Annotated in this window: 425 protein-coding genes, 10 tRNA genes, 1 other RNA gene, 6 pseudogenes and 2 other annotated features (2 of these 444 cut by a window edge); of the genes and pseudogenes, 230 read left to right on the top strand and 212 right to left on the bottom strand. The window is 55.2% G+C overall.

Going from position 1 to position 461,373, the window contains the following annotated elements; all coding sequences use genetic code 11:
* Positions 1 to 142 carry the 3' end of a UDP-glucose 6-dehydrogenase gene (gene ugd, locus GUC22_RS08605; protein WP_004122472.1) on the top strand. 1,025 nt of this gene lie to the left of the window's left edge, so the window shows 142 of its 1,167 coding nt (coding positions 1,026-1,167); its start codon lies off the left edge, out of view; its stop codon occupies positions 140 to 142.
* A gap of 578 nt (positions 143 to 720) precedes the next feature.
* On the opposite strand, the gene GUC22_RS08610 is transcribed toward ugd, so the two are convergent.
* Entirely contained in the window at positions 721 to 843 is a 123-nt protein-coding gene (locus GUC22_RS08610) for a small membrane protein (protein WP_004138729.1), read from the bottom strand.
* A gap of 481 nt (positions 844 to 1,324) precedes the next feature.
* Positions 1,325 to 2,329 (bottom strand): NAD-dependent epimerase, encoded by a 1,005-nt coding sequence (locus tag GUC22_RS08615; RefSeq protein ID WP_004122469.1) that lies wholly within the window; start codon positions 2,327 to 2,329, stop codon positions 1,325 to 1,327.
* Positions 2,330 to 3,628: 1,299 nt separating this feature from the next.
* Between GUC22_RS08615 and GUC22_RS08620 the strand changes: the two genes are divergently transcribed.
* The 7 genes from GUC22_RS08620 (at position 3,629) to GUC22_RS08650 (ending at position 11,704) form a co-directional block, all read left to right on the top strand.
* The gene (locus GUC22_RS08620) at positions 3,629 to 4,396 is read left to right on the top strand and encodes an ABC transporter permease (RefSeq protein ID WP_004138730.1); all 768 of its coding nucleotides are present in this window, start codon (positions 3,629 to 3,631) and stop codon (positions 4,394 to 4,396) included.
* Positions 4,396 to 5,136 (top strand): ABC transporter ATP-binding protein, encoded by a 741-nt coding sequence (locus tag GUC22_RS08625; RefSeq protein WP_004138732.1) that lies wholly within the window; start codon positions 4,396 to 4,398, stop codon positions 5,134 to 5,136. The genes GUC22_RS08620 and GUC22_RS08625 overlap by 1 nt, the downstream gene beginning before the upstream one ends.
* 13 nt (positions 5,137 to 5,149) lie before the next feature.
* Entirely contained in the window at positions 5,150 to 7,042 is a 1,893-nt protein-coding gene (locus GUC22_RS08630; protein WP_160183483.1) for a DUF4422 domain-containing protein, read from the top strand.
* A gap of 18 nt (positions 7,043 to 7,060) precedes the next feature.
* A complete protein-coding gene (glf, locus tag GUC22_RS08635; RefSeq protein WP_004138737.1) occupies positions 7,061 to 8,215 on the top strand; it encodes a UDP-galactopyranose mutase in 1,155 nt (384 codons plus the stop codon).
* Positions 8,212 to 9,105 carry a glycosyltransferase gene (locus tag GUC22_RS08640; RefSeq protein WP_064410846.1) on the top strand — a complete coding sequence of 298 codons (894 nt, stop codon included), beginning with the start codon at positions 8,212 to 8,214 and terminating at the stop codon, positions 9,103 to 9,105. Before glf ends, GUC22_RS08640 begins: the two co-directional genes overlap by 4 nt.
* Positions 9,106 to 10,251 (top strand): glycosyltransferase family 4 protein, encoded by a 1,146-nt coding sequence (locus GUC22_RS08645; protein WP_024360025.1) that lies wholly within the window; start codon positions 9,106 to 9,108, stop codon positions 10,249 to 10,251. It abuts the gene before it with no gap.
* Between the two features lie 133 nt (positions 10,252 to 10,384).
* Positions 10,385 to 11,704, top strand: a complete 1,320-nt coding sequence (locus GUC22_RS08650; RefSeq protein ID WP_160183484.1) for a glycosyltransferase family 2 protein — start codon at positions 10,385 to 10,387, stop codon at positions 11,702 to 11,704.
* A gap of 83 nt (positions 11,705 to 11,787) precedes the next feature.
* Here the strand turns inward: GUC22_RS08650 and hisIE are convergent, their stop codons facing one another.
* From hisIE to hisL, 9 genes are all read right to left on the bottom strand, one after another.
* On the bottom strand, positions 11,788 to 12,387 hold the full coding sequence (hisIE, locus tag GUC22_RS08655; RefSeq protein WP_004122447.1) for a bifunctional phosphoribosyl-AMP cyclohydrolase/phosphoribosyl-ATP diphosphatase HisIE: 600 nt from the start codon (positions 12,385 to 12,387) through the stop codon (positions 11,788 to 11,790).
* Positions 12,381 to 13,157, bottom strand: coding sequence for an imidazole glycerol phosphate synthase subunit HisF (gene hisF, locus GUC22_RS08660; protein ID WP_004122444.1), 777 nt, complete (start codon positions 13,155 to 13,157; stop codon positions 12,381 to 12,383). The genes hisIE and hisF overlap by 7 nt, the downstream gene beginning before the upstream one ends.
* Positions 13,139 to 13,876, bottom strand: a complete 738-nt coding sequence (gene hisA, locus GUC22_RS08665; RefSeq protein ID WP_160183485.1) for a 1-(5-phosphoribosyl)-5-[(5-phosphoribosylamino)methylideneamino]imidazole-4-carboxamide isomerase — start codon at positions 13,874 to 13,876, stop codon at positions 13,139 to 13,141. Before hisA ends, hisF begins: the two co-directional genes overlap by 19 nt.
* Entirely contained in the window at positions 13,876 to 14,466 is a 591-nt protein-coding gene (hisH, locus tag GUC22_RS08670; RefSeq protein ID WP_004122439.1) for an imidazole glycerol phosphate synthase subunit HisH, read from the bottom strand. The genes hisA and hisH overlap by 1 nt, the downstream gene beginning before the upstream one ends.
* Complete coding sequence (hisB, locus tag GUC22_RS08675) at positions 14,466 to 15,533, bottom strand: bifunctional histidinol-phosphatase/imidazoleglycerol-phosphate dehydratase HisB (RefSeq protein ID WP_004138762.1); 1,068 nt, start codon at positions 15,531 to 15,533, stop codon at positions 14,466 to 14,468. Before hisB ends, hisH begins: the two co-directional genes overlap by 1 nt.
* Entirely contained in the window at positions 15,530 to 16,591 is a 1,062-nt protein-coding gene (gene hisC / locus GUC22_RS08680) for a histidinol-phosphate transaminase (RefSeq protein ID WP_098140908.1), read from the bottom strand. Before hisC ends, hisB begins: the two co-directional genes overlap by 4 nt.
* Positions 16,588 to 17,892 carry a histidinol dehydrogenase gene (hisD, locus tag GUC22_RS08685; protein WP_024360019.1) on the bottom strand — a complete coding sequence of 435 codons (1,305 nt, stop codon included), beginning with the start codon at positions 17,890 to 17,892 and terminating at the stop codon, positions 16,588 to 16,590. Before hisD ends, hisC begins: the two co-directional genes overlap by 4 nt.
* A 39-nt stretch (positions 17,893 to 17,931) precedes the next feature.
* Positions 17,932 to 18,831, bottom strand: coding sequence for an ATP phosphoribosyltransferase (hisG, locus tag GUC22_RS08690; RefSeq protein WP_004138766.1), 900 nt, complete (start codon positions 18,829 to 18,831; stop codon positions 17,932 to 17,934).
* Positions 18,832 to 18,878: 47 nt separating this feature from the next.
* Positions 18,879 to 19,001, bottom strand: a sequence feature (His leader region).
* Positions 18,977 to 19,027 carry a his operon leader peptide gene (gene hisL, locus GUC22_RS08695; RefSeq protein WP_009654477.1) on the bottom strand — a complete coding sequence of 17 codons (51 nt, stop codon included), beginning with the start codon at positions 19,025 to 19,027 and terminating at the stop codon, positions 18,977 to 18,979. Its footprint overlaps the feature before it by 25 nt.
* A gap of 175 nt (positions 19,028 to 19,202) precedes the next feature.
* On the opposite strand from hisL, the gene GUC22_RS08700 reads away from it, so the two are divergent.
* From GUC22_RS08700 to GUC22_RS08715, 4 genes are all read left to right on the top strand, one after another.
* Entirely contained in the window at positions 19,203 to 20,027 is an 825-nt protein-coding gene (locus GUC22_RS08700; RefSeq protein ID WP_049089490.1) for an SDR family oxidoreductase, read from the top strand.
* A gap of 38 nt (positions 20,028 to 20,065) precedes the next feature.
* Positions 20,066 to 20,956 carry a LysR family transcriptional regulator gene (locus GUC22_RS08705; RefSeq protein ID WP_064362695.1) on the top strand — a complete coding sequence of 297 codons (891 nt, stop codon included), beginning with the start codon at positions 20,066 to 20,068 and terminating at the stop codon, positions 20,954 to 20,956.
* Between the two features lie 235 nt (positions 20,957 to 21,191).
* Complete coding sequence (gene yoeI, locus GUC22_RS27595) at positions 21,192 to 21,254, top strand: membrane protein YoeI (RefSeq protein ID WP_096335043.1); 63 nt, start codon at positions 21,192 to 21,194, stop codon at positions 21,252 to 21,254.
* On the top strand, positions 21,244 to 22,602 hold the full coding sequence (locus tag GUC22_RS08715) for an APC family permease (protein ID WP_004122426.1): 1,359 nt from the start codon (positions 21,244 to 21,246) through the stop codon (positions 22,600 to 22,602). Before yoeI ends, GUC22_RS08715 begins: the two co-directional genes overlap by 11 nt.
* A gap of 74 nt (positions 22,603 to 22,676) precedes the next feature.
* On the opposite strand, the gene GUC22_RS08720 is transcribed toward GUC22_RS08715, so the two are convergent.
* The 4 genes from GUC22_RS08720 to nifL all read right to left on the bottom strand — a co-directional run bounded on the left by GUC22_RS08720 (position 22,677) and on the right by nifL (position 27,809).
* Positions 22,677 to 23,180: a nitrogen fixation protein NifQ gene (locus GUC22_RS08720; RefSeq protein WP_004138772.1), complete on the bottom strand. Its 504-nt coding sequence runs from the start codon at positions 23,178 to 23,180 to the stop codon at positions 22,677 to 22,679.
* On the bottom strand, positions 23,180 to 24,586 hold the full coding sequence (nifB, locus tag GUC22_RS08725) for a nitrogenase cofactor biosynthesis protein NifB (RefSeq protein WP_160183486.1): 1,407 nt from the start codon (positions 24,584 to 24,586) through the stop codon (positions 23,180 to 23,182). The genes GUC22_RS08720 and nifB overlap by 1 nt, the downstream gene beginning before the upstream one ends.
* 164 nt (positions 24,587 to 24,750) lie before the next feature.
* Complete coding sequence (gene nifA / locus GUC22_RS08730) at positions 24,751 to 26,325, bottom strand: nif-specific transcriptional activator NifA (RefSeq protein WP_160183487.1); 1,575 nt, start codon at positions 26,323 to 26,325, stop codon at positions 24,751 to 24,753.
* Entirely contained in the window at positions 26,322 to 27,809 is a 1,488-nt protein-coding gene (gene nifL / locus GUC22_RS08735) for a nitrogen fixation negative regulator NifL (protein WP_049085768.1), read from the bottom strand. Before nifL ends, nifA begins: the two co-directional genes overlap by 4 nt.
* 321 nt (positions 27,810 to 28,130) lie before the next feature.
* On the opposite strand from nifL, the gene GUC22_RS08740 reads away from it, so the two are divergent.
* Positions 28,131 to 28,661 carry a flavodoxin gene (locus GUC22_RS08740; RefSeq protein ID WP_004138775.1) on the top strand — a complete coding sequence of 177 codons (531 nt, stop codon included), beginning with the start codon at positions 28,131 to 28,133 and terminating at the stop codon, positions 28,659 to 28,661.
* A gap of 23 nt (positions 28,662 to 28,684) precedes the next feature.
* Here GUC22_RS08740 and nifM read toward each other — a convergent pair whose 3' ends face one another.
* The 14 genes from nifM to nifH form a co-directional block, all read right to left on the bottom strand.
* A complete protein-coding gene (gene nifM, locus GUC22_RS08745; RefSeq protein WP_098140906.1) occupies positions 28,685 to 29,485 on the bottom strand; it encodes a nitrogen fixation protein NifM in 801 nt (266 codons plus the stop codon).
* A complete protein-coding gene (locus GUC22_RS08750; RefSeq protein ID WP_024360013.1) occupies positions 29,482 to 29,928 on the bottom strand; it encodes a nitrogen fixation protein NifZ in 447 nt (148 codons plus the stop codon). The genes nifM and GUC22_RS08750 overlap by 4 nt, the downstream gene beginning before the upstream one ends.
* Entirely contained in the window at positions 29,925 to 30,185 is a 261-nt protein-coding gene (locus tag GUC22_RS08755) for a nitrogenase-stabilizing/protective protein NifW (protein WP_004122407.1), read from the bottom strand. The genes GUC22_RS08750 and GUC22_RS08755 overlap by 4 nt, the downstream gene beginning before the upstream one ends.
* Complete coding sequence (nifV, locus tag GUC22_RS08760) at positions 30,185 to 31,327, bottom strand: homocitrate synthase (protein ID WP_049085767.1); 1,143 nt, start codon at positions 31,325 to 31,327, stop codon at positions 30,185 to 30,187. Before nifV ends, GUC22_RS08755 begins: the two co-directional genes overlap by 1 nt.
* A gap of 14 nt (positions 31,328 to 31,341) precedes the next feature.
* Positions 31,342 to 32,544: a cysteine desulfurase NifS gene (gene nifS, locus GUC22_RS08765; protein ID WP_024360010.1), complete on the bottom strand. Its 1,203-nt coding sequence runs from the start codon at positions 32,542 to 32,544 to the stop codon at positions 31,342 to 31,344.
* A gap of 30 nt (positions 32,545 to 32,574) precedes the next feature.
* A complete protein-coding gene (gene nifU / locus GUC22_RS08770) occupies positions 32,575 to 33,399 on the bottom strand; it encodes a Fe-S cluster assembly protein NifU (protein WP_004122401.1) in 825 nt (274 codons plus the stop codon).
* Between the two features lie 195 nt (positions 33,400 to 33,594).
* Positions 33,595 to 34,065: a NifB/NifX family molybdenum-iron cluster-binding protein gene (locus GUC22_RS08775; protein WP_004122400.1), complete on the bottom strand. Its 471-nt coding sequence runs from the start codon at positions 34,063 to 34,065 to the stop codon at positions 33,595 to 33,597.
* Complete coding sequence (gene nifN, locus GUC22_RS08780; RefSeq protein ID WP_024360009.1) at positions 34,052 to 35,437, bottom strand: nitrogenase iron-molybdenum cofactor biosynthesis protein NifN; 1,386 nt, start codon at positions 35,435 to 35,437, stop codon at positions 34,052 to 34,054. Before nifN ends, GUC22_RS08775 begins: the two co-directional genes overlap by 14 nt.
* Positions 35,438 to 35,447: 10 nt before the next feature.
* Entirely contained in the window at positions 35,448 to 36,821 is a 1,374-nt protein-coding gene (gene nifE, locus GUC22_RS08785; protein WP_160183488.1) for a nitrogenase iron-molybdenum cofactor biosynthesis protein NifE, read from the bottom strand.
* A gap of 322 nt (positions 36,822 to 37,143) precedes the next feature.
* The gene (locus GUC22_RS08790) at positions 37,144 to 37,806 is read right to left on the bottom strand and encodes a NifB/NifX family molybdenum-iron cluster-binding protein (protein WP_024360007.1); all 663 of its coding nucleotides are present in this window, start codon (positions 37,804 to 37,806) and stop codon (positions 37,144 to 37,146) included.
* Positions 37,807 to 37,816: 10 nt separating this feature from the next.
* Positions 37,817 to 38,035, bottom strand: a complete 219-nt coding sequence (nifT, locus tag GUC22_RS08795; protein ID WP_004122392.1) for a putative nitrogen fixation protein NifT — start codon at positions 38,033 to 38,035, stop codon at positions 37,817 to 37,819.
* Positions 38,036 to 38,074: 39 nt separating this feature from the next.
* Positions 38,075 to 39,637, bottom strand: coding sequence for a nitrogenase molybdenum-iron protein subunit beta (gene nifK / locus GUC22_RS08800; protein ID WP_004138787.1), 1,563 nt, complete (start codon positions 39,635 to 39,637; stop codon positions 38,075 to 38,077).
* Between the two features lie 55 nt (positions 39,638 to 39,692).
* Positions 39,693 to 41,141 (bottom strand): nitrogenase molybdenum-iron protein alpha chain, encoded by a 1,449-nt coding sequence (nifD, locus tag GUC22_RS08805; RefSeq protein WP_004138788.1) that lies wholly within the window; start codon positions 41,139 to 41,141, stop codon positions 39,693 to 39,695.
* 16 nt (positions 41,142 to 41,157) lie between these two features.
* Positions 41,158 to 42,039 (bottom strand): nitrogenase iron protein, encoded by an 882-nt coding sequence (nifH, locus tag GUC22_RS08810; protein WP_004122384.1) that lies wholly within the window; start codon positions 42,037 to 42,039, stop codon positions 41,158 to 41,160.
* A gap of 404 nt (positions 42,040 to 42,443) precedes the next feature.
* Between nifH and nifJ the strand changes: the two genes are divergently transcribed.
* Entirely contained in the window at positions 42,444 to 45,959 is a 3,516-nt protein-coding gene (gene nifJ, locus GUC22_RS08815; protein WP_024360006.1) for a pyruvate:ferredoxin (flavodoxin) oxidoreductase, read from the top strand.
* 7 nt (positions 45,960 to 45,966) lie between these two features.
* Here the strand turns inward: nifJ and GUC22_RS08820 are convergent, their stop codons facing one another.
* The gene (locus GUC22_RS08820) at positions 45,967 to 46,278 is read right to left on the bottom strand and encodes an ArsR/SmtB family transcription factor (RefSeq protein ID WP_004138790.1); all 312 of its coding nucleotides are present in this window, start codon (positions 46,276 to 46,278) and stop codon (positions 45,967 to 45,969) included.
* A gap of 238 nt (positions 46,279 to 46,516) precedes the next feature.
* Here GUC22_RS08820 and fusA point away from each other — a divergent pair, with 238 nt between their 5' ends.
* Positions 46,517 to 48,619: an elongation factor G gene (gene fusA, locus GUC22_RS08825; protein WP_049131932.1), complete on the top strand. Its 2,103-nt coding sequence runs from the start codon at positions 46,517 to 46,519 to the stop codon at positions 48,617 to 48,619.
* Between the two features lie 104 nt (positions 48,620 to 48,723).
* Here fusA and sbcB read toward each other — a convergent pair whose 3' ends face one another.
* Positions 48,724 to 50,148, bottom strand: a complete 1,425-nt coding sequence (gene sbcB, locus GUC22_RS08830) for an exodeoxyribonuclease I (protein WP_049131933.1) — start codon at positions 50,146 to 50,148, stop codon at positions 48,724 to 48,726.
* A 180-nt stretch (positions 50,149 to 50,328) separates the two neighbouring features.
* Between sbcB and dacD the strand changes: the two genes are divergently transcribed.
* From dacD to cobS, 7 genes are all read left to right on the top strand, one after another.
* The gene (gene dacD, locus GUC22_RS08835) at positions 50,329 to 51,495 is read left to right on the top strand and encodes a serine-type D-Ala-D-Ala carboxypeptidase DacD (protein WP_004138794.1); all 1,167 of its coding nucleotides are present in this window, start codon (positions 50,329 to 50,331) and stop codon (positions 51,493 to 51,495) included.
* Positions 51,496 to 51,648: 153 nt separating this feature from the next.
* The gene (locus GUC22_RS08840) at positions 51,649 to 53,085 is read left to right on the top strand and encodes a capsule assembly Wzi family protein (RefSeq protein WP_154930156.1); all 1,437 of its coding nucleotides are present in this window, start codon (positions 51,649 to 51,651) and stop codon (positions 53,083 to 53,085) included.
* Between the two features lie 127 nt (positions 53,086 to 53,212).
* Positions 53,213 to 53,686 carry a DNA gyrase inhibitor SbmC gene (sbmC, locus tag GUC22_RS08845; RefSeq protein ID WP_004138797.1) on the top strand — a complete coding sequence of 158 codons (474 nt, stop codon included), beginning with the start codon at positions 53,213 to 53,215 and terminating at the stop codon, positions 53,684 to 53,686.
* A gap of 102 nt (positions 53,687 to 53,788) precedes the next feature.
* A complete protein-coding gene (locus GUC22_RS08850; protein WP_004138799.1) occupies positions 53,789 to 54,847 on the top strand; it encodes an FUSC family protein in 1,059 nt (352 codons plus the stop codon).
* A 168-nt stretch (positions 54,848 to 55,015) separates the two neighbouring features.
* Complete coding sequence (locus GUC22_RS08855) at positions 55,016 to 55,351, top strand: DUF496 family protein (RefSeq protein ID WP_004103624.1); 336 nt, start codon at positions 55,016 to 55,018, stop codon at positions 55,349 to 55,351.
* 193 nt (positions 55,352 to 55,544) lie between these two features.
* Complete coding sequence (locus tag GUC22_RS08860; RefSeq protein ID WP_064342931.1) at positions 55,545 to 55,778, top strand: bifunctional adenosylcobinamide kinase/adenosylcobinamide-phosphate guanylyltransferase; 234 nt, start codon at positions 55,545 to 55,547, stop codon at positions 55,776 to 55,778.
* 39 nt (positions 55,779 to 55,817) lie between these two features.
* On the top strand, positions 55,818 to 56,558 hold the full coding sequence (gene cobS, locus GUC22_RS08865) for an adenosylcobinamide-GDP ribazoletransferase (protein ID WP_154922853.1): 741 nt from the start codon (positions 55,818 to 55,820) through the stop codon (positions 56,556 to 56,558).
* A gap of 131 nt (positions 56,559 to 56,689) precedes the next feature.
* Here cobS and GUC22_RS08870 read toward each other — a convergent pair whose 3' ends face one another.
* Complete coding sequence (locus tag GUC22_RS08870; RefSeq protein ID WP_024359995.1) at positions 56,690 to 57,799, bottom strand: adenosylhomocysteinase; 1,110 nt, start codon at positions 57,797 to 57,799, stop codon at positions 56,690 to 56,692.
* Between the two features lie 185 nt (positions 57,800 to 57,984).
* Here GUC22_RS08870 and GUC22_RS08875 point away from each other — a divergent pair, with 185 nt between their 5' ends.
* Complete coding sequence (locus GUC22_RS08875; RefSeq protein WP_004138821.1) at positions 57,985 to 58,716, top strand: HPP family protein; 732 nt, start codon at positions 57,985 to 57,987, stop codon at positions 58,714 to 58,716.
* Between the two features lie 49 nt (positions 58,717 to 58,765).
* On the opposite strand, the gene GUC22_RS08880 is transcribed toward GUC22_RS08875, so the two are convergent.
* The gene (locus GUC22_RS08880) at positions 58,766 to 59,155 is read right to left on the bottom strand and encodes a tautomerase family protein (protein ID WP_160183489.1); all 390 of its coding nucleotides are present in this window, start codon (positions 59,153 to 59,155) and stop codon (positions 58,766 to 58,768) included.
* A gap of 114 nt (positions 59,156 to 59,269) precedes the next feature.
* Here GUC22_RS08880 and GUC22_RS08885 point away from each other — a divergent pair, with 114 nt between their 5' ends.
* Entirely contained in the window at positions 59,270 to 60,187 is a 918-nt protein-coding gene (locus GUC22_RS08885) for a LysR family transcriptional regulator (protein ID WP_004138824.1), read from the top strand.
* Here the strand turns inward: GUC22_RS08885 and GUC22_RS08890 are convergent.
* A complete protein-coding gene (locus tag GUC22_RS08890) occupies positions 60,180 to 60,911 on the bottom strand; it encodes a lipoyl protein ligase domain-containing protein (RefSeq protein ID WP_064342925.1) in 732 nt (243 codons plus the stop codon). The two genes, GUC22_RS08885 and GUC22_RS08890, sit on opposite strands and share 8 nt — an antisense overlap.
* 9 nt (positions 60,912 to 60,920) lie before the next feature.
* Positions 60,921 to 62,255, bottom strand: coding sequence for a shikimate transporter (shiA, locus tag GUC22_RS08895; RefSeq protein ID WP_049087411.1), 1,335 nt, complete (start codon positions 62,253 to 62,255; stop codon positions 60,921 to 60,923).
* Between the two features lie 303 nt (positions 62,256 to 62,558).
* Between shiA and GUC22_RS08900 the strand changes: the two genes are divergently transcribed.
* The 4 genes from GUC22_RS08900 to GUC22_RS08915 all read left to right on the top strand — a co-directional run bounded on the left by GUC22_RS08900 (position 62,559) and on the right by GUC22_RS08915 (position 65,877).
* Positions 62,559 to 63,056 (top strand): molybdopterin-dependent oxidoreductase, encoded by a 498-nt coding sequence (locus GUC22_RS08900; protein ID WP_004138833.1) that lies wholly within the window; start codon positions 62,559 to 62,561, stop codon positions 63,054 to 63,056.
* 10 nt (positions 63,057 to 63,066) lie between these two features.
* Positions 63,067 to 64,992, top strand: a complete 1,926-nt coding sequence (locus GUC22_RS08905) for a putative bifunctional diguanylate cyclase/phosphodiesterase (protein WP_102650311.1) — start codon at positions 63,067 to 63,069, stop codon at positions 64,990 to 64,992.
* Positions 64,993 to 65,197: 205 nt separating this feature from the next.
* The gene (locus GUC22_RS08910; protein ID WP_004138835.1) at positions 65,198 to 65,530 is read left to right on the top strand and encodes a DUF1971 domain-containing protein; all 333 of its coding nucleotides are present in this window, start codon (positions 65,198 to 65,200) and stop codon (positions 65,528 to 65,530) included.
* A gap of 8 nt (positions 65,531 to 65,538) precedes the next feature.
* A complete protein-coding gene (locus GUC22_RS08915; protein WP_004138837.1) occupies positions 65,539 to 65,877 on the top strand; it encodes a DUF1869 domain-containing protein in 339 nt (112 codons plus the stop codon).
* Positions 65,878 to 65,961: 84 nt separating this feature from the next.
* Here the strand turns inward: GUC22_RS08915 and GUC22_RS08920 are convergent, their stop codons facing one another.
* Entirely contained in the window at positions 65,962 to 66,660 is a 699-nt protein-coding gene (locus GUC22_RS08920; protein WP_004138839.1) for a GntR family transcriptional regulator, read from the bottom strand.
* 258 nt (positions 66,661 to 66,918) lie between these two features.
* On the opposite strand from GUC22_RS08920, the gene GUC22_RS08925 reads away from it, so the two are divergent.
* Positions 66,919 to 68,454 carry a PTS transporter subunit EIIC gene (locus GUC22_RS08925; RefSeq protein ID WP_064342923.1) on the top strand — a complete coding sequence of 512 codons (1,536 nt, stop codon included), beginning with the start codon at positions 66,919 to 66,921 and terminating at the stop codon, positions 68,452 to 68,454.
* Positions 68,455 to 68,465: 11 nt separating this feature from the next.
* Positions 68,466 to 69,794, top strand: a complete 1,329-nt coding sequence (locus GUC22_RS08930) for a 6-phospho-alpha-glucosidase (protein WP_049089510.1) — start codon at positions 68,466 to 68,468, stop codon at positions 69,792 to 69,794.
* Between the two features lie 38 nt (positions 69,795 to 69,832).
* Here GUC22_RS08930 and GUC22_RS08935 read toward each other — a convergent pair whose 3' ends face one another.
* The 10 genes from GUC22_RS08935 to GUC22_RS08980 form a co-directional block, all read right to left on the bottom strand.
* Positions 69,833 to 71,308 (bottom strand): EAL domain-containing protein, encoded by a 1,476-nt coding sequence (locus GUC22_RS08935; protein WP_171820865.1) that lies wholly within the window; start codon positions 71,306 to 71,308, stop codon positions 69,833 to 69,835.
* On the bottom strand, positions 71,295 to 72,200 hold the full coding sequence (locus tag GUC22_RS08940) for a fimbrial protein (protein WP_148865335.1): 906 nt from the start codon (positions 72,198 to 72,200) through the stop codon (positions 71,295 to 71,297). The genes GUC22_RS08935 and GUC22_RS08940 overlap by 14 nt, the downstream gene beginning before the upstream one ends.
* A 17-nt stretch (positions 72,201 to 72,217) precedes the next feature.
* Positions 72,218 to 72,721, bottom strand: a complete 504-nt coding sequence (locus GUC22_RS08945; protein WP_004138850.1) for a fimbrial protein — start codon at positions 72,719 to 72,721, stop codon at positions 72,218 to 72,220.
* 12 nt (positions 72,722 to 72,733) lie between these two features.
* Positions 72,734 to 73,261 (bottom strand): fimbrial protein, encoded by a 528-nt coding sequence (locus GUC22_RS08950; protein ID WP_024359987.1) that lies wholly within the window; start codon positions 73,259 to 73,261, stop codon positions 72,734 to 72,736.
* 10 nt (positions 73,262 to 73,271) lie between these two features.
* Positions 73,272 to 75,899 (bottom strand): fimbrial biogenesis usher protein, encoded by a 2,628-nt coding sequence (locus GUC22_RS08955; protein WP_160183490.1) that lies wholly within the window; start codon positions 75,897 to 75,899, stop codon positions 73,272 to 73,274.
* Between the two features lie 75 nt (positions 75,900 to 75,974).
* Positions 75,975 to 76,685, bottom strand: a complete 711-nt coding sequence (locus GUC22_RS08960; protein ID WP_082236997.1) for a fimbria/pilus periplasmic chaperone — start codon at positions 76,683 to 76,685, stop codon at positions 75,975 to 75,977.
* Positions 76,686 to 76,731: 46 nt separating this feature from the next.
* Positions 76,732 to 77,268 (bottom strand): fimbrial protein, encoded by a 537-nt coding sequence (locus GUC22_RS08965; protein ID WP_024359984.1) that lies wholly within the window; start codon positions 77,266 to 77,268, stop codon positions 76,732 to 76,734.
* A 71-nt stretch (positions 77,269 to 77,339) separates the two neighbouring features.
* Entirely contained in the window at positions 77,340 to 77,885 is a 546-nt protein-coding gene (gene fimA / locus GUC22_RS08970; RefSeq protein ID WP_024359983.1) for a type 1 fimbrial major subunit FimA, read from the bottom strand.
* Between the two features lie 39 nt (positions 77,886 to 77,924).
* A complete protein-coding gene (locus GUC22_RS08975; RefSeq protein ID WP_004138868.1) occupies positions 77,925 to 78,425 on the bottom strand; it encodes a helix-turn-helix domain-containing protein in 501 nt (166 codons plus the stop codon).
* A 797-nt stretch (positions 78,426 to 79,222) separates the two neighbouring features.
* Positions 79,223 to 79,298 (bottom strand) — tRNA-Asn (locus GUC22_RS08980).
* A 330-nt stretch (positions 79,299 to 79,628) separates the two neighbouring features.
* Here GUC22_RS08980 and nac point away from each other — a divergent pair.
* The 3 genes from nac to ldtA all read left to right on the top strand — a co-directional run bounded on the left by nac (position 79,629) and on the right by ldtA (position 82,623).
* Positions 79,629 to 80,546: a nitrogen assimilation transcriptional regulator NAC gene (nac, locus tag GUC22_RS08985; protein ID WP_004132716.1), complete on the top strand. Its 918-nt coding sequence runs from the start codon at positions 79,629 to 79,631 to the stop codon at positions 80,544 to 80,546.
* A gap of 106 nt (positions 80,547 to 80,652) precedes the next feature.
* On the top strand, positions 80,653 to 81,603 hold the full coding sequence (gene cbl / locus GUC22_RS08990) for an HTH-type transcriptional regulator Cbl (protein WP_004122262.1): 951 nt from the start codon (positions 80,653 to 80,655) through the stop codon (positions 81,601 to 81,603).
* Between the two features lie 111 nt (positions 81,604 to 81,714).
* The gene (ldtA, locus tag GUC22_RS08995) at positions 81,715 to 82,623 is read left to right on the top strand and encodes a L,D-transpeptidase (protein ID WP_155553325.1); all 909 of its coding nucleotides are present in this window, start codon (positions 81,715 to 81,717) and stop codon (positions 82,621 to 82,623) included.
* 102 nt (positions 82,624 to 82,725) lie between these two features.
* Here the strand turns inward: ldtA and GUC22_RS09000 are convergent, their stop codons facing one another.
* Complete coding sequence (locus GUC22_RS09000; RefSeq protein ID WP_082236998.1) at positions 82,726 to 83,334, bottom strand: glutathione S-transferase family protein; 609 nt, start codon at positions 83,332 to 83,334, stop codon at positions 82,726 to 82,728.
* 213 nt (positions 83,335 to 83,547) lie between these two features.
* Here GUC22_RS09000 and GUC22_RS09005 point away from each other — a divergent pair, with 213 nt between their 5' ends.
* Positions 83,548 to 84,534 (top strand): LysR substrate-binding domain-containing protein, encoded by a 987-nt coding sequence (locus GUC22_RS09005; protein ID WP_024359981.1) that lies wholly within the window; start codon positions 83,548 to 83,550, stop codon positions 84,532 to 84,534.
* Positions 84,535 to 84,712: 178 nt separating this feature from the next.
* Here GUC22_RS09005 and GUC22_RS09010 read toward each other — a convergent pair whose 3' ends face one another.
* Genes GUC22_RS09010 through GUC22_RS09020 form a run of 3 tightly spaced genes read right to left on the bottom strand, consistent with a single transcriptional unit; the run spans position 84,713 to position 86,719 of the window.
* On the bottom strand, positions 84,713 to 85,480 hold the full coding sequence (locus GUC22_RS09010; RefSeq protein ID WP_004132727.1) for a molybdopterin-dependent oxidoreductase: 768 nt from the start codon (positions 85,478 to 85,480) through the stop codon (positions 84,713 to 84,715).
* Positions 85,470 to 86,078, bottom strand: a complete 609-nt coding sequence (locus GUC22_RS09015; protein WP_004132729.1) for a cytochrome b/b6 domain-containing protein — start codon at positions 86,076 to 86,078, stop codon at positions 85,470 to 85,472. The genes GUC22_RS09010 and GUC22_RS09015 overlap by 11 nt, the downstream gene beginning before the upstream one ends.
* 14 nt (positions 86,079 to 86,092) lie before the next feature.
* On the bottom strand, positions 86,093 to 86,719 hold the full coding sequence (locus tag GUC22_RS09020; protein WP_004132731.1) for a hypothetical protein: 627 nt from the start codon (positions 86,717 to 86,719) through the stop codon (positions 86,093 to 86,095).
* Between the two features lie 139 nt (positions 86,720 to 86,858).
* On the opposite strand from GUC22_RS09020, the gene GUC22_RS09025 reads away from it, so the two are divergent.
* The 6 genes and pseudogenes from GUC22_RS09025 to GUC22_RS09050 all read left to right on the top strand — a co-directional run bounded on the left by GUC22_RS09025 (position 86,859) and on the right by GUC22_RS09050 (position 90,720).
* A complete protein-coding gene (locus tag GUC22_RS09025) occupies positions 86,859 to 87,527 on the top strand; it encodes a heavy metal response regulator transcription factor (RefSeq protein ID WP_004132733.1) in 669 nt (222 codons plus the stop codon).
* Positions 87,527 to 88,945, top strand: coding sequence for a heavy metal sensor histidine kinase (locus GUC22_RS09030; protein ID WP_160183491.1), 1,419 nt, complete (start codon positions 87,527 to 87,529; stop codon positions 88,943 to 88,945). Before GUC22_RS09025 ends, GUC22_RS09030 begins: the two co-directional genes overlap by 1 nt.
* A 383-nt stretch (positions 88,946 to 89,328) precedes the next feature.
* Positions 89,329 to 89,682, top strand: coding sequence for a type II toxin-antitoxin system RelE/ParE family toxin (locus GUC22_RS09035; protein WP_049089248.1), 354 nt, complete (start codon positions 89,329 to 89,331; stop codon positions 89,680 to 89,682).
* 4 nt (positions 89,683 to 89,686) lie between these two features.
* Complete coding sequence (locus GUC22_RS09040; RefSeq protein ID WP_004132739.1) at positions 89,687 to 89,989, top strand: helix-turn-helix domain-containing protein; 303 nt, start codon at positions 89,687 to 89,689, stop codon at positions 89,987 to 89,989.
* A 193-nt stretch (positions 89,990 to 90,182) separates the two neighbouring features.
* A pseudogene (locus GUC22_RS09045) lies at positions 90,183 to 90,386 on the top strand (hypothetical protein); the annotation flags it as partial.
* Positions 90,387 to 90,720, top strand: a pseudogene (locus GUC22_RS09050) (type II toxin-antitoxin system PemK/MazF family toxin).
* Between the two features lie 216 nt (positions 90,721 to 90,936).
* Here the strand turns inward: GUC22_RS09050 and GUC22_RS09055 are convergent.
* Positions 90,937 to 95,370, bottom strand: coding sequence for a sacsin N-terminal ATP-binding-like domain-containing protein (locus GUC22_RS09055; protein ID WP_050887871.1), 4,434 nt, complete (start codon positions 95,368 to 95,370; stop codon positions 90,937 to 90,939).
* A 665-nt stretch (positions 95,371 to 96,035) separates the two neighbouring features.
* Between GUC22_RS09055 and GUC22_RS09060 the strand changes: the two genes are divergently transcribed.
* The 6 genes from GUC22_RS09060 to GUC22_RS09085 all read left to right on the top strand — a co-directional run bounded on the left by GUC22_RS09060 (position 96,036) and on the right by GUC22_RS09085 (position 103,161).
* Entirely contained in the window at positions 96,036 to 97,661 is a 1,626-nt protein-coding gene (locus GUC22_RS09060; RefSeq protein ID WP_227673671.1) for a dsDNA nuclease domain-containing protein, read from the top strand.
* Between the two features lie 106 nt (positions 97,662 to 97,767).
* Positions 97,768 to 99,909 (top strand): DEAD/DEAH box helicase, encoded by a 2,142-nt coding sequence (locus tag GUC22_RS09065; protein WP_160183492.1) that lies wholly within the window; start codon positions 97,768 to 97,770, stop codon positions 99,907 to 99,909.
* Between the two features lie 285 nt (positions 99,910 to 100,194).
* Positions 100,195 to 101,139, top strand: a complete 945-nt coding sequence (locus GUC22_RS09070; RefSeq protein ID WP_032754888.1) for an ArdC family protein — start codon at positions 100,195 to 100,197, stop codon at positions 101,137 to 101,139.
* A gap of 389 nt (positions 101,140 to 101,528) precedes the next feature.
* Positions 101,529 to 102,221, top strand: coding sequence for an HNH endonuclease signature motif containing protein (locus tag GUC22_RS09075; RefSeq protein ID WP_032754885.1), 693 nt, complete (start codon positions 101,529 to 101,531; stop codon positions 102,219 to 102,221).
* The gene (locus GUC22_RS27400; RefSeq protein ID WP_032754882.1) at positions 102,218 to 102,862 is read left to right on the top strand and encodes a hypothetical protein; all 645 of its coding nucleotides are present in this window, start codon (positions 102,218 to 102,220) and stop codon (positions 102,860 to 102,862) included. The genes GUC22_RS09075 and GUC22_RS27400 overlap by 4 nt, the downstream gene beginning before the upstream one ends.
* Positions 102,826 to 103,161 carry a hypothetical protein gene (locus tag GUC22_RS09085; RefSeq protein ID WP_224375514.1) on the top strand — a complete coding sequence of 112 codons (336 nt, stop codon included), beginning with the start codon at positions 102,826 to 102,828 and terminating at the stop codon, positions 103,159 to 103,161. The genes GUC22_RS27400 and GUC22_RS09085 overlap by 37 nt, the downstream gene beginning before the upstream one ends.
* Positions 103,162 to 103,247: 86 nt before the next feature.
* Here the strand turns inward: GUC22_RS09085 and GUC22_RS09090 are convergent, their stop codons facing one another.
* Positions 103,248 to 103,850 carry a site-specific integrase gene (locus tag GUC22_RS09090; protein WP_032754877.1) on the bottom strand — a complete coding sequence of 201 codons (603 nt, stop codon included), beginning with the start codon at positions 103,848 to 103,850 and terminating at the stop codon, positions 103,248 to 103,250.
* Between the two features lie 104 nt (positions 103,851 to 103,954).
* On the bottom strand, positions 103,955 to 104,749 hold the full coding sequence (locus GUC22_RS09095; protein ID WP_012540031.1) for an AraC family transcriptional regulator: 795 nt from the start codon (positions 104,747 to 104,749) through the stop codon (positions 103,955 to 103,957).
* A gap of 87 nt (positions 104,750 to 104,836) precedes the next feature.
* On the opposite strand from GUC22_RS09095, the gene GUC22_RS09100 reads away from it, so the two are divergent.
* On the top strand, positions 104,837 to 106,027 hold the full coding sequence (locus GUC22_RS09100) for a CynX/NimT family MFS transporter (RefSeq protein WP_004136868.1): 1,191 nt from the start codon (positions 104,837 to 104,839) through the stop codon (positions 106,025 to 106,027).
* Between the two features lie 171 nt (positions 106,028 to 106,198).
* Here the strand turns inward: GUC22_RS09100 and GUC22_RS09105 are convergent, their stop codons facing one another.
* Entirely contained in the window at positions 106,199 to 106,486 is a 288-nt protein-coding gene (locus tag GUC22_RS09105) for a hypothetical protein (protein WP_323071165.1), read from the bottom strand.
* A 20-nt stretch (positions 106,487 to 106,506) separates the two neighbouring features.
* Between GUC22_RS09105 and GUC22_RS09110 the strand changes: the two genes are divergently transcribed.
* The gene (locus GUC22_RS09110; protein ID WP_072123626.1) at positions 106,507 to 106,743 is read left to right on the top strand and encodes a winged helix-turn-helix transcriptional regulator; all 237 of its coding nucleotides are present in this window, start codon (positions 106,507 to 106,509) and stop codon (positions 106,741 to 106,743) included.
* 192 nt (positions 106,744 to 106,935) lie between these two features.
* Here GUC22_RS09110 and GUC22_RS09115 read toward each other — a convergent pair whose 3' ends face one another.
* From GUC22_RS09115 to GUC22_RS09125, 3 genes are all read right to left on the bottom strand, one after another.
* Positions 106,936 to 107,508: a flavin reductase family protein gene (locus GUC22_RS09115; protein ID WP_004136862.1), complete on the bottom strand. Its 573-nt coding sequence runs from the start codon at positions 107,506 to 107,508 to the stop codon at positions 106,936 to 106,938.
* A 92-nt stretch (positions 107,509 to 107,600) separates the two neighbouring features.
* On the bottom strand, positions 107,601 to 108,116 hold the full coding sequence (locus GUC22_RS09120) for an NAD(P)H-dependent oxidoreductase (protein ID WP_032754872.1): 516 nt from the start codon (positions 108,114 to 108,116) through the stop codon (positions 107,601 to 107,603).
* Positions 108,117 to 108,132: 16 nt separating this feature from the next.
* A complete protein-coding gene (locus GUC22_RS09125; protein WP_032754870.1) occupies positions 108,133 to 109,098 on the bottom strand; it encodes an aldo/keto reductase in 966 nt (321 codons plus the stop codon).
* 116 nt (positions 109,099 to 109,214) lie between these two features.
* Here GUC22_RS09125 and GUC22_RS09130 point away from each other — a divergent pair, with 116 nt between their 5' ends.
* Entirely contained in the window at positions 109,215 to 110,108 is an 894-nt protein-coding gene (locus GUC22_RS09130; protein ID WP_032700859.1) for a LysR family transcriptional regulator, read from the top strand.
* 196 nt (positions 110,109 to 110,304) lie between these two features.
* Here the strand turns inward: GUC22_RS09130 and GUC22_RS09135 are convergent, their stop codons facing one another.
* Positions 110,305 to 111,192, bottom strand: a complete 888-nt coding sequence (locus GUC22_RS09135; RefSeq protein WP_032700793.1) for a LysR family transcriptional regulator — start codon at positions 111,190 to 111,192, stop codon at positions 110,305 to 110,307.
* A 142-nt stretch (positions 111,193 to 111,334) separates the two neighbouring features.
* Here GUC22_RS09135 and GUC22_RS09140 point away from each other — a divergent pair, with 142 nt between their 5' ends.
* From GUC22_RS09140 to GUC22_RS09150, 3 genes are all read left to right on the top strand, one after another.
* A complete protein-coding gene (locus GUC22_RS09140) occupies positions 111,335 to 112,732 on the top strand; it encodes an amidohydrolase family protein (protein WP_032700794.1) in 1,398 nt (465 codons plus the stop codon).
* A gap of 14 nt (positions 112,733 to 112,746) precedes the next feature.
* Positions 112,747 to 113,220, top strand: coding sequence for a DMT family transporter (locus tag GUC22_RS09145; protein WP_046622862.1), 474 nt, complete (start codon positions 112,747 to 112,749; stop codon positions 113,218 to 113,220).
* Between the two features lie 98 nt (positions 113,221 to 113,318).
* A complete protein-coding gene (locus tag GUC22_RS09150; protein ID WP_012540029.1) occupies positions 113,319 to 114,179 on the top strand; it encodes an SMP-30/gluconolactonase/LRE family protein in 861 nt (286 codons plus the stop codon).
* A gap of 105 nt (positions 114,180 to 114,284) precedes the next feature.
* On the opposite strand, the gene GUC22_RS09155 is transcribed toward GUC22_RS09150, so the two are convergent.
* Complete coding sequence (locus GUC22_RS09155; RefSeq protein ID WP_049082425.1) at positions 114,285 to 115,238, bottom strand: aromatic alcohol reductase; 954 nt, start codon at positions 115,236 to 115,238, stop codon at positions 114,285 to 114,287.
* Between the two features lie 69 nt (positions 115,239 to 115,307).
* On the opposite strand from GUC22_RS09155, the gene GUC22_RS09160 reads away from it, so the two are divergent.
* Positions 115,308 to 115,742: a winged helix-turn-helix transcriptional regulator gene (locus GUC22_RS09160; RefSeq protein WP_012539944.1), complete on the top strand. Its 435-nt coding sequence runs from the start codon at positions 115,308 to 115,310 to the stop codon at positions 115,740 to 115,742.
* 329 nt (positions 115,743 to 116,071) lie between these two features.
* Complete coding sequence (locus GUC22_RS09165) at positions 116,072 to 117,028, top strand: alpha/beta hydrolase (protein WP_012539955.1); 957 nt, start codon at positions 116,072 to 116,074, stop codon at positions 117,026 to 117,028.
* Positions 117,029 to 117,177: 149 nt separating this feature from the next.
* On the opposite strand, the gene GUC22_RS09170 is transcribed toward GUC22_RS09165, so the two are convergent.
* The 20 genes from GUC22_RS09170 to GUC22_RS09260 all read right to left on the bottom strand — a co-directional run bounded on the left by GUC22_RS09170 (position 117,178) and on the right by GUC22_RS09260 (position 134,941).
* Positions 117,178 to 118,227, bottom strand: coding sequence for a DNA-methyltransferase (locus GUC22_RS09170; RefSeq protein ID WP_049082439.1), 1,050 nt, complete (start codon positions 118,225 to 118,227; stop codon positions 117,178 to 117,180).
* Positions 118,220 to 119,023 carry a MobC family replication-relaxation protein gene (gene mobC, locus GUC22_RS09175; protein ID WP_032754861.1) on the bottom strand — a complete coding sequence of 268 codons (804 nt, stop codon included), beginning with the start codon at positions 119,021 to 119,023 and terminating at the stop codon, positions 118,220 to 118,222. The genes GUC22_RS09170 and mobC overlap by 8 nt, the downstream gene beginning before the upstream one ends.
* An 8-nt stretch (positions 119,024 to 119,031) precedes the next feature.
* Positions 119,032 to 120,768, bottom strand: coding sequence for a type IV secretory system conjugative DNA transfer family protein (locus GUC22_RS09180; protein WP_049082426.1), 1,737 nt, complete (start codon positions 120,766 to 120,768; stop codon positions 119,032 to 119,034).
* A gap of 767 nt (positions 120,769 to 121,535) precedes the next feature.
* Complete coding sequence (locus tag GUC22_RS09185) at positions 121,536 to 121,838, bottom strand: TrbM/KikA/MpfK family conjugal transfer protein (RefSeq protein ID WP_072032071.1); 303 nt, start codon at positions 121,836 to 121,838, stop codon at positions 121,536 to 121,538.
* Positions 121,839 to 121,898: 60 nt separating this feature from the next.
* The gene (gene virB11, locus GUC22_RS09190; RefSeq protein ID WP_032754854.1) at positions 121,899 to 122,918 is read right to left on the bottom strand and encodes a P-type DNA transfer ATPase VirB11; all 1,020 of its coding nucleotides are present in this window, start codon (positions 122,916 to 122,918) and stop codon (positions 121,899 to 121,901) included.
* The gene (gene virB10 / locus GUC22_RS09195; RefSeq protein WP_049082428.1) at positions 122,908 to 124,215 is read right to left on the bottom strand and encodes a VirB10/TraB/TrbI family type IV secretion system protein; all 1,308 of its coding nucleotides are present in this window, start codon (positions 124,213 to 124,215) and stop codon (positions 122,908 to 122,910) included. The genes virB11 and virB10 overlap by 11 nt, the downstream gene beginning before the upstream one ends.
* Positions 124,212 to 125,102, bottom strand: a complete 891-nt coding sequence (virB9, locus tag GUC22_RS09200) for a P-type conjugative transfer protein VirB9 (protein WP_176518970.1) — start codon at positions 125,100 to 125,102, stop codon at positions 124,212 to 124,214. Before virB9 ends, virB10 begins: the two co-directional genes overlap by 4 nt.
* Positions 125,099 to 125,782, bottom strand: coding sequence for a virB8 family protein (locus tag GUC22_RS09205; RefSeq protein WP_032754846.1), 684 nt, complete (start codon positions 125,780 to 125,782; stop codon positions 125,099 to 125,101). The genes virB9 and GUC22_RS09205 overlap by 4 nt, the downstream gene beginning before the upstream one ends.
* Complete coding sequence (locus GUC22_RS27260; protein ID WP_032754842.1) at positions 125,775 to 125,915, bottom strand: hypothetical protein; 141 nt, start codon at positions 125,913 to 125,915, stop codon at positions 125,775 to 125,777. The genes GUC22_RS09205 and GUC22_RS27260 overlap by 8 nt, the downstream gene beginning before the upstream one ends.
* 89 nt (positions 125,916 to 126,004) lie before the next feature.
* On the bottom strand, positions 126,005 to 127,024 hold the full coding sequence (locus GUC22_RS09210) for a type IV secretion system protein (RefSeq protein WP_032754840.1): 1,020 nt from the start codon (positions 127,022 to 127,024) through the stop codon (positions 126,005 to 126,007).
* A gap of 71 nt (positions 127,025 to 127,095) precedes the next feature.
* On the bottom strand, positions 127,096 to 127,371 hold the full coding sequence (locus tag GUC22_RS09215) for an EexN family lipoprotein (RefSeq protein ID WP_032754838.1): 276 nt from the start codon (positions 127,369 to 127,371) through the stop codon (positions 127,096 to 127,098).
* A gap of 11 nt (positions 127,372 to 127,382) precedes the next feature.
* Complete coding sequence (locus GUC22_RS09220) at positions 127,383 to 128,111, bottom strand: type IV secretion system protein (protein WP_032754836.1); 729 nt, start codon at positions 128,109 to 128,111, stop codon at positions 127,383 to 127,385.
* Positions 128,112 to 128,133: 22 nt separating this feature from the next.
* Complete coding sequence (locus GUC22_RS09225) at positions 128,134 to 130,881, bottom strand: VirB3 family type IV secretion system protein (protein WP_049082429.1); 2,748 nt, start codon at positions 130,879 to 130,881, stop codon at positions 128,134 to 128,136.
* A gap of 11 nt (positions 130,882 to 130,892) precedes the next feature.
* Positions 130,893 to 131,171 carry a TrbC/VirB2 family protein gene (locus GUC22_RS09230; protein ID WP_032754832.1) on the bottom strand — a complete coding sequence of 93 codons (279 nt, stop codon included), beginning with the start codon at positions 131,169 to 131,171 and terminating at the stop codon, positions 130,893 to 130,895.
* Positions 131,168 to 131,812 carry a lytic transglycosylase domain-containing protein gene (locus GUC22_RS09235; protein ID WP_131929648.1) on the bottom strand — a complete coding sequence of 215 codons (645 nt, stop codon included), beginning with the start codon at positions 131,810 to 131,812 and terminating at the stop codon, positions 131,168 to 131,170. The genes GUC22_RS09230 and GUC22_RS09235 overlap by 4 nt, the downstream gene beginning before the upstream one ends.
* A gap of 72 nt (positions 131,813 to 131,884) precedes the next feature.
* Entirely contained in the window at positions 131,885 to 132,106 is a 222-nt protein-coding gene (locus tag GUC22_RS09240; RefSeq protein WP_032754827.1) for a hypothetical protein, read from the bottom strand.
* Positions 132,107 to 132,500: 394 nt separating this feature from the next.
* Positions 132,501 to 132,710, bottom strand: a complete 210-nt coding sequence (locus GUC22_RS09245; RefSeq protein ID WP_022065314.1) for a TraR/DksA family transcriptional regulator — start codon at positions 132,708 to 132,710, stop codon at positions 132,501 to 132,503.
* Positions 132,700 to 133,287 carry a DUF2857 domain-containing protein gene (locus GUC22_RS09250; RefSeq protein WP_032754824.1) on the bottom strand — a complete coding sequence of 196 codons (588 nt, stop codon included), beginning with the start codon at positions 133,285 to 133,287 and terminating at the stop codon, positions 132,700 to 132,702. The genes GUC22_RS09245 and GUC22_RS09250 overlap by 11 nt, the downstream gene beginning before the upstream one ends.
* A gap of 52 nt (positions 133,288 to 133,339) precedes the next feature.
* Positions 133,340 to 133,534, bottom strand: coding sequence for an AlpA family transcriptional regulator (locus GUC22_RS09255; RefSeq protein ID WP_032754823.1), 195 nt, complete (start codon positions 133,532 to 133,534; stop codon positions 133,340 to 133,342).
* Between the two features lie 600 nt (positions 133,535 to 134,134).
* On the bottom strand, positions 134,135 to 134,941 hold the full coding sequence (locus GUC22_RS09260; RefSeq protein ID WP_032754820.1) for an AraC family transcriptional regulator: 807 nt from the start codon (positions 134,939 to 134,941) through the stop codon (positions 134,135 to 134,137).
* 76 nt (positions 134,942 to 135,017) lie between these two features.
* Here GUC22_RS09260 and GUC22_RS09265 point away from each other — a divergent pair, with 76 nt between their 5' ends.
* The 4 genes from GUC22_RS09265 to GUC22_RS09280 all read left to right on the top strand — a co-directional run bounded on the left by GUC22_RS09265 (position 135,018) and on the right by GUC22_RS09280 (position 138,588).
* Positions 135,018 to 137,054, top strand: coding sequence for an FUSC family protein (locus tag GUC22_RS09265; RefSeq protein WP_032754817.1), 2,037 nt, complete (start codon positions 135,018 to 135,020; stop codon positions 137,052 to 137,054).
* Positions 137,044 to 137,259, top strand: coding sequence for a DUF1656 domain-containing protein (locus GUC22_RS09270; RefSeq protein WP_032754814.1), 216 nt, complete (start codon positions 137,044 to 137,046; stop codon positions 137,257 to 137,259). The genes GUC22_RS09265 and GUC22_RS09270 overlap by 11 nt, the downstream gene beginning before the upstream one ends.
* Complete coding sequence (locus GUC22_RS09275) at positions 137,256 to 138,119, top strand: HlyD family secretion protein (RefSeq protein WP_032754812.1); 864 nt, start codon at positions 137,256 to 137,258, stop codon at positions 138,117 to 138,119. The genes GUC22_RS09270 and GUC22_RS09275 overlap by 4 nt, the downstream gene beginning before the upstream one ends.
* 112 nt (positions 138,120 to 138,231) lie before the next feature.
* Positions 138,232 to 138,588 carry a helix-turn-helix domain-containing protein gene (locus tag GUC22_RS09280; protein WP_049082431.1) on the top strand — a complete coding sequence of 119 codons (357 nt, stop codon included), beginning with the start codon at positions 138,232 to 138,234 and terminating at the stop codon, positions 138,586 to 138,588.
* A 571-nt stretch (positions 138,589 to 139,159) separates the two neighbouring features.
* Here the strand turns inward: GUC22_RS09280 and GUC22_RS09285 are convergent.
* Positions 139,160 to 140,078: pseudogene (locus GUC22_RS09285) on the bottom strand (hypothetical protein).
* A 235-nt stretch (positions 140,079 to 140,313) separates the two neighbouring features.
* Positions 140,314 to 141,120 carry an SDR family NAD(P)-dependent oxidoreductase gene (locus GUC22_RS09290; RefSeq protein WP_016530710.1) on the bottom strand — a complete coding sequence of 269 codons (807 nt, stop codon included), beginning with the start codon at positions 141,118 to 141,120 and terminating at the stop codon, positions 140,314 to 140,316.
* 172 nt (positions 141,121 to 141,292) lie between these two features.
* On the opposite strand from GUC22_RS09290, the gene GUC22_RS09295 reads away from it, so the two are divergent.
* The gene (locus tag GUC22_RS09295) at positions 141,293 to 142,480 is read left to right on the top strand and encodes an MFS transporter (RefSeq protein ID WP_049082432.1); all 1,188 of its coding nucleotides are present in this window, start codon (positions 141,293 to 141,295) and stop codon (positions 142,478 to 142,480) included.
* Here GUC22_RS09295 and GUC22_RS09300 read toward each other — a convergent pair.
* From GUC22_RS09300 to GUC22_RS09310, 3 genes are all read right to left on the bottom strand, one after another.
* Positions 142,457 to 145,231 carry a winged helix-turn-helix domain-containing protein gene (locus tag GUC22_RS09300; protein WP_102649748.1) on the bottom strand — a complete coding sequence of 925 codons (2,775 nt, stop codon included), beginning with the start codon at positions 145,229 to 145,231 and terminating at the stop codon, positions 142,457 to 142,459. The genes GUC22_RS09295 and GUC22_RS09300 overlap by 24 nt on opposite strands.
* Positions 145,232 to 145,466: 235 nt before the next feature.
* The gene (locus GUC22_RS09305; RefSeq protein ID WP_049082435.1) at positions 145,467 to 146,324 is read right to left on the bottom strand and encodes a DMT family transporter; all 858 of its coding nucleotides are present in this window, start codon (positions 146,322 to 146,324) and stop codon (positions 145,467 to 145,469) included.
* Positions 146,324 to 147,208, bottom strand: coding sequence for a MurR/RpiR family transcriptional regulator (locus GUC22_RS09310; RefSeq protein WP_047740691.1), 885 nt, complete (start codon positions 147,206 to 147,208; stop codon positions 146,324 to 146,326). The genes GUC22_RS09305 and GUC22_RS09310 overlap by 1 nt, the downstream gene beginning before the upstream one ends.
* 75 nt (positions 147,209 to 147,283) lie before the next feature.
* Between GUC22_RS09310 and GUC22_RS09315 the strand changes: the two genes are divergently transcribed.
* Positions 147,284 to 148,180 (top strand): oxidoreductase, encoded by an 897-nt coding sequence (locus GUC22_RS09315; protein WP_049082437.1) that lies wholly within the window; start codon positions 147,284 to 147,286, stop codon positions 148,178 to 148,180.
* Positions 148,167 to 148,913, top strand: coding sequence for a sulfite exporter TauE/SafE family protein (locus GUC22_RS09320; RefSeq protein ID WP_197769051.1), 747 nt, complete (start codon positions 148,167 to 148,169; stop codon positions 148,911 to 148,913). The genes GUC22_RS09315 and GUC22_RS09320 overlap by 14 nt, the downstream gene beginning before the upstream one ends.
* 149 nt (positions 148,914 to 149,062) lie before the next feature.
* Here GUC22_RS09320 and GUC22_RS09325 read toward each other — a convergent pair whose 3' ends face one another.
* Positions 149,063 to 150,331, bottom strand: a complete 1,269-nt coding sequence (locus GUC22_RS09325; RefSeq protein WP_047739401.1) for a tyrosine-type recombinase/integrase — start codon at positions 150,329 to 150,331, stop codon at positions 149,063 to 149,065.
* Positions 150,332 to 150,492: 161 nt separating this feature from the next.
* Positions 150,493 to 150,568: transfer RNA gene (locus tag GUC22_RS09330), tRNA-Asn, on the bottom strand.
* A 6-nt stretch (positions 150,569 to 150,574) separates the two neighbouring features.
* Here GUC22_RS09330 and GUC22_RS27600 point away from each other — a divergent pair.
* From GUC22_RS27600 to GUC22_RS09340, 3 genes are all read left to right on the top strand, one after another.
* The gene (locus GUC22_RS27600) at positions 150,575 to 150,754 is read left to right on the top strand and encodes a DUF5951 family protein (RefSeq protein ID WP_219192691.1); all 180 of its coding nucleotides are present in this window, start codon (positions 150,575 to 150,577) and stop codon (positions 150,752 to 150,754) included.
* 8 nt (positions 150,755 to 150,762) lie between these two features.
* The gene (locus tag GUC22_RS09335; RefSeq protein WP_004136541.1) at positions 150,763 to 152,220 is read left to right on the top strand and encodes an EmmdR/YeeO family multidrug/toxin efflux MATE transporter; all 1,458 of its coding nucleotides are present in this window, start codon (positions 150,763 to 150,765) and stop codon (positions 152,218 to 152,220) included.
* Between the two features lie 124 nt (positions 152,221 to 152,344).
* Positions 152,345 to 152,420: transfer RNA gene (locus GUC22_RS09340), tRNA-Asn, on the top strand.
* An 827-nt stretch (positions 152,421 to 153,247) separates the two neighbouring features.
* Here the strand turns inward: GUC22_RS09340 and GUC22_RS09345 are convergent.
* Positions 153,248 to 154,702, bottom strand: a complete 1,455-nt coding sequence (locus GUC22_RS09345) for an AMP nucleosidase (RefSeq protein WP_024359975.1) — start codon at positions 154,700 to 154,702, stop codon at positions 153,248 to 153,250.
* Positions 154,703 to 154,834: 132 nt separating this feature from the next.
* A complete protein-coding gene (locus GUC22_RS09350; protein ID WP_098140871.1) occupies positions 154,835 to 155,092 on the bottom strand; it encodes a histidine kinase in 258 nt (85 codons plus the stop codon).
* 170 nt (positions 155,093 to 155,262) lie between these two features.
* Between GUC22_RS09350 and GUC22_RS09355 the strand changes: the two genes are divergently transcribed.
* Positions 155,263 to 156,804 carry an alpha/beta hydrolase gene (locus GUC22_RS09355; RefSeq protein ID WP_049089252.1) on the top strand — a complete coding sequence of 514 codons (1,542 nt, stop codon included), beginning with the start codon at positions 155,263 to 155,265 and terminating at the stop codon, positions 156,802 to 156,804.
* On the opposite strand, the gene GUC22_RS09360 is transcribed toward GUC22_RS09355, so the two are convergent.
* Positions 156,796 to 157,728 carry a nucleoside recognition domain-containing protein gene (locus GUC22_RS09360; RefSeq protein ID WP_004136550.1) on the bottom strand — a complete coding sequence of 311 codons (933 nt, stop codon included), beginning with the start codon at positions 157,726 to 157,728 and terminating at the stop codon, positions 156,796 to 156,798. The two genes, GUC22_RS09355 and GUC22_RS09360, sit on opposite strands and share 9 nt — an antisense overlap.
* A 227-nt stretch (positions 157,729 to 157,955) precedes the next feature.
* On the opposite strand from GUC22_RS09360, the gene pagP reads away from it, so the two are divergent.
* Positions 157,956 to 158,531, top strand: a complete 576-nt coding sequence (gene pagP, locus GUC22_RS09365) for a lipid IV(A) palmitoyltransferase PagP (protein ID WP_049089254.1) — start codon at positions 157,956 to 157,958, stop codon at positions 158,529 to 158,531.
* A 118-nt stretch (positions 158,532 to 158,649) separates the two neighbouring features.
* Here pagP and GUC22_RS09370 read toward each other — a convergent pair whose 3' ends face one another.
* From GUC22_RS09370 to GUC22_RS09380, 3 genes are read right to left on the bottom strand one after another with little or no spacing between them, the layout of a single operon-like run.
* Positions 158,650 to 159,573 (bottom strand): acyltransferase, encoded by a 924-nt coding sequence (locus GUC22_RS09370; protein WP_162685378.1) that lies wholly within the window; start codon positions 159,571 to 159,573, stop codon positions 158,650 to 158,652.
* A 38-nt stretch (positions 159,574 to 159,611) separates the two neighbouring features.
* Positions 159,612 to 162,674 (bottom strand): efflux RND transporter permease subunit, encoded by a 3,063-nt coding sequence (locus GUC22_RS09375; RefSeq protein WP_024359971.1) that lies wholly within the window; start codon positions 162,672 to 162,674, stop codon positions 159,612 to 159,614.
* Positions 162,674 to 163,759, bottom strand: a complete 1,086-nt coding sequence (locus GUC22_RS09380; protein ID WP_024359970.1) for an efflux RND transporter periplasmic adaptor subunit — start codon at positions 163,757 to 163,759, stop codon at positions 162,674 to 162,676. The genes GUC22_RS09375 and GUC22_RS09380 overlap by 1 nt, the downstream gene beginning before the upstream one ends.
* Positions 163,760 to 164,292: 533 nt before the next feature.
* Here GUC22_RS09380 and GUC22_RS09385 point away from each other — a divergent pair.
* From GUC22_RS09385 to GUC22_RS09395, 3 genes are all read left to right on the top strand, one after another.
* Entirely contained in the window at positions 164,293 to 164,724 is a 432-nt protein-coding gene (locus GUC22_RS09385; RefSeq protein ID WP_004136558.1) for a universal stress protein, read from the top strand.
* Positions 164,725 to 164,774: 50 nt separating this feature from the next.
* On the top strand, positions 164,775 to 167,462 hold the full coding sequence (locus GUC22_RS09390) for a cation-transporting P-type ATPase (protein ID WP_004136560.1): 2,688 nt from the start codon (positions 164,775 to 164,777) through the stop codon (positions 167,460 to 167,462).
* 168 nt (positions 167,463 to 167,630) lie between these two features.
* Entirely contained in the window at positions 167,631 to 168,575 is a 945-nt protein-coding gene (locus tag GUC22_RS09395; protein ID WP_160183493.1) for an alpha/beta hydrolase, read from the top strand.
* On the opposite strand, the gene GUC22_RS09400 is transcribed toward GUC22_RS09395, so the two are convergent.
* Positions 168,523 to 168,930: a cupin domain-containing protein gene (locus tag GUC22_RS09400; protein ID WP_004136567.1), complete on the bottom strand. Its 408-nt coding sequence runs from the start codon at positions 168,928 to 168,930 to the stop codon at positions 168,523 to 168,525. The genes GUC22_RS09395 and GUC22_RS09400 overlap by 53 nt on opposite strands.
* 126 nt (positions 168,931 to 169,056) lie before the next feature.
* Between GUC22_RS09400 and GUC22_RS09405 the strand changes: the two genes are divergently transcribed.
* Positions 169,057 to 169,959, top strand: a complete 903-nt coding sequence (locus GUC22_RS09405; RefSeq protein ID WP_049131044.1) for a LysR family transcriptional regulator — start codon at positions 169,057 to 169,059, stop codon at positions 169,957 to 169,959.
* Between the two features lie 157 nt (positions 169,960 to 170,116).
* Here the strand turns inward: GUC22_RS09405 and GUC22_RS09410 are convergent, their stop codons facing one another.
* Positions 170,117 to 171,037 (bottom strand): LysR family transcriptional regulator, encoded by a 921-nt coding sequence (locus GUC22_RS09410; protein WP_154933357.1) that lies wholly within the window; start codon positions 171,035 to 171,037, stop codon positions 170,117 to 170,119.
* A gap of 140 nt (positions 171,038 to 171,177) precedes the next feature.
* Here GUC22_RS09410 and GUC22_RS09415 point away from each other — a divergent pair, with 140 nt between their 5' ends.
* Positions 171,178 to 171,567 (top strand): RidA family protein, encoded by a 390-nt coding sequence (locus GUC22_RS09415; protein ID WP_154915546.1) that lies wholly within the window; start codon positions 171,178 to 171,180, stop codon positions 171,565 to 171,567.
* 312 nt (positions 171,568 to 171,879) lie between these two features.
* A complete protein-coding gene (locus GUC22_RS27410) occupies positions 171,880 to 172,071 on the top strand; it encodes a zinc-binding dehydrogenase (protein WP_224232815.1) in 192 nt (63 codons plus the stop codon).
* 200 nt (positions 172,072 to 172,271) lie between these two features.
* Here the strand turns inward: GUC22_RS27410 and GUC22_RS09425 are convergent.
* Positions 172,272 to 172,347 (bottom strand) — tRNA-Asn (locus GUC22_RS09425).
* Between the two features lie 100 nt (positions 172,348 to 172,447).
* Entirely contained in the window at positions 172,448 to 173,248 is an 801-nt protein-coding gene (mtfA, locus tag GUC22_RS09430) for a DgsA anti-repressor MtfA (RefSeq protein ID WP_155553273.1), read from the bottom strand.
* Between the two features lie 90 nt (positions 173,249 to 173,338).
* Between mtfA and GUC22_RS09435 the strand changes: the two genes are divergently transcribed.
* A tRNA-Ser gene (locus GUC22_RS09435) sits at positions 173,339 to 173,428 on the top strand.
* 446 nt (positions 173,429 to 173,874) lie between these two features.
* On the opposite strand, the gene GUC22_RS09440 is transcribed toward GUC22_RS09435, so the two are convergent.
* From GUC22_RS09440 to GUC22_RS09455, 4 genes are all read right to left on the bottom strand, one after another.
* A complete protein-coding gene (locus GUC22_RS09440) occupies positions 173,875 to 175,332 on the bottom strand; it encodes a glucosyltransferase domain-containing protein (RefSeq protein WP_024359900.1) in 1,458 nt (485 codons plus the stop codon).
* Positions 175,329 to 176,321, bottom strand: a complete 993-nt coding sequence (locus GUC22_RS09445) for a glycosyltransferase family 2 protein (protein WP_032711001.1) — start codon at positions 176,319 to 176,321, stop codon at positions 175,329 to 175,331. The genes GUC22_RS09440 and GUC22_RS09445 overlap by 4 nt, the downstream gene beginning before the upstream one ends.
* Positions 176,318 to 176,707 carry a GtrA family protein gene (locus GUC22_RS09450; RefSeq protein WP_024359898.1) on the bottom strand — a complete coding sequence of 130 codons (390 nt, stop codon included), beginning with the start codon at positions 176,705 to 176,707 and terminating at the stop codon, positions 176,318 to 176,320. Before GUC22_RS09450 ends, GUC22_RS09445 begins: the two co-directional genes overlap by 4 nt.
* Before the next feature lie 484 nt (positions 176,708 to 177,191).
* Entirely contained in the window at positions 177,192 to 178,262 is a 1,071-nt protein-coding gene (locus tag GUC22_RS09455; RefSeq protein ID WP_024359897.1) for a porin, read from the bottom strand.
* 624 nt (positions 178,263 to 178,886) lie between these two features.
* Here GUC22_RS09455 and drpB point away from each other — a divergent pair.
* The 4 genes from drpB to GUC22_RS09475 are packed head-to-tail and all read left to right on the top strand — an operon-like array spanning position 178,887 to position 181,871.
* A complete protein-coding gene (gene drpB, locus GUC22_RS09460; RefSeq protein WP_004136582.1) occupies positions 178,887 to 179,168 on the top strand; it encodes a cell division protein DrpB in 282 nt (93 codons plus the stop codon).
* Between the two features lie 42 nt (positions 179,169 to 179,210).
* A complete protein-coding gene (locus GUC22_RS09465; protein WP_049089595.1) occupies positions 179,211 to 179,906 on the top strand; it encodes a phosphohydrolase in 696 nt (231 codons plus the stop codon).
* A 56-nt stretch (positions 179,907 to 179,962) separates the two neighbouring features.
* Entirely contained in the window at positions 179,963 to 181,396 is a 1,434-nt protein-coding gene (locus GUC22_RS09470) for a DNA cytosine methyltransferase (RefSeq protein ID WP_024359896.1), read from the top strand.
* Complete coding sequence (locus tag GUC22_RS09475) at positions 181,377 to 181,871, top strand: very short patch repair endonuclease (protein ID WP_004136586.1); 495 nt, start codon at positions 181,377 to 181,379, stop codon at positions 181,869 to 181,871. The genes GUC22_RS09470 and GUC22_RS09475 overlap by 20 nt, the downstream gene beginning before the upstream one ends.
* On the opposite strand, the gene yedA is transcribed toward GUC22_RS09475, so the two are convergent.
* The gene (gene yedA / locus GUC22_RS09480; protein WP_004136588.1) at positions 181,846 to 182,757 is read right to left on the bottom strand and encodes a drug/metabolite exporter YedA; all 912 of its coding nucleotides are present in this window, start codon (positions 182,755 to 182,757) and stop codon (positions 181,846 to 181,848) included. The two genes, GUC22_RS09475 and yedA, sit on opposite strands and share 26 nt — an antisense overlap.
* 183 nt (positions 182,758 to 182,940) lie before the next feature.
* On the opposite strand from yedA, the gene GUC22_RS09485 reads away from it, so the two are divergent.
* The 3 genes from GUC22_RS09485 (at position 182,941) to dgcQ (ending at position 185,882) form a co-directional block, all read left to right on the top strand.
* Positions 182,941 to 183,852, top strand: a complete 912-nt coding sequence (locus GUC22_RS09485) for a DUF808 domain-containing protein (protein ID WP_004136590.1) — start codon at positions 182,941 to 182,943, stop codon at positions 183,850 to 183,852.
* Between the two features lie 75 nt (positions 183,853 to 183,927).
* The gene (locus GUC22_RS09490; protein WP_004122136.1) at positions 183,928 to 184,107 is read left to right on the top strand and encodes a YodC family protein; all 180 of its coding nucleotides are present in this window, start codon (positions 183,928 to 183,930) and stop codon (positions 184,105 to 184,107) included.
* A 107-nt stretch (positions 184,108 to 184,214) separates the two neighbouring features.
* Entirely contained in the window at positions 184,215 to 185,882 is a 1,668-nt protein-coding gene (dgcQ, locus tag GUC22_RS09495; protein WP_049131492.1) for a cellulose biosynthesis regulator diguanylate cyclase DgcQ, read from the top strand.
* 329 nt (positions 185,883 to 186,211) lie between these two features.
* Here the strand turns inward: dgcQ and yodD are convergent, their stop codons facing one another.
* Positions 186,212 to 186,427, bottom strand: a complete 216-nt coding sequence (yodD, locus tag GUC22_RS09500) for a YodD family peroxide/acid resistance protein (RefSeq protein ID WP_004136598.1) — start codon at positions 186,425 to 186,427, stop codon at positions 186,212 to 186,214.
* Positions 186,428 to 186,559: 132 nt separating this feature from the next.
* Between yodD and dsrB the strand changes: the two genes are divergently transcribed.
* Positions 186,560 to 186,748, top strand: coding sequence for a protein DsrB (gene dsrB, locus GUC22_RS09505; protein WP_004136599.1), 189 nt, complete (start codon positions 186,560 to 186,562; stop codon positions 186,746 to 186,748).
* Between the two features lie 41 nt (positions 186,749 to 186,789).
* Here dsrB and rcsA read toward each other — a convergent pair whose 3' ends face one another.
* Positions 186,790 to 187,413 carry a transcriptional regulator RcsA gene (gene rcsA / locus GUC22_RS09510; RefSeq protein ID WP_004136600.1) on the bottom strand — a complete coding sequence of 208 codons (624 nt, stop codon included), beginning with the start codon at positions 187,411 to 187,413 and terminating at the stop codon, positions 186,790 to 186,792.
* 454 nt (positions 187,414 to 187,867) lie between these two features.
* Between rcsA and yedD the strand changes: the two genes are divergently transcribed.
* Positions 187,868 to 188,281: a lipoprotein YedD gene (gene yedD / locus GUC22_RS09515; RefSeq protein ID WP_024359893.1), complete on the top strand. Its 414-nt coding sequence runs from the start codon at positions 187,868 to 187,870 to the stop codon at positions 188,279 to 188,281.
* Between the two features lie 49 nt (positions 188,282 to 188,330).
* Here yedD and amyA read toward each other — a convergent pair whose 3' ends face one another.
* The gene (amyA, locus tag GUC22_RS09520; protein ID WP_160183494.1) at positions 188,331 to 189,818 is read right to left on the bottom strand and encodes an alpha-amylase; all 1,488 of its coding nucleotides are present in this window, start codon (positions 189,816 to 189,818) and stop codon (positions 188,331 to 188,333) included.
* Positions 189,819 to 190,019: 201 nt separating this feature from the next.
* Here amyA and tcyJ point away from each other — a divergent pair, with 201 nt between their 5' ends.
* The 5 genes from tcyJ to sdiA all read left to right on the top strand — a co-directional run bounded on the left by tcyJ (position 190,020) and on the right by sdiA (position 194,347).
* Positions 190,020 to 190,820 (top strand): cystine ABC transporter substrate-binding protein, encoded by an 801-nt coding sequence (tcyJ, locus tag GUC22_RS09525; RefSeq protein ID WP_004136603.1) that lies wholly within the window; start codon positions 190,020 to 190,022, stop codon positions 190,818 to 190,820.
* A gap of 95 nt (positions 190,821 to 190,915) precedes the next feature.
* Positions 190,916 to 191,902 carry a D-cysteine desulfhydrase gene (gene dcyD, locus GUC22_RS09530; RefSeq protein ID WP_024359891.1) on the top strand — a complete coding sequence of 329 codons (987 nt, stop codon included), beginning with the start codon at positions 190,916 to 190,918 and terminating at the stop codon, positions 191,900 to 191,902.
* 15 nt (positions 191,903 to 191,917) lie between these two features.
* Positions 191,918 to 192,586, top strand: a complete 669-nt coding sequence (tcyL, locus tag GUC22_RS09535; protein ID WP_004103458.1) for a cystine ABC transporter permease — start codon at positions 191,918 to 191,920, stop codon at positions 192,584 to 192,586.
* Complete coding sequence (gene tcyN, locus GUC22_RS09540; RefSeq protein ID WP_004122108.1) at positions 192,583 to 193,335, top strand: L-cystine ABC transporter ATP-binding protein TcyN; 753 nt, start codon at positions 192,583 to 192,585, stop codon at positions 193,333 to 193,335. The genes tcyL and tcyN overlap by 4 nt, the downstream gene beginning before the upstream one ends.
* 289 nt (positions 193,336 to 193,624) lie before the next feature.
* Entirely contained in the window at positions 193,625 to 194,347 is a 723-nt protein-coding gene (sdiA, locus tag GUC22_RS09545) for a transcriptional regulator SdiA (RefSeq protein ID WP_024359890.1), read from the top strand.
* A 67-nt stretch (positions 194,348 to 194,414) separates the two neighbouring features.
* On the opposite strand, the gene GUC22_RS09550 is transcribed toward sdiA, so the two are convergent.
* A complete protein-coding gene (locus GUC22_RS09550) occupies positions 194,415 to 194,639 on the bottom strand; it encodes a DUF2594 family protein (RefSeq protein ID WP_004122104.1) in 225 nt (74 codons plus the stop codon).
* A 462-nt stretch (positions 194,640 to 195,101) separates the two neighbouring features.
* Between GUC22_RS09550 and uvrY the strand changes: the two genes are divergently transcribed.
* The 8 genes from uvrY (at position 195,102) to GUC22_RS09590 (ending at position 200,445) form a co-directional block, all read left to right on the top strand.
* Positions 195,102 to 195,758, top strand: a complete 657-nt coding sequence (uvrY, locus tag GUC22_RS09555) for a UvrY/SirA/GacA family response regulator transcription factor (RefSeq protein WP_004122102.1) — start codon at positions 195,102 to 195,104, stop codon at positions 195,756 to 195,758.
* Complete coding sequence (uvrC, locus tag GUC22_RS09560) at positions 195,755 to 197,587, top strand: excinuclease ABC subunit UvrC (RefSeq protein WP_049099988.1); 1,833 nt, start codon at positions 195,755 to 195,757, stop codon at positions 197,585 to 197,587. Before uvrY ends, uvrC begins: the two co-directional genes overlap by 4 nt.
* A 57-nt stretch (positions 197,588 to 197,644) precedes the next feature.
* Positions 197,645 to 198,193 (top strand): CDP-diacylglycerol--glycerol-3-phosphate 3-phosphatidyltransferase, encoded by a 549-nt coding sequence (pgsA, locus tag GUC22_RS09565; RefSeq protein ID WP_004122100.1) that lies wholly within the window; start codon positions 197,645 to 197,647, stop codon positions 198,191 to 198,193.
* Between the two features lie 151 nt (positions 198,194 to 198,344).
* A tRNA-Gly gene (locus GUC22_RS09570) sits at positions 198,345 to 198,420 on the top strand.
* 38 nt (positions 198,421 to 198,458) lie between these two features.
* Positions 198,459 to 198,532 (top strand) — tRNA-Cys (locus GUC22_RS09575).
* Between the two features lie 13 nt (positions 198,533 to 198,545).
* Positions 198,546 to 198,632: transfer RNA gene (locus tag GUC22_RS09580), tRNA-Leu, on the top strand.
* 190 nt (positions 198,633 to 198,822) lie between these two features.
* Entirely contained in the window at positions 198,823 to 199,710 is an 888-nt protein-coding gene (locus GUC22_RS09585; protein ID WP_024359888.1) for a dihydrodipicolinate synthase family protein, read from the top strand.
* A 66-nt stretch (positions 199,711 to 199,776) separates the two neighbouring features.
* The gene (locus GUC22_RS09590) at positions 199,777 to 200,445 is read left to right on the top strand and encodes a YecA family protein (RefSeq protein WP_004136609.1); all 669 of its coding nucleotides are present in this window, start codon (positions 199,777 to 199,779) and stop codon (positions 200,443 to 200,445) included.
* 30 nt (positions 200,446 to 200,475) lie between these two features.
* Here GUC22_RS09590 and tyrP read toward each other — a convergent pair whose 3' ends face one another.
* Positions 200,476 to 201,687 (bottom strand): tyrosine transporter TyrP, encoded by a 1,212-nt coding sequence (tyrP, locus tag GUC22_RS09595; RefSeq protein ID WP_024359887.1) that lies wholly within the window; start codon positions 201,685 to 201,687, stop codon positions 200,476 to 200,478.
* A 193-nt stretch (positions 201,688 to 201,880) separates the two neighbouring features.
* Here tyrP and GUC22_RS09600 point away from each other — a divergent pair, with 193 nt between their 5' ends.
* Complete coding sequence (locus GUC22_RS09600) at positions 201,881 to 202,120, top strand: YecH family metal-binding protein (protein WP_004136615.1); 240 nt, start codon at positions 201,881 to 201,883, stop codon at positions 202,118 to 202,120.
* Between the two features lie 36 nt (positions 202,121 to 202,156).
* On the opposite strand, the gene ftnA is transcribed toward GUC22_RS09600, so the two are convergent.
* Entirely contained in the window at positions 202,157 to 202,654 is a 498-nt protein-coding gene (ftnA, locus tag GUC22_RS09605) for a non-heme ferritin (protein ID WP_004136616.1), read from the bottom strand.
* A 421-nt stretch (positions 202,655 to 203,075) separates the two neighbouring features.
* On the opposite strand from ftnA, the gene GUC22_RS09610 reads away from it, so the two are divergent.
* Positions 203,076 to 203,714 (top strand): RpiB/LacA/LacB family sugar-phosphate isomerase, encoded by a 639-nt coding sequence (locus tag GUC22_RS09610; RefSeq protein WP_004136617.1) that lies wholly within the window; start codon positions 203,076 to 203,078, stop codon positions 203,712 to 203,714.
* A gap of 47 nt (positions 203,715 to 203,761) precedes the next feature.
* Here GUC22_RS09610 and GUC22_RS09615 read toward each other — a convergent pair whose 3' ends face one another.
* A complete protein-coding gene (locus tag GUC22_RS09615) occupies positions 203,762 to 205,186 on the bottom strand; it encodes an MFS transporter (RefSeq protein ID WP_064411575.1) in 1,425 nt (474 codons plus the stop codon).
* A 209-nt stretch (positions 205,187 to 205,395) separates the two neighbouring features.
* Between GUC22_RS09615 and azuC the strand changes: the two genes are divergently transcribed.
* Both azuC and GUC22_RS09625 read left to right on the top strand, forming a co-directional pair.
* Positions 205,396 to 205,479, top strand: coding sequence for a stress response protein AzuC (gene azuC, locus GUC22_RS09620; RefSeq protein WP_004136622.1), 84 nt, complete (start codon positions 205,396 to 205,398; stop codon positions 205,477 to 205,479).
* 78 nt (positions 205,480 to 205,557) lie between these two features.
* Positions 205,558 to 205,809, top strand: coding sequence for a DUF2766 family protein (locus tag GUC22_RS09625; RefSeq protein WP_004103438.1), 252 nt, complete (start codon positions 205,558 to 205,560; stop codon positions 205,807 to 205,809).
* A 46-nt stretch (positions 205,810 to 205,855) separates the two neighbouring features.
* On the opposite strand, the gene GUC22_RS09630 is transcribed toward GUC22_RS09625, so the two are convergent.
* Positions 205,856 to 207,367 (bottom strand): MFS transporter, encoded by a 1,512-nt coding sequence (locus GUC22_RS09630; RefSeq protein WP_170960577.1) that lies wholly within the window; start codon positions 207,365 to 207,367, stop codon positions 205,856 to 205,858.
* Between the two features lie 303 nt (positions 207,368 to 207,670).
* Entirely contained in the window at positions 207,671 to 208,174 is a 504-nt protein-coding gene (locus tag GUC22_RS09635; RefSeq protein ID WP_004136625.1) for a non-heme ferritin-like protein, read from the bottom strand.
* 538 nt (positions 208,175 to 208,712) lie between these two features.
* Between GUC22_RS09635 and GUC22_RS09640 the strand changes: the two genes are divergently transcribed.
* The 6 genes from GUC22_RS09640 to otsA all read left to right on the top strand — a co-directional run bounded on the left by GUC22_RS09640 (position 208,713) and on the right by otsA (position 215,472).
* Complete coding sequence (locus GUC22_RS09640; protein WP_004136626.1) at positions 208,713 to 209,285, top strand: DJ-1/PfpI family protein; 573 nt, start codon at positions 208,713 to 208,715, stop codon at positions 209,283 to 209,285.
* A gap of 273 nt (positions 209,286 to 209,558) precedes the next feature.
* Positions 209,559 to 210,539 (top strand): arabinose ABC transporter substrate-binding protein, encoded by a 981-nt coding sequence (locus tag GUC22_RS09645; protein ID WP_024359886.1) that lies wholly within the window; start codon positions 209,559 to 209,561, stop codon positions 210,537 to 210,539.
* Positions 210,540 to 210,600: 61 nt separating this feature from the next.
* Positions 210,601 to 212,115, top strand: coding sequence for an L-arabinose ABC transporter ATP-binding protein AraG (araG, locus tag GUC22_RS09650; protein WP_024359885.1), 1,515 nt, complete (start codon positions 210,601 to 210,603; stop codon positions 212,113 to 212,115).
* Between the two features lie 14 nt (positions 212,116 to 212,129).
* Positions 212,130 to 213,110: an L-arabinose ABC transporter permease AraH gene (araH, locus tag GUC22_RS09655; protein ID WP_004136631.1), complete on the top strand. Its 981-nt coding sequence runs from the start codon at positions 212,130 to 212,132 to the stop codon at positions 213,108 to 213,110.
* 159 nt (positions 213,111 to 213,269) lie between these two features.
* Positions 213,270 to 214,073: a trehalose-phosphatase gene (otsB, locus tag GUC22_RS09660; protein ID WP_004136637.1), complete on the top strand. Its 804-nt coding sequence runs from the start codon at positions 213,270 to 213,272 to the stop codon at positions 214,071 to 214,073.
* Positions 214,048 to 215,472: an alpha,alpha-trehalose-phosphate synthase gene (gene otsA, locus GUC22_RS09665; protein ID WP_004136641.1), complete on the top strand. Its 1,425-nt coding sequence runs from the start codon at positions 214,048 to 214,050 to the stop codon at positions 215,470 to 215,472. Before otsB ends, otsA begins: the two co-directional genes overlap by 26 nt.
* Before the next feature lie 28 nt (positions 215,473 to 215,500).
* Here the strand turns inward: otsA and uspC are convergent, their stop codons facing one another.
* Positions 215,501 to 215,929, bottom strand: coding sequence for a universal stress protein UspC (gene uspC, locus GUC22_RS09670; RefSeq protein WP_004122077.1), 429 nt, complete (start codon positions 215,927 to 215,929; stop codon positions 215,501 to 215,503).
* A 128-nt stretch (positions 215,930 to 216,057) separates the two neighbouring features.
* Positions 216,058 to 216,216, bottom strand: coding sequence for a hypothetical protein (locus GUC22_RS09675; RefSeq protein ID WP_155553276.1), 159 nt, complete (start codon positions 216,214 to 216,216; stop codon positions 216,058 to 216,060).
* A gap of 75 nt (positions 216,217 to 216,291) precedes the next feature.
* On the opposite strand from GUC22_RS09675, the gene GUC22_RS09680 reads away from it, so the two are divergent.
* Positions 216,292 to 217,875, top strand: a complete 1,584-nt coding sequence (locus GUC22_RS09680) for an MFS transporter (protein WP_004136643.1) — start codon at positions 216,292 to 216,294, stop codon at positions 217,873 to 217,875.
* 4 nt (positions 217,876 to 217,879) lie between these two features.
* Entirely contained in the window at positions 217,880 to 219,019 is a 1,140-nt protein-coding gene (locus GUC22_RS09685; protein WP_160183495.1) for a glycoside hydrolase family 105 protein, read from the top strand.
* A gap of 120 nt (positions 219,020 to 219,139) precedes the next feature.
* Here GUC22_RS09685 and argS read toward each other — a convergent pair whose 3' ends face one another.
* A complete protein-coding gene (gene argS, locus GUC22_RS09690) occupies positions 219,140 to 220,873 on the bottom strand; it encodes an arginine--tRNA ligase (RefSeq protein ID WP_004136646.1) in 1,734 nt (577 codons plus the stop codon).
* A gap of 230 nt (positions 220,874 to 221,103) precedes the next feature.
* Between argS and GUC22_RS09695 the strand changes: the two genes are divergently transcribed.
* Both GUC22_RS09695 and cutC read left to right on the top strand, forming a co-directional pair.
* Positions 221,104 to 221,673, top strand: coding sequence for a VOC family protein (locus GUC22_RS09695; protein ID WP_024359882.1), 570 nt, complete (start codon positions 221,104 to 221,106; stop codon positions 221,671 to 221,673).
* A 76-nt stretch (positions 221,674 to 221,749) separates the two neighbouring features.
* Positions 221,750 to 222,484, top strand: a complete 735-nt coding sequence (gene cutC, locus GUC22_RS09700; protein ID WP_160183496.1) for a copper homeostasis protein CutC — start codon at positions 221,750 to 221,752, stop codon at positions 222,482 to 222,484.
* A 100-nt stretch (positions 222,485 to 222,584) separates the two neighbouring features.
* Here cutC and cmoB read toward each other — a convergent pair whose 3' ends face one another.
* From cmoB to GUC22_RS09725, 5 genes are read right to left on the bottom strand one after another with little or no spacing between them, the layout of a single operon-like run.
* Entirely contained in the window at positions 222,585 to 223,601 is a 1,017-nt protein-coding gene (gene cmoB / locus GUC22_RS09705; protein WP_004136659.1) for a tRNA 5-methoxyuridine(34)/uridine 5-oxyacetic acid(34) synthase CmoB, read from the bottom strand.
* Entirely contained in the window at positions 223,598 to 224,341 is a 744-nt protein-coding gene (gene cmoA, locus GUC22_RS09710; RefSeq protein ID WP_049085135.1) for a carboxy-S-adenosyl-L-methionine synthase CmoA, read from the bottom strand. Before cmoA ends, cmoB begins: the two co-directional genes overlap by 4 nt.
* A 39-nt stretch (positions 224,342 to 224,380) precedes the next feature.
* On the bottom strand, positions 224,381 to 224,776 hold the full coding sequence (locus tag GUC22_RS09715) for an MAPEG family protein (protein ID WP_004122068.1): 396 nt from the start codon (positions 224,774 to 224,776) through the stop codon (positions 224,381 to 224,383).
* Between the two features lie 53 nt (positions 224,777 to 224,829).
* Complete coding sequence (locus tag GUC22_RS09720) at positions 224,830 to 225,648, bottom strand: DUF72 domain-containing protein (RefSeq protein ID WP_004136670.1); 819 nt, start codon at positions 225,646 to 225,648, stop codon at positions 224,830 to 224,832.
* Positions 225,645 to 226,211 (bottom strand): hydrolase, encoded by a 567-nt coding sequence (locus GUC22_RS09725; RefSeq protein WP_160183497.1) that lies wholly within the window; start codon positions 226,209 to 226,211, stop codon positions 225,645 to 225,647. Before GUC22_RS09725 ends, GUC22_RS09720 begins: the two co-directional genes overlap by 4 nt.
* A 268-nt stretch (positions 226,212 to 226,479) precedes the next feature.
* On the opposite strand from GUC22_RS09725, the gene aspS reads away from it, so the two are divergent.
* The 6 genes from aspS to ruvB all read left to right on the top strand — a co-directional run bounded on the left by aspS (position 226,480) and on the right by ruvB (position 231,752).
* Positions 226,480 to 228,267, top strand: coding sequence for an aspartate--tRNA ligase (gene aspS / locus GUC22_RS09730; RefSeq protein ID WP_064411572.1), 1,788 nt, complete (start codon positions 226,480 to 226,482; stop codon positions 228,265 to 228,267).
* Between the two features lies 1 nt (position 228,268).
* Positions 228,269 to 228,712, top strand: coding sequence for a dihydroneopterin triphosphate diphosphatase (gene nudB / locus GUC22_RS09735; RefSeq protein ID WP_160183498.1), 444 nt, complete (start codon positions 228,269 to 228,271; stop codon positions 228,710 to 228,712).
* 28 nt (positions 228,713 to 228,740) lie between these two features.
* Positions 228,741 to 229,481: a YebC/PmpR family DNA-binding transcriptional regulator gene (locus GUC22_RS09740; protein ID WP_004122063.1), complete on the top strand. Its 741-nt coding sequence runs from the start codon at positions 228,741 to 228,743 to the stop codon at positions 229,479 to 229,481.
* Between the two features lie 37 nt (positions 229,482 to 229,518).
* Positions 229,519 to 230,040, top strand: a complete 522-nt coding sequence (ruvC, locus tag GUC22_RS09745) for a crossover junction endodeoxyribonuclease RuvC (RefSeq protein WP_004113791.1) — start codon at positions 229,519 to 229,521, stop codon at positions 230,038 to 230,040.
* Positions 230,041 to 230,121: 81 nt separating this feature from the next.
* Positions 230,122 to 230,733 (top strand): Holliday junction branch migration protein RuvA, encoded by a 612-nt coding sequence (gene ruvA, locus GUC22_RS09750; protein ID WP_004103390.1) that lies wholly within the window; start codon positions 230,122 to 230,124, stop codon positions 230,731 to 230,733.
* Positions 230,734 to 230,741: 8 nt separating this feature from the next.
* On the top strand, positions 230,742 to 231,752 hold the full coding sequence (gene ruvB / locus GUC22_RS09755) for a Holliday junction branch migration DNA helicase RuvB (protein WP_024359878.1): 1,011 nt from the start codon (positions 230,742 to 230,744) through the stop codon (positions 231,750 to 231,752).
* Between the two features lie 198 nt (positions 231,753 to 231,950).
* On the opposite strand, the gene znuB is transcribed toward ruvB, so the two are convergent.
* A complete protein-coding gene (znuB, locus tag GUC22_RS09760) occupies positions 231,951 to 232,736 on the bottom strand; it encodes a zinc ABC transporter permease subunit ZnuB (RefSeq protein ID WP_024359877.1) in 786 nt (261 codons plus the stop codon).
* On the bottom strand, positions 232,736 to 233,488 hold the full coding sequence (gene znuC / locus GUC22_RS09765) for a zinc ABC transporter ATP-binding protein ZnuC (RefSeq protein ID WP_024359876.1): 753 nt from the start codon (positions 233,486 to 233,488) through the stop codon (positions 232,736 to 232,738). The genes znuB and znuC overlap by 1 nt, the downstream gene beginning before the upstream one ends.
* 78 nt (positions 233,489 to 233,566) lie before the next feature.
* Here znuC and znuA point away from each other — a divergent pair, with 78 nt between their 5' ends.
* The 3 genes from znuA to lpxM all read left to right on the top strand — a co-directional run bounded on the left by znuA (position 233,567) and on the right by lpxM (position 236,941).
* The gene (gene znuA, locus GUC22_RS09770) at positions 233,567 to 234,511 is read left to right on the top strand and encodes a zinc ABC transporter substrate-binding protein ZnuA (RefSeq protein ID WP_004122058.1); all 945 of its coding nucleotides are present in this window, start codon (positions 233,567 to 233,569) and stop codon (positions 234,509 to 234,511) included.
* Between the two features lie 15 nt (positions 234,512 to 234,526).
* The gene (gene mepM / locus GUC22_RS09775) at positions 234,527 to 235,849 is read left to right on the top strand and encodes a murein DD-endopeptidase MepM (RefSeq protein ID WP_004134807.1); all 1,323 of its coding nucleotides are present in this window, start codon (positions 234,527 to 234,529) and stop codon (positions 235,847 to 235,849) included.
* 117 nt (positions 235,850 to 235,966) lie between these two features.
* Positions 235,967 to 236,941 (top strand): lauroyl-Kdo(2)-lipid IV(A) myristoyltransferase, encoded by a 975-nt coding sequence (gene lpxM / locus GUC22_RS09780; RefSeq protein ID WP_024359874.1) that lies wholly within the window; start codon positions 235,967 to 235,969, stop codon positions 236,939 to 236,941.
* Positions 236,942 to 237,006: 65 nt separating this feature from the next.
* Here lpxM and pyk read toward each other — a convergent pair whose 3' ends face one another.
* Together pyk and GUC22_RS09790 are read right to left on the bottom strand one after the other, a co-directional pair.
* A complete protein-coding gene (pyk, locus tag GUC22_RS09785) occupies positions 237,007 to 238,449 on the bottom strand; it encodes a pyruvate kinase (protein WP_004122043.1) in 1,443 nt (480 codons plus the stop codon).
* A 125-nt stretch (positions 238,450 to 238,574) separates the two neighbouring features.
* Entirely contained in the window at positions 238,575 to 239,480 is a 906-nt protein-coding gene (locus GUC22_RS09790; protein WP_162685358.1) for a MurR/RpiR family transcriptional regulator, read from the bottom strand.
* Positions 239,481 to 239,799: 319 nt separating this feature from the next.
* Here GUC22_RS09790 and zwf point away from each other — a divergent pair, with 319 nt between their 5' ends.
* The 3 genes from zwf (at position 239,800) to GUC22_RS09805 (ending at position 243,986) form a co-directional block, all read left to right on the top strand.
* Positions 239,800 to 241,275 carry a glucose-6-phosphate dehydrogenase gene (gene zwf, locus GUC22_RS09795; RefSeq protein WP_004122041.1) on the top strand — a complete coding sequence of 492 codons (1,476 nt, stop codon included), beginning with the start codon at positions 239,800 to 239,802 and terminating at the stop codon, positions 241,273 to 241,275.
* A 220-nt stretch (positions 241,276 to 241,495) separates the two neighbouring features.
* On the top strand, positions 241,496 to 243,307 hold the full coding sequence (gene edd, locus GUC22_RS09800; protein WP_024359873.1) for a phosphogluconate dehydratase: 1,812 nt from the start codon (positions 241,496 to 241,498) through the stop codon (positions 243,305 to 243,307).
* A gap of 37 nt (positions 243,308 to 243,344) precedes the next feature.
* Complete coding sequence (locus GUC22_RS09805) at positions 243,345 to 243,986, top strand: bifunctional 4-hydroxy-2-oxoglutarate aldolase/2-dehydro-3-deoxy-phosphogluconate aldolase (RefSeq protein ID WP_004103368.1); 642 nt, start codon at positions 243,345 to 243,347, stop codon at positions 243,984 to 243,986.
* 45 nt (positions 243,987 to 244,031) lie between these two features.
* Here GUC22_RS09805 and purT read toward each other — a convergent pair whose 3' ends face one another.
* The gene (purT, locus tag GUC22_RS09810; RefSeq protein ID WP_004134812.1) at positions 244,032 to 245,210 is read right to left on the bottom strand and encodes a formate-dependent phosphoribosylglycinamide formyltransferase; all 1,179 of its coding nucleotides are present in this window, start codon (positions 245,208 to 245,210) and stop codon (positions 244,032 to 244,034) included.
* Between the two features lie 135 nt (positions 245,211 to 245,345).
* On the opposite strand from purT, the gene GUC22_RS09815 reads away from it, so the two are divergent.
* The 3 genes from GUC22_RS09815 (at position 245,346) to ptrB (ending at position 248,727) form a co-directional block, all read left to right on the top strand.
* The gene (locus tag GUC22_RS09815; protein WP_004134813.1) at positions 245,346 to 245,708 is read left to right on the top strand and encodes a YebG family protein; all 363 of its coding nucleotides are present in this window, start codon (positions 245,346 to 245,348) and stop codon (positions 245,706 to 245,708) included.
* A gap of 144 nt (positions 245,709 to 245,852) precedes the next feature.
* Entirely contained in the window at positions 245,853 to 246,533 is a 681-nt protein-coding gene (locus GUC22_RS09820) for a tellurite resistance TerB family protein (protein WP_160183499.1), read from the top strand.
* Positions 246,534 to 246,666: 133 nt separating this feature from the next.
* Positions 246,667 to 248,727, top strand: coding sequence for an oligopeptidase B (ptrB, locus tag GUC22_RS09825; protein WP_064342867.1), 2,061 nt, complete (start codon positions 246,667 to 246,669; stop codon positions 248,725 to 248,727).
* A 6-nt stretch (positions 248,728 to 248,733) separates the two neighbouring features.
* Here the strand turns inward: ptrB and exoX are convergent, their stop codons facing one another.
* Positions 248,734 to 249,393 carry an exodeoxyribonuclease X gene (exoX, locus tag GUC22_RS09830; RefSeq protein ID WP_004134816.1) on the bottom strand — a complete coding sequence of 220 codons (660 nt, stop codon included), beginning with the start codon at positions 249,391 to 249,393 and terminating at the stop codon, positions 248,734 to 248,736.
* A gap of 78 nt (positions 249,394 to 249,471) precedes the next feature.
* Positions 249,472 to 249,702 carry a DNA polymerase III subunit theta gene (locus tag GUC22_RS09835; RefSeq protein ID WP_004103351.1) on the bottom strand — a complete coding sequence of 77 codons (231 nt, stop codon included), beginning with the start codon at positions 249,700 to 249,702 and terminating at the stop codon, positions 249,472 to 249,474.
* A gap of 135 nt (positions 249,703 to 249,837) precedes the next feature.
* Here GUC22_RS09835 and yobA point away from each other — a divergent pair, with 135 nt between their 5' ends.
* From yobA to GUC22_RS09850, 3 genes are read left to right on the top strand one after another with little or no spacing between them, the layout of a single operon-like run.
* Complete coding sequence (gene yobA, locus GUC22_RS09840; protein ID WP_004134817.1) at positions 249,838 to 250,212, top strand: CopC domain-containing protein YobA; 375 nt, start codon at positions 249,838 to 249,840, stop codon at positions 250,210 to 250,212.
* Positions 250,213 to 250,216: 4 nt separating this feature from the next.
* On the top strand, positions 250,217 to 251,086 hold the full coding sequence (copD, locus tag GUC22_RS09845; RefSeq protein WP_004134819.1) for a copper homeostasis membrane protein CopD: 870 nt from the start codon (positions 250,217 to 250,219) through the stop codon (positions 251,084 to 251,086).
* Positions 251,087 to 251,102: 16 nt separating this feature from the next.
* On the top strand, positions 251,103 to 251,441 hold the full coding sequence (locus GUC22_RS09850) for a YebY family protein (protein ID WP_004103344.1): 339 nt from the start codon (positions 251,103 to 251,105) through the stop codon (positions 251,439 to 251,441).
* Positions 251,442 to 251,825: 384 nt separating this feature from the next.
* Here GUC22_RS09850 and GUC22_RS09855 read toward each other — a convergent pair whose 3' ends face one another.
* The 7 genes from GUC22_RS09855 to GUC22_RS09885 form a co-directional block, all read right to left on the bottom strand.
* Entirely contained in the window at positions 251,826 to 252,785 is a 960-nt protein-coding gene (locus GUC22_RS09855) for a spore coat protein U domain-containing protein (protein WP_049085573.1), read from the bottom strand.
* Between the two features lie 14 nt (positions 252,786 to 252,799).
* On the bottom strand, positions 252,800 to 255,130 hold the full coding sequence (locus GUC22_RS09860) for a fimbria/pilus outer membrane usher protein (RefSeq protein WP_049130963.1): 2,331 nt from the start codon (positions 255,128 to 255,130) through the stop codon (positions 252,800 to 252,802).
* A gap of 2 nt (positions 255,131 to 255,132) precedes the next feature.
* On the bottom strand, positions 255,133 to 255,897 hold the full coding sequence (locus tag GUC22_RS09865; RefSeq protein WP_004134823.1) for a molecular chaperone: 765 nt from the start codon (positions 255,895 to 255,897) through the stop codon (positions 255,133 to 255,135).
* A gap of 18 nt (positions 255,898 to 255,915) precedes the next feature.
* Entirely contained in the window at positions 255,916 to 256,434 is a 519-nt protein-coding gene (locus GUC22_RS09870) for a spore coat U domain-containing protein (RefSeq protein ID WP_032711055.1), read from the bottom strand.
* Positions 256,435 to 256,456: 22 nt separating this feature from the next.
* A complete protein-coding gene (locus GUC22_RS09875; protein ID WP_024359865.1) occupies positions 256,457 to 257,008 on the bottom strand; it encodes a spore coat U domain-containing protein in 552 nt (183 codons plus the stop codon).
* Positions 257,009 to 257,585: 577 nt separating this feature from the next.
* Complete coding sequence (locus GUC22_RS09880) at positions 257,586 to 257,729, bottom strand: Ecr family regulatory small membrane protein (RefSeq protein WP_141816956.1); 144 nt, start codon at positions 257,727 to 257,729, stop codon at positions 257,586 to 257,588.
* A gap of 111 nt (positions 257,730 to 257,840) precedes the next feature.
* On the bottom strand, positions 257,841 to 258,785 hold the full coding sequence (locus tag GUC22_RS09885; protein ID WP_024359864.1) for a VirK/YbjX family protein: 945 nt from the start codon (positions 258,783 to 258,785) through the stop codon (positions 257,841 to 257,843).
* Positions 258,786 to 258,950: 165 nt separating this feature from the next.
* Between GUC22_RS09885 and pphA the strand changes: the two genes are divergently transcribed.
* On the top strand, positions 258,951 to 259,604 hold the full coding sequence (pphA, locus tag GUC22_RS09890) for a protein-serine/threonine phosphatase (RefSeq protein ID WP_024359863.1): 654 nt from the start codon (positions 258,951 to 258,953) through the stop codon (positions 259,602 to 259,604).
* Here pphA and GUC22_RS09895 read toward each other — a convergent pair.
* From GUC22_RS09895 to yebS, 5 genes are all read right to left on the bottom strand, one after another.
* The gene (locus GUC22_RS09895) at positions 259,601 to 259,792 is read right to left on the bottom strand and encodes a YebW family protein (RefSeq protein WP_004134836.1); all 192 of its coding nucleotides are present in this window, start codon (positions 259,790 to 259,792) and stop codon (positions 259,601 to 259,603) included. The genes pphA and GUC22_RS09895 overlap by 4 nt on opposite strands.
* A gap of 97 nt (positions 259,793 to 259,889) precedes the next feature.
* Positions 259,890 to 260,129 carry a YebV family protein gene (locus GUC22_RS09900; RefSeq protein ID WP_004103329.1) on the bottom strand — a complete coding sequence of 80 codons (240 nt, stop codon included), beginning with the start codon at positions 260,127 to 260,129 and terminating at the stop codon, positions 259,890 to 259,892.
* Between the two features lie 115 nt (positions 260,130 to 260,244).
* Entirely contained in the window at positions 260,245 to 261,678 is a 1,434-nt protein-coding gene (rsmF, locus tag GUC22_RS09905; RefSeq protein ID WP_024359862.1) for a 16S rRNA (cytosine(1407)-C(5))-methyltransferase RsmF, read from the bottom strand.
* A gap of 78 nt (positions 261,679 to 261,756) precedes the next feature.
* Complete coding sequence (locus GUC22_RS09910; RefSeq protein WP_024359861.1) at positions 261,757 to 264,390, bottom strand: PqiB family protein; 2,634 nt, start codon at positions 264,388 to 264,390, stop codon at positions 261,757 to 261,759.
* Positions 264,359 to 265,642, bottom strand: coding sequence for a membrane integrity lipid transport subunit YebS (gene yebS, locus GUC22_RS09915; RefSeq protein ID WP_024359860.1), 1,284 nt, complete (start codon positions 265,640 to 265,642; stop codon positions 264,359 to 264,361). The genes GUC22_RS09910 and yebS overlap by 32 nt, the downstream gene beginning before the upstream one ends.
* Positions 265,643 to 265,774: 132 nt before the next feature.
* Between yebS and GUC22_RS09920 the strand changes: the two are divergent.
* The 4 genes and pseudogenes from GUC22_RS09920 (at position 265,775) to htpX (ending at position 270,236) form a co-directional block, all read left to right on the top strand.
* Positions 265,775 to 266,288, top strand: a pseudogene (locus GUC22_RS09920) (GAF domain-containing protein).
* Positions 266,289 to 266,369: 81 nt separating this feature from the next.
* A complete protein-coding gene (gene proQ, locus GUC22_RS09925; protein WP_024359859.1) occupies positions 266,370 to 267,050 on the top strand; it encodes an RNA chaperone ProQ in 681 nt (226 codons plus the stop codon).
* 19 nt (positions 267,051 to 267,069) lie between these two features.
* Positions 267,070 to 269,118 (top strand): carboxy terminal-processing peptidase, encoded by a 2,049-nt coding sequence (gene prc / locus GUC22_RS09930; protein WP_024359858.1) that lies wholly within the window; start codon positions 267,070 to 267,072, stop codon positions 269,116 to 269,118.
* 236 nt (positions 269,119 to 269,354) lie between these two features.
* Entirely contained in the window at positions 269,355 to 270,236 is an 882-nt protein-coding gene (gene htpX / locus GUC22_RS09935) for a protease HtpX (protein ID WP_004122003.1), read from the top strand.
* Positions 270,237 to 270,310: 74 nt separating this feature from the next.
* Here the strand turns inward: htpX and GUC22_RS09940 are convergent, their stop codons facing one another.
* A complete protein-coding gene (locus tag GUC22_RS09940) occupies positions 270,311 to 271,684 on the bottom strand; it encodes an MFS transporter (RefSeq protein ID WP_024359857.1) in 1,374 nt (457 codons plus the stop codon).
* A gap of 177 nt (positions 271,685 to 271,861) precedes the next feature.
* Between GUC22_RS09940 and kdgR the strand changes: the two genes are divergently transcribed.
* On the top strand, positions 271,862 to 272,653 hold the full coding sequence (gene kdgR / locus GUC22_RS09945) for a DNA-binding transcriptional regulator KdgR (protein ID WP_004134849.1): 792 nt from the start codon (positions 271,862 to 271,864) through the stop codon (positions 272,651 to 272,653).
* Positions 272,654 to 272,696: 43 nt separating this feature from the next.
* Here kdgR and GUC22_RS09950 read toward each other — a convergent pair whose 3' ends face one another.
* Positions 272,697 to 272,936, bottom strand: a complete 240-nt coding sequence (locus tag GUC22_RS09950; protein ID WP_004122000.1) for a YobH family protein — start codon at positions 272,934 to 272,936, stop codon at positions 272,697 to 272,699.
* A gap of 159 nt (positions 272,937 to 273,095) precedes the next feature.
* On the opposite strand from GUC22_RS09950, the gene mgrB reads away from it, so the two are divergent.
* The 6 genes and pseudogenes from mgrB (at position 273,096) to rlmA (ending at position 277,380) form a co-directional block, all read left to right on the top strand.
* Positions 273,096 to 273,239 (top strand): PhoP/PhoQ regulator MgrB, encoded by a 144-nt coding sequence (gene mgrB / locus GUC22_RS09955; RefSeq protein WP_004134851.1) that lies wholly within the window; start codon positions 273,096 to 273,098, stop codon positions 273,237 to 273,239.
* 74 nt (positions 273,240 to 273,313) lie between these two features.
* Positions 273,314 to 273,604: a YebO family protein gene (locus GUC22_RS09960; RefSeq protein ID WP_004134855.1), complete on the top strand. Its 291-nt coding sequence runs from the start codon at positions 273,314 to 273,316 to the stop codon at positions 273,602 to 273,604.
* 617 nt (positions 273,605 to 274,221) lie between these two features.
* Positions 274,222 to 274,367: pseudogene (locus GUC22_RS09965) on the top strand (DUF2627 domain-containing protein).
* 12 nt (positions 274,368 to 274,379) lie between these two features.
* A complete protein-coding gene (gene cspE / locus GUC22_RS09970) occupies positions 274,380 to 274,589 on the top strand; it encodes a transcription antiterminator/RNA stability regulator CspE (protein WP_001062678.1) in 210 nt (69 codons plus the stop codon).
* Positions 274,590 to 274,779: 190 nt separating this feature from the next.
* Positions 274,780 to 276,525 (top strand): peptidoglycan glycosyltransferase FtsI, encoded by a 1,746-nt coding sequence (ftsI, locus tag GUC22_RS09975; RefSeq protein WP_024359856.1) that lies wholly within the window; start codon positions 274,780 to 274,782, stop codon positions 276,523 to 276,525.
* A gap of 60 nt (positions 276,526 to 276,585) precedes the next feature.
* A complete protein-coding gene (gene rlmA / locus GUC22_RS09980; RefSeq protein ID WP_024359855.1) occupies positions 276,586 to 277,380 on the top strand; it encodes a 23S rRNA (guanine(745)-N(1))-methyltransferase in 795 nt (264 codons plus the stop codon).
* A 3-nt stretch (positions 277,381 to 277,383) separates the two neighbouring features.
* Here the strand turns inward: rlmA and mntP are convergent, their stop codons facing one another.
* The 5 genes from mntP to manX all read right to left on the bottom strand — a co-directional run bounded on the left by mntP (position 277,384) and on the right by manX (position 281,580).
* The gene (gene mntP / locus GUC22_RS09985) at positions 277,384 to 277,950 is read right to left on the bottom strand and encodes a manganese efflux pump MntP (RefSeq protein ID WP_004121993.1); all 567 of its coding nucleotides are present in this window, start codon (positions 277,948 to 277,950) and stop codon (positions 277,384 to 277,386) included.
* Between the two features lie 424 nt (positions 277,951 to 278,374).
* Entirely contained in the window at positions 278,375 to 278,833 is a 459-nt protein-coding gene (locus GUC22_RS09990; protein WP_024357816.1) for a DUF986 family protein, read from the bottom strand.
* A gap of 53 nt (positions 278,834 to 278,886) precedes the next feature.
* Positions 278,887 to 279,738: a PTS mannose transporter subunit IID gene (locus GUC22_RS09995; protein WP_004103307.1), complete on the bottom strand. Its 852-nt coding sequence runs from the start codon at positions 279,736 to 279,738 to the stop codon at positions 278,887 to 278,889.
* Positions 279,739 to 279,750: 12 nt separating this feature from the next.
* Positions 279,751 to 280,551 carry a PTS mannose transporter subunit IIC gene (gene manY, locus GUC22_RS10000; RefSeq protein ID WP_004121991.1) on the bottom strand — a complete coding sequence of 267 codons (801 nt, stop codon included), beginning with the start codon at positions 280,549 to 280,551 and terminating at the stop codon, positions 279,751 to 279,753.
* A 60-nt stretch (positions 280,552 to 280,611) separates the two neighbouring features.
* On the bottom strand, positions 280,612 to 281,580 hold the full coding sequence (gene manX / locus GUC22_RS10005; RefSeq protein WP_004138485.1) for a PTS mannose transporter subunit IIAB: 969 nt from the start codon (positions 281,578 to 281,580) through the stop codon (positions 280,612 to 280,614).
* 446 nt (positions 281,581 to 282,026) lie between these two features.
* Here manX and yoaE point away from each other — a divergent pair, with 446 nt between their 5' ends.
* On the top strand, positions 282,027 to 283,586 hold the full coding sequence (yoaE, locus tag GUC22_RS10010) for a CNNM family cation transport protein YoaE (protein WP_024357817.1): 1,560 nt from the start codon (positions 282,027 to 282,029) through the stop codon (positions 283,584 to 283,586).
* A 36-nt stretch (positions 283,587 to 283,622) separates the two neighbouring features.
* Here yoaE and GUC22_RS10015 read toward each other — a convergent pair whose 3' ends face one another.
* The 4 genes from GUC22_RS10015 to pabB all read right to left on the bottom strand — a co-directional run bounded on the left by GUC22_RS10015 (position 283,623) and on the right by pabB (position 288,784).
* Positions 283,623 to 285,188 (bottom strand): EAL domain-containing protein, encoded by a 1,566-nt coding sequence (locus tag GUC22_RS10015; protein ID WP_116943566.1) that lies wholly within the window; start codon positions 285,186 to 285,188, stop codon positions 283,623 to 283,625.
* A gap of 131 nt (positions 285,189 to 285,319) precedes the next feature.
* Entirely contained in the window at positions 285,320 to 286,684 is a 1,365-nt protein-coding gene (gene sdaA, locus GUC22_RS10020; RefSeq protein ID WP_004138492.1) for an L-serine ammonia-lyase, read from the bottom strand.
* Between the two features lie 162 nt (positions 286,685 to 286,846).
* Entirely contained in the window at positions 286,847 to 287,425 is a 579-nt protein-coding gene (locus tag GUC22_RS10025) for a CoA pyrophosphatase (protein ID WP_004121986.1), read from the bottom strand.
* Between the two features lie 3 nt (positions 287,426 to 287,428).
* Entirely contained in the window at positions 287,429 to 288,784 is a 1,356-nt protein-coding gene (gene pabB / locus GUC22_RS10030) for an aminodeoxychorismate synthase component 1 (protein WP_049085111.1), read from the bottom strand.
* 90 nt (positions 288,785 to 288,874) lie between these two features.
* Here pabB and GUC22_RS10035 point away from each other — a divergent pair, with 90 nt between their 5' ends.
* Positions 288,875 to 289,054: a YoaH family protein gene (locus GUC22_RS10035; protein ID WP_004103292.1), complete on the top strand. Its 180-nt coding sequence runs from the start codon at positions 288,875 to 288,877 to the stop codon at positions 289,052 to 289,054.
* Position 289,055: 1 nt separating this feature from the next.
* Here the strand turns inward: GUC22_RS10035 and GUC22_RS10040 are convergent, their stop codons facing one another.
* Complete coding sequence (locus GUC22_RS10040; protein ID WP_024357820.1) at positions 289,056 to 291,086, bottom strand: heparinase II/III family protein; 2,031 nt, start codon at positions 291,084 to 291,086, stop codon at positions 289,056 to 289,058.
* Positions 291,086 to 292,324, bottom strand: coding sequence for an alginate lyase family protein (locus GUC22_RS10045; protein WP_024357821.1), 1,239 nt, complete (start codon positions 292,322 to 292,324; stop codon positions 291,086 to 291,088). The genes GUC22_RS10040 and GUC22_RS10045 overlap by 1 nt, the downstream gene beginning before the upstream one ends.
* Positions 292,325 to 292,849: 525 nt before the next feature.
* Here GUC22_RS10045 and GUC22_RS10050 point away from each other — a divergent pair.
* The 5 genes from GUC22_RS10050 to GUC22_RS10070 are packed head-to-tail and all read left to right on the top strand — an operon-like array spanning position 292,850 to position 298,193.
* The gene (locus tag GUC22_RS10050; protein ID WP_024357822.1) at positions 292,850 to 294,139 is read left to right on the top strand and encodes an ABC transporter substrate-binding protein; all 1,290 of its coding nucleotides are present in this window, start codon (positions 292,850 to 292,852) and stop codon (positions 294,137 to 294,139) included.
* A gap of 11 nt (positions 294,140 to 294,150) precedes the next feature.
* Positions 294,151 to 295,092 (top strand): carbohydrate ABC transporter permease, encoded by a 942-nt coding sequence (locus tag GUC22_RS10055; protein ID WP_004121980.1) that lies wholly within the window; start codon positions 294,151 to 294,153, stop codon positions 295,090 to 295,092.
* 9 nt (positions 295,093 to 295,101) lie between these two features.
* Positions 295,102 to 295,941 carry a carbohydrate ABC transporter permease gene (locus GUC22_RS10060; RefSeq protein ID WP_004121979.1) on the top strand — a complete coding sequence of 280 codons (840 nt, stop codon included), beginning with the start codon at positions 295,102 to 295,104 and terminating at the stop codon, positions 295,939 to 295,941.
* Positions 295,942 to 295,951: 10 nt separating this feature from the next.
* Entirely contained in the window at positions 295,952 to 297,046 is a 1,095-nt protein-coding gene (locus tag GUC22_RS10065; RefSeq protein WP_004138500.1) for an ABC transporter ATP-binding protein, read from the top strand.
* 7 nt (positions 297,047 to 297,053) lie between these two features.
* Positions 297,054 to 298,193 (top strand): alginate lyase family protein, encoded by a 1,140-nt coding sequence (locus GUC22_RS10070; RefSeq protein ID WP_029669640.1) that lies wholly within the window; start codon positions 297,054 to 297,056, stop codon positions 298,191 to 298,193.
* A gap of 164 nt (positions 298,194 to 298,357) precedes the next feature.
* Here the strand turns inward: GUC22_RS10070 and GUC22_RS10075 are convergent, their stop codons facing one another.
* Positions 298,358 to 298,702, bottom strand: a complete 345-nt coding sequence (locus GUC22_RS10075) for a RidA family protein (protein WP_004113724.1) — start codon at positions 298,700 to 298,702, stop codon at positions 298,358 to 298,360.
* Between the two features lie 132 nt (positions 298,703 to 298,834).
* Between GUC22_RS10075 and GUC22_RS10080 the strand changes: the two genes are divergently transcribed.
* The 5 genes from GUC22_RS10080 (at position 298,835) to rnd (ending at position 305,227) form a co-directional block, all read left to right on the top strand.
* Positions 298,835 to 300,745, top strand: coding sequence for an ATP-dependent DNA helicase (locus GUC22_RS10080; protein WP_049099800.1), 1,911 nt, complete (start codon positions 298,835 to 298,837; stop codon positions 300,743 to 300,745).
* Between the two features lie 67 nt (positions 300,746 to 300,812).
* Positions 300,813 to 301,508 carry a tRNA (adenosine(37)-N6)-threonylcarbamoyltransferase complex dimerization subunit type 1 TsaB gene (tsaB, locus tag GUC22_RS10085; RefSeq protein ID WP_116943565.1) on the top strand — a complete coding sequence of 232 codons (696 nt, stop codon included), beginning with the start codon at positions 300,813 to 300,815 and terminating at the stop codon, positions 301,506 to 301,508.
* A 43-nt stretch (positions 301,509 to 301,551) separates the two neighbouring features.
* Positions 301,552 to 302,136, top strand: coding sequence for a Slp family lipoprotein (locus GUC22_RS10090; RefSeq protein WP_024357825.1), 585 nt, complete (start codon positions 301,552 to 301,554; stop codon positions 302,134 to 302,136).
* Positions 302,137 to 302,344: 208 nt separating this feature from the next.
* Positions 302,345 to 304,030 carry a long-chain-fatty-acid--CoA ligase FadD gene (gene fadD / locus GUC22_RS10095; protein ID WP_116943564.1) on the top strand — a complete coding sequence of 562 codons (1,686 nt, stop codon included), beginning with the start codon at positions 302,345 to 302,347 and terminating at the stop codon, positions 304,028 to 304,030.
* Positions 304,031 to 304,111: 81 nt separating this feature from the next.
* The gene (gene rnd / locus GUC22_RS10100; RefSeq protein WP_049286871.1) at positions 304,112 to 305,227 is read left to right on the top strand and encodes a ribonuclease D; all 1,116 of its coding nucleotides are present in this window, start codon (positions 304,112 to 304,114) and stop codon (positions 305,225 to 305,227) included.
* A 68-nt stretch (positions 305,228 to 305,295) separates the two neighbouring features.
* Here the strand turns inward: rnd and minE are convergent, their stop codons facing one another.
* From minE to minC, 3 genes are read right to left on the bottom strand one after another with little or no spacing between them, the layout of a single operon-like run.
* Positions 305,296 to 305,565, bottom strand: coding sequence for a cell division topological specificity factor MinE (minE, locus tag GUC22_RS10105; RefSeq protein ID WP_002910902.1), 270 nt, complete (start codon positions 305,563 to 305,565; stop codon positions 305,296 to 305,298).
* A gap of 3 nt (positions 305,566 to 305,568) precedes the next feature.
* Positions 305,569 to 306,381: a septum site-determining protein MinD gene (minD, locus tag GUC22_RS10110; protein WP_004121970.1), complete on the bottom strand. Its 813-nt coding sequence runs from the start codon at positions 306,379 to 306,381 to the stop codon at positions 305,569 to 305,571.
* 23 nt (positions 306,382 to 306,404) lie between these two features.
* Complete coding sequence (gene minC, locus GUC22_RS10115) at positions 306,405 to 307,103, bottom strand: septum site-determining protein MinC (protein ID WP_049086311.1); 699 nt, start codon at positions 307,101 to 307,103, stop codon at positions 306,405 to 306,407.
* A gap of 126 nt (positions 307,104 to 307,229) precedes the next feature.
* On the opposite strand from minC, the gene GUC22_RS10120 reads away from it, so the two are divergent.
* The 3 genes from GUC22_RS10120 (at position 307,230) to GUC22_RS10130 (ending at position 308,728) form a co-directional block, all read left to right on the top strand.
* Positions 307,230 to 307,511 carry a YcgL domain-containing protein gene (locus GUC22_RS10120; RefSeq protein WP_004138522.1) on the top strand — a complete coding sequence of 94 codons (282 nt, stop codon included), beginning with the start codon at positions 307,230 to 307,232 and terminating at the stop codon, positions 307,509 to 307,511.
* Positions 307,512 to 307,527: 16 nt separating this feature from the next.
* Positions 307,528 to 308,187 (top strand): fumarylacetoacetate hydrolase family protein, encoded by a 660-nt coding sequence (locus GUC22_RS10125; RefSeq protein WP_049131753.1) that lies wholly within the window; start codon positions 307,528 to 307,530, stop codon positions 308,185 to 308,187.
* 94 nt (positions 308,188 to 308,281) lie between these two features.
* Positions 308,282 to 308,728, top strand: coding sequence for a YcgN family cysteine cluster protein (locus tag GUC22_RS10130; protein WP_049131752.1), 447 nt, complete (start codon positions 308,282 to 308,284; stop codon positions 308,726 to 308,728).
* Between the two features lie 8 nt (positions 308,729 to 308,736).
* Here the strand turns inward: GUC22_RS10130 and GUC22_RS10135 are convergent, their stop codons facing one another.
* The 3 genes from GUC22_RS10135 to nhaB form a co-directional block, all read right to left on the bottom strand.
* The gene (locus GUC22_RS10135) at positions 308,737 to 309,081 is read right to left on the bottom strand and encodes a DUF1971 domain-containing protein (protein WP_004138523.1); all 345 of its coding nucleotides are present in this window, start codon (positions 309,079 to 309,081) and stop codon (positions 308,737 to 308,739) included.
* 117 nt (positions 309,082 to 309,198) lie between these two features.
* A complete protein-coding gene (gene dsbB, locus GUC22_RS10140; protein WP_004103253.1) occupies positions 309,199 to 309,729 on the bottom strand; it encodes a disulfide bond formation protein DsbB in 531 nt (176 codons plus the stop codon).
* Positions 309,730 to 309,859: 130 nt separating this feature from the next.
* Complete coding sequence (gene nhaB, locus GUC22_RS10145) at positions 309,860 to 311,413, bottom strand: sodium/proton antiporter NhaB (protein ID WP_004138525.1); 1,554 nt, start codon at positions 311,411 to 311,413, stop codon at positions 309,860 to 309,862.
* A gap of 245 nt (positions 311,414 to 311,658) precedes the next feature.
* Between nhaB and fadR the strand changes: the two genes are divergently transcribed.
* The gene (fadR, locus tag GUC22_RS10150) at positions 311,659 to 312,378 is read left to right on the top strand and encodes a fatty acid metabolism transcriptional regulator FadR (protein ID WP_004121962.1); all 720 of its coding nucleotides are present in this window, start codon (positions 311,659 to 311,661) and stop codon (positions 312,376 to 312,378) included.
* Between the two features lie 59 nt (positions 312,379 to 312,437).
* Here the strand turns inward: fadR and GUC22_RS10155 are convergent, their stop codons facing one another.
* A complete protein-coding gene (locus GUC22_RS10155) occupies positions 312,438 to 313,970 on the bottom strand; it encodes a SpoVR family protein (RefSeq protein WP_004138526.1) in 1,533 nt (510 codons plus the stop codon).
* A 321-nt stretch (positions 313,971 to 314,291) separates the two neighbouring features.
* Here GUC22_RS10155 and GUC22_RS10160 point away from each other — a divergent pair, with 321 nt between their 5' ends.
* Both GUC22_RS10160 and dadX read left to right on the top strand, forming a co-directional pair.
* On the top strand, positions 314,292 to 315,590 hold the full coding sequence (locus tag GUC22_RS10160) for a D-amino acid dehydrogenase (RefSeq protein ID WP_102649730.1): 1,299 nt from the start codon (positions 314,292 to 314,294) through the stop codon (positions 315,588 to 315,590).
* A 12-nt stretch (positions 315,591 to 315,602) separates the two neighbouring features.
* On the top strand, positions 315,603 to 316,673 hold the full coding sequence (gene dadX, locus GUC22_RS10165; protein ID WP_102649729.1) for a catabolic alanine racemase DadX: 1,071 nt from the start codon (positions 315,603 to 315,605) through the stop codon (positions 316,671 to 316,673).
* A gap of 16 nt (positions 316,674 to 316,689) precedes the next feature.
* Here dadX and GUC22_RS10170 read toward each other — a convergent pair whose 3' ends face one another.
* Positions 316,690 to 318,423 carry a potassium/proton antiporter gene (locus GUC22_RS10170; RefSeq protein WP_024357831.1) on the bottom strand — a complete coding sequence of 578 codons (1,734 nt, stop codon included), beginning with the start codon at positions 318,421 to 318,423 and terminating at the stop codon, positions 316,690 to 316,692.
* Positions 318,424 to 318,515: 92 nt separating this feature from the next.
* Positions 318,516 to 319,430, bottom strand: coding sequence for a muramoyltetrapeptide carboxypeptidase (gene ldcA, locus GUC22_RS10175; protein WP_024357832.1), 915 nt, complete (start codon positions 319,428 to 319,430; stop codon positions 318,516 to 318,518).
* 95 nt (positions 319,431 to 319,525) lie between these two features.
* On the opposite strand from ldcA, the gene emtA reads away from it, so the two are divergent.
* Positions 319,526 to 320,137 (top strand): membrane-bound lytic murein transglycosylase EmtA, encoded by a 612-nt coding sequence (gene emtA / locus GUC22_RS10180; protein ID WP_102649728.1) that lies wholly within the window; start codon positions 319,526 to 319,528, stop codon positions 320,135 to 320,137.
* A gap of 56 nt (positions 320,138 to 320,193) precedes the next feature.
* Here the strand turns inward: emtA and GUC22_RS10185 are convergent, their stop codons facing one another.
* The 3 genes from GUC22_RS10185 to GUC22_RS10195 all read right to left on the bottom strand — a co-directional run bounded on the left by GUC22_RS10185 (position 320,194) and on the right by GUC22_RS10195 (position 323,196).
* Positions 320,194 to 320,415, bottom strand: a complete 222-nt coding sequence (locus GUC22_RS10185; RefSeq protein ID WP_004138532.1) for a hypothetical protein — start codon at positions 320,413 to 320,415, stop codon at positions 320,194 to 320,196.
* Between the two features lie 26 nt (positions 320,416 to 320,441).
* Entirely contained in the window at positions 320,442 to 321,293 is an 852-nt protein-coding gene (locus GUC22_RS10190; protein WP_004138533.1) for a hypothetical protein, read from the bottom strand.
* 154 nt (positions 321,294 to 321,447) lie between these two features.
* The gene (locus tag GUC22_RS10195; RefSeq protein WP_004138534.1) at positions 321,448 to 323,196 is read right to left on the bottom strand and encodes an alpha,alpha-trehalase; all 1,749 of its coding nucleotides are present in this window, start codon (positions 323,194 to 323,196) and stop codon (positions 321,448 to 321,450) included.
* A 516-nt stretch (positions 323,197 to 323,712) separates the two neighbouring features.
* On the opposite strand from GUC22_RS10195, the gene GUC22_RS10200 reads away from it, so the two are divergent.
* The 7 genes from GUC22_RS10200 to GUC22_RS10230 all read left to right on the top strand — a co-directional run bounded on the left by GUC22_RS10200 (position 323,713) and on the right by GUC22_RS10230 (position 333,669).
* Positions 323,713 to 325,071, top strand: coding sequence for a glycoside-pentoside-hexuronide (GPH):cation symporter (locus GUC22_RS10200; RefSeq protein WP_004138536.1), 1,359 nt, complete (start codon positions 323,713 to 323,715; stop codon positions 325,069 to 325,071).
* Positions 325,072 to 325,173: 102 nt separating this feature from the next.
* A complete protein-coding gene (locus tag GUC22_RS10205; RefSeq protein ID WP_004138537.1) occupies positions 325,174 to 326,565 on the top strand; it encodes a carbohydrate porin in 1,392 nt (463 codons plus the stop codon).
* Positions 326,566 to 326,648: 83 nt separating this feature from the next.
* A complete protein-coding gene (locus tag GUC22_RS10210) occupies positions 326,649 to 329,429 on the top strand; it encodes a beta-glucosidase (protein WP_116943560.1) in 2,781 nt (926 codons plus the stop codon).
* A gap of 294 nt (positions 329,430 to 329,723) precedes the next feature.
* Positions 329,724 to 331,163 carry a circularly permuted type 2 ATP-grasp protein gene (locus GUC22_RS10215; protein ID WP_024357837.1) on the top strand — a complete coding sequence of 480 codons (1,440 nt, stop codon included), beginning with the start codon at positions 329,724 to 329,726 and terminating at the stop codon, positions 331,161 to 331,163.
* Positions 331,157 to 332,086: an alpha-E domain-containing protein gene (locus tag GUC22_RS10220; RefSeq protein ID WP_004121935.1), complete on the top strand. Its 930-nt coding sequence runs from the start codon at positions 331,157 to 331,159 to the stop codon at positions 332,084 to 332,086. Before GUC22_RS10215 ends, GUC22_RS10220 begins: the two co-directional genes overlap by 7 nt.
* Positions 332,083 to 332,898 (top strand): transglutaminase family protein, encoded by an 816-nt coding sequence (locus tag GUC22_RS10225; RefSeq protein WP_004121934.1) that lies wholly within the window; start codon positions 332,083 to 332,085, stop codon positions 332,896 to 332,898. Before GUC22_RS10220 ends, GUC22_RS10225 begins: the two co-directional genes overlap by 4 nt.
* Before the next feature lie 18 nt (positions 332,899 to 332,916).
* A complete protein-coding gene (locus GUC22_RS10230; protein ID WP_004121932.1) occupies positions 332,917 to 333,669 on the top strand; it encodes a proteasome-type protease in 753 nt (250 codons plus the stop codon).
* Here GUC22_RS10230 and GUC22_RS10235 read toward each other — a convergent pair.
* A complete protein-coding gene (locus GUC22_RS10235) occupies positions 333,654 to 334,421 on the bottom strand; it encodes an AraC family transcriptional regulator (RefSeq protein ID WP_024357838.1) in 768 nt (255 codons plus the stop codon). The two genes, GUC22_RS10230 and GUC22_RS10235, sit on opposite strands and share 16 nt — an antisense overlap.
* 94 nt (positions 334,422 to 334,515) lie before the next feature.
* On the opposite strand from GUC22_RS10235, the gene GUC22_RS10240 reads away from it, so the two are divergent.
* The 3 genes from GUC22_RS10240 to GUC22_RS10250 all read left to right on the top strand — a co-directional run bounded on the left by GUC22_RS10240 (position 334,516) and on the right by GUC22_RS10250 (position 337,535).
* Positions 334,516 to 335,655: a multidrug effflux MFS transporter gene (locus GUC22_RS10240; RefSeq protein ID WP_064371827.1), complete on the top strand. Its 1,140-nt coding sequence runs from the start codon at positions 334,516 to 334,518 to the stop codon at positions 335,653 to 335,655.
* A 103-nt stretch (positions 335,656 to 335,758) separates the two neighbouring features.
* Positions 335,759 to 336,742 carry a fatty acid desaturase gene (locus tag GUC22_RS10245; protein ID WP_024357840.1) on the top strand — a complete coding sequence of 328 codons (984 nt, stop codon included), beginning with the start codon at positions 335,759 to 335,761 and terminating at the stop codon, positions 336,740 to 336,742.
* Entirely contained in the window at positions 336,735 to 337,535 is an 801-nt protein-coding gene (locus tag GUC22_RS10250; RefSeq protein WP_049130772.1) for a phosphate/phosphite/phosphonate ABC transporter substrate-binding protein, read from the top strand. The genes GUC22_RS10245 and GUC22_RS10250 overlap by 8 nt, the downstream gene beginning before the upstream one ends.
* A 338-nt stretch (positions 337,536 to 337,873) precedes the next feature.
* Here the strand turns inward: GUC22_RS10250 and GUC22_RS10255 are convergent, their stop codons facing one another.
* From GUC22_RS10255 to GUC22_RS10285, 7 genes are all read right to left on the bottom strand, one after another.
* Positions 337,874 to 339,226 (bottom strand): LLM class flavin-dependent oxidoreductase, encoded by a 1,353-nt coding sequence (locus GUC22_RS10255; protein ID WP_320077035.1) that lies wholly within the window; start codon positions 339,224 to 339,226, stop codon positions 337,874 to 337,876.
* A gap of 46 nt (positions 339,227 to 339,272) precedes the next feature.
* Positions 339,273 to 340,172, bottom strand: coding sequence for an ABC transporter substrate-binding protein (locus GUC22_RS10260; protein WP_064410988.1), 900 nt, complete (start codon positions 340,170 to 340,172; stop codon positions 339,273 to 339,275).
* A gap of 41 nt (positions 340,173 to 340,213) precedes the next feature.
* The gene (locus tag GUC22_RS10265) at positions 340,214 to 340,882 is read right to left on the bottom strand and encodes an ABC transporter permease (protein ID WP_004133632.1); all 669 of its coding nucleotides are present in this window, start codon (positions 340,880 to 340,882) and stop codon (positions 340,214 to 340,216) included.
* Complete coding sequence (locus GUC22_RS10270) at positions 340,882 to 341,511, bottom strand: ABC transporter permease (RefSeq protein WP_004133630.1); 630 nt, start codon at positions 341,509 to 341,511, stop codon at positions 340,882 to 340,884. The genes GUC22_RS10265 and GUC22_RS10270 overlap by 1 nt, the downstream gene beginning before the upstream one ends.
* On the bottom strand, positions 341,504 to 342,592 hold the full coding sequence (locus GUC22_RS10275; RefSeq protein WP_024357843.1) for an ABC transporter ATP-binding protein: 1,089 nt from the start codon (positions 342,590 to 342,592) through the stop codon (positions 341,504 to 341,506). Before GUC22_RS10275 ends, GUC22_RS10270 begins: the two co-directional genes overlap by 8 nt.
* A 179-nt stretch (positions 342,593 to 342,771) precedes the next feature.
* A complete protein-coding gene (locus tag GUC22_RS10280) occupies positions 342,772 to 343,458 on the bottom strand; it encodes an RluA family pseudouridine synthase (protein WP_004133628.1) in 687 nt (228 codons plus the stop codon).
* A 59-nt stretch (positions 343,459 to 343,517) separates the two neighbouring features.
* Positions 343,518 to 344,411 carry a LysR substrate-binding domain-containing protein gene (locus tag GUC22_RS10285; RefSeq protein WP_004133627.1) on the bottom strand — a complete coding sequence of 298 codons (894 nt, stop codon included), beginning with the start codon at positions 344,409 to 344,411 and terminating at the stop codon, positions 343,518 to 343,520.
* 314 nt (positions 344,412 to 344,725) lie between these two features.
* Between GUC22_RS10285 and pckA the strand changes: the two genes are divergently transcribed.
* Positions 344,726 to 346,366, top strand: a complete 1,641-nt coding sequence (gene pckA / locus GUC22_RS10290) for a phosphoenolpyruvate carboxykinase (ATP) (protein WP_160183500.1) — start codon at positions 344,726 to 344,728, stop codon at positions 346,364 to 346,366.
* Between the two features lie 228 nt (positions 346,367 to 346,594).
* Positions 346,595 to 347,080, top strand: a complete 486-nt coding sequence (locus GUC22_RS10295) for a hypothetical protein (protein WP_024357846.1) — start codon at positions 346,595 to 346,597, stop codon at positions 347,078 to 347,080.
* A gap of 96 nt (positions 347,081 to 347,176) precedes the next feature.
* On the opposite strand, the gene GUC22_RS10300 is transcribed toward GUC22_RS10295, so the two are convergent.
* Positions 347,177 to 347,704 carry a lipocalin family protein gene (locus tag GUC22_RS10300; protein ID WP_004133622.1) on the bottom strand — a complete coding sequence of 176 codons (528 nt, stop codon included), beginning with the start codon at positions 347,702 to 347,704 and terminating at the stop codon, positions 347,177 to 347,179.
* Between the two features lie 226 nt (positions 347,705 to 347,930).
* On the opposite strand from GUC22_RS10300, the gene uraH reads away from it, so the two are divergent.
* Positions 347,931 to 348,341 (top strand): hydroxyisourate hydrolase, encoded by a 411-nt coding sequence (gene uraH / locus GUC22_RS10305; RefSeq protein ID WP_024357847.1) that lies wholly within the window; start codon positions 347,931 to 347,933, stop codon positions 348,339 to 348,341.
* A gap of 69 nt (positions 348,342 to 348,410) precedes the next feature.
* Here the strand turns inward: uraH and GUC22_RS10310 are convergent, their stop codons facing one another.
* On the bottom strand, positions 348,411 to 348,845 hold the full coding sequence (locus GUC22_RS10310; protein WP_004133620.1) for a PTS sugar transporter subunit IIA: 435 nt from the start codon (positions 348,843 to 348,845) through the stop codon (positions 348,411 to 348,413).
* A complete protein-coding gene (locus GUC22_RS10315) occupies positions 348,842 to 350,281 on the bottom strand; it encodes a sugar porter family MFS transporter (RefSeq protein WP_004133618.1) in 1,440 nt (479 codons plus the stop codon). The genes GUC22_RS10310 and GUC22_RS10315 overlap by 4 nt, the downstream gene beginning before the upstream one ends.
* Before the next feature lie 1,008 nt (positions 350,282 to 351,289).
* Here GUC22_RS10315 and GUC22_RS10320 point away from each other — a divergent pair.
* From GUC22_RS10320 to GUC22_RS10330, 3 genes are all read left to right on the top strand, one after another.
* Positions 351,290 to 354,502 (top strand): molybdopterin cofactor-binding domain-containing protein, encoded by a 3,213-nt coding sequence (locus GUC22_RS10320; RefSeq protein ID WP_160183501.1) that lies wholly within the window; start codon positions 351,290 to 351,292, stop codon positions 354,500 to 354,502.
* Between the two features lie 12 nt (positions 354,503 to 354,514).
* Positions 354,515 to 354,973: a (2Fe-2S)-binding protein gene (locus GUC22_RS10325; RefSeq protein WP_024357848.1), complete on the top strand. Its 459-nt coding sequence runs from the start codon at positions 354,515 to 354,517 to the stop codon at positions 354,971 to 354,973.
* 65 nt (positions 354,974 to 355,038) lie between these two features.
* Positions 355,039 to 355,644 carry an NTP transferase domain-containing protein gene (locus GUC22_RS10330; protein ID WP_004133616.1) on the top strand — a complete coding sequence of 202 codons (606 nt, stop codon included), beginning with the start codon at positions 355,039 to 355,041 and terminating at the stop codon, positions 355,642 to 355,644.
* 64 nt (positions 355,645 to 355,708) lie between these two features.
* On the opposite strand, the gene fdhF is transcribed toward GUC22_RS10330, so the two are convergent.
* Positions 355,709 to 357,856 (bottom strand): formate dehydrogenase subunit alpha, encoded by a 2,148-nt coding sequence (gene fdhF / locus GUC22_RS10335; protein WP_160183502.1) that lies wholly within the window; start codon positions 357,854 to 357,856, stop codon positions 355,709 to 355,711.
* A gap of 136 nt (positions 357,857 to 357,992) precedes the next feature.
* The gene (locus GUC22_RS10340; protein WP_004133613.1) at positions 357,993 to 359,465 is read right to left on the bottom strand and encodes a nucleobase:cation symporter-2 family protein; all 1,473 of its coding nucleotides are present in this window, start codon (positions 359,463 to 359,465) and stop codon (positions 357,993 to 357,995) included.
* A gap of 510 nt (positions 359,466 to 359,975) precedes the next feature.
* On the opposite strand from GUC22_RS10340, the gene ygfT reads away from it, so the two are divergent.
* Together ygfT and GUC22_RS10350 are read left to right on the top strand one after the other, a co-directional pair.
* Entirely contained in the window at positions 359,976 to 361,916 is a 1,941-nt protein-coding gene (gene ygfT / locus GUC22_RS10345; protein ID WP_064342848.1) for a formate-dependent uric acid utilization protein YgfT, read from the top strand.
* On the top strand, positions 361,913 to 362,389 hold the full coding sequence (locus GUC22_RS10350) for a 4Fe-4S dicluster domain-containing protein (RefSeq protein ID WP_116943558.1): 477 nt from the start codon (positions 361,913 to 361,915) through the stop codon (positions 362,387 to 362,389). Before ygfT ends, GUC22_RS10350 begins: the two co-directional genes overlap by 4 nt.
* Before the next feature lie 98 nt (positions 362,390 to 362,487).
* On the opposite strand, the gene ssnA is transcribed toward GUC22_RS10350, so the two are convergent.
* Together ssnA and ygfK are read right to left on the bottom strand one after the other, a co-directional pair.
* Positions 362,488 to 363,819 carry a putative aminohydrolase SsnA gene (gene ssnA, locus GUC22_RS10355; protein ID WP_201746413.1) on the bottom strand — a complete coding sequence of 444 codons (1,332 nt, stop codon included), beginning with the start codon at positions 363,817 to 363,819 and terminating at the stop codon, positions 362,488 to 362,490.
* Positions 363,820 to 363,821: 2 nt separating this feature from the next.
* The gene (gene ygfK / locus GUC22_RS10360) at positions 363,822 to 366,926 is read right to left on the bottom strand and encodes a putative selenate reductase subunit YgfK (protein ID WP_160183504.1); all 3,105 of its coding nucleotides are present in this window, start codon (positions 366,924 to 366,926) and stop codon (positions 363,822 to 363,824) included.
* 533 nt (positions 366,927 to 367,459) lie between these two features.
* Here ygfK and GUC22_RS10365 point away from each other — a divergent pair.
* A pseudogene (locus tag GUC22_RS10365) lies at positions 367,460 to 368,236 on the top strand (XdhC family protein); the annotation flags it as partial.
* 105 nt (positions 368,237 to 368,341) lie between these two features.
* On the opposite strand, the gene arcC reads toward GUC22_RS10365, so the two are convergent.
* From arcC to ygeW, 5 genes are all read right to left on the bottom strand, one after another.
* Positions 368,342 to 369,274, bottom strand: a complete 933-nt coding sequence (arcC, locus tag GUC22_RS10370) for a carbamate kinase (protein WP_004133343.1) — start codon at positions 369,272 to 369,274, stop codon at positions 368,342 to 368,344.
* A 12-nt stretch (positions 369,275 to 369,286) separates the two neighbouring features.
* Positions 369,287 to 370,693: a dihydropyrimidinase gene (gene hydA / locus GUC22_RS10375; RefSeq protein WP_154954960.1), complete on the bottom strand. Its 1,407-nt coding sequence runs from the start codon at positions 370,691 to 370,693 to the stop codon at positions 369,287 to 369,289.
* A gap of 50 nt (positions 370,694 to 370,743) precedes the next feature.
* Positions 370,744 to 371,955 (bottom strand): YgeY family selenium metabolism-linked hydrolase, encoded by a 1,212-nt coding sequence (locus tag GUC22_RS10380; RefSeq protein ID WP_154954959.1) that lies wholly within the window; start codon positions 371,953 to 371,955, stop codon positions 370,744 to 370,746.
* 63 nt (positions 371,956 to 372,018) lie between these two features.
* A complete protein-coding gene (gene dpaL / locus GUC22_RS10385) occupies positions 372,019 to 373,218 on the bottom strand; it encodes a diaminopropionate ammonia-lyase (protein ID WP_148855271.1) in 1,200 nt (399 codons plus the stop codon).
* A gap of 62 nt (positions 373,219 to 373,280) precedes the next feature.
* Complete coding sequence (ygeW, locus tag GUC22_RS10390) at positions 373,281 to 374,468, bottom strand: knotted carbamoyltransferase YgeW (protein ID WP_004133351.1); 1,188 nt, start codon at positions 374,466 to 374,468, stop codon at positions 373,281 to 373,283.
* 491 nt (positions 374,469 to 374,959) lie between these two features.
* Between ygeW and GUC22_RS10395 the strand changes: the two genes are divergently transcribed.
* On the top strand, positions 374,960 to 376,744 hold the full coding sequence (locus tag GUC22_RS10395) for a sigma 54-interacting transcriptional regulator (RefSeq protein ID WP_024357857.1): 1,785 nt from the start codon (positions 374,960 to 374,962) through the stop codon (positions 376,742 to 376,744).
* A gap of 73 nt (positions 376,745 to 376,817) precedes the next feature.
* Here the strand turns inward: GUC22_RS10395 and ychF are convergent, their stop codons facing one another.
* The gene (ychF, locus tag GUC22_RS10400; protein ID WP_004133353.1) at positions 376,818 to 377,912 is read right to left on the bottom strand and encodes a redox-regulated ATPase YchF; all 1,095 of its coding nucleotides are present in this window, start codon (positions 377,910 to 377,912) and stop codon (positions 376,818 to 376,820) included.
* Between the two features lie 117 nt (positions 377,913 to 378,029).
* The gene (gene pth / locus GUC22_RS10405; protein WP_004121831.1) at positions 378,030 to 378,614 is read right to left on the bottom strand and encodes an aminoacyl-tRNA hydrolase; all 585 of its coding nucleotides are present in this window, start codon (positions 378,612 to 378,614) and stop codon (positions 378,030 to 378,032) included.
* 272 nt (positions 378,615 to 378,886) lie between these two features.
* On the opposite strand from pth, the gene ychH reads away from it, so the two are divergent.
* Positions 378,887 to 379,162, top strand: coding sequence for a stress-induced protein YchH (ychH, locus tag GUC22_RS10410; protein WP_004121828.1), 276 nt, complete (start codon positions 378,887 to 378,889; stop codon positions 379,160 to 379,162).
* Positions 379,163 to 379,372: 210 nt separating this feature from the next.
* Positions 379,373 to 380,419 carry a MerR family transcriptional regulator gene (locus GUC22_RS10415; protein ID WP_049133206.1) on the top strand — a complete coding sequence of 349 codons (1,047 nt, stop codon included), beginning with the start codon at positions 379,373 to 379,375 and terminating at the stop codon, positions 380,417 to 380,419.
* Here the strand turns inward: GUC22_RS10415 and dauA are convergent, their stop codons facing one another.
* The 4 genes from dauA to lolB all read right to left on the bottom strand — a co-directional run bounded on the left by dauA (position 380,420) and on the right by lolB (position 384,928).
* On the bottom strand, positions 380,420 to 382,099 hold the full coding sequence (gene dauA / locus GUC22_RS10420; protein WP_074181134.1) for a C4-dicarboxylic acid transporter DauA: 1,680 nt from the start codon (positions 382,097 to 382,099) through the stop codon (positions 380,420 to 380,422).
* Between the two features lie 250 nt (positions 382,100 to 382,349).
* Positions 382,350 to 383,297 (bottom strand): ribose-phosphate diphosphokinase, encoded by a 948-nt coding sequence (gene prs, locus GUC22_RS10425; RefSeq protein WP_004103157.1) that lies wholly within the window; start codon positions 383,295 to 383,297, stop codon positions 382,350 to 382,352.
* A 183-nt stretch (positions 383,298 to 383,480) separates the two neighbouring features.
* Positions 383,481 to 384,317, bottom strand: a complete 837-nt coding sequence (gene ispE, locus GUC22_RS10430; RefSeq protein ID WP_201746414.1) for a 4-(cytidine 5'-diphospho)-2-C-methyl-D-erythritol kinase — start codon at positions 384,315 to 384,317, stop codon at positions 383,481 to 383,483.
* On the bottom strand, positions 384,317 to 384,928 hold the full coding sequence (gene lolB / locus GUC22_RS10435; RefSeq protein WP_004133358.1) for a lipoprotein insertase outer membrane protein LolB: 612 nt from the start codon (positions 384,926 to 384,928) through the stop codon (positions 384,317 to 384,319). Before lolB ends, ispE begins: the two co-directional genes overlap by 1 nt.
* A gap of 273 nt (positions 384,929 to 385,201) precedes the next feature.
* On the opposite strand from lolB, the gene hemA reads away from it, so the two are divergent.
* Genes hemA through kdsA form a run of 6 tightly spaced genes read left to right on the top strand, consistent with a single transcriptional unit; the run spans position 385,202 to position 390,522 of the window.
* Positions 385,202 to 386,458, top strand: a complete 1,257-nt coding sequence (hemA, locus tag GUC22_RS10440) for a glutamyl-tRNA reductase (RefSeq protein ID WP_004121817.1) — start codon at positions 385,202 to 385,204, stop codon at positions 386,456 to 386,458.
* A gap of 43 nt (positions 386,459 to 386,501) precedes the next feature.
* Positions 386,502 to 387,584 (top strand): peptide chain release factor 1, encoded by a 1,083-nt coding sequence (prfA, locus tag GUC22_RS10445; protein ID WP_004133359.1) that lies wholly within the window; start codon positions 386,502 to 386,504, stop codon positions 387,582 to 387,584.
* Complete coding sequence (prmC, locus tag GUC22_RS10450) at positions 387,584 to 388,423, top strand: peptide chain release factor N(5)-glutamine methyltransferase (RefSeq protein WP_049130988.1); 840 nt, start codon at positions 387,584 to 387,586, stop codon at positions 388,421 to 388,423. The genes prfA and prmC overlap by 1 nt, the downstream gene beginning before the upstream one ends.
* Positions 388,420 to 388,812 carry an invasion regulator SirB2 gene (gene sirB2 / locus GUC22_RS10455; protein ID WP_004133364.1) on the top strand — a complete coding sequence of 131 codons (393 nt, stop codon included), beginning with the start codon at positions 388,420 to 388,422 and terminating at the stop codon, positions 388,810 to 388,812. Before prmC ends, sirB2 begins: the two co-directional genes overlap by 4 nt.
* Positions 388,813 to 388,815: 3 nt before the next feature.
* Positions 388,816 to 389,628, top strand: a complete 813-nt coding sequence (sirB1, locus tag GUC22_RS10460) for an invasion regulator SirB1 (RefSeq protein WP_024357862.1) — start codon at positions 388,816 to 388,818, stop codon at positions 389,626 to 389,628.
* 39 nt (positions 389,629 to 389,667) lie between these two features.
* Positions 389,668 to 390,522: a 3-deoxy-8-phosphooctulonate synthase gene (gene kdsA / locus GUC22_RS10465; protein ID WP_004851877.1), complete on the top strand. Its 855-nt coding sequence runs from the start codon at positions 389,668 to 389,670 to the stop codon at positions 390,520 to 390,522.
* A gap of 89 nt (positions 390,523 to 390,611) precedes the next feature.
* On the opposite strand, the gene chaA is transcribed toward kdsA, so the two are convergent.
* The gene (gene chaA, locus GUC22_RS10470; protein ID WP_024357863.1) at positions 390,612 to 391,712 is read right to left on the bottom strand and encodes a sodium-potassium/proton antiporter ChaA; all 1,101 of its coding nucleotides are present in this window, start codon (positions 391,710 to 391,712) and stop codon (positions 390,612 to 390,614) included.
* 265 nt (positions 391,713 to 391,977) lie between these two features.
* Here chaA and chaB point away from each other — a divergent pair, with 265 nt between their 5' ends.
* Positions 391,978 to 392,208, top strand: a complete 231-nt coding sequence (chaB, locus tag GUC22_RS10475; RefSeq protein WP_004133373.1) for a putative cation transport regulator ChaB — start codon at positions 391,978 to 391,980, stop codon at positions 392,206 to 392,208.
* A 150-nt stretch (positions 392,209 to 392,358) separates the two neighbouring features.
* Positions 392,359 to 393,039 (top strand): gamma-glutamylcyclotransferase, encoded by a 681-nt coding sequence (locus GUC22_RS10480; RefSeq protein WP_142476359.1) that lies wholly within the window; start codon positions 392,359 to 392,361, stop codon positions 393,037 to 393,039.
* Positions 393,040 to 393,074: 35 nt separating this feature from the next.
* Here GUC22_RS10480 and GUC22_RS10485 read toward each other — a convergent pair whose 3' ends face one another.
* Entirely contained in the window at positions 393,075 to 393,317 is a 243-nt protein-coding gene (locus GUC22_RS10485; RefSeq protein WP_002910387.1) for a DUF1883 domain-containing protein, read from the bottom strand.
* Between the two features lie 238 nt (positions 393,318 to 393,555).
* On the bottom strand, positions 393,556 to 393,909 hold the full coding sequence (locus GUC22_RS10490; RefSeq protein WP_014229754.1) for a DsrE/DsrF/TusD sulfur relay family protein: 354 nt from the start codon (positions 393,907 to 393,909) through the stop codon (positions 393,556 to 393,558).
* Positions 393,910 to 393,977: 68 nt separating this feature from the next.
* On the opposite strand from GUC22_RS10490, the gene nasR reads away from it, so the two are divergent.
* From nasR to GUC22_RS10525, 7 genes are all read left to right on the top strand, one after another.
* A complete protein-coding gene (gene nasR, locus GUC22_RS10495) occupies positions 393,978 to 395,168 on the top strand; it encodes a nitrate regulatory protein NasR (protein WP_004133379.1) in 1,191 nt (396 codons plus the stop codon).
* A gap of 248 nt (positions 395,169 to 395,416) precedes the next feature.
* Positions 395,417 to 396,673 carry a CmpA/NrtA family ABC transporter substrate-binding protein gene (locus GUC22_RS10500; RefSeq protein WP_004133381.1) on the top strand — a complete coding sequence of 419 codons (1,257 nt, stop codon included), beginning with the start codon at positions 395,417 to 395,419 and terminating at the stop codon, positions 396,671 to 396,673.
* 1 nt (position 396,674) lies between these two features.
* On the top strand, positions 396,675 to 397,559 hold the full coding sequence (ntrB, locus tag GUC22_RS10505; protein WP_049088167.1) for a nitrate ABC transporter permease: 885 nt from the start codon (positions 396,675 to 396,677) through the stop codon (positions 397,557 to 397,559).
* A 10-nt stretch (positions 397,560 to 397,569) separates the two neighbouring features.
* Positions 397,570 to 398,358, top strand: coding sequence for an ABC transporter ATP-binding protein (locus tag GUC22_RS10510; RefSeq protein WP_004133385.1), 789 nt, complete (start codon positions 397,570 to 397,572; stop codon positions 398,356 to 398,358).
* 9 nt (positions 398,359 to 398,367) lie between these two features.
* Complete coding sequence (nirB, locus tag GUC22_RS10515) at positions 398,368 to 402,438, top strand: nitrite reductase large subunit NirB (RefSeq protein ID WP_160183506.1); 4,071 nt, start codon at positions 398,368 to 398,370, stop codon at positions 402,436 to 402,438.
* A complete protein-coding gene (locus GUC22_RS10520; RefSeq protein WP_160183507.1) occupies positions 402,438 to 405,038 on the top strand; it encodes a nitrate reductase in 2,601 nt (866 codons plus the stop codon). Before nirB ends, GUC22_RS10520 begins: the two co-directional genes overlap by 1 nt.
* A 162-nt stretch (positions 405,039 to 405,200) precedes the next feature.
* Positions 405,201 to 406,520 (top strand): YchO/YchP family invasin, encoded by a 1,320-nt coding sequence (locus GUC22_RS10525; protein WP_142385538.1) that lies wholly within the window; start codon positions 405,201 to 405,203, stop codon positions 406,518 to 406,520.
* Here GUC22_RS10525 and narL read toward each other — a convergent pair.
* Together narL and narX are read right to left on the bottom strand one after the other, a co-directional pair.
* The gene (gene narL, locus GUC22_RS10530) at positions 406,517 to 407,167 is read right to left on the bottom strand and encodes a two-component system response regulator NarL (RefSeq protein WP_004132998.1); all 651 of its coding nucleotides are present in this window, start codon (positions 407,165 to 407,167) and stop codon (positions 406,517 to 406,519) included. The genes GUC22_RS10525 and narL overlap by 4 nt on opposite strands.
* Before the next feature lie 10 nt (positions 407,168 to 407,177).
* Complete coding sequence (gene narX, locus GUC22_RS10535; RefSeq protein WP_004133000.1) at positions 407,178 to 408,956, bottom strand: nitrate/nitrite two-component system sensor histidine kinase NarX; 1,779 nt, start codon at positions 408,954 to 408,956, stop codon at positions 407,178 to 407,180.
* A gap of 311 nt (positions 408,957 to 409,267) precedes the next feature.
* Between narX and GUC22_RS10540 the strand changes: the two genes are divergently transcribed.
* The 5 genes from GUC22_RS10540 (at position 409,268) to narI (ending at position 417,712) form a co-directional block, all read left to right on the top strand.
* Complete coding sequence (locus tag GUC22_RS10540) at positions 409,268 to 410,656, top strand: NarK family nitrate/nitrite MFS transporter (RefSeq protein ID WP_004133002.1); 1,389 nt, start codon at positions 409,268 to 409,270, stop codon at positions 410,654 to 410,656.
* Positions 410,657 to 411,052: 396 nt separating this feature from the next.
* A complete protein-coding gene (locus GUC22_RS10545; protein WP_049088171.1) occupies positions 411,053 to 414,796 on the top strand; it encodes a nitrate reductase subunit alpha in 3,744 nt (1,247 codons plus the stop codon).
* Positions 414,793 to 416,328, top strand: a complete 1,536-nt coding sequence (gene narH / locus GUC22_RS10550) for a nitrate reductase subunit beta (RefSeq protein WP_024357871.1) — start codon at positions 414,793 to 414,795, stop codon at positions 416,326 to 416,328. The genes GUC22_RS10545 and narH overlap by 4 nt, the downstream gene beginning before the upstream one ends.
* Positions 416,325 to 417,035, top strand: coding sequence for a nitrate reductase molybdenum cofactor assembly chaperone (narJ, locus tag GUC22_RS10555; protein WP_134878400.1), 711 nt, complete (start codon positions 416,325 to 416,327; stop codon positions 417,033 to 417,035). The genes narH and narJ overlap by 4 nt, the downstream gene beginning before the upstream one ends.
* Positions 417,035 to 417,712, top strand: a complete 678-nt coding sequence (gene narI / locus GUC22_RS10560; RefSeq protein ID WP_004121739.1) for a respiratory nitrate reductase subunit gamma — start codon at positions 417,035 to 417,037, stop codon at positions 417,710 to 417,712. Before narJ ends, narI begins: the two co-directional genes overlap by 1 nt.
* On the opposite strand, the gene GUC22_RS10565 is transcribed toward narI, so the two are convergent.
* Positions 417,709 to 418,605: a DMT family transporter gene (locus tag GUC22_RS10565; protein ID WP_160183887.1), complete on the bottom strand. Its 897-nt coding sequence runs from the start codon at positions 418,603 to 418,605 to the stop codon at positions 417,709 to 417,711. The genes narI and GUC22_RS10565 overlap by 4 nt on opposite strands.
* Positions 418,606 to 418,712: 107 nt before the next feature.
* Between GUC22_RS10565 and GUC22_RS10570 the strand changes: the two genes are divergently transcribed.
* Positions 418,713 to 419,156, top strand: coding sequence for an Lrp/AsnC family transcriptional regulator (locus GUC22_RS10570; protein WP_004133011.1), 444 nt, complete (start codon positions 418,713 to 418,715; stop codon positions 419,154 to 419,156).
* Positions 419,157 to 419,263: 107 nt separating this feature from the next.
* Here GUC22_RS10570 and GUC22_RS10575 read toward each other — a convergent pair.
* The 5 genes from GUC22_RS10575 to GUC22_RS10595 all read right to left on the bottom strand — a co-directional run bounded on the left by GUC22_RS10575 (position 419,264) and on the right by GUC22_RS10595 (position 421,146).
* A non-coding RNA gene (locus GUC22_RS10575) (RtT sRNA) lies at positions 419,264 to 419,394 on the bottom strand.
* Positions 419,395 to 419,438: 44 nt separating this feature from the next.
* Positions 419,439 to 419,523: transfer RNA gene (locus GUC22_RS10580), tRNA-Tyr, on the bottom strand.
* Positions 419,524 to 419,558: 35 nt separating this feature from the next.
* Positions 419,559 to 419,643 (bottom strand) — tRNA-Tyr (locus tag GUC22_RS10585).
* 159 nt (positions 419,644 to 419,802) lie between these two features.
* Positions 419,803 to 420,645: a formyltetrahydrofolate deformylase gene (gene purU, locus GUC22_RS10590; protein WP_024357873.1), complete on the bottom strand. Its 843-nt coding sequence runs from the start codon at positions 420,643 to 420,645 to the stop codon at positions 419,803 to 419,805.
* Between the two features lie 42 nt (positions 420,646 to 420,687).
* The gene (locus tag GUC22_RS10595; RefSeq protein ID WP_004132203.1) at positions 420,688 to 421,146 is read right to left on the bottom strand and encodes a YchJ family protein; all 459 of its coding nucleotides are present in this window, start codon (positions 421,144 to 421,146) and stop codon (positions 420,688 to 420,690) included.
* Positions 421,147 to 421,258: 112 nt separating this feature from the next.
* On the opposite strand from GUC22_RS10595, the gene rssA reads away from it, so the two are divergent.
* From rssA to galU, 3 genes are all read left to right on the top strand, one after another.
* Complete coding sequence (gene rssA / locus GUC22_RS10600; RefSeq protein WP_102649715.1) at positions 421,259 to 422,158, top strand: patatin-like phospholipase RssA; 900 nt, start codon at positions 421,259 to 421,261, stop codon at positions 422,156 to 422,158.
* Positions 422,159 to 422,247: 89 nt separating this feature from the next.
* On the top strand, positions 422,248 to 423,261 hold the full coding sequence (gene rssB, locus GUC22_RS10605) for a two-component system response regulator RssB (RefSeq protein ID WP_024357875.1): 1,014 nt from the start codon (positions 422,248 to 422,250) through the stop codon (positions 423,259 to 423,261).
* A gap of 197 nt (positions 423,262 to 423,458) precedes the next feature.
* The gene (gene galU, locus GUC22_RS10610) at positions 423,459 to 424,361 is read left to right on the top strand and encodes a UTP--glucose-1-phosphate uridylyltransferase GalU (protein ID WP_004121722.1); all 903 of its coding nucleotides are present in this window, start codon (positions 423,459 to 423,461) and stop codon (positions 424,359 to 424,361) included.
* Positions 424,362 to 424,495: 134 nt separating this feature from the next.
* Here galU and hns read toward each other — a convergent pair whose 3' ends face one another.
* Positions 424,496 to 424,903, bottom strand: a complete 408-nt coding sequence (gene hns / locus GUC22_RS10615; RefSeq protein ID WP_004121719.1) for a histone-like nucleoid-structuring protein H-NS — start codon at positions 424,901 to 424,903, stop codon at positions 424,496 to 424,498.
* 556 nt (positions 424,904 to 425,459) lie between these two features.
* On the opposite strand from hns, the gene tdk reads away from it, so the two are divergent.
* The gene (gene tdk, locus GUC22_RS10620) at positions 425,460 to 426,077 is read left to right on the top strand and encodes a thymidine kinase (RefSeq protein WP_004132199.1); all 618 of its coding nucleotides are present in this window, start codon (positions 425,460 to 425,462) and stop codon (positions 426,075 to 426,077) included.
* Positions 426,078 to 426,253: 176 nt separating this feature from the next.
* On the opposite strand, the gene adhE is transcribed toward tdk, so the two are convergent.
* A complete protein-coding gene (gene adhE / locus GUC22_RS10625) occupies positions 426,254 to 428,929 on the bottom strand; it encodes a bifunctional acetaldehyde-CoA/alcohol dehydrogenase (protein WP_004132197.1) in 2,676 nt (891 codons plus the stop codon).
* Between the two features lie 478 nt (positions 428,930 to 429,407).
* Between adhE and GUC22_RS10630 the strand changes: the two genes are divergently transcribed.
* The 7 genes from GUC22_RS10630 (at position 429,408) to GUC22_RS10660 (ending at position 437,274) form a co-directional block, all read left to right on the top strand.
* Entirely contained in the window at positions 429,408 to 430,055 is a 648-nt protein-coding gene (locus tag GUC22_RS10630; RefSeq protein ID WP_004132196.1) for a YchE family NAAT transporter, read from the top strand.
* 747 nt (positions 430,056 to 430,802) lie between these two features.
* Positions 430,803 to 432,434: an oligopeptide ABC transporter substrate-binding protein OppA gene (oppA, locus tag GUC22_RS10635; RefSeq protein WP_004134042.1), complete on the top strand. Its 1,632-nt coding sequence runs from the start codon at positions 430,803 to 430,805 to the stop codon at positions 432,432 to 432,434.
* An 88-nt stretch (positions 432,435 to 432,522) separates the two neighbouring features.
* Complete coding sequence (oppB, locus tag GUC22_RS10640) at positions 432,523 to 433,443, top strand: oligopeptide ABC transporter permease OppB (RefSeq protein ID WP_004121700.1); 921 nt, start codon at positions 432,523 to 432,525, stop codon at positions 433,441 to 433,443.
* Between the two features lie 14 nt (positions 433,444 to 433,457).
* Entirely contained in the window at positions 433,458 to 434,366 is a 909-nt protein-coding gene (oppC, locus tag GUC22_RS10645; protein WP_004121697.1) for an oligopeptide ABC transporter permease OppC, read from the top strand.
* Between the two features lie 11 nt (positions 434,367 to 434,377).
* Positions 434,378 to 435,391: an ABC transporter ATP-binding protein gene (locus GUC22_RS10650; RefSeq protein ID WP_024357876.1), complete on the top strand. Its 1,014-nt coding sequence runs from the start codon at positions 434,378 to 434,380 to the stop codon at positions 435,389 to 435,391.
* Positions 435,388 to 436,392: a murein tripeptide/oligopeptide ABC transporter ATP-binding protein OppF gene (oppF, locus tag GUC22_RS10655; protein ID WP_004121693.1), complete on the top strand. Its 1,005-nt coding sequence runs from the start codon at positions 435,388 to 435,390 to the stop codon at positions 436,390 to 436,392. The genes GUC22_RS10650 and oppF overlap by 4 nt, the downstream gene beginning before the upstream one ends.
* Before the next feature lie 45 nt (positions 436,393 to 436,437).
* On the top strand, positions 436,438 to 437,274 hold the full coding sequence (locus tag GUC22_RS10660) for an ion transporter (protein ID WP_160183508.1): 837 nt from the start codon (positions 436,438 to 436,440) through the stop codon (positions 437,272 to 437,274).
* A gap of 67 nt (positions 437,275 to 437,341) precedes the next feature.
* On the opposite strand, the gene GUC22_RS10665 is transcribed toward GUC22_RS10660, so the two are convergent.
* Both GUC22_RS10665 and cls read right to left on the bottom strand, forming a co-directional pair.
* A complete protein-coding gene (locus GUC22_RS10665) occupies positions 437,342 to 437,671 on the bottom strand; it encodes an HI1450 family dsDNA-mimic protein (protein WP_004103097.1) in 330 nt (109 codons plus the stop codon).
* Positions 437,672 to 437,705: 34 nt separating this feature from the next.
* Positions 437,706 to 439,166 carry a cardiolipin synthase gene (gene cls, locus GUC22_RS10670; protein ID WP_004134054.1) on the bottom strand — a complete coding sequence of 487 codons (1,461 nt, stop codon included), beginning with the start codon at positions 439,164 to 439,166 and terminating at the stop codon, positions 437,706 to 437,708.
* A gap of 143 nt (positions 439,167 to 439,309) precedes the next feature.
* On the opposite strand from cls, the gene GUC22_RS10675 reads away from it, so the two are divergent.
* Positions 439,310 to 439,483 carry a YciY family protein gene (locus GUC22_RS10675; RefSeq protein ID WP_004121687.1) on the top strand — a complete coding sequence of 58 codons (174 nt, stop codon included), beginning with the start codon at positions 439,310 to 439,312 and terminating at the stop codon, positions 439,481 to 439,483.
* Between the two features lie 58 nt (positions 439,484 to 439,541).
* Here the strand turns inward: GUC22_RS10675 and GUC22_RS10680 are convergent, their stop codons facing one another.
* Positions 439,542 to 439,838 carry a YciI family protein gene (locus tag GUC22_RS10680; protein ID WP_004103089.1) on the bottom strand — a complete coding sequence of 99 codons (297 nt, stop codon included), beginning with the start codon at positions 439,836 to 439,838 and terminating at the stop codon, positions 439,542 to 439,544.
* A gap of 220 nt (positions 439,839 to 440,058) precedes the next feature.
* On the opposite strand from GUC22_RS10680, the gene tonB reads away from it, so the two are divergent.
* Entirely contained in the window at positions 440,059 to 440,787 is a 729-nt protein-coding gene (gene tonB / locus GUC22_RS10685) for a TonB system transport protein TonB (RefSeq protein ID WP_196406253.1), read from the top strand.
* A gap of 19 nt (positions 440,788 to 440,806) precedes the next feature.
* On the opposite strand, the gene GUC22_RS10690 is transcribed toward tonB, so the two are convergent.
* From GUC22_RS10690 to pfkB, 3 genes are all read right to left on the bottom strand, one after another.
* The gene (locus GUC22_RS10690) at positions 440,807 to 441,679 is read right to left on the bottom strand and encodes a fructosamine kinase family protein (protein WP_116943553.1); all 873 of its coding nucleotides are present in this window, start codon (positions 441,677 to 441,679) and stop codon (positions 440,807 to 440,809) included.
* Positions 441,680 to 441,785: 106 nt separating this feature from the next.
* Positions 441,786 to 442,070 carry a type V toxin-antitoxin system endoribonuclease antitoxin GhoS gene (gene ghoS, locus GUC22_RS10695; protein ID WP_004134059.1) on the bottom strand — a complete coding sequence of 95 codons (285 nt, stop codon included), beginning with the start codon at positions 442,068 to 442,070 and terminating at the stop codon, positions 441,786 to 441,788.
* A gap of 92 nt (positions 442,071 to 442,162) precedes the next feature.
* Positions 442,163 to 443,095 (bottom strand): 6-phosphofructokinase II, encoded by a 933-nt coding sequence (gene pfkB, locus GUC22_RS10700; protein ID WP_024357880.1) that lies wholly within the window; start codon positions 443,093 to 443,095, stop codon positions 442,163 to 442,165.
* A 289-nt stretch (positions 443,096 to 443,384) separates the two neighbouring features.
* Here pfkB and GUC22_RS10705 point away from each other — a divergent pair, with 289 nt between their 5' ends.
* The 11 genes from GUC22_RS10705 (at position 443,385) to btuC (ending at position 453,444) form a co-directional block, all read left to right on the top strand.
* Positions 443,385 to 444,143 carry a YdiY family protein gene (locus GUC22_RS10705; protein ID WP_004121674.1) on the top strand — a complete coding sequence of 253 codons (759 nt, stop codon included), beginning with the start codon at positions 443,385 to 443,387 and terminating at the stop codon, positions 444,141 to 444,143.
* A gap of 270 nt (positions 444,144 to 444,413) precedes the next feature.
* Entirely contained in the window at positions 444,414 to 444,647 is a 234-nt protein-coding gene (locus GUC22_RS10710; RefSeq protein WP_004134060.1) for a hypothetical protein, read from the top strand.
* Positions 444,648 to 445,096: 449 nt separating this feature from the next.
* The gene (thrS, locus tag GUC22_RS10715; protein ID WP_024357882.1) at positions 445,097 to 447,025 is read left to right on the top strand and encodes a threonine--tRNA ligase; all 1,929 of its coding nucleotides are present in this window, start codon (positions 445,097 to 445,099) and stop codon (positions 447,023 to 447,025) included.
* A 3-nt stretch (positions 447,026 to 447,028) separates the two neighbouring features.
* Entirely contained in the window at positions 447,029 to 447,571 is a 543-nt protein-coding gene (gene infC, locus GUC22_RS10720) for a translation initiation factor IF-3 (protein WP_071830666.1), read from the top strand.
* A 96-nt stretch (positions 447,572 to 447,667) separates the two neighbouring features.
* The gene (gene rpmI, locus GUC22_RS10725; RefSeq protein ID WP_001124225.1) at positions 447,668 to 447,865 is read left to right on the top strand and encodes a 50S ribosomal protein L35; all 198 of its coding nucleotides are present in this window, start codon (positions 447,668 to 447,670) and stop codon (positions 447,863 to 447,865) included.
* Between the two features lie 50 nt (positions 447,866 to 447,915).
* Entirely contained in the window at positions 447,916 to 448,272 is a 357-nt protein-coding gene (rplT, locus tag GUC22_RS10730) for a 50S ribosomal protein L20 (RefSeq protein ID WP_004102963.1), read from the top strand.
* A 118-nt stretch (positions 448,273 to 448,390) separates the two neighbouring features.
* Positions 448,391 to 448,516: a sequence feature (Phe leader region), on the top strand.
* Positions 448,396 to 448,440: a pheST operon leader peptide PheM gene (gene pheM / locus GUC22_RS10735; RefSeq protein ID WP_001386830.1), complete on the top strand. Its 45-nt coding sequence runs from the start codon at positions 448,396 to 448,398 to the stop codon at positions 448,438 to 448,440. It overlaps the preceding feature by 45 nt.
* 154 nt (positions 448,517 to 448,670) lie before the next feature.
* Positions 448,671 to 449,654: a phenylalanine--tRNA ligase subunit alpha gene (gene pheS, locus GUC22_RS10740; RefSeq protein ID WP_004134066.1), complete on the top strand. Its 984-nt coding sequence runs from the start codon at positions 448,671 to 448,673 to the stop codon at positions 449,652 to 449,654.
* A gap of 15 nt (positions 449,655 to 449,669) precedes the next feature.
* A complete protein-coding gene (gene pheT / locus GUC22_RS10745; protein ID WP_049086635.1) occupies positions 449,670 to 452,057 on the top strand; it encodes a phenylalanine--tRNA ligase subunit beta in 2,388 nt (795 codons plus the stop codon).
* Between the two features lie 4 nt (positions 452,058 to 452,061).
* Complete coding sequence (gene ihfA, locus GUC22_RS10750; RefSeq protein WP_004102960.1) at positions 452,062 to 452,361, top strand: integration host factor subunit alpha; 300 nt, start codon at positions 452,062 to 452,064, stop codon at positions 452,359 to 452,361.
* Between the two features lie 96 nt (positions 452,362 to 452,457).
* A complete protein-coding gene (btuC, locus tag GUC22_RS10755; protein ID WP_004134071.1) occupies positions 452,458 to 453,444 on the top strand; it encodes a vitamin B12 ABC transporter permease BtuC in 987 nt (328 codons plus the stop codon).
* A 24-nt stretch (positions 453,445 to 453,468) separates the two neighbouring features.
* Here btuC and GUC22_RS10760 read toward each other — a convergent pair whose 3' ends face one another.
* Positions 453,469 to 454,269, bottom strand: coding sequence for a MetQ/NlpA family ABC transporter substrate-binding protein (locus GUC22_RS10760; RefSeq protein ID WP_004119129.1), 801 nt, complete (start codon positions 454,267 to 454,269; stop codon positions 453,469 to 453,471).
* A gap of 224 nt (positions 454,270 to 454,493) precedes the next feature.
* Here GUC22_RS10760 and GUC22_RS10765 point away from each other — a divergent pair, with 224 nt between their 5' ends.
* The 4 genes from GUC22_RS10765 to selO all read left to right on the top strand — a co-directional run bounded on the left by GUC22_RS10765 (position 454,494) and on the right by selO (position 457,909).
* Positions 454,494 to 455,045 carry a glutathione peroxidase gene (locus GUC22_RS10765; protein WP_004134072.1) on the top strand — a complete coding sequence of 184 codons (552 nt, stop codon included), beginning with the start codon at positions 454,494 to 454,496 and terminating at the stop codon, positions 455,043 to 455,045.
* On the top strand, positions 455,045 to 455,794 hold the full coding sequence (btuD, locus tag GUC22_RS10770; protein ID WP_155551912.1) for a vitamin B12 ABC transporter ATP-binding protein BtuD: 750 nt from the start codon (positions 455,045 to 455,047) through the stop codon (positions 455,792 to 455,794). The genes GUC22_RS10765 and btuD overlap by 1 nt, the downstream gene beginning before the upstream one ends.
* Positions 455,795 to 455,875: 81 nt before the next feature.
* Complete coding sequence (locus GUC22_RS10775) at positions 455,876 to 456,340, top strand: NlpC/P60 family protein (protein ID WP_004134084.1); 465 nt, start codon at positions 455,876 to 455,878, stop codon at positions 456,338 to 456,340.
* 126 nt (positions 456,341 to 456,466) lie between these two features.
* On the top strand, positions 456,467 to 457,909 hold the full coding sequence (gene selO / locus GUC22_RS10780; protein ID WP_024357887.1) for a protein adenylyltransferase SelO: 1,443 nt from the start codon (positions 456,467 to 456,469) through the stop codon (positions 457,907 to 457,909).
* Positions 457,910 to 457,943: 34 nt separating this feature from the next.
* On the opposite strand, the gene hemP is transcribed toward selO, so the two are convergent.
* The 3 genes from hemP to GUC22_RS10795 form a co-directional block, all read right to left on the bottom strand.
* Positions 457,944 to 458,123: a hemin uptake protein HemP gene (hemP, locus tag GUC22_RS10785; RefSeq protein WP_162685329.1), complete on the bottom strand. Its 180-nt coding sequence runs from the start codon at positions 458,121 to 458,123 to the stop codon at positions 457,944 to 457,946.
* Between the two features lie 165 nt (positions 458,124 to 458,288).
* Positions 458,289 to 459,335, bottom strand: coding sequence for a 3-deoxy-7-phosphoheptulonate synthase AroH (gene aroH / locus GUC22_RS10790; protein WP_024357889.1), 1,047 nt, complete (start codon positions 459,333 to 459,335; stop codon positions 458,289 to 458,291).
* Positions 459,336 to 459,489: 154 nt separating this feature from the next.
* Positions 459,490 to 460,323, bottom strand: coding sequence for a pyruvate, water dikinase regulatory protein (locus GUC22_RS10795; protein WP_004119141.1), 834 nt, complete (start codon positions 460,321 to 460,323; stop codon positions 459,490 to 459,492).
* Between the two features lie 342 nt (positions 460,324 to 460,665).
* On the opposite strand from GUC22_RS10795, the gene ppsA reads away from it, so the two are divergent.
* Positions 460,666 to 461,373, top strand: partial view of a phosphoenolpyruvate synthase gene (gene ppsA / locus GUC22_RS10800; RefSeq protein WP_049088739.1) — the 5' portion only. The gene runs 1,671 nt beyond the window's last position; 708 of the gene's 2,379 nt are visible here — the first part of the coding sequence; its start codon is at positions 460,666 to 460,668; its stop codon lies off the right edge, out of view.

Below are 461,373 nucleotides of genomic sequence, written 5' to 3' on the forward strand. Positions count from 1 at the left end.
TGAGTTCTTCAATTCCCGCGTGGTTCGCGATTTCGACGCATTCAAACAAGAAGCTGACGTGATTGTCTCAAATCGAATGGCTGAAGAGCTGTCGGATGTCGCTGACAAAGTGTATACCCGCGATTTGTTCGGCAGTGACTAAATACCCCCTCTGGCCGGGAGATAAGCTGTCGGCCAGAATTTTCCCCTCTCCTGAATTCTTCAGCTATTCGCCTGGCAAATCGTCTTACTCCTCTTACCCGATCAACCCCCCTAAAAAACGTGACCTCGCTTAGATTCTTCAATCGATCATCTTGTCCCAACCATCGAGGTCGGATATGTTTAATTCACCTTGTGAAGAGCTACCGTCACTGTGATGTAGACGCTGGAGATAAGCGCCGGAAGGTAAAACAGAGCCTGCTTGCAGGCTTTTGTTGTTTCTGGAACCCTGGTTTTCAGGAGAGCTGCCTTGCGGCGAGTTAAGGTTCTGATTGAAATTGACACGGGTGAGGGGGGGGAGCTTTCAAGGGAAGGGCGCAGACATAGCAAGCACAAGTCATTTACACTCATCAGGATATAATGTTAATGCTAAGGCTTTAGTACCCGATTAGCATAACTTTTAAGTTTGACGTGGCGACCAATGCCAGCTGAAAAGACAATACACATCCCCACCGCTGGCAGTGTTTTATTCTTATATTATTATTTCCTATGCCTGTATTATAATTATATTAAGTTTTCTTTTCACCACTTTCGTTTGTTAAAAGTCAGCTTGGTCTTTTTCTGATCTTTAATATAAGAAATCAGAAAATAAACTGAAACAATCAACAGGATGGCAGCAACTGCTAAGAAAATTATGTTTGCCATAATGCGTACCAGAATGAAAGGAATGTTATAAATCCATTTGCCTGCGAACTAATATCTCTGCAAAAGCATGCCTTTGCCTGCTTAACATATCCTGAATTTAAGAAAATTCCTATATGGTGTTTGTGGTTTTTTTTGAGGAAAGTGGAAAACCCTTTTTCGCGACCAGTAGTTTGAACAATAGCGCTGTAGCTGACTTTAGTGCCAGTTCGATTAGCTGGTGATTGTTTCCTTCGCACGAGAATGCTCTTCAGTGATTGTATTGAAAGTGGCTTATATCAGAGTTTGTTGATGATTTTGTTTGGTTTATGTTAATTCTGTGTTTCGTTATTGTGTGGTGCGCGGGCTTTGCGCTGAGATAGGTATTAACAGAGTGTTTTTACGAGCATCTGAATGGATAAGATTGCCGAATGACAATTCTCGATATAAAAAAGCCGCAGTCGTATCCCACTGCGGCTAAATACCCTGCGCCATGCTGGGTTGATTAGACCTTATAGTACGCCTTATACCAGTCAACGAAGTTCTTCACTCCCTGCCTGACCGTCGTCTGCGGTCTGAAACCCACCGCATCGTACAGCGGCTTGGTATCTGCGCTGGTTTCCAGTACATCGCCCGGCTGTATTGGCATCATATTTTTCTCCGCAACCATCCCCATAGCTTCCTCAAGCGCCGTGATGTAATCCATCAGTTCAACCGGTGAGCTATTACCGATGTTATACACCCGGTATGGCGCAGAGCTATCTGCCGGTGATCCTGTCTCAACAGTCCATTCGGGATTGGGCTGCGGGATAATATCCTGCATCCGAACAATCGCCTCAACGATATCGTCAATGTAAGTGAAGTCGCGCTTCATCTTGCCATAGTTGTAGACATCAATAGGCTTTCCTTCCAGCATGGCTTTTGTGAACTTGAACAGCGCCATATCCGGACGGCCCCATGGGCCATAGACGGTAAAGAATCTGAGTCCAGTGGTCGGAATACCATAAAGGTGAGAGTAGGTATGCGCCATCAGCTCGTTTGCCTTCTTGGTGGCGGCATACAGCGAAACCGGATGATCAACCGAATCATCGGTAGAGAACGGCATTTTACGGTTCAGGCCATAGACCGAACTGGATGAGGCATAAAGCAAATGCTCAACATTATTGTGTCTGCAGCCTTCAAGAATGTTCAGATAACCAATCAGGTTAGCGTCGGCATAAGCGAACGGGTTTTCCAGGGAGTAGCGAACGCCAGCCTGAGCGGCAAGATGGATCACCCGGTTAAATTTCTCATTAGCAAAAAGTCGGGCAATACCTTCACGATCCGCCAGATCGATTTTGTGAAAACTGAACAGGGGAGACTGCAGTAAATCCAGACGGGCCTGCTTAAGATTGACGTCATAGTAGTCGTTCATGTTGTCGAGACCGACAACCTCATGACCCGCCTCCAGAAGGCGCTTGCAGGTATGAAAGCCGATGAATCCTGCGGCTCCAGTTACTAAAAATTTCATATTCATCCTCTGGGGTGACTGTATCCCGCTATATATTCGTCGATTTTACACTGGCTTGCCGTGTGGATCACCTGCTTTACCGTTGCTGATTATGTTCACGCATTAGATGGCTAAGCGATGTCGCCCATATCAGAGCTTTTGCATTGGCATTCTGAGGTGGAGATGAGATTCATTATCGATGCTTGATGATTAGCAAGATAACAATTGCGTGAGGTCTTGTCATAATCTCGCGTTTTCGACTCGTTAAGTCCTCGAAAGTTAACGTAGATAAAAATTGATTTTATGTATGAATTTACAATTCTTTCACATTGATAGTGGCGTGTCTTTTTTTATGGTTTAAAATCAAGGGGTTAGTTTTTTTGTTGTATTTGCTTTACATAATGTTTATGACCTGAATCATTTGCAATATGAATTGATTGGCAACGTATTTTCATTTTTATTCCCATGGACCAGCGCTATAATGCGGCAACTCATTTGCATGACCATTGTGTTGTCAGTTTAATCAGCTATCCTGTGCGCAGCGTTAAATATGACACCAGACTGATTGTTGGTGTCATTTCAATCAATATTGCGTACGGTTTACGCCGGTTCACAGAAGATGGATAGGGCGATAACCGAGAAGAGTCTCGTCAGGAGTTCAAAAAATGGGCTTGCTAAACGTGCTAATTGAGAAATTCCTGATGGATGGGGGTTAAGCAAACAGCGAGAGTGTGGGCCTGCTTGAATCTTTTTAAATTTCAAGTGAGCAGCACCCAGCGTCACGGGCAGTAATCTTACCCGATAGCCGCTGCGAGAGCCGTTTGACGTAAGAACAGGGTGTGTCAGTTTACTGCTGTCGTAAAAGCAGTCGCTAGAGATGTTTACAGATAGGGTTGTTGAATCATTACGCAGTTTGGTTGCGATAGCCAAGGGCGGTAGCGTGATTGAAAGCTATCATGTAATACTATGGGGGAGGAGTATCTGACTGAAAAATAACAGTTTTTACTTTACGTCCAGAAACGGCGTCTTAACTGGCGATCTTCATGTCAGCCTCTCACTTGTCTCCGTTTAGCCTGGATGAGCTACCATGGTCGGCTGCTGCCAATGAATTAAAGCGTACAGAAAAATTGGGAAAATCTTGCTTTAACCTATGCACTTAAGTTTTCACGTTGTATGTCCAAAGCCACGGCGTCTATCGGCAGTGTATCAGTCAGGGCGTTAGAGCTATCGCAGTTGATTTAGTCAGTCAGCGACAACTCGCAATTCTAAAGTGCATAACCCAATGCTTAAAATTTCGTAGAATAATTTATGAGTATAAAAATGAAGTATAATCTAGGGTATTTATTTGACCTGCTTGTTGTTATCACCAATAAAGATCTAAAAGTACGCTATAAGAGTAGTGTATTTGGTTATTTATGGTCAATTGCCAACCCCCTACTTTTTGCGATGATCTACTATTTTATCTTTAAATTGATCATGCGAGTCCAGATTCCAAATTATACCCTTTTCTTAATAACGGGTCTCTTCCCCTGGCAGTGGTTTGCAAGCTCTGCGACGAATTCGCTTTTCTCATTTATTGCTAATGCGCAAATTATCAAAAAAACCGTATTTCCGCGTTCGGTTATTCCACTTAGTAATGTGATGATGGAAGGATTGCACTTCTTATGCACTATTCCTGTCATTGTCGCTTTTCTTTTTGTGTACGGTATGCGTCCTTCGCTTTCATGGCTTTGGGGAATACCGCTCATTGCTATCGGACAGGTGATTTTTACCTTTGGCATATCAATTATTTTTTCTACTTTGAATCTTTTCTTCAGAGACTTAGAAAGATTTGTGACTCTCGGTATTATGCTGATGTTTTACTGCACTCCCATTTTATACGCGTCGGATATGATTCCAGCGAAATATAGCTGGGTTATTGACTATAACCCTCTGGCGAGTATGATTTTAAGCTGGCGTAATTTATTTATGGATGGCGTTTTAAACTACGAGCATATCTCAGTGTTATATTTGACTGGTATTGTGCTGACAGTTATCGGATTAAGTATTTTTAATAAATTAAAATATCGATTTGCAGAGATCTTGTGATGGAACCAGTAATTGATTTTAATAATGTGACAAAAGAATATCCGCTTTACCATCATATTGGCTCAGGTATTAAAGATTTAATATTTCATCCTAAAAGAGCCTTTCAATTACTGAAGGGCCGTAAATATCTTGCTATTCAGGATGTCTCTTTTACGGTAGGTAAAGGAGAGGCTGTTGCGCTCATTGGGCGAAACGGCGCAGGCAAAAGCACTTCTTTGGGGCTGGTTGCCGGTGTTATCAAGCCAACGAAAGGGTCGGTCACAACTCGTGGGCGAGTGGCCTCAATGCTTGAGCTAGGTGGTGGTTTTCATCCAGAATTGACTGGCCGTGAGAATATTTATCTTAATGCCACCCTTCTTGGGCTACGGCGTAAAGAGGTTCAACAGCGAATGGATCGCATCATTGAATTTTCCGAATTAGGGGAGTTTATTGATGAGCCGATCCGCGTCTATTCTAGCGGTATGCTAGCGAAGCTTGGCTTCTCGGTTATTAGTCAAGTTGAGCCTGATATTCTGATTATTGATGAAGTGCTGGCCGTCGGCGATATTTCATTTCAGGCCAAATGTATTAAGACGATTAAAGAGTTCAAAAATCGTGGTGTGACAATACTGTTCGTTAGTCACAACATGAGTGATGTGGAAAAAATATGCGATCGGGTTGTCTGGATCGAAAATCACCGTCTCCGGGAAATCGGTTCTGCTGAAAGAATCATCGAACTTTATAAACAAGCAATGGCCTAAATCTGGTAATTAAATGAATAGTATTAAGATCTATACCTGTCATCATAAGCCGAGCGCATTCCTTAATGCATCGATTATAAAACCATTGCATGTAGGTAAAGCTAACTCCTATAATGATATCGGCTGTATTGGCGATGATACAGGAGATAATATTTCGTTTAAAAACCCCTTTTACTGTGAGTTAACCGCACATTATTGGGTTTGGAAAAATGAATCTCTTTCTGATTATGTCGGCTTTATGCATTATCGCCGACATCTGAATTTTTCTTCAGAACAGAGCTTTCCCGAAGATAATTGGGGCGTAGTTAATTCACCCGTTATTGATGCAGATTATGAAAAGCAGTTTGGTTTAACCGACACGGCAATCCAGGATTGTATTTCAGGGTTTGACCTGCTGTTACCGAAGAAGTGGTCAGTGACCTCTGCTGGAAGTAAAAATAACCTCGATCATTATGAGAAAGGGGAGTTTTTACATATTAAGGACTATCTGGCTGCCCTGGAGATTGTCGAAGAGCTTTATCCGGATTATAAAACGGCTATTCAGCAGTTTAATAATGCAACTGATGGCTATTACACGAATATGTTTGTGATGCACAAAGATATGTTCGTAGACTATTCTGAGTGGCTTTTCGCGATTTTGACTCATCTTGAAAGTCGTATCTCGATGAATAATTATAACGCTCAGGAAAAGCGTGTTATCGGCCATATCGCAGAGCGCCTGTTTAATATTTACATTATAAAACAGCAGCAAGATCGTGCCCTGAAAGTTAAGGAACTACAGCGCACTTTCGTGACGAATGAGACCTTCAACGGCAAGCTGATGCCGGTCTTTCCTCACGCTGCGCCAATCGTCATCAGTTTTGATGATAACTACGCCATCAGCGGCGGGGCTTTAATCAACTCTATCGTTCGCCATTCTGATAAAAACACCCATTACGATATTGTTGTGCTGGAAAACAAGGTTAGCAATCTTAACAAGCAGCGCTTAACCAGGCTGGTTTCGGCCCATACAAACTTTTCACTTCGATTTTTTGATGTGAATGCCTTCACTGAATTGGATGGCGTACATACCCGTGCGCACTTTAGTGCATCAACCTATGCTCGCTTGTTTATTCCGCAGCTTTTCCGTGAATATGAGAAGGTTATTTTTATCGATTCCGATACTGTGGTGAAGGCCGATCTGGCGACTTTGCTTAATGTCGAACTCGGCACAAACCTTGTTGCCGCCGTTAAAGATATCGTCATGGAAGGCTTCGTCAAGTTTGGCGCGATGTCGGAGTCAGCTGATGGCGTGATGCCCGCCGGCGAGTATCTGCAAAAAACGCTTAAAATGACCAATCCTGATGAGTATTTCCAGGCGGGGATTATCATTTTCAACGTTTCGCAAATGGTGCAGGAAGATACCTTCTCCGAGCTGATTAAAACCCTGAAAGAGAAAAAGTACTGGTTCCTTGACCAGGACATTATGAACAAAGTTTTCTACGGCCGGGTTGAATTTTTACCGCTGGAGTGGAATGTCTATCATGGTAATGGCAATACCGATGACTTTTTCCCCAATCTCCAGTTCGCAACATATATGCGCTTTTTAGAAGCCAGAATGAACCCGAATATGATTCACTATGCCGGGGAGAATAAACCGTGGAATACGGACAAGGTTGACTTTTATGACGATTTCCTGGAAAACGTCATCAACACGCCATGGGAAAAAGAGGCCTATTTCCGTCAGCTATCTTTGATTAATTCATCAAATCCTGCGCATAATGAAGGGCAAACGCCTGTTCTGCTTCAGACCAGGATCAAAAAAGCGTTGATGCCTTTCCTTAATAAATATGCTCCTGTCGGTTCACCGAGGCGAAATACGATAACAAAATACTATTATAAAGTTAGACGCTCAATTCTTGGTTAAGGCTGCTGGAGTAATATTATGAACAGTAAAAATATTTTAATTGTCGGCGCTGGTTTTTCTGGTGCGGTTATCGCCCGCCAGCTTGCTGAACAAGGCCATCGTATCAGAATTATCGACCAGCGGGACCACATTGGCGGTAACTCCTACGACGCGCGCGATCCGCAAACGGACGTTATGGTCCACGTCTATGGTCCGCATATCTTTCATACCGATAATGAAACAGTGTGGAACTATGTGACTCAGCACGCTGAGATGATGCCGTATGTGAACCGCGTCAAAGCAACCGTTAATGGGCAAGTGTTCTCTCTGCCGATCAACCTGCATACCATTAACCAGTTTTTTGCCAAAACCTGTTCGCCAGATGAAGCCCGGGCGCTTATTGCAGAAAAAGGGGACAGTTCGATCCAGGAACCGAAGACGTTTGAAGAACAGGCCCTGCGTTTTATTGGTAAAGAGCTGTATGAGGCGTTCTTCAAAGGCTACACCATCAAGCAGTGGGGGATGGAGCCATCACAGCTTCCTGCGTCGATTCTTAAGCGCCTGCCGGTTCGTTTTAACTACGATGATAATTACTTTAACCACAGATTTCAGGGCATGCCGAAACTGGGTTATACGAAAATGATTGAGTCAATTGCCAATCATGAAAATATCACTATCGAACTTCAGCAGTCGTTTAACGCTGAAGAGAGAGAAAAGTACGATCATGTGTTCTATAGCGGGCCGCTGGATGCCTTCTATTCCTATCAATATGGCCGCCTGGGCTATCGTACTTTGGATTTTGAAAAATTCACCCGGCAGGGCGATTATCAGGGCTGCGCGGTGATGAATTACTGCTCACTGGATGTTCCTTACACCCGTATCACTGAGCATAAGTACTTTTCGCCATGGGAAACCCATGAAGGGTCGGTATGCTATAAGGAGTACAGCCGCGAGTGCGGAGAAAATGATATTCCTTATTATCCGATTCGTCAGATGGGGGAGATGGCTTTACTCGATAAGTATTTGTCCCTCGCGGAAAGTGAAAAGAACATTACCTTTGTTGGCCGCCTTGGAACCTATCGATATCTGGATATGGATGTCACTATCGCAGAAGCATTAAATACAGCCGAGAAGTACTTATCTTCCCTTGATAATCATGAAGCTATGCCAGTGTTCACGGTTTCTGTGCGATGAATTGCTCCGCATTAATAGTCACTTATAATCGTTTAGAGAAGTTAAAAGTAACTATTGCCAACACTGTGAAATTAAATTTTACAGCGATAATGGTTGTCAATAACGGGTCCACGGATGGGACCCAGGAGTGGTTAGCCACCCTTAGCGACCCCCGCGTGATTGTCCTCAATCTACCCTCTAATACCGGTGGGGCGGGTGGTTTTAAGGCCGGGAGTCAATATTTATGCGACAACGTCGATAGCGACTGGGTTTTCTTTTACGATGATGACGCCTGGCCCGAGAGCGATGCGTTGGAAAAATTTGCCCATCTGGATAAGGCTAACTGTCGGGTGTTCACCGCTTTGGTAAAAGATCTCCGGGGACAACCTTGTTCGATGAACATCCCTTTTGCTAAAGTACCGTCATCGTTTATCGACACATTACGCTACATCAAAAAACCGGCCGAGTTTCTACCGTTGATTTCCCGTTCGACCGCGGTACAAACGGTATCCTTTGTCGGGATGATTATTCAGCGAGATTTGCTGCGAAAGAATATACACAATATTCACGATGAGTTGTTTTTATATTTTGACGATCTCTACTTTGGCTATCAGTTGACGCTCGATGGCGAAGAGATTCGTTATTCGCCTGAGGTTGTCTTCTCGCACGATGTAAGTTTCCAGGGGAAGTGCGTCTTTCCCGAATGGAAGGTTTATTACCTTTGTCGAAATCTTATTCTGGCGAAGAGAATTTTTCCGCGAGTTGCCATTTTTAGCCGTCTCTCAATCCTTTTGCGGTTGATTAAATATGTGTCAATATTGCCATGGCAACGCAATAAATTGTTATATTTTAAATACTTGCGTCGTGGAGTTATCCATGGTGTAAAAGGAATCAGCGGTAAGAATCATTAAGTGGATATAGCAATGAAAAAACTGTGTTATTTCATAAACTCGGATTGGTATTTTGATTTGCACTGGATAGATCGTGCAATCGCCGCCCGAGATGCTGGTTATGAGATTCACATCATCAGTCATTTTGTCGATGGTAAAGTGCTGAATAAATTTAAAACATTTGGTTTTAAGTGTCATAACGTCCCACTTGATGCTCAATCATTTAATGCATTAACTTTCTTTCGGGCCTTTTTTGCCTCCCGAAGGATCATCAAAGAGATTAATCCCGACCTTTTACACTGTATTACAATCAAGCCATGTCTGATCGGTGGGCTTCTTTCGAGGGCAAATAATCGCCCGGTCATCGTGAGTTTTGTCGGCCTCGGGCGTGTATTTTCTTGTGATACGGGCTTGCTTAAGCTATTGCGCAATATCACTATCATGGCATATAAGTATATTGCCAGTAATAAGCGCAGTATATTTATGTTCGAACATGATAAAGATCGTAAAAAACTTGCGGGTTTTGTTGGGATTGACTATCAGCAGACTATTGTCATTGATGGCGCAGGTATCAACCCGGATATCTATAAATATTCTCTGGAGCAGGAGCGTGATGTTCCGGTGGTGCTGTTTGCCAGCAGAATGCTGTGGAGCAAAGGGCTCGGGGATTTAATTGAAGCCAAGAAAATCCTCGAATCCAGAAATATTCATTTTACGCTAAACGTTGCCGGGATACTTGTTGAAAACGATAAGGATGCCATTTCCCTTGCGGTCATTCAGCAATGGCATAAAGAAGGGCTGATTAACTGGTTAGGTCACAGTTCAAACGTCTGTGACTTGATCGAGGAGTCGAACATCGTGGCACTGCCTTCGATCTATTCAGAAGGCGTCCCGCGTATTCTGCTTGAGGCTTCCTCGGTTGGCCGGGCCTGCATTGCCTACGATGTTGGCGGCTGCGATAGCCTGATCATTAATAACGATAACGGCATTATCGTGAAAAGTAACTCGCCACAGGAGCTGGCCGATAAGCTTGAATTCTTGTTAGCCAATCCCAAAGCACGAGTAGAGATGGGCATCAAAGGACGGCAACGCGTTCAGGATAAGTTTTCTAGCGGTATGATAATCAGTAAGACCTTAAAGACTTATCATGATGTGGTTCAGGGATGATGTAACGCAAGAGATTACAGCTTCATGTAAATCAAACACCTCCGAAGCAGTTATATTTTATGCTATGTAACTGCTCTGCAAACGCATTATTTATGTTTAATGATTGCGTGCCTCTTATTTTGAAGGTGATTGAATGTCTGATGAATCAAGTAACGTTATTGTTTCCGTTATCATCCCCGTTCATAACGCCGCGGAATATATTTCCGAAACGCTTAATACGGTATTAACCCAGTCTTTAAAAGAGATTGAGATTATCATTGTTAACGATAATTCCACCGATAATACTCTGGATATTGTCGCTAAAATAGCCGATGAGGATTCGCGAGTCCGGGTGATAACCAACCCGAGCAACGTCGGCGGTGGCGAATCGCGAAATATCGGCTTACGTATAGCGACCGGCGAATACATTATTTTCCTCGACGATGATGATTACGCCGATAAAGAGATGTTAAAGAGAATGTCCGATCGGGCTACGGCCCTGCAAACGGATGTTGTTATCTGTCGGTGCCAGTCAATCGATCTGCAAACCAATACTCATTCTCCCATGCCTTTGTCCGCGCGGGAGGATTTACTGCCTGAAAAAGAGGTCTTCTCTTCACGGGATATTGCTGACGATTTTTTCAGAGCCTTTATATGGTGGCCATGGGATAAGCTCTTCAGACGCGAAGCTATTCTGGCAATGGGCCTGGAGTTTCAACCGCTGAGAACCACAAACGACCTGTACTTTGTGAGTGGTTTCATGCTGTTAGCAAACCGCATCTCGCTGGTTGATGAAATCTTAATCTCTCATACGATCAACCGTGCGAAGTCGCTTTCTGCCACCAGGGCACACTCGTGGCACTGCGCGCTGGAGGCATTAACTTCGCTACGTTCGTTTATGAAAGATCGTGATTTACTGCCGTCCAGAAGTCGTGATTTTAATAATTACGCCGTTGTTTTTCTGGAGTGGAACTTAAATACGATCTCGGGCCCTTCCTTTAAGCTGCTCTTCAACGATGTGAAGTCGTTCATCCTATCTTTAGAAATCGATCGTGATGACTTTTATGATGACTTTATTAGAGCTGCGCATGGCCGGATCGTTAATCAGTCAGCGGAAGAGTATATTTTTTCTCTGAAAGACAGAGTGTTGCGCGAGCTTGAACATGCACATATGTTGAATTCAACGCTGCAGGAAGAAATCACTTCGCTTAAACAGTCAACTTTATCTCAGCGAAGTGAAATTGATGTCCTGAAGGCGCAAGTGAGCGATAAAACCACGCTTATCCACGAATTTGAACAGCTAAAAACGCGTTTAGAGAACGAGCATCACACGCAACAGCAGAAATTACTCAGCGTCCACAATGAGCTCCAGGAGCTGACTCAGCGCTATAGCGATTTGGTTTCATCTTTGTCATGGAAAATGACGAAACCATTAAGGGTCGTCAAAGCGATAGCGGCACGAAAAAAGCCATGACGACGCTAAACAGGTGATATCAACCAGCGCGCTGGCGAGGGTTATATTGCAAGGGAGGCGTTATGCCGCCTCCCTTTGATGGCCTACTTATGCCTGCTCCGCAGGTTTTCCACCACATCCGTCAAATTCAGCCCCTGATCCTGCAGCAGCACCAGCAGGTGATACATCAAATCCGACGCTTCATTCTTCAGCTCGAACTGGTCATGCACCGTTGCGGCCAGCGCGGTCTCCACGCCTTCTTCTCCCACCTTCTGCGCTATCCGCTTGGTTCCGCTGGCGTACAGCTTCGCGGTATACGAACTCTCCGGGTCGGCGTGCTTGCGTTCCGCCAGCAGCTGCTCCAGCTGATATAAGAACAGCCACTGATGGCCGGTTTCGCCAAAGCAGCTTGAGGTGCCTTTATGGCAGGTTGGGCCAATCGGATTGACCAGCGCCAGCAGGGTATCGTTATCGCAATCCGGGGTGATGCTCACCACGTTGAGGAAATTGCCCGACGTTTCCCCCTTGGTCCACAGACGCTGTTTGGTCCGCGAATAAAAGGTCACTTTGCCGGTTTCTTCGGTTTTCGCCAGCGCATCCTGATTCATATAGCCCAGCATCAGCACTTCACCAGAGACGGCGTGCTGCACGATGACCGGCATCAGACCGTCGGTTTTTTGCCAATCCAGCTGTTCACTTAACATACCCTAATCTCCACGCCCTGTGCTGCCAGGTACGTTTTCAGTTCGCCAATGTTGATAATTTGCTTGTGGAACACCGAGGCGGCCAGCGCGCCGTCGACGTTGGCGTCGCGGAAGGCTTCCAGGAAGTGCTCCATGGTGCCCGCGCCGCCGGAGGCAATCAGCGGCACGCGGCACACGGCGCGCACCTTGCTTAACTGTTCCAGATCGTAGCCGTTACGCACGCCATCTTGATTCATCATATTGAGGACGATCTCGCCGGCCCCGCGCTTTTGCACTTCCTGCACCCAGTCCAGGGTTTCCCACTGCGTCACCCGCGTCCGGCTCTCATCGCCGGTATACTGGTTGACGTGATACTTGCCGCTCGCGGCGTCAAACCAGGTATCAATGCCCACCACAATACACTGCACGCCGAACCGATCGGCCAGGCGGGTAATCAACGTCGGATCCGCCAGGGCAGGGGAGTTGATGGAGATTTTATCCGCGCCGAAGGAGAGGATTTGCGCCGCATCGTCCAGCGACTTAATGCCGCCGGCGACGCAGAACGGAATGTCGATCACTTCCGCGACCCGCGACACCCAGCTTTTATCCACCACGCGGCCGTCGCTGGAGGCGGTGATATCGTAGAACACCAGCTCATCCGCGCCTTCGTCGGCATAGCGTTTAGCCAGCGGGACGATATCGCCAATGATTTCGTGATTACGGAACTGCACGCCTTTCACTACCTGGCCGTCGCGAACGTCAAGACAGGGGATTATCCGTTTTGCCAGCATTGAATGGCCTCCGTTACGTTAAATTTACCTTCCAGCAGCGCCCGGCCGACAATCACCCCGCGCACTCCGGTTTCGCGCAGCGCGGCGATATCATTGAGATCGCCAATACCGCCGGAAGACTGAAACGCCACCTGCGGATAGCGGGCGCAGACTTCTTCATACAGCGAGATGTTCGACCCAGCCAGCGTCCCGTCGCGGGAAATATCGGTGCACAGCACGTGCTGCAGGCCGACGGACTGATAGCTCTCCACCAGTTCTTCCAGGGTCACGCCGGAGTTCTCCTGCCAGCCGCTGACCGCCACCTGCTTGCGGCCTTCCGCGTCGATCCGCACATCAAGCGCCAGCACCAGATGCTGCGGGCCAAAACGTTTAAACCAGCCTTTCACCACTTCCGGCGACTTCACCGCCGTCGAACCCACCACCACGCGCGCCACGCCCGCTTCAAGCAGGGCGGCCACGTCTTGTTCCGTCCGCACGCCGCCGCCAACCTGCACCGGCACATTTACGCCGGCAACCAGCTTTTTCAGCAGCGGGATCTGGCGCTTCGCCGGATCTTTCGCCCCGGTCAGATCGACGAGATGCAGCACTTCGGCCCCTTGCGCGGCATAGGATTGCAGGCGCGGCAGCGGATCGTTGCCGTAGTCTCGCTGCTGGCCATAATCGCCCTGATGGAGACGGACGACCGTGCCGTCAATTAAATCTAAAGCAGGAATGATCATCACATCTCCAGGAAGTTTTTCAGCAGCTGCGCCCCGGCGCTGCCGGAGCGTTCAGGGTGGAACTGGACGCCAAAGAAGTTATCTTTCTGTACCGCCGCGGTGAAGGCCTCGCCGTAGCTGCACTGGGCGATGGTATTGACGTTGACCGGCATCGCGTAGCTGTGGACGAAGTAAAAATACGCCCCGTCTTCAATACCGCGAAACAGACGATCGCCCGCTTTGGCATACACCTGGTTCCAGCCCATATGCGGCAGCGGCAGGCCGTGGTCGGTCATTTTCGGCACGTCCTGCTCGATAATGCCCAGTAGGTCGACGCCGTTGTTCTCTTCGCTGCGTTTTCCCAGCAGCTGCATGCCGAGGCAAATGCCCAGCACCGGCTGGGTACAGGCTTTAATCAGTTCGATTAACTCGCGCTCGCGCAGCTGGTCCATCGCCGCCTGAGCCGTCCCCACGCCCGGTAGAAACAGCTTATCGGCGCGCAGCACCACATCCGGGTCGCGGCTGACCTGTGGCTCGTAGCCGTGGCGACTCACCGCGGATTTCACCGAATTGAGGTTGGCGCAGCCGGTATCGAGGATCACCACGTTCATCAAAGTACCCCTTTCGAAGACGGCAGCGTGTCGCCCTGGACACGAATCGCCTGGCGTAGCGTGCGGCCGAAGGCCTTAAACAGGCTCTCTACGCGGTGGTGGTCGTTTTTGCCCTTGGTTTTCAGGTGCAGAGTGACCGCCATGGTATAGGAGAGCGAGCGGAAGAAGTGTTCCACCATCTCGGTGCTCAGATCGCCAACGCGCTGATAGGTAAAGTCGGCTTTATATTCAAGGTGCGGGCGGCCGGAGATATCCAGCGCGCAGCGGGCCAGACATTCGTCCATCGGCAGCACAAAGCCGAAACGGCCGATGCCGCGCTTATCGCCGAGCGCCAGCTTCAGCGCTTCGCCCAGCGCCAGCCCGGTATCTTCCACGGTGTGGTGATCGTCGATATACAGATCGCCGCCAACGTTAACCTCCAGGCGGAAGCCGCCGTGGGTAGCGATTTGGTCAAGCATATGATCGAAGAAACCGACGCCGGTAGAGATTTTGCTGCCGCCTTCGCGGTCCAGCCACACTTTCACATCCACCTGGGTCTCTTTGGTGATGCGCTCAACGTGGGCGTAGCGGTCGCGGCGGGTCAGCTGTTCGCAAATGGTCGGCCAGTCCAGCTGTTCGCGGTCATAGCGCAGGCCGGTAATGCCCATGTTATCCGCCAGCTGAATATCGGTCGCGCGGTCGCCAATCACGTAGCTGTGGGCGGTGTCCATCACCCCTTGTTCCAGCCACGGCAGCACCAGCCTGGTTTTCGGTTTGCGGCAGTCGCAGTTATCCGCCGGGAGATGCGGGCAAATCAGCACTTCGTCAAAGTTGACGCCCTGGGAGGCGAAAATCTGCATCATCAGGTTGTGCGGGCCGTCGAACTCGTCCTGCGGCAGGCTGGCGGTTCCCAACCCATCCTGGTTGGTGATCATCACCAGCTTGTACCCTTCCTGCTGCAGCTTGAGCAGGGCCGGGATCACCTGCGGCTCAAACGCCAGCTTATCGAAGCGGTCTACCTGAAAATCAACCGGTGGCTCGGAAATCAGCGTACCGTCACGGTCAATAAAGAGAAACTTCTGGGTCATACATTCTCCGCAGTCAAAGCGTCAATGACGCGCTGGCTCTCTGCACGGGTACCGATAGTGATACGCAAACAGCCGCTTAATGAAGGTTGTTTATTCTGGTCACGTAAGATAATGCCCTGATCCCACAAAGATTTAAACACCGCGCTGGAGGCGACGATCCGCGCCAGAACGTAGTTGCTCTCGGAATCGAACACCTCTTCAACGCAGGCAATGCCGCGCAGCTGGGTTACCAGATAATCGCGTTCGGCGAGGATCTGCGCCACGCGCGCCCGCATGGCGGCAATGCCTTCCGCGCTGAGCGCCTGGGCGGCGATATCGGCCACCGGCGTGGAGAGCGGATAAGGCGCGATAACCTTCATCAGCACGTTAATCACCTCGGCGTTGGCGAGGGTGAAACCGCAGCGCAGACCAGCCAGGGCGAAGGCCTTGGAGAGGGTACGCAGAATCGCCAGGTGCGGATACTCGTTCAGCCAGGTCGCCAGCGTCGCCTGCGGGCAGAATTCGATATAGGCTTCATCCGCGACCACGATGGCTTTGCCGCGCGTCATCTCCAGCAGGGTGCGAAAATCTTTCGGGTTGATAATCTGCCCGGTCGGGTTATTCGGGCTACAAACGAAAACCACTTTCACGCCGTCGAGATTGGCCGCGATGCCCGGCAGATCCAGCTGCCAGTCGGCGAGCGTCGGCACCGTACGGCAGGTCACGCCGATGGTTTCGGCGCTGACGCTGTACATGCCGTAGGTCGGCGGGCAATAGAGCACCGCGTCCTGGCCCGGCTCGCAGAAGGCGCGGATCAGCAGTTCAATGCCTTCGTCGGCGCCGCGGCTGACCAGCACCTGCTCCGGCTTGACGCCCGCATACTGCGCGTAGCGTTCAATGACCGCTTTCGGCTGCGGTTCCGGGTAGCGGTTCATCGTCTGCTCGGTCAGCTGGAACTCTACCGCGGTAGGAAATTCGTTGGCGTTCAGCCAGACGTCGCCTTTACCCCCGAGACGGCGAGCTGATTGATACGGCGTCAGCGCGCGGACGTTGGCGCGGGCTAAATCTTCAATGCTCATGCTTGCTCCTTAAGGGCTGCGACGCGCAGCGTAACGGCGTTTTTGTGGGCGTCCAGGCGCTCGGCGGCGGCCAGAATTTCAATCGTTGAGGCGAGGGCGGCAAACCCGTCGCGCGACAGCTCCTGCACGGTCATACGTTTCTGGAAATCCGCCAGGCCGAGGCTGGAGCAGGTCGCGGTGTAGCCATAGGTCGGCAGCACGTGGTTGGTGCCGGAGGCGTAATCGCCGGCGGATTCCGGCGACCAGTCGCCGAGGAATACCGAACCGGCGCTGGTGATGCCGTCGACCAGCTCGCGGGCGTTACGGGTCTGAATAATCAGGTGCTCCGGGCCGTACTGGTTGGAAATCGCCACGCACTGGGCGATATCGCGCGCCACAATGATGCGGCTGGCGGAAAGCGCGCCGCGGGCGGTTTCCGCCCGGGACAGCGCGGCCAGCTGGCGCTCAACGGCTTGCGCGACGCGGGTGGCCATCTCGCTATCCGGCGTCAGCAGGATCACCTGCGAATCCGGGCCGTGCTCGGCCTGGGAAAGCAGGTCGGACGCGACGAAATCCGGGGTGGCGCCGCTGTCGGCGATCACCAGCACTTCCGACGGCCCGGCGGGCATATCGATAGCCGCGCCGTCAAGACGCTGGCTCACCTGGCGCTTGGCTTCGGTCACGAAGGCGTTGCCAGGGCCAAAGATTTTATCGACCTTCGCCACCGATTCGGTGCCGAACGCCAGGGCGGCAATCGCCTGCGCGCCGCCGACGTTAAAGATATTGCGCACGCCGCACAGCTGGGCGGCATAGAGGATTTCATCAGCAATCGGCGGCGGCGAGCACAGCACCACCTGCTGGCAGCCGGCGATGCGCGCCGGCGTTGCGAGCATCAGCACCGTTGAGAACAGCGGCGCCGAGCCGCCGGGAATATATAAGCCGACGGAGGCGATAGGGCGGGTCACCTGCTGGCAGCGCACGCCCGGCAGGGTTTCAACATCCACGGCCTGCAGCTGCTGCGCGTTGTGGAAGGTTTCGATATTTTTGACCGCCACGGCCATCGCCTGCTTGAGCTCGTCGCTCAGGCGCGCGCCGGCGGCGGCAATCTCTTCGTCGCTAACCTTCAGCGCCTTGACGTCGGTTTTGTCGAACTTCGCGCTGTATTCACGCAGGGCCGCATCGCCGTTGTCTTTGACGTTAGTGAGGATCTCCGACACCGTCTTGCTGATGCTCCCGGAGGCGGAAATGGCCGGGCGCGTTAAGAGTTGTTGCTGTTGTTCTGCGCTACAGCCGTTCCAGTCGATAATTGTGTTGAAGCTCATGGTTGTTTCCCCTGTTTATCCCGTGACCGACCCGCCGGATTACTCCATCATCTTCTCAATCGGCAGGACCAGAATGGAGCTGGCGCCCAGCGCTTTCAGTTTTTCCATGGTTTCCCAGAACAGGGTTTCGCTGCTCACCATGTGCATCGCCACGCGCTGCTTGTCGCCGGCCAGCGGCAGAATAGTCGGGCGCTCGGCGCCGGGCAGCAGGGCGATGACTTCTTCCAGGCGTTCGGTCGGCGCGTGCATCATGATGTATTTTGATTCGCGGGCCTGAATCACGCCCTGAATACGGGTCAGCAGGCGGTCAATCAGCTGCTGTTTGCTATCGGCCATCTCGCCGTCGCGCTGGATCAGGCAGGCTTTGGAGCGGAACATCACTTCCACTTCGCGCAGGCCGTTCGCTTCGAGTGTCGCGCCGGTTGAGACCAGGTCGCAGATCGCGTCAGCCAGACCGGCGCGCGGGGCCACTTCAACCGAGCCGTTCAGCAGGCAGGATTTGAACGAGATGCCTTTCTGGTCAAGGTAGCGCTTCAGCAGGTGCGGGTAGGAGGTGGCGATGCGTTTGCCGTTAAGCATCGCCGGGCCGTCCCAGGGTTCATCCGCCGGGGTCGCCAGCGACAGGCGGCAGCCGCCGAAGTCGAGACGGCGCAGGGTGAAGTAGCGCGGATCTTCGCCCTGAGCGCGGCGGCTCAGCAGTTCTTCTTCCAGCACGTTTTCGCCGATAATCCCCAAATCGACCACGCCGTCCATGATAAGGCCCGGAATATCGTCATCTCGCACGCGCAGAATATCGATAGGCATATTTTCCGCCAGCGCGATCAGACGCTGGGTGTGCAGATTCACTTTGATGCCGCAGCGGCTGAGTAATTCGCGTGAATCTTCGCTTAAACGCCCTGATTTCTGAATAGCTATGCGTAAACGGCTGTTGTCTAACATTCTTATTTTCCTCTGTAACCCTGTCTGAATCTGTCCGAATTCGGTCCAAAAAAAAGCCCCCGGAAGCGAATCTTCCGGGGGCTCTCTTTGCGTTCATGCACCACTGGAAGATCCAAACGTCTTCCAGCACACATCGCCTGAAAGACTAGTCAGGATGATGGTGATGATGGTGGTTTTTAAATTGAACGCTGTTCATAAAATTCTCTGTGAATGACTATGCATTTGATGCCTTTTAACCTAAACCACTTTACTCGCATAAAGCAAGGGCTTTTTTCTATCATTAATTCATTTCATATTGACCGAAGAAATTGTCAGTTGCCGCCGGCTGGCGTAGCCTTAAGTCAGCACAGCGAAAAGTCAGGAGCAAGGGGATGAAGAAGGTCGCGATTGTAGGTTTAGGATGGCTGGGTATGCCGCTTGCGCTGTCGTTGATGTCGCGGGGATGGCAGGTGACCGGCAGTAAGACCACGCAGGATGGCGTGGAGGCGGCGCGGATGTGCGGCATCGACAGCTATCCGCTGCGTCTGGAGCCGCAGCTGGTCTGCGACACCGAGGATCTGGATACCTTAATGAACGTCGACGCGCTGGTGATTACTTTACCGGCGCGGCGGACCGGTCCCGGAGAGGACTTTTACCTTCAGGCGGTACAGGAAATCGTTGATACCGCGCTGGCGCATCACGTGCCGCGCATCATATTCACCAGCTCAACGTCGGTTTACGGCAACGCCAGCGGCACGCTAAAGGAGAACTCCCCCCGTAACCCGCAAACCGCCAGCGGACGGGTGCTGAAAGAGTTGGAGGACTGGCTGCATAACCTTCCCGGCACCTCGGTGGACATTCTGCGCCTCGCCGGGCTGGTGGGGCCGTCCCGTCATCCGGGGCGCTTCTTTGCCGGGAAATCCGCGCCGGACGGCCAGCACGGCGTCAATCTGGTGCATCTCCAGGATGTGATCGCCGCGATCGAACTGTTATTGCAGGCTCCGAAAGGCGGGCGCATCTATAATATATGTGCGCCTAAGCATCCCGCGCGCGGCGTCTTTTATCCGCAGATGGCCCGCGAGCTTGGGCTTCCCGTCCCCGTATTCTCTGATAACCCGGAGAACGGTAGCGGCAAGATTGTGGATGGCAGCCGTATTTGCAACGAACTGGGGTTTGAGTACCAGTACCCCGATCCGCTGGTGATGCCGATGGAGTAATGCGCCAGCGGTGAATCGCGTACCGAAAGGGGGTAGCGATGAAACCACTGCTGGATGTGCTCGTCATTCTTGATGCCCTCGACAAAGAGGGCAGCTTTGCCGCCGCCTCGGCGAAGCTCTATAAAACGCCGTCGGCGCTGAGCTATACCATTCATAAGCTGGAAAGCGATCTCAATATTCAACTTCTCGACCGTAGTGGCCACCGGGCGCGCTTCACCCGTACCGGGCAGATGCTGCTGGAAAAGGGGCGCGACGTGCTGCACACCGCCCGCGAACTGGAAAAGCAGGCCGTCAGGCTGCATCAGGGCTGGGAAAATGCGCTGATACTCAACGTCGACGCTACCTTTCCGTTCTCGCTGCTGGCCCCGTCGATCGCGGCGTTTTATCGCCAGCATCACGCCACCCGTCTTGAATTCCGCCGCGATACCCTCGGCGCAAACTGGCAGACGCTGGTGGAAGGGCGGGCGGATCTTCTGCTCGGCGCGCTGGGCGACCCCCCGGCGCTCAGCGGCTACGGCTCTGTTCTACTGGGGGAGGTGGCGCAGGCGTTTGTCGTTGCGCCCCAGCATCCGCTTGCGCAGATTGCCGGTCCTGTGGGCTGGCGGACGCTGCGCCGCCATCGCGCGATTACCACCGACGGCGCGTGGCCGCAGGCCGACGGTCAGGAGAGCCTGACGGTATTCGATCTTTCCGCCCAGCTGATGCTGCTGTGCGCCGGACTGGGCTGGAGTTATTTACCGCTATTTCAGGTGCAGCCTTTAATCGCCCGCGGCGAGCTACTGATAATAAAAACGACGGTCCCCGAACCGGTCAATCGCGCATGGATAGGCTGGAATGAAGACGTTTGCGGGCAGGCGGGCGAGTGGTGGCGAAAGGAGATATTAGCAAATAGTGCTATCCATCAGGTCTATAATACTAAAATCGTATGAATATTAATCTGTTAGAGAATTACCAAGATTATTAAGCCTTGTAACATCTTGTCATCGGGCCAGCAGTTGTTGCAAAATACGCGTCCTGAAAATCAGAAACTGGCCGACGCTTTTTTAAAGTGTCGGTTATTTTTTTGGTTGAAAGACACATCATTCAATACCAAGAGGCCGGGCTTCGTACCGGATAGATATTTACTAAAAACCGACAGTGGTTGTCGCTGAGGAATACAAAGAAATGGGGCAATTTTTTGCTTACGCGCTGGCGTTCACCGTAAAAGGGGATAACTATGTCGCATAACGCTACTCCAAAAACCTCTCGCGTGGAATTACGTAAAACGCTTACGTTGATTCCGGTTGTCATGATGGGCCTGGCCTATATGCAGCCGATGACGCTGTTCGATACGTTTGGTATCGTCTCTGGATTGACTGATGGTCACGTAGCGACGGCTTACGCCTTCGCGCTGATCGCCATTCTCTTCACGGCGCTGAGCTACGGTAAACTGGTTCGCCGTTTCCCGTCGGCGGGTTCCGCCTATACCTACGCGCAGAAATCCATTAGCCCGGCCGTCGGCTTTATGGTGGGCTGGTCATCGCTGCTGGACTACCTGTTCATGCCGATGATCAACATTCTGCTGGCCAAAATTTATTTTGAAGCGCTGGTGCCTTCTATTCCTTCGTGGATCTTCGTTGTCGCGCTGGTGGCCTTTATGACCATCTCCAACCTGCGCAGCATCAAGACCGTGGCGAACTTCAATACCCTGATCGTTATCCTGCAGATGGGTATCGTGGCGGTGATTGTTGGCCTGATTATCTACGGCGTTATGCACGGCGAAGGCGCGGGCACGCTGACCAGCACCCGTCCATTCTGGTCTGAAGGCGCGCACGTGGTGCCGATGATTACCGGCGCGACCATCCTGTGCTTCTCGTTCCTCGGCTTCGACGGCATCTCTTCGCTGTCTGAAGAGACCAAAGACGCGGAGCGCGTGATCCCGAAGGCTATCTTCCTGACCGCGCTGATTGGCGGCCTGATCTTTATCGGCGCTTCCTACTTCCTGCAGCTGTACTTCCCGGACATCTCGCGCTTTAAAGATCCGGACGCCTCGCAGCCTGAAATCATGCTGTACGTGGCGGGCAAAACCTTCCAGTGGGGCGTGCTGATTTTCTCCAGCGTTACCGTACTGGCATCCGGCATGGCCGCGCATGCGGGCGTTTCCCGTCTGATGTACGTGATGGGCCGCGACGGCGTGTTCCCGACGCGTTTCTTCGGCTACGTGCATCCGAAATGGCGTACTCCGGCATGGAACGTGCTGCTGGTTGGCGCGATCGCGCTGCTGGCGATTAAATTCGACCTCGTCACGGCGACGGCGCTGATTAACTTCGGCGCGCTGGTGGCGTTCACCTTCGTTAACCTGTCGGTGATCTCCCAGTTCTGGATCCGTGAAAAGCGCAACAAAACGCTGAAAGACCACTTCAACTATCTGATTCTGCCGGTCTGCGGCGCGCTGACCGTCGGCGCACTGTGGATTAACCTCGAAGAGAGCTCCATGGTTCTCGGCCTGATCTGGGGCGGTATTGGTCTGGTCTACCTGGCCTGCGTGACCAAAAGCTTCCGCAACCCGGTGCCGCAGTACGAAGACGTCGCATAATCACATTTGATGATGTGAAAAGCCGGAGGGAAACCTCCGGCTTTTTTGTTTGCAGCGCCCCCTTCGGGAAACGGCTACTCAAAACAGGCGCTGCGTTCCCAGCACTCGTCGCAGCTTGGCGAACGGCAGATAACTTCCCCCTGCTGCAGCAAACAGCGCTGACGATAAAAGAACTTTTTCCAGCGCATATTGTGTTCGTTCATCACCACCAGCTGTGGAAAGCAGTCGCTCATCAGCAGGCGCAATTCGGCGCGCGATGCCAGACCAAGATCCTGCCAGAGATGGTTAAACGCCAGCGAAACCTCGGCGATAATCTGCGCCATCGGCCCGGCATCTTGCTGCATCCAGCCCGCCAGCCAGGCGCCCAGCTGCTGGCGCTCCTCTTCGCGGGTGGCGTTGAGCTCCGCCATCAGGCGGCGACGGGTGAGCGTCTCGCCGTCGAGCGGCGTTTCCACCTCGCCCAGGCGCCGGCGCAGCGCCTGCCAATCGCGCGGGCTAAGCCCCATGCGCAGCGGAAAGCTGCCTTTCCCCGCGTGGTACAGCAGCCATAAGCGCCGCAACCAGTCGAGCGGCGGCATCAGGCGACCCCCTTATGCGGCAACGCGGCAGGCCAGCTCCCCCGACGCTGTTGCCACCACGCGGGCAGCACTTCGGAGACCGGCCGCCACGCGCCGTCAACGCAGGGTTCAATGCCTTCCTGTTCCAGCTGTTGCCACGGCGTATGGCCGATACGCACGCAGAATACGGCTTTAACGTCCGCCAGCAGTTCGAGGATCGCCGCAAACCGGGCTGCGTTATCCTGCGGCTCGCAGTCATCGCGCCCCTGACAATATTTGGGCGTAAAGCGCTCGTTGACCAGCACCATACCGGCGGCCGAGAGGCTGTAAATGTAGAACCGGTCGGCGTGACCAAAGTGACAATCAATGACGTCCCCGCGGCTTGACGCCACGGCGACCAGGCTGGCGTCATCGGCTTCAGATTCGCCGCGGGTCGCAATGCTGGCGTGCAGCTGCGCGCGCTGGTGGAGGATCGGCAGCCAGGCCGGGAGACTCTCTGGCGCCGGAAGCTGGGTAAACTGCTGGCTGCGGTCTTCGCCGAGCATCCCAATGGCGTCGGCGCGACACTGGTGGCAGTGGGTCATCTGCGGCATCACTTCGCCGCACCGGCCGCGGGTGGCGGCGAGCGTCTCGGCGTCCGGCTCCGGCTGGCCGTTGAGGCCAAACACCGTGCCGTGCTCCGGCCTGGCGATCAGCGGCATAATATTATGGATAAACGCGCCGCTGGCCCGCAGCGCGCGGCTCACGTCGGCCATGCCGCTATCGTTGATACCGGGGATCAGCACCGAATTTATTTTCACCAGCACGCCTTTGGCGGTCAGCCTGCGTACGCCCTCAAGCTGACGGGCAATCAGGATCTCTCCCGCTTCGCGCCCGCTGTAGCGTTCGCCGTCCAGCCATAGCCAGGCGTAGATTTGCGCGGCAATCTCCGCGTCGAGGGTATTAATGGTGACCGTGACGTGGTCAACGCCGACATCCAGCAGGCGGTCCACCGCGTCAGGCAGCATCAGTCCGTTGGTCGACAGGCATAATTTCAGGTCCGGCAGCTGTTCGCGGATCAGCTCCAGGGTGCGAAAGGTGCGGGCGATATTGGCGAGCGGATCGCCGGGCCCGGCGATGCCCACCACCGAAAGCTGCGGGATCGCCTGCGCGACCTGACGCACTTTCACGACCGCCTGTTCAGGCGTCAGCAGCGTTGACGATACCCCGGGGCGGGACTCGTTGCTGCAATCGAATTTGCGATTACAGTAGTTGCACTGCAAATTGCAGGCGGGCGCGACGGGCAGATGCATCCGCGCGAAACGGTGATGCCCATGGCGAGAGTAGCAGGGGTGCGCGGCAGCTTTATCGGCCACAAGCGGCGTCAATGCGCTGTCATCCGCCGGGCGGCAGGCTTTGCCGCCAGAAAAAGAGGAGCAGGAAGTCATGGTCGTACCTTCATGGTTGGGCGATACCTTCCTGCTGCAAATGCTGTACCAGAGGTTAATTTCGCAACCGCATGAAAAGTAGACTTTTTAACCGGCAACCCGCGTCCCTGAATTGTCGCAATTCCGCCGCGCTGGCGACAATGTCCTGAATCTCACATAAGGCTTCACAGTCGCGGCATGGTGATATCCATAATCTGAATGCGATACGCCACCTGGCGCGGGGTCATGCCGAGCAGCCGCGCCGCTTTGGCCTGCACCCAGCCCGCTTTTTCCAGGGCGGCGATCAGCCGCTGGCGCTCGTCGAGGCTGTTATCGAGCCAGCCGTCCTCCGCCGGGCCGCTGCTGGCGAGCGCTTTCGGCGGGTTATCGCGATGGTTGAACAGAATCACGTCCCGGTCTATCAGGCCGCTTTCCGACAGCACCGCCGAACGTTCGAGACAGTTTTCCAGTTCGCGCACGTTTCCCGGCCAGCTGTACTCCATCAGCAGGCGAATCGCCCCATCGCTGATGCGCAGCGTTCGCCCCTGGCTGTGGGCGATTTTTCGCACCAGAAAGTGCGCCAGCTCGGCGATATCCTCCTGGCGCTCGCGCAGCGGCGGCAGCGCGATAGGCATTACGTTCAGGCGGTAGTATAGATCCTCGCGGAAATGACCCAGCCGCACCTCCTCTTCCAGATAGCGGTTGGTCGCCGCGATAATGCGCACGTTGACCCGCAGGGTTTCGTCGCCGCCGACGCGCTCCATCTCCCCCTCTTGCAGAATACGCAGTAGCTTAGCCTGAAACGAGGCGCTGCTTTCGCCGATCTCATCGAGGAATAAGGTGCCGCCGTCCGCTAGCTCAAAGCGGCCTTTCCGCTGGCGCACCGCGCCGGTAAACGCGCCTTTCTCATGACCAAACAGCTCGCTCTCCAGCAGGTTGTCCGGCAGCGCCGCGCAGTTAAATTTGACGAACGCCGCGGCGGCGCGCGGAGAATTATGGTGGATGGCGTTGGCGATGAGCTCTTTCCCGGTGCCGCTCTCGCCGCGTACCAGCACCGTGGTATCCCAGCGGGAAACCTGACGAATAATATCCATAATCTGCCGCATCGCCGGGCTTTTACCGACCATATTCTCCAGGCCAAAACCGCGCGAAGGGGTACAGGCGCGCGGGCGCTCTATTCTGGGGCTCTGCTGCGGCGCCTGCGCGGCGGAGGTTGGCAGGATCATCAGGCGAATCGTCTGGGCGATCAGATTGGCGACGGTTTCGAGAAAGCGCGTGCAGGCGGGCAGCCGCTCTTCCTGACGCGCCATCGGCTGCGCCGCCAGTACGCCGATGGGCCGGGAGTGGGGGCCCATCAGCGGAACGGCGATAAACGGCAGGTCATAGTCGTACAGGCTCAGACGATCGAGAAAACGCTGGTCGTCGGCGACGCGCGGCAGCACCAGCGACTGGCCCTGCGCCAGCACGGTACCGACTAATCCTTCCCCCGGCCGGTAGCGAATTTGCGTACTGCCGGGCAGCGTCTGGTCTTCCGTTTGCTGCAGCGCTTCGATGCTCAGGATCTCCTGCTGGCTGTCGTACAGGCAAATCATCCCGTGCTGCATAAACGCATCGTTATGTAGCACGCTCAGGACCTCCTGCAGGGTTTTGCTCGCTTCGGTGGCGCGACTCAGGACCACGCTTATCCGCTGCATGGCGGTAAACTGCTGGGAGAGATCGAAACGTCTGACGGTGGTGTCCGAATCGGATTTATGGATCATTGTTCACCTCCGGTCAGGGTATTAAAGAGCGGAAAACGCAGAACCAGGCTGGTGCCTCCCTGCGGTCGCGAAGCCAGTTCAATCGCGCCGCGGTGGTAGGCGACCAGCGTTTGGATCAGCCGCAGCTCCATCCCTTTGCCGGGAGAGTTTAGGGCATCGGGGGAGTGGGCGTAGCGCACCTGCAGCAGCGGGACATTGTCGTTGAGATACAAAGAGAGCCAGCCCTCGTCCTCTTCGGCGTAAAGTTCGATCTCCAGCGGTACGGAGGGCAGCTCGGCGGCGAGGGCCAGCGTCCGGTCGAGCCATAAACTCAAGCAGGCCAGCAGCTGGGTACGCTGGCCGAAGCCGACCAGATGCGGCGATGCCATGTCCACCTGCAGCCGCGCGCGATCGTCAAAGCGGGTGCGGTAGAGGGCGTACAGGTCGTCAAAAAAGGGCTGAAGCGGCCAGACGGCATTGCTTTCCAGCTCAAGAGAAGGGCGGCAGCGCTGCAGGCGCGCCATGGCCTCTTCACCTTCGCGCCACGCCGCGTCCAGCGCCACGTTGCCGCTGCCTTCGCCGTTCAGCCGGCGGGCCGCCGCCAGCATATTGATTGGGCAATTAAGCTGAATCAGCGCCGCGTCCAGCGACTCGCGAATCGCGGCCAGCAGCTTACCGGCGGTCATTTGCTGTTTCAGACGGTCGAGCCGGCCCTGCTCCTGCTGCTGGCGCTGCTGGGTACAGTCGGCGATCACCACCAGCGTGCGCGCCGGGGCGCTGTCGACGAAGTAGCGGCTGGCTTCTTCACTCACGCCGGGCAGCGCCCAGCAGGTCACCGACAGCCAGCGGACCGCGCCGCGAACCACCACCGGCAGGATTTGCTCCGCGCCGGGCCCCATTTTGCGCGGGGAAACCTGGAGCTCGACCAGCAGCTCTTTCCCGCCGCAGTCCGCGCAGAACGTTTTGTAGGCGAGATTATCCATCACCACCCGATCCTGCTCATCGACCACGACCACGGCGGCGGGGATGTTATTGAGCACCGCTTCCATTAGCGTCATATGATTGCGCAGCCGCTGTTCCAGGGTATAGCTGACGCTGATATCCCGCTGCATCGCCAGATAATGCTCCAGCTCGCCCTGCGGATTCAGCACCGGCGTGATATCGATATCAACCAGATACAGGCCGCCGTCGCGGCGCTGATTAATTAGCTGACCGCGCCACGGCTGGCGCTGGAGCAGGGTTTGCCACATCTCCTGGTAGATCTCGCGCGGCGTCTGGCTGCTGGCCAGCAGGCGCGGGTTCTGATTGAGCAATTGCGCCAGCGAGTATCCAGTCTGGCGGCAAAACGCCGGGTTGGCGTAGATAATATTCGCCCGGGCATCGGTGAGGGAAATCGCTACCGATGCCTGTTCGACCATTGTAAAAAACAGCCCCGGATGTTGTTGAGTCAGCGCACCGGCAATCGCCTCGGGTACGGCGTTATCGAGCATCATATTCAGGGTCATCGCAAACTCCTGTGTCGCAGTTATGACAATTTGTCCGACACCGTGACAGGGACGCCGCGGTGTTTTCCGAACGGTGATAACCATGCAAACCGTGCGCCCTTATCGGCGTGATGTGCAGAAACATTGATCCGGTAGGGGAAAAGCAGGCGCTTTTTGCATTTTAAGCGCCCCGCCAGCCCCGCCGCGCGCGGCGGGAGGGGGCTGAAGCGATCGTTTTGGGGCAGGGATGGGCCGCGGTAGTGCAAAGCAACCTGGCACAGCCTTCGCAATACCCCTGCGAGAACGCGTATTTTCAACCCCCTTTTCCGACAGGAGCGCAACATGGCGAACATTGGTATTTTCTTTGGCACCGATACCGGTAAAACCCGCAAAATCGCGAAAATGATCCACAAGCAGCTGGGCGAGCTGGCGGATGCCCCGGTCAACATTAACCGCACGACGCTGGACGACTTTATGGCCTATCCGGTGCTGCTGCTGGGCACGCCGACGCTCGGCGACGGCCAGCTGCCGGGGCTGGAGGCCGGATGCGAAAGCGAGTCATGGAGCGAATTTATCAGCGGCCTCGACGACGCCAGCCTGAAAGGGAAAACCGTGGCGCTGTTCGGCCTCGGCGATCAGAGAGGCTATCCGGACAACTTCGTCAGCGGGATGCGCCCGCTGTTCGACGCCCTGAGCGCGCGCGGCGCGCAGATGATTGGCAGCTGGCCAAATGAGGGTTATGAATTCAGCGCGTCCTCGGCGCTGGAAGGCGACCGCTTTGTTGGGCTGGTGCTGGATCAGGATAACCAGTTCGACCAGACCGAAGCGCGTCTGGCGAGCTGGCTTGAGGAGATTAAACGCACCGTGCTGTAGGCGTTAACGGGTAGCCGCCGAGGCTACCCGCACAGTCCCGGCTGACGGGAAATCATCTGTTCCAGCCACTGGCGCTGATGGCGCTGCTGGCTCTGCTGCCAAAGATAATCGCGCGCGCTCTCCAGCGCCTGCTGCGGCTCCATGGGCGCGGCGGGGCGAATTGCTTCGCACCATAAAAGATGCCAGCCCAGTTCGCTGGCGATGGGAAGGCTTAGCGCGTTTTCCGCCAGTGAAAACAGCGCGGTCTCGAGCTGCGGATAGAGCAGGCCGCGGCTAATCCAGCCTAAACGACCCTCTTCCAGCGCGCTCGGGCAGTGGGAATAGCGCTGGGCCAGCGGCGCGAAAGCGTCCCGCGAGGCGTTGATTTGCCGATACAGGCCGAGGATCCGCTGGTGCACGGCTTCGCGGTCGTTATCGACCGTCAGCAGTAAATGGCGGGTCAGACGCTGTTCCGGGCGCATAAACTGCGTCTGGTGGCGCAGATACCATGCCTGTACCGTAGAGAGATCCGGCTGCGGCGCCTGGCGGGCGATATCGGCAAAGGCGAGTTCCAGCCGGGCGTGATGGCGCACGATGGCAGCGCGCTCGGGCGGCGTAAAATCCCCCTCGTCGAGCCAGATGGCAAGGGAGGCGGCGATATTCTCCAGCAACGCCGCCGGAATATCGCCTTCAGGGACCCGCGCGACGATCGTCTGCTCCATATGGCACTGGCGTTGCCAGGCCTGTTCAAAAACCGGCGTATCGGCCGGATCCAGGGCCGCCGGATCGCGATTCCAGCGGCTGCGCGCTAGCCGCTGCCGGGCAAAACGTTGCCATGCGTTCATTCTTCTCTTTCCTCTATAAGGGCGATGGCCTGCGCCGGGACCCTGAACCAGCGGCCGCTAAAGTCGACGGTGTAGCTGTCGCCGAGCTCTCCCCGATCGGTAGCCTCAACGCGTCCCCGCTGGCCGGCGCTCACGACCACATCGCCGTTGACCGCGAGCGCCATCTGGCAGGTCACGCTATCCCCGTATTGCAAATTTCCGGCCAGCCACGGCTGGGTGATGGGGATCAGCTCCTGCTCGCGGCAGCCGATGATCCGATCGGTTTCCGGAAAGTGGATCTGGTAGATAATCTGATCTTGCAAAAAAACGCCCCAGTCGCGCACAAAGCCGGTGCTGCCGCGCCTGACCAGCAGCGCGCCGGGCGCGAAGCCCGCCACGGTGCCGTCGTTACGAATCGCGCGTACGACGCGGACCTCTTCGCTAAAGGTGAATTTCGGTCTCATGTTCCGCTCTCCTGAAACTGTTGCTGATAGCTCTCCGCGAGCAGTCTTCGCGCCAGCAGCCAGGGCGCGCGGTCGTTATCCTCGAGCCGGTTTTGCAGCGGCACCTCCGCGCGGAGTTTGCGATGAAACGTTGCCAGCACCGGCAGGCTGCAGCGGCCAAGCAGCTCGGGCTGATAGGGGACGGCGAAAAACTGAAAAAAAGATTCGGCGGAGCGAAGTTCGTCCACGCCGGGAATTTGATAAAACCACTCCATCATTACCCCCTCGCCCGCAGGGCGGATTCACCGCACAGCTCGTCGTAGATAGCCACCAGCTCGTAATCTTTCGGGCTGCGCTTCCAGTTCTCGGCGAAGCGGCGGATGGCGGGCAGCAGCTGGTTAATCTGCGCGGCGTTGAGGTGATAGCCCATCTGGTCAAAAATGCCGTTGACCGCCTGACGCCCGGAGTGTTTGCCCAGCACCAGCCGGTAGCTGCGGCCCATCAGGGAAGGGGCGATGGACTGGTAGCTCTCGCTGTCGCGCAGCAGCGCCGCCACGTGGACACCTGACTCATGGGTAAACACCAGCTCGCCGACCAGCGGCTGCTGCGGGTCGATGGCGCGCTGAGCGGCTTCCGCGACCCTCTGACAGAGCGCGGGCAGCGCCGAAAAATGCACGCCGGTCTCCACGCCCAGGCAGCGTTCAAGGCCCAGCGCGACGGTTTCCAGCGCCGCATTGCCCGCCCGCTCGCCGAGACCGAGGACCGTCGTATTCACGCTGGTGGCCCCGGCGCTTACCGCCGCCAGCGTATTGGCGGTCGCCATACCCAGATCGTTATGGGCATGCATTTCGATCTCGCCGGACCAGACGTCGCGCAGGGCCGAGATTTGCGCCGCGGTGGTAAAAGGGTCGAGCAGGCCGACCGTATCGGCATAGCGCAGGCGGGCGGCGGCGCATTGCTGCGCGACCTCGGCGATAGCGCGCAGGGTCTGGCCGCTGGCCCGCGAGGCGTCCTCGCAGCCGATGCATACCTTCAGGCCGAGGGTATGCGCAAGATGGATAAACATCGCCAGCCGCTCCAGCAGCACCGCCAGCGGCTCGCGCAGTTTGTACTGCCGCAGCTTATCCGAAGCCGGAATCGAGATATCCACCCAGTCGATGCCCAGATCGGCGCTCTGGCGGATCTCCAGCGCGTTCATCCGACACCAGGTCATCAGGGTCGCGTCGGGCAGCTGGCGACGCACCAGCTGGATCCGCGCGATCTCCTCGTCGCCCATCGCCGGGGTGCCGACCTCCATCGTCGTTATTCCTGCGGCGTAAAGCGCCTCGGCAATGGCGACCTTTTCGCTGGTGCGAAAGGCGACGCCGGGGCTCTGCTCGCCGTCGCGCAGGGTGGTATCGTTAATCAGCACGCGTTCCATCAGCCACCTCCGCCTTAGCCGTAAACCGGCGTGAATACGGCGTCCGCCGGGCGCGGCTTGCCGTTCTGCCAGTAGGGCGACAGCGCGCGCAGCCGGTCGATAATCGGCGGCAGCGTGGCGACGACGTAATCGATCTCTTTCTCCCGGGTGTAGCGCGAGAGAGAAAAGCGGATGGTGCCGTGGGCGGCGGTGTAGGGGATATTCATCGCCCGCATCACGTGGGAGGGTTCCAGCGAGCCTGAGGTGCAGGCGCTGCCGCTGGAGGCGGCGATCCCGGCCTGGTTTAACAGCAGCAGAATGGCTTCACCTTCAATAAACTCAAAGGCCAGATTTACCGTGCCGGGCACCCGCGGCTGGCCGCCGCCCATTACCATGACCGACGGCACGCTGGCCAGCAGGCGATGCTCCAGCCTGTCGCGCAATTGGCCGATATGCGTCATTCCCGGCAGATGAATATTCGCCAGCTCGCAGGCCGCGCCCATGCCGACGATTCCGCAGATATTTTCTGTCCCGGCTCGCCGACCGTACTCCTGGTGACCGCCGCGCAGCAGCGGGCGAAAGCGCGTTCCCCGCCGCAGATAAAGACAGCCTACGCCTTTTGGCCCGTGGAACTTATGCGCCGAGCAGGAGAGCATATCTATGCGGGTCTGGCCCACGGCGATCGGTATTTTCCCGACCACCTGCACCGCATCGCAGTGAAACAGCGCCCCTTGTTCATGGGCCAGCTCCGCCATTTCGCCGATCGGGAAAAGCACCCCGGTTTCGTTATTCGCCCACATCACGCTGACCAACGCGACGCGCGGGCTGAGCGCCGCGCGGAACTGCGCCATGTCCAGCGCCCCCTCGCTATCCACCGCGATGCGATGAATCCGGTAGCCCTGGCGCTCCAGGTGCTCGCAGGCCGCCAGCGTCGCCGGATGTTCGACCGCGCTGGTGATGATTTCGCGACGCTCCGGCAGCAGGGCGATCGCCGAGGCGATGGCGGTGGCGGTGGCTTCGGTGGCGCAGGAGGTAAAGATGATCTCGCTGGGATACTCCGCGCCCAGCAGCGCCGCAGCCTGCTGATGCGCGCGTTCCAGAGCCGCCTGGGCCGGAATGCCAAAATCGTGTATCGACGAGGGGTTGCCGTAAAAATCGGTCAAAAAGGGCATCATCGCTTCCAGAACCATCGGGTCCAGGCGGGTGGTGGCGTTGTTATCGAGATAAACCTGTTTCATCTTGTCCCCCTTGGGTCAGTTAACCGCGGCTCAGGCCGCCACCACTTCCATATAACAGCCGGTACGTTCCATCAGTTTTTGCTGCAGCCAGGCCAGGGTCATATCGGTCATCATGCAGCCGCTACAGCTGCCGGAGAGGCTGACGGTCACCTGGTGGTTGGCGACGCTGAGTAGCGCCATATCGCCGCCGTCGGCCTGAATATGCGGCCGCAGTTCTGCGATGGTATCGACGACGCTCTGCCAGTGCGGATCTTTGCCGCTGGCCACGGCTGGCGTCGTCTGCGGCTGCTGGGCGAGGATCTCCGCCAGCGCCAGCTCGATTTTTTCGTGGCAAGAGGTGCAGCCGCCGCCCGCTTTGGTGTAGTTGATCACCTCGGCAAGGGTGGTCAGCCCGTTGTTCTGTACCGCGCGGCGAATATGCCCTTCATCGACGCCGAAGCATTTGCAGATCAGCTTGCCCTCGTCGTGCTCCTCTTCAAGGCTTTCGCCGCGAAAGTTGGCGATGGCCGCGCGCAGGGCCTCCTGGCCCATCACCGAGCAGTGCATTTTCTCCGGCGGCAGTCCGTCGAGATAATCGGCAATCTGCTGATTGGTTATCTGCCCGGCTTCGGCGAGGGTATGGCCGATAATCAGCTCCGTCAGCGCGGAGGAGGAGGCGATGGCGCTGCCGCAGCCGAAGGTCTGGAAGCCCGCCTCCTCAATGATTTCGCTTTGCGGGTCGACGCGCAGCATCAGGCGCAGGGCGTCGCCGCAGCTTAACGAACCGACGTCGCCTACCGCGTTGGCGTTGTCCACCACGCGCGCGTTGCGGGGGTTAAAAAAATGGTCTTTCACTTTCTCGGAGTAATTCCACATGCTGTCAGCTCCAGGGATGATGACGGAAAACGCCGGGGCGCGGTTCACCGCGGAAGCGCGGTGGCGATAACGAACTAGCAATTGCGATACCAGAGAATAAAATTAATATTTTTCAAATGGTTGTGTATTAGTCCTGACAAGGTTCGTCCTACAGTGTCGCGATGTTTTGTGGGCTTTGTCACAGAAACGACACGGCTAGCGGCGCGGGTCCGGATCCCCATGCCACTCCTGCTCCTGCAGCAGACGGGTAAAGCGCTCCGGGTCGCGCTGGCGCGTATTTTTGCGCTGCCCTTTGTCGTACCAGTAGAGCTGAATCTCCTGCAGTAAGCCGACGATGGTGGTGTCGGCGGGAACGCGTTCGGCGCGCACGCCCACCTGCAACAGCTGGCGAAAAACCGCGTCGCCAATCGCCACGCAGAACAGCGTGACGCAATCCTCCAGGGCGTGGATCCGCCTGGCGATCTTCTCCGTCTGGTGGCCGTTCTCGACCGAGAAATCAACCACCCGGATGAGAGTGACCCGATCCGCCTTGACGCCGTACACCACCAGCCGCGGGGTAGCGCCGAAGTGCTGATCGACGTGACGATAGTCGGAGCTGGCGAAGGCGACCTTCATAGACCACTCATCGGAGTGGACCATATCAAACTGACGGTTAATCGGCGGCATAAGCCCCTCCTGTGGAGAGTGACGATTCGGGGTTCTGGCGCAGCGGCGATCGGTAGTGGGCGAGGTGGTGGTGACGCTCGCGCATCAGGTTTGCCAGCTCAAACAGCGTATCGCGCATCCCGCTATACCCCTGTCGTACCCGGCGGAATTCGCCGAGCTTATCAAAGAGCGGAAAACCCGCGCGCACCAGCGGCAGCGCAAACTGCTCCGCCAGGTCGCGGGCGTGCGAGTTCGCCACCAGCAGGTCGGCGGGATGCGCGCACAGCAGGGTTTGCAGATCCTCCAGATCCCCCGGCACCACCCGTTCCACCGGCAGCTGGCGCAGGCTGGGATGACCGGTAGGGGCCACCAGCGGGCCGGGCTGCATCCCCTGGCTGTTGGCGAAATCACACCACGCCGCCAGCAAATCGCCTTCCGCCGCTATCGCCATGCGCTGGCCCTGGAGCCACATATGGCAGTCGATCATCGCATCCTGTAGCTGGCCGCGCTGGCGTTCCAGCCACTCGGGAACGGCGCGTCCGGAAATTTTCGCCAGTTGATGAATAAAGGCGTCGCAGCGTTCGAGGGTCATCAGGTGCGGCAGGGCGATAACCTCGCCGCGGCAGCGCGGGGCCAGCAGCGATGAGGCGCGATGAAGGGAGACGCCAATGGCGAAGCTGCACAGGCTTTGCCCCATCTGCTCTATCTGGCGCAGCGGCGTCCCGCCCTGGGTCAGCGGCGAGAAATCGCCCTGCGCCAGGTGGCCGTCCATCGATTGCGCCAGGTCCGGCAGGATTACCGGCTGCAGGCCGAACGCTTCGACGCATCGGCGCAGCCACTCAATATCACCCGGCGAACAGAGGTGGCTGATCAGCAGATTGACCCGGCGATTGCGCTGAGCCGGGCGCGGCGCCGGCGGCACCCACTGCTCAATGACGCTCTCTAGCACCGCGCTGAAGCCGTTCTCCATGGAGCCATAAAAATCCGGCGTGTTAACCGTCAATATCGCCACCCCCTTGTGACGGGGATACTCTTCGCGAAACTGGCGAACCACGCGGGAAATATCGCTGCCCTGGGCCTCCGACAGCCCGGTGCTGAGCAGTACGATAGCCTGCGGATTGTTGCGCTGGCAGAGGGTATCCAGGGCGGTAAAAATATTGCCGTCCGCGCCCATAATCGTCGACGTGGGATCCATCGCCGTCGACTGCAGGGGAACCGGGTCGTGGAAATGTTGAATAAAAAAGACTTTGGCGAAGGCGCTGCACCCCTGCGCGCCGTGGACCAGAGGGATGCTGTGTTCGATCCCGAGGCTGGCGAGGATTGCGCCGAGCGGCTGGCCGGTTTTGATGGGGCTGACCGCCAGCGGCTTATCGGTGCGGAAAATGTCTGCCATGGTGAGCTCCTTAGCGCCACGGGGCGCGAGAATGGGTTTGCGGCCAGATGGGGCTGTTGATGGTCTGACACAGCTGGCGGGCGAGGGTGACGATCCCCTGATAGCCAGCGAAGGCGTGTTCGCGCTCCTGATTGATATCGAGAAACGGCAGCCTGGCTTTATAGGCGGTGTACATATTGCGTCCGCCGGCAATCATCAGGTCGGCCTGATAGCGATAGACCACATCCAGCAGCGTGCGGGCGTTGCCCTCTTCCAGCATTACCGCCTCTTCGCCCATCAGCTCGCGGATCCGCTGTTTATCCTCTTCGGTGGATTTACGCGTGCCGGTTGCCACCACGGTCATGCCCAAATCCTGCAGCGCCGATACCACCGACCAGGATTTCACCCCGCCGGTATAGAGCAGCGCTTTGCGGCCGCGCAGCTGTTCGCGCCACGGCTGTAGCGCCAGTTCCGCCGCCTGTTCCTCCCGCGCAATCAGCGCTTCGGTACGCTGGCGAAGGTCGTCGTCGCCCAGCAGCGCCGCCAGCTGGCGCAGGGCGTCAGAGGTGGCGCGGATCCCATAAAAGCTGCCTTCGAACCACGGCGTGCCGTAGCGCTGCTCCAGGGCTCTGGCGACGTTAATTAACGCCCGCGAGCAGACCAGCATATTGGCCTGCGCCCGGTGCATGGTCTGGATCTCGGCGAAGCGGCCATCGCCGGAGAGGCTGCCGAGCACGCGGATCCCCAGTTCGTCGAGCAGCGGCTGAATATGCCAGAACTCGCCGGCAATATTGAATTCGCCAATCAGGCCAATATCGTGACGCTGCTCCGGGGCAAAGAGCGTGCTCTCCGGCCAGGGGGCGGGCTCGCGCTGGCCGATGACCCGTTTGACCATGACGTCGCCCGCCAGCCGGTTACCGAGATTTTTACTGCCGTAGAAACCGGCGGCGTCAATAGCGATAACCGGTACGCCGGTGGCGGTCTGCGCGGCCTGGCATACCGCTTCCAGGTCATCGCCCTCCATGGCCGGTACGCAGGTGTTGTAGATAAAGACCGCCGCCGGATGATAGCGGGTGACGATATGGCGCACGGCGTGAAACAGGCGGCGTTCGCCGCGGCCCATAATCACGTCCTGTTCGTTGAGATCGGTGGTGAACCCGAGCCGATTAAGGGTGGGGCCGGAGCTGGCGCTGCCGCGGTTATCCCATGAGCTTCCGGCGCAGCCGATGGGGCCGTGGACCAGATGCGCCACGTCGGCGATGGGCAGCAGGGTTATCTGCGCGCCGTCGAACGCGCAGCCGCCGGCGGTGGCGCCGGGTTTGGGCGCGCTGCAGCCGGATTTTTGTTTATGGTTGTGTTCACAGGCCGGTTCATCCAGCAGCGCCAGAATTTCATTTTCCTTCATAGTGACCTCGTTGACGGTGGGGGATGAGGGGGAAGATGCAATTCGCGCTCCAGAAGCGGAGCCTTGATTTTTAAAGAAAAGAGGTTGTTGGCTTTGCGACAAAGCCAACAATCGGACAAGGGATGGCGGCATGTGATGCTTTATGACCTATCGCGCTGGCATGGCTATTTGTTGATGAAAGGCTGGCAGCGAGGGGGTTAGGCGCATCAAGAAGCCCGGAACAACCGTGAACGGAATATTCCCCTGAGCGTAACGTGGGGAAGAGCGTCCATACGCGAAAAAAAGCCCGCGGGGTCAGCGGGCAACAAGCACAAAACAGGGATTAAAAAACGCGTTCTTCCAGAGGGTTATCCCTGTTAAGCCGCTTCGCCAGCCACGGCGGCAAACGGCCGGCCAGCAGCGTATTGATCGCCTCGCACTGTGCCTGAATCGTCGTCCCGGGCTGCGCTTTCATCGGGTGGATGCGATGGCGGATCAGCCGCGCGGCGGCGGGCCCGCCGATCTCCTGGCAAAACAGCAGCTGACAGTCCTCAATAAGCCGGGCGCGCACTTCGTTGGCCTCCTGCTGGTGGGGGGCGGAGGGATAGCGGCGCAGATCGTACAGCCAGCCGCCTTGTTCATCGAACGCGTAGATAAAAAACAGTCGTCCCTGGCCGAAATGGCCGTTAATCACCAGCCCATCCTGGGAGCAAAATGCCGCCAGCAGCTGCGGCGTGCGCTGGGCAGGGCGAACGATGCGTAAATGGGCGGGCAGCGCGCCCTGCAGGCTCGCCATCACCCGCGACCAGCGAGCGGGGGACATCACCGCCGTCGCGGAGGGAAAGCTGGCGGCCAGCTGCGGCTGGGTCAGGGTCGCCAGACGCTCTGGCGTCAGCGTCTCGCCGCTCTCCTGCGCCAGCCAGTCGACGATTTGCGCCGGCTGTAGGTCCGGCAGAGACTGAAACAGCGCCAGCATACGCCAGAATAGGGTATCGTTGTCGGACATCACCAGCTCCTTATATCAAGGTATTGCGCGTCGCGCGCAGGCTTATCGGAAAGACGGGACGCCCCGGCTGCGGATGCACGTAGTAGCGGCGTCCCCCCTCCAGCGAAATCGCGCCGCCCCAGCGTTCAGCGTCGTTATGCTCAATCTGGATCACTCGCGCTTCCAGATCCTGTTTCGCGATATAGGCGTACAGGTCCGCGCCGCGCTCACGGAAAATCACGATGGGCATACTCCCTCCTGGCCCCGCATGACGCGGGGCACCTGATGGTTAACGGACGAGATCGAAGCTGTAATCGGTTTTGCCCAGCTGGCTGGTATCGCTATCCAGTTTCTCCAGCACGGCGTTCACCAGCGTCGTCACAATGTTCATCGCCCCTTCATAACCCCAGGTTGTCTGGCGGTGCAGATGGTGGCGGTCGAACAGCGGAAAGCCGAGGCGGATAAGCGGCACTTCAAAGGCTTTACCCTTCGCCAGGGTATCGCGCTGGATAAACTTGCCGTAGGAGTTGCCGATCATAAAGTCCGGCTGACGGGTGAACATCAGCGAACGGAAGTGCCACAAATCGCAGTTGATAAACACTTCGCTATCGCGCCCGTACGGCGAGGCATCGAGCATTTTGTTCATCGCTTTTTGCCAGCGTTTGTTGGCGTTATGGCTCAGGATCACCGTTGGCTCGCAGCCCAGCTCCAGCAGGAAGCGGGTGAGGCCCATCACGAAGTCCGGATCGCCGTACAGGCCAAACTTCTTGCCGTGCAGCCAGGTGTGGGAGTCGAGCATCATGTCAACCAGCCGGCCGCGCTCAAGGGTGAGGGCGTCGGCAATCGGCTTGCCGCTAAGCTGGCTGACGGTCATCAGCAGTTCATCGGTGGCGGCCAACCCCAGCGGAATGGCGACCTCGGTGGCGGGCTGGTTCCACATCTCCTGCACCACTTTTTTGCTCTTCAGCAGCTGCCACGGCTGCAGGAGCAGCGTATCGATGGCGTCAGGGGCCTCTTTCATCTCCTGCTGCGTGGTGCCGCCGGAATACATCCGATAGTGGCCGTCGGCGGGCGTGTCGAGAACTTCCGACGGATCGGAGAGCAGGCTGCACGGCACCGCCATCTGTTCCATCATCCGCTTTAATACGCGGAAGTTGCCGAGATAGGTTTCAAAGCCGGTCACCAGATTGAGCTTCGGCAGTTTGCCCGGCTGCCCCTGGTAGTCCGCAGTGAAGGTTTTGGCGAAGCCTTCAAACATGTTATCCCAGCCGGTGACGTGGCTGCCGATAAAGCTTGGCGTATGGGCGTGGGGCACCGCGATGCTGCTGTCGACGAAGCCATCTTTTTTGGCGTTGGCGATAAACGCCTGCAGGTCATCGCCGATAACTTCCGCCATGCAGGTGGTGGACACCGCAATGATCTCCGGTTTGTACAGCGCGCTGGCGTTCTGCAGGCCCAGGTTCATATTGTTGTTGCCGCCGAAGACCGCCGCGTCTTCGGTCATCGAGTCGGAGACGCAGGCGATCGGCTCTTTGAAATGGCGGTTAAAATAGGTGCGAAAGTAGGCCACGCACCCCTGAGAGCCGTGCACATACGGCAGGGTGTTGGCAAATCCCAGCGAGCAAAGCACCGCGCCAAGCGGCTGGCAGGCTTTCGCCGGGTCAACGGTCAGCGCCTCGCGCTGGAAGTTCAGCGCTTCATACTCGGCGGTGGTGGTCCAGGCAAAGACCTCCTGCACGCGCTGCGCATCGTGCGCCTCTTCCAGCTGCCGCTTATTGCGGAACAGCTCCTGGTATTCATCCTGTTCGAATAGCGGATAACAGCTATTAATTTTATCAATCGTTTGGCTCATGGTGTTCTCCTCCCGCGCCACAAATCGGTGAACAGACGGGACAGTGAGTGGGCAATCACGCAGACTTCAGCCACGGAGCGGTCAGTTCGTTCCACGCCGGGTTGTTCAGGGTCATATCCATATCGCGGGCGAAAATGGCGAAACCATCGTAGCCGTGGTACGGGCCGGAATAGTCCCACGAGTGCATCTGGCGGAACGGCACGCCCATTTTCTGGAAGATATATTTTTCCTTGATGCCGGAGCCGATAAGGTCGGGCTTCAGCGCTTTGACGAACGCTTCCAGCTCGTAGCTGCTGGCGTCATCGAACAGCAGCGTGCCCTCTTTCAGATCCGGCAGGGTGCGGTCGTAATCATCGTTATGGGCAAACTCGTAGCCGGCGGCGATGATCTCCATCCCGAGATCCTCATAGGCGCCAATAACGTGGCGCGGCCGCAGGCCGCCCATATAGAGCAGCACCTTACGCCCCTCCAGGCGCGGGCGATATTTGGCGATAATCGCCGCCATCTGCCCCTCATACCGGGCGATCACCGCTTCGGCGTTCGCGCGAATCGTATCGTCGAACTGGTCGGCGATTTTGCGCAGCGATTCGGCGATTTTGGTCGGCCCGAAGAAGTTGTACTCCATCCACGGAATCTGATGTTTCTCCTCCATATGGCGGGCGATATAGTTCATCGAACGGTAGCAGTGAACCAGGTTCAGCTTGACGAATGGGGTATTCTCCATCTCCACCAGCGTGCCGTCGCCGGACCACTGCGCGACTACCCGTAGCCCCATCTCTTCCAGCAGAATGCGCGAGGCCCAGGCGTCGCCGCCGATGTTGTAGTCGCCGATGATCGCCACATCGTAAGGGGTGGTTTCAAACGGCTGTCCTTCGCGATTGTTCAGGATCCAGTCGCGCACCACGTCGTTGGCGATATGGTGCCCCAGAGACTGCGACACGCCGCGAAAGCCTTCGCAGCGTACCGGGATCACCGGTTTATCCAGCGCCTTGCTGCTGGCGTTGGCCACCGCGCTGATATCATCACCGATCAGCCCCACCGGGCATTCCGACTGAATGGTGATCCCTTTGGTGAGCGGGAACAGCAGCTCCATCTCTTCTATCAGCTTGCTGAGCTTTTTATCGCCGCCGAAGACGATGTCGCGCTCCTGAAAATCAGAGGTGAAGTTCAGCGTGCCGAAGCTATCGACGCCGCTGACTCCGGTGTAATAGTTGCGTCGTCCGGCGCGGGAATACTGGCCGCAGCCGACCGGTCCGTGCGAAATGTGGGCCATATCCTTGATCGGCCCAAATACCACCCCTTTGGAACCGGCGTAGGCGCAGCCGCGTACGGTCATTACGCCGGGTTGTGATTTGCGGTTAGAGATAATGCACTTGCCGACGCTCTCCATTTCCGGATCGCTGACCATCATGTGCTTTCTGCGCTCTTTTCGCGCGGTTTCCGGGAACACCTCCAGGACTTCCTGGATCAGCGCCAGATTACGTTCGCCCGTTGCGTTGGTCATCATAATTGTCCTGTGCTCAGGCCGCGTTTTCTTCGGCGGCGGTTTTGCCAATGATGCTGGTGTCTTCCTCTTCCATGATGCCGAACTCCATCAGCAGCGATTCCAGCTCATCCATGGTGCAGGGCGTCGGCACCACTTTCATGGTGTTGTTGACGATCTTCTGCGCCAGGGTGCGGTATTCGTTGGCCTGTTTGCAGGCGGGGTCGTACTCGATAACCGTCATGCGGCGGATCTCCGCGCGCTGCACGATGTTGTCGCGGGGCACAAAGTGGATCATCTGGGTACCGAGCTTTTCCGCCAGGGCAATAATCAGTTCGTCTTCACGGTCGGTCTGACGTGAGTTACAGATCAGGCCGCCGAGGCGCACCTTGCCGGATTTGGCGTATTTAACGATCCCTTTGGAGATATTGTTGGCCGCGTACATCGCCATCATTTCGCCGGAGCAGACGATGTAGATCTCCTGGGCTTTGTTTTCGCGGATCGGCATGGCGAAGCCGCCGCAGACCACGTCGCCGAGCACGTCATAGAACACGAAATCGAGATCGTCCTCGTAGGCGCCTTCTTCTTCAAGAAAGTTGATCGCCGTGATCACGCCGCGTCCCGCGCAGCCGACGCCTGGTTCCGGGCCGCCGGATTCCGCACAGCGCACGTCGCCGTAGCCAATTTGCAGAACGTCTTCGAGTTCGAGGTCCTCGACCGAGCCGACTTCCGCGGCCATCTCCATAATGGTGTTCTGTGCTTTGGCGTGCAGGATCAGACGGGTGGAGTCCGCCTTCGGATCGCAGCCGACGATCATCACTTTCTTACCCATCTCCGCCAGCGCGGCGACGAGGTTCTGCGTGGTGGTGGATTTACCGATACCGCCTTTACCGTAAATAGCGCATTGACGCATGGTCATGGTGACTTCTCCTGTTGTTGAGTGTTTGCCAGCAGAGAAGTGCAGGGAACATACCAGCCGTGCCTGTTTATTTATTTGTTTGATTTTTATGTATTTATTAATTCATTGTCGCGCAGGGCGTAAAACAAAACGGCACAATAAGGCGACCAAATGTGGGAAACAGAACAATTGCGCCTGCCGGGGCCATGGTGGCGGTTTGTCGCCTGTTCAACAGCTTGTCGCCCCCTGTGTCTTATTCCACGCAATCTCTTGGCGCGCTGCGCGGCGACTCTCTTCATAACGCGTTGAATTCGCGCTAACTCTTCTGTCATCCGCGAGCTGGCACAGGCTGTGCTTGAGGCAACAACTGGGTTTGCCGCTTATTTGAGGCGGCGAAGATGCCTCTCACCTTCGAGGATTGAACAATGTCCGGAAAAATGAAAACAATGGATGGCAACGCCGCGGCGGCCTGGATCTCTTATGCCTTTACCGAGGTCGCGGCGATTTACCCCATAACCCCCTCCACGCCGATGGCGGAAAACGTCGACGAGTGGGCGGCGCAGGGGAAAAAGAACCTTTTTGGCCAGCCGGTGCGCTTAATGGAGATGCAGTCGGAGGCCGGCGCGGCAGGCGCGGTCCACGGCGCGCTGCAGGCCGGGGCGCTCACCACCACCTATACGGCCTCCCAGGGGCTGCTGCTGATGATCCCCAACATGTACAAAATCGCCGGTGAACTGCTGCCGGGCGTCTTTCACGTCAGCGCCCGGGCGCTGGCGACCAATTCGCTGAATATTTTTGGCGATCACCAGGATGTGATGGCGGTCCGCCAGACCGGCTGCGCGATGCTGGCGGAGAACAACGTGCAGCAGGTGATGGATTTGTCGGCGGTGGCGCATCTGGCGGCGATTAAGGGACGCATCCCGTTTGTTAACTTCTTCGACGGTTTTCGCACCTCGCACGAAATTCAAAAAATCGAGGTGTTGGAATATGAGCAGCTGGCGACGCTGCTGGACCGGCCCGCGCTCGACAGCTTCCGCCGTAACGCGCTGCATCCGGATCATCCGGTCATTCGCGGAACGGCGCAGAACCCGGATATCTACTTCCAGGAGCGGGAGGCGGGCAACCGTTTTTATCAGGCGCTGCCCGACATTGTCGAAAGCTATATGGCGCAAATCAGCGCGCTCACCGGCCGGGAGTATCATCTGTTTAACTATACCGGCGCGGCGGATGCCGAACGGGTGATTATTGCGATGGGATCGGTCTGCGATACCGTTCAGGAAGTGGTGGATACGCTGAACGCGGCGGGAGAGAAGGTCGGGCTGCTCAGCGTGCATCTGTTTCGCCCTTTTTCGCTGGCCCACTTCTTCGCCCAGCTGCCGAAAACCGTGCAGCGGATTGCCGTCCTTGACCGTACCAAAGAGCCCGGCGCTCAGGCTGAACCGCTGTGCCTGGATGTGAAAAACGCCTTCTACCACCACGACGATGCGCCGCTAATCGTCGGCGGCCGCTATGCGCTTGGCGGGAAGGATGTTCTGCCCAACGATATCGCGGCCGTCTTTGATAACCTCAATAAACCGCTGCCGATGGACGGGTTTACCCTCGGGATTGTCGATGATGTAACCTTTACTTCGTTACCGCCGCGCCAGCAGACGCTGGCGGTCTCGCATGACGGCATCACCGCCTGTAAATTTTGGGGCATGGGCTCGGACGGCACCGTCGGGGCCAATAAAAGCGCGATCAAAATTATCGGCGATAAAACGCCGCTCTACGCGCAGGCCTACTTTTCTTATGACTCGAAAAAATCCGGCGGCATTACCGTTTCACATTTACGCTTCGGCGACCGGCCGATCAATTCGCCCTACCTGATCCATCGGGCCGATTTTATCTCCTGTTCGCAGCAGTCCTACGTTGAGCGCTACGATCTGCTGGACGGATTAAAGCCGGGCGGGACCTTTTTACTCAACTGCAGCTGGTCCGATGCGGAGCTGGAGCAGCATCTGCCGGTCGGCTTTAAACGCTATCTGGCGCGGGAAAATATCCATTTTTATACCCTGAACGCCGTGGATATCGCCCGCGAGCTCGGGCTGGGCGGGCGCTTTAATATGCTGATGCAGGCGGCGTTCTTTAAGCTGGCGGCGATTATCGACCCGCAGACCGCGGCGGATTACCTCAAGCAGGCGGTTGAAAAAAGCTACGGCAGCAAAGGGGCGGCGGTGATTGAGATGAACCAGCGGGCGATCGAGCTGGGCATGGCCTCGCTGCATCAGGTGACGATTCCGGCGCACTGGGTGACGCTGGATGAACCCGCGGCGCAAGCATCAGCCATGATGCCGGATTTCATCCGCGATATTCTGCAGCCGATGAACCGCCAGTGCGGCGACCAGCTGCCGGTGAGCGCGTTTGTCGGTATGGAGGACGGGACGTTTCCTTCGGGCACCGCCGCGTGGGAGAAACGCGGGATCGCGCTGGAAGTGCCGGTCTGGCAGCCGGAGGGCTGCACGCAGTGTAACCAGTGCGCCTTTATCTGCCCGCATGCGGCGATCCGCCCGGCGCTGCTCAACGGCGAAGAGCATGACGCCGCGCCGGTTGGGCTGCTGAGCAAACCCGCGCAGGGAGCGAAGGAGTATCACTACCATCTGGCTATCTCGCCGTTGGATTGTTCCGGCTGCGGCAACTGCGTGGATATCTGTCCCGCGCGCGGCAAGGCGTTAAAAATGCAGTCTCTCGATAGCCAGCGTCAGATGGCGCCGGTCTGGGACTATGCGCTGGCGCTGACGCCGAAGAGCAATCCGTTTCGTAAGACGACGGTCAAAGGCAGCCAGTTTGAAACCCCGCTGCTGGAGTTTTCCGGCGCCTGCGCGGGATGCGGTGAAACGCCTTATGCCCGCCTGATAACCCAGCTGTTTGGCGACCGGATGCTGATCGCTAACGCCACCGGCTGCTCTTCTATCTGGGGAGCCAGCGCGCCGTCGATTCCCTATACCACCAACCACCGCGGCCACGGCCCGGCATGGGCGAACTCGCTGTTTGAGGATAATGCGGAGTTTGGCCTCGGCATGATGCTCGGCGGTCAGGCGGTGCGTCAACAAATCGCCGATGATATGACCGCCGCGCTGGCGCTACCTGTCAGCGACGAACTTAGCGACGCAATGCGCCAGTGGCTGGCGAAGCAGGATGAAGGCGAGGGCACCCGCGAGCGCGCGGACCGGCTCAGCGAACGGCTGGCGGCGGAAAAAGAGGGCGTGCCGCTGCTGGAGCAGCTGTGGCAGAACCGCGACTATTTTGTTCGTCGTTCGCAGTGGATTTTCGGCGGCGACGGCTGGGCCTACGATATTGGCTTCGGCGGTCTCGATCACGTGCTGGCGAGCGGGGAAGACGTCAATATTCTGGTATTTGACACCGAGGTTTACTCCAATACCGGCGGCCAGTCGTCTAAATCGACCCCGGTGGCGGCCATCGCGAAGTTTGCCGCGCAGGGCAAACGCACGCGGAAAAAAGATCTCGGCATGATGGCGATGAGCTACGGCAATGTGTACGTGGCCCAGGTCGCGATGGGCGCTGATAAAGATCAGACCCTACGGGCGATCGCCGAGGCCGAAGCCTGGCCGGGACCGTCGCTGGTGATTGCCTACGCCGCCTGCATTAACCACGGGCTGAAAGCCGGCATGCGCTGCAGCCAGCGCGAGGCGAAACGGGCGGTTGAGGCGGGATACTGGCACCTGTGGCGCTATCATCCGCAGCGGGAAGCGGAAGGTAAGACGCCGTTTATGCTCGATTCCGAAGAGCCGGAGGAGAGCTTCCGCGACTTTTTGCTTGGCGAAGTGCGCTACGCCTCGCTGCACAAAACGACGCCGCATCTGGCGGATGCGCTCTTTAGCCGAACCGAGGAGGACGCGCGGGCCCGCTTTGCCCAGTATCGGCGGCTGGCCGGCGAGGAGTAGCGGGCCTTTAGTTCTCCTGCTGCATGACCTTAAGCAGCGTATCCAGCAGGCCGGGAAAGCGCGCGTCTAAATCTTCCCGGCGCAGCGAAATCAAGTTCTCCCGCCCCTGTGGGCGCTGCCAGATCACACCGCTGTCGCGCAGGACGCGCCAGTGGTGGGTCATGGTCGACTTCGCCACATCTTCGTGACGCAGGGCGTTACAGCTCTGCTCGCTTCCGTCGGCAAGGATGCGGATAATCTCAAGCCGTAGCGGGTTACCGAGGGCGAAAAGGACATTTTCGAGGCGAATTTGTTCACGTTCGGGGTGATTGGCGATCATACTATTCCTGTGTCGGCGGTTGCGCTGCCTTACGAGCAGCGGCCCGTATCGGCGGCTGGCCGGTAATATACCCAAACTGCTTTTCTAAAGCCACGCGCGTCGTCGCAGCTTCACCAATAGTAACGATAGCAAAAATAGTTCGAATATACTCGTACAGTTGTACTATGATAGATGCCGTTATATGAACGGCGGCCAATTCCGGCCGCCAGCTGACAGTCAAAATGACTAAGGACGCATCATGCCCCGACCCATCCCCCTCGAACGTTATCGCAACATCGGTATCTCCGCGCATATCGATGCCGGCAAAACCACCACCACCGAGCGCATCCTGTTTTATACCGGGATGAGTCACAAGCTGGGGGAAGTACACGATGGCGCGGCAACCACCGACTGGATGGCGCAGGAGCAGGAGCGCGGGATCACCATTACCTCCGCGGCGGTGAGCTGCTTCTGGCCCGGTATGGACCGCAGCTTCGAGCCGCACAGGATTAACATCATCGATACCCCAGGGCACGTGGATTTTACCATCGAAGTGGAACGCTCCATGCGCGTCCTGGACGGCGCGGTGATGGTTTACGACTCCGTCGGCGGCGTGCAGCCGCAGTCGGAAACGGTCTGGCGGCAGGCGAATAAATACCACGTCCCGCGGCTGGCCTTCGTCAACAAGATGGACCGTCCCGGCGCGGATTTTTTCCGCGTGGTGCAGATGATGACCGATCGCCTGAAGGCCAATCCGGTACCGATTGTGATCCCGGTTGGCGCCGAAGAGCACTTTACCGGGGTGGTGGATCTCATCAAAATGCGCGCCATTTTGTGGGACGACGCCACCCAGGGGATGACCTTCAGCTATGCGCCGGTGCCTGACGATCTCGTGGAAACCGCCCGGCTGTGGCGGGAGAAAATGGTCTCGGCGGCGGCGGAAGCCAGCGACGAACTGATGGATAAGTATCTCGAAACCGGCGAGTTGAGCGAGGCGGAAATCGTTGCCGGACTGCGCCAGCGTACGGTGAAGGGCGAAATCCAGGCGGTGCTGTGCGGCAGCGCGTTTAAAAACAAAGGCGTGCAGCGGATGCTCGATGCGGTGGTTGAGCTGATGCCGTCGCCGCTGGATATCCCGGCGATTCAGGGCGTGGATGAGAAAGGGCAACCTGCTGAACGTCACCCGAACGACGACGAACCGTTCTCGGCGCTGGCCTTCAAGCTGATGACCGACCCCTATGTCGGACAGCTGACCTTTATCCGCGTCTATTCCGGGACGTTGAAAAAAGGCGATGCGGTGTGGAATCCGGTGAAAGGCAAGAAAGAACGCATCGGACGCATCGTGCTGATGCAGGCCAACGATCGCCATGAGGTGGACGAACTGCACGCCGGGGATATTGCCGCCTGCGTCGGCCTGAAGGATGTCACTACCGGCGACACGCTGTGCGCCCCGGATGCGGTGATTACCCTCGAACGGATGGAGTTTCCGGAGCCGGTGATTTCGCTGGCGATTGAACCGAAAACCAAAGCCGATCAGGAGAAAATGGGTATCGCCTTGCAGCGGCTGGCGGCGGAAGATCCGTCGTTTCGTCTGCATACTGACGAGGAGTCCGGCCAGACGATCATTTCCGGGATGGGCGAGCTGCATCTGGAGATTATCGTCGACCGCATGAAACGAGAGTTTGGCGTTGAGGCGAATATCGGGCGTCCGCAGGTGACCTATCGCGAGACGATCCGCAAAACGGTCAAAGAGGTGGAAGGCAAGTTTGTCCGCCAGTCCGGCGGTAAAGGGCAGTACGGCCACGTGGTGCTGACCCTTGAACCGCTGGAGCCGGGGAGCGGTTTCGTGTTTGAAGACGCGACCAAAGGCGGCGTGGTGCCGCGCGAGTACATCCCTTCGGTGGAAAAAGGGCTGCGCGAAGCGATGGGCACTGGCGTGCTGGCGGGCTATCCGGTGGTGGATATCAAGGCGACACTGACGTTTGGTTCGTATCATGACGTCGACTCGTCGGAGATGGCTTTCCGCATGGCGGCGATATTTGGCTTCAAGGAAGGGGCGCGCAGGGCCGACCCGGTTATTCTTGAACCGGTGATGCACGTGGAAGTGGAGACCCCGGAAGAGTACGCCGGGAATATCATGGGCGATCTCTCTTCCCGTCGCGGAATGGTGCAGGGGATGGAGGAGCGGTTCGGCAGCCAGATTATCCGCGCCGACGTGCCGCTGGCCGAGATGTTTGGCTATTCCACCACGCTGCGTTCAATGTCCCAGGGCCGGGCGACCTACAGTATGGAGTTCCACCATTACGCGGAAGCCCCGCGCAACGTAGCAGAGGCGATTATCGCCAGCCGCGCTAAAGGCTAAGCAACGTTTCCCGGAGGCGATGCTGCGCATCTGTCCGGGCTACAAAACCTGCGGGCTTGTAGCCCGGACAGGCGCAACGCGCCGCCTCCGGGAATTTCTGCCAATCAAACAATATCCTGCGCGTACTGCCACAGCGCCTTCAGCTGCGCCAGCTTCTCTTTATCATCCGCATACTGCTGATACAGCATCTGCAGCTCATCGGCGTAGGCCTGCAAAAACTCAGGCGTAAATACCTGGCGACGGTGCTCTAACCAGCGCTGCTGCTCGGCTTCATCGAGCGTGCCGGGGTAGTTGCGCGCGCGATAGTTGAACAGCAGGCGCTCAATACGCTTATCGGCGAAGGTAATATCCAGCGCCGGCAGGTTGCGCGGCTCGGTTTCGAGCACGATTTTCATCGCCGCGCGGTCGGCATCGCTGAAAAAGCCGTTATACAACTGCGCATCGACGTTATCGGAAGGCACAAACGGCTCCGCTTCGGCAAAAATCGCCACCACTTTCTCACGCACCTGCGGATTGGCCCGCAGCAGCTGAGCGTTATCCAGACAGCGCTGGATATTGATGCCCAGCCGGTCGGCATCCTGCGGACGCAGGGTGTTTTGCTGCGCCAGCACCGGGCATTTATTGAGGTGGACCAGCTTAATCGGCACCGCGGGCAGGTCGCCCAGCTCGCTTTTCGGCGTATACAGCCGCTCGCGCAGGGTGTCGGCATCCAGCTCCAGCAGGGGAGCGATATCTCCGGCCAGGTCGACCATAATCACCGCGTTACGGTTGTCCGGGTGCCACGCCAGCGGGGCCACCAGGCTGGTGTTACCGCGCGCTGCGCCGAACATGCCGGAAACATGCACCAGCGGCTTGATTTGCGGCACGTCGATCAGCGTCGCCAGCTTGCGCTTATTGCGGTGGGCGTAGAGATAGTCAAACAGGCGCGGCTGCTGGGTTTTCACCAGCTTTGCCATCGCGATGGTGGCGTAAACATCGGCCATCGCGTCGTGGGCGTTGCTGTGCTCAATGCCGTTGGCGACGGTCAGATGCTCGAGGCGGAAACTCGGTAAGCCCTCTTCGTTTTCCGGCCAGTTGAGCCCTTCCGGGCGCAGCGCGTAGCAGGCGCGCATCACGTCCAGCAGATCCCAACGGGAGTTGTCGTGCTGCCAGCTCCAGGCGTAAGGATCGTAAAAATTGCGATAAAAGATATTGCGCGTCACTTCGTCATCGAAGCGCACGTTGTTGTAGCCGACGATGCAGGTTTTTGGCACCGTGAACAGATCGTGAACGCGGCGGGCAAAGGCGGCTTCGCTGTCGCCCTTGGCGTTCGCCTCCTGCGGCGTGATCCCGGTAACCATAACCGCCTGCGGCTGCGGCAGATAGTCATCGGCGATCCTGCAATAGAAGACTTCGGGTTCGCCGACGATATTGAGGTCTTCATCGGTGCGGATGGCGGCAAACTGCGACGGTCGGTCGAGCGAAGGACTGGTGCCGAAGGTCTCGTAATCGTGAAACAAAAATCCGGGCTGGTTGGCGCTATCTTGCATAATCTGTTCATTATCCCTGGTGGCGAGCAGCCATCATGGTAAACGATTTGCCGGGCCATCAGAAGGGTATCGCCTTTGCCCCTTGCCGGCGGTGTCATATTTTCTTGCAATTAAACCCTGATTTGAAACGAGAAGTTCCGTAAAAAGGACGGCGAATCTGTCAATTTAGAGGATATGCCGTTGAAAGGCCGTTTGTTTATTGCTGTATCTTTGCTCGCTGCGAGCGTTTCCTGCGCATTTGCCGCCAATGATTTTCCCGTCAACGTGACGCCTCCTTCTATTCAGGCCGGTTCCTGGGTGCTGATGGATTACACCACCGGCCAGATCCTGACCGCCGGTAACGAGCATCAGCAGCGCAATCCCGCCAGCCTGACCAAACTGATGACCGGCTACGTGGTCGATCGCGCCATCGACAGCCACCGCATCACCTTTGACGACATCGTCACCGTCGGTAAAGACGCCTGGGCGCAGGGTAACCCGGTCTTTAACGGCTCTTCGCTGATGTTCCTTAAGCCCGGCGATCGGGTCAGCGTACGCGACTTAAGCCGCGGGCTGATCGTTGACTCCGGCAACGATGCCTGCGTGGCGCTGGCGGACTACGTCGCCGGCGGCCAGCCGCAGTTCGTCGCGCTGATGAACAGCTACGTGGAAAAACTGCATTTGCAGGATACCCATTTTGAAACCGTCCACGGCCTGGACGCGCCGGGGCAGCACAGTTCGGCCTACGATCTCGCTGTGCTCTCGCGGGCGATTATTCACGGCGAGCCGGACGTCTACCATATGTACAGTCAGAAGAGCCTGACGTGGAACGGCATTACCCAGCAGAACCGCAACGGCCTGCTGTGGGATAAGACCATGAACGTCGATGGTCTGAAGACCGGCCACACTTCCGGCGCCGGCTTCAACCTGATTGCCTCCGCGGTGGACGGCCAGCGTCGGCTGATTGCGGTGGTGATGGGAGCCGACAGCCCGAAAGGGCGCGAACAGCAGGCGGCGAAGCTGCTGCACTGGGGCCAGCAAAACTTCGATACCGTCCAGGTCCTGCAGGATGGCAAGCAGGTCGGCGTTGAGCGAATCTGGTATGGCGATAAAGAGCAGATTAAGCTGGGGACCGATCAGGATTTCTGGCTAGCGCTGCCGAAGTCGGAGGTCGCGCGCATTAAGGCCAAATACGTGCTGGATAACAAAGTGCTGGAAGCGCCGATTGCCGCCCATCAGCGGGTGGGAGAAATCTCCCTTTACGATGGTGATAAAGTGGTGGCCCACTGGCCGCTGGTGACGCTGGAAAGCGTTGGCAAGGGCGGCATGCTGTCGCGCTTTAGCGATTATCTGCATCAAAAACTGTAACTGTCGCGCCGCTCCGCCCGGAGCGGCATCTCGTAGCTGTTTGATTATTATGCCGCTTCGGTTGGCGCTTCGTTTACTTTCACTCCATTACCTTACCCGGTCACCCTTCAGGAAAAAGCCTGGCGTTTGTGCGCCATAAATGGAGCTGGGAAGATGAAATACTTTGCGCGTAGTGCGCTTTCTCTGGGACTTTTCGCCGTTTTTAGCACCGCCAGTTTTGCCTCTGGCCTCGTTCTGGCCGATAACGAATTTCGCAATGATTTAGCCTGGTTATCCGACCGCGGAACCCTCGCGTTAAGCCTGTCGACCTGGCCTCTGAGCGAGGAGGAGATTAACCGCGCGTTGGCCAACGCGCATCCGACAACCTCCGCAGAGCGGGGGGTTCTGAGTCGTGTAAATCAGCGTTTAAGGGCGCTGAAAGCCGACGTGCGCGTTACCGGTTACAGTTCCACTGATAAGCCGGGAACCCCGCAGGGGTTTGCCCAGTCCTATCCCGCCGACCAGTCGCTTTCTCTCGCCCTGAACAACAGCGGCGAATGGTGGGATCTGCATCTACAGGGCAATGTTGAAGGCGACAAGCGCATCAGCAACGGTTCGAGCGTGAACGCCAACGGCGCATACGGCGCGGTAAAGCTGTGGAATCAGTGGCTTGCGTTCGGGCAAATTCCGCAGTGGTGGGGGCCGGGCTACGAGGGCAGCCTGATTCGCTCCGATGCCGCGCGGCCGATGACCGGTTTTCTGCTGCAGCGCGCCGAACAGCGCGCGCCGGAATCCTCGTGGCTGAGCTGGATTGGCCCCTGGCAGTATCAGCTTTCCGCCAGTCAGATGAGCCAGTATGCCGCCGTACCGCATACCAAAATCTTCGGCGGCCGCCTGACGTTTTCGCCAATCTCCTCGCTGGAGCTGGGGGCCTCACGCATCATGCAGTGGGGCGGCGAAGGGCGACCTTCATCATTCAGCAGCTTCTGGGACGGTCTGACCGGCAATGACAACACCGGCGAATCGGCCGACGATCCCGGCAACCAGCTGGCCGGTTTTGATTTCAAGCTGAAGCTGGCGCCCGCTCTGGGCTGGCCGGTGAGCATTTACGGCCAGATGATCGGCGAGGACGAAGCCGGATATTTACCCTCGGCGCACCTCTATCTTGGCGGCGTGGAAGGGCATCACCAATGGAATAGCAATGCGGTTAACTGGTATCTGGAAGCCCACGATACCCGTTCGAACATGGGGCGCACCAACTACATCTATAACCACTTCATCTATAAAGACGGCTACTACCAGCAGGGCTATCCGCTGGGCGACGCGATGGGCGGCGACGGGCGTCTGTATGCCGGTAAGGTAGAGCTGGTAACCGAAGAGAACCAGCGCTGGAGCGCGCGGCTGGTCTACGCAGAGGTCAATCCGAAGAACCAGCGAATCAATAAAGCCTTCCCGCGCGCCGATACGCTGAAGGGCGTGCAGTTGGGCTGGAGCGGCGATGTGATGCCGACGGTACGTCTGAATACCTCCGTGTGGTACACCGACGCCAACCACAGCGCCAGCGACGATGTCGGGGCCAGCATCGGCGTCGAGCTGCCGTTCATTTTATAACCGGATGGCGCCGGTTTTTTTACTCTTCTTGCCGCGCGGATTTGTGAATTGCCGCACATACTATGGCTGATAGTACTGCTAATTTATGTGTATATATATACAGTATTTTATCAACGGTGGAGGCAGCATGGAATATAACGTTAAGTCCGTGGGCAAGAAGAAAATTGCCGGGTTTCATCTGGTCGGTCCCTGGGAGCAGACGGTTAAACAGGGGTTTGAACAGCTAATGATGTGGGTTGATAACAGCCAGGTTCCAGCGCAGGAGTGGGTGGCCGTTTACTACGACAATCCTGATGAGGTCCCGGCGGAAAAGCTGCGCTGCGCGACCGCCGTCACGGTGGCGGAGGACTACTCAATCCCCGCCAACAGCGAAGGCGTGATGATGACCGATATCGCCGGCGGAGAGTACGCGGTTGCCCGTGCCAGAGTCGAGAATTATGACTTTGCAACGCCGTGGTATCAGTTCTTCGAGAGCCTGATGCAAAGCAAAACGCACCAGATGGCGATGAAACCCTGCTTTGAAGTCTATCTTAACGATGGTAACCAGGACGGCTACTGGGATATTGATATGTACATCGCGGTCGAGCCTGCGGTGAAGTAAATCGAACATTGTCCCTTCGCTGGACAAGGTTTATTACATTCGCGTGATGCTTGCGGCGAAAAAGCAGTTACAATTGGCCTTTTCGTTGTGTCGGAGTAGGTTGTGCGCGCGGATAAATCACTTAAGCCATTTGAAATTCGGCTGTATCGCCATTACCGCATCGTCCATGGCGTGCGAATAGCATTGGCCTTTGTGCTCACCTTTGTGCTGGTGCGCCTGCTTAACGTTCCTGAAGGCACCTGGCCTCTCATCACCCTGGTGGTGGTGATGGGGCCAATCTCCTTCTGGGGAAACGTCGTACCGCGCGCGTTTGAGCGCATCGGCGGCACGATCCTCGGCTCGGCGCTCGGGCTGGTGGCGCTTAAGCTGGAGCTCATCTCGCTGCCTATCATGCTGCTGTGGTGCGCGGTGGCGATGTTCCTCTGCGGCTGGCTGGCGCTGGGCAAAAAGCCTTACCAGGCGCTGCTGATCGGCATCACCCTGGCGGTGGTTGTCGGCGCGCCGCCGGGCGATATGACGACCGCGCTGTGGCGAAGCGGCGACGTTATCTTCGGTTCCCTGCTGGCGATGCTGTTCACCGGTATCTGGCCGCAGCGGGCCTTTCTGCACTGGCGCATCCAGATGGCCAGCTACGTCACCGCCTTCAACCGGCTTTATCAAGCCGGCTTCTCGCCGAACCTGGTAGAGCGTCCGCGTCTGGAAAAGCACCTGCAAAAGGTCCTCAACGACGTGGTGAAAATGCGCGGATTGATTACGCCCGCCAGCAAAGAGACGCATATCCAGAAAGCCATCTTTGAGGCGATCCAGACCGTCAGCCGTAACCTGGTGTGCATGCTGGAGCTGCAAATCAACGCTTACTGGGCATCGCGTCCCGGCCACTTCGTGATGCTTAATGCCCATACGCTGCGCGAAACTCAGCAGATGACTCAGCAAACGCTGTTGACTATCGCCCACGCCCTGTATGAGGGCAACCCGCAGCCGATCCTGGCCAACAATGAAAAGCTCAACGAAATCGTTGCCGAACTGCGCCAGCTCATCAAAGAGCAGCAGGACGACAATTTCTCCGAAACGCCCATTCATGGTTATGTCTGGTTAACTATCGAGCTGGCGCGCCAGCTCGAACTGCTGTCGCATTTGATCTGCCGGGCATTGCGTAAATAAAGACCAGACTCGCGTGGTTTTTCCATCGCTTGCTTCGATTCAGCAGCGTTTAGGGTTATGATAACGGCAAAGGAAAAAACATTGTCATCAGCGGCTGCTAACAGTTATGTTAGCCCTATGTAGCAGTCGCTTTAGCGAATCCGAATCTCAAATATTAGGGGTATAAAAATGGAAACAACTAAGCCTTCTTTCCAGGACGTACTGGAGTTTGTTCGCCTGTATCGTCGTAAGAACAAACTGCAGCGTGAAATTCAGGACGTTGAGAAAAAGATCCGTGATAACCAGAAGCGCGTCCTGCTGCTGGACAACCTGAGCGACTACATCAAGCCGGGCATGAGCGTTGAAGCTATTCAGGGCATCATTGCCAGCATGAAGAGCGATTACGAAGATCGCGTTGACGACTACATCATCAAAAACGCCGAGATCTCCAAAGAACGTCGCGACATCTCTAAAAAGCTGAAAGCAATGGGCGAAGCGAAAGTAGAAGATAAATCTGCCGAGTAATTCCCGTTTAAGCGCTCCGGCGGCGCTCGCTGCCGGAGTTCCTCTTCTTTCTCTTGCGCCATCTCGCAAATCCTTCGCAAAACACCCCATGCAACGCTGAATCTTTCCCGAGGAATTTGGTATACTTCCGCGGTAAACATATTGATATCGGAAGGGTTTATCTCATGCTGTCCCTGCAACAGGTGCCGCCGCGATGATACTGATTACCGGCGACGCCCATAGCGGCCAACGCCGCGACGCCGAATCTTTACTCAACTCTTTCGTTTCGGCGATCTACATCGCTACCTCCCGGATATCCGACAATCAAATCGCCGCGCGCATTCAACACCACCGTGATACCCGGCTTGCCCACTGGCGGCTGGAAGAATGCGGCCGTGCTCAAGCCGCGCGCACAAGTCAGGTTACGGCCGGCGGCGGAGATGAATAACCGCTGGCCGCGGGGTTTATCGACAGGAGTCCTCTCTCAATGATTAAGTCTTTTTTTGCCGCATTATCGTTTATCAGCCGCCTGCCGGTCCCGGCGAGTTTATCCCAGGGGCTGGAAATTGAACAATATCAACGCAGTATAGTCACATTCCCCTTGGTCGGATTGCTGCTCGGGGCGATTGCCGGCGCCGTCGTGATGCTGCTCCAGCCGTGGTGCGGCGGCCCGCTTGCCGCGCTGCTCGGCGTGCTGGCGCTGGCGCTGTTGACCGGCGGCTTCCATCTTGATGGGCTGGCGGATACCTGCGATGGCATCTTCTCCGCCCGCCGGCGCGAACGGATGCTGGAAATTATGCGCGACAGTCGGCTGGGCACTCACGGCGGGCTGGCGCTGATTTTCGTGCTAATGGCGAAAGTGCTGGTGGTCAGCGAGGTGGCGCTGCGCGGCACGTCGGCGCTTGCCGCGCTGGCAGCCGCCTGCGCCGTCGGCCGCGGTATGGCGGTGCTGCTGATGTATCGCCAGCGCTACGCCCGCGAAGAGGGGCTGGGCAACCTGTTTATCGGCAAAATCACGCTGCGTCAGACGCTGATTACCATGGGGATCGCACTGGCGCTGGCGACAGTGCTGCTCGGAGTTAACGGTCTGCGCGCGGCGCTTATCACGCTGGTGCTGGTCTGGGCGCTGGGTCAGGCGCTGAAGCGTACTCTGGGCGGGCAAACCGGCGACACGTTAGGCGCGGCGATTGAGCTGGGCGAAGTCATATTTCTGCTGGCCCTGCTGTAGGATTGGCTTTCTTCCCGGTGGCGCTGCGCTGACCGGGCTACGGGTTAACAGCGCTCTGCGGGGCGGTAGCCCGGACAGGCGCATCGCGCCGCCTCCGGGATATGTGCCGGGATATTATCCGGCACCTATGGCTATAGCGCTTTTTGCCATACGCTCTGCGGCAGCAGATAAACGTCCGCTGGCGCGTTCATGCCATCGGTCACAATATGCTGAATGCCGCTGGCCATCACCGCCAGGGTGACGTCAAAGGCGTTCAGGCTATCGCCAAAACCGGCGGTCAGGTTGAGCATCGAACCGTTCGCCAGCAGATAAACGGTTTTATCGCCCATCCGGTAAGCGTTGATATAGGGCATGACCTCTTCCTGCGCAAACTGACGCAGGTACTCGCAGTCAATCTCTTCCGCCACGTGACCCACGTTGAGGATAAACACCCCATCTTTGGACTTATCCAGCGCCTGGCGGTTAACGACTTTTTTGCCGCCGGTCGCTGTGGCCACCACGTCCGCCGAGGCGATAGCCTCCTGTAATTCAACGACGTGCCAGCCATCATAGGCCGCCTGTAATCTCCGTGCCGGGTCGATTTCCGCCACCATCACCTGGCCGCCGAAGGCCTTCGCTGCCGCCGCGACGCCCTGGCCGACCAGACCATAGCCGATGACCAGCACTTTTTTCTCATGCAGGGTCAGGTGGGTTGTCTGGAAAAAGGTATGCCACGCGGTCAGGCCGACCATATGACGGTTGTGCAGTCCTTCCTTAACCGGCAAATCATCCCAGTTAAAAATCGGATAGCCAGGACGAATATCGCCCAGACGGCTCACGCCCGAACCTGTCGCTTCAAGCCCGGCGACAACGTTGCCGAACTCCCCGCGCTGATGCAGTAGGGTCGTAATATCCGCGCCCATTTCGCACAGATGCGTCGGCTGCCAGGCAATCGCTTTTTCCCACGATTGCTGCCAGTCGGCATCGCTCATATCGCGCCAGGCGCAGGCCTCCGCGCCGCGCTCCACCAGCCAGGCGACCACCTCATCCTGTACCGTGGTTGGGTTACAGGTGGTGAGAAAAACCTTCGCGCCTTTTTCCAGAATTCCCTGCACCAGCGGGATCATTTTCATATCGAGATGCATACAGCAGGCCAGACGCACCTCGCTGAGATCGGGCAGGGCGGCGACCTGACGCAGGGTGCGCGGCATATTCTGACTGGCCCATGCGATTTCTTTCTCTAATTTTATTTTGTTATTCAACGTGTTTGACCTTCAATCCATAGAATGCTGATACCCAGAGGTGAGGGGATTTTAACGTAGCGCGCGCCGTTTTTACATTCACAAAATGAATGGCAAAAAGCCACGATAAAGACATGGTTGTTAAAATAAGGTTAAAAAAAGAAAATAAAGCATAAGTTTTTACGATGACGTAAGCGAGCAGCAGGATGTTAAGCGTATTACCCGGATCGCTCTTTTCGCGGATCCGCATTTTTCTCGGTCGCCTGAAGCCACACGCCTTACCGGTCGCCAGAAAACATATTGTTCTGGCCTCGATCGGCGCCGGGACGGGCCTGGCGGTGACCAGCTTGTTCAGCCACTGGCTGTTAGGCGAGGTTAATATCTGGTTTATCGCCCCTATGGGCGCCTCGGCGGTACTGCTGTTTGGCGTCCCGAGCAGCCCGCTGGCCCAGCCTTGGTCGATTGTCGGCGGCAACGTGCTCTCGGCGCTGATCGGCGTGACCGTGGGCATAGCGATCCCGAACCTGGCGCTGGCCTGCGGCGTGGCGGCAGGGCTGGCGATCGCCGGCATGTACTTCCTGCGCTGCCTGCATCCGCCGGGCGGAGCGGTGGCGTTAACGGCGATCCTCGGCGGGGCGGGAGTACAGAGCGAGGGCTACCACTTTGTTCTGACCCCGGTATTACTCAATTCCCTGATGCTGGCGCTGCTGGCCATCGTCTTCAACAACCTGGTCGGACGTCGCTACCCACACCCGCTGGCCGCGGAAGAGGTGAAGGCTAAAGCGGTGCCGCTGGGCCTGTCGGTAACCCGCGATGATATTCACGCGGCCCTGCTGGACGGCCAGTTTCTCGACATCGATGAAGACGATGTGCAGGAGCTGCTGGAAAATATAGAACAAAAGGCCAGACAGCGTATCGCCGGCGCCCGCCGATCCTGATTTTCCCGCCCACCGCAGGGCGATGCGGCGCTCCGCATCGCCGCCAGGGCTACAGTTCGCCGGTAACGTACTGCGCCACGCCGCGGCCAAAGCTCCAGTCCCCTTTGTGGTTGCTGATTACCGAGATCATCAGGTCGTCGCCGCTCAGCCCGCAGTACTCCTGGAGCTCAGCTTGCAGGATGGCATAAAAAAGCTGCTTCTGCTCTTCGCTGCGCGGGCTGGTATATACCCTCACCACCACCACCTCCCGGCTGCGCGTCAGCCCTAGCCCGGTGTCTTCAACGATCATATGGTAGGCTTTGTTTTCATGAACAATCTGGTAGCGGTCGCGCTCTGGCACCTTGAACGCCTGCACGACGGCGCGATGTGCCGCATCCAGCAGGGTTTTGATCTCGCTTTCGCTGCGTCCTTCAATGATATCAAACGTCAGTAATGGCATAGCAGATGATCCTTATTGTCGGGTTAACGGTCTGTGAATGTGATGCTAACCAATGCTGACGACGGCAAAAACCGCTATATTTGAACGCATTGTTTTTCTCTGTGAACAATCGATATGCGCGAGATACGCCCGGAAATTTACTGGACCCATTTGTACTGGCTTACGGTGCTGGAGGAGCAAAAAAGCTATACCCGCGCTGCGGAAAAGCTGGCGGTCAGCAAATCCGCCATCAGCCAGAAAATTAGCGAACTGGAGCGGGTCACCGGGAAAACCCTGGTGCACCGCACCACCCGTAGCGTGACCCTAAGCGAAGATGGCCTGCGGCTGGTGGCGGAACTGAACGAGCCGTTTGGGCAGATCCGCGAGATCTTTACCGGCACCTGCGATGAGGAAGGCGGCCCGCTACGCGGTACGCTGCGCCTGACCGCGCCGGTGGCGTTCTCACGCCAACAGCTAGTCCCGGCCATTACCCCTTTTCTGCATCAGCATCCGCAGCTTCATCTCCAGCTGGAGGTGACCGACCGGCTGGTGTCGCTCGCCAGCGAGGGGTTCGATCTCGCCATTCGCCACTGTCGTCGCGAGCTGCTGCCGGAGACCCACGTGGCCTGGCCGCTGTGCCGTACGGCTACCCTGGTGGTCGCCTCGGCGGACTATATTCGCCGCTTTGGCCGTCCCGATTCGCCAGACGCGTTGCGTCAGCATCAATGCCTGACCTACCCGCGCGGGCCGCAAAGCCCGCACTGGACCTTTGAGCGCAACGACGAGCGGGTGAGCGTTAAGGTGCAGGGGCCGTTTGCCACCAATAACAGCGAATCCCTGCGCGACGCGGTGCTGGCGGGGCTGGGTGTTGCCTTACTGCCGGATTTTAGCGCCAGGGAGGCGATTGGCCGCGGGCTGGTACAGGAGCTGCTGCCGGGATGGCGGCCGGTGGATGTGTTTGCGGAAAGTCTCTACGTCATTCGCCCCTACACGCCACGCGTATCGCGGGCGGTAGAGGCCTTTAGCCGCTATCTGAAGGCGACCTTCAGCTGATATTATCGAGCTGCTGCGCCAGCGCCTCGCGAAAGCGCGGCAGCAAATCGGCCCCGTCTGAAATCAGCTCCGCCAGGGTCACGGTTTTACCGGCGCGGTAAACCCGCCCACTGCCGAGCCGGGCTTCAAAATCATTGGCTGCCCGGTGAGCCGCTGCCAGGTCGGCATCCAGCAACACCACCGCGTGCGCGAGAACCACATGGCCTTGACCTTCCGCCATCGGTCGCCAGTACTGGGCCGTGCCGGCTATTTTTCGCGCATTCTCGCCCTCGCCGCAGGCCAGATTATAGCGACCATCGCAAAAAGAACCGTTGACCGCCTGGAAGTGGCTGGCCACGCCGAAAGTCGCCAGCGTGCGCTGCAGCAGCGCGCAGAGGGAAAGATAAATCGGCTCTGCGGCTTCGCCCAGCGAGTGATAAACCGGCCAGGCCAGGCTGAGATTGACAATTCCCGGCCCCTGCGGCACCAGCCCGCCGCCGGAGCGGCGCAGCCAGACCGGCCATCCCCGGCTGGCGAACTGCTCGCTCGTCGCCGGGAGTTCAGCAAATTTCCGATAGCTTCCCGGCACCACAAACCCCTGCGGGGCCTGCCAGAGCTGAGCCACCGCTTCCCCGTCGCGAGCCCGGTCAAACAGCGGTTGCTCGGCCAGCGTTGGGTCGGCGCAGTAGCGAACCGGCAGCTGCTGGTGGTTAAAGCGCAGCGGCCAGCAGGGATCCTGAGTCATCATTTCTCCTTACTGAGGTTCTTCGTCATGGCGGCTGGGTTTCATCAGCATCGCCGTGAGGGCGGAGAGCAGGCAGCCCGCGGTCAAGTAGATAGCGACGCTATGCCAGGCGCCGCCGGATAAGGTGACCAGGGCGGCGGCGATAAACGGCGTAAAACCGCCGCCGACGACGCTGGCGACCTGATATCCCACCCCGGCCCCGCTGTAGCGATAGCTGGCGCCGAACATTTCGGTAAACATCGGCTGCTGTACGCAAACCACCATGTCGTGCGCAATATTCGCCAGCATGAGCGCGAAAAACAGGATCCAGAAGTAAGACTGGCTTTCGAGCGCCATAAAGAACGGGAAGCCGCTGAGGGTACCGATCAGCGCGCCGGTGATATAGACGCGGCGTCGACCGAAGCGGTCCGCCAGCCAGGCGAAGCAGGGGATGGTCAGGCAGCTGATGGCGCCGACGAGCAGGCCAATATTCAGGAACAGCTCGCGCGGCAGACCGAGGTTTTGCGTCGAATAGTTGAGCGCAAAAGCGGTGACGATATACATGGTCAGCAGTTCGCACAGACGCAGACCGATAATCATTAAGAACGCGCCCGGATGGCGGAATAGCGCTTCCACGACCGGCAGACGCTTTTTCTTTGGCTGCCCCTGCTGTTCGCGCTGCTGCTGTTCAAATTCGGCGGATTCCGCCATGCCGTTGCGGATCCAGAGCGCCGCCAGCACCAGCACGACGCTAAACAGGAACGGCAGGCGCCAGCCCCAGCTGAGGAACTGTTCATCGGTGGTGCTGGCGCTTATCAGCGATACCAGCCCGGTAGAGAGCAGCAGTCCGACGCCGTAGCCCACCTGTACGCCGCTGCTGTAAAACGCTTTCTTATTTTTCGGCGCGCTCTCTACCGCCAGCAGCGCCGCGCCGCCCCATTCACCGCCCACCGCAAAACCCTGGACGGCGCGCAGGAGGACCAGCAGAACCGGCGCCCACCAGCCAATCTGGCTGAAGGAGGGAAGCAGACCGATACAGGCGGTGGCGATCCCCATCATCCACACCGTCAGCATCAGCATGCGTTTACGGCCGAGGCGATCGCCGAAATGGCCAAAGATAATGCCGCCGAGAGGGCGGAAGAGGAAGCCGACGCCGAAGGTGGCAAACGCGGCGAGGGTGCCCATTGCCGGGCTGATTTGCGGGAAAAACTCCCGGTTAAATACCAGCGCGGCGGTGATGCCATAAAGAAGAAAGTCGTACCAGTCGACCACGGCCCCGGCGAAGCTGCCCCAGGCCGCTCTGCGGGCGCGGTTGAGTGAGCATGCCTCCTTGCCGGGGCGTTGAGAAATTAACGTTGAGTCCATACCTGTCCTGTCTGTTGCTGAGTTTTTAATTATTGGAATGAGACGCTTTTCGGATCCGCGCCAGCCTTGAGACTACCGCGCGGATGGTTAAGAGAAAAGATTTTTACCTGCTCTGGGCGTTTAAAGGCATAAAGGGTTTGCTTAACCGGGCGCGGGACGTCTTTGCGACGCGTTCAGAATGTGAGCTTCGGAGTCCGCTTATTGTTTTTAATTTTAATTTTTGAACTCAATGGGGACACCTTTTAAGAAATGACTTAAATGGTTTACAATTAACAAGTCTCCAATTTCGGAAGGGTGAGTTAAATGCGTTTAATTTTTGCAGCTTTATTTTGTGTTATGGTTTCCCCTTCCGCTTTTGCAGAAAAACTGCCAGCGCCGGTGGGCCAACCCGTTTTAACTATTTCCGGCCTGATTAGTAATACGAATGAGGGTGATACCGCCGTTTTTGATGTCGCGGCATTAGAAAAGCTGGGGATGCAAACGGTGATCACAACCACGCCGTGGTACTCGGGAAAGGTGCGCTTTGACGGCATTTCCCTCAGTAAACTCATGGATTTAGTCGGTGCCAAAGGTAAGTCGGCGCGGGTGCTGGCGCTAAACGATTACACCACCATCGTACCCATCGATGATTTTCATAAATTTCCGGTAATTTTGGCTTTAAAAATGAACGGCGAATATATGCGCATTCGCGATAAAGGGCCTTTATTTATTGTTTATCCCTACGACAGTAGCCCGGAATTGCAGAATCAGATTTATTATTCCCGTTCGGCATGGCAGGTTTCGAAGATTATAATTGAGTAAGGGTTTGATCTTGAATCGAATACTCACTGCCATTATTTTGTTGCTCTTCCTTGTGACCGGTTACATTACTTATCTGGTGCATGAGCGGCAAAGTGAGCTGCAAAAATTAACGCGTTATACCGATTCGTGGTCCGTTTCCCAGATAGTCTCCGAGTACATGCGCCTCGAGGCGCGGCTAAGCGCGATGGGGCTGGAGGTGAAGGGAAGCGACCACGATGAGGTACGCCTGCGCCTGGAAATTATGATGAGCCAGATCGCGCTGCTGCAGCAAGGTGATTTGGGAAAGTTTATCGGCAAAGATCCTCACCGTAAGGCGATAGTTGACAGCCTGATTGGTCTTCTGGGCCGGCTGGATAAGCAGCTGGATACCATGTCGACAGCGCAGCTGAAGCTGATGCTGCAGGAGATGAGCACTCTCGACGGGCCGTTGACCTCGCTTGCGTCTACTTCACTCGCCCAGGATTTTAATCTTGTTAATCTGACCCACGATAAAATACAGAACCTGTATTACATCTATTCGGCTATTTCTATTCTGCTGATTATTCTGTGTATCACTCTTGGGCTGTTGATGCTGAAGCAGAATAACACCCTGCGTCGCGCCCACGTGCGGATGAAATTACTGGCAACCGATCTGCAGGCTTCAAAAGAGAAGCTTCAGGTGCAGAACCGTCGGCTGCAGTACGATGCCTATCATGATTCGCTGACGGGTATGCCCAACCGGCTCTCTTTCTGGCAACGTCTGCAGGAGGTCGTTAATCAGGTGCGGCCTTATAACGGCTCGGCGGTCGTCATGCTGTTTGACCTGGATAATTTCAAGGACGTCAACGATACCCAGGGGCACGATGCCGGGGATAAGCTGCTGCAGGATTTGGCCAGCCGTCTCTCCTTTTTTCGCAAAACGTCAGAAACGCTCTACCGGCTGGGAGGGGACGAGTTTGCCCTGGTTTCGCACGATCTCAACGAGGAAATGGCGCTGGAGCGGGCGGAGGCGATCCGGGAAAAGATCAGTCAGCCGTATCAGATTTACGATACGCTGATCCAGATTGGCGCCTGTATCGGGATTGTTATCTCTGACGGCGAAAGCCGCACCGACTATTTATATAAATGCGCCGATCTGGCGCTGTATGAAGCGAAAAAAGCGGGGTCCGGTAAAGTCCAGGTATACCGCCCTGGGTTGCTTCAGCGCCAGCAGGAAAACAAATCCTTCGAAGATGATCTCATGCAGGCGCTGAACAAAGGTGAGTTAAGGGTTTACTATCAGCCGATAGCTGACACCCTGAACGGTGAAATCTACGGCTACGAAGCGCTGGTGCGCTGGTTCCATCCGCTGCGCGGCAGCGTTCCGCCGACCGAATTTATCCCGGTCGCGGAGAAGATTGGCCTGATTAATCAGCTGGGCGAGTGGGTGTTGAGAACCGCCTGCGAAGCGGCCGCCAGCTGGTCGTCGCCGCTAAAAGTGTCGGTTAACGTGTCGCCCATTCAGCTGATTAATAGCTCACTGACCGATACCGTGGTGGCCATATTGAGAAGCACCGGGCTTGACCCGCATCGTCTGGATCTGGAGATTACCGAATCTGACGTCTTTAACGAAAATACCCGCTCTTTAGAGATCCTCAGCCAGCTGCGCGAGCTCGGGGTGCAGATCTCCATTGATGATTTTGGTACCGGCTACTCTTCGTTATCGCGTTTAAGCTACTTCCCCTTTGATAAGATAAAAATCGACCGCTCTTTTGTCATTAATATTCCTGACCAGAAAGATGACCTCGATATCGTCAGGCTGATTATCAGCATGGGCAAAAGCCTGCATATGCGTATCGTGGCTGAAGGGGTCGAAACAGAAGAGCAGCTGCAGTCGTTACGCAAATTAGGCTGTGACCTGGTACAGGGCTATTTAATCGGTAAGCCGGGGCCGCTTAATTCACCCGAAAACAGGTAGTTCATCTCTTAATAAGGGCAATGTTAATTTAGCTGAACATTGCCCTTATTTATTTTAAATCGCTGTAATCCCTAATAGGTATAAATAGGGGTAGAGATTCGTGTCGTTAAAAAATAATACCCTTAGCGATTGAAAGGGGTATATCATATGCAACATATTTTCCTGGTTCCGACCGTATATGCGGCGCGTTAAGAGAGGCAAAATCATGCAGCGAATCATTATTCCTACCCACTATGTGCATACCCGGAGCACGCCGCTGTGGACCAAACAGACGGCGCCGGCCTCAATCTGGAAGCGGCACCTGGATGCCGGTACCCGCCAGGGCGTCTATCCGCGTCTGTCGGTCATGCGCGGAGCGATCCGCTATTTTGGATATGCTAATGAGACCAGTGCGGATCCGCTGGAAACCCTAACCATTGCCGAAGGCGAATTTGGCGTTTTTCCCCCTGAGAAATGGCATCGCATCGAGGCGTTAACGGAGGATACCGTTTTTAATGTCGATTTTTACGTTGACCCTAAAATTCTGATCGAGGGATAGGCATTATGATGAACAGTGAAAATAAAGGCTATGCGTTAGCGGTTATCAACGGCAACAATAAAGAGAAAAAAGAAAAAGTCTATCTTAAGCCGATGGCTCTTTATGTACCTGATATCGCCGCCCAGGCCGTGTCTGAACTTATTTCTACGCTGTCGACGGATAACGCCGGAGGAAAAGGATTTATATTAACGGTGACCAATAATAATAACGGCGTGTCGGTCGATAGTGAATTTGCGACCCTGGCCGGGCTACAGGATCCGCAGACGGCGGCCGACGCGGTAAAAGACCTGATTAATATTGTCCGCGGCTACGAGTCCGACGAAGAGACTAACGTCTGCGGCTGGTAGTCGTGTGCCGAAGGCAAACCGTCAGCTGACGCTGGTCGCCCCGCGTTGACCAGCGCCATTCGCGTCAGCGGTAGCCAGCGGTTTTTAGCGGCGAGTGATGTGTTTGACATTGTATTTGTTGGTATTTTGGTAAATATCGGATAAATCGACAATGGTATTGTTATGCGCATAGCTGATTGACTGCACCCGTAGCAAAAGGCTGTTTTGTGGAACCTGCAAGAGCTCTGCCTGTTCGCGGGTGGCGAGAACCGGGGTATAGCTGCGGTGGCTCTCCAGAATGGTGATATTGCACTCTTTCTTGAAATAGTTAAATTTCGATCTTTCCAGATTTCCGACGCTTAACCAGGGAAAAATCGCCACCGGTATATAGCTGTTTTCAATCAGAATAGGCGAGTCGTCAATCATCCGGATGCGTCTGACGTAATAGACCTTTTCACCCGGCTCAATTTTCAACTGTTGTGCGATCGCCAGAGGCGCATCGATCATCGTGAACTCAATAACCTTGTTATGATAGTTGGTGACGCCGCCGATGTGCATCTGGTAGTTGAACCCGTCAAGCTCCCCACCGTGATAATTACTCTTGCGCGCCACGTATGAACCGCTGCCGTGACGCTTGACGATCAGTTTCTCACTCTCCAGCAGCGTGAGCGCCTTACGGATGGTCATCACTGAGACCTCCAGCTCCCCGGCCAGCGCTTTTTCACTCGGGAGCGCATCTCCGACCTCAAACTCATCGCTATTGATGCGATTTTTTAGCCTGTCGGCGATTAATTTGTATATCACTTATAGATGTCTCCTGGCGGCGCTGTTTATTGAATTTTGTTTCTATCTGATTGATTTTAAAATTATATTTATTTTTATAGATTTTCGTGTCTTAGCTATCATCTATTTATTTGATTTTATTTATATATCTATTACTTCAAGAGATATATGACTTTCATCACAGATGACGATTTAACTCCTCTGATTTATTTCCGTCGACGCATAGGCTGAATCGCATGTTTCGAGCGCTGACGGTCGATAAGCAGTACGGGGGGGAGAATGATCGGGGTAAAAAAATTACAGGATTTTTCGAAGGCCATGATTGGGCCTGTGTTGTATTTGCCGGTGATTGGTCTGTTGATTGCGTTGCTCAGTATGACAACCAATAAAATTTGGCTAGCGGAAGACAGCTCGCTTTATCTGCTGGGGAAATACGTTTCCAGCATGCTGTGGGCAGTGATGAACAACCTTGGCTTCTTCTTTTGCCTCGGGCTGGCGGGGGGGCTGGCTAAAACCCGCAAAGCGGAAGCGGCTTTTGTTGCCGCAATGACCTGGTTTATGTACCTGGCGGCGAATAATAGTTGGCTAACCTTGACCCAGCGCCTCGCCGCCGGCGCCAGTAACGCGCAGCTTTACGGCAGCGGACAAACCTATATTTTTGGTTTCCAGGTCATTGATATGGGCGTATTTCTTGGCATCATTCTTGGCTGCGCGGTCGCTTTTATTCATAACCGGTTTGTCGAAATTGAGTTTCGCGGCGCATTCTCTATTTATGGCAATAGCAAGCTGGTCCTGATTATCATGATCCCGCTGGTCGGCGTATTTGCCATCGCCACGGTGTATGTCTGGCCGATCGTGGAACACGGCATCTCGGCGCTGACCGGGGTAATGAAAACCTTCGGGGCCGCGGGCGTTTTTCTGTATGGTTTTCTCAATCGTTTTCTTATTCCGACCGGATTACACCACCTGATTTGGTCGCCGTTTGTGTTTACCTCCATTGGCGGACAGCTGTTGATTGATGGACAGACGGTGGTGGGGGCAAAACCCATTTTCCTCGCCGAAATCGCCAATAACACCGGGGCCGCGTTAAGCGATTCGGCGCGATTTCTCACCTACGGGATGGTGAAAATATTCGGTACCGCCGGAATGGCGCTGGCCTTTTATAAAACCGCCCGGCCCGAAAATAAGCAAAAGTTAAAAATCACGCTGATTCCTTTGATTGTGACCTCGTTCCTGGTGGGCATAACCGAACCTTTTGAGTTTTTATTTATCTTTACCGCACCGCTGCTGTGGCTGGTTTATTCGCTGTTAGACGGGTTTTTCCAGATGCTGGCGTGGCTGCTTGATGTACGGGTCTGCGCCACCAACGGCATTATCGACTTTATTGTTTACAACATTCCGGCGGGAGCGCATCTCACGCGCTGGCCCGTGTTTGTCGCGCTGGGGCTAATGGAAACAGCGGCAATGTATTATGTCGGTAAGTTTATGATTATCCATTTCAAAATGCGAACGCCCGGCCAGGAACAAGAGGTCGCCGTGGTTAATCAACCGCCAAGCGCAGGTTCGCCTGACGCGGCGTCAGGGGAGCAGGTCATCCTCGGCCTTGGCGGCAAAGAAAATGTCTGTTCTGTCGATAATTGTTTTACGCGACTTCGGGTTGACGTGCGGGACCCTGCATTGATTCAGGAACATATTCTGAAGACCAGCGGCGGTACCAGCGTCATTATTAAAGGTCATCACGTTCAGGTTATTTATGGTTTAGGGGTTAATAAAATCCGTAACGCTGTGAATCGCTATTTAGATGTGCATGAATAATGAGGTGGAAGATGAAAAATAAATTTGTTGTGACTATTGCAGGCGGCGGCAGTACCTACACGCCGGGAATTGTGATGATGCTGCTGGAAAATATGGACAGGTTTCCGCTGAGCGAAATTCGTCTCTATGATAATCATCGCGATCGGCAAAGCGTTATCGGTGAAGCCTGTGCGATTCTGGTGGCTGAACGCTATCCGCAAGTCGCATTTAGCTTCACCACCGATCCGCAGGAAGCCTTTACCGGCGTCGATTTTGTGATGGCCCATATTCGCGTAGGCCTTTATGAGATGCGCGAAAAAGACGAGAAAATCCCGCTTAAGCATGGCGTGATTGGCCAGGAAACCTGCGGACCGGGCGGTATCGCTTATGGTATGCGCTCTATCGCCGGCGTCCTTGAACTGGTTGATTATATGGAAACGTATTCACCCGGCGCGTGGATGCTTAACTATTCCAATCCGGCGGCTATCGTGGCCGAGGCCACGCGTCGGCTACGCCCAACGGCCAAAATTATTAATATTTGCGATATGCCGGTGGCCATCGAAGGGTTATTTGCCGATATTCTCGGACTTAAATCGCGTAAAGAGATGAACGTGCGTTATTTCGGCCTGAACCATTTTGGCTGGTGGACCAGCATTACCGACAAGGCCGGTAACGATCTCATGCCGGCCTTAAAAAACCACGTTGCCGAACTGGGCTATTGCAGTCCGAAAGAGGATTTTCAGCATAAAGCGCCGAGCTGGATTGAGACTTTCAAAAAGGTGAAGGACGTCTTTGCGCTGGATACCGACACCTTGCCCAATACCTATCTGAAATACTATTTTTATGCCGATTATGAGGTGGCCCATTCGGACCCTGACTTTACTCGCGCCAACGAGGTGATGGCGGGGAGAGAGAAGGAGGTGTTTGATATGGCCAGAGAAATCGTCGCCCGGCAGAGCGGCAAAGCGGCGCATTTCCATGCCGGGGCGCATGCGACCTTTATCGTCGACCTCGCCTGCGCCATCGCCTTTAACACTCAGGAGAGAATGTTGCTGATTGTGGAAAACAACGGCGCTATCGCGAATTTTGACGATACCGCGATGGTCGAAGTGCCTTGCCTGGTGGGCGTTAATGGCCCCGAGCCGCTGGCGATGGGTAAGATCCCGCTGTTTCAAAAGGGGATGATGGAGCAGCAGGTGGCGGTTGAAAAACTGGTGGTGGATGCCTGGGTTGAAGGAAGCTATCAGAAGCTGTGGCAGGCGATGACCCTGTCCAAAACCGTACCGAGCGCTTCGGTGGCAAAAGCGATCCTTGATGAACTGATTGTGGCCAACCGCGGCTACTGGCCGGAACTGCGCTAATGCGCTGTCAACGCCCGATGTCTCCCGTCGGGCGCTGACTACACTGCGACGCCGGACTGCGGCTCCGCTTCGCCTGAGAGCTCCGCCATCATCTCCGCCACGTTTTCCCTGCCTACCGGCGCAGCGATGGCGTCCCCCTGAAAAGAGTCGACGCCCAGCGCTTTGAGTTTGTTAAATTTATCCCGGCTGTCCACGCCTTCCGCCAGACAGCGGCTGTCGGTCAACTGGCAGTAGTGGATGAGGCTTTTAATCAGGGCGAGCGCGTGCGGATCGCGCTGCATATCATTGACGATGCTCATATCCAGCTTGTAGGCGTTGAATCTCACCGTACGTACCGGAAACATCACGCTGCTTTGCGAGAAGCAGCCATCGAGCATGATACGAAAGCCGCGCTTTTGCAGGCGGGCGATATTGTCGGCTGTTTTGCCGTGGCGGTTGAGGTCGCTGTTTTCAGCGAACTCGAGCACCAGCCTCTGCGACCGCTGCGGCTGACGCAGCTGCTGGCGCGCGGTTTCCATCATGCGAAGCAGGTTATCATTACTGGCGACGGCGGCGGGAATATTCACGGCGAAATAGCATTCGCCAGAATGCCGGTTGATATTCTGTACCGCCTCCTGAAGCACAAAAGCGGTGAGCACCAGCCAGGCATATTCCGAGCCTATTTGCGGTAAAAACTCATCGGCAAGCAGCACGCTGCCGTTTCGGTTCCAGCGGGAGAGGATCTCCATCCCCTTTAATTGCCGGCGTTCATCGGCAATGGCCTGGAAAACCGGGAAGATATGTCGGGTGTGGATCGCATGGACGAGTTCGCGCTCGAAAGCGGAAAGGGCGGCGATGGGCTCGCTTTTCTGTTCTCGTATCTGGCTGCCGGGAAAACCGGGGGCCATTTCAGGATGGTGTTCCACCATTTTTTTTAATCCTGCGGTTCTTTGATTGTAGAGCGTTTTGTGGCTGATGCCGCGGCGTTTCGCCTGAGCGCTGGCGCTGTAGCCGCAGAGTAAACCGAGGATGGCGTCCAGCTCCGGCCTGGTGAGCCCGGCGGGGCGCTTGCCGAAAGCTCGCATCTCTTCCTCTGCCAGCTGTTCAAGGGAAGGATAGCCGTCGAGTATGGCGTCGCGCAGCAGCGCCGCCAGGCTGGGGACCGGCAGATCGGATGCGGCGGCTCGCACGGCTGAAAGCAGGCGACGGTCGGCGACCTGATGCAGCAGGGTGGACCACAGCCAGCTCGCCGGGCTGCGGCTGAGAAACAGCATGGGAAGCGGCGTGGCGGACCGAGCCAGCAGCGCGGCGGCCCGCTTCAGGGTGGCGAGAAGCCGGGCGGGAGCTTCTGGGAGAAAGACCACCACGCGGCGAACGCCAGCCGGTAGGGCCGGCGACTCTGACGGCAGCACGACGGGCCGGGTTCCCCCTTCCTCTATTATCCGCACCAGCCCCTCGGCGGCCAGCGAACAGGGCGACAGGATGCAGTCGACCTGCCGCCTGCCGGCAGGGGGCGGGGGGTTATTCGTAAACAAAGGTCACTCCGATAATTGACTGCACGTTACCCGCGGTCACCTGGCCGCTGGTGCGCGCGTAGTTGGCGGTTAATCCGAGGCTGACCGCCGAGGTTCCGACGTTGCCTAACGACACCGTGGTGTTGGCGGGAACGACGCTGCCGTTACGGGTTAGCTGAACGCCCACCCCCCGGGCAGGGGAGACCGAGGCGGTATTGGTAAATATCGAATTGGCCGCGTTCTCCGTGGTACCGGAGAGGTAGTAGCCCAGATTCTGGTTTTGCGCGCAGTAAACCGTCAGCGGAATGGCGGCGGACGCGGGATATTCCGGCAGCGTCACCGTCACATCGCGAGCGGAAACGTCGCAGCCGCCGGTTGGCACCACGACGCTGTTGTTGGCGTAAATGTTCCATACGAACTGGAAGTCGTCATTATCCTTGTTGTTGGTCTGGCGCAGGATCAGGACCGCGATTAATGAACCGGCGGAAATCGCGACGCCGCCCGCGCTGCTGATGGGCGTCAGATAGAGGACGGTGGGCCAGGGGCTATCAACAATGGAATTGTAGGTCATACGCGCTGTTTCGCTGGTGGTCGGGAACGGATAGCTGACGCCGTTATACCTGACGGTGCCGGAAAAACTCGACAGTAAGCCGCCGTAGGCTGAACCGCGCTGCAGCGTCACGTAGTCGATCATGGTTTCCGGGAAATCGTTATGGCAAAAAATTTGCGTCGAGAGATCCACCACCAGATTCTGCCCGACGCTGACCGCCGGCGCGAGGTTCACGTAAACGTTCGCCGAGCCGCCGCCGATGGGGATTGTCACCCCGGCGGCGGTTTTACAGGCGAACGACCAGGCGTTGAGCGACCAGCCCGCCAGCAGCAGCGTTAACAACAGGGTGACTATTTTTTTCATTCCTCTTTTCTCCTGGCTCAGGCGTAGGTATAGGTGACGTTAATCACCGCCTGGATCGTTCCCTGGGTAGCGCCGCCGTTGACCGTTAGCGCTCTGACCTGGAGCGGGAAGCTGGCGGTCTGGGTGGCGTCATCCACCTGCACCTCTTTTCTCGCGCCGGTATTCAGCGTGGTGCCGCCCGCATCCTGGAGCTCAAGCTGGATATTGCCGGCGGTACCCTGGTTTTTGTAATAGCCGGTGGCATCCGCCGTGCCGCTGAAGCTGGCGGTGACCCGCGATGTGCCGACCGGGCAGTTGCTCAGGTTGAGCGCCACGCTATGCCAGGGCGACGAAGAGCCGGCGGACACCAGGCTAAAGGTATAGAGATCGCCGAGATCGACGGTGGCGTTAACGGTGGAAACCGTACAGGGTTTGGCCACCACTTTGCCGTTAACGGTAATGGTGACGTCGGCGGCCTGTAGCGTCGGGGAGGACGCCGCCAGCATCGCGGCCAGCAGCCATCCGGAATAGGTCGGGTTCATCAGCGCCTCCGGTTACTGAAATTCAAGCGTGAAGGTTGCGGTTGCATTAACGTGTCCGGCGGTCACCGGCACCTGGGTGGCCATCAGCCGGGCGTAAAAGTTCAGCGTGTTGGCCTGGCTGGGGGTCAGCGTGGTCCAGGCGATCGCTGACGAAGCGGCGTTGAGCGGCAGCGCCGTTTGCCGCGCGTCAAGGATCTGCACGCCCATGCCTGCCGCCGCTGAAGCCCCGCCGTCGAGCTTTAACAGTTCGGTATTGCTGCTATCGGCAACGCCAACAAAGCCGACCTTGACGGCGGTGACCGAGCTGCCGCAGGGCGACAGCACGATGCGAAACGGCACCAGCGGCGTGGTTGCCCCAACCGCATGAAGCTGCCTGGCGGCGTTATTCATCAGATCGACGGTAAAATCTTTCGATTCACCCGCCACGGCGCAGGCGTTATCGCGGACGTAGCCGCTGATGGTGATGGTGCTGTCCGCCGCGCTGGCGTTGTTGACCGCCAGTGATACGAGGGCGCTCAGCAGGTAGAAGTTTTTTCTCATCATGGTTTCCTTAGCGGCACTCGGCGGACAGCGAGATCAGCATCTGGCTCTGTTTTTCCGGCGGCAGGCTGTAGTTCGCCTCGCAGCTGGCATTCGGGCCTTCACCCCATTTCGCCTGTACTTTGCCGACCAGCGGCATCCCGCTCAGATAAACCTGGCCGTTATCGGCGACGATGCTGCTGCCCTGGCTGCCGACAGAGGTGACCAGCGCGCCGAAGGGAACCGGCTTACCGTTATAGATGAGCGACATCAGCAGCTTGAGTCCGACGTGGGCCTTAAACTCCGCGCGAACTATCGCGCCGTGGGTTGGCACTACGCTGGCCACCGCGTCGTCCAGGTCGACGTTATCGGCCAGGCTGTTGGTGTTCAGCGCCACCCGGTTTTCCCGGTATTCGGTGGCGTAGGGCAGAACGGCGTAGCCGCGCCAGTCGGTCTGGACCCCGGTCTGGTTTTCTACTTTTACATTGTCTGCGCCGGGGGCTTTGATCAGCACCACCGTGTCGTTCATCGGCTGGCTCAGGGTGACGCCGTCGGCGTGGGCCAGCACGCCGCCGCTCAGGCCGTAGTACAGCTGTTTGATGCCGTCGCTGCGGCTGTAGCCGACGTTGGCATTGCCGTAGCCGCCGCGGTAGTTCAGCGCCGCGTAGCCGGTGCCGCCGCTGTTGCCCTCACCGCCGCCGGCGTAGCCGGTCTGCATGCTGTAGCTCAGGTTGTTGTCCTCCAGCAGCGTGCCGTACAGCCCCGCCAGGCTGGTGGTCCTGCCGTTCAGATCGTTGGACATGCTGTAGCTGGCGCTGGCGTGTCGCCAGGCCGACTTGCTGTCGGATCGCATCCAGTGGCTGAACGGAATATTGACGTTGACGGCCAGCATCTGGTCACGACCCTGCTGCCAGGCGTTTTTGGTCAGGCTGTAGCTCAGGGTCCAGTTGATATCGTCGACGGCGGCGTTAAGCCCGGCCTGGAGCTGCCGGTCGGACTTGTTGGTCTCCCAATAGGTCTGGTGGCTGCCGCTCAGGTAAAGCGTGGCGGTACGCCCCAACTGCTGGGTAACGCTGAGCTGCACTTTGCCGCGCTTGTTGTACGCGAGGTTGTAGTAATCGGTGAACTTCGGCTTTACCTCAATCACCCCGTCCTGGGTCTCGACGTTGTAGCCGCTCATCCGGCTGTAGGTGGTGTCGGCGAAGCTGAAATAGCCGCGCGTCGAGTAGCGGTAGCCCACCAGTTGAATATTGGTGCCGGTATCCGTCAGCGACTTGTTATAGAGGAAACGTACCGACTGCCCCTGACGCTCGCTGTCATCGGGCAGGGTGGCGTTGGCCTGGGTGATATCCAGCGACAGCGCCCCCAGCTCCCCCATATTTTTGCCGACGCCGAGGTTAAAGGCGCGGTAGCGGTCCGCCAGCTGGGTGCCGCCGTACAGCGTCCAGCCCGCCGGGAGACCACGCAGCAGAGTCCCCTGGAAGAACGTCGGTTTTTCCTGCTGATTGCTGCCGCTGCGATACTCCCCGGCGGTGACGGCATAGCGGGTATGGCCCTCGCGCTGGAGCACCGGAACGGACGAGTAAGGGACGGTGAAGACCTGGCTGCTGCCGTCGGCCTCTTTGATGGTCACCTGCAGATCGCCGCCATTGCCGGCGGAGTAGAGATCGTTGATGGTGAACGGGCCGGGCGGCACCGTGCTCTGGTAAATCTCATAGCCGTTCTGCTTCACCGATACCTGAGCGGTGCCGCGGGCAATGCCGTGGATCACCGGGGCAAACCCCTTCTGGCTGTCCGGCAGCATATTGTCGTCGGAGGCAAGCTGCGCGCCGCGGAAGTTGATGCCGTCGAAGACGTCGCCGTTGGTGTAGCTGTCGCCGAGGGTCAGGCGCGAGCGCAGCAGCGTAATATCACGTTCAAGCCAGGTATTGATGTGCTGCCACTTGTTTTCACTGGTCGACGAGCTGCCGCCGCTGCTGTAGCTCCAGGTGGTGTTGTCGCGCAGGCGCCAGGCGCCAAGGTTCAGCCCGCTCTGCAGGTTCAGGTACGCGTAATTGCTGCTGCCGCCAACGTCGTTGTGCACGTTGTTGCCGGTGAAGTTGTAGTTCAGCAGGCCGGCGTTAATCCCGTGGTCCCAGAGCTCGGGCGGAATATAGCCGCGGGCGCGGTTGCCCATAAACGCCTGGGGTACGGTCAGATACAGCCGCTGCTGCCCGGCATCAAAGCGGGTCGTCGCGTCTTTAATCATCTCGGTTAACGGTACGCAGGCATCCGCCGCCAGGACGTCGATTCCGGCGATCGCTGAGGTATTCACGCCCATCCCGGCCAGCTGTCCGCGCGTCAGGCAGGGGGCCAGACCGTGGCCTTTTTCACCGGCATTAAACGTGACATCGCGGGTGGTCATATATCCGTCATTCAGATAGATATCGGCGCGGTAGGTGCCCGGCGGCAGCTCCTGGCCCTTTTCAAAGCCGGACAGATCCGCCACGGCGGCGGGATCGTCCGCCAGAAAGCGTGGGTTGAAATAGAGCTCCGCCTGGGCGTAAAAAGCCGGCGAGGCGAGTAAAAGAGCTAAGGGAATCTGCGCGAATGCGCGCGCAGATCCTGGAGTCATACGCCGGGAGCCCACGTGGTCGAGTCCATATTTCAGATGTGACATAGTCCCTCCGGTCCAAAGTCGCCCGGCCATCGTTATTTTTTTCGTTCAGGGGGGAGAGCGCTGCTCCCCGATCGGTTACTGCATGACGCCTTTCATGCGCGGGGTGAGTGCGCCGTAGTCGTTAATCGTCCGGTAGGTAATCTCGCGACCTGCATCGGACGGTAAACTGACGCTGGCTTCGTCCATCGGCGGGACCAGCGCATTTTTCAGCACCCGGGTGCCGGCGTTGAGTTCGGTGACCGTCAGGTAATAAGGGGTGGGGTTAATCAGCGTGAGCGCATTCCCGCTGCGGCGAAACGTCAGCTTTTCCGCGGCCTGATCCGGCGGCAGCGCCAGTTTAGCCGGGCGGTAATAGAGCTTAATGCGGCTGATGATCGCCAGCTGCAGGGTGTTATCGCTGAGCTTTGATTTGTCCATCGACGGGATCGCCTTGACGTTCATCCAGAACAGCGTTTCCCGATCCTGCGGCAGCTGGTTGTTGGTGGCATCAAGGATGCGCAGGGTATTCTCTTTCTTCCCCTGCATGGCGAACAGCGGCGGGGTGATAACAAAGCTTCCGTCCTTCGCGCCGTCGGCATTTTCCACCCAGGACTGGATCAGATAGGTATTGTCATCGTTATTCGTTACCGCCAGCTGCGCCTGTTTCTGCCCCGCCGGATAAATTACGCGGGTAGCACCCAGCGCCACGCCGGCCTGCGACTGAGTCGAAAAACCGGCGGTGGCGATCAGTAAAAGTCCCGCCAGTAAACCGCGCATCCCGCGCGTGGTAGCCAGTCTATTTTTCATATTTATCTCTTTCTTTCTCACGGTGATTTCCTGTTACCGGCGCTGATTACTGGTAGGTCAGGGAGAACCAGGCCTGAGCATTCGCGGCTCCTCCGGTGACCTGACTCCCGGTGGAACGATATTTAGCGACAAAATGCAGCGTGGTTGGCCCGGTGTGCAGCTGCGCCCATGCCCCTGCTGGCGCGTTGAGCGGGATCTGGCTGCCGGTTTTATCAAACAGGGCAACGCCAATGCCGGTAGCGATCCCCGGCCCCTCGCCAACCGAGAGGACATCCGGATTTTTACCATCGGCGACGCCGTGAAACGCCACGCCAACGCGCTGGCTCACGGCGGTACTGCACTCCTGTAGGTGAATATCGAAAGGGACGGGATTGGTGTCTTCCCCGGCCGAATGAAACCGATTGCTGCTGATTTGCCCCATCTTGACCGTCATCTGCCGGTCTCCCGCTTCAACGCGGCAGGACTCGGCAATGACGATCCCCTGGAAGCGCATGTTCCCGCCGGGCAACATCACCTCCCAGTTACCGGCCAGCGCCATCGGTGGTAGCAAAAATATCAACAGACCCGACTTCATCTTTTGCATCGTTATCACCCCAGTCTTATTTGGATAACGGGCCATCCTGGCCCGATGCGCCTCCTTGCCTGATGAAGAAATTACTCGTATTGCACTTTAAAGGTGGCGTCCGCGTTAGCAGTACCGGCCGTCGCGACACCGGTCGCAAAGTAGCGAGCCTGGAACGGGATGACGTTGGTACCATTGCTGAGGGTGGTTTGCGCGCCGAAAGTCGCGCCATCCAGCGCCAGCGGGGTACCGGTACGGTCAAGGATCTGTACGCCGACGTTAGTCGCGCCGCCCGCGGCAGAACCCTGCAGGGCCAGAACGGTTGGGTTGGTACTGTTAATCGCCGTGCCAGCAAAAGCAATGGCGGCCTTCTCGGAAACGGTGATATCGCAATCATTCAACTGGATGTTGAAGCCCACGGGAGAGCTGGTGCTGCCTGCGGTGGCGAGTTTCGCTGAACGAACCTGGCCTAACTGAACGGTCTGATCGAGAGAACCGGCATCCACTGCGCAGGCCGCATTCACCACTTCACCTTTAAAATGTACCGTGCCGCCGTTCACCGTAACGGGATCGGCTGCCAGGGCTGCAGTAGCGCTCAGGGACAGTGCTGAAAAAACGATAACGGCTAATTTGTTCATGGTAAAACTCCTGTGTATGAATAATCCTGAAGCGATGCTTCACTTAAAAAGACATTTATTGTTGAAAAATAAATTTTGAAACGTAATCCTATTTTTACAGCCTAATTTATTCATCAGGTTGCGACGGTGGGTATAAATAGTCTTAAGTTTCACGCCAAACTCTTCTGCGATCTCCTGGTTGCTTTCCCCTCTGCTCAACATGCTTAATATCTGCTTTTCACGCAGACTCAGCTGGAACTTAGTATGATAATTTCCTGCAGTTTCTTTCTTTAAAAAGAAATTCAGAATACTTCTGGTGTTACTCTTTTTGTCTAGTACCGTTACTTTGCCAAAGAGTTCGGACTTATAGAACGCTAAGTCGCTGGATGCAAAGGCGACAATGTTTTTATTCGAAAAATAAATCCACTCCGCACCGGGAAGGTCGTTAGAGTCCAAATCTATAATCAAAAAGAAATTGTCAATAAACTCTTCTCCAAGCAATTCAATCAGGCCCAGAGTAAAATATTTATCCTTAGATAAAATATTAGTTGATAGATTCATATCTGAACGCGATCTCATCCTTGGGTTGACCTTTAACTCAGCGTTAATAACACCATTCAGCGAATTGAGGGTAATCTAACATTGCCCGCCTCAATGAGACATGTCGCTGACGCTCTAAAAGATATAACGGCCATTAAGCTGTTTTTGTGTGGTGTTTTTGTTTGTATTTATATTTTTTATTGGTGTTAAATTTTGTTATTATATTTATTTGTAGTTTTTTATAAAGCAAAGATGATAGGGAGAGGTTATCATTAAAGCCTCAACAATAGCCCTGCTCTTTGTATTGGAATTTTCTTAGGGAATATTCCTTGTTAAAGGCGTGGGATTTTCTATCTTAGTGCAGCAAAAATTTTTAAGAGCTTCTGAAGAGCCCTATAGAGGTGACCCGAGTATACCTTTTCCGCTCGCATCAGAACGCTAATTCTGCAGGGGAAAATAGCATCGTATTTATTCAGAAGCGATGACGGATTGACTACGGAACCCAAACTGCCGTGCTGAAGCGATGGCCGGCAGTATAATTGAGGCGATGATGCAAAAGTCTTTTATAGCCGGGCTGGGATTCGGAGCGTGATATTAAGATACACGGGCTGAAAAGCATGGGGTTCGTTCGCAGCCTGTCTTCACCCTCGTTTGTCAGTGTAATGAATGGATATTAATGTGCCAGGGAGTTTTTTCTCTGCTATCGCCTGGAGGAGACGCCGTTGCAGAACGCATTTGGGGGTATTAAAGAAGGCGGTACGGCTGCCATGAGAGAGTGGAAAAGCAAAAAGCCCGCTCGAAAGCAGGCTTCTTAAATTTGGCTCCTCTGACTGGACTCGAACCAGTGACATACGGATTAACAGTCCGCCGTTCTACCGACTGAACTACAGAGGAATCGTGTGAACGGGGCGCATATTAACGATGACCATCCCCCTTGTCAAAGCCTGAATCACCTGCGCTTGTTCGTTTGCTGACAATTTCAACAGTGTGCCTGTTTTTCCGGCATTGGCCGGCCAGGTGCACCGTTGCAGTGCATTTATACCCCTAATGGGGCATACCGCAATCCGCTTACCGAGCAACAAAATCGCAGTTTGCTATCAGTATCCCTTATTACGCGGCCTGCAGCGGCATTTGCGTCTGTGGTAAAAAGCTGGCAAGCAAATTGCAAAACCTTCTGTATCTAAACGGCCAGTGTTGGTACTGGTGTTCCTTACAGGAGGCAAAATGAACTTAAGACGACTGAAGTATTTCGTGAAAATCGTCGATATCGGCAGTCTGACCCAGGCCGCTGAAGTCTTGCACATCGCACAACCGGCGTTAAGCCAACAGGTTGCGACCCTGGAAGGCGAGCTGGACCAGCAGCTGTTGATCCGCACCAAGCGCGGCGTCACGCCGACCGAAGCGGGCAAGATCCTTTACACCCACGCTCGCACTATCCTGCGCCAGTGCGAGCAGGCGCAACTGGCGGTCAACAACGTCGGTCAGACGCTAAGCGGCCAGGTGTCAATCGGTCTGGCGCCGGGGACGGCGGCTTCGGCCATTACCATGCCGCTGCTGCAAACGGTGCGTAATGAGCTGCCGGAAGTGATGGTCTATTTGCAGGAAAGCAGCGGAACGATCCTCAACGACAAGCTTATCGACGGTCAGCTGGATATGGCCGTGCTCTACGAACGCTCGCCGGTCGCCGGGATCGTCAGCCAGCCGCTGCTGAAAGAAGATCTCTACCTGGTCGGCACCCGGGATTGTCCGGGGCAGAGCGTGGATTTGACGGCGGTTGCGGAGATGAATCTGTTCCTGCCGCGCGATTATAGCGCCGTCCGCGCGCGGGTCACCGAAGCTTTCACCCTGCGTCGCCTGTCGGCAAAAATTATCGGCGAAATTGAATCCATCACCACCCTGACGGCGGCCATTGCCAGCGGCATGGGCGTCACCGTACTCCCGGAATCCGCCGCCCGTTCGCTGTGCGGCGCGGCTAATGGCTGGATGGCGCGCATCAGCACGCCGTCAATGAGCCTGTCGCTGTCGCTTAATATGTCGGCTCGCGGCAGCCTATCTCCGCAGGCGCAGGCGGTGAAGGAAATTTTGATGTCGCTGGTGAGTCGCCCGTCGCTGGAAAACCGTGAATTATTGTTAGTCAGTTAGGCTATATTCCTGGATGGAATAAGTTGCTGGTTTTTATTATTTGTTAGCAGGGACAACAGACTTTAACAATAGCGCCTATGTTATGTCTGATAGCCCGGAGGAAAGGGTGAACTTCCAGCAACTCAAAATTATTCGTGAAGCGGCCCGTCAGGATTACAACCTGACGGAAGTCGCCAATATGCTCTATACATCGCAATCGGGCGTCAGCCGCCATATTCGTGAACTGGAAGAAGAACTGGGGATCGAAATCTTTATCCGCCGCGGCAAACGTCTGCTGGGGATGACGGAGCCGGGCAAAGCGTTACTGCTGATTGCCGAGCGTATTCTTAATGAAGCCAGCAACGTTCGCCGCCTGGCTGACCTGTTTACTAACGATGCCTCCGGCGTCTTAACCATCGCCACCACCCATACCCAGGCGCGCTATAGCCTGCCGCCGGTGATTAAAGCCTTCCGTGAACTCTTTTCCGACGTGCGTCTTGAGTTAGTTCAGGGGACGCCGCAGGAAATTGAAGCGCTGCTGCACAACGGCGGCGCGGATATTGGTATCGCCAGCGAGCGTCTGAGCAACGATCCGACGCTGGTGGCTTTTCCCTGGTTCCGCTGGCACCACAGCCTGCTGGTCCCCAAAGATCACCCGCTGACCCAGGTGACGCCGTTAACCCTCGATGCCATCGCCCGCTGGCCGCTCATTACCTATCGTCAGGGAATTACCGGCCGCTCGCGTATTGACGAAGCCTTTAACCGTAAAGGACTGATGCCGGATATCGTATTAAGCGCTCAGGACTCCGACGTCATCAAAACTTACGTCGAACTGGGGCTGGGAGTTGGGCTGGTAGCGGAACAGTCAGGCGACGCGCGCGAGTCTGATACCTTTACGCGTCTCGATACCCGCCATTTGTTTGACGCCAATACCGTCTGGCTGGGCCTGAAGCGCGGGCAGCTGCAGCGAAACTACGTCTGGCGCTTTATTGAACTGTGCAACGCTGGGCTGTCGCTGGAGGAAATTAAACGCCAGGCGATGGAGCCGGAAGAAGCGGCGATTGATTATCAGATTTAGCAGGATGATAAATCAGATATGAGATAGCAAACGAAGCTATAATTTATTCACGATTATCGCCACAAAGGAAGGGAAATTGTGCGGCGTGTGAAACTGCTTTGTTCTCTTATTATGATCCTCACCAGCCAGAGCGCTCTGGCGGTGAGCTACCCGTTGCCGCCGGAAGGAAGCCGCCTGGTGGGCAGTCCGCTGACCATCACTATTCCGCAACATAATACCCAGCCGCTGGAGGCCTTCGCCGCTCAGTACGGCCAGGGTCTGAGCAACATGCTTGAGGCCAACCCCGGCGTCGACGTATACCTGCCGAAATCGGGTTCCACGCTGGTGGTGCCGCAGCAGCTTATTCTGCCCGCCACGGTACGCCAGGGCATTGTGATCAACGTTGCAGAAATGCGTCTCTACTACTATCCACCTGAAGGCACAACCGTTGATGTTCTGCCGATTGGCATTGGTCAGGCAGGACGCGAAACCCCGCGTAACTGGGTCACCGCCGTGGAGCGTAAGCAAGAGGCGCCAACCTGGACGCCAACCGCCAATACCCGTCGTGAATACGCCAGTCGGGGCGAAAGCCTGCCCGCGTTTGTGCCGGCCGGGCCGGATAACCCAATGGGGCTGTATGCGATTTACATCGGCAGGCTCTACGCGATTCATGGCACCAACGCCAATTTCGGTATCGGCCTGCGCGTGAGCCAGGGCTGCATCCGCCTGCGTAACGACGATATCAAATACCTGTTTGATACCGTTCCGGTCGGAACGCGTGTGCAAATCATCGATCAGCCGGTGAAATATACCGTCGAGCCGGACGGCAGCCGCTGGGTTGAAGTCCACGAACCGTTGTCGCGCAACCGCGCGGAGTATGAATCGGACCGTAAGGTGCCGCTCCCGGTCACGCCGGCGCTTCAGGCCTTTGTGAAGGGGGAGGGCGTGGATGTGAATCGCGCGGAGCAAGCGCTTGAACGCCGCTCCGGTATGCCGGTGGCGATTGGGCATTCAGCTATGCCGGCAGGTAGCGGATTTTAACCTTTTCCGCCACGCTGAACGGTTTCTGCGCGCCCGCGGGTGCCGGGCGCTATTGGTCGTCGTGGAGATTCATGTTGGGTATTTAGCTTCATCTCTTTGAGCTTAACCAAAGGGATGTTTTTTAAATGCGCTATGGGCTTCATATAATTCAGCAGCGGATTGAATATGATTAAAGTCTCCCGCATAAACCACGTGGGGGATCATCGACTGAATAAATGTCCAGATTACCGTACTCGTTACTGCCACCTGATCGGGGACCGCGGCCGCCGAACGGTTTTCCAGCAGGGTATTCCACTCCCTGCAGGCCGCCAGCAGCTGAATCGTGATGCGCTCTATCCACGGATTATGCTGCTTTTCCGCCGGGCGCAGGTTGTGTTCATACACGTTCTGCACCGCCTTTTCACCCGCGGCGAGAATAAAGCCCAGCGTTTGCAGATCGCTTGCCTGCGCCAGTGGATCGACCGGCAGCAGCTTGCGCGCCGGGGAGGCCTGGCCTTCAAAATAGGCCAGTATCAGCGACGAGTCCATCAGGCGAATTCCGTTATCCAGCAAAAGCGTCGGCGCTTTTACCGCGGGATTGATGCGGGAAAACGCGTCAAAGCTGCTGAATACCGACAGCGGGTGACTTTCAAACTCGACGCCGTAGAGTTCAAGAGAAATCGCCACGCGCCTGACATAAGGCGAATCCATCATGCCGATAAGTTTAATCATGATTCCTGTTTTCCTGTCTCTGTGAAATGACGCATCTCAATTCATTAATACGAATGGGGACTCAGTAGCGGCGGGTTAACGCTTCATCACCGGTGGTGAACAGACATTACAATAAATTGTGCATAGCGAATATCATCGGTATCTAACGGATCGGGTTAGTATTACTGACAGGTTGTTGGTCACGTATATTGAGTTAAGCTGCGGGAGTGAAGCATGTCGGATTTTCCACCTATTGCCAGTTTGCGTAGTTTTGAAGCCGTGGCCCGGCTTGGCAGCGTGACGCTGGCGGCGAAAGAACTTCACGTTACGCATTCAGCCATCAGCCAGCAGATTAAAGTGCTGGAGGAGATGGTCGGCTTAAAGCTGTTTATCCGTCACGGTCGCGGCGTGCAGATTAATGAAGACGGGCGGCTCTATGCCTTACAGGTCCGCGAGGCGTTGCATCATATCGCTGATGCCACCCGGCTGGTGCAGGTCAAACCGAGAAGGCAGGAGCTGACGCTGGCGATGGTACCCTCCTTTGGTAGTCACTGGTTAGTGCCGCGACTGGAGCGGTTTCGGGCGACATATCCCCATATCTCGCTGCGCATACAGGCGAGTCTGGCGATCGCCGACATGCAGCAGGAAGGGATTGATATGGCGATCCGAATGGGCAAAGGCGACTGGGAAGGAATGGAAAGCCATTATCTTTTCGCCGATGAGCTTATCGTCGTGGCCGCGCCATCCTATAACGACGGCGCGCTTCCCCGAACACCATCAGAGATAGCGAAGAGTAAAATTATCTTCTCGATGGAGTCGTGGAAAACATGGTGCGTTAATGCGGGACTTGAAAGAGAGATTGTGCCCGGCGGTTTGTGCATCAACGACTCGAACCTGGTTCTGGAGGCCGTCCGGCTTGGTAAAGGTATCGCGCTGGAACGCCGCTCGTTAGTCCAGGAAGCGCTCTGCAGAGGCGAACTGGTCCAGCTTACGCCTTTCACCGCCCCATATCCGTGGCCTTACTGGCTGGTGTCGCCACAGGCCGCTGAACAGAAAACCGAAGCCGTTCTGTTTAAGGCCTGGCTTGATGAGGAGGTTGCTGCATGGGGTCAACAAACTGACGCGCTGGAAAAGAAACATCCGCGAGACGGAAACCGTCGCTCCCGCCCGGAGGCGGGATACCCTGAGAACATTCATAACATGGGTGATGTCGATGAATAAAAATATTCTCCAGCAATAGAATTTGAAAAGGCGAGTGAAAATAATCTGGCTTAAAAACCGACCTTATAACGCGCTTTTGTCTTGTCGATACGCCTGATGCCTCTTCGGTTTTGTCGTCCGGTCGCGATCCCGCGCCATTAACGCTGCCCGGTTCCGTTTTACCGGCGCAGCGCGGGCGCTAAATACCGCTAAACCAGTTATAGCCCTGATCCTCCCAGTAGCCGCCGGGGTTGGTATCGCTGACGAAAATGGCGGCGATATGCTTGGCGTTTTTGAACCCCAGCTTGGTCGGCACCCGCAGTCGTAGCGGAAAACCATACTCCGCCGGCAGCGACTTACCGGCAAAATCCAGCGCCAAAATGGTTTGCGGGTGCAGCGCGGTGGCCATATCAATACTGGAATAATAGCGATCCGCGCACTTAAAGCCGACATAGCGCGCGTTGAGGTCGGCGCCGACATGTTGCAGGAATAGCTTTAGCGGTACGCCGCCCCATTGACCAATTGCGCTCCAGCCTTCAATGCAGATCAGCCGGGTGATCTGGCTCTGTTGCGGCAGACGCTGTAGCTGTTCCAGCGTCCACGGCGCTTTTTTCTCCACCTTACCGGAGACTTCCAGACGATAGTCGAACAGATCGACTTCCGGCGCGTTATATTGCGGATAAAAAGCGTTAAACGGAAAGGGGTGGGTAATTTGATCCGGACGGTAAGTCTGGGCCAGGCGCTGGCCGCTGAACAGCCAGGACTGGACCCGATCGTTCCAGCGCGACATAGCCCACAGCACTTTGTCGACTTGATCGCCATCCTGCATGTTGCATCCGGTCAGCATCGCCACGCCTCCCAGCGTCAGCCCGGATCGCAGGAGTAATCGGCGCTGCACATTTACCAGCTGTTTTTTCTGATCCGGCTCGAGCGCGGGCGCCCGGCGGGTTGGCGCTTTACCCTTCATGTTTGCCTCCTGACAGCATGGCCCACAGGGTGGAAGGTACGATTAACACCATCAGCACATGGATAACGACGAACAGTCCGATGCCCGCCATGGCGCAGAAGTGGACATAGCGCGCGACAGGAAAACCGCCAAACAGCGCCACCAGCCAGTAGAGCTGTACCGGTTTCCAGATAGCCAGCCCGGAGAGCACCAGCAGCAGGCCGAGCGCCATAACGCCGAGGTACATAAGCTTTTGAATCGCATTGTAATGGCCGAGGCGGTGGTTCAGCCGCAGCGTTAAGGTCAGCCAGATATCCTGCCGGAGCGCGGCCAGACGTAGCGGCAGCAGGTCGCGGCGTAGATGGCCGCTGAACAGACTCCACAGCAGGTAGCAAACAGCGTTAACGACCAGCAGCCACATCACCGCCAGGTGCCAGCCAATCGCGCCGCCCAGCCAGCCGCCCAGGGTGAGGGAGGGCGGAAAGCGGAAGTCGAACAGCGGCGAAGCGTTGTAGATTTCCCAGCCGCTCATGAACATACCGATCATGGCGACCAGATTCACCCAGTGGGTGAGCCTGACCGGCCAGCGATGTACTGGCCGCGACGCGTTGGTTTTCATGCACGTCTCCTGGATTACATCGGCGGTACGGTGCCGTCTTTTCCGGCGGAAATGCGGGTGGCGACGCGTTCGCCTTTATCGTTAGTGGCGGAGAACAGCACGATATGCGTACCGGGCTTCAGCAGGCCGCGATCGCCGGGATTGATGGTCACTACCGGCGTATCGTCAGGGACGATGACGTTTTTTTGCCGATCGCCGTATTTAACGGTTAGCGTGCGGCCGTTGGCGTTTACCAGCTTGCCGATGGTGCCGTTGGTCATGGTGTTGATTTTACCGTCCGCGGACTCCCACGGAGAATGCCCTTCGCCCGTGCCGCGGAGGCTGGCGGCAAACACGTGTACTTCCAGCGCCTTCAGGCTACCGTCGGCCTGGGGGACCGCTGCGGTGCCGATAAAGCTGTCCGGCTTGATATCGTCGATCGAACCTTTGGCGACGCTAAAAACCTGCGTTTTGTCGTTGAGCTTTACGTCGACCTTTTCCCCTTGACGGTTGCTGATTTGCAGAGCGGTATCCGAGACCTGATCGATGGTGCCGCGCAGCGGCGTGATAGCTTTAGCCGGCGTCTGCGCCGCAGTGGCTATGCCGCTGCAGAGCATCAGGGTAGACAACAGTAAACCGGCAATACGATGGCGTGTATGCATGACATTCTCCTGTGATGGTTTGCCGGTTAAGCATGGCCAGGGGATCGGGACAACACCATGTCCGTTTGATGACATTAATGTCATCAAGCCGCGGCGCAGAAACTGTTAATCTGTCCGCAGACGTGAAGAGGTGGTAAGCATGCGCATATTAGTGGTGGAAGATGATATCGGGACCGGTAATTACCTGAAAAAGGGGTTAACGGAGGCCGGATACGGCGTTGATTTGGCGCGCGACGGTACCGACGGCTTATTTCGGGCGCTGGAGTATGGTTACGATGCGATAGTGCTCGACGTCATGCTGCCCGGGCTTGACGGCTGGCAGATTATTGATGTTTTACGCAAGAAAAGCGATGTGCCGATACTGTTTCTTACCGCCCGCGACGAGGTGCAGGACCGTATTCATGGCCTGGAGCTGGGGGCGGACGATTACCTGGTCAAACCTTTCTCCTTTACCGAACTGGTGCTCAGGTTGCGTACGCTGTTGCGCCGCGGAACCGTACGGGAATCCGATCGCTATGAAATTGCCGACCTGCATATTGATGTGCTGCGGCGCAGAGCCACCCGTCAGGACACCGTGATACCGCTGACCAACAAAGAGTTTATGCTGCTGCATCTGCTGGTCCGGCGTGAAGGAGAGGTGCTGTCGCGCACCATGATCGCCTCGCAGGTATGGGATATGAATTTCGACAGCGACACCAACGTGGTGGATGTGGCGATCAAACGCCTGCGCGCCAAAATCGACCGGCCGTTCGATATCAAACTTATTCATACCGTCCGCGGCATCGGCTACGTTTGCGAGGTTCGTTGATGAACGTGCTGGCTCGCCGTTGGCAGGCGACATCGCTGACGTTGCGAAGCGCCGTTCTGTTTGCCCTGGTTGCAGCGCTGGTGGTCAGCGCCGCTGGCGGATACTTATATCACGCCATGCGTCAGGAGATGATTCACCGTAGCGATCTGCAGGTGACCGGGCGCATAGAATATTACCGAAACGTACTCAGTAAACGCTTTCCGCTGGAGCGGCTGGTGGCGAACACTGGGATGTTCGAAAACATGTTGGGCAACGAGCAGGACGTTTTAATCTTTCGTATTCCGGGACAGGCGCCGTTAATTAATGTGAATCCTGCCAGGGTTCAATTACCGTCGGTGACGCCGACGCCGGCGGATCGTCCGCAGCGCCTGAATGAGGTACAGAGCGGAATGACCGGGCAGGGGGTTCCGCTGCGTGTGGCGTCGGGGCTGGTGACGCTGGAAGATGGCAGGGTACTGCAAATTTCTGTCGCGCATGTGATGGTAAATGAACAGAAAATGCTGGCGCGCTACCTGTGGCGCGTCATCGCGGCGGTGGCGGTGGCCTTTCTGGCGATTGCGCTGCTGGGCTACTGGGTGATGCGTCGCGAGCTGCGGCCATTAAGGCGTATGGCCGCAGAGGCGGCGATCATCACGCCCAGTACGCTGGCGACTCGCCTGAGCGAACAGGACGCGCCGCAGGAACTGCAGCAGCTGATTGTCTCCTTCAACGCCATGCTCGACAGGCTCAACGAAGGCTATCAGCGCCTGACGCGGTTTTCCGCCGATCTGGCCCACGAGATCCGCACACCGGTAGGGGCGCTAATGGGCCAGTGTCAGGTGGCGCTGTATCAGCCTCGCAGCGTGGAGGAGTATGAAACGTTGCTCTCCAGCAACATGGAGGAGTTGGAACGCATTTCACGCATGGTGGAAAATATTCTGTTTCTGGCGCGCGCCAGCCATGCGCAGTCGGTGCTGAACTGCCGGGAACTGGATATTGCTCAGGAGCTACAGCGTGTCGCGGATTATTTCGAGGGGCTGGCGGAGGAGCGCGATATTCAGCTGATTTGCGAAGGCGAAGGGCAGCTGTGGGCCGATGCGATGCTGTTCCAGAGGGCGTTAAGCAATCTGGTGGCCAACGCGGTTCGCTATGCCGATGAAGCGAGCCAAATCATCTTACGAGCCGGCATGGAAGAAAACCGACAGGTCATCCAGGTGATTAATCAGGGCCCGCCGATTTCGCAGGTACATCTGGAAAAGCTGTTTGAGCGTTTCTATCGCGCAGACGCCGCGCGCAGTAGCCATGCCAGCGGGCTGGGATTGTCGATCGTACGCGCAATTATGACTCTGCACGGCGGTGAGGCTCGCGCTCAGTGCCTGTCGCAGCAGCCGGGCGCGCAAATTGTTTTCAGCCTGATTTTCCCGAAACGCTCAGCGTAGCGGTAAACAAAAATCCCGCTTAGTTTCCATAAGCGGGCTTCTTAAATATAGCTCCTCTGACTGGGAGCGCCTTTGCCATTAACGGGCTGATTGAAAAGCTACATCCCGAAATTAGGGTTGTCGAGACTCTCTGAGTTGCAGGCGGGAGACCGAGAGAACGCCAGTGACGCGCGACAGCTCAGCATGCACTGTGCCAATACCTGAACGGCTTTTTCGGGACAGGTCGTAAAACGGTGAATCCCTTGCATGTTATTCACTGAAATAGCCGAATGCGTCTTCAGCTTTGCAGTAACGACGCATGAATCTCGTGTCCCATCTCTCCATAATCAATTTTATAGGTTTACACCTATATAGCATTTGACCTATATTGATTTGGAGGTCCCGTGTGGATGATTAAAACAACGGATACGTTTGAGCGCTGGTTTACCTCGCTCAACGATACCGATAGGGCCAGGGTGCTTGCAGCGTTGTTGGTCCTGCGAGAAAAGGGGCCGGGTTTGTCCAGACCTTATGCCGATACGCTGAGAGGCTCCCGCTACAGCGACATGAAAGAGTTGCGTATTCAGAGCCGGGGCGAGCCGATACGGGCATTTTTCGCTTTTGACCCGGCCCGTACCGGCATTGTGCTTTGTGCCGGTAATAAGGTTGGCAATGAAAAACGTTTTTACGATGAGATGCTCCCTGTTGCTGAGCGGGAATTCACGAACTGGCTGAAGACATTCAAAGAGAAGGAGTAACGCGATGGGCAGAACGTTGGAACAGCTGATGGCGGATGAAAAACCGGAAGTCGTGGCTGACGCCCGGGCTATGGCGGCGGACATCCTGCTCAACATTCACCTTGCAGAACTGCGTGAGAAAGTACAGAAAACGCAGGTCGAAATGGCGCAGGCGCTGGGCATCAGGCAACCTACCGTTGCAGGCATGGAAAAACCAGGCCGTGACCTGAAGCTTTCCACGCTTAAACGCTACGTTGAAGCCACCGGCGGCAAGCTACGTCTTGATGTTGAGTTGCCGGATGGTTCTCACTACGGATTTGAACTGTAAACCGTGAGCGGTTGAGCAGCGGAACGGTCAGCATGAAAAGCTCGACAAGGTGGCCTTCACGCTTTTGCTGATGCCCCTCCGGCGCAGCCCGGATACGGAAGCTGCACCGCATTTCGTTTATCCAATCCGCGGTAATTCTTTGAACCACCAAAACAGTTTTCTATTATCGGCCTTCTTTGTTACGCACTAAGCTCCCGCCGTTCTGAAAACGCTGGAACTGTCGACGGACAGCGAAGTCGGCATGACCATTAATAATGGCTGCCTGATTATTGAACCCCAGAAACGGCCCCATTATTCGCTTGAGGAACTGCTGGCGCAGTGCGATCCGCACGCCGAAATGAGCGAAGAGGATCGGGAATGGATTGATGCGCCTGCGGTGGGCAAGGAGATCCTGTAAATGGACAGAGGAGAAATCTGGCTCGTTTCACTGGATCCGATTGCAGGCTACGAGCAAAGCGGAAAACGTCCCGTGCTTATCGTATCGAAGGCATCGTTTAACAAGCTGACCCGGCTACCCGTTGTTGTTCCCATCACCAGCGGTGGAAACTTTGCTCGCACGGCAGGTTTCACCAGTTTCACTGGCAGGGGCAGGGACAAAAACGATTGGCGTTATTCGCTGCGACCAGCCCAGAACCATTGATATGGCTGCCCGGAATGGCATGCGGCTGGAAAGCATACCAGACGCTATGGTAAATGAAGTGCTTGCCAGGCTGGATGCTATTTTGAGTTAACGCCAGGATGCAGAAAAGCAAAAAGCCTGCTTCAAAAGCAGGCTTTTCAAATTTGGCTCCTCTGACTGGGATCGCCTTTGCCAGTAACTGGCTAATTATTAAGCTAAATCAGAAATCCCCTTCTGTCAAGACCACCAGAGTGACCACCAATGACACAGGTGACATAAAACTAGTTTGAGTTCCCCACTCTGAATGTGGTGAATCGCCAAGGATTATCTATTCATCATTACTGCTCTCAAACTCAATAACAACGGAGGGGGCATCAAGTAACCCACCTAATCTGACCCCATTAGTAGGGATTACGTTGGCACAATTAACAGGATCAATTATGAGCCTGATTTCATCCGACTGACCTGTTTCAAGTCCTGACACAAGAGCCAGAATAAAGTTGCTTCCACGTTCCTTAGCGCGTAAGTACTCATTGTTAGACATCTCTATCTGGTTCTGGGGACCACGGCCAGTGGCTTTCATTTCGATAAACTGTTTCCAGTCAATAACGGCATCGGCACCCACACCATGATTGCGTCTGAAATCAATAATCCTCTGATCGTCGGTTGTGTCCAGAGCTTGGGAAAGTAGCTCCCAAGCTCTCTGCTCAAGATCTGCGTTGGTATAGGCAACCGGTGCGGGAACTGATGAACTTGGACCTCGTTGGGGCACTGGCGGGGTATTTTTCAGTCCTCGGGATCCTCCACGGGTGGCTGTAGATTTTGAGGGTGCAGCCTTGGTCTGCAGCGAAGCTCCGACCATAGCACCTACCGATGGCTTCAGTGTTCTTGGCTTCGCTCCAACTGATCGGCTCTTCGGTGGAGTAACGTTAATTTTGTGTTTTACCGAACCGTTAATATTGGTGATTATATCTTCCATGGCTTCAGTACGAGCCTCGTCACTCGCAAGGCGGATTGCTTCTGCCGCTGAGTGACAGCTTTTTTGCCAAGCAAGAACCCATTCGCCATCAATTCGCCGACGTTCTTTTGCAGGAAACAGAGAAGCAATAAGCCATCCTCCAGAATCACGATTGCCGATTGCGTCATTATAAAAATGGAAGACTTCGGATTGGTTCAAACTCACGGCATTAAGAGCAACTTCAATAAATCCAGCAGGGAACTCTGAAGACAATGCACGCACTGTGATGGGGTGCTCGTAAATATAGAGCTGAGTATTCCTAAGAGTATCCCAGCTTATAACGAGTTTTTCACGTAATTCAGGGGTACTTCTGGCAAGCTCATTTGACAGGTGTTCAACAGCATGCCCAAAACGTAATCTTTCCTGGTCACCACGCTCTTTAGCGTAGGAATTATTACCGAGAATCTGAAGTTCAGGATTCAGTTCTTTTACTCTAAGTGCTTTAACCAGTCTAGGGAAATCCTGTATATCACAAGGCGGTATCCAGCAATGAAGGGTAGGAAGCCTCTTACTTAATTGCTGCCGAAGCTCTGGATTGTCCACGTAGTGAATTGGGCGTTGAGTTACCCAGCCAGTCGAGCAGAACAGTGGTAGTACCCGTAACTTATCTTTATGGTAGCGCTCTGCATGCTCCAGCAATTTCTCCATGTAACGATAAACATCCATAAGCTGAGATTCTATTCTTGAATCATACTGTTCACGAGTCAGTTCCCGACAGCATTGGATACAGTCATCAATGCCTGGTTCGGGGATATTCAGTGTACGCCAAAGGTTTTGGCAATTTGACGACGAGCCTCCAGGCACAAAAAGTCGCTGGCCATGGAAAATATCTAGCCCTCTAAGTAATTCGTTTGGTTTAGCCCATCCTTTTGAGGGCACATAAACGAGTCCTTTTCCCTCTAGAAAGCGACTCCTGAGCTCCTGGATAGTGAGTTCGCCCACTTTCGATGAAAAATATGACTCGGAAGAAGGACAGCGTTTTGCAATTGCACGGTAAATCGACTGTGTTTGAGTCTGATCTACCATTCTCGGGCTGTCACGTAAGGCCTTAAGTTGAGTTAGTAGGTCACTGATTCTGACATCAGTAATGATGCCTAATGCGGTTAAAAAATCGAGATCAATATCCTTGGCATTTACCCCGCAGATGAAGGTCTGGTAAAGCGTTTGAGTCTCTGGGGTCTTCAACACAGCAATATTAGAAAAAACAGTTTCTCCTTTACCGACCGCAACCCAATCGACACTTCTTAGTGTATTCAGCCACGCAGCTGTGACATTTCCCTTTTTATAAAAGTACTTAATCGCTTTGTGAAGGGAGGGGACCATTGAGACATGGGCATACAGGCGATGCCAGTTTTTGGAAAGGGTATGGACCAGCGCAGGACTTCGCTGTTTCGCGTGCTGCTTAGTGGCTTCCTTGATATTTTGAATGACATGCTCAAGATCTGGTGATTCATAGTCGTAATCAACCAGCTCAGCTCCATGTTCCCTGAGTTCTTTTTTACGGAGCTCTGTTCCCCAATAGAGGTTTTCATTCACTTTCTCTATACGAGGTGATGATTCAACCCCAAGCAGGAATAGAAACTTTCTGGCTCCCCGAGATTGTGTTCCATCCTCGCGTTTGCGTTTTGCTCCTTTGGTGATGTTAGTTTTCAAAATGGCTTCATATTTGGCTCCAACCCATTGAATACCATCTGTTTTCCCGGCGGCATCAGGCCACGTTGAGTTTTCACCATCTAGGGTTTTACACAGATAGCTTTCTGAGAGGCGCACTTTTTGTCGGAGCATCCGAACACCATCATAGACATATCCATCCAGTTTGAGAATAGTGCCAATTTTAGTCCCTATAACCTTTGCTTCGGTGTCCCGTAGATAATCAAATTTGTCCCGAAGTAAGCGGAGCTCATCTTCAGATATTTCAATGCTGCTTTTTTCGAATTTCTCTGCAAAGGCATTCAGTTCGATAGCTGTGTCGGTTTGGCTGACAAAAGCGGCGTGGTTATCCAGCCATGCAATGACTGGTTCGCCAGTACTCTTATCAGCATAATCTGAATGCAGTCGTTCCATCAGCCCCCAGTGTAAAGAAAAATCAGAAGGGCTGTTCAAAACCAGAGGGATTGAAGTTTGCGCTTTCGGTTTGCAGGAAACTGGTTCATTAAGATGAGAAAGCAGGAAGGGACGTTCAAATAATTCGGTATTTTCATGATTCTCAACAAGGCATGCCCCTGCATTGACCCACCATGCCGCAGGTTTAAAATTGAATATCCGGTTTTCCATGGCATCAAGTAATTCACCTGTATCGACAAGTCTTGACACATTGAGTTCATCCATAACACTACGCCAGCGATCCTGGCTATCCCGGGTACTTCTATGTAAAGCATGCAAACCTTTATGAATGAGTTCGACATCCTCTTCGGTCAGAAAACCAGTTAGTATGTCTTCTTCGTAACTGAGATCAGAAAAAGGATAATTACCTAAAGGTAGTTGTATCAGGGCATGCTGAGATAACCATGTTCTGGTTGTTTTTAGCGCGGCTAAAAAACGCTTGTTAAGAATTGAGCTACGGCCTGGATCTACGCCCTCAATAGAGAGTGGAATGAGATTCCATGCCGTTTTGGGGCTGGTAATTAGCATCCCAGCGGCTATATTTCCAACGACTTCTGCAGTTCGATCTATTAACCATCGATTCCAGTCATTTTCTATAATGGACTCACGTGACGTACTAGGATCGAATTGTGCATCTAATGAAAAAGGGAGCGTTGAGGGAATATCGGTACGAAAGCCAATGAAGATTCCTGAGTTAACCGGCTGTGACGAAATGGCGATTGAAATATCTGTTTCTTCACTACGTGTTTTATGAGCTGGGTGTAAATGTTCAGGAACGGCTACCGATGCTCGCCAGACAGTCCAGTCATCTTCTTTACTTTTAGCGTATCGATATTGCAGCTTTCTGATTCCCGGGTGTTGCAGCTCATAACCAGTATCCTTCCAGCTTGAAAAATCCAGCGAGCGTTCGCTTTTTATACTGCCATCCAGTTCACACCATTTTAATTGGCTTACCGAACTTAGAAACAGTAATCCTTCATGGCGCCATGAATCAAACCATTCAATGAGCTCAGCATCATCAAAGGCTGAATTAAGATCTGCGACAATCAGCGTATGGTGTCCCGGGTCATAAAAACCAGGAAGAGCTGGTTCAGGTGGCAAGCGGTTAAAATCTAGTTGATTACATGAAAAATGGTAAGGCGCAGAGTGTACGGAAATTGAGTCGGCAATGCGCAAAAGAGTTTTCATCCCGATCCCAAATCGGCCACGTTGGTCTATTCTATTGGTCTTGGAAGTTTGGTAAGGAAGAACCATCCCAAGAACGTTGAGGCAGGTTACTGGAGTGCCATTGTGGACAAGCAGTAGCTGTTTACCTGCTTCAGTTGATCTTAGTCCAAACCATACCTTAGTCGCCCTTACATCATCTGCGTTCTGAATAATTTCGATGATACCCTGGAAGGTTGCCACCGCTAGATCTTCTGCGCTTGCAGCCGCACCCTTAACCATTTTTTTGAGTATACCGGCGGCGTTTTTAAGTTCGCCTGCAGCAGTGTCGATCATGGCATCTGCAAACTCGATGGTTCTGGGATCATGGATATGAACTGCTGCGGGATCATTATCAATGATAAGCCGGGCGGCATTTTGACCTTTAAGAGTATCTGAAATGTCTGGTGTATTACTGGTGTCTTGCGGAAGGGACATATAGAAAAAGGCTCGCTGAAATTGAAAACAAAGGCGGTTATCCTGCTAGTAGGCTAACCGCCATACCTGTTTTGTTAAGATGATGGGGCAGTTGTTCACTATCACTTCGCTCTATCCACATTGTACAGCACTTTTTTTGAGCAAGGGGCTCACCATGCCCCAGTTACGTAACCACGGGTTACAACCACGGAGGTGAAGGCGTCAGGAAAGAAGACTGGACATGTCATTGGTCGTTCCTGTGTATTGAGCTCCATGGCAAGTACTAGCGTGCAGACCCGGATCTGGAAGGCGGTCGGTAGGCGTCGGGATACAGAAGTATGGCGATAGCCAATCCTATTATGGATGAGCAAACAGCGAACTTAGAGCTGCGCGATCTGCAAAGCTGAGACGCAATGATTTATTTCGTCTATTATCCATTTGTATAAATGACTGCATTCGGCAAAAAGCGGTTAACTTGTGTTCACGACTGCTGGGTGATTCAATCGAAATATTGCTTTTACCTGGACTATTGAGAGCAGCATAAAGTGACAATAAATATTGCAGATGACCTGCCAATGACTTCTATTAGGAATAGCGCTGTAGTATTAGCAGGTTTTGCATGTGTTGTCTTGATTGGCTGAGCTGATGTCCGATTTCTGCAAATCTTCTCGCAATGCAAGGATGTCATGATGAGTATTACTAGCCTATCTGATGCAGGTGGGCCTGCGGCAAGGCAAGGCTTCAAGTATCAGGATCGCGTAGCTGTTAGTTTCATCTTCAAGATGCTCCGAGACAGCAACTACTCTCAAGTGGAATGCGAGACAGCGGATGATATCGTGGCTGTATTCCAATGCGAGGGCCAGATTCTAAATGAATACATTCAGGTCAAAACAACCGAAAGTGATGGCAAATGGAACTTGAAAGAGATAACGGCGTTAGATGGCAGCAAGGCTAATTCTTCGCTTCTGCATAAATCGCTGAAATGCGATGTACGTCCAGGTATTGCCCGTTTCCGAATCGTGACCAAGCGCGACGTCGCAAAAATTCTTGAAGGATTCAAGAAAGAGATAGATAAGCGTGTTCTGCCTGACATAACCACGACCCGAGGTATGGCACTGTGCAAGACGTTTAAAACTTTTGTCTCACCTCAAAAAAGGAACTTTTTGTACTGGGCGGAAAACTTTGTCTGGCAGGTGTACGGTGATGTTGAGGCGTTGGAGGCCGTCAATATAAAGGCTTTGTCCCAGCTTGCGGAGGTGCTTGGAAATCGTCCCAACTTCACGCAACTAAAGGCAATTTACGAAGAATTTTTAGAGATTGCTGACAAAGCGGCCACGGCTAGCGTGAAGACAGCTGCAGCATCTAAGATCATCCTTCGAGATCCGACGCTGGCTTACCTCAGAAAATTATTAGACGAGGCTGATGACAAGTCAACAGCCACATCCAAACCATATAAAAAGCGTCCGGATCCGTTCTTGGTCGAGTTTCACGCCAACACTAAAGAGGGCTTATTGCACTCATTTTCTGGTTTTGACGTGCGCTATGCACTTAAGAAATGGCGGCACGAAAATTACGCAAAGCATCTCATCGAATGGCTACCTGAGTTTTCCCTAAAGGCCAGTGAAATCGTAAACATCCTCGCGCATAACGCCAAAGCGATCCTGGCTAGGTCAATCAGTACCTTCAGCGACAGTGAGCTTCCGCGCGATAGGCTCATTGCAGAACTAATTCTGCACTCCATCCTGCGCAGTCGCCAAGACAGCGAGCCCGTTGCGTGCAAAGTATTCTACAAATCTGCTGACAAGCTTTCAGAATTTGGCAATGCTCACATCGTTCAGATGCCTGATCAGGATGATCAGTTGTGGCTAGGTCTTGCCCGCTTGATCAAAGCAAATGATATGGATACAACCCTAGAGCAAATTCGCGAAATTCTTGACGAAACGATCTCAGAAACCGTGCTGTCGGCAGAGCGAGAAATCATTATTTCTTTACGCGAACCTTTACATCACCAGCCAAAAGCAGATTCCTTCAACCAAGCTCTGCATCGAAATTCTCCTGTCGATGACATGCTGAATATTCTCTGCTTCCCTATCTTGTTGACCTACGATAGTGCAGCGCTTTCGTCAGGCTGGCTCACTGATTACGTAGACAACCTCAAGATAGAGATCGAAACCCACTTCAGAACGTTCACCTCGGAACTGCCGGAGAACATCAAACAAGTGAAGGTGCACATCTTTTTGGTGCCTATGGAAAGCATTGAACATCTGACCAAGGCTTTCAACTCTTACTGCGAAAAGCTGGAAGAATTATAGGCATAACTGATACATGCTCTCCGGATTACGGAGCAGAAGGTATACGAGGATGAAGATATCCCGGGCAGGTCACTCTGCCGCAGATGTCTCAAGGAACAAAGCGGCTATGAATTACGAAAAAATCAAGAACATCCTGGCGAAACTGGGTGAAGAAAGCGCATCGACGGTCGATGTGCTTCTCGCCATCAACACCATTGTCAACAGAAGCAATTCAGAGTGGGAGGGCCGCGATTTGGTGATCCGAGCACTCGACAAATTTAAGCTTTTTGACTCTGTCGAACAGTCGCTCCTGCTAAACATGGTACGAGCTGTCGGACTATTCCCCTATATCACTCCTCACCTCAGCAGCATGGCGATTTCTGATCGCTTGGCTTATGAAGCTCACAGGGTCGAGGGAGTAGAACAGGGCATGGTGTTTCATCACCTGCAGGCTCATGTTTTCAGCTTGATCATGCAAGGCCGAAACGTTGTACTCAGTGCTTCTACAAGCGTCGGAAAAAGTCTAGTAATTGACGCTGTGCTGGCACAGAGACGATTCAAAAAGGTGGTGGTGATCGTTCCGACCATTGCGCTGATCGACGAAACCCGCCGTCGTCTGGTCAAACGCTTTAAGGACTTCAACCTGATTACGCATCCGAGCCAGGAATCTGTGAGCGAGACAACCAATGTCTACTTGCTCACCCAAGAGCGTGTCATCCAGCGTCCTGATCTTGCTGATGTGGAGTTCTTCGTCTTGGACGAGTTCTACAAAATCGATCTGGGGAATGCCACAGACGAAAGCACGCGCGCTGTTGACCTGAGCTTGGCCTTTCACAAGCTCGCAAAGACTGGTGCTCAGTTCTACATGCTCGGGCCTCACATTCAGAAGATCTCTGGTTTGGATGACTATGAGTACCACTTCATCCCATCCGACTACAGCACTGTCGCGGTCGACATCCAGAATTTCAATCTGGAGATGCGATCCGAAGAGCGAAAGGAAAAATTGCTCGAGTTGGTCACAACCCTAGACTCGCCTACCTTAATATACTGTCAGGCACCACCTAGTGCGAAAAGGGTCGCAGAGTATTTGATTCAGGAAGCTGGGCTGACACCAGTACCAGAGACGCAGGAAATAGCAGCATGGATCTCTAAACACTACCACCCTGAATGGAACGTTGCTAAGGCAATATCTCTGGGTATCGGGATTCACCATGGCGGAGTGCCACGTGCATTGCAGCAGTACATCGTCAAGTTGTTCAACGAGGGCATCATCAAGCGAATCATCTGTACATCTACGATGATTGAAGGTGTCAACACATCGGCAGAGAACGTGATCATTTACGACCGCCGCCTGAAGAATTCAACGTTCGATTACTTCACCTACAAGAATATTTCCGGTCGCGCAGGCCGCATGAATAAGTACTTCATTGGAAAAGTCTTCATGCTCGAAGCGCCTCCCCTTGAGCAGGGCCTCACAGTCGAATACCCCATCGGCCATCAGGATGAAAACTCCCCAATGGGACTCCTCATGCAACTGGAGAACGAATACCTTACCGATATTTCACGTGGCCGGCTGCAAGATGCATACGCCAACCCGGTATTGTCGCCGACAACCCTGATAGAGAATCGGCACGTTCCGATTGAGCGGCAAATCGAGGTAGCAGAAGCGATCATTCGTGACTTACTGCTCAGCAGCAAGCTTCTGGACTGGAAAGGCATTCCTGAGCCGAACCAACTAAATTACTTATGTGAGCTGGTTTACATTCTGGAGGGCGGTAACCTTATGGATTATGGTATCTCGTCCAGCTCGCAATTGGTGTGGCACATCAATGAGCTCCGAACTCAGAAAAACCTGCCTGCTTACCTAAGAGACGCGGTGGAGAATCGACGACCGGAACACACATCCAGCGAAGCGATCAATCTGCGCCTGAAATTCATTAGAAACATGGTGTGTTTCCGATTGCCTCGGGACATCATGGCCGTAAATAAAATTCAGGCCGATGTGCTGGCGAAAGAAGGGAGCGAGCCGGGAGATTTCAGCTTCTTTGCTGAGCCGCTTGAAAATATGTTCCTCGACCCGCTACTTACTGCGTTGGACGAATACGGAATTCCCACTCAGATCTCGACTCAGATCAAGAACCTCATCTTGCCATCGGAACATCTGAACGATCTGCTGGCGAAACTTCGGACCCTAGCACCCAGAGTAGAGCACCTTCAACTGACTGGCTTTGAGAAAAGCTTAATGCGTTGGGCTGTGTCCGAAATGTAGCGAGTTTGGCTGTGTGCAGCACCTTAAATAGCTATATGAACGTACTTCCCAACCCCCTTTCACTGCTGCGGTCTAAGGGGCGCTACGCCCGCCTATGCTGTGTCAGTTTTTTCTCCGTGTGACTTCCGTTCTCGTATCAGCTTCCGGTTAATCGTTTCCCAACACAACCCATCCCGCAAGGGTAAATGGCACGCATTCTGCGCCCTTGCTGGCCGGAATGATGTCGGGAAAGCGAACCGTCAGGCGATACGAAGACGAAAATCACACCACTGACGGAGAAAAAACATGACCATTTCCCTGCATACCCAGACTAGCGCCCCTAACACCGCAGCGGCGACCAGCGTATCCCCGCTGGAGCAGTCAGGCTCCTCAAAAACGAAATTTTCTAAAGCCAAAACCGATATTTATCAGACTGTCACCAACAACATCATTGCAACGCTTGAAGCCGGTGTAAAACCGTGGTCTTGCCCGTGGAAACGAGTGCCGGGCATGTCTGGGTTGCCTTCCAACTTCGCAACCGGTATCGCGTATAGCGGAATGAATATCATGCTGTTGTGGTGCAGCGCGTCAAAACAGGGCTTTGGTGATTCACGCTGGATGACCTACAAACAGGCGCAGGCAATAGGCGGGCAGGTTCGAAAAGGTGAACACGGTACGGCAGCCATTTTCTATAAAACCTTAGAGAAAGAAAACGAAGACGGTGACATCGACCAGATCCCAATGCTGAAAACCTTCAATGTGTTCAACGTTGAACAAATTGATGGCCTTCCTCTGACAACTGAAATAGTCAGCCCAGAAGCAATCTTTGACCCGTTGCCGGAGGCTGAAAATCTGTTCCAAAAGAGTGGCGCAAACATCATTGAGAAAGGACAAAATGCCTTTTTCCAACCCTCAACTGATGAGGTCTGGCTACCAGAGCGTCACCTTTTTTCCGCTGCTGCTAATTTCTACGCTACTGGCCTGCATGAGCTGGTTCACTGGAGCGGTGGTAAAAAAAGGCTTAACCGTGAAATGAAAGGGAAATTTGGCAGCGCAGATTATGCGGAGGAGGAATTAGTGGCTGAGCTGGGAAGTGCTTTTCTGATGGCGGATTTGGGTATTGTTGGAGAGGTGCAGCACGAAAGCTATATTGCTTCTTGGCTGAAAGCACTGAAAAACGATAAGCGCTATGTTTTCAAAGCTGCTAGTGAGGCATCAAAAGCGCATCGTTATTTAATGGATAAAGCCTGAGGGCAGGGGCAAGAAGTCGCAAAGGAATGTGGCTTTGACAATATATTCTTGTGGGCAGAGTCGTGGTGGTGTTAAAGGTATAACCTCCCTACGAATTTTTCGTGGCACAGTGTGTCAGGAAAAATTCGCAGGCTGCGGGGGCGGGCGGCAAAGAGCCCGCTCATAACTTTAGGTGTATTGGCTCAGACTTGATCTGGCCGTGTTCTTTATTAGAACACGATTCAGCGTGACAGTCGGCAACGAGCGAGGAGCGGAAGTTCGATATTGTTATCAAAATGGAATAACGCATGATGAAAAACTCAGTGCAATATAAGGCTGGTCAGCTGTATACTATTTCAACTGTAGTGCGGTAGATTTTTACTCGTACAATCAAGTGCTTGGAATCTAATATGGCTATTCGGAAAAGTATCCCAAACGAAACCAAATTGCGGCTGTTTTCGGCGTCCGCAGGTCATTGTCAGAAACCAGACTGCCTTAAGCCGCTTTTCCCAGCAGAGATAGGCGGTGATAAGCATATTGCTGAAATGGCACATGTCATTCCTCATGGTGATACTGGGCCCCGCCACGAAGAGAGACCTGCTGAGGAGTTTGAAGCAGACTCATTTGAAAACCTCATACTGCTATGTCCAACTTGCCACACCATTATCGATAAAGCGCCTGAGTCCTTTTCAAGAAGCATGATTTTAGAGTGGAAGAGCAACCATCTTGCAGCCTTAGCGCACAAGCAAGGTAATATTCGTTATGAAGATAGAAGACAAGCGAGAGAGGCTGTCGTAGCAGCTATGGATGAAAATAAGGCTATATGGAAAGAGTTCGCTCCTGTTGAAGGGGCAAGGTCTGACTTCAATCCTGAGTCTGAAACGGCCCAAATATGGTCGCAAAGGATGAAAAGTGTCATTTTACCTAATCACTTCCGCATTCAGGCGATCATAAGCATGAATTTATGCCATCTGACAGCCGAAGAGCGGGAAACCTTTGCACAATACAAAGAACATGTTCGCGGGCTTTCTGAGCGACATGTTTGTGGTGTTTCTGGAAGGGCCATTCGTTACCCTCAAGATATGGATGGGATATTTGCATGAACTGGCAAGTTAAATATGCACTTGAAAATATAAATAACCACTTTAAAAGAACAGGTTCTGCAGAACACGTTGCTGACGATGCTATCAGAATTTCTATCCACGACAGACCTGACACATTAGTTATTATTTCCGCATCATATGAGATCACTCTTGAGATAGCTAAGCAGTATCATGAAAAATTCCCTGATTTGGATTTTCTATGTGGTTACAGGAAAGAGTGTGTGTGGACAGGTGAGGCTATCAACTACTTAAGTAACGCAAAAGTAGGATGGGGTAATGCAGGTACCTTATATTCTGCCCTTTCAGACAATAATGTTAATATTGCTTCTCACAAAGATTATTTTTTCTCATATCGGCTTATAACTCAAATGGGAGTTGTAAAAAGTATAGAGAGGGAATTTGATCGCGTATTCAATATTCATTTAGCCAATGGTCGCAAGCTGAGGGTGGGAATGCTACTTGAATACGAGCCTACAGCTGATGCCGTGCGATCATTTTGGGAAAAGTTTGGTCCGGTTGATGTCATGTGGAACATTAATCCTAACGGAGATCCTACTAATAATGCCGTTGTAGCAGGGCGTGAACTTGGTTGCGGAATCATGAAATGGTCAGAATTCAAGGAATTAATTCTTCGTCGTTGATGTCGGTAAACGATGTGGCACGCCACCTTTTAAAAACGTGCAATTCATTGAAGTTTTTTGAATGTTTTATGTTTGGTTCGTCGCTTTTGGGGGTTGGCACTGATTACGATATTTTGGTTATAGGCCCTGCAGGAGAAGCATTAATCCAGCTCAAAGCAGAGCTGAAGATTGCAGGGGCTGAATTGCCGTTGGATATTTTATACATGCTTCCAAAAGAGGCGGAAGAAACCGATTTTATTGTAAAGCAAAAATGTGTATCCCTTAGCCATTTAGTGACACTGGATTCACTGGTTGTGTAACTTTAAGAATCCCCGTTTTGTTTGCAGAATTTTGAAATACAAACTTCCACTTTTGGCACAGGGCTGCTGTTGCAGCCCTGACAACCTTAGACTTCAATCGATTCAGAGATCTCTAACGCATCATCGACTTCAATGCCCAGATAACGGACTGTGCTTTCCAGTTTCTTATGACCCAACAGAAGTTGGATCACCCGGAGATTCTTGGTTTTCTTGTAGATCAGGTAAGGTTTTGTTCTTCTCATGGAATGTGTGCTGTAAAGCGAATCTTCGAGACCAAGCTTTTCTACCCACCCATGAAAGATTCGGTTGTATTGCCGGGTTGAAATGTGCTGGTTAGTTCCGACCCTAGACCGAAACAAGCAGTCTTTACTGTGCAAATTGCTAAGCTGTATCAATGCAGCAACAGCTTCTCTTGTCCCTTTGGTTATCTCAAATTGCACAGGGCTACCGGTTTTCTGTTGCAACACCGTTGCTCTGCTTGAAACAGAGCTACCATATGCAACATCAGATACTTTGAGTTTGACCAGATCACAGCCTCGAAGCTTACTGTCCAGGGCCATGTTGAACAGAGCTAAATCGCGCGTTTTACCTTCCAGTTCAAGTCGGATTCGGATACCCCAGATATGAGATATCTGAAGTGGTCTTTTTTGGCCGATGATACGGTCTTTGTTCCACGGTGACGTGTTCATACTCAAATCTCCTGCAATGTGGGAGATTTGAGTATGGTTGTCCCTTATGAGCGAAAAGCGGACGCTGGTGTTATTTAGATAAATTCGACTTCTGTGCTTGTGCACTAATCCAGGGAAGAGAAATATTGCGTCGGTGATTTACCCAGCGCTTTTCTGAACATCGTAATAAACGCACTTACCGAATCATACCCTAGAGTTCCGGCTACGCGCTGCACGGGCTGACCTTCAGACAGATGGCTTAGTGCAATCATCAAATGCAGCTGCTGACGCCAGCGGCCAAAGCTCATTCCTGTCGCCTCTTTTATCAGCCTAGCCAGAGATCGCTCGCTGATGGCCAGATGAGCAGCCCATTGCTTTAACGTTCGCCGGTCATCTGGCTCATTAAAGAGTGCCTCAGCCATAATCCGGATTTTAGGATGATCTGATACAGGAAGATGGAGTGCTTCGACCGGCACATCCGGAATATGCTCCAGCAGCACCGCTGCAAGCCTGGCGGTTTTACTGTCAGGAGAATAAGTATGTTCCTGCTCTGCAAGATACAGAACAAGCTCGCGGACCAGAGGTGTAACCGCTATGGTACAGCAAATTTCCGGCATCGCTGCTGCGCCGGGCTCGATGAATAAAAAGCACGTATCTGCATTCTTCGTGATCCGGCAACGGTGCGGGATCTCTCCCGGAACCCAGACGGCATGCCCCGGTGGAACAAGCCACAGCGCATCGTCAACCTCACAGCGCACTGCACCGCGCATAGAGAGAATAAGTTGCCCCTTGCGATGAGCGTGCGGACGCTGCCCGGCATACTCGCCTGACGATGATACATGCAGGGCGATAGCGGCCTGACTGAAATCATCGGCATTAAACTCTTCCGGTGAGGTCACCGGTTTTTTATTAACTGGCATGATTTAGCTATATGTTGTCAGATTATCTATATTCTGTAACTCATGCGTCCTTTAAAGTCTTTCTTTTTTTCAGAGAAAGCAAAACTTATGTCCCACACGACGAACAAGTGGTCTTCAATCATACTTGTGATCGGCATTCTTTTTATTGCCATTAACCTGCGTGTTCCTTTTACCGCTATCGCACCCGTTTTAGAGTCCATTCGCCATGATTTTGGGCTGAGTATCACAGCCGTTGGGTTGCTTAACTCGCTGCCTTTACTGGCCTTTGCCGCCTTTTCTCCACTGAGCGCATCGATTTCCCGCAAGTATGGCCTGGAACGCACCCTTTTTGGTGCCCTGGTCGTGATTTCAGCGGGGATTGTGCTTCGCTCAACAGACAGCGTCTGGGCGCTTTATGGCGGAACAGTATTAATTGGTATCGGGATTGCCCTGGGCAATGTCCTGCTGCCTGGCCTGATTAAACGTGACTTTTCCGGAAACGTGGCTTCCGTGACGGGAGCATATTCCATCACCATGGGCACCGCTGGCGCCATCGGCTCTACCATTGTCATTCCTCTGACGCAGAGCTGGGGCTGGAACATCGCGTTAGCCATGTTGGTTATTGCACCGCTCCTTGCGATGCTTTTATGGTTGCCGCAGTTGAAGAAAAAGCATCAATTGCCAGTAGCAGGTGAGAAAAAAGCAGCGACCGTTGCGGTCTGGCGCTCGTCTCTGGCGTGGCAGGTCACCATGTTTATGGGCTTGAATGCGATGCCCTTTTATGTTGCGGTCGGCTGGCTGCCAGTCATTCTGACAGGCAGTGGGCTATCCTCAGCTCAGGCTGGTGAGGTACATGGCATCCTTCAGCTCACCACCGCTATTCCCGGCTTAATTCTGGCAGCCACGCTGCGTCGTCTTAACGATCAGAAATTAGCCGCTGCTGGTGTCAGCCTTTTAACCGCAGTATCCTTTATTGGCATCCTTTATTTGCCAAATCTGGCGATGCTGTGGGCTGCACTCCTCGGCTTCGGCTCGGGTGCCAGCATGATGCTGGGTCTGACCTTCATCGGGTTGCGCACTACAAACGCTGGTGATGCTGCCGCGCTGTCAGGCATGGCGCAGAGTATCGGTTATCTGATGGCGGCGATGGGACCGCTATTGCTGGGAAAAGTACAGGAGTTGTCCGGAGGCTGGACCGTACCATTACTGATGACCACAGCAATCTCAGTTGCAGGAGCCTGCACCGGAATGGCTGCCGGACGAGATGTACACCTGGAACCTTTACAGCAGCCGGGCTGAATGGGCTTACACAGGAGGGTACCAGCTGAACTTCTAAAGCGGATGCTTTCCATTGAGGTTCTGAAGCGTCTTAATAGTACCGGAGCCATCTGTACTATCCCGATGAGCGGATTTTTCGGTGAAAAGGCCGTTCAGGGCGAGCGCTGTCAGTAATAATATAATAAGCAAGCCTCAGGACTGTTTGGCAACGATGAATCGCTTTTCATCACCCATAAAGGCTTTTTCACTGGCGGGTGAAAGGATAGCACCGAAATTCATGTGCGCGCGGAGTTTCAATGATGGAGGAACATTCCACTCAGTGCGAATATCTTCATCGATCAGAGGATTATAATGCTGCAGATTGGCACCAATTCCTTTTTCAGCCAGCGCCAGCCAGACCGCATACTGAGCGATAGCTGTGCTGTGCCGGGAAAATGTCCGCATAGGCCGCAAACTGCTCCTGTAGTGACTTGACAACATACTGATCCTCGAAAAAAGTATTGAGCCGGCAGCCGCTGCAAACCCGTCTATTTTATCTGAGGTGCCGGAGAAACGTTCTAAAGGAACTTGAAAGCAGGCATCTTGTTACGCGCACTGTCTTTCGTGAAGTACCGCCCAAAGTCGAATATGCACTCACGGAGCTGGGAACGTCCCTCTGGCAGGCAGCAAATGAACTCAACCGGTGGGTAGAACAAAACTGTCACTTTCTGGTTAAAGACACAGATCCTTCTCTTTGATATGCCATTGTTCATTGATGAGTGCTGCGGGCTGACAGGAGCATATAGGAAGGCAGGCTGCAGGCGTCGAAAAGCGGCTTCCCCTTCTGGCTCAGAGGCAACATCGCCTGCTGCTGGTCATGAGAGAAAAGAAAAGCATTTTAACAACCAGCCCCTGCAGTTTGTTGTACCAGTACAAAAAGCACTCGTGTATCAGTCTTTGCCCGGACCATGGTCAAAGCGGGTTCCTTTGCCGATGGCATAAAACTGCCCCCCGGCGACATAGTGTATGGTTCGTAATTCGTCTGGTGCTTCATCAAATATCCAGTGCCCATTGCGAAAAACCCGATCGTCACTCCACGCCCCGGCAATTTCTCCCATGAACAGATTATGTTCCAGCTCGTATTCCGCATTTGGCATTACCTTACATACAAGCCAGCCAGCACAGCCCTCTACCAGCGGAATATCGAACTCTTTCATGTAGAACATCGGTATTTTATGATTCTTTTCAGGCCTGTCACGGTAGCTGTGCTCACCTGCGTACAAAACGGTTTCCATCTGGCTGACTACGGGTATCTGTACGGCAAACAGACCACTTTCTTCCACCAATCCACGGGTGTAAGCCTGCGGACTGATATACGCCATGACTTTATTGATCCCCACCAGACTCACCCATGCGGCGGCCATTACATTGGCATTACCATTATGTTTAGCGGAAATCATTGTAGTTGGGCCGACTTGCAATAATCGGTATGCTTTATTCAGTTCAACTGGCTGTAAAGACACAGGATTTCTCCTTCCCATAGATAAAAATGTGCCGTTAACGGCAACGGCACATTTGAGGGCGTTTTAAAACACTGATGGTCGCCCGAAAGTAATCAGGCTAATACCGTTTTATATTGTTCGACCTGAGCTGCGATTTCTTCGTCAGTTATCGTCGCGCTTCCGCCTGTAATAAACGGCTTGATGTAGTTCATACCCAGATACCCGGAGATGGTTTCAAAAGACAGCAGGTACTCGCCTACCGTATGTCCGGCAGCGCCATCAGGCTGATAGGCAGACTCTGCACCACCCAGCGAAACGGCCAGCATGAGTTGCTTACCGCGCAGCGCCTGTGTTTCTCCACCATGTGACCAGCCGTACGTCAGTACATCGTCAAGCCACTGTTTAAGAAGTGGCGGCGTGCTGTACCACTGCATAGGAAATTGCAGCACGATACGATCCGTCTTTTCCAGTGCAGCCTGTTCAGCGGCCACGTCGATTTTGCCATCCGGATACAGGTCATACAGATAACGCACTTCAACGTCGGTCAGTGATGCTGCACCTTTTGCCAGGGCTGAGTTTACCCGTGACTGATTAATGTTGGGGTGGGTAACAAATACAGTTGTTTTCATGTCGATCTCTTATTCTTCAGAAGAATGTTTCGTCAATTTCAAGCCGGGATAAAGCTTCATTGATATCATTTAATTCAGCGTCACTGAGCTGAATATTTGCGGCGTGAAAATTCTCTTCGAGCCGGTGTAATTTCGTTGTTCCCGGGATCGGTACGATGTAAGGCTTCTGAGCCAGCTCCCAGGCAAGAACAATCTGTGCTGAAGTTGCGTTGTTTCTTTCCGCGATTTGAGCAATCAAATCCAGTAGCGCCTGGTTATTTTCCATTACTTCAGGTTTGAAGCGCCCCATCATGCCCCGGTAATCGCCTTCCCCGTAAGTTGTATCAGCGGTAACCTGACCACTCAGGAATCCATTACCCAGCGGGCTGTAGGCCATAAAGCCAATATCAAGTTCATCGCAGACTTTGAACAAATCCTGCTCAGGTTTACGCCACATCATTGAATACTGGTCTTCGACCGCGGTGACCGGGCAGATCGCATGAGCCCGGCGTATGTAAGATACGGGCGCATTGGATAAGCCCCAGTACTTAATTTTCCCCTCCGCGATTAGCTCTTTCATTAATCCCGCCACCACTTCCGGCTCAACTTTTGGATCGACACGATGCTGATAAAACAGGTCGATATGGTCGGTTTGCAGACGACTGAGTGAACCTTCCAGTTGCTCTCTGACAGACGCCGGACGGCTGTCTAATACCGGCACCAGCTGTCCATCAATGTTTTCCATTCCGGTCACGCCGAATTTGGTCGCGATGATAACGTTGTCCCTGTGTTTGCTGAGCGCAACACCCAGCAGTTCTTCGTTTTCAAATCCGTAAATGGGGGCAGTGTCGAAAAGGTTGCAGCCCAGTTCTACAGCCTTGTCTATCAGCTTTGTTCGCTCACGGATTTCAACTGAATAGCCGTAGCCATGGTCCATGCCCATACACCCCAGCCCCATTTCCGAGACATGAAGTCCCTGGCTACCTAACCTTCTCATTTTCATGATTATCTAACCCTTTTTTAAAGCATTTCTGATTCTGAGACGTTAAGTATACGGCTGGATTTGTTGCTGAAAAATTGTTAATTTAGAAAGTCAGAATTGCTAAAATCACAATAATGATGAATAAACTTGATGCGCTGAAATTTTTTGTTGCCGCTGCAGAAACGATGAACTTTCGTGAAGCAGCAGTCAGACTGGCCATTTCCCCTTCAGTGGTGACGCGGACTATTGCCGAACTGGAAAATCAGCTCGGCGAGCCACTTTTTAAGCGGAATACCCGATCAATTGTGCTGACCAGCTTTGGTGAGCTTTTCCTGCCGAAGGCCATGCGGCTACTTGAAGATTCAGAGGCCCTTTTTCAGACGGCCCGAGATGACAATGACATGAAGGGCGTTGTGAGGATCACGTTATTCCGGTTTCCCGGCCACGAGCAGGTGTTATATGAGCTTCTTACCTCCCTCGATCCTTATCCTGAGCTGTTTATAGACTGGCGGTTAGACATGATGAAGCTGGATACTGTTCAGAACCGCATTGACATGGGGATCCGTATAGAGCGGGAGCCAAACCCGAATTTTATCGTCAGGCCCATTACGCTGGTTCATCACGCGCTGATGACATCACCCGGGCTCATTGAGAAGCTGGGCGCGCCGAAAAATTTCGACGATCTGCGCCAGCGCTACCCTTTCAGTGGCCTGCTGAATCCTGAAACCGGAAAAGTATTCGAATATATGCTCGATGGCGTTGATACTTTTGTACCGCGCCATCTGGAGTTTTTTACCACCGACTCCCAGTCGGAGATCCAGGCTGCGTTAGCCGGTAAAGCTGTCATTCAGTCGAGTAATCTGGCCTGCAGGGAATACCTTGAAGACGGCAGGCTGGTCAATGTCCTGCCCGAACTGAAACTGGAAACCTGGCAGCTTTATCTTTACAGGCCCTATCAGACCCTGGTACCGCAGCGCATCAGGACCGTTTTTCACATCCTTGAAAGTATTTTACTCAGACACTTCAGTTGAAAGCGGGCCCGGATATTGCTGGCGCTCTTAGCTGGCATCCTCCATAAACCGGAGATGTGAATTATTGAGTAGTGCCTTTCTCCGGGAAGTCGCTGCTCCGGGAGGATCTTACCCGCAGAAACAAAGTCTGCCGCTCGTTCAGGGGCCCTGAATACTGGCGACTTTTAATGTGCAACGGGGAGCTGTGACAGGCGTATCAACTGAATATTTCACCTATCCAGTCTGCAAATGCACGTACAGCAGGGGAAAGAAAACGTTGATGAGGATAAAGTAGCGTGACAGGAACAGACGGCGGCTGCCAGTCGGCCAGAACTTCAACCAACGTTCCTTTCTCCAGGTGTTCTGCTACAACATTTTCAGCAAGCTGCGCCAGTCCGAACCCTTCAAGGCACATTTTTATATAAAGCCCCGTCTCGTTGACGGCTGCCTGCCCACTGACGGATACGGACAGCGTTTCTGTTCCCTTTACAAAACGCAATTCGTCTGTACGCCGGCTTTGTCCGGAAAAATAATGAATAGCCCGATGATGAGACAGATCTTCAGGTGACTGCGGAATACCGTACTCCCTGAGATAGTCGGGAGAGGCGCAGGTTATCCAGCGAAATTCTCCGAGCGGACGAGCTACAAGCGTGGAGTTAAGTAACTCTCCGGTTCTGATCACGCAGTCTACACCCTCCTGAACCAGGTCAACCTGCCGGTCGCTGACGCCGGTCATCAGGTAAATGTCAGGATAACGGCTGTAGAACTCTTTCAGGTTTGGCATGACGATGAAGTGCGCTATACCGCCGGGCATATCAACGCGTAAACGGCCACGGGGGCGCCTGTTCAAATCGGCCAGACTGGCTTCCGTATGTTCAACTAAGGCCAGAATTTCCCGGCACTGCGCCAGATACTGCAGACCTTCCGGAGTAAGGCTGACACGTCTTGTGGTCCGGTTCAGCAGACGCACCTGCAGATATTTCTCCAGGTTTTTGATGGTGCTGGTAACAGTAGAAGAAGGCAGGGAAAGTGTTTCCGCGGCCCGGACGAAGCTTCCGGCCTCAGCCACCCTTATAAAAACCTGCATAGCCTGAATACGATCCACCTGACTGCACTCCTGAATAGCATGTAACGGTGATAATGCTCATTATTCGTAAATTCTGAATGATGAAAACAAGTTAGTCATCTTTTTCAGTTTAAAAAGGAGGCGTATTGTTTCCATTCTGAACCTGAAAGAGACACTTAAAATGACCGATTACATCAGAAATATTGTTAATAATCAGACGGAAAATGCGCCGGTAACCCTGATCCGCGGTGCAACCATACTGAGTATGGATGAGAATGTTGGTAACCATGAACGTGGCGATATTCTTGTCACAGGTTCAACCATCACCGCAATCGGCAAGGACCTGAACGCCGAGGGTGCTCAAGTCATTGATGCCACAAATATGATTGCCATGCCGGGGATGGTCGATTCTCATCGTCACGCCTGGGAAGGTCAGCTGCGCCGCATCAACCCCAACGCCACCTGTCTGGACGACTACAGCAATGCCACGCATTTCTCGTTCGCGAAATATTACCGGCCTGCCGATATCTATGTTGGCAACCTGCTGACGGCGCTGGGCGCGATTGATGCGGGTATCACTACCATGATCGATAACTCGCACAACAGCCGTACCGCAGCGCATTCAGACGCCGCCGTTGAAGCCCTGCTTGATGCCGGTATTCGCGCTATTCATGCGTCCGGTGCGCCGGTAGCAGGCGAATGGGATAAAGCGCACTGGCCTGGCAACTGGCAGCGTCTGCAGGAAAAATATTTCAGGGATAATCCTGATAGTCTTGTGACGCTCGGCGTCATGGCCCAGCTGGAGCCGGAATTGTGGGCCGAGGCCCGCAGGCTGGGGCTGCCAATCGTGACCGAGTTCTTTGGTGCTGAGATGGCCTCCGAGCTTGAATCGCTGCATCAGCAGGGCCTGTTGGGTCCGGACAATATCTTTAACCACTGTACCGCGCTGCCTGATGAGGGCTGGGAAATCCTGCGTGAAGCCGGCGTGCGGGTAAACGTCTGCCCGCGCTCAGATTCGCACTACGGTATTGAAAGCGGGATGTTTGCTATTGAGGCTGCGCAGCGTCATGGCATTACACCGGGTCTGAGCGTGGATAACGAAACGTCTTACAGCACCGACATGTTTATGGAAATGCGCGTGGCGTTTTATCTGCAGCGCGTAATGGGTATGCATAAGCAGCACTGCTGTGATTCAGATCATTCTTTGACAACGATCCCGGCAGCGCAGCTGCTTAAATCGGCAACGGTCGATGGTGCATTTTGTGCCGGTCTGCAGGATAAAGTAGGCAGCCTGACGCCGGGCAAACAGGCCGATCTGATCCTGATTAACGCGGCTGACCTCAACCTTTACCCGAACGGAAATGCATTCGGAACGGTGGTACATGCAGCTGAACGCAGCAACATCGATACCGTGATGATCGGCGGGCGCATCGTCAAGCAGAACGGCAAAGTGCTGGGTGTGGACAGTGAGCGCCTTCGCGCCGCCATTGATGAGTCACGCGAGCATCTATTTGCGGCAGCAGGGTATGAGCCAGACATCTTTGCGGAAAAATTCCTGCCGCTGGTCCAGGCAAACTGACAGGGAATAACAGCATGAGCGCGATTTATTACGTAATAGCTTTTGCAGCGGGCCTGGGTATTACCCTTCAGACGACACTGAACAGTCAGCTCGCAAAAGGGCTCGGCGGAGATCCGGTCACCGCCGCGTTCTTTTCCTTTACGGCCGGGGCGTTGAGCCTCGGGATTTACTCGCTGCTACGTGGAGGGTTATTTACCTCTCTCGCTGCTATTCCTTCGCAGCCTGCGTGGAGTCTGGCGGGCGGCCTGATCGGTGCCTGTGCGTTGTTCAGCTACGTGGTGCTGGCACCGAAAATCGGTTTTTCAGCTCTGCTAGGGCTGGCAATCGTTGGGCAATTACTCTCGTCGCAAATGATTGACCATTTCGGTCTGCTGGGTGCTGTTAGGCGACCGGTTTCGCTGCTCAAACTGGGGGGCATGCTGGTCATGCTGGCAGGTCTCGCCATCATGCTTTTTGGTGACAAACTTTCAGCGCGTTTTTTGCCCTGACAGGGTGAGAATTACTCCTTACGGCGCTCTGCCATAGTGCAGATGGCCGTAAGTTTTTGGTCAGGCGATGCGAAACTTTTATATGCGGGAGAAATAACATGTTTTCAGTGGCTGCTGATGCCAGAAATTTGCTGGGAGAGTGCCCAATCTGGTGCGAGAGGACACGCAGGATTTACTGGACTGACATTGAAGGCAGCGAACTGCTTGCCCTTGAAGAAGACACCAGTGTTGTGATGCGCTGGTCCCTGCCGGAGCGCCTCGGTTCGTTTGCACTTACTGAAAATCCTGACGTTTTACTGATGGGGCTGGCATCCAGATTCGCCTTCTGCGATCTGAATACAGGTACCTTTATGCCGATAGTGGCGTCACCAGGAGGACCGGGAACACGGACAGGGGATGGTCGGTGCGACCGTGAGGGTAATTTCGTCTTCGGGACCATGGATGACGGGTACCCCGCGAAAGTCATAGGAAGATTTCACAGGCTAAATGCAGCGACACTCAGCATTGAGACTCTACCCCTGCCTGAGGTGGCCATCCCGAACAGCATCTGCTTCAGTCCGGACGGCAGCACGATGTATTACTGTGACTCGATGCAGGGCCGTATAATGTGCTGTGATTACCCCTCTATGAATAACCAGCGCGTGTTCACTGTAACAGAAGGAAAGGGGGCGCCTGACGGCTCCTGCGTGGACGCAATGGGCTATATCTGGAATGCCGAATGGGGAGGAAGCCGTGTTGTACGTTATCGTCCGGACGGAACGACGGACCGTATACTGCCCTCTCCAGGAATTCAGAGCACTTGTCCGACACTCGCGGGAGAAGCATTCACAACGCTGTATTGTACCAGTGCCAGCGTGGGTCTTTCTGTGCCGTCAAGGCATGATGGAGCGCTGCTGAGAGCGAAATCAGCCGTATTCCCCGGTTTACCGGAGAGCCGGTTTTCAGCGCACACAGCATAACCGCTTTGCTATCAGTGCCAACAGGGGGAACAGAGTCTTTCTCATCACCGTATTCGGATAGGCAGGAGAAAGACTCTGGTATTTATTACAGCAGCTTAAATACGTTTATAGCGAGCTGCCCGGGGCCAGGTTTGCATTAATCCAGGCTGCCACATCGGTGACCCGAATGTTATGGCGTTCATTGAATGTCTGCTTTTTATCCCATGCAACTCCCCGCCCCTGCGCAAAAACGGCACGATACTTAGACATCATGTCTTGTGGGTTGAGCGCCAGTTTATCTATCAGATATTCTTCGCTCCATACCGTGCAGTCGAAAGGGTGGCCAAGCGCTGATTGCAGCTTATCTGCAACCTCTGCGTAGGTCAGTGTATCACCGGCGATATACACAATTTCATTACGGATGCGAGGAGTTGTAAATACGATCGCTGCCGTCAGCACCCCGATATCATCAGGTGTTGTCAGCGTCATGGTGTTGTCAATGCTGCCGAGTGCGTGAACAGTATCGTTCTGCAGATCGACCACACCGAAGTCTGGTTCGAACAAATAGCTCATGAAGATGCCGGTCGAAATGATGACCCACTCAGTTTCATGCTGGCTGCGTAGTAAATCACGCACGTCAATCTGCGCGTCGAAGATGTCTTGTGGACTGCCACGTCCGATGGCATCAAAATCGGCACCAAACTGCCATGGAAAATAGCGTGGAATTCGCGCCTGCAGGGCCGCCTGCGCCAGTTTCATTGGTGTATTTATTCCGGCCGCGTACCCCGTGCAGCCAACGACTGTGTCAAATTGCGCAAAGAGGCTGGCCAAATCGTCGACAGAACTCATGACGAGATCGCCCGTGACTATATTAATACCGAGGTTTCTGATTTCCGTGATAACTAATTTTTTTACAGGTTCATCTGACGTTACGGTACTTTCGCGCAGCAGTACGCTGATTTTCGTTCCCTCCACATCTTTTGCCCGAAGGGCAAGATTTCGCAGAACGGGGAGGCCCAGCTCACCGGCACCGAGCACGAGGATTTTCTCAGACGTAGCGTTAAGATCAGTTTTGTTCATAATCTGGCCTTACATGAATTGTTGCGCCACTCTAGCAATTCATAACAGGCTAAAAAAGAAGGTACACGTATGATACCGGGAATCTGTGAAATGGATCGGGACGAAATTCTTCAGTATTCGCAGGCTGTTTGTAAGGGTCTGAGAGACGATGATGATGGCTTGCGGCGGGAGGTACTGGCTCATGCAGGCAGTCGATGGTCACTGGGTATCGTCAACACGCTTGGCGTTTATGGCAGACTACGTCACGCCGAAATTGGCAGGCGTATGCACGGAGTGACTCAGCGCATGCTGACACGTACATTACGACAGCTTGAGCGCGACGGACTGGTTATTCGCCATGATTTCAGTGAAATCCCGCCACGAGTCGAATACGAGCTGTCCGATACAGGTATGGAGTTACTTGTGCGAATGATCCCGCTGTGGACCTGGATTGTCGATAATGCTGATCGCTTTCGTGAAGACCGGTTGAGATATGAAAAAAATAACAATAACCCAAGGGCGTAACTGGCTATGAATATAAATATCACTTTTTGTGATTTGTAGATAATACAAGTGTTTGAATTGATGAGCCTTTCGATATGTATGTATACAGTAGTCATCCGGAGACAGAACCGATTTCACCAAGCTTGGTCGGGATGGTGTAATTACAGAGGATTATATTTTACGTATGTCTGACATCAATGTTAGTCTGTACATATTTCAAATGGGTGTTAAAGCGAATTTTATTTTTTGCTACCATTAATTCGGCCTTGAAAATTATCTGACAGGATGGCCTACCCTTTCAGAATTATAGATGGGCTGGTGAAACAATATTTAAAAACTGGTGTTTTTTTATGATTTCTAAAGAAAACAATGAAATATCTTCTAATTATCATGATCTTCCTGGTTATGTTCATGGGGCGAAAATTATCCAAGTCGCCTTGACTAAAACCCCTATAGATAATATTAGTGATGTGGTTTATGAGACAGTAAAAAAAACTCGTTCTGTCAGGCAATTGCATATGTCTTTTCTTGTTCCTCGTACCAACATTTTGAAACCAGGTATCATTTATTTTCCTGGGGGTGGGTTTATGACCGCTGAACACAACAAATTTGTGGAGATGCGCATGGCTTTAGCGGAGGCTGGCTTTGTTGTTGCAGCGGCAGAATACAGGACAATTCCTGATACTTTCCCTGCGCCAGTGATAGATGCTAAAGCAGCAGTAAGATACCTTCGTCAACATGCCCATGATTATGGCATTGACCCCTCACGAATTGGTGTAATTGGCGATTCTGCTGGAGGCTGGCTGGCGCAGATGCTTGGTACCACTAATGGCGATAAGTCATTCGATCACGGCGATTTTCTCAGCCAGTCCGCTGATGTGCAGGCTGTCGCTACGCTTTACGGAATATCAGATCTGCGTAACATAGGTGACGGTTTTCCGGATCTCCGACAAAAAGTGCATCAGTCTCCTGCAGTCACGGAGTCACTGCTAATTAATGGTGTGGCTTTCAAGAATTTTGCAGGTGCCTCAATCAGTTCTGTACCTGAAAAAGCGATAAATGCAAGCCCCATAGGGCGTCTCAAGGGATGTAAACCTCCGTTCCTAATAATGCATGGAAGTAAGGATACATTAGTATCACCTAAACAGAGCGCAACGCTTTACAAAGCCCTTTTGGAATCGGGAAACAAAGCGGACTACGTCCTTATCGAAGGCGCAGAACACGGTGATGATCACTGGTATCAACCCGTTGTCATAAATAGGGTTGTTGACTGGTTCCGCGTGCATCTTTGTCCTGAAAATATATGACGACTGACGCTTTGCTGAATCACTCAGACTGTTTGGTAGCAACGTCCGCTTTTGGCACAAAGCTGTCTGTCAGGTTAGGTTATGGCCTTGAGCCATAAAAATGTTAGCTCAAATCTTCGCTAACATTTTTAGAGGCATTTTACCCGAATTCAATTGTCAATGTGTATTCCTGCATCACCAGAACGAGCTGCGGTACTCCGTGCTGCCGCAATACGCCCGTGAGCAATTTCCACATAATCCGCTTCCCGCTCAATACCGATGAAACAGAAACCTTCCATCGCCGCAGCTTTGCCGGTGCTTCCACTCCCCATAAAGGGATCAAGTACAGTGCCGCCTGGAGGGGTAACCAGGCGGCAGAGGTAACGCATCAGTTCGGTGGGCTTTACACACATATGATTGTTACGCTCACCACGATCTTTTTTGCTGGCTTTCGCACAATAAAAAAACCGACTGGCGCTGCTAATTTCTGCCTGTTGAGGAGTATCCGGGAACATAGCAAGTACTTCATCACTGCCATCATGGATAAGATTGGCAGGCCATCGGCCATCGGGGTTTCCTTGCCTGGCGATACCCCCGTCACCTTTATTTCTGCCTCGCCACATGTGGTTAGGATCGGAACCTCCCGGTCCATTTGGATAATCATAGGGGGATTCCCCCTCTGCCAGAGGGATCCTGCATTCTCTGACATTCAGAACGCCGGTACCATAAACGAGAACGTTCGATGCCATGGATCCCCTGAATGGCTTACGGGCAAGGGTAATAGGCTCCAGAGCCGGTTTCAACGCGTTATGAGATTTAGGAAAACCCGAGCCGTATACCCATCCCAGCATTCCGTCATGTCCGAATGCCGCATCCAGCAATTTGAGCTGATCCGACGATAAACTTTCAATGAGGACCTGAGCAGCAGTGCTGGTCTCGTAGAGAAATACGATCATGTCACGTATTTCAAATCCTGCATCCTCAATACGCGCTGCCATCCTGTGTTGAGTACGGGATCCCGCGAAGGACAGCAGATGACCACCGGGTTTAAGTAAGCGCAGACATTCTTCCCAGATGGCTTGTGAAGGAACATCATAGTCCCATGCCTTACCCATGAATTTAATACCATAGGGCGGGTCGGTCACGATGCTGTCCACCGAGTTGCCCGGCATACTGCGCAGTACGTCAAGGCAGTCGCCATGGGTCAGAACGTCATGCATGGTATTCCCTCCCGTCATCGCCATGAGCTGATGAAGAAGGGGCTTCCTGTTTATCATTGATACTCTCTTCCAGTTCATCAATTGTGCGGAACAGAAACATCTCGCGGTTTTTCGCATCAAACGGAACGGGCACAATGTTTCTCATCACCGTCCTGATGCTGGCAAACAGCCTGATCAGCGACTCCTTGGTTTTATCATCCGGCATCACATACATCGCATAGTGCCAGCGCCCGGCGTCGCTGGCGGCCAGATGACTGTTAATGATGCTGAGGTAACGGGCACGTGTTTTCATCGTTCGCTCTGTTTCCACCGCAACGATGGCGCCGCTGCTTAAGGTAATAATGCCGTCTGGTCGGTGTCGGACACCCGGATATCGCGCTATAAACTCTCCCCGATCGCCGTTAAGCCAGCCCGTACCGCCTTTTTCCTCTAGTGCGATCCTGACCCGCTGGTTTAACAGGCGATGCTCCAGCGTCCAGTGTCTGAGTTTGCCCGGCTCAAAATAGGCAGGGAAAACCTTGTCATTAGCGCTAACCACCATTGCCAGTCCCTGCATGGTGATCCCCCACAATGATTTTTTTCCGGTCAATACCGGGTATTTATGTTTATTCAAGAAGCCCATCGCAACCGCTTTATTAAGCAGGTTATACATCGCATGGTTATGTTTCCCTTTATAGCCGACAACTTTTTTTAAGGTCCGGAAATCAGAAAATGTTTCTTCTTTGAGAAAATACAACAATGCCCGCATTCTCTTTTTTGCGGTTTCATTTCTTTCAGCAACGTTATGAATAAGCATAGATAGCCTCACAGGTTAATGGAGGGTTTGTGGTTCTGGCTTTCTTTTTCGGTGTGCGAAGGGTTTTTATGCTCAAATGAAAACAGGTCGATATATTTCTTTTTCACAGGTATGTGGGATAGTTTGGTTGCCTTCGCTAGGTCATTCTGGGTAAAAACAAAACCAACAAATTGGGGGAGGTTAAGCAACATATTGCTGTCTATATAATATCGTTCAGCCTGGCGGATCATCCTGTCTGTTTCCATTTTCTCCGTCAGGGAAATATCCGTTTTAACTTTCCTCATTTCATCGTCAACCAGTATAGAGCCTGTCATTCTGGCGACCCAGTCGGCAGTATCCGGATCGCGAAGGCGATAAACCAGCATAAACTTGCAATTCTCAATCACCGAACCGGCAACGGCATCACCCTCCAGATCTGCCGGACAGTCATATAAATCTTTTACCGACTGGTGAGCCATGATGATATGCACACCTTTATCCCTCGCTGCGCCAAGTCCTTCAAGCGCAGGGCGGGACAGGTGATACTTGAGTTCATCAAGGAAAATAGCGACAGGACGAGGTTTGCCTTTTATCCGATCACGCGTTTCGGCTATCTGAATCAGGCGAGTTAAAATCATTCGCTGAGCCGATATGATTTTCTGGTTACGCATCGAGCCGATGATGTAGCAGCATCCGCCTTCATCAAAAATGGTCTTTAAGGAAAATCCGTTGCGGGCATTAATGGAATTCACTAAAGCGATTTCCTCAAGCTCGCCATAAAAAGCAGGCACATCTTCACTGAGAGATTTCACAAAGTCAGTGTTGAATAAATCACGTAATGTCATGCCATTTTCATAAATAGCAGCCGTGTTTCTCGCTGCACGGCGATCGGCAATACGATAAAAGTCAGCACCTTCGCCTTTTTTACCCAGGCTGAAACCGGCATTAAACAGTTCTTCCAGTTGTTCATGAGAAATATCAGCCAGTAAATCAAGCTGGAAATTAAGGTCGTTCAGGTTAATAAGAACAAATTTTTTTCCAGCTTTCTGACAGGCTTCCCGCATAACATGTGGTGCCCACTCATCATTTTTGGGATCTTCGACAAACACGCCTTCACCTGCAAGTATTGCCTGATAAAGCAGAACACAGACGCTCACCCCTTTACCGGAGCCTGTGGTGCCGATAAGGTCGGCATGTTGGGTCTGAAATTCTTCGGGGGTGATATATTGCGGCTGATTATCTTTATCCAGTCCGATAAAGATACCGTTATTGAGGTCAATATAATCCAGCGGATTATATGCAATGCTGTCAGGTAACATGTCTCTGACTTCACGAACATCCGTTCTGACATTTCTTTCCAGCTTGCTTTTTTTAATCATCCGATGTTTCAGACTGTCGACTTCTCCGACCAGAAGCCTTCGGGCAGTAATATGAAAAGCCAGACCAGCAAGGGTAAATCCGACAGTCAGTATCCAGAGTGATAATCTGAGCAGAATGTTATTGTCGAGTACTTTAAAGAAAAAACTCAGCCCCTGAATGGTCAGCGGTGACAGGGTGCCAAATATGAAAAAGAAGGTGGATATACCCGCCACCGATTTTAACCAGAAGGGGGCGTTTTTTCTTTCTTCACGTGGCAGATGAAAGATGAATGGCAGCGTCAGCCCGGCAAATATGGATAATATTACCGGGTTGTGTTGCAGCCACAGCAGAAAAAAAGAAAAGGCATCCGAAAAGGCATTCAGCCTTTGCATCAGATGAGTTCCCATTGCAGTGATCTCCGGTCTGATTTCGGTGTGACGGCGCATCACATGGGCGTCACCAATGGACGTCACACCCCACGCCCATACGCGACGCCTATTGATGACGCCCATAAAAGAATGAAAAGCATTGAACGTCTCCGACGCTCATGCCCGTGATCCGCGCTTTCAGAAAACAGCCGACCAGTGGTCGTCCGTCTCCTGAAACGCCCGAATGACGGGCAACGGCGTGTGACATTACGCTCGGGCTGGACGCTCTCACTGCATGTCACATGGGGGTAATGTCGCATCTGGACGCCGCGCCAAAACCCCCAGGGTCAACGGCGGCACACCGTCGCACGCTACGCGCGACCACCCCCTTTAAGACGGTCGCTTTCGCCTTTTTCTTCCCTTTACTCGTTCCTCGTAGCGGGAATAAAAGGGAAGCTGACCTTTAAAGAGGGTGGTCGCGCCACGCTACCGGCTTTTGGCCGGAGACTTATCTGCGACGGTGTGCGGGGCGATGCCCCCCAAATAAACCGCTGTCGTGGGCGACAGCTTTTCGCTCGCTGGGGCGGCGAAATTTATCCGGCTCCCCCCGGCCTGCAAAATCCGCGTGGGCGCGGCTGTTTGCAGGTGAGGCGCGGTGCCTGAATTATTTTCGCTCCTTAACCCGTGAAAATATTTCTGTCCGCTGCCTCATTTTTACGGCCCCTGTTTCTTCGCTCCTTAATCCGCGAAAAACAGAAGCCATAAAAACCTGAAAACCGTCACGCTCTCCGCCCGTCTCGCCAGTATTAACCACGAACGCGGCCATATTTACTGATGACCTGACTGATAGCCGCCGGGTCTGCCGAAACACATTCAAGTAAAAACGATTTTCTGGCATCGGCCGTATGGTCAGGAAGAAAACCGTGTTTATTCTCTTTCACGATATTAAAGAATGCCCGTTCAGCGGAATGACATTCACTGCTGCCGCTGTTTCCCGTTGTTTTACCGTACATGCATAAAACCACTTCGCAGGCTTCAGCGGTCGTTGCGGATGTTGAACATGACGCCATAACGCCGAGAAATAATAAGGAGAGTATGACTTTCTTCATTTCAGTCACCGGTATGATTAATGAAAGGTTGCGTATTTAGGGTAATGTTATTTGCCAGAGTTATTGTCTGAATGCCTCTTTCATGCTTTTTAAATGAACTGGCTTAAAGTAAATATCACTCATCCGGCGCACATCGCCGTGTATGTCAATACTGACGATGACATCAATGCTTTTAAGTACCTTGCGTAACAGCACATCAAAAGGAATATTCCGGCAGTCGGGGTTTTCATAGCAGCGGTCAATGATCCCTTCAATACATTCTTCCGGGCTGCCTGCATGCAGGGAGGTGATTAATCCCTCATGCCCGGAACCAATAATTTTAAGCGCGTCCCATGCCTCCCGCCCACGAATTTCCGCCAGTAATATCCGGTCAGGGTTCATCCGATAATTAGCACGGATCAGCCTGCCGGGGGTGACAATGGCATTATCCCCGCCATCCGCCGGGTAAAAAAGATGCACATAATTGGCGTGGTGATAAAAATGGATTTCGGGATTATCTTCGATTGTGGTCAGCCGAAGATGCAGTGGAATATAATGCAGCAGCGTTTTCATATAGGTGGTTTTACCGGAGCCGGTTTCACCCACAATAAAAATCGTTTTGCCATATTCCACGGCCTTTTCCATAAAACGGGGGATATTCCCGCTGTGATATAACTGAACCAGTGCATCATCCTGGCTTTCCGTTTTCTCCTGACCAGCCACACGCTGATAAAATCCTGCATCAATCCATGACTGATGTGTTTTCTGCTCAAACGAAGGCTTGCGCAGCGTAATGGATACCGTATTACGCTCACAGGCCGGGGGAATAATCGCCTGAATACGTTCGCCGGATCTTAATGTTGCAGAAAGGATGGGTGATGTATCGTCAATATTGTCGTCTTGCCAGGATGCCAGCGCCCTGGCAAAGGCATGACACTGACGCAGCGTGATCGGGGATGCCTGTTTTTGCCAATTCCCCCGGATTTTCGTATGCAGTTCGCCCGGTCGGTTAACGGCAATTTCTGTCAGGCCATCCTGCGCAAGAAAATCACCAAAGAGCCGGTTTTTCATAAAGTCCAGTGACAGGTTTTCAGCGTTCATACCATTTCTTTTTCAGCCGTAGTTGATAAACAGAGGAAAAATCAATATCCGTGCCGGTCATGATGCCGATCACATCGCCCTGGTTCAGGTACATCGTGGGCGGGATACTGATGCTGTTTTCCAGCGTCGTTTTCGCCATTTCCGCCGTGGCGGCGCGGGTATTTTCGGTATAGTCGGTATTGCGGTCTTTACCCGGCGCGGCATCTGATGCCGCTGCTGCCACGTCCTGTACGGTACTCAGCATCAGGGCGTTGCCGAAACGCTCCCAGAAATGGCTGTCGATCCAGCCTGCGATCCCTGCCTCACCAAGCGGGCCGGTGGCCTGCGTATCGGTGAGCGGGATTTGCAGGCTGCCGGGCTCCGGTGTGCGCAGCTCCGTCCACAGCACAAACATCCGGCTGCGCCCGTGTTGCAGTGCGCCGGTGCGGTAGACGCCACGGGCGACCGTTCCTGCCGGGATCAGCTTCACATGGTTACTGGCGCTCCAGACATTCTCACCGATCAGGCAGGAGATATGACCGCCAACATCGGATACGAAGCGCCGCATCATCGAACACGGAATATAGTGATCTACCGGGATATAGAGATCGGGATCAAGGCCCAGCCGCCTGACACCGGTGACGCGGGCAACGCCCGGATTGTCGTTGTTATTGCTGCCTGCCGGTGCTGTCGTTTCCGGGCAGCGCAGGCGTCCATCTTCGCCACTGACCAGTACCGACTGACAGGATGTGTACGCCGTGGAGGCTGACTGGCTGCCCGACGTTTCCGTGTTGCTGCGCAAACCGCTTCGGGACGAGCGTGTATTGTCGCCTGACCCTGTACTGCCGCTGTTCAGCCCGTCTGTCAGTGCTGCCGCCTTGTTCAGGGCGGGTGGTCCAGGCGGCAGAGCTGGAGTGGCCGGGGCGCTCTGACTGGCAGGGCCTGCGCTTTCCTGCCTCCCTGGCCCGAACAGGCCAAACGGGTTACTGTCCATGCCCAGATTCTTACGCTCCTGCTGCACCGCCCCGGAAGAGGGCGGCGGCGCGGTGTCAGATTTTTTCTCACCATCCCTTTTCAGGGCGCTGAGAAGACGATCGCCACCGGATGCCAGCGCGATGACCAGGACCAGACTCAGCAGGCTGACGATCAGTGTGCGGCGACCGGACGCCTTACGGAAACGGGTCACTTCCGGCTGGCCGGGCGGCTTTTTCTGCTCCGGCTCCTGATATGTCATTGCCGCGCGGGCGCGTTCACGGGCTTCCGCTTCCCGCTCTGCGGTGGTTTTTTCCGGTTCGTCCGGGAAAGATTTTTCGGTCATTTTGCCTCCAGCGTAACGGACGGCGAAACGGTGCCACTGTTGGTCAGCGGGATACGCCCGAATCCGTCGTTTTCGATCCCCACCACCGAGGTGCCGTAACGCAGAACCAGCTGCGGTGATGCCGGAACCACCATCACGGTGTGGTTGCCCCGTTTAACCGTTCCGGGCGTGACCGCCTGCTCCTGGCCGTTAATCACCCGGAAGACAGAAGGCAGGGTTTTCGTGGGGGAAAAACCGATATACGCGAAACGACCGTCATCCCAGGTAAAGTCCGGGGCGATGAAGGCTGAGCCAGCTGCCACCCGTTTTGTATAGCGCCAGTTGCGCGGCGTGGTGGCCTTCCCGAATGCCGCCGATATCCGCTGCCGGTCCAGTGCTTCCTGCTGATGTTGCTGACGGGCGGCGCTGGCAACTGCAGTCTTTTTTCGCAGTTCGTCGGGATAGCGGTAGCGGATAACAAAGGCCTGAGCGGGCGAGTCGCGGTCCAGCACGTTCAGCTCCAGGCTGTAATCGCGCTTCGAGGTCACCACGAACAGATTGGTTTTCCAGTCTTTTGCCGTCGGCAGAAAGACCTGGCTGATGTTGTTGCCGCTGGCATCCGTGACTGGCTGGGCGATGGGATTCGGGCTGACACCCACCCGGTTATCGCTTTTCGTCACGGTCCAGCCTCTGGGAAAACCCGCCTGCGCATCGATGACTGTTTCATCGTCATCAAATACCAGCATGGTGACGTAGCCGGGTCGGGTACTGACGACCGTGACGTTCTGGCTGTTGTACGTGACGTTCTGCATCCGGCTGTCATACGCGCTGCCGCGCGGTGTCGCCGAGCTCCATGCCACGCATGACGCCAGTAAACCCGTGAGGAGCAGAATGTGTTTCAGCATCATTCCCCCCTCAGCTCTTTGTCGCGCTGGTAGCTGGTGACGATAAAGCCCAGCGGGTTCACTTCGCGCTGGCTGTCGGTCAGTTGCCGGTGCGGGACGTAGCGGTATGTGAGGCGGATATTCCAGACATCCGTTTTCACGGAATTATCAGCAATACGGCGGATAGTGCGCTTGATACGCAGGGTTGCCAGATTATCCGGCCCGGTGGCAGGCGCATGCACATTGGAAATAATGTCGATATCAACAATATATTCCGCCTTGTTAAAAATCACGTCCGGTGCCTGGTCGCCGTTAAACCCGTCCAGATAGTCCCGGTTCACGCTGTCGCTGTTAAATAACTGCACGTCGTCATAATCACGCTGGAGGGAGAAATAATTATATCCTTCGCGAAGTCTGACATAGTGTGCTGCCAGTGAATGTGCCAGCGCTTTTTCAGCAGCAATATCCCGCTCCTTCACGCGGGTCATATATTCATAGCGACCGGTCTGTTTATCCACTGACCATAATTCAGTGTCGGTGGTTTTCAGCGGCAGCAGAATAATAATGGCCGCAATCGCCATTGCGGCCAGAACCAGTCCGGCAGCGGCCACCCGCCAGGCGGTTTTTCGGGACCGCTCTTCCTTTTCCAGCAGGATGGATTCAAAAGAGCGGGAAACATTAACAATGTTCTGAATATTAGACATGGTGAGCCAGCTCCTGAATGATGGCGGGGGAATTCACCGGCTCGGGTTCGCCGGATACCGGCGGTAGGTCGCCCTGATGCTGTGCGCAGCCCGTGAGCGCGCACAGCATCAGAAGGAAGATGCTGAATTTCATGGAAGCCCCTTATCGAATGGATGCAGGAATGCCGTACCGGTGGCGCAGGCCACCGCGTGACGGGGAAAGGAAATTAAGGGTCGGGAGGATTAACGGTGACGCTGCCGGTGCAGGCGTTTCATGCTTTCGATGGCGGCGGCGCGTTTCTGCCAGGCGCTCACGGTTTTACCCGCGCCTGCGCCGGTCGCCGCGGCGACGGCCATGCCGCCTTTCACAGCCAGGCGGGCACCACCCTTTACACCCGGACCGGTAAGGTCGGCGGATTTATTCGCCAGTCCGCTCAGACCACTCATGGCTGCCCCCTGCAGCACCGCCTGTACGGCGGCCCCGCTGAGTGCGCTGGCCAGCTTCGCGGAGAACCAGACCACCACACCTGCCGCAATCCCGGCCAGCAGGCACTGTGCCGCCAGCGTGACCATATTGGTTTCAGCGGATGTTTTTGTTGCAGCATCCAGTATTTTATTCAGGTAATTAATGGCGATACGGATGGATAAGGCAGAAAACATGATCGTTAATATTGCCGCGAAAATCGTTTTCAGCCAGTTATCAAACATCGGCTTAAGAAAACCGTACAGTAGGCAGAAAATAAAGAGCGGCGCGGTGGTCGTCATTAACAGGATGGTGATTTCGGCGAGCAGGTTGGCAAAGGTTGCAGCCAGTAGCAAGACGATTGCGCCACCCCATACTAGGACTTCAGCAAGGCCGCCATTCAGTTTGACGTAAGTTGAGGTGTCCATATTAAATAACTTTTGCCCCAGCGCCTGTGCCTTTTCCCAGACGGTATCGAGCAGGGCCCAGACGTTATGATCGCCGCTGATACCGTCTTTGAGTCCCTGGATAGCCGCTACCGCCAAATCCAGCCAGCCATCCCGGTTTAATGCAAAGGTGGTGATCAGCAACATTCGCCCCACATCCCAGGCGACATCTTCTACCGGGGTCCGGAGTTTGCCAGCCAACGTCTGATAACCGCGATAGAGAATAAATAAGGTAAAAGAGCTGACGATGATGACGCTGATCATCGTGCCGTAAGTGGAAGACTGGCCTTCCAGTACGGCATTCAGTCCATCCATGATGTTTTTGTCCATACCCACAAAAATACCACCGGACATGGTGCCTCACCTGATATATAAAGAAAGGAAATAGAAAACAGGGAGGATTCCCTGTTTTGCTGGAGGAGAAATTACTGTGTCACTGCATTTCGTTTTTCAGCTTCCTGCTGAAATATCGCCCCGAATTTCTCCTTAACCCCGGTCTGGCCTTCCTGTGCAAACATAAGTGCTGCCCGGTGGGCAAATTCGCAGTTATCGCTTGCCTCGCCATCCTTCAGGCATTGCATATAAACCGCATAAGTTTCGTCAGGATGCTGCTTATACCAGGCTTCGGATTTGGTTTCCTTGCAGCCGGACAGTAATATCACGCCTGAGAGTGTGCATAAGGTGAATAAGGATCTGAGCACGAATAACCTCCTTATAAATTATTAAGGTCAGCAACAGGTGCCGTTAGCTGCTGCTGTTCAAAGGCTTTCTGTCTTTGCTGTTCCAGCAATGTCGTTCGCTGTTCAGCCTGTCTGACAGACATCTCCCACTGATTCGTCAGCGCATTTAACTGTACGCTTTTCGCCGCAATGGCGTTAGCCAGATCCTGAGACTCTTTCGAGTCCTGCGCATTCGATATACGGTCAGATAAGTCTGATATATCGCTGAGTGTGCTGTTGATCCTGTTTTCAACGTCAGTGGTATTCTCAATCGCCATTGCCTGATTAAGGATTATCTGTTTGCAACTTTCGGCCAGGGCCTGAGACTTTATTCCTTCCTGTTCCTCGCTGCATACGCTGAACGATTTGTATTTGCTGTAAAGGTTTTGCAGTTCAGCAGAATATGAACTGTTTTTCGTGGTCAGCAGATCATCCAGTGAAATACCGCTCTTACGGAGATTATCAATATCGGTTTTCAGGCTCCGGGCATCACTGAGAAAACCCTGAATATCCCGTACGCCGGTTGCAGTGGCTAACTGTTTTTTATACGCATCAAGTTCACTTTTATAATGGGTAACCGTATCCTCCCATTGCTGTAATTTCTGCATCCACTGGTTAATGGATTCGGTATTCTGCACGGCGTCGAAAACCGGTATTCCGGCACTGAACGCCTGCGTCGAGAAAAATAACGATAATGCCAGAAGGTGATCCCGGGTACGCATTAATATTACCTCCGGTCTACTGTCAGATGGCCCGCTCAAGGAAAGCGTCTTTCCATTCATCAGGTCGCATACCGTCCTGATAAATGGCATCGAATATTTTCAGGTTGTCCTCACTGCCGCTGAGAAGCCGGGTGAGTTTACCCAGTCCGGACAAATCCATTTTCGCCATTGCCACAAACGGGCGGGTTTCTCCGGCCTGCAACGGTGTTTTCAGGATGACCATATAATGCTCGCCCGGATCAAGGTTTCGGACCGTCTCATAAACGCTGTCCGGCACTTTCATTTTCTCCACGTAATTCGCATAGCTGGCTTTCGGATTGGCGAGGAAAATCTGGGTACCGCACTGCTCAATAATCGCCGGGGCGATGGGGTGTCTGACGATTTCATCCGGTGACTGTGTTGCCGGGATGAAGATACCGTTCAGCTTGCGGATGACTTTCAGCATATTGAGTGAGAAGCGGGAAAATTCGACATCGGACAGCCAGCGCCAGAACTCATCCATAAACATCACCAGGCGGCGACCGTCCAGCAGGCTGGTCACGCGATACAGCAGGTAAAAGGTCACGGGGCCGCGAATATCGTCATCATCCAGAAATTCGGTGCCGTCGATACCAACGTTATCGACATCGCTGATGGTGAAAGTATCAGCCTCGTTATCAAACACCCAGCCGAACTCGCCCCCCTGTGCCCACTGTTTCAGGCGGATACGCAGCCCGTTGGTGCGGGCGTCTGTGGTCGGCGGCTCCGGCAGCACTTCCAGCAGCCGGGTGATCCCGAACCGGCGGTACTCCGGCGGATAGTCCAGCATGATGGTGTCAACGGCGGCACTGATCCGCTCCTCATCGCGCGGATCGAGCGGCTTACCGTTGCGGCGGCACAGCATGCGCACCAGCCGTTTGATGAAACTGATGTTCCGGCGGGTTGGCTCCAGCGCAAACGGGTTGAAGCCGGTGGGCTCGCCGGTACGGATGCGGAAATAACGCCCGCCCGCCTGGCGGATCGCCATCTCCGCCGCCCGGTCCTTATCGAAATACACCGTGGTCAGCCGTTTGAGGGTGGCAGAAGGCGCAAACGACGCCGGGTTACGGTACTTCTGCATCAGTTGTTGCAGGATGGTCATCAGCAGGGTTTTGCCGGAGCCGGTTTTCCCGATAATCGCCGTATTTCCCGGCGTTTTCTCACCGGTGTCATCCCGTCCGGCCTGGCTGTCGTGAAGGTTCAGGTAATACCCGCCACCGCCGGGCGATGTGAGGATGGCGATGGCTTCCCCCCACGGATTGCCGCTGCGTTTGTGGGGATGGAAGTTATGCAGGCAGGCCATATCGGCAAAATTCTGGCTGCTGACGGCCACCAGTCGGGGACGCAGCGTATAGACGCCCGGCAGTTGCGCCAGATATGCGGCGGGCAGTGACAGGGTGGAGAGCGTCGTCATAATACCCAGATCGGCGAAGGGCTGGGCCAGAACGTTAGTGTCCTTCACCACCTGCCCGGCACTGTCTGAGGAGATCAGCAGGGAAAAGTGGAATTTACCGCACGACACATGCCCGGACTGGAGCAGGTCGCGCAGGACAATCAGCTCTTCGCGCTGGGAAATCGCGTCGTCGTCCGCTGAGTTCAGCCGTTTTTCCGCCAGCCGGATATGATCCTGCGCTTCATCCCGTGCCATGCAGGTAAAGGACTGCGTCAGAACATACTCGCTTTCGGCGTACAGCAGCGCATCCAGCATACCAGTATGGGTTTCCGGGGAATAATCCTTAATCTCAAGGCTGCGGAAGAAGCGGGAACCGCTGACCGTCTGGCATTCACCAGTGTCGGTGGTGAAAAACACGTCCGGCGTGCTTAACGTTTCATAAAATGGTGAGCGCGTTACGGCCACTTTCTGCCACTGGCCGGTAAGCAGACGATGAAAGAACGCCAGTTGTGAGGAATACACCCGCTCGTTTTCTTCATATATCCCCAGCGGCATTGCCATATAGCGGGATAACGCAGACTCCAGCGCGTCGCGGTATTCCAGCATGATTTTGAGCGCGTCCTCCAGTGCTGGCTGGCGTTTACCGGGCGGCTGCGCTTTCATGGTTTTTTTCTCAATCGCAGAGAACGGCGCGTAGCAGACGGTAAAAAACAGCCGGTGCCGCCAGAACGGTTTTTCTTTTACCGGCTGGTAATACCGCCGTGTTACCTCATCGGAAAAGGGAATACCCGAACGGGCTTCAAAAGTATCATGGTATTTTTCACGGAGCCGGTGAATATAGAATGTTACCGGCAGCCCCTCATACGAACGAATAACGTTATTCAGGTGCGTGGCCATCAGGGTCAGGTGATGTTCGTCTTCACATTCAAAGACTGTGCCGCCCAGCTCCCAGGTGGCAACAAAATCACGGTGACGATTTCTGATGACGTAGGGGTGAATATGGGAGGAATACGGAATATATTTATCCAGCGTAATACGCTCGTTTAATTTCATTTTCTGAATAAACTCCGAGACATCAACATTATCGTACTGGTTTGCCAGAAGGGCATTCGCGCCAAAATGGGTATTGGTGAAAAGCCGTCCACGGGTTTTAAACGCCAGCCAGAGCAGGCTGAAATAATGAATATCCTTTCGGGCTTTATTTTTCATTTCCGCCCAGGCAGGAATGAGCAGAACCGCCAGGTAATAGCTGACATAGACCGCCAGCAGGACGATGGCCCCGCTGACAAGAACGAACGGCACAAGAGGAATACCCATAATGGCGGCAGGCCGCGTAAGCGCTTTATTCAGCGTAGCCATCGTTGCCTCCCTTATGACGCCCAGTAGGCACCGAAGCCGGATGCACCGACAATCAGGATCGCGCCGATGATGACGTTACGCATGTCGTGCAGGCTCTTGCCGTCGAACAGCACCTTGTAGCCCACCCACATGGTCGCCAGCGTGATGGTGACGGCGGCCAGTCCCAGCAGGCCGGTCGAGGTATTGCTCAGTGTTTCATTGGCCTTGTTAAAACCACTGTCCGCCGCCAGCACCGGGGAAGACAGCAGCACGGAAACAACAGCGGAGTAACGGCGTTTACGCATGATCATTTCTCCTCATCAGGGATAACAGGGATAGCGCCGCGAATGACGGAACCGGGATAATGCAGGGAAGTCATGATCGGCGCAGTGGCACCGGCAGGCTCGCCGCGCAGCACAACGGCGGGATAACGGACAGACGGCTGTGCGTTCCGGTCAGGGGCACGCTGCCGGTCTTTCCGCGTGGACGGGACGACATAGCCAATGCGCTGCACGTAGCTGGTCTGGTTAAAGGCGGATTCCGGCCGCTGGCCGGTTTCAAAGTTGCCGGAGTAGTAACAACTGAGCGCCCGTTTCAGTGTTCCGCCGCGCCGGTAACAGTCGGCGAGAATGCGCTCAAATACCGACAGATTGATGCAAGGGTTAAGCAGGTCGCTGGCCGTGACGCCGTAATGGCGGAAATTGATGCTGGTGATTTGCATCAGGCCGACCGAATAGCGTCGGCCCTGTGCAGCCAGCTGTCTGGTAAGGAGGATCGCCTCCGGCAGGCTCGAGGGGAAATGTGAAATCACGCCCCGGCTGTCTGGCAGGATTTCAGCAATGGCGTAGGGGTGGAAGCCGGATTCGACCCGTGCGACATCAAGTGACGTGGACGGGTGAATACTGGCGGCGCACTGCACCGCCAGTGCCAGAAAGGCAGTGGTGGAAAGCATGCTGGCCTCGCAACAGAGAGACCGGCGGCTTACAGAAAAGTACGCCGCCGGGTGAGAAGAAGAGAAAATGGATTAAGTGGCAGCGGCATCCTGTGAAATGTCGCTTTCTTCTCTCGGTTCGAGCAGTACCAGCCTGCCGGAAACCGCAATACCAGGTATCAGCACGATATTCAGACCGGGTTTGCCGTTGTGCGCGAAGGCCACACCAACCTTTGTCCAGTACGTGTTTTTGTCACCCTGAGCATCGGGCTGACTTTCCTGGGTGACAAACACGTGATAAACGGGTTTTCTCATGGAATTTCCTTTGATCAAAAACAGTAAATGAAATAAACCAGTCACATCCCGGTTCTGCATTCCGGTTTTAACGGGTCAGCGAGAACATTCAGCGGCACCCTGAATTGTGGTTACGTGACAGCCCGATCCATTTTGTTAAAGAGCAATACCCTGTCAGGACGAATTAATGTCCATAGGGGCGACTAATGCTGTAATGGCGTTCTCAGATTCGAATATCTGGTGAGGGATATAAATGAGAAACTCAAAACAAAAAGAAGAGAGAAAAATAGTGGAGTATTTAAGATGCAGTGAGAATAATGAGGATTTAAAAAACACGAGAGAGTGGTATTAACATTCACCGTGAATAATAAAGACATGCAGAGATATAACATCTCTACACGTCCTTTTTATCCTGTCAGCGGCTACTACGTTCAAGTTTTTCCTGACATTCCGTACAGGTGGTTACACCCGGCAGTGCTTGCCGTCGCTTTTCTGGAATGGGTTTACCACATACACGACAGTGAAATAATGATGGTGTCGACCCCGGCTTAAAACGACTCTGTTCAATCATCTCCTCCAGGCGCTGCTCATTAAATTCCTGATCGCGATCGATCTCATCCGGCATGTGGTGCCCTCCTGTTAGCGGCAACTTCCTTTTCACAAAGCGTGATACGTCTCCATACCATGGTGAGTGATAGTCCCAGGGAACTTGGTAGCAGGAGTTCAGTAACCTGCATCATGGCCATCAGCGCGTCGGGGGATTCAAGGCTTTCCACCCGGCACTTCTGCCATTGCCGCCAGATCTCGGCATCTGTCTCTTCATCCGGCTCAGGTGTACGTCCATATGGCACGCTGACACCAAGCAGCCGTCGGCGAAGGCAGACATCATTAGACGTCAAGCCAAAGTAGTGGTTGAGCAACGCGATAGAACCGCCCAGCCGGATAGCCCGGTTAATCTGCTGCTGTTGTCGGTATTCCTGTCGGGCCTGCGCCAGTAAATGATGCAGGACATCATGGCGGACACTGACCGAAACAAAGGGAGCCGTCGCCCGGCTGACAGCAAACAGTTCATCGAGTGATAACTGATTAAGAGCATTCATTTCGTCGAAAGTGAATCCGAGGGACTCGCAGTGACGAATATCCCCAACTTTCAGAGCGTGCAACGCATCAGTTAAGATGGTGTAATTAATTAATGGAATCATTCTGTTATCTCCTCAATCTATATGGAAAAGTTGAGCAAATAAACGGACATTTTTAACTGTTTGAACGTCCGGCCAATTTAAGGCTGATCCATTCATCAATTTCCGATTCGAGCCAGGCCACACTGGCCGGGCCAATTTTTATTGAACGTGGAAAGGTTCCATTTTTCATATACAGGTAAATTTGAGAGCGTTTCAAACCGGTTTTTTCTTCGACCTGTTTTAAACGTAATAACTGATGTGATGTCATTGTATTCTCCTATTGTGGAATGACTGGTGCATGTCCAGAGAAAATAAAAGAACACAGCAGTAAGCTTAGGAAAAGCCGATAGCACCTTATTACTGATGGGAAGATCCTTAGTACGGTTTTGTAGTGAATAAATAATAAGTTATTAGTTGTATAAGGATGTGGAGAAGGATAGTTGTGCTGCTGTGTAGTTTTCAGCGTTTCGCTGGTGCAATGGTGTCATGACTTAGCGTGATAATGAGGACAATAAAAAGATGCGGTTAAATACATTCATTGTGAATTTCAGTCAGGGGGGGCGTTACCACTCTGGCGGTAATGCGCTATGAAGCATCGCCATAGAAGTGTTCTGTGTGGTCGAAACATATATGCTCAACTACTTCCTTAACACAATGCTGAATTGATTGTGCTTCCCGATCATGTATAGACCGATCCAACAGATATAATAAAGTCCTTTGATTCTTGTTATCGTTAAGGCGGCTGAGGCAATATAGTCTTGGCTGGAGGTTCCATGCCGTAAAGATTCTGTAGTGTGATCCCCCGCACAGGGAGACGGATATGGCAGCTCTATGACTCACCTATGGTTTTTTGGATAACCTGATGTCGCTAAATATCGGTTAAGTGTGCGCTTGTTTTCCGTTCGGCAAAATAGTGCGCGGGTGTACTTCCCATTGTTTTTTTGAACATGGTGATAAACGCATTAACCGATTCATACCCCAGATTAGCTGCAACATTCTGAACCGAAACGCCGCTAGCCAGTTCCCGGAGAGCAATTATCAGTTGCAGTTGCTGACGCCAGCGTCCGAACGTCAACCCGGTTTCGCGCAGCATTAAACGCGCGAGAGAACGCTCGCTAAGCGCCAGTCTTTTTGCCCATGTTTTGAATGTGCTTCGGTCATCAGGTTGACTGACCAGAGCATCGGCCATGGCGCGGATTTTAGGATGCGACGACACAGGGAGGCTCAGTTTCTGCTGAGGCATGGTGGCTAATTCATCAAGTGTTACTCTGGTCAGTCTGGCGAGATGGCTTTCTGGTGGGTATCCGACGCCCTCGCGGGTTAAACGGGCAACAAGTTCTTTAATCAGACTGGAAATTGCCAGAGTACAGCATCGCTCCGGCAACGCGGCGGCTCCGGGTTCGATAAACAGATAGTTGAGATGCGCATTCCAGGTAGCTTTGGCGCTGTGCGGCACTCCCCCAGGGATCCAGACGGCACAATCAGGCGGCACGATCCAGATATCATTTTCGGCGCGACAAATGACCGCCCCATAGAGGGCAATAATCAATTGCCCTTTGCGGTGCGTATGCACAGGCACTTCGGCCGCGTAATCGACAAAATCCAGATGACGCGCGACTGCGGGACAGGGGGTGGCATCCGGATCAAACAGCGTATTGGCGAGTGGGGGTAACATAGATTGGCAACATTTAGGTGTTTTTTGACAGAATAGAGTATTTAAGTGGATATGCAAGCCGGTAATAATTTCCGGCATGAAAAAAATTAACGCGAGTTACTTTCATTTTTTACACACGATATGCCAACGTCTTCGCGGTATGGCTTCTCCTTCACTACTGAATGATGCGAACGCTCTGCTCTATTCCGCGAAGAGTTTTGCCGCAGCGATGCTCGCATACTACATTGCACTGTCAATTGGCCTGGAGCGGCCTTCCTGGGCAATTATCACCGTGTATATTGTTTCCCAAACCTCCGTCGGAGCATCGCTGAGCAGAAGTCTGTATCGTCTGGTGGGAACGGTAGTCGGCGCGGGCATAACGGTATTAATTGTACCTACGTTCGCGAATTCCTCCGTATTTTGCAGCGTGATATTGACAGGCTGGATTACCTTCTGCCTCTATTTATCCTTGCTGGAACGCACGCCCCGGGCCTATGGTTTTGTCCTGGCTGGTTACACTGCGAGTCTGATTGGCTTCCCTGCGGTATCCGATCCTGGCGCGATTTTTGACATCGCTATCACTCGGATACAGGAAATCATGATCGGTATCTTCTGCGCGGCACTTATTCATCGCTATGTATTGCCCGCGCGCATCTCAGGCCAGTTCAACAGTAAATTGTCGCAGACGCTACTCGCGGCGCGACAGCGTATCGCAGAGACTTTAGCAGGCAAACCCGACGCTGCTTCCGGGCCGCTGCATATGGCACTGGCATTACAGTTCCTGCAGGGTATCAGCCATCATGTCCCTTATGATTTTGCGTTCTCTGTACCGGTCCGGCAAGCGAGAAAAAGGCTTCATGACAGGCTTGCGCGATTAGTCATTGTTAACTGTGAGTTACGCGACCGTTTAGCGCTGATAGCGACGATACCTGTCGATGTGCAAATTCTGCTGGGTGATGTTGAGGTCTGGTTGGCCTGCAAAGATGAAGGAAAATTCAAAAGCGAGGGTGAAGCGCTCAAAAAAAGCAGTGAAAAATTACTGCAGCGCTATTCAGTGTATGAGCTGACGCTTGAAGAAGCGCTGCGTGTAAGTTTTATGCGCTACCTGTTAGAGGCCATTGTCCTTGTGCAGCAGTGCTATCGTCTTTCGGACGCCATTCATCACGCGAAGCAGACGCCTGCGCAATCGGAAAAGAATACCGTGAGAGGGTATGTATTCCACCGCGATTCTCTCACTGCTGCCCGCACCGCTCTGGGCGCTTTCACCATCATTCTGAGCGGCTGCATGGTGTGGATTTTCTCGGCATGGCCTGATGGCGGTACGGCGGTTTCTATCCTTGGCGTTTGTTGCACACTGTTTGGCGGCTTCGATACGCCTGCCCCGCATATTGTGAAATACATTATCGGCTCCTTCTGGGGCGTTGTGATAAGCCTGATCTACAGTTTCGTTCTACTACCACAAGTCAGTGATTTTATCGTGCTGGTAACGGTTTTAGCTCCGATCTATCTGCTGGCTGGATCGCTCCAGGCCAGACCGCCTACCACGTTTATGGCGATGGGGATCACACTGACGCTGCCTATTTTGTGCGAGCTGGGTGCCCACTACAGCGGGGATTTTGCCGTGGCGGTGAATACCGCAATCGCACTATTTTCTGCAACTGGCTTTGCGGTATTCAGCATGGGCTTTCTGCAAACTGTACAGGCAGATGCGGCAATAAATCGCCTGCTTCAATTATGTCAGCGCGATATTAACCGCAGCGTGAAAGGTGTGCTGAATACTGATGAAACTCTCTGGATCAACCTGATGATCGATCGGGCTGCGTTGATACTGCCGCGTTTGCAGCGCAGCGGACAGTCACCGGAACGGGCACATCATTTGTTGTACGCCCTGCGTATAGGGCTGTGTGTAATGCGATTACGCCGATGTGATGCGCATGCGAACAAAGAAATAAAAGAAGTACTCACCCTTCTTACACACTCGACAGATATTGACACCTTACTTCAACGGATCGCCATTCTGACTGAGCGCAGCTTGAGCGTAACAGATGAACTATCGCGACATTATGTCGATCAACTGGTTGATCTTTACTGCGCATTAAGCGTTCAGAAAATGGAGCCTGCTAATGATCAATGATTTCAATATTGAGGGCGTTTTTGTACCCGGTCTGTTGGTAATTGCCCTCATTGCACTGACATGTACGCTATTTATCGTACATATCTTGTCATTCAGCAAGGGTTACCGCCGCTTGCCCTTTAGACCGATGATCGATTTTTCCGTCTTCATTATTACTTTTTACCTGCTGCTGCAGGGGCTGACCGAACTGGGGTTTTTTAAATGAAATCGTTACTTTCTCTACTGGGCCGCTACGTGCTGACGCTCAGCGCTGTGGCGGTGGCTACGCTTTTGGCTTTTATTCTCTGGAAACATTATGCGCAAACCCCCTGGACCCGCGATGGTCGAGTTCGTGCGGATGTGGTACAGATTGCGCCGGATGTCTCCGGACCGGTGCTGAATGTGGCCGTCCGCGATAATCAGTGGGTTAATCGGGGCGATGTGCTCTATTCCATTGACCCGCACTGGTTGAGGTTGGCCGTGGTCAGCGCACAGGCTGATGTTGAGGCGAAACGTCATGAAATGCTGATGCGCCAGGATGCGGCGAGACGACGCTCTCAGATTAAAGGGGTAATTTCCAGCGAGGATTTACAACAAACAGCCAGCGCAGCCAGCGTCGCTGCGGCTAATTACCACGGTGCACTGGCTGCGCTGGACCTTGCAGAGCTTAACTTATCGCATGCTATTGTTCGGTCTCCGGTTACGGGCTATGTCACACATTTGCGGCTTCGCCCTGGTGACTATGCCACAGCGGGAGAAACTAAAGTTTCCATCATTGATGCCCATAGTTTTTGGGTGGTTGGCTATTTTGAAGAGACTAAGTTGCAACATATCCGCACGGGAAATACTGCACACATTACGCTGATGGGATTTAAGCCGGTGATCACGGGTCATGTTGAGAGCATCGGACGCGGAATAGATGATAACAATGACGAGACCGGGGGGCTTGGCCTGCCTAATGTCGAGCCAACCTTTAGCTGGGTGCGGCTCGCGCAGCGTATCCCGGTTCGGATTCATATTGACAGATTGCCGGAGGGAATTGAATTGGTGGCTGGACTGTCTGCGAGTATATCCATCACACCATAATAAAAAGTATGGTCTCTATTGAGGATTTATGCAGAACTTAGGGATTGTCAGCTCTTGATCTATATGCCTGATGAGAATGTGTTTCTGTTAGAGTAATTCTGAGGTTTCGGTTATGAAAAACAGGAAAGATTTTGTAAATGACTTAATTGTTTGGATAAACAAAAATATAGAGATGCCACTAAAAATTGATGATGTGGCTATCAAGTCCGGATATTCAAAATGGCATTTGCAGAGATTGTTTTTTTCTGAAACAGGGCAGAGTCTAGGAGGTTTTATCAGAGAGAAAAAATTATGTCTTATTTTAGAAGCTGTTATCACAACAAATGAATCTTTGATAAACATCGCGATGCGATTTGGCTTTGACTCTCAGCAATCATTAACCAGGGCATTTCGAAAAAGATATAATGTCCCACCACACCGGTATAGAAAAAATGCCGTAAATATTAAAAGCAAGTCTTCTTTGGAGTAAGGTAATTACTCGTATCATAAGGTGAGCTTTTAAATCTTTAGTAACTATCTGGATTATGGACGGGGTTCATCTGGTAATCATGGTCTTAGTACCTCAGTTATAGATTTATTGAACGAAATGAAATCACTCATTTATTTCATTGAAAAGAATCTAAGTCTTCCTGTGCAATGTATGCTTTCGTGTTTTTGCATGTGTAATGTATTGGTAAGTAAATTCGTATTCATTAATTGGAATATAATTACGAGCCCATGTATGTATTTAATGATTGGATAAATTAAGGTTAATCTATTTCGTGCATTTTGGATTCGATCGAACCTATGCAATTCGACTAAACCCTCCTTTAATAAGGAGTGGCTTTAATGTATATGCGTGGTTGCGAGCATTTAAGTACTGTTTTGCTTTTACTTTTCTAATGCTTGATAATTGATGATATGTATTGATACCAGTAGTACAGAAATACAATGTCCCTTGAGGTGACAAGGAAAAAAGAGTCAAAAAAACTAATTATGTCCGTATTACTGATTTTAGAGTCCTTAATACGGACATTTGGGTTTGGTAAAATTCACTTGCGTCAATCCGACATTGATGTGGGGGAACCGCGTACGAGTGCAGTTTTTAACGTATCACCACTGAGCCTGTCGGTAATGCCTTCGTCAGATGCCCATTGTTCGAAAATAGATAGTAGTTTGTACGGTTTACTAATTAATGGACGGATGACTTCATTGTTTTTACAGGCCAGCCAGAAAAAACGAGATAGTGGTGTTGATATTCGCGTTGCAGATAATGAGGGCACTCTGCTATTGGTTATGATGTCAATGACTTTATCAAGTTCAGCATGTCGAATAACAAACCAGGCATCCCGAGGTAAAATATGAGCCGGGAAATACTCTTTCCCCAGGTAATTATTTATCCTCTTTGAGAATATCTCTTTATGTACATATGGTGAAATGTTTTTAGGGAGTTGCATAATTTTTTGTGTTATTCTTTCTTCCCATGTCATTTTATCGAATAGTTGAAATGGTTCTCCTTGTAAGCTAACTGTTATGCCATGATTAAAATCAATAGCTCCTGTTACAGGTAATGGTATTTTAAGAGATTGGGAAAGTAATTTTTGCACTAGAACATATTCATATCCAATCAATAGAGTGTCAATCACTCTCTCTGTGGGAATGATATATTTGCCAGTAGTGCTAACAATAAAATTATGTCCTTCAATAAACGCTTTTTTGTCAAGAAGGCATAAACGATTTATTGATGACATATCACATGGTCTGAGCCTTACTTTGTAGCTCGATCTCTGTATTTTTCGTAATGTAATTGGCGACTGAAAGTAAATAGAGAGATGAATGCTGCCATGTAATGCATGCCTGTAAATGTCACTTTTTTTTAATTTTCAGTCCTTTTTTATTTATCACTTCGACTGCTTCACGGATAGTCAGCCAGTCAGGCGAACTATAGTTTGTATTTGATAGTGTTTGTTTTTTTGACATAGTGGTTTTCCTCTATTTCTGTTTTTTAAAAAAAATACCATGAATTTTCCAGTGAAATTAATTTCATGGTGCGGGATCTATTACGTTATAATATTTGGATTATATTGATATGGGGGCTTCTTAGCGTTTCAGTCCCCCATATCCGGCCTCATATTTCGCAGTGATTGAAAAGAAGAACAAATATCAGGTTAAACTAATTCAATTCTCAAACATTATTTAAGTTGAATGGAAGACATTACATAAATCTGTCTGCTCCGCCTGATGCTTCAATTGTCTGTCCAGTAACAAACTGATTCCTCCCAGAAAGTAGGAACGTAGCAATTGCAGCAATATCTTCAGGAAGTCCAAAGCGGCCCACAGGCGTTTTCTCTTTACCCAGTAATGCCATTACCTCTTCGTCTGTTCTGTCAGCCAGTTCAGGACGACGATTGCGAACATTCGGTAGCATGTTCTGCGCCCAGTTATCCGTCGCGACAGCACCCACTCCGATCGCATTGACCAGAATGCCATCCGGAGCCACGCTAAGTGCTAAACTACGGGTCAGGTTGTTGATAGCGGCGCTCAGTGCGTGTGAGACGGTAAGTTGCGGATTAGGGTAGATACCGCCAATGGATGAGATATTGACAATACGCCCCCAGTTTCGTCTCTGCATCCCGGGGATGATTACCTTACAAAAACGTCGCATGGCGGAGAATTTGGTCTCAGTCATTATCTGCCAGTCTTCTTCCGAAGTGGTTAACAGCGTGCCCGCATGGGCTCTTCCGGCATTGTTCACCAGTAAATCAATACGCTGAAAAACTTTTTCCGCTTGTTCAACCACTAAAGAAGGTAGTTTGGGATCAGTCACATCCCCGGCAATAGGCAGCACCGAAACACCGTATTTCTCTGAAATTTTTTTCGCAGCAAGAATCAGCTCAGGTTCTCGTCTGGCCACCATGACTAAATGCACACCATTCACGGCCAATTCTTCACAAATGCTGAAACCAATTCCGGTATGGGCTCCAGTTACCAGAGCCACTTTTCCAGTCAGTTTTAAATCCATTTGTTGCTCCTCAAGTTAAGCACAGTCAATAACATGAGCAGTATTAGTAACAAATCTCTTTTTCAGGAGCTTGTGCATCAGAATTCAGATGTCTGAAAAAAGCGGTCAAAGAGTTGGGTGTCGCCTTTGCTTATACTCCAGACAATATTGAGTTTAGTGCCAGGAGTGGTCAATGCGTTCGGACAATCACGAGCTTTCTTCTACCAGGATTCTTATGCTGGGGATTATTTGTTGTATTGTTGTGGCTAATATTTATTTTAATCAATCTGTCCTGAATTTAATTGCCGGATCCTTTCCCAATGAATGGGGAGCTGTTTCTTTGATCCCCATGGTCACCCAGGTAGGCTATGCGGTGGGCTTATTCTTTCTGATCCCCCTTGGCGATTATATTGAACGTCAGCGGCTTATCCTGCGTCAAGCGCAGGTGCTTTTCCTGGCAATGATCGGCATGATGTTATCCCCAACGGCGACAGTGTTGGTGTTCTTCTCCTTCCTTACCGGGATGGCTGCAACAGTAGCTCAACAGATAGTGCCGCTTGCCGCCTCGCTCTCAAGAACTTCTGCACGAGGTAAAACCGTTGGTACGGTGATGAGCGGTGTCCTGGCAGGTATCCTTGCTGGCCGGGCTATCGGAGGCCTTATTGGTCAGTATTTCGGCTGGCGTGGCGTCTTTTTATCCGGCGCGATCATGACATTGCTGGCTATATTTTTCATCTTACGCATTTTGCCTACTCAGTCGTTGTCAACGCCAAAGTTTAACTATCTGGCGGTATTACGTTCATTAGGACTGCTGTGGAAAAACGAGCCGCAGGTGCGTGGTGCAACTCTTACACAAGCAATGCTGTTTGCCTCCTTCAGCGTGCTGTGGACCGTGCTCCCTTTCTGGTTAGCTCATCGCTACGATTACGGTGCAGGGATAACCGGCGCCCTAGCTGCTTTGGGGTTAATCGGTATTCTGTGTGCGCCTCTGGCGGGAAGTTTCAGCGATCGTCAGGGACCATTCCGAATGGTTGTTTTTGGTGTGATACTCATGCTGCTAGCCTGGACTGTTTTTTGGAGATGGAACAGTATTGTGGGTATGGTGGTGGGCATTCTACTACTGGATGCGGGTGAGCAATGTGTACTGATAGCTAATCAGCACACGATTTATTCTTTGCGTCCGGATGCCAGAAACCGTCTTAATACATTATTTATGTGCGTTATGTTTATTGGCGGAGCATGTGGCTCACTGACTGCCACCTGGTTATGGGAGACAACTCATAGCTGGGCGCTGATTTCTTCAGCAGGGGGCGGACTCGTGATCATGGGGATGTTGATAGCCGTAAAACGTAAATATTCAGGCCCCTATTCGGGCACATAGCGCAATAGCACTTCTTACATCCGTCGCATTGTCTGAGTCATCAACATCATGTAAAGCGTCCTGTATCAATTGTTTAGCAGCCCATTTTTCCCCGGCTTCAGCCTGCAATGTCGCCAATGAATAAGCAATACGGAGGGCCCAGCCATGAGCCTGTTGCTGACGCGCTTTGTCCAGGGCCTTCTCCAACAGCAGGCGTTGCTTCTGAGGAGGTAATTGAGTGGCAGAAAGACGCATCAGCTCAGGCGTGCACCAGTTTTCATGATCCTGGCGGGTGGCTCTCAGCGATAACCCGGTATCAATTTCTGACAACAAGGGGGAATATTGCCAATCTAATCCCATCGCCCGCAACGAGCTAAACAGTGTGGTTTGACTAACATCGGTATGACTGAACTGTTTGGCCCAAACAAGAAACAGCTCGCCGTATGTCTTCCAGAAATATAAATCATGCCTTTTTGCCAGATGAATAAGCCAGTTTGCGGCCTTTATAACCCAACGCGGATTACGATCCAGTGCTGCTGTCATACAAGCGCCTTCAGCCAGTGCACAGCAAAGAGAACAGACATGCTGCAAACGAGCGGCTTTTTTAACACCGCGCCATGCCATCTGTTTCGCGGCCTTATACTCACCCTGTAACCAGAGTAAACGAGACAGAAAGGCCTGACCGGCGCTCTCTTGATCAAGACCAAAACGGAAAGAGTGACTTAATTCGCCATGTTCATACCAGTCAAGAGATTGCTGGAGATAATCACGCCCGACATAATGACGCCCCAAAAAATGCAGGGATACACCGAGAATACGCAGCCCGGTTGCCATCGCCTCCTCGTCACTAATGGACCGTGCCAGCTCGCACATAGATTGCGCATGCTCAAGCGCTTTATCCAACTCGCCAGTACGCAGATAATACAACCATAATCCGTAATGAGCCTGTAAACGTATTTCTTTGTCGTCGAGCTTTTCTGCAAGTGCAAGCGCGGTTTTCCAGGCTGAATGTGTTTCAGGCGTAGGGCCTTTTGCCCAGGTTGACGCCTTACCTGCTACAGCGCTGAGATTCATTCTCTGGCGTAGCGTTAATACTACCCGAGAAGTATTTTCATAAAGCAAAGGATAGATATGGCGCTGACATTCATCGTAGAGTGAATATTCAATCCAAAAAGGGGTCATCGCTTGTAAGATCTCAAGCCCCTTAGAGGGAGCGGCCCCTTCAGCCAACGTTTGCTGTAATATGCTCCGCAAATCATTAAGCATATGGCTATAACGTTCACGCCACTGTCCCGTTGGCAGCATAAACCAATCACCTTGGGCCTCTTCTACCAGAACTTTATAATAACCGGTAAAACGGGCTTCAAGAACAGTATATTCACCCTGTTGCCTGAGTTTATCGCATGCGAACTGGCGCATGGTTTCCAGCAGGCGGAAACGGGTCTCTGGTACCTGAGTACTGACCTGAATCAGGGATAAAGACAGCAATCTTTGCAGATCGTCAACAACCTGCCAGCGATGCTTGTCTTTAATCAGCAGAAGGTCACTTACTGATTTCACACTGAACATATCGGTATAGATCCCCAGAGAGCAAAATAATCTTTGTTCACGAGTGTTGAGTAACTGATAAGTCCACTCCAGCGTGGTCAGTATTTTCTGATGTCTGGGCACCAGAGAGCTGTGCGTATTGCTCAATAGCTGGAAACGGTCTTCCAGTCGGCTATAGATCTCTTTGACACTCATGACTGGCAGACGGGAGGCCGCAAGTTCAATCGCCAACGGCAGACCGTCAAGATGACGGCATAACTCGCCAATCAACGACAGTTCGCTGGCTGATGGATGGAAATTATGTCGGTTGGCCTGCCCACGTTCGATAAAGAGGCGGACACTGTCAAAAGTCAGTAACTCGTGGGTATCAGCCTCTTCGCTCTCAGGAACTTGTAATGGCGGTAGTAGATATTGTTGCTCGCCGGCAACCTGTAACGCTACCTGGCTGGTCAACAACAGTTTTATATGGGGAGCCAGGCGCAGGAGCAACGTAATCACTGGTTCCAGTTCACTAATTACATGTTCACAGTTATCAATCAGCAGTAAACATCGACGCCGTGCAAGCTGTTGCCGTAAATCGGCATCATTATGAATGGCAGCTAATGGAAGATGGAGCGCTTGTGAAATAACAGATAGCAAGCTGGATGCTTCGGTGATATGCGCCAGTTCAGCCACACATATTCCATCAGGAAAATGCGAGTGTGTAAGGCTGACGACTTCCCATGCCAAACGAGTCTTACCCACGCCCCCTGAGCCTGTAACCGTCACCAGACGGTATTGATCCAATAAGGTGCATAATTCCTGCACAGCGTTATCACGCCCCAGAATCGATGCGAGAAAAGGGGTAACAGCGGGCTCAGGTATTTCTGATTTAGAGAGCGGTTCAGTTGGCAATTTGTTGATATTAAAGCGATAACCACAACCAAATTCAGTAATCAGTAGATGGCGGTCATGTCCCAGTATGCGGCGTATAGCAGAAATTTGTGCCTGAAGATTATTTTCTTCGACGATTTCATTTCCCCACACTTGAGTAAGTAAAGATTCTTTACTTACCGCTTTACCTCCAGCACTCACCAGAACAACCAGAACATCAAAAGCTCTGGCAGAAATTCTTACTGGCTTACCCCGATGTAACAGAATCCTTAGCTGTGGCCAGATTTGCCAGTCAGCAAAGTGAATCTCATCAATTGATATCATGGTGTTGAGATCTTCTGTTTTGAGCATCACGAACTCTCGGTATGGAGTAAGCCATTTCTAACGAAAGTGGTCATCAGAATCAGGCTACATGTTGAATGTGCTGCATCGGCGTATAACTATTCAATACCACTTTTACCGTTAATGATTATAAAGCCAATAGTGCTATGTGGCATAGCTTTGCGATCAAGCTGGTGATGAAAACTGAACTTCGACGAACGATCCACGCTGACAATAAGACGACGATTGGCATCCAACGAAGCGATCAAAGGCTAATTATTGCGATGCCGGTCAGCACCACCACTGCACCGGCAATCCGGCGTGCCAGATGATTTTCACGAAAAAGCCAGTACGAAAGAAGGGAGCCGACAATAATGGATGTTTCCCTGAGAGGAGCGACGAGTGCCAGTGGCATGCTCTGCATGGCTGTCAGTACAAGGATATAGGCAAGGGGAGAGCATACAGCAATGATAAGGATTGGGATGATATCCACACGTACAGCAGTTGGAATGCGATTTCGTCGCCGCATCGCACCAGGGGTAAGAATCAGACTCTGTAGCAGGAGTGTGCTGGCGTAGTAGCGCACTGGATCCAGGTGCAGAGAGATTACCGAATAACCGTCCCAGAGTGTATAGCCAGCGATGGCGGTGCCTATCGCTGCCCCCCAAAGCATTCCCTGTAGTGGTCGGCTTCCGCTCCTGAACGGATTGCCGGTGACAACGAAAATACCAGCGATAACGATAAAAGCGCCGAGTAAAGCGCCTGGTGAAATCCGTTCCCCCATCAGAAGGGTTGCAAACAGTATCGTCAGAACCGGTCCGCTCCCCCGGGCAATCGGATAAACAACACCAAGTTCGGCGCGCTCGTAGCCAGCCTGCAAGATTAGAGAATAAGCGATATGAAGCGCAGATGAGATAACTGCCCCGACTGCGAGTCGCCAGTCGAGCTCCTGTTGTCCCTCAACTGTCAGAATGAGGCTGATCGGAACCCACAACAATGCTGAGGCACAGCTGTAGGCCCAGACGAACAAAAGTGTGTCTTCCTTCTTGTATTTTGAGGCTATATTCCATACTGCATGAGCTACTGAAGCAGTAAGAATCATCGCAACCGTGCTGAACTGCATCAGGACATATCCGGCAAATCAATACCCGCTCGTTCAGCCCGGCGACTTTGTTCTTTATCCCGCAGAGTGAGGGCAGCGACCAGCGTATCAATAACGACTAGCTGGGCCAGTCTACTGCCGGCAGCGGCCATCTGTGCCGGTAATGGCGCTCCGCCAACCACGAGCGAAACGTTGGCGAGTGTCGCCAGTGGTGTATCGTACTGGTTAGTTATTGCGATAAGCGATGCTCCGGCCGAGGATGCGGCATCAGCAACGGCGAGTGTGGATGATGTGCGACCTGTCGAGCTGACGACGATCATCACGTCGCCTGAACCGAGTAGGCGGGCAGCAATCATCGCTGATAAATAATCCTGGATACTGATGGTTATCACACCAGCCGTCCGCAGACGAAATACAGCATCAGCGGCAACCGTCGCAGAGGGGCCGGCACCAAATGCAAATACCTGGCGTGCGCTCTGGATTAAATCGACCGCCTCATCAAGGGCGGAGATTTCAATAGCACCACTGAGCGCAGTCAGCGCGTCTGCACCAGCACGAACTGATGTTTCCAGCACCGATGCCAACGTCGCATCCGCTGTGAGAACTTCAGGCGGTGCAAAGAACCGGGCAGTACCACGAGCCCGGGCAATCTCTATCTTAAGTTCAGTGAACCCGGTGAACCCAATCGCTCGTGCAGCGCGTATTACTGTCGGCGGTGATACACCTGCGCGGGTGGCAACCTGTGCTGTCGTGCTTGTACCGACAAACAAAGGATCGACAAGCAGGAGATCGACAACTTTAGCCTCACTTGCAGCGAGGTCGCCGCTTCGGGCGTGAATGCTGCCAAGCCATTGCTGTAACCGCTGCTCGCTTTCTGAAACTCTGTTACCATTTTCATTTTTCATGTGTAATATATTACATTCCCTTTGCGAAGGGCACAACCATCACGTAAGTAGATTCTGTTAAAAGGAGTCCGCATCATGAACACTGAAATCAAGACGGTTGTCGCTGTTGTTGGTCCGGGTGCCATCGGCACCACAGTCGCGGCGGCGTTACACGAAGTCGGCCGCACACCATTGCTGTGTGGACGTACTCCCCGCGATCACCTGACCCTGCAAGACGGCGACCGCTTTATCACCGTACCCGGTCCGGTACAGACGAATCCGGCGCAAATTACTCGCACAGCCGATCTTGTCTTTCTGGCAGTCAAGTCCACACAAATCGACGCGGCAGCAGAATGGCTCAGGGCGTTGACCGGCCCGGAGACGGTTGTATGCGTGCTTCAGAACGGGGTCGAACAGCTGGACAGGCTCGCGACGTACTCTCTGCCCGGACAGATCGTCCCCGCAGTCGTGTGGTTTCCCGCACAGGCGCAGTCAGATGGCTCAGTACGCTTGCGTGGCGACGCGCGCCTGAGCCTTCCAGACACGTCAGCTTCCTTCTTAGTGGCAAAAGCGCTACAAGGCACGCGGTGCTCCGTAGATTTGGCCGCAAACTTCAGCTCCCTGGCCTGGCGCAAACTGATGCAGAACGCGGTGGCTGGACTCATGGCGCTCACGCACCGCCGCTCGGGCATGTTCGCCCGCGCTGACATCGCCAGGCTTACGCTGGCTTATTTACAGGAATGTCTGTCCGTGGCACGGGCAGAAGGAGCAGAACTCGGCGACGAAGTGCCGCAGGAGATCCTCGACAAGTTCCGGGCGGCTCCCGCAGACATGAGCACTTCCATCCTTACGGATCGAGAAGCAGGCCGACTGCTCGAATGGGATATCCGCAACGGTGTCATTGCGCGTCGCGGCCGGGTTCACAGCATTCCAACGCCTGTCAGCGACATCCTGGTGCCGCTTCTTGCGGCTGCTAGCGATGGCCCAGGTTGATCCCAGGCAGATGATCGCGCTATTACTTCTCTTCTGCCTGGCCCTCGGTGCCGGTGTGCTCAGCGGTGTCGTCGGCACTGGTTCGTCGCTAATCATGCTCCCCGTCCTCGTCACCATATACGGGCCAAGGATTGCAGTGCCTGTTATGGCGATCGCCTCCCTTTTCGGCAACATCGGACGGGTGATTGTCTGGTGGCATGAGATTCGTTGGCGACCGGTGTTTGCCTATTCGTTCGCGGGAGTTCCTGCGGCTGTTCTCGGGGCGCACACGTTACTTACGATTTCTCCTGGCACAGTGGAGGTATTCCTGGCAGCTTTCTTCCTTGCGATGATCCCGCTGCGCCGTCTCATCAGACGATCGAACCTCCACTTGAATCTCTGGCACATGAGTTTTGCCGGGGCGATTGTCGGGTTTCTGACAGGATTCGTGCTCTCTACAGGGCCGCTCAGTGTGCCAGTATTCACCGGCTACGGAATGAGTGGCGGCGTATTTCTGGGATCAGAGGCGGCAAGCGCAATCCTGCTCTACGCTGGCAAGTTAGCTACGTTCGGTATATCGGGCGCACTCGCACAGCCTGTCCTCACACATGGACTTGCCATCGGCATCGCATTGTTCGTCGGTTCGATGATTGCGAAACGTCTCGTCCAGAAACTCCAGACGCACACGTTCGAGCTTCTCATTGATGCCGTTCTCGTAGCTGGGGCAGTAGGGATGATCCTTGCTCTTAAATGAAATGGCACGCCAGGGCTGACGGGGCAAGCGTGTTGTTATCGTATAACAGCTTTCTACAGGCAGCGACGGGGTGGGATGATGGGTCTGACAAGCTATTAGAAATGAACAAAGCCGTACCAGGGTATGCTGATACAGCTTTTTGTTATGGGTCATGCCGCTTCGTTGTTTTTATCCCGTCCTGTGTTAAAAGGAGGTACGTATGCGACCCGGCATATATCAAGATAATCCGACCACCACTGCATCATCGCCTTGCGGGCTTCCAGATGCTCAGCCTTATGAATGTAAGCCAGACGCACGGTGTTGCGCTCCTGGTGACTCATCTGGCGTTCCACTGCATCTTGCGACCATAGACCAGACTCCATCAGGGCACTGCATGCCATCGCCCGAAAGCCATGACCACAGATGTCTTTTTTCGTGTCGAATCCCATCAGGCGCAGTGCTTTATTGACCGTGTTTTCACACATCGGCTTGTACGGGTTGTGGTCGCCGGGGAATACCAGTTCATAAACCCCGGATATTTCCTTAATCCGTTTCAGAATAGCTATAGCCTGCTGTGAGAGGGGCACGATATGAGCAGTGCGCATTTTGGCACCACGCCCGGAATAACGCACATCTGGAATGGGTTCTCGCGTCGCGGGTATTGTCCAGACCCGGTTTCTGAAATCAATCTCTGACCAGCGGGCAAAGCGCAGTTCACTGGAGCGGATGAACACATGCAGCGTCAGCAGGACGGCCAGCCGCGTCAGTTCACGGCCCTGATGATATGCCTCAATGCGTTCGAGCAGTTCAGGCAGCCGCTCCAGCGGTAGGGCGGGGTAATGCCGTCTGGCAGGAGGTGTTGTCACGCCTTCAAGGTTTGCAGCCGGATTGTTATCGATTAATCCCTGGTGGAGCGCATGGCGCATGATGTTACTGACGTGCTGCCGCGTGCGGGACGCGACTTCCAGCAGGCCTTTTTCTTCAATTCCTTTCAGCAAATTAATGAAATGCCGGGGTTTAAGTTCGGTAACTGACAGATATCCGATAACCGGAAAGACATGATTGTTCAGGCTTGCGAGCAGGCGGTCAGCGGTATTCTGCGACCATTTTTTATTGCTTTTATGCCAGGCCAGCGCCACGGTTTTAAACACCTTCTCAGTTGGGCAGGCACCGCGTTCTGCGGCCCGCTGCATTACCGGGTTGATGTTCAGCGCCAGCATCTTACGGATACCTTCGCGCTGCTGGCGGGCATCAGACAGTGAGACGGCAGGATAGGCACCCAGTGCAATGCGGGATTCTTTACCGTTAATACGGTACTTGAGATACCAGTGACGGGAACCGCTAGGTTTGACCAGCAGATACAGACCGTGGGAATCGGAGACTTTATAGGGTTTATCGGTGGCTTTGAGAGTGCGAATCTTCGCGTCGGTAAGGGACATATGGGGGTCACTCCATTATCGAACTAACCTGACCCCAGATTTGACCACCAATTTTTCCCGATGCGAAGGGTAAAATCAAAATGCACCGGGAAGAGTTTTCACGCTAACCTCTTGAATCAATATCAGATAAGGATTCGCAAAGATGCATGCAAACAGGAAATTGGCTCCTCTGACTGGACTCGAACCAGTGACATACGGATTAACAGTCCGCCGTTCTACCGACTGAACTACAGAGGAATCGTTGTGGAGTCGTATCTTAGCGGCGAAAAAACTTTTGTCAAACATCTATTCGCCGTCCGTTGCTCAACTGGCGCATCCATCAACAAATTGTCGCCATTATCGACAATTTATCGGGAAAAATGCTTTGCAGGATTAGCTTTTCTCTATCATCATTTGAAATGTAGTTTCAACTTTTCTCACTAAGGTCTCCCTTGAACGTCACCGCCGCCTTACGCCAGTCCGTCGAACGCACGTCCTGGTTTAAAAAACGCAAGAGCTATCGCGTCCTTTACTGGCGTGAAATCAGCCCGCTTGCGGTCCCGATTTTGCTGGAAAACGCCTGCGTACTGCTGATGGGCGTGTTGAGTACTTTTTTGGTTAGCTGGCTCGGTAAAGAGGCCATGGCGGGCGTTGGCCTGGCCGATAGCTTCAACATGGTGATTATGTCCTTTTTTGCCGCCATCGACCTCGGTACGACCGTGGTGGTGGCGTTTAGCCTGGGCAAACGTGACCGGCGGCGGGCAAGGGCGGCAGCGCGCCAGTCGCTGGCGATAATGACCCTGTTTTCGATTATTCTCGCAGCCGTTATCCATGCTTTTGGGGCGGAAATTATCAATTTTGTCGCCGGCGATGCGACAGAAGAGGTGAAAGGCCTGGCGCTCACCTACCTTGAACTGACGGTATTGAGCTACCCGGCGGCGGCAATCGCCCTGATCGGCAGCGGTGCGCTACGCGGCGCCGGAACCACTAAAATTCCGCTGTTGATCAACGGCGGGATGAATATCCTCAACATTATCATCAGCAGCATCCTGATTTACGGCATTTTCTCGTGGCCCGGTATGGGGTTCGTCGGCGCCGGTCTTGGATTGACAATTGCCCGCTACATTGGTGCGGTGGCCACGATTTGGGTGCTAATGATCGGTTTTAACCCGGCGCTGCGCATTTCGCTGAAGAGCTATTTTAAGCCGTTTAACTTCGCCATTATCTGGGAAGTGATGGGTATCGGTATTCCCGCCAGCATTGAATCGGTCTTGTTCAACGGCGGCAAGCTGCTGACGCAAATGTTTGTCGCTGGGATGGGCACTAACGTGATTGCCGGCAACTTTATCGCCTTCTCGGTTGCCGCGCTGATCAACCTGCCGGGGAACGCCCTCGGTTCAGCATCGACCATTATCACCGGCCGACGTCTCGGAAAAGGGCAGATCGGCCAGGCAGAGCGTCAGGCGTGGCATGTCTTCTGGCTGTCGACCATCATTTTGACGGTGATTGCCTGGGGAACCGCGCCGCTTGCCGGTCTGATCGCCTCGTTCTATACCAGTGAAGAAGATGTCAAAGTGGTGGTAAAAGAGCTGCTGTGGCTGAACGCCTTCTTTATGCCGATCTGGGCAATGGCCTGGACGCTGCCGTGCGCCTTTAAAGGGGCGCGTGACGTGCGCTACACCATGTGGGTCTCAATGCTTGGCATGTGGGGCTGCCGCGTGGTGGCGGGCTATACGCTGGGGATTGTACTGGGGATGGGGGTTATCGGCGTTTGGCTCGGGATGGTGCTTGACTGGGCGGTGCGCGGCGTTCTGTTTTACTGCCGAATGGTCAGCGGGCGCTGGCTGTGGAAGTATCCGCGAACGAAAGCGCAGAGGGAAGAGACCAGTGCGCCGGCCAAAGAGAGCTAATTTCACAGAGCGAAGCGGGACTTTTCGCCCAAAGTGGAGAATTATTCGGCAAACGGTTTGAAATGTGAAAACAGCCTTTGACAAGGTGGGGCGCCATCGATAATATGCGCCCCGTTCACACGATTCCTCTGTAGTTCAGTCGGTAGAACGGCGGACTGTTAATCCGTATGTCACTGGTTCGAGTCCAGTCAGAGGAGCCAAATTTAAGAAGCCCGCTTAAGGAAACTTAAGCGGGCTTTTTGCTTTCTATTCCATAGACACGATGGCGGCAACGTCGGGGCACAGAAGAACATACCCTGCGTACCATCAGGTTTTTAAAACCAGGATACAATTAGGGAAATTAGCCCGATCGCGACTGTCCAGAAAAAAAACGTTGCTAATAAAATAAACAGGCGGATATTCCCTATGGTTAATTTCATAAAGCTGTCTTCCCTACTTTTACGAAAATAGTCCATTGCCGATCGCGATAGATAAGCATATCCATGGTTGCTTACCGTCGACATGCGCAATTTAACTCTGGTAATGTAGTAACAAGATATTTGTTGCAAATAACCTGTCGCTATTAAAGGATGATTCCAGGGGGAGAGTAACGCCCATAGGTAACTCTTTGATTATTTTGATCTCTCAATGGCGCTGTCTATCTTGTACCGCTTTTTGGTTGCTTGTGAATTTATGTAATTAATTTAATAGGTTACGAGACCCCATTCAAGTGTTAATCAAGCCACAGTGGGACGTTTTATGATCATGTGACAAATGTTGTTAATATGTTAATGGTGTGTTTTTTTAATCGATGCAGTTATTTTTTTAATCTCGGCAGTTTAGCAATAATATTTCTCGGATAGGCGGTATGGCCATTTTCGGAGGAATTTTTACCATTAAAGAAAATAAAAACTTTATTGTATTACGGCAGAAGAGTGGTTATTGGCTCTCTGGCCGAACGATTCTCCTTCGCTAACGCTTAGTCCGGAGGGCATAAATATTTCACGCCACCCGGACTGAGTTTATTCTGCGCGTATGATATCCGCGCTTAGCGGAACGGCGGTTCGTTGAAGGTTCTCAGCTTGCGCGAATGCATGTGGTCGCCTTCGGCGCGCAACAGGTCAATCGCCCGGATACCAATCTGCAAATGTTCGGAGATAGCTCCTTCATAGAAGCGGTTCGCCTGGCCCGGCAGCTTAATTTCGCCGTGCAGCGGTTTATCGGAGACGCACAGCAGGGTGCCGTAGGGGACGCGGAAGCGATAGCCCTGGGCGGCAATGGTCGCGCTTTCCATATCGATAGCCACCGCGCGGCTGAGGTTAAAACGCAGCGCCGAGGCCGAGTAGCGCAGCTCCCAGTTACGATCGTCGGTGGTGACCACCGTTCCGGTACGCAGCCGCTGTTTCACTTCTTCACCGGGCATGCCGCTGACCTGCTTCGTGGCGTCGTAGAGCGCGCGCTGAACTTCGGCAATGCTCGGAATCGGGATATCCGGCGGCAGCACCGCATCCAGCACATGGTCGTCGCGCAGATAGGCGTGGGCCAGCACGTAGTCGCCGATATTCTGGCTTTCACGCAGGCCGCCGCAGTGGCCAATCATCAGCCAGACGTCCGGACGCAGCACCGCCAGATGGTCGCAGATATTTTTGGCATTCGCCGGACCGACGCCAATATTAATCAGCGTGATCCCCTGGCCGTCTTTGGTGATCAGGTGCCAGGCGGGCATCTGGTGCTTTTTCCACGCCAGATCGGAAATCGCCTCTTCCGGCGCCTCCGTGTCCGCCGTTATCCAGATCCCGCCCGCGCAGGAGAGGGCGATATAGGGACTCTCGGGATCGAGAATTTGGCTACAGCCCCAGCGCACGAACTCATCGACGTAGCGGGTGTAGTTGGTAAAAAGCATATACGGCTGGAAATGATCAACCGGCGTGCCGGTATAGTGACGCAGGCGCGCCAGCGAGAAATCGACGCGGCGGGCGTCGAAGTGCGAAAGCGGATAGTATTCCGTCGAATGAAACAGGCCATCGGCGGTTTCATCGCCAATTTGCGACAGCTCGGTGGTGGGGAAAAAACGCGTCAGGCCGGCGCTCATTGAACGATCGAGCGTAAGCTCTGAGCCATCAATGACGTACGGATAGGGGATCTCATGCTGCGATAGCCCGACGGTAATCGCGGCATCGTAATCCTGATACAGCATGGTGAGCTGTTCCAGCAGATAGGCGCGAAACAGTTTAGGGTTAGTAATAGTGGTGGTATAGCAACCGCTATGGGTAAAACGACCCCAGGCCCGGGTTTTTAACGCTTTATGTTCCGCTCCGTCCCACGATACCGACAGCTGCGGGTAAACGAACAGCCCTTCCGCACGGGCGCTATTCTCGGGGAGGATATTATGGTGAATATAGTCGCCGATGGCTTTACGCAGCGCATTGACCGATTTTTCATAGAGCGCTTCGAGTTGCGTAAGCGCCTGTTCTGGGGTCAGCCTGGCGGCTTTCTGGTTCATGACTTACTCCTTGTTTCTGCTCTGCTGACGTTTTGCTTAGTATGTCACAGGCTGAACCAGGCGTAGGACAATTTCACCCGCTGAGTTGAGAAAGTACTGAGATTAGAACCGGTTGATGCCAGGGTACGTCGCTTAATGCGCGGTGATATTCACGATGGCGCCCCAGCGTTCAGCGCTAAAATGCGTAGCGTTGAGCACTTTAATCGTGATCGACTTATCGCCGTTGATGCAGTACAACGCGTTAGCCAACGGCGTGAGCTTATCGCCTTCCTGTAAACGTCGGCCGCAGGGCGTGAGTTCGGCAATGATCGTTAACTGGCCGCTTTGCAGAACCGCGTGGGTAGGTGTAGACGTCGAGTTCTCGTGTAGTTTATTAATCCACCATTCCATTTGTTTATTCCTGACCTGTTACACTCCGGCGATAATTCATGTTTGCTTCTCATCTGACAATAAGAACAGGCGGTTGGTTTAGTCTATGTTTAATAAGTGAATCGCAGGATCGGATCCGCTTTGAGTATTACCCACGCCCTCGCAGCTAAAGAGATAATTCGGACAGAAATATGGCAATGATGCGTTTTACCCGCCTGCTGAATAAGTCGGGCTTAAGAATGGTCTCGGTGGTGAAAAAAGCCATTATTGGGCTGCTGGTGGTCGTGATCGTCTTTTTTATTGGCCGTATTTACGAGTCGCAGCGCGGCCCGGCGCTGCACCGCTGGCATACCTGGACGGCGAATGAAATGACCGCCAGCGAGATTGACCACGCCACTTTTGCTGAATACCAGACGCGGGAAGCGGCGATCTTTCGCGATATGAAAAGCAAAATTACCGACACGCTGAGCGACGATGAAAAAACAGCCATTAACCGCTTTTACGCGCAAAGCCTGGTCTATCCGGATAAGTTTCATCCCGACTGGAACCGCTCCTTTATTCTGCTGCCGCAGGGCAAACCGCGCGGCGCGGCGGTGCTGCTCCACGGCCTGACGGATTCGCCCTACAGCGTGCATTATCTGGCGCAGCGCTATCAGCAGCAGGGATTTGTCGCCGTCGCGCCGCGGCTGCCCGGACATGGGACCGCCCCCGGCGCGCTCACCGGGGTGGATCGCGAAGAGTGGATAGCGACAACCCGGCTTGCGGTGCGCGAAGCGACGCGGCTGGCGGGGGATGACGCGCCGCTGCACGTGGTTGGTTACTCCAACGGCGGGGCGCTGGCGCTGAAGTACGCCCTCGATAGCCTTGAGGATAAATCGCTGCGCCGGCCGCAGCAGGTCATCCTGCTGTCGCCGATGATTGGCGTGACCGCATTTGCCCGTTTCGCCGGGCTGGCCGGTTTACCCTCTGTGTTTCCGGCCTTCGCCCGCGCGGCGTGGCTGAACATCGTGCCGGAATTTAACCCCTATAAATACAATTCGTTCCCGGTGAAGGCGGCAAGGCAGTCGTGGCTATTGTCGCAGGCGCTGCAGCAGCAAATCGTGCAGGAAGCACAGAGTAAGCGGCTTTCTGAACTGGCGCCGGTGTTAACTTTCCAGTCGGTGATGGATTCCACGGTCAGCACCCGGGCGGTGGTGGATTCGCTCTATCGCTATCTGCCGGATAACGGTAGCGAACTGGTGATTTTCGATATTAACCAGGCGGCGAATTTGCGCGCGCTATTCCGCCCGTCGCTCTATTCGGCGGTCAATACGTTATTGCCGCCGGCGCCGCGGCCCTACGGCACCACGGTGATTACCAACGCCGCGCCCGACACCTATGAGACGGTAGCCCGCACCACGCTTGCTGGAACGCGAAGCGAAACCGTGACGCCGCTGCATATCGCCTGGCCGCAGGATATGTACTCCCTGTCGCACGTGGCGGTGCCGTTCCCGCTGAGCGATTCGCTCTATGGCCGGGAACCGGCGGAGAAAAATCGCTACGGGATCAGCATCGGGACGATCTCGTTGCGCGGAGAAACCGCTACGCTGAGCGTCGGGCTGGATACGCTGATGCGCGTCACGTCCAACCCGTTTTTCCCGTGGATGATGGTGAGAATTAACCATCATATCGCCTGTAGCGATCGGGCTGATATCGCTGCCTGTCTCCGTCCTGAGTCGGCGGCGTCAGAATAGCGTAAGGTGCATCACGGTACGGATGGCGATCCCGGCGATTGCGCCGGTCGCGGCGAAGCGGAACAGGCGTACGAAGCGCGAGCTGACGCCCAGAAAGATGCCGATGCCGGGGAGGTCGAAGGTCTGCACCAACAGGCCTGCCGAGGCGTTGATCTGGCTTACGGTTACTTTACCCTGCTGAACGAGCTCGGAGACCACGCCGAAGTAGGCCGTACCGCCGGCCACGCATTTGACCAGCGCCGGCAGCACGAAGTTAACCGGGATATTCAGCCACAGCAGCAGCGGCATCAGCAGGCGCTGGAGCATCTCAATCAGGCCCGCCGCCTGCATAAAACCGACGATAGCCAGCGACAGGATCAGCATGGGCACCGCGCCGAGGGCCAGGCGAATGGCGTCGGCGCCGGCGCTGTTGATAACGGCGATTATGCCCTGGCTATTTTGTTCGGCCTCAGGCAGCGCTTCGGCCCGCGCGTTTTCAACCATTGACAGCCTGCGGCCGGTGATATGCCAGGTGACCGCGGCGGCGCACAGTCCGCCGACAATCGAGATAACGATAGAGGCCAGCCAGTGCAGGCCGAAGGGCGTTAACGGATAAAACACGTTGCCTTGACCCATGGCGAAAAGCATCGCCAGCGTGGCGGCCATCTGCCGGTCCGAAGCGCCGCGTTTATCCATAATCGCGAGGGTCGCAAGCGGGGCGGCGAAGCTGACAAAATTCATCTGAATCAGGGCAAACGCGCTCATCCCGGTTAAGCCGAACGGCTTAAGCAGCGGGGCGAGCCAGCGAACGATAACGTCCAGTACCCCGCGTACCTCGAGATATTTCATCACGATGAGCATGACGACCATGATTGGCAACAGCGTATAAAGCGCCACATCGACGGACGTTTTCCCCGCCGACATAATAATGCTGATGAAGTCCATCTATTTCTCAATCACTACGGACAGAAAGGATAATTAGCGCCATCATAATCCCAGCGGCAAGGAATTGAAATCGCCGTGGCGGTTCTCACTGTCCTGAAATGGGCGCTTAACTGGACTTGCAATTAGCCCCTGGCCGGTGCAGAAAATTTGTCTGTCGATATTTGCAAAGCCTGTTTTTTGTTCCCAAACTGAATGAACACCGGGCGACTTTCTTTAAGGATAAAACTATGCAACGTTGTCTGCGGGTAGCGTGGGGAATTGTGTTTATTTTCACCTTTTCAGTACAGGCTGAAACTAAAATATACGGCGAGCAGCGCGTCAGCGGCTGGTGGAACTGGCTAAAAAACGATGTCTCGCAGACCTGGAATGAGCCGCAAAACTACGACCTTTATCTGCCGTTTCTCAGCTGGCACAACCGCTTTATGTACGATAAAGAAAAGACCGATAACTATAATGAAATGCCGTGGGGCGGAGGATTTGGCGTGTCCAGATATAACCAGGAGGGGAACTGGAGTTCGCTCTATGCCATGATGTTCAAGGATTCGCACAACGAGTGGCAGCCGATTATCGGCTACGGCTGGGAGAAGGGCTGGTATCTTGATAGTCGCCGCGATTTTCGCCTTGGCCTTGGCGTCACCGCCGGCATCACCGCCCGCGATGACTTCGCCAACTACGTGCCGCTGCCGATTATTTTGCCGCTTTTCTCCGCCAGCTATCGTCGTCTGAGCGTGCAGTTCACCTATATTCCCGGCACCTATAACAACGGTAACGTGCTGTTCGCGTGGCTACGCTACGGTTTTTAGCCATGCGCGGGCGGCGGCTGGCGCCTTACCCGACCGACAAAATGAGCCCCAACCAGAACCTGAATCCTTTCCCCGGGCCCGGTAAGGCGGCGTCCACGCGGCCAGGAATCACAGATCGTCAAATCGTAATCACTTTTTTGATTAGCGAATTGGACAGCGCCAGCATCGAAATCAGCACCGAAGTAATAAACGTGAGGACAATCAGCATTAACTTTGTCCCCAGCGAGTTAATCGGGATAAATGCGGTGAGCAGGTGAAAAACGGAGTAGTGGAGAATATAAACGCCGGTCATCGTTTTGCTAATGGTGGCGAGAAGGGTCTCTTTAAACTCGCTGTTTTTACGAAAACGCACGCCGTTGGCCGCAATAACCAGCGCAACAACCAGAATATAAATTTGTGAACCGGTCAGAATGAACGCATTTCTGTCGGCCTTAAACAGGGCGAAAAAGAAATGCCGCTCGTAAAACCAGGTGAAAAGATAAATAAACGGAATGGCGATCATCGCGCCTTTGACCACTTTTTCACGCCTGAGCCAGTCGGCGACCAGCGGGTCGCTGAACAGCTGACCGGTCAGATAAAATAGCAGCCAGGTCCACAGGCGGTACTGCGGCGCCAGGCTTAGCGCATGAATATCAGGATACAGCGCGGAGAGAAGATCGTAACCATACGAGAGCAGCAGCAGGGAGAACACCGTGGCAAAGAACGCTGTGCGCCTTTGGCTGAGCCACTCGATAACCGGGTGAAAGGTGTAAATGACGATAAACGCAAACACAAACCATGGCTGGATAAGATAGCCGCGCTGGTAGGGCTCCCAGAGATAGTACACCGTCATCCAGAACAGAAAGACGATTACCACGCTCTTGATTTTGCCCAACTGCCATTGTGAATCGTGGCGAGACTGCGAATCCAGATAGCCCGCCACCACAAAAAACAGCGGCGTGGCGATAGTCGAAATAAACGTCAAAAACCCGAGGATCCAGTGATAGTCATAATCATAGCTATCCCAGGTGTTATAAATGGTGAAGAAAGTCACCGCCGTCATGCATCCCAGCGTTTTAATAATATTTAACCCGGTACTATTCATGGTTGTCGCTTCATGTCCTTATTGTGGAAACAGGCGTAGATTACCGGCAGAACCAGCAGCGTCAGAATAGTAGCAAAACCCAGACCAAACATGATAACAACCGCCATGCTCTGGAAGAAAACGTCCAGTAATAGCGGCGCCAGGCCGAGCACGGTGGTAAACGCCGTCAGCAGGATCGGGCGCAGACGCGACGTGGCGGCATAGATAATGGCCTCCTGTTGTCCTTTCTCCTGCTTCTGCTGTTCAATCTCTTCTACCAGCACGATGCCGTTACGGATCAGCATGCCGCTCAGGCTCAGCAAGCCGATTAACGCCATAAAGCCAAAGGGGATGCCGGTAAGCAAGAAGCCTGGCGTTACGCCAATCAGCGCCAGCGGTACGGTCAGCCAGATAGCCACCGCGTTTTTCAGCGAACTGAACATCAGCACGGTAATCACAAACATCACCAGGTAGCCCAGCGGCAGGGTAGTGAACAGACCCTGCTGCGCCTCGCTGGAGTTCTCCGCATCGCCGCCCCACTCGATACTGTAGCCGTGCGGCAACGCGATCGCATCAATCTGCGGCTTCACGCGGGACAGGATATCCCCCGACGTCTGGTTACTCAGCGGATCGGGATCGGTCTGCACCGTCAGCACGCGGCTGCGGTCGCGGCGCAGGATTAGCGGATCTTCCCATTCGAGGTGAAAGCCGCTGACCACGTTACTGAGCGGAATATACTGCTGGCGGCTCTGGCTCCAGACCAGCACGTTATTCAGGTGATTCGCGTCCTGGCGCTCAGCGGCCGGGGGGCGGACGACCACCGGCAGCAGGTCGGCTCCCTCGCGGTACAAGCCCGCGCGGCTGCCGGAGAAGTTCATCTCAAGCGCGTTATCAATATCCTGTTTATCTACCCCCAGCTCGCGGCCAAGCGCGGTGGAGTACTGCGGGCGGATAACTTTGCTGCGGTTTTGCCAGTCGTTCCGCACGCCATCGGTAGCCGGATCTGCGGAGAGAATATCGCCAACCTGGCTGGCGAGCAGGCGCAGGCGGTCTGGGTCCGGACCTTTAATCCGCACCTCAATGGCGCTGTCGCCGGAAGGGCCGAACATCACGCGTTTCGTGCTGGCGTTGACCTGCGGGTAGTTGCGCGCAATATAGCGATCAACATGCTGCGTCAGTGCGTTAATATTGCGCTGGTCGTCCATACGCACCATGATCTGCGCATAGTTGCTGTACTGCCGCTGACCGCTGTAGGTGAGGATAAACCGCATGCTGCCCTGACCGACGGTGGCCACGGTGGTGACCACCCCGGGCTGGCCGTTAATGGTGGTCTCAATATCGCTGGTCATCTTTTCGGTGGTCGCGATATCGGTACCGTACGGGAGCCAGAGATCGACAAAGAAAATCGGCGTATTTGACGAGGGGAAAAAGTTTTGCCGCACCGATCCGAACCCCCAGATAGCGGCGGCCAATAGCGCCGCCATGATGGTCAGGGTGAGGGTTTTGCGCAGCAGAAGGGCTTGCAGAGCCTGCTGATACAGGCGGTAAAAGCGCCCGCCGTACGGGTTGGCGTTGGCCTGCGCTACCGGCTGCGATTGATTTTTAAATAGCCACCATTTAATCAGCACCGGGGTAATGGTCAGCGCCGAGAACCAGCTCAGCATGAGCGAAATCAGCAGTACCTGGAACAGCGATTTACAGTATTCTCCGGTCGAGTCCTGCGACAGGCCAATCGGCGCAAAGGCGAGAATGGCAATTACCGTGGCCCCCAGCAGCGGCAGCGCCGAACGGCGGATCACATAATTTATCGCCGTAAGCAGCGTAGACCCCTGCTGGCGGGCGATCAGCACCCCTTCGACGATGACGATGGCGTTATCGACCAGCATACTGAGGGCGATAATCAGTGCCCCCAGCGAAATGCGCTGCAGCTCGATGCCCCACAAATACATGATCAGCAGCGTGCCGAGCACGTTGAGCGCCAGCGACAGGGCGATAATAATGCCGCTGCGCACGCCCATAAAGATCAGCAGGACCCCAACGACAATCGCCAGCGCCATCAGGAAGTTAGTGATAAAACCGTTGACCGAGTGAGCGACTTCCGCCGCCTGATCGTAGAACAGGTCAATGCTGATCCCGGCCGGTTTTTCCGCCGACATCTGCTCCAGCTTGCTCTCCAGCGCGCGGCCAACATCAATCACGTTAACCCCGGGAATAAACGATACCCCCATGGTGACTGCCTGGCGGCCGTTGGCATGGTAGATGCTGGCGGGCGTTTCGCTCAGCCCGCGCGATAGCGTGGCGATATCGCGCAGCCGCGTCGCCGTTCCCGAACCGTGCGGGCTGATTAACAGGTCGCCGAGCTCATCGAGGTTGGCAAATTCCCCCGTCGGGTGCAGGCGGATCGACTCGCTGCCGGATTTAATCTCGCCGGCGTTAGATACCACATTCAACCGGCTGAGGATAGCCGCCAGCTGGTTGAGCGTGATGCCGCGGGCGGCCATTTTCGCCAGCGAGATATCGATGTTGATTTGCTGAGGGATCGCCCCGCCAATGGCGACTTTGCCGACGCCGGGAACCAGCACCAGTTCGCGGCGCAGCTGCTCGGCGTAGCGAACCAGTTCAGGATTGGTAAAGCTATCGCCGGAGATAGCAAAGAAGAAGCCAAAGACATCGCCAAAATCATCATTTACAAACGGGGAGGCGACGCCGGGAGGAAATTGACGGGCGGCGTCGCCCACCCGGCGGCGCAGTTCATCCCAGATTTGCGGCAGCTCGCTGGAGTGGTAGTGCGAGGCGATATTGACGGTGATTTGCGACAGGCCGTTGGAGGAGATCGAACTGACGTTGTCGAGATACGGCAGCTGCTGCAGCGCGTTTTCGAGCGGCAGGGTGACTTCTTCTTCAACCTGCTGTGCCGACGCGCCGGGATAATGGGTGATCACCACGGCGGTTTTGATGGTAAACGCCGGGTCTTCCAGACGGCCAATATTCAGCAGGGCGAAGATCCCCCCGATGCCCAGCAGCAAAATAGTCAGCCAGACGCGGATCGGGTTGTTAATAAACTGGCGGGAGATATCCATTACAAACCTCGTTCACGCGTCCAGATACGAACCGGCTGTTGCGCATGCAATTCGCTGACGCCTGCCGCCACTACACGCTCGCCGACGCTGAGCCCTTCGGTGATCACCACGCCCTGAGTGGTGACCTGACCAACGCCGACTTGTCTCTCTTCCAGCTTAAGCTGGTCGCCGCTGCCCTGAACGACCCAGACGTGGGGGTCATTGCGCGGGCGATTATCCGGGTTAAACACCGCTTCGACCGGCACCACCACCGCATTTTTACCGGCGCTGGCGGGCAGGTTCGCCAGGTTGATTGTCACCGTTCCGCTCACGCCTCCCACCGCTGGAAAGTCGGCCGGTCGCGGCATGGTCAGGATGATTTGCCAGGTGAGCGTGCTGCTGTCGCTGCTGCCGGTGTGCTCTTTATATTCGGCGGTAAACTGGCGGTCCGGCATGGCGTTAATTTTGACGACCGGACGATACTGCGCGTTGCGAATATCGAGCGCGGTAAAGAGATTTTCCGGAACGCTAAACACCACGTCGAGCAGATCGGTTCGCGTCAGGGTCACAATCGGCTGCCCGGCGGCAACCACCTGATGGTTACGTACCGGGACGTAAGCGGCAACGCCGCTGAACGGGGCGGTCAACGTCATTTGCGACAGCTCTTCGCGGGCGATTTTCAGCGCGGCGTTGGCCGCGTCGCGGTTGGCCCGCTGGATATCCATTTCCGCCTTTGAAATCGCCTGGCGACCGGCCAGCGTCTGGAAACGATCGAACTGCCGCTGGGCGAGGGTGGCGGCAGTCTGCCGTTCATTCACGCGCTGCTGCGCTTCCCGTGCGCTGAGGCGGGCAAGGGGCTGCCCCTGAGTAATAGCGGCCCCCTGACGTACATCAAGCGATTCAATCTGCCCGCCGCGTTTAAAAGATAAATCGGTGGAATCCCCGGACTCAATGCGGGCGGGGAATACGCGCTGCTGTGAATCACCGATGGCAACCACCTCGGCGACTTTGACCATCCGCGGCAGCGGGGTAATTTGAGGTGCTTTCCGATCGCAAGCCGTTGTTATTAAAATAACAAGCGGAATGAGAGAAAAATAACGATTCACTGTATTCCCCTCGGAGTTAAAGGCTATGTTTTACATATTGTTCACAATCGCTGATTTTATTCAGCGAGTGCCGAGACAACGAAATAGGTAATTAACCCGGTAGCCGTACAGGCGATTATTGCCAGGGCAATAAACAGGCTCAGGCGAAACAGACTGTAACCGAACATCGTTCCTCCTTTAGCTTAAATAGCTGGCTAAGTAAATTCTTATCTTAATAATTGTTGTGGGGCGCCAGAAAGCGAGCAAGCCACTGATAATGAGGATAGTCGTAGTAAAACGGAAATGTTAAAAAGAGCGAAAATTATGGTGATGTCGACGATTTTACCGGGTTTGCAGTCGAATTGTCTGGCTGTGCCTGGCTCTGTGATATTTTTCAATATATTAATTGGCTGCTTAATAATGTTAACCGTGGTGTGCTACGTTTAATTATAGCCACGCGTCTAACAGATTTTGTTCTTGAGATTGCTTCCTCAGCACCATTGCCTGGGCTGTTTTCACCACCTTTTTTTATAGGTAATAAAAGGATTGTCTCTATGTATAAAAATATCCTCGTGCCGGTTGATGTGTTTGAAATCGGTCTTGCCGACAAGGCCTTATCCCATGCCCGATTCCTTGCGCAAAGCTCTGCCGGAAAGATTCATCTCCTGCACGTCATTCCCGCTTTTTCCCCGGTGCTGACGCGCGGTTTTATTTCCGATGCACGGAAAATGGAAGACTATCTGGTTAATACATCTAAAGAAAAGCTGGACGAGCTCAGTAAAAAACTCTCGCTGGCGGAAAACGAAATCCAGATTCACATACGCAGCGGCAACATTCGCGATGAAGTGACCAAACTGGCCGATGAGCTGAAGGCGGATGTGGTGATCGTCGGTTCGCGCAATCCCAATATTCAGACCCATCTGCTGGGGTCGGAGGCGGCAGGTATTGTTCGTTATGCCCATGTTCCGGTTTTTGTGGTGCGTTGAGGGTGGCCTGAGGCTGTCCTGATTTCCGTTACAGGAGTGAGGAGATAACTATGAGTACAGAAAAACCGGGCGGCCCGTTTTATCAGCTCTCCGTAGAAGAAACGCTGACCAGCACCAACAGCACCCCGGAAGGCATCAGCGGCGCCGAGGCATCGGCGCGCTTGCAGCAATATGGTGAAAATGCGCTGCCGCAAAAAGCCGGAAAGCCGGCGTGGCTGCGCTTTCTGGCGCATTTTAATGATGTGTTGATTTACGTCCTGCTGGCGGCGGCGCTGCTGACGGCGGTCATGGGCCACTGGGTAGATACCCTGGTAATTCTGGGCGTGGCGGTGATTAACGCGCTGATCGGCCATATCCAGGAGAGCAACGCGGAAAAATCGCTCCAGAGCATTCGCAATATGCTCTCCAGCGAGGCAGTGGTGATTCGTCAGGGTAATCATGAAACGATTCCGACCACCGCTCTGGTTCCCGGCGATATCGTGGTGATCCGCGCAGGCGATCGTATTCCCGCCGACCTGCGGGTGATCGAAGCGCATAATCTGCGGGTGGAAGAGGCGATTCTGACCGGTGAATCGACGGTGGTGGAGAAAAGCACCGAGGCGCTCAGCGGTGAACTGCCGCTTGGCGATCGGACGAACCTGCTGTTTTCCGGCACTACGGTGAGTTCGGGCGGCGGAAAAGGCCTGGTGGTGGCGACCGGCGGCGATACCGAGCTGGGCCACATTAACCAGATGATGTCGGATATCGAAAAGCACCGTACGCCGCTGCTGGTGCAGATGGATAAGCTCGGTAAAGCCATCTTTATCATCATTCTGGTGATGATGGCCGCGTTATTTGTCTTCAGCCTGCTGTTCCGCGATATGCCGGTTTCTGAACTGATGCTGTCGTTGATTAGCCTCGCGGTGGCGTCGGTGCCGGAAGGGCTACCGGCGATTATCTCGATTATCCTCTCGCTCGGCGTACAAACCATGGCCCGGCAGAAGGCGATTATCCGCAAGCTGCCGACCGTGGAAACCCTCGGCGCGATGACGGTGATCTGCTCGGATAAAACCGGGACGCTGACCATGAACGAGATGACGGTCAAGGCCGTTATCACCGCCGATAAGGTTTATCGGGTGGAAGGCGACAGCTACGAGCCGGTAGGGAATATTCATCCGATCGATGAACCCGCCCCGATAACCGTTGCGCCGGGCACGCTGCTGGAACGCTATCTGCGCACCATCGACCTGTGTAATGACAGCCAGCTTATCAAAGATGAAAGCGGGCTGTGGAAAATTACCGGCGGCCCGACCGAAGGGGCTCTGAAGGTGCTGGCGGCGAAAGTCCCGCTCCCGGCGGTCAACACCGAGCTGCGCAGTAAAATACCTTTCGATTCACAGTACAAATATATGTCGACGCTGTACCGCATCGGCGATGAAGAGATGATTTTGATTACCGGCGCGCCCGATGTCCTGTTTCGCCTGTGCCAGCATCAGCAAACCGATCATGGCCTGGAGCCGCTCGACCAGCCTTACTGGGAAGCGAAAATCGAAGAGTACGCGCGGGAAGGGCTGCGGATGGTGGCGGCGGCGTGGAAACCGGCAGCCGACGGGCAAACGGAGCTTGGCCATCAGGATTTGCAGCAGGGCGTCATTCTGCTGGGGATCGCCGGGATGATGGATCCGCCGCGACCGGAGGCGATTACGGCGATCGGCGACTGCCTGCAGGCCGGGATCCGCGTGAAGATGATCACCGGCGACCACCCGCAAACCGCCATGAGTATCGGCAAGATGCTGGGGATCGGCAATGCGGAAAACGCCATTACCGGGCGCGAGCTGGAGGTGATGGACGATATTCAGCTTAGCGAAGCGGCGCAGAAATTTGATATTTTCGCGCGTACCAGCCCGGAAGATAAATTCCGCCTGGTCCAGGCGCTGCAAAGCAGGAAAGAGGTGGTCGGGATGACCGGCGATGGCGTGAACGACGCCCCGGCGCTGAAGCAGGCCGATGTCGGGATCGCCATGGGGATTAAGGGTACCGAAGTGACCAAGGAGGCCGCTGATATGGTGCTCACCGATGATAACTTCGCCACCATTGCCAGCGCCGTCAGAGAAGGGCGCCGGGTCTACGATAACCTGAAGAAAACCATCCTGTTTATCATGCCGACTAACCTGGCGCAGGGGCTGTTAATTATTATCGCGCTGCTGGCGGGGAATTTAATACCGCTGACGCCGGTGCTGATCCTGTGGATGAACATGGCGACCTCCGCCACGCTGTCGTTTGGCCTGGCGTTTGAAGCCGGTGAGAAGAACATCATGCGCCGTCCGCCGCGCGATCCTAAGCTGCACGTAATGGACGGCTTTGCTATCTGGCGGGTGATTTTTGTCGGTTCGATGATTGCCGTTAGCGCCTTTGTGCTTGAGGCCTGGCTGCAGCCGCGCGGCTATTCGCCTGAGTTTATTCGCACGGTGCTGTTGCAGACGCTGGTCACCGCCCAGTGGTTCTATATGCTTAACTGCCGGGTTGCGGATGGCTTCTCATTGAGTAAAGGGCTGCTGGCGAACCGCGGGATCTGGATTGTCAGCGGGGTGCTGCTGGTGCTGCAGCTGCTGATTATCTACGCGCCGTTTATGCAGATGCTGTTTGGTACCGAAGCGCTGCCGTTCCGCTACTGGGTGATCACCTTTATTATCGGTTTTGTCATGTTCCTTATTGTAGAGGTTGAGAAACCGCTGACCCGGAGATGGCGCACGGCCTGAACCTCACCCGGAGGCGTTGCTGCGCACCTCTCCTGGCTACCCGTACGATGATGATTGGATAGCCGGACAGGTGCAACGCGCCGCCCAGGGAATCTCCCCTTCACTTGCAATTGAGATTGATATTGGCAATCATTATCATTAATGATGGCGTGCTGGAAAAATCAATCGATGTTAATCCGTAAGTTTTATTCTGCTTATCCGCCTAAAGGGCGGATTTTTATCGCCGCGCTGGTCTGCGCGTTCTACGGCATTAACGCTGACGCCAAACCGGATATGAGACCGTTAGGGCCGAATATCGCCGACCGCGGCTCAGCGTATTATCACTTCAACGTTGCTTATTTCGATTCGCTTGACGGCGAACGGCATTATAAGGTCTGGACCGCGATACCGAACGCGGCGCCGCCAGCAGAGGGGTATCCCATTCTCTACGCTCTGGACGGCAACGCGGTGATGGACCGGGTGTCCGACTCGCTGCTTGCGCAGCTTACGCAAAAAACGCCGCCCGTTATTGTGGCCGTGGGCTATCAAACGACATTGCCCTTTGATCAGAACGCCAGAGCCTATGACTACCGGCCGACCGTCAAAGAGAATTCTGCCGATAGCGGGTGGGACTCGCGCAAAAGCGGCGGTAGCGAGGCATTTCGCCAGCTATTACAGAATACTATCGTGGAAAACGTTGAGCGCGGGATGAAGATTGACCCGCGGCGACGGGCGATCTGGGGGCACTCCTACGGCGGATTATTTATTATTGATTCCTGGCTGGCGTCATCCCGCTTCCGGATCTATTTTTCTGCCAGTCCTTCCCTGGGACGAGGCAATGCCTCGCTGTTAGATAAGATGGCTGAGGCAAAAGCCGATGCGTTTAGCCAGAAGTCCCTGTACCTGATGGAAGGGGCGGTTGCGACGCAGCGGGTCTCTTCCGCAGGGGCAGAAGAGACCCGGGGCAACGTCCTGCAGACGGTTTCTCTGCTTAAGAAAAAGGGCGTGGCGGTCAACTGGTGGCCTTATCCCGGGCTGTCTCACGGGGAGATGTTTAACGCCTCGTTGCAAAGCGCGCTGCTTAAGGTAGCAGACGGTACGCTTCGTCGGCGACCGGCTCCAGCCATTCGTTAGACGCCCCTTCTGCAGGGACGGCAACGGCAAGATGCGCAAACCAGCTATCGGCGGCCGCACCGTGCCAGTGTTTGACCCCCGCAGGAATATTCACCACATCCCCGGCGGTAAGCTCACGCGCCGGTTGATTCCACTCCTGATACCAGCCGCGTCCGCCGGTTACCAGCAGGATTTGTCCGCCTTTATGGTGGATATGCCAGTGGTTTCGACAGCCGGGCTCAAACACCACATTGCCGATATTGACGCCTTCCGTGGAGAGCATATTCAGGTAGCTGGTGCCCTGAAAATACTGCGCATAAGCCTCGTTTTTCTTCCCCTTGGGGAAGATACCGTTACCGTCAAATTGTTGGTTCATGGTGTCTCCACAGTTCAGTTTCGGGCTTCAAGCTAGCCATTACGGCTCTCGGAACAAAGTGTAGAGAAGGTTCGATTAAATGATAAGATGCTCAAATATGAATACACTGGTGCACATAATTCACCAATGATGAGCAAAGAAAAACTTAACGATTTGCAGGCCTTTGCCACGGTGGCCCAGGAGCGAAGCTTCACCCGGGCCGCAGCCATCCTGGGCGTATCCCGTTCAGCGCTGAGCCATACGCTGCTCGGGCTGGAAGAGCGCCTCGGGGTGAGGTTATTAATCCGCACCACGCGCAGCGTTTCGCCCACCGATGCCGGGACCCGCCTGCTTGCGGTGCTTGCGCCGCGGCTGAATGAAATTGAGAGTGAACTGGCTTCACTGCGCGCTTCACGAGATAAACCCGCCGGAACGGTGCGTATTACCGCGAACGATCACGCCATCGTCACCGTGCTCTGGCCTCGCCTGCGGCCCTTGTTAAATCAACATCCGGATATCAATATCGAATTCAGCGTCGGGTATGAACTCACCGATATTGCCGCCCAACGCTTTGATGCCGGCGTGCGTATGGGCGATCAGGTGGATAAGGATATGATTGCGGTGCGCATAACGCCCGATGTGCAGATGGCGGTGGTCGCCGCCCCCGGCTATCTCTCCGGCAGGGCGACGGTAAAACGTCCTGAGGATCTGATGGCGCATAACTGCATTAATTTGCGTTTGCCCACCCACGGCGCGCTGTACGCCTGGGAGTTCGAAAAGGGGGACCAGAAAACCAGCGTTCGTGTCGAAGGACAAACCGTGTTCAACAATACCTTTCTGATGATGCAGGCCGCGCTGGACGGGGCAGGGATTGCCTATGTTCCCCGCGACTTAGCGGCGCAACATATTGCCACGCAAGCACTGGTGCCGCTGCTCGCCGAGTGGTGTCCTAATTTTCCGGGATATTACCTGTATTACCCGGGCCGACAGCATCTTCCGGCGGCGTTTACGCTGGTGGTTGACGCGCTGCGTTGGCACCGCAGGGAGTGATGTCGGCAGCGCTATGGTTGCGGGCTTCTTAAACTGACCGGGGTCGACGTTGCCAGTAACCGGCAAATAAATACGCTAAATCAGCATTCCCTCTGTCAAGACCATCAGAATGATCGCCAATCGACGCTGATGAGAGAATCAGGGGGCTGGGATGTCGTTACTTATAGTTGGAATTGGGGACATGCTGCTGCATCAATTCAACGATCCAATCAATAAAAACGCGCAGTTTGGCGTTGACATGGCGGTTCGGCGGAAACGCCAGGTGCAGAGGCATTGGACTGATACGCCATTGTGTAAATAACGGAATCAAAGAGCCAGCAGCCTGATGCGCTGCCGCCATATAGACCGGCAGCGCAATCACACCTAACCCGGCTAAGCCAGCTTCGAGGTAAGCATTGCCGTCATCCACGGCAAGTACATAACTGCCCGTGATTTCAATATGTTCACTCTCACTGCGCAATACCAGAGGATCAATCTTGCTGGTGCGTGAGGATAAGAATCCCACTATGCGATGGTCGGTGTTTTCCAGCTCTCGCGGGTGCGCAGGGGCGCCAAGGCGTTTCACGTAACTGGGGGCGACGTAGACGCCGATTTGCAAATCGCCGACATGGCGTGCGATCAGGGACTGGTCGTTGATTTCGCCACCGCGCAGGACGCAATCCACGTTGTCGCCGATCAGATCCACCACCCGGTCGCTCACGCCCATGTCGAACTGGATATCAGGGTAACGTGCGTGGAAAACCGGTAGCGCCGGCACCAGGATGAGGCGGGCCAGTGGACTGGGCACATCCACCCGTAGCCGTCCCCTGGGCGTCATCGCCGCACTGGACAGGCTGTTCTCAGCATCTTCCATGTCCGCCAACAGGCGAATGACGCGCTCGTAGTAGATCGCGCCATCGGGAGTCACACCGAGCCTGCGGGTGGTGCGATGGAGCAATTTGACGCGCAGGCGCGCTTCTAGCTGCTGAATGAGTTGCGTCACCGTGGTTTTGCTCATATGAAGCGTTTGGGCAGCCTTTGTGAAGCTACCTGCCTCCACCACGCGAGCAAAGGCGCGCATCGCATCGAAACGATCCATTCCTGGTCCTCATTTTCACCGATTGTTTGGATATTACAAACAATGATGGACAAAGTCGCTTGTTTATCCACCCGATCCTGCACCTGTAAAGTGTCTTTATATTCACCGGGCTGATTTTGCCCCATTACAAAGGTACAAACATGACAGCACGTGAAGCAGTTTTTCCATTTGGTCGGCAGGCGCTCTATGAGCGCAATCGCTATTCACCGGCCATCAAATCTAACGGTTTCTTGTTCGTTTCGGGGCAGGTTGGTAGCCGCGAGGATGGTTCGCCTGAGCACGATCTAAAAGCGCAGGTCAGGCTGGCATTCAATAATCTTAATGCTGTTCTCGCGGCTGCGGGCTGCACGTTTGGTGACGTGGTTGACGTTACCCTCTTTGTCGTCGATCCCGAGACAAACCTCGACGCTATCTGGAGTATCCTGCCAGAATATTGGGGGGAAGCGCCTTACCCTACGTTGACCGGGATCGGCGTGACGTGGCTGTATGGATTCAAGTTTGAGATTAAGGTGATTGCCAGGCTGCCCTAAGCGTTACGGAGCCGTGTGGCAGCGGGCGATGGTGGTGACTGCCGAGCGGTCAGAGAGACGGAGGAATACTTGTGAAAGCAGCGGGTTATGACGTGCAGGCGCTCCCGGCGTCCTGAAATATGTCGATATTCCCGATCCGGTCGCGGAACCTGACGACGTTCTGATTTCTGTCGAGGCTATCTCAATTGAAGGGGGGATCTGATCAACCGCCGTTCAACGCCGCCTCCTTGTCCTTCATGGGTCGTCGGCTAAGCGGCCGCGGGCAGTCTGACTGTCGATCTGTGGTCGCCAATGCAGTCTAACCAGACACTCATGGGGGTATTCATAGGACCCCTTTTTGAAAGGCACGGAGTTCGGACACGTGTGGACGACATGTTGCAGGCTGTAGCTGCAGGGCGCATCAGGGTTGTCATTGACCGCATCTTCCCCCAGGCTAACGCTGCCGCGGCCCATAAATTCGCTGAGACAGCGAAATCGCTTGGCCGCATCGTTATGAAACCATGAGGCGGGTTTGACCAGTATGAGCGAGTGGCGGTAAGACTGTCTTAGAAGAGTTTTGTAATGGTACTCACTTTCTGTTTTTGAGGCGTTAAGGGACATTTGGGGTACTCCGTCATCGAACCCACTTGATCCCAAAATTCTTCCGCTGTGGAGGAGGAAATGAAAATAAAAAAAGCCTGCTTCAAAAGCAGGCTTTTCAAATTTGGCTCCTCTGACTGGACTCGAACCAGTGACATACGGATTAACAGTCCGCCGTTCTACCGACTGAACTACAGAGGAATCGTGTGAACGAGGCGAATACTACTGGTCTCGTATTTTTGTGTCAACACCAAATTTAACTTGCTGATTCAAATGGCTAAATTTAGCGCAGGTCGTTGTTTTAGTGTACTACCGGGTTATCGCTATCATCTGGCGGGCTATTCTCACGTAATCTCTTCAGCGGATCCTGACGATAAAAAAGGCAGAAACGCTGCCAAAGCGCGGGAAAGCGGGGAGCAAATAGCTCTGGCGCGCTGAAGAAATATTCAGAGAGCACGGCGAAACATTCGGCAGGGTCGGTGGCCGCATACGCATCGATACTCGCGGCGCTTTCACCGACCAGGTCTATCTCATCCTGAATATTGTTCATAGCGGCATGGAGATCGTGTTCCCAGCCCGCCACCTCGCGCAGGGGGATGAAGGGTACGCCGCTTGCGCGATCGCCATTGCGGGTATCCAGCTTATGCGCCACTTCATGGACTATCAGATTGAAACCGGACGCATCGAAGGAGTCCTGAATATCCAGCCAGTTGAGAACAATCGGCCCCTGCTGCCAGCTTTGACCTGATTGTACGATTCGCTGGTTATGCACCAGGCCGATATCATCTTCCCATTCGTCATCGACGACGAACGGGGCAGGGTAGATAAGCACTTCGTGAAAACCATCTAACCATTCGATACCCAGCTCGAGAACCGGCAGGCAAAACAGTAGCGCGATACGAGCGCTGTGCAGGGGAGTAAGCTCGAGCCCCTGTAAGGCAACCAGACGCTTTTGTTGCAAAAAGCGGGAAGCCATCTGCACCAGCTGCTGCTGCTCATGTTCGGAGAGGTTGGCTAATACGGGAATGGCAAGCGCCTTTTCCCAGGGGATTTCCGCGTTGCCGGACTCTTCATCTGCTTTCCAGGGCCATTTAAATATCATATTGCTCGCAAAGTCGTCACTTGAACTGAATTAAAGAGACAGGAACTATTAAAATGCCAAAGAACCTGGCATTATAGCAACCTCAACAGCGGAGAGATGCCGGAGCGGCTGAACGGACCGGTCTCGAAAACCGGAGTAGGGGCAACTCTACCGGGGGTTCAAATCCCCCTCTCTCCGCCACTTTTCAACAAAATCAATCAGTCGCAAAGCGCTTTTGATTTTGCCCTGCATGAATCCCTGCATTAAAATTTCTTTCTATCGCTCTGTTTTCTCGCCTCTAACGCTGTCTTTTTTACCATGTTGCCTCTTGTTGGGCATCCACTTTTATCCTCTTTAGCTCACAAGCTCACACTCTTAACAATAACTTAGCCCGTTGCGCATCCCTGATAACAAAGCAGTTAACTGCCCTTGCTACACACGGATTCTGTAAGAGTATCTTAAAGAGAATGGATGATGGATGAAAAGGAGCGAACTCAGGAAAGCAGTAAAAGCATGGTTTGTTGTCGAGTGAGCGCTATGAGGCGATAGAGAAACTTATGACCCTGGCCGGAGCTGCCTTGATAAAAACTATCCCGCGCGGATCTGGCGCGGGATCATGTGCCTGTATACGGGAATGATGAAAAGTTTCAATAGTGAGTGGTTGAACTCCTCATGGCATCGCCCGTTTTTATAATGATGCAATCAGTGGTGCATTGCTCCTTTGCCGTCAGAATAACATTTTCTGGAAGCCTGAAATGCATTGACTTGCTCATTAAGATTTGCTCCGCCATCCCCTTGATAGCCCAGGGGGCCGCAAGGGAAATATTGCCAAACTCGTCATAACGTTGTGTTTTAGTAAAGGCATTATAGGCGGGGTCTTGAATGTCAAAAAGAACATCCCCCGTAAATGTTTTTCCCACCTTGTAGGAAAGCGCGCTTGCTAATGCGTTTAACTCCGATTTTTGTGGGATAATGAAACCATTAAAGATATTGTATGATGCAGCGATCATCGCGAATACCGTCAATATGGGTAGCGCTTTTTTTGCTATATTGAGTTTGCTTGTCAAGGCATCTACACCAATAATTATAAGAGCGCATATGAAAAATTCCAGTGCTATCAGCGACCTATATGCAGCCCAGTTTTCCTTGACTAGTAAGTTTGGAGAGTAGGCACCAATCCCCATGATAATGAACATGAGAACTTTCATAGGCCCTGATTTGCCTTTTATTATTGAAAGTAAACCTATTGCGCAAATTATTAATGAGAGAGTTGTGAATAAGGGGCCTGGGGTTATATTAAAGTTGTTGATGGCGTTAATCAATGGTTCTTTTATAAACCATTGTAATTTCTCAAGTGGATTATTAGTTAACTCGGCACGTGCAATTGAACTGCCATATAACCATACAGGTACAAATTTTGAAAACAGCAGACTGCCAAGCATGCCGATAAATAAAACAGCGCCACTGATTAAAACAATATTCATGGAAAATGGCTTGTCTTTTTTCAGGCAGTTATCAAGCATGACGAAAAATAAAAATGCCATCGCCGTTGGTTGATATATAGCAAATGCAAACCATAGAATAATGATGGATGCTGCAAATCTTATAATTGTCGTGTTCTTGTTTACGGGTTTTAATGTAGCGTAACTTGTTCCGGCAAGGAGTATAGAGAGTACAAACGGGAAGCATGTCGCCCATGCACTATATACCTGTATTGCCGGCGTCAGGCCTATTAATAAAGGGAGGGTAATTGTTGTGATGTTACGCTCGAATATGTTTCTTTTTTCTATAAATAAAAAGAGGAAAAAGCAAAGCGCAAATACCGTTATTATGGTAAAAAATCTAAGATAGGCAAGGTCATTGATATTGTGAACTAGCGTAAAGCCAAGTCGCCTGGCAACGGCATACAAGGGTCTGCCGGATTGCATATCCCATTGAAACGGAGAACCTTTCCCTGAAAAAACATCGGATAGTGTCGACCAATCGTCTGAAAATGCGTAACTAAATATAATAGTTGGGCTATAAACTAAGAAAATTGCTGCAAGGTAAAGCATGGCAATAACTTTTTTAGTGCAAGGAGACATCCGTTCGTCCTCAGTGTTCATTGCTCGCCTCTCATTTCGTGCTTTGCTACCTCTTCGATAAAATATTTTGGCCGATTTTTGGATTCCATATATATTTTCCCAACGTATTCGCCAATTATCCCCAAAGAAAGCATCTGGACACCGCCAAGGAAGAAAATCGCAATCATTACAGATGTCCAACCCGCAACGGTATTTCCCAAAATCTTCTCAATGAAGGCATAGATTGCAGCTAGTGAAGATAGAAGGCATGTGATAACCCCAGCGGCGGCGATCATACGTAACGGGGTAATTGTCAGAGATGTTATTCCTTCTAACGCCAGTGCTACCATCTTTTTCAAGGGGTATTTTGATTCGCCTGCAACCCTTTCATCTCTGCTATAATAAACACTGCTAGACTTATAACCCAACAGCGGAATTAGCCCTCTTAAATATAAATTTTGTTCTTTAAAATCCTTTAATGCTGTCAGTGCGGTACGGCTAAGAAGCCTAAAGTCCGCATGGTTAGGAACCTGATTGACACCGAGCCCTGACATCAGAGAATAGAATTTATTGGCTGTTGCCCTTTTGAATACTGAGTCACTACTCCTGTTGTCGCGTACGCCATAAACAATCTCAAACCCTTCATTATATTTGTCTATCATTTTCTCAATGCAACCTATATCATCCTGTAAGTCTGCATCGATACTTACGGTAACGTCCGTATCCGCGTTTGCCAACCCCGCCAGCAGGGCTATCTGATGGCCCCGGTTCCTTGATAATTTCAGGCCGCGGATGAATGACTTTTCCTGTGATGTGGATTTGATTTGTTCCCAGGTGTTGTCTTTACTGCCATCATCGACAAAGAGGATATAACTATTTCGAGCGATTTTTTCTTTTGCCAGGAGGTTTTTTAATACAGTGGTGAGCCCCTCCAGACAGTATGGGAAGGCGTCTTTTTCATTATAACAAGGAACAACGATTGCTAACGAAGGTATTTGACTCCTCGCGTTGTTTATATTAATTTCTTTCATTTCATTGACCAGTATTTGTTTAGAATAAAACCAGCTGTAGTGTAAATAATCATACCTACAACTTGTGCTGTATAGATAGCATTAGGTATGACGATGAAAAAAACTTTTATTGCTATTAAATTTAAAATATAACAAAAAGCGCATGTGGATACGAATTTGATAAACCTCAGGGGGCTCAATGTCTTTGAGAAAGTGAACTTCGCATTCATAACAAAACTGAAAATAATGCCAACGACATATCCTGTTGCGTTTGAAGGGTAGACTCCCACGCCGGCCTGCATCAGGCCAAATATAGCAACTGCCGTAATTGCTGTATTTGCCAGGCCAACGATAATGTACCTGACCGCTTCTCTGGATGTGTTTTTTTTCAAGGTATGATTAATCATTTATTGATTTACATCAATTTTTAAAGGGGCAGTTAAGAGACTGAATGCGCAATTGAGATAAGCAATGAGCTCCTGGAATATAAGTATTTGACGCCAACTCGTGGTCTGTGTCAACCAGGGTTTTTATTACAGTAGACATATTCCTCTGTGGGTATTGTTTTACGCTTCTCCATCCGAGTTTGTTTGGACATGATTATGCCGAATGGCGAGGATATAAAAGCCGGAGAGCTATCGGAGGCGTGAGTTCTGGTGCGGCGATTACCAGGCAGCCCTGCGGTGTTTGTTAATTTGCTACTCTTCCCTGCTTAGTCACCTCCTTGTAACTGAAATTTTCAGGACTGAATTTAGCATCAAATGATTTTCCGGCATGGGCATTCTTCAGACTAAAGACTTACAGGATCAATCACCACCTCCCCAGGAGGTGGTTTAGGGGTGACAACGAAAAAAGCCCGCATTAAGCGGGCTTTAGGTTAATGAGACAATCTTAGAACTGGTAGGTGATACCTACAGCGAACTGATCGTCAGTGGCTGCGCCACTTACCGCCGCGTCTTCATCATCGATCAGATTGAATTTGTATGCGGTGTAAACGTTGAAGTTTTTGTTGAAGTAGTACCAGGTACCCAATTCAACGTAGTTCATGATATCCGCATTGGTGTCTTCTTTGGCGCCAAGGTCTTTACCTTTCGCGTAGACATAGCCCAGGGACGGACGCAGGCCGAAATCAAATTGATATTGAACAACGGCTTCGATGTTCTGGGTGTGATTGGCAAAACTGCCAAAAGTCGTTTTCTCCAGCGGAGTCATGTTACGGGATTCGCCATACATGACTGATGCATACAGATTATTTGCATCGTATTTAGCCGCCAGGTTCCAGACTTCAGCTGTTTCGCCCCGCTTGTCCGCAGCTTGCTCATCAGTACGATCGGAGTTGCTGTAGGCGCCAACGAAACCGAAGCCGTCGATGTTGTAGTTAACGGAGAAACCGAAACCGTCGCCGTTTGATTTTTTCGCGGTGGTGTCGTTATTTTTACCCTGATACTGCAGAGCAAAGTTAAGGCCATCAACCATGCCGAAGAAGTCGGTATTACGGTAGGTTGCAACACCGTTGGTACGACCGGTCATGAAGTTGTCGGTGTAAACCAGGCCGTCGCCGCCCCACTCAACCAGCATATCGGTATAACCTGCCGCGTCATAAACCACGCCGTAGTTACGACCATAATCGAATGAACCGTAGTCGCTGAATTTCAGACCGGCGAATGCTAAACGGGTAGCGCTGCCCTGCTGACCTTCCGGTTTGTCCGCTTTGATGTTGTATTCAAACTGGCCATAACCGGTCAATTCGCTGCTAATCTGGGTTTCGCCTTTAATGCCGAAACGCGCATAGGAGGTATCGTCAGAATTGTTGTTGTCGCCATCATGGGTCATGATGTGTTCGCCAACCATTTTGCCGTAGAAATCCAGTTTGTTGCCGTTCTTATTATAGATTTCTGCTGCATTAGCCGCGCCAGCGACTAATAAAGCTGGAACCAGAATTGCCAGTACTTTTCTTTTCATTATATATTCCCTTTTAATCATAATTAATATGAATTGTGTCATTCCTTCCGGGGTGACTATTTGATACTAGCGATTAAGTTCATTTTTCTTTAAATTAAATATGTAACTAAATTATATCTAATATTACAAAATGTTTCCGTTATATTCATTATATTAAAATTATATTGTTTTGTGATAATTTATTTCCTGCATTTATGGCTTTTAATAACATGGACTTATGCTTCTTCGTTGATTGGATTTTGTTGTAGATAAGTTTCATGCATCCTATATGTTGTTATTTAATATTTATTTTACGAATAATTGTTTTGCACGTCTTTAAACGTAGGTTTATCTTTCAGAGGATGATCTGAGTAAGAGTAATGACTGGTGAAATGAGGATCGAAGGAGGGTGAGTGAAAAAGAGCCAGAAATTAAATGCCATTCATAAATTTGTATTATTTAAAAATGGAATAAATTCATTGAATATATAGCCGGCATTATGACAAAGAAGCTGGATGATGCACAAAAATGCATCGGGTAGAGAGATCTGCTGCCTTGCAAGAATTTTCGCTATATAATGTGATGGATATCACTATTTTTGACTGGCAAGTGATGTTGCTTGTTGAGTTCACGGAGAGCAAATGAATGGAAGATAAAGCGAAAAGAAGTCCTGGTGGGAAACTGGCGCTGTGGGCATTTTATGCTTTTTGTGGTTATTTCCTCTGGGCGATGGCGCGTTACTGGTGGGTTGTCGGGCAGATTCAAAGCGTGCCCGGCGCTACGATTGATGGCGAACTTGGTTCAACGGCAGGGAAATGGATTGGCGCTCTGTTGGGATTTCTGGTGTTAGGCATCGTGGGGGCCATTCTTGGCGCAATTGCCTGGTACACGCGCCCTAATGCGCAGATCTATGAACATCACGAATAAAGTTGCTATGCTCGTTGCTGGCCTGTTACCTAAGGAACGTGCATGGACCTTTTTCACTGGCAGCAACGATTTGAAACCTGGCTAACCGAACATCACGCGCAAGGGGATGCGGCTCATGATATTTCGCATTTCCGCCGGGTATGGGCTACAGCGCAGCGGTTGGCCGAAGATACGGATGCTGACCGTCTGGTGATCCTGACCGCCTGCTATTTTCATGACATCGTCAGCCTGGCGAAAAACCATCCTGAGCGTAGCCGCTCTTCTGCGATGGCGGCGGAAAAAACGCTGGCTATCCTCCAGTCAGCTTTTCCTGATTTCCCCGCTGAACGCTACGCGGCGGTTTTACACGCTATTGAAGCGCACAGTTTTAGCGCGGCGATTGCTCCGCGAAGCGAAGAAGCGAAAATCGTTCAGGACGCCGATCGACTCGAGGCGTTGGGGGCGATTGGCCTGGCGCGCGTTTTTGCCGTGTCCGGCGCGCTGAACAATATCTTGTTTGATGCCAGCGATCCCTTTGCCGACCGGCGGGAATTGAATGATAAAACCTACGCGCTGGATCACTTCCAGTGCAAGCTGTTGCGTTTACCGCAAACGATGCAGACTGAAAAGGGCCGGGCAATGGCGATACACAATGCGCGCTTTCTGGTGCAGTTTATGGCCAAGCTCAGCGCGGAGCTTCGTGGAGACCCGATGGCTATTGATGACGAGGTTTTGCAGCGCTTTAACCCACTCGCGTAAAACTGGCTGCGCTATTTATGGTAACCTCTGCAAAAATAGTCGGGCTGGTTGAGGTTATGGCGCAAAATTTATCCAAGGAAAATCCCCCGTCTTTGAAGGTTGAACATACCGGAGAAGATGCGCAGGCGCTATTGCGCCAGCTGATGGCGATATATGATGTCAAAACGCTGGTCGCGCAACTGGTTGCCGTCGGCGAGCAGCACTGGAGCCCGGCTATACTGAAGCGCGTTGCGACGGTAACGCGCGCGGCAGGTCGTATAACTGCGCAGGAGCAGGCCCACCTGCGCACGCTCTTGCCGCAGCCGCCTGCGCATCATCCGCATTATGGATTCCGCTTCGTCGATCTGTTTGCCGGTATCGGCGGCATTCGTCATGGTTTCGAGGCGATTGGCGGGCAATGCGTGTTTACCAGCGAGTGGAATAAACATGCGGTGCGCACCTATAAAGCCAACTGGTACTGCGATCCTGAGCAGCATTGTTTCAATGAAGATATCCGCGACGTCACGTTGAGCCATCTCCCCGAGGTGAGCGATGAAGACGCGGCGCAGCACATTCGCCAGACAATCCCGCAGCATGATGTTCTGCTGGCCGGCTTTCCCTGCCAGCCTTTTTCGCTCGCCGGCGTATCGAAGAAGAATGCCCTTGGCCGCGCCCACGGCTTTGCCTGCGAAACGCAGGGGACGCTGTTCTTTGACGTAGTCAGGATTATCGCCGCCCGGCAGCCGCCGATATTTGTTCTGGAGAACGTCAAAAACCTGAAGAGCCACGATAAGGGGCGGACGTTTCGTATCATTATGCAGACGCTGGATGAGCTGGGTTATGAGGTTGCTGATGCGGCTCATACCGGAGCGGATGATCCGAAAGTGATCGACGGGCGTCATTTTTTACCTCAGCACCGGGAACGCATTGTGCTGGTGGGTTTTCGGCGCGACCTCAAGCTGCATGAGGGATTCACCCTGCGCGATATCGCCACTCTCTATCCCTCCGTTCGCCCAACTTTCGGCGAGCTGCTGGAACCCGTGGTTGACGACAAATTTATCCTCACCAGAGTGCTGTGGAAATATCTCTATCGCTATGCGCGCAAGCATCAGGAGCGAGGGAACGGTTTTGGCTACGGGCTCGTTGACCCCAAGAATCCGCGCAGCGTGGCGCGTACGCTGTCTGCCCGCTACTACAAAGATGGCGCGGAGATCCTTATCGATCGCGGTTGGGATCGGCCTTTAGGCGAAAAGTCTTTTGACGATGCGGAGAACCAGCTTCGGCGTCCGCGTCGGTTGACTCCCCGCGAGTGCGCGCGTCTGATGGGATTTGAAGCGCCGCAGGGATACCATTTTCGTATTCCGGTATCGGATACCCAGGCCTATCGCCAGTTTGGCAATTCGGTTGTCGTGCCGGTCTTTGCGGCGGTAGCGAAGCTGCTGGCGCCGCGTATAGCAAGAGCGGTGGCTTGCCGTGAGCAAGAGATTGACCATGGCCGATGTCCACGATAAAGCCACCCGCAGTAAAAACATGCGCGCGATCGGCACCCGCGATACGGCGATTGAAAAACGGCTGGCGGGACTGCTGGCGCGTGCAGGATTTTCCTTTACCGTGCAGGATGCCGCGCTGCCCGGCCGCCCGGATTTTGTGGTGGCCGAGTATCAGTGCGTTATCTTTACCCACGGCTGCTTCTGGCATCATCATAATTGCTACCTGTTTAAGGTCCCCGCGACGCGAACTGAGTTCTGGCTGGATAAAATAGCCAAAAACGTGGCGCGCGATCGCCGTGATATCGGCCTTCTGGCGGAGCAGGGATGGCGAGTGCTGGTGGTCTGGGAGTGCGCGCTGCGAGGGCGCCAGAAGCTCAGCGACGAAGCGCTGGGGGAACGGCTGGAGGAGTGGATCTGCGGCGGAGGGAACTGCGCGCAGATCGATACGCAAGGTATAGGTCTGTTAGACGTTACTTCTGCGCCTTACAGGAGGTGATGTCGCGGCGAGCCGGAAGCAGGTACTTGCCGAGCGTGACCAGAACGACGGCGAAGATGATGATTCCCAGCGCCAGCCACTCTACGGCGGATAAGCTTTCGCCGGCAAAACCGGTGCCCAACAGCACGGCGACCACCGGGTTAACGTAGGCGTAGCTGGTCGCCACGGCAGGTGTAACGTTGCGAATCAGATACATATAGGCGTTGATGGCGATAAGCGAACCAAAGATCGCCAGATAGGCGACGGCAAAAATGCCGGACCACGACGGCATTTGGGTTAATTTTTCTCCGGTTAGCGTGGAGGCGATCATCAGCACGACGCCTGCCGCCAGCATCTCAATGGCGCCCGCCATCATCCCCGTCGGTAGCTCGATTCGCGAGCCGTAGACGGAACCAAACGCCCAGCTCATTGAACCGATAAGTATTAGCAGCGCGCCCCAGGGGTTACCGTTCAGGTTGCCGCCGCTGTTGAGCAGTACTATCCCCGCGAGACCAATAGCGATACCCAGCCATTCAAGTTTGCGGGTCGCAATACCAAAAAAACGGCTAAAGCACAGGGTGAACAGCGGCACCGTCGCGACCATGACCGCCGCAATACCGGAAGGTACGTGCTGGTGCTCGGCGAGAGTGACAAAACCATTCCCCACGGCCAGTAGTAACACGCCAATCAGCGCCGCGTTGAGCAGGGGCTTTCGCGCAGGGAGCTTATGGCCGGTTGCCAGTAGCCAGGCGGTCAGCACCGCGCCTGCGGAAAGAAAGCGCACGCCAGCCATCATTAGCGGGGGCCAGCTGGCGACGCCGACGGCGATAGCGAAATAGGTGGAACCCCAGATGATATACAGCGCAAACAACGCCCCGATGAGCGGCAACAGCTGACGGGTAGACATACTTCCTCACGACGGTGCAGAGACAGAAAGGGGAGATATAGTAAACGTGAAAACTCGCGTGCTGGCGAGCGCTTTAATTCGCCTGCTATGGTTAAATTTTTGTTGACTATGGACACTGGTGGGCGAAAAAGCGCTTTTGCTTCATACTTCAGGAGGAACAACCATAAATGAAGGAATGTAATTTTGGCGGGAAGTAGTCTATTAACCTTATTGGATGATATTGCCACTTTACTCGATGATATTTCGGTCATGGGGAAACTGGCAGCAAAAAAAACGGCAGGCGTATTGGGAGACGATTTATCGCTTAATGCTCAACAGGTCACCGGCGTGCGGGCCAACCGCGAATTGCCGGTCGTTTGGGGCGTAGCCAAAGGCTCACTGATCAATAAAGTGATCCTGGTACCGCTGGCATTGTTGATCAGCGCTTTTATCCCGTGGGCGATTACCCCGCTGCTGATGCTGGGGGGGGCGTTTCTCTGCTTCGAAGGCGTCGAGAAGGTGCTGCACAGTCTGCAGGCCCGGAAGCATAAAGAGGATCCGCAGGTTCGCCGGCAGCGGCTTGAGGCCCTGGCGAGCCAGGACCCCATGGCTTTTGAACGGGATAAAGTGAAAGGGGCAATACGTACCGATTTTATTCTGTCGGCTGAAATTGTCGCGATTACGCTGGGGATTGTGGCTGAAGCGCCGTTATTAAATCAGATCCTGATTTTGTCCGGCATCGCGCTGCTGGTGACGGTGGGGGTTTACGGTCTGGTGGGGATCATAGTCAAGCTTGATGATATGGGCTACTGGCTGGTGGAGAAAACCAGCTCGTTGGCGCAGTGGTCAGGCAAGGCTTTGTTGGCGATTGCGCCCCGCCTGATGAAAGTGTTGTCCATCGTTGGCACGCTGGCGATGTTCCTGGTCGGCGGCGGCATTGTGGTGCACGGTATTACGCCGCTGCACCATGCCATTGAAAATCTCGCCCATGGGCAGAATGCGGTGATTGCCTCGCTGCTGCCAACGGTCGCCAACCTGGTGCTGGGATTCATCATTGGCGCTATTGTGTTGGCCGGTGTGAAAGCGATTGGCGCTCTTCGTCGTCCGGCGAAGTAAATGTGCTCCTACTCATGCAAAGTGGTTCAGCTTCGTCTAAGGTAAATCTGTTTCTTCCTGATACCGGAGGCAAAAATGGTCTTGTTGGTCAGTGATGAAGTGAGGCGAAAAAACGGTGGCCCCCGCATGGTCGTTACCGGGTTCGCCAGCGGCATGGTGGAGTGCCGCTGGTATGACGGTTACGGCGTTAAGCGCGAGGCGTTTCGTGAGGATGAACTTATTCGCGGAGGGGGAGGGAAGTCGAATCGCACCTGACCCTTTATCAGCGCCCGGCATTCGTCGGGCGTTTTCATAATAGTGATTATTTTACAAACAGGGAGCGTGGATGACGTTTGCTTCTTTAACTGTGCTGCGAGAAAACGATGGATAAGCTGATGTGGGTGGAAAAATTGCGTCAGATTTTAAGCCCCGGATATGTGGTTAACCTCTGTTTTTTTATCGTCTTCTGCTTCTCCACGCTGCTGATATGGCGTGAGATCAAGGTCCTGGAAGAAGCCTACGTTGCAAACCAGCGCAATAATCTTGAAAACGTGGCCCATGAGTTCGACAGTTTGCTGCAGTTTAATATCGACAGAATGATTTTTTTTCGCAACGGTATGCGGTCGGCGTTGGGTACGCCGTTGGATTTTGCCGCGCTGCGCAAGGCCGAAGAGGATTACTTAACAAAGCGGCACGATCCCATATGGTCGGTTGAGATCCATAACCGCCGGACGCTGCCGATCTACGGCGTCGCGGATGCCTTTGTCGACAGCGACGCGCTGCTTTCCCGTGATAATCCCTTTTCCGGAAATGAGCTCATGGCCACACTGGAGCTGGGTTATATGCTGCGTCTGGCCAATAACAACCGTGGATTTGCGAAACGCATGCTGTACGTGTCGCGCAGCGGTTTTTTTACGACGACCGAGCTGCCGAAAAATTCGACGCAGGCGCTGGCTCTCTATTCGCGGGCAACAGGCGCCGCCTGGTTTACCCGACAAACGCAGCGGAATAATCCTGCTCGCGGTATTGTGTGGCAAACGTTTCCCGATAATGAATCGCAGCGCGAAATGCAGGTGGTGACGGCGTCTATTCCGCTTGATTTCCAGCGCTACTGGCTCGGCGTTCTGGCGATGGATTTCTCGGTACAGGAGATGAAAACATTTCTGGTCAATGCGATCAAAACGGGCGAGGAAGGTGAGTACCAGCTTTATGATAATCGACTCAATTTAATTGCCTCCTCCGCGCCGGGCAACGTGCTGACGCTGCTGTCGCCGCGTGAACAGGAGATGCTAAGCCGCGCCTCTTCCCATGAGAATCAGGGCGGGATTCGCCTGGTCACGCGCTATATCAGCTGGGAAAATTTACGCAATTTTGATGGGGTGCTGATCCGTATCCATACTATCCAGGAAGGGGTCCGCGGTGATTTTGGCAGCATCACCATTGCGCTGATGCTGATGTGGTTAATGTTCACTTTGATGCTGCTGATCTCCTGGCTGGTCATTCGTCGAATGGTGCGCAACATGAGCGTGCTGCAGACCTCGCTGGAATGGCAGGCCTGGCATGATGCGCTGACCCGTTTATTAAACCGCGGCGCGCTGTTTGAACGCGCCATTGCGGAAACTCGCCTGAGCGAGCGTCTGAAGCGGCCTGTGGCGGTAATTCAGCTCGATCTGGATTACTTTAAAAGCGTTAACGATCGCTTCGGTCATCACGCGGGGGATCGCGTGCTGTCGCTGGTGGCCAGCACTATCGCCAGCCATATTCGGCAAGGCGATCTGGCGGGGAGGGTTGGCGGGGAGGAGTTTTGTATTGTGCTGCCCAATACCCCGTTAAAAGAAGCGCAGGTGATTGCTGAACGGATCCGTATCCGGATCAATAGCCGCGAAATTTTGCTGGGTAACAGCATTTCTTTGCGTATTACCGCTTCGCTTGGGGTGAGCGGTAGCGATGATACCGGCGAATATAACTTCGAAAATTTGCAGTCAGTCGCCGATCATCGCTTGTATCTGGCCAAGCAGAACGGGCGCGATCGGGTCTGTGCCGAAGGGTGAAAGAAATTTCTCTTGTGAATAAATTGAATTGAAATCATCCACTATGGTTATTTTAGTGAGATTATTCTTAAAAATCGTTTAGCGGCAATCGGACGTTCGTAGAAGAACGAAGGGTTGCAGTCCTTGCCTGGCGAGCTTTGCCAGCGTGGCGGTAATGCTAAGCCACATTTTTCAATAATTTGCTTCATGAATGTTTGTTGTCATGCAAAATAATTGAGGGTAATGTTTGTAGCGCATCGGAAATCCTGGTGTAACGAATTTTCAAGTGCTTCTTGCATTAGCAAGCTTCATCCCGACTCCTGCGAGTCGGGATTTTTTTCGCGCAGAATTCAGCGGTTGGCTTCGGTGACGCTGAAGTCATGGATATCGAGTTCAAAGGCCTCAGCCAGCTCGCGCCAGGTATGGTAATCCCGGCCATCAATACTGACGCGGTGGGGATCGTCTTGCGTACGCTGCACTTCACTTTCGCTGATTTCATTAATCGCCGCCAGCAGGGCGTCAACATCAACGCCGCCTGCGCCATTATTTTCTTTGGCGGTTTTCATTTCGGCTACCTCGCTTAACTCAGATAGGGCCTCTTAAGTATAGACGGTCTACAAAAACAGCAGTTACCGGGCCGGACACTGCGCGATCGGCTGTTTTGTTCTACACTGGCTCAAAAATAGAGGAGATGAGTTATGCAGGTAAACGATCGTGTCACGGTGAAGACCGATGGCGGCCCACGTCGATCGGGTGTTGTGCTGGCGATAGAGTCGTTTAGCGAAGGGGTGATGTATCTGGTTTCGCTGGAAGATTATCCGCTCGGCATCTGGTTTTTTAACGAGAACGGGCATCCCGACGGTATTTTCGTTGAGCGGGACGAGTGACTTGCCGTAAGTGAACTGGCGGCAGCGGCCGCCAGCGTCTTTCAACGCAGGTTGACATGAATTCCGGACGTGATGTTTTCAGTCAGTCGTACGATGTGATAAATCACCTGTTTATTGTGGGTGTGAATTTTCTTTTTAATATTGCCCTTGTGCGATGAGACGGTCTTCGCCTTAATGTTCATCTGCGCTGATATGTGCGAGGTTCCGTGACCAGCCATCCACATCTGCAGCATATTTGACTCGGTCTGGCTTAAAGACAGCGTGGGGATATTAAGCCGGGCGGCACGATAGTTCTCATATTTCAGGCGGATGGCGAGAATGTCATCGAGGTCTTTTTCGGTCAGAGATTTAGAGCAAATAAGTAAGTTTTTGCGCACCAGCAGGTAGTGGTTGAAATGAATATTCGCCAGCGACATAAAGATCACAAATAGCGTCGCAGGATACTGGCTAATGATTTGCCGGATTAGCTGGTTGCTGTCTTCATGATGAATAAAGCAATCTTCGTTGATAAATACCACTGAAGGTCGGCTGGTCTCACAGAGGGCTTTCAGGCTTGGCGCACTGTGTACTTCAGTGATATCTCGCTTCCTTACCCCCCTGCCAGTGAGGTACCCGGTTAATCCCAGCCGGGTGAAGCTGCACAAATCCATAATAATCGTTGACATGACCCATCCTCAATCAACACGTAACGATAATTTATTCCTCGCCGACAAGCGATGAAGTCCATTTAGTTAGCAATTAAAACGACTGATGCCATGGAACCATTAGGCAGCCTGAACTATTTCGTATAAGCCCCATAATTTGCCAGGAATATTCTCAAAGTAAAGGCTACAAATCGCTATGTGGAGGAAATAAAAACATTAAATACCCGTCATATATAGGATGGCCATTATGGCGGTATTTTAAAATAGGATTATCCTTATATTGAATGGTTAAAATAACATCTTCTGATTTATCGGTTTTATAAGATGAGTAAGAATAACTTAACATTCGAAGGCAATTTTTAGCCATATTGGCTGAGCCGGCCGCGTCTTGCTGCGCCGCTCCCCGATCCGGGAAGGGTGGCGAGCTTAACGCTTTAATGCCACAATGTTTTTTTATCGGTTTGTGGGATGGATGATGAAAAAGATAGTGTTTGCTGGTGCTCTGCTGACCCTCGCCGGGTGCGTTCAGGTTGATAGCTACAGCGATGTTGTTAAAGCTCCAGCGCCGACAGGGCTGGAAGGATACTGGCAATCGGCAGGCCCGCAGAGCGAGATGATGAGCCCGGAGGCGATCGCCAGCCTGATAGTGACTAAACAGGGTGACACGCTTGACTGTCGTCAGTGGCAGCGGGTCATCGTCCTGCCGGGGAAATTAATGAAGCGTGATGACGCGGTTTATAACGTCACCTCCGCTTTGGACGTCTATCCGATTGAGCGCGAAGGCGATACCCTGAGCTACGATCGGATGACGCTTAAAAGGGTGGATCGTCTCACCCCGGAGTGTGAACTGGCACGGAAAAAAGCGTCGGCGGATAAAAACGGACAATAAGCTTTTTGCGGGCTGAAAACCTTCTCAGCCCGCGGTGTTTCCCCGTATTTTACAGCACCTCTTCAATAACCCAGACGCTGACGCTGCCGCCGTTACAGGTAAAGATGCCGTTTCCTTCATCGTCGGTTTCAATGACCTCCTCACGATTGCCGAGAAAATCCCGCCAGCGTTTATTACGGTAGTTTTCGCCCAGAGGCAGCGTTTTTTCGCCGTCGTCGCCGTTGGAAAGCACCACCACGCAGCCCGGATCTTCCTCGGTGCCGCTTCGGCTGAAGGCGATACAGTTCGGATGGTCGAACCACAGCGTTTGTACGCCGTGAGCAAAACGCTGACGGGCATCGATCAGCTCATGTAATTGCTCGATCACCGGCATCTCAATGGCGTAGGTCTCGCCGTCGCCGCCGGTATCCTCATAGCTGGCGCCGAACAGATCGGCATAAAAGACTGACGGAACGCCGTTCTCACGTAACAAAATCAGCGCATAGGCCAGCGGCTTGAACCAGGCCTCAACCGGCGCCTCCAGCGCCTGCAGCGGCTGGGTGTCGTGGTTAGTCACCAGAGTCACAGCGTGGAACGGGTCGGCTTCCACCAGCGTGCCGCTAAAAATCTGGCTCATGTCGTAATCGCGACCCTGCCGCGAGGCTTCATGGAATTTCATCTGCAGGGGGGCGTCGAAGAGCATCGTCTTGCCGTCAACCATGGCGATATACTGCTGGAGCTTATCGACTTCATGCGACCAGTATTCCGCGACGATAAACAGCGGTTTTGTCGCGACCTCCTGGACGTGGTCGATCCACTCTTTATAAAACCAGGCGGGGATATGCTTAACCGCATCGAGACGGAAGCCGTCGCAGCCGGTTTGTTCCATCACCCAGCGCGCCCAGTACTTAATCTCCTCGGTCACCGCCCGATTACGAAAGTCGATATTTTCGCCCATCAGATAGTCGAAGTTACCCATCTCATCATCGACCTGATCGTTCCATCCCTCCCCGGTATAGTCGTTGACGATTTTAAACACGCCATCTTCGTCGGGATTCTCGATATGATCGATGCCGCTGAAGCACTTATAATCCCAGATGAATTCAGAGTATTGGCCGGCCCGTACCGGGAAGGTGTAGCGCGTCCAGGCTTCACACTCAACAATCTTATCGGCGATCTGCGTGCGGTCGTTTTGATCAACACGCTGAATGCGTACCGGCTCTTTCTCATCCGCGCCCATTTTATGGTTGACCACCACGTCGAGCAGCACGGCGATATCGTGCTGGCGCAGCGCGGCGATAGCGGCCAGTAGCTGGGTTTTATCGCCGTATTTAGTGGCGACAGACCCCTTTTGATCGAACTCGCCGAGATCAAACAGATCGTAGCAGTCATAACCGACCGAATATCCTCCGGAGGCTCCCTTATAAGCTGGGGGCAGCCAAATCATATTGATACCGATTTCATTGAGGTTCGGCGCCAGGGCCTCGACTTCACGCCATAATTCGCCGCCGGTGGGGTAGTACCAGTGAAAGCACTGCAGTAACGTGGGGTTTTTCATCTTCCATGCTCCAGACGTCATCAAGCTGACTATTGCAGTATGAGAGATATCCAGCAAAATGCAGACGTTTCGCCTACGTTTTCCCTATGCCCTAAAAGGCATCATATATAATAATTTGGAATAAGATGTAGCGTATCGATGTTGGTGACCGGGGCTAAACGCCTTACACTATTGCAAAATATCACTCTGTTAGGGGTATCTATGAAATTAGCACTTCTGGGTCGTCAGGCGCTGATGGGCGCAATGGCCGTTGTATTAATGGCTGGCGTCAGCGCAAAAACCTTTGCGGCTGAAAATCTGCTCAATCAGGTTAAAGAGCGCGGCACGTTACGCGTTGGCCTGGAAGGGACTTATCCGCCATTCAGCTACCAGGGAGATGACGGTAAGCTGACCGGTTTCGAGGTGGATTTTGCTAACGAGCTGGCAAAACACCTTGGGGTGAAAGCTGACCTTAAACCCACTAAGTGGGACGGCATGCTGGCTTCGCTGGATTCTAAACGTATCGATGTGGTGATCAACCAGGTCACTATTTCCGATCAGCGTAAGAAAAAATATGACTTCTCTACGCCGTACACCATCTCCGGGATTCAGGCGCTGGTGAAGAAAGGTAACGAAGGCGTGATCAAAACCGCTGCCGACCTGAAAGGTAAGAAAGTTGGCGTTGGCCTGGGCACCAACTATGAAGAGTGGCTGCGCCAGAACGTACAGGGCGTCGACATTCGTACTTATGATGATGACCCGACGAAATATCAGGATCTGCGCGTAGGCCGTATCGACGCTATCCTGGTTGACCGCCTGGCGGCGCTGGATCTGGTGAAGAAAACCGGCAATACCCTGGCTGTAACCGGGGAAGCTTTCTCCCGCCAGGAGTCCGGCGTTGCGCTGCGTAAAGGTAATGAAGACCTGCTGAAAGCGGTTGATGGCGCCATTGCGGATATGCAAAAAGACGGCACCCTGAAGGCGCTGTCGGAAAAATGGTTTGGCGCTGACGTGACGAAGTAACGACCGGCGATGAAAAAAGGCGCTCTTGATAGCGCCTTTTTTTATTTCGTGCGCCATAGCGTGCATAATCAAGGATAACTCAGTCAGGAGGTATTATGTCACTGCAAAATTTAACCCTTTTCCCGCGTCTGGAACTGATTGGCGCGCCGACGCCGCTTGAATACCTGCCGCGCTTGTCCGATTACCTTGGCCGCGAAATCTTTATCAAGCGTGATGATGTGACCCCGCTTGCGATGGGCGGCAACAAACTGCGTAAGCTTGAGTTCCTGGCGGCTGATGCGCTGCGGGAGGGGGCGGATACGCTGATTACCGCAGGGGCCATCCAGTCCAACCACGTGCGCCAGACGGCGGCCGTGGCGGCAAAACTGGGCCTGCACTGCGTGGCGCTACTGGAAAACCCAATCGGCACCCGGGCCGAGAACTACCTGACTAACGGTAACCGTCTGCTGCTTGACCTGTTTAATACTCAGGTCGAAATGTGCGACGCGTTGACCGATCCGAATGCGCAGCTGGAAGAGCTGGCGACCCGTATCGAGGCTCAGGGCTACCGTCCGTACACGATCCCGGTTGGCGGTTCGAACGCGCTGGGCGCGCTGGGCTACGTTGAGAGCGCGCTGGAAATTGCCCAGCAGTGCGAAGGAGCGGTTGAGCTCTCCTCCGTGGTCGTCGCGTCCGGCAGCGCCGGTACGCATGCGGGCCTCGCCGTGGGGCTTGAGCAACTGATGCCCAATGCCGAGCTTATCGGCGTGACCGTGTCGCGCAAGGTGGCCGACCAGCTGCCGAAAGTGGCTGCGCTGCAGCAGGCGGTGGCCAATAGCCTGGAGCTGGAGGCAAAGGCTGGGATTCAGCTCTGGGATGACTACTTTGCGCCGGGTTACGGGACGCCGAACGACGAAGGGATGGCCGCTGTGAAGCTACTGGCGCAGCTGGAAGGTATCCTGCTGGATCCGGTTTATACCGGGAAGGCGATGGCTGGACTGATTGATGGCATCAGCCAGAAACGCTTTAAGGATGAAGGCCCAATACTGTTTGTTCACACCGGCGGCGCCCCCGCGCTGTTCGCCTATCATCCTCATATCTAATGCAGAACACATAGAATGCAAGAGAGTATCCAACTGGTGATCGATTCTGCGCCTTTTCTGCTGAAAGGCGCGGTATTTACCCTACAGCTCAGCATCGGCGGCATGTTTTTTGGCCTGGTGCTGGGGTTTATTCTGGCGCTGATGCGTATGTCGCCCGTCTGGCCGATTAAGTGGCTGGCGCGGATGTACATTTCCATCTTTCGCGGAACGCCGCTGATAGCGCAGCTGTTCATGATCTATTACGGCTTGCCGCAGTTTGGCATTGAGCTGGATCCTATTCCCGCGGCGATGATCGGCCTGTCGCTCAATACGGCGGCCTACGCTGCGGAAACGCTGCGCGCAGCGATTGCCTCGATTGATAAAGGGCAATGGGAGGCGGCAGCGAGTATCGGGATGACGCGCTGGCAGGCGATGCGCCGCGCTATTCTTCCCCAGGCGGCGCGCGTGGCGCTACCGCCGCTGTCCAACAGTTTTATCAGCCTGGTGAAAGATACGTCGCTGGCGGCGACGATCCAGGTGCCGGAACTGTTCCGCCAGGCCCAGTTGATCACTTCCCGGACGCTGGAGGTTTTCACCATGTACCTGGCCGCTTCGCTTATCTACTGGGTAATGGCAACGGTGCTTTCTACGCTGCAGAACTATTTTGAAAATCAGCTGAACCGCCAGGAGCGAGATCCAAAATGAGTGCGATTGAAGTCAAAAACCTGGTGAAAAAATTCCATGGCCAAACGGTGCTCCACGGTATCGACCTTGAGGTTCAACAGGGTGAAGTGGTGGCGATCATCGGTCCCAGCGGGTCGGGGAAAACGACGCTGCTGCGCAGCATTAATCTCCTGGAGCAGCCGGAAAGCGGCACGATTCGCGTTGGCGACGTGACGATCGATGCCGCGCGCAGCATTAACCAGCAAAAAGCGGCGATTCGTCGTCTGCGTCAGCATGTGGGCTTTGTGTTTCAGAATTTTAATCTGTTCCCCCATCGTACAGTGTTGGAAAACATTATCGAAGGGCCAGTCATCGTCAAAGGGGAGGATAAAAATGAATCCATCGCCCGGGCGCGTGAACTGCTCACGAAAGTTGGGCTTACCGGTAAAGAGAATAGCTACCCGCGCCGTTTGTCCGGCGGACAGCAGCAGCGCGTGGCGATAGCTCGCGCGCTGGCGATGCGTCCCGATGTCATTCTATTTGATGAGCCAACGTCGGCGTTAGATCCGGAGCTGGTCGGTGAGGTCCTCAATACCATTCGCCAACTGGCTCAGGAGAGGCGCACGATGGTTATCGTGACCCATGAAATGAGCTTTGCCCGTGACGTTGCGGACCGTGCTATTTTTATGGATCAGGGGCGCATCGTTGAACAGGGAGAAGCGAAATCCCTGTTTGCTAACCCTCAGCAGGCGCGTACCCGGCAGTTCCTCGAAAAATTCCTGATGCAATAATTTCTTTGCGCTGGCCGCATTCGCTCAGGCGGATGCGGCAGGCCGCGAAGAATTTCCGCTTTATCAGCAAAAAAAGCCTCCCCAGATATTGGCGCTCATCAACGGCGATACATCTGTCAAGGTTTTGTGCCACGTCAATTGGCATAATTTTTTAACGCGTCTGGCGCTTTTGCCAACCGCAGTCTAATAAATGCGGTGGCTACCATTTTTTATACATATAAGCAGGATTTATGTGTTAGTTTTATGTATTTATAATAATGATTATCACTCAGGAGTTATTTGGTCAGTTATGAGGGACAATGATTTTTTCAGCTGGCGGCGGGAAATGCTGCAACAATTTCAGTCAGTTTCTGCAGGCGAGGGGGTTTTTCATCTTCTCCAGCAGCAGGCAAAAGGGCTGGAATATGACTACTTCGCACTCTGCGTACGGCATCCCGTGCCTTTTACTCGCCCCAGGGTGACGCTGCAATCAACCTATCCGCAGGCCTGGATGGCGCATTATCAAGCCGAGAATTATTTTGCGATCGACCCGGTACTGCGTAAGGAGAATTTTCTTCGTGGGCATTTGCCCTGGAACGATAAGCTATTCAATGATACGCCTGAATTATGGAACGGCGCGCGCGACCACGGATTACGCAAGGGCGTGACGCAGTGTCTGACGCTGCCTAACCATGCTCAGGGATTCCTGTCGGTTTCAGGCGCAAGCCATAGCCAGGGCCCTTTTGCGGAAGACGAACTGGAGATGCGCTTAAGAACCCTAACCGAATTGAGCCTGCTGACGCTATTGCGCCTGGAGGACGAGATGGTTATGCCGCCGGAAATGAAATTTAGTCGACGTGAACTGGAAATTTTGAAATGGACAGCAGAAGGGAAAACCTCGGCTGAGGTCGCAATGATTCTGTCTATCTCTGAAAATACCGTCAATTTCCACCAGAAGAATATGCAGCGAAAATTCAATGCGCCAAACAAAACCCAAATTGCCTGCTACGCCGTAGCGACGGGCTTAATTTGATTTAATTGGTTGTTCTGCGTGCCAGACGTAAGACCGGCTGTTAGTAATACCTTCAGCCGGTAAATGATTACTGACGATATGCCTGTTTAATTTGCTTAACGGTGCTGGAGAATACGGCAGCCTGAGCCTCATCTTCCATCTGCGCGATTTGCTTTTCCATTTTAATAATCACGCGGCCTGCATCAGCCTGACCCATGGCCTGCAGCATCAGCGTTATCATTGCTTTCAGGCACGAAACTTCCTGTGCCAGTTCTTGATTATTTTCCGCAGTGGAAAAATCTGGTGTGCTCATCGATATCCTCGGTTGCTTTCTGCGCAAATGCGCATGACTAAAAGTGAAGGCGGCGCAGTATACCACAAGCAAAGGAAAAAAAAGGAGTGCTGGATTTCCGTTCTCTCATCCGAATGGTGAATGATTTAATTCACTGAATAATACGTATTCATGAGGTCTAAGCGGGCTAATTTTTTCGTGGCGCTGTTTTCGTGTTAATAATTGTTACATATTCAGGCGCTTATTTATCACCTACGCAATGTGTTGTGTTTTTACGTAATCTGTATGATGAATGTTAAAAAATAACTATTGCACAACTCTATGTTATGTATGGCTTTCCAGCAGGTGTGCAGACAAATTTCCATCGCGGCGGAAGAAATCTTTCCAACAACATTTTTTGGCTTTTAAAATTAGGTTAAAACCCGGTAATATGTGGGAGATAAGCTATCAGTAGCGTTATCCCTAATTCTGGAGAATATTCCTTTGATCAACGTCCTTCTTGTTGATGACCACGAACTGGTGCGCGCAGGGATACGACGCATTCTGGAAGATATAAAAGGGATTAAAGTTGCCGGCGAGGCCTGCTGCGGTGAAGATGCCGTGAAATGGTGCCGCGCGAATCCCGTAGATGTTGTCCTGATGGATATGAACATGCCGGGTATCGGGGGCCTTGAGGCCACGCGAAAAATTGCCCGTTCCGTTGCCGATGCTAAAGTCATTATGCTTACCGTCCATACGGAAAATCCGCTGCCGGCAAAAGTGATGCAGGCTGGCGCCGCAGGTTACCTTAGTAAAGGCGCCGCGCCGCAAGAGGTCGTGAATGCGATTCGCTGCGTGGCGTCAGGCCAGCGTTACATCGCCTCTGATATCGCCCAGCAGATGGCGCTTAGCCAGATCGAACCAGAAAAGGCGGAGTCGCCGTTTGCCAGTTTGTCTGAGCGAGAATTGCAGATTATGCTAATGATTACCAAAGGTCAGAAGGTCAATGAGATCTCAGAGCAGCTGAATCTGAGTCCGAAGACCGTGAATAGCTATCGTTACCGCATGTTCAGTAAATTGAATATTCATGGTGATGTGGAGCTGACGCACCTGGCAATTCGCCATGGCCTGTGCAATGCGGAGTCGTTAGCAAGTCAGTGAGTGATGTTTTTGACGCAAAAGCTTTCCTGAAAACAGTGACCAGCCAGCCGGGCGTCTATCGGATGTATGATGCTGGCGGTACTGTCATCTATGTAGGCAAAGCAAAAGATCTGAAAAAGCGGCTTAGCAGCTATTTCCGTAGCAACCTGGCTTCGCGTAAAACCGAAGCGCTGGTGGCGCTTATCGCCCAGATAGACGTCACGGTGACCCACACCGAAACGGAAGCGCTGCTGCTTGAGCACAACTACATCAAGCTATACCAGCCGCGTTACAACGTGCTGCTGCGCGATGATAAATCCTATCCCTTTATTTTCCTTAGCGGTGATACGCATCCTCGCCTGGCGACGCATCGCGGGGCGAAGCACGCTAAAGGTGAATATTTTGGCCCGTTCCCTAACGGTTACGCGGTTCGCGAAACCTTAGCGCTGCTGCAAAAAATCTTCCCCATCCGCCAATGTGAGAATAGCGTTTATCGCAACCGCTCGCGGCCGTGCCTGCAGTATCAAATTGGCCGCTGTCTGGGGCCGTGCGTCGCGGGACTGGTGAGCGAGGAAGAGTATGCCCAGCAGGTCGACTACGTACGCCTGTTCCTTGCAGGTAAAGACGATCAGGTGCTGACCCAACTGATTGCCCGCATGGAAAAAGCCAGCCAGGCGCTGGAGTTTGAAGAGGCGGCGCGGATCCGCGACCAGATTCAGGCCGTACGCCGGGTTACGGAGAAGCAGTTCGTCTCCAATACCGGGGACGATCTGGACGTTATCGGCGTGGCGTTTGATGCCGGAATGGCGTGCGTCCACGTGCTTTTCATACGCCAGGGGAAAGTTCTTGGTAGCCGCAGCTATTTCCCCAAAGTGCCCAATGGCACCGAGCTGGGTGAAGTGGTGGAAACGTTTGTCGGGCAGTTCTATTTACAGGGCAGCCAGATGCGTACGCTGCCGGGCGAGATCCTGCTGGATTTCAACCTCGGCGACAAAACCCTGCTGGCGGATTCACTCTCTGAACTGGCCGGGCGCCGGGTTAACGTACAGACTAAACCCCGCGGCGATCGCGCGCGCTACCTGAAGCTGGCGCGGACTAACGCCGCGACGGCGCTGACCACCAAAATTTCCCAGCATTCGACGATTACCCAACGCCTGCGGGCGCTGGCGACATTGCTCAAGCTTCCCGCCGTCAACCGGATGGAATGCTTTGATATCAGCCATACGATGGGTGAACAGACGGTTGCGTCGTGCGTGGTTTTTGATAGCAACGGGCCGCTGCGAGCGGAGTATCGCCGCTACAATATCACCGGCATCACGCCGGGAGATGATTATGCGGCGATGAACCAGGTTCTGCGTCGTCGTTACGGCAAGGCAATAGAAGAGAATAAAATCCCCGATGTCATACTGATCGACGGCGGTAAAGGCCAGCTTGGGCAGGCGAAAGCGGTTTTTGCCGAGCTGGATGTGCCGTGGGATAAAAATCATCCTCTGCTATTGGGCGTGGCAAAAGGCAGCGATCGTAAAGCGGGGCTGGAGACGTTATTCTTCGAACCGGAAGGCGAGGGCTTTAGCCTGCCGCCGGATTCCCCCGCGCTGCATGTGATTCAGCATATTCGCGACGAGTCGCACGATCACGCCATTACCGGCCACCGTAAAAAACGGGCAAAAGTAAAAAGCACCAGCACGCTGGAAACCATTGAAGGGGTCGGACCAAAACGCCGACAGATGCTGCTGAAATATATGGGCGGTCTGCAGGGGTTGCAGAAAGCCAGCGTGGAAGAAATTGCTAAAGTACCGGGTATATCTCACGGTCTGGCAGAAAAGATCTTCTACTCGTTGAAACATTAGGGGCTCTGTAGCAACATAGGGCTAATTTTTACTTACAACAGATAGTTACCCGTTACTATGCAATTTAATATCCCTACATTGCTTACCCTGTTTCGCGTCATTCTTATTCCTTTCTTTGTACTGGCGTTTTACCTGCCGTTTACCTGGGCGCCTTTTGCCTGCGCGCTAATTTTCTTTGTTGCCGCCGTGACCGACTGGTTTGATGGTTACCTGGCGCGTCGTTGGAATCAGAGCACCCGTTTCGGCGCCTTTCTCGATCCGGTTGCCGATAAAGTTATGGTTGCCATTGCCATGGTGCTGGTTGCCGAGCATTATCATACCTGGTGGGTGACGTTACCGGCCGCCACGATGATCGCGCGTGAAATTATTATCTCCGCACTGCGCGAGTGGATGGCTGAACTGGGCAAGCGCAGCAGCGTCGCGGTATCCTGGATAGGCAAAGTGAAAACCACGGCGCAAATGGCGGCGCTGGTGTGGATGCTGTGGCGGCCAAATATCTGGGTTGAATGGGCGGGGATTGGTCTGTTTCTCGTCGCGGCTGTGCTGACGCTATGGTCTATGCTGCAATATTTGAACGCGGCGCGCGGCGATTTGCTTGATCAGTGATCGTTTCGACGCAATTTTCAGCAAACAACACAAGGTTTTAAAAAATATCGTTGACTCATTGCGCCAGGTAAGTAGAATGCATCGCATCGAACGGCAGCACAGTCTGGCAGACGATAACAAAATCAAGTAATTAGCAAATTAGCTTGATGATGCGGGAATAGCTCAGTTGGTAGAGCACGACCTTGCCAAGGTCGGGGTCGCGAGTTCGAGTCTCGTTTCCCGCTCCAGTTTAGAACATCGGCAGCTGCGGGTGTTAAAGCATTAAGGCGCGTTAGCAAAGCGGTTATGTAGCGGATTGCAAATCCGTCTAGTCCGGTTCGACTCCGGAACGCGCCTCCAATTTCTATCCCGAGCCCGGATGGTGGAATCGGTAGACACAAGGGATTTAAAATCCCTCGGCGTTCGCGCTGTGCGGGTTCAAGTCCCGCTCCGGGTACCATTGGGATAAAGCAGAATAATCAAAGCAATAAGCAGTGTCGTGAAACCACCTACGGGTGGTTTTTTTGTTTTTCTACAACGTCTCTTTTGCCCCTCAACGTCACCTCACTCTATTTTGTCATAGGACAAAACAAGCTTCTGTTGCTACTATCTGCCAGCACTCGATCATTATCTCAATAAGTGGGGATGAAATGTTTACTGGCCTCTGCGCTTTTCCTCTGACTCCGTTCAATCATCACGGCGTTGATGAAACCGCTTTTGCTCGCATTGTTACTCGTCTCGTTGACGCAGCTGTCAATTCTCTCGGCGTGCTCGGCTCCACGGGAAGTTACGCATACCTCAGCCGTGAGCAGAGAATGCAGGTTGTCCGACAGGCAAAATCGCATGCCGGCTCGGTGCCGATGATGGTGGGGATCGGGGCGGTGGGAACCGATCAGGTTCTTCGTCTGGCAGACGATGCCCAGCGGGCGGGTGCGAACGCGCTACTCCTGCCGGTGATGGCTTATCAGCCCCTGTCAGATGAGGAAATTTTGACTTTTTACCAGACCGTTTGTCGCCATGTCTCTGTACCCGTTTGCGTTTACGACAATCCGGTTACTACCCATATTTCTCTGTCCGATGAGCTCAAAAGCGCGTTAGCCGCGCTGCCGGGTATTGCCTCAATGAAAATACCCGGACCCGCCAGCCATGAAGTCGCGCAACGCGTGCAGAGCCTGCGGCGACAGCTCCCGGCCGGGGTGTCTATTGGGATTAGCGGAGACGCCAGCGCGGCCGATGGGCTGAACGCCGGCTGTGCGGTATGGTATTCCGTGTGCGGCGGACTTTTCCCGAACGTTGCCCAAGAGATAGTGGCTGCCGCGAGGCGGGGCGAGGCCCAGCGGGCGACGGCGATAAGCGCCAGGCTGGAGCCGCTGTGGATGCTGTTCCGCAAGTATGGCGGAAGCCTGCGGGTCACTGCCGCCGCGGCGACGATCCTCGGTATGTGCGCTGAGGATTGCTTACCGCGCCCGCTGTTACCGCTCTCGCCGGAGGCCTTTAGCGAGATTGCTGAGACGCTGCGCCGTCTGAACCTTGAGTAGCCGGGTGGTTTTCTCTCGCTATTTCCGCTACTGTAAGCGCCATTTTTTACGACGATGAGCCTGTTTATGAAAACTGGACCCCTGAACGAAAGCGAAGTTGAATGGCTGGATGATATCCTGTCGAAATACGCGGTAGAAGGCACCATCATGGACGTTGCCGAGCTTGATGGGCTGCTGACGGCCATTCTCTCCGGGCCGACGGAGATTGAGCCCGCGCAGTGGCTGATTGCTATCTGGGGAGGAGCGGATAACGTGCCGCGCTGGGCCAACGATCGCGAACGGGATCGTTTTGTGAACCTGACGCTGCAGCAAATGAGCGATATTGCCGAGCGTTTAAGCGATTATCCCGATCAGTTTGAGCCGATGTTTGGCAGCCGGGAAGAGGAAGGGCAGGAACTCACGATTGTCGAAGAGTGGTGTTTCGGCTATATGCGCGGAGTGGGATTGAGCGACTGGTCCGCGCTGCCGTCTGAGCTGCAGGCGGAGCTGGACGCCATCGCCCTGCACGGTACCGAGGAGCGATTCGAGGCGCTCGATGAATTATCCGCCGAAGCGTTTATCGCCAGCGTTGAGCGAATTCGTCCTGCGGCCCTCGCGCTATACAACTACTGGACTGAGCACGCGCAACCGGCGGAAGTTCAGCAGCCCATCAGAAATGAGGCGAAGATTGGGCGCAACGATCCCTGCCCGTGCGGCAGCGGTAAGAAATACAAGCAGTGCTGTTTAGTGAAATAAAAGAAGGGGGCCAAATCGGCCCCCTCTTTTTTACCCCACCGCGGGCAGCAGGCCTGCGACAATCGCAAACTGGATCGCGACAATGCCGATTCCGCATAGCAGAACAAGCCATAGCGCGGGAGAACCGCCCGCCACCCGCCATGCCGCGTCGGGATGCTGCTGACGGCTCTTCATGACCAGCAGCGAAGGCAGCATGAGCGCGAGCACGGCCAGCGCGACGCCCGCGTAGCCTAACGCCATCACGAAGCCGCGTGGATAAAATAGCGCGAAGGCCAGCGGAGGCAAAAAGGTAATCAGACCGCTCTGTAACCGTCCTGCGGCGCTGTTCTGGCGTTGAAACAGATCGGCCAGATAGTCGAACAACCCAAGCGCCACGCCGAGGAACGATGTCGCCAGCGCCAGATCGGCAAACAAGTGTACCGCCAGCTCAACATGCGCCGAGGCAACCACTTCACGGATCGCTTCCAGCAGGCCATTAAGCCCGGCATTTTTTGCCAGCAGCGCGGTAAATACCGGGGAGTCAATACTGCCAAGCGTCGCCAGCTGCCAGAAAATATAGGCGACCAGGGGAATAAAGCTCCCGATGACAAATACCCGGCGCAGCTTGCGAATATCTCCGCCCAGATAACTCACAATACTGGGTATGCTGCCGTGAAAACCAAAGGAAGTAAAAATCACCGGAATGGCCGACAGCGCCAGTCCCTGCTGTAGCGGCAGAGTCAGCAGATTTATCTGGTGAATATGCGGCAGCAGAAGAGCCAGCATAATGGCGAGAAAGATAATTTTGGCGCTGAATAAAAAGCGGTTGAAAAGATCGACCAGCGAGGTCCCGATGCACACTACCGTTCCACCGATCCCGGTAAAAATCAGGACACCTGCCGCGGGAGGCAGGCGCCAGTCCAGCCACTGATTGAGGCTGGAAGCCAGCAGCTCGCCGGCGCCGCTGATATAGGCGGCGGTGAGCGCGTACAGCAGAAACAGCATGCAAAAACCGGTAGCCCACTGCCCGTAACGGCCCAGATAGCGAGCCGCCAGCGAACCCAGCCCCATATCCGCCGGCACGTGTTGATACACTTCCAGCAGCAGTAAGGCGGTGTAACACATCAGCGCCCACAGCGTTATCAGCAAACCTAAGGTGACGCCGAAACCGACGCCCGCCGACGCCAGCGGCATCGCTAACATCCCGGCGCCGATGGTGGTGCCGGCAACGATTAAAATACTACCCAGAGTGCGGTTCTTCACGCTTTTCTCTATCCATCACGGATTACACAATTAATTATGCCGCGCAGAGTATGTGAAATCAGTGAGTTCGTCAAATGAGGGTTACAGATAGCGTAATGAAAAATTTACACCACAAAGGGTTGCGCTAAAGCTGCGCTGGCGCAATAACCTGCCGCTGCGGCTGGTTTACTCTTCGGGGTTTACGGGAGGGGTTATGCCATCAATTCATGGTCACGAAGTGCTGCAAATGATGATTTCATCAGACGAGTCTTACACTGTTGCTACGCTGGAAGCGGCGATTATCGCCCGTTTCGGGAAAGAGGCTCGATTCCATACCTGCTCGGCGGAAAATCTGAGCGCGGCGGAGCTGGTGGCGTTTTTGCAGAAAAAAGGCAAGTTTATTGCCGCTGATGAAGGGTTTAATACGCACGAAAGTAAAATTTGCCGCCATTAATTTGGCAGCGAGCGCTGAGCCTCGCTGCCGTCTTTATTAATTTTGCGTATCGAGCGTTGCCAGCTCTTTATCAATAAAATACAGGCCTTCGCCGCTTTTGCCGGCGAGGGACAGTTTATCAATAACGGATTTAAACAGTTTCTCTTCTTCGTGCTGTTCAGCAACGTACCACTGCAGGAAATTAAATGTTGGATAATCCTGGCTGGTCATCGCCGCATGGGCCAGTTCGTTAATTTTCTGCGTAATCAACTGTTCATGTTCATAGGTCGCGCGAAACAGCTCATCCAGAGAGGTATATTCGGCAACCGGCGAAGCGATAGCGGTGATGCTGGGCAGGCTACCGGTATCGGTCAGATAGTCGAACAGGCGCTGCATATGGGTCATCTCTTCCTGCGCGTGGCGGCGCAGAAACGCGGCGGCGCCTTCAAAACTGTGATAGCTGCACCAGGCGCTCATTTGCTGATAAAGCAGAGAAGAATAAAGTTCGAGGTTCATCTGCGCATTCAGCTTTTCGATCATTTCATTTTTTAGCATCAGGCCGCTCCGGGAAAATAGAATTAAGGATTATTGTGCGCTCACTATAATTTGTTATTAATTTATTTGCAAAAAGTAAATTAATAAAATCATTTATTAATAATGCAAATGGGAATAACACGCATTGGCGATTTAAAAATAATGAGAATGGTTTTAATTTAATATTTTAAGCCATTAATCGGCAGATCAATTTTAGCGGCGAGAATTGACCTGCCAGGCAACCGTAACTGGATGAGCCTGAGACGGGCGCGGGGGACGACGCCTTACCGGCAGGGGACGGAAGTCAAAAGTGTGAGGCGAGATGCAATTTATAAAACAACTTTTCATAAAATTTGAAAGTATGTTCGTAAGGTAGTATTGTTCTTAGCAACGCTAACGAACTATCGCGGGAGTGCCCGCACAGCATTCAGGAGAGTAAAGCATGAAAATCGCACTGATGATGGAAAACAGCCAGGCGAACAAAAACGCCATCATCCTCAATGAGTTAAACGCCGTTGCTGACGAGAAAGGTTTCCCGGTTTATAACGTCGGGATGAGCGATGAAAACGACCATCACCTGACCTATATCCATCTGGGGATCATGGCCAGCATCCTGCTGAATTCGAAAGCGGTCGATTTTGTCGTGACCGGCTGCGGCACGGGCCAGGGCGCGCTGATGTCGCTGAATATTCACCCGGGCGTGGTTTGCGGCTACTGCATCGATCCTGCGGATGCCTTCCTGTTTGCGCAGATCAACAACGGTAACGCGCTTTCTCTGCCGTTTGCGAAAGGGTTTGGCTGGGGCGCGGAGCTGAACGTCCGCTTTATCTTTGAAAAAGCCTTCACCGGTCGCAACGGCGAAGGTTATCCGCCGGAGCGTAAAGAGCCTCAGGTACGTAATGCCGGGATCCTGAACACGGTGAAAGCTGCGGTTGTTAAGGAGAACTACCTGGATACGCTGCGCGCCATCGATCCGGAGCTGGTAAAAACCGCCGTTTCTGGCCCTCGTTTCCAGCAGTGTTTCTTTGAGAATTGCCAGAATAAAGAGATCGAAGCGTTCGTTCGCCAGATCGTCGGTTAATATCCGATCAGTATGAATTTTCCAGGCCAGCGCTGCTGGCCTTTTCTTTATCTACTTGTTTTGTTCGATACGCTGCTACCCGCTTCTCTGCTCAAATGCAGGCTATCAATCATTCCTACCAGGCAAATCAACGCAATAAAAATAAACGACAGGCGGAAGCTGATGCCCGGCAGGTGAGAAAGCGTAAACCAGTCGCTGAACGCTTCCCCAAGACGAATACCAATCGCGCCGAGCGTGATCCCAAGCCCAACGGCCAGCTGTGAAGCGGTACTGAACAGGGTATTGGCATAGCTCATTTGCGTGGCAGGTACATCGGCAAACGCGAGCGTGCTGATGCCGGTAAATTGGATAGAACGGAAAACGCCGCCAAGATACAGAATCACCAGGATCAGCCAAACTGGCGTTTGCGGGGTTAAAAAAGCGCAGGCCAACAGCGAGAAAACGTTTAATGCGCCGTTAATCAGCAGCAGGCGGCGAAAGCCCAACCAGCGGATCAGCGGCGTTGTGAGGGGCTTGATGGTTAAGTTGCCGACAAACACGGCCAGCACCAGCAGCCCCGAGTGGAAGGGGTCCATACCAAATCCGACCTGGAACAGCAGCGGCAGCAGAAACGGCACGGCGCTAATCGAGGCGCGGAACAGGGAACCGCCGTACATGGTGACCCTGAAGGTGGGGATCTGTAGCGCATCAAGGCGCACCATCGGCCACGCGGTTCGACGGAAATGCCGCAGCGAGAAGAGCATACAGCCAAGGCCTAACGCCAGCAGCGCCAGGGTGTGCCAACCCAGAGGCTGGCGCTCGCCGAGAAGCTCCATGGCGGCAACCAGGCTAATCATCGCCACCGAGGTGGCAAGAAAGCCGGGCAGATCGAAAGGACGGCGCTCATCTTCGCGAATATTGGAAATGATGCGCAGCGACAGGGCGATAGCGATAAGCCCGAGCGGAACGTTAATAAAGAATATCCAGTGCCAGCTGGCGTAGCGGGTAATAAATCCGCCCAGCGGCGGGCCAATAATTGGCGCGACCAGCGCCGGCCAGGTCAGGGTAGCAATCGCCTTAATCAGCTGATGTTTCGGTGTGGTTCGCAGCACCGCCAGCCGGCCAACGGGTACCATCAGCGCGCCGCCTATCCCCTGAAGAATGCGCATCGCGACGAACACATCAACATGGGTCGACAGCCCGCAAAACACCGAAGCCAGGGTAAAAATCGCCAGCGCCAGAGTAAAGATTTTCCGGGCGCCGAAACGATCGGCGATCCAGCCGCTGGCCGGTATCAGGACCGCAAGGGTAATAAGATAGGCGCTAATCCCGATATTGAGATCGACCGCCGTCACGCCAAAATCTTTCGCCATGTCGGGCAGGGCGGTGGCAATCACCGTGCCGTCGAGAAACTCCATAAAAAAGGCGCCAGCCACCAGCAGCGCAGGCCCTGAAAAAGAACGGTCATCCCTGGAAGAGGTGTTTGTACTCATTATTGTGTCGCTGCCATAGCAAAGAGAGCGCAGAGTTGTCCGGAGCGTTCAGTGCTTAAATCTCCGGTTTCGCTCACTGTTGTTTAATAATTAAATTATTTTTGTAAAAAATAGGTGATTTTGCGCACGTTTTGATTGATTTTTGTGATGTAAGTCATATTATAGCCGTAAAGACATTAACACCTGCATAACAAAAAATGGAGTCAACCATGAAACTGCGCAAAATCCTGAAGAGCATGTTCGAAAACTACTGCAAAACCTTCAAAGACGTACCGCCTGGCGGTATGTTCTGATAAAAAACCTGCTGCGGCAGGTTTTTTTATATTCCACGATTTAGGTTACTATTACGCTCCTGAAAAAAGGAGTGAAACATGTCTCAACATCTTACCGAACACGACGAACTGGTTTCTGACGTGGTTGCCTGCCAGTTAGTCATCAAACAGATCCTCGATGTCATTGATATTATCGCCCCTGTCGAGGTACGCGAAAAAATGACCACCCAGCTGAAAGCTATCGATTTCGCCAGCCACCCGGCGTCGGCTGACCCGGTGACCCTGCGGGCGGTACAAAAGGCCATCGCGCTGATTGAACTGAAATTCACCCCGCAGGAAGAAGCGCACTAGCTGCGTTAGCCCCGTCATCATTGCGATCGCGGGGCGTTTTAACCGATTAGTGGGATACGGCGGTTTGAATGGCGCCTTTCTGGGTATTTTTAAACAGCTTGCTGTTGCCCCAGCACTCTTCGTAGCGGTGGCCGACTAAATCTTCCACGATAAGGCGAACCTCCGGCGCGATATCGCCGATCTTACCACCTGCCTTAATGCGCGCGACCTCCTGCAACACCACCAGGTGCGCCTTGCGATCGAGCTTCATCTGCTTACTGAACACAATGGCTGCCAGAGCCAGCAGAATCACCCCCGCGCAGAACACAACCGCAATCGCGGTGACCGCGCTTTCAGGCTGCGTATGCGCCTTCGACTGGAATCCGTAGAAGCTGAGGATCGCCCCCATGGAAAAGACGATGATAGAGCGCAAAATTTTACCGGAGAAGGTCATTGCTCCCGCATAGATCCCTTCGCGGCGACGGCCGGTATAGATTTCATCGACATCCGCCAAAAAGGTGTAAACGGTCCACGGAATGTAGTACACGCCGCCGGTGCCCAGGCCGAACAGTACGGTAATGCCAAACATAAGAATGGTTGCCAGGTGTGCTGGCAGATGGAAGAACCACAGCGAGGTGTAGAGCAGTACGGCAAAGATAACCACGCTCAGCGCCAGAATATAAGGTTTACTGAAGCCTTTCTTCACACACAGGCCGATAAACAGGGCGGTTGATACCAGCTGCAGGATGGAGTTCAGACTGTTGAGGCCGGCTACCATCGCCGGATCGTGCTGCAGCACGAAGATAACGAAGTAAGTGAAGATCGACGCAAACAGCCACTCGGCGCCGAAGCCGCAGAGATACATACCAAGGTGTTTACGGAATACGCGCAGATAAAACGTGGAGCGCATATCTTTCGCCAGCATCAGCAGCGTACTGAGCAGCCCCTTTTTCTTTCCCTTGCTCATTTCCTCTTCTCGCGGACGCTCCCAGCTGCAGTACCACAGGCAGGAGATGGCCACGATGAGAATGACGCCGTAGGTGAGCCCGGTCAGGAAGAACGGGGTCGCGGATTCTTTCCCATAGAGCAGGATAAACTGTCCCGGGATAAAGGCCGCCAGGAAGTTGGCCAGTTTGCCGAAAATCGCTTTGTAACCGGTCAGTTTCGAACGCAGTGAGAAATCGTCTGTCATTTCGGTCGCCAATGTTTCATAGGGGACCATAATCGAGGTATAAATGATTTCAAAGACGACGTAGGTGCACAGGTAGTACCAGAAGCCGAGGCCTTCTACCCACAGCAGCGGGTAGAACATCATCAGCGGAATGCCAATCAATAAAAAGAAGCGGCGACGACCGAAGCGTTTACCAAGCCGCGTTTTGCCAAAGTTATCGGTGAGATAACCCATAAGCGGGTTACTAATCGCGTCAATAATACTGGCGACGGAAAAGATAAAGGAGGCTTCGATCAGCGTCAGCCCGCAGAAGGTTGTATAAAAATAGAGCAGCCATGCGCCGCTGATCGCCAGTGCGCCGCTTCCCAGCAAATTCCCGCCGCCGTAGGCTAACTGATGGCGTAACAAAATCGGTCTTCCCTGCAGCCCCTGTGAGGCTGAAGCCGTATATCTTGCCATTAAAATAAACTCCGTGTTTTAAATTTTTGAAACACTGTTTTTATATTATTAACTCATGGTTTTAAACGTGATCCAGATCACCAATACCCTGCTAATTCCTCCGGCTGAGCGGGAATGAGATCTGGTTAAAACTTTTTAATGCTTTTCAGGAATAAAAAACGGCGCCGAAGCGCCGAAAAAGAGGGTGAGCAGGGGAGGTAGGATAAAGCGAGTGCGGGCGCGAACAGGCGACGTATCCCCGCCAGTATGGGGTTAGCCGCGCTGGTTGCTGACCAGATCGAGCAGGTAACGATCGGTTTGTTGTTCGCTGGTCCCGGCTTTTTCCGCATGGCGTACTTCGTCAAGAATCGTCTCCAGCAGCATGCCATCCCGATCCTGTTGTTCCGCAAGCAGCGTCAGAAAGCGCAGGGTTGGCGCATCGCTTTGCGCCTTCGCCTCTTCCGCCAGGCTGGAGAGTATGCTGCTGCGCTGCTGATAATCCTCAACGGTTTTGCTAAAGAGGTCTTCAAGCGATGTGCATTCAGCGCTATAGGTATCTTGCGCTTTGACCACGGGCCAGGCGCCTGATTTTTTCATAAAATCAAAGACCCGCATCGTCTGCGTTATGCTGGCTTGCGCTCGGTTACGGAGAAAAGTGGCGGTACCGTTCAACCGGTGCTGAGTACACCATTCGCTTAAATGCAGATATAAATTTGAGGTATGGAATTCAAGATTCATCTGGTTATTTAGCTTTTGGACCATTCGTGGAACGACCATAAAAATATCCTTATTCTCTTTGGAGGGGCTGGCGTCATATCCTGACGCATCTATAGCAGGGCTGCGTAGAAATTATGGGGCACAGGAAGATAGCTCTGAATAATAATATTCAGAGCTTCTACGTATGCCTGTGTATTAAATTTCTTATCTCAACGGATATAGAATAGCGCTATATTTCAATTAAGAAAACTCTCAATGTCTGATATTTACATTTGGTTACAGCATCGGTAGATATCTTTATATAATGGTTTTTTGTTAGAGAAAATGCTGAGATTTAGCATCGGATTTAAATTTATCTGGATGATTTTATGTATTTTTATTTCGAGCTCTCACTAATTAATAGTAGTGCTAGTAATGTTAGTGAAATTTCGTTTTAAAAATAGTGATTCATAGTTCTTTTTTTGTGATAGCCTGCGAGTAAGAAAATCAGCGGGGTCGTCCTGGCTCATGTAACAAAAAGCAGATGATGACGTTAATTTAAAAAAATGCTGTGTTTGTAAACACATTATTGCTACCTGGCTATCTGAAGGAGACGGAAATGAAAAAAGTTGCGGTGCTGCTGGCGCCGGGTTTTGAGGAAGGCGAAGCGATTGTGGTTATTGATATTCTTCGTCGCTTGCATCTCAATGTTGAACTGCTCGCCTGCGCCGAGTCGCGCGCGGTAGTGAGCTACCATGATATCCCCATGGTGGCGGACAGCACGCTAACGGAACGCGCCGGCGCGCTATACGACGCGGTGGTTCTGCCTGGCGGTCCGCAGGGAAGCGTGAATTTGGCCGCCAGTCAGGCCGTCGTGGCGTTTATCTCGGCCCACGATGAAGCAGGAAAGCTGATCTGCCCAATCTGTTCGGCAGCCGCGAGAGTCCTTGGCGGCAACGGCCTGCTGAAGGGGCGTCGCTACGTCTGTTCGGGAGAGCTATGGCAAGACGTCTCCGACGGCGAGTACGTTGACCAGGCGGTGGTGGAAGACGGGAATTTGATCAGCGGTAAAGGGTTAGGGCACGTTTTTGATTTTTCGTTCACCGTCGCCGCCCGTTTATTGGGGGACGAGGCACCTGTTCGCGATCATGCGGAGCACATTTATTGCCAATGGCGATCTCTCCAGGGATAACTCTGCTGATGATATAGAGAATATTGCTACGGCCCGCGCTAATTGTCTGACAATTAGCGCTTTTTTTATGTCTTTTTTCGCTGTTTATATGTACGCAATTACTGTAATTCCGCGATGTGATTGGGCTCTCGTATGGAGAAATAATTTCCGGTTAATACTATTTAAACAACGGCACTCATGATTGAGATTTTCCTAATGCCTTGTTTTTCGTCCGATAAAAAATTTAAGTCTTATTTTTCCCTACATAAAAGCGAATTAAAGCTGGAGTTTACCATGCACAAATTTACTAAAGCGCTGGCGGCGATTGGTCTTGCCGCAGTTATGTCACAATCAGCTATGGCTGAGACGCTGAAGCTGGGTTTTCTGGTGAAACAGCCTGAAGAGCCATGGTTTCAAACAGAGTGGAAATTTGCCGATAAGGCCGGTAAAGATTTAGGTTTCGATGTGATTAAAATCGCTGTTCCCGACGGCGAGAAAACCCTTAACGCGATTGATAGCCTGGCGGCCAGCGGAGCCAAGGGCTTCGTCATTTGCACCCCGGACCCAAAACTCGGGGCGGCTATTGTCGCCAAAGCGCGCGGCTATGATATGAAAGTGATTACCGTCGATGACCAGTTCGTCAACGCCAAAGGCAAACCGATGGACAGCGTACCGCTGGTGATGATGGCGGCCAGCGAAATCGGCGCGCGTCAGGGGCAGGAACTGTATAAAGAGATGCAAAAACGCGGTTGGGATGTAAAAGACACCGCGGTTATGGCTATCACTGCCGATGAGCTGGATACCGCCCGCCGCCGTACCACCGGATCTATCGACGCGCTGAAAGCCGCCGGCTTCCCGGAGCAACAAATCTATCGCGTGCCAACCAAATCTAACGACATCCCCGGCGCGTTTGACGCCGGTAACTCCATGCTGGTTCAACATCCGAATGTTAAGCACTGGCTGATCGTCGGCATGAACGACAATACCGTGCTGGGCGGCGTGCGCGCGACCGAAGGCCAGGGCTTTAAAGCGCCTGACGTTATCGGTATCGGTATTAACGGCGTTGATGCGGTGAACGAGCTTTCTAAAGCCCAGGCCACCGGCTTCTACGGCTCTCTGCTGCCAAGCCCGGATATTCACGGCTATAAAACCAGCGAGATGCTTTACAACTGGGTAACGAAAGACGTTGAGCCGCCGAAATTCACCGCGGTAACCGACGTGGTGCTAATTACCCGTGACAACTTTAAAGAAGAGCTGGCGAAAAAAGGGCTGTAAGGCCGGTTGACCGGGCCTCTCGCAGTGCGCGAGGGGCTCCGTACAGAAAAGCGGAGTCGTTATGCAACAGTCTACCCCTTATCTCTCATTTCACGGCATCACCATGACCTTCCCGGGCGTTAAAGCGCTGTCCGACATTAGCTTTGGCTGCTATGCCGGACAGGTTCACGCCCTGATGGGAGAAAACGGCGCCGGGAAATCCACGCTGCTGAAAATTCTCAGCGGCAACTACATACCGACGGCCGGCAGCCTGCAGATCCGCGGTCAGCAGATGACGTTCAATCACACCACCGAGGCGCTGAACGCCGGGGTGGCGATTATCTATCAGGAGCTGCATCTGATTCCGGAAATGACCGTGGCGGAAAATATCTACCTCGGTCAGCTGCCGCATAAAGGCGGGATTGTGAATCGGTCGCTGCTGAATTATGAAGCAGGCCTGCAGCTTAAACATCTGGGGCTCGATATCGACCCGGAAACGCCGCTCAAATATCTCTCTATCGGCCAGTGGCAAATGGTGGAGATCGCCAAAGCGCTGGCGCGTAACGCCAAAATTATCGCCTTTGATGAGCCGACCAGCTCCCTTTCGGCGCGAGAAATTGAAAACCTGTTTCGGGTGATCCGCGAGCTGCGCCAGGAAGGACGGGTCATTATTTACGTTTCCCACCGTATGGAGGAGATCTTTGCGTTAAGCGACGCCATTACGGTATTCAAAGATGGCCGCTACGTGCGCACCTTTGACAATATGCAGGAGGTTAACCACGACGCGCTGGTCCAGGCGATGGTGGGGCGCGAACTGGGCGATATCTACGGCTGGCAGCCGCGTGAATATGGCAAAGAGCGTTTGCGTCTTGAGCAGGTGAAGGCGCCCGGCGTGCGCCAGCCCGTCAGTCTGTCGGTGCGCAGCGGAGAAATCGTCGGCCTGTTTGGGCTGGTCGGCGCCGGGCGCAGCGAGCTGATGAAAGGCTTATTCGGTGGCAGCAGAATAACCGGCGGTCAGGTTTATATCGACGGCGAGGCCATTGATATTCGTAAGCCAGCCCAGGCGATTCAGGCCGGGATGATGCTCTGCCCGGAAGACCGTAAAGCGGAGGGCATAATTCCGGTCCATTCGGTGCGCGACAACATCAATATCAGCGCTCGGCGCAAGCATATTCTCGCCGGCTGCGTTATCAACAACGCCTGGGAAGCGCAGAACGCCGACCAGCACATTAAATCGCTGAATATCAAAACGCCTGGCGCCGAGCAGCTGATTATGAACCTCTCCGGCGGCAATCAGCAGAAGGCGATCCTTGGCCGCTGGCTGTCGGAAGAGATGAAAGTCATCCTGCTTGATGAGCCAACGCGCGGTATTGACGTGGGCGCTAAGCACGAAATCTACAACGTTATCTATGCATTAGCGGCATCTGGCGTCGCGGTGGTTTTTGCCTCCAGCGATTTACCGGAAGTTCTCGGCGTTGCCGATCGCATCGTGGTTATGCGTGAGGGTGAGATTGCCGGAGAACTGCTGCATGAACATGCGAATGAACAGCAGGCATTGAGCCTTGCGATGCCAAAAGTGAGCCAGGCGGTCGCCTGAGTAAGGAGTCTATGATGTCATCAGTTACTACTTCAGGTACTACCCGGTCGGCTTTTAGCTTCTCCCGCGTCTGGGATCAGTTCGGCATGCTGGTTGTTTTTGCGGTGCTGTTTATTGGCTGCGTCATTTTTGTGCCTAATTTTGCCTCATTTATCAATATGAAAGGCCTGGGGTTGGCTATTTCTATGTCCGGAATGGTGGCCTGCGGGATGCTGTTTTGCCTGGCATCCGGCGACTTTGACCTGTCGGTCGCCTCGGTTATCGCCTGCGCCGGGGTGACCACGGCGGTGGTGATTAACCTGACAGAGAGCATGTGGATTGGCATCGGCGCCGGTCTGCTGCTCGGGGCGCTGAGCGGTCTGGTAAACGGTTTTGTGATTGCCCGCCTGAAGATTAACGCCCTGATCACCACCCTGGCGACCATGCAGATCGTTCGCGGTCTGGCCTATATCATCTCTGACGGTAAGGCGGTAGGGATTGAAGACGAGCGCTTCTTTACTCTCGGATACGCCAACTGGTTTGGTCTGCCAGCGCCTATCTGGCTGACCGTAGCCTGCCTGATTGTCTTCGGCCTGTTGCTCAATAAAACCACCTTCGGCCGTAATACCCTGGCGATTGGCGGCAACGAAGAAGCTGCGCGTCTGGCGGGCGTGCCGGTGGTGCGGACCAAGATCATTATTTTCGTCCTTTCCGGCCTGGTTTCTGCCGCGGCAGGCATTATCCTGGCTTCCCGTATGACCAGCGGTCAGCCGATGACCTCGATTGGCTATGAGCTGATTGTTATCTCGGCCTGCGTGCTGGGGGGCGTATCGCTGAAGGGCGGGATCGGTAAGATCTCCTACGTGGTGGCCGGGATCCTGATCCTGGGGACGGTGGAGAACGCGATGAACCTGCTGAACATCTCGCCGTTCTCGCAGTACGTCGTTCGCGGCGTGATTTTGCTGGCGGCGGTTATCTTTGACCGCTACAAACAGAAAGCGAAGCGCGCCGTTTAATCCAGGTCAACTTTTCAGTTTAATCCTAATCCATTGCCAGCGCTCGTTGCGCTGGCAATGACTATCAAAAATGGCGAGGCTGGTCACACTGTCTATACTTACATGGCTACAATAAATTAACACCCAGCATGTTGCTGGCCATGATAAGGAGGAAACAGGGTGGCTGACCAGATTTATGTACCGCCTGCGTTAACCGGAAACTGCGCTTTTTTCTTTGACCTCGACGGTACCCTTGCCGGTATCAAACCCCATCCCGATCAGGTGGTCATTCCTGCCGATGTTCTGCAGACGCTGCGCCAGCTCGTGCAGCAGCATAACGGCGCGGTGGCATTGATTTCAGGGCGCTCAATGGTTGAGCTGGATGAGCTTACCCGTCCTTACCGGCTGCCGCTTGCCGGTGTCCACGGGGCTGAACGCCGTGACATCAATGGTAAAACGCATATTGTCTCTTTACCTGATTCCCTCCTGAAGGCGCTGTCGGCGGAACTGACCGCGGCGCTGGATGCGTTGCCGGGATGCGAACTGGAAAGTAAGGGGATGGCTTTTGCGCTGCACTACCGTCAGGCGCCGGAGCATCAGCACGCGGTGCTGGCGCTGGCGCAAGCCGTCGTGCAGCGCCATCCCATTCTGGCTTTACAGCCGGGCAAGTGCGTGGTGGAGATCAAACCGCGCGGAGTGAATAAGGGTGAAGCGATAGCCGCTTTTATGCAGGAAGCTCCATTCAGAGGGCGCAAACCGGTATTTGTCGGTGATGATTTAACCGATGAAGCGGGTTTTAGCGTCGTCAATCAACTGAGTGGCGTATCGGTCAAAGTGGGCGGCGGCGAGACCCAGGCGCGTTGGCGCCTGCCGGATGTCGCCGCTGTTCATCTTTGGATTAGTAACATCGCGAATCATGGGCAACAACCAGATGCGCTAACCGACAGGAGAGATGGCTATGAGTCGCTTAGTCGTAGTATCTAATCGTATTGCCCCGCCGGATGATAAAAAGGCCAGCGCCGGTGGCCTTGCCGTGGGGATTATGGGGGCATTAAAAGCAGCCGGAGGATTGTGGTTCGGCTGGAGTGGGGAAATCGGTGATGACCAGCAGCCGCTAAAAAAAGTGACTCAGGGAAATATAACCTGGGCCTCTTTCAACCTTAGCGAGCAGGATCACGACGAATATTACAACCGCTTTTCCAACGCCGTGCTATGGCCCGCGTTCCATTATCGTCTTGATCTGGTCGATTTTCAGCGTGAAGCCTGGGAGGGCTATCAGCGTGTCAACGCGAAGCTGGCCGATAAGCTGCTGCCGCTGATCGAAGCTGACGATATTGTCTGGATCCACGATTACCACCTGCTGCCGTTGGCCAGCGAACTGCGCCAGCGCGGCGTCAATAACCGCATCGGCTTCTTTTTACATATTCCGTTCCCGACGCCGGAAGTCTTTAACGCGCTGCCGCCGCACGCGGAGCTGCTGGAACAGCTTTGCGATTACGATTTACTGGGCTTTCAGACCGAGAGCGACCGACTGGCGTTTCTGGACTGCGTATCGATGCAGACCCGTCTGACGACGCGCGGCGGAAAAAAACATGTGGCCTGGGGCAAACCTTTCCAGACCGAAGTCTACCCAATCGGTATCGATCCGGAAGAGATAGCGCGCAGCGCAAAAGGGCCGCTGCCGCCCAAGCTGGCGCAGCTGAAAAGCGAACTGAAAAGCGTGCAGAATATCTTTTCCGTCGAGCGGCTGGATTATTCGAAGGGGCTGCCGGAGCGTTTTCTCGCCTACGAGGCGCTGCTTGAAAACTATCCGCATCATCACGGTAAGATTCGCTATACCCAGATTGCGCCGACGTCGCGCGGCGATGTTCAGGCCTATCAGGATATTCGTCACCAGCTGGAAACCGCAGCCGGACGCATTAACGGCCGGTATGGCCAGCTGGGCTGGACTCCGCTTTACTACCTGAACCAGCACTTTGAACGCAAGCTGCTGATGAAAATCTTCCGCTACTCGGACGTCGGGCTGGTTACGCCGCTGCGCGATGGGATGAATCTGGTGGCGAAAGAGTATGTTGCCGCGCAGGACCCGCAAAATCCGGGCGTGCTGGTGCTGTCGCAGTTTGCCGGCGCGGCGAACGAGCTGCCGACGGCCTTAATCGTCAATCCTTACGATCGCGACGAGGTCGCCGCAGCGCTGGATCAGGCGCTAACCATGCCGCTGGCCGAGCGTATAGCCCGCCATTCGGCCATGCTGGCGGTGATTAAGGATAACGATATCCATCGCTGGCAGGAGCGGTTTATTGCCGATCTAAAGGAGATTGAGCCAGGCAGTGAGGAGAGTCACTTAGCGCGTAAGGTCGCAACTTTCCCCAAACTTGCCTGAGGCAACGACGGTTAGCGCTTCCCCGGCGCTAACCTTTTTCCAGACACACCAGCAGCACGTCAACGCCGCTGCTGCCAACGATATCTTTCGCCGAACAGGTTGCGCGAGAAAACAGGCTCTGGTTATGGTTACCGCAAATCACCAGGTCAACGCGATGCTGCCGACAAAAATCCTTCACGTGATGAGCAATCCCGCCGCTGGCGATGGTCATTTTTTCGATAGGGTAGTCGGCGTGGCGGGCGAGTTCGGCCAGAAAGCCGCGCGTCTCTTCCTGCATGACTTCGCGTAAATTTTCCATCATCGGCGCCGCAAACTGGTTGTACAACTCCGGATCGGTTGCCAGCGTGATCAGGCTGACTTTCGCATTAACCGGACGGGCGATTGAGACGGCTTTCTGAATGAGGACCCGGCTTTCCGGGGTTGGCGCCACGGCGACCAATAGATGTGAGTAGGGCATCAAGCCTCCTTGAGATACGCGAAATAACCCTTTCTATTGTCTTTACTCCGATTCCTTAGCTTTCGCAAGGTTTATCCACGGCGAAAAACCAGGCGCAGATTCTCCTCGACGCAAGGTCTTTTTGGCTGTCACCTCGCAACTTTTGGTCCGATCTTTTGTATTAAAAGAAACGCTGTTTTATAAATCAGTGAGGCGCGTTCATCGACTCTTTGTGTTTTTGCCAGTGAACGCTTTTGGCTGGCAAAAATGAAAAGGTAACGCCGTTCCCATGTTCTTAATGTAGCCATGTATCAACCCCTTTTGGCTGAATGGGCCAAAAAGCGGTTCGGAGTTCTCTAAAAAAAGACACAGGATTTACGGCGATGAAAACACGTAAAATCGGTTTGGTTAACTACCTTGCCTATGGATCGGGCGATTTCCTTGGTGCGGGGACAACCGCACTTACAGCAGCATGGCTGCTCTACTTCTACACCACCTTTTGCGGTCTTTCCCCTATCGAAGCGACGCTTATTTTTGCCACCGCCAGGGTGCTGGATGCGGTGATCAGTCCGCTGATGGGCTTCCTGACGGATAACTTTGGCTCGACCTGGCTGGGGAAACGTTTTGGCAGACGCAAGTTCTTCATCCTGCTCGGCATCCCCTGCGTATTTAGCTACTCCATCATGTGGGTAGGGGATATGGGGTTCTGGTACTACCTGCTGACCTATCTGCTGTTTGATATTGTCTACACCATGATTCTGGTGCCGTATGAAACGCTGGTGCCGGAAATGACCGATGATTTTAAACAGAAAACAAAATTCTCCGGCGCGCGTATTTCAATGGCCCAGATGTCAGCGATTCTGGCTTCGTTCCTGCCGGGCGTGCTGCTGACTATCTTCGGCAAAGACAACGCCGTTTCTTTCTTTTACGCCAGCCTGGTGTTCTCGGTACTGTGCGCGATGATGCTGACATTTGTCTGGTTCTTTACCTGGGAACGCCCGCGTGAAGAGTGGACGGAAGCCGCGCTACGCGCTGAAGAGGAGAAACAAAACCTGACGCTGTCTCAGAGCCTTAACCGCCTGTTTATTGAGTTAAGTTCGACCCTGCGAATTAAAATTTTTCGTCAGCATCTGGGCATGTATCTGGGAGGCTATATCGCCCAGGATGTGTTCAATGCGGTCTTTACCTACTACGTGGTGTTTGTGTTGATGCAGGAAGCCTCGATGGCCTCCAACCTGCTCGGTACCATGGCAATCTTCCAGTTTATCGCGGTTATCGCCATGATCCCGCTGTGCATTCGCTTCGGGCCGGCGCCATCGTACCGTATGGTGGTGGTGCTGTTCGGCCTGAGTTCGCTCTCCTACGCGGTGCTGTACTACGCTGGCCTTAGCGATGTTTATTCGCTACTGCTGCTGATATCCGCGGTGGCTGGCCTGGGGCGCGGCGGCATCAACTATGTTCCGTGGAACACCTACACCTATATTGCCGACGTGGACGAAGTGATCACCGGCCAGCGCCGCGAAGGCATCTTCGCCGGGATTATGACCCTGACGCGTAAGGCGTCCCAGGCCGGCGCGGTGATGCTGGTGGGGATCATCATGCAGATGTCGGGCTTTGTCTCCGGGCAGAAAACGCAGCCCTATGAAGTGAGCCATACCATTCTGCTGATCCTCAGCGTCGGTACTTTAGTGGTGCTGGCCTGCGGTTTCCTCGTGTCCCTGCGCTTTAAGCTCAATCTGCAAACCCACAGCGTCCTGCGTGCGGAAACGCTGAAAATGCGTGAATCAGGCCGCGCTCAGCCGGAACTGGCAAGCGCCGAGGATCGTGAAGTGGTGGAGATGCTGGCCGGGATGCCGTACGACGCCCTGTGGGGAAACAACAATATTGGTTATCTGAATCGGAATAAACCCGCCGCGCCAGCGCTGAAGCAGCGTTCAGCCATGAATTCGACATATAACAGAGGTTAAGGATATGAAAATTTGGCCTGTCAAACATAGCCCACTACTGCGCCAGCCGGAGCGTTTTATCGCCCGCAATGAACTGCAGGCGCTGATTCAGAAGGTGACGCGCAATCTGGTCAACATTAAGGACGAAAGCGGGCAATTTTTACTGCGGCTGGACGACGGACGCGTTATTGACACCAAAGGGTGGAACGGCTGGGAGTGGACTCACGGCGTCGGCCTGTACGGTATTTATCAGTACTACCAGCAGACCGGCGATACCGCGATGCGCGACATTATCGATAGCTGGTTTGCCGATCGCTTTGCCGAGGGCGCGACCACCAAAAACGTCAACACCATGGCGCCGTTTCTCACCCTGGCATACCGCTACGAAGAGACGGGTAACTCCGCGTATCTGCCCTGGCTCGATAGCTGGGCGGAGTGGGCGATGAACGAAATGCCGCGCACTGAATCTGGCGGCATGCAGCACATCACCCTGGCGGAAGAGAATCATCAGCAGATGTGGGACGACACGTTGATGATGACGGTTCTGCCGCTGGCGAAAATCGGCAAGCTGCTTAATCGTCCGGAATACGTAGAGGAGGCGGTATATCAGTTTTTGCTGCACGTGCAGAATCTGCTGGACCGCGAGACCGGCCTGTGGTTCCACGGCTGGAACTATGAGGGGCGGCATAATTTCGCCCAAGCCCGCTGGGCGCGCGGCAATAGCTGGCTGACTATCGTTATTCCGGATTTTCTGGAGCTGGTGGATTTACCCGAAAACAGCGCGGTACGGCGTTATCTGGTGCAGGTGCTGAATGCGCAGATTGCGGCGCTGGCCCGCTGTCAGGACGATAGCGGCCTGTGGCATACGCTGCTTGACGATCCCGACTCCTATCTGGAAGCGTCGGCGACCGCCGGTTTTGCTTATGGGATCCTCAAAGCGGTGCGCAAGCGCTACGTGAGTCAGGCGTATGCGGAGGTGGCGGAAAAAGCGATTCGCGGCATCGTGCAGAATATCTCACCGCAAGGGGAGCTGCTGCAAACGTCGTTCGGTACCGGAATGGGTTCGAATCTTGATTTTTATCGCGACATTCCGCTGACGTCGATGCCGTATGGCCAGGCGATGGCGATCCTGTGCCTGACGGAGTATCTGCGGAAGTATTTCTGAGAAGGGCGGAATTTCCCCGGTGGCGCTTACGCTTACCGGGGCTACAAGGATGTTGCAGATCTGATGAGCGCGGCGCCATCAGGCGTTATAAAACAAACCCGGCTTTCGCCGGGTTTGTTTTTACATCCGTTCTACAGTTTCGATACCCAGGGTATCCAGACCCAGCTTCAGCGTTTTTGCGGTCAGCAGTGCCAGCTTCAGGCGGCTGTTGCGCGTCTCTTCGCTTTCGGCGCTCAGGATCGGGCAGTGCTCGTAGAAGCCGGAGAACAGGCCAGCCAGATCGTACAGATAAGAGCACATGACGTGCGGCGTGCCTTCACGCGCGACGACGGTCAGGGTTTCTTCAAACTGCAGCAGACGGGCCGCCAGCTGGGCTTCACGGTCTTCGGTGATCACCACCGGCGCAGCCGCCAGCGTGCTTTCATCAATATCCGCTTTGCGGAACACGGAGAGCACGCGGGTATAGGCATACTGCATATAAGGCGCGGTATTGCCCTCAAAGGCCAGCATGTTGTCCCAGTCAAAGATGTAGTCGGTGGTGCGGTTTTTAGACAAATCGGCGTATTTCACCGCGCCAATTCCGACCGCGTTCGCCAGTTTTTCCAGCTCATCGGCGGGCATATCCGGGTTTTTCTCCGCCACCAGACGGCGGGCGCGTTCCAGCGCTTCGTCCAGCAGGTCGGCGAGCTTCACGGTGCCGCCGGCGCGGGTTTTAAACGGTTTGCCGTCCTTGCCGAGCATCATGCCGAACATGTGGTGCTCCAGCGGGACGGAATCCGGCACGTAGCCGGCTTTACGCACGATGGTCCACGCCTGCATCAGGTGCTGGTGCTGCCGAGAGTCGATGTAGTAAAGCACGCGATCCGCATGCAGGTTTTCGTAACGGTATTTTGCGCAGGCGATATCGGTAGTGGTGTAGAGATAGCCGCCATCCTTCTTCTGGATAATCACGCCCATCGGTTCGCCTTCCTTGTTTTTGTATTCGTCAAGGAACACCACGGTCGCGCCTTCGCTTTCTACCGCCAGACCTTGGGCTTTCAGATCGGCAACGATACCCGGCAGCATCGGGTTATAGAGGCTTTCACCCATCACGTCGTCGCGGGTCAGAGTGACGTTCAGGCGGTTATAGGTAAGCTGGTTTTGCGACATGGTGATATCGACCAGCTTGCGCCACATTTCACGGAAGTACTCGTCGCCGCCCTGCAGCTTAACGACGTAGCTGCGCGCGCGCTCGGCGAAGGCTTCATCTTCGTCGTAGTGTTTTTTCGCTTCGCGATAGAAACCTTCCAGGTCGGCCAGCGCCATCTCGCCGGCGTTTTCCTGCTGCTGCTTTTCCAGGTACGCGATCAGCATGCCAAACTGGGTGCCCCAGTCGCCTACGTGGTTCGCGCGGATCACTTTATGCCCGAGAAACTCCAGCGTACGCACCGCGGCATCGCCAATAATCGTGGAGCGCAGATGGCCTACGTGCATCTCTTTCGCCACGTTCGGCGCGGAGTAATCGACCACCACCGTCTGCGCCTGCGGCTGAGCCACGCCCAGGCGTTCGGATTTCAGCGCGCTGCTGACGTTTTCCGCGAGGAAAGCCGGGTCGAGGAAAATATTAATAAAGCCGGGACCGGCGATTTCGACCTTACTGGCAATGCCGCTCAGGTCGAGATGAGACAGGACCTGCTCTGCAAGTTGTCGCGGCGCCATGCCCAGTTTTTTGGCTACGGCCATCACGCCGTTGGCCTGATAATCGCCGAACTGGACTTTTGCTGACTGGCGGACCTGAGGTTCGCAATCGGCAGACGCGCCTGCCGCGATCAGGGCCTGACTGACTTTTTCTGAGAGAAGAGCCTGAATATTCACCGAAATACCTTACGTTTAACACGCCGTCACCCAGAGGGGGCGGCGCAGGAATGTGGACAAATTAGGGCGGGAGTATACTGCATTTGCGCCCACGCGTCAGCACCGCGCAGAGGTTGCTAAGCCTCGCGCTCAACGAATAACCGTTCACGGGGGGCCGCCGACGATTGTCGGTTGGTAGGGCGCGGGAAACGCGATAAATTAGCTCTTTTTAGCGAGTACCGAGGCTTACGATGGCGAACTGGCAGCAGATTAATGAATTAAACGATATTTCCGCGGACCTGCCGCGCTTTACCGAGGCGCTAAACGCGCTAGCTCATCGGCTTGGTCTCGATATTACGTCACTTGATGCCGACCATATTTCCCTGCGCTGTCATCAGAACACCACGGCGGAACGCTGGCGTCGCGGCTTTGAACAATGCGGCACGCTGCTGTCGGAAAACGTGATTAACGGCCGGCCCATCTGTTTATTCCGCCTGGATGAGCCGGTGGTCGTGGCGCACTGGCGTTTTCGCATCGTTGAGCTGCCGTGGCCGGGCGAAAAGCGCTATCCGCATGAAGGCTGGGAGCATATTGAAATCGTGCTGCCTGGCGAACCTGAAACGCTCAATACCCGCGCGCTGGCGCTGCTGTCCGATGACGGGCTGAGCCAACCGGGTATTTTTGTCAAGACCAGCGCGCCGAAAGGTGCGCGTGAGCGTTTACCGAATCCAACCCTGGCGGTAACCGATGGCAAAGTGACGATCAAATTTCACCCGTGGTCGATTGAGCAAATTGTCGCCAGTGAACACGCTGAACGATGACAGTGTGACGTTACGCGGCGTCTGCCGGGAGAAATCGTGCCATTCTGGCGTGCCTGCTCAATCTACGGAGAGAAGAATGACCTTACTGGAAGTCTGCTGTTACAGCATGGAGTGCGCGCTGGAGGCCCAGCGCCGCGGCGCCGATCGCATCGAGCTATGCGCCGCGCCGCAGGAGGGGGGGCTGACGCCTTCGCTGGGCGTACTGAAATCGGTGCGTGAAGCGGTGACTATTCCCGTGCATCCGATTATTCGCCCGCGCGGCGGTGATTTTTGCTATACCGCGGGCGAGTTTGCCGCGATGCTGGATGATGTCGCCGCGGTGAAAGATCTCGGTTTTCCCGGCCTGGTAATCGGTATTCTTGACGCCGACGGTCGGGTGGATAGGGCGCGAATGAAAAAAATAATGGCGGCGGCGGGAACCCTGGCCGTCACCTTTCACCGGGCCTTTGATATGTGCGCCAACCCGCGCCAGGCCAGCGTTGAGCTGGCTGAACTCGGCGTTCAGCGTATCCTGACTTCGGGCCAGCAGGCGTCTGCCGAAAAAGGAATTTCATTAATCAGGGAACTTATTTCCCAAAACGATACTCCTATTATTATGGCCGGTGCAGGAGTGCGCGCCGCCAACCTGGCGCTGTTTTTACAGGCGGGGGTAAAAGAGGTGCATACCTCGGCAGGCCAGTGGTTACCGTCCCCGATGCGCTTTCGCAATCCCGGATTGTCGATGTCTACGGATGCCGAAGCAGATGAATACTTACGCTACGCCGTCAATGGCGAAGCGGTAGCGGAAATGAAGAAGATAATTACCGCGTAGAGAGAGTAAACCGTTTTTTGCTGCACATCATGTCGCCCAATATGATGATTGCCCGTACCAGGCCCCTGCCCATTAAACAGGGGCCTTTTTTTATCCAGAATTAGCCCTGGCTACGGTTTTTTTTCGCCGCTAACGACTGCTGCGTTTCCGGTTTACTGGCAATAATCACCGCGCGCAGCGGGGCCGGATAGCCTTCGACCGTTTTGCTGCTATCGCGCGGATCGAGGAAATCGGCCAGCGACTCGGTGGTCATCCACTCGGTGCGGCGCTGCTCGTCGGTCGAAGTGACGCACGCATCGACAATACGCACATCGACAAATCCGCACTTCTCCAGCCACTGCTTCAGCGCGGCGGCGGACGGGATAAAGTAGACGTTGCGCATTTGGGCATAGCGGTCGCCCGGCACCAGTACGGTATTTTCGTCGCCTTCAACGACCAGCGTCTCCAGCACCAGCTCGCCGCCGGGAACCAGCTGATCTTTGAGCTGCCACAGGTGATCGAGCGGAGAGCGGCGGTGATACAGCACGCCCATCGAAAAGACGGTATCAAAGGCGTTGAGCGCCGGAAGCTGCTCAATGCCCAGCGGCAGCAGATGCGCGCGCTGGTCGTTGCCCAACAGTTTTCGCACCGCTTCAAACTGGCAAAGAAACAGCTGGGTGGGGTCGATGCCCACCGCCAGATGAGCGCCGGCGCCAATCATGCGCCACATGTGGTATCCGCTGCCGCAGCCGACATCAAGGATGGTACGCCCGGTCAGATCGGAAAGGTGCGGCAGTACGCGCTCCCACTTCCAGTCGGAACGCCATTCGGTATCGATATTCACGCCGTAAAGGGAGAAGGGCCCTTTACGCCACGGCATCAGATTCTTCAGCAGGTTTTCAATCCGCAGGCGCTGGCCTTCGCCGAGCGGCGTTTCGCTCTCGGCGGTGACGCTGTGCAGCAGATCCAGACGGTAGGGCGCAAACTCGGGCAGAAACTCGACGGCCCGTTCCCATTCCCGGTATTTGCCGTGCAGCGCGTCGCGCTGCCAGGCCGCCACCTGGGCCGGCAGCGTCTCCAGCCAGTGCGAAAGCGGGCTTTTGGCAATCAATTGATAAAAGTTGCTGAAATCAATCATGCCGGGTCCCCGGATTTTACGGCGATTAACGATCCGAAGTTAAAGCACTGGAACCACAGCTCGGCATGTTCGAAACCGGCCTTACGCAGGCGCGCTTTGTGGGTTTCCACGGAATCGGTGAGCATCACGTTTTCCAGCATGCTGCGCTTTTGGCTGATTTCCAGCTCGCTGTAGCCGTTAGCGCGTTTGAAGTCGTGATGCATGTTGAACAAGAGTTCGCCGACGTTGTCATCTTCGAAGCTGAATTTTTCCGACAGCACCAGCGCGCCGCCCGGGTTCAGCCCCTGATAGACTTTGTCCAGAATGGCCTGACGTTCGCCCGGCTCGAGAAACTGAATGGTGAAATTGAGCACCACCATTGAGGCGTTTTCTATCGTGACGTGGCGAATATCGCCTTCAATTACCTCGACCGGCGTCGGCGCTTTATAGGCGTCAATATGGCGACGGCAGCGTTCGACCATCGCCGGCGAGTTATCGATGGCGATGATTTTGCAGCCAGAATGCGCAATATTGCGGCGCACGGACAGTGTGGCTGCGCCAAGCGAGCAGCCGAGATCGTAAACCTGGGTATCCGGCTGAACGAAACGTTCCGCCAGCATGCCGATCATCGAAATGATATTGGAATAGCCGGGAACAGAGCGCTGGATCATATCCGGGAAGACTTCAGCAACCCGTTCATCAAAGGTCCAGTCGCCGAGACTGGCAATCGGCGCGGAAAAAAGCGTATCGCGGTGAGACATAACGTTAAACCCGAAAAATCGAAAACGGCGTATTGTGCGCTAACGGACGGAGAAAACCAACTCCCAGGGCATATACCAGAAGTTCGCCAGCACCATCAGCAACAACGAACACCACGTCGCGCTCATGCCGGAACGGCGCCAGCGGTAGAGACGATGATGAAAGCCATACGAGTGCATCAGGCGCCCGGCGATCAGCAAGATACCGCAGACGTGGACCATCCAGGTCTGGGCGCCGTTCATCTCCATAAACAGCAGTAAGATCAGGCCAATGGGAACATACTCCACCGCGTTCCCGTGCACGCGAATAGCGACCTGCAGCTCGCTAAAACCACCGTCGCCGTAGCCTACGCGATATTGCGTCCTCAGGCGTACGACGTCCCAGGAAAACTTAATAAGCAATAACGCACCTAAGACCGCATACAGCGCGCTGACCATACTCAAAACTCCCTTTTATCGCTTCCGGTGGCTCAATTGAGGATAGCAGGATATCAGAAAAGAGAGGTTTGCTGCGGAATTGACGGCGCATTCCCTATTTCCGGTAGGGCAGTACGCAGATCGCCCCACAGGGTGTCGACCAGTTCCGGCGCCTGGGCGATATCCGGAGTATGGAGGAACAGGTACGGCGTGGCGGTCGGCGTCCATTTTGGCAGCGTGCGTATCCACACGCTAAAAAGCTCGCGATTTTGCGTCATATCATCGCTGCCGATAAAACGCACCATTGGATTATGGGCCGTCACCAGCGCATGGACGGGGACTTTAGGCTTCTTCTTCTGCGCCTCGATCATCGCCGGGCTGCGGGCGACGGCGCTATGAACCGGACGGCTATCAAGGATCACGCGATTGACGTTACGCTGATGCAGGCCGCGATTGAGCTGCTGTTCCGCTTCCCCTTTGGCGAAAAATTCCGGATGCCTTACCTCAACGCCGTAGCGGAATTCGCGCGGCAGGCTGTCGAGGAACGGCCAGAGGGCGGTGAGGTCCCGAGGGCCGAACGTCGCCGGCAACTGGAGCCAGTACTGGCCGATGCGCGAAGACAGCGGCGCCAGACGGGTAAAAAACTCATGGCTTAAGTCGTCGCAGTTGCGCAGCGCCGCCTGGTGCGAAATGGTGGCCGGAAATTTGAAGCAGAAGCGAAAATCGTCGTGGGTTTGTTCATACCAGCGGCTGACAATCTCCGCTTTTGGTAACGCGTACAGGGTGGTGTTGCCCTCCACGCAGTTGAAGTGGCGGGCATACTCTTCAAGGCTGGTGATACCCAGCCGCACCCACTTCGGGTGCGCCCACTGGGGAAGCCCTATATAAATCATAATGCGGCAAGCACCTCCTCGGTACTACGCACGCGGGCAATCCGCGGGAAGATATGCGTCATGCTGCTAAGATGCTGTTCCGCCGTCGCCGCGCTGCAGGCGTCTTCGACAAGAATGAGGTTAAAACCCAGCTCCCAGGCGTTGCGCGCCGTAGATTCGACGCCGATATTCGTGGAGATACCGCACAGGATAATCGTATCGATACCGCGACGGCGAAGCTGCAGCTCCAGGTCGGTGCCGTAAAAGGCCCCCCACTGGCGTTTGGTGACTTCGATATCGCTCGCCTGTTTTTCCAGCGCGAGCGGATAGGCCCACCAGTTTTCCGGTAGCGTTGGCGCGCCTGCCTGAGCATCGACCGGCTGCTTCAGCGCTTCCGCGAAATCCGCCGACCAGCCAACGCTAACCATGACCACCGGGGAACCCTGCTGGCGGCACTTTTTCGCCAGACTCGCGGCGCGCTCAACCACTTCGTCAGCGCGATGCGGGCCGCCGGCAAACGGTAAAATGCCTTCCTGCAGGTCAATAACGACCAGCGCGGTCTTTTTTGCATTGAGTTCTAACATGATATCCCCGTATCTTCTTTTGTTGTCAGGCCGCTACAATACCGTTGCCGATCTCGCCCGAGGGTAACAAATTTTGTTAATTTTTGTGAGTACAAGCAATAAGCGTGCAGCAAAGCAACGCAGCGCGCTGCGCCGGACTTATCGTGCGGCATAATTTCCAGTATAATAGCCGCCTTTTTTCATTCAGTTGTGACATCAGCTAAAGCTGCGACCTCGTCGCCTGCAAGGCAGGCAACAATCCGCCTGCGGCTAAGTTAAGGGATATCTCATGCGTACAGAATATTGCGGGCAGCTTCGTCTGTCCCACGTAGGGCAGCAAGTGACTCTGTGTGGTTGGGTCAACCGTCGTCGTGATCTTGGTAGCCTTATCTTTATCGATATGCGTGACCGCGAAGGCATCGTGCAGGTGTTTTTCGATCCGGATCGCGCCGACGCATTAAAGCTGGCCTCTGAACTGCGTAATGAGTTCTGCATCCAGGTCACCGGCACCGTGCGTGCGCGTGACGAAAAAAACGTGAATAGCGATATGGCCACCGGCGCCATCGAAGTGCTGGCATCCGACCTGACCATTATCAACCGCGCGGAAGCGCTGCCGCTGGACTCCAACCACGTCAACACCGAAGAAGCGCGTCTGAAATACCGTTACCTGGACCTGCGTCGTCCGGAAATGGCGCAGCGCCTGAAAACCCGCGCGAAGATTACCAGCCTCGTTCGCCGTTTTATGGACGACCACGGTTTCCTCGATATCGAAACCCCGATGCTGACCAAAGCTACCCCGGAAGGCGCGCGCGACTATCTGGTGCCTTCTCGTGTGCATAAAGGCAAATTCTACGCGCTGCCGCAGTCTCCCCAGCTGTTCAAACAGCTGCTGATGATGTCCGGTTTTGACCGCTACTATCAGATTGTTAAATGTTTCCGCGACGAAGACCTGCGCGCCGACCGCCAGCCGGAATTCACCCAGATCGACGTCGAGACCTCCTTTATGACCGCCGAGCAGGTGCGTGAAGTGATGGAAGCGCTGGTGCGTAATCTGTGGCAGGAAGTGAAGGGCGTGGATCTGGGCGATTTCCCGATCATGACCTTCGCCGAAGCCGAGCGCCGCTACGGTTCCGATAAACCAGACCTGCGTAACCCGATGGAGCTGGTGGACGTTGCCGATCTGGTCAAAGCGGTGGAATTCGCCGTCTTCGCAGGTCCGGCTAACGACGCCAAAGGCCGCGTAGCCGCGCTGCGCGTACCGGGCGGCGCTGCGCTGACCCGTAAGCAAATCGACGAGTACGGTAAGTTTGTCCAGATCTACGGCGCAAAAGGCCTGGCCTACATTAAAGTCACCGAGCGGGCGAAAGGCCTTGAAGGCATCAACAGCCCGGTAGCGAAATTCCTTAACGCCGACATCGTTGAAGCGATCCTTGAGCGCACCGGCGCGCAGGATGGCGACATGATCTTCTTCGGCGCGGATAACAAAAAAGTTGTCGCCGACGCGCTCGGCGCGCTGCGTCTGAAGCTGGGCAAAGACCTGAACCTGACCGACGAGGACAAATGGGCGCCGCTGTGGGTTATCGACTTCCCGATGTTTGAAGACGACGGTGAAGGCGGCCTGACCGCGATGCACCATCCGTTCACCTCGCCGAAAGATATGTCCGCCGCCGAGCTGAAGGCCGCGCCGGAAGACGCGGTGGCCAACGCCTACGATATGGTCATCAACGGCTATGAAGTCGGCGGCGGTTCGGTACGTATTCACAGCGGTGAAATGCAGCAGACCGTGTTCGGCATTCTCGGCATTAACGAGCAAGAGCAGCGCGAGAAGTTTGGCTTCCTGCTGGACGCGCTGAAATACGGTACTCCGCCGCACGCGGGCCTGGCTTTCGGTCTTGACCGTTTGACCATGCTGCTGACCGGTACCGATAATATCCGTGACGTTATCGCCTTCCCGAAAACCACCGCCGCCGCTTGCCTGATGACCGAAGCGCCAAGCTTCGCTAACCCGGCATCGCTGAGCGAGCTGGGTATTCAGGTGGTGGCGAAAGAGGCAAAAGAGTCTCTGGAGAATAAGTAAGATGTCATTCAAGCTCCCCGTTTCCGTGCTGGTGGTGATTTACGCCAAAGATACGAAGCGGGTGCTGATGTTACAGCGGCGCGACGATCCCGCGTTCTGGCAGTCGGTTACCGGCAGCCTGGAAGAGGGAGAGACCGCGCCGCAGGCTGCCGCGCGTGAAGTTATGGAAGAAGTCGCCATTGATGTCGCCAGCGAGCAACTGGCGTTGGTTGACTGTCAGCGCACGGTAGAGTTCGAGATATTTTCTCATTTACGTCATCGCTATGCGCCGGGCGTTGAGCGTAATACGGAATTTTGGTTCCGTCTTGCGCTCCCCTATGAACGCCAGATTGTCTTTACGGAACATCTGGACTATCGCTGGGTTGATGCGGCGGAAGCCGCCACGTTGACCAAGTCCTGGAGCAACCGGCAGGCGATTGAAGAATTTGTAATTAACGCCGCCTGAAAGGGCGCGCTTTTTTGGAGAGTTTTTTATGGCAGGTCATAGTAAATGGGCCAACACCAAGCACCGCAAAGCGGCACAGGATGCCAAGCGCGGTAAGATCTTTACGAAAATTATTCGCGAGCTGGTCACCGCCGCGCGTCTGGGCGGCGGCGATGCGGGATCTAACCCGCGTCTGCGCGCGGCAATCGACAAAGCGCTGAGCAACAACATGACCCGCGACACCCTGAACCGCGCTATTGCCCGCGGCGTGGGCGGCGATGATGATGCGAACATGGAAACCATCATCTATGAAGGTTACGGTCCTGGCGGCACGGCGGTGATGGTTGAATGTCTGTCCGACAACCGTAACCGTACCGTTGCGGAAGTCCGTCATGCCTTCACCAAAACCGGCGGTAACCTGGGGACCGACGGTTCCGTTTCCTACCTGTTCAGCAAAAAAGGCGTTATCTCCTTCGAGAAAGGCGACGAAGATGCGATCATGGAAGCGGCGCTGGAAGCGGGCGCGGAAGACGTTGTGACCTATGACGACGGCGCGATTGACGTTTATACCGCGTGGGAAGAGATGGGCGCGGTACGCGATGCTCTGGAAGCCGCCGGCCTGAAAGCGGACGCCGCTGAAGTCTCGATGATCCCGTCTACCAAAGCGGACATGGACGCGGAAACTGCGCCGAAACTGCTGCGTCTGATCGATATGCTGGAAGATTGCGACGACGTGCAGGAAGTTTATCACAACGGCGAGATCTCTGATGAGGTCGCCGCAACGCTCTAATGTTGCCGACCGTTAAACCACTAACCGGAGGCGCGTGATGGCCATTATTCTCGGCATTGACCCGGGGTCGCGCGTCACTGGTTATGGCGTCATCCGCCAGGTTGGACGCCAGCTCAGCTATCTGGGCAGCGGCTGTATTCGCACGAAAGTGGATGATTTACCGTCTCGCCTGAAGCTCATCTATGCGGGCGTCACGGAAATTATTACCCAGTTCCAGCCGGACTATTTCGCCATCGAACAAGTGTTTATGGCCAAGAACGCCGACTCGGCGCTGAAGCTCGGCCAGGCGCGCGGCGTGGCGATTGTCGCGGCGACGAATCAGGACCTGCCGGTCTTTGAGTACGCCGCCAGGCAGGTGAAGCAGACCGTTGTCGGCATCGGCAGCGCGGAAAAGAGCCAGGTGCAGCATATGGTGCGCACCTTGCTCAAGCTGCCGGCCAACCCGCAGGCGGATGCGGCGGATGCTTTAGCCATCGCCATCACCCACTGCCACGTCAGCCAGAACGCCGCCCAGATCAGCGAAAGCCGCCTGAATCTGGCGCGCGGACGCTTACGATAACCTGAAATCAGGCTGGATATCTATCCAGCCTTTTTTTATGATACCGCATTAGACTTTCAGCCCTTAATCCAGGAGCTCCACGTGATAGGCAGACTCAGAGGCATCATTCTCGAAAAACAACCCCCGCTGGTTTTACTCGAAACGGGAGGCGTAGGCTATGAGGTTCATCTGCCGATGACCTGTTTCTACGAGCTGCCGGACGTGGGCAAAGAGGCGATCATTTTTACCCACTTTATCGTCCGCGAAGACGCTCAGCTGCTGTATGGCTTTAACAACAAGCAGGAGCGCACGCTGTTTAAAGAGCTGATTAAAACCAACGGCGTCGGTCCGAAGCTGGCACTGGCGATCCTTTCCGGCATGTCGGCGCAGCAGTTTGTGAATGCCGTTGAGCGTGAGGAGCTGGCGGCGCTGGTGAAGCTGCCGGGAATCGGCAAGAAAACCGCGGAACGCCTGATTGTCGAAATGAAAGACCGCTTTAAAGGGCTGCACGGCGATCTGTTTACGCCGGCGGCGGATCTGGTGCTGACGTCTCCAGCCGGTCCTTCTGATGATGATGCTGAACAGGAAGCGGTTGCCGCGCTGGTGGCGCTGGGCTATAAACCTCAGGAGGCCAGCCGGATGGTCAGCAAAATCGTGCGCCCGGATGCCAACAGTGAAACGCTAATTCGCGAAGCGCTCCGCGCCGCGTTGTGAGGTAAGGGATGATTGAAGCAGACAGGCTGGTATCGGCGGACAGCAGCGGTTTTGAAGAGGCAGCCGATCGCGCCATTCGCCCTAAATTGCTGCAAGAGTACGTGGGCCAGCCGCACGTCCGTTCGCAGATGGAAATTTTTATCCAGGCGGCGAAGCTGCGCGGCGACGCGCTCGATCACCTGCTGATTTTTGGCCCGCCGGGGCTGGGGAAAACCACCCTGGCAAACATCGTCGCCAACGAGATGGGCGTGAACCTGCGCACCACCTCCGGCCCGGTGCTGGAAAAGGCGGGCGATCTGGCGGCGATGTTGACCAATCTTGAGCCCCACGACGTTCTGTTTATCGACGAGATCCACCGTCTGTCACCGGTTGTTGAAGAAGTTCTCTATCCGGCAATGGAAGATTATCAGCTGGATATCATGATTGGCGAAGGGCCCGCGGCGCGTTCGATAAAAATCGATCTGCCGCCGTTTACCCTGATTGGCGCGACGACTCGCGCAGGTTCATTGACTTCGCCGCTGCGCGACCGTTTTGGCATCGTTCAGCGCCTGGAGTTCTATCAGATCCCGGACCTGCAGCATATTGTCAGCCGCAGCGCCCGCTATATGGGGCTGGAGATGAGCGAAGAGGGGGCTCTGGAGGTCGCGCGTCGCGCGCGCGGCACGCCGCGAATCGCCAACCGCCTGCTGCGCCGGGTGCGCGATTTTGCCGAGGTTCGCTACGACGGGCGTATCTCTGAGGATATTGCCGCTCAGGCGCTGGATATGCTCAACGTGGATGCGGAAGGCTTCGATTATATGGACCGTAAGCTGCTGCTGGCGGTCATCGATAAATTCTTTGGCGGGCCGGTCGGGCTGGATAACCTGGCGGCGGCCATCGGCGAAGAGCGGGAAACGATTGAAGATGTGCTCGAGCCGTATCTGATCCAGCAGGGCTTTTTACAGCGTACTCCGCGCGGGCGAATGGCGACGGTGCGGGCCTGGACCCACTTCGGCATTACGCCGCCGGAAATGCCTTAATCGTTGTCCGGCGATAAAACAGCAGACCGCAGGGGCCGGTAGCCCGGCCAAGCGGAGCGCAAGCCGGGAAAATAGCTGAGTGGTTGATGTCCCGGCTTGCGGCGTGAACGCCTTCGCCGGGCTACAACGTCCGCAGACGGCGGCGATCCCATCGCAATCTGCCGAGTTTTGACGGCGGCTGACGCGGGCGCATAAGCGTCAGGCGGCCGCTTTCTTGCTCATGCTGATAATAAACAGCAGCGCGGCGCACAGCACCACGGAAGGCCCCGCTGGCGTGTCGTAGAACGCCGAGAAGGTCAAACCGCCGGTCACCGCAATCATCCCAACGCCAACCGCCACTCCCGCCATTTGCTCTGGCGTACGGGCAAAGCGACGGGCCGTTGCGGCGGGAATGATCAGCAGCGATGTGATAATCAGCGCTCCGACGAACTTCATCGCCACGCCGATGGTCAGCGCGGTGACCAGCATCAGAAGCAGTTTCACCCGCTGGAGCTTAACGCCGTCAACAAACGCCAGATCCGGACTGATGGTCATCGACAGCAGGTTGCGCCACTGCCAGAGCAGGATCGCCAGCACGATAACCACGCCAATAGCGATAGATATCAAATCTTCCGGCGTCACCGCCAGCAGATCGCCAAACAGATAGGCCATCAGGTCGACGCGCACGTTTGACATCAGGCTGACCACCACCAGGCCCAGAGACAGCGCGCTGTGGGCCATGATGCCGAGTAGCGTATCTACCGCCAGATGGGGACGTTTTTCCAGCCATACCAGCCCGCCCGCCAGCAGCAGCGTCACCGCGATGACCGCATAGAACGGATTGACGTTGAGCAGTAAACCAAAAGCGACGCCGAGCAGAGATGCGTGGGCCAGGGTATCACCGAAGTAGGACATCCGGCGCCAGACGACAAACGATCCCAGCGGACCCGCCGCACAGGCGAGCATCATTCCGGCCAGCCAGCCGGGGAGCAGTAATTCAATCATTAACGGTCATTTCCCCGACGCAGTACAATCCGCCCCTGCAGGTCGTGGCGGTGATTATGATGATGGCGATAAATACCCAGTTGCTCCGCGCCGCGCTGGCCGAACATCGAGATAAATTCCGGATGCATAGAAACCACTTCCGGCGCGCCAGAGCAGCAAATATGCTGATTGAGACACAGCACTTCGTCGGTTTTGGCCATCACCAGGTGCAGGTCATGAGAAACCATCAGCACGGCGCAATTAAGCTCCTGGCGCAGCTGGTTAATCAGATCGTAAAGCGCCACCTGGCCGTTGACGTCAACGCCCTGCGTTGGCTCGTCGAGCACCAGCAGCTGCGGCTGATTGAGCAGCGCCCGCGCCAGAAGTACCCGCTGGGTCTCGCCGCCGGAAAGCTTCTGCATGGGGGCGTCGATCAGATGTCCGGCCTGTACGCGCTTCAGCGCCGGTAAAATATCGCGCTTGTGGGTTCCCGGACGTAAAAGCATAAAGCGGCTTACGGTCAGCGGCATCGTGGCATCAAGGTGCAGCTTTTGCGGGACATAGCCGATCCGCAGATGTCCCTCGCGTTTGATAACCCCTTCCGTAGGTGCTACCAGCCCAAGAACGACTCTGACAAGGGTTGATTTACCGGCGCCGTTGGGGCCCAGTAGGGTTAAAATTTTGCCCGGCTTTAGCGTTAGCGAAATGTCAGACAGCACGCGCCTTTGGCCATACACGACCGCGACGTTTTCCAGCGTTACAAGATTTGTCATATCAAATTAGAGGTTGCACAAGCTAGTGAATGTTATAATATCACATCTTTCTCATTCATTACGATGATTAGACGCATTATGTTACATAAAAATACGCTTCTTTGCGCTGGACTTAGCGCCGCTTTTTTGTTCGCACATGCACCGCTGGCAAGCGCCGCGGTTGTCACCTCCCTTAAACCGCTTGGCTTTATCGCATCAGCTATTGCTGATGGGGTAACGGAGACCCAGGTACTGCTGCCAGACGGGGCGTCGGAGCACGATTATTCACTGCGCCCGTCGGATGCAAAACGCTTACAGAACGCAGACTTAGTCGTCTGGATTGGTCCGGAGATGGAGGCGTTTATGGATAAGTCAACGCAAAGCATTGCGCCGAACAAAAAGGTGACGATTGCCGAGCTTGACGGCGTGAAACCGTTACTCATGAAAGGCACCGACGACGACGATGACCACCACGGTCACGATCATGGCGCTGGGGAAAATAGTGACGACGATCACCATCACGGCATCTATAACATGCATCTATGGCTTTCCCCAGAGATAGCGCGCCTTTCGGCGGTTGCAATCCACGATAAATTATTGGAACTTATGCCGCAGAGTCGAGCCAAACTTGACGCCAACCTGAAGGATTTTGAGGCAAAATTAGCCGCAACCGACAAGCAGGTTGGGACCGAGCTGGCACCGCTGAAAGGGAAGGGATATTTCGTTTTTCATGACGCCTACGGCTACTTTGAAAAACACTACGGTTTGACCTCTTTAGGTCATTTTACTGTCAACCCTGAAATCCAGCCTGGTGCGCAGCGTTTACACGAAATCAGAACACAGCTGGTTGAGCAAAAAGCAACTTGCGTTTTTGCTGAGCCACAGTTCAGGCCAGCGGTTATAGAAGCTGTTGCCAGGGGAACGTCCGTGCGCATGGGAACCCTGGATCCACTTGGAATCGGAATTAAGCTGGGTAAAGAGAGTTATCCGCAATTCCTGAGCCAGATGGCGAATCAGTATTCAAGCTGCCTGAAAGGAGAATAACGAGGAAGTGAATACGTGCAACAGATAGCCCGCGCTGTCACTCAGGCATTTAACAATCTGCCACGACCTCACCGCGTTATGCTGGGGTCGCTTAGCGTTCTTACCTTAGCGGTCGCCGTCTGGCGACCCTACATCTACCACCATCCCGAAACGGCCCCCATCTCCAGAACCATCGAGCTGGAACAAAGCGAAATTCGTTCTCTGCTGCCAGAGGCCTCAGAACCTATCGATCAGGCGCCTCAGGAAGAGGAGGCCATCCCTCAGGATGAGCTGGATGATAAAGCGGACAGCGATTCCGGCGGCCATGAATATGTGGTCTCGACCGGCGATACGCTTAGCAGCATTCTTAATCAGTACGGTATTGATATGGGCGATATCGCCCGGCTCTCTTCGGTAGATAAAGAGCTGCGTAATCTGAAAATAGGCCAACAGCTCTCCTGGACGCTGACGGCGGATGGCGATTTGCAAAGCCTGACCTGGGAGATGTCACGCCGCGAAACCCGTACCTATGACCGGGTTGCTAACGGTTTCAAAATGAGCAGCGAGCTGCAAAAAGGCGACTGGGTCAACAGCGTACTGAAAGGTACCGTGGGCGGCAGCTTCGTCGCCAGCGCTCGGGACGCCGGCCTGACCAGTACCGAAATCAGCGCGGTAATCAAAGCTATGCAGTGGCAGATGGACTTCCGTAAGCTGAAAAAAGGCGATGAGTTTTCCGTACTGATGTCGCGTGAAATGCTCGACGGTAAGCGCGAGCAAAGCCAGCTGCTTGGCGTTCGCCTGCGCTCGGATGGCAAAGACTACTACGCGATCCGCGCCGAGGATGGCAAATTCTACGATCGCAACGGTACCGGCCTGGCGAAGGGTTTCCTGCGCTTTCCGACCGCACGTCAGTTCCGCGTCTCTTCGAACTTTAACCCGCGTCGTCTGAACCCGGTGACCGGCCGCGTCGCCCCGCATCGCGGCGTCGATTTTGCGATGCCGCAGGGCACGCCGGTGCTGTCGGTAGGGGATGGCGAAGTGGTGGTGGCTAAACGTAGCGGTGCGGCCGGTTATTACGTCGCCGTCCGCCATGGCCGCACCTATACCACCCGCTATATGCACCTGCGTAAGCTGCTGGTCAAACCCGGGCAGAAGGTCAAACGCGGCGATCGCATTGCGCTGTCGGGCAACACCGGCCGCTCTACCGGCCCGCATCTGCATTATGAAGTGTGGATTAACCAGCAGGCGGTCAACCCGCTGACGGCGAAACTGCCGCGTACGGAAGGGCTCAGCGGTTCCGACCGTACCGATTATCTGGCGCAGGCAAAACAGGTTATTCCGCAGCTGCGGTTTGACTAACCTTCCGTCAGTTAAAGCCGGCGCCAGCTGTGCGCCGGCTTTTTCTTTTGTACGTTACTCAACGTATCGCTAAACTAACTCATTATCTTTATTGAGCGGAACGTCTGCGGATTGGGCATGGAAACGAAAAAAAATAATATTGAATTTATTCCAAAATTTGAAAAATCCTTTTTATTGCCGCGCTACTGGGGCGCGTGGTTAGGGGTTTTTGCCTTCGCCGGTATCGCTCTGACGCCAGCGTCTTTCCGCGATCCTATTCTCGGCAAACTGGGGCGTTTTGTGGGCCGCCTGGCAAAGAGTTCGCGCCGTCGCGCGCAGATTAACCTGCTGTACTGTTTCCCGGAAAAGAGTGAGCAGGAACGAGAAGACATTATTGATGCCATGTACGCTTCCGCGCCGCAGGCGATGGTCATGATGGCGGAACTAGGCCTGCGCGACCCGCAGCGCATTCTTTCCCGCGTCGACTGGCAGGGCAAAGAGATCATCGATGAGATGCAGAGGAACAACGAGAAAGTGATCTTTCTGGTTCCTCATGCCTGGGGAGTGGACATTCCGGCGATGCTGATGGCGTCCGGCGGGCAAAAAATGGCGGCGATGTTCCATAATCAGGGCAACCCGGTCTTTGATTACGTCTGGAATACCGTCCGCCGACGTTTCGGCGGACGTATGCACGCGCGCAACGACGGGATCAAACCGTTTATTCAGTCGGTGCGTCAGGGCTACTGGGGCTACTATCTGCCGGATCAGGATCACGGCGCCGAGCACAGCGAATTCGTTGATTTCTTCGCCACCTATAAAGCGACGCTGCCGGCGATCGGCCGTTTAATGAAAGTGTGCCGTGCCCGCGTCGTACCGCTATTCCCGGTCTATGATGGCGAAACGCATCGTCTGACGGTGCTGGTGCGCCCGCCGATGGACGATCTGCTGGAGGCGGACGATACCACTATCGCCCGGCGGATGAACGAAGAAGTGGAAGTGTTCGTGAAGCCGCATACCGAGCAGTACACCTGGATCCTCAAATTGCTGAAAACGCGCAAGCCGGGTGAAATCGAGCCGTATAAGCGTAAAGAGCTGTACCCGCGAAAGAAATAATCGGTGTCAGCGGCGAAAAAAAACCTGCCAGCATTTGCCGGCAGGTTTTTTTATGGCGGAGAAAATTACTCGACGGTCAGAATACGGGTGGTGTTGGTGCTACCGATGGTGCTCATGACATCGCCCTGAGTGACGATAACCAGGTCGCCGGTCACCAGATAGCCTTTGTCACGCAGCAGCGTTACCGCGTCGTGCGCAGCGGCTACGCCATCATTGACGCTATCGAAATGAACCGGCGTCACGCCGCGATACAGCGCAGTCAGGTTCAGCGTGCGCTCGTGGCGAGACAAGGCGAAAATCGGCAGGCCGGAGCTGATGCGCGAAGTCATCAGCGCGGTGCGGCCGGATTCGGTCATGGTAATGATCGCGGTGACGCCCTTGAGGTGGTTCGCCGCGTACATGGCCGACATAGCAATGGCTTCTTCCACGTTATCGAACTGAATGTCCAGACGGTGCTTGGAGACGTTGAGGCTAGGGATTTTTTCCGCACCGAGGCAGACGCGCGCCATCGCGGCAACGGTTTCAGACGGATACTGACCAGCGGCGGTTTCGGCCGACAGCATCACGGCGTCGGTTCCATCCAGCACGGCGTTCGCCACGTCCATGACTTCAGCGCGGGTTGGCATCGGGTTGGTGATCATCGACTCCATCATCTGCGTCGCGGTGATGACCGAGCGGTTCAGCTGACGGGCGCGGCGGATCAGCGCCTTCTGGATGCCGACCAGCTCCGGATCGCCGATTTCTACGCCGAGGTCGCCGCGGGCCACCATAACAACGTCGGAGGCGAGGATCACATCATCCATCGCGTCCTGATCGCATACCGCCTCGGCACGCTCGACCTTGGCGACGATTTTGGCATCGCAGCCGGCATCGCGCGCCAGGCGACGGGCGTAGTTCAGATCTTCGCCGCAGCGCGGGAAGGAGACGGCCAGATAGTCGACGCCAATTTTGGCGGCGGTGACGATGTCCGCTTTGTCTTTTTCCGTCAGCGCTTCTGCAGAGAGGCCGCCGCCGAGTTTGTTGATACCCTTATTGTTGGACAACGGTCCGCCGACGGTGACTTCGGTGAACACCTTCATGCCCTGAACTTCGAGGACCTTCAGCTGCACGCGGCCATCGTCCAGCAGCAGGATATCGCCCGGAACCACGTCAGCCGGGAGTCCTTTATAGTCGATGCCGACTTTCTCTTTGTCGCCTTCGCCTTTACCCAGGTTCGCGTCGAGGAGGAATTTGTCACCGATATTGAGGAAAATTTTCCCTTCTTTGAAGGTGGAGACGCGGATTTTCGGCCCCTGTAGGTCACCGAGAATCGCGACATGACGGCCCAGTTTTGCCGCAATCTCACGGACTTTATCCGCGCGAATCTGATGATCTTCCGCGGTGCCATGAGAGAAGTTCATACGCACCACGTTAGCGCCTGCGGCAATAACCTTCTCAAGGTTGTTATCGCGGTCGGTAGCCGGGCCTAAGGTAGTGACGATTTTGGTTCTGCGAAGCCTTCTGGACATGTAATACTCCGTTGACTGAAACATCTTTGGTGTTGCGTGAACATGGATTCGGTAGCGCCGATGAGCAAAGTCGCTATACCGGAACGATACCGACGGTGTAATAGGATAGTGCTTTGTTTCTACTTTTATTGGTTATTGCTGTGTACGCTGAGCTCTTTATCAAACCGCGATTCCTTGAGCGCTTCCTTGACCCTCTTCAAGTTATCTCTGAATTTTGCGCCCCGCCGCAGGGTGAAGCCGGTCGCCAGTACGTCAATCACCGTCAGCTGCGCTAAGCGGGAAACCATCGGCATATAGATATCGGTATCTTCCGGCACATCCAGGGTAATAGCCAGCGTTGCCTCACGGGAAAGCGGCGTACCGGGGGAGGTAATGGCGATCACCATCGCATCGTTTTCACGGGCCAGCTGCGCCAGCTCCACCAGGCTTTTGGTCCTGCCGGTGTGCGAGATGATCACCACTACGTCATCGTCATTACAGTTCATACAGCTCATGCGTTGCAGGACGATGTCGTCGGAATAGATCACCGGTACATTAAAGCGGAAAAACTTGTTCATTGCGTCGTGGGCGACGGCGGCCGAAGAGCCGAGGCCAAAAAAGGCGATTTTCTTCGCCTGCGTGAGCAGGTCAACCGCCCGATTAATCGCCGACATATCGAGAGAATGATGGACCTGATCTAAACTGGCCATGGCGGATTCAAATATCTTTCCCGTATAGGACTCGACGCTGTCGTCTTCATCGACGTTGCGGTTAACATAGAGGGTACCGTGCGCCAGGCTTTGGGCCAGATGCAGTTTAAAATCCGGGAAACCGCGGGTTTCCAGACTGCGGCAGAAACGGTTAACCGTGGGCTCGCTGACGCCGGCTTCCAGCGCCAGGGCGGCAATACTTGAATGGATGGCCTGTGCGGGGGTTGCAAGGATGACTTCCGCCACTTTGCGTTCAGATTTGCTAAGGTGTTCCAGCCGGGACTGGATTTTTTCCAGCATGTTCATGGGTAATCGGGCGCTCATCAATGGAAGCGATTTCATTAATGGGTGAAATCATCAGGCGTTTTAGCAAGAATATACCCCTCCGTTGTCGGAAACGGTGAGGAATGACCTTAAAATATGTTGTTTTTTTTCATTACATGATCAGAGTCGTATTTTACTAACTGAGAATCGGTCGAAACAACGAACAATATTAGCCGCATGCCCAAAATCTCAGCGCCTGTTTTCCACCCTGTGCGATTTAGCAGCGGGAACCGGCGCTGAGGGTTTCGGGAAATTCGTAAACACAGTACGATGCAGTGAAAGAAAATTACAAATATAGCCTGGCACAAGCACCAGTCTATCAACTAAGGAGAATGACATGGCGGTAACGCAAACGGCCCAGGCATGCGATCTGGTCATTTTCGGCGCGAAGGGTGACCTGGCGCGACGTAAATTGCTGCCTTCCCTGTATCAGCTCGAAAAAGCTGGTCAGATCCATCCTGACACCCGCATCATCGGCGTCGGCCGTGCCGACTGGGATAAAGACGCTTACACCAAAGTTGTGCGTGAAGCGATGGAAACCTTCATGAAGGAAAAAATCGATGAAGGTTTGTGGGAGACCCTGAGCGGGCGTCTGGATTTCTGTAACCTTGATGTCAACGATACCAAAGCGTTTACCCGCCTGGGCAAAATGCTCGATCAGAAAGAGCGGGTGACCATTAACTATTTCGCCATGCCGCCAAGCACCTTTGGCGCGATTTGCAAAGGTCTGGGCGAAGCGAAGCTGAACGCGAAACCGGCGCGCGTGGTGATGGAAAAACCGCTGGGGACTTCCCTGGAAACCTCCCGCGAGATCAACGATCGGGTAGGCGAGTTCTTTGAAGAGTGCCAGGTCTACCGCATCGACCACTATCTGGGTAAAGAGACGGTGCTGAACCTGCTGGCGCTGCGCTTTGCCAACTCCCTGTTCGTCAATAACTGGGACAGCCGCACCATCGATCACGTTGAGATCACCGTGGCGGAAGAGGTGGGCATTGAGGGCCGCTGGGGCTACTTCGACCAGGCCGGGCAGATGCGCGACATGATCCAGAACCACCTGCTGCAAATTCTGTGCATGATCGCCATGTCTCCGCCGTCTGATTTGACTGCCGATAGCATCCGCGATGAAAAAGTGAAGGTGCTGAAATCGCTGCGCCGCATTGACCGCACCAACGTGCGTGAAAAAACGGTGCGCGGCCAGTACACCGCCGGCTTCGCGCAGGGTAAAAAAGTGCCGGGCTACCTCGAAGAAGAGGGTGCCAACAAGTCCAGCCATACTGAAACCTTCGTGGCCATCCGCGTAGATATCGACAACTGGCGCTGGGCGGGCGTACCGTTCTACCTGCGTACCGGTAAGCGACTGCCGACCAAATGTTCCGAAGTCGTGGTTTACTTTAAGACGCCGGAACTGAACCTGTTCAAAGAGACCTGGCAAGAGCTGCCGCAGAATAAGCTGACCATTCGTCTGCAGCCGGATGAAGGGGTGGATATCCAGGTGCTGAACAAAGTCCCGGGACTAGACCACAAGCATAACCTGCAGATCACCAAGCTGGACCTGAGCTACTCGGAAACCTTTAATCAAACCCATCTGGCGGATGCCTACGAGCGTCTGCTGCTGGAAACGATGCGCGGTATCCAGGCGCTGTTCGTGCGTCGCGACGAAGTGGAGGAGGCGTGGAAGTGGGTCGACTCCATCACGGAAGCCTGGGCCGCCGATCGCGATTCGCCGAAACCTTACCAGGCGGGCACCTGGGGGCCAGTTGCCTCCGTGGCGATGATCACCCGCGATGGTCGTTCGTGGAACGAGTTTGAGTAATCGCCAACTCCTCCGTCAGGGTTATTTTACCGGTAACATGATCTGACGCAGCAAGTCGTGTAATTTTTAATCTTTTAAGCCCCGGAGGATTCACCCCCGGGGCTTTTTTTATTACACTGCCTACAGATATTTTGCCCCTGAGCCCCAGTACAGGTGCCTTAAGCACCGAAAAGTATCGTTAAAGCGCTGCGGCCGGACAGATAAAATTTGAGGAGCCTTTATGAATTCAGAAATGTTACGGGTAACAAATCGCATCATCGAACGCTCGCGCGATACCCGCGAAGCCTACCTCGCCCGGATTAACCAGGCCAAAACCGATACCGTTCATCGCGCCCAGCTGGCGTGCGGTAACCTGGCCCACGGCTTTGCCGCCTGCCAGGCGGATGACAAAGCCTCGCTGAAAAGCATGCTGCGCAATAACATCGCCATCATTACCTCCTACAACGATATGCTCTCCGCTCACCAGCCCTATGAGCGCTATCCGGACATTATCCGCAAAGCGCTGCACTCCGCCAACGCGGTAGGCCAGGTCGCCGGCGGCGTTCCGGCGATGTGCGATGGCGTGACGCAGGGGCAGGATGGGATGGAGCTATCGCTGCTGAGTCGCGAAGTGATTGCCATGTCCGCCGCGATTGGCCTGTCGCACAATATGTTTGACGGGGCGCTCTACCTTGGCGTCTGCGATAAAATCGTCCCCGGCCTGGCGATGGCTGCGCTATCGTTCGGCCATCTGCCGTCGATCTTTATTCCTTCCGGGCCGATGGCCAGCGGCCTGGCGAATAAAGAAAAAGTGCGCATTCGTCAGCTCTATGCGGAAGGCAAAGTGGATCGTATGGCGCTGCTGGAGTCCGAGGCCGCGTCTTACCATGCGCCTGGCACCTGTACCTTCTACGGTACCGCCAATACCAACCAGATGGTGGTTGAGTTTATGGGGATGCAGCTGCCCGGCTCGTCATTCGTGCATCCGGATGCGCCGCTGCGCGAAGCGCTGACCGCCGCCGCCGCCCGTCAGGTGACCCGCCTGACCGGCAACGGTAACGAGTGGATGCCGCTGGGCAAAATGTTTGATGAAAAAGTGGTGGTCAACGGGATTGTCGCGCTGCTGGCAACCGGCGGCTCCACCAACCATACCATGCACCTGGTGGCGATGGCGCGGGCGGCAGGGATTATCATTAACTGGGATGATTTCTCCGATCTCTCAGACGTGGTGCCGCTGCTGGCGCGCCTCTACCCGAACGGCCCGGCGGATATTAACCACTTCCAGGCGGCTGGCGGCGTGCCGGTGCTGGTGCGCGAGCTGCTGAAAGGCGGCCTGCTGCATGAAGATGTCCATACCGTTGCCGGTTTCGGCCTCTCTCGCTACACCATGGAGCCCTGGCTTAATAACGGTGAACTTGACTGGCGCGAAGGGGCGGCCGCTCCGCTTGATGAAGCGGTTATCGCCACCTTTGACAAGCCGTTCTCTCGCCACGGCGGCACTAAAGTGCTGAGCGGCAATCTCGGCCGCGCGGTGATGAAAACCTCCGCCGTGCCGGTTGAGAACCAGATTATTGAAGCGCCGGCGGTGGTTTTCGAGAGCCAGCATGACGTGCTGCCCGCCTTTGAGGCGGGACTGCTCGACAAAGATTGCGTGGTTGTGGTCCGTCATCAGGGACCAAAAGCGAACGGCATGCCAGAATTACATAAACTTATGCCGCCACTTGGTGTATTATTGGACCGCCGTTTCAAAATTGCGCTGGTGACCGATGGTCGACTCTCCGGCGCATCAGGCAAAGTGCCGTCGGCTATCCACGTGACGCCCGAAGCGTACGATGGTGGTCTGCTGGCGAAGGTACGCGATGGCGACATTATTCGCGTCAACGGCCAGACGGGCGAGCTGACGCTGCGGGTCGATGACGCCGAGCTGGCCGCGCGTCAGCCGCATATTCCTGACCTGAGCGGTTCGCGCGTGGGAACCGGCCGGGAAATGTTCGGTGCGCTGCGTGAGAAACTCTCCGGAGCAGAACAGGGCGCAACCTGCATCACATTTTAAGACGATTCGATTTGTAGATCTGGCGAGAGAAAATCTGATGAAAAACTGGAAAACAACTGCAGAAGCAATCCTCACCTCCGGCCCGGTTGTACCGGTGATCGTGGTGAAAAAGCTGGAACACGCTGTGCCAATGGCGAAAGCGCTGGTTGCAGGCGGCGTACGCGTACTGGAAGTGACTCTGCGTACCGAGTGCGCGATGGACGCTATCCGCGCGATCGCCAAAGAGGTCCCGGAAGCGATTGTCGGTGCCGGTACCGTCACCAACGTTGAGCAGCTGAAAGAAGTGACCGAAGCGGGCGCGCAGTTTGCTATCAGCCCGGGCCTGACCGAATCCCTGCTGAAAGCGGCGACCGGCGAAGGCACCATCCCGCTGATCCCGGGGATCAGCACCGTATCCGAGCTGATGCTGGGTATGCAGTATGGTCTGAAAGAGTTCAAATTTTTCCCGGCGGAAGCTAACGGCGGCGTGAAAGCGCTGCAGGCGATTGGCGGCCCGTTCGCGCATATTCGCTTCTGCCCGACTGGCGGCATCTCTCCGGCGAACTATCGTGATTATCTGGCGCTGAACAGCGTGCTGTGCATCGGCGGCTCCTGGTTGGTTCCGGCGGATGCGCTGGAAGCCGGTGATTACGACCGTATCACCAAACTGGCTCGTGAAGCGGTAGAAGGCGCGAAGTAATTTTCGCGCGCTCACCAGAGGCCCGGTCCGCGACCGGGCTTTTTTTTATCCCGCAACAATGACTGCCGAAGCCGCCGCTTTGGCGCGCGTCACCGCTTCCTCAACGTTATCGGCGATCGCCAGCGTCACGCCCAGCCGACGCGAACCGTCGATTTCCGGTTTACCGAACAAACGTAACTGCAGCCCCGCGCCGACCGCGGCCTGAATATTGCTGAAGGTGACGTTCTGGCTGGTCAGCTGCGGCAGGATCACCGCAGAGGCCGCCGGGCCGTACTGGCGAATCGCGCCAATCGGCAGTCCGAGGAAGGCGCGAACGTGCAGGGCGAACTCCGATAAATCCTGCGAAATCAGCGTGACCATACCGGTGTCGTGCGGGCGCGGCGAGACTTCGCTAAAAATCACCTCGTCGCCGCAGACGAACAGTTCGACGCCGAACAGGCCGTAGCCGCCCAGTGCCAGCACCACTTGACGGGCGATTTCCTGCGCGCGTTCCAGCGCCAGCGCGCTCATCTGCTGCGGCTGCCAGGATTCACGATAGTCGCCATCCTCCTGACGGTGACCGACCGGCGCGCAGAAGTGTACGCCGTCCGCGGCGCTGACGGTGAGAAGGGTAATCTCGAAATCAAAGTTCACCACGCCTTCAACGATAACGCGTCCGGCTCCGGCGCGGCCGCCCTGCTGCGCATACTGCCAGGCGTCAGCCAGCTGCTCGCTGGAACGAATAAAGCTCTGGCCTTTACCCGATGAGCTCATTACCGGCTTGACGATGCACGGCAGGCCAATCTCGGCGACGGCTTCGCGGAAGGCGGGTTCGCTGTCGGCAAAACGGTAGGCGGAGGTGGGCAGCTTCAGCTCTTCAGCGGCCAGGCGACGGATCCCTTCGCGATTCATGGTGAGCTTTGCCGCACGGGCGGTGGGGACGACTTTCTGCCCGGTCTGCTCCAGCGCGACCAGGGTGTCGGTGGCGATAGCCTCGATTTCCGGCACGATAAAGTCAGGTTTTTCCTGTTCAATCAGCGCCTGCAGCGCTTCGCCGTGCAGCATATTGATGACGTGCGAACGGTGTGCGACCTGCATGGCCGGGGCGTCAGGGTAACGATCGACGGCGATGGTCTCAATTCCCAGGCGCTGGCATTCGATGGCCACTTCTTTACCCAGTTCGCCGGAACCCAACAGCATTACCTTTGTTGCCGCAGGGCGCAGCGCCGTACCTAATACAGTCATAACTCTCTTCCGCAGTAAAAAAACATGCGCCGCATTATAAACGAAAACGTTTGCGCATGTCTTTATGCGCGTCATTTGAGTTCGGCGGGAAAATTTGATATACTGTATAAAAATACAGTATTGAGAGGCTGCATCATGGCGGTTGAAATTAAATATGTAGTGATTCGTGAAGGTGAGGAAAAAATGTCTTTTGCCAGCAAAAAAGAGGCCGATGCTTATGACAAAATGCTCGATCTGGCGGAAGTACTGAACGACTGGCTGGTTGAATGCCCGCTAACGCTTGACGAAGAGCAGCGCGATAGCATGGCGATGTGGCTGGCCGAACGCAAAGATACCCTCAACCATATTCTGCGCTCCGGTAAGCTGCCGGAAGCCGACGGCGCCGCCGAGGCGCCAGCCGATCGCGCAGAAGCAGCAGAAGAGGGCGACAAGACCGACGACGTCGTCGAATCTGAAGCCCCGGCGCCGGCGAAGCCGCGTAAAGCGAAAGCGGCCTGAGTTACGCTGCCGCCGCCAGCGCTTCTGGCGGCAGGCTCCCGCGCTTCCCGGCGCGACATTTGCTCATCTTTAGCTGCCGATAACGTTTCCTGACGTCGCGTCGTTTAGGCTGGTGGTATCGCTTATCGCGCAACGAGGAAATGTATGGCTAACTGGCTTAATCAACTACAGTCTCTGCTGGGTCAGCAGGGGCGGTCTTCTTCATCTGACGATCAACCAAGCGACAAAAATTTACTCCTGCCGGGCGCGCTCGGCGGGCTGGCAGGTCTGCTGGTTGCCAGTAAATCATCGCGCAAGCTGTTGGCCAAATACGGCACCGGCGCGCTGCTGGTGGGCGGCGGCGCGGTTGCGGGCAGCGTGTTGTGGAATAAATATCAGCAGAAGATGCGCGCCAGCGCGCAGCAGACATCGGCTGATGTCGCGCCCGCACAGGCGCCATCTCCTGCACCGGCCGAACTCGACGCCCGCAGCGAACGGCTGATTATGGCGCTGGTCTTCGCCGCCAAAAGCGATGGACATATCGACGACCGCGAGCGGGCAAATATTGAAGAGCAGCTGCGCGCGGCAAACGTCGACGTCCAGGGCCGGGTGTTAATTGACCGGGCGCTGGCGCAGCCGCTTGACCCGCAGAGCCTGGTCCACGGCATCAGCAGCGAGCAAGAGGCGCTTGAAGTTTACTATATTAGCTGCGCGGTCATCGATATTGACCACTTTATGGAACGCAGCTACCTCAATGCCCTCGGTGAAGCGCTGAAGCTACCGCAGGACGTGCGCAAAGAGATAGAACGGGATATACAGGCGCAAAAACAGGCCATAACGGCTTAAATCCGTACGTTTCGCTTGCATCGCTGGCGACTTTTGCCACCCTTATATATTGTGTAGTCACGTTACCCTTCAGGCTGCTTTGAGGCAGCCTGAAAATTTTACTACCCAATACAAGCCGCAGAAGAATAAGCAGATGCCACCAAAAGCGAAACGGATCCCCCATGCCATGACCTTACATGGCGACACGCGAATCGATAATTACTACTGGCTACGCGACGACGATCGCTCGCAGCCGGAAGTGCTTGATTATCTGCGCCAGGAAAATGAGTACGGCAAAAAAGTGATGTCTTCGCAAAGTAACCTGCAGGATAGGGTGCTTAAGGAGATTATCGACCGTATTCCACAGCGCGAAGTGTCGGCCCCCTACAGCAAAAATGGCTATCGCTACCGTCAGGTCTATGAACCGGGCTGCGAGTACGCGATTTATCAACGCCAGCCGGTAGTCAAAGAGGAGTGGGATGAATGGGACGTCCTGCTTGACGGCAACCAGCGTGCGGCCGGTAGCGAATTCTATACCCTCGGCGGATTAGGCGTTTCGCCCGACAATAGCCTGATGGCGGTGGCGGAAGACTATCTCTCCCGGCGGCAGTATAGCTTGCGCTTCTTTCCCTTAAACGACGACCGGCAATTTGCGGAAGTGCTGGAGAACGTGTCGCCTGATTTTGCCTGGAGTAATGATTCGCAGACCCTATGGTACGTGCGTAAACATCCCACCACGCTGCTACCGTATCAGGTCTGGCGCCACCGTCTGGGGACGCCGGCCAGTGCGGATGTTCTGGTGTATGAAGAGCAGGACGATACTTTTTACGTCAGCGTGCACAAGACGACTTCCCAGCAGTTTGTGGTGATTTATCTGGCCAGCGCGACCACCAGCGAAGTGCTGCTGCTCAATGCGGAAATGACCGACGCCGAGCCGGTCTGTTTTCTACCGCGGCGTAAAGATCATGAATATAGCCTCGATCACTATCAGCACGCTTTTTATCTGCGCTCCAATCGCGAAGGCAAGAACTTCGGTCTTTATCGCAGCACTCTGCGCGATGAGCAGCAGTGGGAGACCCTGATCGCGCCGCGTCACGAAGTGATGCTGGAAGGTTTTACCCTGTTTACCGATTGGCTGGTGGTGGAAGAGCGCCAGCGCGGGCTAACCAGCCTGCGCCAGATCAACCGTAAGACAAGAGAGTCCCAGGGCATTGCCTTTGACGATCCGGCCTATGTGACCTGGCTTGCCTATAACCCGGAGCCGGAAACCTCGCGCCTGCGCTACGGCTACTCCTCCATGACAACCCCGGATACGCTGTTCGAGCTGGATATGAATACCGGCGAGCGGCGGGTGCTGAAACAACAGGAAGTCAAAGGATTTGATGCCAGCCACTACCGCAGCGAGCACCTGTGGATCATCGCCCGCGACGGCGTTGAAGTCCCGGTCTCGTTGGTTTACCGTGATGAACATTTCCGCAAGGGCGCCAGTCCGCTGCTGGTGTACGGCTACGGCTCCTATGGCGCCAGCATGGACGCGGATTTCAGCGCCAGCCGCCTGAGCCTGCTCGACCGCGGCTTTGTATTCGCTATCGCCCATATTCGCGGCGGCGGCGAGCTGGGCCAGCAGTGGTACGAAGACGGCAAGTTTTTGTGCAAGAAAAATACCTTCAACGATTATCTCGACGTCTGCGATGCGCTGCTGGCGCAGGGCTACGGCGATCCGCGGTTTTGCTACGGCATGGGCGGCAGCGCCGGCGGTATGCTGATGGGCGTGGCGGTAAACCAGCGGCCGGAGCTTTTCCACGGCGTGGTGGCCCAGGTTCCCTTTGTGGATGTTCTTACGACGATGCTCGATGAGTCGATCCCGCTGACCACCGGCGAGTTTGAAGAGTGGGGGAATCCCCAGGATGAAGAATACTATCGCTATATGAAAAGCTACAGCCCGTACGACGGCGTTCAGGCACAGACGTATCCGCATCTGCTGGTCACCACGGGCCTGCATGATTCGCAGGTACAATACTGGGAGCCGGCAAAATGGGTGGCGAAACTGCGCGCGCTGAAAACCGACGATAACCTGCTGCTGTTGTGTACCGATATGGATTCCGGCCACGGCGGTAAATCCGGCCGTTTTAAAAGCTATGAGGGCGTGGCGCTGGAGTTCGCGTTTCTGATTGGCCTGGCGCAGGGGACGCTGCCGGGCCAGGCGGAGGTATAGCGCCGATTACTCCCCGAGATAGTGCTTCAGCGTCAGGCGCAGCTCGGGGCTCATGCGATCCAGGTTATTGAACAGCCAGCGCAAATAGCCAGGATCGTTTTCCGCCACTTCCGAGACCGGCTTACCGCGATATTTGCCGAAGGTAAAGGTGGAGAGCAGCGCCGGGCGGCCGGTAATGGTCGCCATCTCCTCAGGCGTCCAGCCGGAGGTGTTGATGATATCGAGCAGCAGGGCGGCGGTGATATAGCAATCATAAAGCGCCCGGTGATGATGCAGTCCCGGTGGCGTCGCGACGCTGAGCTTGCGCGATTTATACAGCCCCATATTGCTGTACTTGATGCCTGGCCACAGGCGGCGCGCCAGCTTCATCGTGCAGATCCACTCGCCCTGCATTTCCGGCAACACCCGGCGATCAAAGCTGGCGTTATGGGCGACATACCACGGGCTGCCCATATACAGCGGCACAATCTCCTCGATCCACGGCTTATCGGCGACCATCTCTTCGGTGATACGGTGAATCGCCATCGCCTGCGGGCTGATAGGACGATCGGGGCGAACCAGGTGGCTCATGGGATTGGTAATTTGTCCGTCGATGATATCTACCGAGGCGATTTCAACAATGCCTCCCTGCAATCCGCAGGTTTCTGTATCGATTACGCGCAGCATGGCTCGCTCCAGGCCAAAGAAACCAGCGTAATGCAATGCGCAGGTCTTGCCAACTCGGATGTCCGCAGAGGACGGGAATTATTTCTGTTTCGGTTCATAGGGCAGGCGAGAGAGCGAAACGGAGGCCAGCCGATGGGCAATCAGACGCTCGCGAAACCAGCCGCGCAGGTGTTCGGGCTGCTCTCTTTCGACAAGATCGGCGACCACCGGCATATTGTAGCGCTCTTTAAAGGCGACCCCCGCCGCAGCGAGATCGACGTTCACTTTGTCCATCTCCTCCTGGGATAATTTAGCCAGGTTCTTTTCCATCGGTTTCTCCTCTGATAATGCCGCAAAAAGTACTAAGCACGCGGCAAAAAGGCAAGTCTCAGACGCTTAGCTCGACTGCGCCATTATACAGGGTTATTCTCTGTGCTACATACATAACAAAAAGGAATGACAACTATGCCAATCATCGCCGGACGCGCCCTGCGTCTGTCTCTGTTTCTCGCCGGTTGCCTGACCTCCGCAGGCGCATTTGCCCACGCCCATTTGCAACAACCGCTGCCGGCCGCCGGTAGTGAGGTGGACGCGTCACCGCAGGCGCTGACCCTGAGCTTCTCCGAAGGCATCGAAACGCAGTTTAGCGGCGTCACCCTCACCGGGCCGCAGCAGAAAGCGATCCCCCTCGGCAAACCCGTCCGCAGCGACAACAATAAGGCCCAGCTCACGGTACCCGTCGAGCAGGCGTTGACGCCGGGCGCATATACCGTTGACTGGCACGTGGTCTCCGTAGATGGCCATAAGACGAAAGGACAATACACCTTTACCGTGAAGTAAGCCGATGCTCAGTGCCGTCTATGTCAGCCTGCGCTTTATCCATTTCATCACGCTGATGGTCGCTTTCGGCTGCCTGCTTTACGGCGCGTGGTGGGCGCCAGCGGCCTTGCGCCGTCTGATGATGCAGCGCTTTTATCCGCTAATGCGCCATTTACTGTTGGCTAGCGCGCTGTCGGCGCTGCTGATGCTGATGGCGCAGGGCGGCCTGATGGGTAACGGCTGGCCTGATGTCTGGCAGCCGGCCATCTGGCAGGCGGTGGCCGGGACGCAGTTTGGCGGCGTGTGGGTATGGCAAATTTTACTCGCCTTTGTGGCGTTGGCGGTGGTCTGGCTGAAGCCCCGACGCCCGGGACGTTTACTGCTGGTGCTGTTTTGCGCCCAGTTGCTGCTGCTGGCGGGCGTCGGACATGCCGCGATGAACGATGGCTGGCTGGGGATAGTGCAGCGGACCAATCATGCGCTGCATCTGTTTTGCGTGGCCAGCTGGTTTGGCGGTCTGCTGCCGTTTATCTACTGCCTTCGCCTGGCGCACGGCCGCTGGCGGCAGGCCGCCATATGCACCATGATGCGGTTTTCGCGCTACGGGCATCTGGCGGTTGCCGGCGCCATCGCCAGCGGCGCGGTAAATGCGCTGCTGATCCAGGGCGGGTTGATTAGCGCCTCGCCCTGGGGGCGTATGCTGTTGTTCAAATGTGCGCTGGTGGCGGCAATGGTGGCAATTGCGCTGGTGAACCGGTATGTTCTGGTGCCACGCATGTCGGCAGGCGGAACGCGAGCGGAGCAGCTCATCGTGCGCACCACGCAGATAGAGATTGCGCTGGGGGCGCTGGCGCTGTTTGCCGTCAGCCTGTTTGCCACCTGGGAACCTTTCTGAATAAACTGGTTAAATCATGAAAAAAATCGTTCTGACAATGTTGTTATTGGCAAGTTCTGGCGCTGCGCTGGCGGCGCCGCAGGTGATTACCGTCAGCCGCTTTGAGGTGGGTAAGGAGAGCTGGGCGTTTAACCGTGAAGAGGTGATGCTGACCTGCCGTCCGGGCAATGCGCTGTTCGCCATCAATCCCAGCACGCTGGTGCAGTACCCGCTAAACGACATCGCCGAGCAGCAGATGAAAGACGGTAAAACTAACGCGCAGCCGATTTCCGTGATCCAGATTGACGATCCGCAGCAGCCGGGACAAAAAATGAGCCTGGCGCCCTTTATTGAGCGCGCGCAGAAGCTCTGCTGATCGCTGCCTGCATCCCGCTGTATTTACATGAAAAAAACCGCCATCCCCCGATATCGGGCGTGGCGGTTTTTTGTTGGCATCAGCAATTTTGATACGAATTATTCGTCCACTTTTGTCACGGACTGGAAAACCTGACACGGTAAACTATTCTTATAAGGCAAGGCGACTTAGCCTGCATTAATGCCAACTTTTAGCGCACGGCTCTCTCCCAAGAGCCATTTCCCTGGACCGAATACAGGAATCGTGTTCGGTCTCTTTTTATCTATTTTTCACAAATCGCAGATTCCCTTGCAAAACCCCACTCGCTTTTTTCGGGGCTTTTTTCTTATACCACAACAATAATTTCCTAAACATTTCTTTTACAAAAAATCGTCTGCTAACGTTTTAGTAGCTAACGGTCACCAGTACGGTATCGGTATAGGTTCCGGCAGGCTGGTTACTCTGGGTCGGGTTTATCTTTAGGATATAGTTTGCGGGCTGCGCGGCGCCGGAGCCGGTCACGCTGAGATTGTTATTTTCCGTCCATGCGCTGCCGTTGGGCTGGTAAAACTGATACTGCAGCCAGGCGGTAGCCTGGTTCGCGATAGGCTGGCTCATCTGCCGCCAGTCGCCGACGCTGGCGTTGGTGCTGGCGAGGTTGACGGTATAGGCCGCGTTTTTCGTGCAGCGGATGGCAAGCTGGCCGCTGTAGTTGCTAAAACCGGACGGAAGGGCGGCAGAGGCAAATTCGACGTCCGGCGCGCTGTCGATATAGCAAACATTGGTCACCTTCACCGACACATTGACCGTTGAGGTCAGGGTGCCGTTATTCGGAATACATATCTTAATGCCCAGTAGGTCGAGCCCGACGTAGCAGAACCGGTACACCCAGGTGATGGTTAACACATCGCTATAGGTACCGGCGGGGACGTTGGCTCCCGGGGTGGTTCTGAAGTAGAGCGGCATGGTGCCGTCGCTTGAGTTAAATAAACCCAGCAGTTCGAGCAGCGTTGTTCTGGACCAGCTAATAACGCCCCCGTCCTGATAGGCCGGCGAGCACGAAGCGTCAGAACAGACGCTGTAAGGGATGGCGTCGCCCGCGCCATTAAGCAACCGCGGAACGCCGTTGCTCTTGTTGGCCGACGACAGGGTGGCGCTTAATGTGTTGGTTGAGTTCAGCGCCACCAGTTCCGGGGTACAGTAAAACCCTGCGCCAGCCATCACGCCCTGAGGCGCGCTGTTGAGGGCAAAGGAATCCACCGGTCCGATAACCGGCGCGCTGGTTTTGATGCTGCAAGCGGCCAGCGCGTTGCTCGTTAGCCCAAGGAGAAAGAGCAGCGCGCAGATCGGGAGGATACTTTTCAACTTGATCTCCACTGTTATGGATGACAGCTAACCGGACCTATCCGTTGCGGAACCGGCGTTGTTTCCGGGAGCGCAAAGCGCACGCGGCATGGAAACGCCCCGGCGTTGACTATGACTTCATTGTCGCGCGTGAGATGCGAGAACCAGGCGACGCCGTCGTAGCCCACCAGACCGCGCTGTTTGCTGTTCACTTCCTCGACGGGCGTACCGACCGGTAGCGGCTGTCCCTGAGCATCGACGAAGACAATGGTTGCCGAACGCACGCGGTTAACCGGGAATTCAACCAGCGCGCCGCTGCCTTCACGCACGGCGATGCGCTTCTCCACCGTCAGCGCTTCGGTGTCCGTTGGCAATGGCAGCGTATCGAGGGTGATTTTTCCCGGATACCACGCCGTCGCCCATGGGATCAGCAAATGGCCGTTTTTATCCGTCACGCCGACTTTGCGGTTTTCATAGTTCACCGCAATATTCGGGTAGTTACCGGTGGAGACAACGATAAACGCGTCGTTAATCTGCCGGGTGAAGAACAGACTGTTATCCATCAGCACCACCGATCCCGTGGCTTCAAACCAGCTGTGACGATCGTTGCGCGAGCCGTAGTAGCCTCCGCTCAACGTTGACACGCGGTTGATCCAGGTGAGATCCGCCTGGCTATAATTATCGCCGCCCACCGAATGGGCGAGGTTCCAGCCAAGCCCGCCTTCTGCCGGGGCGGAGCGGTTGAGGCTGATATTTTCGCCCCATTGACCGGAGCTGGCGCGCTGGCCGCTTAACTGCATAGAGCTTTGCGAATCGAAAGGGATGATGATCTGCAGCATGCTGGAGTAACTACCTTCTTGCAGATCGCGGTTTACGCTCAGGTTGAGGCTGCTGCTAAGCCACAGGCTACGGCTCCAGGAGAGGTTCAGCAGGCGGGTGCGCGAACGATCCTCGGCCTGGATATCAAAGTAGCCAATGCTAAAAGAACCGAGGGCGCTTCCCCACGGACTCAGGCTCAGCGTGGCCTGGTCTGACTGGCGGCTGAGCGTGGCGCTAGAGCCATAGGTGCTGAGGTTGTCGTAGCTGGCGCTGCGGCGGATATGCTGATAGTTCACTCCCCAGCTGTTGCCGTAGTAGGAGTAACCCGAGGTGAACTGGTTTCCGTCTCCTTCGCCGCGGCTGGCGCTGCCCGACAGGCTGAGGGTACCCAGATTTCCTACCCCAATATCGCCGCCTAGCCCGGCATTGGTTAATCCCTGACGGTCTTCGGTATGCGCCGAGAGCGTAAGCCAGTGGGTTAATCCATAGCGATAAATCGCGCTCACCGCGCTGGCGCCATAATCGGCATTCTTGATGCCGTAGTTGTTGCGCAGGGCACCAAGGGTGAAATCAAAATCGCTCAGGCCTTCCCGCAGGAGGGTATTGGAGACATAAAAAGGAACGCTGGTGGAGACCTGACGGCCAAGGGCGTCGGTGGTCACTACCGTCGCTTCGCCGGCGCCGCTGATCCACGGCACGTTGGTCAGCGTATAGGGGCCGCCATTAACCTGCGACGAGCTGGTTTTATAACCGTTAATAAACAGGTCGACGCTTGAAGGGACCGCCGCGCTGCCGGATAAGTTAAGCAGCGGATATGTCACCAGATCCGGGCGAACGCTGAAGTTGCGGCTTATGCGTAGCCCCCCCATGCGCACGGAACTGCTCCAGGTCAGGGCGTTACTGACCACGTCGCCGGCCTGGTAGCTTATCATCTGCTCGCTATCGCTGTATTTCCACAGGGTGTCGTAGCGCATATAGCCCTGCTGTTGATAGCCCGTTGCAGACCAGTTTTGCCGGATCGCGGCGTTATTGGAAAGGACGCCCGGCGGACCAAAAAGACGCGTTTCGGTGAAGGTGCTGGTGGTTTGCGTGCCGCCGGATGAAAAGAGGCTGTAAGCGTCGTAGTTAAATAAAATCCCCGGACTGCCGATCGCGGCCTGGTATTGTTGTCCCATGGTCTCCCCGATGCGCTGTTCGGGGAGCCACTGGTCCGGAACCTGAAGCTTAAGCACTTGCCCCGGCTGGTCGTATTCCACCTTAACCGAGGGGAGCGTCGTGACATCCACCAGCGCATCGTGGGTTTGCAGAGGAATATGCGCTTGCCTTAGAACGCTGGCCGCGACCCAGTAGTGACCAGCGTTGACCTTTACCGGAACGGCGTTGGCAAGGATATTGCCGTTGACCGATAAGCTGAGGTACAGCTCATACTCCTGCTTTTCGCCGTAGGATGCCGCAGGGGCGGGCAGTGAATCATAGGTCGCGGCGCAGGCCGTCACCGATGCCATCGCCAGCAGCCCTCCGGACGCCGTCCTTTTCAGGTCTCTCATTTTCAACGATTCGCCGGAATTTCCACCGCCTGACCGTTATCCGTTAATTTCGCGAACAGATGCATGCCTGATGGCACGGAAGACTTTCCGCCGCTCGGGAAACAGGCCTTTTTCTGCGCCAGAACGTAGCCGAGAAGGCCATTAGCCTGGGAAATTTGGCCTTTGCCGCTCGCGTTCGCCCAGTAAACCGTACTGAGCCTGGCGTGTTGACTGCCTCTATTCTCGATGCACAGCGTCTGGCGGTTATTTTGCTGCGCGAGCGACCAACGCAGCGTCGTCCTTACCGATTCGACTGAACCCGCGTTCTTTAGCGGCGCGAGGCCTTGCCCATAGGTAAACAGCGGCAGGACATAGCGCATGCGCATTTTCAGCCCTGCAGAGTTCTGTTCCGTCTGTGCTACCGGCTGCGCGGCTGGGATCTCATCGATAACAATGCGGTAGGACTGCTCTTTGCCGTTGGCGATGGGGGCGACGCGCATGAGCCGCACCAGCTGGCGCTGCCCCGGCGCTACCGTGGTAAAAGGGGGGCTGGCGACAACATCGCGCTGGTCGGCGTAGACGTCCGCTGACGCTTTTTGATCCCAGGCAAAAACGCGCAGCTGCAAATTAACCGGCGAACTGCCGCGATTCTCCAGCCACAGTTCAGAACCTTTCTCATGGCTTTCGATAGTTTGAAAGATCGGCCATACCAGGACGGAGCTTGCGGCCAGAACCGATGAGGGAAGAGATAAAGCGAATATAAACGGCGCAAATCTACAGCGAATCATAGTTAACCTGTGAATTATCTAATAGGTCAGCGTGACGGTGACCGTGTCGGTATAGGAGCCCACCGCCGGGAAGCCATTCGTGGCAAAAAGGCGGCCATAAACCGTGTAGGTTTGCGTGGTGCTCGGAAATGATGCGACGCTCAAGGCTTGCGTACTGTTGCCCCAAACGTTAGCGCGGTTGGCGTCCTGATAAAGCTGATACGCCAGGGTGTTGTTGTTGCCGTTCGACATGTAGCGCTGGCTGGCTGAGCCGCCGTTGACGCCATAGTCGAGGGCGATTGAAATAGCGGTGCCGGGCGTGCAGGTGACGATGATTGAGCCTGCGCCAGAGGTACTGGCGACATCAACGTTGCTGTATAGCGATGACAGGGTGCCAAAACTCAGGGTGCCGAAATCTGTTGTTTGGGAGCCGTCTCCGGCGCCAAGCGCGCAGCCTGCGGCGATCTGCGCGGAGACTTTAAACGTCTTCTGGACAACGGCGGCATGGGTGCCTGAGATAAAAAGCAGAATTAATGTAAGCCACTCGGGTCGAAGCATGACGCCCATTTTCCTTATGCGATTACCAGGTTAACGTCGCGGTGACGATGTCGTCATACACATCGGCCGTCGGCGCATTGACGCTCTGGTCTTCGGGGCGGATGCGGGCAAAAACAGGAATTGCCTGAGGATTGCCGGTGCCAACGATAGGTATCGTGCCGCCGGGCAAAATTTCATTACTGCGGGCGGCATCTGAATAGAGCCGATAGGCAATCTGCTGGGTACCGCCGGCGTTTTTCATATAGCGCAGCGCTGCATCGCCAAACTGGCCGCCGTCAAGCGTCAGGGTCGAGTCGAGGTCCTCGGTGCAGGTCACGGTTAGCGCGTTTCCGCCGCCGCTGCCGGTGACTTCCGCATCAATGGAGTTGGCGAGATCGCCATAGGCGCCGAAATTAATGTTGCCCCAGCGGTTATTCTCGCCATTGCGGACGTTCGATACGCTGCATCCGCTGCCGAGCGTCACCTGGACGCCAATCTGGCCGCTTAAGGATCCCGCTGCGAAAGCCGGTTGACTAATAACGATGGCGCTCAGTAAGCCGCCCAGCACACTGCGCGAGATGGTTTTGACGTTCATAGAGAACCTCTTAGTGGAAAGCCGCTGAAGAAAAACAACAATATAGTGATAGACGTTGGTCACCGGGTAACTGCCGCGGTTTTGTTGGTTAACGTATAACTACTCCTGCGGAATATGTGTAATTTTGTATTAATTGCTGACAATGTGTTTTTTATTAGTTTGTTATGCTGTGTTATTGTTATTTGTATGGAACTAAATGCTTTATGTTAATTAATTGTTGGTGTTATGTTTTTTATTTGTGTTTTCAAGGGGGCGTAAAAATAAGGTGATTTTTTTTAAATCACAATCTGGCGCAAACTTTGCAACAAAAAATCTGGACAAAAAGCCGGGCGTAGACACTGGGCACCGTTCAGTGAGGGAGAGGAGAAAACACCTGCACGAAATCAGGCCCATAGTGCAGGTGAAATGTACGGGCCAACATCGGAAGAGACCCAGTATACACATTTGTATGACAAATGAAATAATAGACAAGAAACGGCGTTAACTTTTTTAGCGGTTATTTTTCTGAGCGCTTGACGGGTTATTTCCGGATGAAAGGAAGACCGTAACTTACGGGATAAAAATAATCGGTAAGAATTTATTCCGGCGCGACGAAGGAGGGATACAGCCATGTTTCCAGAAAGCTCACCAGGAACCATATTTTCCCGCTAAAAATAAACCACAAAGCAGCGGCCAAAATAATCAGCAGGATAGCCAGCAGGAGTATTTCAGTTTTGCTCATAACTTCACTAGCCGTCCGTAAGGAATACAACGAAGTTATGATAGTAACTAAAGCGCCGTAGAAGATGCAAACGCCGTCGTGCTAAACGGCGTTGGTGAAACGGCTGGAGATCTAATCCATGAGTATCGCCATCTGAGCGGCCATATCATCCAGCAGTTGAAAGCGGCGACGATATTCAGCGCGCTTCTTGCTGGCGATGCTCTCAAGCGTCTTTCTTTCCAGCTGCAGCGGTAAGCGCCAGCGCCAGGCGCCGTCGGCGACGCCATCGATAGATTGCCAGAACTCATCGTAGCTGGCGTGAAAATGACGTCCTTTACTCAGCCGATAGCGCAGCGCGCGGAAGACGTGACCGTTATCGCTGACCCCGTAAATATGATGAACGTGGCAGCGCGCCGCCATCAACCAGATAAACTCCAGCAGCAGGCGTTTTGGGAACAGGCCGTAACAGGCGCGCGTCGCCCGCTTAATTACGTCATGCGGGATATTGCTGCGCGGCCCCTGCAGACCGCCGATGGTGAGCTGCCATTGCTCCTGCTGGCGGGTGACGCTAAAGGTCGCGCTGGCCAGCACGGTCTCATCGCTATCGCGCAGCCATAGCGTCGTCTCGCCCTCGCGTTCGGCTTTACCCGCCGAGGAGGCGGAGAGCGTAAACCGGCTGTCGTCTTTGCCCGTTAGCTCAAGCAGCGGCGTCTCTTTCGCGGCGGTCATGGCGCCCGCAAGGCGCGAGCCTCCCAGGGAATCGACGAACTGGTAGTGGCTGATAATGGCCTGCGCGCGCTGGCTGGCGTTTAATCCGCGGGTCAAATACTGGCGATGAACTTTGCCCGGCAGCGTCACCTGAGCGGCCAGCAGCTGATTGAAGTCCGCACGCGCCGCCAGGCTCTCCAGCATGCTGTGCGTTGGCGCATAAAATAATGCCGTGCGCAGCAAAAACTTAAGCCGGTAATGGCGTTGTTGCCAGATGGGGGCAGGGGTTAGCCGACCCATCACCAGATCGGCAATAAGATTTGGGCGTCGTTCAACTACGCTGGCTGAATGCAGGCTGTTATCCGTCACGATGAATACCTCGGAGTTATTTAGCCTCTATTCTATGGATATATCTCGGGGAGCTTAATACCTCGCCGGACTATATTTGCCTTTCGTTTAAAGTCGATTGAGGTGCCAATATTAAGGGCGTTGAAGTGACGGATTTTTCCTATAATTATGGCAGGAGGACATAATATGTATCAGCGCATTAACGGTTCCGCCTGGCGTAATATCTGGCTGGTGGGCGACCTGCACGGCTGTTTCGCATGTCTGATGGCGGCCCTTCGCGAGCGCAGGTTTGACCCTTATCAGGACCTGCTTCTCTCGGTGGGCGATCTGATCGATCGTGGGCCACAAAGCGCGCAATGCCTGGATTTACTGCGCTATCGCTGGGTTTGCGCGGTGCGTGGAAACCATGAGCAGATGGCGCTGGAGGCGCTTGCGGGCGGCGACATGCGGCTCTGGGAGATGAACGGAGGCGGCTGGTATACGCAATCTCCGCAGAACCAGAGGCGGCGCCTTGCGGAGCTTATCGCCTCCTGCCGCGACCTACCGCTGATTATCGAACTCCACAGCGGTGGGCAGGTGCACGTGATTGCCCATGCTGATTACCCCGCCGCGGTATATCGCTGGCAGTGCGCCGTCGATGAGCATCAGGTGTTGTGGCGTCGGCAGCGGCTTACCGACCATTTCGCCGGGCGACACGGCGCGATTGCCGGCGCCGATCATTTCTGGTTCGGCCATACGCCGCTCCAACGGCGCTACGACAGCGATAACCAGCATTATATCGATACAGGGGCCGTATTTGGTGGAGAGCTAACCCTGGTGGCGCTACAGCTGGCGGGCTAAAAATCGCTGTATTCTCGGGCGGGGAGCCAGAAACTGTCGATAAAATCTTCTACCGGAAAGCAGCCGCCGTGGCGTATCCGCTGATCGTCCATGGCGGTTATGCACTGCCGCTCGTTATCGTAAACATCAACAACGATATCTTCACAGCCGCCGTCCAGGTAACAAATAAACAGTACTAAGGCAAACATCCTGGCCTCATATCCTGAAAAACATATTGTTAAGTGTAGGAGATGTCGGAAAAGCGGGGAAATAAATAACCCGTCTCAGGCGACGGGTTCATTTGAATCAGGCGAGGCGCATGATCCAGGCATCGGACTGGCGATCGTAGTGCTTACGGTAGAGGACGGAATGTTCACCATCAAGTATGGCGGGCACGCTGGTGTCCGCGTCCCATGCATCAAGCTGCATGCATAAATCCGGATCGGATTTGCAGGGAATGCTTAACGTTCGCTCTCCCTGCTGTTCGCCGTGCAGTTCGGCGTCGTCTATTTCAAACGCGCCGATACGTACGCTGGTTTTACTCATAAATTCACCCCGTTTGTCTGCTAATTTGTGGTACGACCAGTTGAGGCCGACATTTTTCAGCGTAGACAAACGGGCGTAAAGCGCCAGTGAAAAAGTGCTGTTTTTCGAGGCGCCATCACGCTTTTTTGCTAAAAAGCTTACCGTCGCGCACCAGTTCGCGGGGATAGCTGTTTTTTAAACGCGACCCGACTTTTTTCGCCAGCCCGAGCGGCGCGCCCTGATAGGTGACAATCGCATCATCCTTCTCCGGGAGCGTTTCCGGATAGACGTCGCGACCGCGGTACCACTCTTCCGCTTCGGCCTGAGTTAGCGCAAAGGGCGCGGCCGGCGCGGCAAGCGCAATCACCGCTTCGTGCTGCCAGCGGTAGCCTTTGTTGTGGGTTTCGGCGAGCCGGATCCCGATGCGGGAAAAGCGCACTTTACCGAACAGCGCTTCGAGCGCCTGCGGGAAGAGCCAGATTTCTTTATCACGCTGCCAGAGCGTATGCTCGGCGCTCCACTGCAGACCGACCGTGGCGGCGGCGGCAATAACGGCGGCGGATTCGCGGGTTTTAAGCGGCGTGAAGGGGAATTTCCCGACTTTATAGCCCGGCGCCGGGAGCGGCTCAATGGCGGCGGTTTTGCGTAAGCGGGCGACGAAGAACCCTTCGCAGTCAAAAATCTGCGGAAAGACGTGCAGGAAACCCTCGTCGGTCAGCGCTTCGCTGGCCTGGGGGAACAGCGAGCCGAGCGGCAGAACTTGCACCGCCTGCGGATAACGCGCTAGCAGCCCGTTGACCACCTCTTCGTTTTCTTGCCGGTTCAGGGTGCAGGTGGAGTAAACCAGCGTCCCGCCGGGGCGAAGGGCGTGAAACGCGCTGTCGATAAGTTCTCGCTGGGTTAGCGCGATCTCCGCGTTGCTTTCCGGTGACCAGTTTTTCAGCGCATCGGGGTCTTTACGTACTACCCCTTCGCCGGAGCAGGGGGCGTCGAGCAGGATCGCGTCAAAGCATTCCGGCAGCGCGGCGCCGAATACCCGACCATCGAAATGGGTCAGCGCCACGTTGCTAATTCCGCAGCGGCTGATATTGGCGTGCAGGACTTTAACCCGGCTGGCGGAATACTCATTGGCCAGAATGCCGCCTTCATTGCCCATGCGCGCGGCGATTTGCGTGGTTTTAGAGCCCGGCGCGGCGGCGACATCCATCACCCGCTGCGGCGTTTCACCATCGGCAAACAGCGCGGCGACCGGCAGCATGGAGCTGGCTTCCTGGATATAAAACAGCCCGCTAAGATGCTCGGCCGTGCTGCCCAGCGGCAGGTCGTCTTCGTCTTCACGCTCGATCCAGAAACCCTCTTCGCACCACGGAACCGGCGTGAGCTGCCAGCGATAGGGGGCTACCAGCTGCAAAAAATCAGCCACCGTGATTTTCAGCGTATTGACGCGAATGCTCCGCCGCAGCGGGCGCTGGCAGGCGGCGATAAAGTCGTCAAAAGAGAGATGCGTCGGCATGGCCGCACGCATTTGAGCGAGGAATTCTTCAGGAAGATAGACAGCGTTTTGAGCCACGGGGAGCGCACCACAAGGAAAAAAGGGGGCGTAGTTTACCATAAAGGCTCCGGCGGCGGACACCGGAGCCTGTTATGCTTAGCGCGGCAGGGCGGTGCCCCATTCGCGCCACTCTTTCGGTTCGCTCTCCAGCAGCAGGAAGTGTTTGCCATCCTGCGCTTTCGGCGCCAGCGGCGTACCCGGAGGCGTGGCAAACGCGATACCGCCGCGAATGAACTGATTAAAGGTACCGGTTTTCACCACCCCGCCAATCAGGCCAAAGTCGAGGCTATAGCCGGAAGCCAGCCAGAACACCGAGTTGTTGCGCACCAGATACTGATAACGCTTGCTGATTCGCAGCTGTACCATCACGCGATCCGACATCGAACCGAGCATCAGGCCGGTCACCGTGCCCACTTCGAGCCCGCGGAACAGTACCGGCGTGCCGATACCCAGCGAACCCGCTTCCGGTACTTCGACGATAATGCTCAGGCCGTCGATATAGCGTGAATCACTGATCGTGGTTTCCTGAATTTCGAAATCACGACGCGGTGAACCGCGGCCAGGCTCGACGTTGATATAGGCCTGGAAAAGGGTATCCAGATGTTCAACGCCCGCCGCGGAAATCTGCGGCGTAATCACCGAGAAACGCGTTCCGGCGCGGGCAAAGGTGTTGACGTATTCCGGGTAGAGCACCGCTTTCGCCTGCACTTCGTTTTTCGCGGTAATTAAATTCAGCGACTGGATCTGACCAATATCGATCCCCAGATAGCGAATCGGCATCCCTTCGGCGATTTTACCGGCGTCGAAGGCGTGCAGGGTTATCTGCCCACCCACCGCGCGAGCGGCGGTTTCCGACGCATACAGCACCCGTTTGTTATCGATCCGCGCGCTGGCGCTGGCGCCGCTGAGGTTATCAAAGCTAATCGCGCCCTTCAGCGCGCGGGAGAGCGGGGAAGCCTGCACCGTCAGACCGCTGCCGTTAAGCTGCACTTTGGCGCCGCCTTCGGCCCAGAACACGCTGTTGCTGGTCAGCAGATGGCGATACTCCGGTTTGATATGGATATTGATCTCAAAGGCGTTTTTGCGCGGCTGAACGGTGATGATCTCCCCGACCGCAAATTTACGGTACAGCACCACGGAGCCGGCCTGCACGTCCGGCAGCGTCTCGGCTGAGAGCGTAAGCGTGGTGGTTGGCAGATCGCTCATGCTGTTTTCCAGCGCCTTTTCCTGGTTTGCATACAGCGGATAGCGGCTTTGCATCGCCCCCTTGTCGCCCGGAATAATGCGGATCCCGCCGTTGACCCATTCGCTGGCGCTGGCGCCGAGGAACTGCACGCCGTCAATGCCGACTTTGACGTCAATCCGGCTGTTGACCACGAATTTGCTATCGCCGCGAACCAGTGAACGGTACTCCGGCATAATCGCCACCTGGAACGTGACGCCATCGGCGTTCAGCTTGCGCTCCAGAACCTGACCAATCTGTACGCCGTGCAGAATGAGCGGCTGCCCGGCGTCGATACCGTAGCTCTCCGGCGCGGTGAGCGTGACGGTCGTGACATCCGGTTCTTCCAGAATGGATTTATCGGCAGGCAGTACCGCAAACTGGTTACGCGGCTCACCTTCACCGGGGACCAGTTCAAAGGTAGTGCCAGTCAGCAGGGCGCTGACGCTGGGGTTATCCAGAGAGATTTTCGGCTTCTTCATCTGAATCAGCGTCTTCTCGCGCAGCAGGCTGACAACGCTCGGATCGACGGTCATTTCGCCGGTCACTTTCCCGTCGGAATTGAGATTCATCTTGCTGAGCTGGCCAACCTCGAGACCCTGGTACATCAGCGGCGTAGAGCCGGCTTTTAAGCCCGCGCCGTCGGGAAGATCCAGTTTGACCACCACCCCACGCTGGCTGTGCGCCAGGTCTTCATATAAATGATAATCCGTGTTCTGCTGAGCCTGCGCAGAGTCATCGGGGGAATCAAAGGCGATGGCGCCGTTCACCAGCGCCGAGAGGCTATCCAGCTGGACCTTCGCGCCGCTCAGGCTGACATCTGCTTTCACGCCGGAGACGTTCCAGAAACGGCTCTCTTTTTTCACCAGGTTCGTGAAACGGCGCTCGATCAGTACGTCAATCGTGACGCCCTGATTGTTCGGGTTAATAGCGTAGTCATACACTCGGCCGACCGGAATTTTGCGGAAATAGACCAGCGAGCCGCTGGTTAACGAGCCCAAATCCGCTGACTTGAGATGAATCATCAGCTCGCCGTTATTGATGTGATACTTCGGCTGGGTGTCGAGAGCGACAAAGTGATCCTCAGGCTCGCCCTGGCCGGGCATCATGCCGATATAGTTGCCGCCAACCAGCGCATCGAGGCCCGACACGCCGGCAAGAGAAGCTTTCGGCGTCACCAGCCAGAACTGCGTCTCCTTGCGCAGCGCATCTTTCATATCGCCTTTGACGCTGGCTGAAACCTCAATTTTACTCAGATCTTTACTCAGCGAGATATTCTCGACCGTACCGACTTCTACCCCCTGATAGCGGATAGGCGTGCGCCCAGGAACGATACCGTTGGCCGACTGGAAGTCGATAACGATCGTCGTACCGCGATCCTGATAGCTGGTCCATATCAGCCAACCGGCAATCAGTAGCGCAATGACCGGCAGCAGCCAGAAGGGCGAAATGCGGCGTTTAGTTTTAATTTTGGCTTCAGTCGGCGAAGCGGGCGTTTCCTGACTCATGTGCGTCCCAAAGTAAGCGGCTGTCCAGCCATTCAACAGCAAGGATAGTTAATATTACCGCGGCGCCAAAATAGACCGCGGCGGGCCCCATCGTAAACGCGAGGAGCTGATCGCGGTTGATCAGCGACATGGTTAATGCGATGACAAAAAGATCCAACATAGACCAGCGGCCGATCCAGGTAATCAGCCGCAGCAGCAGGATGCGGGTACGTAACCCCTGTTCACACTTGAATTGTATGCTGACCAGCAGGGTAAACAATACAATAACTTTGGTGAATGGGACCAGAATACTGGCGATGAACACCACTCCGGCGATGGCCACGTTGCTGCTGGCCAGCGACATAATGCCGGAAAGAATGGTGTCGTCCTGGCGCGCGCCGTTGACGTAGATAATCGAGATCGGCAGCAGGTTGGCAGGCAGCAGGAAAACCATCGACGCGATCAGCGCGGCCCAGCTCTTTTGCAGGCTTTGGCGGCGCCTGTGGCGCAGGGGCGTGTGACAGCGGCGGCAGCGCCCGCGGGAATCACGATGTCCGGTATAATGACAGCCGAGACAAACCTGGAGATTATTGTCCGGCCGCAGCGCCGGGCGCTGGGGATAAAAACGCTCCCACAGCTCCTCAACGTTCATATGAATAAGCGTCAGGATGCTGAGCAGGGTGAGCGCGATATAGGCGATAAGCCCGATGCCGGGCTGCAGAAAGGCGTAATCTTGTACTTTGATTGAGGCGACGCCGATACCGACCAGGTAAATATCCAGCATCACCCACTCTTTGAGCCGCTCCAGCATCAGCAGTATCGGGCGCAGATTCATGCCCAGCACGTTACCCAGCCACAGGTAGGCGATTGAGACGACCAGCAGCACCGGCGCGACGACCGCGCAAAACAGCACCATCGCCGCCGTGAGCGGATCGCCCTGGCCGGTCATTTGCCAGATGCCCTGAAGGACGTTAGCGTCGATGCGCACGCCTAAGAGATGTAAGCGCAGAAGCGGTTCGCTCCAGGCAAAAGGCATCAGCAGCAGCATCGCGATCGCCATGCTGCCCAGCCGGGTAAGCGACCAGTCGCGGCCATCGCGCACTTTGGCGTTGCAGCGAGGACACCAGGCGCTTTGATTCTTTTTGAGGACCGGTAAACGAAACAGCAGATCGCACTGCGGGCAGCGCTGATAGTGTGCGTGCTCAACAGGCGCGCTGACCGAGTAGACGATCATTTTTTTTGCTGGCGTAATCCTGGGTGTTTTTAGTGGCATTTATAGCTTACAGAAATGAGTGTATCTCTCTATCTTAACTCAGGAATGAATTCATCTTGAGCATGAATGCATTTAAAGCTTATTTTATTAGGCTGTAAGTGTAAGGTAGTAAGACAACTAAGCGAATAAATAATGAACAAACAAGAATTCTACGCGGATCTGAACCGCGATTTTCAGGCGTTAATGGCAGGCGAAACCAGTTTTCTGGCCATGATTTCAAATACCAGCGCGCTGCTGTTCGAGCGGCTGGCTGAAGTGAACTGGGCCGGTTTTTATCTCCTGGAAGGCGATACGCTGGTCCTTGGCCCGTTCCAGGGCAAGCTGGCCTGCGTGCGGATTCCGGTAGGGCGCGGCGTATGCGGCGCTGCCGTTGCGCAGAATCGCGTGCAGCGGGTAGAAGACGTTCACGCCTTTGATGGTCACATCGCCTGCGACGCCGCCAGTAATTCGGAAATAGTCTTCCCGTTACGGGTGAACGATCGGACTATCGGCGTGCTGGATATCGATAGCACGGCCCATTCCCGCTTCACCGCTGAAGATGAGCAGGGGCTGGCAGAACTGGTCGCGCATCTGGAAAAACTCATTTCTGCGACTGATTATCAAAAAATATTCACCCGCGTCGCAGGATAATCAACGGATAACGTAGCATTTACCGATGACGTCATTATAATGACGCCTGTTCATGCCTGCGGCTTGTTGGCTACGTCCGTTGTAATCAGGAAATTTCATGGAAAATCAACCTAAGTTGAATAGCAGTAAAGAAGTCATTGCGTTTCTGGCCGAACGCTTCCCTCAGTGTTTTAGCGCTGAAGGCGAAGCTCGCCCCCTGAAAGTCGGTATTTTTCAGGATCTCGTTGAGCGCGTTGGCGGAGAGATGAATCTCAGCAAAACCCAACTTCGCGCTGCACTGCGTCTTTATACTTCGAGCTGGCGCTACCTGTACGGCGTTAAGCCTGGCGCAGTCCGCGTTGACCTCGACGGCAACCCGTGCGGCGAACTGGAAGAGCAGCATGTCGCTCACGCCCGCCAGCAGCTTGAAGAAGCAAAAGCCCGCGTCCAGGCGCAACGTGAAGCGCAGCAAGCGAAAAAACGCGAAGCCGCCGCCGCTGGCCAGCCGGAAGAGGGGGCTCGTCGCGAGCGTAAACCTCGTCCTCAGGCTCAGGCGCGTCGTAAAGAAGGCGCTGAGCAGCGTAAACCGCGCCCGGCACCAGCAGCTAAAGCGCCGCGCGAAGAGCGTCATACCCCTGTATCAGATGTGTCTGTATTGACCGTTGGCCAGGCACTGAAGGTGAAAGCAGGTAATAATGCAATGGACGCCACCGTCCTGGAAATCACCAAAGATGGCGTTCGTGTACAGCTGACTTCTGGTATGTCAATGATTGTACGCGCAGAACACCTGGTGTTCTGAAACGGAGGCCGGGCCAGGCATGAACAAATTCTTTAAGCTCACCGCGTTGGCGGGCCTGCTGGTAATCGCAGGCCAGTCGTTCGCCGTGGACGATATAACCCGGATTGATCAAATCCCCGTGCTGAAAGAAGAGCCGCAGCACGCAACGGTGAGCGAGCGCGTGACATCGCGCTTTACCCGTTCCCACTACCGTCAGTTCGATCTCGACAATGCCTTTTCGGCAAAAATTTTCGATCGTTATCTGAACCTGCTGGATTACAGCCATAACGTGCTGTTGGCCAGCGACGTGGCGCAGTTTGCCGCGAAAAAGAATCAAATCGGCGATGAGCTGCGCAGCGGGAAGCTGGACGTTTTTTACGACCTGTATAACCTGGCGCAGAAACGTCGTTTCGAGCGTTATCAATATGCATTGAAAGTGCTGGAACGTCCGATGGACTTTGCCGGCAATGATAACTTTAACCTTGACCGCAGCAAGTCGCCCTGGCCGAAAGATGAAGCCGAGCTGAATGCGCTGTGGGATGCCAAGGTGAAGTTCGATCAGCTCAGCCTGAAGCTGGCGGGCAAAGATGATAAAGAGATTCGCGAAACCTTAACCCGCCGCTACAAGTTTGCCATTCGCCGTCTGGCGCAAACCAACAGCGAAGATGTTTTCTCACTGGCGATGACCGCCTTTGCGCGTGAAATCGACCCGCATACCAACTATCTCTCACCGCGCAATACCGAGCAGTTCAATACCGAAATGAGCCTGTCTCTCGAAGGTATCGGCGCGGTATTGCAGATGGATGACGACTACACGGTGATCAATTCGCTGGTGGCCGGCGGTCCTGCGGCGAAGAGTAAAGCCATCAGCGTGGGTGACCGTATCGTTGGCGTCGGCCAGCCGGGTAAAGGCATGGTTGATGTGATCGGCTGGCGTCTTGATGACGTGGTCGCGTTAATCAAAGGTCCAAAGGGCAGCAAGGTTCGCCTGGAGATCCTGCCTGCGGGTAAAGGCGCGAAAACGCGGATTGTTACCCTCACGCGCGAACGCATCCGTCTTGAAGACCGCGCGGTTAAAATGACCGTCAAAACCGTCGGCAAAGAAAAAGTTGGCGTGCTGGATATCCCGGGTTTCTATGTTGGCCTGACGGATGACGTGAAGGTTCAGCTGCAGAAGCTGGAGAAACAGAACGTCAGCAGCATCGTTATCGACCTGCGCAGCAACGGCGGCGGAGCGCTGACCGAAGCGGTTTCGCTTTCTGGTCTGTTTATTCCATCCGGTCCGGTTGTTCAGGTGCGCGATAATAACGGTAAAGTGCGCGAAGACAGCGATACCGACGGCGTGGTGTACTACAAAGGCCCGCTGGTGGTGCTGGTCGACCGTTTCAGCGCCTCGGCTTCTGAAATTTTCGCCGCCGCGATGCAGGACTACGGTCGCGCGCTGATCGTCGGGGAGCCGACCTTTGGCAAGGGGACCGTCCAGCAGTACCGTTCGCTGAACCGTATCTACGATCAGATGCTGCGTCCTGACTGGCCGGCGCTGGGCTCCGTACAGTACACCATTCAGAAATTCTATCGCATCAATGGCGGTAGTACTCAGCGTAAGGGTGTGACGCCGGACATCATGATGCCGACCGGAACGGAAGAGCGTGAAACCGGTGAGCAGTATGAAGATAACGCGCTACCGTGGGACAGCGTCAATGCGGCAACCTACGTGAAATACGGTGACCTGACGCCGTTTGGGCCGGAGCTGCTCAAACGTCACGATGCGCGTATCGCTAAAGATCCTGAATTCCAGTACATCATGAAGGACATTGCTCGCTATAACGCGATGAAAGACAAACGCAACATCGTCTCCCTGAACTACGCGCAGCGTGAAAAGGAGAACGAAGAAGATGATGCGATTCGTCTGGCCCGCGTTAACGATCGCCTGAAACGCGAAGGCAAGCCGTTACTGAAGAAGTTGGAAGATCTGCCGAAGGATTACCAGGAGCCCGATCCGTATCTTGATGAAACGGTTCACATTGCGCTCGACCTGGCCCATGAGGAAAAGGATCGGCCCGCGGTAGAGCCCCCGGCCAGTAAATAAATCCCCAACGGGCACAATAATTTGTGCCCGTTTTCTTTTCCGTCCTTGCCAACTCTGACGGCCTGAATTCAACAAAATGTCAACGCTTTTGCCCAGCGTCAGCAATATGCTACAAAATGTAAAGTTGTGTCTTTCTCGTGACTTAGCGGGGCCTGATGGTTGAAAATTGGCGTCCTACCCATACCATGTGGGTAATCGCATAGTGCGTTTTGTTAAATCGAGGTTAAAAGAAAATTATGATGCGAATCGCGCTTTTCCTGCTGACCAACCTGGCAGTGATGGTGGTGTTCGGGCTGGTGCTAAGCCTGACGGGAATTCAGTCAAGCAGCATGACCGGGCTGCTGATCATGGCGCTGTTGTTTGGTTTCGGCGGTTCAATCGTTTCGCTGCTGATGTCGAAATGGATGGCGCTGAAATCGGTGGGTGGGGAAGTCATTGAGCAGCCGCGTAATGAAACCGAGCGCTGGCTAATGAATACCGTCGCGCAGCAGGCGCGGCAGGCGGGCATTGGTATGCCGCAGGTGGCTATCTACCATGCGCCGGATATTAACGCCTTTGCGACCGGCGCGCGCCGCGACGCGTCGCTGGTGGCCGTCAGTACCGGGCTGCTGCAGAACATGAGCCGTGATGAAGCGGAAGCGGTCATTGCGCATGAGATTAGCCATATTGCCAACGGTGACATGGTTACCATGACGTTGATTCAGGGGGTGGTGAACACCTTCGTTATCTTTATCTCGCGCGTTATCGCGCAGATTGCGGCGGGCTTTCTCGGCGGCAACCGGGATGAAGGTGAAAACAGCAACGGCAACCCGCTGATCTATTTTGCGGTCGCTACGGTGCTGGAGCTGGTATTTGGTATTCTGGCGAGCATCATCACCATGTGGTTCTCCCGCTACCGCGAGTTCCATGCCGACGCCGGTTCAGCAAAACTGGTCGGGCGTGAGAAAATGATCGCCGCGCTGCAGCGCCTGAAAACCAGCTATGAGCCGCAGGAAGCCAGCAGCATGATGGCGTTCTGCATTAACGGTAAAGCGAAATCCATGAGCGAGCTGTTTATGACTCACCCGCCTCTGGATAAGCGTATTGAAGCCCTGCGCAGCGGCGAATATCTGAAGTAACGCTCTGTTCCCGGCTGTAATAAAACAAAAATCCGCAACCTTCGGGCTGCGGATTTTTTTATGTCGATTAAGGGCTACAGCCTGGCGCGCGGCTGCGTGACGCGCAGCCCGCTGACGGCCGCGGCGACAACGGCAAGGATCCCGGCCAGCATAAGAGCGGTGTGGGTTCCGCTATTTCCTGACAGATTAAACAGCAGCGCCACCAGCGCGGCGCCGGTACTCTGCCCAAGCAGGCGCGCGGTCCCCAGCATGCCGCTTGCGCCGCCGCTACGATGAGCCGGCGCTGAAGAGACGATGGTGTGATTGTTGGGCGACTGGAACAGACCAAAGCCCGCGCCGCAGAGCGCCATGCGCCAGATAATATCCAGATCCGTGGGGGCGGAGGGCAGTAAAGCCAGGCCGAACAGGCCGCAGGCCATGACGAGAAGGCCAATCGCGCCCAGCAGCCCGGCGTGAACTTTCTCAATCAAATAGCCTGCCAGCGGCGCCATCACCATGGTGGCCAGCGGCCACGGCGTCAGCAGCAGACCGGTTTCCACCTCGCTGCGTCCCATCATTGACTGCAGGAAGAACGGCAGTGAAACCATGGCCAGCATCTGGGCGCAGAAGGAGCATATCGAGGTACAAATTGACAGAGAGAATAGCGAGATACGCAGCAGGTCAATCGGCAGCAGGGGGACCGGCATCCTGAGCTGACGGCGGACAAAAAAGAATCCGACGACCAGCATGGCAACGATCTCCGCCGCAACCAGTTCGCCGGACTGGCCCTGGGCGAAACCGCCGAGCGCGGTAATCAGTAAACCAAAGGTGAGGGCATTCATGATCGCGCTCGGCAGGTCGAAGCGGGTGACCTTGCTGCGGCCCGCGTTGGCGGGCAGATAGCGAATCGCGAGGAGCAGGGAAATAATGCCCAGCGGAACGTTAATCAAAAACAGCCATTGCCATGAAGCCATCGAGAGAATCGCGGCGGCGATGGTCGGTCCCGCCGCGGAGGAGACCGCCACCACGAAAGAGTTGATCCCCATTCCGCGGCCGAGAAAACGCTGGGGATAAATCAGGCGAATAAGGGCGGTGTTAACGCTCATCAGCGCCGCGCCGCCGAGGCCCTGCGCCACGCGCGCCAGGGTCAGCATTTCCAGGCTTGTGGAGAGGGCGCAGGCCAGCGACGTGAAGGTAAAAAGCGCCAGGCCGATTTTATAAATACGCCGATAGCCGACCATATCGCCGAGGAAAGAGAGCGGCAGCAGCGCGATAACAATGGCGATTTGGTAGGCATTCACTATCCAGATAGAGGATGCCGGGGACGCGTTTAAATCGCTGGCGATGGTCGGCAGGGCGACGTTGGCGATCGCGCCATCCAGCACCGCCATCGACAGGCCTAATACAATGGTCAGAATGGCACCGTAACGCTGCGGTAAAGGCAGCCCATCGGAGAGTTTTTTATCCATGTGAGGTCTGTATCTTATCGGGGACTATTAACTGGGTAATAATTTTAGCATTGATTATTCAGCGGCATGTCGCAGATTTGTAACGAATAGGCAGAAGAACGATTGCGGCTCGCGGGATGCGAATTTATAATAAAAACCGGTTCTAATTTTTATAAAACAGTTGCGATGAGGTGATAAATGGCAGTTGCAGATTTGGATAAACAGCCAGATTCTGTCTCTTCGGTATTGAAGGTTTTTGGCATCCTGCAGGCGCTTGGCGAAGAGCGTGAAATTGGCATTACCGAACTGTCCCAGCGCGTCATGATGTCAAAAAGCACCGTTTATCGCTTTTTGCAGACCATGAAATCGCTGGGGTACGTGGCTCAGGAAGGCGAATCCGAGAAATATTCTCTGACCCTGAAACTCTTTGAACTTGGCGCGCGGGCTTTGCAGAACGTTGATTTGGTACGTAGCGCTGATATTCAGATGCGCGAGCTTTCACGCCTGACGAAAGAGACCGTCCACCTGGGCGCCCTGGATGAAGACAGCATCGTTTACATCCACAAAATCGACTCAATGTACAATTTGCGCATGTACTCGCGCATTGGGCGTCGTAACCCGCTGTACAGCACCGCGATCGGTAAAGTGCTGCTGGCCTGGCGCGATCGTTCCGAGGTTGAGCAGATTCTGGAAGGCGTGGAGTACAAACGCAGCACCGATCGGACCATCACCAGCACCGAAGAGCTGCTGGCGGTTCTGGATAAGGTCCGCGAGCAGGGATATGGCGAAGATAACGAAGAGCAGGAAGAAGGGCTGCGCTGCATCGGGGTGCCGGTTTTCGACCGCTTCGGCGTGGTTATCGCCGGTCTGAGTATCTCTTTCCCGACGCTGCGTTTCTCGGAAGAGCGCCTGAACGAGTATGTCGCGATGCTGCATACGGCGGCGCGTAAAATTTCCGAACAGATGGGCTATAACGATTATCCGTTCTGATTTGTGCGTGAATCGGGCTACAGAATCTGTAGCCCGCTCGCGACTAGCCGTTATCAACCACCGTGGCGCTTTTACGCAGAATAGGGCAATCGGTGATGCCGATAATACCGCTGCTGGAATGAACATACTGTGCGGTACTGATGCCGCGAGCCGTGAGATATTTACACTGCAATCCCAGCCCCCCGGCGTTCTCACTGCTGCCCATTAATACGCCGTAACCGCTTAATAACACGCCAATCCACAAGATAGCCAGCACCACAATGGTACGAATGATCAATCGCATTGTTGCCTCATTATTTGTATTATCCTTGCGTCCATTCTGGCATGAACACCAGTTGAAACAAGTCTATGATTCCTAAACTTGCCTTTCGTATTACAGTTAGCCGCGGTTTAAGAAGGTCATGTTATCCTGGCGACATCTGATACTGATGCGGAGTGTGGAGTGAAAAAATTACGGTGGGTTTTGCTGACAGTCATCATTGCAGGTTGCTTACTGCTATGGACTCAGATGCTTAACGTAATGTGCGATCAGGATGTACAGTTCTTCAGCGGCATCTGCACTATCAATAAATTTATTCCCTGGTAAGACATTTTTAATATGATTGATTTTCTTCTGCTGCGCGGGTGGTAGAATGAGCGCCTTCTCTTTGAGGTGGTGAAATGAGTGAGTTACTAAATCCTGGGATTGTAAGCCTGGCATCCGTGGCGCTTTCTGTTGTGCTGCTGCTTGTCGGCCTGTTGTTATGGTTTTTTGTTAATCGTGCCAGTTCGCGCGCCAATGAGCAGATAGCGCTGCTGCAGGCGCTGCTGGATCAGCAAAAGCGGCAAAACGCGCTGCTGCGCCGTCTCTGTGAGGCCAATGCGCCTGAGAAGGAGATCGCCGCTGAACCTTCAGTAGCCGAAAAGGGAAAAGGCGACGACGATTTCATCCGTCTTGTTGCAGAGCGCTGATCCGACCGACAGGTGCGCACGTTTGCGGTGTGCGCCTGTATCTCACCCGGTTGTATAACTTATTCTTATCTATAAAACCTCTTCAGCTTTTTTTCGCACGCACGGGCCAGCGGAAGCGGCTTTCCCACTCCGCCTTATATTGCTTTGTTTAATTAATCAAATAAAAGAATAGTCGGACTTCGCTGTCATCAGCTCTTCATTATTGTCGTGGAATATTAGTATAGACAATATTTTAAGCTCTTCAATTTACGCGTTTCGATATTATGAAATGACTGCGTTAAAGCAATTTTTCATCTATCGTTATGAGCTTTTATATGCATCTTTATGCAGTGACTTTTGTCTCCCCCTAAAATTGGCGGTTTCACTGCAGCCGGGGACGGGGGCTCTGAAGTCGTTGAGCTACGACGGATAAGTGGCCGCAAGAGAGGATATCCCGGGGGCGCAAGCAGGACGCGATAAGGATAAGTCGGAGCGAGCAAAGTCGCATAAATGTGCAGGCGATCAAATGATTCCCTTATAATCTGTGCGAGCGATCGAGACCCGTCTAAAAATGGCTTGCCATTATTTACGTAGTATGTGATAACACGTTTCGGGTTAAACGAGGTACAGTTCTGTTTATGTGTGGCATTTTCAGTAAAGAAGTCCTGAGTAAACACGTTGTCGTTGAATACCGCTTCTCTGCCGAACCTTATATTAGTGCCTCATGCAGTCATGTGTCAGTTTTATCTATGTAAGCGCCCCACGGGCGAAGAAAACAGTCTAAGGAATTTTGCAAATGGCAAAGATTAAAGGTCAAGTTAAGTGGTTCAACGAGTCTAAAGGTTTTGGCTTCATTACTCCGGCTGATGGCAGCAAAGATGTGTTTGTACACTTCTCCGCTATCCAGGGTAACGGTTTCAAAACTCTGGCTGAAGGCCAGAACGTTGAGTTCGAAATTCAGGACGGCCAGAAAGGTCCAGCTGCAGTTAACGTAACTGCTATCTGATTTAAGACCACTGAATCTTGTAAGAAAGCCTCGCAACTGCGGGGCTTTTTAGCATTTATTGCAAAACATGTCCATTTACCACCCTCCGTTGCGCTTTGTTGCAAATCAACATCGTTATTAGCACTGTTTAGCAATCTGTTTTGTCTATTTCTGTTAAATCAGATGCTTGCAAAATAATGATGGAGCTAAGGTGCAAAAGAACAAACTTAAGTCAGCCGCCAACTTTACCCCGCTAAGGTTTGGGTTGTTGTGCGTGGCGATTCTTTGCTGTATGGGACTGCTGTTGGTCCGGGTCGGCTGGCTACAAATTGTCTCCCCTGACAATCTGGTTAAACAAGAGGACATGCGATCGCTGCGCGAGGAGCCTATTGATGTGCAGCGCGGCATGATTAGCGACCGCGAGGGCCGACCGCTGGCGGTCAGCGTGCCGGTGAGCGCCGTCTGGGTCGATCCGCAAACCACGCTCGAAAAGGGGGGCGTCGGCTACGGTCCGCGCTGGCAGGCAATGGCGCAAGCTTTACATCTCAACCTTAGCGAGCTGGCCCACCGCGTCGAAGCGCATCCTCACGCGCGGTTTCTCTACCTGGCGCGCCAGATCAATCCGGAGCAGGCGGAGTGGATTGATAAGCTTCACCTGCCGGGGATCAATCTGCGCGATGAGTCGCGCCGCTTTTATCCGGCGGGGCACGTTGCCGCTAATCTGCTGGGTTTTACCAATATTGATAACCAGGGTATCGAAGGCGTAGAGAAAAGCTTTAACGCCCAGTTGACCGGTCAGCCCGGTCGTCGTCTGGTGCGTAAAGACCGGCACGGCAACGTCATCGAAAATATCACCGAAGTCCCGGCGGTTCCGGCCCACAATTTGCAGCTCAGTATCGATGAACGTCTGCAAACGGTGACCGAGGACGCGCTGGATAACGCCGTGCGCTGGAACAAAGCGGATTCAGGGGCGGCGGTATTAATTAAAATCGATACCGGGGAGATTCTGTCGATGGCCAGCTACCCGGACTTCAACCCGAACAATCGCGATGATGCGAAGCTGGATGATTTTCGCAATCGCGCCATCAGCGATACTTTCGAGCCGGGGTCGACGGTTAAACCGCTGGTGCTGATGACCGCGCTCCAGCAGGGCATTGTTCAGCCAGATAGCGTGGTGGATACTCATCCGTTTGTCCTCGATGGTCATCGTATTCGCGACGTGGGTTACTATCCTGAACTCTCCCTCACCGGTATTCTGCAAAAATCCAGCGATACCGGGGTTTCGCATTTGTCGCTGGCGATGCCGATTCAGCATCTTATCGATACCTATAAAGCGTTCGGTTTTGGCGACTCTACCGGCCTGGGTTTGACCGGCGAGAGCGCCGGGCTGATGCCGCAGCGCCGCTATTGGGGTCAGCTGGACCGGGCGACATTCGCCTTCGGCTACGGTCTGATGGTCACGCCGCTCCAGCTGGCGCACGTGTATGCCACTATCGGCAGTTACGGTATCGAGCGTCCGCTATCGATAACCCGTATTGATCCGCCGGTGATGGGTACCCGGGTGATGCCGGAGCGAATCGTGCATGAAGTCGAACATATGATGGAGAGCGTCGCTTTACCGGGCGGCGGCGGGACCAAAGCGGCGGTACGCGACTATCGGGTGGCGGTAAAAACCGGTACCGCCAAAAAAATCGGGCCGGATGGTAAATATATCGATAAGTACGTTGCCTATACCGCCGGCGTTGCGCCCGCCAGTAATCCGAAATTCGCGCTGGTGGTCGTGATGAACGATCCCAGCAACGGTTCGTATTACGGCGGGGCGGTTTCGGCGCCGGTATTCAGCCAGATTATGGGGGATGTGCTGCGCCTGGAGAACGTTATGCCCGATGGGATGCCGCAGGGGGCGGAAAATCTTATCGTGATGCATCGCGACGGAGCCCTGTCGCCTGCGCTGTAACGGTGGCCTGGAGGGGCGAATAGCGCTACACTTTCGCCCTTTCAGCACACCGGAGTTGTCATGTCTTACAGTTGCCCACTTTGCCACGCGCCGCTTGAGCGCCGCGATAATAGCTATATCTGCCTGCAGCGGCATCAGTTCGATCTGGCGAAGGAAGGGTACGTCAATTTGCTGCCGGTGCAGTTTAAGCGCTCCCGCGATCCGGGCGACAGCGCTGAAATGATGCAGGCCCGGCGCGCGTTCCTCGACGCGGGGCACTATCAGCCGCTTCGCGACGCTATCTGCGCTTATCTACAAACCTTCGCACCGACGGATTTACTGGATATTGGCTGCGGGGAAGGCTACTACACGCACGCTTTTGCCGCCATTGCGGCCCATAGCTGGGGCCTGGATGTGTCGAAATCGGCTATCCGCGCGGCGGCGAAACGTTATCCGCAGGTCAGCTTTTGCGTCGCTTCCAGCCAGCGTTTGCCGTTTGAGAATGCGAGCCTGGACGCGATAGTACGTATTTATGCTCCCTGCAATGCCCTTGAGCTGGCGCGCGTTGTCAGGCCCGGCGGCTGGGTTATCACCGCGACGCCGGGACCTCGCCACCTGATGGAGCTGAAAGGGTTGATCTACGACGACGTGCGTTTGCACGCGCAGAGCAGGGAAGAGATGGCAGGATTTACCTTACGTCACCAGCAGCAGCTGGCCTATCCGATGCAGCTTAACGGCAGCGAGGCGGAAGCTTTACTGCAAATGACGCCGTTTGCGTGGCGGGCGAAGCCGCCGGTGAGGGAGGCGCTGCGCCAGCAGGCGCTGTTTGACTGCCAGACCGATTTTGCTATTCACTGCTGGCAGCGCGATGCCTGAGGATTAGCCTGCGAAATGGCTCCAGAGGATCTGGGCGCCAATGCCGATCAGCACGATACCGCCAAGGATTTCCGCCCGTTTGCCGAGCAGCGGGCCGATAAAACGTCCTACCATTATGCCCAGCGTCGACATCATCAACGTGGCGCAGCCGATAGCCAGCGCGGTGGCGATAATATTGACCTGCAAAAACGCCAGGCCAACGCCGACGGCCATCGCATCCAGGCTGGTGGCGAAAGCGGTGGTGACCAGTAGCCAGAAACCGTGACGGCGCGGAGCTTCGCACTCATCGCTATCGCCGCCGCGTAACCCTTCGATAACCATTCGACCGCCGAGAAAAACCAGCAGCACAAAGGCAATCCAGTGGTTCCATTCGAGGACGAACTGGCTGGCGAGCATCCCCAAACCCCAGCCGACAAGCGGGGTGAGCGTTTCGATAGCGCCAAAGATCAGACCCGTCCGCAGGGCTTCAGAAAATTTAGGTTTATGGAGGGTCGCGCCTTTTCCAATAGAGGCCGCGAAGGCGTCCATGGACATGCCGAAGGCAAGAAGAATTGTAGCAGATACATTCATGAGAGCGTCCTGACCGGGGATAATCCATATGACACATCGCTGCCCCCAGTAAAAATACGCAGCTCGCCTGATGATAAAGCGCCGCGTACAGCAGTGATGCGTCTATGGTCTCGCCTGATTGAATACGTTCTGCTTCAACCCGCACGTGCCACGTTTTGCAACGAGTATGTTGACACGGACATTTTCTGCCAGGCAGAAAATTGGCTACTCCCCAACGACGGGCGCAACCTTAACATAATTTTAGAATATAAAACAATAACAGAAATCGGTTATTTTCCCAACCAAATGATAACGATTTTCATTTCAATCTGTAGGTAAATGATTAGTTAATAAATATCGCTGAAGTTAACGCCGGGAATATAGCCGCGGCTATATTCCCGGCGCGGGGGGAAAGGGTAAATATAGCGTAGGCTATATTCTTAATCTATTGAGTGGAAACGAGAAGTTTGTATATCTTTTCCAGATCGTCGATATTTCGTACGCGAATAAGCAGGCGCCGTTGTTCTAATTGCATAACCAGTACGCCATCTTCCGATAAATTCATCTCTTTAATGCGCTGATATTCGATCCAGATATTGGCGAAAAAAAAGCCCTGCTGCTTGAAGATGATTTTGGGAGAGCGGATCCAGAACAGATATAACCCCATTAAGGCCAGGGCAGATAATAACCAAGTGGTGATAAGTTCGCCGTGGTTAGCAATATTGTTATAAATCAGGATAGCAATGAGGCCGACGAAGATAATGCCATCGACGCGGTTGCGGCGGAGCAGGGGGATAGCCAGCAAAACGGGGCCATTACGGCGCGGCATGATGAACTGGTCGTAAACCGCAAACGCGAGCAAAACGAGAATAAACAGGATTAACACCAGGTCCGTGATTGTCATCCATCCTCCAAATAAAAAAGCCGGGGGCAAGCCCCCGGCGCACAACGTGTTGATTACTGGCCCAGCAGTCCGACAGCGTAACCGGCGATACCGATGACGAAGAAGCCCACGATGATCCACAGGGCGTTAACTTTCTTACGCAGCAGCCACATACAGGCGAAGGTCAGCAGCAGCGGCACCAGGCCCGGCATCAGCTGGTCAAGGATCGTCTGCACGGTGGTGACGCGAGTCTGGCCATCCTGACCGGTGATGGTGGAAACCACCAGCGGGATGTTCACGTGCGTCCACTTGTTAACCAGCGCCCCCATGACAAACAGGCCGAGAATTGACGCCCCCTCGGTCAGTTTCTGCAGGAAGCCGCCGCCCATATCTTTAACGATGTCGATACCTTTACGGTAACCGTAAGCAACGCCGTAATAACGGGTCAGCAGACGCACCGCGTTAAACAGGATAAAGAACAGCAGAGGGCCGAGCAGGCTGCCGCTCATGGCGATACCTGCGCCCAGCGCGGCGAATACCGGACGAACGGTACCCCAGAAGATCGGGTCGCCCACGCCGGCCAGCGGGCCCATCAGGCCAACTTTGATACCGTTGATGGCGCCATCGTCGATTTCTGCGCCGTTAGCACGCTGTTCTTCCATCGCCAGCGTTACGCCAAGTACCGGCGCCGCAACGTAGGGATGGGTGTTAAAGAACTCAAGGTGACGCTTAATCGCCTGTTTGCGCGCATCGTTGTTCTCCGGATACAGGCGACGAATAGCCGGTACCATGGAGAAGCAGAAGCCCAGCGCCTGCATACGTTCGAAGTTCCATGAACCCTGGAACAGGTTAGAACGAATGAACACGCCACGAATATCACTCTGAGTGAGTTTTTTCTCGGTGGTATTTTTAGTCATATCAACCATTTCGCTCACCTGTTAGTCCAGTTCGTTGTCGAGATCGTTATTACCAGCAGCCTGCGCAGGCGCACCCGCGACGCGGTTATATTTCGGGCTCAGCTGAATGTAGAGGACAGCCATTACCGTACCAATCACACCCAGAGCAACCAGGTTGAAATCGGTGAACGCGGCGGTAACAAAGCCCAGGTAGAAGAACGGCATCAGGTAGCCGGCGCGCATCATATTAATGACCATCGCGTAACCCACTACCACGATCATGCCGCCCGCGATGTTCAGACCGCCGGTAACCACTTCAGGAATGGCGTTCAGCAGACCCTGTACTTCGCTGGTACCGACGGAAATCGCCACGATAACCGCAGGAATAGCGATACGCATCGCCTGCAGGAACAGCGACGAAACGTGCAGCCAGGAGATGGCCGTCAGGTTACCATTTTCCGCCGCTTTATCCGCAGCGTGCTGGAAGGCAACGGTAATGGTACGGACGATAATGGTCAGCACCTGGCCCGCTGCCGCCAGCGGAATTGCCAGCGCGATACCGGCACCGATGCTTTGGTGGCCCGCGATAACCAGAACGGTTGAGATGATGGATGCAAGCGCAGCATCAGGCGCAACGGCGGCGCCGATGTTCATCCACCCGAGGGCGATCATTTCCAGGGTACCACCGATGATAATACCGGTTTTCATATCCCCGAGAACGGCGCCAATCAGTGTACAGGCCACCAGAGGACGGTGGAACTGAAATTCATCAAGTACCGACTCCATACCCGCAATACACGCGACGATGAACACCAGCACAATCTGAAGAAGGGTAATCTCCATTGTACTTCTCCTGTTGATTAAGTCTTAAGTTGAAAATTGAGTTGCGATCCGCAGAGAGGCTTATTTCACCTTGCCGATCAGATCCATCATTTTCAGTTTCTGGTCGGTGGAAACTTTGCGGGCTTCCAGTTCGATACCGCGGGCGTTCAGCTTCTTGAACGCTTCAATATCTTTTTCATCGACCGAAATGGCGTTATTCACCTGCGTTTTGCCCTGACGGAAAGCCATGCCGCCGATGTTGACGCTGGTGATTTTCACACCGCCTTCAACAACACGTTCAACGTCCGTTGGGTTAGTGAACAGCAGCATAATGCGCTCGCCTGCGTATTTGGGGTTGTTATAGACGCGAATCATCTTCGCCACGTCTACTACGTGGGCGGTAACGCCCGGAGGAGCAACCTGGGTCAGCAGCGTTTTACGTACGGTATCCGCCGCCACTTCGTCGCTGACGACGATAATGCGCGAAACGTTAGTTTCTTTGGTCCAGCGAGTGGCGACCTGGCCGTGGATTAAACGGTCATCGATACGCGCCAGCCCAATAACCATGTAGTCGTTTGGACCCATTGGCTTCAATGGCGCTGCCGCTTTCGGCGCTGCAGCCTGAACCGGAGCAGGGGCGGCCTTTTCCACCGGCTTCGCTTTCAGTGCTTTCACGCCTTCACGACCGGTTTCCACCGCCAGGGCGACCAGTTCATCAAACGAGGGGTTGTCGTCGCGCGCCATCAGCGTTTCGACCAGCATCGGGATATTGACGCCCGCGATGACTTCATAATGTTCTTTATCGACGACAATGCGGCTGGCCGCGTTAAACGGGCTGCCTCCCCATGTATCGACGAGAAATAACACGCCTTTAGCCGTATCCAGCTTTGCCAACTGGGCGTTGTACTTCTCAATCAACGTTTCTGCGTTTTCGCCAGGAACGAAATCGATCCAGCCAACGTTTTCCTGTTCGCCCAGCAGCATTTCTGCCGTTTTTAACAGCTGTTCTGCAGCCCAACCATGTGTGCCTATTACAATAGCAATCGTCACTTGCTACCTCCTTTATAATCGTGAATGCATCATCTGTTGTGATACATCCTGAATCACTCTTGCGAACAAAATCGATTCAGTAAGGGTGTAAGATATAAAGTAATTACTACAGCGAATTATTTTAGACAGTGAAAAAATAATTAATGTGATGAAGCTCCGCTAATTTTGCATCGGTTGGTAATTATTTTGCAGCGCAAAAAATAGTCTTAGCTATTGCAAAGACAGGTAAATTTTTTCCAATATTGCTCTATATTTTGCTATGTTTACGTTCCGTTTAATTACTCAGGAGTATAGGGCATAGCCCGCTATATGGACCGTCACCGACGTCATTTCACCTTCCGGCACGCGCGTGCCGCCGTCACCTGCTACGTCTTTTCACCAGCAACAAGTGTCTCGTCTGTGCATGACACAGCGATGACTATGCCTGTCGTTAACTGGAGCTGCTCATGGAATTCTTAATGGATCCCTCTATTTGGGCCGGTTTGCTGACGCTTGTCGTCCTTGAAATCGTACTGGGTATCGACAACCTGGTGTTTATCGCCATCCTTGCCGACAAGCTGCCGCCTAAGCAGCGCGATAAGGCGCGCCTGATCGGCCTTTCGCTGGCGCTGTTTATGCGTCTGGGGCTGCTGTCGGTCATTTCGTGGATGGTGACCCTGACGAAACCGCTTTTCAGCGTTGCCGATTTTTCGTTCTCCGGACGCGATCTTATTATGCTGCTCGGCGGGATATTCTTGTTGTTTAAGGCGACCACCGAACTGCATGAACGGCTGGAGAACCGCCAGCATGACTCCGGTCATGGTAAAGGATATGCCAGTTTCTGGGTGGTGGTACTGCAAATCGTCGTACTTGACGCCGTGTTCTCGCTGGATGCCGTGATTACTGCGGTCGGAATGGTTAACCACCTGCCGGTGATGATGGCGGCGGTGGTGATTGCGATGGCGGTGATGCTGCTGGCTTCGAAGCCGTTGACTAATTTCGTCAACCAGCATCCGACGGTGGTGGTGCTCTGCCTGAGCTTCCTGCTGATGATCGGCCTGAGCCTGGTGGCGGAAGGGTTTGGTTTCCATATACCGAAAGGTTACCTGTACGCCGCGATTGGCTTCTCGATAACCATCGAGTTCTTTAACCAGATTGCGCGCCGTAACTTTATTCGCCATCAATCGACCCTGCCTCTGCGCGCGCGTACTGCCGATGCGATCCTGCGCCTGATGGGCGGGCGTAAGCAGAGCGCTCCGGCGCACGATAGCGACAGCTCGTCCGTGGTGCCGATACCGGAAGGCGCGTTTGCGGAAGAAGAGCGCTATATGATTAATGGCGTACTGACCCTGGCCCAGCGTTCGTTGCGCAGTATTATGACCCCGCGCGGGGAAATTAGCTGGGTGAACGCCGAGCAAAGCGAAGATGAAATTCGCCGCCAGCTGCTCTCTTCCCCGCACAGCCTGTTCCCGGTCTGTCGCGGCGAGCTGGATGAAATCATCGGTATCGTGCGGGCGAAAGAGATGCTGGTGGCGCTGGAAGCGGGTGACAACGTGGCCTCGCTGGCTTCCGCCTCTCCGGCGATTGTGGTCCCGGAAACGCTGGACCCGATCAACCTGCTCGGCGTGCTGCGCCGCGCCCGCGGTAGCTTTGTCATCGTGACTAACGAGTTTGGCGTCGTACAGGGGCTGGTTACGCCGCTGGACGTACTGGAGGCGATTGCCGGTGAGTTCCCGGACGCTGACGAAACGCCGGAAATTGTCATCGATGGCGACGGCTGGCTGGTGAAAGGTTCAACCGACGTGCATGCGTTGCAGCAGGCGTTGGGCGTAGACGATCTGGTCGATGAGGATGAAGATATCGCCACCGTTGCCGGCCTGGTGATTGCCGTCAACGGCCATATTCCGCGCCCTGGCGACGTGCTTGAGCTGTCGCCTCTGCAGTTCACCATCATTGAAGCCAACGACTATCGCGTCGACCTGGTGCGCGTCGTCAAGCTGCGTCAGTACAACGACGAAGAAGAGTAACGTTGATGCCCGTCGGCCTCAGGCAGGCGGGCATTTTTAGGCGTTCATTTCCCGACGCTTTTCCGCCGCCAGCCACTGCGGAAAGTCCTCTACCGGCATTGGCCGGGCGTAATAAAACCCCTGCAATAAATCGACGCCGTTGCCGCGCAGGTACGCTTCCTGATCCTGGGTCTCGACGCCTTCCGCGACCGTCACAATTTTCAGCCGATGGGCGAGAGCAATGATCATATCGGTCACCGTCGCGTTAACGCTATCAATCCCAATGGCGCTGGTAAACGATTTATCAATTTTCAGGACATCAGGGCGCAGCTTTTCCAGCCACGAAAGGGAGCTGTTGCCGGTGCCGAAATCATCGATAGCCAGCTGGACCCCTTTGAAATGAAGATGCTCGGCCATATGGTGGTCGCCATCCTGCAGGACGTCACGCTCGGTGAGCTCAACGACCAGCTGCTGAATGGGATGGGCGCTAAACCAGTAGTGATGCAGATCGCGCAGCAGCTCGCCGTTGGCGAAATGGCGGGCGGCGACGTTAATGCTGATGTGAAAATGTTTGTCCTGCGGAAAGCAGGCTAATTTGTGGGCCGTCTGGGAGATCACATAGCGGGTGAGGGGGACGATCAGGTTATATCCTTCGGCTATCGGAATAAACACGTCCGGCGAGATTTCGCCTCTGCGCGGGTTATTCCAGCGCAGTAGTATCTCAACGCCGCAGCACTGCCGAGTGCGCAAGTTCTGCAGGGGCTGGCACCAGAGGGCGAACTCGTGCGCGGCAATACCGAGATTAATTTCGCGGGAAAAGCTCATTCTTCCGGCGGTCGCCAGCCAGGCGATGCCGGTCATTAACAGGCTGATTACCAGCGCCAGCGGAAGCTCGGCCGGCAGTTCGTTAAGGGCGACCGCCGAGGCTCCTGGCCCGCTGACGCTAATGGTAAAGGGGAACTCGGTCGACGGCTGGCGGTAGATGATTTGCTCGCCCGGCAGGGCTTCCTGTTTACTCAGCCCCGAACCGCTAATAAAGCTTCTTTCGCCGACGTTAAGGCCAATTCCGCTGATTAGCGCTGATTTTGCGTTGAAAATTAACTCGCCCAGCAGCTCGATATTGATCACCAGCAGCACGCCGTCGGCGCCGCTAAGCGAAGCGGGATACCACTGGATAAGCACCGGCGTTCCTTTGAGCAGCGAGGCGTCGTAGCTGAAGGTGAGCAGGGGGTGATGAGTGGGTAATGCCGGCTGTAGCTGGTGTATCGGAATGTTGCGTTGGCCAAAAATACTCGAGCAGTACAGCAGGTTCGACTGGACCAGCGCGATGGAGCGCACCGTTTGCAGCGACGCCGCCAGCTTACGTAACGTGAGGTGCACGTCCTGACAGGGCTTATTGACAAGATGCAGTAGCGCGACGTGCTGGGCCGCCAGAGGCCGCAGAATATTATCCATAGCGGCCACTATCTTGTTGGTGCTCATCTGGACGCGTTGCTGATTTAAGCTACGCTGTGAAATAAATCGTATTACTAAGGTTGTTGTCAGCGTCAGTAGCGCGACCAGCAGGCAAACCAGAATGCGTTTCCGGCGATAGGTTGTGATGACTTTTTGTGCAGTCTGCATGCGCGACGCCCTGTCGGCTAAAAGTGTTAATGAGAGTAACAGCCGTTATAGAGCAAGTGTAGTGGGCGCAGATAATAATATAGAGCGGAAAAAGAAGAATGCGCCCTTGGGCGCATTCTGTTGAGCAATGATTAGTCGCACTGAACTTTGATAGCCAGGCCGCCGCGCGACGTTTCCCGGTATTTGGCGTTCATGTCTTTACCGGTTTCATACATGGTCTCAATGACCTTATCCAGCGAGACGCGCGGCTCGCTGGTGCGGCGCATTGCCATCCGGCTGGCGTTAATCGCTTTGACGGAGGCAATCGCGTTGCGTTCAATGCACGGAACCTGTACCTGTCCGGCCACCGGGTCGCAGGTCAGTCCCAGGTTATGTTCCATGCCGATTTCCGCCGCCACGCAGACCTGCTCCGGGCTGGCGCCAAGGATTTCAGCCAGGCCCGCGGCCGCCATCGAGCAGGCCACGCCCACTTCGCCCTGACAGCCCACTTCCGCGCCGGAAATGGAGGCGTTCATTTTGTACAGCGTGCCGATAGCCCCTGACGCCAGGAAATAACGAATATAGATATCCGGACTGACGGGCTCGATAAAGTGGTCATAGTAGGCCAGCACCGCCGGAACGATGCCGCAGGCGCCGTTGGTCGGGGCCGTTACCACCCGGCCACCGGCGGCGTTTTCTTCGTTGACCGCCAGCGCAAACATATTGACCCAGTCCACCACGTTCATCGGGTCGTTAGAGAGCTTATCGCTGGCAACCAGCATCCGTCGCAGCGCCGAGGCGCGACGAGGAACGCGCAGCGGACCGGGCAGGACGCCTTCGGTATTCATCCCGCGATCGATACAGGCGCGCATGGTCTGCCAGATATTGGCGAAATAGTCTTCAATCTCTTTTTTGCTGTGCAGCGCCAGCTCATTCTGCATCACCATGCCGGAGAGCGACATGCCGGTCTGTTTGCAGTAGCCCAGCATCTCCTGAGCGGATTTAAACGGATACGGAACGGCGAGTTCGCTGGCGCTCTCTTTGCCGAAATGTTCTTCATCGACGATAAAACCGCCGCCGATGGAATAATACGTTTTACTGTAGATCTCTTTCTCGCCAGACCAGGCGTGAATGGTCATGCCGTTTTCATGCAGCGGCAGGTTGTCGCTACGAAAACGCATGCCGTCATTTTTCGGGAAGTCGACTTCATGCTGCCCCTGGGCCAGCAGCAGGCGTCCGCGCTCTTCAACGTCGCGGATAAACGCCGGAATCGCGTCGATATCGACCGTATCGGGCTGATTGCCCGCCAGCCCCATAATAATGGCGATATCCGTGTGGTGGCCTTTGCCGGTTAATGACAGTGAGCCGTAGACGTCGACCGCCAGGCGAGTCACTTCATTAAGCAATCCCTTTTCGACCAGGTCATCGACGAACTGTTTACCGGCCTTCATCGGGCCTACAGTATGGGAAGATGAGGGACCGATCCCCACCTTAAACATGTCGAATATACTAATCACGCTAACACTCCTGACAGGGTTGCCGCGGGTGCGGCAACGATGTAATAACTGCGCATAGTGTAAGAGGGAACCGGGCCATCAGCTTAAGTATTCACATGAATTAAACTAATGAGTAACCATGGATTTACTAATGCTGAGAACGCCGTCTCAGTTTTAGTATAGCTAAGGGCGGGAGCCTATCTGTAGCGCCAGTTCACGGATAATGCCGGCGGTCATTCCCCAGACAAAATAATGCTGATACCAGGATAGCCAGACGCGATGCGAATTGCCGCGGCGATGGATATCCAGCGGGTGATAGCGCCCCAGGCGCAGCGCTTCGGCCAGCGGCATTTCGAAGACCGCGGCGACTTCATCCTGGCTGGCGTGATAGTGCAGGTCAGGCGGAATAATGCCCACCACCGGGGTGACCTGAAAACCGGTTACGCTATCGACCGGCGGCAGAACGCCGATCACCTCGACCGACTCCGGCGGGATCGCCACCTCTTCGTGGGCCTCGCGCAGCGCGGCGGCGATCAGGGTCGCATCGCTGTTATCCACCGCGCCGCCGGGGAAGGCGACCTGGCCCGCGTGCTTGCGCATCAGCGGCGAACGCTGGGTCAGCAGCAGCCCCGGCTGCGGGCGGCGCACAATCGGTACCAGCACCGCAGCCTGACGCTGGTTGAGCGCGTGGCGCGTCGGCTGCGGGCGCAGAAGCTGAAAACGCGAAAGGAAATCGTCAAGTTCGAGGGCGCTGTCCGCCATGTGCTAGCTCTCCAGTTGATGCAGGATACGATTAACTTTATCAAAAGTTTCCTGATATTCCGCCGCCTCTTCGCTATCGGCCACAATTCCGCCGCCGGCGGAGCAGTAGATCCGCCCCCGGCAGGCCGTCAGCGTACGGATGGCAATGCTGGTATCCATATTGCCGCAGAAGCTGAGATATCCGATGCTGCCGCACCACGCGTTGCGCCGCTGCGGCTCCAGTTCATCGATGATCTCCATCGCTCTGACCTTCGGCGCGCCGGTGATTGAGCCGCCGGGAAAGGCCGCGCGCAGCAGGTCGGCGGCGTGCAGATGCGCGGGCAGTCTGGCGGTCACGGTGCTCACCAGATGATGCACGGCGGGGAAGGGCTCCACCACAAACAGCTCAGGAACGCGAACGCTACCGGGGACAGCAACCCGGCCAATATCGTTACGCATTAAATCGACGATCATCAGGTTTTCGGCGCGGTCTTTTACCGAGTTCGCCAGCTTTTGCGCCTGCAGCGCGTCCTGCTCAGGATCGGCCAGCCTGGGCAACGTCCCCTTGATGGGCCGGGTCTGAATTTCGCCTTGCCGGAGCTGAATAAAACGCTCGGGCGACAGGCTTAATATGGCGCCCTCCTGGAGGCGAATAAAGGCGCTGAACGGCGCGCGATTAACACGGTTTAGCTGACGGAAGGCCAGCCACTCATCCCCGCGATAGCTCGCCGTAAACCGCTGCGCCAGGTTAACCTGATAGCAGTCGCCGCTGTGCAGATAAGCCTGAACCTGGCGAAACTTTTCGCCATACTCCGCGCGGCTCATATTTGAGCGCCACCCTGAGGTGAGGGCAAAGGGGGCCGCGGCAGGCTCGGCCTGCGCTTCCAGCCACGCCAGCCGCGCCTGCGGATCGCCATAGCTGAATAACGACACTTCCCGGCGCTGATGATCGACGATTAACGCCCAATCATAAATGCCTACCGCCATATCCGGCAGATCGATATCCGCCTCGGCCTGCGCCGGCAGATTTTCAAAGCGACGACCCAGATCGTAGCCGAACAGCCCCAGCGCCCCGCCGAGAAACGGCAGCTGCGGATGAGCCTGCGGCTGCAGGTTAAAGCGCGCCAGCTGTTGATGCACGAGAGTGAGCGGATCGGCGGCAGAGGTTGAGACGGTTTCCCCATCGTTTATGACGGTCATATTGCCGCGAGTCACCAGCGTTGCGCGCGGCTGGGCGACAACAATGTCAAAACGATTATGCGGATGTTCGGCAAAACCCGAGTGCAGCAGCATCGCCCAGGGCTGTGAACTTAATGGGCTAAAATAGTCTTCAGCGGCATCCGGACGCCAGGGCAGGGAAAGCATAGCGGGGGACAACATGGTCTTCTTTAATCCTGATCGTGACCGCCCGCTGGTATAAGAGAGGACGGCGTGAAATAATTACGCCCCACAATGTAGCAGGAGTAAGTGATGTTTGCAGGTTTACCTTCGCTGAGCCACGAGCAACAGCAAAAAGCAGTGGAACGAATTCAGGAGCTGATGTCGCAGGGCATGAGCAGCGGCCAGGCCATCGCTTTGGTGGCGGATGAACTGCGCGCCTCGCATACCGGAGATCGGATTGTGGCGCGCTTTGAGGATGAAGACGAGTAAATTACTCTGCGTACTGAGGTGAGACGCCGCTTTCCGCGAGCGGAAGGATCGCATCAGGTCGTTTACCTGGCTCGTCGTACAACGTCACGTGCGTCACGCGATCGCCGCGCCAGAAGGTAATTTGCGTACCGACTGGCGTATGGTGCACGTTCACTTCCGTCAGCGGCGCGCTGTTTGCCAGATCCCACAGACACACAAAACGCGCCTGCGGCAGGTGATTGCGTATGACCAGATAGCTAAGATTGCGAATCGCCGGGTTATCGGGCGCCAGCCCTTGCCAGAGTTCACCATCACCGGACAGCCAGAGCGCAACGGTATCGCCGCCGCGCGCAAAGTGGCGCGGCTGACAGCCGTTCAGCGGCGTCACGGTTGCTTCGGTCATTCGCCGCAGCGGGCCGCTGAGCGAAAAGGGCCGGGCCGTGCCGCTCTGGTCCAGCGCCTGTGCCGCCAGATGCAGCGTCCAGTCGAGCTGCTGGCGATGCGGGTTCTCCACGGAGGACAGATCGATCAGCACATCTTCAAGCCACAGCAGGCGACGGCGGAAGCGCACGTCCCGCCAGGCCGTAGCGTCCCATTCGACGCGGCTATGGCTGTTGAGCTCCGGCGGCGGTTTGCCCCAATCAACCTCGCTATCCAGCCACAGAAAGTCGTCATCCATATGCCGGCCCAGCACCTGCGGATTGGCCGGAGGCTGGTTGCTCTGATTAACGCAAAGCGTATTGTGGGTGGCGCTGTTTTTGTAGTAGTCGTAGTGCATTTTCGCGCCGTAGCCGGTGGTGCCCATATCCGTGAGCAGCCAGCCGTCGCGATGCCAGAGCATCAGCCCCAGCCGGTCGTAATGGTCGTGTTCGCCGCCCCAGGGACTGTGCTTAATCAGCAGCGCCTGCTGCGGCCGTCGCCATAGCGTCAGACCCGCGCCCGGCGCAAACAGCGACTGCTGCGGGATGAGCGCCAGGGGGGATTCCGGCAGAGACCGTTCGCGCCATAGCAGGGTTTCACGCTCATCGGGCGCCGTTTCGGTAAACTGCAGGACCGCGGCGTACTGCGGGTCACGCCAGATAAACCAGGCGAACTCGTACAGATCCCGGTGATGGAGCTTTTCCTGCCCGGCGAGGCAGTCATTAAGGCGGGGGAAAGTGCCGTCCGGCAGCAGCAGCGCCAGCGGGAACTTCAGCATCGCCTGATACCAGGGGCCGTCCAGCAGGCTCCAGCGGGTGCCGCGCGCCAGCTTCTCGAAGGCGAAAAAGCCCTGCAGCGCATAATAGTGGTAGTGAATCGAACCTTCGAACCAAAGCCCTTCCGCCAGCAGGCCGTTTTCCAGCTGCCAGCGCAGGCCGTACGGCTGGTTAACGGCAAACTCCAGCAGCGCTTCATCTTCGAGGACGAAACCCAGTACGCCAAGCGCCGCGCTGATTTTGACTTCATGGTTGTGAATCTGCGGACTACGATGGTCGCGCAAAAACGTGGCCGCACAGCGCAGCAGGTTTTCACTGATGTGCCGCTGCTCGCCGGGGGGCAGGCTGTCGCGAATAAAGTCATAACCCAGCGCCATTTCCAGAATGCAGTTGGCTTCGCACAGCGTCTGGGCGTTCATCTTTCCCGGCCCGTTGTTGGGAATATCGCCGTGAATCGCATAGCCGGGATAGACATCCGCGTAACCCATCAGCAGCGTGCGAACTTTATCGCGATACGCCGTATCGCCGGTCAGCCGCCATAGCAGGCCAAGCTGCTGACAGGCGCTGGCGTTTCGGCCATTCATCTCGCGCCACCAGGCGCCGTCCCACGGTTCGCCGCTAAATATTTCCCCATCGACCGGGCAGGCATGCTGGTAGGGCGTATCCGCCCGCCACGTCAGGCGTACGCCGTGGCGCGGACAAAAGTAATAGAGATTCCAGCTGGCGATGCCTGACTGCGGAATGCGAACCGCTGCCTGAAGTACCGGCTGCGCATCCTTCACCAGCCGTTCAAGCAGTCCGCTATTCGCGGCTGCGCGTCCGACAATGTCGGGCCAGAGCCCAGAAAATTGTTTCATTAGCGGTTATCCCTGACCTCTGACGATGCGGAAAGCGGGGCGATAAGCGTCGTGATATCGTCGGGATATTTCGCCCGCAGCCACTGCGCTTTGTCACGGAACAGCGGATCTTCCGGCCAGGCGTGTGCGGCGGTGGCGATATTGCGCAGCGCTTTCTTGTCATCCATTTTATCGATATCTTTCCAGGGCCATGGCGTATCGCTGTTAATAAACCCGGCGATGTACTGATAGCCTTTGCGCAGGCTATGGTCGTCGAGGGTGAAGTTCCAGATATCGACGCCCGCCTTCTCGCCCAGTCGCCCGAGGCGGTTGTAGGCTTCGAGGTTGAAATTGCTGTAGTGCCACGGACGCGTGCGCTCCAGCTCGGCCATCTGGCGGCCTTCAATATCAAATTGTCCCGCAATACGCCGCAGCTGGGTGATGTACAGGCGCTTTTTCGCCTCGTCGATTTTACCGCTGAACAGGGCGAAGGCGGCGGCCTGCATATCAAAATAGCTGCCGTGATTGTTATGCCAGTTCTCTTCTTCAAAGCCGTTCTGGCTGGTGGTCATCCAGTGGTAATAGTCGCCAAACCACTGCCTTAATGCGCTAACGTCGTTATCGCTCAGCGCAGCTGAGGATTGCAGCAGGGCGATCGCGTCAACGACATCAACCAGCGCGCGGCTATCAATAATGCCGATACCGCGTCCGGTATTAATGCCGGGAATGGCCTGGGCATGCTGCAGGTTGGGGGTCATTCGCGTTTTGGGATCGAGGAACCAGGTCTTTAACTGCGCAGCCGCTTTTTGCGCGTAGCGATCGTCGTGAGAGAAGTACCACGCCAGCGCCAGCGTTGACACGTCGTTACTCATCTTCACCAGCCGGTTCTTATCGGTGGCGTCACTATTGGCGTCAGGGTTGGTTTGCCCATCTTTGCGGATATAGGGAAGCCCGTCCTGGGTATCAGGGTTTGGCCACCAGTAAGGCGGAAAGCTGTAGTAGTCGTGCTTATTGCCGCTGGCGGCGACCAACGTTTTATCCATCACCGAGAACAGCGGATGATTGAGCGCCAGATCGGCTTTCTTTAGCAGCGCCGCTTGCGCCTGAACAAATAGCGGATCTTTCGCGGCGATCTGCTGGCGGCTAAAGGCTAAATCCTTTCCGTCTAGCGTGTACGGCTCAGCGGCATACGAGGCGGCGCTCAGGCCGGAACAAAACAGCGCAATGCATAACAAACCTCGGCGAGGTATTGAGTTCATCGTGATAACCCTTCTGCAAATATGAGAAAAGATAACAACAGAATTATACCTGACGCGTATTTAAAGGACGCGAAAAACAGGCGGTGTAATTAAAAAAAATATATTTAAATATTCGATGGCGAGCAGTGTAAAAGACAAAGTGATTTTTTTTGTGACGTCCTTCAAGTTTAACGGCCTGGATAAATAATGACGCTATTAATGCAGTGTACATCACGTATTTTGCCGTTTTTCTCTATTTTTTGAATCTTTTAACAAAATTAGTAAATTTATAATATATTGATTTTAAATGTTATTTATTTTTCGTCACTTTTCTTGTCACTTTTTGGTGTGATCTATCTCAATTTTCTGGTTTTTGAAACGCAATTTCTTTTTTGCATGGTTGTATTGGGAAATACATTTCTATCTAATGAATGGAAATATTTCTTGCGTCAGCTGTATTAACGCCTGAGCGATATTCACATTTCTTTTTATGTATTAATTGAGAATTTAATTACCTTGGTGCCCTACAATAAAGGATATGCCATCATGTCTGCCAATAAATTACGTTCATTGTTACTTCTTACCGCGCTCGGGCTCGGCGTTAGCCAAAGCTACGCCGCGACTACCCTCAACGTCTGGATCCGCGCCAGCAATGACTCGAAGAATATCTACAAACAAGAGGCGGAAAAGTTTGAAGAAAAAACCGGTATCAAAATTGAGTATTTCAACGCCACCACCGACTTTGAACAGCGGCTGGCGCGCGCCACGGCGGGCAACGCCTTACCCGATCTGATTTTTAACGATGCGGCGTCGCTGGGGCAGTTTATCCAGTTGGGTATTGCCGAAGAAATTGACCCGCAGGCGATCGCGGGCGGCGACCAGCTATTCCAGACGGCATGGAAGAGCACCCGCTATATCGACGGTAAATACTATGGCGTACCGACCTCCGCGCAAACTTTCGCCCTGTTTGTGCGCAAAGACTGGCGGGAAAAACTGGGGCTGCCGCAGCCGAAGAGCTGGGATGATATTCAGGCCCTGGCAAAAGCCTTCACCATCCAGGATCCCGATGGCAACGGCAAAAATGATACCTACGGATTTATCGTTCCCGCCTCCACGACGCGCGGCTACGCCAGCTGGTTTATGAGTAGCTTTATCTGGCAGGCGGGCGGCGATTTCGTTAAAGAAGAGAGCGGAAAATTCAGCGCTTCGCTCAATACGCCGGAAGTGGCTCAGGCGATGACCTTTATGCGCGCCATGATGTGCGACAAAGTCACGCAGCCGGGGGCGATTAACGCCACCACCGCCGACGTTATTCCCTCCTTCCGTTCCGGGCAAAGCGGCATGTTCTTCAGCGGCCCGTACCATATCGCGCTGTTCGATAAAGACCCGGGTAAAGACAACTTTGAAGTGATTCCGGTGGTGGGGCCTAAAGGTGAGGCCACCCTCGCCGAGGGCACCACGGTCTTTATGATGAAGAGCAGTGTGCAGAAAGAGGCGGCGCGTCAATTTATCGAATTTATGATTTCCCCGGAAGGTCAGGAAATCGGCATGGGTAAAGGCAGCCAGCATATACCGGTGGTGCGCCTGCCGGTGAATAAGAACGTCGACGTCAAAGCCGTTTATCAGGACGCGCGCTGGGAGACTTTCGCCCGACTTTACAATGAACAGGGGCGCTATGTGCCGCAAATTCCCAACTGGACGCCGGTGCGTCAGGTGGCAGCCGAAGGCTTTAACCGCATTTTTGCCGACTGCAGCAGCGATATTCCCGGCGAGCTGAAGACGCTCGACGGCAAGGTGAACGCTGAGCTGAAAAAACAAAATGTGCTGGCTAACTGAGGACATAGGTTATGACGCTGCATGAGACGAAGTCCTCGCCGATAAAGCAGGCCGCTTCGCCTGACTCGGCCGGATGGCTGAGCGCAAAGCGTAAGCGGGCGCTGATCCCGTGGCTGTTTTTAGCGCCTGCGCTAATTATTTTCAGCTGGTTTAAGTTTATCCCCATGATTCAGGGTCTGGTGATGAGCTTTTACAAGGTCAACTTTAATCAGCCCAACGAGTGGGTAGGGCTGGATAACTTCACCCGCGCTTTTGCCGACGCCGAGCTGCACGCGGCGGTAGTGAACACGCTGCTGTACGTGGTGGTAACGATGTTCGCCGCGGCTATCCTGGCCTTCTTTCTCGCCATGCTGCTGGAAGGTCCGGCGCGCCATCTGCGTTTTATTCGCACCGCCATCTTTTTACCCGCGGTCACCAGCGCGGCGATCGTCGCCGAAATGTGGCGAATTTTATTCAACCCAACGCCCAACGGCGTGGTTAACCACATCCTGAGCTGGTTTGGCGTCGCCGACCAGGGCTTTCTTGCCAGCTCCGATCAGGCGCTGGGGGTCATCATGCTGCTGCATATCTGGAAGGCGGTGCCTTACAACATGGTGATTTTTATTGCCGGCCTGGCGGGGATCAGCCGCGATTTATACGATGCGGCGAACGTTGACGGCGCCAGCTGGTGGAACCGCCTGCGCTACGTCACGCTGCCCGGCATGATCCCGGCGCTCTCGGTGGTGCTGATGCTCTCCTTCATTCGTGGTTTTCGGGTGTTTGCCGAGGTGTATGCCACCACCGGCGGGGGGCCGTCTAACGCCACGGAAATGGTCATGACCCACATCTATAAATTGGGTTTTGAGCAGTTTGACTATGGCTACGCTTCGGCGGTGTCGTTTCTGCTGTTCACCTTCACGGTTTTGTTAACCATTTGTCATCTGACGCTGAAAAAACGTATCGCCCGTTACTAAGGAGCCGCGATGTTAAGTAAACGTTGGGATACAGCAGGACGCTGGTGCATCTACGCGCTGCTGCTGATTGTCTTTGTCGGTCCGTTCTGGGGCATCGTCGCCACGGCATTCAGCGGTGCGCCGGTGAAACCGGGCGAACTGCTGGCCTGGCCGAATCAGTTCTCATTTGAAAACTTCATCTTTGCGTGGATGGATATTGGCGTCTGGCAGTATCTGCTGAACTCCATTCTGGTGGTGTTCTTCGGCACCGTTCTGCAGGTGTCGGTCAGCGCGCTGGCGGCCTATGCGCTGGCGCGGAAGAAGTTTCGCGGCGTGGCGCTGGTGAGCCTGGTGATTTTGTCCACCATGATGCTGCCGGAAGAGGTCATCGCCATTCCGCTGTACATGATTATTAACTGGCGACTGCCGTTTATCGATGCCTCGCTCTACAACAGCTACCTCGGGATGATTTTACCGGTTGTCGGCTGGGCGTTCTCTATCTTTGTCCTGACTGAATTTATGTCGGCGATTCCGAAAGAGCTGGAGGAGGCGGCGCGGATTGATGGCGCTAACGAGTGGCAGATTTTCTTCCACGTCATCCTGCCGCTGGTGAAACCGGCGCTCGGCACGGTGGTGACCTTCGGCTTTATTATGATTTGGGACCAGTACCTGCTGCCGCTGATCGTGGTCAACCAGGACAGCCTGAATACCATTCCGGTGATCCTCGGCACGCTGCGTACCGATGAGAGCATCACGCCGAACATTTTTATCGCCATAACGCTGCTGGCGATGCTGCCCAGCATCATCGTCTACCTGGGTCTGCAAAAACATTTTAATCGCGGGATTATGTCCGGCGCGGTCAAAGGATAAGGAGTTATCAATGGGATCTGTTGTACTGAATAGCGTGCGTAAATCGTATGGTGACGCGCACGTGATTAAAGACGTGTCGTTGACTATCCCGGACGGTGAATTCTGCGTCCTTGTGGGCCCCAGCGGCTGCGGCAAGTCCACGCTGCTGCGCATGATTGCCGGGCTGGAAGAGATTTCCGGTGGCGAGGTGCATATCAACGAACGCAACGTCACCGAGGTAGAACCGAAGCTGCGCGATATCGCGATGGTGTTCCAGAGCTACGCGCTCTACCCGCAGATGACGGTGCGTGAAAATATGGGCTTTGCCCTAAAGATGGCTAAACTGCCGAAAGCGGAGATCAATCAGAAGGTCAATGAAGCGGCGGCGCTACTGGGGTTGGAGCCGCTGCTGGAACGCCTGCCCAAAGATCTCTCCGGCGGCCAGCGCCAGCGCGTGGCGATGGGGCGGGCGATCGTGCGTAAGCCGCAAGTATTCTTATTCGATGAACCGCTCTCCAACCTTGACGCCAAGCTGCGAACCCAGGTGCGCGGCGAGATCCGCGAACTGCATCGTCGGCTGAAAACCACCTCGGTATACGTCACCCACGATCAGATTGAGGCCATGACCATGGGACAGATGATCGTCGTCCTGCGCGATGGGCGAATTGAACAGGCGGGTACCCCGCTGGAGCTGTACGACCGGCCGGCGAATCTGTTCGTGGCCGGATTTATCGGTTCGCCGGAAATTAACCAGCTTCCCGGCGAGGTTGTGCTGAACGGCAACGCGACCAGCCTGCGTCTGAAAGATGGCTCGCTGCTGGCGTTGCCCGCGGGGTTACGGGTGACCGACGGCCAGCAGGTGGTGTACGCCATTCGCCCCGAGCAGGTCAACGTGGTCCATGAAGCGCGCGACGATGCGCTGGCGGCGAAGGTGACGGCGGTGGAGAACACCGGCTCGGATATGCAGCTCTTCTGCGATACCGGCGGCGGGGCGTTTACATCGGTGTTCAAACAGCGTCTGGCAGTAAAAGAGGGGGATAAGATATGGCTACAGCCGAAACTCTCGGGCGTGCACCTCTTTGATGCGCAAAGCGGTCAACGCATAGCGTGCCGGGAGGAAGTTTAAGGTGGCGATGAAGCTGTACACCCTTGATGAAACCTGCCTGGAAAACGCCCGGGCGGGCTTAAAACAGCCGTTCTCGCCGCTGCAGCTGGCGCTGAGCAAGCTGGTGTCAGAGGCCGACATTCTGCGCCGCGAAGCGCCGGAAAGCGTGGTGCACAAAAAACTGCGCCCGGCGAGCGGCGATGCGCACGATTACTACAGTCTGGGGACCTACTGGTGGCCAAACCCGCGGCGTCCCAACGGGCTGCCCTACATTCGCCGCGATGGGCATATCAACCCGCAGTGTGAAAATAACGATACCGACACCTCGCGCATTATCCGCATGTGCGAACGCTGTCTGACACTGGGACTGGCGTGGTACTTCACCGGCCAGCGCCAGTACGCGCAGGCGGCGGCCGTGCAGATCCGCTGCTGGTTCCTCGATGCCGACACGCGAATGAATCCGCATCTGAACTATGGCCAGGCGATCCCGGGGATTGTTTCCGGCCGCGGCACAGGGCTGATTGACACCCGCTTAATGTGGATGGTGGTGGATACCATCGGCTTGGTGAGTGCGGCGAACGTGCTGGATACCGACGATATTATCGGCCTGCACCAGTGGTTCCGCGATTTTAACCACTGGATGTACTACAGCGAAATTGGCCACTCAGAGTACGTCTGGCACAACAACCACGGCACCTGGTACGACGCCCAGCGGACGGTTAACGCGCTGTTCTATGGCGATAAAGGGCTGGCGGCGCGGATCATCGAGCAGGGGATCACCCAGCGGATGGCGGCGCAGATTGACCAGGATGGCAAGCAGACCATGGAGCTCGAACGTACCATCCCTTTCCACTACTCGCTGTTTAACCTGGAAGCGCATCTGCTGCTCAACCGCTATGCCGAGCACGTCGAGTTTGACCGCTGGAACGCCATCCGCGATGGGCGAGGCGTGAAGCAGGGGATTGATTACCTGGTGCCGTTTATTCGGGAACCGGATCTCTGGCCCTATAGCGACCTGCAGGGGATTGTGTGGGATAGCGCGCTGCGCGTGCTGCTGCAGTCTGTGCGGGGGTATGCAAAACAAGCCGGCAGCTATCGTGAAGCGCTGAAATGCGTGCCGCAGGAGACGCTGCAGCTGAAGGAACAGCTCATGTGGTGCCCGGGCTGATACAACAATGCTTCTTGCCTCCCGACGGCGCTGCGCCTGGTCGGCCTGGCTGATATGTAGTCCAGATAAGGCGTTTACGCCGCTATCCGGGGAATGCGCAGGGATTGAGGCTTTGTCTTCCCGGGCGGCGCTACGCTTGCCCGGGCTACGGGGCCACGGCTGTCTTACACTGCGGCGATGATTTTAATCTCGACTTTGTATTTCGGATTCATCAGCTTCGCCTGTACCGTACAGCGTACCGGGGCATGACCGGCGACGACCCATGCATCCCAGGCCTGGTTCATCGCTGCAAAATCTGCGCCGTCGGCAAGGAAAATCGTCGCATCAAGAATACGCGACTTGCTGCTGCCCTGTTTCTCCAGCACCGCGTCAATCTGCGCCAGGGTATCGGCGGTTTGCGCGCAGGCGTCGGCATCCAGGTTGGACGGCACGCCGGTGTAGTACAGCGTCTGGTTGTGAATCACCACATCAGACCAGCGGGCTTCGGCATCAATACGCGTAATGGTCATGTTTATTTCCTCTTTGTTCCGGTTCATTAAGCTGCGGCAAGACTGCCACAATGTTGCACCTGCGTCACTACCCGCACTGGCGAAAACCCCTCCACCCTGACATAATCACTGTCCAAATAACCAGGGGGTAATGTGATCGACGATTTTGCAGCAGACGGCCAGCTGGCCAGCGCGATTGCGGGATTTAAACCACGCGAGCCGCAGCGCCAGATGGCTTTCGCCGTCGCCAGCGCGATTGAAGAAACCCGTCCGCTGGTGGTTGAAGCGGGTACCGGGACCGGGAAAACCTACGCTTATCTGGCGCCTGCGCTGCGCGCCAACAAAAAAGTCATTATCTCCACCGGCTCGAAAGCGCTACAGGATCAGCTCTACAGTCGCGATTTGCCTACCGTCGCCAAAGCGCTGAAGTACACCGGTAAGCTGGCCCTGCTGAAAGGGCGGTCGAACTACCTGTGCCTTGAGCGTCTGGAGCAGCAGGCCCTTGCCGGGGGAGACCTGCCGGTACAAACCCTCAGCGACGTTATTCTGCTGCGTTCATGGTCTAATCAAACCGTCGATGGCGATATCAGCACCTGCGTTAGCGTCGCCGAAGATTCCCAGGCCTGGCCGCTGGTCACCAGCACCAACGACAACTGCCTCGGCAGCGACTGCCCGTTATATAAAGACTGTTTTGTGGTGAAGGCGCGGAAAAAGGCGATGGATGCCGACGTGGTCGTCGTCAACCATCATCTGTTCCTCGCCGATATGGTGGTCAAAGAGAGCGGCTTTGCCGAGCTGATCCCCGAAGCGGAAGTGATGATCTTCGACGAAGCGCATCAGCTACCGGACATCGCCAGCCAGTACTTTGGACAATCGCTCTCCAGCCGCCAGCTGCTGGACCTGGCAAAAGACATTACTATTGCTTATCGTACCGAGCTCAAAGACACTCAGCAGCTGCAGAAGTGCGCCGACCGGCTGGCCCAGAGCGCGCAGGATTTTCGCCTGCAGCTGGGGGAACCGGGCTATCGCGGCAACCTGCGAGAGCTGCTGGCTGACCACAACATTCAGCGCGCGCTGCTGCTGCTTGATGATGCGCTCGAACTCTGTTACGACGTGGCAAAGCTGTCGCTGGGCCGCTCGGCGCTGCTTGATGCCGCCTTTGAGCGGGCAACCCTTTATCGTGGCCGCCTGAAGCGGCTGAAAGAGACCAGCCAGCCGGGATTTAGCTACTGGTATGAGTGTACTTCCCGCACCTTCACCCTGGCGCTGACCCCGCTGACGGTGGCGGATAAATTTAAAGAGGTGATGGCGCAAAAATCGGGGAGCTGGATCTTTACCTCGGCCACGCTCTCGGTCAATGACGATTTACATCATTTCACCGATCGCCTGGGCATCGGTGAAGCGCAAACGCTGCTGCTGCCCAGCCCCTTTGATTACGCCCATCAGGCGCTGCTGTGCGTGCCGCGTAATTTGCCGTTACCCAACCAGCCCGGCGCGGCGCGGCATCTGGCGGCGATGCTCAAACCGCTGATTGAGGCTAACGACGGGCGCTGCTTTATGCTGTGCACTTCCCACGCCATGATGCGCGATCTGGCGGAGCAGTTCCGCGCCACCATGACCCTGCCGGTGTTGCTGCAGGGGGAAACCAGTAAAGGCCAGCTTTTACAGCAGTTCGTCAGCGCCGGGAATGCGCTGCTGGTGGCGACCAGCAGCTTCTGGGAAGGCGTGGACGTGCGCGGCGATGCCCTCTCGCTGGTGATTATCGACAAACTGCCGTTCACCTCGCCGGAAGATCCGCTACTCAAAGCGCGGATGGAAGATTGCCGTCTGCGCGGCGGCGATCCCTTTGATGAGGTGCAGCTGCCGGACGCGGTGATTACTCTTAAACAGGGCGTGGGGCGTCTGATCCGCGATGTTACCGATCGTGGGGTACTGGTTATCTGCGACAACCGTTTGGTGATGCGTCCCTACGGCGCGACCTTCCTCGCCAGCCTGCCGCCCGCGCCGCGCACGCGCGACATCCGCCGGGCGGTACGCTTTCTTGCGGTGCCGCCGGCGAGGTAATCCGGCGCAAAATGTGGTAAGCTGCGCGCCATTTTGTCAATCTGCTAGAGCGAGAGCGCGACAACCCATGCGAATTTTAGCTATCGATACCGCCACGGAGGCCTGCTCCGCGGCGCTGTGGAATGATGGCACCCTCAGTGCTCATTTTGAAATCTGCCCCCGTGAACATACCCAACGTATCCTGCCCCTGGTGCAGGAGGTCCTCAATGAGAGTGGCACGCAATTAACCGACCTTGACGCGCTGGCCTTTGGCTGCGGGCCGGGGAGCTTCACCGGCGTGCGTATCGGTATCGGTATCGCCCAGGGGCTGGCGCTGGGGGCCGAGCTGCCGATGATCGGTGTGTCCACGTTGGCAACCATGGCGCAGGGCGCGTGGCGCAAAACCGGCGCAACCCGCGTGCTGGCGGCCATCGACGCCAGAATGGGCGAGGTCTACTGGGCGGAATATCAGCGCGATGAGCAGGGCGTCTGGCACGGCGAAGAGAGCGAGGCGGTGCTGAAGCCGGAAGCGGTTCGCGAGCGGCTTCAGCGGCTGGAAGGCGAGTGGGCCACCGTTGGCACCGGCTGGCAGGCGTGGCCCGATCTGGCTAACGGCTGTGGTTTAACGCTCGTCGATGGCGACATTCAGCTGCCAGAAGCGCAGGATATGCTGCCGCTGGCCTGCTATCTGCTGACGGCGGGAAAAACCGTGGCCGTCGAACACGCTGAACCGGTTTATTTACGTAATGAAGTGGCGTGGAAGAAACTTCCTGGCCGCGAGTGAATCTCAGTAACTATATGTCTGAGAAGAAGGAAGGAGTCGCGTCATGGCGGGTCAAAAAAGGGTAGTGCGTTGGTTAGTCGCGGCGGCAGTCGTTGCTGCGCTGAGCGGGTGCGCTTCGGTGCCGGATGCCATAAAGGGCACCACCCCGACGCCGCAGCAGGATCTAGTCCGGGTAATGAACGCGCCGCAGCTGTATGTCGGTCAGGAAGCGCGTTTTGGCGGCAAGGTGGTTAGCGTACAGAACCAGCAGGGTAAAACCCGCCTGGAAATTGCCACCGTTCCGCTCGACGGCGCCGCGCGTCCGGCGCTGGGCGAACCGTCGCGCGGGCGTATTTTTGCCGACGTAAACGGCTTTATCGACCCGGTGGATTTTCGCGGGCAGCTGGTCACCGTGGTTGGCCCGATCGTCGGCGTCGTCGACGGCAAAGTGGGGAATACGCCGTATAAATTCATGTTGATGAATGCCATCGGCTACAAGCGCTGGAACGTTGTGCAGCAGGTGGTGATGCCCCCGCAGCCAATGATGGACCCGTGGATGTTCGGCCCGCGCCCGTGGGGCTACGGTTACGGCGGCTGGGGCTGGTATAACCCGGGCCCTGCCGAAGTTAGAAACGTCGTAACTGAATGATTTTGTAGCTATTGTAAGCAAAAAGAAACAGCGGCTGGTCCGCTGTTTCTTCGTTTTCAGTCAAATAAGAAAAATAAATAGTGACGCGCTTCGCAACCTGTACAACGCCTAATTAATAAACTGGTACGCTGAGTTAATATAATGTTAACAGAATGTTTGTTGATCAGGGGCTGTGATGACGACGAATAACTATTTCAGAGGTGATGCAGTGAAAAAGGTTTGGCTAAACCGTTATCCCGCGGACGTTCCTGCGGAGATAAACCCTGACCGCTATCAATCCCTGGTTGAACTGTTTGAACATGCCGTCCGCCGCTATGCCGACCAACCGGCATTTATCAATATGGGCGAGGTGATGACCTACCGTAAGCTGGAGGAGCGCAGCCGGGCGTTTGCCGCTTACCTTCAGGAAGGTTTGGGTCTGCAAAAAGGCGACCGCGTCGCCCTGATGATGCCGAATCTGCTGCAATATCCGGTAGCGCTGTTTGGTATCCTGCGCGCGGGGATGATCGTGGTGAACGTCAATCCGCTCTACACCCCGCGCGAGCTGGAGCACCAGCTCAACGACAGCGGCGCCGCCGCCATCGTGATTGTCTCCAACTTCGCGCATACCCTGGAAAAGGTGGTTGATAAAACCCAGGTTAAGCACGTGATTTTAACCCGTATGGGCGATCAGCTTTCCCCGGCGAAAGGCACCGTGGTTAACTTTGTGGTGAAGTACATCAAACGGCTGGTGCCAAAATACCATCTGCCGGACGCCATCTCGTTTCGCAGCGCGCTGCAGTACGGCTACCGTATGCAGTACATCAAGCCGGAAATCGTCCCTCAGGATCTCGCTTTTCTCCAGTACACCGGCGGAACAACCGGCGTGGCGAAGGGAGCGATGCTGACGCATCGCAATATGCTGGCGAACCTTGAGCAGGTCAACGGCACCTACGGGCCGCTGCTGCATCGCGGCAAAGAGTTGGTCGTTACCGCGCTCCCGCTGTACCACATTTTTGCGCTGACCATGAACTGCCTGCTGTTTATCGAGCTGGGCGGGCAGAATCTGCTGATCACCAACCCGCGCGATATTCCAGGCCTGGTCAAAGAGCTGGCGAAATATCCCTTCACCGCGATGACCGGGGTTAACACCCTGTTTAACGCGCTGCTCAATAACAAAGAGTTTCAGCAGCTCGACTTCTCCTCCCTGCATCTCTCCGCCGGCGGCGGCATGCCGGTGCAGCAGGTGGTAGCCGAACGCTGGGTTAAGCTGACCGGGCAGTATCTGCTGGAAGGCTATGGCCTGACCGAGTGCGCGCCGCTGGTGAGCGTCAACCCGCACGATATTGATTATCATAGCGGCAGCATTGGCCTGCCGGTGCCCTCCACCGAAGCGAAGCTGGTGGATGACGACGATAATGAAGTACCGCCGGGGGAGCCGGGGGAGCTGTGCGTGAAAGGGCCGCAGGTGATGCTGGGATACTGGCAGCGTCCTGATGCCACCGCGGAAATTATTAAGGACGGCTGGCTGCATACTGGCGACATCGCGGTGATGGATGAAGAGGGCTTCCTGCGCATCGTCGACCGCAAAAAAGATATGATTCTTGTCTCGGGCTTCAACGTCTATCCGAATGAAATCGAAGATGTGGTGATGCAGCACGCCGGGGTTCAGGAAGTGGCCGCGGTCGGCGTGCCGTCCGGCAGCAGCGGTGAAGCGGTGAAAATTTTCGTGGTCAAGAAAGACCCGACGCTGACGGAAGAGATGCTGATTACCTTTTGCCGTCGCCAGCTAACCGGCTACAAGGTTCCGAAGCACGTTGAGTTTCGCGATGAGCTGCCGAAATCCAACGTTGGGAAAATTTTACGTCGAGAACTGCGTGACGAAGCCCGCGCTAAAGTAGACAATAAAGCCTGAGCTAAGAGTGAATCGCCAGACGCCGGCTAAGCCGGCGTTTTTTATGGGCGCAAGTTAAGAGAGTATGATTTGAACTATCAGATGATCACCACCAACGATGGCCTGCGCGCCGTCTGTGACGCGGCAAGCGCGGTTTCCGCCATTGCGCTGGATACGGAGTTTGTCCGTACTCGCACCTACTACCCGCAGCTCGGTTTGCTCCAGCTGTTCGACGGCAACCAGGTTTCGCTGATCGACCCGCTGGTCATCACCGACTGGCAACCGATGCGCGAACTGCTGCTGAATAAAGACGTGACCAAATTTCTGCACGCCGGTAGCGAGGATTTGGAAGTATTCCTTAATGCCTTTCATCTGATGCCGCAGCCGCTGATCGATACGCAAATTCTGGCCGCCTTTTGCGGTCGCCCGATGTCCTGGGGCTTTGCGTCGATGGTGGAAGAGTTTACCGGCGTGGCGCTGGATAAAAGTGAATCCCGTACCGACTGGCTGGCGCGTCCGCTAACCGAACGCCAGTGCATTTATGCCGCCGCCGATGTCTGGTACCTGCTGCCGATTGCCGGAAAGCTGATGGCTGAAACCGACAGCGCAGGCTGGCTCTCCGCTGCGCTGGATGAGTGTCAGCTGATGCAGCAGCGCCGCCAGGAGGTGCAGGATCCTGCCGAGGCGTGGCGCGATATCGGTAACGCCTGGCAGCTGCGCACTCGCCAACTGGGCTGCCTGCAGCTGCTGGCGGACTGGCGTTTGCGTAAAGCGCGCGAGCGCGACCTGGCCGTCAACTTTGTCATTCGCGAAGAACATTTGTGGAACGTGGCGCGCTATATGCCCACCAGCCTGGGTGAACTTGATAGCCTGGGACTGTCGGGCAGCGAAATTCGTTTCCACGGCAAGACGCTGATCGGCCTCGTCGAGAAAGCGCAGGCGCTGCCGGAAGAGGCGCTGCCTGAGCCGCTGCAGAATCTGATCGATATGCCGGGCTACCGCAAGCTGTTTAAAGATATTAAAGCGCTTGTGCAGACCGTGAGCGCCGAGAAAGGCGTCAGCGCCGAGCTGCTGGCCTCAAGAAGGCAGATTAACCAGCTGCTGAACTGGCACTGGGGATTAAAAAGCGGCAACGGACAGCCTGAGCTGGTATCCGGCTGGCGAGGCGCATTGATGGCCGATCGCCTGAATGCGCTATTAAGCGAATACCCGCGCTAACGTTTGGTCTGCAAAGTAACAAAAACCGGCTTCGCATCGCGTCGCCGGTTTTTTTTATACCTTCAGGCTCAGGATTTCGACTCTTCAGTTTCCGGCAGGGTCACGTTCAGCTCCAGAATCGAAATATCACCGTCTCTCTGCTCAAGCTGCACGCTGACCATTTCCGGGTCGATTTGCACATATTTGCAAATCACTTCAAGAATGTCTTTACGCAGCTGCGGAAGATAGTGCGGCTCCGCGTCGCCGCGACGGCGCTCCGCGACGATGATTTGCAGGCGCTCTTTCGCAATATTGGCCGTGTTCTTTTTCCGCGAGAGAAAAAAGTCGAGTAATGCCATAATTTATCCTCCGAACAGGCGTTTGAGGAAACCTTTCTTCTCTTCTTCTACGAAGCGGAAAGGACGTTCTTCTCCGAGCAGACGTTCAACGGTATCGGCATAGGCTTTGCCCGCGTCCGAGGTATCATCCAGAATAACCGGTTCGCCCTGGTTAGACGCGCGCAGCACGGACTGATCTTCCGGAATCACGCCCACCAGATTGATGCGCAGAATTTCCAGCACGTCTTCCATGCTCAGCATGTCGCCTTTGTTGACGCGGCCTGGGTTATAGCGGGTCAGCAGCAGATGCTCTTTAATCGGATCTTCACCTTTTTCCGCACGGCGGGATTTAGAGGCCAGGATGCCGAGGATACGGTCGGAGTCGCGAACGGAGGAGACTTCCGGGTTAGTGGTGATGATGGCTTCATCAGCGAAGTATAACGCCATCAGCGCACCGGTTTCGATGCCTGCAGGGGAGTCACAGACGATAAAATCAAAATCCATCTTTTTCAGTTCTTCGAGAACTTTGTCTACGCCTTCGCGGGTCAGGGCGTCTTTGTCACGCGTCTGGGAGGCCGGGAGGATATAGAGGTTCTCCGTGCGCTTGTCTTTGATAAGCGCCTGGTTCAGCGTGGCATCGCCCTGGATGACGTTGACGAAGTCATAAACGACCCGGCGTTCACAGCCCATGATCAGGTCAAGGTTACGCAGGCCGATGTCGAAGTCGATAACGACCGTTTTCTTTCCCTTCTGGGCCAAACCAGTAGCGATGGCCGCGCTGGAGGTGGTCTTGCCAACGCCTCCTTTACCCGAAGTCACAACAATAATGCGTGCCATAGAAATTCCTTGTTAAAAAGGGATTAATTCAACGATTGAATCGTCAAAGCGCTGTCGTCTAAACGTAGACGCGCCGCTTTGCCATAAAATTCGGCCGGAATGTTATCACTCAGCCAGTATTCCCCGGCGATGGAAACCAGTTCCGCCGAGAGGTTGGTACAAAATATTTGGGCGTCTCTGTCGCCGCCAGCGCCGGCAAGCGCACGTCCCCGCATCATGCCATATACATGGATATTACCATCGGCAATAAGTTCAGCCCCGGCACTCACATGGTTTGTAACAATTAGATCACAGTGTGGCGCATAAATACGCTGACCGGAACGTACCGGCTGATCAATCAAACGCGTTTTTGTGATCTGATTAACAACTGGTGGCGGCGCGACGGGTTCTGGCGGGGCCTGACGGGTGGTTTTTTCTTTCCCTTCGGTTAATAACGGGATCCCGGCGCGGTCAATTTCGGTTTTCAGCCGAGGAAGTTTACATCCGCTTACGCCCATAATACGCAGTCCGGTGGCCGCAATAGCTTCATGGAGAGGGCGCCAGTCGACGTCATCTTCAATGCTGCTGATATTCACTACCACGGGGGCATGACGTAAAAAGGCGGGAGCCTGGGCGATTTTGTCTTCTAACGCCTGACGAATAACCTCGGGATTTGCATCGTGCAAATGAACCACAGATAAGGTGAAGCTACTGCCCTTAAGTTCGATTGGCGTATTTGACATCCTGGCCTTACTCAATTTGCTGTTTATCACTCGCTGAAGTGCGGTGATATTCCGAAGACTAAAAGGCATGTTATAGTCACTCATATATAGAGGCAAGTGACCGCAGGTCTAATTCCGAGTAAAACTATGTTTTGTGTGATCTATCGAAGTACTAAACGTGAGCAAACCTATTTATATGTCGAAAAAAAGGACGATTTCTCCCGCGTTCCTGATGAATTAATGTATAGCTTCGGTACGCCTAAACTGGCAATGATTCTGCCGCTTGATGGACGAAAAAAACTCATTCACGCCGATTTGGATAAAGTGAAGCAGGCGCTGGCCGATCAGGGCTATTACCTTCAACTCCCTCCGCCGTCTGAAAATTTACTCAAGAAACACCTGGCGGAACAGGGGAATAAATCTGATTAACCCACAGAGGTAAAAAATGTACCAACATCATAACTGGCAGGGTGCGCTACTGGATTATCCGGTAAGCAAAGTGGTTTGCGTGGGCAGCAACTATGCAAAACACATTAAGGAGATGGGCAGTGCGACGCCGGAAGAGCCGGTGCTGTTTATTAAACCTGAGACGGCGCTATGCGACATCCGCCAGCCGTTGGTGCTGCCTGAGGGCCTGGGTTCGGTGCACCATGAAGTTGAGCTGGCGGTGCTGATTGGCGGCACGCTGCGTCAGGCGACCGAAGATCACGTGCTTAAAGCCATCGCCGGCTATGGCGTGGCGCTGGACCTCACTCTGCGCGATCTGCAGGGTAAACTGAAAAAGGCCGGTCAGCCGTGGGAAAAGGCGAAAGGATTTGATAACGCCTGTCCGATTTCCGGGTTTATTCCCGCCGCCGAATTTCACGGCGACGCGCAGAATACGCCGCTGAGCCTGAAGGTGAACGGCGAAGTGCGCCAGCATGGCACCACGGCCGACATGATCCATAAAATTGTGCCGCTGATCGCCTATATGTCGCGCTTCTTCACCCTGAAAGCCGGTGACGTGGTGCTGACCGGTACCCCGGAAGGCGTGGGGCCGCTCGCCAGCGGCGACGAGCTGGAAGTGGGGTTTAACGGCTTATCGCTGACCACCCGCGTGCTGTAACGACCTCTTGCCGCCATCTCCGGGCGGCAAAACTTGCAACGGCGTGCCAGACTGGTTATAAGGTGCACCCTGAATTGCAATGACGGACATCCCAATGAGCGAACAACCTTTCTGGCAACAAAAAACACTGGATGAAATGAGCGATGCGGAGTGGGAATCACTTTGCGACGGCTGCGGACAGTGCTGCCTGCATAAGCTGATGGATGAGGATACCGACGAAATCTATTTTACCAACGTCGCCTGCCGTCAGCTCAATATCAAAACCTGCCAGTGCCGTAACTATGAGCGCCGCTTCGAATATGAGCCGGACTGCATTAAGCTAACCCGCGACAATCTGCCTACGTTTGAATGGCTGCCGCCGACCTGCGCCTATCGTCTGCTGGCGGAAGGCCAGCCGCTGCCGCACTGGCATCCGCTGTTAACCGGTTCGAAGGCGGCGATGCATGGCGAACGCATCTCGGTTCGCCATATTGCGGTGAAAGAAGCCACCGTGGTTGAGTGGCAGGATCATATCCTGAATAAACCAGACTGGGCGCAGTAGGCGCTCAGTTAGCTTTTCTTCGCGTGGAACAGCCCGCTTTCACCGTCGGCGTCGTCCGCAACCCAAAAGTTAATATTGAACTGCGCGTCGTCGCTGAGCTCAATGCGGTGCCAGTACTGCGGCGGGCTGGTCGCGAACTGCCCGGCGTTGATAACAACCTTTGCCTCAGGTTCTGTCGCCTGTTCATCGGCGAAACCATAGTAGGTTACCGTGCCTTCCATCACGCAAAGCTGGCCGAAAACACCCGCAGCGGTGTTGTGGTGCGTCAGTAGAGCGGCAGGGACGTTCTGTTTGGTAAAGAATGGGGTGGAGCGTTTTACCTTCCAGCTAGCGGGAATACGCAAATGAGACATCATGTGCTCCTCAGTTAACATTTATAAGATGCATTTAATATGCATCTTTATGGCAACAACGTCAACGCGCAGGCAAAAAAAAACGCTCCCGGAGGAGCGCATTATCAGCAATGGTTCTTAGCGACCAAACAGATCGCGCTTTTTAGGTTTAAACGGCTGAGCGATAAGCACCAGTACACCGACCACCAGATAGGCGGCGAAGATGCCAACCAGCCACTGCGGCATTTCCAGCGTCAGGAATTCCCACTGGCGTACGGAGCAGTCACCGGTAGCGACAAACACCTGAGGCAGCCATTTATCCAGCGGCAGCCACGTTGGGAAACGAGCGGCGAAATCGCAGGTCTGGAAAGGGGAAGGGTGAAGCTGAATCATGGTGTGTTCCCATGACAGCTGCAGCCCGCGTAGGGCGCTGTAGAGCCAAATCACAATCGCGACATAGCGCAGAGGGGTTTTTGGCGCAATGGCGCCGACGATACCGGCGCCCATCACGCCAAATAGCGCGCAGCGCTCGTAAATACACAGTACGCACGGCTGCAGCAGCATCACGTGCTGGAACCATAACGCCACCAATTCAAGAATAAACGCGGTTAGCGCCATCAGGAGCCAGGCACCGCGTCCCCTTGAGCACTGGTTTAAATATCGCAACATAATCATTTCCCTGGAACATGCTAAATCATGGCAGTGTAAACGAAAACCGTAGCGACGCCAGCAGCTAGTCTGAAAATATTACGTAAACGAATATGGAATGCCCGGCGTTTTGAGCCGGGCATGGATGATTTTATTTCAGCAGCTGCGGCGTCACCAGCCAACCGTGCTCCAGCATCCACTGGGTAGCCGGCATCAGGGTAAACTCGACGCAGGCCAGGCCGACGAGGGTCAGGACGAGGGTATACGGCAGCGCCATCCACACCATCCGGCCATAGGAGAGGCGAATTAGCGGAGCCAGCGCGGAAGTCAGCAGGAACAGAAACGCGGCCTGGCCGTTCGGCGTGGCGACCGATGGCAAGTTGGTGCCGGTATTGATCGCCACCGCCAGCAGCTCGAACTGCGGCAAACTGATGGTTCCCTGCTCCAGAGCGGACTTAACCTCGTTGATATAGACGGTGCCGACGAAGACGTTATCCGAAATCGACGACAGCAGGCCGTTAAACAGGTAAAACAGCGACAGCTGGGCGTGCGGCGAGGCCTGGAGAACGAATTCGATCACCGGCGCAAACAGGTGCTGATCGATAATCACCGCCACAACGGCGAAAAAGACCGTCAGCAGCGCGGTAAACGGCAGCGCTTCGGTAAACGCTTTGCCGATGGCGTGTTCATCGGTGACCCCGGAAAACGTGGTCGCCAGAATGATGACCGACAGGCCAATCAGACCGACTTCCGCAAGGTGCAGCGCCAGGGCGATGATTAGCCAAACGCCGATAATCCCCTGGGCGATAAGACGCAGGCGATCCTGTCGGCTGCGGCTCTGACGGCTACGATCGTCAAAATCCTGCAGCACTTTACGCACGGTTGGCGGCAGCGGTTCGCCGTAGCCAAACAGGCGGAATTTCTCCAGCAGCAGGCAGGTGAGCAGGCCGCAGACCAGCACCGGCAAGCTTACCGGCAGCATGCGCATGAAGAATTCGCCGAAGTGCCAGCCCGCGGCTTTGGCGATAATCAGGTTCTGCGGTTCGCCAACCATCGTCATCACGCCGCCGAGCGCGGTGCCGACCCCGGCGTGCATCATCAGGCTGCGCAAGAAGCCGCGAAACTGCTCCAGGACATCGCGATAGTGCTGCTCGATATGGCTGTCGTCGAGCATATCGTCATCGTCCGGCCGCGCCGAAGCGACTTTGTGATAAATACCGTAGAAACCCACGGCGACGCTAATCACGACCGCGACAACGGTCAGCGCGTCAAGAAATGCGGAAAGAAAGGCGGAAGCGACGCAAAACGCCAGCGACAGCAGCATCTTGCTGCGGATGCCGAGCAGCAAACGGGTGAAGATGAACAGCAGCAGCTGCTTCATGAAATAGATCCCCGCCACCATAAACATCAGCAGCAGCAGGACTTCAAGGTTAGCGGCAACTTCCGCCCGGATATGCCCGGGCGTGGTCATCCCGATAAACACCGCTTCGATCGCCAGCAGACCGCCCGGCAGCAGCGGATAACATTTGAGCGCCATCGCCAGGGTGAAAATAAATTCGATAACCAGCAGCCACCCGGCAATAAACGGATGAAGATAAAATACCAGCGGATTAACGATTAAGAAAATGATGAGAGTGAGTTTGTACCAGTCCGGGGACTGACCAAGAAAGTTGCGCCACAGGGCGCGGCCATACGACATTTCCACGACAGACATCCTTTCTCCGCCAAATTCTGAAACATGATTTTATGCGTAACTATACGCAAGATTACCAGTTGCGCAAAATGGGGCGCAACTTTCTTCGCATCACATTCTTTAGCAACAGAAAGTGTGAAATGAAAAGTTGAAAATGAAACGGCGATCCCTTTTTAATTACTTTCTGGCGCTATCTGCCTTTTGGCCGCTCTGGTATGATGAGTCGAATAGCAACGCTGTGTAATGGAAATCTTATTATGGTCATTAAGGCGCAAAGCCCTGCGGGTTTCGCTGAAGAGTACATCATTGAAAGTATCTGGAATAACCGCTTTCCTCCTGGTTCAATTCTTCCCGCTGAACGTGAACTTTCTGAACTGATTGGTGTTACCCGTACAACCTTACGTGAAGTGTTGCAGCGTCTGGCGCGCGATGGCTGGTTAACCATTCAGCACGGTAAGCCTACCAAGGTGAACAACTTCTGGGAAACTTCAGGCCTGAATATTCTCGAAACCCTGGCGCGTCTCGATCATGACAGCGTACCGCAGCTGATTGATAATCTGCTGTCCGTACGTACCAATATTTCGACGATTTTTATCCGTACCGCTTTCCGCCAGCATCCTGACAAGGCGCTGGAAGTTCTGGCGAGCGCGCGTGAAATTGAAGACCACGCCGACGCTTTTGCCGAACTCGATTATAACATTTTCCGCGGTCTGGCCTTTGCTTCAGGTAATCCCATCTACGGCCTGATCCTCAATGGAATGAAAGGCTTATACACCCGGATTGGCCGTCACTATTTTGCCAACCCGGAAGCGCGTAGCCTGGCGCTCGGCTTCTATCACCAGCTGGCGAAGGTATGTGAAGAAAAGCTTCATGAACAGGTTTATGAAATCGTGCGCCGCTACGGGCATGACAGCGGTGAGATTTGGCACCGTATGCAGAAGAATTTGCCGGGTGACCTGGCGATTAATATGCGCTAGACCCCGCCAACGAATAAAAAACGCCCGGTGCTATCACCGGGCGTTTTGCTTTTCACGCGCTATAGCGGATTGGGCCGCGGCGGCGTACGTTCCAGCAGCTCAACGCTACCATCGGCGTTTTGCTGCTCAAGAAGAACGTCAAACCCCCACAGGCGGTGGACGTGCTTAAGCACCTCGCGACGGCCTTTATCCAGCGGCACACGGTTATGCGGAACGTAGCGCAGGGTGAGCGAGCGGTCGCCGCGCAGGTCAACGTTCCATACCTGAATATTCGGCTCGAGGTTGCTCAGGTTGTACTGCGCTGAAAGCTTCGAACGAATCTCACGATATCCTTCTTCATTATGAATAGCGGATATTTCCAGATAGTTATTGTGATCGTCATCGAGCACGGTAAAGAAGCGGAAATCGCGCATGATTTTCGGCGACAGGAACTGGCTGATAAAGCTCTCATCTTTGAAGTCGCGCATCGCGAAGTGCAGCGTTTCGAGCCAGTCTGAACCGGCAATATCCGGGAACCAGTATCTATCCTCTTCCGTCGGCGACTGACAAATACGTTTAATATCCTGGAACATGGCGAAACCCAGAGCGTAGGGGTTAATGCCGCTGTACCACTGGCTGTTATAGGGCGGCTGGAACACCACGTTGGTGTGGCTGTGCAGAAACTCCAGCATAAAGCGCTCGGTCACTTTTCCTTCGTCATAAAGATGATTAAGGATGGTGTAATGCCAGAAGGTCGCCCAGCCTTCGTTCATGACCTGAGTCTGCTTCTGCGGATAAAAATACTGGCTGACCTTGCGCACGATACGCAGGATTTCACGCTGCCAGGGTTCCAGCAGCGGCGCGTTTTTCTCCATAAAATAGAGCAGATTTTCCTGCGGCTCTGAAGGATAGCGGCGCGCCGCTTCAATCGTCTTTTCCTCTTCGCGCTTCGGCAGGGTGCGCCACAGCATATTCACCTGACTCTGGAGATACTCTTCCCGGCTTTTTTGCCGCGCCTTCTCCTCCTGCAGGGAGATTTTCTGCGGACGTTTATAGCGGTCAACGCCGTAGTTCATCAAGGCGTGGCAGGAGTCGAGCAGCTTCTCGACTTCATCTACGCCATAGCGCTCTTCACATTCGGTGATGTATTTCCGCGCGAAGATGAGATAGTCGATGATTGAACTGGCGTCGGTCCAGCTGCGAAAGAGGTAGTTATTTTTGAAAAACGAGTTATGCCCGTAGCAGGCGTGCGCCATGACCAGCGCCTGCATGGTGATGGTGTTCTCTTCCATCAAATAGGCGATACAGGGGTTGGAGTTAATGACGATTTCATAAGCCAGCCCCTGTTGACCGTGCTTATAGGCCTGTTCGGTCTCAATGAATTTTTTACCGAACGACCAGTGCGGATAGTTAATCGGCATCCCGACGCTGGAGTAGGCATCCATCATCTGTTCGGATGTAATGACTTCGATTTGGTGCGGATAGGTGTCAAGACGATACAGCTTCGCCACCCGGTCGACTTCTGCCAGATAGGTCTCCAGCAGCTCAAAAGTCCAGTCGGGTCCATCGCTTAAACGGGTTGTGTCCTTGTTCATGGAATCAATCGTAGCCATTAGCGCGCCCTCGTTGTTGATGGTTCTCTCTGTACGGAAAACCTCTTAACAAGCATAGAACACGGCGTCGCAAACTGCGTCCATCCGCATTTTCTTTTCTTCGCGATTTCACCATCTGAAACGCGATATTCCACGATTTAAACAGAATTTTATTCTGTTTAAAAATGAGGCGCAGCAGGAGATGGTAAACCGACGGGGGCTGCGCTGGCGCAGAACCCTGTGAGATAAGTCACCATAAATAAAGCGTATGTTGAATAATATTTTCATCTGAGTTATCAATTTGTAATCAGATGATTGTTCTTTAACGATTACGGAGCCGCTATGCGCGTCGTCATACTGGGAAGTGGGGTAGTAGGAGTCGCTAGCGCCTGGTACTTAAGCCAGGCAGGACATGAAGTGACGGTTATCGATCGTCAGCCGGGGCCGGCCGAAGAGACCAGCGCCGCTAACGCCGGGCAGATCTCTCCCGGCTATGCCGCGCCGTGGGCGGCGCCGGGCGTACCCTTGAAGGCGATTAAGTGGATGTTCCAGCGCCACGCGCCGCTGGCCATCGGGCTGGATGGCACCCCGTTCCAGCTGAAATGGATGTGGCAGATGCTGCGCAACTGCGACACTCGCCACTATATGGAAAATAAAGGACGCATGGTGCGCCTGGCGGAGTACAGCCGCGACTGCCTGAAGGCGCTGCGCGAGAGTACCGGTATCCAATATGAAGGTCGGCAGGGCGGCACGCTGCAGCTTTTCCGCACCGACAAGCAGTTCGAAAACGCCACCCGCGATATCGCGGTGCTGCAGGAGGCGGGCGTGCCTTACCAACTGCTGGAGGCGAATCGCCTGCTGGAAGTTGAACCGGCGCTGGCTGAAGTGAGCCACAAGCTGACGGGCGGTTTACGTTTACCCAATGATGAAACCGGCGACTGTCAGCTCTTCACCACCCGTCTGGCCCGCATGGCGGAACAGGCGGGCGTGACCTTCCGTTTTAATACCCCCGTCGATGAACTGCTCTATGAAGGGGATCTCATCTCCGGCGTGAAGTGCGGCGCTGAAATCATTAAAGCGGACGCGTACGTGATGGCATTCGGTTCCTATTCGACGGCCATGCTGAAAGGGCTGGTGGACATTCCGGTCTACCCTCTGAAAGGCTATTCGCTGACCATTCCGATTGCGGAAGAGGACGGCGCGCCGGTATCGACTATCCTTGATGAAACGTACAAAATCGCCATCACCCGCTTTGATCGTCGGATTCGCGTTGGCGGAATGGCGGAAATTGTCGGTTTTAATAAAGAACTGCTGCAGCCGCGGCGTGAAACCCTGGAGATGGTGGTGCACGATCTGTTCCCGCGCGGCGGCCACGTTGAACAGGCGACCTTCTGGACCGGACTGCGCCCAATGACCCCGGACGGTACGCCGGTGGTGGGCCGCACGGCGTATAAAAATCTGTGGCTGAATACCGGCCACGGTACGCTGGGATGGACCATGGCCTGCGGTTCAGGGCAGCTGATTAGCGACCTGATCTCCGGACGCACGCCGGCGATCCCGTATGACGATCTTGCCGTCGCCCGCTACGGTCGCGGCTTTACGCCGGCCCGCGCTCAGCATCTGCATGGCGTTCACAATTAACAAGGAGCTTTCATGTCTCGTTCTGTAAAGGCCAGCATTGATATGTCAGCCTTACGCCAGAATCAACAAATTGTTCGCCGCGCGGCGCCCGCTTCGCGCCTGTGGGCGGTGGTCAAAGCCAATGCTTATGGCCACGGCCTGGCGAGAGTCTGGAACGCGCTTAGCGCCGCGGACGGTTTCGCGATGCTCAATCTTGAAGAGGCGATCCTGCTGCGCGAGCTGGGCTGGAAAGGGCCGATACTGATGCTGGAAGGCTTTTTCCACGCCGATGAGCTGGCCCTGTTTGATAAGTACCGTTTGACCACCAGCGTGCACAGTAACTGGCAAATCAAGGCGCTCCAGCAGGCGAAGCTGCACGCGCCGCTCGATATCTACGTCAAGGTGAATAGCGGGATGAATCGGCTGGGTTTTATGCCGGATCGTCTGCACATCGTCTGGCAGCAGCTGCGATCGCTGCATAACGTCAGTGAAATGACGTTAATGTCGCATTTTGCCGAAGCGGAAAACCCGGACGGCATCGTGGAGCCGATGCGGCGTATTGAGCAGGCGGCGGAAGGGCTGGATTGCCCGCGCTCGCTGGCGAATTCGGCGGCCACCCTGTGGCATCCGGAGTCGCATTTTAACTGGGTGAGGCCAGGGATCGTGCTGTACGGCGCTTCGCCTTCCGGCCTGTGGCAGGATGTGGCCAACACCGGACTGAAACCGGTGATGACGTTAAGCAGCGAAATTATTGCCGTGCAGAACCTGAAAGCCGGGGAAGCGGTCGGCTACGGCGCGACCTGGCGTACGGCGGAGGAGCGGCGCATCGGCATCGTTGCCTGCGGCTACGCCGATGGTTACCCGCGTCTGGCGCCGAGCGGTACGCCGGTGCTGGTTGACGGCGTTCGCACCGCGACGGTAGGGCGCATCTCGATGGATATGCTGGCGGTGGATTTGACTCCCTGCCCGCAGGCAGGGATCGGCGCGCCGGTCGAGCTGTGGGGCAAAGAGATTAAAATCGACGATGTCGCATCCGCCTGCGGCACAGTCGGGTATGAGTTAATGTGCGCGCTGGCGCCGCGCGTACCGGTTGTGACGGTGTAACTTGTCGTGAGGCGGGTTACTCCGCCTCATCTCCCGCCATACGTACGCCCACCCTCAGGACATGATCCTCTTCTTTTTCCGCCACCGTCCACACCATGCCGGCAAATTCCACCTGGTCGCCGACGACCGGCGCGGCGCCCAACAGCTGCTGCACGACATCACCCAGCGACTGCTGGCGATCGCGGAACTCCTCACCGCCATCGATGCCGTAAATCTGCGCGACGTCGGCGAACTTGGCATTGGCGTCGAGGATAAAATCACCAAAGAAGCGCTGATCGAGCGCGACCGGCGGCGACTGGCTGAACAGTTTACCCAGCGCGGGTAAATCGCGCTCGCGGCCGATAACGCAGAGAATATCGCCCTCCAGCAGTCGGGTGCTGCCGGTAGGGTGCAGCAGAACGTTGTCGCGAAACAGCGCGGCAATCCGCGTTTCCGGCGGCATATGCAGGTCGCGCAGCGCCGCGCCGACGCACCATTTTTCGGCGCTAAGCTGGTAAACGAACTGCTCCCACGGGTTTTCCGGGTGAATATCCAGCCCGACGCGGGAGATGGGCGATCCGATCGGCGGCACCACCACTTTGGCTTTCTTCGCCGCCCAGGAGAGCGACGTTCCCTGCAACAGCAGCGACACCAGCACCACGAAGAAGGCCACGTTAAAGAACAACCGCGCATTGTCCAGACCGGCCATCATCGGAAATACGGCGAGAATAATCGGTACCGCGCCGCGCAGGCCAACCCAGCTGATAAATATCCGTTCGCGCAGGTTAAAGCCGCGAAACGGCAGCAGACCGGCAAATACCGACAGCGGACGGGCGATAAAGATCATCCACATCGACAGAATGAGCGCCGGGATAGCGATAGGCCACAGGTCTGACGGCGTGACCAGCAGGCCGAGCACCAGGAACATGGCGATCTGCGCCAGCCACGCCAGGCCGTCGAAGTTTTGCAGAATACCGTGGCGGTTGCGAATCGGCCGGTTGCCGAGCAGGAAACCGCACAGGTAGACCGCGAGGATGCCGCTGCCGTCCAGCGAAGTGGTCGCGGCAAAAATCATGATCCCGCCGCTCAGCGCCAGCAGCGGGTAAAGCCCGGCCGGCAACACAATGCGATTAATCATCTGCAGCAGCAGATAGCCGCCGCCGAGACCGATAGCGATACCCAGGCCGAATTGCTGCACGATATGCACCGCAAACATCCAGCTCAGGCCGGTCTCATGTTGCTGAATCATCTCGATAAGGGTGATGGTCAGGAACACCGCCATCGGGTCGTTGCTGCCGGATTCAATTTCCAGCGTCGAGCCGACGCGTTCATTCAGTCCTTTACCGCCGAGCAGAGAGAACACCGCCGCGGCATCAGTCGAGCCGACGATAGCGCCGATCAGCAGCCCTTCAATCAGGTTGAGATGAAACAGCCAGGCCGCCATCAGTCCGGTCAGGGCCGAGGTGATCAGCACCCCGACCGTGGCGAGCGACAGCGCGGGCCACAGCGCCACGCGAAAGGAGCTGGCCTGAGTGCGCATCCCGCCGTCAAGCAGGATAACCGCCAGCGCCAGGTTGCTCACCATGTAGGCGAAAGGGTAATTGTCAAACGGAATGCCGCCGATACCGTCAATCCCCGCTAGCATCCCAATGGCGAGGAAGATAACCAGGATCGGGATGCCGAGGCGTGAGGAAAAGGAACTTAATAAAATACTACAGGTTACTAAAACAGAACCCAGGATAAACAGACTGATGACCGCAGCGGCGTCCAATGTTGACGTACTCCTTACCGGCGTGAAGATAAATTAAAAACTACACCATTTTAACAATCTGACGCCGATCGGGATATGCGTTAGAGGAATTTTTATTCTGCCAGAACCGGGTGGCCGCTGATGCTTAACGTGGTGATGGACGCGTTGTTGACCAGCAATGCTCTGGCGCCAAACGGCAGGGTGACCGTGCGCTGTTCGTGACCAAAATCCAGACCGCTGATGACCGGAATGTTAAGCTGCTGGCGAAGGTAGTCGTATACCATCGGCAGATCGTAACCGGCATCGTAGTCGTTGGCGTTTGCGCCGGTAAAACTGCCGAGGATAATTGCCCGCTGGCGCGCCAGAATACCGCTGTTAAGCAGCTGCAATAGCATTCGTTCAACGCGGAACGGGTGTTCGTTAATATCTTCCACCACCAGAATTCCGTCGCTAATCTGCGGCATCCACGGGGTGCCGATAAGCGAGGTCAGCATCGCCAGGTTGCCGCCCCACAGCTTGCCGTCGGCGCGGCAGTCCGGGCCTTCGCCGTGCCATTCGAGGGTAAACGCCGGGTCGCGCAGCGCCTGCCAGAAATGGTGTTCAGTAAATTCGTTCAGCGTTTCCGCGCCGAAGTTTCCCGCCAGCATCGGTCCGCTAAAAGTGATTATGCTACCCTTTGCCAGCAGGCCCATCTGAACGGCGGTGAAATCGCTGTGGCCGCAAATAAGCAGCGGATCCTGCTGCTGGCGGGCGATCAGCGCCTGCCAGTCAATGTGCGGCAGTAGGCGAGTCGCGCCGTAGCCGCCGCGTACCGCCAGCACGATACGGTTTTTGCCGTCGAGGGCGGCGAGCTGGTTGATGTCGCCAAGGCGTTCATTCTCAGTTCCGGCAAACCGCAGCGCCCGGCGGGGAATGACCTGCTGGTGCGCGACCTGATGCCCGGCCTCCTGCAGACGCTGTACGCCGCGGTACGCCGCCTCCTGGTTGATGCAGTAACCGGAAGGGGCGATGAGATAAAACTGAGACATGACAATTCCTTGCTAAGAATGAAAGGGTTATCATGCCGCCTGGAGCGTTTATTGTCATCTCCGTGCGGCAAACTTCAGCCAATAAGGATAGATGTGTGAAATTGAGATGGTGTGTTTTTTTATGTGTATTGTTGGCCGGTTGTAGTTCAAAACACGATTATCGTAACCCGCAGTGGAATCCGGAAGTCCCGGTTAAGCGGGCGATGCAGTGGATGCCAATCAGCGAAAAAGCCGGTGCGGCATGGGGCGTTGACCCGCAGCTGATTACCGCGATCATCGCCATTGAATCCGGCGGCAACCCGACGGTGGTCAGCAAATCCGGCGCGGTTGGCCTGATGCAGCTGAAACCCTCGACCTCCGGTCGCGATGTTTACCGGCGGATGGGCTGGAGCGGAGATCCTTCGGTGAGCGAGCTGAAAAATCCCGAGCGTAATATATCCATGGGGGCCGCTTATTTAAGCATTCTCGAAAACGGTCCGCTGGCGGGAATTAAAGACCCGCAGGTGATGCGCTACGCGGTGGTGGTCTCCTATGCTAACGGCGCAGGCGCGCTGCTGCGGACGTTCTCGTCCAATCGCCAGGATGCGATCGAGGAGATTAACGATATGGACGCCGATGATTTCTTTGAGCATGTAGTGAAGAAACACCCGGCTCCGCAGGCGCCGCGCTATATCTGGAAGCTGCAAAAAGCGCTGGACGCGATGTAGGGCATCATTTTACCCCGCGGACCAGGCGTTGTGCGGGGTAAACTCTTCAGGTATTCCTAATCCTCCGTGCGAAGCGAAGAGATATAGCTTACCGGAGCAATCAAATCTTTATATTCCCGATAGCTTTCCGGGAGAGAATCGACACCGTTTACCGTAAGACAGAGCATGGCCGTGGCGCCATCCATTTTATCGCTATTTAGCGCCAGTGCCCCTCGCAAGAAATCGATGCAGGCATGGGCGCCGTTATACGAGATATCGTTGTTATCCAGTCGAAGCATTTTGCTTATAGCGTCTCACCCGATGGTTAATCAAGCCGTTGCACAGAAAATGGATAATTTATCGATTTGATGATTTCCCGGTATTCGCGATAGCGCTCGGGGAGCAGGCTGGTTTTGCCGATAGCGACGCAATAATCAGCCGTTTCATCGGTTATCTGTTCCTTATCGGCGACAAGAGTATTCTTTAATTTATCAACATAACTACGAAGAATATTAATCGAGATACCTTCCCGGTCCAGCCGGGTAACATTTAAGGTGATGAGTAACATTAACAGCCACCACAGACCGGAAACGACAAACATCGCAAGCCAGCTAAATACGCTGAAATTAAGCAGAGCGTTATTAGCGAATAACGTTTTCCAGCCTAATATGGCGATTAAAAACAATGAAGGAACGGCAACTAATATCATGTTCCACGTTTGTTGCGTAGGGCTTAGCATCAGGCCCGCGCAGCGGGTATCCGTAGACCAGTGATTTTTCTGGGCGACGTAAAGTTCAAGGGGTAAATTCTGGTTGCCGGGTTTTGGTGAAGAAAAGTGGTTAAAGAGGATTTTTTCTACGCACGTCATTTTACACTCCGCGTACTGCTGATTCGCGCGCAGCTCGATACCCTGGGCTGAATGAATGATGGTGACGTAATTTTTCCTTAATAGTCTAAACGTAGCCAACTGAATAATACCGGTCGCTTTATCATGCAGCCAGGCTAAAAATGAGGGGGGGATGGAATAGGGGGGCGGTATCGGCGTGCCTTTCTCAGTAGGGCGAGTCATCGATATAATGATATTGGCCACGATATATATAACCGTGGTGGATAAAACGTGATAGCCCATAAAGGATAATGGATGTAAATCGGAGATAAAACTGACGACTGCATTCACTTTTTATTCCTTGTGCCAGTCATAACAGGCGTTTCCCGGGAGAGGTCTTCCCGAGTGCCAGAGTAGTATTTTTAATTAGCCGACTCAAGATAAGCGTAAAAATATAACCATATGGAGAAAATAGATGCGCGGCGGAGACCCGCCGCGCGAAGGTTTACTGCGCGACTTTTTTATCCCCTGGCGCAATAGAATTATTGGCCGCGGGTTGAGCCGCGTTATCTGTCGCCTTACTGGTATCGTCATTCGCCGCCGGGCGGGTGGCCGGAACCGAATCACAGGGTTTCTCTTTCGGACACACCAGGTCCAGCATCTTCAGGGTGACCCCGTTAGTCCAGCCAAATCCGTCCTGTAACGGATACTCGCCGCCGCCGCCACCGGTTCCCGTCGAGCTGACGTCATATTTTTCCACCAGCTTCTGTTCGCTGTTGTAGGTATGCTGAACATTGCTGAGGAAACGCCAGCTCACCTCCATCGCTATTTTCTGTTGACCATATTTTTGCAGGCCTTCCGCGGCGACCCACTGCAGCGGCGCCCAGCCGTTTGGCGCATCCCACTGCTGGCCGCTATTGACGGTCGTGGTGGTCAGGCCCCCCGGTTTGAGCAGGCGCGCTTCGGTCGCGGCGGCGACTTTAGCGGCGCGCTCGCTGGAGGCGGCGTTGACGTACAGCGGGAACAGCGCCGCGGCGGTCAGCTGATTGCGCACCTTATGACTTTTCAGATCGTAATCGGCGTACCAGCCCTCTTTATCGTTCCACAGGTATTTCTCCAGCGCTTTCTGTCGGGCGTTGGCCAACGCGTCATACTGCGCGGCTTTCGCGCTATCGCCAGCGGCTTTACTGGCGCGGGCGATGGCTTTTTCCATGTGGAACATCAGCGAGTTGAGGTCGACCGGAACAATCGAGGTGGTGCGGATGGTGCCGAGCTGCTGCGGGTTATCCATCCAGCGGGAGCTGAAGTCCCAGCCGGATGCCGCGGCGGAGCGCAGATCGCGGTAGATTTCAGTGGCCGGGCGGTTGGGATTGTTTTTGGCGGTGGTGACATCGTCCAGCCAGGATTCCGGACGCGGCGTGTCGTTATCGTCCCAGTAGCGGTTCAGCAGCGAGCCATCGGCCATACGCACCACGCGCTTACTGGCGCCGCCGGGCTCAAGCGCTTCGGCGCCATCCATCCAGTACTGGTACTCTTTCTCCATCTGCGGCAGCCATTTTTTGAGCGCCTCATCGCCATCGTGCGTGGCCAGCAGTTCGACCATAAACGGGAAGAACGGCGGCTGCGAGCGGCTCAGATAGTAGGTGCGGTTGCCGTTGGGAATATGCCCCCAGGCGTCGATTTCTGCGGCAAAGTTGGTCACCATATCTTCAATTTTATCCCAGTGGCCGCTCTCCGCGAGTCCTAGCATTGTGAAGTAGCTATCCCAGTAATAGACTTCACGAAAGCGTCCGCCGGGCACCACGTAGGGTTTTGGCAGCGGCAACAGTGAATCCCACTTTTCCACCTCGACGGTGCTGCGGGTCAGCACCGGCCATAAACCGTTGATATGCTGGCGCAGCGTTTGTCCTTTTGGCGGAACGTACTGGTCGTTTTCGCGAGGCAGGGTAAAGTTGAGCTCGACGAAGTGCCGCAAATCAAAACTGGTCTGACTTTTCTGCATACGATAATCGGCCAGGATCATCAGCGGGTCGCCGTTCGGGATGGCGTCGGCAAACGTTTTCTGGTCGGAAAAAAGTTTTGCGCTTTGCACATCGTTAAATAGCGGACCGAGCAGAATATCGGGTGATTGCGGGATTGGGCGGGTTTCTTCAGCCTGAGCCGTCAGCGTCGCCAGGGCGACAAACGCGCCCCCGAGCGCGAGACGAAGAGCATAGGGCAGGGTGGCGGGGCGACGGGAAACGGGACTCGTCATAGGTTGTTCTCCTTATCATTGCAGACTATGTGCCACTGCATTCGGCCATCAGAAAACCTTAGACGAATATCCGCCGCTGCGCGTGTCGAAGCTAACATTTTGCAGCAAAACAGAGAAATTACCTGCCTCAGAAGACCCCCGGCCGGCCACCTCCTGAACAGTACAATATTATAATCTTAATTATATAAAACCGGGCTATTTATATTTCTAGTGTGAATGTTTTTGTATAAATTAAAAACGCCGTACGAGCCTCAGGTAAGAAAATAGAAAACTAGCTGCTATTTATATATGCGGGTGCTGTTTTCGCTTATCGCGTATTAAAAAATACGCAAAGGATTAAAAGCTGTGATCTGTCATGCAAAAAGTCTCGGATTAATACGGCTGAAAGCTGACAGGATCACATAAATTAAAAAACATAAATAATTAATAAAAAAACATAATGGCGCCAGCATAGCGGATAAGTAAAAAATGCAGACATTACCGAAACCGGTTTCATTTTGCATAAAGGAGTGGTGTATGTCCGCTGGCGACAAAATTTCAGTCAGAGAAAAAGTAGGCTATAGCCTCGGGGACGCGGCAAGTCACATCGTGTTTGACTCGTCCGTGGCAATCCTCGCTTACTTTTATACCGATATTTATGGCCTGCCGCCCGCCGTGATGGGGACGATGTTTTTGCTGGTTCGTCTGCTGGATGCGATTACCGATCCGATCATGGGGGCGATTGCTGATGCCACCTCTACCCGCTGGGGCCGCTTCCGTCCGTGGCTGCTGGCGATCTGCGTGCCCTTTGCGGTGAGCTGCGTGCTGGTGTATTCCATTCCGTCCTTTTCCGACTCGGGGAAAATTGTCTACGCCGTTGCGGCTTATATATTCATGACGTTGATGTATACGGCGATTAATATTCCTTATTGCTCGCTGGGGGCGGCCCTGACCTCCGATCCGCGCGAGAGCCTCTCCCTGCAATCCTGGCGTTTTGCCATCACTCCGATTGGCGGCGCGCTCGGTACCGCGTTTATTTTGCCGCTGGCTGATTTTCTCTATCCTGGCGACCGCGCTACCGGTATTCAGGTCTCCATGGCGTTATTCGGCGTGATTGGCTGCCTGATGTTTGTTATCTGTTTTGCCACCACCAAAGAACGCGTGCAGCCGATCAAAGAAGAGAACCTGAATATCGCTCGCGATGTGAAAATTCTTTTTCGTAACGATCAGTGGCGTATTCTTTCCGTTTACAACTTTATGATGCTGGTTGCCGTGGTTATTCGTGGCGGTGCGGTGGTGTATTACGTGAATAACGTGCTGAATAAAGGCTCGGACGTTATTACGATATTCATGCTCGGCGGCATGTTTGCCTCAATGCTGGGGTCGGTGCTGGCCAAACCATTCGGCACCCGTTTCTGTAAGGTCAGATTTTCGTTCTGGATTAATCTGCTCACCGCTGCGCTGGGCGTCGTATGCTTTATGCTACCGGTGCAATACTGGATTGCGGTACTCGGCGTGCATATTCTGATTTCCATCATTCAGGGCGGCAACGGCGCGCTGCAGTGGTCGATGATTACCGACGTCAATAACTATGGCGAATGGAAAACCCAGCGGCGTATAACCGGTATGAACGTCGCGGCAAATATCTTTGTCATTAAGCTGGGCGTGGCGGTCGGCGGGGCGATTCTTGGCTGGGTGCTGGCCTATTACCATTACGCCGCTAACACCGCGGTGCAGCCGGCTTCAGCCGTCCAGGGCGTGGTGCTGCTGTTCACGTTAGTTCCTTCCATTTTTTATGTTCTTACCGCTATCTCTATTAAATTTTATGGCTTAACAGAAAATAGAATGAACGGCATCGTCGATGACTTGAACCACGGAACCTTCGCCGAATCCTGATAATTCAACGCTGTATTAAAAGGGCTATGCAGGTTATTTCCCTGAATAGCCCCGGTGAAAACCTGGATGAAACAAATAATAATGTAATTAGGGACGTTAATAATGAAAGTGAAATATATAGCTCTGGTTATTAGTGGCGTATTCTCCTCTGGTCTTTTGGCCGCGACAAATAATCAATCTGCGGATATTGAAAAACGGTTAGCCCAGCTGGAACAGCGTTTAATGAACGCTGAGCAACGGGCGGCCGATGCGGAAGCGAAGATCCAGACGTTAACCCGGCAGCAGGCCGTCGCGGCGAAAAGCGCGCCAACGGTGAAGGTGCAGTCCGCGGAGCCTGTCGCACCGGGCGCTGAGCCGACGAAACTGACGCTCTCCGGCTACGGCGATATCAAGTTTTATGGCGATGTCGAATTCAACATGGACGGCGCCAGCAGCAGCGGCAGCCTGACCTCGGTAAAAACCACGGCGAATAAAGACTGGGCGCCGGGCAATAACGAACGCTGGGATATTAACGGCCGACTGCTGTTAGGTTTTGACGGCATGCGCAAAATGGATAACGGCAATTTCGCCGGTTTTTCCGTCCAACCGCTGGCGGACCTGAACGGCAAAATGAACCTTGATGATGCGGTGTTCTTCTTTGGTCAGGAAAAAGACTGGAAGGTGAAGGTTGGGCGCTTTGAGGCTTACGATATGTTCCCGCTGAACCAGGATACGTTCGTGGAATACTCCGGCAACACCGCCAACGATCTTTACAGCGACGGCTACGGCTATATCTACATGATGAAGGAAGGGCGCGGCCGTAGCAGCAGCGGCGGCAACTTCCTGGTCAGCAAAACCTTTGATAACTGGTATTTCGAACTCAATACCCTGCTGGAAGACGGCAGCACGCTGTTCCAGGATAAGCAGTATCACGGGACTGACCTGGAAAATGAGAAAAATGTGGCCTATTTGCGCCCGGTCGTCGCGTGGAACAGCGGGCGCTTCTCCACCGCCATCGCGATGGAAAGCAACGTGGTCAATAACGCCTATGGCTATCACGATGCGAAAGGGCACTGGGTCGATCAGTCCAGCCGTACCGGCTATGGCTATACGATGACGTGGAACGGGCAAAAAACCGATCCGCTGGATGGCGTGGTGACCAATCTTAACCTCGCCTGGATGGACGCCGAGGATGAAACCGACTTCACCGCGGGGGTGAACTCCCTGTGGCGCGGCTTCGAGCTTGGCTACATTTACGCACATAACAAGATCGACCGCTTTAACACCGCTAATTTTGTCGCTAACTGCGACGATAGCTGCTGGATTGCCGATCCGGGCAAATACGATATCCACACGATTCATGCGTCTTACCTGTTCCCGAACGTCATGAATATGAAGAACTTCAACATCTATCTTGGCGCCTACGCCTCGTGGATTGAATCCAACCCGACCAGCGGCGACGGCCAGCAAGACTCACGCTATGGCGGTCGTCTACGCTTCAAATATTTCTTCTGATCAATGCAGAGCCCGCATCGTGCGGGCTCTGTTCATTACGTGATTAAGCCTCCCGCGGAGGCATGAGTTAACAGGACAACGCCATGTTTGACAGTAAAGCGGGGACCCCGCTGGAAGGGTTTGCCGAATTTGCCGCCGCCGCTGCCGCCGAAGGCGCGGTGTTGCTGAGAAACGATCGCCAAATGCTGCCGCTCGATCCCGGGCAGCCGGTTTCGTTGTTTGGCCGTACGCAGATTGACTACTATTGCAGCGGCACCGGGTCAGGCGGGGCGGTTAACGTGGTGAGCCGGACAACCTTGCTGCAGGCGATGCGCGCGCGAAACGGGGAGAGGCTGAATGAGCAACTGGCCGGGCTCTATGAACGCTGGATTGCGCAGCATCCCTTTGACAACGGCGGAGGAGCCTGGGCCGCCGAGCCCTGGCATCAGCACGAGATGCCGCTTAGCGACCAGCAGATTCGCCAGGCGCGCGCCGTCTCCAGCCAGGCGGTGATTGTGCTTGGCCGTACCGCGGGGGAGGACCAGGACAACGGCGATGTAGAAGGCGGCTATCGGCTAACCGGCGACGAGATAACTCTGCTGCGCCAGGTCTGCCGCGAGTTTGATGACGTGGCGGTGGTGCTGAATACCGCCGGGCTTATCGATCTCTCGTGGGCTGACGATCCTCTGCTGCGTAAACGCGTTCGTGCGCTGCTGTACGTCTGGCACGGGGGCGCCGACGGCGCCCGGGCGGCTGCGTCGCTGCTGTACGGCGATGTAACGCCCTCCGGTAAGCTGGTAGGCAGCATCGTCGCCTCTCTGGATGACCATCCGGCATCGCCCTGCTGGGGAGCACAAGCGCAAAACCTTTATCAGGAAGATATTTACGTCGGCTATCGCTACTTCGAAACCTTTTGTCCCCAGCGCCTGCAGTTTCCTTTCGGGTTTGGTCTCTCATACACCCGCTTCACCCTGTCATCGGCGCGGGCGCAGGCCTTCGGCGACCAGATCAAGGCGACCGTTACCGTAACTAACCGCGGCGACCGCTTTGCCGGCAAAGAAGTGGTGCAAATCTACCTCCAGGCGCCGCAGGGATCGCTCGGCAAACCGGCCCGGGCGCTGATGGCCTTCGCTAAAACCCACCTGCTGCGGCCGGGTGAAAGCGAAACCTTAACGCTATCGATCCCGCTGGAGCGTTTTGCGTCTTTGGACGATAGCGGGGCGACAGGTCACCCGCATTGCTACGTGATGGAACCCGGTCTTTACCGCGTGCTGATCGGCAACAGCGTACGCGATCTGCAGCCGTTACCGGTTGACGGAGAGGCGGGGTATTCGCAGAAGACGCTGCGGGTCCTGTCCCGTCACCAGCAGGTACTGGCCCCGACGGTGCCTTTTGTCCGTATTAAACCGGTTGCCGACGGCGACGATGGCCGCTATCAGATCGAATGGGAAGACGTGCCGCGCCGGGAGATTAATCTGCGCTCGAGGATTGAGGCGCGCCTGCCGGAGACGATTACCCTCACCGGCAACCAGGGGCTTACTCTCAGCGACGTTGCTGAAGGGCGCGCCACGATGAACGCCTTTATTGCCCAGCTGTCGGTGGAGGAGCTGGCCTGCCTGGCGCGCGGAGAAGGCATGTGCAGCCATAAAGTCACCCCCGGCGTCGCGTCGGCCTTTGGCGGAGTGGCCGATAGCCTGCTGGAAAAAGGGATCCCGCTGGCATCCACCGCCGATGGGCCTTCCGGCATCCGTATGGATAACGGCGCGAAGGCCACACTGCTCCCCAGCGGGACGCTGCTGGCCTCCAGTTGGGATCCGATCCTCGTTGAGCGCTTATACGTGATGGAGGGAAAAGAGCTGCTGCGCAACGGTATTGACCTGCTGCTGGGGCCGGGGATGAACATCCAGCGCCATCCGCTCAACGGGCGTAATTTCGAATACTTTTCTGAAGACCCGCTGCTTAGCGGAATGATGGCGGCGGCGGTGGTTCGCGGCATTCGCAGCGGCGGCGGGATAGCGACCCTCAAGCACTTCGCCTGTAATAATCAGGAATTCGCCAGAGCCAGGGCGGACTCGGTGGTGTCGGAGCGCGCGCTGCGCGAAATCTATCTGAAAGGTTTCGAATACGCGGTGAAAACCGGCGGCGCCAGCGCGGTGATGACCGCCTATAACCCGCTCAACGGCTACCATGCCGCATCCAACTACGATCTCACCACCACCGTACTGCGCGAGGAGTGGGGCTTTCGCGGGATCGTCATGACCGACTGGTGGGCTATGATGAACGACCCCATCGATGGCGGCGCTGCGAGCACCCACAACACCGCGGCGATGATCCGCGCGCAAAACGATCTCTATATGGTGGTCAACAATAACGGCGCGGAGATTAACGCGGCCGGGGATAATACCCTTGCGGCGCTGGCGAAAGGTGAACTGACGCTCGGCGAACTGCAGCGTAGCGCGGCAAATATCCTCCATTTTATGCTGCAGACCCAGGTGTTTAAGTGCGGGGAGAAGCCGCGGGCGGATATCGTTCGTCTGGCGGCGGAACCGGGCTGCGCCGCGGACTGCGAGGGAGCGATAAAAATCGCCGAGCAATCGCGTCTGCGCTGCGACGAGGAGCTGGTGCTGAGCGTTGAGCAGGCCGCGCGCTACGATGTTCTGGTCAATGTACACGCCAACGGCGCGCCGCTGGCGCAAACCGCCTGCAATCTGCTGCTCAATGACCAGTTCGTGGCGACCATCCAGACCAACGGCACTCTTGGCCGGGAGAGCGTGCAGAAGCTGTGCCGGATCGAGCTGCAGCCGGGGAAATATCGGGTGGGCTTTGATTTTATCAAACCGGGTCTGGTGGTGGACTGGCTGGAGCTAAGGCACGTTAACGACTGACCGCTGCTGATGTTTGGCCAGAGGAGCGCCTTTTACCGAATGGCCCGACGGGTTGGGTACCCTCGGCGATGTGGGACGGGCGCAGGCGGCAAAGCGGAAACGGACGCCCCATATTGGTGCATTTCGGGCGTCCAACAAACCATAAATAAGCAAAGCGTCTGGTTGTTTTTTATTCAATTGGGCGCGGCGGCACGATAACGTTACCCCCAGCAGCCGCGCTGCGCTACCTGGCATAATTAATGCTTATCTCTTACCGGGATTACCTCAAAGTGAGTACAACCGGAGGAGACGGCCATGATAAAAATAACGCTTCCTGACGGGCATTATTATGATGAGATGCTTACCGCACAGGGAGAGCAGCGTCAGCACTATAACGCCTGGTGGCAATGGTTTCGCAGTACCGATCAATTCTCTATCCGGCAGAAAAAAGCGCAGGCGGAGCTGCTCTTTCACCGTATCGGCATCACCTTTAACGTTTACGGTGAGGATGAGGGCACCGAACGACTGATCCCATTTGACAGCGTGCCGCGCATTATTCCCGCCGGCGAGTGGCAGCGGATTGACCGCGGCATCCGCCAGCGGGTGAAAGCGCTCAACGCTTTCCTTTACGATATTTACCACGATCAAAACATCCTCCGCGCCGGGCTGATCCCGGCCGAGCAGGTGCTGGCGAACGAACAGTATCAGCCCTGTATGCAGGGGATAAATTTACCCAATAACACCTATGCCCATATCACCGGGGTCGATATGGTGCGCAACAGCGACGGCCAGTATTACGTGCTGGAGGATAATCTGCGCACGCCTTCCGGCGTCTCTTATATGCTGGAAAACCGCAAAATGATGATGCGGCTGTATCCTGAAATGTTCGAACAGCACCACATTGCGCCGGTCGAACGCTACCCCAGCTATCTGCTGCAAACGCTGCGTGAAAGCTCGCTGGTGGACGATCCGTGCGTGGTGGTGATGACGCCCGGACGGTTTAACAGCGCCTATTTTGAACACAGCTTTTTGGCCCAGCAGATGGGCGTTGAGCTGGTGGAAAGCGCGGATCTGTTTATTAAAACCGGGGCGGTGTACATGCGTACCACCGAGGGGCCGCGGCGGGTGGACGTCATTTACCGGCGTATCGACGACGCGTATCTTGACCCGCTGGCCTTCCACGCCGACTCGATGCTGGGCGTTCCGGGGCTGCTGTCGGTGTATCGCGCCGGGGGCGTGGTGCTGGCGAACGCCATCGGCACCGGCGTCGCCGACGATAAATCGATCTACCCCTTCGTGCCGGAGATGATCCGCTTCTATCTGGGCGAGCAGCCGATCCTGAGCAATATCCCCACCTGGCAGTGCCGTAAAGCGGAGGATCTCAGCTACGTGCTGAGCAATCTTGAACTGATGGTGGTGAAGGAGGTTCACGGCGCGGGCGGCTACGGCATGCTGGTCGGTCCGCGCTCGACTAAAGAGGAGCGCGAAGCGTTCCGCCAGCGCCTGCTGGCGAATCCGGCCAACTATATCGCCCAGGACACCCTGGCGCTGTCGACCTGCCCAACCTTTATTGACGAGGGGCTAGCGCCGCGCCATATCGATTTACGTCCCTTCGTGCTCTCCGGCCAGGAGATCCGCCTGGTTCCCGGCGGCCTGACCCGGGTGGCGCTAACCGAAGGCTCGCTGGTGGTGAACTCGTCGCAGGGCGGCGGCACCAAGGATACCTGGGTGATGGAGGATGATGAATCATGTTAAGCCGCACAGCGAGTGAACTCTTCTGGATGGCGCGCTACCTTGAGCGCGCGGAAAGCTATGCCCGGGTGCTGGACGTAACCTGGAAGCTGTCGATGATCCCCCGCCATAGCCAGCAGTCGCGGGATCTAGCCTTGCCGCTCAATCTGTCGCTGACTCATGAGCTGTTTCAGGCGCGCCACGCGCGTTTCACCATGAGCAATCTGCTCAATTTTTTCGCCCTCGACGGCAACAACCCGTACAGCATTTTCAGCTGCGTCGAGATGGCGTGGAACAACGCCCACGCGGTGCGCGGCAGCCTGTCGGCGGAGGTGTGGGAAAGCATCAACGCCACGCGCATTGAGCTGCGAAAACTGCGCCAGCAGGGGATCGGCGAGCTGGGCAATGACGCTTTTTTTGAATGGGTCAAAGAGCGGGTGCATCTGTTTCGCGGTGCGATTCTCGGCACGCTGCTGCGCAATGACGCCCTGAGCTTTATCGGCATCGGGACGCTGATCGAACGGGCGTCCGCCACCGCGCAGTTGCTGTTGATTAAGGATCAGCAGTTGACCAGCGATCCCGACCCGGTACGCGAGTACTACCGGCTGGATACGCTGCTCAACGCGGTCAGCGCCCGCGAGGCCTATAACAGCATCTACCGCCAGCCGGTAAGCCGCGAGACGGTAATGGAACTGCTGATCCTGCGCGACGATGTACCGAGATCGCTAAGAGCGAGCATCTCCGACCTCGTCGGGCAGCTGGAGCAGATTGCCAACGATCGCTCGCACCTGCCGCTGCGCCTGGCGCACCAGCTGAACGTCGACCTGCGCTTCAGCACCCGCGACGATCTGGCGCAGGCCGATTTACAGATCACCCTTAATGCACTGCTGGCGCGGATTAACGCGCTTTCTGACAGCATCAGACAAACCTATCTGGAGGCGTTATGAAACTGGTTATCGATCACCTGACCCGCTACGGCTACGATGAAGAAGTGAAGTTTTCGACCCAGTATCTGCGCCTGACGCCGCGCAGCACCGGTCGCCAGAAGATCACCGCCTGGTCATTGACCTTGCCGGACGGTTCCGCCGTCGCCACCACCGACGCGTGGGGCAACGTGCTGCACGTGCTGACGCTGGATAATCCGCATAAAGAGATAACCATTCGCGCCAGCGGGATCGTCGATATTGCGGAAGAGGGGGACGATATCGGCGCGGAGCCGCAGGAGCTGCTGTCGCCGCTGGTTTTCTTGCGCTGTACGCCGCTTACGCGCGCTGACGGCCCGATCCGCGAATTCGCCCAGCGCTGGTATCAGCCCGAGGCGCAGGAAGAGAGCCTGAACCAGTTAATGGGCGAACTACTGCTGAGAATGCCCTATTCGCCGGGCGCCACGCAGGTGCAGGATTCCGCCGCCGATGCCTTTGCGCGCGCGAAGGGCGTTTGCCAGGATCACACCCACGTGTTTCTCGCCTGCTGCCGGGCGCTGGAGATCCCGGCGCGCTACGTCAGCGGCTACGTCTACAGCGATAATGCCGAGCACGTCGCCATGCACGCGTGGGCCGAAGTGTGGCTCAACGAGCGCTGGCAGTCGTTTGATATCACCAATAACACGCGCAGCCTCAATCAACATTTGCGGCTGGCGACCGGGCTGGACTATCTTGATGCGTGCCCGGTTCGCGGCACCCGCCTCGGCGGCGGGGGAGAAATCATGTTAACTAACGCTGAAGTGCGCGAACATTCGCAGCAGGCGCAGCAGCAATAACGGCAGGAACGAAAAACGATGACCTACTGTGTGGCTATGTGTTTGTCAGATGGACTGGTATTTGCCTCAGACTCCCGCACCAACGCGGGAGTAGACCATATTGCAACGTTTAAAAAACTGCACGTTTTCCATCAGGATGGCGAACGGGTCATGGTGCTGCAGTCGGCGGGCAACCTGGCCACCACGCAAAGCGTGATTAGCCTGCTCAGCGGCCGCATTCGTACCCAGCAGGAGCCTAATCTGATGCAGGTGACCTCGTTATACGACGCGGCGATGCTGATCGGTAAAACCTTGCAGGAGGTGATTCAGCGCGACAGCAGCAATCAGCAGAACTGCGGCAATACCAACTTCAACTGCAACCTGCTGCTCGGCGGGCAGATCGCCGGGGAAACGCACCGGCTGTTTCATATCTACCCGGAAGGCAACTTTATCGAAGCCACGCGCGACACGCCCTATTTCCAGATTGGCGAGAGCAAATACGGCAAGCCGATCATCGACCGGGTGTTGACCATCGATACTCCGCTGGAGCAGGCGATGTGCTGCGCGCTGATCTCGATCGACTCCACCCTGCGCAGTAATCTTTCGGTGGGGCTGCCGCTGGACACGCTGCTGTACCGCAGCGGGAGCCTGAGCAGCGCCGAACAGCATCGGATCACCGAAAGCGATCCCTATTTCAATACCATTCGCAAAGCGTGGTCCGAGGGGCTGCAAAGCACCTTTCTCAAGCTGCCGCCGTTTACGCCGGGCGGCCAGAATCAGGCGGAAAAATAGCGCCCCGGGGTCATGCCGGTCATGGTGCGGAAAAAGTAGATAAAAGCGCTATCGCTGGCGAAGTCGAGCGCCTGTGCCGTATCGGTGATGCGCTCCCCGGTTGCCAGCATCTCGACCGCTTTCATTAATCGCCACTGTTGTCGCCACTGCTGGTAGGTCATCCCGGTATCGCGGCGGAACAGGCGGCTGATGGTTTTTTCGCTGGCGCCGCAGCGGGCAGCGAGCGCCCCAAGCGCCGGCGGCAGCGCGTCGCCGCAAACCATCGCCAGCCGTTTATCCTGCGGCAGCGCGAGCATCATCGGCTCCCGGGCCGCGAGGCGAATTTCCGCCTGGCACAGGGCGGCAAGATGCCGCGCCGGTTCGGCTTCCCAGTCGGTATCCCAGGGGCTGGCGCTGATGCGTTCTAATAGCTCGCGCAGCAGCGGCACCACGTTGAGTATCGCCGACTGCGTTGGCAACTGAGGGTAACGCTGCGGCTGAAACCAGACGGAACGATAGTCGACAATGTTTTTCATCTCCGCGCGATGGCGGACTTCGGCGGGGATCCAGGCCGCGCGCCCCGGCGGAAGCAGGCACAGCAGGGCGCCATCGTTAAGGGTCAAACGGACGCATCCCTGACGGGTAAACAGAATCTGCGCCATCTTATGCTGGTGGCTACCGGAATCGTGATCCCCTAACGCCGACTGCACGCCAATCAGGTGAGTTTTTAAGGTATCTGGATCGAATGCCGCATCAGCGTCAAGCCAGGCCATAATGTCTGATTTCCGATATTTAAAGTCATTATGTTTATAATGTTCGAAAAACGGCCTGCCTACAATAGCGCCTCTTGTTTATCAGGAGGTGGATATGTTGGGACGTGCCGCGCGGGTGCTGGTGACCGCGCTACTGATGTTTCCGCAAATAGCGGAAACGATTTATAGCCCGGCGCTGACCGATATCAGCGCCCAATTTTCCGTGAGCGCGCCGCAGGCGGCGCAAACCCTCTCCGTCTACTTTATCGGTTTTGCCGTCGGCGTACTGCTGTGGGGCGGATTCAGCGATCGCTACGGTCGGCGTCCGGCTCTGCTGGCCGGACTGGGCGTTTATGCGATGGGATGTCTGATGGCGCTGTGGGCCGCGGATTTTTCGCTGCTGCTGGCGGCGCGGATAGTGACGGCTATTGGCGCGGCAACCGGCTCCGTAGTGACGCAGACGGTCCTGCGGGACTGCTATAGCGGGCGGCAGCTGGCGGAGATTTTTTCGTTTATCGGCCTGGCGCTGGCGGTGAGTCCGGCCGTCGGGGTCTATATTGGCGGCGGACTGACCGCCATCTGGGGGATGCGCGGCGTCTTCAGCGCGCTGGCGCTTCTGGCCGCCGCGCTCCTGCTGGGCTGCCTGCGGCTGATGCCGGAAACGCGTCCGCAAAATCGCGCTGGGGAGCCGTTTCTTCGCGTGCTGCGGCGGATGGCGGGGGATAAATATATTGCGCTGGCGGCAATACTGGTGGCGGCATTTAACGTCAGCCTGTTCAGCTACTACAGCCTGGCCCCCTTTCTGTTCGCCCGATTCGATCTTGATACCCTGACCTTTGGCTACAGCGGCATGGCGCTTGCCGCCGGTTCGCTGCTCGGCGCGCTGCTTAACCGCGTGCTGCTGCGTCAGCATGTCCCGCTGGGGCGGATACTCGCCATCGCCTGCATTCTGCACTTCGTCGGCGGCGTCGCGGTGTACGTGCTGCGGGAATCGATCTGGTTTGTGGCGCCGGTGGCGCTGGTCACCCTTGCCTGGGCCATGGCGATCCCGCTGGTGCTGGGGTCGGCGCTGAGCGCCTACGGCGACTGTCGGGGCACCGCCGGCGCCTTTTTCGGCCTGTTTTATTATGTGCTGATTGGCGCCGGTCTGCTCGCGGCCGGGTGGGGGCAATCGCTGGGAGCGTCGCTGCTGGTTTGCGCAGGCGTGAGCATTTTTGCCGGGTGGCGCTATATCACCGTGTTCGACAGAGGGTAAGGTCATTTTTTGGCAAAGCTAAGTGATTTAACTTCTTTGTTATTTAACGCGTTATCTCACATCTTCGGGGGACAAAAGATAACGCGAAAAGGTAGCGGCAGGAATGGCAAAAAGCAGGTCGGTCTATCTGCATCCGCAGCAGCGTGAGCGGATTCATCAGTTTTCCCGTAGCTGGTTGTGGCGCAGCGAGCTGCCCACCTGGCTGCTGATCGTTGCCGTCTACGGCGGCTGGTTTGCCTCGCTGGCCTGGTGGCGCGAGCTGGGGATTTTCCCCGCCACGCTGCTGCTCATCTGGTTCACCGCCTGGTATATGTCATTGCAGCATGAGCTTATTCACGGTCACCCCACGTCGCGGCCATGGTTTAATCAGCTGCTGGGGACGCTACCGCTGGCGGTCTGGTATCCCTACGGGCTGTATCGCGACTCGCACCTGGCGCATCATAATCATCAGCTGCTGACGCAGCCCGTTGACGATCCGGAATCCTACTATTTTACGCCGCAGAGCTGGCGACGTTTTGCCCCCTGGCAGCGCAGCCTTATTCATCTGCGCAATACGTTTCTCGGCAGGCTGCTGGTGGCGCCGCTGCTGGATATTGCCCAGACGCTCGCCAGCGCGCTGGCGGCATTTCGTCACCGGCGGGTGAACGTGATAGCGATGTGGCTGGTTCACGGCCTGCTGCTGGCGGCGCTGTTCGCGTGGATGAATCACCTCGGCTTTTCGCCGCTTTATTTCGTGCTGGCTATCAGCTACCCGGCGCTGGCGTTGACCAAAGTGCGCTCTTTCCTTGAACACCGCGCCGCGGACGATCCGCTGGCCCGTTCGGTGATTAACGAAGCGGGGCTGGTCTGGCGGGTGCTGTTTCTCAATCTCAACTACCATTCAGTGCATCACGATTTGCCGGGCGTGCCGTGGTACGGGCTGCGAAAAATCTATCTGTTTAATCAGGCGGACTACCAGCGGCGCAACGCCGGGTTTGTGGTGCGCGGTTACGGTGAATGGCTACGGCATTTTTTTGCCAGATCGGTGGCGGTGAATGCTCATCCCGGGTTCAACCAGCAGGGTAAGGCGGATAAAGACCATGAGTGAAAGGCTGGCGTTTCCGATGTACGCGGTGAATGACGAGGATACTCAGGCGCTCTGGCGGGCGGTGCGGCAGCTGCTGGCGGCCCGTGGCGTGGTGGATGAGGATACGCTGTCATATCAGGTACCTGAGGATCTGCTGACCCACTGGCGCCATCCGGCGCTGCTGCTGAGCCAGACCTGCGGTTATCCGCTGATGACGCGGCTGCCGGCAGCGCAAACGGTGGGCTGTTTTCACTATTCGGCGCCGGGGTGCGAAGGGCGGAACTACCGCAGCCTGCTGGTGGTGCGTGAGGCGGAGAGCCGGCAGACGCTGGCGGATTTTCGCGGGCGTCGGGTCGCGTGCAATTCGCCGGATTCCCAGTCCGGCTATAACGTGCTGTTAAAAATGGTCGCGCCGCTGTCGCGCGATGGGCGTTTCTTCTCGGCGGTAGCGTTTAGCGGCAGCCATCGTCAGTCGCTGCGTGAACTTCAGCAGGGGACAGCGGATATCGCCGCCATTGATTGCGTGAGCTGGGCGCTGCTGCAGCGCCATCAGCCGGAGGCGCTAGCGGGGCTGGTGGTGATTGCACATAGCCCGCTCGCCCCGGGTCTGCCGCTGATTACGTCGGCGACGACGTCCGCGGCGACGCTGGGGCTGCTGAGAGAGGCATTGCAGCAGTTGGTGAGCGATGAACGCTACCGGCCGCTTTGCGAAGCGCTGTTTATCTGCGGCTACAGCGATATGCGGCGCGCGGACTATCAGCCGCTGCTGGCGTGGCGTGATGAGGCGGCGGCCAGAGGCGTCGTGCGGCTGTAGGCGGCAATTTTCCCGGGCTACCCGATCGCGGGCGGCAGTGAACCCGTAGCCCGGGCAAGGCGCGTTGAGCGCCGCCCCCGGGAGCAGAGCGCAGAGTGGCTGAATTTCCCGGAGGCGATGCTTGCGCATCTGTCCGGGCTACCGGCCCTCGGGCGGCTGCGAACCCGTAGCCAGGGCAAGGCGCGTTGAGCGCCGCCCCCGGGAGCAGAGCGCAGAGTGGCTGAATTTCCCGGAGGCGATGCTTGCGCATCTGTCCGGGCTACCGATCCGCGGGCGGCTGGGAACCCGTAGCCCCGGTAAGGCGCCAGCCGCCACCGGGGAAATAAGCAGAAGCCCCGCTATGACGCCTGCGGTTTGCCATCCCGGCGGGCGAAGCGGTTTTCGACGACCGGCAGGCCCAGCTTCTCGCGCAGCGTGCCGGTCGGATAGCGATCCCGCATCGCGCCGCTGCGCTGCAGAATCGGCACCACCTGCTCAACGAAGCGGTCGAAGTCCCCCGGCAGCAGCGGGAACATCAGGTTATAACCGTCGGCGGCGCCGGCGCGCCAGGTTTCCGTCAGCGCGCTGGCGATCTCCTCGGCGCTGCCGATTAGCAGCCAGCTATCGGAGCTTTGCAACAGCAGCTTGCCCAACGCCAGGATCGTCAATCGCGGATCGTAATCACGAATCAGCCTGAGGGCGGTGCGGATCCCATCAAAGGTCTCTTCCTCCGGCAGCGGCGGCAGCGGTTGGTCGACGGGATAAGCGGATAAATCCATGCGCAGATAGGAAGAGAGCAGGTCGATGGCCATCTGGTCGCTCATTAGCTGCTCGTTAAGACGCTGGCGTTCCTCCTTTTCCGCGTTTGAATTCACCACCACCGGTAAAACGCCGGCGATGATTTTGAAATGCGCCGGATCGCGGCCGTGGCTGCGCAAACGCTGGTTCATCTCTTCGCGGTAGGTCAGCCCCTCAGCGATAGATTTGATAAACACAAAATGCATATCTGACCAGGCGGCGGCGAGATTTTTACCCGCCTCAGACGAGCCGGCCTGCACCAGGACCGGATGCCCCTGCGGCGGGCGAGGGACGTTCAGCGGCCCGCGCACGCGGAAGAACTCGCCCGCGAAATCAAGATGATGCACCTTACTGGAATCGGCAAACAGCCCGCTGGCTTTGTCATAGCGCACCGCGCCGTCTTCCCACGAGTCCCACAGCTGAGTGACCACATCAATAAACTCACCGGCGCGCTGGTAGCGCCTGCCGTGCTGCGGCAGGTGGTCAAGGCCGAAGTTGGCCGCTTCCTCCTCCAGCCATGAGGTCACGATATTCCAGCTGGCCCGCCCGTTGCTGAGAAAATCAAGGGAGGCGAAATAGCGGGCGAGATTATAGGGCTCGTTATAAGAGGTGGACGCCGTGCCCATCAGGCCGATATGTTCTGTTACCGCCGCCAGCGCCGAGAGAAGAGTGATGGGCTCAAGCCGGGCGTTGGCGTAATGGGTTAAGCCGCTGGGCACCGTGTCCCAGATAGCGATATGGTCGGCGACAAAAATGGCGTCGAGCGTCGCGGCCTCCGCTTTACGGGCCAGATCGGCATAGTACTTGAGGCTGAAAATTTCCTTCTCCGGCGCCTGCGGGTGACGCCAGGAAAAGCGGTAGTCACCCTGGGGATTGAAGAAGAAAAGGTTCAGGATCATAGGATTATTTGGCATTTTCTCGGCTCATTTGGAGGTGATGCCTTCCCTGGCATGGCGGCGATCAGTTGCCGTTGAGGTGCGTTTTGACCCACTGTTCGGCCACCGCTGCCGGATCTTTATGCTGCAGATCGACCTGCTGGTTAAGTTCGATCAGCGCGGCGTTGTTCAGCTTGCCGGAGACCTCATTGAGCACTTCGCTGATTTTCGGCGTCAGGCTGGCTTTGCGCACCAGCGGCACCACGTTCTGGCTTGGCTGTTCATGCTTATCATCCTCCAGGACTACCCAATCCTCTTTTGCGAGGTTGCCCTGAGTGGAGACGACCGTGGCGACGTCGATTTTGCCGGAGTTAAGCGCCAGACGGGTCAGCGGACCGCCCATATCCAGAGATTTCACCGCCTTAAATTCAAGCCCGTAGACGCGCTTAAGGCCCGGCAGGCCCAGGGCGCGTACCGGGAATTCCGGCGGGCCGCCGATAGTCAGCTGATGGGCCACGGGCTGCAGGTCGGAAAGCTTGCTGAGGTGATATTTTTTTGCCGTTTCCGCGCGCACGGCCCAGGCGGTAATGGACGAGGCCGGGGAGGGGGTGAGCAGCGTAAAGTCCGCCGGCAGCGCTTTGGCTAACTCAGCGCTAACGTCGCTCTGGCTGGTGGCCAGCGTTTTGCCGTCATAATAGTTCAGCAGGGCACCGAGATATTCCGGAACAATATCAATTTCGCCGCTCTGCAGCGCCGGAATAATAATCTCGCGATTGCCGAGATTAAGGCGGGTTTTCACCGCAATATCGTTTTTCTTTAGTGCGCTGGCGTAAATATTGGCAAGGATTGAACTTTCGGTGAAATTCGCTCCGCCAATGGTGACGTTCTGCGCCAGGGCGTTAAAACTTAAGCTTAATAATCCCGCGGTGAATACCGAAAGACGCAAGCGGCGACGATGCGCGGAAATGCCAAATAGCTGCTTCATAATACCTCTTTACCTGCAGGTGGTTTTTTGTTGTTGGGGAATTAATTTATTTGCGCGACCGGCGCCGGGACGATGCGCCGGGAGAGTAATGAAAAAAGCAGTTCGCAGCCGATGGCCAGCAGCGATACCACTAGCGAACCGGCAATAACCTGGGGAATATCGCGCTGGCCAAGTCCGTCGATCAGAAAGCGCCCGAGGCCGCCAAGGCCGGCGTAGGCGGCGACGACGGCGGTCGCGATCAGCTGTACCAGCGCGGTCCGCAGGCCGGCGAGTATCAGCGGCGCGGCAAGCGGTATCCGCAGCTGCCACAGGCTCTGGAGCGGCGTCATGCCCAGCGCTTTTGCCGCATCGCACAGCTGACGGTCGGCATGATAAATGCCAACCCAGGCGTTGGTGAGGATCGGCGGAATCGACATCGCCACCAGCGCGGTAAATACCGGAATATCATTAAAGCCAAACACAATAATGCATAACAGGATTAAACCTAAAGAGGGAATGGCGCGACCAATATTAAACAGATTAATAATCACAAACGCGCCCTTGCGCCAGTAGCCGAGAATAATCCCCAGCGGCAGCGCAATCGCCGAGGCAACGACTATGCTGATCAGCACATAATAAAGATGTTCACGTAGGCGAAGTAATATTCCCGCATCGCCTGTCCAGTGCTGCGGTTGTAATAACCAGTGAAACGTTGCTTGCAGGATATCCATTAGCGGGCCCACGGCGTTAGCCAATAGCCGACGCGGGCAATCAGCGAATCCAACAGCAGAGATAGCACAACGCTGAGCGCCAGGCTGACCGCGATAGGCGTGACAAAGTTCTGGTTAAACCCGGCTAACAGAAGCTGCCCGAGACCGCCCTGGCCAATTAAGGCGGTGACCGTCACCAGTCCGACCAGCGTCACCGAAGCGATGCGTAACCCGGCGAACAGCGAGGGCAGCAGCAGATGCAGCTCTATATCGACAAAACGAAACCAGCGGGTATAGCCCAGCGCGCGCGCCGACTCCAGCACCGTCGCCGGGAGTTTCTCTATTCCGGCGATAACGTTGCGCAGCAGGATCAGCAGCGAGTAGAGCGTCAGGCCAATAATTGAGGTCATCAGCGACAGTCCGGTAAACGGCAGTAAGAGAATAAACAGCGCCAGAGACGGGATAGTGAACAGGATCCCGCACAGGTAGATCAGCGGCTGGGCGGTCGCGGGCCAGCGCAGCGTCAGGCTAATCAATACGCCGGTGAAGAGGGTGCCGAAAAACAGCGAAACGATCACCAGCTGTACATGCTGCCAGAGCAGTTCACCGATCATGATTTTGTTGTCGAGGATCCACAGCCAGTCAATCATAGCGGCGAAGATCCACGTGGCCTTCCAGCACGTTCTGCAGCAGAGCGTGGGAGATGCTGCCCTGATATTCACCGTCGGCATCGACATGAACCACTACGCCGCCGGGGGCATCCAGCAGCGCGCTGTAGGCAAAGCGCAGCGTGTTGATGGCCGCCAGCGGCGCGTCGACCGGCAGCGTCCGGCGCTTAACCGGATCGAACCAGTTTAGCGGACGCCGTTTTTTGTCCAGCACCAGGCGCAGCGGACTGGCGACCGGCGGATGCGGGCTGGCGATGGGGGAGAGGCTCTCATCAATAAGCGGCACGTCATGGCGCGGGAGCTGTCCGACCTGAATTCTCCCCAGCCGTTGCAGATTCGGTTCGGGGCCGATAAAGCGGCGCACAAAGTCGCTGGCCGGATGCGACAAAATATGGTCAGGCGTAGCGAACTGCGCCAGCTCGCCGCCCTCCTGGAAGATAGCGATTCTATCGCCAAGGCGGATAGCTTCATTGATATCATGGGTCACCAGGACGATCGTTTTGCGCAGGCGCTGTTGCAGCAACAGCAGCTCGTCCTGCAGGCGCTCGCGAACGACCGGGTCGATAGCGGCAAAAGGTTCGTCCATCAGGAGAACAGGCGGATCGGCGGCCAGCGCTCTGGCGATCGCCACGCGCCCCTGCTGGCCGCCGGAAAGCTGGTGCGGATAGCGGGGCAGGACGTTGCGGTCGAGAGACATCAAATCCACTAATTCGTCGATGCGCGCCTGGATATGCTTTTTGCTCCAGCCGAGAAGGCGCGGAACCGTGGCTATATTTTGCGCGACCGTACGATGTGGAAAGAGGGCGGCGCTTTGCATGACAAAGCCAATTTGGCGGCGCACCTGAATAATATCGGCAGCGGCAAGCTTAACGCCCTGAACGTATACGTCACCGGCATCAGGAACATCCAGCTGATTAATCATCCGCAGTATGGTTGTTTTTCCGCACCCGCTGGGGCCAACGAAAGTGCACAGTTCGCCGCTATTAATCACCAGACTAAGGCCGCGAATAGCCGCATGCGCGCTGCCGGGGTAGGTCTTGCGAATATTATCGAGTTTAATCATAAAGCCGTTGCGCCCTGAATGTTCTTTCATGAAAAGCATGAATAGAGCACAAGCTACAGAGGCGGTGATTAACGAGCAAATATGATATTTGCATTTGCAATGCCGCGATTCGAATTAAAGCGTCGACGTCAATCAGCGTGCGGGAGAGATTCGGTACAGGGGCTGGCGAGTGGGGCGAGTTAAAATCCGCAGGGACTTATCGCATCGATCCGCTCTCCGCTAACCGGATGCATGAAATGCAGTTCGCTGGCGTGCAGCATCAGGCGCGGCGCCTGTTCTGTTCCCGGAAGTAGCAGACCGCCGTAGAGGTCGCAGCCCAGAATAGGGTGACCAAGCTGCTGGCAGTGAATACGCAGCTGGTGGGTGCGGCCGGTTTCCGGCGTCAGCTGGACCCGCGTCACCGGCACGCTATCTTGATAACGCAGGCGCTCAACCACCCGATAGCCGGAACGGGCTGGCTTGCCGCGGCGCGGGCAAATCGTCATCAGCGGAAACAGCGCCGGATCTTTGGCTATCGGGGCGTCAATGGTACCTTCATCGTCCGCCAGATGCCCGCACAGCAGCGCGCTGTAGACTTTGCTCACCGCACGCTGGCTGAACTGCTGGCAGAGGGCGGCGTTGATGACCTTGTTGCGCGCAATCACCATCAGCCCGGAGGTGCCGAAATCAAGACGATGCGCCAGAGCGCAGCCGGGAAACTGCTGTACCAGCCGATAATGTACCGAGTCGAGATTGCGCGGATTTTTCCCTGACAGACTGAGCAAGCCTGCGGGTTTATCGATCAGCAGCAGATGCTCATCCTGATAGAGTATGTCGATTTCAGCGTGGCACGGCGGGGCGATAAAGGTATCGATAATCGTAGACATCAGGCTGCGCGAATAAGGAGTGGATGCGGATGATAGCGAATTTTCCGCCGCCAGGCGAATTATGCGCTCACGGCGCTCGTCGACTTAATATGCTGCCAGAAACGCTCGGCGGACTGATTGAGCCGCGCGCCGGAGCGATAGATGTAGGCGCCGATGGGCAGCGACAGGCTCGCATCCATAATCGCCAGGCGGCCTTCCTCAAGCTCGCGCTTGATCGAGTACTGCGGCAGCCAACCCACCCCGTCGCCGTTGAGGATCATGCGTTTTAATAGCTCGCTCATGGAAGATACGAAGGTTAACGAGAAGGTAATCTCCGGCTTGCGGTCGATAACCTGGTTCACCTGGCGACCCATATAGCTGTCGTTGGCGTATTTCATCAGCGGCAGCACCCCGCGGTGCAAATTAAAAAGCGGCCTGCCGTGTTTATCGCAGGGGGAGACGAGATGCAGCGCCGAGTCGAATATTTTGTGATTGATAAACGGATAGTTCATCAGCTCTTCATTATAAAACGACAGGATAAAATCACTCTTGCCTTCTTTCAGATTGAACACGGCGTCGTTGACGTTAATCGATTCAACATGAAAAGTTTTATTCTTTCTGTCGGTATAACCGGCGATAATTTCGGGGAGCAATAAAACGGAAAGCGAAGGCGCCGCGTCGATTCTTATTTTCTGAGTCGTGTTGTTCAGCCCTTTAATTCGGCTGATCTGGAAGTCCATATCGTCGAGCATATTACGCGCATAGCCGATAAAAATCTTTCCGCGGTTGGTGAGCTGGAGCGGGTTCGCCGAGCGGTCGAAGATGCTGAAGCCCAGCGAGGCCTCAAGCGCCTGAATCCGGCGGCTGAACGAGGATTGTGAGATATTCCGGCTTTTTGCCGCCAGCGTAAAGCTTCTGGACTCCTCAAGGGCAATCACATCGTAAAGCCATTTTACTTCCAGATTCGCCAGCACAGACTCTTTCCCCACCCCTGCAATAATAGCTATGCAATTTTAGCATAACGCATAGAAACTATGCAATTAACATAATTATCTACAGGTGTTAACATTTTTTGCAGAGTTAGCTTATGACTTATTCGTGTAAGCGATATGTCTAAAGTACAGGCGAAACCCTACACGAGCACGATTTTAAATCGCCGGCTCTGGTCTGCTCATCCTGTTTATTTAATTACCCGATGGTTTTTTATTAAAATAAATCCATCCGTTTCACTGACAGGTTGAAATAGCCTAATAGCATCTTATCCAGCCAATAGTTTGTCAGGAGTGCCATGTCACGTATTGAATCAGTAAAAGACGCTCTTCTTTCGCTCGGTATTCAGGAGAGCAGCGAGCTGTTTTATAACCCCGATTACGACTTGCTGATTGCGCATGAAACCAGCCCGGAATTAACCGGCGCGGCGCGCGGCGTCATGACCGAGTCCGGGGCGGTTGCCGTGGATACCGGGATCTTTACCGGGCGCTCGCCGCGCGACAAATATATCGTCAGGGACGAGCTGACGCGTGACACCGTCTGGTGGGCCGATTCCGGCCTGGGCCGCAACGATAATAAGCCGCTGAGCAGCGAAATCTGGGCTGACCTGAAGGCGCTGGTCGCCGGGCAGCTGAGCGGCAAGAAACTGTATGTTGTTGATGCCTGGTGCGGCGCCAGCCCGGCGACGCGCCTCGGCGTCCGCTTTGTCACCGAGGTGGCCTGGCAGGCGCACTTTGTGAAAAACATGTTTATTGCGCCGAGCGCCGAGGAACTGGCGGAATTTACGCCGGACTTCGTTGTCCTCAACGGCGCGGGCTGCACCAACGATAAATGGCAAGAGCAGGGGCTTAACTCCGAGAACTTTGTCGCGTTTAACCTCAGCGAAAAAATTCAGCTGATCGGCGGCACCTGGTACGGCGGCGAGATGAAGAAAGGCCTCTTCTCGGTGATGAACTATCTGCTCCCGCAGCGGGGAATTGCCTCGATGCACTGCTCGGCGAACCGCGGCGAAGCGGGCGACGTGGCGCTGTTCTTCGGCCTTTCCGGCACCGGTAAGACCACGCTTTCCACCGATCCGCTGCGTCAGCTGATCGGCGATGACGAGCACGGCTGGGATGATGACGGCGTGTTCAACTTCGAAGGCGGCTGCTATGCCAAGACCATTAATCTTGACCCGCAGGCCGAGCCGGAAATCTATCGCGCGATTCGCCGTAACGCGCTGCTGGAAAACGTGGTGGTCAGAGCCGATGGCAGCGTGGATTACGCCGACGGCAGTAAGACTGAAAATACCCGCGTCTCTTATCCGTTATCGCATATTGAAAACATCGTGAAACCGGTGTCGCGCGCGGGCCATCCGTCGAAGGTGATTTTCCTCGCCGCCGATGCGTTTGGCGTGCTGCCGCCGGTATCCCGCCTGACGACCGAGCAGATGCAGTATCACTTCCTGTCCGGTTTCACCTCGAAGCTGGCCGGCACCGAGCGCGGCATTACTCAACCGACGCCGACGTTTTCCGCCTGCTACGGCGCGGCGTTCCTGCTGCTGCACCCGACGCAGTACGCCAGCGTTCTGGCGGCCAAAATGGCGGAGGCCGGCGCCGAGGCCTGGCTGGTTAATACCGGCTGGAACGGCGAAGGCAAGCGCCTTTCGCTGCGCGATACGCGCAATATCATCAGCGCGATTTTAAACGGTACCACCGGCGAGCTGCGTGAAGAAACCGTGCCGGTGTTCGGTCTCGCTATCCCGCAGAGCGTGCCCGGCGTCGACAGCGCGCTGCTTGACCCGCGTAGCGGCTGGCCTTCTGCCGACAAATGGCAGGAGAAGGCCGAGAGCCTGGCGCAGCTGTTTATGGATAACTTTAAGCAATACAGCGATACCGACGCCGGGGCCCGGCTGGCGCTAGCCGGCCCGACGCTGGCCAAATCCGCCGTCACGGCATAAGCTATTTTTTCAGCGACAAGCCCGGGCACCCGCCCGGGTTTTTTTATATCCGCAGCGTTCCTGGGCCAGGAACTTGACTCTGCCTGGTTAGCGATTATAAATAAAGGGATGCGGGGTTAAGTATTGGGGCTAAATAACTTCGTGGCACAATTGTCATGAGAATTATCCTGGTAACCCTGCTGCAATGCTCTTCCCGCTACGGGGATATGGATAAATAAAGGAATGACTATGAAACTCTGGAGTAAAACGCTGATCGCTTCTGCCGTATGCTTATTTCTTGCCGGCTGTGATGATTCATCAAAAGTGGATGCCAATCTGGATAAAGCTAAAGACAATGCGCAACAAATTAAAGAGGCGGCGTCCGATAAAGCCGAGGCAATTAAGGATCAAGCCGATAAACACATCGACGCGATAAAAAAACAGGCGGCGGACGAGGCCAACAGCCTCAGCAGCCAGGCCTCCAGCATCAAGGCGGAAGCGGATAAAAAAGCGGAAGCTATTGCCCAGCAGGCGCAAGCTCAGGCCGATGCCGTTAAGCAGGATGCCCGACAGAAAAGCGATCAAATTGTCCAGGAAGCGGGAAAAATTAAAGACAACGCGATTGTTGACGCGAATAACCTTGCCAGCGATGCCGCGAATAAAACCAAAGAGATTAAAGAGAGTATCGCTCCCGCGAAAAGCGCTGACGATGCGGCTGCGGCTCCCCAGCAATAACTCTGTCATTATCACCCCCTTTTACGACATTATCTTCAGACCTCAGGTTGGCTGAAGATAATGTTGGTAAAAGAGGCCCGCGAACTATCCCCGGCGCTATCGATGATTCACCCAGACGAGCTTTTCGACCGGGAAACCGAGCTCCCGCGCAATGCCGAGATACTCCTGCCTCACGGATTCCGGGATGGTCGGCGTGCGCGACAGGATCCATAAATAGCCGCGATCGGGGCCGCTGACCAGCGCATATTGATACTGGCTATCCAGCGCAATCACGTTGTAGCCGCCGTAAAACGGGCCAAAAAAGGAGACTTTCAGCGCGGCGGTGGTCGGCGCGCCGGTGAAATACGCTTTACCTTCGCTCTCGCTCCATTTCTGTTTCCGCGGATCGTAACCGCGGTTGAGAACGCTGATACCGCCGTCTTTCCGTTGACCGTAGGTCGCGGTAACCCGCTCCAGACCGCGTTCAAAGCGGTTTTCGAGCCGGGCCACCTCATACCATTTCCCCAGATAACGGCTTGCGTCAAAGTTATTTATCGGCTGGACGCCCTTGGGCGGCGTAGGGGATTTACAGGCGACGAGCGTTAATGCGATAGCAACACCCGTCAGAACAGGCCAAATCTTCATGTGAAGTCCTTTTGTGAACGCGGAGAAAATAAGTATAGCGCAAGCGAGCGGGCCTTTATTCACGCCCCAGGGATGCACATTATATTCAGATAATTCTATAACTTCGAATGTGCTCGCTATTTTCCTCGTCCTGCTTTCGTTAAGGCGATTATCACAAAAAGTTGAATATATTTTAGCGGCCCAGGTGCTAACGTTTGAACGTTATTATTCACAACGGGAAAAGATCGTGAAAAAATTATCCAGTTTGATTCTGTTATCTGCAATCTCTGTCGCTCCAGCCGCGTTTAGCGCCCCCGTCGGGACGCTCAGCGTGCATATCCTCAATCAGCAGACGGGGCTGCCTTCGTCGGGTGTGACCGTTACCCTTGAAAAACAGCAGGCGGATAAATGGACGGCGCTCGCGAGCGGCGTCACGGATAACGATGGGCGTATTAAATCGCTGTATCCAGCAGAAGGGGATATGCAGCCGGGGGTTTATAAAGTGACCTTTAAAACCGGCGATGATTTCAGCAAACAGAAGCTGGCGACGTTTTTCCCGGAGATCCCGGTACTGTTTACCGTGACGCGTACCAATGAAAAGCTGCATATTCCGCTGCTGCTCAGCCAGTACGGCTACTCCACCTACAAAGGCAGCTAAGCGCGACGTCTACCCTGAATAAGCAAAAAGCCTGCGCGTAAGCAGGCTTTTATCAGGCGATGGCCGTGCTTAGTGATTCTGCTGGAGGATCCTTAAAAAATCCTCTTTATTGGCAATCAACGACAGCGCTCTGGCGATGACTTCGTCGCTAAAGATCGACGCCACTTCTCTCAGCACATCAATATGCTCACTCTCTTTGGCGATCACGCCAATGGCAATAAACATGACGTTATTTCTGTCCCAGATCACGCCGTCAGGGAACTGATAAATCTCCACCCCCGTTTTGACAATGATGCTGGTGGCTGATTTAGGCAGATGCGGCAGCGTAATGCCGTTACCCAAAAAGGTGGAGACCTGGCGCTCTCTTTCGGCAAGAAACGCCACGCAATCTTCGCTGACGTACCCTCTGGACCTGAAGTCCGCGCCAATCATGGCCAGCACTTCCGCTTTATTTTTCGCCCGGCACGACAGATGGAGATTATCCTGCGTAATAGTATCGATCATAATCCGCTTTCCTTGGTGGCCGTATTGAATCCTGCAGTAGATTTATTTGCCGACAGCTCCTCTTCCAGCTGCTCCAGCGATTTATTCGATGTTTCTGGCAGCGCCGTTATCACAAAGACAATCGCCAGGTAGTTGATCGCGGCAAAAATCAGGAATACCGGACCTAAACCGAGCTTGGCCTGCAATAATGGGAACAGATAGCTGACGATGGCGTTCATCACCCACATGAAAAATACCGATATGCCCATCGACAGTCCGCGAAACTTCAGCGGGAAAAGCTCCGCCAGCACCACCCAGGTGATAAAGCCCATGGTTCCCTGCATAACGCCAACGAACATCGCGCCGAGCAGCCAGATTGCCGTTGCTTTGATGTCACCGACCAGCGTGTAGTCTACGCCGGCAATGATAAGGTGCAGGGTGGCCATCAGCGCGAAACCATAAATAATGATGGTTTTACGTTTAAAACGGTCAACGAGGAATAGCACGCCAAAGAGCATGCCGCCGACGGAGAACACGCCATTGAGTACGTTGCAGATGAGGGAGGTTCTTTCTGAGAAGCCGGCGCTGCTGAGGATCTCAGTACCATAGTACATGATGACGTTGACCCCGGTGGTTTGCTGCAGCGCCGCCCAAATCACGCCGACCAGCAGGAGTTTGAAAATCCACGGCGTCTGAAGAATGGTGATAAAGGCGTTCTGGGAATGCAGCTTTTTGTCCGCCTCGGCCTTAATCAAGGTGGTGATATCGTTGAACTCTTTGGTTGCACGTTCAAGCGGGCGGATTTGTTTTAATATTTCCAGCGCTTCTTCATGACGGTTTTTACTGATTAGCCAGCGCGGGCTTTCCGGCGACCGCAGCATACCGATAAACAGGCAGATGGCGGGGATCGTCTGCACCATCAGCATATAGCGCCAGACGTCCGGTAGATGGCCCCAGAGAATGCCAATAATGGCGTTGATAGCAAAGGCGGCGAGCTGCCCGATAACAATGGCGACTTCGTTTAAGCCGGTCAGCTTACCGCGCATTTCGGTGGGCGCCACTTCAGAAATAAAGGTGGGCGCGGTGACCGAGGCTCCGCCGACGGCATAGCCGAGGATGAAACGTGAAATAAGCAGTACGGTAATGTCCGGCGCCAGCGCGGACATTAAGGCGCCGATGAAAAAGATGAAGGATAAAAAGAGCAGGTACTTTCTTCTGCCAAAGAAATCCGCGAATTTTCCGCCGAAAACGCTACCTAGCGCGGCGCCGATCAGCAACACGCTCATGACCAGACCTTCTGTGGTCGGGGTCAAGGCCATATATTGTTTCAGTGAGGAAAATGCGCCATTAATAACGCCGGTGTCATAACCGAATAACAGGCCACCGAATGTCGCTACTAAGGTTATTTGGTGTAGTCGCTTTCTCTGCTGTAGGTTCAGATTCATAATAAGAGACATTTTTATACCTTTTGTTTTGATTAACGGCACGAGATAAAAATGTGTCATCCCATCCCAACCACGCTCTGTCTTTTCGCTTTATGAAGCCTGGCTGACATAAAATGGTTTTTTGCCCTGAGTGCTCCTATCCAGCGCGATTGCAGCGCGCTAAATAAAACCGGTCAAAGAGGTTTCTTTTTGATGAATGATGAATCATCGGTATACGCGGGGTTTTGTCCTCCGGGATGGGTGAGGTTCAACATGTCCCGGGCAGCGTTGTGGTATGAACGGATGGTATGGCAAGGGCCAACATAAACGGTTCTGATAACTCCTGATCTCACTTCCTTCATTGCATCCTCCGGGGTTTGGATTTCTGCTGCACCATCAAGGTGGTCAGGGTGCGTTTAGTGAGAGGGTATTATTACCGCTGTAACTGAAACAAAAGTGCAAACAGATCACATTTTGAAAGTTTTATTTCGCTTTGTCGTTGTGGCTTATCTGTAACATCTATGTGTCTATAAAGGTTGTTTTTATAATTAACTGATATATAAAGTAATTTTTATGATTGATTACCCCCTTTCACGGCGACATCAGGGAAGTGAATTGTTAAAATTATGATATATATCACATTTGTTAACACACCTGGTTATGGAATTTAAATTTCATTATTGAGTTTATTTTATTTTTTATTCGAAATTTTAAGGGCGCAGCGGTAAGGGAAAAGTTGAACGGATCGCGCCGTCAGCGTGCTTTTTGACGCCGGTTGATGGAGGGTAATGATACTTATGGTCAATACCTGGCGGCGGGCCCTCTCTGAGAAATACCATTGAGAAGCGCCAATTATCATTGTGATACGCACGCTCTCTTTTTGATAATCCTCCCGACGATATCATCCGCTTTTTCTGGTTTAACCTGCCGCTATTTTTAGAGGCGCCTCACATAACTCAGCCTGAAATAACCCTTTATTTATAGGTGGCATAGCCATTGCTTTATTCCGTTATCTTTCTTTGTGAGTGGAGACTGAAAAATATGGATACATTGCTGGTTGGCAGTGAGGTGCCCCGCGTCGATGGGCTCGCCAAGGTGACGGGTAAAGCGGTCTACGGCGATGACATTATTATGAACAATATGCTGTATGGCGTCTGTCGCTACGTGGATATACCTGCCGGGCGCATCGACGCGCTCGACCTGTCGGAGGCGGAAAAAGTGCCCGGCGTCGTGCGTATTGCCACCTGGAACGATATTCCCGGCCAGCGCAAGCTGGGGGCGATCGTTCCCGATCATCCGCCGATTATCGACAAGGAGATCGCCTATCGCGGCGACGTGGTTGCCGTGGTGGCGGCGGAAACCTACGAGGCAGCCTGCATCGCGGTCGATAAAATCAAAATCACCTACACCCCGTGGGAGCCAATTACCTCCCCGGAAGAGGCGATGAAGCCCGGGGCGCGCCTTATTCACAGCGAACTCGATAGCAACATCATTAACCGCCACCATACGGCGAAGGGCGATATCGACGCCGGATTCGCCGCCTCCAGCCATATTTTCGAACGCGAGTATGAGGTGGGTTTCCAGGAGCACGGCTATATTGAGCCGGAATCGATTACCGCCTATCTGGATAATAATGAACAGATCATGACCATCGAGGGGTCGATTCAAAACGCTCACCGCACCCGGGCGGTGATTGCCAAATATCTTGACCTGCCCCAGGCGAAGGTGAACATTAAGCGCTCCGTGCTGGGCGGCTCTTTCGGCGGCAAGGATGACATTATTGATAACGTCTCCTGCCGGGCGGCGCTGCTGGTGCACCTGACCGGGCGGCCGGTAAAGATCTCCTATAACCGCGAACAGTCGATGCGCGAAAGCTACAAGCGCCACCCCTATAAGATGAAATACCGCATTGGCGTGGACGACGATGCGCGTATTCAGGCGATTAAAATCGACATTATCGCCGATGGCGGCAGCTACTGCGGCCAGACGGTGTTTGTCACCTGGCGCAGTTCCGTGCAGGCGGCGGGCCCCTACAATATTCCTAACGTGCGCGTCGATCTGGTGGGCGTTTACACCAACAACAACTACACCTCGGCCTACCGCGGCTACGGCGCGCCGCAGGTCATTTTCGCCAACGAATCGCTGATGGATGACGTGGCGGGCGAACTGGGCCTGTCGCCCGTCGAATTCCGTCTGCGCAACATACTTAAGCAGGGCGACACCAGCATGGCCGGGCAGGTCTTCAGCGAGCATACCGTCTCCGCGCAGGAGGTGCTGGAGAAAACGCTGCTCAAGGCGGAATACGAGGCCAAACGCGAGCACTACAAAAAGCTTAACGCGGAAGGCGGACCGATCCGCTACGGGATTGGCTTCGCGCTGAGCCATCGCGGCTGCTCTCTGGGGGCCGAGGGTCTGGATGCGTCCTCGGCGCTGATTCAGGTGAATGCCGACGCCAGCGTCAACATCTCCACCTCGGTATCGGAGAACGGACAGGGGCTGCAGACCACCATGTCGCTGCTGGCGGCGGAAGCCTTTGGGATTGGGCTCGAGCGGGTGATGTTCAGCGAACCGGCCACGGCGATGATCGCCGACGGCGGCTCAACGGTCGCTTCGCGCGGTACCCTGATGGGCGGGCAGGCGATTCTGAGCGCGGCGAACAAAATTAAACAACGCATGGCGGACGCCGTCAGGGAAACGCTAAAAGCGCAGAGCATTGACGATATCGCCTGGCAAAATGGCAAAGTGTTCAACCGCCACAACCCGGAGCTGAGTCTCAGTTTCCAGCAGGTGTGCGATATGACCCGGGCTACCGGGGCAAACCTCTCCGCCTACGGCTGGCACGTGGCGCCGAATATTCACTGGGATGAAGAGAAAGGCTGCGGCAGCCCCTATTTCACCTGGGTGTACGGCTGCCAACTGGCCGACGTGGCGGTGGATATGCGCACCGGCAAAATCACCGTCAATAACGTCGTCGCCACCCACGATGTCGGTAAAGTCATTAACCCGGTTGGTTTTAGCGGCCAGGTTTACGGCGGCGTGCTGCAGGGGATGATCGGTTACGGCATGCTGGAGGATTTCAACACCGAGCACGGGGTGGTGAAATCGGAAAACTTTGATACCTATCTGCTGCCGACCATCAAGGATATGCCGCACATCGATATCATTGCGGTGGAAAACTACGATAAAGCGGGGCCGATGGGGGCGAAAGTTATCGGCGAACCGGTACTGGAGCTCGGCGCTGCGGCCCTCAACAATGCGGTGAGCTTCGCCATCGGGCGGCCTAACCGGACCCTGCCGCTGACCCTCGAGCAGGTTCGCCTGGGTTACAACCTCAAAAAGCCGGAGCGCCAGAGCGAGCAGATGCTGGAGTCCGGCGATAAGAAACAGGTTCATCGCCTCAATACCCTGTCGCTGAGCGTCCCGCAAACCCTGAAGCAGGCCCTGACGCTGATGGCCGGGAAGGGGGCGATGCCCATCGCCGGCGGTACCGATGTGCTGGTGCAGGCCCGGATGCTGTCCGGCGAGGTGCCGCTTGTCAATATCGCCGGGCTGGCGGAGCTGAAGGAGATCTTTGATGTGGAGGGCGGCGTCTCGATTGGCTCCGGCGTCTGCTTTACCGATCTGGTTAAGCATCCGTTGATTCAGCAGCGCTATCCGCTGCTGGTTACCGCCTGTAAAACCGTCGGCTCCCTGCAACTGCGCAATCGGGCGACTATCGGCGGCAACATCGTCAACGCCGCTCCGTGCGCGGATTCTATGCCGCCGCTGATTATTTACGAGGCGGAGGTGGAGCTGCGCAGCGCGCGTGGGACGCGCCGGATGCCGGTCAGCGAATTTGTCATCGGCGGCTATCGCACCCTTCTTGAGCCCGATGAGCTGGTTATCCGCTTTATCCTGCCGGCGCCGACCCAGCAGCCGCTGATCAATCGCTATCTGCAGCTTGGCCGGCGCAATGCGTTGAACATTACGCGCCAGAGCTTGACCGGGCAGTTCATGGTCGATAAGGGCGTGGTTCGCCTGTGCCGTCTGGTGGATGGCGCGCTGCTGGCCAAACCGCAGCGGCTGCTTGAGGTTGAGCAGGCGCTCATCGGCCGGACGCTGGACGCCGCCACCATTGACTACGCGGCCGGCGTGCTTCACGCCAGGGTAGAGAAAGCCATCGGGGGACGCTGGTCAGCGCCTTATAAGGTCCCGGTATTTATCGATATGTTCCGGCAGATGCTGCAGGAAGTCATGACAGAGCAGAAAAAATAAGGAGCCATGAACATGAATCATATTGAGCTAAAAGTGAATGGCATCCGCATTGCCCGCGATGTGAAAGACAATGTCCGCCTGATCGATTTTCTCCGTGAGGAGCTGAAGCTAACCGGCACCAAAGAGGGCTGCTCGGTGGGGGAGTGCGGCGCCTGCACCGTGATTATGGACGGCAAATCTGTCTGCTCCTGCCTGCTGCTGGCCGCCCAGTGCAACGGGGCGGAGGTCACCACCGTCGAAGCGCTGCACCACGATCCGGTCGGTAAAAAACTGCAGAACGCCTTTATTCGTCACGGCGGCGTTCAGTGCGGCTTCTGCACGCCCGGCGTGTTGATGAGCGCCAAGGCGCTGCTGGATACCAACCCGAACCCCAGCGACGATGAGCTGAAAGAGGCGCTGGAGGGCAATATCTGCCGCTGTACGGGATATCAGCCGATCATCACCTCGATTAAAGCGGTGCTGAAATCCTGATCGCCGCAAGCGCCGCCGTCGCCAGTCGACGGCGGCGCTTTTTCGGCTGCAGGAGGAGGATGACAATGAGCAAAAAAGTCGATAAGCAGTGCATTATGCTGGCCGCCGGGCTCTCAAGCCGGATGGGCAAGTGGAAAATGATGCTGCCGTGGGGCAAAGGAACGATTCTGGATAGCGCCCTGGCCAGCGCCCTGGCGTTCTGCGATCGGGTGGTGCTGGTGACGGGGTTTCGCGGTGATGAATTGGCCGCGTGCTATCAGGATCATCCGGGCGTTGAGGTAGTCTTTAACCCGCAATATCAGGACGGCATGTTCTCTTCTGTGCAGTGCGGGGTCAGCCATATTCGCGACTCCCGGTTCTTTCTGGCGCTGGGCGATATGCCGGAGGTGACGCCGGGCGTCTACCGCCGGCTGTGGGACAACCCCGACGCCGAGAGCTGTCTTATTCCCGCCTACGAGCGCGGTAAAGGCCACCCGGTTCTTCTGCCGCAGCGGGCAATCTCGCTGATTCATCGCGCCCCGCAAGGGGCCACCCTACGAGACGTTATCGGTCAGATGGCGGTGCGCGTTATTCCCGTGGCGAGTCAGGGGATTCACTGGGACGTTGATACTCCGCAGCAGTATCTTGAGGTCGCGCGTCGCTGCCGTAAGGATCAGGCCGCTGTCGGTTAGCGTTGGCGAAGGGAATGAGAAGAGATACTATCGCCCTGGGGTGCGCACCCCGGGGCGATATTTTTTACCCCGCGGCGCTGTCGCGCAGACGGGTTTTCAGCTGGTTGTATTGATCAATAACGTACCGTTCGGCGGCTTGCCGATCGGCAATGCGCTCAACGTTAACCGCGCAGTACTTATACTCCGGGGTTTTAGTTATCGGGCTGAGATTCTCGGTGACCAGCTCGTTGCAGGCGCCGATCCACCACTGGTAGGTCATATAGACCGCCCCTTTATTCGGCCTGTCGCTGACCTTCGCCCGGGAAATCACCTTGCCTTTGCGCGAGTTAACCCACACCAGTTCTTCGTCCTCAATGCCGAGTTGTTTGGCGTCGGCGGTGTTGATCTGGATGTATCCCGGTTCGTCCGCCAGTTTGGCCAGCGCCGCGCAGTTGCCGGTCATCGAGCGGCAGGAGTAGTGGCCCACTTCGCGCACCGTGGAGAGCACCAGCGGATACTCGTCGCTCAGCTTGTCGATCGGCGCCTGCCATTCACAGGTGAAGAACTGCGCCAGCCCGTTCGGCGTTGAGAAGCGCTCCGCAAACAGATACGAAGTGCCCTGGTCCGCCTCCGACTCGTCGCGGCACGGCCACTGCACGTAGCCCAGCTCTCCCATCTTCTCGTAGGTCGCGCCGAAAAAGTTGGGGCACAGCTGGCGGAGCTCATCCCAGATCTGCTGCGTGTTGTCGTACTTCATCGGATAACCCATGCGGGTGGCGATCTCGCCGATGATCTGCCAGTCGGTCTTCAGATCCCACTTCGGCTCTACCGCCTTGAAAAAACGCTGGAAGCCGCGGTCCGCAGCGGTATAGACGCCCTCATGCTCGCCCCATGAGGTTGAGGGCAGAATCACATCGGCCGCCGCGGCGGTTTTGGTCATGAAAATATCCTGGACGATAACCAGTTCCATCTTTTCGAAGGCCTGACGCACGGCGGAAAGCTCGGCGTCGGTCTGCAGCGGATCTTCCCCCATGATATACGCCGCCCGCACTTCACCGCGCGCCACGCGGTGCGGCAGTTCGCTGATGCGGTAGCCGGGGTTCTCCGGCAGGCTCTCGACGCCCCAGGCGTTGGCGAACTTCTCCCGGTTTTCCGGGAATTTCACATACTGATAGCCCGGAAAGGTGTCGGGCAGCGCGCCCATGTCGCAGGCCCCCTGGACGTTGTTCTGGCCGCGTACCGGGTTAACGCCGACGTGCGGTTTCCCCAGGTTGCCGGTGAGGATCGCCAGGCTAGTCAGGGAGCGCACCGTTTCGACGCCCTGCCAGAACTGGGTCACCCCCATTCCCCATAGAATCATGGCGTTTCCGGCGGTGGCGTACAGCCGCGCGCATTCGCGAATCTGCCTGGCGCTGATGCCGGTGATGGCTTCCACCGACTCCGGCGTATAGCCTTCGACGATGTTGCGATACGCGTCGAAGCCTTCGGAACGCCCGGCGACGAAGGATTTATCGTACAGATCCTCTTCGATAATGACGTGCCCGATGGCGTTGAGCAGCGCAATATTGGAGCCGTTTTTCAGGGCAAGGTGCAGATCGGCAATGCGCGCGGTTTCGATTTTACGCGGATCGCAGACGATAATTTTCGCCCCGTTGCGTTTGGCGTTGAGGATATGATTCGCCACGATAGGGTGCGAATCCGCCGGGTTATAGCCGAAAATAAACACCAGATCGGTATCATCGATCTCGGTGATAGCATTACTCATCGCGCCGTTGCCGACCGACTGGTGCAGACCTGCAACCGAAGGGCCGTGTCAGACGCGAGCGCAGCAGTCGACGTTATTGGTACCAATAACGGCGCGCGCGAATTTTTGCATGATGTAGTTGGTTTCATTGCCGGTGGCGCGCGAAGATCCGGTGGTCTGAATCGCGTCCGGCCCATACTTCTCTTTAATGGCGCTCAGACGGGTGGCGACGTAGTCGAGCGCCTCATGCCAGGAGACGGATTCTAGCCTGCCGCCGCGCTGGCGGCGGATCATCGGGGTTTTCAGGCGCGGCGTGAGGATCTGGGTATCGTTAATAAAATCCCAGCCGTAGTAGCCCTTCAGGCACAGGGTGCCCTGATTGTTTTTTCCCATCGCGGCGTCGGCGCGGGTAATGTTTCCCTCCTCTACCGTGAGCTGCATTTTGCAGCCGGAGGCGCAGTAGGGGCAGACGGTCGTTATTCTCTTCATAGCAAGGGTCCTTAACCTTAGAACAGCAGGGCAAAACTAAAGCGGCCGTTCAGGCCCTGGGCGATCCCCTGCTGCACGACGGGGATCGCCAGCAGCAGCAGGGTTAGCAATGCGAACAGGAGTCTGGTGAGCATCATTACCCCTCCTGGGCTTCTTCCGGCTGTCTCTCCTTTTGAACTTTGCGCAGCAGGAGCCACATTCTGACGGTTCTGACGGCCATATTGCGCGCCGCCGAGCTTGGCGGGGCCGGATCGGGGACCGGCGTTTCGTGGTTAACGCGCAAAGGTACGCTGCCGTTGAGGGTGAGGTTGGCGACGATAGCCGTCAGGGTACCGATCGTAATCCCGCTGTGCAGAAACAGCTGAACCATCGGCGGAAACTGGGTGAATAAGTTGGGCACCAGCACCGGCATCATGCCGAGGCCGAGCGTTAATGCCACCACCATACCGTTATTATTGTTGCGGTAGTTGACCTGCCCCAGGGTACGAATACCGGACACCGCCACCATACCGAACATGACGATGCCCGCGCCGCCGAGGATCGGTTTCGGTATCAGCACCACCAGCGCCGCCATCCTTGAGAACACGCCCATCAGAATCAGAATGATGCCGGAGACCGACACCACAAAACGGCTGCGCACCCCGGTTAAACCGATCAGGCCGACGTTCTGCGCGAACGCGGCGTAGGGAAACAGATTGAAGAAGCCGCAAATAGTGGTCGCGATACCGCAGGTGTTAAGGCCGTTGCGCAGCATCTTCGCGTCCACCTTTTTCCCGACGATATCCCCGGTCGCCATCATCGAGGACATGGTTTCCACCATTACCACCACCATCACCATCGACAGCAGGGCGACGGGAATAATGTGAAACTCAGGTTTGGCGAAGGGCATCAGGGTCGGTAGATGGAGCCAGGGGGTGGCGTGGACGAGGCTAAAGTCGAGAGGCTTAAAGCAGCTCCAGAGTACGGTGCCGATGATAAGACCGATCAGCACCGACGTGTTTTTCACGACGCCGGAGGCAAAGGTGTAAATATTGAGAATAATCACCAGCGTAATCGCCGCCATCAGCAGCGAGAAGGGGGCGCCAAAGCCGCTCATTTCGCTGCTGCCGCCGCCAATCCATCCGCCTGCGACCGGCATAATTGACATGCCGATAAGCGTGACGATGCTGCCCATCACCACCTTGGGAAAGAAGCGGATGAGCTTACTAATCCACGGCGCGCAGCAGAGGATGAATATACCGGACACGATCACCGCCCCGGAAATACCGCCGATCCCGTACTCCTTACCGATCAGCACCATCGGGATTAGCGCCGCGAAGGTGCAGCCCTGGATAAGCGGCAGCCGACAGCCGAGCCACTTACCGACCCCCAGCGACTGCACGATGGTGGCCGCGCCGCAGATAAACAGGTCGGCGCTGATGAGTAAAATAATGTGTTCCGGCGGGAGCCCTACCGCGTTGCCCACCACCAGCGGAACCGCGACGGCGCCGGCGTACATCACCAGCACGTGCTGTAGCCCATAAAGAATCATTTGCGTAACGGGTAAAACTTCATCGACCGGCGCGGTCGAGCTCCCGTTTCGTGAGGCGGAATTGGCGATATCTTTCATGAAGTTGTTATCTCCTGTACGACTTCACTCTGTATAAGCGAGGACAAAGTTGAAGTTACGATTCGAAGGCCGCTGCCTCCCTGAGCCGATACGTTCATCAGCGTGTTGCGCGCACAATGAGGGATATGCGTAAGCTGTGCCAAAAATAAGCGCTGAGGGAATTGATGGGGAATTGTGTGAAATAACTCACGCGAAAAGGGCGGAATATCTTCCAGTCTGAAATTTCCTGCAAGACGCCCCGCGATAAATAAACGCGCGCTATCACATTGAGATAGGCAGAATCTCATTTTGGTATCGCGATCGATACGGTGAATTATCAACATGATTAAACCCGGGTGAAGGAAAACATCATCGCTCCGCGGCAGGGGATATTTATCGAGTCGCTAAGCGGGAATAAAGCCGTTTTTTTGAGGCTGCTCGCAAAAATGAGCGGCATATTAATCGCTTTTAAAAATGCGTCTGATTATTGCATTGCTCCCCGGTGAGTCCTGGAATAATAAAGGGAAGCAAATGAATAAATTTATCGTTGCCGATTCTGCAAACTGTATTGGCTGCCACGCCTGTGAAGTGGCCTGCGTCACCTCTCATCGCCAGGACAGCTGGCCCCAGCAGCGCAGCGACTTTCTTCCGCGCATCCGCGTGTTCTTCAACCGCAAGGCCAGCAGCGCGACGACCTGCCGCCACTGCAACGACGCCCCCTGCGTCGGCTCGTGCCCGACTCAGGCGCTGAGCGTGGCTAACGACAGCGTTCAGTTTACCGAGGCGCTGTGCATCGGCTGTAAAAACTGCGTCATCGCCTGTCCTTTTGGCGCCATTGAGATGGTGGCCAACGATGACGACGCGCCGCAGCTGGCGCAGAAGTGCGATCTTTGCCGTCAGCACCCGTCCGGCCAGCAGGCCTGCGTAGCCAGCTGTCCAACCCAGGCGCTGCGCCTGATGGATGAAGCCGCCGTTAACCAGCTGCGCACCGCGCGGCAGATCCGCTCCGCGCTGGAAAGACCGCTGGAGGGCGTTCGCGGTGCGAGACGTAACGCGATACTCAATAAACCTCCGCGCGTTGGGGCGAAAAAAGTGCCCGCCGATGACCGCCTGCGGCATTTCGGCGAAATCTATCAGCCGCTGAGCGAGCGCGATGCGGAATATGAGAGCGAACGCTGCCTCTACTGCGCACAGAAGGCGTGGTGCAACTGGACCTGTCCGCTGCATAACCACATTCCCGATTTCATCCGCCTGGTGAACGAAGGCAAGATTATCGAGGCGGCGGAACTGTGCCATCAAAGCAGTTCCCTGCCGGAGATTTGCGGCCGCGTCTGTCCGCAGGACAGGCTGTGCGAAGGGGCCTGCACCTTAAAGAACGAGGGCGGCTCGGTCGCCATTGGCAATCTTGAGCGCTATATCACCGATACCGCGCTGGCGATGGGCTGGCGACCGACCATCGACAACGTGGCCCCGCGCCCGGAGCGGGTGGCGGTGATTGGCGCCGGGCCCGCCGGACTGGGCTGCGCCGATATTCTGGTGCGCGCGGGCGTGCACGTTGACGTCTTCGATCGCCATCCGGAAATCGGCGGCCTGCTGACCTTCGGTATTCCGCCGTTCAAGCTGGATAAAAACGTGCTTGAGAGGCGGCGCGACGTTTTTAGCGCCATGGGCGTCAATTTTCATCTCAACCAGGAGGTGGGACGCGACGTGGCTTTTGCCGATCTGCTGAAAAACTATGACGCCGTTTTCCTCGGCGTGGGCACCTACGGTCTGATGGCCGCCGGTCTGGAGGGAGAGAACGCCCCCGGCGTGATTCAGGCGCTGCCGTTTCTGATTGCCAGCACCCGCGAGGTGATGGGGCTCGAAGAGAGCGCCGAGTATCCGCTGACCGACATCAAGGGGAAACGCGTGGTGGTGCTTGGCGGAGGCGATACGGCGATGGACTGCCTGCGCACCGCCGTTCGCCGCGGGGCCGAGAGCGTAACCTGCGCCTACCGTCGCGATGAGCTAAGCATGCCCGGGTCGAAAAAAGAGGTGGTGAACGCGCGGGAAGAGGGGGTGAAATTTGAGTTTAACGTGCAGCCGCAGCGCATTCAGCTCAACCGTAAGGGGCAGGTCTGCGCGGTGGAGATGATCCGCACGAAGATGGGCGATCCGGGCCCGGACGGCCGCCGCCGGCCGCAGCCGATCCCGGACTCCGGGTTTGAACTTAAAGCCGATGTGCTCATTATGGCGTTTGGCTTTCAGGCTCACGAGATGCCGTGGCTGCGCGGCCACGGCATTAAGCTGGACCGCTGGGGGCAGATAGTCACCGGCGGCAAAGGGCGCGGAACGACGCAAACCAGCCATGACAAAATCTTTGCCGGCGGCGACGCCGTGACCGGCGCGGACCTGGTGGTCACCGCCATGGTCGCCGGGCGGCAGGCGGCCAGCGAGATGTTGGCGCAATTCACGGCCCGGGAGGAGATATGACCCGTTTTATCGTTGCCAGTTCGCAGGCCTGCATCGGCTGCCGGACCTGTGAGGTAGCCTGTGCGCTGGAACACGTGGCGCCGGGGGCGGAGTTTCACCCCCGCCTGAAGGTGATGCGCCTCGACGATCTTAGCGTACCGGTGATGTGTCATCAGTGCGAGAATGCGCCCTGCGTGGGCGCCTGCCCGACCGGGGCGCTGAGCATGGGGGCGGAGAAGGTGGAAGCCGACGGCGGGCGCTGCATTGGCTGCCAGAGCTGCGTTGTCGCCTGCCCGTTTGGGGCGATTACCATCGAGGTGGCGGCCGGTCTGACGCCGGTTATCGTCAAGTGCGACCTTTGTGGTACCCGCGAGCGCGGCCCCGCCTGCGTTGATGTCTGCCCGACGGCGGCGCTGAGTATCATGACCGAAGAGCAGCTCAGAGCGCTGCAAAAGCAGCGCAATATCGCTACTGCCGCGCTGCTGTCGCTATAAACGTTGCGCCCGGCGGCGCGTAAGCTGCCGGGTCATTTCACGCGCGCTGTCTGCAAAAAAAACCGGCTTGTCAGGCCGGTTTAGCATTTTTGCACGGGCTATGCGGGGAGCGCATCCATTCGCGCCCACATTTTTTTCGCCACTTTCTGCGCTTCGCGGAATATCGGCTCGCAGTCGAAGCTGAACTGGCGATCCTCGTAGATCATCACGCCGTTCACCATCACGCTGCGCACGCTGTTTGCTCCCAGGCCGAAGGCGATATGTCCGGCGATGTTTTCCGCGATAAGCGGCGTCGGCGCCATATAGTCGCAAATGGTGAGGTCCGCTTTATAGCCCGCCTCAAGGCGGCCAAAGTGGGCGTTGAAGTTGCGATTCAACAGTTCATTACCGTTACTCAGCGCCTTCGCGAAGCTGTCCGGCCACAGCGGGCCGCCGGCGTCGCGGTGTTTAAAGAAGGCAAACTTCAGCTCCTCGAACATATCGGAACCAATGCCGTCGGTGCCGAGCGCCAGATTACGGATCTGCGGCAGGTGGTAGTTGTAGCCGACGTGATTGTTCATATTGGAGCGCGCGTTATGCACCAGGAAACCGTCCTGCGCATTGAGCAGCTCCACGTCAGCATCGGAGATGTACAGACCGTGAGCAATCAGCGTTTTACTGTTGATAAGGCCGAACTCCGCCAGCCGCGCCAGCAGATCCTTGCCGTAAAGGTGATGGCTGTGAGAGACATCGTAGCGGTCTTCCGCCGCGTGGATATGCAGGCCGCGGCCGGTGGCTTTTAGCGCTTCGCCCAGTATCGCCAGACCTTCATCCGGCACGGTGAACGGCGCATGGGCGCCGATATGGGCCTCGACCAGATAAGGCTGGTCTCCCTTCTCGCGGGCGGCGTCGATCTCTCTGGCGAAACGAATGTTCTCCTCAACGCTGTCGCGCAGCTCGCGGCTGCCAAAGTTGCGGTCGGTGGTTTCGAAGCAGGTCATCCCGCGCAGCCCGATTTTGAGGAAGGCGTTGCGCAGCTGGCTCAGGGAGCCCGTGATATAGTGGGGCGACGCATGGTGATCGATAACCGCCGTGCAGCCGCTACGTACGGCCTCCATAGCGCAGATCAGCCCGCTGTAGTAGAGCGACTCTTCGTCCAGCGCCCGGTCAAGGCGCCACCACAGGTTTTTCAGCGTGGAGATAAAGTCCGGACTGGGGGCGATATTGGCCTGAATCCCCCGGGAAAGGCCGGAATAAAAGTGATTGTGCGAGCAGACCATGCCGGGCATCACCAGTTGCCCGCGCATCTCTTTCACCTGCGCCTGCGGATAGCGCTGGCACAGGCCGGGGCCGACAGCGAGAATTTTATCATTCTCAATGGCGATATCGACGTTCTCCCACACTTTCGCCGGATAGATCTGCGCGGCGGTGGCATTTTTCAGGATCAGGATACTCATACTTCAACGCCTCCCAGAAGATAGCTTTGGTGCTGATGAATATGGCTTATGATGCGGCACATGGCATCCAACTGGGCCGGTACCTCGTTAAACTGGCCGCGGTCGTTTATTTCCAGCTGCCACGTCTGGTCGTCCTGACGCACTTTGACGCTGGCGCCCGCGACGAAGAAGCCCGGATTGGTGCTGTTGACAAAATCCTGCTCCAGGCTGAACACGGTGATTTTGTCTTTATACGGTTTTCCCTGCCACGGGCAGAACTGAGCGCAGTTGCCGCATTCGTTGCAATAAGCGTCCAGATGCAGGGTCTGGAAGCGATTCTGGAAGCCCGGGACGGCCACGGAAATATTGGCGCGGTTCGGACAGACGTCGACGCACTTGCTGCACACGTAGTTACACTCCAGGCAGCGGCTGGCTTCCTGCTCGACAAAAGCCTCGCGCTGGTTTTTATCCACCAGGGTGACGGCGATGGCGCCTTTGCGCTGGTACACCTTCGCCGGATCGACATTGTTCCAGACTTTGTTTCCGTAGCGGCTGGCGATATTTTCCCGGGCCAGAATCACGTCCGTGGCCCGTCGCGCGTTGCCGATAGCGGAGACGATAGATGAGGGGCCGCGCTGAACGTCGCCGATCAGGAAGACGTTCGGCTTGCTGGTCTCGCCATCGGCGTTGACCACCGGCCAGCCCTGCGGGTCGAGCGGGATCCCCATTGCCGACAGCGCTTCGCCGTCCTGCTGCTCGCCGATGGCGGTAATCAGGGAGTCGACTTTCAGCGTGCGAAGTTCATCGGTTTCTACCGGACGGCGGCGGCCTTTCTCATCCGGCTCGCCCAGCTTCATGACGCGTACGACGAGCGTTCCGTCGGCGTTAAACTGTTCCGGGTTACATAGCCACTCGAAGCCGACGCCGTCGAGCAGCGCCTCATCGTACTCTTCGCGCCAGGCGGGCATCTCCTGCTGAGAACGGCGATAGACGATGGTCGCGCTCTGCACGCCCGGTACGCGCAGCGCCGAGCGGGCGCAGTCCATCGCGGTATTGCCGGCGCCGACCACGGCCACATGTTTGCCCAGATTCAGCTCGGCGCCGCGGTTAAACTGACGCAGGAACTGCAGCGACTTATGCACGTTCTGGTTGTCGCCGCCCAGCTTCACGCCGCTGTTTTTATCGGTACCGGTGCCGACCAGCACGTAACGAAAACCTTTCGCCAGCAGCTTTTCCACGCTCAGATGCGGATCGCAACCGTATTCAATTTTGACGCCGTGGGCGACGACAAAATCAATATCGTGCTGGATAAGTTCCCCGGGAATGCGGAACTGCGGAATGATATTCTGTACCACGCCCCCGGCGTTGGCTTCACGTTCAAAAACCGTGACCGGATGCCCGGCGCGGGCGAGGAAGTAGCCGGCGGCGAGACCGGCAGGGCCTGCGCCGATCACCGCTACCGGGTGCCGGGAGCCGGATCCCGCGGGCTTATGCCAGCGGCTACGGTACGCGTCCCAGCCTTTCTCCAGCGCCACTTTTTTCAGTTCGCGGATGTTGAGCGCGCTGTCGTAATCCAGCCGCGTACAGTTGTACTGGCACTGGTGATCGCAGATATGGCCGGTGATGGCCGGTAAAGCGTTGCGCTGATAGATCAGCTCCAGCGCGTCGGCGTAGCGATGCTCGCCCAGCAGGCGGATATACTCCGGAATATCCTGCTTGATGGCGCAGGCCGTCACGCAGGGGGCGACGTAGCAGTCCAGCAGCGGCAGCGGCTCGCCGGTATCAATGCGCTCTTCCGGCTTCCACTGTTTCTGGGTGTAGTCCATGCGCACCGCTTTTTCCGCCAGCGCGTTGAGGCGCTCGACATCGATCTGCGTCATGTTCCAGCCGTCGGCTTTCTCCAGCTCGCGCATGCACTCGCTCAGGCGCAGATATCCTCCCGGCTTCAGCAGGTCGGTGGCCATGGTGATAGGGCGAATACCGGTGTCGAAAATCTCGCGAATGTTGAGCTGGCTGGCGCCGCCGGAGTAGGAGATCGGCAGCTTGCCGTCAAACGCCCGCGAGAGCAGGGCGGCCACGTTGATAGAGAGCGGGAACAGCGCGCGCCCGGACATATACATTTCATCCCCGGGCAGCGCCCCCTTGTTGTTGACGGTGCCGAGGGTGTTGGTCAGCTTGACGCCAAAGCCGAGGCTGCGCTCCTTCGCCAGCGCCATCAGGCGCGTCAGCATCTCCAGCGCCCGGTCGATCTTAAGGTCGTGGTCAAACGACGCTTCGCTAAGGCCGATATAGCCGAAGCCGCAGGCGTCGAGGATCTGGCGCACGCGCGGATAGCCGAGCAGGGTCGGATTGAGCTTCACAAAGGTATTGAGATTTTTCTCGGTCAGCATATAGCGGCAGATGGCTTCAATCTCATCCGGCGGGCAGCCGTGCATCGTCGAGAGGGTGACGCCCTGGACCAGCCTGGCCGGTACGCGCTGCGCCAGGTTGTCCAGCCCGTCTTTGCGCGCGCATGTTGGCAGGCTGTCAATAAAGGGTTTATTTTGCAGCCAGCGGTTCAGCGTGTCGCGGTACTGGGCGAATTTAGGATGCGCGGAGGCGTCCATCATGTTGTCGATAAATTCCTGCATCGGCGGCTGCTTAATACCGTCAAGGTTGTAGCCGACGCTCATATTGAAAATAAACGACTTGCTCTCTTTATTCGTCGCCAGCGGAAAGATCTGCTCCAGCAGATGCAGGGCGAACCAGGCTTTCAGGTACTCATCCCAGGCTTTGTTCAGGGTAAATTCGGTGGACCATTCGGTGTTGAAGCACTCATCTTCCGCATCGATACAGGGCTTTTCCAGCTCCAGGCGGTCAAGGATCTGAACGGTTTTCAGCTCTATAAACCGTCCGCCGGTTAGCCAGGCGGTAATAATGTTCTGCGCCAGCTGGGTGTGCGGCCCGGCAGCCGGGCCGAGAGGCGTGGCGCAGCTTTCGCCGAATACGCCGATCGAATGCTGCGCCTGCGGCGAATAAAACTGCTGTTCAGGAATGCCAAAAATAGATCGCTGACTCTGATACTCATCGAAAATGCGCGTTAATAGCTCCTCAAACGGCACGGGACGCATTATATCTCCCATAACCCACTCCTTAGATATCATTGTAAGATCGACATTGCCGGTGGTCATCATCCCGACGGATAACGGAAGAGGAGCAACAATCACACCAGTTATTCAAACCGCGGCGGCGGAATAATTAATTTGTGAACCAGGTCGAAACTCAACGCCGCGGCGTGAATAATTTCATCGTTGGGGAATGAGAACTCAAATCAATACGTTTTTTGAGCGGGTGAGATTTCTCAAAATCAGATCGCAAATATCAGAATGATAATTTACCCGGGCCGCCCGGCGGCGTTTTCAGCGGGCGGCGGAAATTTGGCTCGGCGGTTGACGGAATAATCGGCGCGATAGCCTAATTTCAACGTCGCCAGGGCTAAAAAAATGACCTGATTCACAATTCGCGATAAAAAACGGCGGGGCAGTATAAATATTGCATAGCCATAATCGGTCGCTGCGACGGTATTTTCAACGGAGGGTGAGCTCTCAAACTGAGAAGCCGGGCAATATCGCAGACAATCCCCAAAACCGTAAAAGAAATTGCCTTTGAGGTTGGTATGAATATTTTCGCAGAAGCAGCACGGCTTGAAGAACAGAACCGCCCCTTTGCCCTCGCGCAGATTGTTGAAAGCCGGGGCTCCACCCCCCGACACGCCGCTCAGATGCTGATCCGAGAGGACGGTTCGATTGTGGGGACCATTGGCGGCGGGATGGTAGAGCGTAAAGTTATCGATGCGGCGCAGGCGGCGCTGCGCGAGCGGGAATCGCGAATGTTTCACGGCCGTATGGCGCGCACCGGCAGCGACGCCGTGGGCTCCGACTGCGGCGGCGCGATGTCGGTATACATCAGCGTTCACGGCCTGCGCCCGCGCCTGCTGCTGGTCGGCGCCGGGCACGTTAACCGCGCGGTTGCCCACGCCGCGGCGCTGCTGGATTTTGATATCTGCGTCGGCGATACCTATGCCGCAAGCCTCTGTCCCGACGCTTTCCCCGCTTCGGCGCGGCTGGCGCACGCCGCCAGCTTCACGGACGTGGTGGAGGCGATGGCGGTACGGCCGCAGGATTTCGTGCTGATTGCCACCAACAACCAGGATTGGGAGGCGCTGGACAGGCTGATAACCCAGCCGGTCGCCTGGCTGGGGCTGCTGGCCAGTCGGCGGAAAGTGCAGGCCTTTGTACGCCAGCTGCGGGAGAACGGCGTGCCGGAGGCGGATATCAGCCGCCTGCGGGCGCCGATTGGCTACGACATCGGCGCCGAGACGCCAAACGAGATCGCCATCAGCGTGCTGGCGGAGATCCTGCAGGTGAAAAACGGCGCTCCGGGGGGGCTGATGAACCAGGTGAAACAGGCGGGCCAGCAGGAATATGCCGTGGAGGCGGTGGAAATCTGAGGTCCTGCCAGGGGAAATGTTGCCGGGAGGCGCCCGGCAACGCGTGGCTTACTGGCTAATGATGGTGCCGGTTTTCCCTTCGATACCCTCTTTGGCTTTGCTTAACATGGTGATCAGCGCCTGGCGTCCCGGCCGGGAGCGGGCGAAGGCGGCGGCGGCTTCCACTTTCGGCAGCATCGAGCCTTTGGCAAAGTGTCCCTCTGCGATAAAACGTTCGGCATCGCGCAGGGAGAGGTTATCCAGCCACTGTTCGCCAGGTTTACCGAAGTTGATCGCCACCTTTTCCACGGCGGTGAGAATGATCAGCAGGTCGGCGTCGATCGTCTCCGCCAGCTTCGCGCTGGCCCAGTCCTTGTCGATGACCGCGCTGGCGCCGCGCAGATGGTTACCCTCGCGAATCACTGGAATGCCGCCGCCGCCGACGGTGATCACCACGTGGCAGTCATCCATCAGCGCTTTTACCGTTTGTTTCTCGATAATATCGACCGGCTTAGGCGATGCCACGACGCGACGGTAGCCGCGCCCGGCGTCCTCTTTCATGATGTAGCCGTTTTGGCTCAGCTTTTCGGCCTCTTCTTTGCTGAAGAACGAGCCGATGGGCTTGGTCGGATTAAGAAAAGCTTCATCGTTAGCGTCCACTTCCACCTGGGTTATCAGGGTCGCCACTGGAATATCCAGCTGGCGCGACAGCAGCTCTTCGCGAATCGCGTTCTGCAGGTCGTAGCCGATGTAGCCCTGGCTCAACGCTACGCAGACCGACATCGGCAGCATGGGCGTGTGGGCCTCGGTCTTGGCCGCGGCTTCAAAGGCCTGGTTGATCATGCCCACCTGCGGGCCGTTACCGTGAGTCACCACCACCTGATGACCAAGGGCGATAAGATCGACGATCGTCCGCGCGGTGTGCCGTACGGCCTGCATCTGTCCGGCGAGATCGTCGCCCAGCGCATTCCCGCCGAGAGCGAGAACAATTTTTTTACTCATAGCATCCTCTCATTACGTTTCTGTTCCGCTGACGGCCAGGTGAGCGGTGGAAAAGGGTTGTCGGCGTAAAAAACGGCCCTGCCCGGCGGTGCCGCTAAAGGTGCCGTTATCAAAAATCACCCTGCCGTGGGAGAGCGTCTGGCGAATCGCGCCCTGGCAGATAAAGCCCTCATAGGGTGAATAGTCAGCGTTGTCGTGCAGCATGTCGTGGCGAATGGTGGTGGTGCGTTTGGGGTCGATGATCACCACGTCGCCATCGGCGCCGGGCGCCAGCAAGCCCTTCTGCGGCCACAGGCCAAACAGCTTCGCCGGATTGGCGCTGGTGAGCGCCACAAAGCGCTCGGGGGTGATGCGCCCGGTCATGACCCCATGCGAGAACAGCAGCAGCAGGCGGTTTTCCACTCCCGGCAGACCGTTCGGGCAGCGGCTAAAGTCGCCGCCGGAGATCTGCCTGCGCTGCTGTGCTGAGAACGCGCAGTGGTCGGTGGCGACCGTGTCAATGTCGCCATTGCTGATACCACTCCATAGCGCATCGTTGTTGCTGGCGTTGCGCAGAGGAGGGCTGAGCAGATAGTTAAGCGCGTCTTCGCGCTCGTAGCAGCGCTCGTCCAGCAGCAGATACTGCGGACAGGTCTCCACCCACACCGGCTGGCGGCGTCTTCTGGCCAGGCGTAGATATTCCAGACCCAGGGCGTTGGAAAGATGCACGATATACAGCGGCGCGTTACCCGCCAGCTGCGCAAGGTTGATGGTTCGGGCGATGGCTTCCGCCTCGCACTCCAGCGGGCGGCTCAGGGCGTGATAGCGCGGCGCGGTTTTACCGGCGTTGATAAATTCAGCCCGGCGCTGGGCGATGGCGGCATCGTTTTCGGGATGCACGGTAGTCAGCGCGCCGGCGCGCTGGAGGTGGCGCATCGCCTGCAATATCTCATCATCGTTGAGTTTGTACTGGTAGGTCAGATAGAGCTTAAAGCTGCTGATGCCGCTATCCACCATCATCGGAATCTCGTCGAGAATGCCGTGGTTAACGTGCTGGATAACGCCGTGAAAACTGTAGTCGATAACGGCTTTATAGGCGGCGTAGCCGCGATAGACTTCCAACTGGTGGCGTAGATGGCAGCCGACGGGCCCGAAGCCCATATGATCAACAATGGTAGTGGTACCGCCGCAGGCCGCGGCCCGGGTGCCGGTAAAGAAATCATCGCAGCTGCGGGCGAGACCCACGTCAATATTGAAATGGGTATGAACGTCGACGCCGCCGGGCATCACGTAGCAGCCCTCGGCGTCAATCACTTCGCAGGGTTGTTCGGCCTCAATTGAATCGGCAAGGCGCTTGACGAGGCCATCTTCGATAAGCAGGTCCTGCTTCACCTGGCCGTCGGCGTTGACGACGAGGCCATTTTTAATCAGTACGCGCATAGAAACCTCAATATGCCGCCGCAGGACGCGGCGGCAGACAGGACGAACGATTACTCCGTGGCCAGCCAGCTCAGCGGGATGGCGGCATACATCGCGGCGCAGGTCACCAGATGCGATTTCCAGGTTTTCTCATTTGGCGCATGCGCTTCCGGCTCTTTCCCTGGCCCAAAGCCGATAACCGGAATGCCGTGGCGGCCCATAATGGAGACGCCGTTGGTGGAGAAGGTCCACTTATCCACCACCGGCACTTTGCCGAACAGCCCTTCATAGGCGTTGCTCAGGGCGCGGACGGTGAAGTGGTTCTCTTCCACTTTCCAGGTCGGGAAGTAGCATTCGGTCGGGTAGACCAGGCCGGTCCAGGAGGGACGCTCGTAGTTGTACATCGAGACCACCGCGGCGGCTTTTTTCACCGCCGGCAGCGCGCGGATTTCATCCAGCGCGCCTTCCCAGGTTTCGCCCCAGGTCAGACGGCGGTCGATGGAGACGGCGCAGCTATCCGCCACCGCGCAGCGGCTCGGCGAGGTGAAGAAAATCTCGGAAACGGTCAGGGTGCCTTTGCCGAGGAATTCGTCATAGCCCAGCTTCTGCGAAAGCTGCTCCAGCTCGGTCAGGATCGGCGCCATTTTGAAGATGGCGTTATCGCCGCGCTCCGGGGCGGAGCCGTGGCAGCTGACGCCCTGAACCTCCACGCGGATCTCCATACGCCCGCGCTGCCCGCGGTAAATCTGGCAGTCGGTGGGCTCGGTGCTGACCACAAATTCAGGACGTATGCCGGATTGTTCGATGATGTACTGCCAGCACAGGCCGTCGCAATCCTCTTCCTGAACGGTACCGGTGACCAGCAGGGTATACTCATCTTCCAGGCCCAGATCTTTAATAATTTTACCGGCGTATACCATGGAGGCCATTCCGCCCTCCTGGTCAGACGCGCCGCGTCCGCCGATCAGCTCATCGGTTTCCATACCTTCGTACGGGTCGAAGTTCCAGTTTTTGATATTGCCAATACCGACGGTATCAATGTGCGCGTCCATCGCCAGCAGACGCGGGCCGTGGCCGATGTAGCCCAGCACGTTGCCCATCGGATCGATTTCAACTTTATCGAAGCCGACTTTTTCCATCTCTTCTTTAATGCGGTGCACCACGCGCTTCTCATCGCTGCTTTCGCTGGGGATAGCGATCATATCGCGCAGGAAACGGGTCATCTCTTTTTCGTACTGTTTTGATTTTTCCAGGATTGCGTTGAACGGAATTTGCTTAGCCATAACGATGTTCTCCAGTTCTGAATACGAGCTTCCCGCACGGCGGGAGGAATTTTGCCAAGTCGGCTACTGCGCCGCCGGATGCCTGCCTTCCCAGACGACTTCGCGATAGTGCTTAACGTCGGTGTCGCCTTCGGTGCTAATCACCAGCACCACGGAGCGGCTGTCCAGCTTGAGCTTGTGCATCAGCGCGTCGCGCTGCGGATGGAAATGAATCGCCGCCAGCAGGCCGAGACCGACAGCGCCGGATTCGCCGGAAATAATGCGCGGATCCTGGCCCGTCGGGTTTCCCAGCACTCGCATGCCGAGGGCGGCGACGGCGTCCTGGCAGGAGACAAACTGCGTGGCGCAGTTGCGCAGCACTTCCCAGCCCAGCGGGTTGGGCTCACCGCAGGCAAGGCCGGCCATAATGGTCGCCATATCGCCGCTGACGTTGACCATCTGGCCCTTCAGCGCAGAGCGGTAGAGACAGTCGGCCAGCTCCGGCTCGACGATAATGGAATGGAGATGCTTTGCGCCGTAGACGTCGGCAAGATAGCCCAGCACGCCGCCGGCCATCGCGCCCACGCCGCCCTGCAGGAGCACGTGCGTAGGGCGGGCGATACCCATTGAGGAGAGCTGTTCTACCGCTTCATCGGCGAGGGTGGCGTAGCCCTGCATAATCCAGGTCGGAATTTTTGTGTAGCCTTCCCAGGCAGTGTCCTGCACCACCTCCCAGCCGTTATTCTGCGCGGTCTGCATGGTAAAGCGGACGGTGTCGTCGTAGTTCATGTCGGTGACGATGCATTCCGCGCCGAGGCGCAGAATGGCGTCAACCCGCTCCTGCGCGGAGCCTTTCGGCATATAGATGACCGCGTTCTGGCCTAACTGGCGGGCCGCCCACGCCACGCCGCGGCCGTGGTTGCCGTCGGTGGTGGTGGCGAAAGTCATCTTCTCTTTGATGCTGGATTTAAGCGTTTCGAAGGAGAGGTCGTTGATATCTAAATCGTATTTTTCACATAGCAGCCGGGCGATGGCGTAAGAGCCGCCGAGCATTTTGAAGGCGTTGAGGCCAAAGCGCCGGGATTCGTCTTTGACGAGGATTTTTTGCACGCCAAACAGGGCGGAAAGTTCGTTCAGCGCCACCAGCGGCGTGGGCTTATAGCCGGCAATCTTTTGATGAAAGCGGCGAGCCTGCTGCGCCTGCTGGCGTGAAAACAGCGGTGAAGTCTCCGCGTTAAAAAAACGGTTTTCGGCAATATCCATTTTCAATGAGAAAGCAGACATACTCGATCCTTATCCTTTGAAGTTCGACAGTCGTGGGGCTGGCCCGTGGGCCAGCCGGGGGATTATTTGATGCGTTTCTGCGCGTCCTTGAGCAGCTGCTCCAGCACCTTGCCCGGGTTCGCGTATTTGCGGCAGACGATCATCGCGGCGATGATGTACGGCTTCCAGCTTGCCTCTTTGTAGGTCGGGATCCGGTACTTCTCGAAGACCCCTTCGGTGACTTCGCCCGCCTCGCAGGAGACGCCGGTGATATCCGCCGGCAGGCAGTGCATGTACAGCGCTTCGCCGTCGCGGGTATGCTTCATCATCTCTTCCGTACAGTGCCAGTCTTTATGCCCGGCGTTCTGTTCCAGGCAGGCTTTCTCCAGCGCCTTCAGCCCTTCGTGGTCGTTAGCGCGCAGCAGTTCGGTGCGTTTTTCCATCACTTTGTACGGCGCCCAGGATTTCGGATAGACGATATCGGCGTCTTTAAAGGCTTCCTCCATGCTGTTGACCTGGCGGAAGCTGCCGCCGGAGGCCTGTGCGTTGTTTTTCGCCACTTCGATAACGTCCGGGATCAGGTCGTAGCCTTCCGGGTGGGCGAGGGTGACCTCCATACCGAAGCGGGTCATCAGGCCGATAATGCCCTGCGGTACCGAAAGCGGTTTCCCGTAACTCGGCGAATAGGCCCAGGTCATGGCGATCTTCTTGCCTTTCAGGTTCTCCAGCGAGCCGAAGTGCTCGCGCAGCCAGGCGAGGTCCGCCATGGACTGCGTTGGGTGGTCGATATCGCACTGTAAATTGATCAGCGCCGGACGCTGCGGCAGCACGCCCTGCTTGTGGCCGTCATCCAGCGCCTCGCCGACTTCGCGCATATAGGCGTTGCCCGCGCCAAGGAACATGTCATCACGGATGCCGATGGCGTCGGCGCAGAAGGAGATCATGTTGGCGGTTTCACGCACCGTTTCGCCGTGGGCAATCTGCGATTTTCCCTCATCCAGATCCTGCTGGGCCAGACCTAACAGGTTGAGCGCGGAAGCATAGGAGAAGCGGGTGCGGGTTGAGTTATCGCGAAACACGGAAATGCCCAGGCCGCTGTTAAACACTTTGGTGGCGATATTTTCAGCGCGCAGCGTTTTCAGCGCGGCGGCGACATCCAGCACCTGTTTTAGCTCATCCGGCGTTTGTTCCCAGGTCAGCAGAAAGTCTTTCTCACTGAGATGCGAGTTAAGTTGATTGATATCCTTAATCAGTTCGTTAACAGTTTTCATGTTTCAATCCTGGTCGTAAATGACGGCTTAATGATTGCTGTGCGGTCGGATATGCAGAGTTGCCGAATTAGCGACTGCCAGCGCTGTATTATCACTAACAATAAGCGTGCCAAATTCTCGAGGAGGGGCGGCGGACAGGATTGAACGGTTAGGATTATGCTAAGTCTGTCACGAATTCAGGATAGTATTTGGCGACGGGGAGAGGGGACGTTTTTACTCCCGCCATAAATTTCAGCGTAATGGGCAATTGCTGGCGTCAGGAATAATGGGATTATCATCTGCGCATCGCACCAATATGATAAAAGTCGCCATAAATTTATCATAATGATAAGAAATTGTGATTCCTATTGCATATTTAAGATAAGGTGCCGAGATTAGCCCTATCTATATCAATGCTCCCTGGCAAAGGGAGTGATATCATCTGCAGAACATAAATAAAGCCACCGCGCTCGACGCTCTTCAGGTGCGCAATAATGAGAAGGCCGATATACATGATACCGTCCAAAACACCCTCCATTTTAATGCAAATTCAGCCTACAATTCAGAAGTTTGCACGGATGCTTTCCAGCGTCCTCCAGCTGGAAGTCGAAATTGTCGATAACGAATTATACCGGGTAGCCGGAACCGGGGCTTATAGTAAGCAGATTGGCTATAAATTAAATTCAAACTCGCGGCTTCTTCGCTACATTATTGAAACACAGACCGAAAAAGTCGTCACTCATTCCCGCTTCGACCCCCTTTGCAAAGGCTGTAACAATAAAGATAAATGTGAAGAGAAAGCCTTTCTTGGCACCCCGGTGATGTATCACGACCGCTGCGTCGGCGTTATTAGCCTTGTCGCGCTGACGCGCGAGCAGCAGGAGCGTATTAATGCGAATATCCAGGAGTTTTCTGATTATGTTCGCCATGTATCAACCATATTCGTTTCCCGATTTTTACAGGAACGAGCGGTCGGCGACAATATCCATAAAATATTTTTAACCATGATTGAAAATATGGATCAGGGCGTGCTGGTGGTGGGTAACGATCAAATAGTCAAATTTGCCAATCAGGCCGCGCTGAAAATAATGAGCGTGACGCAGGGACAGGTTATTGGTAAGGCAATCCAGTTTCAGCCGTTGACCTTCGAAGATAATTTCAAGCACGGACATATGCAGCACATTATCTCCTTTGACGATCGCAAGGAGCTCATTATCGGCCAGCTGCACGCGGTGCAGGATCAATGGCTATTTTTAATGGCGTTCCATCAGTCGCACTCGTCCGCCGATTTTAGCAGCGGGCAGGAAGGGCCGCAGATTGAGGCGATGGTCGGAGAGTGTCGGCCCATGCGGCAGCTTAAAAAGCTGATCAGCCGCGTGGCGCCGAGCCCTTCCAGCGTGATGATTGCCGGCGAGAGCGGCACCGGCAAGGAGGTTGTGGCCCGCGCAATCCATAAGCTCAGCGACCGCCACGCAAAGCCCTTTATCGCGATTAACTGCGCCGCGATACCCGAGCAGCTGTTAGAAAGCGAACTGTTTGGCTACGTGAAGGGGGCGTTTACTGGCGCATCGGCAAACGGTAAGACTGGCCTGATTCAGGCGGCGAATAGCGGGACGCTGTTTCTTGACGAGATTGGTGATATGCCGCTTACGCTACAGGCCAAGCTGCTGCGGGCCATCGAATCGCGGGAGATTCAGCCGGTGGGTGCCAGCCACCCGGTTCAGGTCGATATTCGTATTATTTCCGCGACCAATCAAAATCTTGAACTGTACATCGCGGAAGGAAAGTTTCGCGAGGACCTCTATTACCGTCTGAACGTGATCCCGCTGCGCCTGCCGCCGCTGCGCGAACGGCAGGAGGATATCGAGCTGCTGATTCACTATTTCCTGCATCTGCATACCGGCCGGCTCAACCTGGTATACCCCGGCGTGGCGCAGGATGTGATCGATTTCCTTAAACGCTACCGCTGGCCGGGCAATATTCGCGAACTCAGCAACCTGATGGAGTACCTGGTCAACGTGGTGCCGTCGGGAGAAATCATCGATATGTCGCTGCTGCCGCCCAATCTGCTGAGCAGCAGCGAGCTGGCGAGTCAGCCGCCGTCTTCTGCTTCCGCGGCAGCGACCCTCGCTCAGGAGGAGAACGTGACGGCGCTGGAAGAGATGGAGCGGCAGATGATCCGCGATGCGCTCTCGCGCTACAGTAATAAAAAACAGGCGGCGGACGAGCTGGGGATTGGTATCGCTACGCTGTATCGCAAAATAAAGAAATATTCGCTGGCGGCGGGCCAGAACTGACGGCAATGGCGGGCAATAAAAAAATCCACGCGAGCGCGTGGATTTTATGGATGATGTTACTGCGAAGAAAAGCTTAGACGTTGAACAGGAAGTTCATCACATCGCCATCTTTCACGATGTAGTCTTTACCTTCGGCGCGCATTTTCCCGGCTTCTTTGGCGCCCTGTTCGCCTTTATAGGTAATAAAGTCTTCATAGGCGATGGTCTGCGCGCGGATAAAGCCTTTTTCAAAGTCGGTGTGGATTTTACCCGCGGCCTGCGGGGCAGTGGCGCCGACCGGGATGGTCCATGCGCGGACTTCCTTCACCCCTGCGGTGAAGTAGGTCTGCAGGTTCAGCAGCTCGTAACCGGCGCGGATAACGCGGTTCAGGCCCGGCTCTTCCAGACCCAGCTCGGCCATAAACTCATCGCGGTCGGCATCGTCCAGCTCGGCGATATCGGACTCAACGGCGGCGCAAACGGCGACGACCACCGAACCCTCGGCGGCGGCGATTTCGCGGACTTTATCGAGATAGGGGTTGTTCTCAAAGCCGTCTTCGTTGACGTTGGCGATATACATGGTCGGCTTCAGGGTCAGGAAGCTCAGGTATTTAATCGCCGCTTTGTCTTCTTCGGTCAGGTTTTTCAGCGCACGCAGCATACCGGCGTTTTCCAGCTGCGGCAGGCATTTTTCCAGCGCCGCCAGCTCGGCTTTCGCGTCTTTATCGCCGCCTTTGGCTTTCTTCTGCACGCGGTGGATAGCGCGCTCGCAGGTATCCAGGTCGGAGAGCGCCAGCTCGGTGTTGATAACCTCGATATCGTCAGCCGGATCCACTTTATTGTTAACGTGGATGATGTTGTCGTTTTCGAAACAGCGCACGACGTGGCCGATAGCTTCGGTTTCGCGGATGTTGGTCAGAAACTGGTTGCCCAGACCTTCACCTTTCGACGCGCCTTTTACCAGGCCCGCGATATCGACGAATTCCATCGTGGTCGGCAGAATACGCTGCGGTTTGACGATTTCAGCCAGTTTGTCCAGACGCGGATCGGGCATCGGCACGACACCGGTGTTCGGCTCAATGGTACAGAAGGGGAAGTTGGCCGCTTCAATACCCGCTTTGGTGAGCGCATTGAACAGGGTGGATTTGCCGACGTTGGGCAAACCGACGATACCGCATTTGAATCCCATGATTTAAATCACCTTAATCTTTGGATAATCAACCTGTTACAGCGAACAGATTGCAGAAAAGTAAATAGCTTCGCCTATTATACACGGTGCGTGACAAAAATTCCGCACGCCGACCGGTTATTGCGCTTTAAAAGCGTGTAAACGGTTGGTCGCTTTGGTCAGGCCATCCTTCAGCCACACCTCGGTGCAGCGTGCCGCTTCGTCAACGGCCTCATCAATCAACTTCTGTTCGCTGGCGGGCGGTTTGCCCAACACAAAACCGACAACTTTATTTTTATCGCCCGGATGGCCGATTCCCACGCGTAAGCGGTGAAAGTTCGGGTTATTGCCCAGCTTGCTGATGATGTCTTTCAGGCCATTATGGCCGCCATGACCGCCGCCCAGCTTGAACTTAGCCACGCCTGGCGGTAAATCGAGCTCATCGTGGGCGACGAGGATTTCGTCCGGGTTAATGCGAAAGAAGGTCGCCATCGCGCCGACGGCTTTGCCGCTCAGGTTCATAAAGGTGGTCGGCACCAGCAGGCGGACATCTTCGCCGGCAAGGTTAATCCGCGAGGTGTAGCCGAAGAATTTACTCTCTTCGCGCAGCGGCGCGCGGTGGCGTTCCGCCAGTAAATCCACGTACCAGGCGCCGGCGTTATGTCGGGTCGCTGCGTATTCAGCGCCGGGGTTCGCCAGGCCGACAATCAATTTTATGCTCACTTTTTTATCCTGCTTGGGTCGTTCTCTGGCGCGTAGTGTACTGTCTGCGCGCGCGGTTGACAAAGTTCTGCCAGCGAAGCGCGGCTGACAGAGGTAATAACGGGTTTGAATAATTAGAATTTGATGTTGTTCAGTGGGTTATTTGTAAACTTTTGTGGGCAAGATGTTCGCTTCTGTGATCCTTCACGCAATCGGTATATTGCTCATTGTCTATACTACACCTATAAGATTTGGGGATATTCCCATGCAACCCAAGGTTCCGGAGGTGACATATGAAACGCAGAAACGCTTCGTTACTCGGTAATGTGCTGATGGGGTTGGGGTTGGTCGTCATGGTTGTCGGCGTTGGTTACTCTATTTTAAACCAGCTTCCGCAGCTTGACCTGCCGCAGTTTTTCGCACACGGCGCGATCCTGAGTATCTTTGTCGGCGCGGTACTGTGGCTGGCTGGCGCTCGCGTCGGCGGTCATGAACAGGTTAGCGACAGATACTGGTGGGTTCGCCACTACGACAAACGCTGCCGCCGCGATCAGCATCGCCACAGTTGAGTGAATTCCATACCACCAGCCGTTGTGAACGGCTGGTGCGTTTTAACGCCGTCCGTTCAGGCTGCCCGCTTGTTGTTGTCTCAAATCCTCCTTATCTCTCTTCATCTTTCATCGGCACAGTCTGCCTAATACAATTCCGGTACTGAGCGCTTGACCCTGACGTAACGTCAGGCTGCAGAGTGGCGCCACTGGCCGATGAAAGGAGCAATCATGTTAATTCAGGTGGGAGAACTGGCGAAACGCGCCGGAATAACCGTCCGTACGCTACATCACTATGAACAAACGGGATTGCTAACGCCTTCGGCCAGAAGCGCGGCGGGTTACCGGTTATATAATCTGGCGGCCGTTAAGCGGCTGCATATGATCAAAGCGCTGGCGCAGGCCGGGCTGGAACTCGCCACTATCAAGGACTATCTCGACCGGGACACTTTCTCGCTGTCCGATCTGCTGGTTAAGCAGATAACCACCCTCGACCGGCAGCTACAAACCCTCTCAACGCTGCGCCAGCGCCTGGCGCTGCTGCGCGAAGAGCTGGACAGCGGAGGCGAACCCGACCTGGAGTCCTGGCTACAAACGCTGGAGTTAATGAAAATGTACGATCGCTGGTTTAGTCAACAGGAGTTACAGGTGCTGCCGTTCGCGGAGCAGGATGAGCAGCGCAATCAGATCTGGCTGGAGCTGGTTAACAAAGCGCAGCAGCTCATGCGCCAATGCTGTCCGGCAGACGCGCCGCAGTCAATGGCGCTGGCAACCCGCTGGATGGAGCAGCTGGAGCAGGATACCGCCGGAAGGCCTGAGTTTCTGACCCGGCTGAATGACATGCACGCCGCCGAGCCGCAGATGCGCGAGCAAACCGGGGTGACCCCGGAGACGATTGATTTTATTACCCGCGCCTTTGCGGAAAGCAAGCTGGCCATCTGGGCGCGCTATCTGAATGCCGAAGAGCTGGCGTTTACGCGGCAGCACTATTTCGATCGCCTGATGGAGTGGCCGGCGCTGGTGGCCGACCTGCATCGGGCCTGTCGTGAAAAGCGGGACCCGGCATCGGCGGAGGGGCAGCAGCTGGCGCAGCGCTGGCTGGCGCTGTTCCAGTCTTATGCGGGAACGGATCCCCACACGCAGCAGAAGTTTCGTTATGCCATGGCGCGGGAGCCGCATTTGATGAAGGGAACCTGGATGACGGCGGAGGTGCTTGGCTGGCTTCAGCAGGCGATTGGCGTGATGATGCGGCAGGCGTCAGGGCCTGCCGCCGGGTAATTAAATATCCGCCAGCGCGGCGTTGCGGTCCGGGTAGAAGCTCAGGCGGCCCGGAATCGGTTTAACGCCTGCCCGCGCCAGGGTGCGCAGCGGCTGAAATTCCAGGTTCGACACGCGCAGCTCACAGCCTTCCGGCAGCTTCTTCACGAAACGCTGGAAGGCATCCAGTCCGCCGGCATCCAGCACCGGCACCGCATCCCATTTCAGCACCACGATACGCTTGCCTGCGACCCGCGTTTCCAGATCGGTAAATAATCCTTCCGCGGCGGCGAAAAACAGCGGACCTATGACGCGCAGCACCAGCACATCATCCGGAACCTCAACGTTGACCGGCGCCAGGCGGGTCATCCGCGCGATCCGGCGCATAAACAACAGGGAAGCCAGCACGATGCCGACGCTAATCGCGATGACCATATCAAACAGTACGGTCAGCGACATGCACATCAGCATAACGATAATGTCGTCTTTTGGCGCATAGCGCAGCAGGTTAACGACCTTGTGCGCTTCGCTCATATTCCATGCCACCATCAGCAGCAGCGCCGCCATGGCGGAAAGCGGCAACCAGGAGAGCAGAGGGGCAAGCACCAGCAGCGCCATGATCACCAGCAGCGCGTGGATCACGGCGGAAACCGGCGAGGTCGCCCCGGCGCGGACGTTGGCCGCCGAGCGGGCGATGGCGGCGGTGGCGGTAATGCCGCCGAAGAACGGCGCCACGATATTGCCGAGCCCCTGGCCAATCAACTCGCTGTTGGCCTTGTGTTTGGTGCCGGTCATGCCGTCCAGCACCACGGCGCACAGCAGGGACTCAATCGCCCCGAGCATGGCCATGGAAAACGCCGCCGGCAGCAGCGCCTGCAGCGAGGACCAGCTGAGGGTGAAGTCTGAACCCGGCATATCCCACGGCAGCACCAGCTGCGGCAGCAGCTGCGGAATACCGTTGCCCTGGCTGCCGTCGGCGAGAATATAGTGGAACTGAGAGCCAATGGTGGCAACGTGCCCGCCAAGCAGATTGACCACGCCCATCACCGCGCAGCCCGCCAGCAGGGCCGGCAGGTGGCCCGGCAGACGAATCCCCAGACGCGGCCAGATAATCAGCGTGCCCAGCGTGACAACGCCGATGGCGGCATCGCCGGGATTAATGGTCGGCAGCGCCATCGCCAGCGCGCCGACTTTCTGCAGATAATGTTCAGGCACGTGCGCCATCTGCAGACCGAGAAAATCTTTAATTTGCATGGTACCGATGGTGATACCGATCCCGGAGGTGAAGCCGAGGGTGACCGATAGCGGAATATACTCAATCAGGCGGCCAAAGCGCGCCAGGCCGAAAAGAATCAGGAAGATCCCCGACATCAAGGTTGCGACCAGCAGTCCGGCAAGCCCGAACTGCTGCGAGACCGGGTAGAGGATCACCACGAAAGCGGCGGTAGGCCCGGAAACGCTAAAGCGCGAGCCGCCGGCTAACGCAATGACGATCCCCGCCACCGCGGAGGTATAGAGACCGTACTGCGGCGCCACCCCGCTGCCAATAGCCAGCGCCATCGCCAGCGGGATAGCGATAATCCCGACGGTAATCCCGGCAATCACATCACGAGTAAACCGCGAAGCGGTATATTTTTCTTTCCAACAAGCGTCGATGAGGGCGCGGAAAGGCATCACATGTGAGGAAAATAATCTATTCACAATAATGTTTCATCCATGAGCGCATCATCTGTCAACTAAATGGCAGGTGAAGGAGGCATCGGTCATTTCCACGTCATCCTTCGGGATGCCTCTGTGTTGGCTGCGTTCATTTACCCCGATCCCGTACTGCCTGTACGCTGCCGGAGATTCATTCACTTGCCGCCTTGACGCATGCCGAATGATTTTGTGGAAGAATAAAAGGTTCAGAGACAAAAAAACCCGCCGCAGCGGGTTTTTGTGCCGGGCTCGATTAATGTTCGAACATAGCAGAGATAGATTCTTCGTTGCTGATACGACGAATCGCTTCGGCCAGCATACCAGACAGCGTCAGGGTACGGACTTTTTCCAGCGCTTTGATTTCCGGCGTCAGCGGAATGGTATCGCAGACGACGAATTCGTCAATCACTGAGTTTTTGATGTTCTGGATAGCATTGCCGGAGAAGATCGGGTGCGTTGCGTAAGCGAAGACGCGTTTAGCGCCGCGCTCTTTCAGCGCTTCAGCCGCTTTACACAGGGTGCCGCCGGTATCGATCATATCGTCAACCATTACGCAGTCGCGGCCGGCGACGTCGCCGATGATGTGCATCACCTGGGAAACGTTAGCGCGCGGACGGCGTTTGTCGATGATAGCCATATCGGTATCGTTCAGCAGCTTGGCGATAGCGCGAGCGCGAACCACGCCGCCGATGTCCGGAGAAACCACGATAGGGTTGTCCAGGTTCAGCTGCAGCATGTCTTCCAGCAGGATCGGGCTGCCGAATACGTTATCAACCGGAACGTCAAAGAAGCCCTGAATTTGTTCTGCGTGCAGGTCAACGGTCAGAACGCGGTCGACGCCGACGCTGGACAGGAAGTCAGCAACCACTTTCGCGGTGATAGGCACACGAGCAGAACGAACACGACGGTCCTGGCGAGCATAACCGAAGTAAGGGATAACAGCGGTGATACGACCTGCCGAAGCACGACGCAGAGCATCAACCATAACAACCAGTTCCATCAGGTTGTCGTTGGTGGGAGCACAAGTGGACTGGATGATGAAAATATCACCACCGCGTACGTTTTCATTGATTTGTACGCTGACTTCACCGTCGCTAAAACGACCTACGGCGGCGTCGCCAAGAGAAGTGTACAGGCGGTTGGCAATACGTTGTGCTAGTTCCGGGGTGGCGTTACCAGCAAAAAGCTTCATATCAGGCACGAGAAGAACCTCAGGCATGCGTCCAGTGGTGGATGAAATGGGCCAAAAAACTGTGCGGGTGGGCACGATTTCATCCAGGCGGTGTATTAAAGAGCCCGATGCAACGTCTGGAACAGGGTGACGTTGTCACCGTAACTCAGTTTCCCCGGCGTTTTCGCCAAATTTGCAATAATTTAGCAGAACTTAGCGCAGCGCCTGCTTGAGCGGAGAGATGTTAACACCTCGCGCCACGAAGCCATGCAGCCATGCCGGGGCTTTTTCAAGCACCTGACGAGCGGCGGATTCAGTGTCAAATTCAGCAAATACACATGCACCGGTGCCAGTCAGGCGCGACGGCGCATATTCTAACAGCCAGGAAAGCGCCGCATCAACCTCACGAAAACGTTTTCTTGCGATAACCTCGCAATCATTGCCGAATTTACATTTTAATAACGTATTAATTGACCTGGCCGGGGTATCGCGCGGCAGTTGCGGATCGCGAAAAATGATCGGCGTTGGAATGCTGACCCCCGGATGCGCCACCAGATACCATTTTTCCTCCGGTTCGACCGGGGTCAGAATTTCCCCGATGCCTTCGGCAAAGGCCGCATGGCCGCGAACGAACACCGGCACGTCGGCGCCCAGCTGCAGACCCAAAGCCGCCAGCTCATCTTCCGAGAGATTACAGCCCCATAAATGGTTCAGCGCCACCAGAACGGTCGCGGCGTTGGACGAGCCGCCGCCGAGGCCGCCGCCCATCGGCAGCACTTTGTTGATGCTGATATCGGCGCCGCTGCCCGCAGGAAGCGTCCCGGCCTGCATTAATAGCCTGGCCGCGCGGATGATCAGGTTCTCTTCATCCGGCACGCCGTCAACCGGCGTCAGCAGACGCAGCTGGCCGTCGTCGCGCGGCTCAATCGTCAGCGTGTCGCCATAATCCAGAAACTGAAACAGCGTTTGCAGCGTGTGGTAACCGTCGGCGCGCCGCCCGGTAATGTACAAAAACAGGTTCAGCTTTGCGGGAGAGGGCCAGCGGGTCATCATTTCACAATCCAGTTATCCATTTTCAGCTTGATGCGCTGGCTGCCGTCGTTAAGCTCCATATTGGCCGGCAGCGACGGTTTGGTGTCGGAGGTGTAGCCGCCCCAGGTGACGTGCCAGGTCTTGCCGTTTTGCGTGTAGTTCAGTTCGCGCAGGCGGTACTGGTCATCAAGCGAGTAGTCGGTGGCGTCGCCAGGCAGGCCAATAATCCACTGGCGCAGGCTATTGAGCGGAATCGGCATGCCGGTCAGGCGGCCAATCATCTCTTCGGCATCGGTCGCCGTGTAGGTTTGTCCTTTATTGTCAATCAGCTGCACGTTGCCTGGCTGGGCGGTTAACGACAGCTCGGTGCTGCCGAGCGGGTTAGTCAGCAGCAGGCGATAGCGGTCCTGGCCGGTTTGCTGCCAGAAGAAGCGGGCATATACCTTTTGCTCATCCGAGAGATAAGCGAAAGCGCCGCGCGTCTGGAACTGATTAAGATTGCGGACATCTTGCTGGTGCTGACGCCACTGCGGTGAATCCGGGCTTTTACCCGGCCCTTTCGGAGCATTAATCGCACAGGCGGTCAGAACGAGGCTTGCCAGCGGCAACAGGCGGAACAGTCGATTCATAATGATGACAAATCCTTGATGTCTACAGTGAAATGCGGCAAATGAGAGTAACAGCTGGCCGATTTGTGTAGCGGGTTACAATAATAACCATTAATGCTAGCGTTGCCGGGCGGTAGCGTCTACGTTCAAGTTGTCTGAAATCAAAAAATTACCGTTAATGGCTATTACAGATTAGCTATTACTCCAAAAGGGGAGCCTCTCTTTTATTGATTACGCGCATCCTGTATGATGCCTGCAGACTAACCTTAGCAACGCTGGTACTACTCCCTCACAATGACGCTTTTAGCTCTTGGCATTAACCACAAAACAGCTCCTGTAGCGCTGCGAGAACGCGTAACGTTTTCGCCGGATACGCTCGACCAGGCGCTGGAGAGCTTGCTGGCCCAGCCAATGGTGCAGGGCGGGGTGGTGCTGTCGACCTGTAACCGCACGGAACTCTACCTCAGCGTCGAAGAGCAGGATAACCTTCAGGAAGTTCTTATCCGCTGGCTGTGCGATTACCACGGCTTAAATGAAGACGACCTGCGCAAAAGCCTCTACTGGCATCAGGACAACGATGCGGTCAGCCATCTGATGCGCGTCGCCAGCGGTCTTGATTCGCTGGTGCTGGGCGAGCCGCAGATCCTCGGGCAGGTGAAAAAAGCCTTTGCTGATTCCAGTCGCGGACATCTGAACGTCAGCGAGCTGGAGCGCATGTTCCAGAAGTCGTTCTCGGTGGCCAAACGCGTGCGTACCGAAACCGATATCGGCGCCAGCGCGGTCTCCGTGGCGTTTGCCGCCTGTACTCTGGCGCGACAAATCTTTGAATCGCTCTCCAGCGTTACCGTGCTGCTGGTCGGCGCCGGTGAAACCATTGAGCTGGTGGCCCGCCATCTGCGCGAGCATAAGGTGCGCAAAATGGTGATTGCCAACCGCACCCGCGAGCGCGCTCAGGCGTTGGCCGATGAAGTCGGCGCGGAGGTGATCGCCCTGAGCGACATCGATGAGCGGCTTAAAGAAGCGGATATCATTATTAGTTCTACCGCCAGCCCGCTGCCGATTATTGGTAAAGGGATGGTGGAGCGCGCGCTGAAGGCGCGCCGCAACCAGCCGATGCTGCTGGTCGATATCGCCGTTCCGCGCGATGTCGAACCGGAGGTTGGCAAACTGGCGAACGCCTATCTCTACAGCGTGGACGATCTGCAAAACATCATTCAGCACAACCTGGCGCAGCGTAAAGCCGCGGCGGTGCAGGCGGAAACCATTGTTGAGCAGGAAGCCAGCGAATTTATGGCCTGGCTGCGCGCCCAGAGCGCCAGCGAGACTATCCGCGAATATCGCTCCCAGGCCGATCAGGTCCGCGAGGAGCTGACGGCTAAAGCGCTGGCGGCGCTCAATCAGGGCGGCGATGCGCAGGAAATCATGCAGGATCTGGCACGCAAGCTGACTAACCGCCTGATCCACTCGCCAACCAAATCTCTTCAGCAGGCCGCCCGTGACGGGGATGATGAACGCCTGCATATTCTGCGCAACAGCCTCGGGCTGGAATAGCGCACCTTTCTCTCTTTTTTTAGGACAGGGTGAATTCACGCCTATGAAGCCTTCTATTGTTGCCAAACTGGAAGCCCTTTACGAACGCCATGAGGAAGTTCAGGCGCTACTCGGCGATGCCGCGACCATCGCCGATCAGGATAAGTTTCGCGCGTTATCCCGCGAATACGCGCAGCTGAGCGACGTCGCCCGCTGCTACACCGACTGGCGCCAGCTGCAGGATGATATCGAAGCCGCGCAGATGATGCTCGATGACCCGGAAATGCGCGAAATGGCGCAGGAAGAGCTGCGCGAAGCGAAAGAGAAGGGCGAACAGATGGAGCAGCAGCTGCAGGTTCTGCTGTTGCCCAAAGACCCGGACGACGAGCGTAACGCGTTTGTTGAAGTTCGCGCCGGCACCGGCGGCGATGAAGCGGCGCTGTTCGCGGGCGATCTGTTCCGTATGTACAGCCGTTACGCGGAATCACGCCGCTGGCGCGTGGAAATCATGAGCGCCAACGAAGGCGAACACGGCGGCTTTAAAGAAGTGATCGCCAAAATCAGCGGCGACGGCGTCTATGGGCGACTGAAGTTCGAATCCGGCGGCCATCGCGTGCAGCGCGTACCGGCCACCGAATCCCAGGGGCGTATCCATACCTCCGCCTGCACCGTGGCGGTGATGCCGGAGCTGCCGGAAGCCGAAATGCCGGATATCAGTCCGAGCGATCTGCGCATCGATACCTTCCGCTCCTCCGGTGCGGGCGGTCAGCACGTCAACACCACCGATTCGGCGATCCGTATTACCCACTTGCCGACCGGTATCGTCGTCGAGTGTCAGGACGAACGCTCCCAGCACAAAAACAAAGCGAAAGCGTTGTCGGTGCTTGGCGCGCGCATCCGCGCCGCGGAAGTGTCCCGGCGCCAGCAGGCGGAAGCCTCCGAGCGTCGTAATCTGCTGGGTAGCGGCGATCGCAGCGATCGCAACCGCACCTATAACTATCCGCAGGGCCGCGTGACCGATCATCGCATCAACCTGACGCTTTATCGTCTGGACGAAGCGATGGAAGGCAAACTGGATATGCTGATTGAGCCGATCGTTCAGGAATATCAAGCCGATCAGCTGGCCGCCCTTTCCGAGCAGGAATGATGACTTTTCAGCAGTGGCTGACCCAGGCTATCGCCCGCCTGAGCCAAAGTGAAAGCCCGCGCCGGGATGCCGAAATCCTGCTGGGCCACGTGACTGGCAGAGCGCGGACCTATATCCTCGCCTTTGGCGAAACGGCGCTGACCGCGGCGCAGGCCGCCGAGCTGGAAACGCTGCTGAGCCGTCGCGCCCGGGGCGAACCGGTGGCTCACCTGGTGGGCCAGCGCGAATTCTGGTCGCTGCCGCTGTTCGTCTCTCCCGCGACGCTGATCCCGCGTCCGGATACCGAGTGCCTGGTTGAACAGGCGCTGGCGCGCTTATCCGATGAGCCGTGTCGCATTCTCGATCTCGGCACCGGCACCGGCGCGATCGCCCTGGCGCTGGCCAGCGAACGCCCGGACTGCCGCGTCACCGCCGTCGATGTGATGCCCGATGCGGTCGCGCTGGCCGCGCGTAACGTTGAGCATCTCGCGATCCCTAACGTCAGCGTACTGCAAAGCGACTGGTTTAGCGCGCTCGCCGGACAGCAGTTCGACATCATCGTCAGCAATCCGCCCTATATCGACGAAACCGACCCGCATCTGGCGCAGGGCGATGTCCGCTTTGAGCCGAAAACGGCGCTGGTCGCCGCCGATGGCGGTCTGGCCGATCTGGCGCATATCATCCGCGAAGGCCGCCGCTATCTGGCTGCCGGCGGCGTGATGTTGCTGGAACACGGCTGGACGCAGGGCCAGGCGGTGCGGGAACTCTTTCGCGAGGCGGGTTATGGCAATATTGCCACCTGCCGCGATTATGGAGACAACGAGCGCCTGACGCTCGGGCATTATCAGGGAGAGGTATGAATCTGTTTAACGCGGTACTGTATTTGCATATCGCCTGCGTGGTGGTCTCGGTCAGCCTGTTCGTGCTGCGCTACTGGTGGCGCTGGAGCGGGAACCGCCTGCTCGACCAGCGCTGGGTCCGCATTGCGCCGCACTGTAGCGATACGCTGCTGTTTCTCAGCGGCGCTGGATTAATGGCAATAACGCACTATCTGCCGTTTACCGAAGAGGGTACATGGCTGACTGAGAAGCTGTTTGGCGTTATCATTTATATCGCATTGGGATTTATCGCGCTGGGCCGTCGTCGCTCGCGCAGTCAGCAGAGCCGGTTTGTCGCCTTTCTGCTGGCCCTGGTGGTGTTGTTTATCATTATTCAACTCGCCATCACAAGAATACCGTTATTGGGGTAAGGCATGAGGTCGTTAGCTGATTTCGAATTTAATAAAGCGCCGTTATGTGACGGCATGGTCCTCATTTCTGAATTAATCCGCGACGATTTTCCGACGCACTATGTGCAGGATGAGCTGGAGCGGCTGCTGGCCCTGGCGCAGGAGGAGATTGCCTCTTCCTGGGACCAGGAGCGCCAGATAGAGCGTCTGCTGGAGCTGTTCTATCACGACTGGGGCTTCAGCGATTCGCGCGGCGTTTACCGTCTGTCCGATGTGCTCTGGCTTGATAAGGTTCTCAACAACCGCCAGGGCAGCGCGGTGTCGTTAGGCGCAATCCTGCTGTGGATCGCACAGCGTCTGGCGCTGCCGGTGGTACCGGTTATTTTCCCGACCCAGATGCTGCTGCGCGCCGATCCGCAAGAGAGCGAAGAGATGTGGCTCATTAATCCGTTTAACGGCGAAACGCTGAACGAGCATACGCTGGAAGTGTGGCTGAAGGGCAATATTAGCCCGGTCGCCGAGCTGTTTAACGAAGATCTCGACGAAGCCGATAACGCGGAAGTGATCCGCAAGCTGCTCGACACGCTCAAATCGGCGCTGATGGAAGAGCGGCAGATGGAGCTGGCGTTACGCACCAGCGAGGCGCTGCTGCAGTTCAACCCGGAAGATCCGTACGAAATTCGCGATCGCGGGCTGATATACGCCCAGCTCGATTGCGATCACGTGGCGCTGCAGGACCTCAGTTACTTCGTTGAACAGTGCCCGGAGGATCCCATCAGCGAGATGATCCGCGCGCAGATCAACACCATTTCGCATAAACAAATTACATTGCATTAGTCTGAAACCATTCCGGTTACACCCTGATAAGGCGAACTTATGAAACAAAAAGTGGTTAGCATTGGTGATATCAACGTAGCAAACGACCTGCCATTCGTGCTGTTTGGTGGCATGAACGTGCTGGAATCCCGCGATCTGGCGATGCGTATATGCGAACACTACGTGACCGTCACGCAGAAGCTGGGCATTCCTTATGTGTTTAAAGCCTCTTTTGATAAAGCTAACCGTTCTTCCATCCACTCCTATCGCGGGCCGGGGCTGGAAGAAGGGATGAAGATTTTCCAGGAGCTGAAGCAGACGTTCGGCGTGAAAATCATCACCGACGTTCACGAAGCCAGCCAGGCTCAGCCGGTGGCTGACGTGGTTGACGTTATTCAACTGCCAGCGTTCCTCGCCCGCCAAACTGACCTGGTTGAAGCGATGGCGAAAACCGGCGCGGTGATCAACGTGAAAAAACCGCAGTTCGTGAGCCCGGGCCAGATGGGCAATATCGTCGATAAATTCATCGAAGGCGGCAATGACAAAGTCATTCTTTGCGATCGCGGCGCGAACTTCGGCTACGACAACCTGGTGGTCGACATGCTGGGCTTCGGGGTGATGAAAAAAGCCTCCAATAACTCACCGGTTATCTTCGACGTTACCCACGCACTGCAGTGCCGCGACCCGTTTGGCGCCGCGTCCGGCGGACGCCGCGCGCAGGTTGCCGAACTGGCGCGCGCCGGGATGGCGGTAGGCATCGCGGGCCTGTTTATTGAAGCGCACCCGGATCCGGAACATGCGAAATGCGACGGTCCATCCGCGCTGCCGCTGGATAAACTGGAGCCATTCCTCAAGCAGATGAAAGCCATCGACGATCTGGTTAAAGGCTTCGATGAGCTGGATACCAGCAAGTAATCGCGCCTGAAATGACAAAAGCCTGCCCGTTGCAAAACCGGCAGGCTTTTTTTATCTCCCCGGCAGAGGTAGAGGCCGCCGGGGGAGGCTCAGGCAAAAATGGTCATCAGGTAGGCGGCGAACAGCGCCAGGTGCGCCGCGCCGTTCAGCACGTTGGTGCGTCCGGTAGAGAACGAAATCTGGCACAGCAGCAGGGAGGCAACCATCACCACCATTTCCGGTGCCCCAAGGCCAAAGCGTAGTTCGTTACCGGTGAGGAAGGCGATAAGCGTTACCACCGGCACCGTCAGAGAAATGGTGGCCAGCACGGAGCCGAAGAACAGGTTCATCGCCCGCTGGACCTGATTGTTCAGCACCGCTTTCAGCGCGCCAAGGCCTTCCGGAGAGAGGATCAGCAGCGCGACCAGGAAGCCGGTAAAGGCCACGGGGGCGTTCATGCTGGTCAGCAACGTCTCAAGCGGATTGGCGTTCATTTTGGTTACGGCGATCACCGCAACCAGGTGTACCAGCAGCCAGGCGGTGTGCCACTTGCTGCTATGCGCCGACGGTTTGCCGTGGTGCGGGTCATCGTCGTCGCCGTCATCCTCGTGCTCGTAAACAAACAGGCTCTGGTGCGTTTTCGTTTGAATCAGCAGGAATACGCCGTACATGGCGGCGGAAATCAGCGCAACCAGCAGCGCCTGGCCGGTGGTGAAGTTAGCCCCGGGCAGCGCCATCGGGAAGACCAGGACGATAATCGCCAGCGGAAAAAGGGCGATCAGGTACTGTTTAAGGCCGAACAGATTCATATACTGGGTGGCGAATTTGCGCCCGCCCAGCAGTAAAGAAAAACCCACCAGCCCGCCGGTGACAATCATGATGATTGAATAAAGCGTATCGCGCATTAGGGTCGGCGCGGCATCGCCGGTGGCCATTAATGCGGAAATCAGGCTGACTTCGAGAATAACCACTGAAAGGCTTAAAATTAATGAACCATAGGGTTCGCCAAGGCGGTGCGCCAGAACGTCGGCGTGGCGAACAACGCTGAACGCGCTGCTCAGAATCCCGACCAGCGCCAGGATATTAATGGCAACGACCACTGGCAGTGACTGGCTGCTTCCCCAGAAAAACAGCACCGCCAGCGCCAGAACCGGAAAGGCGAGGGAGGTCTCCTTGTGGCGGGTCTTCACCGCCTCATGTGCATCGGTCATGAATTATCTCCAGGTATGCAGGTGTTATAATTATAGATATTGTAAGTTAATAAAATAACAGACATTGCGGGGACTATTTTGTTTTTTTACTTAAATTTACCACTCTGACTCTGTAAAAGTGGTAGATTGCCATAAACTGCGGTTACTATTTTTTTGTATTTATTATTCAGATAATTACTAAAACATCTTTCTCATTTATCTCTCGCCTTGCCAGCCGGTTGATCCTCTACCAGACTCACTATTCACCCTTAAACCGGAGGTTGCCATGCCCTATAGCAACAAAAGTGAATTGCCCGACAGCGTTCAGCACGTTCTGCCCGCGCATGCTCAGGAGATTTACAAAGAAGCCTTTAACAGCGCCTGGGAACAGTATAAGCATAAAGAAGACCGACGCGACGACGCCAGCCGTGAAGAGACCGCGCACAAAGTCGCCTGGGCGGCGGTGAAAAATGAGTACCAAAAAGGCGATGATGATAAATGGCATAAGAAGAAGTAATCGCTTTTGCTACGACATGTGCTGCCTGAGCCCTTGCCCGCGGCTCGTTCATTGCTTATTGTCAAATAAAGCTGGATAATAATTCGGCAATACTTCACGGATGGCACCAGATCATCGCCGGGAAGCGGGCAGTGGCGGAGGTAGTAGAAAGTGTTAACGCGTGATTTCTTACTGAATGCGGATTGTAAAACAGCGTTTGGCGCTATTGAGGAATCGCTTCTTTGGTCGGCAGAGCAGCGGGCAGCCTCTTTAGCGGCGACCCTGGCCTGTCGTCCGGACGATGGCTCGGTGTGGATCTTTGGCTACGGTTCGCTGATGTGGAACCCGGCGCTGGAGTATCGTGAATCCTGTACCGGTACCCTACCGGGCTGGCACCGCGCGTTTTGCCTGCGGCTCACCGCCGGGCGCGGTAGCGCAACCCAGCCTGGCCGTATGCTGGCGCTAAAAGAGGGCGGGCGTACCACCGGCGTCGCCTATCGTCTGCCTGATGAAACCCTGGAAGAAGAGCTGACCCTGCTGTGGAAGCGGGAGATGATCACCGGCTGCTACCTGCCGACCTGGTGCAAGCTGGACCTGGACGATGGCCGCACCGTCAACGCATTAGTTTTTATTATGGACCCGCGTCATCCGCTGTTCGAGGCGGACACCAGCGCGCAGGTCATTGCGCCGCTGATAGCGCGCGCCAGCGGGCCGCTTGGCACCAACGCTCAGTATCTGTTCTCGCTCGATCAGGAGCTGCGGAAGCTCGGTATGCACGATGCCTGCCTCGACGATTTAGTCGGCAAGGTGCGTCATCTGATGGGGGAAAGTAGCCAGCCCGGGCTGGCTTAAGAGTACATCGCCCGGGTTTCCCCGGGCGTTTGCTATCAGGCGGGAACGTAGCTTATTGAATGCTCCAGCGACTGGCTGTGGCTGTCGATAAGAACGTTCCAGGTGCCGCTGTAAGGCACGGTCAGATACGCGCTATCTCTGTCCTGTACGCTCAGAATATCCGCATGACTATCGCCAGGCACTTTGGCGCTCATCAGGTGAATATGGCAGCGTTCGGAACAACGCACCACCAACGTATCACCGCCAAACAACGTTAAACTTGCTTTTACCATTGCCATTTAATCTTAACCCCGTTTCTGTCTACAGCATCCTGCCAGCCCATTAACCCGCGTGATATTGTTCACACTTTGCTCTGTGCATAACACCAAAGGGGAGGGAGGCAGATGCTGATTTTGATCAAAAAAAAGAATAAAGATTAAACAAAAATGACGTTGTTCCTGAAAGCTTTCAGCTGGCATTGTTTTCGGTCACCAAACGCCGCCAGCTTGATATTTAATCCCGTTGAACGGGAGATATTTAGAAGGTCAGAACTTTATCCGCCGCCAGCGTCCACTGCGCCAGCTCGACGAGGGTACCAATCTCCACGCCGTCAATCAGCGGCAGCGCGCCGATCCCCCGGCCATCGGCGCAGGTTTTACACAGCTTCACCGGCACGTTTTGCGCGGTGAGGATCTCCAGCATCTGCTGAATGTTGTAGCCTTCCGCAGGCTTCTGGCCGCGCAGGCCGGCGGTCACCGCATCGGACATTAAAAACAGCTTCAGTTCGAGGTCTGACTGCTGCTCGCGCAGGGCGATCGCCAGGCGCAGGCTATTAAACAGGGATTCGCTGCCGTAGGCGGCACCGTTCGCGATAATCACAATACGTTGCATAAGGACTCCTTCTATAAGGCACGGTTATTGCTTGGCTGAAGTATAAAGCGTTAAGCCGGGAGAGGGGTATGAATAATATGGCGGGCAATACGCCTGAGGTGGTCGACTGGTTTGCGCGCGCGCGTCGCTTACAGAAGCAGCAGCTGCACCAACTGGCGCAGCAGGGGACGCTGGCAGGCCAGATAAGCGCGTTGGTGCATATGCTGCAGTGCGAGCGCGGCGCGTCAAATATCTGGCTGTGCTCGGGCGGCAGACTGTATGCGGCGGAGTGCCGGGCGGGCGCGGCGCTGGTCGATGAGCAGCTCACGCGGTTTTATGCGGCGCTGGAGCCCGCGCGCGACGCCGCCAGTAGCGCGCTATGCTGGCGCATTGCCTGCGCGGTGTGGTATCTGCCCCAGCTTGCGGCGCTGCGTAAACGCGTGCGCGACCGGGAGATTGCCGCCGAAGAGGCCACCGGGCAGTTTAGCCGCATTATCCGCCACTTGTTGAATATCGTACCGCAGCTCAACGACAGCATCGACGATCCGCAAATCGCCGGCCGCATGGTTGCGCTTTACAGCTTTATGCAGGGAAAAGAGCTGGCCGGACAGGAGCGCGCGCTGGGCGCGCTGGGCTTTGCCCGCGGGCAGTTCAGCGATGAGCTGCGTCAGCAGCTGGTGGACCGCATTGACGGCCAGCAGCCCTGTTTCGACAGTTTTCAGGCCTTGGCCCAACCGCCGCAAACCGCCCTGTTCGCTGAACAGTGCCAGGCCAGCCTGGAGATTGAACAGCTACGACGGGTTGCCTGCACCCGTCAGCCGCCGGCGGACGAGGGAGAAACGGCGCTGCGCTGGTTTTGCGCTCAGACTCAGCGCCTCGAGCAGCTGCGCGGCGTGGAAGAACTGCTGATCGTTGATCTGCTTAACGCTGCGGACGCGCTGCTCGAGGGCGAAGAGCCGGAGGCTCAGCTACCGCCCGCTGACTGGCAGGAGGACAGTATAGCCCTGCGGCTGGATAAGCAGCTGTTGCCGCTGGTGCGCCAGCAGGCCCATGAGCTACAGCAGCTCTCCGGCCAGCTTGCGTCATTAAAAGATGCGCTTGAAGAGCGCAAGCTGATTGAAAAGGCCAAAAGCGTGCTGATGACCTACCAGGGAATGCAGGAGGAGCAGGCCTGGCAGGCGCTGCGTAAAATGGCGATGGACAAGAATCAGCGCATGGTTGAGATAGCCCGCGCGCTGCTGACGGTAAAGGCGCTATGGCGCGTAACCCCAAAGGAGTAGATGCACAATCAGCGGGCATTTATTGCCAGCCGACGGTGCATTTTTCGCTTTAAACGCGCCCGGGTAGTGAGCCAAAGCGCGTGAAATGGCCTTCGGCAAAACTGGCATTAGCTTTGCATTAGATAAAATGAGTGAATAAAAGGTTTTGGGCAGCGCGCCAATGGCGGCGCGTATGTCCAGGGATAAAGGCGTCCAGCGGTGCGTAAGCACCGCCGGGCGCTTTTTTTTTGCGCGTTTCTGGAGCGGTTATGGGCGATAAGTTTTCGATTTCACGGCGACGTTTATTACAGACGGGGGCGGCGCTGGGCGGCGCGATGCTGCTCCCCGGCATAATGCAGGCGGCGTGGGCGGCTGGGTCGGATAAACCGGAACAGACCACCGTGCGGGTGGGGTTTATTCCGCTAACCGACTGCGCTCCCTTAGCCATTGCCTCCCTGAAGGGGTTCGATAAAAAGTACGGTATCACCCTCGTGCCGAGCAAAGAGGCCAGCTGGGCCGCGGTGCGCGACAAGCTGGTTGCCGGAGAGCTCGACGCCGCGCACATTTTGTACGGCATGCTCTACGGCCTGGAGCTGGGGATCGCCAGTAAACCGCAGGCGATGGCCAACCTGATGACCCTTAACCGCAACGGCCAGGCGATTACGCTCTCCAGCGAGCTGCAGGAACAGGGCGTCACCGACCTGAGCGGGCTGAAAAAACGGATCGGCCAGCACGCGCCGGGCAGCTACACCTTCGCCCACACCTTTCCCACCGGTACCCACGCGATGTGGCTTTACTACTGGCTGGCGAGCGGCGGAATTAACCCATTCGCCGATATTCGCACCGTCGTCGTGCCGCCGCCGCAGATGGTGATGAACATGCGCATCGGCAACATGAGCGGCTTTTGCGTCGGCGAGCCGTGGAACGCGCGTGCCATTAACGATCGTATCGGGTTCACCGCCGCCACTTCTCAGGATATCTGGCCGGAACACCCGGAAAAAATTCTCGGCACCCGCAGCGAATGGGTTACGCGTCATCCAAACACCGCGCGCGCGCTAGTAGCGGCGCTGATGGAGGCCCAGCGCTGGATTGAAGCCTCCGCCGACAACACCCGCGAAACGGCGCGCCTCCTTGCCAGACGCGCATGGCTGAACACCAAAGAGCAGTACCTCACCGGACGCATGCTCGGCGAATACGACAACGGTATCGGCCGCCGCTGGCAGGACGCGCATCCGATGCGCTTCTATGAACAGGGGGAAGTGAGTTTTCCGTGGCTCTCGGACGGCATGTGGTTTTTGACCCAGTTCCGCCGTTGGGGATTGCTGAAGTCGGCGCCGGATTATCTGGCGGTGGCCCAGCGCATTAACCGGATTGACGTCTGGAAAGAGGCCGCCCAGGCGGTCGGCGGCATCAGCGCGCCGACGCAGGCGATGCGCAGCAGTACGCTGATCGATGGCAAGGTCTGGAATGGGGTCGATCCGGAAGGTTACGCCCGCAGTTTCGCGATCCAACGTAAGGGGGCATGAGATGAAACACGCATATAAACCGCAACCGCCGGCCAGCGCCGATAAAGCGCCCGGCGAAATTATTACCCTGCCGCCGCTGCAGGTGCGCAAAACCACGCCTCCGCTCAGCCGCTGGCTGCGCGATGTTACCCAGCGTCTTCTGCCGCCGCTGCTCGGGCTGGGATTACTGCTGCTGGGCTGGCAGCTGGCGGCGATGAACAGCAAAGGTTTCCCGACGCCGCTCTCCACGCTGGATTCGGCGCTGACCCTTTTCGCCGATCCGTTTTATCAGGACGGGCCCAATGATATGGGCATCGGTTGGAACGTGCTGGCGTCGCTGCAGCGGGTGGCGGTGGGATTTGGCCTTGCCGCGCTGGCGGGAATTCCGCTCGGCTTCCTGATTGGCCGCTCGCTGTTTTTCGCCCGCATGTTTAACCCGCTGATCGCGCTGTTGCGCCCGGTGAGTCCGCTGGCCTGGCTGCCCATCGGTCTGCTGCTGTTCCAGAAAGCGGAACCGGCCTCCAGCTGGACCATTTTTATCTGCTCGATCTGGCCGATGGTGATTAACACCGCCGAGGGCGTGCGGCGTATTCCTGAGGATTACCTCAACGTTGCCCGGGTGCTGCAGCTTTCCGAATGGACGGTGATGCGCAAGATCCTCTTTCCGGCGGTATTGCCGGCGGTGCTGACCGGGGTTCGTCTCTCCATCGGTATCGCCTGGCTGGTGATTGTCGCCGCCGAAATGCTCACCGGCGGCTTAGGGATCGGCTTCTGGATCTGGAACGAGTGGAACAACCTCAACGTCGAAAACATCATCATCGCCATCGTCATTATCGGCGTGGTCGGTCTGCTGCTGGAACAGGGGCTGATGCTGCTCGCCCGCCGTTTTAGCTGGCAGGAAAAATAAGGAGTCGCAGATGAAACCATTAATTCAGGTCCAGGGCGTCAGCCAGCGTTTTAGCACCGCCAGCGGCGAATTCCTCGCATTGCAGAACGTCTCCTTCGACATCTACGAAGGGGAAACCATCAGCCTGATCGGCCACTCCGGCTGCGGTAAATCAACCCTGCTGAATCTGATAGCCGGGATAGCCCTGCCGACGGAGGGCGGCCTGCTGTGCGACAACCGCGAAATCGCCGGGCCGGGGCCGGAACGCGCGGTGGTGTTTCAGAACCACTCCCTGCTGCCGTGGCTGACCTGCTTTGACAACGTGGCGCTGGCGGTGGACCAGGTCTTTCGTCGCAGCATGAGCAAAGGCGAGCGCAAAGAGTGGATTGAGCACAACCTCGAGCGGGTACAGATGGGCCACGCCCTGCACAAGCGTCCGGGGGAGATCTCCGGTGGGATGAAGCAGCGCGTTGGCATTGCCAGGGCGCTGGCGATGAAACCGAAAGTGCTGCTGCTGGATGAACCCTTTGGCGCCCTTGATGCCCTGACGCGGGCGCATTTACAGGACGCGGTGATGCAGATCCAGCAGTCGCTGAATACCACCATCGTCATGATTACCCATGATGTGGATGAGGCGGTGCTGCTTTCCGACCGGGTGCTGATGATGACCAACGGACCGGCGGCGACGGTCGGGGAGATCCTCGACGTCAATCTGCCGCGACCGCGCAATCGCGTGCAGCTGGCGGACGACAGCCGCTATCACCATCTGCGCCAGCAGATCCTGCACTTCCTCTATGAAAAACAGCCGAAAGCGGCATAGGGGGCGGCGATGACGCGGCAACTGGTGATTATCGGCAACGGTATGGCGGCCACGCGCCTGGCGCAGGCGCTGGTGGAGCGGGATGCGCGGCGGTTTAGCATCACCATTATCGGCGATGAACCGCGCCAGGCCTATAACCGCATTCAGCTGTCGCCGGTGCTTGGCGCGGAGAAAACCGCAGGCGCGACGCGACTGCTGCCCGCAGAGTGGTATTCGCAACATAACGTCACGGTACGCGCCGGTGAAACGGTTACCGCGGTGGATATGGCGGCCCGTACGCTGCAGACCACCGCAGGCGAACTTGGCTGGGATGAACTGGTGTTCGCCACGGGGTCGCTGCCGTTTCTACCACCGCTGCTGGGCATCACGCTGCCGCACGTTTTTGCTTTCCGCACCCTGGCGGACGTCGAAGGCATTCTGGCCATCGACGGCCCGGCGGTGGTCATCGGCGGCGGCGTACTCGGCGTGGAGGCCGCCGCGGCGCTACGTCGTCATGGTGACAGTGTCACTTTACTGCACCGCGGAAGCTGGCTGATGGAGCTGCAGACCGATGCCTTTGCCGGCGAACAGCTGCAAATGCTGCTCGCCGAGCGCGGGATCGGCTGCGTGATGGAGAGCCGTATCGCCGCCATTGATGAACATCAGGTGCTGCTGGAGGACGGCCGCGCGTTTGCCGCCTCGCGGGTAGTACTGGCGACCGGCGTACAGCCGAACAAACGGCTGGCCGAGCGCAGCGGGCTGGCGTGCGGTCGCGGAATTCTCGTCGACCGCCGGCTGGCAACCGCGCAGCCGGGAGTCAGCGCCCTCGGCGAATGCTGTGAAATCGACGGTCAGACCTGGGGGCTGGTGGCGCCGTGCCTGCGCCAGGCGGAGGTGCTGGCGGACCGCCTGTGCGCTATCCCTGGCGAGGATTTCCGCTGGCAGGATAGCGGCACCCGCCTGAAGGTCACCGACATTGAACTGTTCAGCGCCGGCGAGCTGCGGGCCGATGAGCAGGATGACGTTTATACCAGTTGGGATCCGCTGGACCGCCACTACCGTCGCCTGCTGCTGCGCGACGGTAAGCTGCGCGGCGTACTGCTGCTCGGGGATTGCAGCAGCGCCGCGCCCCTCACCGCTCTGCTGGGGGCGTCAGCGCCCGCGCCGGCAGAGTGGCTTTTCGACCCCTCTTCAACGATGCAGCCGCGCGCTGTGGGACAAACTACGATGACAAAACCTGTATTAGTGCTGGTCGGACACGGTATGGTCGGCCACCATTTTCTTGAGCAATGCGTCAGCCGTGACCTTCATCAACAGTATCGGATTGTGGTGTTCTGCGAGGAGCGCTATGCCGCCTATGACCGGGTGCATCTGACGGAATATTTCGCCGGACGCAGCGCGGAATCGCTGTCGCTGGTGGAAGGGGATTTTTTCACTCAGCACGGTATTGAGCTGCGCCTGAGCGAATCGGTCGCCAGCATCGACCGCGAAGCGCGGGTGGTGCGCGATGCCTTCGGTCACGAAACCCACTGGGATAAGCTGGTGCTGGCGACGGGCTCTTACCCGTTTGTTCCGCCGGTGCCGGGCCATAATCTTGAGGGCTGTTTTGTTTACCGTACGCTGGACGACCTCGACCAGATTGCCGCCCGCGCCGCAACCGCCCGACGGGGCGTGGTGATCGGCGGCGGCCTGCTCGGGCTGGAAGCGGCCAATGCGTTGAAGCAACTGGGGCTGGAAACTCACGTTGTCGAGTTTGCGCCGAACCTGATGGCGGTGCAGCTGGACAACGGCGGCGCGGCGATGCTGCGGGAAAAAATCAGCGAGCTGGGCGTCGGAGTGCACACCAGCAAGGCGACGACGGAAATTGTTCGCAATGAGCAGGGGCTGCAGCTGAACTTCGCCGACGGCAGCTCGCTGGCGACCGATATGCTGGTGTTCTCCGCCGGTATTCGCCCGCAGGACGCGCTGGCGCGCAGCGGCGGACTGAGCGTAGGTGAACGCGGCGGGATCTGCATCGACAACCAGTGCCGTACCTCCGACCCGGACGTGCTGGCGATCGGCGAATGCGCCCTGTGGGAGAACAAAATTTATGGCCTGGTGGCGCCAGGCTATCAGATGGCGCGCGCCGCAGCGGCTACTCTGGCGGGCGAGGCGGGCAGCTTTAGCGGCGCGGATATGAGCACTAAGCTGAAGCTGCTGGGCGTTGATGTCGCCTCGTTCGGCGACGCCCAGGGGCGTACCCCGGGCTGTCAGAGCTATCAGTGGACGCACGGGCCGCAGCAGATCTACAAAAAAATCGTGGTCAGCGCGGATGGCAAAAACCTGCTCGGCGGGGTGCTGGTCGGGGATGCCGGCGACTACGCCACGCTGCTACAGATGATGCTTAACGGGATAGCTTTACCCAAACACCCGGAAAGCCTGATCCTTCCGGCGCTGGAGGGCAGCGCGCCGAAGGCGCTCGGGGTCGCGGCGCTGCCGGACGGCGCGCAGATTTGCTCCTGTCACAACGTCAGCAAAGACGATATCTGCCAGGCGGTGAGCGCCGGCGCGGGCGACATGGCGGCGATAAAAAGCTGCACCAAAGCGGCGACCGGCTGCGGCGGCTGTAGTGCGCTGGTGAAACAGGTGATGGAGTACCAGCTTGCCGAGCAGGGCGTCGAAGTTAAAAAGGATATCTGCGAGCACTTTCCGTGGTCGCGCCAGGAGATCTATCACCTGGTTCGCGTCAACCATATCCGCACCTTCGAACAGCTGATTGCCCGTTATGGACAGGGCCACGGCTGCGAGGTCTGTAAACCTCTGGTCGCCTCGGTACTGGCCTCCTGCTGGAATGAATATCTGCTGAAGCCGGCGCATCTGCCGCTTCAGGACACCAACGATCGCTACTTCGCCAATATTCAGAAAGACGGCACCTATTCGGTGGTGCCGCGCATGGCGGCGGGAGAGGTGACGCCGGACGGTCTGATTGCGATCGGCCAGATCGCCAAACGCTATCAACTGTACAGTAAGGTGACCGGCGGCCAGCGTATCGACCTGTTCGGCGCGCGCCTGGAACAGCTCCCGGCAATCTGGCGCGAGCTGGCCGAGGCGGGATTCGAAACCGGCCACGCCTACGGCAAATCCCTGCGGACGGTGAAATCCTGCGTCGGTTCGACCTGGTGCCGCTACGGCGTCCAGGACTCCACCGGCCTGGCGGTCACCCTCGAACATCGCTACAAGGGGCTGCGCGCGCCGCACAAAATTAAAATGGCCGTCTCCGGCTGTACCCGCGAATGCGCGGAAGCCCAGGGGAAAGATATTGGGGTTATCGCCACGGAGAAGGGGTGGAACCTGTACGTTTGCGGCAACGGCGGCATGAAGCCGCGCCATGCCGACCTGTTCGCCAGCGATCTTGATGAAGCCACGCTTATCCGCAGTATTGACCGGCTGCTGATGTTCTATATTCGTACCGCCGATCGCCTGCAGCGCACCAGTACCTGGATGGATAACCTTGAGGGCGGGGTCGACTATCTGCGCGAGGTGATCCTCGAAGACAGCCTCGGCATCGGCGAAGAGCTGGAGCAGGAGATGGCGCGGGTGGTCGAGAGCTACCAGTGCGAATGGCAAACCACCCTTAACGATCCGCAGCGGCTGGCGCTGTTCCGCTCCTACGTGAACAGCGATGAGCCGGACGAAACCGTACAGCGGCAAACCCTGCGCGGCCAGCCGCAGCTGGCCCCCTTCGCGGCGCAGGGCGAACCGGCGCTGCCGTCGCGCCCGTGGCAGGCCATTTGCGATCTCGACGCCATTCCGCAGCAGGCGGGGATTGGCGCGCGGCTCGGCGAGCGGCAGATTGCACTGTTCCGCTTTGGCGACCAGGTGTATGCCCTCGATAACCTCGAACCGGGCAGCGAGGCCAACGTTCTGTCGCGCGGTCTGCTTGGCGATGCGGGCGGCGAACCGATCGTGATTTCGCCTCTGTATAAGCAGCGAATCCGCCTGCGCGATGGCCGCCAGTGCGACGGCGGCGAACAGGCGGTGCGCGCCTGGCCGGTCAAAGTGGAGAACGGCAAGGTGTGGGTTGGCAACCAGCAGCTGCTGGCGCGCGCGGAGGCCTCCTGATGACGGAAACCAGAACCACGTGCCCCTATTGCGGGGTTGGCTGCGGGGTTATCGCCAGTAGGGCGCCTCACGGTCAGGTGAGCGTGCGCGGCGATGAGCAGCACCCGGCAAACTTTGGCCGCCTGTGCGTTAAAGGAGCGGCGCTGGGCGAAACCGTCGGCCTGGAGGGACGAATGTTATTCCCGGAAGTCGACGGCGAACGCGCGACCTGGCCGCAGGCGCTGGCGGCGGCAGGTTCGCGCCTGCGGGAGATTATCGATCGGCACGGGCCGCAGGCGGTGGCGTTTTACGCCTCCGGCCAGCTGCTCACCGAGGACTATTATGCGGCGAATAAGCTGATGAAGGGGTTTATCGGCGCGGCGAATATCGATACCAATTCGCGGCTGTGCATGTCTTCAGCGGTCACCGGCTACAAACGGGCGCTGGGCGCGGACGTGGTGCCGTGCAGCTATGAGGACGTGGAAAACAGCGATCTGGTGGTGCTGGTCGGGTCGAACGCCGCCTGGGCGCATCCGGTGCTTTATCAGCGGCTGGCGCAGGCGAAGCGCGACAATCCTCAGATGCGGGTAGTGGTCATTGATCCGCGTCGGACCGCCACCTGCGATATCGCCGACCGGCATCTGGCGCTGGCCCCCGGCAGCGACGGCGGGCTGTTTGTCGGCCTGCTGAACGCCATTGCCGCCAGCGGCGCCATCAGCGACGATTTTAACGATGCGCAGCGGGCGCTGACCATCGCCCAGGACTGGGACCTCGACAAAGTGGCGCAGTTCTGCGGCCTGCCGCGCCAGCAGATTGCCGATTTCTACCGCGAATTTATCGCCGCCCCGCGCGCCATCACGCTCTATACCATGGGAATCAACCAATCCGCCAGCGGCAGCGATAAATGCAACGCTATCATCAACGTACACCTGGCCTGCGGTAAATACGGGCGTCCGGGCTGCGGGCCGTTTTCGCTGACCGGTCAACCTAACGCCATGGGCGGGCGCGAGGTGGGCGGCCTGGCGACCATGCTGGCGGCGCATATGAACTTTGACCCCGACGATTTACGGCGCCTGGCGCGATTCTGGGGCAGCGAACGTCTGGCGCAAACGCCGGGGCTGACGGCGGTGGAGCTGTTCGCCGCCATTGGCCGCGGCGAGGTAAAAGCGGTATGGATTATGGGCACCAATCCGGTGGTGTCGCTGCCGGACAGCCACGCGGTAAGCGAAGCGCTGGCGCGGTGTCCGCTGGTCATCGTCTCCGACGTCGTCGCTGATACCGATACCGGACGCTTCGCCCATATCCGTTTTCCCGCGCTGGCGTGGGGAGAGAAGAGCGGCACGGTGACCAACTCCGAACGGCGGATCTCCCGCCAGCGCGCTTTCATGCCGCCGCCGGGAGAGGCCAGGGCCGACTGGTGGATCGTCGCCCGCGTGGCCGAGGCGCTGGGCTTCGGCTCCGCCTTTGCCTGGCAGCATCCGCACGAGGTGTTCAGCGAACACGCCGCGCTTTCAGGATATGAAAACGATGGCCAGCGGGCGTTTGATATCGGCGGACTGGCGGATCTCAGCCGCGAAGCGTGGGATGCGCTGGAACCGGTGCGCTGGCCGGTGAGCCGCAGCGAAGCAGCCTGGAGTGTGCATAAGGGCTGGCATCGCGACGGTAAACTGCGGATGGTGCCGGTCGCGCCGCAACCTACCCGGGCGACCACCGATGCGTTCTATCCGCTGATCCTCAACAGCGGGCGGATCCGCGATCAATGGCACACCATGACCCGCACCGGCGCGGTGCCGCGTCTGATGCAGCATATTAACGAGCCGGTGGTGGAGGTCGCGCCGGCGGACGCGCAGCGTTATCACCTGCTGGAAGGTGAACTGGCGCGGGTCCGCTCACCGAATGGGGTGATGGTCGCAAAAGTGACGATCGGCGACGGGCAACGGCCCGGGTCGCTGTTTGTGCCGATGCACTGGAATAATCAGTTTGCTCGTCAGGGACGGGTGAACAACCTGCTGGCTGCGGTCACCGACCCGCACTCCGGGCAGCCGGAAAGTAAACAGACGGCGGTGGCGATAGCCACCTGGCTTCCTGCGTGGAAAGGCGAGCTTTTTTCGCGCCAGCCGGTTCCGCTGCCCGCTTCGCTGCACTGGCGGCGGCGGGCGGCGCAGGGCATTATCCATCTTTCGCTGGCGGGGGATACCCGCTCCCGCGACTGGCTGGTGGAGTGGTGCCAGCGGCAGGGATGGCAGATGCAGGTAGCCGAGGGCGGCAAGGTCTGGAACCTGCTGGCGTGGCGGGCGGGAGAGCTGATGCTCGGCTGGTGGAGCGACGCCAGCGAGCCGGCTATCGATGCCGACTGGATTCACGCCGCGTTTCGCGTTCCGCCGCAGAACGCCGCCCGGCGCCACGCGTTATTGAGCGGCAGAAAAGGCGGCGTTGAGATGCCGCGCGGGCGTATTATCTGCAGCTGCTTTAGCGTGGGCGAACGGGCGATAGGCGAAGCCATTGTCGGCGGCTGCCGTACGCCCGGCGCGCTGGGGGGAAAACTGAAATGCGGCACCAACTGCGGCTCCTGCATCCCGGAGCTGAAAGCGCTGCTGGCGGCGAAGCTGGCGCAGGCCTGAGATTCAGCATATTCCTGGAATCGTCCGCAGGGCTGCGGGGGAGCGCAAAAAACGATAAACTCATGTTTTGCCGCCACCACTTCGTGAGTAGACGTAACCGATTTGAGCTCTCTGCCGTTCCGCGTAACCCCGCTTTTACCGCTTCTCCTGCTGCTGACAGGCATGCCCGCCCGCGCGCTGCAGGATAACCAGGCGTTCTCTAAGGGGCCTGAGACCTTACCCGACCTCGGCCTCGCGCCGCAGGTGGATGACGATGCAAAGCACTTTGCCGAGATGGCGAAAAAATTTGGCGAAGCCAGTATGAGCGATAACGGGCTGACAACCAGCGAACAGGCGCGAGTATTTGCTATCGGTAAGCTGGGGAACGAGGTCAGCCACCAGCTGGAGAACTGGCTTTCGCCGTGGGGCAACGCCAACGTCGATCTGCTGGTCGACAAAGAGGGCAATTTTACCGGCAGTAAGGGGAGCTGGTTTGTCCCGTTGCAGGATAACGGCGACTACCTTACCTGGAATCAGTACTCGGTCACCCAGCGGGATACGGGTCTGGTCGGCAATATTGGTCTCGGCCAGCGCTGGCGGATGGGCTCCTGGCTGCTGGGCTACAACTCTTTCTACGATAAAGCCCTGGACGATCGCATGGCGCGCGGCAGCGTCGGGGCCGAAGCCTGGGGCGAGTCGCTGCGCCTGTCGGCGAACTACTACCAGCCGCTCGGCGGCTGGCAGCAGGGGAGTAGCCTGACCCAGCAGCAGCGTATGGCGAGCGGCTACGATGTGACCGCCCAGGCGCGGCTGCCGTTTTATCAGCACATTAATACCAGCGTCAGCGTGGAGCAGTATTTTGGCGATAGCGTCGATCTGTTCCATTCGGGTACCGGCTACCACAACCCGGTCGCGGTGTCGGTGGGGCTGAATTACACTCCCGTTCCGCTGGTGACGGTGACGGCTAAGCATAAGCAGGGCGAGAGCGGCGTCAGCCAAAATGATGTCGGGCTGAAGCTGAACTATCGCTTCGGCGTCCCGCTGAAGCAGCAGCTGGCGGCCGATGAAGTCGCCGTTAGCCGATCGCTTCGCGGCAGCCGCTACGACAGCCCGGAACGGGATAACCTGCCGGTCGTTGAATATCGCCAGCGCAAAACGCTGTCGGTTTATCTGGCGACGCCGCCCTGGGATCTTCAGCCGGGGGAGACGGTGCAGCTGAAACTACAGATTCGTAGCCTGCACGGCATTAAGTCGCTGAGCTGGCAGGGGGATACCCAGGCGCTAAGCCTGACCTCGCCGATTGAGGCCAACAGTACGGACGGCTGGACCGTGATTATGCCGCGCTGGAGCAGCGAAGCCGGGGCGAGCAACCACTGGCATCTTTCGCTGGTGGTGGAGGATAAAACGGGTCAGCGCGTCTCATCCAATGAGATCGCACTGGCGCTGACGGAGCCGTTGGTACACGTACCGGCCGAGGGCGTTTCGTGGCCGCAACAGCCCTAGAATACGCGTTCCTGATGGACCCAAACCGCCGCTTCCACGCGCGATTTTAGCTTCATTTTCTTGAGCATATGCTTAACGTGCACTTTAACGGTGCTTTCGGTGATATCCAGACGGCGGGCAATCATTTTATTCGGCAGGCCCTGGGCAATCAGCTTGAGAATATCGCGCTCGCGCGGGGTCAGTTGGCTGATGTCGCGGTCCGAGGTGGCGCGATTGGCGCGCAGGCTGGCCGCCAGCACCGGGGTTAACGCTTCGCTGAGCACCATTTCGCCCGCCGCCGCCTGCTGCAGCGCTTTCAGCAGATCTTCCGGTTCCATATCCTTCAGCAGATAGCCGTCGGCGCCGCGTTTCAGGGCGGTCACCACATCTTCTTCATGATTAGAGACGCTAAACACCACCACGCGGCCGGAAAGCGACTTCTCGCGCAGCCTGTCGAGGGTTTCCAGACCGTTCATGCCCGGCATATTGAGATCCAGCAGAATTAAATCCGGATCTAAGGCTTCCGCCATCGCAATACCCTGCTCGCCGTTGCTGGCTTCGCCGATCACCTGGATGTCCGGAGCCATGCTGATCAGCTGTTTGACGCCGGTGCGCAGCATGGGATGGTCGTCGATGAGAAGGATGGTTGCCCGTTCCTGTTGACTCATGGAGTTCTCCTTATTGAATTGAAAACGATTTTTCAGGGATAAAAGTAACCACCACTTCGGTTCCGCCGGTTTCCCGCCGCCGGACCTGGCAGTCCCCGCGCAGGCTCTGCGCGCGATCGCGCATGATAATCAAGCCGTAATGGTTGCTGCGTTCCGCGTGGTCCGGCACGCCGCGGCCGTTATCGGCGACCACCAGGCGGACCTGATTCTCCCGCAGCGTCACGCTGACGCTGACCTCCGTGGCGCTTGCGTGCTTCAGCGCGTTGCTTAGCGCCTCGCGGGCGATTTGCAGCAGATGAATGGCCTGGTGTGACGGCACAAAACGCGGCGGCAGCTGGTAATCCAGGCGCACCGCAAAACCGAAGTGGGCGCTGTATTCCTGGCAGCTGGCCTCCAGCGCCGGGCGTAGCCCCGGTTCGGTGAGCTGTAGCCGGAAGGTCGTCAGCAGTTCGCGCAGCTGGGCCCAGGAGGTATTGAGTTCATTACGAATTTGCCCCAGCAGCTGGCGGCTCGCTGCCGGCAGATCGTCGCCCTGCATCTGCAGGCAGCTGACCTGCATTTTCATACAGGAGAGCGACTGGGCGATGGAGTCGTGGAGTTCGCGGGCGATGGTGGCGCGCTCCTCCATGACGATAAGCTGCTGCTGGCGCTCCTGATGCCGATCGAGGGCGAGGGTGCCGGTGAGTTGTTCAACCAGCGTATCCACCAGCTGCTGCTGATCGTGGCTCAGATGGCGACCGGTGGGCAGGGTGGCCAGCAAAATACCGTACTGATTATGGGCGTCCGACAGCCGCCATTTTAAGGTGGTGCCGGTATCTGGCAGCGGCGGCAGGTCGCGCGGGCAGAGGTAGCAGCCTCTGTCGTCGCACTGAATATCGGAGTGGCAGGAAAACTCCTGATGATTGTCTTCATCTTCGAGGTCGTAAACGCGAACTTCAATATCGCGCAGCAGGGTTAACCCCTGCAACCCGTTCAGAACCGGAGAAATGCGTTCGCAGAGCGGCGCGTTCGAGTGCAGACGGCGGTTGGCCTGCCACAGGAAGGCGAGGATCTCGTTTTTCTGCTCCAGGCCCGCGGTTTTTTCCTGCACCCGGCGTTCCAGCACCGAATAGCTCTCCGCCAGCTCTTCAGACATATTGTTCAGCGCCATGCCGAGCGTCGCCATCTCGTTGCGTCCGCTAATCTGCGCGCGCTGGGTAAAATCGCGTCGGCTCACCGCGCGGGCCATACCCAGCAGCTGTTTCCACGGGCGCAACAGGCGCGCGCGCAGCCAGACGATGGTGAACACCAGCAGCAGCGCCATTCCCACAGCCATGATGCGCTGGATCCAGACAACGTGTTTAATCCGCTCTTCGGTTGTGTGATCGAAGGCGGTAACCAGCTGGTCTATACGGTCGACAAACCCGGCGACATCGGTCGCCACCGAGGCCTGATTTTGCGCTTTGCGCATGCCCGGCGCCAGCTCCAGCTGCCAGTAGTGCTGCAGCGCCTGGAGCTGCCGCTGCTGATCGTCATGGCGCGCGGCGTACTGCAGTTCCGGGCTAAAGACGGTTGCCGTCATTTCATCCAGCAGCTTTTCATCGTTTTCGCCCAGCGGTACTGCCGCCAGCAGGCGATAGCTCTGCATGCGCAGCGAACCGGCTTTATTAATGGCGTGCGCGCTGCCCTGGACGCCGTGCACCAGGCGAGAAGAGATCGCCATTCCGGCGACGCCGATGAGGGTAGCCAGCAGAACGATCAGCGCGAGTTGATTCACCAGCGTCAGCGGCGTAAAAAGACGTTTCAACATGGGGTACGGGGCTCCTGACCGGTAAATTATCCGGGAGTGGCGCTTATTCTCGGCCATCCCCCGGAGTATACCCATACCCCTAAAGGATTACCCCTTAATTGTCAGGGCGGGGTGGGCTGGTGGCAGGTGTTCGGGGAATTCCAGCACTGGCGTGAAAAACCACACTTTTTTCCGCAGAAATAGCTACTCACTTCGGGTGATGCGTTTTTTTTCGCCAAATCGGCGCCCACTTTTCCTTTGATTTATATCAACTTACCGCCGCCTGTAACCCATAAGGTAGCTAGGGTTAATACGAATTATCAGAGGTGTCTATGAGTCACTCTTCAATCCCGGAGAAGACTACCCGCTCAGTCATTAGCGACTGGCGTCCCGAAGATCCTGAATTCTGGCAGCAGCGCGGTCATCGCGTCGCCAGCCGCAATCTGTGGATCTCCGTTCCATGTCTTTTGCTGGCATTCTGCGTCTGGATGTTGTTCAGCGCCGTTGCCGTCAACCTGAATAAAGTCGGCTTTCAGTTTACCACCGACCAGTTGTTTATGCTGACCGCGCTTCCGGCGCTGTCCGGCGCGCTGCTGCGCGTGCCGTACGCGTTTATGGTGCCGCTGTTCGGCGGCCGTCGCTGGACCGCGTTCAGCACCGGGATTATGATCGTCCCCTGCGTCTGGTTAGGCTTCGCGGTGCAGGATACCGCTACGCCCTTCAGCGTTTTCGTGATTATTTCTCTGCTGTGCGGCTTTGCGGGGGCGAACTTTGCTTCCAGTATGGCTAACATCAGCTTCTTCTTTCCGAAACAGAAGCAGGGCGGCGCGCTGGGCATCAACGGCGGCCTCGGGAATATGGGCGTCAGCGTAATGCAGCTGGTTGCCCCTCTGGTGGTATCGCTGTCTATTTTCGCCGTCTTTGGCGGAACCGGCAGCGAGCAGCCGGATGGCTCCATGCTGTATCTGGAAAACGCGGCGTGGATCTGGGTGCCGTTCCTGATTATCTTCACCCTGGCGGCGTGGTTCTTTATGAACGACCTGTCGGCGTCGAAGGCCTCGCTGAGCGAGCAGCTACCGGTACTGAAGCGCGCGCATCTGTGGATTATGGCGCTGCTCTACCTTGCCACCTTCGGATCGTTTATAGGCTTCTCTGCGGGCTTCGCCATGCTGTCGAAGACCCAGTTTCCGGATGTGCAGATTCTGCACTATGCCTTCTTCGGGCCGTTTATCGGCGCCCTGGCGCGCTCAACCGGCGGGGCGATCTCCGACCGCCTCGGCGGGACGCGCGTGACGCTGGTGAACTTCGTGGTGATGGCTATCTTCTGCGGCCTGCTGTTCCTGACGCTGCCGACCCACGGCGAGGGCGGTAACTTTATCGCCTTCTTCGCGGTATTTATGGTGCTGTTCCTGACCGCCGGTCTGGGCAGCGCGTCGACCTTCCAGATGATCTCGGTTATTTTCCGCAAAATGACCATGGATCGCGTTAAGGCCCAGGGCGGCAGCGAAGCGCAGGCCATGCGTGAAGCGGCGACCGATACGGCGGCGGCGCTGGGCTTTATTTCGGCGATTGGCGCGATTGGCGGGTTCTTTATTCCCAAGGCGTTTGGTATTTCGCTGGATCTGACCGGTTCGCCGGCCGGCGCCATGAAGGTATTCCTGGTGTTCTATATCGCCTGCGTGGTGATTACCTGGGCGGTCTACGGACGTAAGCAGAAATAATATTTCTTTTTGAATTTCTGCAAAGGGCGCAACGATATTTGCGCCCTTTTTATTGGTTATTACTTAGTTACAACATACTAGTGGTTTTGGGGGATATTAAAAGCCGCCTGAAGTCACAAAAAAAATGACTTCAGGCGCGCCTACCCCTTAATACCGTGGGGAATAACAAACCCCGGGTTTCTGCAGGCTTTTTCATTAAATATCTTTATTTATCAATAAAATAATAAATAGAAATAAATACTACTTTGGTGGTAATTCGCGTTTTACCTCGCTTTTATAAGCCCTATGCTCTTGATCGTTATCAATTCTCGCCCTCTTTCATAGCGTTACCTTCGCTGCAAATCCAGCAATGTCGATTTATCAGAGAGCCGTCAGGCTCCACACAGGAGAAACCCGATGAGTAAATTCCTGGACCGGTTTCGCTACTTCAAACAGAAGGGTGAAACCTTTGCCGATGGGCACGGCCAGCTTCTAAAAACCAACCGGGACTGGGAGGATGGATACCGTCAACGTTGGCAGCACGATAAAGTTGTGCGCTCCACCCACGGCGTCAACTGCACCGGCTCGTGCAGCTGGAAGATTTATGTCAAAAATGGTCTCGTCACCTGGGAAACCCAGCAGACTGACTATCCGCGCACCCGTCCGGATATGCCAAACCATGAACCGCGCGGCTGCCCGCGCGGCGCCAGCTACTCCTGGTACCTCTACAGCGCCAACCGCCTGAAGTATCCGCTGATGCGCAAACGCCTGATGAAGATGTGGCGTGAAGCGAAGGCGCAGCACAGCGATCCGGTTGACGCATGGGCCTCGATTATTGAAGACGCTGATAAAGCGAAAAGCTTCAAGCAAGCGCGTGGTCGCGGCGGTTTCGTGCGTTCATCCTGGCAAGAGGTGAACGAGCTGATTGCCGCCTCTAACGTCTATACCGTCAAAACCTACGGCCCGGACCGCGTGGCGGGCTTCTCGCCCATTCCGGCGATGTCGATGGTCTCCTATGCCTCCGGCGCGCGCTATCTGTCGCTGATCGGCGGCACCTGCCTGAGCTTCTACGACTGGTACTGCGACCTGCCGCCTGCCTCTCCGCAGACCTGGGGCGAGCAAACCGACGTGCCGGAATCGGCCGACTGGTATAACTCCAGCTACATCATCGCCTGGGGTTCCAACGTTCCGCAGACCCGTACCCCGGATGCCCACTTCTTTACCGAAGTGCGCTATAAAGGCACCAAAACCGTTGCTATCACCCCTGACTACGCCGAAATCGCCAAGCTTTGCGATCTGTGGCTGGCGCCGAAGCAGGGTACGGATGCGGCGATGGCGCTGGCGATGGGCCACGTGATGCTGCGCGAGTTCCATCTCGATAAACCGAGCCAGTATTTCACCGATTACGTGCGTCGCTACACCGACATGCCGATGCTGGTGATGCTCGAAGAGCGCGATGGCTATTACGCGGCGGGCCGTATGCTGCGCGCGGCGGATCTGGTCGATGCGCTAGGTCAGGAAAAGAATCCGGAATGGAAAACCGTCGCTTTTGATGAGAAGGGCGAAATCACCGTACCGAACGGTTCTATCGGCTTCCGCTGGGGCGATAAAGGCAAATGGAACCTTGAACAGCGCGACGGTAAAACCGGCGAAGATGTCGAGCTGCGCCTGAGCCTGCTGGGTAGCCATGACGATATCGCCAACGTCGGCTTCCCCTATTTTGGCGGCGAAGGTACCGAGCACTTTAATAAAGTCGAGCTGGAAAACGTGCTGCTGCACAAACTGCCGGTCAAACGCCTGCAGAAAGCCGACGGCTCTAGCGTGCTGGTCGCCACCGTGTACGATCTGACCATGGCCAACTACGGTCTGGATCGCGGTCTGGGCGATGAAAACTGCGCCAGCAGCTATGATGACGTGAAAGCGTATACCCCGGCATGGGCGGAGAAAATCACCGGCGTTTCCCGGGCGCATATTATCCGTACCGCGCGCGAGTTCGCCGATAACGCCGATAAGACCCACGGCCGTTCGATGATCATCGTCGGCGCCGGTCTGAACCACTGGTTCCACCTCGATATGAACTATCGCGGCCTTATCAATATGCTGATCTTCTGCGGCTGCGTCGGGCAGAGCGGCGGCGGCTGGGCGCACTACGTGGGCCAGGAAAAACTGCGTCCGCAGACCGGCTGGCAGCCGCTGGCGTTTGCCCTCGACTGGCAGCGTCCGGCGCGTCATATGAACAGCACGTCGTACTTTTATAACCACTCCAGCCAGTGGCGCTATGAAACCGTCACCGCGCAGGAGCTGCTGTCGCCGTTAGCGGATAAATCCCGCTACAGCGGCCACCTGATTGACTTCAACGTGCGCGCTGAACGTATGGGCTGGCTGCCGTCGGCGCCGCAGCTGGGCACCAACCCGCTGCGCATTGCGCAAGAGGCGAAAAAAGCGGGCATGACGCCGGTCGACTACACCGTCAAATCCCTGAAAGAGGGCTCCATTCGCTTTGCCGCTGAGCAGCCGGAAAACGGTAAGAACCATCCGCGCAACCTGTTCATCTGGCGTTCCAACCTGCTGGGCTCTTCCGGTAAGGGCCACGAGTACATGCTGAAGTATCTGCTGGGTACGGAAAACGGTATTCAGGGCAAAGATCTTGGCAAGCAGGGCGGCGTGAAGCCGGAAGAGGTGGAGTGGAAAGACAACGGTCTCGACGGCAAGCTGGATCTGGTGGTGACGCTGGACTTCCGTTTGTCGAGCACCTGCCTCTACTCTGACATCGTGCTGCCGACCGCCACCTGGTATGAAAAAGACGACATGAATACCTCGGATATGCATCCGTTTATTCATCCGCTGTCTGCCGCCGTCGATCCGGCCTGGGAATCGAAGAGCGACTGGGATATCTACAAGGACATCGCGAAGAAATTCTCTGAAGTTTGCGTAGGACACCTGGGCAAAGAGACCGACGTAGTGACGCTGCCCATCCAGCACGACTCCGCCGCCGAACTGGCGCAGCCGCTGGACGTTAAGGATTGGAAAAAAGGTGAATGCGACCTGATTCCAGGCGTCACCGCGCCGCATATCATGACCGTTGAACGCGATTATCCGGCGACTTACGAACGCTTCACCTCTATCGGCCCGCTGATGGAAAAAATCGGCAACGGCGGTAAAGGCATCGCCTGGAATACCCAGAGCGAGATGGATCTGCTGCGTAAGCTCAACTACACCAAAGCGGACGGTCCGGCCAAAGGTCAGCCGATGCTTAACACAGCAATTGACGCGGCGGAGATGGTGCTGACCCTGGCGCCGGAAACCAACGGTCACGTGGCGGTGAAAGCCTGGGCGGCGCTCAGCGAGTTTACCGGTCGCGACCATACGCATCTGGCGAAGAATAAAGAGGAAGAGAAAATTCGCTTCCGCGATATTCAGGCCCAGCCGCGCAAAATTATCTCCAGCCCGACCTGGTCAGGGCTTGAAGACGAGCACGTTTCCTATAACGCCGGCTACACCAACGTTCATGAGCTGATCCCGTGGCGCACGCTTTCCGGCCGCCAGCAGCTGTATCAGGATCACCAGTGGATGCGCGACTTCGGCGAAAGCCTGCTGGTCTATCGTCCGCCAATCGACACCCGTTCGGTGAAAGCGGTGATGGGTAAGAAATCCAACGGCAACCCGGAAAAAGCGCTGAACTTCCTGACGCCGCACCAGAAGTGGGGGATCCACTCCACCTACAGCGACAACCTGCTGATGCTGACGCTGTCCCGCGGCGGCCCGATTGTGTGGATGAGCGAGGCGGATGCCAAAGATCTGGGGATTGAGGATAACGACTGGATTGAAGTGTTCAACAGCAACGGCGCGCTGACCGCCCGCGCGGTGGTCAGCCAGCGCGTGCCGGCCGGGATGACCATGATGTATCACGCCCAGGAACGTATCGTAAACCTGCCGGGTTCAGAGGTAACCGAGCAGCGCGGCGGGATTCATAACTCCGTGACCCGTATTACGCCGAAGCCGACCCATATGATCGGCGGCTATGCCCAGTTGGCCTACGGCTTTAACTACTACGGCACGGTAGGGTCTAACCGCGATGAGTTCGTGGTGGTACGTAAGATGAAGAATATTAACTGGTTAGATGGCGAAGGTAACGACCAGGTACAGGAGAGCGTAAAATGAAAATTCGTTCACAAGTCGGCATGGTGCTGAATCTCGATAAGTGCATCGGCTGTCATACCTGCTCGGTCACCTGTAAAAACGTCTGGACCAGCCGCGAGGGGATGGAGTACGCGTGGTTTAACAACGTTGAAAGTAAACCGGGCGTCGGTTTCCCGAACGACTGGGAGAATCAGGAAAAGTGGAAGGGCGGCTGGATCCGTAAGATCAACGGCAAGCTGCAGCCGCGCATGGGCAACCGCGCGATGCTGCTAGGTAAAATCTTTGCTAACCCGCATCTGCCGGGCATCGACGATTACTACGAGCCGTTTGACTACGACTACCAGAACCTGCACAACGCGCCGGAGGGCAAACATCAGCCGATCGCCCGTCCGCGCTCGCTGATCACCGGCCAGCGGATGGATAAAATCACCAGCGGCCCGAACTGGGAAGAGATTCTGGGCGGCGAGTTCGAGAAACGCGCCAAAGACCAGAACTTCGAGAACATGCAGAAGGCGATGTACGGTCAGTTCGAAAACACCTTTATGATGTATCTGCCGCGCCTGTGCGAGCACTGCCTGAACCCGGCGTGCGTCGCGACCTGCCCGAGCGGCGCCATCTATAAACGTGAAGAAGACGGCATCGTGCTGATCGACCAGGACAAGTGCCGCGGCTGGCGTATGTGCATCACCGGCTGTCCGTACAAGAAAATCTACTTCAACTGGAAGAGCGGCAAATCCGAGAAGTGCATCTTCTGCTACCCGCGTATCGAATCCGGGATGCCGACCGTCTGCTCGGAAACCTGCGTGGGGCGTATTCGCTACCTCGGCGTGCTGCTGTATGACGCGGACGCCATTGAAAATGCCGCCAGCGCGGAGAATGAGAAAGACCTGTATCAGCGTCAGCTGGACGTGTTCCTCAACCCGAACGACCCGAAAGTGATTGAGCAGGCGCTGAAAGACGGCGTGCCGCAGGGCGTTATCGAGGCCGCCCAGCAGTCGCCGGTCTACAAAATGGCGATGGACTGGAAGCTGGCGCTGCCGCTGCATCCGGAATATCGCACGCTGCCGATGGTCTGGTACGTGCCGCCTCTGTCGCCGATTCAGTCAGCCGCCGATGCGGGTGAACTGGGCAGCAACGGCATTCTGCCAGACGTAGAAAGTCTGCGTATTCCGGTGCAGTATCTGGCCAACCTGCTGACCGCGGGCGATACCCAGCCGGTGCTGCTGGCGCTGAAGCGCATGCTGGCGATGCGTCACTTCAAGCGCGCGGAAACGGTGGACGGCGTCGTGGATACCCGGGCGCTGGAAGAGGTTGGACTGACTGAAGCCCAGGCGCAGGAGATGTATCGCTATCTGGCTATCGCCAACTACGAAGACCGTTTCGTGGTGCCGAGCAGCCACCGCGAGCAGGCCCGCGACGCCTTCCCGGAGAAAAGCGGTTGCGGTTTTACCTTCGGCGACGGCTGCCACGGTTCTGACAGCCAGTTCAATCTGTTCAACAGCCGCCGTATCGATGCTATCGACGTCACCAGCAAAACGGAGCCGCACCCATGATTGAACTCGTCATTGTGTCGCGTCTTCTCGAGTACCCTGACGCTGCCTTATGGCAGCATCAGCAGGAGCTGTTTGACGCTATCGCCGCTTCGGAAAAACTGGCGCCGGAGGATGCCCATAAGCTGAGCATTTTCCTGCGCGACCTGACCGCCCAGGACGTGCTGGACGCGCAGTCTCGCTATAGCGAACTGTTCGATCGCGGCCGTGCGACCTCGCTGCTGCTGTTTGAGCACGTGCACGGCGAATCCCGCGATCGCGGCCAGGCTATGGTAGACCTGATGGCGCAGTACGAGCGCCACGGTCTGCAGCTGGACAGCCGCGAACTGCCGGATCATCTCCCGCTGTATCTGGAGTATCTGGCGCAGTTGCCGGAAGCGGAGGCGCGCGGCGGATTGCAGGATATCGCGCCGATACTCGGCCTGCTTAGCGCTCGCTTACAACAACGCGAAAGCGGCTACGCGGCGCTGTTTGAGCTGCTGCTCAAGCTGGCGAACGCGCAGGTCGATAGCCGGAAAGTGGCGGAAAAAATCGCCGATGAAGCCCGCGACGATACGCCGCAGGCGCTGGACGCCGTCTGGGAAGAAGAACAGGTGAAATTCTTTGCCGATCGGGGCTGCGATGATTCGGAGATCTCCGCTCACCAGCGTCGTTTTGCCGGAGCCGTTGCCCCGCAATATTTGAATATCTCTAACGGAGGACAGCAATAATGCACTTCCTGAATATGTTCTTCTTTGACATTTATCCGTACATCGCCGGGACGGTGTTCCTCGTCGGCAGCTGGCTGCGCTACGACTATGGGCAGTACACCTGGCGCGCGGCCTCCAGCCAGATGCTGGACCGTAAAGGGATGAATCTGGCTTCGAACCTGTTTCATATCGGGATTCTCGGGATCTTTGCCGGCCACTTTCTCGGTATGCTGACGCCGCACTGGATGTACGAATCCTTCCTGCCGATCGACGTGAAGCAGAAGATGGCGATGATTGCGGGCGGCGCCTGCGGCGTGATGACGCTGGTGGGCGGCCTGCTGCTGCTCAAGCGTCGTCTGCTGAGCCCGCGCGTTCGCGCCACCACCACCGGCGCGGATATTCTGATCCTCTCCCTGCTGATGGTGCAGTGCGCGCTGGGCCTGCTGACTATTCCATTCTCCGCTCAGCATATGGACGGTAGCGAAATGATGAAGCTGGTGGGCTGGGCGCAGTCGGTGGTGACCTTCCACGGCGGCGCTTCACAGCATCTGGACGGCGTGGCGTTTATTTTCCGCGTGCACCTGGTGCTGGGCATGACGCTGTTTGTGCTGTTCCCGTTCTCCCGTCTGGTGCATATCTGGAGCGCGCCGGTCGAGTACCTGACGCGCAAATACCAGATTGTTCGCGCCCGTCGCTAATTCGCTGTTTTGATACCAACCCCGCCTTGGCGGGGTTTTTTTTCGCACCAGCCAAGATTGTTGCCTGCCGCAGCCAACAGGATCAGCGCGCCGCCGAACAACTGGATCAGGTTTAGCGAATGGCCAAATACCCGGTTATCGACAACGATCGCCACGACGGGATAGATAAATGACAGCGAGCCGATAATAGGGGTGGGAAGCTTCTGTATCGCGCTGTACAGCAGTTGATACATTACGCCGGTATGCACGATCCCCAGCGTTAATAGCATCACCCATGGGAAAGGAGGCGTGAGCGACGGCATATGCGCCAGCGGTAAAAGCATTACCACGCCGGTGAGCACCTGAATAAAGGCAATATGCTGCGGCGCGAGGGATTTGAGCTTGCGGGTAATTATTGCCGTGAGCGCGTAGAAGAAGGCCGCGCCCAGCGCGAGGCCGATACCGGCGAGCCAGTCGGCGCCACGAGCGCCGGTTAACTCCGTGGAGAGCAAAATGACCACGCCGCCAAAGGCGAGGAACAGCCACCCCCATTTCACCAGGCTGACGCGCTCACCGAAAAGCATCCCCATCAATACCAGCATAAACGGCTGGGTGTTATACACCACGGTAGAAAGACCAATAGAGATCCGTTCATAGGCGGCGAAGAGCAGGAGCCAGTTCACCACTAAGGCCACGCCGCCGAGAATAGCCAGCAGCAGCGTAATGCGGGTGAGTGGGCTAAACGGTTTTCGACTCATCCGAATAAAAATAAACAGTGCAATAGCCCCGATAAGACAGCGCCAGAATACGACTTCGGTCACCGGCAGGCCGGAAAGTAAAACAAACGCGCCAATCGATCCGGAAATTAACATCGCCAGGCTCATTTGCCAGACGCCTTTATGTAAATCACGCATCATCCACCTCCTGATTAATGACGCTATTGTTGAAAATTGCTGTCGGCTTTTACAGGGGTGATATAAGGTTGAAAACGTAAATGGCTTTTTAAAATTAGGTGAAAATGATGGATAACCTTATTGATGATATCGACCGACAAATTTTAGCCTGTCTGGTGGAGGATGCGCGCGTCTCGCTGAAGGTGCTGAGCGGTCATATTGGCCTGACCTCGCCCAGCACGGCGGAGCGTCTGAAAAGGCTTGAGGAGCGCGGGGTGATTCAGGGTTACGGCGCGCGGGTGAATCTTGCGGCGTTAGGCTATACGCTGCAGGCGCTGGTGCGGGTTCGCCCATTGCCTGGGTTGTTACATAAAGTGGATAAGTACATTCAGGCGATGCCGGAGTGCATTGAAAGCGACAAAGTGACCGGCGAGGATTGCTTTGTCATCAGGCTGGTGGTGCGGTCGATAGAGCAGTTGGATACGCTGCTCGATGGCCTGGCGGAGCATGCCCAGTGCAATACCTCTATCGTGAAGAGTTCGCCGGTCAAGCGCCGGCTGCCGCCGATGTAGCCGTGCGTCGCCGGGTGGCGGCAGAGTCTTACCCGGCCTACGACAAGGCAACGACATAACGGGTGGCAATGTATTTTTCAGGGATAATTAAGCTACAGAAGAAATGATGGTGGTGGGGGAAGGATTACTCGTCGCGCTGCGCCTCGCCCTTCGGGTCGTTGCCTGCGGCAACGCTTTCTCGCTTCGCTCGAATCGAACCTTAGTCGAAGCTTCTCATCCTTCCCACATGGGATGAATACGGGGCGCTGAGCGAAGTGTGAATTTAAAACGATATACAAGTGATGGTGGTGGGGGAAGGATTCGAACCTTCGAAGTCGATGACGGCAGATTTACAGTCTGCTCCCTTTGGCCGCTCGGGAACCCCACCAGGGGTAATTTAAATTTTGAGGTCAAGCTGAGAGATGGTGGTGGGGGAAGGATTCGAACCTTCGAAGTCGATGACGGCAGATTTACAGTCTGCTCCCTTTGGCCGCTCGGGAACCCCACCACGGGGTAATGCTTAATACTGGCCTGCTTCCTTATCGGTAAGCGGGGCGCATCATATCAAATGACGCGCCACTGTAAAGTATTCCTTTGATAAAAATAAACTGGTTGCCTGATTTTTATGCGTAAAGACGCAAAGCTAACCAGCTAATTTCATTATCGATTAAAGAATAATCGTCCGGTTACCGTAAACAAATACCCGCTGAGCAAGAACCTGATACAGCGCGCGGCTCAGAACGTTTTTCTCGACGTCGCGTCCAGCGCGCATCATATCTTCCGCAGTGTAGGTATGATCGACGTGAATGACATCCTGCATAATGATTGGACCTTCATCCAGATTATCGTTCACGTAGTGTGCGGTGGCGCCGATGATCTTCACCCCGCGGTCATAAGCCTGGTGATACGGACGCGCGCCGATAAAAGCAGGCAAGAATGAGTGGTGGATATTAATAATTTTATTCGGGAAGCGAGAGACAAACTCGGGGGTCAATACCCGCATGTATTTCGCCAGCACGACGTAATCTGGTTCAAGCGCGGCGATAGCGTCGCCCATCTTTTTATCATGCTCTTCGCGGGTTAACCCCTCATGGCTCACCAGCTGGAAGGGAATATCAAAGCGTTCTACCAGCGAGCGCAGAGTTTCGTGATTGCCGATGACGGCGGCGATTTCTACGTCCAGCCCGCCATAGTTGGCTTTCATCAGCAGATCGCCGAGGCAGTGCGCTTCTTTGGTGACCAGAATGACGACCCGACGGCGTCCTGCCGGGTTGAGCTCACGAATTGAACCTTCCGGCAGCGCGCTGTCGAGGTCAGCCAGGAGAATGGAATCATTGAAAATACCCTCGAGCTCGGTACGCATAAAGAAGCGGCCGGTCCGGTGGTCAACGAACTCATTGTTCTGCACGATGTTAAGTTCGTGCTTGTAGCAGATATTCGTGATACGCGCGATGAGGCCTTTCTGATCAGGGCAAATGGTGCGTAGTACTTTACGTTGTAGTGAATGCATCGCGGGGAAAATCCTGTAGTGTTTGCTATTCCTGCTGCTGGCTTACTGGCCGCAGCATTTTTTAAATTTTTTACCTGAACCGCAAGGGCAGGGATCGTTACGACCGATTAGCGGTCGCGTGCCGTCAATATAATACCACTGTCCGTTTTCTTTTAAGAATCGGGATCGTTCAATAATGGCCCCGGAGCGGTTATCGTCAGCGTAACGAGCGATAAAGCTGACGAAGCCCTCATCGGGGCTCTTGCCTTTATCGGCGGCAAAGACGGTGAGACCATGCCACTGCGTGCGGGTAAAACCGTTTTCAAGGTCAGCGCGAAACTGCTGCGCCTGGCAGGAGGGATGCCAGGTTTTAATCAGATAGTCGGCGTCTTTCATTACAAACGCGCTATAGCGGGAGCGCATCAGCTGTGACGGATCGGGCGCCAGCTGCGCGCCAGCCAGATAACGCTGACAACATGAGCTATACTCCAGAGCGCTGCCACAGGGGCATAATGGCGACAAAACGGCCTCCATGGGTAAAAGAGAGACGGCGCTATGCCGCCAAAGCGCATTATGTTAACTGAGGTATGGCGATGATGCCATGCCCGGAGTGGAAGGATATGTTTCGGCACTAATGAGAAAGCTTAAAATTGGATTGGCGCTAGGGGCTGGCGCCGCTCGGGGATGGTCGCATATCGGCGTGATTAATGCGTTACGGCGGACGGGTATCGACATTGATGTTATCGCAGGGTGCTCAATTGGCTCACTGGTAGGGGCGGCGTACGCCTGCAACCGACTTCCGGCGCTGGAGAAATGGGTCTGCTCCTTTAGCAACTGGGATGTCCTGAAATTAATGGATCTTTCCTGGCAGCGGGGCGGCCTGCTGCGGGGCGAGCGCGTATTTAGCCAATACCGTAAACTCATGCCCGTCAGCGAGATTGAGCGCTGCGAGCGCCGGTTTGCGGCGGTCACCACGAATTTAAGCACCGGTCGCGAACTGTGGTTTACGGAAGGGGATCTGCATCTGGCGATCCGTGCGTCCTGTAGCATGCCTGGCCTGATGGCGCCGGTGATACATAATGGCTACTGGCTGGTGGATGGCGCGGTGGTGAATCCGGTGCCGGTATCGCTGGCTCGGGCAATGGGCGCAGATATTGTCATTGCCGTTGATTTGCAGCACGATGCGCATCTGATGCAGCAGGATTTGTTATCCATGGAGGTGCCGCATCCGGAGAGCGAAGAAGATTTCTCGTGGCATTCACGGTTGCGTTCTCGCCTGGCGCGTATGACTTCGCGACGGGTGACGAGAGCGCCAACGGCGATGGAAATCATGTCGACGTCTATTCAGGTTCTGGAGAATCGCCTCAAGAGAAACCGCATGGCGGGCGACCCGCCTGATATTCTGATTCAGCCCTTTTGCCCGCAAATCTCCACGCTTGATTTCCATCGGGCTGGCGAAGCTATCGCCGCCGGGCATCTGGCAGTGGAAAAGAAAATGGATGAACTATTACCTTTAGTGCGTACCTCCGTGTAGCGCATTTGATGCATACTTAAGTAAATTCTGACAGGCGGTAGTGTGAATATCATGCCACTATTAAATTATCGTCAGTCAGGGGAGAGATCATGACGCAGCCATTGGCGGGAAAACAGATTCTGATAGTTGAAGACGAACCCGTTTTCCGCTCTCTTATGCACACTTGGTTGGCTTCACTTGGCGCGACCATCGTCCAGGCGGAAGATGGTGTGGATGCGCTGCAAAAAATGGCCGAGTCCAAACCCGATTTGATGATTTGCGATATTTCAATGCCGCGAATGAACGGTCTGCAGCTGGTAGAGCATGTGCGTAACCAGGGCGAGCAGTTGCCGATTCTGATGATTTCAGCGACGGAAAACATGGCGGACATCGCCAAAGCGTTGCGCCTGGGCGTTCAGGATATTCTGCTCAAACCGGTAAAAGATTTCGATCGCCTGAGAGAAACCGTTTATGCCTGCCTCTATCCCAATATGTTTAATTCACGTGTTGAAGAAGAAGAGCGCCTGTTTGAGGACTGGGATGCGCTGGTTAGCGATCCTACCGCGGCGTCAAGGCTGCTACAGGAGCTCCAGCCGCCGGTGCAACAGGAAATGTCACGTTGCCGGATTCACTATCGGCAGCTTGTCTCCGCCGATAAGCCTGGATTAGTGCTGGATATTGCGCCGCTATCAGAAAACGATCTGGCGTTTTATTGTCTGGATGTCACACGAGCAGGTGATAATGGGGTCCTGGCAGCCTTATTGCTGCGCGCGCTGTTCAATGGGTTGCTGCAGGAACAGCTTGCCCATCAGGGTCAGCGTTTACCAGAGATGGGCAGCCTGTTAAAACAGGTTAACCAATTGCTGCGGCAGGCTAATTTACCGGGGCAATTTCCATTATTGGTAGGGTATTACCACAGTGGCTTGAAAAATTTAATTTTAGTCTCTGCGGGTTTGAATGGCACGCTGAATACGGGGGAGCACCAAATTCAGATTAGTAATGGCGTTCCGTTGGGGACATTAGGTAATGCATATCTTAACCAAATTAGTCAACGCTGTGCATCATGGCAGTGCCAAATTTGGGGGGCTGGCGGACGTTTACGCCTGATGTTGACTACGGAGTGAACAATTGTACTTATTTTTAGGCTCGCGGGATTACCACGCGATCTTTTGTGGTGGTACTATCGCCGGGTTTAATGCGTAAAATTCCTAATTCGAAGATATCTAATCCTTTTCGGAACAGGTTTGTCTGATCAGGCTGATATACTCGATACCATATTATTAACGAGAAGTTTAAAAAACGAACAGTCCAGGAGATTTCAATGGCTGCGCTTAATTCAAAAGTAAGAAAAGCTGTCATCCCGGTTGCGGGATTAGGCACCAGGATGTTGCCCGCTACTAAGGCTATTCCGAAAGAAATGCTGCCGCTGGTAGATAAGCCATTAATTCAATATGTTGTTAACGAATGTATTGCCGCCGGGATTACTGAAATTGTTCTGGTTACGCACTCTTCGAAAAACTCTATCGAAAACCATTTCGATACCAGTTTTGAACTGGAAGCGATGCTGGAAAAACGCGTAAAACGCCAGCTGCTGGAGGAAGTACAATCTATTTGTCCGCCGCACGTAACTATTATGCAAGTGCGTCAGGGGCTGGCTAAAGGTTTGGGTCACGCTGTGCTTTGCGCGCACCCGGTTGTGGGTGATGAGCCGGTCGCGGTCATTTTACCGGACGTTATTCTTGATGAATATGAATCCGATCTGTCTCGCGACAACCTGGCCGAAATGATGGCTCGTTTTGATGAGACCGGCGCAAGCCAGATCATGGTTGAACCGGTTGCTGACGTCACCGCGTACGGCGTTGTCGATTGCAAAGGCCTGGCCCTGCAGCCGGGTGAGAGCGTGCCGATGGTTGGTGTCGTTGAGAAACCGAAAGCGGACGTGGCGCCATCTAATCTGGCGGTTGTCGGCCGCTACGTGCTGAGCGCGGATATTTGGCCGCTTCTGGCAAAAACGCCTCCGGGAGCCGGGGATGAGATTCAGCTGACCGATGCCATCGATATGCTGATCGAAAAAGAAACGGTAGAAGCCTATCATATGAAAGGCAAGAGCCACGACTGCGGTAATAAACTGGGCTATATGCAGGCTTTTGTTGAATATGGCGTACGCCACAAGTCGCTGGGCGAAGAATTTAAAGCCTGGCTGGAAAAAGCCGTAGCGAAGTAATCGTTCGTGACAGAATGCGAAACCGGGAGCGAAATTCGTTTCCCGGTTTTTTTATGCCCGACCGGGACCGGTCCCGAATAACGGATAAAAAAAATCCCGCCGAAGCGGGATTTTTAAACGGATACGATAGCTTATTACAGCAGGAAATCGTCCAGGGATTTACCTTGCTCATCCATCGCTTTCTTGATCACTGCCGGAGTACGACCCTGACCAGTCCAGGTTTTAGTTTCGCCATTCTCGTCAACGTAGCTGTATTTAGCCGGACGTGCAGCGCGCTTGGTTTTCGTTCCTGCTTTAACTGCAGCCATGGTGCTCAGCAGTTCATTAGGATCAATACCGTCTGCAATCAGCATTTCACGGTATTGCTGCAGTTTACGAGTGCGTTCTTCAATTTCCGCAGCCGCAGCGCTTTCTTCTTCACGACGTTCGTTAACGACAACTTCTAATTTTTCCAGCATTTCTTCGAGCGTTTCAAGGGTGCATTCTCTTGCCTGCGCACGAAGAGTACGGATGTTGTTCAAAATTTTAAGTGCTTCGCTCATTGTAGTAATCTCAAACTTATATTGTGGGGTGGTTTGTTGGACTAATAATAGAGCGATAAATTCAGATGTGCAATAGGGGAGAATGTAAGGAAGTCAAAATAACTTGTTATTTGTCTCGGGAATTAATTCATTTAACTTAAATTTTATGTGCGGGTTCACATCTTTTTTGCTTATAGGATGGCGGAAGGCATTAGCTAAAACCCTGAGATAGTATGCTTTTTCCGACGCGCGGTGGGGAAAATTATACTGTGTATGGATAAATATCTTTGTGGGTATTAGCGCAGCAGCGGCGATGATGTTTAATATAAAACACTTGTCCACAGCGGTTATAGCTATCAGAAAATGCTCGATAAGCACAAAAGGGCAATAGTGACGTCAGCGTGGCCGCTTGGGTCGCACCAATAGCAGGCATTACCATTCAATTAAGAGGCTTAATCTTTCGGGTATCCACACCGTGAACATTACCGGCAATACCCACACGGAGAGGGCTGATAGTAGGTGAATATATGATACAATTTTACGGCAAAAAAACACATTGATTGGGGTTACGCGGCCGATGGCACAACTTTATTTCTACTATTCAGCAATGAATGCAGGCAAGTCTACCGCTCTGTTGCAGTCTTCATACAATTACCAGGAGCGAGGGATGCGCACGCTGGTTTATACCGCGGAGATTGATGACCGCTTTGGTTCGGGGAAAGTGAGTTCAAGGATTGGCCTCTCATCGCCCGCGCGGTTGTATAATACTCAGACGGCGTTATTTGCAGACATTGCGGCAGAACATAAGCGTCAGCCGATTCACTGCGTATTAGTTGATGAGAGCCAGTTCCTGACCCGTGAGCAGGTACGCGACCTGTCTGAGGTGGTGGACCAGCTTGATATTCCGGTGTTGTGTTATGGGTTGCGAACAGATTTTCGCGGCGAACTTTTTACGGGCAGCCAATATTTGCTGGCGTGGTCCGATAAGCTGGTTGAATTAAAAACTATCTGTTTCTGCGGTCGTAAGGCGAGTATGGTTTTGCGCCTCGATCAGGAAGGGCGCCCGTACAATGAAGGGGAACAGGTCGTGATTGGCGGTAATGAACGTTATGTCTCGGTATGCCGTAAGCATTATAAAGAGGCGCTGAGCGAAGGTTCTCTGACCGCTGTACAGAACAAACAGCACATTTGCTAACCCTCCCCGCCAAACCCTCTCAGGCGCTTTTACAGCGCCTTTTTTTCCATCGCTAAGCTTAGCGCCTGGATTATACGTTTCGTCTGTCTGAGGCGATTTGTCGGCTGCTGAACGGCGGATAAAAAAAGCCCCATCAAAAGATGGGGCTTCGCGTCACTGACTTTACAGCTGTTGGATTAAGCGGATTTTTTCGCTTTCTTCTCTGCTTTAGCCGGTGCGGCTTCTTTTTTCTCTTCCACACCGCCTTCAACGTAGTTACGTCCGTAGAAGGTATCCAGCAGAATCTGTTTCAGCTCGGCGATCAGCGGGTAGCGCGGGTTTGCGCCGGTGCACTGGTCGTCAAAAGCGTCTTCAGACAGCTTATCAACGTGGGCCAGGAAGTCAGCTTCCTGCACGCCAGCTTCGCGGATAGACTTAGGAATACCCAGTTCAGCTTTAATTTCGTCCAACCAGCCAAGCAGTTTTTCGATTTTCGCTGCGGTGCGGTCACCCGGAGCAGTCAGACCCAGATGGTCAGCGATTTCAGCGTAGCGACGACGAGCCTGCGGACGGTCGTACTGGCTGAAGGCCGTCTGTTTGGTCGGGTTGTCGTTAGCGTTATAACGAATCACGTTGCTGATCAACAGGGCGTTCGCCAGACCGTGAGGAATGTGGAACTGAGAGCCCAGTTTGTGCGCCATTGAGTGACATACGCCCAGGAAGGCGTTCGCAAACGCGATACCGGCGATGGTCGCAGCACTGTGTACACGCTCACGCGCTACCGGGTTTTTAGACCCTTCATGGTAGGACGCCGGCAGGTTTTCTTTCAGCAGCTTAAGCGCCTGCAGAGCCTGACCGTCAGAGAACTCGGAAGCCAGTACGGAAACGTAAGCTTCCAGGGCATGCGTCACGGCATCCAGACCACCGAAAGCACACAGTGACTTCGGCATTTCCATAACCAGGTTGGCGTCAACAATCGCCATGTCCGGAGTCAGCGCATAGTCTGCCAGCGGATATTTCTGACCGGTTGCGTCATCGGTAACCACGGCGAACGGCGTAACTTCAGAACCGGTGCCGGAAGTCGTGGTGATCGCCACCATCTTCGCTTTGACGCCCATTTTCGGGAACTTGTAGATACGTTTACGGATATCCATAAAGCGCAGCGCCAGTTCTTCGAAGTGGGTTTCCGGATGTTCGTACATGACCCACATAATTTTCGCAGCATCCATCGGGGAGCCGCCGCCCAGCGCGATAATCACGTCTGGTTTGAAGGAGTTGGCCAGCTCAGCGCCTTTACGTACGATGGTCAGGGTCGGGTCAGCTTCAACTTCAAAGAAAACTTCCGTTTCTACGCCAGCGGCTTTCAGCACAGAAGTGATCTGGTCTGCATAGCCGTTGTTGAACAGGAAGCGGTCGGTCACGATCAGCGCGCGTTTGTGACCATCAGTAATCACTTCATCCAGCGCGATTGGCAGTGAGCCACGACGGAAGTAGATAGATTTCGGAAGTTTGTGCCACAACATGTTTTCAGCTCGCTTAGCAACGGTTTTCTTGTTGATCAGGTGCTTAGGACCAACGTTTTCCGAGATGGAGTTACCACCCCATGAACCACAACCCAGAGTCAGGGAAGGTGCGAGTTTGAAGTTATACAGGTCACCGATACCACCCTGAGAAGCCGGGGTGTTGATCAGGATACGCGCGGTTTTCATCAACTGGCCGAAGTAAGCAACGCGTTCTGGCTGGTTGTCCTGGTCGGTATACAGGCAGGAGGTGTGGCCGATGCCGCCCATTGCTACCAGTTTTTCAGCTTTATCAACTGCGTCTTCGAAATTCTTCGCACGATACATCGCCAGCGTCGGAGACAGTTTTTCGTGGGCAAACGGTTCGCTTTCATCAACGTCGGTAACTTCACCAATCAGAATTTTGGTGGAAACAGGGACGGTGAAGCCAGCCAGCTCAGCGATTTTATACGCTGGTTGACCAACGATCGCGGCGTTCAGCGCGCCGTTTTTCAGGATGATGTTCTGCACAGCCTTCAGTTCCTGGCCCTGCAGCAGATAGCCGCCGTGGCTGGAGAAACGTTCGCGAACGGCATCGTATACGGAATCAACAACCACAACGGACTGCTCAGAAGCACAAATAACGCCGTTATCGAAGGTTTTTGACATCAGTACGGAAGCGACAGCACGCTTGATATCAGCCGTTTCGTCGATGACAACCGGGGTGTTACCCGCACCAACGCCGATGGCAGGTTTACCGGAGCTGTACGCCGCTTTAACCATGCCTGGACCGCCGGTCGCGAGGATCAGGTTGATATCCGGGTGGTGCATCAGCGCGTTCGACAGTTCTACGGAAGGCTGGTCAATCCAACCAATCAGATCTTTCGGCGCACCGGCAGCGATCGCAGCCTGCAGGACGATGTCAGCAGCTTTATTGGTTGCATCTTTAGCACGCGGATGCGGAGAGAAGATGATGGCGTTACGCGTCTTCAGGCTGATCAGAGATTTAAAGATCGCAGTTGAAGTCGGGTTAGTGGTTGGGACGATACCGCAGATAATACCAATCGGTTCAGCGATGGTGATCGTACCGAAGGTGTCATCTTCAGACAGGACACCGCAGGTCTTTTCATCTTTATAGGCGTTATAGATGTATTCAGAAGCAAAGTGGTTTTTGATCACTTTATCTTCGACGATACCCATGCCGGATTCGGCAACGGCCATCTTCGCGAGAGGGATTCGAGCATCAGCAGCGGCCAGAGCGGCGGCGCGGAAGATTTTGTCGACTTGTTCTTGAGTGAAACTGGCATATTCACGCTGGGCTTTTTTTACGCGCTCTACGAGTGCGTTAAGTTCAGCGACATTAGTAACAGCCATAATGCTCTCCTGATAATGTTAAACTTTTTTAGTCAATCAGTAGCTCGATTCGACAGTATAGACATTGTGTTAACGGCTTGCATGTAAATGTTAACGTAAAGAATTTTGTGCTTCTGACTTCACCGATTGACTAAAAAAGCTTTGCTTTATTCTTTCAGGTACCGCTGTTTTGCCTCCTCGCTGGATGTAAACAAGGTTACTCACTTCTGGGTACAATTTATGTGATCTAAATCAATAATCAGCCAAGCTGATACCTTTCAGCAGGTCGTTTTTTGACCTGTTTGATCAAGTGTAATGATTAGGTATGCTAATTAAAGGATTAAATAGCATTGCGGAAACAAATAAGTAACATCCGAGCGTAATTATGAGCTTATGCGTCAGCAGAGATGAATTATGCCATCAAACAGCGTATCTTCTCGCGGATATTTTATGCTGGTAACTATCAACAGCCATTTTTAATGATGCTGCGGAGCGCCCTGTGATTCAGTCGATGTTTGATTTTTCAGCTTACTTTAAATTTTTTATTGGATTATTTGCGCTGGTCAACCCGGTAGGCATTATCCCGGTCTTTATTAGCATGACCAGCTACCAGACGGCTGCGGTGCGTAACAAAACCAACCTGACAGCCAACCTGTCGGTGGCCATTATCCTGCTCACGTCGCTATTTTTAGGTGACGCGATTCTGCAGGTCTTCGGGATTTCCATCGATTCATTCCGTATTGCTGGCGGAATTCTGGTCGTCACTATCGCCATGTCGATGATCAGCGGCAAGCTTGGGGAGGATAAACAGAACAAACAAGAAAAATCAGAAACGGCCATTCGCGAAAGTATCGGCGTTGTTCCGCTGGCGCTGCCTCTGATGGCGGGACCCGGCGCCATCAGCTCAACCATTGTCTGGGGAACCCGCTACCATAGCGTCGCCCATTTTGTCGGATTTTCAGTGGCGATTGCTCTTTTTGCGCTGTGCTGCTGGGGGATTTTCCGTATGGCCCCCTGGCTGGTTCGCCTGCTTGGCCAAACCGGCATTAACGTGATTACCCGTATCATGGGGCTGCTGCTGATGGCGCTTGGGATCGAGTTCATCGTTACCGGGATTAAGGCGCTCTTTCCTGGCCTCGTGAATTAACCAGCGTCCGACTCGCGGGACAATCTGTTCCGCGTTTGCTCATTATCGGCAAAACATATTAAAAAAAGTGATTTTCCGCCCTGCAATACGCTTTTCTAATGCTTTGTCATTACTGTTTATTATCAAGAATTTACCCATTCCCCTCGTCACCATCGCGGCTTTTTACCCACATTAATTACTGTTATTTTCTTCACATCATTCTCTGGTGCTTGCCGTCTGATAATCGAAATGATATTAGTAATTTCCCCTATGAAGCAGATGAATGTGCTAAATAATAAGCGATTGTTAAATTTTCGTACAAAAAAGCAGCTGTTCGGCGCGGGATGACGCATAGCGTGAGGGATTTATCACAATCCTTTGATAGTAATAAGATTAATAAACTTGGCCGTGCGAATAAGGGAATAAAACTCCGCCGCCTGCGGGCCACAAAAGAGAATTCGGTAACATATTTGCAAATTGCATTGGCGGACAATAAAGCGTTTTGGTACTTTCCGGCGTGATCTTTGGCGGAATACCTACGCAAATGAGAATTTTTATTATATAGCCCCTCGGGACTAAAATTGCCTCCGGACAGGGGGGTAAGAATCGACGTCAAGGTTGCCGTTTGAGCGGCCGTAATAAATAAGTCGGTGATAGCAAGCAGTACTCTCTGACAGCAGCATAAACTCCTGCACTGTTCAGAATCCAGAAAAGAGAAAACAGGCTGGTTAAATAACCAGTAATTATAATGATTGGAGTAACAAACACATGACCATCATCACGAAAAAAAGCCTGGTAGCCGCAGGAGTACTCTCTGCGTTAATGACCATCAACGCCGCCGTTGCGGCAGATGTACCGGCAGGGGTACAGCTGGCGGACAAACAAACGCTGGTACGTAACAACGGCTCCGAAGTTCAGTCCCTCGATCCGCATAAAATTGAAGGCGTGCCGGAGTCCAATATTAACCGCGATTTGTTTGAAGGGCTGCTGGTAAGCGACCTCGACGGTCATCCGGTCGCGGGCGTTGCGGAAAAATGGGACAACAAAGATTTTAAAGTCTGGACCTTCCATCTACGTAAAGATGCAAAGTGGTCCGACGGCACGCCGGTTACGGCACAAGATTTCGTTTATAGCTGGCAGCGCCTGGCGGATCCGAAAACCGCTTCTCCTTATGCAAGCTATCTGCAGTATGGTCATTTAGCCAATATTGACGACATTATCGCCGGGAAAAAACCAGCGACCGATCTGGGCGTAAAAGCGCTTGACGATCATACCTTTGAAGTGACCCTTAGCGAACCGGTGCCGTACTTCTACAAACTGCTCGTTCACCCATCCGTTTCGCCGGTACCTAAATCCGCCATTGAGAAATTCGGTGACAAATGGACCCAGCCGGCCAATATCGTCAGCAATGGCGCGTATAAATTAAAAGATTGGGTTGTGAACGAACGCATTGTTCTGGAGCGTAATACCAACTACTGGGATAACGCCAAAACCGTGATTAATCAGGTCACCTTCCTGCCGATTTCTTCAGAAGTCACCGATGTTAACCGCTACCGCAGCGGTGAAATCGATATGACCTATAACAACATGCCGATCGAGCTGTTCCAGAAACTGAAAAAAGAGATCCCGAAGGAAGTTCACGTCGATCCGTATCTGTGTACTTATTATTACGAAATCAATAACCAGAAAGCCCCGTTTACCGATGTTCGCGTGCGTACGGCTCTGAAGATGGCGCTGGATCGCGACATTATTGTCAATAAAGTGAAGAACCAGGGCGACCTGCCAGCCTATAGCTACACGCCGCCTTATACCGATGGCATGAAGCTTATTGAGCCCGAGTGGTTCAAGTGGTCGCAGGAAAAACGTAACGAAGAAGCGAAAAAATTGCTGGCCGAAGCGGGCTATAGCGCTGATAAGCCGCTGACATTCAATCTGCTGTATAACACTTCCGATTTGCACAAAAAACTGGCTATCGCGGTGGCGTCCATCTGGAAGAAAAACCTCGGCGTAAACGTGAAGCTGGAAAACCAGGAATGGAAAACCTTCCTTGATAACCGCCATCAGGGCACCTTTGATATTGCGCGCGCCGGCTGGTGTGCGGACTATAACGAACCGACCTCCTTCCTCAATACGATGCTGAGCGACAGCTCAAACAACACATCACATTATAAGAGCCCGGCTTTCGACAAGATTATCGCTGAAACGCTGAAAACCAGCGACGAAGGGAAACGCGCGGACCTCTATGCGCAATCTGAGCAGCAGCTGGATAAAGACTCCGTCATCGTACCGGTCTTCTATTATGTCAACGCCCGCTTGGTTAAACCGTGGGTAGGTGGCTATACCGGCAAAGACCCGCTGGATAATACCTATACAAGAAATATGTACATTGTGAAGCACTAATGGCAATACGTGGGGCAGGCGTTAACGCTTGCCTCACGGTGTCTTATTTCATCGCACTATTAAAGGCACAGGCCAGAAGGTACGGGCAATGTTAAAATTCATCTTTCGTCGCTGTCTGGAAGCGATTCCGACGCTATTTATTCTTATTACTATCTCTTTCTTCATGATGCGCCTTGCACCGGGAAGCCCTTTTACCGGTGAACGTACGCTGCCGCCGGAAGTCATGGCGAATATTGAAGCAAAATACCATTTAAACGACCCCATCATGACCCAGTACTTCAATTACCTGAAGCAGCTGGCGCACGGTGATTTCGGTCCTTCCTTTAAATATAAAGATTACTCGGTTAACGATCTGGTCGCTTCCAGCTTCCCGGTGTCAGCCAAATTAGGCTTCGCCGCGTTTTTTCTGGCGGTTGTGCTTGGCGTGAGCGCCGGGGTGATTGCGGCTTTGAAGCAAAATACAAAATGGGATTTTGCCGTGATGGGGGTGGCAATGACCGGGGTGGTGATACCGAGTTTCGTGGTCGCGCCGTTACTGGTCATGATATTTGCTATCACCCTGCACTGGCTGCCGGGCGGCGGATGGAACGGCGGGGCGCTGCAATATATGATTTTGCCGATGGTCGCCCTGTCGTTGGCCTATATCGCCAGCATCGCGCGTATTACCCGTGGCTCTATGATCGAAGTTCTCCACTCTAACTTCATTCGCACCGCCCGGGCAAAAGGCTTACCGATGCGGCGCATTATTCTGCGCCATGCATTAAAGCCCGCGCTGCTGCCGGTGCTCTCCTATATGGGGCCCGCCTTTGTCGGCATTATTACCGGCTCAATGGTTATCGAAACCATCTATGGCCTGCCGGGAATCGGTCAACTGTTCGTCAACGGCGCGCTGAACCGCGACTACTCGCTGGTCCTTAGTCTGACCATTCTGGTGGGCGCATTGACCATTCTGTTTAACGCGATTGTTGACGTGCTGTACGCCGTTATCGATCCGAAGATCCGTTACTAACGCTGGGGTTCGCCATGATGTTAAGTAAGAAAAACAACGAGGCGCTGGAAAACTTCAGTGAAAAGCTGGAAGTCGAGGGACGCAGCCTCTGGCAGGACGCTCGCCGCCGCTTTATGCATAACCGCGCTGCCGTCGCCAGCCTGATTGTGCTGGTGATTATTGCGCTGTTTGTCACCATCGCGCCGATGGTATCGCAGTTTTCCTATTACGATACCGATTGGGGCATGATGTCCAGCGCGCCCGATATGGAGTCCGGGCACTACTTTGGTACCGACTCTTCCGGCCGCGACCTGCTGGTGCGGGTGGCGATTGGCGGGCGTATCTCATTAATGGTCGGCGTGGCTGCTGCGCTGGTGGCGGTGATTCTGGGAACGCTTTACGGGTCGCTTTCCGGCTATCTTGGCGGCAAAGTGGATTCGGTAATGATGCGTCTGCTGGAAATCCTCAACTCCTTCCCGTTTATGTTCTTCGTCATCCTGCTGGTGACCTTTTTTGGTCAGAATATCCTGCTGATTTTCGTTGCCATCGGGATGGTCTCCTGGCTGGATATGGCGCGTATCGTTCGCGGCCAGACCCTGAGCCTGAAGCGTAAAGAGTTTATTGAAGCTGCGCAGGTTGGCGGCGTTTCAACGGGCAATATCGTTATCCGCCATATCGTGCCTAACGTGCTTGGCGTGGTCGTGGTGTATGCCTCACTGCTGGTGCCGAGCATGATTTTGTTCGAATCCTTCCTGAGCTTCCTCGGCCTGGGTACCCAGGAGCCGTTAAGCAGCTGGGGCGCGCTGCTCAGCGATGGCGCCAACTCGATGGAAGTTTCGCCGTGGCTACTGCTGTTTCCTGCCGGTTTCCTGGTGGTAACGCTGTTTTGTTTTAACTTTATCGGCGATGGCCTGCGTGATGCCCTCGACCCGAAAGACCGCTAAGGAGCGCCGACATGAGTACGATGGAAACGGCGAAAGCGCCGCAGGCAGCACAACAATCCGGACTGCTTCTGGATGTGAAAGATCTCCGCGTCACCTTTGGTACTCCCGATGGTGATGTGACCGCGGTCAACGATCTCAATTTTAATCTGCGGGCAGGGGAAACCTTAGGCATCGTGGGCGAGTCCGGTTCCGGTAAATCGCAGACCGCTTTTGCGCTGATGGGCCTGCTGGCGGCGAACGGTCGCATCGGCGGTTCTGCGACCTTTAACGGTAAGCAGATCCTCAACCTTCCGGAGCGCGAACTGAATAAGCTGCGCGCCGAGCAGATCTCAATGATTTTTCAGGACCCGATGACCTCGCTGAATCCGTATATGCGGGTAGGGGAGCAGCTGATGGAAGTCCTGATGCTGCATAAAGCGTTGAGCAAAGCCGAAGCCTTTGAAGAGTCGGTGAAAATGCTGGACGCGGTCAAAATGCCCGAAGCGCGTAAACGGATGAAAATGTATCCGCACGAATTTTCCGGCGGCATGCGCCAGCGCGTAATGATTGCGATGGCGCTGCTGTGCCGGCCTAAGCTGCTGATTGCCGATGAGCCGACAACGGCGCTGGACGTGACCGTACAGGCGCAAATCATGACGCTGCTTAATGAGCTCAAGCGCGAGTTCAATACGGCGATCATTATGATTACCCACGATCTCGGCGTCGTCGCCGGGATCTGCGATAAGGTGCTGGTAATGTACGCCGGGCGTACGATGGAATATGGTCAGGCGCGCGACGTCTTTTATCAACCATCGCACCCTTATTCTATCGGTCTGCTCAATGCGGTGCCGCGGCTGGATGCGGAAGGCGATGCTCTGTTAACGATTCCGGGCAATCCGCCGAACCTGCTGCGGCTGCCGAAGGGCTGTCCGTTCCAGCCGCGCTGTCCGCATGCGATGGAAATTTGCAATAGCGCTCCGCCTCTGGAGGAGTTTGCACCGGGCCGCCTGCGCGCCTGCTTTCAACCGGTGGGGGATTTGCTATGAACGCCGTAACGGAACAAAGAAAAGTCCTGCTCGAAATCGCCGATCTGAAAGTGCACTTTGATATTAAAGACGGTAAACAGTGGTTCTGGCAGCCGTCGAAAACGCTGAAAGCGGTGGATGGCGTAACGCTGCGTCTGTATGAAGGTGAAACCCTGGGCGTGGTCGGCGAGTCCGGATGCGGAAAATCGACCTTCGCGCGCGCGATCATTGGTCTGGTCAAAGCCACCGACGGTAAAGTCGCCTGGCTAGGTAAAGATTTGCTGGGAATGAAGGCCGACGAATGGCGCGACGTGCGTAGCGATATTCAGATGATCTTTCAGGATCCGCTGGCGTCGCTAAACCCGCGCATGACTATCGGGGAAATTATCGCCGAGCCGCTGCGTACCTATCATCCGAAAATGCCGCGTCAGGAAGTTCGCGATCGCGTTAAGGCGATGATGATGAAAGTGGGGCTGCTGCCGAACCTGATTAACCGCTACCCGCATGAGTTCTCCGGCGGCCAGTGTCAGCGCATCGGTATTGCCCGTGCGCTCATTCTTGAGCCGAAGCTCATTATTTGCGATGAGCCGGTTTCGGCGCTGGATGTGTCGATTCAGGCGCAGGTAGTGAATCTGCTGCAGCAGCTGCAGCGTGAAATGGGACTATCGCTGATTTTTATCGCCCACGATCTGGCGGTGGTGAAGCACATTTCTGACCGCGTACTGGTGATGTATCTCGGGCATGCCGTGGAACTGGGCACCTACGATGAGGTGTACCATAATCCGCTGCATCCTTATACCAAAGCGCTGATGTCGGCGGTGCCGGTGCCGGACCCCGATAAAGAGAAGAATAAAACTATCCAACTGCTGGAGGGGGAATTGCCATCGCCGATTAACCCGCCGTCGGGATGCGTATTTCGCACGCGGTGCCCGATTGCCGGGCCGGAGTGCGCTAAGACGCGACCGGTGCTGGAGGGCAGTTTCCGACACGCGGTTTCCTGCCTGAAGGTAGACCCGTTATAATCTCTGGGGCTGACGCAGGTCAGCCCTTTTTTTAGCGAGGTTAACGTGGCTTTTCATATTCATGCCGCTCGTCTGCGGCTGTATCATTTACTCTTCGATCAAAACCGTCGCTCCGGCCGGCATTTTGAGGGATTCTGCGGCCTCTTTGCGCTGCTTAGCGTGCTGGTGATATTTATCGAGTCCGGATTGGGAACGCAATATCATCTGACGGTAGATGAATGGCATGTCTTTGTCTGGCTTGAGCTTATTGTCACCGCGGTTTTTACCTGCGAGTATATTCTGCGCATTATCAGTTGGCCGAATCCGCTAAAGTATATTTTCAGCTTTTGGGGAATTATTGATCTTGCCACTATCTTACCGCTCTACGTAATGTGGCTATGGCCTGAGATCAGTATTGAGTACGTGTTCGCCTGGCGGGCCATGCGCGCGATTCGCGCGCTGCGTATTCTTAAACTGCTGCGTTTTATGCCGTCGCTGAATATTTTCTGGACCGCCATCGTCAGCGCTCGCCACCAGTTGATCCTGTTCTACTCTTTTATTGCCATCGTGATGGTGATTTTTGGCGCCCTGATGTATCTGGTTGAGGGGCCGCGATATGGGTTTACTACGCTGAATGCGTCGGTTTACTGGGCGATTGTGACGATAACCACGGTGGGATATGGCGACATCACGCCGCATACGCCGCTCGGGCGAATTCTGGCCTCCATCCTTATCTTAATCGGCTACTCAATTATTGCGATTCCCACCGGCTTAATTACCACCCATATGACCACGACCTTTCAGAATCGCCGTACTCAGCGCATATGTTCGAATTGTCAGCATGCAAATCATGAAAAAAACGCCCGCTACTGCAACGCCTGCGGCAGTAAACTACCCGAATAAATAAAAAAGCCTGCTCTGGTTAAACCCGGCAGGCTTATTCTGTATCGTTATTTACTTAAGAAAGATTTTATTCGCGCCACAGGATATGACAGAGCTTGTGGTCTTTTTCACGGCACAGCAGCACGCGCGCAAAAATATCGTTAATCTCGCCGCCATCTTCATCGGCCAGGCCAATGACCACTTCCGCGAAGAAGTCAGGGTTGAGGTCAAAATCGACGTGCTCTTCCCAGTCAGGCGCCGGGTCAAAGAGCTCAGCGCCGCCGCGTTCTTCAAACTGCAGATTGAACAGAATGACATCCGCCGGGTCGAGGTTGTCGACGGCCAGCTCGAGGAAAATGTCGTAAGCCTGTTCAAGCGTTTCGTCTTCGGTCAGGCGATTGTTTAAATCCATATCCATGATTGCTACCCATTAAACATCTGATTGGCACGTTTTACAGCAACGGACTGAAGAAGTAAAACAGTCGCTCGGCGATCCGCTGCCACAGCGGACGTTTTAACCATAGCCTGGCGTCCAGCAGGCGCGAGCGGGAGATATAATCATCCTGCACCGCGGCCAGATCGCTGCCAAATCCGGCATCGTCAATCACCAGCGTAATCTCGAAGTTCAACCACAGGCTGCGCATGTCGAGGTTAACGGTGCCCACCAGGCTGAGCTCGCCGTCAACCAGCACGCTCTTGGTATGCAGCAGGCCGCCTTCAAACTGGTAGATCTTCACCCCGGCAGCCAGCAGTTCGGTAAAGAAGGCGCGGCTGGCCCAGCCCACCAGCAGCGAGTCGTTCTTGCGCGGCAGGATGATGCTGACATCGACGCCGCGCTGGGCGGCGGTGCAGATGGCATGCAGAAGATCGTCACTGGGCACAAAGTAGGGAGTCGTCATGATCAAATGCTCTTTGGCCGCGTAGGCGGCAGTGAGCAGAGCCTGATGGATCAAATCTTCCGGAAAGCCCGGGCCCGAGGCGATAGTGTGAATCGTGTGCCCGCTGGCCTCTTCGAACGGCATAATGTTCGCGTCCGGCGGCGGCGGTAAAATACGTTTACCGGTTTCAATCTCCCAGTCGCAGGAGTAGACAATGCCCATGGCTGTCGCTACAGGCCCTTCCATTCGCGCCATCAGATCGATCCACTGGCCAACGCCGGAGTCCTGCTTAAAGAAACGCGGATCAACCAGATTCATACTGCCAGTATAGGCAATATAGTTATCGATCATGACCATTTTACGGTGCTGACGCAGGTCCATACGGCGCAGGAAGACGCGCATCAGGTTGACCTTCAGCGCTTCGACGACTTCAATGCCGGCATTACGCATCATCGCGGCCCAGGGGCTGCGGAAAAAGGCCACGCTCCCGGCGGAGTCGAGCATCAGCCGGCAATGTACACCGCGTCTGGCCGCCGCCATTAATGATTCGGCGACCTGGTCGGCCATGCCGCCAGGCTGCCAGATATAGAACACCATCTCAATATTGTGCCGGGCGAGCTGGATATCGCGGATGAGCGCTTGCATGACGTCATCGGACTCGGTGAGCAGCTGGAGCTGGTTTCCTTTGACGCCACCAATTCCCTGACGGCGTTCGCAGAGTTTGAACAACGATTCGGCGACCGGGCTATTATCATCGGCAAAGATATGCTTGCAGGCTTTGAGATCTTTTAACCACTTGGCCGTCGAGGGCCACATGGCCCGCGCGCGCTCGGCGCGGCGTTTACCCAGATGCAGTTCGCCAAACGAGAGATAGGCGATAATTCCCACCAGCGGAAGAATATAAATGACAAGCAGCCAGGCCATCGCTGACGGGACCGCGCGTCTTTTCATTAATATCCGTAATGTTACACCGGCGATAAGTAGCCAGTAACCAAGTATAACCAGCCAGTTCACCACCGTGTAAAAGGTTGTCATAGATGAAAAATCCTTTTGAATGACTTGATGACATGAGTTTACGCATCAACATCCATCTGGCAAATAAAAACGCAGCGAAAGCGTTGGTTAGCCAGATTCATCGGTCTATAATGCAGGCTGTTTTCACTCGTAGAGTAGTTGTAATGAAGCGTAGTAGAACGGAAGTAGGGCGCTGGCGCATGCTTCGGCAGGTGAGCCGCCGTAAAGCACGCTGGCTGGAAGGCCAGTCGCGTCGTAATATGCGCATCCTCGCCATCAGAAAAGAGCTGGTTAAGCGGCAACGACACTCTCTGCTGTTCACCTTCTCTGAGTTTTGAGAGTCGAAACAAAAGGCACCGCTCGCGGTGCCTCTGTTTTTTGCCAACATTTGGTTCTTTAGAATACTTTTTTATACGGTTTTACAGATACTTTCTGATAAACCCCTGCGGCGATATACGGATCGTCATTGGCCCATGATTGCGCCGCTTCCAGTGATTCAAATTCCGCAATTACCGTTGAGCCGGTGAAGCCCGCCGCGCCGGGTTCATTACTGTCGACTGCGGGCATTGGGCCGGCGGTCAGTAAACGACCTTCATCATGTAATAATTGCAAACGCGCCAGGTGGGCGGGACGTACCGACGTCCGTTTTTCCAGAGAGTCGGCGATATCTTCAGCGTAGATAACGTAAAGCACGGCATGGCTCCTTATCAATAAATTGGCGAATCACGTTAAGTGAAACCGTCGTTGACTGCAATGCAAAGATGCTCACGATCCCCAGAATGCCACGTCCCGGCGGCTTTTTGTCATAAATCAGGGCAAATTTTGATACAAGCCAACAACCCTAGTTGAATATGATTGCTATTTGCATTTAAAATCGGGGCATCATTTTTCAACAGAAACGACTATGAGCGCAATGACCTTTGATTTACCTCGCCGCTTTCCGTGGCCCACGCTACTGTCTGTGGTTATCCACGGCGGTGTTGTCGCGGCGCTGCTCTATACTTCGGTACATCAGGTTATTGAACGGCCGTCACCCTCACAGCCCATTGAGATTACTATGGTGGCCCCGGCAGATCTGGAACCGCCTCAGGCGGCTCAGCCGGTCGTTGAACCCATCGTTGAACCGGAACCAGAGCCGGAACCGGAAGTGATTCCTGAACCGCCAAAAGAGGTGCCGGTCGTTATCCATAAACCGAAACCTAAACCGAAGCCAAAGCCTAAACCGAAGCCGGAAAAAAAGGTTGAGCAACCGAAGCGTGATGTCAAACCGGCGGAAACGCGCCCGGCCTCGCCGTTTGAAAATACAAATACGGCGCCAGCGCGCACCGCGCCGAGCACCTCAACCGCGAACGCTAAACCGACCGTCACGGCGCCGACCGGACCGCGGGCGTTAAGCCGTGGAGAACCGAGCTATCCTGCTCGTGCGCAGGCGCTGCGCATTGAAGGGAATGTTCGGGTTAAGTTCGACGTCACGGCGGAAGGGCGCGTGGATAACGTGCAGATCCTCTCTGCCCAGCCGGCCAATATGTTTGAGCGTGAAGTGAAAAACGCTTTACGTAAATGGCGCTATGAACCGGGTAAACCAGGAACCGGCATTACCATGACCATTCAGTTCCGCCTGAAAGGCGTACAAATCAGCTAATCCGCATAAGCAAGGCCCCTTACGGGGCCTTATCCATGAACACGTCATCAAGCGCTTTCTGCGCCGTCACCAGATGTTGTCCGCCAAACAGAATTGCGCGATTCAGCAGCGTATAGAGCTGGTAGATGGGTTGCCGCTCAAGAAACCCGGACGGTAGCGGCGAAACGGATTGATAGCCATCATAGATTTGCGGCGGCTGTTCCGGATGCAGCGGGAGCATCGCCAGATCGCATTCACGATCGCCCCAGTAGCAAGCGGGGTCGAAAATATAGGGTCCGTTTGGCCCAAGCGCGCAGTTACCGGACCATAAATCACCGTGGAGCAGCGACGGCTGCGGCTGATGATTGCTCAACCGCTGCTGAATAATATCAACAAGGCTATCGATATCGCCAAAATGCAGGCCTTTCTCGGCGGCGAGCTCGAGCTGCCAGCCGATGCGCTGTTCGGCAAAGAACGTGGACCAGCGACGCTGCCAGGCGTTCGGCTGGGGAGTCGTGGAAAGGTCATTGTCAAAATCCAGACCAAACTGCGGCTGATCGCTCCATTGATGCAAATGGGCGATTTGCTGGCCTAACAGGAAAGCGTTGTGCGCATCCAGCGGGCGAGGGGGGAGATATTCCATGACCAGAAAACTATAATCACGATCGCTGCCTACGGCAAAAACCTGCGGTACGTTCACGGTTTTACTTCGCGACAGCAGCTCAAGCTGGTCTGCCTCGGCCGTGAAGATGGGTAAAAGCTCACGTTCGTCGCATTTTACGAAGTAATCGCGTCCGCCAAAGCGTAAATGCCAGGCGGCGTGGATCTCTCCACCGGGTAGTTCGTTTCGCAGTTCGATTTCAGCTGCTTTGGTATGCAAATCGCTTAACAAATTGCTGATAGCTTGCCACATGCCGTCTCTCCCCATGTCTTCCAACATTTCATAAGGTTAGCGCATAACCCCGGCGTAAAATTCGAACTGACGCACAACTGAACGTTTTCCGTTGCGTCAATCGCACTTATTGAGCTTTTATCCACTCGCTGAATGTTGACACGGTGACGTCAACGGCTCTTCCCAGCGCGGTTTCGGCCAGACCCGCGCTTAACGCTTTAACTTCATCGGCATTCTGCATGGAAAGCAGGCCGAAGGTATTGGTGCCGAGCTCGTGGACGTTCCCTTCATCATCGTTTAAGACAAGGGTAAATCCGGCGCGAGTGAGATGATTACTGAGTTCGTTAATTTCCGTTAACGTCTCTTCGTGGAATCGAACCGTGACGACCCAGGCGGTAATTTCGCTACTCATTTTTCACCCCGTTGTTATCCATGGCATTTTTAGCATAGACCATCATGCTGATTTGGCGACTCCCTCCGTTTTGCCAGAGGGAGAGAAGGAGATTATAAACCGCGCAGATAATCGTAGATTTTTTGCGTATTTTCCTGCGAGCAAAGGCGGGTGCCCTGATTGATGGTGGCCGCGCTACCCGCCGCGACGCCAAAGCGAACCATATCTTCAAGCGAGGCATTTTCCGCCAGCCTTAAGGTCATCGCGCCAACCATGCTGTCACCGGCGCCGACGGTACTCTGGCTTTTCATCGGCGGCGGTACGACCTGAACGCTACCATCGGCGTCAACACCAAGCGCTCCCTGTGCTCCCAGGGAGACGACGACGCGCTGGACTTTGCCGGAACGAATTAACTCTTGCGCGGCGAGCCGCACATCATCCGGCTGGCTCAGATCCCGCTGGACCAGCGCGCTCAGCTCTTTCTGGTTCGGTTTAACCAGTTCAATATTGCCGACATCAAGCGCTGCGGCGAGAGCATCGCCGGAACTATCAACAATACAGCGCAATCCATGCCGCTGCGCGTTTTTCACCAGCTGCGTCAGGTTTTCGACGCTGATGCCCGGCGGCAGACTGCCGCTAATTACCAGCAGCGAGCCGGGGGCGATAGTGAGAACTTTTTCCTCAATGAGGCGGAGCTCATCCGCAGTTAATGCGGCGCCAGGCATCACGAAACGATATTGCTCGCCGCTGGCGTTCACATGAACGTGAAGATTCTGCCGCGTCCAGTCGTGAGTCTCTACCGTATCGACGGGAACGTGTTCATCCGTCAGCAGCGCTGTCAGGTGTTCACCCGTTGCGCCGCCGACGGGAAAGATAGCCGTGGCGCTGCCGCCAAGAAAAGTGATGGCTCGCGCCACGTTAATACCGCCGCCTCCGGGTTCAAATACGGGGGCGCTACAGCGTAGCTTGCCTTCCGGGTAAATTTGCGGGGTTTGCGTGGCGCTGTCGAGCGAGGGGGCTAACGTGAGCGTATAGATTTTGGTCATCCGGTTTCCTCCATAATACGAATTTAGCTGCTCTGATTTTAAGCATGGCACTTAAAGGAGGTAAGGGGAAGCGACGACTAGCTTATGCCCCGGTACCCCTTTTTATCTTTATGAAATAAAAATTGTTTTGCGAAGCGTCTTATACAAAAAACGAAAGAGTAATTGATTGCTAAGTTAATCGTGCTTTTTTATAATTTACTCCCTTTCTTAGGACCGGCTATTAGCGATCCTCGCGAAAGCTCCCGGGACCCTCCTGGTCTCCTTATAGGTTGTACGGACTTAAAATTAAATGAAGCTTTTGAAGACAGTACCCGCAGCGGTGATGCTGGCGGGAGGGCTCTTTGCGTCTGCGTGCGCAATGGCCGATGATTCCGTTTTTACTGTCATGGATGACCCTTCTTCTGCAAAAAAACCTTTCGAAGGTACTGTTAACGCCGGTTATCTGGCGCAGTCCGGCAATACGAAAAGTTCCTCAATGACCGCCGACTCCACGTTGACCTGGTATGGCGATACCACCGCATGGTCGCTGTGGGGAAATGCCAGCAATACGTCGTCAAACGATCAGCGCTCTTCGGAAAAGTACGCGGTGGGCGGACGTAGCCGTTATAACCTGACCGACCAGAATTATCTTTTTGGTCAGGCGAGCTGGCTGACGGATCGTTACAATGGTTATCAGCAGCGTGATGTGTTCACCGCGGGTTATGGTCGTCAGATCATGAACGGCCCGGTACACAGCCTGCGTTTTGAATTTGGTCCTGGCGTACGCTATGACGAGTATACCGATGGTGATAATGATACTCAGCCGTTGGGCTATGCTTCCGGTACCTACGCCTGGCAGATGACCGATAACGCCAAATTTACCCAAGGCGTCTCGGTATTCGGCGCTGAAGATACGACGCTGAACTCTGAAAGTGCGTTAAACGTTGCGATTAACGCGCACTTTGCCCTCAAAGTAGCCTATAACCTGACGTGGAACTCTGAACCGCCGTCATCGGCGCCGGAACATACCGATCGCCGCACCACGCTATCGCTCGGTTATAAAATGTAATATTTTCAGGCCGGATATTCCGGCCTGATTGTTTTAAATTTAGCAATAAGTGGCATTATTATTTTTGGTCTCTTGTTTTGTTTTTTATAAAAAGAAATGGTCTCCATAATTTCCTCATAATTGCTATTTTGCTGACAAATATGCAGTCAATTTGACACGAAAAGATAAATATTGGGTCGGACAAAAATGTGATCTGGATCTATACTGTTCAACACAGGCGGAGATAACGAATCCGTTCTATTATCTGCAACAAATAAGAGAATGACTATCATGAGAAATAGCAAAATCGCACTCGCGGCCGTGATGCTGTGCACGCTGTCTTTTGGCGCATTTGCCGCCGCTCCCGCACCGCAGCCGGGTAATCACGATCGTACGCCAGTGGGCATTGCCAAAGCGACCGATGTCGAAGCGGGCTCCAACATTGCTCCGGGCTCACAATCAACCGGACAGTCAATGAACGACGCGTTTGATGTTCATAAACTTGTCGCCGGCGAATGGTCCTGATATTTAAACACCATTCATAACTTCTCTTTTATTATTTCGTCAAGCAGTAAACCGGGTAATGCTGTACCGGTTTCGCTTTCAGCGTTTGGTGTTAAATCGTCATAATTTATGTGAAATCATAAATATTCTATATGCGTCATATCGCGCTGTCGTCGTTTCTTCCGATCTATCGCTGAAGCAATTATGCAGCGTTTGTTACGCCGCCCCGTTTTTTTTCCATCAACAATAACCATTTAGTCTTATGTGACTTTTATCACGCACTAATGATGTGTAAACTAACCCTTGGTGTTATCAACAGGCGGCTGCAGGTGGGGACGTGTCGGTGAACGAGCGTGCACATATTTTCGCAGAGTGAAGCGGGAACTGGGTCTGAACTTGTTGATAATTATGATTATATTGTTTTGTATGTGCTCTTTCGTGCGGGGCACCACTGCAAATAAGGACATGAAATGCCTGTAATTACGCTTCCTGATGGCAGCCAACGCCATTTTGATCACGCTGTGAGCCCGATGGACGTCGCTCTGGATATTGGCCCCGGTCTGGCGAAAGCCACTATCGCTGGTCGTGTCAACGGCGAGCTGGTTGACGCCTGTGACTTAATTGAAAACGACGCAACGCTCTCTATCATCACCGCGAAAGATGAAGATGGTCTTGAGATTATTCGTCACTCCTGTGCGCACCTTTTGGGGCATGCGATTAAACAGCTGTGGCCAAATACCAAAATGGCGATCGGCCCGGTTGTCGACAATGGTTTCTACTACGATGTCGATCTGGACCATACCCTGACCCAGGAAGATATCGACGCGCTCGAAAAACGTATGCATGAGCTCGCCGAGAAAAACTACGACGTTATTAAGAAGAAAGTCAGCTGGCACGAAGCGCGTGAAACCTTTGTGAAGCGTGGCGAGAGCTATAAAGTCTCTATTCTTGATGAAAACATTGCTCATGATGACAAGCCTGGCTTGTATCATCACGAAGAATATGTCGACATGTGCCGTGGGCCGCATGTGCCGAATATGCGTTTCTGCCATCACTTCAAACTGATGAAGACCGCTGGCGCCTACTGGCGCGGCGATAGCAACAATAAAATGCTGCAGCGCATCTACGGTACCGCCTGGGCAGATAAAAAAGCGCTGAATGCCTATCTGCAGCGCCTGGAAGAAGCCGCTAAGCGCGATCACCGTAAAATCGGTAAGCAGCTCGACCTGTATCATATGCAGGAAGAGGCGCCGGGTATGGTGTTCTGGCATAATGACGGATGGACTATCTTCCGCGAACTGGAAACTTTTGTGCGTTCTAAGCTGAAAGAGTACCAGTATCAGGAAGTTAAAGGCCCGTTTATGATGGACCGTGTGCTGTGGGAAAAAACCGGCCACTGGGACAACTATAAAGATGCGATGTTTACCACTTCTTCCGAGAACCGTGAATACTGCATCAAGCCGATGAACTGCCCGGGTCACGTGCAGATCTTCAACCAGGGCCTGAAATCCTACCGCGATCTGCCATTACGTATGGCTGAATTCGGTAGCTGCCATCGCAATGAGCCGTCAGGCGCGCTGCATGGCCTGATGCGCGTACGCGGGTTTACTCAGGACGATGCCCATATTTTCTGTACTGAAGATCAGGTTCGTGATGAAGTTAACGCCTGTATTCGTATGGTCTACGATATGTACAGCACCTTCGGCTTCGAGAAAATCGTCGTCAAGCTGTCAACTCGCCCGGAAAAACGCATCGGTAGTGATGAGACATGGGATCGTGCTGAAGCGGATCTGGCGGTGGCGCTGGAAGAGAACAATATCCCGTTTGAATATCAACTGGGTGAAGGCGCCTTCTACGGTCCGAAAATTGAATTTACCCTGTATGACTGCCTCGATCGTGCATGGCAGTGCGGTACTGTACAGCTGGACTTCTCCCTGCCGCAGCGTTTAAGCGCCTCCTATGTTGGCGAAAATAACGAACGACAGGTACCGGTAATGATTCACCGTGCGATTCTTGGTTCGCTGGAGCGCTTTATTGGCATCCTGACCGAAGAGTTCGCGGGCTTCTTCCCAAGCTGGCTTGCGCCGGTGCAGGTTGTGATCATGAATATTACTGATTCTCAGGCTGAATACGTTAACGAATTGACGCGTAAACTACAAAATGCGGGCATTCGCGTAAAAGCAGACTTGAGAAATGAGAAGATAGGCTTTAAAATCCGCGAGCACACTTTACGTCGTGTCCCTTACATGTTGGTCTGTGGCGACAAAGAGGTAGAAGCTGGCAAAGTTGCCGTGCGTACCCGTCGTGGCAAAGACTTGGGCAGCCTGGACGTAAATGAAGTTATCGAGAAGCTGCAACAAGAGATTCGCAGCCGCAGTCTAAAACAACTGGAGGAATAAGGTATTAAAGGCGGAAAACGAGTTCAAACGGCACGTCCGAATCGTATCAATGGCGAGATTCGCGCCCTGGAAGTTCGCTTAACAGGTCTGGAAGGCGAAGCTTTGGGTATTGTGAGTCTGAGAGAAGCTATCGAAAAAGCTGAAGAAGCTGGAGTAGATTTAGTTGAAATCAGCCCTAACGCCGAACCGCCAGTTTGTCGTATCATGGACTACGGCAAGTTCCTTTATGAAAAGAGCAAGTCTTCTAAGGAACAGAAGAAAAAGCAAAAAGTTATTCAGGTCAAGGAAATCAAATTCCGACCTGGCACCGATGATGGCGACTACCAGGTAAAACTCCGCAGCCTGGTTCGCTTTCTGGAAGAGGGTGATAAAGCTAAGATCACGCTGCGTTTCCGCGGCCGTGAGATGGCTCACCAGCAGATCGGGATGGAAGTGCTTACCCGCGTCCGTGACGATCTGAGTGAACTGGCAGTAGTCGAATCCTTCCCAACGAAGATCGAAGGCCGCCAGATGATCATGGTGCTCGCTCCTAAGAAGAAACAGTAAGGCCTTCAAGTAGCAATGTCTGTGGAGCCTTTAGGTTCCGCAGCTGTTGTTCGCCTATGTTTCGTTTATTAACAATGCGAAGTGGAAGTTATTAAAATGCCAAAAATTAAGACCGTACGCGGTGCTGCTAAGCGCTTCAAAAAAACCGGTAAAGGTGGTTTTAAGCACAAGCACGCTAACCTGCGTCACATTCTGACCAAAAAAGCTACTAAGCGTAAACGTCACCTGCGTCCGAAAGCCATGGTTTCCAAAGGCGATCTGGGCCTGGTCATCGCGTGCCTGCCGTACGCATAAGTCGTTAACCCTTTTAACTTTTTAATTAGAATAGATACAGGAGAGCACATATGGCTCGCGTAAAACGTGGTGTAGTTGCCCGTGCACGTCACAAGAAAATTTTGAAACAAGCTAAAGGCTACTACGGTGCGCGTTCTCGCGTATACCGCGTTGCCTTCCAGGCTGTTATCAAAGCTGGTCAGTACGCTTATCGTGACCGTCGTCAGAAAAAGCGTCAGTTCCGTCAACTGTGGATTGCGCGTATCAACGCAGCAGCACGTCAGAACGGTATTTCTTACAGCAAATTCATCAACGGCCTGAAAAAAGCCTCTGTTGAAATCGACCGTAAGATCCTGGCTGACATCGCAGTATTCGACAAATTAGCGTTCACCGCGCTGGTCGAAAAAGCGAAAGCAGCTCTGGCATAAGCCAGTTGAAAGAGGGAGCTTGTCTCCCTCTTTTCGTTTCAAGGCTATCAATACATTGACTTTTATCCGCGTAAGCATTTCAATATCGGTCTTACGTTTTTTACCAGACAAGGTAATGCAAGCATGAATGCTGCTATTTTCCGCTTCTTTTTTTACTTTAGCACCTGAACTCAGGAGGCTAGCGCGTGAAAGAAGAAACGGAAAACAGCGCCAAAAAGCCTCCCCCTGTGGAGGCTTTTTTTGTATCTGAACTGGCTCGTTCTATTTCAAGCTCCAGACGCGTGGGTTGACCTGAATCATTCGGTCAACTGAAGGATTACCTACGGTCTGCGGCTCGAAATAGTGAGAGCAAAATAATAACCATAACCGGTGTCTGCACCGACATAATGAGGAAAACCATGTCACATCTCGCAGAGCTGGTTGCCAGTGCGAAGGCAGCCATTAACGAGGCATCAGATGTTGCTGCGCTGGACAACGTCCGCGTGGAATACCTGGGTAAAAAAGGGCTTCTGACCCTTCAGATGACGACCCTGCGCGAGCTGCCTGCTGAAGAGCGCCCGGCAGCCGGCGCGGTTATCAACGAAGCCAAAGAGCAGGTCCAGCAGGCGCTTAACGCGCGTAAGACCGAGCTCGAAAGCGCAGCGCTTAACGCGCGCCTGGCCTCGGAAACCATTGATGTCTCTCTGCCGGGACGTCGTATTGAGAACGGCGGACTGCACCCGGTTACCCGCACCATCGACCGTATCGAAAGTTTCTTCGGTGAGCTCGGCTTTACCGTCGCGACCGGCCCGGAAATCGAAGATGACTACCACAACTTCGATGCGCTGAATATCCCTGGCCACCATCCGGCACGCGCTGACCACGACACTTTCTGGTTCGATGCGACGCGCCTCCTGCGTACGCAAACTTCAGGTGTGCAGATCCGTACCATGGCTAACCAGCAGCCGCCGATCCGCATTATTGCGCCAGGCCGCGTGTATCGTAACGACTACGATCAGACCCACACCCCAATGTTCCATCAGATGGAAGGCCTGATCGTTGATACCAACATCAGCTTTACCAATCTGAAGGGAACGCTGCACGATTTCCTGCGTAACTTCTTTGAAGAAGATCTGCAGATTCGTTTTCGTCCGTCCTATTTCCCGTTCACCGAGCCCTCTGCGGAAGTTGACGTCATGGGCAAAAACGGCAAATGGCTGGAAGTGCTCGGCTGCGGTATGGTGCATCCAAACGTACTGCGCAACGTGGGTATCGATCCGGAAATCTATTCCGGCTTTGCCTTCGGCATGGGCATGGAGCGTCTGACCATGCTGCGCTACGGCGTGACCGACTTACGCGCGTTCTTCGAAAACGATCTGCGTTTCCTCAAACAGTTTAAATAAGGGCAGGACAGAACAATGAAATTCAGTGAACTGTGGTTACGCGAGTGGGTTAACCCAGCTATCGATAGCGAAGCGCTGTCGGACCAGATAACGATGGCCGGGCTTGAGGTTGACGGCGTTGAGCCGGTCGCGGGCAGCTTCAACGGCGTTGTTGTTGGCGAAGTGGTCGAGTGCGCTCAGCACCCTAATGCCGACAAACTGCGCGTGACAAAAATCAACGTCGGCGGCGAACGTCTGCTGGATATCGTCTGCGGCGCGCCGAACTGCCGTCAGGGCCTGAAGGTTGCCGTGGCGACCATCGGCGCCGTCCTGCCGGGCGATTTTAAAATTAAAGCGGCAAAGCTGCGCGGTGAGCCGTCGGAAGGCATGCTGTGCTCCTTCTCCGAACTGGGTATTTCCGACGATCACAGCGGCATTATTGAACTGCCCGCCGATGCGCCGTTGGGTACCGATATCCGTGAATATCTGAAGCTCGACGATAACACTATCGAAATCAGCGTCACGCCGAACCGTGCCGACTGTCTCGGTATTATCGGCGTGGCCCGTGATGTCGCCGTGCTCAACAAGGCGCCGTTGAATGTCCCGGAAATGCCCCCGGTAGCCGCCACCGTCAATGACGTTCTGCCAATCCAGGTCGATGCGCCGGAAGCGTGTCCGCGCTATCTGGGGCGCGTGGTAAAAGGCATTAATGTCAAAGCGCCGACCCCATTATGGATGAAAGAGAAGCTGCGCCGCTGCGGTATTCGCTCCATCGATGCGGTGGTTGACGTGACCAACTACGTCCTGCTCGAGCTGGGCCAGCCGATGCACGCCTTCGATAAAGACCGCATTGAAGGCGGAATTGTCGTGCGTATGGCGCATGAAGGAGAAAGCCTGGTCCTGCTGGACGGCTCCGAGGCTAAGCTGGACACCGATACTCTGGTGATTGCTGACCATCAGAAAGCTCTGGCCATGGGGGGGATTTTCGGCGGCGAGCACTCCGGCGTAAACGATGAAACGCAAAACGTTCTGCTGGAATGCGCGTTCTTCAGCCCGCTGTCCATTACCGGGCGCGCCCGCCGTCATGGCCTGCATACCGATGCTTCCCACCGCTACGAGCGCGGCGTGGACTCCGCGTTGCAGTATCAGGCGATGGAGCGTGCGACCCGCCTGCTGATGGATATTTGCGGCGGCGAAGCTGGCCCGATCATTGACGTCACCAACGAAGCGACCCTGCCGAAGCCTGCGACCATCCAGCTTCGCCGCAGCAAGTTGGATCGTCTGATTGGTCACCACGTTGAGGATGCGCAGGTTAGCGATATTCTGCGTCGTCTGGGCTGTGACGTCACCGAAGGCCAGGACGAGTGGCAAGCCGTCGCGCCGAGCTGGCGTTTCGATATTGCCATCGAAGAGGACCTGGTCGAAGAGGTCGCCCGCGTCTATGGTTATAACAATATTCCTGACGAACCGGTGCAAGCGGGCCTGATCATGGGAACCCACCGCGAAGCGGATCTGTCGCTTAAGCGCGTGAAAACGCTGCTCAACGACAAAGGCTATCAGGAAGTGATTACCTACAGCTTCGTTGATCCGAAAGTACAGCAGTGGATCCACCCCGGCGAAGAAGCGCTGATTCTGCCGAGCCCGATCTCCAGCGAAATGTCGGCGATGCGCCTGTCATTGTGGACCGGCCTGTTAGGGACGGTGGTCTACAACCAGAACCGTCAGCAGAGCCGCGTACGCATCTTTGAGAGCGGTTTACGCTTTGTTCCTGATACTCAGGCTCCGCTGGGCATTCGTCAGGATGTGATGCTGGCCGGCGTGATTTGCGGTAACCGTTATGAAGAACACTGGAACCTGGCAAAAGAAACCGTCGATTTCTATGATTTAAAAGGCGATCTGGAGTCGGTCCTCGACCTCACCGGCAAGCTGTCCGACATCGAATTCCGCATCGAAGCCAATAATGCGCTTCATCCGGGTCAGTCGGCGGCGATTTATCTGAAAGGTGAACGTATTGGTTTTATTGGGGTTGTTCATCCTGAGCTGGAACGTAAGCTGGATCTGAACGGTCGTACGTTGGTCTTTGAACTAGAGTGGAGCAAGCTTGCAGACCGCGTGGTGCCTCAGGCGCGTGAAGTTTCTCGCTTCCCGGCGAACCGTCGCGACATCGCCGTCGTTGTGGCCGAAAACGTTCCCGCTGCCGATGTTTTAGCCGAGTGTAAGAAAGTTGGCGTAAATCAGGTAGTTGGCGTAAACTTATTTGACGTGTACCGCGGCAAGGGCGTAGCAGAGGGTTTCAAGAGCCTCGCTATCAGCCTTATCCTCCAGGATACCAGCCGTACACTCGAAGAAGAGGAGATTGCCGCTACCGTCGCCAAATGTGTAGAGGCATTGAAAGAGCGATTCCAGGCATCATTGAGGGATTGAACCTATGGCGCTTACAAAAGCTGAAATGTCAGAATATCTGTTTGATAAGCTTGGGCTTAGCAAGCGGGATGCCAAAGAGCTGGTAGAGTTATTTTTCGAAGAGGTCCGTCGCGCTCTGGAAAACGGAGAGCAGGTAAAACTCTCCGGGTTCGGCAATTTCGATTTGCGAGATAAGAACCAACGCCCGGGCCGTAACCCGAAAACGGGAGAGGATATCCCTATTACAGCCCGGCGAGTGGTGACTTTCAGACCTGGCCAGAAGCTAAAAAGCCGTGTCGAAAATGCGTCACCCAGAGATAAGTAATCTGAACTAACTAAAAAGGCCGCTATGCGGCCTTTTTTCTTTTCCTGGCCGAATACCGTAAAATCAACCACATCCTTTTTCTCGATTCAGAAATCTATGCTGACCTTTGCTCAAATTCAACGGCGCCGGAACCGGCGCTGGCTTGCGGTATTAACGTTGCTGCTGCTGGTCACGTCGACCATCAGCCTGTGCGCCGGCGACCAGTGGATTGGCCCCGGAGAATGGTTTAGCGCCAAAGGTGAGCTGTTTATCTGGCAGATTCGTCTGCCGCGCACCCTGGCCGTCCTGCTGGTGGGGGCCGCGCTGGCGCTGTCCGGGGCGATTATGCAGGCGCTGTTTGAAAATCCGCTGGCGGAGCCTGGGCTGCTAGGGGTATCAAACGGGGCTGGGGTTGGCCTGATAGCTGCCGTCTTGCTGGGAAAAGGCATGCTTCCAGGCTGGGCGCTCGGGCTATGCGCGATTGCTGGCGCGCTGGTTATTACCTTTATTTTACTGCGTTTTGCCCGGCGGCATCTCTCAACCAGTCGCCTGCTGCTGGCGGGGGTCGCGCTCGGCATCATTTGTAGCGCCCTGATGACCTGGGCGGTCTATTTCTCCACCTCTTTCGATCTCCGCCAACTGATGTACTGGATGATGGGCGGCTTTGGCGGCGTGGACTGGCAGCAGCTGTGGCTGATGCTGGCGCTGCTGCCGGTGCTGGCCTGGGTGTGTCTGCAATCGCAGCCGCTCAATCTGTTAGCGCTGGGGGAGGTTTCCGCACGTCAGCTGGGGTTGCCGCTATGGCTATGGCGTAAAGTGCTGGTGGTCGCTACCGGTTGGCTGGTGGGCGTCAGCGTGGCGCTGGCGGGAGCGATTGGCTTTATCGGTCTGGTTATTCCGCATATTTTGCGGCTATGTGGTTTGAGCGATCACCGCGCGCTGCTTCCGGCCTGTCTGTTAGCGGGAGCCAGCGCTCTGCTGGGGGCGGATATCGTCGCGCGTCTGGCGCTCTCGGCGGCGGAATTGCCGATTGGCGTGGTCACCGCCACCCTGGGTGCGCCGGTGTTCATCTGGTTATTATTAAAATCAGGCCGCCCGCAGTGACGGGCGGCCGTAAGCGGTGGCTAATTACCAGCCCTTAATCGCATCGCCTTTGTAGACTTCCGCTGCCTTGTCGGCAACCGCTTGAGTCTGGAAGGCCTCTTTCAGCTCCTGAACCTTTTTGCTGTCTTTATTCTCTTCGCGTGAAACGATGGCGTTGACGTACGGCGAGTCCGGACCTTCCATAAATAAACCATCGCGGGCGGCCGACAGGCCGGCCTGGGCAGAGAAGTTGGTGTTAATAATCGACAGGGCGACATTCGGGTCGTCAAGGGTACGGGTCAGCTGCGGCGTGTCGACTTCGACGATTTTTAGCTGTTTAGGATTGTCGATAATATCCAGCGTTGTAGGCAGATAGCCTGTCCCTTCTTTTAGCTTGATTAAACCTTGCGCCTGCAGCAGCAGCAGGCTGCGGCCCAGGGTTGTGGTTTCGTTAGAAATGGAAATCGTCGCGCCGTCAGGCAGTTCGCTGATATTTTTGATTTTCTTCGAGTAGGCGGCGATCGGGAAAACGAAGGTTTTACCGACAATCGCAAACTTATAGCCGCGCTCTTTTGATTGCGCCTCAAGGTAAGGCAGCGTCTGGAAGGCGTTAGCATCGACGTCTTTATTGTTCAGCGCTTCGTTCGGCAGTACGTAATCATTAAATGAGATAACCTCCACGTCGAGGTTATATTTCTCTTTGGCCACCTGTTCTACGACTTTCCAGATAGCCTCATCCGGCCCGGTATTAATGGCGACTTTGATCTTATTATCTTCATCCGGTGAGCAGGCCGCCAGCAGCGCGACGGAGGCCGCAATTAACACCGTGCTAAACATCTTCTTCATCAATAAAACTCTCTTAAATTAACAATTAACGAAATGCTATTACATCCATTCATCACTGTACACTGAATTGCGTGCTCCCGGTGTTGAGATGAATTCATGTTGTGTGGCCTGTTACATCAAGAGACACTCCCGGGGGATTCAAAGTAGAATGACCCGGTCTGAATCCGCTACAGTAGATAGGGATCACCTGAAGCAGAAACCGGTTTATTCACTGAGGGAAGGCTATGCAACACGATATTCTCAATACTGAAGTCACCACCATCGATGGTGAAACCACAACGCTTGCCCCATGGGCGGGCAAAGTGCTGCTGATCGTTAACGTTGCTTCAAAATGCGGCCTGACGCCGCAGTATGAGCAGCTGGAAGCGCTGCAAAAAGCGTTTGAAAGCGAAGGTTTTAGCGTGCTGGGCTTCCCGTGCAACCAGTTCCTGGGGCAGGAGCCGGGCAGCGAAGAAGAGATTAAAACCTTCTGTAGCACCACCTACGGCGTCACTTTCCCGATGTTCAGCAAAATTGACGTCAACGGCGAGCATCGCGCGCCTCTGTATCAGAAGCTGGTTGATGCCGCCCCGCAGGCCGTCGCGCCGGAAGGCAGCGGTTTTTATGAGCGCATGGCCAGTAAAGGCAGGGCGCCGCTGTATGTCGATGATATTCTATGGAACTTTGAAAAATTCCTCATTGGCCGGGACGGACAGGTTATCGGTCGTTTCTCACCGGATATGACGCCGGATGACCCCCAACTGGTGGCCGCCATTAAAGGAGCTTTAGCGAAATAATGCCGTTTTTGATGCAGCTACAGGACGTAGAAGAGGCGGGGCGGCTGGCGCCGTTTTCAGCGGATATCCGGCCGGGAGAGATTATCCATCTGGTAGGGCCAAACGGCTCGGGGAAAAGCACGCTGCTGGCGCGTATGGCGGGACTTTCTACCGGACCGGGGCGGGTCAAACTGAATGAACGCCCTCTGAAGGATTGGCCTGCTCAGGAGCTGGCGCGTCATCGGGCCTATTTAAGCCAACACCAGATGCCGCCTTTCGCGATGCCGGTCTGGCATTATCTGTCGCTGCATCTGCATAACGACGCGCAAAACGCCCTGCTGACGGCTATCGCGGAGAAACTGGGCTTAGGCGATAAGCTTGGGCGCCAGGTGAATCACATCTCTGGTGGGGAGTGGCAGCGCGTGCGGCTGGCGGCGGTAATACTGCAGATTCATCGGCAGGCTAATCCGGCCGGGCAATTGCTCTTGCTGGATGAACCAATGAACAGCCTGGACGTGGCGCAGCAGTCCGCGCTCGATCGCGTATTAAATGAGCTCTGCGCATCCGGGGTTGCTATTGTGATGAGCAGCCACGACCTTAATCATACCCTCCGGCATGCCCATCGCGCCTGGCTTATCTGCCGGGGGAAAACCATCGCCTGCGGTAGTACCGCTGAAGTCCTTAACGAAGAAAACTTAACCGCCGCCTACGCCATGGACTTCCAGAGAGTCGAGGTGGCTGGTCATCTTATGCTCGTTCCGTCACAGTAGCACGCAGTCAGCTTGCCAGCGAATTGATAAACAAGCTAAATTATTCTGCTAACAGGATAAGGAACAGAGGATTCGTCTGAGATGCGTTTCTGGCTCGTTTTGTGTGTTGCGTTATTTCTGGCGGGTTGTAGCAGTCACCGGGCGCCGCCGCCAAATCCACGGCTGGCTGATTCGATTACCGTTGTGGCCAACCTGAATGAGCAGTTAAGGAACTGGCGGGGAGCGCCTTATCGCTACGGCGGCATGTCGCCGCGCGGCGTTGATTGCTCCGGGTTTGTGTTAATGACCTTTCGCGATAAGTTCGCGCTGCAGCTACCGCGTGAGACACGCGAGCAGGCGGAGATCGGCACCAAAATTGATAAGAGCGAACTGCTGCCCGGCGATCTGGTCTTTTTCAAGACCGGCTCCGGAGAGAGCGGTCTGCACGTCGGTATTTACGACACGGACAACCAGTTTATCCACGCCTCCACCAGCCAGGGCGTGACGCGCTCATCGCTGGATAATGTCTACTGGCATAAAAAATTCTGGCAGGCGCGAAGGATCTAACGTCAGCCGCCACCGGGCAATGGCAGAAGCGCGCACAATCCCCGTGCGGCTTATTATGGCAATAACCCCGTACTCGCCCCGTGTTAATAATTTGTTGAAAGCACTACACTGAAGGCAGGAGGAACCATGACCCTGTCTTTTACTACCCACTGGCGTGATGAACTGCCGGATTTTTACACTGCTTTAGCCCCCACGCCGCTGGAGAATGCGCGGCTTGTCTGGCACAACGCGCCGCTGGCGCGATCGCTGGGCGTCGCCGAGTCGTTATTTAGCCCGGAGAAGGGCGCTGGCGTATGGGGCGGCGAAACGCTGCTGCCGGGAATGTCGCCGCTGGCGCAGGTCTACAGCGGCCACCAGTTCGGCTCCTGGGCCGGGCAGCTCGGCGACGGGCGCGGCATTCTGCTCGGCGAACAGCAGCTCGCGGACGGTCGTCGCTTTGACTGGCACCTGAAAGGCGCCGGGCTCACTCCCTATTCACGGATGGGGGACGGACGGGCGGTGCTGCGCTCAACGATCCGCGAGGGGCTGGCCTCGGAAGCAATGCATGCGCTGGGCATTCCCACCACTCGCGCGCTGGCGATAGTGGCCAGCGACACCCCGGTATACCGTGAAACCGTTGAACGCGGGGCGATGCTGATGCGGCTGGCGGAAAGCCACGTACGGTTTGGCCATTTTGAGCACTTCTACTACCGCCGCGAGCCGCTCAAAGTGCAGCAGCTGGCGGATTACGTGATCCGTCACCACTGGCCGCATCTGCAAAATGAAGCGGATAAGTACATTGCCTGGTACAGCGACGTGGTCGCCCGAACGGCTGAAATGATTGCCAGCTGGCAAACGGTCGGCTTTGCGCACGGGGTAATGAATACCGATAACATGTCGATCCTCGGCCTGACGATGGACTACGGTCCATACGGTTTCCTTGACGATTTCCAGCCGGGATTTATCTGTAACCATTCCGATTATCAGGGGCGCTATAGCTTTGATAATCAGCCGGCGGTAGGGCTATGGAATCTGCAACGGCTGGCGCAGACGCTGTCGCCGTTTATCAGCGCGGAGTTATTGAACGGCGCGCTGGATAGTTACCAGCACGCGCTGCTCACGGCATATGGCCGCCGCATGCGCGACAAGCTTGGCCTGTTTACCCAGCAAAAAGGGGATAACGAGCTGCTGGACGGTCTGTTTGCCTTAATGGCGCGTGAAGGCAGCGACTATACGCGGACCTTCCGAATGCTCAGCGCCAGCGAGCAAGAGAGCGCCGCTTCGCCGCTACGCGATGAGTTTATCGACCGCGAGACCTTCGATAGCTGGTTTGCCGATTATCGCGCGCGCCTGCGTGATGAACAGGTTGACGATGCGCAAAGGCAGGCGCGGATGCGCAGCGTGAATCCGGCGCTGGTGCTGCGAAACTGGCTGGCGCAGCGGGCAATTGAACTGGCGGAGCAGGGAGATATGAGCGAGCTGGAACGTCTGCATAATGCGCTATCCCAGCCTTTTATCGACAGGACGGATGATTATGTCAATCGTCCTCCTGACTGGGGAAGGCGTCTTGAGGTGAGCTGTTCCAGCTAGTCGTTATTATCCCTGCCTTAATCGGCGGGGATAATTATTTGGTCAGGATCAGCTTACCTGAATGAGTCTGGCGCAGCAGGTAGCGCTGACCGCCGTGTTCAATCACTACCCGTCCCTCGCTGCCTAATAATGTGCGGCTGCTTATCTCTCTGTCCGTCGGAACAGGGTACGGGGCATTGTCTTTAGTTTTTTCTGCTGTGGCAGTGTTATCCATACGCGTCATAGCACTAAAAATAAAAATCAAGGTAACAATGATAATCATTATCAATAATGTTGTTTTTCACGGCAAGCATTATTTATCGAAATAGCCGATTTAGCCGGTGAACGAGCGGACGAGGGCGAGAAATAACCCCGCCGCGGAGACGGAGGGGAGGGGGAACTACAGGCGAGTGGCGGTTGCGGCGGCTAATTCATCCAGCAGCCGTTCGCTATCGTCCCAGCTCAGGCAGGGATCGGTAATCGACTGCCCCCAGGCCAGCGGCTGGCCTGCGACCACCTTCTGCGTGCCTTCCTGAAGGAAACTCTCGGCCATGATCCCGGCGATAGCGGTCGAGCCGGCGCGGATCTGCTGGCAGATATCGGCGCACACCTCCAGCTGACGGCGGTGCTGTTTCTGGCAATTGCCGTGGCTAAAATCCACCACCAGCTGTTCCGGCAGGTCGAACTCAGCCAGCGCTTGACCGGCTGCGGCGATATCGGCAGCGTGGTAATTTGGTTTTTTGCCGCCGCGCATAATGATATGGCCGTACGGATTACCGCTGGTCTGATAGATCGTCATTTGCCCCTGCTTATCCGGCGACAGGAACATATGGCTGGCGCGGGAAGCGCGGATAGCGTCTACGGCGATACGGGTATTGCCATCGGTACCGTTCTTAAAGCCTACCGGGCAAGAGAGCGCCGAGGCCATTTCGCGGTGGATTTGGCTCTCGGTCGTACGCGCGCCAATAGCGCCCCAGCTTATCAAGTCGGCAATAAACTGCCCGGTCACCATATCGAGAAACTCGGTGGCGGTCGGTACGCCCAGTTCATTGACCTGCAGCAGCAGGCTACGCGCCAGCTCGAGACCGTGATTCACCCGATAGCTGCCGTTGAGGTCGGGGTCGGAGATCAGCCCCTTCCAGCCGACCACCGTGCGCGGCTTCTCAAAATAGGTGCGCATCACGATTTCCAGCTGCGGCTGGTAACGTTCGCGCATGCCCTGCAGGCGGCGCGCATACTCCATCGCCGCATCAATGTCGTGGATGGAGCACGGACCGATCACCACCAGCAGGCGACGGTCCTCACCGTTGAGGATTCTCTCAATGCGGCGGCGCGAAGCGGAGACGTGAGCTGCTACTTCGGCAGACACAGGATGCCGTTGCGCCAGTTCCGCGGGCGTTACCAGGCTTTCAATGCGCGCGGTACGCAATTCGTCTGTTTTATTCATTGGGGTCTCAAAAATCTGTTTCTTCCGCGGCGAAAATGCCGGGAAGTGATGCGCATCACGATAAACCAATCCCCGCTTATTGCAAGAGCAGGGCATGATCCTGTATAGGCCACGGGTGATAGCATAAACAAATTTTCAATAATGTACTAGTGTGTTAGTACATCCTGCGGCTTAACCCCATAATATCCATGATTTTGGTGGCGATCTCTTCCACGGAATAGTTGGTACTGTTCAGGCAAGGTATCTTGTTTTTGCGGTAAAGCGCTTCGACTTCGGTCACTTCCATCCGGCACTGACGCATAGAAGCATAGCGGCTGTTTTCGCGTCGCTCTTCGCGGATGGCCGCCAGGCGCTCTGGATTGATCGTTAAGCCGAAGAGCTTGTGCTGTAGCGGCTTGAGGGAGGCCGGAAGAATCAGATTGTCCATATCATCGGCGATAAACGGGTAGTTGGCGGCGCGGATACCGTACTGCATCGCCAGGTACAGGCTGGTAGGGGTTTTCCCGCAGCGCGAAACGCCGAGGAGGATCACCTGGGCCTGGTCGAGGTTGCGCAGCGAAATGCCGTCATCGTGGGCAAGGGTATAATCGATAGCGGCGATGCGCGCGTCGTATTTGTTGAGGTTGCCCGGCGTCAGGCCGTGGGTTCGGTGAGCGATGGGCGTCGGGTCAAGGCGCAATTCCTGCTGCAGGGGGGCCACCAGCGCCTGAACGATATCCTGACAAAAGCCTTCGCTTTGTATGATGATGTCGCGGATTTCCGGCAGCACGATGGAGTAGAACACCAGCGGTCGAATGCCGGTCTGCTGGAAAATCGCGTCAATTTGCTCCTTCACGGCGCGCGCGCGGCTGATATTTTCGACAAACGGCAGGGTTACGCTGCTGGTGGCGACCGGGAATTGCGACATGACCGCATGACCCAGAACTTCCGCCGTAATAGCGGTACCGTCGGAAATATAAAAGACGTGGCGATCTACAGCACTTTCCATTTTGACCATCCGGTATAATGAGTTTAATTGTCTGAAAGCTGATATTAAATTTAAGCATAACGCTCCAGGCTTTGTCTCATATTTAAAAAATGAAACGCTATTTTTATTTTTAATGAAAAGGTGAGTTCATTTTTCGCAACCGCGTATCTTTTGTATCAAATTTCATCAGATTTCTGAAGAATCATTAGCTTAGCTATATCTGGCAAAGAATCCTAAAAACGAAAAAATAATTTGCTTGAACGATTCACCGTTTCTTTCAGCTGGATAAATATGTCAGGATAAATCTCGTAGTCGATCGTGAATTATTTATCACTGGTATTAAATCACAAAAGGATTGTCTCGATGTCCAACAATGGCTCGTCACCGCTGGTGCTTTGGTATAACCAACTCGGCATGAATGATGTAGACAGGGTTGGGGGCAAAAATGCCTCCCTTGGTGAAATGATTACAAATCTGTCGGGTATGGGCGTTTCCGTACCGAACGGGTTTGCCACCACCGCTGATGCCTTTAATCAGTTTTTGGACCAAAGCGGTGTTAACCAGCGCATTTATGAACTGCTGGATGAAACCGACATTGACGACGTTTCCGCATTAGCGAAAGCGGGCGCACAGATCCGTCAGTGGATCATCGATACGCCGTTCCAGAGCGAACTGGAAAATGCGATTCGTGATGCCTATACCCAGCTCTCCGCCGATGACGCTGAGGCCTCTTTTGCCGTGCGCTCCTCGGCGACGGCGGAAGATATGCCGGATGCTTCCTTCGCCGGTCAGCAAGAGACATTCCTTAACGTGCAGGGCTTTGACGCCGTGCTCGTCGCGGTGAAGCACGTGTTTGCTTCGCTGTTTAACGATCGCGCCATTTCCTACCGCGTGCATCAGGGGTACGATCATCGCGGGGTGGCGCTTTCCGCCGGGGTGCAGAGGATGGTCCGTTCCGATCTGGCCTCGTCCGGCGTGATGTTCTCCATCGATACCGAATCCGGTTTTGACCAGGTGGTGTTTATCACCTCCGCCTGGGGACTCGGCGAAATGGTGGTGCAGGGGGCGGTC

This window comes from Klebsiella sp. MPUS7 (assembly GCF_009905335.1).
GTDB lineage: Bacteria > Pseudomonadota > Gammaproteobacteria > Enterobacterales > Enterobacteriaceae > Klebsiella > Klebsiella grimontii.

Coding starts and splice junctions, on each gene's coding strand:
- GUC22_RS10490 (WP_014229754.1), bottom strand. CDS start 393,909: ATGCAACGTATTGTGATTATCGCGAACGGTGCCGCCTACGGCAGCGAA.
- hisIE (WP_004122447.1), bottom strand. CDS start 12,387: ATGTTAAGTGAACAGCTGGATTGGCAAAAAACCGACGGTCTGATGCCG.
- cmoB (WP_004136659.1), bottom strand. CDS start 223,601: ATGATTGATTTCAGCAACTTTTATCAATTGATTGCCAAAAGCCCGCTT.
- minC (WP_049086311.1), bottom strand. CDS start 307,103: ATGTCAAATACGCCAATCGAACTTAAGGGCAGTAGCTTCACCTTATCT.
- nifB (WP_160183486.1), bottom strand. CDS start 24,586: ATGACTTCCTGCTCCTCTTTTTCTGGCGGCAAAGCCTGCCGCCCGGCG.
- GUC22_RS10250 (WP_049130772.1), top strand. CDS start 336,735: ATGAGTGAAAGGCTGGCGTTTCCGATGTACGCGGTGAATGACGAGGAT.
- GUC22_RS09030 (WP_160183491.1), top strand. CDS start 87,527: ATGAACGTGCTGGCTCGCCGTTGGCAGGCGACATCGCTGACGTTGCGA.
- GUC22_RS08890 (WP_064342925.1), bottom strand. CDS start 60,911: ATGACTCAGGATCCCTGCTGGCCGCTGCGCTTTAACCACCAGCAGCTG.
- GUC22_RS09130 (WP_032700859.1), top strand. CDS start 109,215: ATGAATAAACTTGATGCGCTGAAATTTTTTGTTGCCGCTGCAGAAACG.
- nifH (WP_004122384.1), bottom strand. CDS start 42,039: ATGACCATGCGTCAATGCGCTATTTACGGTAAAGGCGGTATCGGTAAA.
- GUC22_RS08740 (WP_004138775.1), top strand. CDS start 28,131: ATGGCGAACATTGGTATTTTCTTTGGCACCGATACCGGTAAAACCCGC.
- GUC22_RS10710 (WP_004134060.1), top strand. CDS start 444,414: ATGAGAAATAGCAAAATCGCACTCGCGGCCGTGATGCTGTGCACGCTG.
- GUC22_RS08705 (WP_064362695.1), top strand. CDS start 20,066: ATGAAACCACTGCTGGATGTGCTCGTCATTCTTGATGCCCTCGACAAA.
- GUC22_RS09550 (WP_004122104.1), bottom strand. CDS start 194,639: ATGAGCACACCAGATTTTTCCACTGCGGAAAATAATCAAGAACTGGCA.
- GUC22_RS10520 (WP_160183507.1), top strand. CDS start 402,438: ATGACGGAAACCAGAACCACGTGCCCCTATTGCGGGGTTGGCTGCGGG.
- GUC22_RS09295 (WP_049082432.1), top strand. CDS start 141,293: ATGCGTTCGGACAATCACGAGCTTTCTTCTACCAGGATTCTTATGCTG.
- GUC22_RS09715 (WP_004122068.1), bottom strand. CDS start 224,776: ATGGTCAGCGCGCTGTATGCGGTCTTAGGTGCGTTATTGCTTATTAAG.
- GUC22_RS09120 (WP_032754872.1), bottom strand. CDS start 108,116: ATGAAAACAACTGTATTTGTTACCCACCCCAACATTAATCAGTCACGG.
- GUC22_RS09085 (WP_224375514.1), top strand. CDS start 102,826: ATGGTCAGAATTCAAGGAATTAATTCTTCGTCGTTGATGTCGGTAAAC.
- GUC22_RS09160 (WP_012539944.1), top strand. CDS start 115,308: ATGATACCGGGAATCTGTGAAATGGATCGGGACGAAATTCTTCAGTAT.
- mntP (WP_004121993.1), bottom strand. CDS start 277,950: ATGAATGTATCTGCTACAATTCTTCTTGCCTTCGGCATGTCCATGGAC.
- arcC (WP_004133343.1), bottom strand. CDS start 369,274: ATGAGTAAAAAAATTGTTCTCGCTCTCGGCGGGAATGCGCTGGGCGAC.
- GUC22_RS09835 (WP_004103351.1), bottom strand. CDS start 249,702: ATGGAAAAGAACCTGGCTAAATTATCCCAGGAGGAGATGGACAAAGTG.
- GUC22_RS08885 (WP_004138824.1), top strand. CDS start 59,270: ATGCGCGAGATACGCCCGGAAATTTACTGGACCCATTTGTACTGGCTT.
- GUC22_RS10200 (WP_004138536.1), top strand. CDS start 323,713: ATGTCCGCTGGCGACAAAATTTCAGTCAGAGAAAAAGTAGGCTATAGC.
- ntrB (WP_049088167.1), top strand. CDS start 396,675: ATGAAACACGCATATAAACCGCAACCGCCGGCCAGCGCCGATAAAGCG.
- otsA (WP_004136641.1), top strand. CDS start 214,048: ATGAGTCGCTTAGTCGTAGTATCTAATCGTATTGCCCCGCCGGATGAT.
- tcyJ (WP_004136603.1), top strand. CDS start 190,020: ATGAAATTAGCACTTCTGGGTCGTCAGGCGCTGATGGGCGCAATGGCC.
- mobC (WP_032754861.1), bottom strand. CDS start 119,023: ATGCTTATTCATAACGTTGCTGAAAGAAATGAAACCGCAAAAAAGAGA.
- GUC22_RS09405 (WP_049131044.1), top strand. CDS start 169,057: ATGATGAGCAAAGAAAAACTTAACGATTTGCAGGCCTTTGCCACGGTG.
- GUC22_RS10160 (WP_102649730.1), top strand. CDS start 314,292: ATGCGCGTCGTCATACTGGGAAGTGGGGTAGTAGGAGTCGCTAGCGCC.
- GUC22_RS09640 (WP_004136626.1), top strand. CDS start 208,713: ATGAAAAAAGTTGCGGTGCTGCTGGCGCCGGGTTTTGAGGAAGGCGAA.
- GUC22_RS09790 (WP_162685358.1), bottom strand. CDS start 239,480: ATGAAATCGCTTCCATTGATGAGCGCCCGATTACCCATGAACATGCTG.
- GUC22_RS08955 (WP_160183490.1), bottom strand. CDS start 75,899: ATGTCACATCTGAAATATGGACTCGACCACGTGGGCTCCCGGCGTATG.
- GUC22_RS09385 (WP_004136558.1), top strand. CDS start 164,293: ATGTATAAAAATATCCTCGTGCCGGTTGATGTGTTTGAAATCGGTCTT.
- GUC22_RS10265 (WP_004133632.1), bottom strand. CDS start 340,882: ATGGATATCCTGCAAGCAACGTTTCACTGGTTATTACAACCGCAGCAC.
- GUC22_RS08700 (WP_049089490.1), top strand. CDS start 19,203: ATGAAGAAGGTCGCGATTGTAGGTTTAGGATGGCTGGGTATGCCGCTT.
- shiA (WP_049087411.1), bottom strand. CDS start 62,255: ATGGACTCAACGTTAATTTCTCAACGCCCCGGCAAGGAGGCATGCTCA.
- GUC22_RS09995 (WP_004103307.1), bottom strand. CDS start 279,738: ATGGTTGATATGACTAAAAATACCACCGAGAAAAAACTCACTCAGAGT.
- GUC22_RS10300 (WP_004133622.1), bottom strand. CDS start 347,704: ATGAAGATTTGGCCTGTTCTGACGGGTGTTGCTATCGCATTAACGCTC.
- GUC22_RS09880 (WP_141816956.1), bottom strand. CDS start 257,729: ATGAGCAAAACTGAAATACTCCTGCTGGCTATCCTGCTGATTATTTTG.
- nudB (WP_160183498.1), top strand. CDS start 228,269: ATGTCATTCAAGCTCCCCGTTTCCGTGCTGGTGGTGATTTACGCCAAA.
- GUC22_RS08950 (WP_024359987.1), bottom strand. CDS start 73,261: ATGAGAAAAAACTTCTACCTGCTGAGCGCCCTCGTATCACTGGCGGTC.
- yobA (WP_004134817.1), top strand. CDS start 249,838: ATGCCAATCATCGCCGGACGCGCCCTGCGTCTGTCTCTGTTTCTCGCC.
- GUC22_RS09260 (WP_032754820.1), bottom strand. CDS start 134,941: ATGTTACCCCCACTCGCCAATACGCTGTTTGATCCGGATGCCACCCCC.
- hemP (WP_162685329.1), bottom strand. CDS start 458,123: ATGGATAACACTGCCACAGCAGAAAAAACTAAAGACAATGCCCCGTAC.
- GUC22_RS09265 (WP_032754817.1), top strand. CDS start 135,018: ATGAAAAAAATTAACGCGAGTTACTTTCATTTTTTACACACGATATGC.
- drpB (WP_004136582.1), top strand. CDS start 178,887: ATGGAAGATAAAGCGAAAAGAAGTCCTGGTGGGAAACTGGCGCTGTGG.
- GUC22_RS27410 (WP_224232815.1), top strand. CDS start 171,880: ATGGGGGTATTCATAGGACCCCTTTTTGAAAGGCACGGAGTTCGGACA.
- GUC22_RS08620 (WP_004138730.1), top strand. CDS start 3,629: ATGAAGTATAATCTAGGGTATTTATTTGACCTGCTTGTTGTTATCACC.
- nifA (WP_160183487.1), bottom strand. CDS start 26,325: ATGATCCATAAATCCGATTCGGACACCACCGTCAGACGTTTCGATCTC.
- GUC22_RS09990 (WP_024357816.1), bottom strand. CDS start 278,833: ATGACAATCACGGACCTGGTGTTAATCCTGTTTATTCTCGTTTTGCTC.
- minD (WP_004121970.1), bottom strand. CDS start 306,381: ATGGCACGCATTATTGTTGTGACTTCGGGTAAAGGAGGCGTTGGCAAG.
- GUC22_RS10650 (WP_024357876.1), top strand. CDS start 434,378: ATGAGTACGATGGAAACGGCGAAAGCGCCGCAGGCAGCACAACAATCC.
- narL (WP_004132998.1), bottom strand. CDS start 407,167: ATGAGTCAACAGGAACGGGCAACCATCCTTCTCATCGACGACCATCCC.
- thrS (WP_024357882.1), top strand. CDS start 445,097: ATGCCTGTAATTACGCTTCCTGATGGCAGCCAACGCCATTTTGATCAC.
- manY (WP_004121991.1), bottom strand. CDS start 280,551: ATGGAGATTACCCTTCTTCAGATTGTGCTGGTGTTCATCGTCGCGTGT.
- GUC22_RS10205 (WP_004138537.1), top strand. CDS start 325,174: ATGAAAGTGAAATATATAGCTCTGGTTATTAGTGGCGTATTCTCCTCT.
- GUC22_RS10275 (WP_024357843.1), bottom strand. CDS start 342,592: ATGATTAAACTCGATAATATTCGCAAGACCTACCCCGGCAGCGCGCAT.
- GUC22_RS10225 (WP_004121934.1), top strand. CDS start 332,083: ATGAAACTGGTTATCGATCACCTGACCCGCTACGGCTACGATGAAGAA.
- GUC22_RS09310 (WP_047740691.1), bottom strand. CDS start 147,208: ATGAAAAATGAAAATGGTAACAGAGTTTCAGAAAGCGAGCAGCGGTTA.
- pfkB (WP_024357880.1), bottom strand. CDS start 443,095: ATGACCAAAATCTATACGCTCACGTTAGCCCCCTCGCTCGACAGCGCC.
- virB9 (WP_176518970.1), bottom strand. CDS start 125,102: ATGATGCTGAAACACATTCTGCTCCTCACGGGTTTACTGGCGTCATGC.
- nac (WP_004132716.1), top strand. CDS start 79,629: ATGAACTTAAGACGACTGAAGTATTTCGTGAAAATCGTCGATATCGGC.
- GUC22_RS08875 (WP_004138821.1), top strand. CDS start 57,985: ATGTTAAGCGTATTACCCGGATCGCTCTTTTCGCGGATCCGCATTTTT.
- GUC22_RS08965 (WP_024359984.1), bottom strand. CDS start 77,268: ATGCAAAAGATGAAGTCGGGTCTGTTGATATTTTTGCTACCACCGATG.
- GUC22_RS09600 (WP_004136615.1), top strand. CDS start 201,881: ATGCCATCAATTCATGGTCACGAAGTGCTGCAAATGATGATTTCATCA.
- GUC22_RS10135 (WP_004138523.1), bottom strand. CDS start 309,081: ATGTCTCATTTGCGTATTCCCGCTAGCTGGAAGGTAAAACGCTCCACC.
- chaA (WP_024357863.1), bottom strand. CDS start 391,712: ATGACCGATGCACATGAGGCGGTGAAGACCCGCCACAAGGAGACCTCC.
- GUC22_RS08750 (WP_024360013.1), bottom strand. CDS start 29,928: ATGAGACCGAAATTCACCTTTAGCGAAGAGGTCCGCGTCGTACGCGCG.
- btuD (WP_155551912.1), top strand. CDS start 455,045: ATGCCGTTTTTGATGCAGCTACAGGACGTAGAAGAGGCGGGGCGGCTG.
- GUC22_RS09910 (WP_024359861.1), bottom strand. CDS start 264,390: ATGAGTCAGGAAACGCCCGCTTCGCCGACTGAAGCCAAAATTAAAACT.
- GUC22_RS09850 (WP_004103344.1), top strand. CDS start 251,103: ATGAAAAAAATCGTTCTGACAATGTTGTTATTGGCAAGTTCTGGCGCT.
- GUC22_RS09720 (WP_004136670.1), bottom strand. CDS start 225,648: ATGATTTATATAGGGCTTCCCCAGTGGGCGCACCCGAAGTGGGTGCGG.
- GUC22_RS09645 (WP_024359886.1), top strand. CDS start 209,559: ATGCACAAATTTACTAAAGCGCTGGCGGCGATTGGTCTTGCCGCAGTT.
- virB11 (WP_032754854.1), bottom strand. CDS start 122,918: ATGAACGCTGAAAACCTGTCACTGGACTTTATGAAAAACCGGCTCTTT.
- GUC22_RS09410 (WP_154933357.1), bottom strand. CDS start 171,037: ATGGATCGTTTCGATGCGATGCGCGCCTTTGCTCGCGTGGTGGAGGCA.
- hisF (WP_004122444.1), bottom strand. CDS start 13,157: ATGCTGGCAAAACGGATAATCCCCTGTCTTGACGTTCGCGACGGCCAG.
- chaB (WP_004133373.1), top strand. CDS start 391,978: ATGCCCTATAGCAACAAAAGTGAATTGCCCGACAGCGTTCAGCACGTT.
- GUC22_RS09155 (WP_049082425.1), bottom strand. CDS start 115,238: ATGAACAAAACTGATCTTAACGCTACGTCTGAGAAAATCCTCGTGCTC.
- GUC22_RS10065 (WP_004138500.1), top strand. CDS start 295,952: ATGGGATCTGTTGTACTGAATAGCGTGCGTAAATCGTATGGTGACGCG.
- GUC22_RS10485 (WP_002910387.1), bottom strand. CDS start 393,317: ATGGCAATGGTAAAAGCAAGTTTAACGTTGTTTGGCGGTGATACGTTG.
- GUC22_RS08625 (WP_004138732.1), top strand. CDS start 4,396: ATGGAACCAGTAATTGATTTTAATAATGTGACAAAAGAATATCCGCTT.
- fusA (WP_049131932.1), top strand. CDS start 46,517: ATGCCCCGACCCATCCCCCTCGAACGTTATCGCAACATCGGTATCTCC.
- GUC22_RS10070 (WP_029669640.1), top strand. CDS start 297,054: ATGAAGCTGTACACCCTTGATGAAACCTGCCTGGAAAACGCCCGGGCG.
- GUC22_RS08630 (WP_160183483.1), top strand. CDS start 5,150: ATGAATAGTATTAAGATCTATACCTGTCATCATAAGCCGAGCGCATTC.
- GUC22_RS08715 (WP_004122426.1), top strand. CDS start 21,244: ATGTCGCATAACGCTACTCCAAAAACCTCTCGCGTGGAATTACGTAAA.
- GUC22_RS09360 (WP_004136550.1), bottom strand. CDS start 157,728: ATGGACTTCATCAGCATTATTATGTCGGCGGGGAAAACGTCCGTCGAT.
- GUC22_RS09325 (WP_047739401.1), bottom strand. CDS start 150,331: ATGTCCCTTACCGACGCGAAGATTCGCACTCTCAAAGCCACCGATAAA.
- GUC22_RS09205 (WP_032754846.1), bottom strand. CDS start 125,782: ATGTCTAATATTCAGAACATTGTTAATGTTTCCCGCTCTTTTGAATCC.
- GUC22_RS08975 (WP_004138868.1), bottom strand. CDS start 78,425: ATGAATCTATCAACTAATATTTTATCTAAGGATAAATATTTTACTCTG.
- GUC22_RS10765 (WP_004134072.1), top strand. CDS start 454,494: ATGCAACACGATATTCTCAATACTGAAGTCACCACCATCGATGGTGAA.
- cls (WP_004134054.1), bottom strand. CDS start 439,166: ATGACAACCTTTTACACGGTGGTGAACTGGCTGGTTATACTTGGTTAC.
- tdk (WP_004132199.1), top strand. CDS start 425,460: ATGGCACAACTTTATTTCTACTATTCAGCAATGAATGCAGGCAAGTCT.
- ihfA (WP_004102960.1), top strand. CDS start 452,062: ATGGCGCTTACAAAAGCTGAAATGTCAGAATATCTGTTTGATAAGCTT.
- azuC (WP_004136622.1), top strand. CDS start 205,396: ATGAAACTGCGCAAAATCCTGAAGAGCATGTTCGAAAACTACTGCAAA.
- GUC22_RS10330 (WP_004133616.1), top strand. CDS start 355,039: ATGAGCAAAAAAGTCGATAAGCAGTGCATTATGCTGGCCGCCGGGCTC.
- fadR (WP_004121962.1), top strand. CDS start 311,659: ATGGTCATTAAGGCGCAAAGCCCTGCGGGTTTCGCTGAAGAGTACATC.
- nifM (WP_098140906.1), bottom strand. CDS start 29,485: ATGAACGCATGGCAACGTTTTGCCCGGCAGCGGCTAGCGCGCAGCCGC.
- GUC22_RS09000 (WP_082236998.1), bottom strand. CDS start 83,334: ATGATTAAACTTATCGGCATGATGGATTCGCCTTATGTCAGGCGCGTG.
- nirB (WP_160183506.1), top strand. CDS start 398,368: ATGACGCGGCAACTGGTGATTATCGGCAACGGTATGGCGGCCACGCGC.
- GUC22_RS09070 (WP_032754888.1), top strand. CDS start 100,195: ATGACCATTTCCCTGCATACCCAGACTAGCGCCCCTAACACCGCAGCG.
- GUC22_RS08720 (WP_004138772.1), bottom strand. CDS start 23,180: ATGCCGCCGCTCGACTGGTTGCGGCGCTTATGGCTGCTGTACCACGCG.
- GUC22_RS08820 (WP_004138790.1), bottom strand. CDS start 46,278: ATGATCGCCAATCACCCCGAACGTGAACAAATTCGCCTCGAAAATGTC.
- dadX (WP_102649729.1), top strand. CDS start 315,603: ATGTCTCGTTCTGTAAAGGCCAGCATTGATATGTCAGCCTTACGCCAG.
- GUC22_RS09615 (WP_064411575.1), bottom strand. CDS start 205,186: ATGAGTACAAACACCTCTTCCAGGGATGACCGTTCTTTTTCAGGGCCT.
- GUC22_RS09585 (WP_024359888.1), top strand. CDS start 198,823: ATGTTTACTGGCCTCTGCGCTTTTCCTCTGACTCCGTTCAATCATCAC.
- nifL (WP_049085768.1), bottom strand. CDS start 27,809: ATGACCCTGAATATGATGCTCGATAACGCCGTACCCGAGGCGATTGCC.
- GUC22_RS09170 (WP_049082439.1), bottom strand. CDS start 118,227: ATGCATGACGTTCTGACCCATGGCGACTGCCTTGACGTACTGCGCAGT.
- araH (WP_004136631.1), top strand. CDS start 212,130: ATGTCATCAGTTACTACTTCAGGTACTACCCGGTCGGCTTTTAGCTTC.
- GUC22_RS09100 (WP_004136868.1), top strand. CDS start 104,837: ATGTCCCACACGACGAACAAGTGGTCTTCAATCATACTTGTGATCGGC.
- GUC22_RS09740 (WP_004122063.1), top strand. CDS start 228,741: ATGGCAGGTCATAGTAAATGGGCCAACACCAAGCACCGCAAAGCGGCA.
- GUC22_RS10500 (WP_004133381.1), top strand. CDS start 395,417: ATGGGCGATAAGTTTTCGATTTCACGGCGACGTTTATTACAGACGGGG.
- fimA (WP_024359983.1), bottom strand. CDS start 77,885: ATGAACAAATTAGCCGTTATCGTTTTTTCAGCACTGTCCCTGAGCGCT.
- GUC22_RS10315 (WP_004133618.1), bottom strand. CDS start 350,281: ATGTCTCTTATTATGAATCTGAACCTACAGCAGAGAAAGCGACTACAC.
- pyk (WP_004122043.1), bottom strand. CDS start 238,449: ATGTCCAGAAGGCTTCGCAGAACCAAAATCGTCACTACCTTAGGCCCG.
- GUC22_RS09415 (WP_154915546.1), top strand. CDS start 171,178: ATGACAGCACGTGAAGCAGTTTTTCCATTTGGTCGGCAGGCGCTCTAT.
- GUC22_RS10525 (WP_142385538.1), top strand. CDS start 405,201: ATGCCCGCCCGCGCGCTGCAGGATAACCAGGCGTTCTCTAAGGGGCCT.
- sdiA (WP_024359890.1), top strand. CDS start 193,625: ATGAGGGACAATGATTTTTTCAGCTGGCGGCGGGAAATGCTGCAACAA.
- rlmA (WP_024359855.1), top strand. CDS start 276,586: ATGTCTTACAGTTGCCCACTTTGCCACGCGCCGCTTGAGCGCCGCGAT.
- pagP (WP_049089254.1), top strand. CDS start 157,956: ATGCAACGTTGTCTGCGGGTAGCGTGGGGAATTGTGTTTATTTTCACC.
- GUC22_RS09005 (WP_024359981.1), top strand. CDS start 83,548: ATGTCGGATTTTCCACCTATTGCCAGTTTGCGTAGTTTTGAAGCCGTG.
- narJ (WP_134878400.1), top strand. CDS start 416,325: ATGATTGAACTCGTCATTGTGTCGCGTCTTCTCGAGTACCCTGACGCT.
- GUC22_RS10705 (WP_004121674.1), top strand. CDS start 443,385: ATGAAGCTTTTGAAGACAGTACCCGCAGCGGTGATGCTGGCGGGAGGG.
- oppA (WP_004134042.1), top strand. CDS start 430,803: ATGACCATCATCACGAAAAAAAGCCTGGTAGCCGCAGGAGTACTCTCT.
- cspE (WP_001062678.1), top strand. CDS start 274,380: ATGGCAAAGATTAAAGGTCAAGTTAAGTGGTTCAACGAGTCTAAAGGT.
- GUC22_RS09450 (WP_024359898.1), bottom strand. CDS start 176,707: ATGATTAATCATACCTTGAAAAAAAACACATCCAGAGAAGCGGTCAGG.
- GUC22_RS10340 (WP_004133613.1), bottom strand. CDS start 359,465: ATGAAAGATATCGCCAATTCCGCCTCACGAAACGGGAGCTCGACCGCG.
- GUC22_RS09255 (WP_032754823.1), bottom strand. CDS start 133,534: ATGACATCACATCAGTTATTACGTTTAAAACAGGTCGAAGAAAAAACC.
- kdsA (WP_004851877.1), top strand. CDS start 389,668: ATGAAACAAAAAGTGGTTAGCATTGGTGATATCAACGTAGCAAACGAC.
- GUC22_RS09015 (WP_004132729.1), bottom strand. CDS start 86,078: ATGAAAACCAACGCGTCGCGGCCAGTACATCGCTGGCCGGTCAGGCTC.
- ygfK (WP_160183504.1), bottom strand. CDS start 366,926: ATGGGAGATATAATGCGTCCCGTGCCGTTTGAGGAGCTATTAACGCGC.
- prc (WP_024359858.1), top strand. CDS start 267,070: ATGAACAAATTCTTTAAGCTCACCGCGTTGGCGGGCCTGCTGGTAATC.
- GUC22_RS09400 (WP_004136567.1), bottom strand. CDS start 168,930: ATGAACCAACAATTTGACGGTAACGGTATCTTCCCCAAGGGGAAGAAA.
- lpxM (WP_024359874.1), top strand. CDS start 235,967: ATGGAAACGAAAAAAAATAATATTGAATTTATTCCAAAATTTGAAAAA.
- GUC22_RS09105 (WP_323071165.1), bottom strand. CDS start 106,486: ATGTTGTCAAGTCACTACAGGAGCAGTTTGCGGCCTATGCGGACATTT.
- GUC22_RS10040 (WP_024357820.1), bottom strand. CDS start 291,086: ATGAAACAATTTTCTGGGCTCTGGCCCGACATTGTCGGACGCGCAGCC.
- GUC22_RS09095 (WP_012540031.1), bottom strand. CDS start 104,749: ATGCCAGTTAATAAAAAACCGGTGACCTCACCGGAAGAGTTTAATGCC.
- dsbB (WP_004103253.1), bottom strand. CDS start 309,729: ATGTTGCGATATTTAAACCAGTGCTCAAGGGGACGCGGTGCCTGGCTC.
- GUC22_RS09180 (WP_049082426.1), bottom strand. CDS start 120,768: ATGGGAACTCATCTGATGCAAAGGCTGAATGCCTTTTCGGATGCCTTT.
- GUC22_RS09675 (WP_155553276.1), bottom strand. CDS start 216,216: ATGGCTACATTAAGAACATGGGAACGGCGTTACCTTTTCATTTTTGCC.
- tsaB (WP_116943565.1), top strand. CDS start 300,813: ATGCGAATTTTAGCTATCGATACCGCCACGGAGGCCTGCTCCGCGGCG.
- GUC22_RS10120 (WP_004138522.1), top strand. CDS start 307,230: ATGTTTTGTGTGATCTATCGAAGTACTAAACGTGAGCAAACCTATTTA.
- GUC22_RS10675 (WP_004121687.1), top strand. CDS start 439,310: ATGAAGCGTAGTAGAACGGAAGTAGGGCGCTGGCGCATGCTTCGGCAG.
- rnd (WP_049286871.1), top strand. CDS start 304,112: ATGATCACCACCAACGATGGCCTGCGCGCCGTCTGTGACGCGGCAAGC.
- tcyN (WP_004122108.1), top strand. CDS start 192,583: ATGAGTGCGATTGAAGTCAAAAACCTGGTGAAAAAATTCCATGGCCAA.
- oppB (WP_004121700.1), top strand. CDS start 432,523: ATGTTAAAATTCATCTTTCGTCGCTGTCTGGAAGCGATTCCGACGCTA.
- edd (WP_024359873.1), top strand. CDS start 241,496: ATGAATTCAGAAATGTTACGGGTAACAAATCGCATCATCGAACGCTCG.
- GUC22_RS09280 (WP_049082431.1), top strand. CDS start 138,232: ATGAAAAACAGGAAAGATTTTGTAAATGACTTAATTGTTTGGATAAAC.
- GUC22_RS27260 (WP_032754842.1), bottom strand. CDS start 125,915: ATGAAATTCAGCATCTTCCTTCTGATGCTGTGCGCGCTCACGGGCTGC.
- pckA (WP_160183500.1), top strand. CDS start 344,726: ATGTCACGTATTGAATCAGTAAAAGACGCTCTTCTTTCGCTCGGTATT.
- ruvC (WP_004113791.1), top strand. CDS start 229,519: ATGGCCATTATTCTCGGCATTGACCCGGGGTCGCGCGTCACTGGTTAT.
- zwf (WP_004122041.1), top strand. CDS start 239,800: ATGGCGGTAACGCAAACGGCCCAGGCATGCGATCTGGTCATTTTCGGC.
- cmoA (WP_049085135.1), bottom strand. CDS start 224,341: ATGTCTCACCGCGATACGCTTTTTTCCGCGCCGATTGCCAGTCTCGGC.
- ispE (WP_201746414.1), bottom strand. CDS start 384,317: ATGACCCGCTGGCCCTCTCCCGCAAAGCTGAACCTGTTTTTGTACATT.
- hisB (WP_004138762.1), bottom strand. CDS start 15,533: ATGACCCAGAAGTTTCTCTTTATTGACCGTGACGGTACGCTGATTTCC.
- GUC22_RS08755 (WP_004122407.1), bottom strand. CDS start 30,185: ATGATGGAGTGGTTTTATCAAATTCCCGGCGTGGACGAACTTCGCTCC.
- narI (WP_004121739.1), top strand. CDS start 417,035: ATGCACTTCCTGAATATGTTCTTCTTTGACATTTATCCGTACATCGCC.
- GUC22_RS09235 (WP_131929648.1), bottom strand. CDS start 131,812: ATGCTTTCCACCACTGCCTTTCTGGCACTGGCGGTGCAGTGCGCCGCC.
- GUC22_RS10270 (WP_004133630.1), bottom strand. CDS start 341,511: ATGATTGACTGGCTGTGGATCCTCGACAACAAAATCATGATCGGTGAA.
- GUC22_RS09125 (WP_032754870.1), bottom strand. CDS start 109,098: ATGAAAATGAGAAGGTTAGGTAGCCAGGGACTTCATGTCTCGGAAATG.
- GUC22_RS10220 (WP_004121935.1), top strand. CDS start 331,157: ATGTTAAGCCGCACAGCGAGTGAACTCTTCTGGATGGCGCGCTACCTT.
- tcyL (WP_004103458.1), top strand. CDS start 191,918: ATGCAAGAGAGTATCCAACTGGTGATCGATTCTGCGCCTTTTCTGCTG.
- GUC22_RS08615 (WP_004122469.1), bottom strand. CDS start 2,329: ATGAAATTTTTAGTAACTGGAGCCGCAGGATTCATCGGCTTTCATACC.
- nifJ (WP_024360006.1), top strand. CDS start 42,444: ATGTCCGGAAAAATGAAAACAATGGATGGCAACGCCGCGGCGGCCTGG.
- GUC22_RS09625 (WP_004103438.1), top strand. CDS start 205,558: ATGTCTCAACATCTTACCGAACACGACGAACTGGTTTCTGACGTGGTT.
- GUC22_RS10125 (WP_049131753.1), top strand. CDS start 307,528: ATGTACCAACATCATAACTGGCAGGGTGCGCTACTGGATTATCCGGTA.
- purU (WP_024357873.1), bottom strand. CDS start 420,645: ATGCATTCACTACAACGTAAAGTACTACGCACCATTTGCCCTGATCAG.
- znuC (WP_024359876.1), bottom strand. CDS start 233,488: ATGACAAATCTTGTAACGCTGGAAAACGTCGCGGTCGTGTATGGCCAA.
- hisH (WP_004122439.1), bottom strand. CDS start 14,466: ATGAACGTGGTGATCCTCGATACCGGCTGCGCCAACCTCAATTCGGTG.
- GUC22_RS09055 (WP_050887871.1), bottom strand. CDS start 95,370: ATGTCCCTTCCGCAAGACACCAGTAATACACCAGACATTTCAGATACT.
- GUC22_RS10130 (WP_049131752.1), top strand. CDS start 308,282: ATGAGCGAACAACCTTTCTGGCAACAAAAAACACTGGATGAAATGAGC.
- sirB1 (WP_024357862.1), top strand. CDS start 388,816: ATGAGGTCGTTAGCTGATTTCGAATTTAATAAAGCGCCGTTATGTGAC.
- znuB (WP_024359877.1), bottom strand. CDS start 232,736: ATGATTGAATTACTGCTCCCCGGCTGGCTGGCCGGAATGATGCTCGCC.
- GUC22_RS10215 (WP_024357837.1), top strand. CDS start 329,724: ATGATAAAAATAACGCTTCCTGACGGGCATTATTATGATGAGATGCTT.
- GUC22_RS10795 (WP_004119141.1), bottom strand. CDS start 460,323: ATGGAAAGTGCTGTAGATCGCCACGTCTTTTATATTTCCGACGGTACC.
- hisG (WP_004138766.1), bottom strand. CDS start 18,831: ATGTTAGACAACAGCCGTTTACGCATAGCTATTCAGAAATCAGGGCGT.
- GUC22_RS09185 (WP_072032071.1), bottom strand. CDS start 121,838: ATGAAGAAAGTCATACTCTCCTTATTATTTCTCGGCGTTATGGCGTCA.
- GUC22_RS10295 (WP_024357846.1), top strand. CDS start 346,595: ATGAAACTCTGGAGTAAAACGCTGATCGCTTCTGCCGTATGCTTATTT.
- GUC22_RS09635 (WP_004136625.1), bottom strand. CDS start 208,174: ATGGTCGTTCCACGAATGGTCCAAAAGCTAAATAACCAGATGAATCTT.
- GUC22_RS10350 (WP_116943558.1), top strand. CDS start 361,913: ATGACCCGTTTTATCGTTGCCAGTTCGCAGGCCTGCATCGGCTGCCGG.
- uspC (WP_004122077.1), bottom strand. CDS start 215,929: ATGCCCTACTCACATCTATTGGTCGCCGTGGCGCCAACCCCGGAAAGC.
- GUC22_RS09820 (WP_160183499.1), top strand. CDS start 245,853: ATGGCTAACTGGCTTAATCAACTACAGTCTCTGCTGGGTCAGCAGGGG.
- GUC22_RS08910 (WP_004138835.1), top strand. CDS start 65,198: ATGCAGCGAATCATTATTCCTACCCACTATGTGCATACCCGGAGCACG.
- GUC22_RS09245 (WP_022065314.1), bottom strand. CDS start 132,710: ATGCCGGATGAGATCGATCGCGATCAGGAATTTAATGAGCAGCGCCTG.
- GUC22_RS10230 (WP_004121932.1), top strand. CDS start 332,917: ATGACCTACTGTGTGGCTATGTGTTTGTCAGATGGACTGGTATTTGCC.
- GUC22_RS10260 (WP_064410988.1), bottom strand. CDS start 340,172: ATGAAGCAGCTATTTGGCATTTCCGCGCATCGTCGCCGCTTGCGTCTT.
- araG (WP_024359885.1), top strand. CDS start 210,601: ATGCAACAGTCTACCCCTTATCTCTCATTTCACGGCATCACCATGACC.
- GUC22_RS09350 (WP_098140871.1), bottom strand. CDS start 155,092: ATGGAATGGTGGATTAATAAACTACACGAGAACTCGACGTCTACACCT.
- oppC (WP_004121697.1), top strand. CDS start 433,458: ATGATGTTAAGTAAGAAAAACAACGAGGCGCTGGAAAACTTCAGTGAA.
- yodD (WP_004136598.1), bottom strand. CDS start 186,427: ATGAAAACCGCCAAAGAAAATAATGGCGCAGGCGGCGTTGATGTTGAC.
- GUC22_RS10210 (WP_116943560.1), top strand. CDS start 326,649: ATGTTTGACAGTAAAGCGGGGACCCCGCTGGAAGGGTTTGCCGAATTT.
- virB10 (WP_049082428.1), bottom strand. CDS start 124,215: ATGACCGAAAAATCTTTCCCGGACGAACCGGAAAAAACCACCGCAGAG.
- GUC22_RS10325 (WP_024357848.1), top strand. CDS start 354,515: ATGAATCATATTGAGCTAAAAGTGAATGGCATCCGCATTGCCCGCGAT.
- aroH (WP_024357889.1), bottom strand. CDS start 459,335: ATGAATAAAACAGACGAATTGCGTACCGCGCGCATTGAAAGCCTGGTA.
- nifK (WP_004138787.1), bottom strand. CDS start 39,637: ATGAGCCAAACGATTGATAAAATTAATAGCTGTTATCCGCTATTCGAA.
- GUC22_RS09250 (WP_032754824.1), bottom strand. CDS start 133,287: ATGATTCCATTAATTAATTACACCATCTTAACTGATGCGTTGCACGCT.
- GUC22_RS10155 (WP_004138526.1), bottom strand. CDS start 313,970: ATGGCTACGATTGATTCCATGAACAAGGACACAACCCGTTTAAGCGAT.
- GUC22_RS09610 (WP_004136617.1), top strand. CDS start 203,076: ATGAAAATCGCACTGATGATGGAAAACAGCCAGGCGAACAAAAACGCC.
- GUC22_RS10310 (WP_004133620.1), bottom strand. CDS start 348,845: ATGATCGATACTATTACGCAGGATAATCTCCATCTGTCGTGCCGGGCG.
- cutC (WP_160183496.1), top strand. CDS start 221,750: ATGACCTTACTGGAAGTCTGCTGTTACAGCATGGAGTGCGCGCTGGAG.
- GUC22_RS09165 (WP_012539955.1), top strand. CDS start 116,072: ATGATTTCTAAAGAAAACAATGAAATATCTTCTAATTATCATGATCTT.
- GUC22_RS09355 (WP_049089252.1), top strand. CDS start 155,263: ATGGCAATGATGCGTTTTACCCGCCTGCTGAATAAGTCGGGCTTAAGA.
- GUC22_RS09060 (WP_227673671.1), top strand. CDS start 96,036: ATGATGAGTATTACTAGCCTATCTGATGCAGGTGGGCCTGCGGCAAGG.
- narH (WP_024357871.1), top strand. CDS start 414,793: ATGAAAATTCGTTCACAAGTCGGCATGGTGCTGAATCTCGATAAGTGC.
- adhE (WP_004132197.1), bottom strand. CDS start 428,929: ATGGCTGTTACTAATGTCGCTGAACTTAACGCACTCGTAGAGCGCGTA.
- rssA (WP_102649715.1), top strand. CDS start 421,259: ATGAGAAAGCTTAAAATTGGATTGGCGCTAGGGGCTGGCGCCGCTCGG.
- copD (WP_004134819.1), top strand. CDS start 250,217: ATGCTCAGTGCCGTCTATGTCAGCCTGCGCTTTATCCATTTCATCACG.
- GUC22_RS10195 (WP_004138534.1), bottom strand. CDS start 323,196: ATGACGAGTCCCGTTTCCCGTCGCCCCGCCACCCTGCCCTATGCTCTT.
- GUC22_RS10235 (WP_024357838.1), bottom strand. CDS start 334,421: ATGGCCTGGCTTGACGCTGATGCGGCATTCGATCCAGATACCTTAAAA.
- GUC22_RS10540 (WP_004133002.1), top strand. CDS start 409,268: ATGAGTCACTCTTCAATCCCGGAGAAGACTACCCGCTCAGTCATTAGC.
- GUC22_RS09025 (WP_004132733.1), top strand. CDS start 86,859: ATGCGCATATTAGTGGTGGAAGATGATATCGGGACCGGTAATTACCTG.
- GUC22_RS09900 (WP_004103329.1), bottom strand. CDS start 260,129: ATGAGTAAAACCAGCGTACGTATCGGCGCGTTTGAAATAGACGACGCC.
- exoX (WP_004134816.1), bottom strand. CDS start 249,393: ATGCTGCGCGTAATCGATACAGAAACCTGCGGATTGCAGGGAGGCATT.
- GUC22_RS10395 (WP_024357857.1), top strand. CDS start 374,960: ATGATACCGTCCAAAACACCCTCCATTTTAATGCAAATTCAGCCTACA.
- GUC22_RS10320 (WP_160183501.1), top strand. CDS start 351,290: ATGGATACATTGCTGGTTGGCAGTGAGGTGCCCCGCGTCGATGGGCTC.
- GUC22_RS08900 (WP_004138833.1), top strand. CDS start 62,559: ATGCGTTTAATTTTTGCAGCTTTATTTTGTGTTATGGTTTCCCCTTCC.
- yedD (WP_024359893.1), top strand. CDS start 187,868: ATGAAAAAGATAGTGTTTGCTGGTGCTCTGCTGACCCTCGCCGGGTGC.
- GUC22_RS09020 (WP_004132731.1), bottom strand. CDS start 86,719: ATGCATACACGCCATCGTATTGCCGGTTTACTGTTGTCTACCCTGATG.
- GUC22_RS09140 (WP_032700794.1), top strand. CDS start 111,335: ATGACCGATTACATCAGAAATATTGTTAATAATCAGACGGAAAATGCG.
- hisC (WP_098140908.1), bottom strand. CDS start 16,591: ATGAGCATTGAAGATTTAGCCCGCGCCAACGTCCGCGCGCTGACGCCG.
- GUC22_RS10050 (WP_024357822.1), top strand. CDS start 292,850: ATGTCTGCCAATAAATTACGTTCATTGTTACTTCTTACCGCGCTCGGG.
- GUC22_RS09040 (WP_004132739.1), top strand. CDS start 89,687: ATGGGCAGAACGTTGGAACAGCTGATGGCGGATGAAAAACCGGAAGTC.
- rplT (WP_004102963.1), top strand. CDS start 447,916: ATGGCTCGCGTAAAACGTGGTGTAGTTGCCCGTGCACGTCACAAGAAA.
- GUC22_RS27400 (WP_032754882.1), top strand. CDS start 102,218: ATGAACTGGCAAGTTAAATATGCACTTGAAAATATAAATAACCACTTT.
- GUC22_RS09075 (WP_032754885.1), top strand. CDS start 101,529: ATGGCTATTCGGAAAAGTATCCCAAACGAAACCAAATTGCGGCTGTTT.
- GUC22_RS09270 (WP_032754814.1), top strand. CDS start 137,044: ATGATCAATGATTTCAATATTGAGGGCGTTTTTGTACCCGGTCTGTTG.
- GUC22_RS10025 (WP_004121986.1), bottom strand. CDS start 287,425: ATGGCGGACAGCGCCCTCGAACTTGACGATTTCCTTTCGCGTTTTCAG.
- GUC22_RS09390 (WP_004136560.1), top strand. CDS start 164,775: ATGAGTACAGAAAAACCGGGCGGCCCGTTTTATCAGCTCTCCGTAGAA.
- sbcB (WP_049131933.1), bottom strand. CDS start 50,148: ATGCAAGATAGCGCCAACCAGCCCGGATTTTTGTTTCACGATTACGAG.
- glf (WP_004138737.1), top strand. CDS start 7,061: ATGAACAGTAAAAATATTTTAATTGTCGGCGCTGGTTTTTCTGGTGCG.
- GUC22_RS10565 (WP_160183887.1), bottom strand. CDS start 418,605: ATGCGTGATTTACATAAAGGCGTCTGGCAAATGAGCCTGGCGATGTTA.
- nifN (WP_024360009.1), bottom strand. CDS start 35,437: ATGGCAGACATTTTCCGCACCGATAAGCCGCTGGCGGTCAGCCCCATC.
- pheS (WP_004134066.1), top strand. CDS start 448,671: ATGTCACATCTCGCAGAGCTGGTTGCCAGTGCGAAGGCAGCCATTAAC.
- pgsA (WP_004122100.1), top strand. CDS start 197,645: ATGCAATTTAATATCCCTACATTGCTTACCCTGTTTCGCGTCATTCTT.
- GUC22_RS10045 (WP_024357821.1), bottom strand. CDS start 292,324: ATGAACTCAATACCTCGCCGAGGTTTGTTATGCATTGCGCTGTTTTGT.
- GUC22_RS09065 (WP_160183492.1), top strand. CDS start 97,768: ATGAATTACGAAAAAATCAAGAACATCCTGGCGAAACTGGGTGAAGAA.
- GUC22_RS09210 (WP_032754840.1), bottom strand. CDS start 127,024: ATGTCCGGTGGTATTTTTGTGGGTATGGACAAAAACATCATGGATGGA.
- GUC22_RS09860 (WP_049130963.1), bottom strand. CDS start 255,130: ATGAGAGACCTGAAAAGGACGGCGTCCGGAGGGCTGCTGGCGATGGCA.
- ldcA (WP_024357832.1), bottom strand. CDS start 319,430: ATGTCTCAGTTTTATCTCATCGCCCCTTCCGGTTACTGCATCAACCAG.
- GUC22_RS09150 (WP_012540029.1), top strand. CDS start 113,319: ATGTTTTCAGTGGCTGCTGATGCCAGAAATTTGCTGGGAGAGTGCCCA.
- GUC22_RS10035 (WP_004103292.1), top strand. CDS start 288,875: ATGTTTGCAGGTTTACCTTCGCTGAGCCACGAGCAACAGCAAAAAGCA.
- nifT (WP_004122392.1), bottom strand. CDS start 38,035: ATGCCCATCGTGATTTTCCGTGAGCGCGGCGCGGACCTGTACGCCTAT.
- GUC22_RS10760 (WP_004119129.1), bottom strand. CDS start 454,269: ATGAAGAAGATGTTTAGCACGGTGTTAATTGCGGCCTCCGTCGCGCTG.
- ghoS (WP_004134059.1), bottom strand. CDS start 442,070: ATGAGTAGCGAAATTACCGCCTGGGTCGTCACGGTTCGATTCCACGAA.
- GUC22_RS09490 (WP_004122136.1), top strand. CDS start 183,928: ATGGTCTTGTTGGTCAGTGATGAAGTGAGGCGAAAAAACGGTGGCCCC.
- GUC22_RS09090 (WP_032754877.1), bottom strand. CDS start 103,850: ATGAACACGTCACCGTGGAACAAAGACCGTATCATCGGCCAAAAAAGA.
- GUC22_RS10570 (WP_004133011.1), top strand. CDS start 418,713: ATGGATAACCTTATTGATGATATCGACCGACAAATTTTAGCCTGTCTG.
- GUC22_RS10055 (WP_004121980.1), top strand. CDS start 294,151: ATGACGCTGCATGAGACGAAGTCCTCGCCGATAAAGCAGGCCGCTTCG.
- GUC22_RS09940 (WP_024359857.1), bottom strand. CDS start 271,684: ATGGATAAAAAACTCTCCGATGGGCTGCCTTTACCGCAGCGTTACGGT.
- GUC22_RS09305 (WP_049082435.1), bottom strand. CDS start 146,324: ATGCAGTTCAGCACGGTTGCGATGATTCTTACTGCTTCAGTAGCTCAT.
- GUC22_RS09590 (WP_004136609.1), top strand. CDS start 199,777: ATGAAAACTGGACCCCTGAACGAAAGCGAAGTTGAATGGCTGGATGAT.
- nifU (WP_004122401.1), bottom strand. CDS start 33,399: ATGTGGAATTACTCCGAGAAAGTGAAAGACCATTTTTTTAACCCCCGC.
- GUC22_RS08960 (WP_082236997.1), bottom strand. CDS start 76,685: ATGAAAAATAGACTGGCTACCACGCGCGGGATGCGCGGTTTACTGGCG.
- GUC22_RS08940 (WP_148865335.1), bottom strand. CDS start 72,200: ATGAAAAAAATAGTCACCCTGTTGTTAACGCTGCTGCTGGCGGGCTGG.
- ychH (WP_004121828.1), top strand. CDS start 378,887: ATGAAACGCAGAAACGCTTCGTTACTCGGTAATGTGCTGATGGGGTTG.
- GUC22_RS09220 (WP_032754836.1), bottom strand. CDS start 128,111: ATGCGTACCCGGGATCACCTTCTGGCATTATCGTTATTTTTCTCGACG.
- GUC22_RS09315 (WP_049082437.1), top strand. CDS start 147,284: ATGAACACTGAAATCAAGACGGTTGTCGCTGTTGTTGGTCCGGGTGCC.
- ygeW (WP_004133351.1), bottom strand. CDS start 374,468: ATGAAAACTGTTAACGAACTGATTAAGGATATCAATCAACTTAACTCG.
- hisA (WP_160183485.1), bottom strand. CDS start 13,876: ATGATCATTCCTGCTTTAGATTTAATTGACGGCACGGTCGTCCGTCTC.
- nifD (WP_004138788.1), bottom strand. CDS start 41,141: ATGACCAACGCAACGGGCGAACGTAATCTGGCGCTGATCCAGGAAGTC.
- GUC22_RS09950 (WP_004122000.1), bottom strand. CDS start 272,936: ATGCGATTGATCATTCGTACCATTGTGGTGCTGGCTATCTTGTGGATT.
- GUC22_RS10690 (WP_116943553.1), bottom strand. CDS start 441,679: ATGTGGCAAGCTATCAGCAATTTGTTAAGCGATTTGCATACCAAAGCA.
- znuA (WP_004122058.1), top strand. CDS start 233,567: ATGTTACATAAAAATACGCTTCTTTGCGCTGGACTTAGCGCCGCTTTT.
- GUC22_RS08790 (WP_024360007.1), bottom strand. CDS start 37,806: ATGTCCGACAACGATACCCTATTCTGGCGTATGCTGGCGCTGTTTCAG.
- rpmI (WP_001124225.1), top strand. CDS start 447,668: ATGCCAAAAATTAAGACCGTACGCGGTGCTGCTAAGCGCTTCAAAAAA.
- GUC22_RS10380 (WP_154954959.1), bottom strand. CDS start 371,955: ATGGCTAAGCAAATTCCGTTCAACGCAATCCTGGAAAAATCAAAACAG.
- GUC22_RS10545 (WP_049088171.1), top strand. CDS start 411,053: ATGAGTAAATTCCTGGACCGGTTTCGCTACTTCAAACAGAAGGGTGAA.
- yedA (WP_004136588.1), bottom strand. CDS start 182,757: ATGTCTACCCGTCAGCTGTTGCCGCTCATCGGGGCGTTGTTTGCGCTG.
- pheT (WP_049086635.1), top strand. CDS start 449,670: ATGAAATTCAGTGAACTGTGGTTACGCGAGTGGGTTAACCCAGCTATC.
- narX (WP_004133000.1), bottom strand. CDS start 408,956: ATGTTGAAACGTCTTTTTACGCCGCTGACGCTGGTGAATCAACTCGCG.
- GUC22_RS08925 (WP_064342923.1), top strand. CDS start 66,919: ATGATCGGGGTAAAAAAATTACAGGATTTTTCGAAGGCCATGATTGGG.
- ptrB (WP_064342867.1), top strand. CDS start 246,667: ATGCCACCAAAAGCGAAACGGATCCCCCATGCCATGACCTTACATGGC.
- GUC22_RS10280 (WP_004133628.1), bottom strand. CDS start 343,458: ATGTCTACGATTATCGATACCTTTATCGCCCCGCCGTGCCACGCTGAA.
- kdgR (WP_004134849.1), top strand. CDS start 271,862: ATGGCAGTTGCAGATTTGGATAAACAGCCAGATTCTGTCTCTTCGGTA.
- yebS (WP_024359860.1), bottom strand. CDS start 265,642: ATGCCACTAAAAACACCCAGGATTACGCCAGCAAAAAAAATGATCGTC.
- GUC22_RS09875 (WP_024359865.1), bottom strand. CDS start 257,008: ATGAACGTCAAAACCATCTCGCGCAGTGTGCTGGGCGGCTTACTGAGC.
- prfA (WP_004133359.1), top strand. CDS start 386,502: ATGAAGCCTTCTATTGTTGCCAAACTGGAAGCCCTTTACGAACGCCAT.
- GUC22_RS09895 (WP_004134836.1), bottom strand. CDS start 259,792: ATGTTTGCCTTAGTACTGTTTATTTGTTACCTGGACGGCGGCTGTGAA.
- pphA (WP_024359863.1), top strand. CDS start 258,951: ATGTATCAGCGCATTAACGGTTCCGCCTGGCGTAATATCTGGCTGGTG.
- GUC22_RS09960 (WP_004134855.1), top strand. CDS start 273,314: ATGAGTGAGTTACTAAATCCTGGGATTGTAAGCCTGGCATCCGTGGCG.
- GUC22_RS09440 (WP_024359900.1), bottom strand. CDS start 175,332: ATGAACACTGAGGACGAACGGATGTCTCCTTGCACTAAAAAAGTTATT.
- GUC22_RS09345 (WP_024359975.1), bottom strand. CDS start 154,702: ATGAACCAGAAAGCCGCCAGGCTGACCCCAGAACAGGCGCTTACGCAA.
- GUC22_RS09375 (WP_024359971.1), bottom strand. CDS start 162,674: ATGGATATCTCCCGCCAGTTTATTAACAACCCGATCCGCGTCTGGCTG.
- GUC22_RS09240 (WP_032754827.1), bottom strand. CDS start 132,106: ATGAGAAAACCCGTTTATCACGTGTTTGTCACCCAGGAAAGTCAGCCC.
- GUC22_RS10240 (WP_064371827.1), top strand. CDS start 334,516: ATGTTGGGACGTGCCGCGCGGGTGCTGGTGACCGCGCTACTGATGTTT.
- GUC22_RS08640 (WP_064410846.1), top strand. CDS start 8,212: ATGAATTGCTCCGCATTAATAGTCACTTATAATCGTTTAGAGAAGTTA.
- GUC22_RS08775 (WP_004122400.1), bottom strand. CDS start 34,065: ATGCCGCCGATTAACCGTCAGTTTGATATGGTCCACTCCGATGAGTGG.
- sbmC (WP_004138797.1), top strand. CDS start 53,213: ATGGAATATAACGTTAAGTCCGTGGGCAAGAAGAAAATTGCCGGGTTT.
- hns (WP_004121719.1), bottom strand. CDS start 424,903: ATGAGCGAAGCACTTAAAATTTTGAACAACATCCGTACTCTTCGTGCG.
- proQ (WP_024359859.1), top strand. CDS start 266,370: ATGGAAAATCAACCTAAGTTGAATAGCAGTAAAGAAGTCATTGCGTTT.
- GUC22_RS09370 (WP_162685378.1), bottom strand. CDS start 159,573: ATGACGGCGGTGACTTTCTTCACCATTTATAACACCTGGGATAGCTAT.
- GUC22_RS10090 (WP_024357825.1), top strand. CDS start 301,552: ATGGCGGGTCAAAAAAGGGTAGTGCGTTGGTTAGTCGCGGCGGCAGTC.
- pabB (WP_049085111.1), bottom strand. CDS start 288,784: ATGTTGTCCCCCGCTATGCTTTCCCTGCCCTGGCGTCCGGATGCCGCT.
- GUC22_RS08840 (WP_154930156.1), top strand. CDS start 51,649: ATGAAATACTTTGCGCGTAGTGCGCTTTCTCTGGGACTTTTCGCCGTT.
- ychF (WP_004133353.1), bottom strand. CDS start 377,912: ATGGGATTCAAATGCGGTATCGTCGGTTTGCCCAACGTCGGCAAATCC.
- GUC22_RS09455 (WP_024359897.1), bottom strand. CDS start 178,262: ATGAAAAGAAAAGTACTGGCAATTCTGGTTCCAGCTTTATTAGTCGCT.
- htpX (WP_004122003.1), top strand. CDS start 269,355: ATGATGCGAATCGCGCTTTTCCTGCTGACCAACCTGGCAGTGATGGTG.
- rssB (WP_024357875.1), top strand. CDS start 422,248: ATGACGCAGCCATTGGCGGGAAAACAGATTCTGATAGTTGAAGACGAA.
- aspS (WP_064411572.1), top strand. CDS start 226,480: ATGCGTACAGAATATTGCGGGCAGCTTCGTCTGTCCCACGTAGGGCAG.
- GUC22_RS08650 (WP_160183484.1), top strand. CDS start 10,385: ATGTCTGATGAATCAAGTAACGTTATTGTTTCCGTTATCATCCCCGTT.
- GUC22_RS08930 (WP_049089510.1), top strand. CDS start 68,466: ATGAAAAATAAATTTGTTGTGACTATTGCAGGCGGCGGCAGTACCTAC.
- amyA (WP_160183494.1), bottom strand. CDS start 189,818: ATGAAAAACCCCACGTTACTGCAGTGCTTTCACTGGTACTACCCCACC.
- GUC22_RS08855 (WP_004103624.1), top strand. CDS start 55,016: ATGGAAACAACTAAGCCTTCTTTCCAGGACGTACTGGAGTTTGTTCGC.
- mtfA (WP_155553273.1), bottom strand. CDS start 173,248: ATGATATTTAAATGGCCCTGGAAAGCAGATGAAGAGTCCGGCAACGCG.
- GUC22_RS09145 (WP_046622862.1), top strand. CDS start 112,747: ATGAGCGCGATTTATTACGTAATAGCTTTTGCAGCGGGCCTGGGTATT.
- GUC22_RS09680 (WP_004136643.1), top strand. CDS start 216,292: ATGAAAACACGTAAAATCGGTTTGGTTAACTACCTTGCCTATGGATCG.
- GUC22_RS09225 (WP_049082429.1), bottom strand. CDS start 130,881: ATGGCTACGCTGAATAAAGCGCTTACGCGGCCTGCCGCCATTATGGGT.
- GUC22_RS10775 (WP_004134084.1), top strand. CDS start 455,876: ATGCGTTTCTGGCTCGTTTTGTGTGTTGCGTTATTTCTGGCGGGTTGT.
- GUC22_RS10015 (WP_116943566.1), bottom strand. CDS start 285,188: ATGCAGACTGCACAAAAAGTCATCACAACCTATCGCCGGAAACGCATT.
- cobS (WP_154922853.1), top strand. CDS start 55,818: ATGATTAAGTCTTTTTTTGCCGCATTATCGTTTATCAGCCGCCTGCCG.
- btuC (WP_004134071.1), top strand. CDS start 452,458: ATGCTGACCTTTGCTCAAATTCAACGGCGCCGGAACCGGCGCTGGCTT.
- GUC22_RS08915 (WP_004138837.1), top strand. CDS start 65,539: ATGAACAGTGAAAATAAAGGCTATGCGTTAGCGGTTATCAACGGCAAC.
- minE (WP_002910902.1), bottom strand. CDS start 305,565: ATGGCATTACTCGACTTTTTTCTCTCGCGGAAAAAGAACACGGCCAAT.
- GUC22_RS08860 (WP_064342931.1), top strand. CDS start 55,545: ATGATACTGATTACCGGCGACGCCCATAGCGGCCAACGCCGCGACGCC.
- GUC22_RS09870 (WP_032711055.1), bottom strand. CDS start 256,434: ATGCTTCGACCCGAGTGGCTTACATTAATTCTGCTTTTTATCTCAGGC.
- GUC22_RS09230 (WP_032754832.1), bottom strand. CDS start 131,171: ATGATCATGCGTAAACGCCGTTACTCCGCTGTTGTTTCCGTGCTGCTG.
- GUC22_RS09685 (WP_160183495.1), top strand. CDS start 217,880: ATGAAAATTTGGCCTGTCAAACATAGCCCACTACTGCGCCAGCCGGAG.
- GUC22_RS09470 (WP_024359896.1), top strand. CDS start 179,963: ATGGCGCAAAATTTATCCAAGGAAAATCCCCCGTCTTTGAAGGTTGAA.
- dgcQ (WP_049131492.1), top strand. CDS start 184,215: ATGGATAAGCTGATGTGGGTGGAAAAATTGCGTCAGATTTTAAGCCCC.
- GUC22_RS10255 (WP_320077035.1), bottom strand. CDS start 339,226: ATGCCAAATAATCCTATGATCCTGAACCTTTTCTTCTTCAATCCCCAG.
- sirB2 (WP_004133364.1), top strand. CDS start 388,420: ATGAATCTGTTTAACGCGGTACTGTATTTGCATATCGCCTGCGTGGTG.
- ldtA (WP_155553325.1), top strand. CDS start 81,715: ATGATCCTCACCAGCCAGAGCGCTCTGGCGGTGAGCTACCCGTTGCCG.
- purT (WP_004134812.1), bottom strand. CDS start 245,210: ATGACTGTATTAGGTACGGCGCTGCGCCCTGCGGCAACAAAGGTAATG.
- GUC22_RS09695 (WP_024359882.1), top strand. CDS start 221,104: ATGGCGAACTGGCAGCAGATTAATGAATTAAACGATATTTCCGCGGAC.
- GUC22_RS09865 (WP_004134823.1), bottom strand. CDS start 255,897: ATGATTCGCTGTAGATTTGCGCCGTTTATATTCGCTTTATCTCTTCCC.
- GUC22_RS09475 (WP_004136586.1), top strand. CDS start 181,377: ATGGCCGATGTCCACGATAAAGCCACCCGCAGTAAAAACATGCGCGCG.
- tonB (WP_196406253.1), top strand. CDS start 440,059: ATGACCTTTGATTTACCTCGCCGCTTTCCGTGGCCCACGCTACTGTCT.
- GUC22_RS10185 (WP_004138532.1), bottom strand. CDS start 320,415: ATGCTTCGACTGGATAACAACGATATCTCGTATAACGGCGCCCATGCC.
- selO (WP_024357887.1), top strand. CDS start 456,467: ATGACCCTGTCTTTTACTACCCACTGGCGTGATGAACTGCCGGATTTT.
- nifS (WP_024360010.1), bottom strand. CDS start 32,544: ATGAAACAGGTTTATCTCGATAACAACGCCACCACCCGCCTGGACCCG.
- yoaE (WP_024357817.1), top strand. CDS start 282,027: ATGGAATTCTTAATGGATCCCTCTATTTGGGCCGGTTTGCTGACGCTT.
- nasR (WP_004133379.1), top strand. CDS start 393,978: ATGAATAATATGGCGGGCAATACGCCTGAGGTGGTCGACTGGTTTGCG.
- dsrB (WP_004136599.1), top strand. CDS start 186,560: ATGCAGGTAAACGATCGTGTCACGGTGAAGACCGATGGCGGCCCACGT.
- GUC22_RS10060 (WP_004121979.1), top strand. CDS start 295,102: ATGTTAAGTAAACGTTGGGATACAGCAGGACGCTGGTGCATCTACGCG.
- GUC22_RS09465 (WP_049089595.1), top strand. CDS start 179,211: ATGGACCTTTTTCACTGGCAGCAACGATTTGAAACCTGGCTAACCGAA.
- GUC22_RS09815 (WP_004134813.1), top strand. CDS start 245,346: ATGGCGGTTGAAATTAAATATGTAGTGATTCGTGAAGGTGAGGAAAAA.
- galU (WP_004121722.1), top strand. CDS start 423,459: ATGGCTGCGCTTAATTCAAAAGTAAGAAAAGCTGTCATCCCGGTTGCG.
- ruvB (WP_024359878.1), top strand. CDS start 230,742: ATGATTGAAGCAGACAGGCTGGTATCGGCGGACAGCAGCGGTTTTGAA.
- GUC22_RS09395 (WP_160183493.1), top strand. CDS start 167,631: ATGTTAATCCGTAAGTTTTATTCTGCTTATCCGCCTAAAGGGCGGATT.
- dpaL (WP_148855271.1), bottom strand. CDS start 373,218: ATGTCTGCTTTCTCATTGAAAATGGATATTGCCGAAAACCGTTTTTTT.
- hisD (WP_024360019.1), bottom strand. CDS start 17,892: ATGAGCTTCAACACAATTATCGACTGGAACGGCTGTAGCGCAGAACAA.
- GUC22_RS10415 (WP_049133206.1), top strand. CDS start 379,373: ATGTTAATTCAGGTGGGAGAACTGGCGAAACGCGCCGGAATAACCGTC.
- GUC22_RS09725 (WP_160183497.1), bottom strand. CDS start 226,211: ATGTTAGAACTCAATGCAAAAAAGACCGCGCTGGTCGTTATTGACCTG.
- GUC22_RS09300 (WP_102649748.1), bottom strand. CDS start 145,231: ATGCTCAAAACAGAAGATCTCAACACCATGATATCAATTGATGAGATT.
- nifV (WP_049085767.1), bottom strand. CDS start 31,327: ATGGAACGCGTGCTGATTAACGATACCACCCTGCGCGACGGCGAGCAG.
- GUC22_RS10510 (WP_004133385.1), top strand. CDS start 397,570: ATGAAACCATTAATTCAGGTCCAGGGCGTCAGCCAGCGTTTTAGCACC.
- GUC22_RS08610 (WP_004138729.1), bottom strand. CDS start 843: ATGGCAAACATAATTTTCTTAGCAGTTGCTGCCATCCTGTTGATTGTT.
- GUC22_RS09290 (WP_016530710.1), bottom strand. CDS start 141,120: ATGGATTTAAAACTGACTGGAAAAGTGGCTCTGGTAACTGGAGCCCAT.
- hemA (WP_004121817.1), top strand. CDS start 385,202: ATGACGCTTTTAGCTCTTGGCATTAACCACAAAACAGCTCCTGTAGCG.
- ftnA (WP_004136616.1), bottom strand. CDS start 202,654: ATGCTAAAAAATGAAATGATCGAAAAGCTGAATGCGCAGATGAACCTC.
- GUC22_RS09275 (WP_032754812.1), top strand. CDS start 137,256: ATGAAATCGTTACTTTCTCTACTGGGCCGCTACGTGCTGACGCTCAGC.
- GUC22_RS10075 (WP_004113724.1), bottom strand. CDS start 298,702: ATGACCATTACGCGTATTGATGCCGAAGCCCGCTGGTCTGATGTGGTG.
- GUC22_RS09010 (WP_004132727.1), bottom strand. CDS start 85,480: ATGAAGGGTAAAGCGCCAACCCGCCGGGCGCCCGCGCTCGAGCCGGAT.
- GUC22_RS09805 (WP_004103368.1), top strand. CDS start 243,345: ATGAAAAACTGGAAAACAACTGCAGAAGCAATCCTCACCTCCGGCCCG.
- lolB (WP_004133358.1), bottom strand. CDS start 384,928: ATGAATCGACTGTTCCGCCTGTTGCCGCTGGCAAGCCTCGTTCTGACC.
- GUC22_RS09445 (WP_032711001.1), bottom strand. CDS start 176,321: ATGAAAGAAATTAATATAAACAACGCGAGGAGTCAAATACCTTCGTTA.
- GUC22_RS08880 (WP_160183489.1), bottom strand. CDS start 59,155: ATGCCATTACTGACGTTTGATATCATTGAAGGACGCAGCGAAAGCGAG.
- prmC (WP_049130988.1), top strand. CDS start 387,584: ATGACTTTTCAGCAGTGGCTGACCCAGGCTATCGCCCGCCTGAGCCAA.
- GUC22_RS09320 (WP_197769051.1), top strand. CDS start 148,167: ATGGCCCAGGTTGATCCCAGGCAGATGATCGCGCTATTACTTCTCTTC.
- oppF (WP_004121693.1), top strand. CDS start 435,388: ATGAACGCCGTAACGGAACAAAGAAAAGTCCTGCTCGAAATCGCCGAT.
- GUC22_RS08945 (WP_004138850.1), bottom strand. CDS start 72,721: ATGAACCCGACCTATTCCGGATGGCTGCTGGCCGCGATGCTGGCGGCG.
- ygfT (WP_064342848.1), top strand. CDS start 359,976: ATGAATAAATTTATCGTTGCCGATTCTGCAAACTGTATTGGCTGCCAC.
- nifE (WP_160183488.1), bottom strand. CDS start 36,821: ATGAAGGAAAATGAAATTCTGGCGCTGCTGGATGAACCGGCCTGTGAA.
- hydA (WP_154954960.1), bottom strand. CDS start 370,693: ATGCGCGTACTGATTAAAAATGGCCTCGTCGTCAACGCCGACGGCCAG.
- GUC22_RS10245 (WP_024357840.1), top strand. CDS start 335,759: ATGGCAAAAAGCAGGTCGGTCTATCTGCATCCGCAGCAGCGTGAGCGG.
- dcyD (WP_024359891.1), top strand. CDS start 190,916: ATGTCACTGCAAAATTTAACCCTTTTCCCGCGTCTGGAACTGATTGGC.
- GUC22_RS10665 (WP_004103097.1), bottom strand. CDS start 437,671: ATGGATATGGATTTAAACAATCGCCTGACCGAAGACGAAACGCTTGAA.
- rcsA (WP_004136600.1), bottom strand. CDS start 187,413: ATGTCAACGATTATTATGGATTTGTGCAGCTTCACCCGGCTGGGATTA.